This is a genomic window from Microbacterium sediminis (assembly GCF_004564075.1).
GTDB classification, from domain to species: Bacteria; Actinomycetota; Actinomycetes; order Actinomycetales; family Microbacteriaceae; genus Microbacterium; species Microbacterium sediminis.
Map to the genome: position 1 here is coordinate 1810409 of NZ_CP038256.1, position 454214 is coordinate 2264622.

A 454214-nucleotide genomic window follows, 5' to 3' on the forward strand; every position below is an offset into this window, starting at 1 on the left:
AGCGTGCCCTGCGGCGTGAGCTCCAGCTCGATCTCGCCCGCGAGGAACTGCCGCTCGAACTCGCGGTTCTCGCCCACGTACGAGGCCGTCACCTTGCGGATGCGGCCCGCCGCGAGCAGCCGGCCGAGCCCCCAGGCGTCGACGCCGCAGTTGTTGGACACGACGGAGAGGTCGGTCGTGCCCTGCGCGAGGATGGCCTCGATCAGCGCGGTCGGGTTCCCCGAGAGGCCGAAGCCGCCCGCGGCGATGCTCGCCCCGTCCGGGATGTCGGCGACCGCGGCCGCCGCCGACGCGTACTGCTTGTCGATCATGCGTGACTCCTTCGTGACGCGACCCCCGTCGCCGTCGACGACCCCAGCGTGCCGCTGCCCCGACGGCACCGCCAGAATCGATTGCGATGCGGCCGGGCGATCGCGTAGCGTCCACATCGTGGACATCGTGGCGCAGGGCGTGCAGTCGATCTCGCGCGCGGCCCTGCTGCTGCGGATCGTCTCCCGCGCGGGCGAGGGCGGCGCGAAGACGGCCGACATCGTCCGCGAATCGGGCCTCACCCGTCCCACCGCACACCGCATCCTGTCCGCATTGCGGGCGGAGGGGCTGCTCGATCTCGACGCGCTGACCCAGCGGTGGGTGCCGGGCCCGGAGATGTTCCTCATGGGTACGGTGGCGGCCGCCCGCTACGACGTCTCGGCGCAGGCGCACGATATCGTCCGCTCGCTCGCCGCGCAGACCGAGGAGAGCGCGTTCCTCTCGGTGCGCCGCGGCGACGAGACCGTGTGCCTGATCCGCGAGGACGGCGCCTTCCCCATCCGCTCCCACGTGCTCTACGAGGGCGTGCGGTTCCCGCTCGGCGTCGCCTCGGCGGGACTGGCGATCCTGTCGCTGATGACCGACGCGCAGGTCGACGACTACCTCGCCCGGTCCGGCCCCCTGCTCGCGCCGTGGGGCGACGCCCACCGCCCCGAGGCCCTGCGCGAGCGCATCGCACGCACGCGCGAGGAGGGCTACGCCGTGAACCCGGGGCTGCTCGTGACCGGCAGCTGGGGCATGGGCGCGGCGGTGTTCGATCGCGCGGGCCAGCCGCAGTGGGCGCTGAGCCTGACGGGCATCGAGTCGCGCTTCTCCCCCGAGCGCCGCCCCGTGCTGGGCCGCATCCTCCTGGAGCACGCCCACGCCCTCAGCAAGCGCCTCCAGGCGCGCTGAGCCGCGCCGGCGTCAGGAGTGCACGCGGCGCCGCAGCACCTGGATGCGCTTCTGCAGCTGCGCCACCGTCGCCTGCGCCACGGGCGGCCCGCCGCAGGTGCGGCGCAGTTCGGCGTGGATGGCGCCGTGGGGCTGGCCCGTCTGCCGCGCGTAGACGCCGACGAGGCTGTTGAGCAGCTGCCGCTGTTCCTTGAGCGTGCGGTGCAGCGGCTCGGGCAGCGACGACTCGCCGCCCGAATGCTGCTCGCGCGCCTCGCGGGCCTGGCGGTGGCGCGACTGGCGTGCGACGCGCTGCATGAGCAGCTCGTGCACGTGCTCGGGCTCGAGCAGGCCGGGCAGCCCGATGAACTCCTGCTCCTCGTCGGTGCCCGGCACGGCCAGCTGGCCGAACTCCTTGCCCTCGAACACCATGCGATCGAAGTGCGCGACCGATCCGAGGGCCTGGAAGGAGCCCTCCTCCGTCAGCGCATCGGACGCCTTCTCCTCGCGCTCGGCGGCCTCCAGCAGCGAGTCGTCGAGGCCGTCCTCGTCCTTCTCGCGGCGGTCGAGCACGTGATCGCGCTGGCGCTCCAGCTCGCTGGCCAGGCCCATGAGCACGGGCACGTGCGGCAGGAACACGCTCGCGGCCTCGCCCCGGCGGCGCGCCCGCACGAAGCGGCCGATCGCCTGCGCGAAGAACAGCGGCGTCGACGACGAGGTCGCGTACACGCCCACCGCGAGGCGCGGCACGTCGACGCCCTCCGACACCATGCGCACCGCGACCATCCAGCGGTCGTCGCTCTCGCTGAAGCGCTCGATCCGGCGCGACGCCTCGGCGTCGTCGGAGAGCACCACCGTCGCCCGCTTGCCCGTGATGGAGTGCAGCAGCTTGGCGTACGCCCGCGCCGCGGTCTGGTCGGTCGCGAGCACGAGCCCGCCCGCGTCGGGCACGTGATGGCGGATCTCGGTGAGCCGGGCATCCGCCGAGCGCAGCACCGCCGACATCCACTCCCCGCCCGGATCGAGCGCCGTGCGCCACGCCTGAGCGGTGATGTCCTTGAGGTTGTCCTGACCCAGATGCGCCTCGAGCTCGTCGCCCGCGCGGGTGCGCCACGTCATGTGGCCCGAGTACACGTGGAACAGCACCGGGCGCACGACGCCGTCGGCGAGCGCGCGGCCGTAGCCGTAGGCGTAGTCGGTGACGGACGTGCGCCGGCCCTGCTCGTCGGGCGCGTATTCCACGAACGGGATGGGGGCGTCGTCGCTGCGGAACGGGGTCCCGCTCAGCAGCAGGCGGCGCGTGGCCGGCCCGTACGCCTCGCGGATCGCGTCGCCCCAGCTGAGGGCGTCGCCGCCGTGGTGCACCTCGTCGAGGATCACGAGGGTGCGGGCGCGCTCGGTGAGCGCCCGGTGCACGCTCGCCTTCGCGGCCACCTGCGCGTAGGTCACGACCACGCCGTGGTACTGGCGCGACGGCGCGGTGTGGCTGTTCTTGAAGTTCGGATCGAGGCGGAGGTGCACGCGGGCCGCGGCATCGGCCCACTGGGTCTTGAGGTGTTCGGTCGGCGCGACGACGATCACCTGGTCGATGAGGTCGTCGTGCCGCAGTTTGCGCGCCACCGTGAGGGCGAACGTGGTCTTGCCGGCGCCGGGCGTCGCCGCGACGAGGAAGTCGCGCTTCGCCGCCGCCTCGTACGCGTCGAGGGCCTCCTGCTGCCAGGCTCGGAGGCTTCCCGCCGTACCCCACGGGGCGCGTTGCGGAAAGGACGGAGACAGCACCCATCCACGATAGGCGACCCCTCCGACACCGCCCTGAGATCGGCGCGTCGTCGTAGTCTCATCTCATGACGATCGAGCCGAGCAACCGGACCCCCTCCATCGACAATGAGGGCCCCCACCCCTGGCGTCGCTTCGTCGCCATCGGCGACTCGTTCACCGAGGGCATCGGCGATCCCGAGCCCGGCTCCCCCGACGGCCACCGCGGCTGGGCCGATCGCGTGGCCGAGGTGCTCGCCAGCCAGGTCGACGACTTCGCCTACGCCAACCTCGCCGTCCGCGGCAAGCTCATCCGGCAGATCGTCGCGGAGCAGCTGGACCGCGCGATCGAGCTGAAGCCCGACCTCATCACCTTCTGCGCGGGAGGCAACGACGTCATCCGCCCCGGCACCGACCCGGACGAGATCGCCGTGCTGTTCGATCAGGCGGTCGCGCGCCTGAGCGTCGACGGGGCGACCGTCGTGCTGTTCACCGGCATCGACGTGGCGTGGTCGCCGGTGTTCCGACCCTTCCGCGGCAAGATCGCGATCTACAACGAGAACATCCGCGCCGTCGCCGATCGCTACGACGCCATCGTGGCCGATCAGTGGGCGCTGAAGTCGATCCAGGACCCCCGTTTCTTCGCCGATGACCGCCTGCACATGAACCCGCTCGGCCACCACGAGGTCGCCCGCATGGTGCTGCGGGCGCTGAACGTGCCGAACGATCTGCAGCCGATGCAGCCCGATCCCCTGCCGGAGCGCCGGTGGACCGAGGCCCGGCGCGAGGACCTCGTCTGGGCGCGCACGCACCTCGTCCCGTGGGTGCTGCGGCGCCTGCGCCACCAGTCTTCGGGCGACCACATCACCGCCAAGCGCCCCGAGGCACTGCCGTTCGCCGCGCCCCGCGTGGACTGACTCAGCGCTGCGCGTATCGCAGCGCCCACAGCGCCACGGCGGCGGCCGACGCGACGTTGAGGGAGTCCACTCCCCCGGCCATGGGGATCGTCACCACGCGATCGGCGGCGGCGAGCGCCTGCCGCGAGAGCCCGTCGCCCTCGGAGCCCATGACGAGCGCCACCCGCTCGGGCACGTCGTCCACGAACGCCTCGAGCGAGACGGCGTCGTCGGCCAGCGCCAGCGCGGCGATCGTGAAGCCCGCGTCGTGCAGCAGCTCGGTGGCGCCGGGCTCGCCGCCGCGGTCGCGCCACTCCGGAAGCCGCGTCCACGGCACCTGGAACACGGTGCCCATGCTCACGCGCACGCTGCGGCGATACAGCGGATCGGCGCACCGCGGCGTCACGAGCACGGCGTCGGCGCCGAGCCCTGCCGCCGCGCGGAAGGCGGCACCCACGTTGGTGTGGTCGACGATGTCCTCGAGCACGAGCACGCGCCGCGCCCCGGCGAGGACCTCGGCGACCGGCCGGTCCGCGGGGCGATGCATCGCGGCGAGCATGCCGCGGTGCACCGTGTAGCCGGTGACCGCCTCGGCCACGGCGTCGGGCACCACGTACACCGGCACATCGGGCAGCGCCGCGAGGAGGCGCTCGACGTCGGGCAGCCACTTCTCGGCCGTCAGCACCGAGCGCGGCTCGTGGCCGGCGGCGAGCGCGCGGCCGAGCACCTTCGCCGACTCCGCCATGTAGAGCCCGCCCTCGGGCTCGAGCACCCGCCGCAGCGCCACATCCGTCAGGTCCCGGTAGTCCGCGAGGCGGGCATCGCCCGGGTCGTCGATCCGCTCCAGCAGCATTCCTCCAGCCTAGGGACCGCGGCCGGGGCCCACCGCTGCGGCCTAGACTTCGGATGTGTCCGTGATGTCCCCGCTCGATGCCACCCAGGCCGCCCAGGTCGGCCGCGCGATCGATGCGCTGAGCGGGCGACGGATCGCCGTCCTCACCGGTGCGGGCGTCTCCACCGATTCGGGCATCCCCGACTACCGCGGCGAGGGCGCCCCCAAACGCAACCCGATGACGGCGCAGACCTTCCTCAGCGACGAGGCCGCGCGGCGCCGCTACTGGATCGGCTCGCACCTCGGCTGGCGCGCCTTCTCGGCCGCCGCTCCGAACCCCGGCCACGAGGCGATCGCCGCCCTCGAACGGGCCGACGTGGCCACGGGCGTCATCACCCAGAACGTCGACGGCCTGCATCTGCGCGCCGGCAGCCGGCGCGTGGTCGAGCTGCACGGCACGATGCGCCGCGTGTTCTGCCTGCAGTGCGGGCAGGTGTTCGACCGCCGCGACATCGGCGCGCGCCTGGAGGCCGCCAACCCCTGGATCACCGTGCCCGAGAACGTGCCCCTCGGCCCGGACGGCGACGTGCTGCCCGAGTCGTCGGAGGACTTCGTCGTGCCGGTGTGCACCGTGTGCGGCGGCATGCTCAAGCCCGAGGTGGTGTTCTTCGGCGAGTACATCCCCGCCGAGAAGTTCCGCGAGGCCGAGCAGCTCGTCGCGTCGGCCGACGCGCTGCTCGTGGCGGGATCCTCGCTCGTGGTCAACTCCGGCATCCGCCTCGTCGAGCGCGCCCGCCGCCGCAGGCTGCCCGTCGTGATCGTCAACCGCGGCGAGACCAAGGCCGACGCCCGCGCCACCGTCAAGATCGACGCCGGCACGAGCCCCGTGCTCACCGAGCTGGCCCGCGCGCTGCCCGCGCTGCGCTGAGCCGCGCTCAGCCGCCGGTCGGCGACGGATCGCTACGCTCGATCCGTGACCCTCATCACCCTCGTGCGCCACGGACAGACCGACTGGAACCTCGAGGGGCGGATCCAGGGATCCACCGACGTCCCCCTCAACGACACCGGCCGCCGCCAGGCCCGCGAGGCCGCCGAGCGCCTGCGCGACGACGACTACTCCCTCGCCGTGACGAGCCCGCTCTCGCGCGCGGTCGAGACGGCCGAGATCATCGCCGGCGCGCTCGGTCTCGGCGCTCCCGAGCGCATCGCCGGGCTCGCCGAGCGCGTGTACGGCGACGCCGAGGGCGCCTCGGTCGATCAGCTGTCGCTGCTGTTCCCGCACACCATCCCCGGCGCCGAGCCGGAGGCCGACGTGGTGACGCGGATTCGTGCGACCCTGCGCGATCTGGCCATGCGGTTCCCCGACGAGCGGATCGTCGCGGCATCGCACGGCGGCGTCATCGGCCGGCTGCTGCGCGACCTGCACGGCGGCGAGATGCCCGTGCCCGGCGGCCGGGTGACGAACGGATCGATCTGGCGCTTCGAAGTCACGCCCGAGTCGCTCGCGTTCGACGGTTCCGTGCTGCTCGCCGACTGACCTCCGGCGAGCGGATTGACACATCGATCGCACCTGCGCCGCGCCCGCGGGCACACCGCGCACACTCGATTCGATAACGACTGAGCATCCTGCTCAGGTTCGTGCCGGCGCGACTGTTAGGCTCGATTCTCATGGCCACGCTCGATCACGTCGACCTCGAACTCCTCGCCGCCCTGAGCGAGGACCCGCGCGCTACCGTCGTCGCGCTCGCGGAGCGACTGCACCTCTCCCGCAACACCGTGCAGGCGCGCATGGCGCGCCTGGAGAAGTCCGGCGCGTTCCGGTCGTTCGAGCGCGCGATCTCCACGGCGGCCCTCGGCTTCCCGCTCGAGGCGTTCATCGCCGTGGGCGTGCGGCAGCCGCACCTGCAGAAGATCATCTCGGAGCTGTCGCGCATCCCCGAGGTGCTGCAGGTGCATGGGCTCAGCGGCCAGACCGACCTCATGACGTTCGTCGCCTGCCGCGACGCCCGTCACCTGTTCGATGTCGACGCGCGCATCATGGGCATCGAGGGCGTGGAGCGCGCCGAGACGTCGCTCGTGATGAGCGAGTCGATCCCCTATCGCGTGACCGGCCTCATGGAGCTCGCCAAGCGCGAGGGGCGCTGACGGCTACGCGCCCAGGACGTCGCGGATCGCCTCGGCGGCCTCCGCGGGCTTCTCGTAGTGGATGAGGTGGCCCACGCCCTCCAGCTCCACCAGGCGGGCATCGGGGAACATGTCGCGCAGCACGCGTTCGGCCTCGATGGGCGTGATGTCATCGCGATCGGCCGCGATCAGCAGCGTCGGCTGCGCGATCCGGCCCGCCGACTCCCGCACGTCGTGCGACACGCTCGTGACGAACGCCTCGCTCAGCACGTCGCGGTCGGCGAAGCCCGAGAAGTAGCGATCGTGCTCCTCGTGGATCCAGCGGCGCAGGGCGCGGTCGCGGGTCTTGGCCATCGTCATGCTCATGATCCGCACGATGATCCGGGTGCGCAGCAGCCAGGTGCCGATCCGCGCGGGCAGCTTCGCACCGGCGGCGTAATAGAACACGGCCAGGCGGGTGAAGAAGCCGCGCGGCCCCTCCAACGCCGGCGCGCCGATCGGGTTGACGAGGATCAGCCGGGGCGTGTCGAGTCCGCGCGCCACGGCGGCCGACGCCACGATCGACCCGAACGAGTGGCCGAGCACCACGGCCCCCGGCGCCACCGCCTCCGCGAAGCGCGTGGCCCACTCGGCGTACGCGTCGAGGTCGTGACGGCGCCCCGGCAGCGGCGGCGTCTCGCCGAAGCCCGGCAGGTCCGGCATGATCACCCGCACCTGGGGCAGATGCGCCACGACGGGCTCGAGCCCGTGGTGGTCGCCCCGGAAGCCGTGATAGGCGATGATCGTCGGCCCGTCCGCCGGGCCGTACTCCCAGTACGCGGTGACGCCGCCGAGCACCGGGGCCTCCCGCCGACGGACGGGGATGCGGGCGAGCTTGTCGGCGTAGGGCGAGGGGACGGGCACCCGTCGAGTCTACGGACGGCGACGCGCCGACGATCCGCCCGGGGAATGTCGGCGCACCGCCCTAGCGTGTGGGTATGACCGACCGCTGGCCCGACCCGCCGCCGCTGTTCGACCTCGACGAACTCGACGCGCCGGCCGCGGCGGATCCGGAGCCGGTCGTGGTCGAGACGGCCGTGACCGTGGTCACCGCGACGGTCGCGCCTGCGCCGGTCGCCGACGAGACCGCGATGGGGCGGGCCGAGCGCTCGACGCGCCTGCTCGACCGCGTGGCGGTGTTCGACCTCGAGACCACGGGCGTCGACGTCGAGAACGACCGGATCGTGACCGCGTACGTGGGCCTGCTCGATGCCTCGGGCGAGGTCATCCACGCCGAGTCGTGGCTGGCCGACCCCGGCATCGAGATCCCCGAGGGCGCCACGGCGGTGCACGGCATCACCACCGAGACCGCGCGCGCCGAGGGGCGCCCCGCCGCCGAGGTGGTGGGCGAGATCGTCTCGGCGCTGCGCACGATCCTCGCGGGCGGCATCCCCGTGGTCGCCTACAACGCGTCGTTCGACCTGTCGATGCTCAAGCACGAGGCGCAGCGGCATGGGATCGACCCGATCGTCGACCCGAGCCCGGTGATCGACCCGCTCGTCATCGACAAGACCGTCGACCGATACCGCAAGGGCAAGCGCACCCTCGATGTCGTCGCGGCCCACTACGCCGTGGCGCTCGACGCCGCGCACGAGGCCTCCGCCGACGCGATCGCCGCCGGCCGCGTGGCCCTGGCGATCGCCGAGCGCTACGCCGACGCGCTGCCCGACACGGTCGAGGAGCTGCACACCCGGCAGATCGGCTGGGCGCGCGCCCAGGCCGAGAGCCTCACGGAGTACTTCGTGCGGATCGGCCGCATCGACGCCGTCGTCGACGGCAGCTGGCCCATCCGCTGAGGCGTACCCTCACCATCGGCGTCACCGACGATCCCGGGAACAACGAAGGCCCCGCCGAAGCGGGGCCCTCGTGGATCGGCTGTTTACTTGCCGAAGTTCTTGAAGCGCTGGTTGAACTTCTCGACGCGACCGGCCGAGTCCATGATGCGCTGCTTGCCCGTGTAGAACGGGTGCGACGCCGACGAGATCTCGACATCGATCACCGGGTACTCGACGCCGTCGAGCTCGATCGTCTTGTCGCTGGTCGCGGTCGAGCGCGTCAGGAACGTCTCGCCCGAACCGAGGTCGCGGAACACGATCGCCTTGTACTCGGGGTGGATGTCAGTCTTCATTCGGATGTCCTTGCGGGAGCGGGTGATCAAGAGGAAAGTCTGTGGGTGCCACGGCACCAGCGATCAAGTCTAGCAGACCCGATCGGATACGTCAGACCCGGGCGCGGGCCGCGTAGCGCCCGCCGGCCGAGGCGAGGGCGATCTGCATGCCGAAGGCCGCCGACAGGTTCTCCGGCGTGAGGGTCTCGGCGATCGGGCCGGCCGCGACCACTCCCCCGTCGCGCAGCAGCAGCACGTGGGTGAAGCCGACCGGGATTTCCTCCACGTGGTGGGTGACCATGACGATCGCGGGCGTCGTGGGCGACTTCGCGTACTCCGACAGCAGCGCCAGGAGCACCTCGCGCGAGCCGAGGTCGAGGCTCGCGGTGGGCTCGTCCAGCAGCAGCAGCTCGGGGTCGGTCATAATCGCGCGGGCGATCTGCACGCGCTTGCGCTCGCCGTCGCTGAGCGTGCCGAACAGCCGATCGGCGAGGTGATCGAGCTGCCAGTCGCGCAGCACGCGCAGCGCGCGGCGCTCGTCCACGCTCTCGTACTGCTCGTTCCAGCGGCCCATCACCGAGAACGCCGCGGTCATCACGACGTTGAGCACGGTCTCGTCGTGCGGGATCTGACGCGCCAGCGCCGTCGACGCGAAGCCGATGCGGGGGCGCAGCTCGAACACGTCGGTGCGGCCGAGCTGCTCGTCGAGGATCGTGACCGTGCCCGAGGTGGGGTGCATGAGCGTGTCGGCCAGCTGCAGCAGCGTCGTCTTGCCGGCGCCGTTGGGGCCGAGCACCACCCAGCGTTCGTCGTCGTTCACGCTCCAGGTGACGCCGTCCACGATGTTGCGGGTCCCGCGGCGGACGACGACATCGGAGAACGAGAGCACGGGGGTTGCCATGCCGTTCAGCCTACCGAGCACGGGGCACGGCGCCGACATCCGCACCGATATGCTCGATCCCCGTGACCGCGCGCTTCCTCGTCGTCCTCGACGCCGACTCCACCCTCATCCGCAACGAGGTCATCGAGCTGCTCGCCGACGAGGCCGGACGCGGCGCGGAGGTGGCCGCCGCCACCGAGGCCGCCATGCGCGGCGAGGTCGACTTCGCGACGAGCCTGCGGGCGCGGGTGAAGGTGCTCACCGGCGTGCCGACCTCGGCGTTCGCGCGGGTGCGGGCGCGGATCGAGCCGACGCCCGGGGTGCGCGAGCTCATCGATGGCGTGCACGCCCGCGGCGGCCTCGTGGGTGTGGTCTCGGGCGGTTTCCACGAGATCCTCGACGACGTCGCGCCGGCGCTCGGCGTGGACGTGTGGCGCGCCAACCGGCTCGCCGTCGCCGACGGGGCGCTCACCGGCGAGGTCGACGGCCCGATCGTCGACGCGGCCGCGAAGGCCGCGCAGCTGACCGCGTGGGCCGCCGCCCACGGCGTCGCGATGCACCGGACGATCGCGATCGGCGACGGCGCCAACGACCTGCTCATGATCGGCGCCGCGGGCCTCGGCCTCGCCTTCAACGCGAAGCCGACGGTCCGCGCGCAGGCGCCCGTCGTGATCGGCCCCGTCGACCTGGCGCAGGTGCTGCCGCTTCTTCCCTGAGCGCCTGGCAGACTTCCGGGAGCAGGTCCGCCCGGGAGGTCTCGTGTCCACGTCGTCAGCACTGCGCGGTCGCACCGCGCTGATCACCGGCGCCAGCCGCGTCGGCGGCATCGGCGCCGCCGTCGCCCGCCGCCTCGCGGCCATGGGCGCGAGCGTCGTCATCCACCACCACCGCCCGCACGACGTGGAGCAGCCGTGGGGCGCCGACGAGCTCGCCGCGGTGCGCGCCTCCATCGAACCGCACCTCGCGGCCGGGGCGCGGCTATGGGATCTGCCGGGCGACCTGGCCCTCCCCGATGCGCCGGAGCAGCTGATCGCGCGCGCGATCGACGTGGCGGGACCGCTCGACATCCTCGTGTGCAATCACGCGATGTCCGGCACGGACGGCACCCTGGCTGACATCGGGATCGCCGAGCTCGACGCCCACTGGGCCACCGACGCGAGGTCGGTGCTGCTCGCGACGAAGGCCTTCGCGGCCCGGCACGACGCCGCGCGGCCGGGCGGGCGGGTGATCTGGATGACGTCGGGGCAGGGCAAGGGGCCGATGCGCGGCGAGGTCGCCTACGCGGCCGCGAAGGCCGCCCTCGCGGGCATCACGATGACCGTCGCCGACGAGCTCGCCGACCAGGGCATCGTGCTCAACACCGTCAACCCCGGCCCGGTGAACACGGGGTTCCTCGATCCGGGCAACGGGTTCGATGACGCCACGATCGAGTGGCTGCGGGGGCGCTTCCCCTCCGGCCGATTCGGCACCCCGGAGGACCCGGCCCGGCTGATCGGCTGGCTCGTCAGCGACGACGGCGAGTGGGTGGTCGGCCAGGTCATCGACAGCGAGGGCGGCTTCCGCCGCGCGTGACGCCGTCGAGGAGCGAGGTGTGCGAGGCCTCGACTCCGCTGCGCTCCGCTCGGCCCGTCTCCGCTCCGCGGCTGCGCCGCTCCGGTCGACGAGCCCGGGTGGGTGCGGCTCGTTGACGGAGCCAAGCGACGGGCGGGGTGTGCGAGGCCTCGACTCCGCTGCGCTCCGGTCGACGAGCCTGGGTTGTGCGGCTCGTCGGGGGCGGCGACCACCCGGGCTCGTCGACCGAGCGAAGCGAGCGGAGCGGAGACGGGTTGAGCGAGCGAAGCGAGTCGAAACCTCACCCCAGGCGCGCCGAGTCGAAACCTGCCGAGTCGAACCGCGCGTCAGGGCGAAGCGGGCGGGTCAGTGGCCCATGCCGAGGCCGCCGTCGACGGGGATGACGGCGCCGGAGATGTACGCGGCGTCGTCGGAGGCGAGCCAGGCCACGACGCCGGCGACCTCCTCGGCCGAGCCGTAGCGGCCGGCGGGGATCTGCTTCTTGTACGACGCCTGCGTGGCCTCGTCGAGCTCGGCGGTCATGTCGCTCTCGATGAAGCCCGGCGCGACGACGTTGGCGGTGATGCCGCGTCCGCCCAGCTCGCGCGTGACGGCGCGCGCGAAGCCGACGAGGCCGGCCTTCGACGCGGAGTAGTTCGCCTGCCCGGCCACGCCGAACAGGCCGCTCACGCTGGAGATGAGGATGATGCGGCCGCGGCGGGCCTTGATCATGCTCTTGATCGCGCGCTTGACGGTGCGGAAGGCGCCGCCGAGGTTGGTGTCGATGACGGCGTCGAAGTCGTCGTCGCTCATGCGCATGAGCAGGGTGTCGCGGGTGATGCCCGCGTTGGCGACGACGGTGGTCACGGGGCCGAGCTCGGCCTCGATGCGCGCGATCGCGGCGTCGAGCGATGCGCCGTCGGTGACGTCGGCCTGCACCGTGAGCGTGCCCTCGGGGCCCTCGCCGCTGCGCGCGGTGACGGCCACGCGGTGACCGTCGCGCACGAAGCGCTCGGCGATGGCGCGGCCGATGCCGCGGTTGCCGCCGGTGACGAGGACGACGCTGTCGGTGCTCACGAATATGCCTCCTGGCTCGGGATCGGGACCGCCCACCAGCCTACGGCCAGGCCGCGGCGACGTAGGCTGGAGGGATCGTGAAGCGCGCGTCTCGGCCCCAGGCAGCGACGTCCCTGGAGATGGCTCCGGAGGACGACGAGAACCTGCGCATCCGCAACTACCTGCTGACGATGGCGGTGCGGCTCGTCTGCATCATCCTGTGCGCGGTCGTGGTGCCCTACGGCTGGCACACGGCGCTCTTCGCCGTCGGCGCGATCGCCCTCCCGTACATCGCCGTCGTCATCGCGAACGCGGCCTCAGGCCGCCGCGTCACGACCGCCGAGAACCCGACGCTCGCGCAGCTGGAGGCCCCGCCCGCCGCGCCGGAGGACGACGCCCCGACCGTCATCCGCATCGCCGAGCGCCCCGCGCCGCGACCGGAGGACGAGACATCGTGATCGGATTCGATCCGCTCGAGCCCACGTGCTCGCGGGCCGGCTGCCGCGCGGCGGCGACGTGGAGCATCCGCTGGCGCAACCCGCGCATCCACGCTCCCGAACGGCGCAAGGTGTGGCTGGCGTGCGACGAGCACGTCGACTACCTGCGGGATTTCCTGCGCAGCCGGGACTTCCCGCTCGAGGTCGTCGAGGGGGTGCACTCGTGAGGAACAGCTCCCCTGCGATGCGGTGGACCGTGTACGGGCTCGTGGCCGCGCTGTTCGCCGTCGCGTGCGCGTTCCTGTCGCACTGGCAGTTCTCGCGCAACGAGGAGCGGTCCGCGATGATCGCCCTCGTCGAGGCCAACTACGACGCCGACCCCGTACCGATCGAGGACGTCATCGCCGGCACCGACGACTTCGACGCCGGCGACGAGTGGCGCCCCGTGATCCTGCGCGGCGAGTACCTGCACGACGAGCAGCTGCTCGTGCGCAACCGCCCCCAGGGCGGCACCGCGGCGTTCGAGGTGCTCGTGCCCCTGCGCCTGGCCGACGGACGGATCGTCGTCGTCGACCGCGGCTGGGTGCCGCCGGGCGACGAATCGGTTCCCGAGGCCGTCCCGGAAGCGCCGCGCGGTGAGGTCACCGTGATCGCCCGGCTGCGTCCGGGAGAGGCGCTGCCGAGCTCCGGGCGCAGCGCGCCCGAGGGCCAGCTGCCGACCCTGCACCTGCCCTCGGTGGCGGAGTTCACGGGCGACGAGACGATCGTGAGCGCCTACGGGATCATGGTGTCCGAGGAGCCGGCCCCGGCCGAGCGGCCGGGCGAGCTGACGCCGCCGACCGAGGACCCCGGCCCCCACCTGTCGTATGCGATCCAGTGGATCCTCTTCGCCGTGATGGGCTTCGTGTTCATCGGCTACATCATCCGCACCGAGATCGCGGCCGCGCGCGAGCAGGACGATCCCGACGACGAGGACGACGAGCTGCCCGCGCCGCGACCGAAGCGCCCCGCGCGCCGCGATCGCGACGCCGACGAGGAGGACGCCCTCCTCGACGCCTGACCGGTTCCGGCTGGTCGCATCATCTGCGGCGCTTCGCGCCTCCGTTCAGCAACCGGGTGTCCACCCCATCGGTTGCTGAACGAAGCGGCGCAGCCGCGAAGAGGAAGCGACCACCGCGACCCGAGCGTCAGGCCAGGGTGATGAGGTCGAGGTAGGACTTGTTCCAGATGTCCTCGACGCCGTCGGGCAGCAGCAGCACGCGCTCCGGGTTCAGCGCCTCGACGGCGCCCTCGTCGTGCGAGACGAGCACGACTGCGCCCTCGTAGTGCGCGAGCGCGCCGAGGATCTCGTCGCGCGAGGCGGGGTCGAGGTTGTTCGTCGGCTCGTCGAGCAGCAGCACGTTGGCGCTCGAGACGACGAGCGTCGCCAGCGACAGGCGCGTCTTCTCGCCGCCCGACAGCACCCCCGCCGGCTTGAGCACGTCGTCGCCGGTGAACAGGAACGATCCGAGCACCTTCCGCGCCTCGGTCTCGTTGAGGTCCGGGGCGGCCGAGATCATGTTCTCGAGCACCGACCGGTTCACGTCGAGGTTCTCGTGCTCCTGCGCGTAGTAGCCGATCTTGAGGCCGTGGCCGGGCTCGATCCGGCCGGTGTCGCTCTTGTCGACCCCGGCGAGGATGCGCAGCATCGTGGTCTTGCCGGCGCCGTTGAGGCCGAGCACGACCACCTTCGAGCCGCGGTCGATCGCCAGGTCCACGCCCGCGAAGATCTCGAGCGCGCCGTACGACTTCGACAGCGACGACGCCATGAGCGGCGTCTTGCCGCAGGGCGCCGGCTTCGGGAAGCGCAGCTTGGCGACCCGGTCCTCCTGGCGCACCTCCTCGAGCCCCGACAGGAGCTTCTCGGCGCGCGCGACCATCTGGTGCGCGGCGGCGGCCTTCGACGCCTTCGCGCCGAAGCGGGCGGCCTGCTGCTGCAGCACCGACGCCTTCTTCTCGGCGTTGGCCCGCTCCTTCTTGCGGCGCTCCTCGTCGGCCACGCGCTGGCGCAGGTAGTGCTTCCAGCCCATGTTGTAGATGTCGATGACCTGACGGTTGGCGTCGAGGTAGAAGACCCGGTTCACCGTCTCCTCCACCAGGTCGACGTCGTGGCTGATCACGATCAGGCCGCCGCGGTACGACTTGAGGAACTCCCGCAGCCACACGACGCTGTCGGCGTCGAGGTGGTTGGTCGGCTCGTCGAGGATCATCGTGCCCGCGTCCGAGAACAGGATGCGCGCGAGCTCGATGCGGCGGCGCTGGCCGCCGGAGAGCGTCTTGAGCGGCTGGTCCAGGATGCGATCGGGAAGCGAGAGGTTGTTGGCGATCACGGCGGCCTCGGCCTCGGCGGCGTACCCGCCGAGCGACTCGAAACGCTCCATGAGGTTGCCGAAGCGCTTCATCGCCTTCTCGGCGACCTTCGGGTCGTCCGATCCCATCTCCTCGGTGGCCTTCGCCATGCCCAGCTGCAGCGAGCCGAGGCCGCGGGCGTCGAGGATGCGCGTGCGGGCCAGCTCCTCGGGATCGCCCGAGCGGGGGTCCTGCGGCAGGTAGCCGAGCTCGCCGGAGCGCTCCACACGCCCGTCGGACGGGATGAGGTCGCCCGCGAGCACCTTCGTCAGCGTGGTCTTGCCGGCGCCGTTGCGGCCGACGAGACCGACCTTGTCGCCGGGCCCGACGCGGAACGTCACGCCGGACATGAGCATGCGCGCGCCGACGCGGATCTCGAGGTCATGCACGGCAAGCACAGCGGAACGTCCGATCTTTCCCGGGGATGCGGCGCGAGCGCGCCAGCCTCCCATCCTACGTCGCGCACCCCGTGAACGCGGCGGGACGACAGGTTATGCGCCTCAGACGACAGATTCTGTACGGTGAGCGCGACGTCCTCACCCCGGCTGCTGAGATGTCGAGAAGGCCCCTATCACCGGACGCCCCTGCACGGATGCAGGGGCGCGGGGAACTGCAAGGAGAGCAGCACGTGAGCGACACGACGGCGAAGAAGCCGATGAGCAACAGGAAGTTCCTCTGGATCTGGATCCCGATCCTCGCCTTCGTGACGGTGGTGATCATCGGAGCGAACGTCGCGATCGGCATGTTCCGCAGCGCCATCGAGTCATACATGGGCGCCGGCACCTGGGAGATCCAGAACACCGCCGAGACGCAGGACTGGGACACCACCTACTACGAGGGCGACCACGCCACCGTCGAGGAGGCCAAGGCGGCCTCGACCGAGACGGTCGTGGAGATCGCCGAGGAGGGCATGACCCTCGTCAAGAACAACGGCGCCCTCCCGCTCGCGCCCGGCGCCGTGACGCTGCTCGGCCGCGGCGCCGCCGACCCGATCTACGGCGGCTCCGGTTCGGGCACCGCCGACACGACGAGCGCGACGAACATCCGCGCGGGCATCGAGGCCGGCGGCTTCACCGTCAACGACACGGTGTACGAGCTGCTCGCGGACTTCGCCGCCGACAACGCCCCCGCCGACGGCGGCCGCACGAACATCGTGATGGACGACCCGGAGGCCTCCAACTACAACATCGGCGAGATGCCGGTGAGCGACTACACCGACGCGGCGATCGACTCGTTCGGCGAGTACGGCGACGCGGCGATCGTCGTCATCGGCCGCGGCGGCGGCGAGGGCGGCGACCTCGCCACCGACATGACCGCGTGGGACGACCGCGCCGAGCCGGGCACCCACCAGCTCGAGCTGAACGCCGACGAGATCGACACCCTGAACCTCGCCAAGGAGCACTTCGACAACGTCATCGTGCTCGTGAACGCCTCGACGTCGTTCGAGCTCGGCACGCTCGAGGACGACCCGGAGATCGACGGCCTCCTGCTCGTCGGCTCCCCCGGCGCCAACGGCTTCCAGGCCCTCGGGTCGATTCTGAACGGCGACGTGAACCCCTCGGGCCACACCGTCGACCTGTTCGCGCGCGACTTCACCGCCGACCCCACGTTCGCCAACTTCGGGGACTACGCCTACGAGAACATCGAGGACGCCTACTTCGTCGACTACGAGGAGGGCATCTACGTCGGCTACCGCTACTACGAGACCGCGGCCGTCGAGGGCTTCATCGACTACGACGAGGCCGTCGTGTACCCGTTCGGCTACGGCCTGAGCTACACGCAGTTCTCGTGGGCCGTGACCGGCCAGGAGCTCGGCGATGTCGACGGCGAGATCTCGATCGACGTGGCCGTGACCAACACCGGCGACGTCGCGGGCAAGGACGTCGTGCAGCTGTACTACACCGCTCCGTACACGCCCGGCGGCATCGAGAAGGCGCACGTCGTGCTCGGCGACTTCGTGAAGACCCCGCTCATCGAGCCGGGCCAGACCGAGACGGTCACCGTCACGCTCGCCGTCGAGGACATGGCCTCGTACGACTGGCGCGGCGCGGGCGCGTACGTCCTCGAGCAGGGCGACTACGAGCTCAAGCTGCAGACCGACTCGCACACCCTCGCCGCGGGCGTCGAGCCGATCACCTACACGGTCGACGAGACGATCGCCTACGTCGACGGCCGCGCCAGCGACGAGATCCCGGCGGTCAACCGCTTCGACGACGTCTCGGCCGCGTTCGACGAGAACCGCACGGAGTTCTCGCGCGCCGACTTCGCCGGCACCTTCCCGAGCGCCCCCGAGGGCGAGGACTTCGTCGCGAGCGACGCCGTCGTGGCCGGCTTCGAGCCGTACGACGCCGAGGCCGTGAACGCCGAGTCCGACGCGGAGATGCCCACGACCGGCGCCGACAACGGCCTGTCGCTCATCGACCTGCGCGGCCTGCCCGCAGACGACCCGAAGTGGGACGAGCTGCTCGATCAGCTCACCGTCGAGGACATGACCGAGGTGCTGCTGTCGGGCGCCTACAACACGGCCGCCATCCCCGAGATCGGCAAGATCCGCACGAACGACCTGGACGGCCCCGCCGGCTTCAGCTCGTTCATCAACCCGGGCCTGTGGACGGGCACCGCGTTCCCGTCCGAGTACCTCATCGGCCAGACCTGGAACGTCGAGCTGGCCCGCGAGATGGGCGTCTCGGTCGGCAACGAGGCGCTCACGATGGGCGCCAACGGCTGGTACGCCCCGGCGGTGAACCTGCACCGCTCGCCCTTCGCCGGACGCAACTTCGAGTACTACTCGGAGGACCCGATCATCTCGAGCAAGCTCGCCACGGCCGTCGCCGACGGCGCGCTGAAGCGCGGCGTCTACACGATGACGAAGCACTTCGCGCTGAACGACCAGGAGACCAACCGCGTCAACGGCAAGGGCCTGGCCACCTGGGCGACCGAGCAGACGATGCGCGAGCTGTACTTCAAGGCGTTCGAGGGCTACGTGAAGAACACCTCCGGCGAGGTCCCCTACCTCGACGCCGAGGGCACGCGGCAGACGGCGGAGGTCGGCGCGCTCGGCATGATGAGCTCGTTCAACCTGCTCGGCACCACCTGGGCGGGCGGATCGACGGCACTGATGACCGACGTCCTGCGCGGTGAGTGGGGCTTCGACGGCTTCGTCATCACCGACTTCAACCTGTACGACTACATGTACGCCGACCAGGGCATCGCCGCCGGCTCCGACCTGCAGCTGACCTTCGCCGGATCCAAGGTCATGCAGGACACCGAGAGCGCCGCCGCCGTCGAGAACATGCGCACGGCCATGCACCACATCCTGTACACGGTGGCCAACTCCAACGCCATGAACGGCATGGCACCGGGCGCCACGCTGGCGTACCACATGGCCCCGTGGGAGCTGGGCGTGCTGTGGGCGACGATCGCCCTGAGCGTGCTCGTGCTCGCCGGCATCGTGTGGGTGGTCGTCCGCGTGCGGCGCCACGCGCAGAGCCGTCCCGTCGAGGAGGTCCCGGCAGCATGACCGACGAGCGCGTCGCCCGGCTCGGGCTCCTCGAGAAGGCCGCCCTCGTGAGCGGCGGCACCGTGTGGCAGACCCGCGCGGTGCCCCGCCTCGGGGTCCCCTCGATCTGGCTCGCCGACGGGCCCCACGGGGTCCGTCGGCAGACCGGGGCCGCCGATCACCTCGGCCTGGCGGGATCCGAGCCGGCGACGTGCTTCCCGACGGCCGCCGCCGTCGCCAACTCGTGGGACGAGGAGCTCGCCGAGGAGATCGGCTCCGCCCTCGGCCGCGAGGCCCGCGCCCAGGGCGTCAACGTGCTGCTGGGCCCCGGCCTGAACATCAAGCGCAGCCCCACCGGCGGCCGCAACTTCGAGTACTTCTCGGAGGACCCCGAGGTCTCCGGCCGCCTCGCCGCCGCCTACGTGCGCGGCATCCAGGGCGCGGGCGTCGCCGCCACGCCCAAGCACTTCGCCGCCAACAGCCAGGAGTTGCGCCGCATGGCCAGCGACTCGGTCGTCGACGAGCGCACGCTGCGCGAGATCTACCTGGCCGCGTTCGAGACCGTCGTGCGCGAAAGCCACCCCTGGGCGATCATGTCGTCGTACAACCTCGTCGGCGGAACCTATGCCCACGAGAACGCGCACCTGCTCGGCGACATCCTCCGCGACGAGTGGGGCTTCGACGGCGCCGTGATCAGCGACTGGGGCGGCGGCAACGACCCGGTCGCCGCCATGCGCGCCGGCGGGACCCTCGAGATGCCCTCCCCCGGGTTCGCCTCCGCCCGCCGGATCGTCGAGGCGGTCGAGAGCGGCGAGCTCGACGTGGCCGATCTGGACGCCCGCGTCGAGGAGGTCCTGCGCCTCGTCGACCGCACCACCGCCGCCGCGCCCGTCACGGTCGACCTCGAGGCCCATCACGCGCTCGCGCGCCGCGCGGCCGCGGAGAGCGCCGTGCTGCTGCGCAACGAGGGGGCGCTGCTCCCCCTCGCCCCCGGCACGCGCGTGGCGCTCATCGGCGACTTCGCGCGGACGCCGCGGTACCAGGGCGCCGGGTCGTCGCTCGTGAACGCCACCCGCGTCACCAACCTCGTCGACGCCGTCGCCGGCAGCGACCTGCAGCTCGTGCGCCACGCGCCGGGCTTCCGGCGCGACGGCACCCCCGACGCCGCCCTGCGCGAGGACGCGGCCGCCGCGGCCCGCGCGGCCGACGTCGCGATCGTGTGCCTCGGCCTGCCCGAGAACGCCGAGTCCGAGGGCATCGATCGCCGCACCCTCGAGCTTCCCGCCGCGCAGCTCGAGACGCTGCGCGCCGTGGTGCGCACGGGCACCCGCGTCGTGGTGGTGCTCAGCGCGGGAGGCGCGGTGGAGACGGCGTGGGCCGGCGAGGTCGACGCGCTCGTGCATGGATCGCTGGGCGGCCAGGCGGGCGCCGAGGGCCTGCTCGACGTGCTCACGGGCGCGGTCGCCCCGAGCGGGCGCCTGGCCGAGACCTTCCCGGTGCGCCTGGCCGATGCGCCCACTGCGGGCCTCTTCCCCGCCGCCGGCCCCGTGGCGGAGTACCGCGAGGGCCCGCTCGTCGGCTACCGGTACTACGAGACGGCGGGCGCCGACGTCGCGTTCCCCTTCGGCTTCGGCCTCACCTACACCACCTTCGCCTACCGCGACCTCGTCGTCACCGAGGCCGAGGCCCGGTTCACGATCGAGAACACGGGAGCCGTCGCGGCCGCTGAGGTGCCGCAGGTCTACATCGCCCGCGTGGGCGACAGCGCGGCGGTGCGGCCGGCGCTCGAGCTGCGCGGGTTCCGCAAGGTCCGCCTCGAGCCCGGCGCCTCGGCCGAGGTGGTCGTGCCCCTCGGCGAGCGCGCGTTCCGGTTCTGGGACGTCCGCTCCGGCGCCTGGGAGATCGAGGCCGGCACGTACGAGGTGCGCGTGGGCGCGCACGTGCGCGACATCCGCCTCACCGCGACGCTCGAGATCGCCGGCACCGTGGCGGCGGGCGCGCTCCCCGCCGCGCTCGCCCCGTACGCCGCCGCCGACATCGCCGCCGTCACCGACGCCGCGTTCGAGGCGCTGCTGGGTCACCCCGCGCCCCGCCCGGCGCCGTCGCGGGAGCTCACCGTCACCGACCCGCTGCTGCGCATGGAGACGGCGAAGAGCCCGGTCGCGCGGCTCGCCTTCCGGATCCTCGACGGCCGGCGCCGCGCCGCCGACCGGCGGGGCCGGGCCGACATCAACATGATCTTCCTGCTCAACATGCCGTTCCGCTCGATCGGGAACATGTCGGGCGGCATGCTCACGCCCGAGTTCGTGGACGGCGTGCTCACGCTCGTCAACGGCCGCTTCTTCCGCGGGGCCGGTCAGCTCATCGCCGCGTTCGTGCGGGGGCGACGGGCCGAGAGGCGAACGAAGGCGCAGTTCGAGGCGCAGAGTGGAGGGGCACGATGATCGCCGCGATCCGGAGCCGATGGGGGCGCTTCGCGACCGACCACCCGGAGCTGTCGAAGTTCCTCGTGTTCTTCGTGCTCTCCAACGGCGTCACCGTGCTGCAGCTGGCGCTGATGCCCCTGTTCCGCTGGGGCTTCGACACCTTCACCGACCTCGTGAACGTGGACTTCCGAGTGTTCCCGATCGGCTCGAACGTCGACGGCAGCCAGTACTACATGTTCGACTACGCCGCGGGCGAGCTTCCCGCCGGCGGCGGCGGGCTGGCGTACTTCCTCGCCGTGCAGATCACCCTGCTGATCGCCCAGGTGATCAACTTCTTCGCGCAGCGCAACATCACGTTCAAGTCGAACACCTCGATCTGGCGCGCGGCGTTCTGGTACGCCATCGCCTACGTCGTGATCACGTTCCTCGCGGCGGCGGCGCAGGGCTTCTACAAGGCGCCCATCTACGAGCTGCTCATCTCCACGTGGGGCTGGGGCGGCACGGGCGAGACGATCGCCGACGTGGTGACCATGATCATCAACGCCGCGATCTCGTTCTGGGTCTTCTACCCGATCTTCCGCGTCATCTTCCGCCAGGTGCCCGAGCAGGACGGCGCGGACGAGAGGGCGGACGCCCCCCGCGCATCATGATGGCGACGGCAGCGCGTCAGTAGGCTGGCGGTCGTGGAAGGCATCGTGCGGGTCGGCGTCGTCGAGGACGACCCGCACAGCAGGGATCTCGCGGTCGCGCACCTCGCCCGGTACCAGGAGGAGCGCGGCACGCGTTTCGACGTGTCGGTGTTCGACGACGGTGCCGGCTTGCTGGCCGGATACCGCGCCGACTACGACCTGCTCCTGCTCGACATCGAGATGGAGCGGGTCTCGGGCATGGCCGCCGCGCGTCGCGTGCGCGAGCTCGACGACGACGTGGTGATCGTGTTCATCACGAACTCGCCGCGCTACGCGGTGGGCGGCTACGAGGTGCAGGCGCTGAACTACCTGCTCAAGCCCGTGGCCTACCCCGCCTTCGCGCAGGAGCTCGACCGGGTGCGCGCGCAGCTGGCGCGGCGCCGGCGCCGCACCGTGCTGTTCCAGGCGGACGGGGCCTACCACCGCGTCGACGTGGCCGACATCACCTACCTCGAGAGCGCGGGTCACCGCGTGATCGTCCACACCCTCACCGGCACGCACTCCGTCGTCTCGTCGCTCAAGGCCATGGAGGCCGAGCTGGACGGCGCGGACTTCCGCCGCTGCAACAGCGGGTACCTCGTGAACCTCGCGCACGTGACGGGGGTCGAACAGAACGACTGCAGGCTGCGCGACGGCACGGTGCTGCCGATCAGCCGTCCCAAGCGCCGGGCGTTCCTCTCGGCGCTGGCCGCGCACATCGGATCCGTCGGGGCCGCGTCGTGATCGGCGACGTGCTGCCCGACATCCCCCGCCTGTGCACCGGAATCGCCGAGTGGGGCGCATGCGTGGTGTACCTCGCGATCCTGCGGCGCCGCGTGCGGCTGCTGCCGCTGATCGGGCTGCTCGTGGCGGGGCTCGCGGCCCTCGTCGCGACGCAGCTGCTCGCGGGCGCCCTCCCGCTGCCGCTGTGGACGGCCGGCATGCTCGCCGCGGTCGCGGTGATGTTCCTCTTCCTGCGCTCGGCCGTCGCGGGCGGCTGGGCGACGACGGCGTACCTCACGGCCCGCGCCTTCGTGCTGGCCGAGCTCGTGGCCTCGCTGCACTGGCAGCTGCACACCTACTTCTTCCGCAGCGCGGAGCTCACCCCGCCCGCCGTCGCGCTGCTCGTGGTCACCTACGGCCTGTGCTTCGCGCTGGCCGGAGCCGCCGAGGCGCGGCACATGCCGCGCGAGGACGCGCTCGAGGTGGGCTGGCGCGAGGTGATCTCGGCCGGCGCGATCGCCGCCGCCACCTTCGCCCTGTCGAACCTGAGCTTCCTCACCGCCAACACCCCGTTCAGCGGACGCCTGGGACCGGAGATCTTCTACATCCGCACCCTCGTCGACCTGTGCGGCTACATCGCCCTCTACGCGCAGCAGGAGTGGCGCACGGAGCTGCGCATGCGCGCGCGGAACGAGGCGATGCAGTCGCTGCTGCGCAGCCAGCACGCGCAGTACCGCGCCACCAAGCGCGCGATCGACGAGACCGCCCGCAAGCACCACGACATGAAGCACGCGATCCAGGCGATCCGGGCCGAGACCGACCCGGGCACGCGCTCGCGCCTCGTCGACGAGCTGGAGCGCTCGATCGCCGACGACGGCGCCGTCTTCCACACCGGCAACGCGGTGCTCGACGCGGTGCTGCACGCCAAGGCGTCCGCGGCCCGCGAGCACGGCGTCGAGATCACCTGCGTCGCCGACGGCTCGCTCCTGGACGGCCTCGACGACCTCGACGTCGTCGCCGTGATGGGCAACGCGCTCGACAACGCGATCGAGAACACCCGGCGGATCGATCCGGACAGCCGCGCCGTGCGCGTGGCGCTGTTCGCGCAGGACGACTTCGTCATGCTCCGCGTCGAGAACACCTTCGACGGCATCATCCATCGCGCCGACGGGCGCATCGTCTCGCGCAAGGCCGACCCGGCCGGCCACGGCTACGGCCTGCGCAGCATCCAGCAGACGATCGAGCGCTACAGCGGGACGGTCTCGATCGCCACCGACGACCGCTGGTTCTCCCTGCGGATCCTTCTCCCCCGCGTCCCCGCCTGACGACACGAATGCGAGTGAACTGGTGAGAATCCCCGAGCTCGACGACGATCGATACGTGCATCCGCTCCTGACGATCGTCGTTCCCGCCTACGACGCCGCCGCCTACCTCGATCGCGCGCTCTCGCCGCTGCGGGGCGTGGCGGGCATCGAGGTCGTCGTGGTCGACGACGGCTCGCGCGACGACACCGGGGCCATCGCCGATCGCTACGCCGCCGAGGAGCCCGAGATCTTCCGGGTGATCCACCAGCGCAACGCCGGCCACGGCGGCGCGATCAACGCCGGCATCGCGGCGGCGCGCGGCACCTACCTCAAGGTGCTCGACGCCGACGACTGGATCGATCGCCTCGCGCTCACCCGGGTGCTCACGACGCTCACGCGGCTGGAGCGCACGGGCGGCGTCGACGCGCTCGTGACCAACTACGTTCATGAACGCGTGGGCCGCTCCCGGCGCACGACGCGCTACTCCAACGTCATGCCGGCCGGGCACGTGTTCGGCTGGGAGGAGGTGGGCGAGTTCGGGCGCCGCCAGTACCTCATGATGCACGCGCTTACCTACCGCACGGCGCTGCTGCGGGAGGCGGAGCTGACGCTGCCGGAGCACACCTTCTACGTCGACAACCTCTACGTCGTCCGCCCGCTCGCCCACACGCGCCGCCTGTACTACCTCGATGTCGACCTGTACCGCTACTTCATCGGCCGCGCCGACCAGTCCGTCAACGATGCCGTGATGGTGCGCCGCGTCGACCAGCAGCTGCGCGTCACGCGGCTCGTGCTCGCCGCCCTGCCCCACCCCGACGACGTGCCGCAGGGGCTGTACGGCTACCTGCTGCACCACGTCGAGGTGCTGTGCGGCATCACCTCCGCGCTGCTCGTGCGGGCGGGCGGCTCGGAGCATCTCGAGCAGCGCCGCGAGCTGTGGCGCGAGATCAAGCACGAGAGCCCGTGGATCTACTCGCACCTGCGCCACGGCATGATCGGCACCAGCGCCAACCTGCCAGGCCCGGTCGGGCGCCGCGCCACGCTGCTGACCTACCGCGTCGCGCGCCGGGTGGTCGGCTTCAGCTGAGAGATCGCGCATCGTCGCCCGCTCGGTGAGCAACCACCCCGGGCGTTCCCCTAGACTGGAGGTCCAAGGGGAGTACTCCGACACGGTCGGCTCGTCATTACGGATGCATCGCATCCCGGGCCACCGGTTCCCATCCGGGAATGGACGAGACCTTGACATCGATTCGATCCTTGTCAGGTCTGGAGCCTTCGTGAACATCACCCCGCTCGTCTGGGGCATCACCCTCGCCGTCACCGTCGCATTCTTCGTCTACGAGTTCTACGCGCACGTGCGCAAGCCGCACGAGCCCACGATCGCCGAGTCGGCCCGCTGGTCGGCCTTCTACATCGGTCTCGCGCTGCTCTTCGGCGTGGGGATCGGCGTCGTGTCCGGGTGGACGTACGGCGGCGAGTACTTCGCCGGGTACCTCACCGAGAAGGCACTGTCGATCGACAACCTCTTCGTTTTCCTCATCGTGATGACCGGTTTCGCGGTGCCGCGCGCGTACCAGCAGAAGGTGCTGATGATCGGCATCGTGATCGCGCTGATCCTGCGCGGCGTGTTCATCGCCGTCGGCGCCGCGCTGATCGCGAACCTGTCGTGGATCTTCTACGTGTTCGGCGCCTTCCTGCTCGTGCTCGCCTACCGGCAGGCCCGCGGCGGTCACGACAGCAACCCGGCAAACGGCGCGTTCATGCGCCTGGTTCGCCGCACCCTGCCGGTGACCGACGAGTATCACGGCGACCGCCTCACCGTGCGCAAGGACGGCCGGCGCTGGGTCACGCCGATGCTGCTCACCATCGTGGCGATCGGCTTCATCGATCTCGTCTTCGCCGTCGACTCGATCCCGGCGATCTACGGCCTCACGAGCGAGGCGTACATCGTCTTCACCGCGAACGCGTTCGCGCTCATGGGCCTGCGGCAGCTGTTCTTCCTCATCGGCGGCCTGCTGGAGCGCCTGGTCTACCTGGCGCAGGGCCTGGCCGTCATCCTCGCGTTCATCGGCGTCAAGCTGCTGCTGCACGCGCTCCACGTCAACGAGCTGCCGTTCATCAACGGCGGGCGCGGCGTCGAGTGGGCGCCGGAGATCCCCATCTGGTTCTCGCTGGTGTTCATCGGCACGACGATCGCCGTGGCCGCCGTCGCGAGCCTCCTGAAGACCCGCAGAGACGGCCGCGCGGCCTCCCTGCCCACCCCCGATCCCATCACCGAGAAGGAAGCGTCGTGACCAGATCGCACCCGAACCGAGTCGTCCTCCGACCCCGATAGTCCCAAGGCGCCGGCCGCACGACGCGCCGGCGCCGACCGACGAGGGGGCCTCCTGTGAGCGACCTCGTCTGGAACATCGCCCTCGTCTTCGTCTTCGTCCTCGTGGGCGGCGTCTTCGCCGCGACCGAGATGGCCCTGGTCACGCTGCGCGAGAGCCAGCTCAACGCGATCGCGGCACGCGGCCGCCGGGGCGAGAAGGTCGCGGACCTCGCCCGCAACCCGAACACCTTCCTCTCGGCGGTGCAGATCGGCGTCACCGTCGCCGGCTTCGCCTCGTCGGCCTACGGCGCCACCTCGATCGCCCCGGACGTCGCGCCGCTGCTGACGACCCTCGGTGTCCCGGAGGCCCTGGCGTTCACGCTGGCGACGGTGATCCTCACCCTCGTGATCGCGTTCCTCTCGCTGGTCCTCGGAGAGCTGGTTCCCAAGCGCCTCGCAATCCAGCGCAACGCGCAGTTCTCGTACGCCGTGGCCCCGGTTCTCGACGGCTTCGCCACGCTCATGCGCCCGGTGATCTGGCTGCTCTCCGTCTGCACGAACGCCCTCGTGCGCCTGCTCGGCGGTGACCCGCACAAGACCGCCGACGAGCTCAGCGAGGAGGAGATCCGCGACATCGTCGCCACCCATCAGGGTCTGCCCGACGACGAGCGGCGCATCCTCGACGACGTGCTGTCGCTGCGCGGGCGCCAGGTGAGCGAGGTCATGCGCCCGCGTCCCGAGGTCGTCGCGCTGGACAGCGCGGCGACCGTGGGCGCGGCGACCGCGCAGGTCCGCGACCTGCCGTTCTCGCGCTACCCCGTCTCCGACACCTCGATCGACGACATCGTCGGCTTCGTCCACGTGCGCGATCTCTTCGAATCGGCGGCGGATGACCCGGACCGCCCGCTGGACCGCGTGATGCGCCCGATCCCCTACGTGCCCTCGACCGCGCGCGTGCTGCCGACGCTCACGAGGCTGCGTGCGGACGGCCACCAGATCGCCGTCGTCGTCGACGAATACGGCGGCACGGACGGCATCGTCACGCTCGAGGACCTCGTCGAGGAGGTCGTCGGCGAGATCTTCGACGAGTACGACACCGAGACGACGCCGTCCTCCGCGGGCGGAGTGCTCGAAGGGCGGCTGAACCTGCAGGACTTCGAAGAGATCAGCGGCCTGGAGCTGCCGCGCGGTGCCTCGGACACGATCGCGGGCTTCGTGACGGAGCGCCTCGGCAGGCTCGCCGCGGTCGGCGACGCGATCGAGGTGCCCGGCGCGGTCATCCAGGTCACCGCGATGGATCGCCGTCGCATCGCCTCGGTGCGGGTGGTGCCGGTAGTCGACACCGTCGGCGCCGACGCCGCCGGTTCCTAGGCCAGACCCCGCGCGGTGAGGGCGTCGGCGACGTCGTCGGCGTGGCGGAGGGTGAGCACGAGCAGCGTGACGATCGCGTGCGCGCCGAGCCGCACGCCCCGGGCGCGCTGCGCCTCGCGGATGCGCCGCGAGAGGTCCGCGATCACCGGCACGGCCGCGATCGTGAGCGAGACCGTGAACGCCACGCGCCAGGGGTCGACGCCGAACCGCCGCAGCGGCTCCAGCGCGCGCTCGAGGGTCTCGAGCAGCTCCCCCATCGGCGTCGTGAGCGTCACGAGGGCCGCGAGCAGCACGACGGCGACGACGCGCGTCGTGCCCAGGAGCGCGGCCTCCGGCCCGAGGAAGATCAGCTGCGAGGCCGCGAGGACGAGGACGATCCACTTGGCCCGCCACAGCTGCCGCCCGAACTCGACCACGCCGAGCCCGCCGAGCAGGAAGAGCGCGAGCACCGCCAGCAGCGAGCCGGCGGCCGTCCACGGGGTGTGCGGCGCGAGCGAGACGGCGAGCGCGAGCACCGCGAGCGCCACGAGCTTCGCCGCGGCGGGCGCGCGGTGCAGCGGGCTGCGGCCGGCACGGTAGAGCGCGATCACGCGTGCTCCGCCCGGTAGCGGGCGATCACGGCGCCGGGCTCGCCCGCCTCGGCCAGGCGGCCGTCGGCGAACCGCAGCGCCACGTCGCAGCGGGCCGCGAGGTCGAGGTCGTGCGTGACGATGAGCACCTGATCGGCGACGTCGCCCCGCTCGTCGCCCTCGAGGAGCAGATCGGCCATGCGGCGTGCGTTGCCGAGGTCCAGCAGCGTGGTCGGCTCATCGGCCACGAGCACGCGCGGCCGCCGCACGAGCACGGCGGCCAGTGCCAGCAGCTGCCTCTGCCCGCCCGACAGGCTGTACGAGGGCTGATCCGCGCGGTCGGCCAGCCCGAAGCGGGCCAGGGCGTCGGCCACGCGCGCGGGGACCTCGGCCTTCGCCACCCCCGCGGCGCGCAGGGACAGCGCGAGGTCCTCCGCGGGGGTCGGCATGAGCAGCTGCGCGTCGGGGCTCGTGAAGAGGAAGCCCACCGCCTCCCGCGCCCGGCGCGGGTCGCGTCCCACGTCGATCCCGGCCACCGAGATCGTCCCGGACGTGGGTCGCACGAGGCCGTTGAGGGTGCGGGCGAAGGTGGACTTGCCCGACCCGTTCGCGCCGATCACCGCGATCCGCCGCTGCGGCAGCGTGACCGTGACGTCGCGGAGGATGCGCGCGCCGTCGATCTCGACGCCGAGGCCGCGTACCTCGATGGGCTCGGCCGTCACGCCGCCGTCCGCGCGCGCGCGGCGCGCACCGCCGGGGGGAACGCCGGCGGGTAGGCGCGGAACAGCAGGAGCGTGAGCACCGTCGCCACGAGCGCCTTGATGGCGTCGCCGGGCAGGAAGGCGACGGTGAAGAGCGCCGCCTGCTCGAGCGAGAACCCGCCGATCGCGGCGTACAGCGGGATGCCGACGGCGTACACGACGGGCATGCCGCCCACCACGGCGGCGAGCAGGACGCGCCACCAGGTCAGCCGGCCCGAGTGCGCGATGAGGCCGGTGACGATCGCGCCCGGCAGCCAGCCGATCAGGTAGCCGACCGTGGGTCCGGCGAAGACGCCCAGCCCGCCGCGGCCGCCCGCGAGCACGGGCAGGCCGATCGCGACGAGCACGAGCACGATGAGCACGGCGGCTCCGCCGCGCTTCCACCCCAACACGGTGCCGGCGAGCATCACGCCGAGGGTCTGGGCGGTGATCGGCACGAGGCCCGGCACGGGCACGGGGCCCATGAGGCCGAGCACGACGATGAGGGCGGCGAAGACGGCGACGCGCGCCAGGTCGCGCGCCTCCCAGGGGTCTCGGGTCATGCGCTCGAACCTATCGCGCGCCCGCGCCGCCCATCCGGAGCCCGGGCACAAGAGTGAGCAGCACGATCAGGATACCGAGCACAAAGACCGCGGGGAATCCGGCGGCGGGGCCGATCGCGAGGAACAGCAGCCCCATGATCGCGATCACGGCCGACGAGCCGACCGCGTCGGAGATCTGCAGCGCCGAGGAGTTGAAGCCCTGATCGCGCGGGCTCGAGTACGCCAGCATGAGCACCGACAGCCGCGCGTACACGAAGCCCATGCCGAGGCCGCCGATGCCCCACGCGATGGCGGGGACGATGCCCGGCCAGCCGAACACGGCCGAGGCGAGCACGAGCCCGATCGACGAAGACAGCAGCCCCACACCGGCCAGGACGAGCCGCCGGTCCCCCACCCGGTCCGCGTGCCGGGCCGACAGCTCGGCGCCGAGCGCCCACGTGATGCCGGCGATCGTGAGCCCGAGGCCCGCGAACGTCGACGACCAGCCGTAGCGGTCGATGAAGAGCTTGGGGATGTAGACCTCGGCACCGAAGAACCCGCCCGCCAGCACGCCGCGCATGAGGATCACCGACGGCAGTCCCGGGGCGGCCCGCAGCGTGCCGCGCGGCAGCAGCGGGACGACGGCGATGCCGACGACCGCGAGCGCCGCGGCCGCCACGACCCACGACCAGGGGTCGGCCAGCTCGCCCGACAGCGCGAGTCCCAGCGCGGCGGCGGCCACCACGACCGCGAGCAGCAGCCGACGCACGAGGGCGCGCCCGGCGCCCTCGGCCGGGTGCTCGGCGTGGGCGTTGATCCCGCGCAGGCGCGGCGCGATCATGAGCAGCGCCGCCACCGCCAGCACGGCCACCCCGCCGAAGACCCAGCGCCAGTGCAGGAACTCCGCCACGGCCCCGGCCACGAACGGTCCCACGAGCGAGGGCACGATCCAGGCGGCCGAGAACAGGGCGAACACCCGGCCGTGCAGCGCGGCGGGGAAGATCCGCGCGACCACCACGTAGAGCGCCACGATCTGCCCGCCCGATCCGAGGCCGAGCACGAGCCGGCCGAGGACGAGCACCTCCATCGTCGGCGCGACCGTGTCGATGAGCAGCCCCGCGACGAACATGCCCACGGCGGCATACAGCGGCACGACGGGGCCGGTGCGGTCCGACCACGCCCCGACCGCGACCATGCCGATGACGCTCGTGGCGAGGGTGCCGGAGAACGCCACGGCGTACAGGGCCTCGCCGTGCAGCGCGTCGCTCACGGCGGGCATCACGGTGGTCACAGCCAGCGACTGCACGGCCGCGAGGAAGATGAGGGCGAACGCGCCCAGCGTCACCCAGACGTAGCGCGGGCTCCAGATCGTCTCGCGCGGCGCGCGATCGGCGCCCTCGACGATCGGGATGGGGCCGGTGAACTCGTGCGGGCTGCTCACGAGGCGCTCAGGGTGCCGATGCGCTCGAGCGCGGAGGTGAGGATCTCCGGGCCCGTCCCGATGTTGATCCGCGCATACCCGTGCCCGGGCTCGCCGAACGACGGGCCGGGGTTCAGCGCGACGCGCGCGTCCTTGAGGATCCGCGCCGCGGGGTCGCCGCCCCAGCCGAGCGGCGAGAAGTCGACCCATGCGAGGAACCCGGCCTGCGGCGGCAGGTAGCGCGCGCCGGGCGCGTGCTCGGCGAGCAGGCTCGTGAGCAGGTGCCGGTTGGCGTCGAGGCGCGCGATGAGGGCGTCGAGCCACGCGTCGCCGTGCGCGAGCGCGGCCTGACCGGCGATGACGCCGAGGATCGACGTGCGCCACTCGACCTCGTCGGGGATGCCCCAGACGACCCTGTTCGGACCGTCGGCCGCGGTCACCATGAGGGCGCACTTGAGGCCCGCGAGGTTGAAGGCCTTGCTGGCGCTCGTCAGCGCGATGCCCACCTCGGCGGCCTCGGGCGCCGCGGTCAGGAACGGCGTGAACGTCGCACCGGGGAGGGTGAGGGGCGAGTGGATCTCGTCGCTGATCACCCAGGCTCCGTGGCGGTGCGCGATCCGGGCGAGCTCGGCGAGCGTGTCGGCGTCGTGCACGGTGCCGGTGGGGTTGTGCGGGTTGCAGAGCAGGATCGCGCGGGCGCCGGCCGCGAAGGCCCTCTCGATGCCCTCGAGGTCGAGGCGCCAGCCGGCGTCGTCGCGCCGCAGCGGCACGCGCTCGGCCACCGTGCCGCTCTCGGCGTGCACGTCGAAGAACGGCGGGTACACGGGCGGGGTGACGATCACGCGGTCGCCCGGCCGGGTGACCGCGCGCAGCACCTCGGCCACGCCCATCATCACGTCGCACGTGGTGCGGATGCGCGACGGATCGACGCTCCAGCCGAAGCGGCGGGCGGCGAAGGCGGCGAACGCCTCGGGGATGCGCGCGTCGCGGGGCGGGGCATAGCCGGTGTCGCCGCGGCGCACGGCGTCGAGCAGCGCAGTCTCGATGGTCTCGGCGAGCGCGAAGTCGGTCTCGGCGACGAACAGCGGGAGCACGTCGTCGGGATAGCGTGTCCACTTGCTGCTCGTGCGGGTCCGGAGGAGGTCCAGGGGCAGGGCATCAAGAGGCGTCGTCACCTGCTCGATCCTATGCCGTCCCCGGACATGTCGAAGGCCCCGTCCGCGGACGGGGCCTTCGGGTGGCGATCAGATCGAGAAGCCGAGCGCGCGCATCATGTCGCGGCCGTCGTCGGTGATCCGCTCGGGACCCCACGGCGGCATCCAGACCCAGTTGATCCGGAACTGCTCGACCACGCCGTCCAGCGCCTGCGCGGTCTGCTCCTCGAGCACATCGGTGAGCGGGCAGCCGGCGCTGGTGAGCGTCATGTGGATGACGAGCGCGTCGTTCTCGTCGTCCCAGCCGAGGTCGTAGATGAGGCCCAGGTCGACCACGTTCACCCCGAGCTCGGGGTCCATGACGTCCTTGAGGGCCTCGGTGACCTCGTCGTACTTCTCGGGAGCCAGCGTCGCGGTCATAAGGGGAACCTTACTCTCTTACGCCTCGATCGGGGCGTCCGCCGGAAGGTACTCCGCGTAGCCCTGGGCCTCGAGGCGCTCGGCGAGCTCGGGGCCGCCCTCCTCGACGATCTTGCCCTTGACCATGACGTGCACGTAGTCCGGCTGGATGTAGCGCAGGATGCGCGTGTAGTGGGTGATGAGCAGCACGCCCAGGCCCGTGTTGTCCTTGGCGCGGTTGACGCCCTCCGACACGATCTTCAGCGCGTCGACGTCGAGGCCCGAGTCGGTCTCGTCGAGCACGGCGATCTTCGGCTTGAGCAGCTCGAGCTGGAGGATCTCGTGGCGCTTCTTCTCGCCGCCCGAGAAGCCCTCGTTGACGTTGCGCTGCGCGAACTTGGGGTCCATGCGCAGGGCCGCCATGCCCTCCTTGACGTCCTTGGTCCACTGGCGCAGCGCCGGGGCCTCGCCGTCGATGGCGGTCTTGGCGGTGCGCAGGAAGTTCGTCACCGTCACGCCCGGGATCTCGACCGGGTACTGCATGGCCAGGAACAGGCCGGCGCGGGCACGCTCGTCGACGGCCATCTCGAGGACGTCCTCGCCGTCGAGCGTGATCGAGCCGCTCGTGACCGTGTACTTGGGGTGGCCGGCGATCGTCGACGCCAGGGTCGACTTGCCCGAGCCGTTGGGGCCCATGATGGCGTGGGTCTCGCCCGAGCGCACGGTCAGGGTCACGCCGTTGAGGATCGGCGTGGTCCCCTCGTCGGTCTCGACCGTGACGTGCAGGTCCTTGATCTCGAGGACAGTCATGTTGATTCCTTCGTGTGGAGAGTTCGTGGGGCCTTGCTCAGGCCTGCTTGATGGCGGTGGGATCGATGAGCACGTCGCCGTTCTCGATCGTCACCTCGTAGACGGGGACCGGCTCGTAGGCCGGGAGGTTGAGCGGCTTGCCGGTGCGCAGCGAGAACGCCGAGCCGTGGGCCCAGCACTCGAGTGTGTCGCCCTCGACGAAGCCCTCCGACAGCGAGATGTCGCCGTGCGTGCAGGTGTCGCCGATGGCGTGCACCTCGCCCTGCGCGTCGAGCACGAGCGCGATCGGAACGCCGTCGACCTCGACGCGGCGGGCCTGGTCCTGGACCAGGTCGCTCACGGCGCAGACGCGGGTGGCGCTCACTTCGCGGTCTCCTCCACCCCGGTGGCGAGCTCCTGCTCGATCGCCGCGGTGAGCTCCGCCTCGAGCTCGGGCAGACCGAGCTTCTGCACGATCTCCGCGAGGAAGCCGATCACCACGAGCCGGCGGGCCTCCTCCTCGGCGATGCCGCGGGCCTGGAGGTAGAACAGCTGCTCGTCGTCGAAGCGACCGGTCGCCGACGCGTGGCCGGCGCCCTTGATGTCGCCCGTCTGGATCTCGAGGTTCGGGATCGAGTCGGCGCGGGCGCCGTTGGTGAGCACCAGGTTGCGGTTGGCCTCGTACGAGTCGGTTCCCGTGGCGTTCGGGCCGATCAGCACGTCGCCGATCCACACGCTGCGCGCGCTTGCGCCCTGCAGCGCGCCCTTGTAGAGCACGTCGCCGGTGGTCTCGGCACCCTTGTGGTACAGGTACACCTGGCTCTCGAGGTGCTGGCCGGAGTCGGCGAACGACAGTCCGTAGACCTCGCCGTTCGAGCCGGTGCCGTCGAGCTCGACGTTCGGGTTGACGCGCACGACGCCGCCGCCGAAGCTCACCACGAAGTGGCGCAGCGTGGCGTCGCGGCCGACGCGGGCCTGGTGCGCGGCGGCGTGGATGGCCGAGTCGTCCCAGCGCTGCACGGCCACCACGGTGAGGGTGGCGCCGTCGCGCACGATGATCTCGACGTTCTCGGCCAGCTGCGCGGCGCCCTCGTGACGGATCACGACGGTGGCCTGGCTGTGCTCGAGCGCCTCGATGACGAGGTGCGCGTCGGCGCGGCGCTCGGCGCCCTGGCCGTCGATGCGCAGGACGATCGGCTCGGCGACCTCCTCCTCGCGCGGGATGCGGATGTGCAGCGCCTCGGTCGCGCCCTGCCAGGCGATGGCGGCGGGCAGGTCCTCGGGCTCGAACACCTCACCGCGCGGGGCGGTGCCGATCGCGAGCGGCGCGGCGGCGTACTGCTCTCCCGCCGTGAAGGCGTAGGACACGCCGTCGTTCTGCTCCGCCGGGGCGAACAGGGGCGCGAGCCGCTTGAGCGGCGCGTGCACCCAGTTGACCTCGCGGCCGGTGGGGGTGCCGAAGTCGGCCGGCTCGTACGAGCGCGGACGCTCCGAGCGGGTCTGGACCGGGACCGTGACCTCGTCCTGCGGCGGGATGATCACCGTGGCGGGGTCGCGATGGGCGTGCTCGTTCTGCGCCTCTGCAGGCGCCTGCGTGGTCGTCATCTCAGCCGACCGATCCTTCCATGCCCATCTCGATGAGCTTGTTGAGTTCGAGGGCGTACTCCATGGGCAGCTCGCGGGCGATGGGCTCGATGAAGCCTCGGACGATCATCGCCATCGCCTCGTCCTCGGGCATGCCGCGGCTCATGAGGTAGAACAGCTGCTCCTCGCTGACCTTCGAGACCGTGGCCTCGTGGCCCAGCTGCACGTCGTCCACGCGGATGTCGATCGCGGGGTACGTGTCGCTGCGCGAGATCGTGTCGACCAGCAGCGCGTCGCAGCGGACGGTGTTGGCGCTGTGGTGCGCGTTCTCGTCCACGCGCACCTCGCCGCGGTAGCCGGCGCGGCCGCCGCCGCGGGCGATCGACTTCGAGACGATCGACGACTGCGTGTACGGCGCCATGTGGATCATCTTCGCGCCGGCGTCCTGGTGCTGACCGGGACCGGCGAAGGCGACCGAGAGGGTCTCGCCCTTGGCGTGCTCGCCCACCAGGAAGATCGACGGGTACTTCATCGTGACCTTCGAGCCGATGTTGCCGTCGATCCACTCCATCGTCGCGCCCTCGTGCGCCACGGCGCGCTTGGTGACGAGGTTGTAGACGTTGTTCGACCAGTTCTGGATCGTCGTGTAGCGCACGCGGGCGTTCTTCTTCACGATGATCTCGACGACGGCCGAGTGCAGCGAGTCGCTCTTGTAGATCGGGGCGGTGCAGCCCTCGATGTAGTGGACGTAGCTGTCCTCGTCGGCGATGATCAGGGTCCGCTCGAACTGACCCATGTTCTCCGTGTTGATGCGGAAGTACGCCTGCAGCGGGATCTCGACGTGCACGCCCTTGGGGACGTACACGAACGAGCCGCCCGACCACACGGCCGTGTTCAGCGCGGCGAACTTGTTGTCGCCGGCGGGGATCACGGTGCCGAAGTACTCCTCGAAGAACTCGGGGTGCTCGCGCAGGGCCGTGTCGGTGTCCATGAAGATCACGCCCTGGGCCTCGAGGTCCTCGCGGATCTGGTGGTACACGACCTCCGACTCGTACTGCGCGGCGACGCCGGCGACGAGGCGCTGACGCTCCGCCTCGGGGATGCCGAGCTTCTCGTACGTGTTGCGGATGTCCTCGGGGAGGTCCTCCCACGACTGCGCCTGCTTCTCGGTGGAGCGGACGAAGTACTTGATGTTGTCGAAGTCGATCTCGCTGAGGTCGGCGCCCCACGTCGGCATCGGCTTCTTCTCGAAGAGCGACAGGCCCTTCAGACGGTTCTTGAGCATCCACTCGGGCTCGGCCTTGAGGGCCGAGATGTCGCGGACGACGGCCTCCGTGAGGCCGCGCTTGGCGCTCGCGCCGGCGGCGTCCGGGTCGTGCCAGCCGAACTCGTACACCCCCAGACCTTCGAGCTCGGGGCGGTCGATCAGCACATCCGACATGCGGTCTCTACTCTCCTCGTGGGTCCCGAAACGGTGTCAGCCGGCCCGGCATTCCGGAGATGGAGTGCCGTACTGGGGCCCCGCTGTGGCGCAGGATTCACGCCTAAACTTGTCACTGATGCGACGAGCATTGCGCCCGCGTCTTTTCAGCCGTTCAATTCTACAGGTTCCCTCCCCATCGGCGCCGAGCGCTCGGTATTCGGAGGGGATCAGGAGGCACCACCCGATGGCCACCACCCACGCCGCTCGCCCGCAGACCGCACCTTCCCCCGTTCCCCTGCGGAAGAGCTGGCTCCAGCTCTTCGCGTGGCTGTCGTTCCTGTTCGAGACGACGATCATCGGCACGGGCGGCGCCGTGCGCCTGACCGGCTCGGGGCTCGGCTGCTCGGAGTGGCCGCTGTGCACCCCCGAGTCGCTGGTGCCCACCCAGGACCTCGGCATCCACGGCTTCATCGAGTTCGGCAACCGCACCATGACGGGCGTCGTCGGGATTGCCGCGATCGTCGTGCTGCTGCTCACCCTGGCGGCCGTCGGTACGCGCCGCCACGTGCTCACGGCCGTGTGGTTCGCGCTCGGGGGCGTCGTCGCCGCCGCCATCGCCTTCGCGCTCGTCGGCGAGTTCTGGGCCGCGGCGGCGGTGCTGCTCGTGGTGGTGATCGTCGCCGCCATCGTGTCGGTGCGCTCGATCCCGCAGCGCCGCGACCTGCAGATCCTCGCGTGGATCGTGGTCGCCGGCGTGGTGGCCCAGGCGCTGGCGGGCGGCATCACCGTGCTCACCGAGCTGAACGCCTTCCTCGTCGGCTTCCACTACGCGGCCTCACTGGCGCTCGTGTGCGTGACCGCGGCCTTCCTCGTGCGGCTGTACGACGTGCCCGGCCCGCGCGAGCGCGCCGTGCCCACCTGGTTCCTCGCGCTCACGCACGTGACGACGCTCGTGCTCGCGGTGACGGTGTTCTTCGGCGTGCTCACCACGGCCAACGGCCCGCACTCCGGCGACCCCGACATCGTGCGCGACGGCTTCGACGCCACCGTCCTCGCCCACGTGCACTCGTGGCCGGGATACCTCCTGCTCGGCCTCGTCGTCGTGCTCACGGTCGTCGCCGCCGCGCGCCGCCTGCGGCCGCTGCCGTGGCTGATCGCGCTGCTCGCGGTGATCCTCGTGCAGGTGGTGGTCGGCGTGATCCAGGCCCGCAACGGGCTGCCGGAGCTGCTCGTGGGCATCCACATGGTGCTCGCCGCGCTGTCGGCGGCCGCGTTCACTGTGGTGGTGCTGCGCCTGAAGCGGCCCGCCGCGGTCCAGGCCTGAGCGCGCGCGATCCACAGGCGGCGCATAGCGAGCGCATCGCCGACGCACGGGGTCGGCGCCGAGGGTGGTGGGAGTCGCTCACGACCGAAGGAGAATCATGTCTCGCACGCCCCGCCTGATCACCAGCGTCCCTTATGGGGTGCTCGTGGTCGGCTCCCTGGCCGCCACGGTCGCGGGAGGCGCCCTCAGCTTCCGCGCCCTCGACACGATGACGTCGACCCTGCTCGACGGCAGCGCCACCGGCGTGGAGGTGTACGCCGGCCAGGCGATCATCACGCTCGGCGCGCCCATCCTCGGCGCCGGACTCATCGGCCTCGCCCTCGCGGTGGCGCTGGCGGCCGCCAAGCGGCTCGCCCCCGCGCCCGCCGCGCCGGAGCCGGTCGCCGAGGAGGAGCCCGAAGTCGAGGAGGAGCCCGGCGTCGAGGAGGAGCTCACCGCGCCCTCGGAGCCGGCCGCGCCGTACGCCGCGAGCCCCGCGGACGCGGTGGAACGGGACGAGGCTCCCGCCGCGCGCTGACGCGCCGCGCACACGAAGGACGGCGGCCTCGCGATCGATTCGCGAGGCCGCCGTCTGAGCGTTCAGTCGCTCGTCGCCGTGGCGACGAGGATGCCCCTCGCGAGCGCGTGGAAGTGGCGGTTGAAGCCCAGGACCGCCGGCGTGGCGTTCTCGGGCAGCTCGAGCACGGTGTCGAGCGCGTCGACCACGAAGAAGTAGCGGTGCACGCCGGTGCCGGGAGGCGGGCCCGAGCCGACGTAGCCGGGCACGCCCGACTCGTTGCGCAGCGAGATGCCCGCCGCGGGCTGATCCTCGCCCGTGGCGAGCGAGGTCACGTCGGGCGGCAGGTTGTAGACGGCCCAGTGCCAGTAGCCCGAGCCGGTGGGAGCGTCCGGGTCGAAGCACGATACGGCGAACGACTTCGTGCCCTCCGGGGCGCCCGACCAGCTCAGCTGCGGCGAGGTGTCGGAGCCCCCGCCGGCGGAACCCCACTGGGCGCGCGGCAGCGGCTGACCCTCGGCGATATCGGTGCTCGTCACCGTCAGCGGCGCGAAGTCGCGCAGCGTGGCGAGTTCTGCATAGGGGTCATAAGAGAACATGGCGCCAGACTACTCAGCGCCCGCTCCGCGCGACAGGGTGCCGACACGCCGCCGGAGGCGCGGGGGCCCGCCTCGATTCGCGATCCGCCCCGCTTCCTGATAGAGTCGATCCTCGGTTCGGAACGCCGAAAGGCCCCGCTCCGGAACGCGCCTCTAGCTCAATCGGCAGAGCAACTGACTCTTAATCAGTGGGTTCAGGGTTCAAGTCCCTGGGGGCGCACCACAGCGAAACCCCTGGTCGATCGACCAGGGGTTTCGTCGTCTGCGCGGACCGGCGAGCCCGCGGAGTGGATCAATACGGGTCCGCATCGGTGCGTCGCTCCGTCACGCGTTCCGCGGTGCCGGCGTCTCCGACGGTGCGGGTGTGCTCGACGGTCGAGCGGCGACGCATGAGGAAGATCAGGCCGATGAGGAAGACGACGACGCCCGCACCCATCAGCAGGTAGCCGACGAAGTCATCGTTGAGCCCCGGGATGTCCAGCTCCAAGCCGAACGCGAGGATGGCTCCGAGGACGAACAGCACGATTCCGGTTCCGATACTCATACCCCGACCGTACGGAGGCCGCGCGGCGCCGTCATCAGGGTTGACAAGGCCGCTGCATACGGATTCGTATGCCCCCACCCCTCATGCAGGCCGCGGAATCCCGCGGCGGGTAGCCTGTGGGGATGCCCTCCCCCGCGCAGTCCTCCCCCGTCGCGCGTTTCGACGCCGAGGCCGATCTGGCCCTCGCGCTGCGCCTGGCCGACGCGGCCGACGCGCAGACGCTGGGCCGGTTCGACGCCGCGGACCTCGACGTGCGCCGCAAGGCCGACCGCACCCACGTGACCGAGGCCGACCTCGCGGCCGAGCGCGCCGTCCGCGACCTGCTCGCCGTCGAGCGCCCGGCCGACGGCATCTTCGGCGAGGAGTTCGGCGCCAGCGCGCAGGCGGATCGTCGCTGGATCATCGATCCGATCGACGGCACCGCCAACTATCTGCGCGGCGTGCCGGCGTGGGGCACGATGATCGGCCTGGAGGTCGATGGCGCGGTGCGCCTCGGTGTGGTGAGCATGCCGGCGATGGGCCGCCGCTGGTGGGCGGCGGAGGGCGCCGGCGCGTGGACGAACGCCGCGGACGGCGAGCGCGGCATCCGCGTCTCGAGGGTCGACGCGCTCGAGGACGCGAGCATCAGCTTCCAGAGCATCGCCCAGTGGCGTCAGGCCGGTCACCTGGACGCGCTGCTGGCGCTGCAGGAGCGCGTCTGGCGGGATCGCGCCTACGGCGACGTGTGGTCGTACATGCTGCTGGCCGAGGGGCGGATCGAGTTCGTGGGCGAGTTCGACGTGAAGGAGTACGACGTCGCCGCCGCGGTGGCCATCGTGCGCGAGGCCGGCGGTCGCTTCACCTCGTTCGAGGGCGAGGACTCCATCGCCACGGGCTCCGCCGTCGCCACCAACGGCCTCTTGCACGACGAGATCCTGCGCGTGCTGCACGGGACGGGCTCATGACGATCCGGCCCGCCGCCCTCGCCGCGATCGCCGCCCTCGGCCTCGCGCTCGCGGGCTGCGCGGGCGAGGCACCGGCTCCGGCCGACGACCCGGCGGGCGGCGGCGCGACGACCGAGCCCGCGCCCGCCGCCACCGTGGCGCCCGAGCCCGATGCGACCCCGACCGCGCCGGCCGAGCCGACGTGCGAGACGATCATCTCGCCCTACGTCGTCGCCGAGTTCGACGATCTCGGCTGGTCGGCACGCGAGGATCCCTTCGTGCTCGGCGCCACGGAACTGCCCGACGCCCTGCAGTGCATCTGGGGCGACCTGTCGGTGGCCAGCGACCACGTGCAGATGTACGGCTGGGCCCCCGTCGACGCCGAGACCGCCGCGGCCGCGCAGAGCACCCTGGAGGGCGAGGGATGGGTGCGCCTGGAGGAGTCGGGCGTCACCTACCTCACCGAGAACCCCGAGTGGGTCGTCATGGCCGACGACGAGGGCTACGGCATGACCTACGAGTTCGGCGACGGCTGGGTCGCGATGTCCGACACCAAGCAGGGACTCGAGATCATCCAGTGGCCGCCGGACTGACCCGCACAGCACAACGCCCCGCGGTCCGTGCGGATCGCGGGGCGTCGGCGTCACAGCGTGCGATGCGGTTCGGTGGAGCTGGGGGGAATCGAACCCCCGTCCAATGCTGAGTCTCTGGGGCTTCTCCGGGCGCAGTCTGTGAGGGCGTTCTACTCGGCTCCGACCTTCAGCACAGACACATAGGTCGACGAGCCCAGTCGAGGAAAAGTCCCGCGTGACGTCTCGACACCGTCACGCAGCAAGATCCCTAGATGACGCCAGAATCCGTGTCGGGATCACCCACGGTCTGACGGACTATCGGGCTCGCTTAGGCAGCGAGGGCGAAGTCAGTGCGCTTAGCGTTGGCACTTATTGTTTTTGCAGGGGGCGTTTACGAGATAACCCTGCATCCTCGGCCCGCTTCTCGCAGATTCACAAGCACTGTCGAAACCGATCAGCCCCGTGGATCCTTCTCGCGAAGGGAACCGCATATCGCACGCTGTGGAGTTACCAATGATCGACATCTGCCGAGCACTACAGACTACAACGGATCGACGACGCCCGCCATTCCGCATGTCGGTCGAGCCCTGCGATAGCGTCTGTCCAGACGAGAGACGGCGAAGGGAGCCGGTATGAGCGATGTGGTCATCTCGGTGCGAGGGACGGCCCAGCGCCGCGTCGCCCCGGAGCTCGCCGTCGTGAGCGCCCAGGTGCGGGCGGACGGGCCGGATCGGGCATCGGTGACGCGCCGGGTCGGGCAGGTGGCCGACACCGTGCGCTCGCGCCTGAAGGCACTGGAGGAGGGCGAGCGGATCGTGCGCTGGTCCAGCGAACGCGCGTACTTCTGGTCGGCCCGGCCCTGGAACAACGACGGCCGGCAGCTGCCGCCCGTCCACTACGGCACGGTGCAGTTCCGGGCGACGTTCGACGACTTCGCCGAGCTGTCGGGCTGGATCGGCGAGCTGTCCGAGATCGACGCCGTGCAGGTCGACGGCGTGGACTGGCGCCTCACCGAGGACACCCGCGCCCGGATCGAGCGCGAGACCGCGTCCGAGGCCGTCGGCGTCGCGCTCGAGCGCGCGAAGGCGTACGCCGATGCGCTCGAGCTGGGCGAGGTCGTGGCCGTCGAGATCGCCGACCACGACATGCTCTCGCGCGATGCCCCGCAGCCGTTCGCGGCGATGAGGGCGCGCGGCGCGGCCGCCGCATCCCCTCCCCCCGTCGAGCTGGAGCCCGAGGAGATCGTCATCTCGGCCACCGTCGAGGGCCGATTCGCGGCGCGCGCGTGACCGGCAGCGGCGACGCCCCGCCGATCGCCGAGCGGCTGGGCAGGATGATCCGGATCCCCACCGTCAGCGCCGAGCTCGACACGCGCGGGACGGCCCCGTTCGAGGAGTTCGTCGCGCTGCTGGCCGAGCTGTACCCGCTCACCCGCGCGCAGCTCGAGCGCGAGCGGATCGGCGAGCTCGGGCTGCTGTACCGCTGGCGCGGCGCGCGCGCCGACGACCCGATCGTGCTGATGGCGCACTTCGACGTCGTGCCGGCGCGCGCCGAGGACGGGTGGACGTTCGACCCGTTCGCCGGCCGCATCGCCGACGGCTGGGTGCACGGCCGCGGCGCCCTCGACGACAAGGGCCCGCTGCTGGTCATCCTCGAGGCGGTCGAGCAGCTGCTGCGCGAGGGGGTGACGCCCGCGCGCGACGTGTACCTCTCCTTCGGCGGCAACGAGGAGACCTACGGCACCGCCGCCGCGACGATCGCCGAGACGCTCCACGACCGCGGCGTCACGCCGTGGCTCGTGCTCGACGAGGGCGGCGCGGTCGTCGACGCTCCCCTGCCCTTCGTGACCGGCCGCGCGGCGATGATCGGCCTGGGCGAGAAGGGCGTCGCCACCCTGCGGCTCGAGGCCGCCGGCGACGGCGGGCACGCCTCGGCCCCGCGCGGGCCGACGGCGATCGCGCGCCTCGCGCGAGCGGTGGACCGGCTCGACGCGGGCACCTTCCGGCCCCGGGTGCCGGCGTCCATCGCCCGCATGCTCGCCGTGCTCGCCCCGCGCGCGACGGGCATCGCCGCGCCGGGGCTGCGACTGCTGTCGCGCCTCCCGCGCCTGGCCGGCCCCGTCCTCGCGCGCGTGGGCGGAGAGTCCGCGGCGCTCGTGCGCACGACGATCGCCGCCACCCGCCAGGCGGGCGGCACCGCCGACAACGTGCTGCCCGCGCGGGCGACCGCCACCTTCAACGTGCGCATCATCCCGGGCGAGACAATCGGATCGGTCATCGCGCGCGTCCGGCGGCGCATCCGCGATCCCCGCGTCTCGGTCGAGCTGGTGGGCGGCGACGATCCGTCGCCCGAGGCGCCCGCCGACGGGCCGGCCTTCGCCGCGCTCTCGGCGGCGGTGGCGGCCGCGTTCCCCGACGCCCTCGTCGTGCCGTACCTGATGATGCAGGCAAGCGATGCGCGTCACTTCCACCGGCGCTGGCGCCCCGTCTACCGCTTCGCGCCACTGGAGATGTCGGCGCAGCAGCGCGCGGCGATCCACGGCGTGGACGAGCGCGTCGAGATCGCGTCGCTGGAGCGCGGGCGCGACTTCCACATCGCACTGATCAGGGGACTCGCATGAGCGCACCGACCGCCCGGCTGGGCGCCCTCCTCGGCATCGTCGGCTTCCTCGCCGTCGTGGAGTTCACGAGCGGGATCATCCAGGGCTACTACACGCCGATGCTCACCGACATCGCGCGGCATCTGGGCGTGCACGACGCCGACGTGAACTGGCTCGAGGGCTCGCAGCTCATGCTGTCGGCGCTCGTCGTGCCCGCGTTCGCCAAGCTCGGCGACATGATCGGCCACAAGCGCATGCTGCTGATCTCCACGGCCCTCACCGCCGCCGCCTCGCTCGCGCTGCCGTTCACCGACTCGTTCACGGTGTTCCTCGTCGCCTGGGCGCTGCAGGGGTTCTACGTGGTGTGGCTGCCGCTCGAGGTGGCGCTGATCTGGGCGCGGGCGCGGGCCATCGTGGCGCGCACGGGCCAGGGCGCGCCGTCGGCGCTGACGGCGAAGGCGGCCGGCGTGCTCGTGGCCGCGCTCGAGGCCGGGGCGATCACGGGCGCGCTGGTGGGCGGGGCGCTCGTCGACGCGCTGCCGCTGTGGATCGTGCTGCTGGTGCCGGCGCTGGCGATCGTCGTGTGCTTCTTCGTGATCCTCTTCGGCGTCGACGAGTCGCCGTACCCGGCCGGCGGCGTGTTCGACACGACGGGCCTCGTCCTCGTCTCGCTCGCGCTCGTCGCGCTCACGGGCGGCCTCAGCCTGCTGCGGCTCAACGGCGCCGGCGATCCGCTCCCCTGGCTCGTCGTGGGGGCGGGCCTGGCGCTGCTGATCCCGTTCGCGCTGTGGGAGCTGCGCCGGGCCGATCCGCTCATCGACGTGCGCATGTTCCGCAACCCCGCGCTGTGGCCCGTCTTCCTCACCGCGGGGCTGTTCGGCGTCAGCGTGCTCGGGGCGCAGGCGCCGCTGTCCACCTTCGCCCGCACCGATCCCGCGGTGCACGGTTACGGCCTCGGCACCGCGGGATTCACCACATCGCTGCTCATCGGCTTCTACCTCGTGGCGATGATCGTCGGCGCGCTGCTGTTCCCCATGCTCGCGCGCCGGATCACGCCGCGACGCGCGCTCGTCCTCGCCGCCGCGTGCGTCGGCGTCGGTTTCCTGCTGTTCCTGCCGCTGCACGACTCCTACGTGCAGGTCACGGCCAACATGCTCCTCGTCGGCCTCGGCTCGGGCGCGCTCGTCGCCGCCCTGCCCGCGGCCGCCGCGGCGGCGGCTCCCGAGGCGCAGACCGGCGTGGCGACCGGCCTGACCAACTCGGTCAAGACGGTCGGCGGTGCGATCGCGTCGTGCGTGTTCGGCATCGCGCTGCTCGGCGGTGCCACGGGCGCCGCCGGCGGCACGGCGGGCTCCTTCGCCGGCTACGTGACCGTGTGGGTCGTCTGCGGCGCCACGGCGCTGCTGGCTGCGGCCGCGCTGCTGCTGGTGCCCCGCCAGGCCTTCACCGACCGGCCCGCGGATCTGCCGATCGTCGTGTGACGCGAGCGGTCAGCGGGCCGTCCGCAGGAACCGGGGCATGGCGCGCGGCTCCGGTAGGCGCAGCGGCCCCGCGCCAGGGGTGATCGATCCGAGCACGCGCGGGGCGCGCGCCCCCGTGGCGCTGGGCAGCGAGGCGGGCAGCCCATGCCAGGTGCACCAGCCCACGAGCGCCATGAGCAGCGCCTCCTTCTCGTCGCCGCCGAGCCCGAGTTCGTCGGTGCGGCGCACCGGCACCGGCGCGAGGGCCCGCGCGAGGCCGTCCATGATCACGGGATTATGGGCGCCGCCGCCCGAGACGAACAGCTCGGTCACGCCCGCCTCGCGGGCGGCGTCCGCGACGGTGCGCACCGTCAGCTCGGTCAGCGTGGCCACGAGGTCGCGCGTCGACAGCGCGGTGCCGGCGCGCCGCTGCGCCGCCGCGATGTACTCCGGATGGAACAGCTCCTTGCCCGTGCTCTTCGGCGGCCGAAGCCGGTAGTAGGGCTCGTCGAGCAGGACGCGCAGCAGCGCCTCGTCGACGCGGCCGCTCGCCGCGATCCGGCCGTCCGCGTCGTAGCCGGCCGGATGCGCCCCGCGCTGCTGCACGACGGCGTCGATGAGCGCGTTCGCCGGACCGATGTCCCACGCGCGCACGGCGTCGGCGCCCTCGGCCACGACCGTGATGTTCGAGATGCCGCCGAGGTTCAACGCGGCAGGCGTGCCCGCGCGGCCCGCCAGCACGAGCCCGTCGAGCAGCCCCACCAGCGGCGCGCCCTGCCCGCCCGCGGCGATGTCGCGGCTGCGCACGTCGGAGACCACGGGAACGCCGGTGGTCTCGGCGATCCAGGCCGGCTGCCCCAGCTGCAGCGTGCCGCGCGCGGCGCCGGTGTCCGGTTCGACCCAGTGGTAGACGGTCTGCCCGTGCGAGACGATGAGGTCCACCCCGCCGACCCGCGCGATCGCCGCCGCCGCGACGTCCGCGAAGGCCCGCCCGATGAGCGCGTCGAGTCGCGTGATCTCGTCGAGCGTGGTCGGCGACGGCGGCAGCGCGGCGACGAGGCGCGCGCGGAGCTCGGGCGCGTACGGCGTCGAGTCGTGGAACAGCGTGCGCGCCGTGAGGCCGTCGCCGTCGGGGGCGAACTCGATCACCGCCGCGTCGATGCCGTCGTGGGAGGTGCCCGACATCAGGCCGAGGATTCGCATGGCTCCATCACATCACGGCCGGCCCGACCCTCCGGACAGACGGCGAGAGCCCGGGACGATCGTCCCGGGCTCTCGAAGCGGCGCGCGCCGGATCAGCGCGCGAAGTTGCCGCGGTAGTACTCGTAGACCCAGCCGACGAGCGAGACGGCCAGCAGGCCGACCGCGAACGGCAGCAGGAAGATGCCCACGGCCAGCGACAGCGCGCCGAGCGCCGCGGCACCGGCGAGGAGGATCGGCCACCACGACCACGGGCTGAACTCGCCCATCTCGGCGTCGGCGTCGTCGATGTCGGCGTCGAGGCGGTCTTCCGGCAGGTCCACGCCCTTCTGGCCGCGGTGCACGAGCTGCACGTAGAAGGCGACCATCGAGGCCATGAACACCGAGAACAGCAGCGCGGTGCCGCCGGTCCAATCCACCGCCTGGTACCACGGCAGCCCGCGCGGGTTGTCGAGGAGGTCCCAGATCGCGTAGACCGCGAAGGCGACGGCGAAGAAGGCGGCCAGCAGCCACCAGATCACCACATTGGAGCGCATGGCCTTACTTCACCTCTCCGTCGGACAGATCCATCACCGGCGCGTCGGGCGCGTCCTTGGCCGGGCCGACGCCCACGGGCACCGGGGCCTCGCCGTGGTTCAGGTCGAACGCGGGACGCTCCGAGCGGATGCGCGGGATCGACGTGAAGTTGTGGCGCGGCGGCGGGCAGCTGGTGGCCCACTCGAGCGAGCCGCCGTAGCCCCACGGGTCGTTGACCGTGACCTTGGGAGCCTTGCGCGCGGTGATCCAGACGTTCAGGAAGAACGGGATGAGCGAGGCGCCCAGGATGATCGAGCCCACCGTCGAGAGCTGGTTCTGCCACGTCCAGCCGTCGGCCGCCGAGTAGTCGGCGTAGCGGCGGACCATGCCGTCGACGCCCAGCCAATGCTGGATGAGGAACGTCATGTGGAAGCCGATGAACAGCATCCAGAAGTGCACGTAGCCGAGGCGCTCGTTGAGCATACGACCGGTCCACTTCGGCCACCAGAAGTAGAAGCCGGCGAACATCGCGAACACGACCGTGCCGAACACCACGTAGTGGAAGTGCGCGACGACGAAGTACGAGTCCGACAGGTGGAAGTCGAGCGGCGGCGACGACAGGATGACGCCGGTCAGACCGCCGAAGACGAACGACACGAGGAAGCCGAGAGCGAAGACCATCGGCGTCTCGAACGTGATCGATCCACGCCACATGGTGCCGATCCAGTTGAAGATCTTCACGCCGGTCGGCACCGCGATGAGCATCGTCATGAGCGCGAAGAACGGCAGCAGGACGGCGCCGGTGACGTACATGTGGTGCGCCCACACGGACACCGACAGCGCGGCGATCGCGATGGTCGCGTACACGAGGGTCTTGTATCCGAAGATCGGCTTGCGGCTGAACACCGGGAAGATCTCCGACACGATGCCGAAGAACGGCAGCGCGATGATGTACACCTCGGGGTGGCCGAAGAACCAGAACAGGTGCTGCCACAGGAGCACGCCCCCGTTGGCCGGGTCGTAGATGTGCGCGCCGAGGATGCGGTCGGCGCCCGCCGCGAGGATCGCGGCGGCGAGCACGGGGAACGCGATGAGGATCAGCAGGCTCGTGATGAGGGTGTTCCACGTGAAGATCGGCATGCGCCACATGGTCATGCCCGGGGCGCGCATCGTGATGATCGTCGTGATGAAGTTCACGGCACCGAAGATCGTTCCGAAGCCGGAGATGCCGAGACCGAGCATCCACATGTTCCCGCCGAAGCCGGGTGAGAACGACGCATTCGCGAGCGGCTGATACGCGAACCAGCCGAACGAGGCCGCACCCTGCGGGGTGAGGAAGCCGGCCACCGCGATGAGCGAGCCGAAGGTGAACAGCCAGAACGCGAAGGCGTTCAGGCGCGGGAACGCCACGTCGGGGGCGCCGATCTGCAGAGGCAGGATGACGTTGGCGAAGCCGGCGAACAGCGGCGTCGCGAACATCAGCAGCATCACGGTGCCGTGCATCGTGAACAGCTGGTTGTACTGCTCCTTGGTAGGGATGATCTGCATGCCCGGCGCGAACAGCTCCGCGCGGATCAGCAGGGCCATCACGCCGCCAAGGCAGAAGAACAGCATGGAGGCGATGAGGTACATGTACCCGATCGTCTTGTGGTCGGTGGAGGTGATCCACTTGACCACGATGTTGCCCTTGTGCTCGACGCGCGAGCCGCTGAGCAGCGCGGCCTGGCGGGCCGGCATGACGGGAGTGGTCTCCTGAAGGGTGGTAGCCATGATGCTCAGTGGCCCTCTTCCTCGTCGGTGTTCGGCGCGCCGGTACCCGGTGCGTTGCCGAGACGGTCGTAGGCGTCGTTGATGTCGCCGGTCTGGCCCTTGGCCTCGAGCTCGTCGAGGTAGGCCTCGTACTCGTCCTCGCTGACGACCTCGACCTCGAAGAGCATCATCGAATGGTACTCGCCGCAGAGCTCGGCGCACTTGCCGGCGTACGTGCCCTCGCGGGTGGGGATGAACGACCACGAGTTGTCGTGACCGATGTACATGTCCTTCTTGTACAGGAAGTCGATGATCCAGAACGAGTGGATGACATCGCGCGACTGCAGGTCGATCGTGACCTTCTGGTTCACCGGGAGGACGAGCTTCGGCAGCTGCTCCTCGTCGATGTTGCCGTCGGCGTCAGGCTGGGCCTGGATGCCCATGCTCCACACGGCGTCGGAGTTGTCCTCCTCGTCGCCGTTGTACTGGAAGTCCCACGCCCACTGCTTGGCGATCGCGGTGATCTCGACGTCGACCTCGTCGGCCGACCACGGGGTCTCGACGCGGGTCTGCTCGCGCGCGGTGAAGGCGAACAGGCCGAGCACCAGGATGAGCGGGACCGTCGTGAAGAAGATCTCGATCGGCATGTTGTAGCGCAGCTGCACGGGCAGACCGGTCTGGCCCTTGCGGCGGCGGTACACGATCATGGCCCAGAGCATGAGGCCCCAGGTGATGATGCCCACGGCGAGCGCCGCGATCCACGAGCCGACCCAGAGCGAGGCGAGTCCCTCGGTCTGGTTGGTCGTCGGGGTACCGCCCTCCTCGAACCCGGGGAGGTAGCCGTGCAGCTCCGTCGGCGTGCAGGCCGCGAGGGAGGCAACGGCTGCGACGGCGACAGGGATCGCTGCCCAGCGGAGACGTCGTTTCGAGGGCACGAATTCACCTTTCGAACGTGGATGGGGCACATGCCAGTCTAGGGCACATGCACACTCGATTCCGGCCACACTCTCAGCGGGACGCGCCTAGCACATCCCGGGGGCCGGACACGCCGAACGGCCCCGCACCGGGTGACGGAGCCGTTCTGCGCGCGTGATCAGTGGAAGCTGTCGCCGCAGGCGCACGAGCCCGAGGCGTTGGGGTTGTCGATCGTGAACCCCTGCTCCGAGATCGTGTCCTTGAAGTCGATCGTCGCGCCGTCGAGGTACGGGACCGACATGTTGTCGACGATGACCTCGACGCCGTCGAAGTCGACGGTCTCGTCGCCCTCGAGATAGCGCTCGTCGAAGTAGAGCTGGTAGATCAGGCCGGAGCACCCGCCGGGCTGCACGGCGACGCGCAGGCGCAGGTCGTCGCGACCCTCCTGCTCGAGCAGGCTCTTGACCTTGTTCGCGGCGGCCGCGGTCAGTCCCACGCCGTGGGCGCGGGTGGTGTCGGCGGTCAGGGTCGTGTCAGTCATGACGCTCTCCTCCTCGGGCCCCGCCGACGGACGGCTCAGGGCGATTCCGTTCGATTGTATCCGCGCCGCCTGGGGACGGGCGCTGTTTCCGATCAGTCCTGGCGCGCGTTCATGCGGCCGAGCAGCAGCGTCTCGCTGATGACCGCATGCCGGAACGTGTCGAGGTGCAGGGACTCGTTGGGGCTATGCGCCCGCGCGTGCGGGTCCTCCACGCCCGTGACGAGGATCTGCGCGCCCGGGTAGCGCTGCACGAGGTCGGCGATGAACGGGATCGAGCCGCCGACGCCGTAGTCCACCGGGTCCTTGCCGTAGCCGTCGCGCATCGCGTCGCGCGCGGCCTCGACCGCCCACCCGCTCGTGTCGACGAGGAAGCCGTCGCCGCAGTCGACCTCGCCGAAGGTGAGCTGCGCGCCGAACGTGTTGTGCGCCTCGAGGTGGGCCTTGATCGCCTCGTACGCGGCCGTGGCGTCCTGGCCGGGGGCGATGCGAGCACTGACGACGACCGTGACCTCGGGCGAGAGCGTGTTGGAGGCGGCCGCGACGCTCGTGTGGTCGATGCCGGTGACGGTGATCGACGGCTTGTTCCAGATGCGCGAGAGGATCGTGCCGTCGCCGATCGGTGTGACGCCGTCGAGCAGGCCGGTCTCGGCGCGCAGCGTCGCCTCGTCGTACTGCGGCGTCTCGGCGTCGCGGACGGTCAGCCCCGCCACGGCGACCGAGCCGTTGTCGTTCCACAGGGTCGAGAGCAGCTTGATCGTCGCGAGCATCGCGTCGGGGATCGCGCCGCCGAACATGCCGGAGTGCGAGGCGTGGTCGAGCGTGCGCACCTTCAGGTGGAACTTGGCGTTGCCGCGCAGCGAGACCGTGACGGCCGGCGTCTCGGAGTCCCAGTTGCCGGAGTCGGCGACGACGATCACGTCGGAGCGCATCGCCTCGGCGTTGTCCTCGAGGAACTGCGTGAAGGAGCGGGAGCCGAACTCCTCCTCCCCCTCGATGTAGAGCACGATGCCGAGGTCCAGGTCGGAGCCGATCGTCTCCTGCAGCGCCCGCAGCGACGCGATGTGCGCCATGACGCCGGCCTTGTCGTCGGCGGCGCCGCGCCCGTAGAGCCGGCCGTCGCGCACCGTGGGCTCGAACGGCGGGGTCTCCCACAGGGCGTCGTCGCCCGGGGGCTGCACATCGTGGTGGGCATAGAGCATGACGGTGGGGCGGCCGTTGCGCGCGGCGCGCGTGGCGAGGATGCCGGGCTGGCCGACCTCGTCGGTGCCGGGGATCGCCGCGCGGTGGATGCGGACCTCGTCGAAGACGCCCGTGTCGCGCGCGAGCTGCGCGATGGCCTCCGCGCTGCGGACGAGCTGGTCCTGGTCGAACGCGGGCCAGGCGATGCCCGGGATCCGCACGAGCCGTCCGAGGTCGGCGAGCGCGGCGGAGATCCCTCCTTCCGCGGCGTCGACGAGCTTCTGATCCGGAGTCGGCGTGGAGGTCATGCGGGTATCCTATGGCGATACGCCGCGCCGCTTCTGGGCCGCGGCTCCCGATCGATCCCGAGGTGCTTCCCGTGGCCAACACCCCCGCGCCCGCCGACGACGACGCGTCGACGACGACCGTCGGCAAGGGCCGTCCCACCCCCTCCCGCGCCGAGCGCGAGGCCGCTCGCCGGCGCCCGCTCGTCGCCAACACCAAGGAGGCGCGACAGCGCGCCCGCGCCGAGCTGCGCGAGCGCCAGGACCGCGCGCGCATCGGCATGGCCAACGGCGAGGAGAAGTACCTGCCACCGAAGGACAAGGGCCCGCAGCGCCGCTGGGTGCGCGACTACACCGACGCCGGCTGGCACATCGGCGAGCTGCTCATGCCGCTGCTGATCGTCGTGCTCATCGTGACGATGTTCCTTCCGCTGGAGTTCCAGTTCTACGGGATGATGGGCCTCTGGATCTTCGTGGCGCTCACCGTCGCCGACATGATCATCCTGTCCAACACCGTCAAGAAGAAGGCGGCCGACAAGTTCGGCAAGGACAAGCGCGAGAAGGGCCTGGGCTGGTACGCCGCCATGCGCTCCGTGCAGATGCGCTGGATGCGCCTGCCCAAGCCGCAGGTCAAGCGCGGTCAGTACCCCGCCTGACGCGTCCGACGCGACCGCCCCGGTGATCTGCGGATCCCGGGGCGTTCGTCGTTGCGGGGCAAATCCGCAAGTCTGTGTGAAGTCCGGGCGTCCGAACGCGCGGAGTTGACACAGACTTGCGGACTCAGCGGCGGGCGAGGCCGCGGTTGATCTGGCGGGCCCAGAACGGACCGCGGTAGAGGAACGCCGTGTAGCCCTGCGTGAGCGTGGCGCCGGCGTCGAGGCGCTCGCGCACGTCGTCGGCGGTCTCGATGCCGCCCACCGAGATCACGCAGAACCCGGGATCGGGCGCCGCGGCGCGGATCAGGCGCAGCACCTCGAGCGAGCGCGCCTTCAGGGGGGCGCCCGAGAGGCCGCCGGCCCCGGCCGCCTCGACGGTGGCGGGGTCGGTGGCGAGCCCGTCGCGACCGATCGTGGTGTTCGTCGCGATGATCCCGGCGAGGCCGAGGTCGACGGCCATCGCGGTGATCGCCGAGACCTCGTCGTCGGGCAGGTCGGGGGCGATCTTCACCAGCAGCGGCGTCGAGCCGGCCGCGGCCTTGACCGCCTCGAGCAGCGGGCGCAGGGTCTCGACGGCCTGCAGCCCACGCAGGCCCGGGGTGTTCGGGGACGAGACGTTGACGGCGAGGTAGTCGGACAGCGGCGCGAGCATCCTCGCGCTGGCGACGTAGTCGGCGGTGGCGTCGTCGACGTCGACGACGCGGCTCTTGCCGATGTTCGCACCGACGACCGCTCCCCCGCGGCGCAGCCGCGCGAGCCGGCGGGCCGCGGCCTCGGCGCCGCGGTTGTTGAACCCCATGCGGTTGATGACGGCGCGGTCCGGCACGAGCCGGAACAGCCGCGGCTTCGGGTTGCCGTCCTGCGGGATCGCGGTGACGGTGCCGATCTCGACGTGCCCGAAGCCGAGGGCGTCGAGGCCCCGCACGCCCACGGCGTTCTTGTCGAAGCCGGCCGCCACGCCGAACGGCGAGGGGAAGCGCACGCCGAGCGCCTCGACGGCGAGGGACGGATCGGGACGGGTGACGGCGCGGACGATCGGCGCCAGGGGCGCGCTGCCAAGCACGCGGATCACGGCCATGCCGAGGTGGTGGGCGGTCTCGGGGTCGAGGCGCGAGAGCACGGTGCGGAACAGCAGCGGGTACATCACGCCTCCGCCGGCACGTCGCCGCCGGGGCGGCCCGCGTGGTCGGCGCGCAGGTCGGCGATCGCCGCCTCGAAGTCCTCGAGCGACTCGAACGCCTGGTAGACGCTGGCGTAGCGCAGGTAGGCGACCTCGTCGAGCTCGCGCAGCGGCCCCAGCGTGGCCAGGCCGATCTCGTTCGCGTCGATCTGGCTGAGGCCCGTCTGGCGCACGGCCTCCTCGACCTTCTGCGCGAGCAGCGCGAGGTCGGCGTCGGTCACGGGGCGGCCCTGGCAGGCCTTGCGCACGCCCGCCATCACCTTGTCGCGGCTGAACGGCTCGACGGCGCCGGAGCGCTTGATCACGTTCAGGCTCGAGGTCTCGATCGTCGAGAACCGCTTGCCGCACTGCGGGCATTGCCGCCGGCGACGGATCGAGAGGCCGTCGTCGCTCGTGCGCGAGTCGATGACGCGGGAATCGGGGTTGCGGCAGAAGGGACAGTGCATAGCCCGTCCAGCCTACGCGCCGCCGCCTGCGGCCCCGCCGGGCGCCGTGAAGCGCGCGACGACCGCCTCGCCGTGCGCGGGCAGGGCCTCGGAGGCCGAGAGCGCGACGATGCCGTCGCGCACCTGCGCCAGGGCCTCGCGGTCGTACTCGATCAGCTGCTGCGGGCGCAGGAACGTGGCGGCCCCGAGACCGGCCGCGTAGCGGGCCTGTCCCCCGGTGGGGAGCACGTGGTTCGAGCCGGAGAGGTAGTCGCCCAGGCTCACGGGTGCGTAGGGGCCGATGAACAGCGCGCCCGCGCTCGTGTAGCGCGCGGCGGCGGCCGGCGCATCGACGAGGTGGAGCTCGAGGTGCTCGGGGGCGTACGCGTTGCTGAACGCCTCGGCGGCGGCGGCATCGTCGACGAGCACGATCGCGGACTGCTCCCCCGCCAGCGCGGTGGCGACGCGCTCGCGATGGCGCGTGGCCGCGGCGACCTCGGCCACCTCGCGCTCGACCGCGGCGGCGAGCTCGGCCGACGTCGTCACGAGGACGGCCGACGCCTGCTCGTCGTGCTCGGCCTGGCTGACGAGGTCGTACGCGATCAGCCGCGCGTCGCCGGACTCGTCGGCGACGATGAGGATCTCGGTCGCGCCGGCCTCCGAGTCGGTGCCGACCACGCCCGCGACGGCGCGCTTGGCGGCGGCGACGAAGTTGTTGCCGGGTCCGGTGACGACGTCGACGGGGTCCAGCCCGAGCGAGGCGACACCGTAGGCGAGCGCGCCGATCGCGCCGGCGCCGCCCATCGCGTACACCTCCGTCACGCCGAGCAGGCCGGCGGCGGCGAGGATCGTCGGGTGGACCCGGCCGTCGAACTCGGCCTGCGGCGGCGAGGCCAGCGCGATGCTGCCCACGCCGGCCACCTGGGCGGGAACGACGTTCATGACCACGCTCGAGGGATAGACGGCCTTGCCGCCGGGAACGTACACGCCCACGCGCGAGACCGGCTGCCACCGCTGCGTCACCCGGGCGCCGGGGCCGATCTCGGTGACCCGCGGCGCGGGCACCTGTGCGGCCGAGGCCTGCCGCACGCGACGGATCGACTCCTCCAGCGCGGCACGGACCTGCGGGTCGAGCCCGTCGATCGCCTCGGCGATATGCGCGGCCGGGACGCGGACGGCGTGCCCGGCGACGCGGTCGAACCGCTCCGCCTGCTCGCGCAGCGACGCCTCGCCGCGGGCGCGGACGTCGTCGACGATCTCGGCCGCGGCATGCAGCGCCGCCGCCCGCGCCTCGGTGGCGCGGGGCACGGCGGCGAGCAGCTCGGCGGGACTCAGGGTGCGACCACGCAGGTCGATCGTGCGCATGTGTTCCTCTGCGGGGACGGGCTCAGCCGCGGGTGACGTCGGCGGTGTCGAACAGGAAGCCGACACGGCCGTCATCGTGGCGGACGACGAAGACGTCGCCGCGCTCCTCGAGCACGAGCGCCCACGCGGTCGGGCCGATCCGGAACAGCGGCGCGCCGGTCTCGTCGACGACGTCGCGCTCGGTCGGGGCGAGCGCCCAGAACGGCTGGTTGTTGGTGACGGGGCGCGCGGCCGGGCTTGTCGGGACGGCGCTCGTGGCCGGCTCGGCCTGCTCGCTCTCGGCCTGCGGCGCGGCGGACTCGGGCGCCTCGGCCGGGGCCTCGGAGGCCGCGACCGACGCGACGGCCTGGGCGGTCTCGTCGGTCGCGAGCTCGGCGGCCGGATCGGGGGCCACCTCGGTCGATCGGGCGAGGGTCTGTGCCGCCGCCGAGCTGTCGAAGTCGTCGTCGGCGGTGGCGCTCATGCGGCGGTAGGCCGGCGCGGCGGGCTCGTCGCCGCCGAAGGTCGGCGAGATCCCCGTGCCCGCGTGCTCGCCGGCCGGACGCGCCGCGGCGCTCTCGGGGTTCGCGGCCTGGTCGGTGGCCTCGTCGACGGGCTGCGCGGCCGCCGGCGCGGGGTCCGCGGCCGGAGCGGGCGGCGTCACGACCTCGGCCTGACCGTAGCCGCCCTGGCCCTGCGCCGGGTCGAAGCCCTGCGGCTGCGGCGTGCCGTAGCCCTGGCCCTGAGCCTGACCCTGCGCGGGGTCGTAACCCTGACCCTGCGCGGGGTCGTAGCCCTGGGGCTGCGGCGGGTACGGCGCGTACTGGCCGTAGCCCTGGGGCGCGCCGTAGGCGGGCTGGCCGTACGGCTGCTGCCCGTACGGCTGCCCGCCGTAGGGCTGACCGGGCTGCTGGCCGTACGGCTGGGCGCCGGGCTGCTGCTGGCCATAGGGGTAGGGCGCACCGTACTGCTGGCCGGCAGCGGGCTGCTGCCCCTGGCCGGGCCACGCGGCCGCCGGCTCGGGCTTGGGCGCGCGCGGCTTCTGGATCACGCGCCGGACGGGACGGGCCGCGCGCGTCGCGGGGACCTCGTCGCGCCCGTCGAAGTCGGCGCGGAACGGCGCCACGAACGGCGCGGCGACGGTGAAGAACACCCCGACGAGCGACACGATCGCCGACACCCACGCGACCCACGTGGGCTGGAAGACGGGGCCGCCGATGAACGGCAGCAGCTCCCCGAGCTGCGCGCCCAGCACGCTCAGGAAGATGACGGTGTGCCAGGCGACGATCGCGAAGGCCGAGAACGCGACGGAGGCGAACTGGTCGATGCTGAGCGACCCGATGCGCACGCCCGTGTGGGCGAGGCGCCGCGCAATGAGCAGCGACGTCGCGAGGATCAGCGCGAGCAGGGCCGCGATCTGGACGACGCCCTGACCCCACAGCGGTGCGTAGTCGCCCTCGACGACGCTGAAGAACGACAGCACGAAGAGGATCACGCCGGCGCCGATCACGAACCACTCGCGCAGCGTGAACTTCCACAGTCCGGGCACGCCGCCGCCGGGCGCGGCGCCGTCGGACGGAGCCTCGGGCGAGATCGGCGCGGCGACGGTCGGCTCAGGGGCGGCGTACGGCTGCGGCGCGCTCGCGCCCTGCGGCCAGCTCTGCGGGGGGTAGCTGTTGTCGGACACGAGGTCCCCTTCTGATCGGCGAGCGTTCACTGTCGATCCTAACCGCGGGGCCACGGCCCCGACATGGACGCGGAGGGGGCAGGACTGCCCGTCTCACCCCAGGCAGTGCGGCCCGAGGAGCGACTTGAGGTCGCCGAACAGGTCGGCGGTGATGCGCACGGGGCGCGGCACCTCGAACACCTTGGCGGTTCCGCCGCGATGCATCTTGAGGCGCACCTCGGTGTCGCCCGCGTGGCGCTCCAGCACGTCGGCGAGCTCCTGGACGAGCCGCTCGGTGGCCCGCTGCTCGGGCAGGAGCAGGGTGAGCGGCCCCGACACGTCGGTCGCGCCGACGTCGGGCGTGAACGCCGACTGGGCGTGGATGTTCAGGCCGTCGTCGCGCCGGGACACGCGCCCGCGCACCACGAGGATCGCGTCCTGCTGCAGGATCGGCTGGAACTCCGTGTAGGTCTTGCCCATGAACATCACGGTGACCTCACCCTCGAAGTCCTCGATGGTGATCATGCCGTACGGGTTGCCGCTGGACTTCGCCACGCGGTGCTGGGCGCTGGTGACGAGTCCCGCGACCGTGACCTGATCGCCGTCGTCGATGTCTTCCGAGGCCAGCAGATCGTGGATCGTGATGCTGCGGTGCTTGGCGAGCGGCACCTCGAGGCCCGCGAGCGGATGGTCGGAGACGTAGAGGCCGAGCATCTCGCGCTCGAACGCGAGCTTGTCCTTCTTCGTGAACTCCGGCCGCTCCGGCACCTTCTGGGCGGTCTCGGGCTCGTCCCACAGGCTGTCGAAGTCGAAGCCAATGGCCCCCTGCGCCTCGTTCCGCTTGCGGTCGACCGACGCCTCGACCGCCTGCTCGTGGATCTCGAGCAGGGCGCGCCGCGTGGACCCCATCGAGTCGAAGGCGCCGGCCTTGATGAGCGACTCGACCGTGCGCTTGTTCGCCACGTGCATCGGCACGCGGTTGAGGAAGTCGTGGAAGCTCGTGTACGGACCGCTCTTGCGGGCCTCGATGATCCCGTCGACCACGTTCGATCCGACGTTGCGGATCGCGCCCAGGCCGAAGCGGATGTCGTCGCCGACGGCCGAGAAGAAGCCGATCGACTCCGACACATCGGGCTGGAGCACCTTGATGCCCATGCGGCGGCACTCGTTGAGGTACATCGCGAGCTTGTCGCGCGAGTCGCCGACGCTGGTGAGCAGCGCGGCCATGTACTCGGCGGGATAGTGCGCCTTGAGGTACGCGGTCCAGTACGACACCACGCCGTAGGCCGCCGAGTGGGCTTTGTTGAACGCGTAGTCCGAGAACGGCAGCAGGATGTCCCAGAGCGCCTTGATGGCGCCCTCGCCGAAGCCGCGCTCCTTCATGCCGTTCGAGAAGCCCTCGTACTGCTTGTCGAGCTCGGACTTCTTCTTCTTGCCCATCGCGCGGCGCAGGATGTCGGCCTGACCGAGGCTGAACCCGGCGACCTTCTGCGCGATCGCCATCACCTGCTCCTGATAGATGATCAGGCCGTAGGTCGTGTCGAGGATGTCGCGCAGGGGCTCCTCGAGCTCGGGGTGGATCGGCGTGATCTCCTGGAGCCCGTTCTTGCGCAGCGCGTAGTTCGTGTGGGAGTTCGCGCCCATCGGGCCCGGGCGGTAGAGCGCGATGACGGCCGAGATGTCCTCGAAGTTGTCGGGCTTCATGAGCCGCAGCAGCGAGCGCATCGGGCCGCCGTCGAGCTGGAACACGCCGAGCGTGTCGCCCCGGGCGAGCAGGTTGTAGGCGGCACGGTCGTCGAGCGGCAGGTGCTCGAGGTCGACCTCCTCGCCGCGGTTGGCGCGGATGTTGTCGAGCGCGTCCGAGAGGATCGTCAGGTTGCGCAGCCCGAGGAAGTCCATCTTGATGAGGCCGAGCGCCTCGCAGGCCGGGTAGTCGAACTGCGTGACGATCTGGCCGTCCTGCTCGCGGCGCATGATGGGGATGATGTCGATGAGCGGCTCGCTCGACATGATCACACCGGCCGCGTGCACGCCCCACTGGCGCTTGAGGCCCTCGAGCCCGACGGCGCGGTCGTAGACGGTCTTGGCCTCGGGGTCGGTCTCGATGAGCGCCCGGAACTCGCTGGCCTCCTTGTACCGCGGGTGCTCCGGGTTGAACATGCCGTCGAGGGGCATGTCCTTGCCCATCACGGCCGGCGGCATGGCCTTCGTCAGGCGCTCGCCCATGCTGAACGGGAAGCCGAGCACGCGGCCGGCGTCCTTGAGCGCCTGCTTGGACTTGATGGTGCCGTAGGTGACGATCTGGGCCACGCGCTCCGAGCCGTACTTGGCGGTCACGTAGTCGATCACCTCGCCGCGGCGGCGGTCGTCGAAGTCGACGTCGAAGTCGGGCATCGAGACGCGGTCGGGGTTGAGGAAGCGCTCGAAGATGAGGCCGTGCTCGAGGGGATCGAGATCGGTGATGCGCATCGCGTACGCGACCATCGAGCCCGCACCCGAGCCACGGCCGGGACCGACGCGGATGCCGTTGTCCTTGGCCCAGTTGATGAAGTCGGCCACGACGAGGAAGTAGCCCGGGAACCCCATCTGCAGGATGATGCCGGTCTCGTAGTTGGCCTGCTCGCGGACCCGGTCGGGGATGCCGTTCGGGTAGCGGTAGTGGAGGCCCTTCTCGACCTCCTTTATCAGCCAGCTCTCCTCGGTCTCGCCCTCGGGCACCGGGAACTTCGGCATGTAGTTCGCGCTCGTGTCGAACTCGACGTTGCACCGCTCCGCGATGAGCAGCGTGTTGTCGCAGGCCTCGGGGTGGTCGCGGAACAGCTGGCGCATCTCGGCGGCGGTCTTGACGTAATAGCCGTCGCCGTCGAACTTGAAGCGGTTCGGGTCGTCGAGGGTCGATCCCGACTGCACGCACAGCAGCGCCGCGTGGGCGTCGGCCTCGTGCTGGTGGGTGTAGTGCGAGTCGTTGGTCGCGACGAGCGGGATGTTCAGGTCCTTCGCCAGGCGCAGCAGATCGGTCATCACCCGGCGCTCGATGTCGAGACCGTGGTCCATGATCTCGGCGAAGTAGTTCTCCTTGCCGAAGATGTCCTGGAACTCCGCGGCCGCCGCGCGCGCCGCCTCGTACTGGCCGAGTCGCAGGCGCGTCTGGATCTCGCCCGACGGGCAGCCTGTGGTGGCGATGAGGCCCTTGCCGTAGGTCTGCAGCAGCTCGCGGTCCATGCGCGGCTTGAAGTAGTAGCCCTCGATGCTCGACAGCGAGCTGAGGCGGAAGAGGTTGTGCATCCCCTCCGTCGTCTCGCTCCACATCGTCATGTGGGTGTAGGCGCCGCCACCGGAGACGTCGTCGCTCTTCTGATCGGGGCTGCCCCACGCCACGCGCGTCTTGTCGGAGCGATGCGTGCCGGGGGTGACGTAGGCCTCGAGGCCGATGATCGGCTTGACACCGGAGGCCTGTGCGGCCTTGTAGAACTCGAAGGCCGCGAACGTGTTGCCGTGGTCGGTGACGGCGATCGCGGGCATGCCGTAATCGGCGGCCGCCTGCGTCATCGCGCTGAGCTTGGCGGCCCCGTCCAGCATGGAGTACTCGCTGTGGACATGCAGATGAACGAACGAGTCGGAGGCCATGGATCGAGTCTAGGTTCGACCTCCGACATCGGTTCCGAGCATCACCGCAGGTCGAGGCGCATGACGACCCGGGGGAAGCCGCCCGAGACCGACGTCGTGTCGGCGACGTGCGAGAAACCGGCCCGCTCGAACATCGATCGGAACCCGACGAACGCCATCGTCTGATCCACCCGCTCGCCGCGGTTGTCGACGGGATACCCCTCGATCGCCGGCGCGCCGCGCTCCCGCGCGAACGCGATCGCACCCCGCAGCAGGTGATCGAGCACGCCCTTCTTGCGGTGCCCGGGGCGCACCCGGAAGCACCACGCGCTCCACACCGGCAGGTCGTCCACGTGCGGGATCGTGCGGCTGCGGGCGAACTGCGTCGCGCTGCGCGGGGCGACGCCGGCCCACCCGACCGGCTCCTCGCCGTCGTATGCGAGCACGCCCGGCGGCAGGTCGGACTCGCACATCGCCCGCACGTACTCGGCGCGCGCCGGCCCCACCAGCTCGCGGTTGAGCTTCGAGGGAACGCGATGGCTCAGGCAGAAGCAGACGTTGGCGCCGGGATTCTTCGGTCCGACGAGCAGGCGCACGCCCTCGAAGTCGGTCGCGGCCCGCGTGGTGATCCCCATGCGCTCATCCTGGACCTCCCCGCCGACACCGGGAACCCCCGCTCACAGGCTTGGAAGCGGCGAGATCCGTCCCCAGGCGCCTGATCGCTCGCTCGCGTGCCGCGCCCGACGCGCAGTCTGGCGACACCCGTTTCGCTCGAACCGAGGGAGATCGCGCGAGGCACGACCGGATCGCCGGGATCGCCCTTGCCTCGGGCGATCTCCCTCGGCTCGGCGCCGACGTCTGGAGGCTCATCCGATGACACTTCGACAGGAACTCGCCGCTCGCGGCGGCTGGTGCCACCGATCGCAGCTGATCGAGGCCGGCTGGAGCCGGGAGCGGCTCCTCAAGGCGCGACGTCTCGAGGGCATCCCCCTGCTCCGGCGTCACTGGCTGCTGCTCCCGGAGATGCCGCCCGCGTTCCACGAGGCGGCTCGTGTCGGCGGGGTCGTGACGTGCGTCTCCGCGATCGCGCCGCACGAGCTCTGGATCCCGCCGGGCCTGGTCACAGACCAGGCGCACATCGCGGTCGCCTCGCATGCGGCCGACAGATCCGCGGCCGCGGTGACGCATCGGAGCCGACCGGTCGTCACCCGCCCGACGACCGCACTGCTCGATCCGCTCGAGAACGTGCTCGCCCACATCGCCGTGTGCCTGCCGGCCGAGGAGGCCTTCGCCGTGTGGGAGTCGGCGGTTCGCTCCGGCCTGCGGCCCGAGTACCTTCGCTCGCTCAACTGGACATCGCTGCGGGCACGACAGCTCGCGGCGTCGGTGACCACGCTGTCGGATTCGGGCGTCGAATCGACCTTCGTCTGGCGGTGCCGCCGCGCCGGGATCAGCGTCGTGCAGCAGGTGCGGATCGCAGGGCATCGGGTCGACGCACTCATCGGGCGGCGGCTCGTTGTGCAGCTCGATGGCTTCGCCTTCCACAGTGATGCCGTCCAGCGTCGACGCGACATCCGACACGACCGGGAGCTGACGGCGCTGGGCTACACGGTGCTGCGGTTCGACTATCACGACGTGATGCATGACTGGCCGAGCGTCGAGCGCGCCATCCGGCGTGCGATCGCACTCGGTCAGGCCGGTTGAGGCCGGCACCGGCCCCGCTGCTCCAGCCGAGGGGGATCGCGCGGGAATCGACCAGATCCGGGGAATCGCCCTCGCCTCGCGCGATCTCCCTCGGCTCGCGCGGCCGGCTACTCGCCGCGGAGGATGTCGAGCGCGTGCTGGAGGTCGGCGGGGTAGGCGGACTCGAACGCGACCCACTCCCCCGTGCCGGGGTGCTCGAAGCCGAGGCGATGGGCGTGGAGCCACTGCCGGGTGAGACCGAGGCGCGCCGACATCGTGGGGTCGGCGCCGTAGAGCGGGTCGCCCACACACGGGTGACGGTGGGCGGCCATGTGCACGCGGATCTGGTGGGTGCGGCCGGTCTCGAGATGGATCTCGAGCAGGGACGCCCCGGGAAAGGCCTCGATCGTCTCGTAGTGCGTCACGGAGTCCTTGCCCTCCGGCGTCACCGCGAACTTCCACGAGTGATTCGGGTGCCGCCCGATGGGGGCGTCGATCGTGCCGGCGAGCGGGTCGGGGTGCCCCTGGACGACGGCGTGGTAGACCTTGTCGACCGTGCGCTCCTTGAACGCGCGCTTGAGCAGCGTGTACGCGCGCTCGGTCTTGGCCACGACCATGAGGCCGCTCGTGCCCACGTCGAGGCGGTGAACGATCCCCTGGCGCTCCGCGGCACCGCTCGTGGCGACCGCCACGCCGGCACCCAGCAGCGCGCCGAGCACGGTCGGACCCTCCCAGCCGAGCGACGGGTGCGCGGCGACGCCCGTGGGCTTGTCGATCACGACGATGTCGTCGTCCTGATGGACGATCGCCAGCTCGGGTACCTCGACCGGGATGACCCGGGGCTCCTCCTTGGCCCGCCACTCCACGTCGATCCACGACCCGGCCGTGACCCGGTCGGACTTGCCGACCGTGACGCCGTCGAGCTGCACGCCACCGGCCTCGGCCACCTCGGCCGCGAAGGTGCGCGAGAAGCCGAGCATCTTGGCCAGCGCCGCGTCGACGCGCGAGCCGTCCAGCCCGTCGGGGACGGGAAGCCGACGCGACTCCATCAGTCGGCGTCCTTCGCGGGAGCGGCCGGAGCGGCCGGATCGGCGACGGCCGGATCGGTGTCCGCGGGACCGGCGTCCGCATCCGCCGTGGCACCGGCGTCGGCATCCGCGACCGACTCCGCTGCCACCGGCGCGTCGCGCGTGGCGCCGCGCGTGCCGTCGAGCTCGATGCCGATCACCAGGAGCAGCGCCACCGCCGCCATGCCGCCGACGATGAAGATGTCGGCGACGTTGTAGATCGCGGCATTGGGCGTCCAGAACCACATCCACGGCGTGAGGATGAAGTCGACCACGTGCCCGACCGCGAAGCCGGGCTCGCGGAAGAGCCGATCGGCGAGATTGCCGAGGACGCCACCGAGCAGCAGCCCGAGCACGACGGCCCACAGCCGCGAGCGCACGCGGGTGGCGGCCAGGAAGACGATGACGCCGGCGACGATCGCCATGGCGATCGTGAAGATCCAGGTGACGCCCTCACCCAGCGAGAACGCGGCGCCGGGGTTGAAGACGAGCACGAATTGCAGGGCCTCGCCGGCCACCGGGACGGCGACCCCGGGCTCGAGATGCTGCAGGACGAGCTGCTTGGAGAACTGGTCGGCGGCCAGCACCAGCACCGCGAGGATCGCGATGAGGGTGCCGGCCGCCGCCGTGCGAAGAGGTGCTCTGTGTCGCAAAGGGCGAGGCTCAGAGGCCGATCGCCGAGACCGGCGTCGAGGACGACGACGTGCTCGACGCGTCGAGGTCCTTCAGCTTCGTCTCGAAGTAGTTGCGCAGCTCCTGGCGGTAGTCGCGCTCGAAACCGCGCAGCTCCGTGATGCGGCCCTCGAGCGTCTTGCGCTCGTTCTCCAGGCGCGTGTGGATCTCCTGCTGCTTGCGCTCCGCCTCGGCGATGATGTCGTTCGCCTTGCCGCGCGCGTCGTTGACGAGCTTCTCGGCCTCGGCGCGACCCTCGGCGACGTGCTCGTCGTGCAGGCGCTGGGCCCGCTCGATGATGCTCACGGCGCTCGTCGCGGTGTCGGCGGGGGCGGCTGCGGCGGGAGCCTGCGTCACGGGAGCCTCAGCGGGTGCCTGGACGGCGGGGGTCTCGGCGACCGGCGCCGGCGCGGCGGTGGCGCCCGATGCCTCGAGCTCGGCGATGCGAGCCTTCAGCTGCGCGTTCTCCTCGAGCGCCTTGCGCCACTCGACGACGATCTCGTCGAGGAAGTCATCGACCTCATCCGGGTCGAAACCCTCCTTGAACCGGACGTGCTGGAACTGCTTGGTGACGACATCATCCGGGGTCAGTGCCATGGGGAGGGACCTCTTTCATCAGAGTCGGTCGGGGTGCGCCGGAGCGACTCCGGCGTTACGTATCTGTAAGCATAACCACCGATCCCTCGGGTTCGGTGGCCGGGTGTGTCACGCGGCGACGCGCTCACATGGCGGCGAAGAAGCTCGTCACCGAGAGCAGGATGATGCACACGAACATCGTGATCGCGAACGCGAAGTCGATCGCGACGCCGCCGACGCGCAGGGGCGGGATGAACCGCCGCAGGAAGCGGATCGGCGGGTCGGTGATCGTGTACACGACCTCCGCGACCACGAGCATCGCGCCCTTGGGGCGCCACTCGCGGTCGAACAGCGGGATGTAGTCGAGGATCAACCGCCCGAACAGCACGAGCATGTACAGGAGGACGAGCAGGTTGAGCAGCGTGAAGACGAGCGCGATCACCGAATGAGCCTATCCCGAGCGTCGCGCTCGTCCGGACGCCTGGAGGCGCTTACGAGGTGATCGCGTCGTCGCCGGTGATCGTGCCGTCGCCCGAGACCGCGATGTTCTCGGGGCTGAGCAGGAACACCTTGCTCGTGACGCGCTCGATGCGGCCGTACAGGCCGAGCGAGAGGCCGCTGGCGAAGTCGATGAGGCGGCGCGCGTCGGCGTCGCTCATCTGGGACAGGTTCATGATCACGGGCACGCCGTCGCGGAAGTGCTCGGCGATCGTCTGCGCGTCGCGGTACTGCTTGGGGTGCACGGTGACGATCTCGGTCACGGCGGCGGCCGCGGGCTGGCGCACCACGGCGGGACGACGGATGGGGGTCACGGGTGCCGGCACCTCCTCGTGGCGCTCACGGCGCTCCTCGCGAGCCGAGCGCGCGGGCTGCTCCTGCGCGGCTTCGGTCTCGTCGTACTCTTCCTCGTCCGCCAGGCCGAGGTAGACCATCGTCTTCTTGAGCGGGTTCGCCATGACGTCCTCCGTGGGTGCTCGTTGCTTTGAGGCTAAGCCCGGTCGGGCCGCGCTCCTGTGATTGCCGTTCCGATGCGCAGGTGTGTCGCGCCGACCGCGATCGCCTCCGCGAAATCGCCGGTCATCCCGGCCGAGAGCCAGGTGGCCTGCGGGCTCATCCGATACACGCGGTCCGCGTACCCGGCGAGGCGCTCGAACGCCTCGGCCGGCGGCTCGCCGAGGGGCGCGACCGCCATGACGCCGCGCAGGCGCAGCGAGTCCAGGCCGAGGATGTGCTCGGCCAGCGACTCGATGCCCTCCGGCGCGACGCCGCCGCGGCCGGGATCGTCGGTGAGGTTGACCTGCATGAGCACGTCCAGCACGGGGAGCTCCTCACCGGCCGCGTGAAGCGCGTCGGCGACCTTCGGCCGATCGACCGAGTGCACCACCGTCGCCGCGCGGCGCACGGCCGCGGCCTTCTTCGACTGCAGCTGGCCGATGAAGTGCCAGCGCACGCCGTCGAGGTCGGCACAGTCGTCCGCCTTGGCGGTGAGCTCCTGCTGCCGGTTCTCCCCCACGTCGCGCACGCCCAGCCCGTGCAGCTCGCGGACGAGGCTCGCGGGGTGGAACTTGGTCACGACGATGCGGGTGATGTCCGCCGGGTCCCGGCCCGCCTCGCGCGCTGCGGCGGCGATGCGCGCATCGACGTCGGCGAGGCGGGCGGCGAGATCCGTCATGCGCTTACTTGAGGAACTCGGGGATGTCGAGGTCGTCGTCGAAGGCCGTGTCGAAGCCACTGGGCTCGGGGACCGCCGCCGGCGCCACGACCGAGACGGGCTCGCGCTTGTCGTCGGTCGACTCCTCGTCGGTGGAGGCCTCCGCGCCGGTCGCGGCGGCGGCCGCGGCGGCGGGGATCGCGGGGCGTGCGGCCATGGCCGGCACCTCGAGGCGGGCCTGCGGCTCGCCGCCGTCGAAGCCGGCGGCGATGACGGTGACGCGCACCTCGTCGCCGAGGGTGTCGTCGATCACCGTTCCGAAGATGATGTTCGCCTCGGGGTGCGCGGCCTCCTTGACGAGCTGCGCGGCGTCGTTGATCTCGAAGATGCCGAGGTTCGAGCCGCCCTGGATCGACAGCAGCACGCCGTGCGCGCCCTCGATCGACGCCTCGAGCAGCGGCGACTCGACCGCGAGCTCGGCCGCCTTGATCGCGCGATCGGCTCCGCGCGCGGAGCCGATGCCCATGAGGGCCGATCCGGCGCCCTGCATGACGCTCTTGACGTCGGCGAAGTCGAGGTTGATCAGACCCGGCGTGGTGATGAGGTCGGTGATGCCCTGCACACCGGCCAGGAGCACCTGGTCGGCGGTGGCGAACGCCTCGATCATCGAGATGCCGCGGTCGCTGATCTCGAGGAGGCGGTCGTTCGGCACGACGATGAGCGTGTCGACCTCTTCCTTCAGGGTGGCCACGCCCGTCTCGGCCTGCTGCTGGCGGCGGCGCCCCTCGAAGGAGAACGGCTTGGTGACGACGCCGATGGTGAGGGCGCCGATCGACTTGGCGATGCGCGCCACGACGGGCGCGCCGCCGGTGCCCGTGCCGCCGCCCTCGCCCGCGGTGACGAAGACCATGTCGGCGCCCGCGAGCGCCTGCTCGATCTCGTCGGCGTGATCCTCGGCGGCGCGGCGGCCCACCTCGGGATCGGCGCCGGCGCCCAGGCCGCGCGTGAGCTCGCGGCCGACGTCGAGCTTGACGTCGGCGTCGCTCATGAGCAGCGCCTGCGCGTCGGTGTTGACGGCGATGAACTCGACCCCGCGCAGGCCCAGCTCGATCATGCGGTTGACGGCGTTGACACCACCGCCGCCGACGCCGACGACCTTGATCACGGCGAGGTAGTTCTGGTTCTGGCTCATGCCGGCCTCCGTTGCTGCGAACCTGGACCACACCGAGCGTGTCTCAACCTTCACGTTCAACCTGAGGGTTAAAGTATTGCCCGGTATGTATTTCCTTCACCGAAGGTAAGCGGCCGCGCGCGCAGAATCGGATTGCCCGGGGGCGTGTCGCGGTTTCCCTCGACGAATCCGATCGAACCGGTGCGACCGGCCTCAGCGGAAGACGACCGCCGACGGCGACGACACGTCGTAGACCGAGACGCCCGAGGGCGGCTGCGCGATCATCGCCTTCTCGAGCACGAGCGCCTTCATCGCGGACTGCTCGGCGGTGCCCCACACGACCTCGGTGCCCGTGGCGCCGAGGGTGAGGTGGACGTCCTGCGGGCTCGCCGCGGATGCCGCCGACACCTGGTCGTGCAGGCTCTGCGGCAGCGAGCGCAGCACCTGCCCGACCGCCGCGAACGCGGGAGAGGACGGCCCGCTCTCGACGGTGATGACCGGCTGCCCCTCGGGCTGCTCCGGCGTCGTCGAGAGGGCGACGCCGGCGGCATCGACCACCGTGAAGCCGGCGTCGGTCTGGATCACGCCCACGGGCGTGCGCTCGACGATGCGGATCACGAGCTCGTGCGGCGGGCGCGCCTCGATCGTGTAGGTCTCGATGAGGGGGAACTCGAGGAGGGCGTCCTCCACCGCGTCGTGGTCGACGAGAGGCAGCGGGGTGCCGACCTGCGGCGCCAGCGCCGCCTGCACCGCGGCCTGGTCGAGCGCCTCGGCGCCCACGATCCGCACCTCCTCGACCGCGAACAGCGGGCTGTAGGCCGCGCCCACGCTGCCGCCGATGAGCAGCACGACGGCGGCCGCTCCCCCGAGCCAGTACCAGCGGCGGCGGCGCGTACGGGCCGTGAACCGGCGGATCTCCGCCCGCAGCGCCCGGCGCCGCGCGGCCGACGCGCGCCACAGCTCCCGCCAGCCCACGCCGCGATCGCGCGGCTCGGCGACGGTCTCCGGCACCGACGCGGGGGCGTCGTCGCGCTCGAGCGGGATGACGTTGTCGGGCTCGTCGCGCGGGCGCAGCGGCAGATCGCGCTCGACCGCCGACGGCGGCGTCGGCCGCGCGGCGGGGAGGGGTCCGGGCCGCTTCATCCGGGCGTCAGTCCTCGGAGCCCTCGCCGCGCAGGGCGCCGAGCACCTGCGGGATGATCTGGTACACGTTGCCGCAGCCGAGGGTGATGACGTAGTCGCCCTCGCGCGCGACGCCGGCGGTGTACTCCGCCGCCTGCTGCCAGTCGGCGACGTAGTGCACGCGCGAGGGGTCGCGGAAGTCGTCGCTCACGAGCCGGCCGGTCACGCCGGGGATCGGGTCCTCGCGGGCGCCGTACACGTCGAGCACGACCGTGTGGTCGGCGAGCTCCTCGAGCACCCGCGCGAACTCGGCGTGCATGAGCTGCGTGCGCGAGTAGGTGTGCGGCTGGTGCAGCGCGATGATGCGGCCGTCCCCGACGACCGAGCGCGCGGCCGACAGGGCGGCGGCGACCTCGGTCGGGTGGTGGGCGTAGTCGTCGTAGACGCTCACGCCGCGCTCGGTGCCGTGCAGTTCGAACCGGCGCACGGTGCCCCCGAACGCCTCGACGGCGCGAAGCGCGGGCGCGAGCTCATAGCCGAGCTGGAGCAGCACGGCCACGGCGCCGGCGGCGTTGATCGCGTTGTGGCGGCCGGGCACCTGCAGGCGCCCCTCGGCGCGCTCGCCCGCGTGCTCGATCGCGAACGACACCGGCCCGTCCGTCACGATGTCCACGACGCGCACGGCGGCGTCGGCGGCCTCACCGAAGGTCACGACGTTCGGGTGCGTCAGCCGGGCGCCCACGCGCAGCGCGCCGGGGTCGTCGGCCGAGATGACCACGGCCTCGCGGGCGCGGTCGGCGAAGGCGACGAAGGCGTCGTCGAAGGCCTCGTGGCTGCCGTAGTGGTCGAGGTGATCGGCGTCGACGTTGGTGATGAGGGCGATCGACGTGTCGTAGAGGAGGAACGTGCCGTCGGACTCGTCGGCCTCGATCACGAACAGGTCGTCGGAGCCGACGTCGCTCGAGGCGCCGCGATCCTGGATCACGCCGCCGTTGACGAAGCTCGGGTCGGCGCCGAGGCGGCCCAGGCCGGTGACGATCATGCCCGTCGAGGTGGTCTTGCCGTGGGCGCCGGCGACCGAGACGAGGCGGCGGCCCGCGATGAGGTACTTCAGCGCCTGCGAGCGGTGCAGCAGCGTGAGGCCCCGCTCCTTCGCGGCGAGGAACTCGGGGTTCTCGGGCCAGATCGCGCCCGTGTACACCACGGTGTCGACATCGCCGAGGTGGGCCGCGTCGTGCCCGATGTGCACGGTCGCGCCGAGCGCCTCGAGGTCGCGCGTGTTCTGGCTCTCGGCGCGGTCGGAGCCCGAGACGGGCACGCCGGCGGCGAGGAACATGCGGGCGAGACCCGAGATGCCGGATCCGCCGATCCCGATGAAGTGGACGGCGCGGATCTCGCTCGGGATGGGCACGGACAGGTCGGGCTTGATCATGGCCCTTCGAGTCTAGGTTCGGCGGCCGGCACCGGGCGCCCGGCGCGCCCGTGCACGCGGCGGACTGTCAGCCGCGCGCGAGGGCCCGGTCGAGCATCGCGATGACGTGCTCTGTGCCCTCGCGGGTGCCGGTCCCGGCGGCCGCCGCGCGCATCGCGCCGAGCCGCTCGGGATCGCGCAGCAGCGGCACGACGGTGGAGCGCACGCGGTCGGGCGTGAGCTCGGCGTCGTCGATGAGGATCGCCGCGCCGGCCTCGACGTCGGCGGCCGCGTTGAGGCGCTGCTCGCCGTTGCCCACGGCGTAGGGCACGTAGATCGCGGGGATCCCGAGGGCGCTGATCTCGCTCACGGTCGAGGCGCCGGCCCGCGAGAGCACGACGTCGGCGGCCGCGAAGGCGAGGTCCATGCGGTCGAGGTAGCGCACCACCACGTAGCCGTCCGATCCCCCGCCCACCTCGGCGGCGCGCTCGCCGGCCGCGTGCAGGATCTGCCAGCCGGCGGCGACGATGTCGCTCCACGCGCCGCCGATCGCGTCGTTGATCCGCTTGGCGCCCAGCGACCCGCCGAACACGAGCAGCACCGGCCGCTCGGCGTCGAGCCCGAAGGACGCGAGCGCCTCCGCGCGCCGGGCCGCGCGATCCAGGCGCGCGATCTCGGGCCGCAGCGGCATGCCCACGACCTCGCCGCCGTTCAGCGGGGTGCCGGGGAACGCCACGCCCACGCCGGCGGCGCCGCGCGCGCCGAGCACGTTCGCCAGGCCGGGCCGGGCGTTGGCCTCGTGCACCACGTACGGCACCCGCTCGCGGCGCGCGGCCACGTACGCCGGGGCCGAGGCGTAGCCGCCCACGCCGAGCACGACGTCGACGCCGTGCTCGCGGAGGTAGCGGCGCACGGTGCGGACGGCCCTCGAGAAGCGGCCGGGGAAGCGCAGCGCGTCGCCGTTCGGGCGGCGCGGGAAGGGGACCTTGTCGACGATCAGCAGCTCGTAGCCGCGCTCGGGCACGAGCCGCGACTCCAGCCCCTCGGCGGTGCCCAGCACGAGCACGGTGTCGTCGGCGGCGCGGGCGCGCAGCCCGTCGGCGACGGCGAGCAGCGGGTTCACGTGGCCGGCGGTCCCGCCGCCGGCGAGGAGGTAGGTCGTCACCGATCCATCCTCGCAGAGGGGCGTCGGATCAGCGGCGCGCGCGCTCGGCGGGAGCGACCGGCGTCATGGTCGCCGACACGGGGGGCAGCGTGCGGGCGAGCGCGAGCAGCACGCCCGTGGCCATGAGCACCGACAGCAGCGAGGTGCCACCCGCCGAGAGGAACGGCAGCGGCACGCCCAGCACGGGGAACACGCGCAGCACGACGCCGATGTTGATGATCGCCTGGCCGACGACCCAGATCGTGATCGCGCCCGCCACGACCCGCACGAACGGATCGTCGGTGCGGCGGATGATCCGGAACGCGCCGAAGGCGAACAGCGCGAACAGGCCGAGCACCACCATGCAGCCGATGAGGCCGAGCTCCTCGCCGACGATCGCGAAGATGTAGTCGTTCTGCGCCTCGGGCAGCCACTCGTACTTCTGCTTGGAGTTGCCCAGGCCCAGCCCGAAGATGCCGCCCTCCGCCAGCGCCCAGATGCCGTGCAGCGGCTGATAGCAGGTGTCGTAGTAGTCGGCGCACTCCGAGTCGAGGAAGCTGAGGATGCGCGCCATGCGGTTCGGGCTCGTGATGGCCAGCGCGGCGACGGCCACCACGGCGCCGATCAGCGGCAGGAGGAAGATCCGCAGCTTCACGCCCGAGAAGAACAGCGCGCCGAGTGCGATGAGCACGAGGATCATCGCGGTGCCGAGGTCCTTGCCCGCCAAAACGGTGCCGATCGCGAAGGCCGAGACCGGGACCAGCGGGATGAACACGTGCGACCAGCTCGCCAGCAGCGTGCGCTTGCGATACAGGATGAACCCCAGCCACAGCGCGAGGGCGAGCTTGAGGAACTCCGACGGCTGCAGGGTGTACCCGGCGATCAGGATCCAGTTCCGGTTGCCCTGGAACTCGTACCCGATGCCGGGGACGAACACGAGCAGCTGCAGGCATACCGCCGCGATGAGCGCGAACCAGGAGATCTTCTTGAGGAAGCGCACGGGGAAGCGGCTGACGATGAACATCAGCGGGATGCCGACGGCGGCGAAGATCGCGTGGCGGATCGCCGCGTCGTACGGGCTGCCGCCGGCGGAGACCGAGGTCGCCGAGGTCGCCGAGAGCACCATCACCAGGCCGAAGCCGGTGAGGATCAGCGCGGTCGACGCGATCAGCAGGAACTCGACCGGTGCCGCCGCGAACGCGTCGCCCAGCGACACCCGGGCGAGCAGGCCCCGCCGCTGCGGGGTCTGCGGCGCGCTGCCGTCAGTCCGTGCCGGAGGACGCATCGTCGTGCTCATCGCGCGTCCCCCTCTCGATCCACGCCCTCACGGCCTGGGCGAACTTCTCTCCCCTGTCGCCGTAGCTGCGGAACTGGTCGAACGATGCCGCCGCCGGTGCCAGCAGCACCACGTCGCCCTCGCCGGCCACCTGCGCCGCCAGTTCGACGACCCGCGCCATGACATCCTCAGTCTGAGCGTCATCCACCTCGAACACCGGGACCGCCGGCGCGTGTCGTCGGAACGCCTCGAGCACCGCGGTGCGGTCGGTGCCGATCACGATCGCGGCCTTGCTCTGCGCCCCGCGGGTGCGGACGAGGTCGGTGATGTCGACGCCCTTGAGCAGCCCGCCCACGACCCAGATCGCGCCCGGGAACGCCGCGAGCGAGGAGGCCGTGGCGTGCGGGTTGGTGGCCTTCGAGTCGTCGACCCAGGTGATCCCGCCCGCGCGCGCGACGATCTCGATGCGATGCGGGTCGAGCCGGAAGCCGCGCAGCGCGTCGCGGATCGCGGCGGGCTCGGTGCCGAGCGAGCGGGCCAGCGCGGCGGCGGCGAGGATGTTCGCGACCACGTGCGGCGCCGCGAGGTCGCGCGCCGCGAGGTCGGCGATCGTCGTGAGCTCCAGCGCCGAGGTGCGGCGGTCCTCGAGGAACGCCCGGTCGACGACGATCCCGTCCACGACGCCCAGGTCGCTGGGTCCGGGCACGCCGAGGTCGAAGCCGATGGCGCGCGCGCCGTCGACGACATCGGCGTCCTCGACCATGCGCATGGTGGCCTCGTCCGCCTTGTTGTACACGCACGCGACGCGGGTGTTGCGGTACACGATCGCCTTGGCGTCGCGATACGCGTCGAACGAGCCGTGCCACTCGAGGTGGTCGTCGGCGAGGTTCAGGCAGACGGACGCCCACGGCACGGGCTGCCCCTCGAGCGCGCTCAGGCCCAGGTACCAGAGCTGGTGGCTCGACAGCTCGACGACGAGCACGTCGAAGCCGGCCGGGTCGCGCACGGCGTCGAGGATCGGCACGCCGATGTTGCCGCAGGGCGCGGCGCGCAGGCCGCCCTCCTTGAGCATCGTCGCGGCCAGGCGGGTCGTGGTCGTCTTGCCGTTGGTGCCCGTGATGAGCACCCACTCGGCGGGGCTGCCGTCGGGGCGCACGACCTTGTCGCGCACGCGCCACGCGAGCTCGATGTCGCCCCACAGCGCGATGCCCCGCTCCCGCACCCAGCGGATCACCGGATGCGCGGGCGGGAAGCCGGGCGAGGCGATCACGACATCGGGCGCGAAGTCCGTCAGCTCGGCGGGCACCGGGTCCAGGGCGCCCAGGTGCAGCCGCGCGCCGATCACGGGCACGAGCTTCGCATACTCCTCCGACGCGCCCTCGCTCACGACGAGCACGTCGGCGCCGAGCTCGGTGAGCGTGTCGGCGACGGAGAAGCCCGTGTCGGCGAGGCCGAGCACGGCCACGCGCAGTCCCTTCCAGTCCGCGTGCCAGCTGGTCAGGGAGGCCAGACGATCGGCGGTCACAGCAGGCTCAGCCATTCGACGTACATCAGACCCACTCCCATCACGGCGAGGATGCCGGCGATGATCCAGAACCGCACGACGATCGTCACCTCGGCCCAGCCGCGCAGCTCGAAGTGGTGGTGCAGCGGGCTCATCAGGAACAGCCGCTTGCCCTTGGTCGCCTTGAAGTAGAGACGCTGCAGCACCACCGAGCCGGGGCCGATCATGAAGCCACCGGCGATGAGGATGCCCAGCAGCTCGGTGTGCGTGAGCACCGCCATGCCCATGACGGCGCCGCCGATGGCCATCGATCCCACATCGCCCATGAACACCTGCGCCTTGGGCGCGTTCCACCACAGGTAGCCCACGAGGCCCGCGACGACGGCGGCGGCGAGGATCGCCAGGTCGAGCGGGTCGCGCACGGTGTAGCACGCGGCCTGGTCGACGGTCGCGAGGCCCTCGCCCGTGCAGGCCTGGTTGAACTGCCAGTACGCGATGAGGCTGTAGGCGCCCATCACGAAGATGCCCACGCCCGCGGCGAGCCCGTCGAGGCCGTCGGTGATGTTCGTGGCGTTCGAGAAGCCGACACCCAGCAGGGCGAGCCACGCGAGGTACAGCAGCCAGCCCAGCACGGGGGCGACGATCGCGAACGACAGCCACGGGATCTCGCGGAAGAACGAGATGCCGAACCCGCCGGGTTTCTGACCCCAGTCGTCGGGGAAGTTCTGCGCGATGATCGCGAAGGGGATGATCACGAGGATCTGGCCGACGATCTTCTGCCAGCTGCCGAGACCGCCGAAGTGCTGCTTGCGGACCTTGAGCCAGTCGTCGATGAAGCCGACGACGCCGAAGCCGACCATGAGCCAGATGACGAGCAGTGCGGAGGCCGTGGGCGGGTTGTTGCCCGCGTAGCAGCCCACGAGGTAGCCGAGGATCGTGCCGCTGATGAAGATGACGCCGCCCATCGTGGGCGTGCCGCGCTTGGCGCCGTGGCTGGGGTTGCGGGGGTCGTCGGGGGTGCGGATGACCTGCGCCCATCCCCAGCGCCGGAAGGCCCGGAGGAAGACCGGCGTGAGGAGGAGCGTGAACGCGAAGGAGATCGCTGCTGCCGTCAGAAGTGATCTCACGCGAACGATTCTCCCAGACGATCGCCCAGGAACCTCAGCCCCGCGGCGTTGGACGACTTCACGAGCACGCGATCGCCGTCGCGCAGCTCGCCCATGAGGTACTCGTACGCCTCGTCCGCCGTGGGAAAGAACACGGCCTCACTGTCCCACGATCCCTCGGCGATGACCGACAGGTAGAGGCCGCGGGCCTCCTGGCCGACGACGACGATGCGCGGGATGCGCAGCCGCACCGCCTGCAGCGCCACCTTCGCGTGCTCGGCGTTGTCGTACTCGCCCAGCTCGCTCATCGCGCCGAGCACGGCCACCATGCGCTCATCGGGGCCGGTGATCTGCGCGAGCGTGCGCAGGGCGGCGTGGTACGAGTCGGGGCTGGCGTTGTAGGCGTCGTTGATGATGCGCACGCGGTCGTTGCCGAGCACCTGCATGCGCCAGCGCTCGGCCAGCTCGAGCGCCGCCACGCGCTCGATGGCCGCGTCGGGCGCCACGCCGAGCGCGGTCGCGGCCGCGACCGCCGCGAGGGCGTTGGACACGTGGTGGGCGCCGAGCACCTTCAGGTGCAGCGGCAGCGTGCGACCCTCGACCGTGACCTCGGTCGCGGTGCCGTCGGCGCTCACGGTGACCTCGCCGCGGCGCACGTCGGCCGATGCGTCGGCGCCGAACCAGCGCACGCTGGCGCCGCGCTCGGCGGCGATCGGCGCCATGCCGGCCACGCGCGGGTCGTCGGCGTTGAGCACGGCGACGCCGCCCTCGCGCACCGCGCGGACGAGCTCGGACTTCGCCTTGACCGTCTCCTCGATGCCGCCGAAGCCGCCCGCGTGGGCCATGCCGACCATGAGCACCACGCCCACGTCGGGGGTGACCAGGCCGGCGAGCCGCGCGATCTGGCCCGGCGCGTCGGCGCCGAACTCGCACACGAGGAAGCGGGTGGACTCGGTCACGCGCAGCATGGTGAGCGGCGCGCCCACGGCGTTGTTGAACGACGCGACGGGCGCGACGGTCTCGCCCTCCTCGCGGAGGATCGCCGCGAGCATGTTCTTGGTCGTCGTCTTGCCGTTGGATCCCGTGATCCCCACGATCCGCAGCGCGCCGAGCGCCCGCACGCGGGCGACGACCTCGCGCGCCAGGTCGGCCAGCGCGAGCACGGCGTCCGCGACGACGATCTGCGTCACGGGCTCGTCCACGGGCCGCTCGACGATCGCCAGCGCGGCGCCGTTCTCGACGGCCTTGCCGACGAAGAGGTGGCCATCGGTCGCCTCTCCGGGCTTGGCGACGAACACGCCGCCCGCGGCGATGTTGCGGGAGTCGGTGTCGACGCCGCCCGAGACGACGGTCTCGGGGGTGTCGGCGCCGTGGAGCCGGAGCTCGCCGCTCACGGCGGCGGCGACCTCGGCCAAGGTCAGGGCGATCATGCGAACCTCCGCGCGCACGCGCGCATCAATACTTCTCGAAGAGGTGGGGCTGGCCGGTGGACGGCATCACACGGAAGTGTTTCATCACCTGGGTGAGAGCCTTCTGAAGTGCCGGCGCCGTGGCCGCCGACGAGCGCACCTGCATCGGCTCGTCGAGCGTCACCATGACGACGTACTTCGGGTCCTCCGCGGGGGCGAAGCCCACGATGCTCGTGAAGTACACGCCCGCCTTGTAGCCGCCGTTCTCGTCGGGCTTCTGCGCGGTTCCGGTCTTGGCGGCGACGCGGTAGCCCGGCACCTTGATGAGGTCAGCGGTCGATCCCTGCACGGCCACGTTCTCGATCATGAGCGCGGTCTCGTTCGCCGCCTCCTCGCTGATCACCTGCTGCGGCTCGGGCAGGTCGGGCGTGATCACCGTGCCGTCCGGCTTCGTGCACGACTCGACGAGGCTCAGCGGCATCTTCACGCCGCCGTTGGCGATCATCGCGTAGGCGCTCATCACCTGCGGCACGGTCATCGTGTACGCCTGGCCGAAGGTGGTCGTGTAGCGGGTCTGGTTGTCCCACTCGTCGGCGGGGTGCAGTTCGCCCTTGGCCTCGCCCTGGAAGCCGATGTCGGTGCCGCCGCCCACGCCGAACTTCTCGAGGTAGTCGTGCCGCTGCTCGGGGGTGAGCATGTCGCCGAACTTCGACAGCGCCACGTTCGACGAGTCGATGAGCGCTCCGGCGAGCGTGTAGTTGTACACGGGGTGCTCGAACGGGTCGCCGATCGAGGCCCCGTTGGGGAACGTCTCGTGGGCCGCGGCCGGAACGGTCGAGGTCGGCGTGGCCACGCCCGCGTCGAGCAGCATCGCCGCGGTGAGCGCCTTGCCGGTCGAGCCCGGCTCGAAGCTCGTCGTGAAGATCCGCGAGCCGCGATCGGCGGGGTCGGCCGACTGCACGTCGTTCGGGTCGACCGTGGGGTACTCCGCCGCGGCGCGGATCTTGCCCGTCTCGATCTCGAGCACGGTGATCGTGCCGCTCTTGGCCTTCATGCGCTGGGTCTCCTCGGCGATGAGCTCGCTGAGGTACCACTGCAGGTCGGTGTCGATCGTGAGCTGCAGCGTGCCGCCGTCCTCGGCCGGCTCGACCGTCTCGGTGCCGGGGATGCGCACGCCGTCGGGGCTCTGCTGATAGGTCTCCAGGCCGTTGGATCCGGTGAGGCAGTCGTCGGCGAGCAGCTCGTAGCCGGCGAGCGGCTCGCCGTCGCTGCTCGTGAAGCCGACGAGGTTTCCGGCCACGGCGCCGTTCGGGTAGACGCGCGACGGCTGCGGCGTGAAGGTGATGAACGGCAGGCCCAGCTCGACGAGTCCGAGGTACTGCGTGGTCGTGATGCCGCGCTTGAGGTAGGCGAAGCGGGATCCGGGGTTCTCGGCGAGGGCGCCCGTGACGATCTCGACGAGCTCGTCGGGATCCTGCCCCGTGACCTTGGCGATGTCGGCGGCGTAGTCCTCGAACGGGACGATCTCCTTGCCCTCGCCGTCGGCGGTCTTGCGCTCCATCGTGGTGGCCAGGAGCGGATCGATCTGCGCGTCGTACAGCTGGGTGCTGCTGGCGAGCACGGTGCCGTCGGCGTCGACGATGCTGCCGCGGTTGCCGTACAGCACGCGCTCGCCCGCGAGGCCCATCGCCTGCGCGTCGCCGACGTGCTCCCCCGCGTTGACCACCTGGATGTCGACGAGTCGCAGCACGAAGCCCGCCAGCACGGCGACCACCGCGAGGAGGGCGACGACGCTGCGCCGACGGGGACTGCGCTCTGCCCTCTTGCTCATGATGCTCCTGGGTGTCAGCGGGTGGTCGGGCTCGGCAGGCCCTCGGCGGGCGGCGGGATCACGGGCTCGGGCTCGGGCTCGGGCGCCTGCTCCACGGGAGCCTGCTCGGCGGACTCGGTCTTCTCGGGCGTGGGCGCCGCGTCGCCGCGGTCGAGCTCGCCCTGCACGGCGGTGTTCGGATCGGTCACGAGCGGGGTGCCGTCGAGCAACGCGTTGCTCACCTGCGCCGTGCCCCGGGCATCCACCGCCGACGAGCCGCCGGCGGCGGCACCGGAGCCGATGATCGCGGCGTCGCTCAGGCGCAGGTAGGTGGGCGAGGCGTCGATCACCATGCCGAGAGCTGCGGCATTGGCCGCGAGGTACTGCGGCGAGCTGAGCCCCGCGATGTCGTCCTGCAGCGACTGCGCCTCGAGCGTGAGCGCTCGCTGCTGCTGCTGCAGGTCGGCGACGCGGTAGCTGTCCTGCGTGATCAGGACCGACAGCGCCATCTGTGCCACGGCGATCGCGACCGCTCCGGCCACCGCGACGATCGCGTACGCCATCCGCGGCCGGCGGGCCGGCAGCGTGCGCTCGACGGCGCGCAGCCGGCGCGCGGGCTCCTCGCGACGCGGCAGCTCGTCCCATTCGGGCAGGGTGAGGGATTCGGCGAAGCTCATGACACCTCCCGCAGCTTCTCGATGGCGCGCAGCCGCACGGGCTTCGCGCGGGGATTGCGCGCGGCCTCGTCCTCGCTCGCCTGCTCGGCGCCGCGCACCAGCAGCCGGAACCGGGCGGCGTGCTCGGGCAGCTCGACCGGCAGGCCCTGGGGCGAGGTCGACGCGGTCGCCTCGGCGAAGAGGCGCTTGACGAAGCGATCCTCGAGCGACTGATACGACAGCACGACGATCCGCCCGCCGACGGCGAGCGCATCGAGCGCGGCCGGGATGGCGCGTTCGAGGGCTGCCAGCTCGCCGTTGACCTCGATGCGCAGCGCCTGGAAGACGCGCTTGGCCGGGTGACCGGCGTTCTTGACCGCGGCGGGGGTGGCGTCCTGCAGGATGTCGACGAGCCGTCCCGACCGATCGATCGGCGCCTCCGCGCGCGCCTGGATGATGGCGCGGGCGTAGCGGCCGGCGAGCTTCTCCTCGCCGTAGCGCTCGAAGATGCGTCGCAGGTCGCCCTCGCCGTAGGTCGCGAGGACGTCGGCCGCCGTGATGCCGCCCGTGGGATCCATCCGCATGTCGAGCGGCGCGTCCTGCGCGTACGCGAAGCCGCGCTCGGCCTCGTCCAGCTGCAGCGACGAGACGCCGAGGTCGTACAGGATCGCATCGGCCCGCTCGATCCCTGCGGCGTCGAGGGCGTCGCGGATGCCGTCGTACACGGTGTGGACGAGGGTGACGCGGTCGGCGAACGGCGCGAGCCGCTCGCCCGCGATCCGCAGGGCGTTGGGGTCGCGGTCGAGGCCGACCAGGCGCGCCTGGGGGAAGCGCTCCAGGAAGGCCTCGGCGTGCCCGCCCATGCCGAGCGTGCCGTCGACGTAGACGGCTCCCGGCTTGTCGAGGGCGGGCGCGAGCAGCTCGACGCAGCGCTCGAGCATGACGGGGATGTGGATGTCGCGGAGGTTCATGATGTCGGGGCCTCGTGTCCCCCGACCCTGATTCCCCTCCGCCGCCTGGCGCCGGGGAAGTGGCGTCAGGTTGCGGCAGGGAGTCACGGCCGGGGGCTCGGATCAGAACAGGCCCGGGATCACCTCCTGCTCCATCTCGGAGTAGTTCTCCTCGTTCGCGGAGAGGTACTGGTTCCAGGCCTCGGCGTCCCAGATCTCGGCGTGGGCGCCGACACCGGTGACGATGAGCTCCTTCTGCAGGCCGGCGTACTGGCGCAGGTGCTGCGGGACGGTAATGCGGTTCTGGCCGTCCGGGGTCTCGGCGCTCGCGCCAGAGAGGAACATGCGCAGGAAGTCGCGGGCCTGCTTGTTGCTGAGCGGCGCCTCGCGGATGCGCTCGTGCACGCGCTCGAACTCGGCCGTGCTGAACACGTAGAGGCAGCGCTCCTGGCCGCGCGTGACGACGACGCCGCCGGCGAGCTCTTCGCGGAACTTTGCAGGCAGGATGACGCGCCCCTTGTCGTCGAGCTTGGGTGTGTGAGTGCCCAGCAGCATCGGCCATCACCCCCCCTCAACGATCCGGCCAACCCGAGGTGCGCCCCACATTACTCCACTTTCCCCCACCCACAAGCAGAGAAACGACATTCCCAGGAACGACGAACCGCCGCCTTCCCCGAGAAATCAAGGGAAGACGGCGGTGGAGGGAAATGGGGGGCTGATGGCGCGCGGTGGGCCCTCAACGACGAAAGCGCCGGCCTCTCGGCCGGCGCTTTTCGAAGAGTGGAGGGATCGGGAGGATCACTGCCCCTGCTGGCGGCGATCCCAACGCTCGTTCATGCGGTCCATGAAGGAGGACGACGATCGGGGCGCGCCCGGGCGCCCGCCCTTGCCCGTCGCGCTCGCTGCCGACGACGGCCCGCTCGACGGGCTGATCGCCAGTACGACACCGACGATCATCGCGATGAAGCCGACCACGCCGATGACGACGCCCAGGACGGTGTTCGACGACCACAGCGCGACACCCGCCACGACGGCGATGAGGCCGGCGATGGCGACGATCGCGCCGAGGACGAGATTGCGGTAGCTCAGCGGTCGGCCGGCCGTGGACGCGTGAACGACATCGGCGTCGTTCTGCATGAGATGGCGCTCCATCTCATCGAGAAGGCGCTGCTCCTGCTCGGAGAGAGGCATCGGATCCCCCTTGTGGGTGTGGCTCCGTCCCAGTCTATCGCCGGGCCGTCTCACTAGGCTAGGCCCGTGCAGGACGCCACCAGCCTCGTCGAGGCCATCTCTCAGGGACTGGAAAAGTTCGTCGCCGCGCGTCGCCGCGAGGCGGCGGAGTTCGGGGACGAGGCGATCCTCATCGTCGACCACGGCGGGGCGGCGGTCCACGGCGGAAAGCGCCTGCGCGGGCGGTTCCTCGCGGCCGGCTGGCACGCCGTCGCCGATCGGTCGAGCGACCGGCCCGCCGACGATGCGATGCTCGCCGCGGCCTGTGCGCTGGAGGTCTTCCAGGCCGCGGCGCTCGTGCACGACGACATCATCGACAATGCCGACACGCGCCGCGGCCGGCCCTCGGCACACCGCGCGCTCGAGGCGGCGCACCGCGACCGCGGCTGGGCCGGCGACGCCGCGGCGTTCGGCCGATCGGGCGCGGTGCTGCTCGGCGATCTGCTCGTGGCCTGGAGCGACGACCTCCTCGAGGAGGCGCTCGCGCTCTCCCCCGCCACCGCGGCCGCGGCGCGGGCCGAGTACGCGCTCATGCGGCGCGAGGTCACGATGGGGCAGTTCCTCGACGTCGCGGAGGAGTCCGCCTGGAACCGGGTCCCCGACACCCAGCACGCGGAGCGCGCCCTCCGCGTGGCCTCGCTGAAGTCGGCGCGGTACAGCGTGGAGCGCCCGCTGCTCATCGGCGCCGCGCTCGCCGGCGGCGACGACGACCAGCTCGCGGCGCTCAGCGACTTCGGTCACCGCATCGGCCTCGCCTTCCAGCTGCGCGACGACGTGCTGGGGGTGTTCGGCGACAGCGCCGAGACCGGCAAACCCGCCGGCGACGATCTGCGGGAGGGCAAGCGCACGGCGCTCATCGCGTGGGCGCGCGACGCGGTGCCCGCGTCGGCGCGCCGCACGATCGACGAGCTCCTGGGCGATCCGACGCTCGAGGACGCCCAGATCTCGATGCTGGCCTCGACGATCCGGTCATCCGGTGCGCTCGATCGGGCCGAGCAGACGATCGCCCGCCTCGCGCGCGAGGCCGTGCAGTCGCTCAGCGGCGCGCGGCTCGACAATGCGGCGGTCGCCTACCTGCGCGATCTCGCGCGGGCCGCCACCCAGCGCACCGCCTGAGTCAGAGCAGCGCCTGCGCCACCCGGCGCACCTCGGCCTTGCGACCGGCGAGGAGCGACTCGATCGGGGCGGCGCCCAGGGTCTCCTCCGGCGTGAGCAGCCAGTCGATGGCCTCGTCGTCGGTGAAGCCGACGTCGTGCAGCAGGATGGCGGTGCCGCGCAGGCTCGAGAGCGGGCGGCCGTCCTGCACGAACACGGCGGGCACCTTGAGGATGCCGTCGCGCCGAGAGCCGATCAGGGCGCTCTCGTCGAGCAGGCGGCGCACGCGACTCACCGACTCGCCGATCGCCTCGGCCAGGTCGGGCAGCGTCAGCCACTCGGTCGGATACATCCCAGGAGTCTCGTCCACCACGTGCCCATCTTCGCACTCGGGCGTCCGGGTCGGGGATTCTCGCGTGTCACATCATTAACACGAGCCCCTCGAAATAGCACCAGTTGACTTGAGGTCACATCTTTGACACGGTGTGTCGAGAAGATCACGAGGGGGTAACGTGATGCGCGAATCGACGCGGCGTTCCAAGTCACCGTCCGCGATGCTCGCGACCGCACCGGTCGCCGTCATCGGGTCCATCGCCTCGGCACTGTGCGCCACGCCGGCGCATGCGGCCGAGGACCACACCGTGCAGCCGGGCGACACCGTCACGCGGATCGCCATCCGCAACGGTCTGCAGACCGCGGACGTGCTCAGCTGGAACGGGCTCACCCCGCGCGCCACGATCTACCCGGGCCAGAAGCTCCGCCTCGCCGCGCCGACCGCGGCTCCCGCGGCTCCGACCCCCGCCTCCACCTCGCCCGGGGCCGTGCACACCGTGGCCGCCGGCGACACGATCTGGGGCATCTCGCGTCAGCACGGCACCACCGTCGAGGCGATCCTCGCCGCCAACGGGTTGAAGGCCTCGGCGGTCATCTACCCGGGCCAGAAGCTGAAGCTCGGCGGGGCCGCCCCGCAGGCCGCCCCCGCCGCGGCCGCCCCCGCTCCCGCCGCCGCGCCTGCCGCGGCGCCCCAGGCCGCGCCCGCGACGCACGAGGTCAAGCCCGGCGACACCCTGTGGGGCATCGCCCACCAGCATGGCAAGACGGTGTCCGAGCTGCTGAAGGCGAACGGACTCGGCGCCGGCGCGATCATCTACCCGGGCCAGAAGCTCAAGCTCAGCGCGCCGAAGCCCGCCCCGGCGGCGACCGGCGCGAACGTGCAGAAGTGGGCGTCGCTCACCGCCGAGCAGACCGCGAACGCGCGGCTCATCATCGGCGTCGGCCGCGAGATCGGCGCGTCGGACCGCGCGATCGCCACGGCGCTGGCGACCGCCATGGTCGAGTCGTCGCTGCGCAACGTGGCCTACGGCGATCGCGACTCGCTCGGCCTGTTCCAACAGCGCCCGAGCTACGGCTGGGGCACGCCGGAGCAGATCCTCGACCCCGTTCGGGCGACGAAGGTGTTCTTCGGCGGCGCGACCGACCCGAACGGCGGCACCACCCGCGGCCTGTTCGACATCGCCGGCTGGGAGAAGAAGTCGTTCGGCGACGCGGCCCAGGCCGTGCAGATATCGGCCTTCCCCGAGCGCTACGGCCAGTGGGAGAAGCAGTCCTACGCCTGGCTGGCGTCGCTCGGCTGAGCCGAGCGCCTCCGCGGGGTTCCAGATCCCCTTCCGTAGACTGCTGTCGTGAGCACGAGCCAGCAGGTCGATCCCCTCATCGGGCGGCTTGTCGACGGCCGCTACCGGGTGCGTGCTCGCATCGCGCGCGGCGGCATGGCCACCGTGTACGTCGCCACCGACCTGCGCCTGGAGCGTCGCGTCGCTCTCAAGGTGATGCACGCGCACCTCAGCGACGACAGCGTCTTCCAGAGCCGCTTCATCCAGGAGGCCCGCTCCGCCGCGCGGCTGGCGGACCCGCACGTCGTCAACGTGTTCGACCAGGGCCAGGACGGCGAGCTCGCCTACCTGGTCATGGAGTACCTGCCGGGCATCACGCTGCGCGAGCTGCTCAAGGAGCAGAAGCGGCTCACGGTGACCCAGACGATCACGGTGATGGACGCCGTGCTGTCGGGCCTGGCGGCGGCGCACCGTGCCGGGCTCATCCACCGCGACGTGAAGCCCGAGAACGTGCTGCTGGCTGAGGACGGCCGCATCAAGATCGGCGACTTCGGCCTCGCCCGGGCCACGAGCGCCAACACGGCCACCGGCGCGCAGCTGCTCGGCACGATCGCCTACCTCGCGCCGGAGCTTGTCACGCGCGGCACCGCCGACGCGCGCAGCGACATCTACGCGCTGGGCATCATGCTCTACGAGATGCTCGCCGGCGAGCAGCCCTACAAGGGCGAGCAGCCGATGCAGATCGCCTACCAGCACGCCACCGACTCGGTGCCGCGGCCGAGCGTGAAGAACCCGGGCGTTCCGGAGCAGCTCGACGAGCTCGTGCTGTGGGCCACCGAGAAGACCCCGGACGAGCGCCCCTCGGACGCCGGCGAGATGCTCGAGCGGCTGCGCGAGATCGAGCGCGAGCTCGGCATCGCCCCGCTGGCCTCGCGCACCCGCACGCTGCCCGACATCGAGCGCGGCGATTCCGACACCGACGCCACCAAGGTGCTGCCGTTCGCCTCGACGAGCGTGATCACCGACGAGGTCGCGCTCGGCACCGCGCCGGCACCCGAGGCCGAGGACAACTCGTCGCGCCTGCGCAAGAAGAGCGCGCGCCGCTCCGCGCGCGGCGGCCTGCTGCTCGCGCTCGTGCTGCTCCTCGCGGGCGGCGCGGCGACGGCCGGCTGGTACTGGGGCGCCGGCCCCGGCTCGCAGGTCGCGGTGCCCGAGGTCGAGGGGCTCACCTTCGACGAGGCCGAGGACGTGCTAGCCGCGCAGAACCTCGTCGCCGAGCGCAACGACGTGCACAGCGTCGAGGTGGCCGTCGGCGAGGTGATGGCCTCCGACCCGACCGCGGGCACGGCCGTCGATCAGGAGACGGTGGTGACGCTCGACGTGTCGGCGGGGCCCGCGTCGGTGGATCTTCCCAAGCTCACCGAGATGACGCAGGAGCAGGCGACCGAGCAGATCGCCCAGCTCGGGCTGGAGCTGACCGAGGTGCGCGAGTACTTCCTCGACTTCGCCGCGGGCACCGTGACGAACGTGCGCGTGCAGCCGCGCGGCACCGAGGACGAGAACCTCTGCACCGACGGCTGCACGGTGAACCAGGGCGACGGCGTGATCCTCTCGGTCTCGCTCGGGCCGGTCCCGGACGTCTCCGGGCGATCGGTCGACGAGGCCACCGGCATCCTCACCGACGCCGGGCTGCAGGTCTCCCCCGATCGCACCACGGAGTACAACGACACGATCGCCCAGGGCGCCGTGATCGGCATCGTGCCGAAGGACGGCACGTGGGCCCGCAACGACACCGTCACCCTCATCGAGTCCCTCGGGCCGCAGCTGTTCGAGGTGCCGAGCGTCGTCGGGATGACGCGCGACGAGGCGGTCGCGACGCTGCAGAACGCCGGATTCGACGTCAGCGGCGTGGTGTTCCCGTGGAACATCGCGATGAACGATCTCACCGAGGTCAAGTCGCAGACGCCCGGCGGTGGCGAGATGGTGCGCGGCGGCACCACGATCGAGCTGTCGATCGACCTGCGCGACTGACGTCAAGGCCGTCGATCTCGACTCGCTGCGCTCGCTCGATCCGTCTCCGTTCGCTTCGCTCAGTCGACGAGCCGTGGCCCATACGGCTCGTCGACCGGAGTGAGCGAAGCGAACGAAGCGGAGACGGGTCGAGCGCAGCCGCGAAGCGGCGGAGTCGAGACCAGAGGCGTGAGCCCCGGCCTCAGAGCTTCTCGAGCTCCTCGGCGACGAGGAAGGCGAGCTCCAGCGACTGCATGTGGTTCAGGCGCGGGTCGCACAGCGACTCGTAGCGCGTGGCGAGAGTGGCCTCGTCGATGTGCTCCGACCCACCCAGGCACTCCGTGACGTCGTCGCCCGTGAGCTCGACGTGCAGGCCACCCGGGAACGTGCCGACGGCGCGGTGCGCCTCGAAGAAGCCGCGCACCTCGTCGACCACGTCGTCGAAACGACGCGTCTTGTAGCCCGTGGCGGTCGTGATGCCGTTGCCGTGCATCGGGTCGGTCACCCACAGCGGCTGCGCGCCCGAGTCCCTGACGGCCTCCAGCAGCGGCGGCAGGGCGTCGCGGATCTTGCCCGCGCCCATCCGCGTGATGAAGGTGAGCCGGCCGGGCTCGCGCTCCGGGTCGAGCTTGTCGATGAGCGCCAGCGCCGTCTCGGGCGTGGTGGTCGGGCCGAGCTTGACGCCGATGGGGTTGCGGATGCGCGAGAAGTAGTCGACGTGCGCGCCGTCGAGCTCGCGGGTGCGCTCGCCGATCCACAGGAAGTGCGCCGACGTGTTGTACGGCAGGTTGGTGCGCGAGTCGATGCGGGTCATGGGGCGCTCGTAATCCATGAGCAGGCCCTCGTGGCCGGTGTAGAAGTCCACGGCCTTGAGGGTGTCGAAGTCGGCGCCGGCCGCCTCCATGAACTTGATGGCGCGATCGATCTCGCCGGCCAGGCGCTCGTAGCGCTGATTTGCGGGGTTCTGCGCGAAGCCCTTGTTCCACGAGTGCACCTCGCGCAGGTCCGCGAAGCCGCCCTGCGTGAACGCGCGGATGAGGTTCAGCGTCGAGGCCGACGTGTGGTACGCCTTGAGCAGTCGGCGCGGGTCGGCCTCGCGCGAGGCCTCGGTGAAGTCGTAGCCGTTGACGATCTCGCCGCGGAACGCCGGCAGGGTCACGTCGCCGCGGGTCTCGCTGTCGCTCGAGCGCGGCTTGGCGAACTGGCCGGCCATGCGGCCCATCTTCACCACGGGCATCGAGGCGCCGTAGGTGAGGACCACGGCCATCTGCAGCACCGTCTTGACGCGGTTGCGGATCTTGTCGGCGGTGGCACCGGCGAACGTCTCGGCGCAGTCGCCGCCCTGCAGCATGAAGGCGCGGCCCGCCGCCGCCTCGGCGATGCGCGACTTGAGGCTGTCGACCTCGCCCGCGAACACCAGGGGCGGCAGCGACGCGAGCTCCGCAGTGACCTCGGCGACCGCCTCGGGGTCCCGATACGCCGGCTGCTGCTTGATCGGAAGCGAACGCCAGGCATCGAGGTGGTGCGGATCGATCATGATCCGATCGTAGTCGCCGGGAAAGGACCCCCGCGCCACGGCGGGGCGGGGCTCAGGCCGTCGCGGCCTTCTGCTCGCGGCGCGCCTGGGCGAGGCGCTCCTTCGCCGCCGAGGCGTACTCGTCGCTGTACCGCTGTTGGCCGAGGCGCTGCAGCGCGACCATGATCTCGTCGGTCACCGAGCGCAGCACGAACCGGTCGTTCTCCATGCCCTCGTAGCGGGAGAAGTCCAGCGGTTCGCCGATCACGATCCCCACGCGCACGATCCGCGGGATCGTCGTGCCGATCGGCAGCATCTTCTCCGTGTCGACCATCACGACGGGCACGACGGGCACCTTGGCCTCCAGCGCCATGCGGGCCACGCCCGTGCGCCCCCGGTAGAGGACGCCGTCGGGGCTGCGGGTGCCCTCCGGGTAGAGGCCGAGCAGCCCGCCGCGGCCGATCACGCCGAGCCCGGTGTTCAGCGCCGCCTCGGATGCCTGGCCGCCGGAGCGGTCGATGGGGATCTGGCCCGTGCCCTTCATGAACCACTTCGTGGCCCAGCCCTTGAGGCCCTTGCCCGTGAAGTACTCCGACTTGGCCAGGAACGACATGGGGCGGTCGATCAGCAGCGGCAGGAAGACCGAATCCATCACCGAGAGGTGGTTGCTCGCGAGGATGGCGGCGCCCTCCGCCGGGATGTGCTCCTTGCCCACGATCCAGGGCCGGAAGACGGCCTTCACGATGGGGCCGACGACGATGTACTTCAGGAACCAGTAGAACACCGCGATCCTTCCCTTCGTCGTCTCGGGCGCGCATCAGCCTAACCCGCTGCCCCATGTGATGCATCGAAGCGAATGGACATAGAGTGGGACCACATCACCCGAGCGGTATCGAAGGAGCTGCCGTGAACGAGACATCCGTTCCCGCGATCGTCCCCGCCGACCCTGAGGCGAACATCGGCGATCTGCTGGCCATCCGCGCGCAGGAGACCCCTGATCGCGCGATCTTCAGCGTCCCCGACGGCGACGGCTGGCGCGACATCACCGCACGCCAGTTCGAGACCCAGGTGATCGCGCTGGCGAAGGGCTTCGTCGCGGCCGGCGTCGAGCCGGGCGACAAGATCGGCTTCATCGCCCGCACGACATACGAGTGGACCCTCGTCGACTTCGCGCTGTTCTACGCGGGTGCCGTGATGGTGCCGGTGTACGAGACCAGCTCCCCCGCGCAGCTGCAGTGGATCCTCTCCGACTCGGGGGCCGTCGCGCTGATCGCCGAGCACGAGGGTCACATCGCGAGCTACGAGCAGGTCAAGGACGAGCTGCCGCTCATCGGCAAGGTCTGGCGCCTCGACGAGGGCGCGATCGCCGCGCTCACCGCCGAGGGTGCGGGCGTGGCCGACGGCGAGATCCTCCGCCGCCGCACGCTGGCCCGCGGCGAGGACCTCGCGACGATCATCTACACGTCCGGCTCCACCGGGCGCCCCAAGGGCTGCGTGCTCACCCACAGCAACTTCGTGGAGCTGTCGCGCAACGCCGCCAAGTCGCTCGAGGTGGCGCTGCGCGAGGGCACGTCGACGGTGCTGTTCATCACGACGGCCCACGTGTTCGCCCGCTTCATGTCGATCCTCTACATCCACGCCGGCGTGCGCACCGGCCACGAGCCCAACACGAAGAACCTCGTCAAGACGCTCGGGTCGTTCAAGCCGACGCTGCTGCTGGCCGTGCCGCGCGTGTTCGAGAAGGTCTACAACTCCGCCGAGGCCAAGACCGAGGCCGAGGGCAAGGGCCGGATCTTCCGCGCGGCCGCCGCCGTGGCCGTCGAGCACTCGCGCCGCCTGCAGGAGGGCGAGAAGATCGGCCTGGGTCTGAAGCTCAAGTTCGCCCTGTTCGACAAGCTCGTCTACTCGAAGCTGCGCGAGCTGATGGGCGGCAATGTCGAGTACGCCGTGTCCGGATCGGCACCGCTGGGCCCGCGCCTGGGCTACTTCTTCCGCGGCCTCGGTGTGAAGATCCTCGAGGGCTACGGCCTCACCGAGACCACGGCGCCGGCGTCGGTGAACCTGCCCACCGACATCCAGGTCGGCACGGTCGGGCCCGCGCTGCCGGGCGTCGACATCCGCATCGCCGACGACGGCGAGGTGCAGGTGCGCGGCATCAACGTGTTCAAGGAGTACTGGAAGAACCCGGAGGCGACCCGGGCCGCCTTCGACGACGGCTGGTTCCGCACCGGCGATCTCGGGTCGCTCGACGAGCATGGCTACCTCACGATCACCGGGCGCAAGAAGGAGATCATCGTCACGGCCGGCGGCAAGAACGTCGCCCCCGCCGTGCTCGAGGACCCGATCCGCGCCAACCCGATCGTCGGTCAGGTGGTGGTCGTGGGCGACCAGCGCCCGTTCATCTCGGCGCTCATCACGCTCGACCCGGAGATGCTGCCCGCTTGGCTCAAGACCCACGGCGAGAACGAGAGCCTCACGCTCGAGCAGGCGGCCAAGAGCCCCGTCGTGCGGGCCGAGATCCAGCGGCAGATCGACCACGCGAACACGCTCGTCTCGCGCGCCGAGTCGATCCGGAAGTTCACGATCCTCGGCACCGAATGGACCGAGGCCACCGGCCACCTCACGCCGAAGCTGTCGATCAAGCGCGCCGAGATCCTGCGCGACTTCAGCCGCGAGATCGAGGACATCTACGCCACCAGCGGCGACACGACGACGAACGTCTCGATCGGCTGACGCGCCGCGCGGAAGGCCCGGTCCCCCGCGGGGCCGGGCCTTCCGCCGTTCGCCGGTACCCTCGACGGATGAGCACCGTGCCCGACGCCTGGATCCCGCATCGCCGATCCGGCGACGGCGAGCTGATCGGCTGGATCCGGCCGGAGGGCGAGCGGTTCGTCGCCGTGTCGCTGTTCGGCGCCGACGTCTCGCCAGCCCTCGACTGGGTCGAGGCGGAGGAGGCCCTGGAGGAGGTGGGCCTGTCGTGGCTCGCCGACGTGTGGGAGCTGACGCACGAGGGCCGGGCGCTGCGCGTGCGCATCGTCGAGGTCTCCCCCGGCGAGAGCGAGACCCGGCCCGGCCGCGTGCTGGTCAAGACCGACGACTTCGGCGCGATCGACGTGCCCTATGAGCTGCACGCGCTCCCCTGGCCGCCGCCGGAGCTGCGCCCCGCCCGGCCCGGCAGCGGCGCATCCCCCTGGGGCTGATGCGCCGCTCCCCCGCTCAGGGCTGCCCGCCGCCGGGGCCGCCGCTCATCCCGGCCGACTCCTGCTGCTCGACGCTGCCGGCGTAGTCGTTCGTCGGATCGCGGTAGATCGTGTGCACGTGTCCCCAGCCCGAGGTCGTGACGCCGTCGACGTCGGCGCCCGCCGATCCCTGCTGCGCCGCGAAGCCGACGTAGACGTTCGGCCCCGAGATGAGGAAGCCGATCCCGTCGCCCTGCGTCATGTCATAGACCGTTGCGCCCGACCAGCTGATGTACGTCTCGTCCAGCGTGGCCTCGATCTCGGCGAGCGCCGCGGCGGTCGTCTCGTCGTCGGCCATGCCCACCCAGTTCGCGATCACGTCGAGCAGGAGCTGCTTCTGCTCGTCGGTGAGGTCGGCGCCCACGAGGCCGACGCCGGTGTCGAACGAGCACGTGCCGCCGGGCTGGCACGCGAACTGCTGCACCTGCTCGCCCTGGGAGAGCGCGGCAAGCTGCTCGTCGTCGAGGCTGTCGTAGAAGGCGAAGGCCGACTCGTAGATGGCCGAGAACGGCTGCACCTCCTCGCCCTCCTCGTTCGTGTAGACCGCCGGCTGCACGCCCAGATGCGTGGGCGCGAACGTGAGCGCGTTCTCGGCGCCCTCCAGCGTGGCGTTGATGCCCAGATGGTGACCGCCGAACTGCACCTCCCAGGAGGCGGTGTCGGACGGATCGCCGAAGAACGCAATGTAGTACTGCCCGAGCGAGTCCTCGCTGGACGAGCTGTACTCGCCCAGGTATTCGTCGCCGCCGATGATGCCGGTCACCATCGCGTACGCCTCGTCATCGAGCAGCGCCTCGAGCACGGCCATGGCCGCCGTGCGCTGCTCCTCGGTGAGATCGTCGAGGTTCAGGCCGGCGCGCTCGACGAAGGTGACCGGGAAGTTCGTCCATGACGTCGTCTTCGTCTCGTCGTCGAAGGCGTACAGGACGGTCTCGCGCTGCGCGTCGGTCAAGGTCGCGAGGAACGCCTCGGCCGCGGCGGTGGTGTCGGCGATCGTCTCGGCCGTCGTCGTCGCGCCCTCGCCGTCGGTGGTCGCGCTGACCTCGGCATCGGCGGTGGAGGTGTCGGCCGAGGCGGAGGCCGACGTCGTCGCGGCGGGCTCGGCCGCGACGGCGCTGCATCCGGCGAGCGCGAGGCCGGCGACGAGCACGGAGGCGGCGATCCATCCGGCGCGGGTGCGACGGCGGATCGGGGGTCGGTTCGGGGTCGGGGTCGTGGTGTCTTCGGTCATGCCTTCGAGCCTGGACACCGCCGCTATGCGTCCCCTATGCGGCCCCTATGCCACCCGGATGAAGGTTCCGGCGCGAATGCTCACCGGCATCGACGGCCGGCCCGGCACCGCCCGCCTCCGCGAGCGCCGCGAGCAGGCGCATCCGCTCCTCCGACTCGCTGCCGGCGTCGGGGTAGTACACGACGAGGATGACGTCGTCGACGGGCAGCTTGTCGCGATGCAGCCGCAGCTCGCCGACCACCGGATGGTGCACGGTCGTCGTCCCGCCGTCGAGGCTGCGCACGTCCTGCCGGGCCCAGAGCGACCGGAAACGCTCGCTCGACAGCGACAGCTCGCCGACGAGTTCCACGAAGCGCGGATCGTCGAGATCGTCGCCGATGCTGCGCCGCAGCGCCGCGACGATCCCTGCCGCCGCCTGCTCCCAATCCTCGTGGAACGCCTGCTCCTCCGGATCGAGCAGCAGCGATCGAAGCCGGTTCATCCCGGGCCGCAGGCGCGGCGAGAGCGCGAGCGCCAGCGCGTTGGCAGCGAGGACGTCGAACGCGCGGCCCTCGACGAACGCCGGCAGCTGCAGACCGGCAAGAAGCTGGTGCAGGCGGTCGGGGACCCGTTCCGGGCGTACCCGGCGTCGGCGGCGCGGCGCAGGTTCGGCGAGACCGTGCAGGTATTCCCGCTCGACGTCGTCCAGCTGGAGCACCCGCGCGAGGGCATCGAGCACCTGCGCGGAGGGATGCCGGTCGCGCCCGCGCTCAAGGCGCAGGTAATAGTCGGCGCTGATGCCCGCCAGCAGCGCCACCTCCTCTCGGCGCAGGCCGGGGACGCGTCGATCGCCCGAGTCGCGCAGACCCACGCTCCCGGGAGAGACGAGCTCGCGGCGAGCGCGCAGATAGCTGCCCAGTCTGTTGTCCACGGTGCGATCCGTCACCCCTGAACCGTAACGCCGCCGCGTGCGGCGTGGGAGGGTCCCGCCAGGACCCGGGAAGCAGGCGGCTCTGCCGCGTGCGGCGCCGGCGGCGCACGATCGATCCGAGCCGCCCGCACGGCGGCAGAGAAGGAGAGACATGGACATCACCACACGCACCGCTTTCATCGCCGGCGGCACCTCGGGCATCGGCCGAGAACTGGCGCGGCGACTCGCCGCCGCGGGGAGCACCGTCATCGTCGGCGGCCGAAACGTCGCGGCTCTGGCGGAGCTCGAGTCCGAGGGCATCGTCGGCGTCGAGCTCGATGTCACCGACGCCGCCTCGGTCGCGAAGGCCCGTGATCGGGTGCTCGCGGCGCATCCCCGTCTGGACACCGTCGTGACGATGTCGGGAATCATGCCGATCGAGGACCTGCGCGATCCCGCGCACTTCTCCGACGCGCATCGGGCGATCGAGACGAACCTCGTCGGCACGATCCGGGTCATTGACGCGTTCACACCGCACCTGATCGCGCGGGGCGGAGGCGCGATCATGACGGTCACGTCGGGCATCGCCTACCTGCCGTTCCCTCCGATGCCGACCTACGCAGCATCCAAGGCGGCGGTCCACGCCTACACCGAGGCGCTGCGAGCGCAGCTCGCGGACGCGGGCATCGACGTGATCGAACTCGTCCCGCCGGCCGTTGCTTCGGCTGGCCAGGAGCGGGTCAACCCGCACGCCCTGCCGCTGGACGCGTTCGTCTCGGAGGTGCTCGACCTGCTCGCGGCCGACCCGACACCGTCGCAGATCCTCGTGCGCGGCGTGCAGATGCACCGATGGGCGGAGCGCGACGGCACGTACGACGAGCTCGTCGCGCAGCGTTCGGCGGCGCTGGCGATGCTGCCCGGCCGGGGCTGAGGTCGGCGGCCGGAGCCCGCCCCCTCCGGCGCGCGTAGGGTCGAAGCATGGATGCTCTCTACACGACCGAAGCCCTCTCCACCGGCGCCGGGCGCGACGGACACGTCGCCGTCGCCGGATCCGACCTCGCGTTCGATCTCGCCGTCCCGAAGGAGATGGGAGGCTCGGGCGCCGGAGCGAACCCCGAGCAGCTGTTCGCCGCCGGGTACGCCGCGTGCTTCCACTCCGCCCTGCAGGCCGTGGCCCGCGGCCGCAAGGTCGCGATCGAGGGATCGTCGGTCGGCTCGCGCGTCTCGATCGGCTCCAACGGCGAGGGCGGCTTCCAGCTCGCCGTGCAGCTCGAGGTGGTCATCCCCGAGCTCGACCACGCCACCGCGCAGGAGCTCGCCGATGCGGCCCACCAGGTGTGCCCCTACTCGAACGCGACGCGCGGGAACATCGACGTGACGGTCACCGTCTCGGACGACTGATCCGCGCCGCGCGACCGGACACGGCCTCGCGCCCCGCATCGAGCGGGCGCGAGGCCGTCGCGGTGACGGCTACTGCGGCTCGCTGAGGCGCTGGGCGAGCATCTGCTTGCCCTGTTCGCCTGCCTTGCGGTTCTCGTGCTGGATCTTACGGAACCACGTGGCGAGCTCCTCGTCACCCTCGCGCTCCGCGTCCTCGATGTAGGTCTCGAGCTTCCACACGTTGTGCAGCGATGCCTCGAGCGCCCAGATCAGGTTGTAGTTCTTGTCCCGGACCGGGCTCTGCGGCTCATCGGTCATCATCGACTCCTTCCGTCGTGTTCCCTCTTTCGTGGCCACGGTAGGAGCCGGCGCGGCGGCATGCAGGGGGCTGGTGCATCGCCGAGGCGTCGCACATACTGTGCGACCTCGGCCTCTAGCCGGTGACCTCCGCGGCGCGGCGGAGGTCGTCGACGAGCTGCGCGAAGGCGGCACGGCGATCGGTCTCGTCGCGCACGCGCAGGATGCTCGAGGGATGGGCGGTGACGACGGTCGGGGTGCCGGACGGATCCGACGACTCCATGACCGTGCCCCGCACCTCGCCGATCGTCACGGGCCTGCCGAGCACGGCCCGCGCCGCGGTTGCCCCGAGCGCCACGATCACCTCCGGCCGCACGGCGGCGATCTCCTCCTCCAGCCACGGCCGGCACGCCACGACGTGCGCGACGCCGGGCTTCTCGTGGATGCGCCGCTTGCCCCGCCGCTCGAACCGGAAGTGCTTCACCGCGTTCGTGCGGTACACGCCGTCGGCGGGCACGCCGGCAGCCCCGAGCGCGTCGTCGACCACGCGACCGGCCGGGCCGACGAAGGGCGCTCCCTCCCGGTCCTCGCGGTCGCCCGGCTGCTCGCCGACGAGCATGATCCGCGCATCCGGCTCACCCCGCGAGAAGACGGCCTGGGTCGCATCGCGCCACAGCTCGCACCCGCGGCACTCGTCCACGGCCGCGCGCAGTCGCTCAACCGTCGCGCCGCGCGGCACCCACTCCTCGGCCCCGGGCCGCTCCTCGTCCGCCGGCGACATGGCGCGCCTCAGGCGGATCGGAGCAGCACGCGCCCGGCGTCGACGCGGACCTCCCAGCGTGGCTGCGGCACGCTGGCGGGGCCGCGCTCCACCCCGCCGTCCGCGAGGCGGAACCGGCTGCCGTGCCAGGGGCAGGTGACGCACCCGTCGGCGTCGAGGGTGCCCTCGTCGAGCGGACCTCCCGCGTGCGTGCACACCGCCGACAGCGCGTGCAGCTGGCCGCGGTGCCGGGTGAGGACGACGGGGATGTCGTCGATCGTGAGGCGCCGCAGCTCGCCCTCGGCCACGTCGAGCTCGGCTGCCACGTCGGTCCATCGGCCCACGCGCTTCTGGAACGCGGTGCGGTTCACGCCGATGCCGCGCACCCACGAAAGGTGACCGCCGAGGTAGGCCGACACCCCCGTGAAGCCGACGGCGACGAGGCTGAGCCCGACTCCCACGCCCCGACGTCCCCGCCGGCGCGCGATCCAGGAGCCCGCCTGCAGCGCGGAGGCGGTGGCGTTCAGGAGCGCGTGGACGAGGCCGACGCGCTTGTCCTTCCCGTTCGTGTCGGACCAGTCCGACGCGCCGGCCAGCGCCGTCGGCGCCGAGGCGATCAGCCCCATGCCCACGAGCCGGCGCGCGGCCGCGGCGCCCTCCTCGCCCGCGGTGAGGTCGAGGGCGGTGGCCGCTCCCCACGCGCCGATCGGCAGATCCGTGAGCACAGGGTGCAGCTGATGGCCGAGCCAGGAACCCGAGAGCGCGTTCTTGACCGGTGTCGGGCGGGTGACCGCGGACACCGATCCGCTCACCTTCTCGGCGACCTGGTCGAGCCCGCGGGCGCGCTGGATCCGGTGGATGAGGGCCTGTCCGAGCATGCGTTTCCTTCCTTTCATCGATCACCGGCGGGCGGGGCGACCTCCGCGCGGGCGGCCGCCGCTTTCTCCTCGCGCTTGCGGCCGAACCGTGCCACGAGGAACAGCAGCGATCCGACCACGACATAGGCCGCGGTGCCGAGCCAGACGATCCCGGTCTGCTGGGTGAGCAGCACGATGCTGGCGATGATCGCGAGCACGGGGACGATCCGCGGCACCGAGAAGTGCCGGTGGCCCACGCGATCCTTCTTCAGCACGAGCACGCTGACGTTCGCCGAGAGGAAGACGAGCAGCAGCAGGAGCACCGTCGTCGACGCGAGGGTGCCGATGTCGCCGACCATCGACAGCAGCATCGTCGCCCCGGCCACCACGAGGATCGACACCCACGGCGTGCGGCGCCGGGGCAGCACGCGCCCGAACGCTCGCGGCAGCAGTCCGGACTCGGCGAGGCCGTAGCCGACGCGGCTGGCCATGACCATGAACAGCAGCGCACCGTTGGCGATCGCCACCAGCGCGATGAGGCTGAAGATCCATCCCGGCATCGCGACGCCGCTCGCGGTGACGACCTCGAGCAGCGGTCCCGTGGAGGTGGCCAGCTCGCTGGGCGGCACGACGATGACGGCGCCGAGCGCGATCAGCAGGTAGACGACCGCCGCGGTGAGGATCGCCCCGAACAGCGCGCGCGGATACGACTTGGACGGATCCTTGACCTCCTCGGCCATGTTCGCCGCCGCCTCGAAGCCCAGGAACGAGAAGAACGCGACGATCGACGCCGCGAACGCGCCCTGCAGCGGCGGCACATCCGGCGCGAACTCGACCACGCGCGAGAGGTCGCCGTCACCGCGGCCGAGCACCATGGCCGCGAGCACGATGACGATCACCAGTCCCGTGACCTCGATCACCGATGCGGCCAGGTTCGCTCCCAGCGACTCCTTCACCCCGCGGAGGTTGATCAGCGTCAGCAGGGCGATGAACACGAGCGCCGTCGGGATCGGCGGCAGATCGAACAGCGCCGACAGGTAGTCTCCGGCGAACGCGTTGGCGAGCGCCGCCGCCGTGGTGATCCCCGACGCCATCATGAGGAAGCCGACGAGGAACGACAGGTACGGGATCCCGAACGCCCGATCCACGTACCGCGCCGCCCCTCCCGCGTGCGGGTACTTGGTGATCAGCTCGGCATAGGTCCCGGCGGTCAGCAGCGCGACGACGAGCGCGATGAGCAGCGGCAGCCAGATGACGCCGCCGACATCGGTCGCCATCGTGCCGACGAGCGTGTAGATGCCGGCGCCGAGCGTGTCTCCGACGATGAACGCATACAGCAGCGGCGTGCCGATGGCGCGCTTCAGTCCGAGCGGATGCTCGACCAGGGGTGCGGGAGTTTCCGTGGTCATCGCTCCACCCCACCGCGGAGCGCTCGCGCCGTAAAGGGACTGGCGCCCGCGCGCGATCTGTGGCATTACCGCGGGCGGGAACGACGAGAGGCCCGGCCTTTCGGCCGAGCCTCTCGTCGTTGTGTCGGGATGCAACCCACCGCTCCTCCACACGCCGCTACGCGGCGCGCGGAGCCTCTGCGGCGGGTACCCGCCCGACATCAGCGATCAACGACGAGAGGCCCGGCCTTTCGGCCGAGCCTCTCGTCGTTACGTCGGGATGACAGGATTTGAACCTGCGACCCCCTGACCCCCAGTCAGGTGCGCTACCAAGCTGCGCCACATCCCGATGCCCGCCCACGGGCGGACAACTCGACTAGTCTACCCGGTCGATCGGGGTGCCGCGAACCGCGGTGGGAATGTCGGCGGCGGTGCGTACGGTGGGCCCATGGTCGAGATCACGACGCGACCCGCGACGCTGCGGGAATGGGACGACGTGCAGGCGGCGCTGACCGGTGGCGGCGACGGCGCGTCGTGCCAGTGCGCCTGGCCGCTGCTGCCCAACGCCGAGTGGCGATCGACCGGCGTCGACGAGCGCCGCGAGATGCTCCGAGGCGAGCTGCGCGACGGCCCGCCGCCCGGACTGGTCGCGTACGTCGACGGGGCTCCGGCCGGCTGGGTGAGGATCGGCCCTCGGCCGGCGCAGCGGCGGCTGGCTCGCAGCAGGGTGGTGCGGGCCTCCCCCGAGCCGCTCGACGACGGATCGGTGTGGGCGATCACGTGCTTCTCGGTGCGCCGCGAGCACCGGCGGCTCGGGCTCAACGCCGCGCTCCTCGAGGCGGCGGTGGCGTACGCGCGCGAGCAGGGCGCGCGAGCCGTGGAGGCCTATCCGATCGACAACACCGCCGCGAAGCCGGCGACCAACGATCTCTACGTCGGCGCCCTCACCACGTTCCTCGCCGCCGGCTTCACGGTCCTCGGCCGCCCCACGCCCACCCGGGCGACGGTCTCGCTGACGCTCACTTGACCCCGGCAACATACCCTCGTTATATAACGTGGGTATATAGTTGAGAGCATGAGTCGTGCGGAGGATGTCGAGGCCCTGATCATCGCGGCGCACCGGCTGACGCGGGTCGCCGCGCTCGAGACGAACAGCCAGACGCCCGCCGCCCAGTGGCGCACGCTCGCGATCCTGCGCGACAACGGCCCGCAGCGGATCGGCGAGCTCGCGCGCCTGAGCCGCGTGACCCAGCCGGGGATGACGCGGCTGATCGGGACGATGACGGAGCTCGGCCTCGTCGAGCGCCGTGACGAGCCGGGCGACTCCCGGGCCGTGCAGATCGTGGCGACCGAGCGCGGCGTCGCCGCCTACGCCCAGTGGCGCGCGCACCTCGTCGACGCGATGCTGCCCCGCTTCGAGGGACTCAGCGCCGAGGAGTGGGCGGTGATCCGCCAGGCGGCGGCGCTGCTCAACGACCGCATCGCCCCCGCCACGGCCGCGCCCGCAACCAGTGACATCGAGAACGGAGAGACCGAGTGAGCGCCCACGCCCCCGCCGACACCCCCATCTGGAGGCAGCCCCTGCCCGTCTGGGCCATCGCCTTCGCGAGCGTGATCGCGTTCATGGGCATCGGCCTGGTCGACCCGATCCTGCCCGCGATCGCCGAACAGCTCGAGGCCACCCCGGTCGAGACCGAGCTGCTCTTCACGAGCTACCTCGCCATCACCGGCATCATGATGCTCTTCACCAGCTGGGTCTCGAGCCGCATCGGCACCAAGCGCACCCTGCTGCTCGGGCTCGCGCTCGTGGTCGTGTTCGCGTTCCTGTGCGCGATCAGCGGCTCGGTCGACGCGGTCATCGGCTTCCGCGCCGGCTGGGGCATCGGCAACGCCCTGTTCGCCTCCACCGCGCTGGCGGCCATCGTCGGCGCTGCATCCGGCGGATCGGGCGCCGCGATCATCCTCTACGAGGCCGCTCTGGGCCTCGGCATCGCGGTCGGTCCGCTCGTGGGCGGCCTGCTCGGCGAGATCAGCTGGCGCGGCCCGTTCTTCGGCGTCGCCACCCTCATGGCGATCGCGTTCATCGCGATCACCGTGCTGCTGCGCGAGCGCGGCGCCAAGCCGGCGCCGATCGCCCTGTCGGCACCGTTCCGCGCGCTGCGGATCCCCTCGCTCGGCCGCCTCGCGATCGCCGCCCTGTTCTACAACATCGCGTTCTTCATCCTGCTGGCCTACTCGCCCTTCCCCCTCGGCTTCGGTGCCATGCAGATCGGCTGGACGTTCTTCGGCTGGGGCCTGGCCCTGGCCGTGACGAGCGTCGTCGTCGCGCCGATCCTCATCCGCCGGTGGGGGCGGCGCCGCACGCTCATGACGATGTTCGCGCTGCTCGCGGCCGACCTCATCGTCGCGGGCATCGTGGTCGAGCACGCCCCGGCGCTCGTGGCCTGCATCATCGTCGGCGGCCTCGTGCTCGGCGTGTGCAACACTGCGCTCACGGAGGCCGTCATGGAGGCCACCGAGCTCCCCCGTCAGGTCGCGTCGTCCGCGTACTCGGCGGTGCGCTTCATCGGCGGCGCCGTGGCCCCGCCCCTGGCGGCCTGGCTGGGCAACGCGTTCAGCGAGACCGTGCCGTACTTCTTCGCCGGCGCCGCCGCGCTCGTGTCGCTGCTCGTCCTGGCCGTCTCGGCCCGCCACCTCGCCGTGATCGACCGCGACCCGGAGCCCGCCGAGCTCGAGGAGGCCGAGGCGCTCACCGCCGGCGACGCAAGCTGATCGTTCGTCCTACGATGGCCGGATGACCGAATCGGTGCGCCTGGACGTGTGGCTGTGGGCGGTGCGGGTGTACAAGACCCGCTCGCTCGCCACCACCGCGGTGCGAGGCGGCCACGTGCGGGTCAACGGCGATCCCGTCAAGGCATCGTACGCGCTCAAGGTCGGCGACGAGGTGCGCGTGCGCATCGCCGGCTTCGACCGCGTGCTGGGGGTGCGCGAGCTGCTGGCCAAGCGCGTGGGCGCGCCGGTCGCCGCCAAGGCATACGAGGACCGCACGCCTCCCCCGCCGCCGCGGGAGTTCGTGGCACCGATCGTCACCCGCGACCGCGGCGCCGGGCGGCCCACCAAGCGCGAGCGCCGCGCGATCGATCAGCTGCGCGGCCGAGACTGACGCGGGCTCAGAGCCGCTCGCGCAGCCCCGGCCACGACGCGGCGAAGCCCGGATGCAGCGGGAGCTCGTCGACCCGATCGATCGGCACCCACTCGAGCTCCAGGCTCTCGGGATCGCTGATCACCGGATCGAACGGCTCGATCACGTCGGCCACGACCGTCGTGTACCGCCACACGCCCACGTCGAACACCGACGTGAACCGCACCGCGACCGACGCCGCGGGGACGCCGGCCTCCTCGAAGGCTTCGCGCAGCGCGCCGTCCACCGGCGACTCCCCCTGGTGCAGCGCCCCGCCGGGCAGCGCCCACGTGCCGCCGTGATGGCTCCACCCCACGCGGTGCTGCAGCAGCACGCCCCGCTCGGGGTCGACGGCCAGCAGCCCGGCCGCGCCGAAGCGCCCCCAGAACCTCTCGCCCGTGGGCGCGTAGACCCAGGCGTCGCCGGGGTCGCGCGGGGCGGCGGGATCTGCGGGCGCGCGGGTCACTTGCGCTGCCGCCGCTCTCGCACGCGCATGTTGATGACGATCGGCGTGCCCTCGAAGCCGTACAGCTCGCGGAGGCGGCGCTGCACGAACCGCCGGTAACCGGGATCGAGGAAGCCGGTCGTGAAGAGCACGAACGTCGGCGGACGCGTGCCCGCCTGCGTGCCGAACAGGATGCGGGGCTGCTTGCCGCCGCGCAGCGGGTGCGGGTGCTCCTGCACGAGCTCGGTGATGAACGCGTTGAACTTGCCGGTGGGGATGCGCTGATCCCACGACGCGAGCGCCATCTCGAGCGCCGGCACGAGCTTGTCGAGGTGACGGCCCGTCTTCGCCGAGATGTTCACGCGCGGCGCCCACGCCACGTGGGCGAGGTCCTGCTCGATCTCGCGCTCCAGCAGGCGGCGACGATCGCCGCCGCGGGCGTCGTCGGCCAGCAGCTCGTCCCACTTGTTGAAGGCGAGCACGAGCGCGCGGCCCGACTCGAGCACGAGGTCGATGATGCGCACGTCCTGCTCGCTGATCGGCTGGCTCACGTCGAGCACCACGACCGCGACCTCGGCCTTCTCGAGCGCGGCCGAGGTGCGCAGCGACGCGTAGAAGTCGGCGCCCTGCGACAGGTGCACGCGGCGGCGGATGCCGGCCGTGTCGACCAAGCGCCACAGCTTGCCGCCGAGCTCGACGATCTCGTCCACGGGGTCGCGCGTGGTGCCGGCAAGCTCGTTGACGACCACGCGCTCCTCGCCCGCCGCCTTGTTCAGCAGCGACGACTTGCCCACGTTCGGCCGGCCCAGGATCGCCACGCGCCGCGGCCCGCCGATCTCGTGCTTGGCCACGGCCGACACCTTGGGCAGCACCTTCATGACCGCGTCGAGCAGGTCGGCCACGCCGCGACCGTGGATCGCCGAGACGGGGTAGGGCTCGCCCAGCCCGAGGTTCCACAGCGCGGCGGCCTCGGGCTCGTGCACGGCGTCGTCGATCTTGTTCGCGACGAGGAACACGGGCTTGTCGGTCTTGCGCAGCAGGCGCACGACGTGCTCGTCGGTGGCCGTCGCGCCGGTCATGGCGTCGACGACGAAGAGGATCACGTCGGCCAGGTCGATCGCGATCTCCGACTGCGCCGCCACCGAGCGGTCGATGCCCTTCGCGTCGGGCTCCCACCCGCCGGTGTCGACGAGCGAGAAGCGCCGGTCCATCCACTCGGCCTTGTACGTGACGCGGTCACGCGTGACGCCCGGGGTGTCCTCGACGACGGCCTCGCGGCGGCCGAGGATGCGGTTCACGAGCGCGGACTTGCCGACGTTCGGGCGTCCCACGATCGCGACCACCGGCAGCGCCGGCAGGTACTCGATGCCCTCTTCGCCGAGGTTGAGGCCGGCCAGCAGCGCGGCATCCTCCTCGTCGAGGTCGTAGTCCTCGAGGCTCTGGCGCAGCGTGGCGGCGCGCGCCTCGGCGAGCTCCTCATCCAGCTCCGCCATGCGCTCGGCCAGGCGGTCGGGGCCGCCCTCGTACTCGTCTTCAGCGGCCATCGCGGCCTCCCAGCTTTCGGTCGATCACCGTGAGCACGGCGTCGATGGACTGTTCGAAATCAAGATCGCTCGTGTCGACCACGTCGACGCCCGGATCCGCCTGCGCGAGATCCAGCACGTGGCTGTCGGACGCGTCGCGGGCGGCCTGCGCGGCGAGCACCTCGGCGGTGTCGGCGCCGAGCTCGAGGCCGCGGCGCTGCGCCCGCACCTCGGGAGAGGCCGTCATGAGGATGCGCACGGGCGCGTCGGGCGCCACCACCGAGGTGATGTCGCGACCCTCGATCACGACGCCCTCGAGCCCCGACTCCCCCGCCAGGCGGCGGAAGATCCCGTTGAGGAACGCGCGCACCTCGGCCACCCGGGTGAACCCGGCGATCGCGGCGGTCACCTCGGGGGTGCGGATGGCGGCGGTCACATCGGTGCCCTGGACGGCGACCGTGCGGTCGTCCGGGTCGAGCCCCAGGCGAAGGTCGAAGCTCGAGAGCGCGTCGAGGACGGCGTCGGTGTCGGCGGTGTCGCGGCCCAGCGACAGCACGTGCCACGACAGCGCGCGGTAGCCCGCACCGGTGTCGAGGTAGCCGTAGCCGCGGCGGCGCGCGATCTCCTTCGACACGCTCGACTTGCCCGATCCGGCGGGTCCGTCGATCGCGATGATCGGCGTCTGGTCAGTCATCGTCGGTGCTCGCAATCCGCCACCCGCGGGCCTCCAGGCCCTCCACACATGTCTCCAGGATCGACCGCTCGACGGCGATCTCGGCCAGCCCCAGCGGCGCGCCGGGCGAGTGCTCGAGCCGGAAGTCCTCCACGTTCACGCCGAGCTCGCCCAGGTCGCCGAAGAGCCGCCCCAGCTGGCCGGCCGTGTCGTCGATCATCACGACGAACGACACGAAGTGGCGGCGCTGACCGTGCTTGCCGGGCAGGCGCTCGACGCCGACGTTGCCGCGGCGGATGGCCTCGGCGATGGCGCGGCGCGAACCGGGCGCATCGGTGCGGCGCAGCGCCTGCGACAGCTCGGCCAGGTCCGCGGCGAGCGCGTCGAGCACCTCGACCACGGGCGCGGCGTTGGCGTCGAGGATCTGCACCCACAGCTCGGGCGCGGAGTGGGCGATGCGCGTGGTGTCGCGCACGCCCTGCCCGGCCAGCTCCAGCGATTCGGCGGCGGCCGGCACGAAGCGGGCAGCGAGGAGCGACGCCACAACCTGCGGCACGTGCGAGACGAGCGCGACGGAGCGATCGTGCTCCTCGGGCGTCATCTCGATCGGCACCGCACCGAGATCCAGTGCGAGCGATTCGACGAGCGCGAGGTCGCGCGCGGAGGTCTCGCCGTCGCGGCAGATCACCCACGGGCGGCCCACGAAGATGTCGGAGCGGGCCGAGATCGCCCCACCGCGCTCACGCCCCGCCATGGGGTGCGAGCCGATGTACCGGGTGAGGTCCACGCCGCGCTCGCGCAGCTCGCGCAGCGGTTGCAGCTTCACCGAGGCGACGTCGGTGACGACGGCGTCGGGGTGGGCGCGCAGCTCGGCCTCGACGACGTCGGCGACGACGTCGGGCGGCACACACACCACCACGAGCGCGGGCGCATCGCCCGGGGCGGCGGCCCGGCCGGCGCCGTAGTCCACGGCCAGGCGCAGCTGCGACCGCGACGTGTCGGCGAGCGCCACGTCGACGCCCGCGCGCATCAGCGCGTGGCCGATGCTCGCGCCGAGAAGCCCCGCGCCGACGATGCGGACCGTGCCCTCCACGCGCGAGATGCGGCCGGGGACGGTGCCGTCGGCGCGCACACGCGTCTCGCTCACGGCGTCCCCTCCTGATCTGCGTCCGAATCGCGCTCGACGCCCGCGGGCGGAGCATCCGATCCCTGACGCGAGAGCGTCAGCAGCGCACCGAGTTCCACCTTAGTCAACTCGCGCGCGCGGCCCACTGGGAGGGTTCCCAGGTGCAGCGGGCCGAACTGGCGCCGCACGAGCTCGACGACGGGGTGGCCGACCTCGGCCATCATGCGCCGCACGATGCGGTTGCGCCCGGAGTGCAGGGTGAGCTCGACGAGGCTGGAGCCGCCCGAGGTGTCGAGCAGGCGCGCCTTGTCGGCGTGGATGGGCCCGTCCTCGAGCTCGATGCCGCGCGTGAGCTTCGCGATCGTCTGCGGGGTGACGGTGCCCTTCACCTTCGCGATGTACACCTTGGTCACCCCGAACGACGGGTGGGCGAGCACCTGCGCGAGCTCGCCGTCGTTGGTGAGCACGAGCAGGCCGCTCGTGTCGGCGTCGAGCCGGCCCACGTTGAACAGCCGCTCGGGCCAGTCGCGCGTGAAGGCCCGCAGGTCCTTCCGGCCGCGGTCGTCCTTCATGGAGCTGACGACGCCCGTGGGCTTGTTGAGCATGACGTAGCGCTTGGAGGCGTCGAGCTGCACGGCGGTGCCGTCCACGTCCACGAGGTCGCGCTCGGGGTCGATCCGGCTGCCCAGCTCGGTGACCACCCGGCCGTTGACCCGCACCCGGCCCTGCACGATGAGCTCCTCCGAGGCGCGACGCGAGGCGACCCCGGCGTTCGCGAGCACCTTCTGCAGCCTGATGCCCTCGTCGGCCGACGCGTTGTGATCCATGCCTTCAAGGATCCCATGGGCGCGCGTCAGGCGATGTCGTCGAACCCGTCCGCGCCGTCATCGAGCAGCGGCGAGATCGGCGGCAGCTCGTCGAGCGAGTTGATGCCGAGGTGCTGCAGCAGCTGATCGGTGGTCCCGTAGTTGATCGCGCCCGTCTCGGGATCGGTGAACAGCTCGGTGATGAGCCCGCGCGCCAGGAGCGTCCGCACGACGGAGTCGACGTTGACGGCGCGGATCTGCGCCACCTGCGAGCGCGTCACCGGCTGCTTGTACGCGATCACCGCGAGCGTCTCGAGCGCGGCCTGCGACAGCCGCGCGGGCGCCTGACCGCCGATGTAGTCGGCCACGAGCCCGTCGAAGTCGTCGCGCACGTACAGGCGCCAGCCGCCGCCGACCTCGCGCAGCTCGAACCCGCGGCGCGGGCCCGATCCCCGGCCGTCGTAGTCGGCCACGAGGCCCTCGAGCGCCTGCCGCACGGCGGGCACGGGGGCGCCCACGGCGGTCGCGAGGCTCACGAGGCTGAGCGGCTCGTCGGCGATGAGCAGGATCGCCTCCAGCCGCTGCGGCACGGTGCCCACGGGCTCGGGGCGCGGCGCGTCCTCGGTCTCGATCGGGTTCTCATCGGTCATAGTCGGCCCCCAGGGTCGCCAGTGTGTCCTCGGACCAGTGCTCGGCCGTCCACCGCAGCGTGAGCTCGCCCAGCGGCTCGAGCTGCTCGAACGACACCGCCGCGTGACGGTACAGCTCCAGCACCGAGATGAAGCGGGCCACGACCACCCCGGCCTGCGAGACGCCCGCGATCAGCTCGCGGAACGTCATCGTCTCGGCGCTGCGCAGCGTCGAGACGACGATCGCGGCCTGCTCGCGGATGCTCACGAGCGGCGCGTGCAGGTGATCCAGCCCGACCGCGGGGATGTCGCGCGGCGTCAGCGCGAGCAGCGCGATCGCGGCGAAGTCGTCGGGCGTGAGGGTCCACACCAGCTCGGGCGTGCGCGCCCGGTACTTCGGGTCGAGCGGCACCGATCGCGCGTGGCGGCCCTCCTCCGCGCGCAGGCGCTGCGCGAACCAGCCCGAGACCTCCTTGAACGCGCGGTACTGCAGCAGGCGCGCGAAGAGCAGGTCGCGGGCCTCGAGCAGCGCCACCGACTCGGCGTCGACGAGCTCGCCCTGCGGCAGCAGGCCCGCCACCTTCATGTCGAGCAGGGTGGCCGCCACCACGAGGAACTCGCTGGCCCGCTCCAGCTCCTCGCCGGAGTCGAGGTCGCGCAGGTAGGCGATGAACTCGTCGGTCACCTTGCTCAGCGCGATCTCGGTGATGTCCATCTCGTGCTTCGAGATGAGCTGCAGCAGCAGGTCGAACGGCCCGTCGAAGTTGCTCAGCGACACCCGGAACGAGCGCTCGTCGGCGGACTCCGGCGCCCCGCCGTCCGCCTCGGCGGCGTCCTCGCCCGGCGAACGCGGATCGGTCATCGCTACGCGACGGCGCCGCGGGCGACCAGCTCGCGCGCGAGCCGCAGGTAGGCCTGCGCGGCCGGGTGCTCCGGCGCGTACTCGGTGAGCGGCTGACCGGCGACCGAGGCGTCGGGGAACTTGACCGTGCGGCCGATCACCGTCTCGAACACCTTGTCGCCGAACGTCTCGACGATGCGCTCGAGCACCTCGCGCGAGTGCAGGGTGCGCGCGTCGTACATCGTGGCGAGCAGCCCGTCCAGCTCGATCGTCGGGTTGAGGCGGTCCTTGACCTTCTCGATCGTCTCGATCAGCAGGGCCACGCCGCGCAGCGCGAAGAACTCGCACTCGAGCGGGATGAGCACGCCGTGCGCCGCCGTGAGGGCGTTGACGGTGAGCAGGCCCAGCGACGGCTGGCAGTCGATGAGGATCACGTCGTAGTCGGCGCTCACGCGGCGCAGCACGTGCGAGAGGATCGACTCGCGCGCGACCTCGTTGACGAGGTGCACCTCGGCGGCCGACAGGTCGATGTTCGCCGGGATGAGGTCCAGGCCCTCGGTCGCCGTCGGCACGATCGCCTCGCGCGGGTCGCGCTTGGTGTCGAGCAGCAGGTCGTAGATCGTCGGCACGTCGTGGGTCTGGATCCCGAGCCCCGCCGACAGCGCGCCCTGCGGGTCGAAGTCGACGGCGAGCACCTTGCGGCCGTACTCGGCGAGCGATGCGGCCAGGTTGATCGACGTGGTCGTCTTGCCGACGCCGCCCTTCTGGTTGCACAGCGCGATGATGCGCGCCGGGCCGTGCCGATCCAGCTTCGGCGGCGTCGGGAAGCCCTGGTAGGGACGCCCCGTCGGACCGAGGACCGTCTCATCCTTCGAGGTCTTCGACTTCTGCGCCACCGATGCTCCTGCCTGTCCCGCGATCCCTCGATTCTAGTCACGCGCCGTTCACCACCCCGGGTGACGCGCCCGCGGCGGCCCTACCGGGCCCGGGGGTGGCTCGTCGCGTGGATGTCGCGCAGCGTGCGCAGCACGCTCGTGCCCGAAGGGCACAGAAGGCGCGAGAACTACCTCGCCCTGGGGTGGCTCGTCGCGTAGATGTCCCGCAGCGTGCGCAGCACGCTCGTGCCCGAAGGGCACAGAAGGCGCGAGAACTACCTCGCCCGGGGGTGGCTCGTCGCGTAGATGTCCCGCAGCGTGTCGACGGTGACGTGCGTGTAGATCTGCGTGGTCGCCACGGAGGCGTGGCCGAGCAGCTCCTGGACGACGCGCACGTCGGCCCCGCCCTGCAGCAGGTGCGTCGCGAAGGAGTGCCGCAGGGTGTGGGGCGACACGTGCGCGGTCAGCTGGGCGCGCTCGGCGGCCGACTGGATCACGAGCCACGCGCTCTGGCGCGACAGCGGCGCGCCGCGGGCGCCGAGGAACAGCCTCGGCGACGCGGGGCCGCGCGTGGCGAGGTCGGGCCGCACGCGCGTGAGGTAGGCGTCGATCGCCTGCCGCGCGAACGAGCCGACGGGCACGATCCGCTCCTTCGATCCCTTGCCGCGCAGCCGCACGACGTCGCCGTGCGCGAGGTCGTCCACGTCGAGGCCGATCGCCTCCGAGACACGCGCGCCGGTGGCGTACAGCAGCTCGAGCAGGGCGCGGTCGCGGATGCCGATCGGATCCTCGGGCGACGGGGCCTGCAGCAGCCGCTCGATCTGATCGATCGTGAGCGCCTTCGGCAGGCGCCGCGCCTGCTTGGGCGGGCGCAGCCGCTGCGCGGGGTCGTCCACGGCGATGCCCTCGCGCGCAAGGAACCGGTGCAGCCCGCGCACCGAGGACTGCAGCCGGGCCAGCGACGAGGCGGCGGGCGGGGGCTCGGCCGAGGCGCGCTCGGCCGCGAATTCCGCGACGATCGCCGGCGTCACCGCCTCGGTGTCGGCGATGCCGCGCTCGGCGAGCCAGCCGCCGTACGCCGCGAGGTCGCGGCGGTACGCGGCCACGGTGTGATCGCTCAGCCCGCGTTCGATCGTGATGTGACGCAGGTAGCCATCGATCGCCCGCTCGATGCGCATCAGGCCCCGCGGCGGCGGATCCGATCGGCGGCGAGCAGCAGGCCCAGCGCGAGCGTCGCGTTGGCGAAGCGCCCGTCGCGCACGCCCTGCAGGGCCTCCTCGAGCGGCACCCACTCGAGCAGCATGTCGGACTCCTCGGCCTCGCGGGCGAAGGTCTCGCCCGACGCCGACAGCCCGGTCGCGAGGAAGATCTCGATGAGCTCGGCGCTGCTGCCGGGGCTGAGGGCGAAGGTGCCCAGGCTCTCCCAGTGCTCCGCGACGAGATCGGCCTCCTCGGCCAGTTCGCGCTGCGCGCCCGCGAGGTGGTCCTCGCCGTCGACGTCGTGGAGGCCGGCGGGGATCTCCCACTCGCGCGTGCGGATCGGGTGGCGGTACTGCTGGATCAGCAGCACGCGCTCCGCGTCGTCGATCGCGACGATCGCCGACGCGCCCGGGTGGGCGATGTAGTGCCGGACGATGTCGTGCCCGTTGTAGTCGAGGCGATCCTCGACGACGTCCCAGACCCGCCCGCGGTAGCCGGTGCGGGTCTCGGTGATGGGGATGTCGACGCGCTCGTCGCGCAGGGTCACGGTCAGGCCTCGACCTCGTCCTTGAACAGCTCGCTCGCGCGGTGACGCTCGAGCGCCGCCGCGACGAGGCCGCGGAACAGCGGGTGCGGGTCGGTCGGGCGCGAGCGCAGCTCCGGGTGGGCCTGCGTGGCGATGTAGTACGGGTGCACGTCGCGCGGCAGCTCCACGAACTCGACGAGGTCGAGGTCCGGGTTGATGCCCGAGAAGACCATGCCGGCGTCCGCGATCTGCTGGCGGTAGGCGTTGTTGACCTCGTAGCGGTGGCGGTGGCGCTCCTGCACCTCGGTCGCGCCGTACAGCTCCGCGGCGAGCGAGCCCTCGGCCAGGCGCGCGGGGTACAGGCCCAGGCGCATCGTGCCGCCGAGGTCGCCGCCCTCGAGGATCTCGACCTGCTCGGCCATCGTCGCGATGACGGCCGCCGGGGTCTCGGGATCGAACTCGCTCGACGAGGCGCCCTCGATGCCCGCCACGTGGCGCGCGTATTCGATCACCATGCACTGCAGGCCCAGGCACAGGCCGAGCGACGGGATGCCCTGCTCGCGGGCGAACCGCAGCGCGCCGAGCTTGCCCTCGATGCCGCGGATGCCGAACCCGCCGGGGATGCAGATGCCGTCGAGCTCGGAGAGCTGCTCGCGCGCGCCTTCGGGGGTCTCGCACAGATCGGATGGGATCCAGCGGATGTTGACCTTGGACTCCTGGGCGAAGCCGCCCGCCTTGAGCGCCTCGGTGACCGACAGGTAGGCGTCGGGCAGGTCGATGTACTTGCCGACCAGGCCGATCGTGACCTCGTGCTTGGGGTTGTGCACGGCCTGGAGCACGCGGCCCCAGCGGGTCCAGTCCACCTCGCCGGCCTTGTCCAGGCCCAGGCGGCGGACGATGAACGAGTCCAGCCCCTGGTCGTTGAGCGTGGAGGGGATGTCGTAGATGCTCGGCAGGTCGACGGTGTTGACGACGCCCTCGGTCTCGACGTCGCACATGAGCGCGATCTTCTTGAGGTTCGCCTCGGTCACCGGGCGGTCGCTGCGCAGCACGAGCGCGTCGGGCTGGATGCCGACCTGGCGCAGCGCGGCGACGGAGTGCTGCGTCGGCTTGGTCTTCTGCTCGCCCGACGCGCCCATGAACGGCACGAGCGAGACGTGCACGAAGAACACGTTGTCGCGTCCGAGCTCGTGGCGCAGCTGACGGGCGGCCTCGAGGAACGGCTGCGACTCGATGTCGCCCACCGTGCCGCCGACCTCGGTGATGATCACGTCGGGCTGCGGGTCGGCCTGGGCCTGCAGGCGCATGCGGCGCTTGATCTCGTCGGTGATGTGCGGGATCACCTGCACGGTGTCGCCGAGGTACTCGCCGCGGCGCTCGCGCGCGATCACCTGCGAGTAGATCTGCCCGGTCGTCACGTTCGCCGCCTGGCTCAGGTTGACGTCGAGGAAGCGCTCGTAGTGCCCGATGTCGAGGTCGGTCTCGGCGCCGTCGTCGGTGACGAAGACCTCGCCGTGCTGGAACGGGTTCATCGTGCCCGGATCGACGTTCAGATACGGGTCGAGCTTCTGCATCACCACGTGGAGTCCACGTGCCGTCAGGAGATTGCCGAGACTGGCGGCCGTGAGCCCCTTGCCCAGCGAGGAGACGACACCGCCCGTCACGAAGATCTGCTTGGTCGTCGTACCCGCGTGGCCCTCAGAAGTGGTGTGCATCACGGGCTTCTATCCTAACAGTCGCGGTCCTGGCGGGAGGCGGCGCGCCGATCGGGCGCCCCTGGGAAGGAACTGTGACGAGCATACTCAGGCGCGTGCGCGCCGGTGCCGTGCGTCACGCCGTGGCGCTGTCGCGCGTCACGCCGTGGCGCTGAGCGAGAGCAGCTCGCGCGCGTGACTGAGCGCCGCGTCGGAGTCGGCCATGCCGCTGAGCAGCCGCGCCATCTCGGCCTCGCGCTCGGCGCCCTCCAGCGCGCGCACGCTCGAGGTCGTGACCGTGCCGTCGCTCGCCTTCACCACGTTGAGGTGGTTGTTGGCGAACGCCGCGACCTGCGCGAGATGCGTGACGGCGATCACCTGGGCCGACTCGGCGAGCTTGGCCAGGCGGCGGCCGACCTCGATCGCGGCCGCGCCGCCGATGCCCGCATCGACCTCGTCGAACACGAACGTGGGCACCGGATCGGTCCCCGCGATCACCACCTCGATCGCGAGCATCACGCGGCTGAGCTCGCCGCCCGATGCGCCCTTGGCCACGGGCCGCGGATCCGCGCCCGGGTGCGGCGCGAGCAGGAACGCGACGTCGTCGCGCCCGTGCGCCGACTCGGAGCCGGCTGCGACGGAGACCGTGAGCGACGCGTCGGGCATCGCGAGGGCTCGCAGCTCCTCGGTCACGGCGGTGGACAGGCGTGCGGCGGCCTCGGTGCGGGCGGCCGTCAGCGCGGCGGCGCGCGCGTCGAGGTCGGCGCGGGCCTCCTCGCGCTGCACGGTGAGGCGCTCGATGCGGTCGCCGTCATCGTCGAGCTCCGCCAGCCGGGCGGACCCGGTCTCGAGCAGCTCGATGGCCGCGTCGAGCGACCCGTGCGCGCGCACGAGCGATGACACGGCGGCGCGACGCTCCTCGACGGCCGCGAGCTCCTGGGGTCCGGACTCGTCGAGATCGGCGAGGAAGCCCGAGAGCTCGACGGCGAGATCCGCGGCGCGGTAGCCGAGATCGGCGAGCTGCTCGGCGATCGCGGTGAGCGAGGGGTCGCCGGCCCGCTCGAGCGCGCGGCGCGCCTCGGCGAGCAGCGTGGAGACGTCGGGCGCCCCCTCCTCGCTCGAGAGCCCCTCGCGCGCGAGGGCGGCCGCGGCGCGCAGCTCCTCGGCGTTCGCGAGCCGCTCGGCCCGCTCCGCGAGCGCGACGTCCTCGCCCGGCTCCGGGGCGATCTGCTCGATCTCCTCGAGCGTCTGCCGCAGCGCCTCCGCCTCGGCGGCGCGGGCGTCGCGCTCGGTCGTGAGCGTCGTCAGCTCGGCGTCGATGCGGCGCCAGGTGTCGTACGCCTCGCGGTACGCGGCGAGCGCGGTCGCGATGGTGTCGCCGCCGAAGCGGTCGAGCGCGTCGCGCTGGGCGGCGGCGGACTTGAGCCGCAGCTGCTCGGACTGACCGTGCACGACCACCAGGTGCTCGGCGAGGTCGGCCAGCACGCCGGCGGGCGCGGTGCGTCCCCCGACCGCGGCGCGGCTGCGCCCCTCGCTCGACAGGGTGCGCGCGAGGTACAGCTCGGCGCGGTCGCCGCCGATCGGCTCGAGGTCTCCCCCGGCCTCGCGCACGCGATCGGCCACCGCCCCGTCCTCGGGAACGATCCACACGCCCTCGACCGACGCCTGCGGCGCGCCGGCGCGCACGGCCCCGGAATCGGCGCGGGCGCCGAGCAGCAGGCCGAGGCCCGTCACCACCATGGTCTTGCCCGCGCCGGTCTCGCCGGTCACGGCGGTGAAGCCCGGGCCGAACGGCAGGGTCGCCTCGGCGATGACGCCGAGATCGCGCAGGCGCATCTCCTCGATCACGCGTCGCCTCCCGACAGCGGCAGGATGCTCACCGCATCGGTCATCATCGTGCCGGTGGGGCCGCGCCACCCGTGCACGGGCAGCTGGAACTTCCGCACGAGCCGATCGGTGAACACCGCCGGGTGCAGCCGCGCGAGCCGCACGGGCTTCTCGGCACGGCGCACGGTGACGCGCGCGCCGGCCGGCAGGGGGTGGGAGCGGCGACCGTCGCACCACAGCACGCCGCTGCCGGCGATGCCGCCCTTCACCTCGAGCGCCACCGCGTGCTCGGGGCCGACGACCAGCGGGCGCGAGAACAGCGCGTGCGCCGAGACGGGCACCACCGCGATCGCCTGCACCGACGGCCAGATGACCGGTCCGCCCGCCGAGAACCCGTAGGCCGTGGAGCCGGTCGGGGTCGCGATCACGCAGCCGTCGGCGCCGAAGCTCGACAGGGGCCGACCGTCGATCTCGAGCACGAGCTCGATCATGCGACCCGGCATGTCCTTCTCGACCGACGCCTCGTTCAGCGCCCACGTCTCGTACACGACCTCGCCGAGGCGATCGCGCACCTTGACCGAGAGGGCCAGGCGCTCCTCGACCTCGTACTCCCCCGCGATCGCGCGGCGGACGGCCTCGTCCATGTCGTCGCGCTCGATCTCGGCGAGGAAGCCCACGTGGCCCATGTTGATCCCGAGCACCGGCGCGGTGCCCTCGCGCACAAGCTCCGCCGCCCGCAGGATCGTGCCGTCGCCGCCGAGCACGATCGCGAGGTCGACGTCGTCGAGCGGAACATCGTGATCCAGCAGCGGCACGTCGGCGAGCGCGGGGGCGACGGCGGCGAGCTCGGCGCGGTCCTCGGGGTGCAGGATGGGTACGGCGCCACCGCGGCGCAGCGCGCCGACGATCCGCAGCGCCGCTTCGACGGTGTCGTCGCGGTGGGCGTGCGCGACCACCAGGATCCTGCGCTGCGTCATGGTCCTCCCCGCGTCCGACATCCCCTCCATTCTGTCGGAATCGGCGCCGGGCGGCCCGCCATCCACAGGCGGTTCGCGCCGCAGAGCCGTTTCCACAGGCGGGCGCGATCTCAGGACGCGGCGCGCGCGATCTCCTCGGCCCATCGATCCGGCGTGGATCCGCGGCCGGGCGCGAGGTGCACGAGCAGCTCCCGATTGCCGCGTGTGCCCGGCAGCGGCGACGGCAGCACGCCGAGGCACCCCAGCCCGACATCGTGAGCCGCCCAGAGGACGTCGGTGGCGGCCGTGATCCGCAGGCCCGGGTCGACGACGATCCCCTCGCGGATGCCGGTGCGCCCCACCTCGAACTGCGGCTTCACGAGCAGCACGATGTCGGCGTCCTCCCGCGCCACGGCGGCGACGGCCGGCAGCACGTGCGCGAGCGAGATGAACGACAGGTCCCCGGTGACGACCGCCGGCGGCTCCGTCACGCCGCTGGCCGCGGCGAGGCTCTCGGGCGTCATGTAGCGCACGTTGAAGCCCTCGACCGCGCGCACCTCGGGGTCGGCGGCGACCTCGGCGGCGAGCTGATCGTGGCCGACGTCGACGGCGATCACCGGGCGCGCGCCGCGCTCGCGCAGCACCTGCGTGAAGCCGCCCGTGGAGGCTCCCATGTCGAGGGCGACGCGATCGGCCACGACGATGCCGAATCCGTCGAGCGCGGCGAGCAGCTTGTGGGCGCCGCGGCTGACGTAGTGGTCGGTGGCGACGTCGATGCTCGCCTCGTCGGCCACGCGGGTCGCGGCCTTCGTGATCACGGCGCCGTCGACCGCGACGCGCCCCTCGGCGATGAGCGCGGCCGCGTGAGTGCGCGAGCGCGCCAGTCCGCGCGCGGCGAGAGCGGCGTCGAGCCGCTGGCTCATTCGCGCGGCTCGGCCGGCGCCTGCTCGAGGCGCCGCGCGAGCTCGTCGTGGAGGCTCGCGTAGGCGGCCGCGCGGCTCGCGAGCGGCTGGCCCTCGATCACGCGCACGCGGCTGACGAGGCCGTCGCCCGTCTGATCCTCGGTCGTCTCGCTCACGGTTCCAGGGTACGCGGGGCGCCGCTCGCTCGCGTCAGCGGCGGGCGGTGTGGAACGGATCCGCGTAGAGACGCTCGGGCACGCGGAAGCCGAAGATCTGCCGGCCGGTCGCCCAGATCGCGTGGGCGGCGGCGCGGAGCAGGTCGATGTCGCTGCCCTCGGAGACGATCTCGACATCCGGCCCGGCGATCCGCACGGCCGCGTCGCGCACGGTCGTCACATCGCGCTTGTGCGTGACCACCGGATACGGCTCGAAGAGCTCGCGCAGGTCGCTCAGGATGTACGTCGGGCGCGAGTGGGCCGGCGCGGCGAGGATGTGCTTGGGCCGGTCGATCCCGGTGAGCACCACCGCCGAGTCGATGCCGGCGGCCTGGGCGCCCTGGATGTCGGTGTCGAGCCGGTCGCCGAGGAACAGCGGTCGGTTCGCCCCGAACCGCGCCACCGCGGTGTGGAAGATCGGCGCCTCGGGCTTGCCCGCCACGGTCGCGAGCCGCCCGACCGCGGTGTGCACGGCCGAGACGAGGGTGCCGTTGCCCGGCGCGATCCCGCGCGCCTGCGGGATCGTCCAGTCGGTGTTGGTCGCGATCCAGGGGATCCCGCCCTCCTCCTCCGGCGTGGCCAGCGCGTACGCGGCCTCGGCGAGCTGGGTCCAGCCGACCTCGGGCGCGAAGCCCTGCACCACCGCGGCGGGCGCGTCGTCCGCGCTGCGCGTGACGACGTACCCCGCCTTCTCGAGCTCGACGACGAGCCCCTCGCCGCCGACCGCGAGGATCGTGGCGCCCGGAGCGACCTTCTCGCCGAGCAGGCGGACCGCCGCCTGCGGGCTGGTGACGACGTCCGTCGGCTGGGTGGGCAGACCGAGCGAGCTCAGGTGCGCCGCGACCGTCGCGTCGGTGCGCGAGGCGTTGTTGGTGATGTAGCCGAGCCGGCGCCCCTCGCTCGCCGCGCGGGTGAGGCTCTCGACGGCGTGCGGGATCGCGCCGGCGCCGGCGTAGATCACCCCGTCCAGATCCGCGAGAACCACATCCACGCCGTCGATCGGCGCCGGGCCGGTCTTCTTAGCGAACAGCGCCATCCTGCCCGTCTTCTCCATCCTTCGATCCGTCGGTTTCGGTGTCGTCGTCGGCCGCGTCGTCATCGCCGAGCAGGCCCGCCTCGGCGAGGATCTCGGCGACCTCGTCCTCGATCGTGACGTCGACGAACGCGTCCGCGTCGGCGTCGGCCTCCGGGGCCTCAGCCTCCTCGTCGGGCTGCGCGTCGTCCTCGTCCGGCTGGGCGTCGTCCTCGTCGGGGGCATCGTCCGCCGCGACGTCGGCGGCGTCTTCCGACTCCGTCTCACGCGGCTCGTTCCCGGCGCTCTCGATCTCGGTCGCGTCCTCGGCGGAGGCCGCGTCATCGTCAGACGCCTCGTCGTGGGCCGACTCACCGTCGTACGCCAGCTCATCGTCGTCGGCCGACTCATCGTCGTCGGCCGACTCATCGTCGCGGTCCGGGGCCTCGTCGAACTCGATCTCCTCGACCTCGTCGACCTCGAGCTCATCGCCCTCGGCGAGGCGCTGATCGATCGCCTCGGCGGCGATATCGGCCCGGCGGTACCACTCGGCGGCCTCGTCGTCTCGACCGAGATCCTCGAGCACGGCCGCGCGCGCGGCGAAGATGCCGGGGCTCCACGGGAACGCCTGGTCGGGGTCGACCTCGGCGATGTCGAGCTCGGCGAGAGCCAGCTCCGTCTGGCCCAGGTCGAGGCGCGCGCCCGACATGGCGATCGCCAGCTCGACCCGCTGCTCGACCGACAGCTCCTCGCGATCGGCCGCACGGCCCTCCTCGAGGGCCTTCTCCGGGCGACCGACGCCGCGCTCGCTGTCGACGATCATGGCGACGTGGTCGTTGCGGCCGGTGATGCGACGCAGCGTGCGCAGCTCGCGCAGCGCGAGAGCGAAGTCGCCCGTCGCGTAGGCCGTGACCGCGAGGGTCTCGCGCGCCAGGGCGACGCGGCCGGCATGGCGCACCGCCGCGAGGGCATGCTCGTGGGCCAGAGCCGGGTCGTCGTCGATGAGGCGCGCCGCCATCACGATGTGGCGGGCCACGCGATCGGCGTTCTCCTTGCTCAGGGTCTTGAGCTCGTTCTGCTGGCCGCGCAGGTCCTTCGGCGTGACGTCGTCGGGCAGGAAGGGATCGGGGATGCGCGGGGCACGGTCCTCGTCGCGGTCCTGACGCGGACCCGTCGCGCGCTCGGGACGATCCTCCCAGCGGCGCGGCGCGGAGCCGCGGTCGCCGCGGGCGTCGAAGCCCCGACCGCCGCGGTCGAACCCGCGATCGCCGTCGCGACGGGGTCGATCGGCGCGCGGGCGGTCGCCGGAAGGCCGGCCACCCGAACGCCCCTCCTCGAAGCGACGGGGCCGATCGCCCTCATCGCGACGCGGGCGGAAGCCCTCCTGGCGGGGACGGTAGCCCTCCCCCTCGCGCCGGGGGCGGTCGCCCTCGTCGCGGCGCGGGCGGAAGCCCTCGCGATCCTGACGCGGACGGTAGCCCTCACCCTCCTGACGCGGACGATAGCCGTCGCGGCTGTCGCGGGGGCGGTAGCCATCGCCGTCGCGACGGGGCCGATCGCCGTCCTCGCGACGGGGCCGGAAGCCCTCGCGATCCTGCCGCGGACGGAAGCCCCCGCCCTCCGGACGCGGACGGAACCCACCGCGATCCTCGCGGGGACGGTACCCCTCACCGTCGCGACGCGGACGATCCCCCTCGTCGCGGCGCGGGCGGAATCCCTCGCGATCCTGGCGCGGGCGGAATCCCTCGCGATCCTGACGCGGGCGGAAGCCCTCGCCCTCACGACGCGGACCGTAACCACCGCGATCCTCGCGGGGACGGTAGCCCTCGCCCTCACGGCGAGGGCGATCGCCGTCCTCCCGACGCGGACGGAAGCCCTCGCGCGGACGATACCCGTCACCGTCGCGACGCGGCCGCTCGCCGTCCTCACGACGGGGGCGGAAGCCCTCGCGATCCTGACGCGGGCGGTACCCGTCGCCCTCGCGGCGCGGACGCTCGGCCTCGTCGCGGCGCGGGCGGTACCCGTCGCGGTCCTGACGGGGACGGTAGCCGTCGCGGTCGTCACGCCGGGGCGCGCCGCCCTGCCGAGGTGCGTCGCCCTGACGGCGAGCCGGGCGCTCGTCGCGTCGGCCGGCGTCGTCGCGGCGCGCGTAGCCGCCACGATCGCCTGCGCCGTCGCGACGCGGTCCATTCTGCGGTGAGCGACGGGGGCCGTCCTTGCGGTCGCGCGAAGCGCGCTCGTCACGTTCGGAATCGTCAGCCATGGTCCTGTCCTCATCTACGGCGTCTCGTGCACCGTACCGCTATTGGATTGTGAAGTGTCGTGTAAACGACGAAAGGCCGCCCTGCGTTGGGCGGCCTTTCGTGAAGTGGTGTCCGGCGGTGTCCTACTCTCCCACAAGGTCCCCCTTGCAGTACCATCGGCGCTGAGAGGCTTAGCTTCCGGGTTCGGAATGTGACCGGGCGTTTCCCTCTCGCTATGACCGCCGAAACTCTTTCGATGTTTCAGCACATCAACACGATTCGTGTTGGTGTGGTTGCCCGTACATCGGGAACCACATAGTGGACGCGAGTTATCTCTCGGAAAGAAGAAGTTGTAAGTCGTCGGCTTATTAGTACCAGTCAGCTACACACATTGCTGTGCTTCCACGTCTGGCCTATCAACCCAGTAGTCTGCTGGGAGCCTCTCGCCCGCAAGGGGCATGGAAGTCTCATCTTGAGGCCGGCTTCCCGCTTAGATGCTTTCAGCGGTTATCCATCCCGAACGTAGCCAAACAGCGGTGCCCTTGGCAGGACAACTGTCACACCAGAGGTTCGTCCAACCCGGTCCTCTCGTACTAGGGTCAGATCCTCTCAAACTTCCTACGCGCGCAGCGGATAGGGACCGAACTGTCTCACGACGTTCTAAACCCAGCTCGCGTACCGCTTTAATGGGCGAACAGCCCAACCCTTGGGACCTACTCCAGCCCCAGGATGCGACGAGCCGACATCGAGGTGCCAAACCATGCCGTCGATATGGACTCTTGGGCAAGATCAGCCTGTTATCCCCGAGGTACCTTTTATCCGTTGAGCGACAGCGCTTCCACAAGCCACTGCCGGATCACTAGTCCCGACTTTCGTCCCTGCTCGACCTGTCAGTCTCACAGTCAAGCTCCCTTGTGCACTTACACTCGCCACCTGATTGCCAACCAGGTTGAGGGAACCTTTGGGCGCCTCCGTTACTCTTTGGGAGGCAACCGCCCCAGTTAAACTACCCACCAGGCACTGTCCCTGAACCGGATTACGGTTCGAAGTTAGACATCCAGAGTGACCAGAGTGGTATTTCAACAACGACTCCACAAACACTGGCGTGTCTGCTTCACAGTCTCCCACCTATCCTACACAAGCCACACCGAACACCAATACCAAGCTGTAGTAAAGGTCACGGGGTCTTTCCGTCCTGCTGCGCGTAACGAGCATCTTTACTCGTAATGCAATTTCGCCGAGTTCGTGGTTGAGACAGTTGGGAAGTCGTTACGCCATTCGTGCAGGTCGGAACTTACCCGACAAGGAATTTCGCTACCTTAGGATGGTTATAGTTACCACCGCCGTTTACCGGGGCTTAAATTCCGAGCTTCGCCTTGCGGCTAACCCATCCTCTTAACCTTCCGGCACCGGGCAGGCGTCAGTCCGTATACATCGTCTTGCGACTTGGCACGGACCTGTGTTTTTAATAAACAGTCGCTACCCACTGGTCTCTGCGGCCCACACACGCTTTCGGAGCAAGTCCTAATACGCGCTGGGCCCCCCTTCTCCCGAAGTTACGGGGGCATTTTGCCGAGTTCCTTAACCACGATTATCTCGATCTCCTTGGTATTCTCTACCTGACCACCTGAGTCGGTTTGGGGTACGGGCGGCTGGAACCTCGCGTCGATGCTTTTCTTGGCAGCAGAGGATCACCCACTTTTTATCCGCATCGTGTCTCAGCCTGTATGAGAGGCGGATTTGCCTACCTCTCGGCCTACGCACTTGCACCAGGACAACCATCGCCTGGCTTGGGCTACCTTCCTGCGTCACACCTGTTAATACGCTAACCGCACCAGCATGGGGTCGCGCGCTAGGCCACCCGGTGTCACCCGAAGGTGACGGTGGATGGATTCGGGCGCTTAGCACCACTGGATTGGCTTGGGCGGTTCTTCGCCGGTACGGGAATATCAACCCGTTGTCCATCGACTACGCCTGTCGGCCTCGCCTTAGGTCCCGACTTACCCAGGGAAGATTAGCTTGACCCTGGAACCCTTGGTCTTTCGGAGGACGTGTTTCTCACACGTCATTCGCTACTCATGCCTGCATTCTCACTCGTGTGGCCTCCACGGCTGGATCACTCCGCCGCTTCGCTGGCCACACGACGCTCTCCTACCCATCAACACGGCTGGACCACGAAGGCCTACCAAAAGTGTCAATGCCGCAACTTCGGTGGTGTGCTTGAGCCCCGTTACATTGTCGGCGCGGAATCACTTGACCAGTGAGCTATTACGCACTCTTTCAAGGGTGGCTGCTTCTAAGCCAACCTCCTGGTTGTCTAAGCAACTCCACATCCTTTCCCACTTAGCACACGCTTTGGGACCTTAGTTGGCGATCTGGGTTGTTTCCCTCTCGACTATGAAGCTTATCCCCCACAGTCTCACTGCTGCGCTCTCACTTACCGGCATTCGGAGTTTGGCTGACGTCAGTAACCTGGTGAGGCCCATCGGCCATCCAGTAGCTCTACCTCCGGCAAGAAACACGCAACGCTGCACCTAAATGCATTTCGGAGAGAACCAGCTATCACGAAGTTTGATTGGCCTTTCACCCCTATCCACAGCTCATCCCCTCAGTTTTCAACCTAAGTGGGTTCGGTCCTCCACGACGTCTTACCGTCGCTTCAACCTGGCCATGGATAGATCACTTCGCTTCGGGTCTAGGACACGCGACTGAATCGCCCTATTCAGACTCGCTTTCGCTACGGCTTCCCCACACGGGTTAACCTCGCCACGTATCACTAACTCGCAGGCTCATTCTTCAAAAGGCACGCCGTCACCACAACCAGGGTGGCTCCGACGGTTTGTAAGCAAACGGTTTCAGGTACTATTTCACTCCCCTCCCGGGGTACTTTTCACCTTTCCCTCACGGTACTTGTCCGCTATCGGTCATCTGGGAGTATTTAGGCTTATCAGGTGGTCCTGACAGATTCACACGGGATTTCTCGGGCCCCGTGCTACTTGGGATCCCCACTACGCCAGAACACGCATTTCGACTACAGGGCTGGCACCTTCTCTGGCCGGCCATTCAAGACCGTTCGTCTACACGCTTCTGTCACGTCGAACCCTCGGCAGAAGGTTCAAGTGGGTCCCGCAACCCCGGGCATGCAACGCCTGCCGGCTATCACACACACCCGGTTTAGCCTCTTCCGCTTTCGCTCGCCACTACTCACGGAATCACGGTTGTTTTCTCTTCCTGTGGGTACTGAGATGTTTCACTTCCCCACGTTCCCTCTACCCGCCCTATATATTCAGGCGGGAGTCACCAGGTCACACAAGTGCGCCTGGCGGGGTTTCCCCATTCGGACATCCACGGATCAAAGCTCGCTTATCAGCTCCCCGAGGCTTATCGCAGATTGCTACGTCCTTCTTCGGCTCCAGATGCCAAGGCATCCACCGTTTGCTCTTAAAGACTTACAAAATCGCATGAGCCATAAACAAAAATGTCTATGTTCGCTTCTTTAAGATGCTCGCGTCCACTGTGTAGTTCTCAAAGTACGGGCGGCACCCACCCATCCACCGAAACACGGCTTCAAGATAGGTCCATCCGAAGGAGGCGCACACACAACCCAAAGGTCATGTGCCCGGTCCTTCAGGACCCAACAGCGTGCAGCCGCCCCGCTCACCAACCAACCCGTTCCAGCCACCGAAGCGACGTACTAGAGCCAGCCAGCTGCGCTGACGGCATGTCAAATGTTCCACCCATGAGCTAACCGGCATCACACATTCGGTGATGATCCGGCGCCTGGACACCCGAAGAGTGCCAGATGCTCCTTAGAAAGGAGGTGATCCAGCCGCACCTTCCGGTACGGCTACCTTGTTACGACTTAGTCCTAATTACCGATCCCACCTTCGACGGCTCCCTCCACAAGGGTTAGGCCACCGGCTTCAGGTGTTACCGACTTTCATGACTTGACGGGCGGTGTGTACAAGACCCGGGAACGTATTCACCGCAGCGTTGCTGATCTGCGATTACTAGCGACTCCGACTTCATGAGGTCGAGTTGCAGACCTCAATCCGAACTGGGACCGGCTTTTTGGGATTCGCTCCACCTCACGGTATTGCAGCCCTTTGTACCGGCCATTGTAGCATGCGTGAAGCCCAAGACATAAGGGGCATGATGATTTGACGTCATCCCCACCTTCCTCCGAGTTGACCCCGGCAGTATCCCCTGAGTTCCCACCATTACGTGCTGGCAACAGAGAACGAGGGTTGCGCTCGTTGCGGGACTTAACCCAACATCTCACGACACGAGCTGACGACAACCATGCACCACCTGTATACGAGTGTCCAAAGAGTTGACTATTTCTAGCCCGTTCTCGTATATGTCAAGCCTTGGTAAGGTTCTTCGCGTTGCATCGAATTAATCCGCATGCTCCGCCGCTTGTGCGGGTCCCCGTCAATTCCTTTGAGTTTTAGCCTTGCGGCCGTACTCCCCAGGCGGGGAACTTAATGCGTTAGCTGCGTCACGGAGACCGTGGAAAGGCCCCCACAACTAGTTCCCAACGTTTACGGGGTGGACTACCAGGGTATCTAAGCCTGTTTGCTCCCCACCCTTTCGCTCCTCAGCGTCAGTTACGGCCCAGAGATCTGCCTTCGCCATCGGTGTTCCTCCTGATATCTGCGCATTCCACCGCTACACCAGGAATTCCAATCTCCCCTACCGCACTCTAGTCTGCCCGTACCCACTGCAGGCTGGAGGTTGAGCCTCCAGTTTTCACAGCAGACGCGACAAACCGCCTACGAGCTCTTTACGCCCAATAATTCCGGATAACGCTTGCGCCCTACGTATTACCGCGGCTGCTGGCACGTAGTTAGCCGGCGCTTTTTCTGCAGGTACCGTCACTTTCGCTTCTTCCCTGCTAAAAGAGGTTTACAACCCGAAGGCCGTCATCCCTCACGCGGCGTTGCTGCATCAGGCTTTCGCCCATTGTGCAATATTCCCCACTGCTGCCTCCCGTAGGAGTCTGGGCCGTGTCTCAGTCCCAGTGTGGCCGGTCACCCTCTCAGGCCGGCTACCCGTCGACGCCTTGGTGAGCCATTACCTCACCAACAAGCTGATAGGCCGCGAGCCCATCCCCAACCGAAAAATCTTTCCCACCACAGGAGATGCCTCCGCGGTGCGTATCCGGTATTAGCAGTCGTTTCCGACTGTTATCCCAGAGTCAGGGGCAGGTTGCTCACGTGTTACTCACCCGTTCGCCACTGATCCACTCCAGCAAGCTGGAGCTTCACCGTTCGACTTGCATGTGTTAAGCACGCCGCCAGCGTTCATCCTGAGCCAGGATCAAACTCTCCGTAAAAAACGAAAGCCACAACACGACCGGGAAAACGATCACTGCTGCAGCGAGTTCAATCATGACCAAAAAAGGATGTCAAAACTGACTTCCAAAAATTGATCCAAAGGAATCTCACGACTGACCAAAGTCAGCCGACGAGGTTATTTGGCATTTGACAAGTGCACGCTGTTGAGTTCTCAAGGATCGGACGCACCCAGCCCCACGACTCCCGCCGTGGCCCTCCGGGGCAACTTCACTATCTTATCTCTCTCTCCCGACTTGTCAAACCGACACGCTGTGTCGCTCGGACCGTCTCTCGGGAGTGAGAAGCCCCATCCTAGGTCTCTCGACCGCGCAGCTCAAGAGCCGCTCTTCAGAAGGGGTGTCGCTTGCTTGGGGTGGGAACCTTCCGGCTCAACCTCACCGCTTGGCGGCGACAAGGGAATACATTACGCGGATCGCGGGGCCTCGGCAAATCGGGGCGGCGTGACGGCGTGTCGCGCGCGATCCCGGGCCGCGGACCGCCGTCAGCCCGCGACGAAGATGCCCGCGAGCGCCTTCTTGCCGCGGCGGAGAACCGACACTCCCCCGGGCAGGCCGCCCGTGATCGTCGCGTCCTCCGACTCGACCTTGGCGCCGTCGAGGGTCACGCCGCCCTGGGCGATCGCCCGGCGCGCCTCCGACAGCGACGCGACGAGGCCCGTCTCGACGAGCGCCTGCAGCACGGGCGTGCCGGGGACGAGCGTCGCGTTCGGCAGCTCCCGCAGGGCCGAGGCGAGCGTGCCGGCGTCGAGTGCCGCGAGATCGCCCTTGCCGAACAGTGCCTCCGACGCGGCGATCGCCTTCTCGGCCGCGTCGATGCCGTGCACGGTCGCGGTCACCTCGAGCGCCAGGCGCTTCTGCGCCGCCCGCCGGAACGGCTCGGTCTCGACCTGCTGCGCGAGCTCCTCGATCTCGGCGCGCGTGAGGAACGTGAACACCTTCAGCAGCGTCACGACGATCGCGTCGTCGGCATTGAGCCAGAACTGATACATCGCGTACGGGCTGCACATCTCGGCGTCGAGCCAGATCGCGTTGCCCTCGCTCTTGCCGAACTTCTTGCCGTCGGCGTCGGTGATGAGCGGGGTGCCGATCGCGTGCACCGAGGTCCCCTCGACGCGATGGACGAGGTCGGTGCCGCTCGTGAGGTTGCCCCACTGGTCGGATCCGCCGGTCTGCAGCACGCACCCGTACTCGCGGTACAGCTGCAGGAAGTCCATGCCCTGGAGGATCTGGTAGCTGAACTCGGTGTAGCTGATCCCCGTCTCCGAGTTGAGCCGCGCGCTCACCGAGTCCTTCTTGAGCATCGTGCCCACGCGGAAGTGCTTGCCGATGTCGCGGAGGAAGTCGATCGCGCTCATCGGCGCGGTCCAGTCGAGGTTGTTCACGATCCGCGCGGCGTTCTCGCCCTCGAAGCTGAGGAAGCGCTCGACCTGGGTGCGCAGGCGCGCCACCCATCCCGCCACCGTCTCGGCGTCGTTGAGGGTGCGCTCAGCCGTCGGCTTGGGATCGCCGATCAGACCGGTGGCGCCGCCCACGAGCCCGAGCGGACGGTGCCCCGCGAGCTGCAGGCGGCGCATCGTCAGCAACTGGACGAGGTTGCCCAGGTGCAGGCTCGGCGCGGTGGGATCGAAGCCGCAGTAGTAGACGATCGGGTCGCCGCCGAGGAGCTCGCGCAGAGCCTCCTGGTCGGTCGACACGTGGACGAGGCCACGCCACACCAGCTCGTCGAAGACGTTCTCGAACGTCGGGTCGTTCGCCTGCACGGCGACGGGGGTCACTGCGGTCACCCGTCCAGCCTAAAGGGCCGGACGAGCCGGGATCACAGCCCGAGGGCGTGCGCGGCGCGCTGCGCGCGGGCCACGAGCTCGGCTCGCTGCTCGGCGACGCGCTCCGGGGCGGTGCCGCCCACGCCCGAGCGCGAGGCGACCGAGCCGTCGATCGTGAGCACCTCGCGGACCTCGGGGGTCAGCTGCTCCGACACCGACGCGAGCAGCTCGTCGTCGGCGTCCTCGAGCCCGATGCCCCGCTCCTCGCACGCGCGGACGAGCGCGCCCGAGATCTCGTGCGCGTCGCGGAACGGCACGCGGCGCTTGACGAGCCACTCGGCCACGTCGGTCGCGAGCGAGAAGCCCTGCGGCGCGAGCTCCGCCATCCGATCCGTGTCGAACCGCATCGTGGCGACCATGCCGGTGAAGGCCGGCAGCAGCACCTCGAGGGTGGCGACCGAGTCGAAGACCGGCTCCTTGTCCTCCTGCAGATCGCGGTTGTACGCGAGCGGGAGCGCCTTGAGCGTGGCCAGCAGTCCGGTGAGGTTGCCGATGAGGCGCCCCGACTTGCCGCGCGCGAGCTCGGCGATGTCGGGGTTCTTCTTCTGCGGCATGATGCTCGAGCCGGTCGAGTAGCCGTCGTCGAGCGTGACGAAGCCGAACTCGCGCGTGTTCCAGAGGATGATCTCCTCGGCCAGGCGCGAGACGTCGATGCCGATCTGCGCCGCGATGTAGGCGAACTCCGCCACCACGTCGCGGGCGGCGGTGCCGTCGAGCGAGTTCTCCGACGGGCGGTCGAGGCCGAGCTCGTCGGCCACGAGCTGCGGGTCGAGCCCGAGGGTGGATCCGGCGAGCGCTCCCCCGCCGTACGGCGAGACGCCGGCGCGGGCGCGCCAGTCGCGCAGACGCTCGAGATCGCGCACGAGGGGCCAGGCGTGGGCCTGCAGGTGGTGCGCCAGCAGCACCGGCTGCGCGTGCTGCAGGTGCGTGCGGCCGGGCAGGATCGCGCCGGGGTGGGCCTCGGCCTGCGCCACGAGCGCGTCGACGAGGGCGAGCAGCTCCTTCGCGATGACCTGGGCGTGGTCGATGAGGTACATCCGCACCAGGGTGGCGATCTGATCGTTGCGGCTGCGCCCGGCGCGCAGGCGCCCGCCGAGATCGGCACCCACCTCGTCGATGAGCGCCGCTTCGAGCGCGCCGTGGACGTCCTCGTCGGTGGGCCGGGGGCGCAGCGTGCCGTCCTGGACGCGGGCGGCGAGGGCGTCGAGGCCCTCGTGCATGCGCCGGGCCTCGTCGTCGGTGAGGTAGCCGGCCGCGGCCAGCGCCGTCGCGTGGGCGTGAGAGCCGCGGATGTCGTAGAGCGCCAGGGCCCAGTCGAAGTGGGTCGAGCGGCTCAGCTCCTGCAGCTCGGGCGACGGACCGCTCGCGAATCGTGCGCCCCAGAGGGCTCCCTCGTTCGTGCCGTGTCCGCTCGTGCTCACGGGTCCAGCCTACGGTGTGAGCCGCGAGCGCTCGTGCGGCGGGGTGAGGCGCCGGGCGAGCCAGGAGATCCCGGACTCGAGCGGCCCGCGCCCGACCAGCAGGGTCCAGGCGGTGCAGCCGACGAGCGTCGCCACCGTCATCGGCCAGAACGGCTCGAGCGCCCGGAACGCGAGGAGGTCGCTGCCCGTGGCCCCGGGGTCGGGCTGCAGCAGCGCCCAGGCGATGAGCTGCGCGGAGTAGGCGGTCAGCGGCATCGCCCCGACGGCGCGCAGCGGGATCGCGAGCCACCGCAGCGGCGTCGCGCACAGCAGCACGCACGCGGCGATCACCGCGATCGCGAACCCGCCCGATCCGATCGCCTCGCCCACGCCGCTCGAGTGCGGTTCGGCCGAGAGCGCGTGCCACGGGCCGGCGGGGGCGGCCCAGCGCCCGAACAGCCCGTACCCGACGGCCGCCAGCACGGTGCCGGCGGCGAGCAGGAGCGCCGCCGTCAGCGGCATCGACAGGCGCAGCCGCCCGATGCCCAGGCCGGCCGCCACGAACGCCGCCCACAGCGGGAACGGGTAGTTCCAGCCGATCGCGTCGGCCGCGACCTCGCCGCCGGGCGTCTGCCACATCGGCAGGGTGTTCAGCCACGCGATCGCGAACGGCACGACGACCCCGATCGCCGCCGCGACGACGAAGAGCCGCGTGGCGCGCCAGCGCAGCGCGGGCAGCGCGAGGAGGAACAGGATCGCGTAGGCGGGCAGGATCACGATGACCGGCGTCGCGAGGCTGATCAGCAGCAGTCCCCAGGCCCAGATGCACACGGCGCGCAGCGCGATGCGGCCGCGGGCGAGCGTGAGGTCTGTGCCGTCGGCACCGCGCCATCCCCCGGTCGTGAGGGCGAGCGAGACGCCGGCCAGCGTGGCGAACAGGATGGACGAGCGACCGTCGACCAGGCCGAGCCAGCTGCCCGGGTCGCGCCACACGAGCGCGGGCGTCGTGAGCAGATGCGCGGCGAACATGCCGACCACGGCGATCCCGCGGGCGAGGTCGACGCCCGCCTCGCGCCCGGGCCCGTCGAAGCGCCGCCATCGCGCGGCGAGACGCGACGGCGCCGGCTCCCCCGTGCGGGGCGAGGCGGCGCCGTCGATCGTCATGTCACTGCTGCCGCAGCAGCCAGACGAGCAGGGCCTTCTGCGCGTGCAGGCGGTTCTCCGCCTCGTCCCAGATCACGCTCTGCGGCCCGTCGATCACGTCGGCGTCGACCTCGTACCCGCGATCGGCGGGGAGGCAGTGGATGAAGATCGCGGCGGGATCGGCGACCGACATCGTCTCCTGGGTCACCTTGTAGGCGCCGAGGTCGCGCAGGCGAGCGAGCTTCTCCTCCTCCTTGCCCATCGAGACCCACGTGTCGGTGACGACCACGTCTGCCCCCGCGGCGGCCTCGAGGGGGTCGGTGTAGAGCGTGACGGAGCCGCCCGTCTCGGCGGCGATCCGGTCGGCGTCGGCGACCACGTCCTCGCGGGGCGCGTAGTCCTCGGGCGAGGCCACGCGCACGTGCATGCCGGCCATCGCGCCGGCCAGCGCGTACGAGTGGGCCATGTTGCTGCGCCCGTCGCCGAAGAACGACAGCGTCAGCCCCTTCAGCTCGCCCTTGTGCTCGCGGATCGTGAGCAGGTCGGCCAGCAGCTGGCAGGGGTGGAAGTCGTCGGAGAGCGCGTTGATGACCGGCACGCGGGTGCCCTCGGCCATCTCCTCGAGCCCGGCCTGCGCGTAGGTGCGCCACACGATCGCGGCGACCTGGCGCTCGAGCACCCGCGCGGTGTCGGCCGGCGTCTCCTTGCCGCCGAGCTGACTGCTGGCGGTGGAGATGATCAGCGGCGTGCCACCGAGATCGGCGATCCCGACCGCGAACGACACCCGGGTGCGGGTGGACGACTTGTCGAAGATCACCGCCACGGTCTGCGGGCCCTCGAGCGGGCGCTGCGACCACCGGTCGGCCTTCAGCTGCGCGGCGAGATCGAGGATCTCGGCCTGCTCGGCCGGGGTGATGCTGTCGTCGCGCAGGAAGTGGCGAGTCATGCGGGGATCTCCTGGGTCTGCGCGACGGCGGCGAGCGCCTCGCGGAAGAGGTTGAGGAACTCGTCGATCTCGGCGTCGCCGATCGTGTAGGCCGGCGCGAGGCGGATCACGTCGGCCGCCGGGGCGTTGACGATCAGGCCGCGCTCGAGCGCCGCGGCGGCGACCTGCGGCGCGACCGGCTCCTCGAGCGTCACGCCGATGAGCAGGCCGGCGCCGCGCGTGCCCGAGACGATCGGGTACTCCGCGACCGCGGCGCGCAGCTGGTCGCCGCGGGCGGTCACGTTGGCCAGCAGGTCCTCGCTCTCGATGAAGCCCAGCACCGCGTCGGCGACGTGGCTGGCGAGCGGGTTGCCGCCGAACGTGGAGTTGTGCGTGCCGGGCGAGAACAGCTCGCTCGCCGCGCCGAACGTGATCAGCCCGCCGAGCGGGAAGCCGGCGGCGACGCCCTTGGCGAAGGTCACCGCGTCGGGCACGACGTCGGTGTGCTGGAAGGCGAACCACCGCCCCGTGCGCCCCGAGCCGGTCTGCACCTCGTCGAGGATGAGCAGCGCGTCGTGCGCGGTCGCGAGCTCGCGCGCCCGGGCGAGGAAGCGCTCGGGCAGCTCGCGCACGCCGGCCTCGCCCTGGATCGGCTCGATCACGATGGCCGCCACGCCGCCCTCCGCGAACGCGGCCTCGAGCGCCTCGATCGTGACGGGGATCGCCTTCGCGCCCGGCAGCAGCGGCGCGAAGGGATCCTGGTAGGCGGCCTTGGGCGTGAGCGACAGCGCGCCCGTGGTGCGGCCGTGGAACGCGCCCTCGAGGCAGAGGATCGTCTGCGCGCCGCGCGGGTTGCCGTGCAGCCGCGCGAGCTTGATCGCCGACTCGTTGGCCTCGCTGCCGGAGTTGGCCAGGAACACCCGGCCCTGCTCGCCCGTGCCGGCGAGGCGCTTCAGCCGCGCGGCGAGCGCGAGCTGCGGCTCGGACGTGTAGAGGTTCGACACGTGCGCGAGGGTCGCGGCCTGGCGCGAGACCGCCTCGACGAACACGGGGTGGGCGTGCCCGAGGCAGTTCACCGCGATGCCGCCGAGGAAGTCGAGGTAGCGGGTGCCCTCGTCGTCCCACAGGTGGGACCCCTCGCCCCGCACGAACAGTCGCGGACGGCTCCCGAGGTTCATGAGGTCGCGCTCGGCGGCCACCTTCCATTCGATGCTGCTGCTCATGCCACGACCTCCGTTCCGATTCCCTCACTGGTGAACAGTTCCACGAGCACCGAGTGCGGCACCCGCCCGTCGATGATCGACGCCTTCTCGACCCCACCCTCGACCGCGTCGAGGCAGGCCTGCATCTTGGGGATCATCCCCGACTCGAGCTTCGGCATGAGCTCGCGCAGCTCGGCCGCCCGCAGGTGCGAGACGAGCGAGTCGCGGCGCGGCCAGTCGGCGTAGAGCCCCGGCACGTCGGTGAGGATGACGAGCTTCTTGGCCCCCAGCGCCCGCGCGAGCGCGGAGGCCGCGGCGTCCGCGTTGATGTTGAGCGTCTGCCCGGGGCGATCGAGGTCGGGGGCCACGCCGGCGACGACGGGGATGCGATCGGCCTTGAGGTGATCGATCACCGGCGTCGGATCCACCTGCACCACGTCGCCCACGCGGCCGAGGCTCTCCTCGACGCCGTCGATCACGACGCCGCGGCGGCGGCCGCCGAACAGGGCCGCGTCCTCGCCGGACAGGCCCACGGCGAAGGGGCCGTGCGAGTTGATCTTCGCCACGAGCTGCGGGTTGATCTGGCCCGTCAGCACCATCCGCACCACCGAGATCGCCTCGGTCGAGGTGACGCGGTAGCCGCCCTTGAACTCGCTCGGGATGGCGAGGCGATCGAGCATGTTCGAGATCTGCGGGCCGCCGCCGTGCACGACCACGGGCTTGATGCCCACGTAGCGCAGGTAGGCGATGTCCTCCGCGAAGGCGTCCTGCAGCTCCTCGCTGATCATCGCGTTGCCGCCGTACTTGACGACGACGATCTGGTCGCGGAACTGCTTGAGCCACGGCAGCGACTCGATGAGCGTGGTCGCCTTGAAGGCCGCCTGCTCGGGCGTGGTCTGCTGGAGATCGATCTCGCTCATGAGCTGTAGGCGCTGTTCTCGTGGACGTACGCGTGGGTGAGGTCGTTCGTCATGATGGTCGCCGTCTCCTCGCCCGAGAACAGGTCGATCTCGATGGTCGTGGCCCGCGGCGTGAGGTCGACCTCCTCGCGCGGACGGTCGGGACCGCCCTGCGTGCACACGCGCACGCCGTTCATCCAGACGTCCACGTTGTAGGGGTCGAACTCGGCGCTCGTCGTGCCGATCGCGGCGAGCACGCGCCCCCAGTTGGGGTCGTTGCCGAAGATCGCGGTCTTGAAGAGGCTGTTGCGGGCCAGCGCGCGGCCCACCTCGACGGCGTCGTCCTCGGTGGCTGCCCCGCGCACGTGGATCGAGATCTCGTGGCTGGCTCCCTCCGCGTCGGCCATGAGCTGCGTGGCGAGATCCCGGCACACGTCGGTGAGCGCGGCGCGGAACGCCTCCGGCTCCGGCTCGACCCCCGAGGCGCCGCTCGCGAGGAGGGTGACCTGGTCGTTGGTCGACATCGCGCCGTCGGAGTCGAGGCGATCGAACGTCACCCGGGTGGCCGCGCGCAGGTGCGCGTCGGCCTGCTCCGGCGTGAGCACGGCATCGGTGGTCAGCACGACGAGCATCGTGGCCAGCGCCGGCGCGAGCATGCCCGCGCCCTTCGCCATGCCGCCGATCGTCCAGCCGTCGCCCGCGAACGTCGCGGTCTTGGGCACGGTGTCGGTCGTCATGATCGCCTCCGCCGCGGCGGGGCCGCCGTCGGCGCTCAGCTGCGCGATCGCGGTCTCGGTGCCCGCGAGCACCTTGGCGCGGAAGGCCTCGTCGCCCGTGCCGATCAGCCCGGTCGAGCACACGAGCACATCGCCGGCGCTGACGCCCAGGAGCTCGGCCGCCTTCTCGGCGGTCTGGTGCGTGGTCTGGAAGCCGAACGAACCCGTGAAGCAGTTGGCGCCGCCCGAGTTGAGCACGATCGCCTCGACGGCGCCGTCCGCGATGGCCTGCTGCGACCACAGGATCGGGTTGGCCTTGGCGCGGTTGCTCGTGAACACCGCCGCGCCCGTCTTGAGCGGGCCGCGGTTGACCACGACGGCGACGTCGGGCTTGCCCGTCGACTTCAGTCCGGCCGCGACTCCGGTCGCCTCGAATCCTGCGGGGGCGGTCACGCTCACGGCGCCACTCCGTTCACTGAGAGCGCGGTGCCTTCCGGCAGGCCCAGCGCGAGGTTCATGGACTGGATCGCGGCGCCCGCGGTCCCCTTGGTGAGGTTGTCGACCGCCGTGACGACGACGACGCGGCCCGCCGCGCGATCGATCGCGAGCCCCATCAGCGCCGTGTTGGCGCCGAGCACGTCGGCCGTGCGGGGCATCTGGCCCTCCGGGAGCAGCTGCACGAAGGTCTCGTCGCCGTACGCGGCCTCCCACGCGTCGCGGATCTGCGCGTCCGTCGCTCCGGCCGCGATCGGCGCGGTGCTCGTGGCGAGGATGCCGCGGGCCATGGGGACGATCACGGGCGTGAACGAGATGCGCGGGTCCGCGGCGCCGGCGGCGCGCAGCGCCTGCTGGATCTCGGGGATGTGCCGGTGGCTGCCGCCGACGGCGTACGGGTTGGCGGTGCCGAGGATCTCGCTGCCCAGCAGGTGCGGCTTGAGGCTCTTGCCCGCGCCCGAGGGGCCCACGGCGAGCACGCTCACGATGTCGCCCGCGTCGATGACGCCCGCGGCCACGCCGGGGGCGAGGCTCAGCGACACCGTCGAGGCGTTGCAGCCGGGGGCCGCGATGCGCGTCGCGCCGCGCAGCCTCTCGCGCTGCTTGCCGCCGTCGACGAGCAGCTCGGGCACGCCGTACGCCCACGGCTCGTGGAAGTCGCCGCCGTAGAACGCGTCCCAGTCGGCCCGGGCGGTGAGGCGGTGGTCGGCGCCGGCGTCGATCACGAGCGCCGCGTCGCCGAGCGCGTCGGTGTACTGACCCGACTGCCCGTGCGGCAGCGCGAGGAAGACGACGTCGTGGCCGGCGAGGACCTCCGGGGTGGTCGGCTGCAGCTGCAGGTGGCGCAGCGAGCGCAGGTGCGGCTGGTGGGCGATGAGCGGATCGCCCGCGTGCGAGTGGGCCGTGACGGTGCGGATCTCGATGTCGGGATGATCGGCCAGCAGGCGCAGGATCTCCCCGCCCGCGTAGCCAGATGCGCCGGAGACGGCGACCGAATAGGTCATGACTTCTACCTTATGTCCGTGGGAATGGGTGCCTGATCACGGGCGGCACCGCTCCCCCGGACACGCCGGAACGTCGCGGGCCGCCTAGATTCGGCGGGCGCGCGGACGTCGGAGCGCGACGGTGCGGCTCGGAACGAGCGGCACATCCATCGCGGTCGAGGTCATGTGCGGCAGGCTAGCACGGCGCCTGTTCCCGACGCGACGCCGCGCGTACCGTGGATCGCGGGGTGTGCTCATGACGGGGTTCTCGCCGACGGCGTCCTCGCCGCACGCGGCGGCGCGGGCGCGGGCGCGGATGATCGACCGGCACCTGCGGGCGCGCGGCATCCGCGACGCGCGCGTGCTGGACGCGATGGCACGCGTGCCGCGGGAGCTGTTCGTGCCCGATCACCTCGCCGGCGAGGCCTACGCCGATGCGCCCCTGCCGATCGGGCACGGCCAGACGATCTCGCAGCCGTACATCGTGGCCCTCACGGCGGAGGCGGCGCGCCTCTCCCCCGGCGATCGCGTGCTCGACGTCGGCACCGGGTCCGGCTACGCCGCCGCCGTGTACGCCGCGATGGGCGCGGAGGTGTGGTCGGTGGAGCTCGTGCCCGAGCTCGCGGGGCGGGCGCGCGAGGCGCTCCCGCGCGCGGGGTTCGCGCACGTGACGGTCGTCACGGCCGACGGCTCGCTCGGCCTGCCCGCGCGGGCGCCCTTCGACGCGATCCTCGCGGCCGCCGCAGGCGCGGAGATCCCGCCGCCCTGGCTCGCCCAGCTCGCGGACGGCGGGCGCATCGTGCTGCCCGTGGAGCGCCACGCCGGCTGGCAGCGCCTGCTGCGCGTGACCCGCCGCGGCGAGCGCGAGGAGCGCGAGGACCTGGGCGCGGTGCGCTTCGTGCCGCTGCGCGGCGCGCACGGTCGGCGCTGACCGGCCGGATGTCGCCGGTTCGCGGCAGGATGGGCGCGTGATCACCACCCTCGCCGTCGCCGGATACCGATCGCTCGTGGATCTCGTCGTGCCCCTCGGGCGCACCACGGTCGTCACCGGCGGCAACGGCACGGGCAAGAGCAGCCTGTACCGCTCGCTGCGGCTCCTCGCCGCGGCGGCCGGCGGGTCGACGATCGCGACGCTGGCCGCGGAGGGCGGCCTGGCGTCGGCCCTCTGGGCCGGGCCGGAGGTGCCCGGCGCGCAGACCGGGACGGTGCGCCGCAGGCCGGTGTCGCTGAGGCTCGGCTTCGCGGCTGACGAGCTCGGCTACCTCGTCGATCTCGGGCTGCCGCAGATCGATTCGCGCTCGCTGTTCGTGCGCGATGCCGAGATCAAGCGCGAGCAGGTGTTCGCCGGGCCGTTGGCCAAGCCGGCCACGACCTTCGTCGACCGGGGTCGCGCCGGCGTGCGGGTGCGTGAGGACGCGTGGCGCTCGCTGCCGTCGACGCTGGCCCCGCACGAGTCGATCCTCACCGACGTCGCCGACGCCGACGCCAGCCAGGAGCTGCTGTCGCTGCGCCGCACGCTGGCCTCGTGGCGCTTCTACGATCACTTCCGCACCGACCGCGACGCGCCCGCACGGCAGCCGCAGGTCAGCACGCGCGTGCGGCACCTCGCGCACGACGGCGCGGACCTCGCCGCCGCGTGGGCGTCGGCGGAGGATGCCGGCATCGATCTGCAGGCCGACGTCTCGGCGGCGTTCCCCGGCTCCGGGGTCGTCATCGATGCGGGCGAGGACGGCCGGTTCCGGCTGCGCATGCGCCAGCGCGGGCTGCTGCGGCCGCTCGAGGCGGCCGAGCTGTCGGACGGCACGCTGCGCTACCTGCTGCTGATCGCGGCGCTCCGGCCCGCACGGCCGGCGCCGTTCCTCGTGCTCAACGAGCCCGAGTCCAGCCTGCACCCCGACCTGCTCGCGCCGCTCGCCGCCCTGGTGCGGGAGGCATCCGGCGACACGCAGGTGCTCGTGGTGACGCACGCCGCGCGGCTGGCCTCGGCCCTCGTGGACGCCGGCGCCGACGGCGTGGAACTCGTCTCGTCGGGCGAGGGCACGCGGATCGCCGGGCAGGGCATGCTCGATGCCCCACCCTGGCGCTGGCCCTCACGCTGAGCCCGCTCCGTTCCGGGCACAGGGCCACGACCTCGACTCCGCGCTCCGCGCTCCGCTCGGTCCGTCTCCGCTCCGGCGGCTTCGCCGCCTCCGGTCGACGAGCCCGGAGGGTTCCGGCTCGGGCGACCTGAGGCGACGCCACCAGCACCCTTCCACGCCCGAACGCCACCACGGCTCGTCGAGCGAAGTGAGCGCAGCGAACGCAGCCGAGACGGGTCGAGCGAGCGCAGCGAGTCGAGACCTCCAGGCACAGGGCCACGACCTCGACTCCGCTCCGGCGCTGCGCGCCTCCGGTCGACGAGCCCGGAGGGTTCCGGCTCGGGCGACCTGAGGCGAGACCGCCAGCGCCGATCGGGCTCAGTCGCGGATCTTCGCCCCGAACCGGTCCTCGGCGACCGCGACGCCGGCGAGCTTCGCCTCCGTCGCCTCCGCCGCCGTGAGCGTGCGGTCGTCGGCGCGGAAGCGCAGCGCGAACGTCAGGCTCTTGGAGCCGGCGGGCACGCCCTCGCCGCGGTAGTCGTCCACGAGCCGGATCGACTCCAGCAGCGGGCCGGCGCCCTCGACGAGCGCCGCGCGCAGCTCGGCCGCGGGCAGGGCCGCGTCGACGACGAGCGAGACGTCCTGGGTCGCCGCGGGGTAGGTCGACAGCGAGGCCACCACGACCCGCTCCCCCGCCAGGGAGAGCACACGGTCGAGGTCGAGCTCGGCGACCGTGACGCGGCCGGGCAGGTCGGCATCGGCCGCCACCCGGGGCAGCAGCTCGCCGACGTAGCCGACCTCCGCACCGTCGACCGAGAGCACGCCCGTGCGCCCCGGGTGCAGCGCGGCGCGCGCGCCCTGGGCGACGTCGATCGTCACGCCGGCGGCGACCCCGATCGCGCGGATCGCGTCGAGGGCCACCTCGAGGCCCGCGGCCTCGGCCGCGCGGCCCGGCTGCTTCGGCGAGACGTTGCCCGCCAGCAGCAGCGCGACGTGGCGCGGCTGCGGCGGCACCGAGGCCTCGATCTGCGCGAGCATCTCGTCGCTCGGCTTCTGCGCACGCGGCGGGTTGACGTCCGTGCCGTAGACGACGCCCGCCTCGGGCAGAAACACGCTGCCGACCTCGAACAGGGCCAGATCGGTGGTGCCGCGCGACAGGTTGCGGTGCGCCGTCTGCAGCAGGCCGGGGATGAGCGATCGCCGCAGGAACGGCGTGGTCTGATCGAGGGCGTTGGCGAGCCGGATGCCGGGCACCGGCTCCCCGGTGGCCGAGCCGTGGAGGTCGTTCTGCGTGGCCGAGACGAACGGGAACGAGGGCGTCTCGACGAAGCCGATCGCGGCCAGCGTGTTCGCCACGCGCCGGCGGCCCTGCTGGGCGGGCGTGTAGCCGCGGCCCGAGGGCGGCGTCGGCAGGATCGACGGCACCTTGTCGACATCGTCGACGCGCGCGACCTCCTCGGCCAGGGTCCACTTGTCGGTGAGGTCGGGGCGCCACGACGGCGGCGTGACCGTCCACCCGTCGGCGGCGTCCTCGACCGTGCAGCCGATGAGCTCGAGCGTCTCGCGGATGCGATCGGCGGCGTAGTCGACCCCGATCAGCCCCGGCACGAACGCGGCGGGCAGCGCGATGGCCTCGCGCTCGACGACGGCGCCGAGCGAGGAGCCGAGGGCGTCGGCGGTGCCGCCGGCGAGCTCCACCATGAGGTCGACCACGCGCTGCGCGGCCACCGGGGCGATGAGCGGGTCGACGCCGCGCTCGAAGCGGCGCGACGCCTCGCTGGGCAGCTTGTGCCGGCGCGCGGTGCGGGCGATCGACACGGCGTCGAAGGTCGCCGCCTCGACGAGCACGTCGGTGGTCGAGGCGCTCATCTCGGTCGCGGCCCCGCCCATGACGCCGGCGAGCCCGATCGGGCCGGACTCGTCGGCGATGAGCAGGTCCTCCGCGAAGAGCGCGCGCTCCTGGCCGTCGAGCGTGACGAGCGTCTCGCCCTCCGCCGCGCGGCGGACCGTGATGCCGCCGGTGAGGGTCGCCAGGTCGTAGCCGTGGATCGGCTGGCCCAGCTCGATCATGACGTAGTTCGTGATGTCGACGAGCAGCGAGATCGAGCGGATGCCCGCGAGCGTGAGGCGCGCGACCATCCACGGCGGCGTCGGGCGCGTGGCGTCCACTCCGCGCACCACCCGGGTGACGAACTCCGTCGCGCCCACGTTGCCGCGGATCGGCACGTCGTCGCGGACGGTCACGGGGAAGCCGGAGGCCGCCGCGACATCTTCGCGCAGGCCCGGGTCGGTGAACCGCGCGCCGGTCGAGAGCGCGTACTCGCGGGCCAGGCCGCGGATCGACAGCGCGTAGCCGCGGTCGGGGGTCACGTTCACGTCGACGGCGACGTCGTCGAGCCCGAGCAGCGCGATCGCGTCGGTGCCCACCTCGGCATCGACGCCCCACTCCACGAGGCGGATGATGCCGGAGTGCTCGTCGCCGAGCCCGAGTTCCTTGGCCGAGGCGATCATGCCGTCGGAGACGTGCCCGTAGGTCTTGCGCGCGGCGATCGGGAACGGACCGGGCAGCACGGCGCCCGGCAGCGTCACGACGACGGTGTCGCCCGGGACGAAGTTGGACGCGCCGCACACGATTCCGCGCACGCCGCCGTGGGCCTCGCCCACGTCGACCTGGCACCAGCGGATCGTCTTGCCGTTGGACTGCGGCTCTTCGACGAACTCGAGCACCTTGCCGACGACGATCGGCCCGGTCAGGTCGAAGGAGACGATCTCCTCCTCCTCGAAGCCGACCGACACGAGCGCCGCGAAGACGTCGTCGGGCGTCGCGTCCTGGGGAACCTCGACGAACTCACGCAGCCACGAAAGCGGGACGCGCATCACACCACCATCCCGAACTGCTCGCTGAAGCGCACATCGCCCTCGGCCATGTCGCGCATGTCCTGCACGTCCGAGCGGAACATCAGGGCCCGCTCGATCCCGATCCCGAACGCGAAGCCGCTGTAGACCTCCGGGTCGATCCCCGCCGCGCGCAGCACGTTGGGGTTGACCATGCCGCATCCGCCCCACTCGATCCAGCGCGCGCCGCCCTTGAACGTGGGGTGCCACAGGTCGAACTCGGCACTCGGCTCGGTGAACGGGAAGTAGTTGGTGCGCAGGCGCGTCTTGGCCTCCGGCCCGAACAGCTCGCGGGCGAGGTGGTCGAGCGTGCCCTTGAGGTGCGCCATCGTGATGCCCTTGTCGATCACGAGGCCCTCGGCCTGGGTGAAGACGGGCAGGTGCGTCGCGTCGAACTCGTCCGTGCGGTACACCTTGCCGGGCGAGAGCACGTAGATCGGCAGCTCGCGCTCGAGCATCGAGCGCATCTGCACGGGGCTCGTCTGCGTGCGCATGACGAGGTGCCGCTCGATCGGGTCGACGAAGAACGTGTCCTGGAGCTGACGGGCGGGGTGGTCCTCGTCGAGGTTGAGCGCGTCGAAGTTGAACCACTCGTGTTCGAGCTCGGGGCCCTCCGCGATCTCCCATCCCATGCCGACGAAGATGTCGCTGATCTGCTCCTGGAGCAGGCTCATCGGGTGGCGGGCGCCGGTGCGCGTGCGGCTGGCGACGGCCGTGATGTCGATGCGCTCGGCCTCGAGCTGCGCGGCGAGCTCGGCCTGCGCCAGCTCCTCCTCGCGGGCCGCGAGCGCCTGGCTCACGCGACCGCGCGCCGAGCCCACGAGCTTGCCGAACTCGGCCTTCTTCTCGTTGGGGACGTGGCGCATCTGCGCGTTGAGCGTCGCGAGCGCGCTTCCCTCTCCCTGGTGAGCGGAGCGGGCGGCCTTGAGCGCGGCGGTGTCGGGCGCGGCGGCGATCGCGGCCAGCGCGTCCGCGACCGCGGCCTCGACGGCCTCTGGCGTGATTTCGGGTGCATCGGACACGAGAGTCGAGTCTAGTTCGTCGCCCCGCGCCTCCCCGCCGACGACGACGCCCCCGCGGACCGGAGTCGGCGGGGGCGTCGTGCGGGAGGGGTCAGAGGTGCATACCCGGCCCCGGTGTCTGGCTGTGGCTCGACTTGGCCGTCGCGTTCGCATCGGCCTGAACCATGGCAATCGCACTCGTCGGGTCGGCGAGTTCCTCCGGCGTGTTCGCCACGCGGCTGCCCGTGCGCTTCGTTCCGCGCCGCGCGAGCCAGCGTGCGAACCAGGACAGACTCAGGTTCATAACCAGGTAGATCGCCAGCGTGACGAAGAAGAGCGAGAACAGGTACCGGTTGCCATAGAACGCGTTCAGGTTCGTCATCGTCGTGCGGATGATCTCCTGGTACGCCACGATGTAGCCGAGCGAGGTGTCCTTGAGAAGCACCACGAGCTGCGCGACGATGATCGGCAGCATCTGACGGAACGCCTGTGGGAACTCGACGATGAGGCGCGACTGCAACGTGGTCATGCCGACGCTCAGCGCCGCCTCACGCTGCCCCTTCGGCAGCGCGACGAGGCCGGCCCGGAGGGCCTCGCCGATCAGCGTGCCGTTATAGAGGATGAGCGCGATAACGACCGCCCAGAAGCTCCCGGTAGAGGCGACGAGGAGGATGAAGAGCATCATCAGCAGCACGGGCATGCCGCGGAGGAACTCCTGGAGCCACGTGATCGGCACACGGATCCACGGGTTCGTTGCGCTGCGCAGCAGCGAGAACACGACACCCAGGATGATCGCGCCGACCGCAGCGAGAGCCGCAGCACGGAGGGTATTCACAACGCCGGAGCCAATGAAGGTCCACACCTCGGGGTCGGCGAAGATGTCCCACCGACTGCCGTCGAACATGCCGGGCAAGGTGATGCCGCCCGATTGGCGGGGCGCCGCCAGGATCGCGATCCCCCAGGCAAGCACAGCCGCGATCGCGAGAAGAGCGACGACCGACAGCGTGCGGGAGAGCGCCCGCGCGCGGGGACCAGGGGCGTCGAACAAGACGCTCGAACCGCTCATCGTCGCACCACCAGCTTCTTCTCGAGTGCGCCGGCGGCAACGCCCAGCGGCACAGTGATCACGAGATACAGGGCCGCTGCCGTCACGAGGATCGGGATGACCATGTTCCCGTTGTCGTTGGCGAGCTGACGCGTCGACGCGAAGAGCTCCACGATGAAGAAGCCGCCCGCGACCGAGGTGTTTTTCGTCAGCGCGATGAAGACATTGATCAGCGGCGGGATCGTCATGCGGAACGCCTGCGGAAGCACCACGAGGGTGACCGTCTGCGCAAAGCCCAGGCCGATGCTGCGCGCTGCCTCCGCCTGCCCGACCGGCACGCCGTTGATGCCGGAGCGCAGGGCCTCCGCGACGAACGGCGAGGTGTAGTACGCCAGCGCGAGGAATGCGAGCGGCAGGTAGTCCCACCGCAGCCCGAGGAACGGGATGACGAAGGCGAAGAAGATGAAGACGAGCGTCAGCGGCGTGTTGCGCGCCACCTCGGTCCACACGGCTGCGAAGCCGCGCAACGAAGCGATAGGCGAGATGCGCATCGCGGCGATGATCGTGCCGAGCACCAGCGAGGCCATGCCCGCGACCGCGAGCAGCAGCAGCGTGACGAGGAAACCGTCGATGAAGGCTGGCCAGAGCGAGAGGTACTGCTCCATGCGCCTTCCTTTCCGTTGATGTCAGGGGCGGTGCCCCGGGCTCCTGAGAGCCCGGGGCACCTGCTCACAGCTGAGCGGGATCGATCAGTAGCGGTCGACTGCCGGCGGCTCGACATACGGGAGCACGGTGCCGGCGGTGGCGTTCCACGCCTCCTCGTAGCGACCGTCCTCGTACGCCTCCTCCAGAACGTCGTTGATCCACATGCGGAACTCGGTGTCGTCCTTGGCCAGGCCGATGCCATAGGGCTCCTCCGTGAAGGGCTCGCCCACGACCTTGAACTCGCCCTCGTTCTGGGCGGCGAGGCCCGCGAGGATCACGTTGTCCGTCGAGACGGCCACGACCTGGCCGCTGCGCAGCGGCTCGAGGCAGTTGCCGTAGGCGTCGGTGGCGACGACCTCGGCACCGAGCGTCTCGAGGTTGGCGGCCGGCGTGGAGCCCGTCACCGAGCACACCGGCTGACCGACGAGGTCCTCTTCGCTCTGGATGTCGTCGTTGTCTGCGAGCACGAGGATCGACTGACCAGCCATGTAGTACGGGCCGGCGAACGAGATGACTTCCTTGCGCTCGTCGTTGATCGTGTAGGTCGCGACGACGATGTCCACCTCGCCGTTCTCGATGAACGGCTCGCGGTTGGCCGAGACGGTCTCGACCCAGTTGATGTTGTCCTCGGAGATGCCCAGCTCGGCCGCGATGATCTTGCCGATCTCGACGTCGAAGCCCTCGGGGGTGCCCGACGGGCCCTGCAGGCCGAACAGCGGCTGGTCGAACTTGGTGCCGATGGTGATCTCACCGGCCTCCGCGAGCTCGGCCATGGTGGTGCCGGCCTCGAACTCCGGGTTCTCGACGGGCTCGGTGCCCGGGTCCTCGGTGGCGGTGGAGCACGCGGTGAGCGCCAGGGCGCCGGCCGCGGCCAGTGCCAGGAGCGGGAGTCGCATACGCTTCATGGTTTTTCCTTTGCTGTGTGTCGCCGCCAGGCGGCGCCGGGTCCGACCTCGTGGATCGGGCGGTCTCAGTGGGTAAGGATCTTCGACAGGAAGTCCTTGGCACGGTCGGACTGCGGGCTCGTGAAGAACTGCTCCGGCTCGGCCTCCTCGACGATCGCGCCGTCTGCCATGAAAAGCACGCGATCCGCCGCCTTCCGCGCGAAGCCCATCTCGTGGGTGACGACGATCATCGTCATCCCGTCCTGGGCGAGGCCCACCATGACATCGAGCACCTCGTTGATCATCTCGGGGTCGAGCGCGCTCGTGGGCTCGTCCATGAGGATCACCTTGGGGTTCATCGCGAGCGACCGGGCGATCGCGACGCGCTGCTGCTGTCCGCCGGAGAGCTGGCTCGGCATCTTGTTCGCCTGATTGGCCACACCGACGCGATCGAGGAGCGCCATCGCCTTCGCCTCAGCCTCAGCCTTCTTCATGCCGCGGACCTTGATGGGGCCCAGCGTGACGTTCTCGAGGACCGTCTTGTGCGCGAAGAGATTGAACGACTGGAAGACCATCCCCACGTCGCTGCGGAGCTCGGCGAGTGCCTTGCCTTCTTCGGGCAGCGCCTTGCCGTCGATCGAGATCCGGCCGGAATCGATCGTCTCGAGCCGATTGATCGCGCGGCAGAGGGTCGACTTGCCGGAGCCCGAGGGGCCGATGACGACGACCACCTCGCCGCGGTTGACGGTCGTGTTGATGTCCTTCAACACGTGAAGGTCGCCATAGTGCTTGTTTACGTTCTCGACCACGACCAGTGGCTCGCCGCGGCGAACCGAGATGTTCGACGTAGGAGGCGCAGGCGTGGATGCGTCGCTTGCCATGGGATCACCCTAGGCGGCAGACGATCTCTCGGCCAACTGGCGTGAGCCGCTTTACCGAGACGTAACACGACGGCGTCGCCGGTCGAACCCGCAGGGCGCGAGCTCGCGGGGTCAGGAGCGCTGGGCGAACGCGCTCTCGTAGAGGCACACGCTCGCGGCGGTGGCGAGGTTGAGCGACTCGGCCTTGCCGAAGATCGGCAGGCGCAGCGCGCGGTCGACGAGCTCGAGCGCGCCGTCCTCGAGCCCCCGGGCCTCGTTGCCGAACACCCAGGCGGTCGGGCCGGCCAGCGCGCCCTCGGCGCGCGCGGTCAGGAGGTCGTCGCCCTTGACGTCGGCGGCGATCACGGTCATCCCGGCGGCGTGGGCGCGCTCGATCACGTCGGGGAGGGCCGCGCCCACCGCGTACGGCAGGTGGAAGAGCGATCCGGTCGTGGAGCGGACGACCTTGGGGTTGTGCGGGTCGACCGTGCGGCCGGTGAGGATGACGGCATCGGCTCCGGCGGCGTCGGCGGCGCGGATGATCGTGCCCAGGTTGCCGGGATCGCGCACCTCCTCGCAGATGGCGACGAGCCGCGGCTCCCCCGCGAAGATCTCGCGGACGGACGTGGGCGTCTGTCGCGCGACGGCGAGGACGCCCTGCGGGGTGACGGTGTCGGCCATGGCCGAGAGCACCTGCTCGGTGACGTACTCGGCCTCGACGCCGGCGTCGGTGGCGAGGGTGCGGATGTCACCGTGGCGCTCGAGCGCGGTGGGCGTGACGAAGAGGTCGACGATCGCGCCGGGCGCGTACTCGAGGCCCTCGCGCACGGCCTGCGGGCCCTCGAGCAGGTACAGACCGGTCTCGTCGCGCGCGTTGCGCTTGGCGAGCTTGGCGACGGCCCGCACGCGCGGGGATCGGGGGTTCTCGAGCACGTCTCCAGCCTAGGCGCGGCCCCGCCCCGGCCGGGTGCGACGCGCGCCCGCAGGAGCGCGGGAACGCGAAAGCGGGGCGCCCCCGAAGGGACGCCCCGCTTCACGAGGGTGATGCTTACGCGGCCTTGGGCGCGTTCACGTCGGCCGGCAGGGCCTTCTTGGCGACCTCGACGAGCGAGGCGAAGGCGGCGGGCTCGTTGACGGCCAGCTCGGCGAGCATGCGGCGGTCGACCTCGACCTCGGCCAGGGCGAGGCCCTGGATGAGGCGGTTGTAGGTGATGCCGTTCTGGCGGGCAGCGGCGTTGATGCGCTGGATCCAGAGGCGACGGAACTCGCCCTTCTTCTTGCGGCGGTCGCGGTACGCGTAGACGAGCGAGTGGGTGACCTGCTCCTTCGCCTTGCGGTACAGGCGCGAACGCTGGCCACGGTAACCCGAGGCGCGCTCGAGGATGACGCGACGCTTCTTCTGGGCGTTGACAGCCCGCTTGACTCTAGCCATTCTTCAGATTCCTAACGTGATCTCGCGTCGTCTCAGCGACCGAGGAGCTTCTTGACGACCTTGAGGTCGTTGCCCGAGATGACCTGGTCCTGGTTGAGGCGGCGGGTGCGACGGCTCGACTTGTGCTCGAGGTTGTGGCGCATGCCAGCCTGCTGCTTCTTGATCTTGCCGCTGCCGGTGATCTTGAAGCGCTTCTTGCTGCCCGAGTGGGTCTTCTGCTTCGGCATCTTCTCTTCCTTACGTTGGCGCCCCTCGGGGCGACGCTTTGTGCTTGCCCGCCGCGGCGGGAAGTGTGTGGGGGGGCTTACTCGGCCGAGGCCGCGTCGGCCTCCGCCTGCTCCGCAGCGGTCTTGGCCGCGCGAGCGGCCTCGCGGTTCGCGGCGCGGGCCGCGTTCTGCTCGGCCTTCGCGTCGGACTTGTTGCGGTGCGGGGCGATCACCATCGTCATGTTGCGGCCGTCCTGGGTGGGACGGTGCTCGACCGATCCGAACTCCGCGACATCCTCGGCGAACTTCTGCAGCAGCTTCACGCCCATCTCGGGCCGCGACTGCTCGCGACCGCGGAACAGGATCATGGCCTTGACCTTGTCGCCGGCCTGAAGGAACCCCTCGGCGCGCTTGCGCTTGGTGTCGTAGTCGTGCTGATCGATCTTGAGGCGGAAGCGGACCTCCTTGAGGACCGTGTTCGCCTGGTTGCGGCGAGCCTCCTTGGCCTTCTGCGCGGCCTCGTACTTGAACTTGCCGTAGTCCATGATCTTGACCACGGGAGGCTTCGAGTTGGGGGCCACCTCGACCAGGTCGAGATCGGCTTCCTGAGCCAGACGCAGGGCGGCCTCGATGCGGACGACGCCGATCTGCTCGCCGTTCGGTCCGACGAGTCGGACCTCCGGAACGCGGATGCGCTCGTTGGTGCGGGGATCGCTGATGCGGAACTCCTTGGGTGCGATGGCTGCGGCCACCGTGGCGCGACGTTCACGACACGGGCGGGAGAGAAACTCAGCATCCACCCGTGCACGACGAAGACGTCGGCTCACCCGAACATCCAGAACCCGCCGTTACTCGTTCTCTGGATGACTACCCGCTGATCGCGGGCGGAGTGTGACCCGGTAGCCTTAGACGGCAAGCGCGGGTGGGATGTGAATCCTCTTTCGTCCGGAATACATTCCGGAGCCGCCCCAAGACTACCAGAAAGCCCCGATGAGCACCATTCCGTCTCACAGCCACTCGTTCGACGCGGACCGCCACGCGCGCTGGGAGGAACAGGAGCAGGCCGCCGAGGCGGCGGGCGCCGCGCGCGACATCGCGGACGTGCCGGCCGTGGAGGTCATCGCCTCCGCCTGCATCCACCTCATGAGCGCCGCCGCCGTCAAGCTCGGCCTGGGCGAGGAGGAGAACGCCGAGGAGCTGACCGACCTCGACGAGGCGCGCAAGCTGATCAACGCCCTCGCGGGCCTCGTGACGGCCGCCGCCCCCGAGATCAGCGACTCGCACGCGCGCCCCATCCGCGACGGCCTGCGCTCGCTGCAGCTGCGCTTCCGCGAGATCTCGACAATCCCCGACGCGCCCGGCAAGGGCCCCGGCGAGAAGTTCACCGGCTCCGTCATCTGACGCCGTCAGCCGCGGGCGAGCGACACCTGGAGCGAATCGACGAGCACGGCGATCCGGTCATCGCTCGCCCAGCGGCGCGCGAGGCGCTGCAGCACGGCGTCGAGCTCGGATCGCTCCAGCCCGTCGACGAGCGTGAGCTGCACGATCAGCTCAGGGCCGCGCAGGCGCGCCTGGGGGTCGCCGGGCGCGACGCCCAGATCGAGCACCGCGAGCTCCTGCCCGATCGACTCCTGCAGCCCCCGGTAGACCTCGGGGCTGGTCCACGACGGCTCCCACGGCTGCGCCTGGGCGATCGCCCACACGGCGGGCCGGCGCACGACGAACTCCGTGTCGCTGGTGGGATCGACGACGACCAGGTCGGTCTGCTCCCCCGCCGCCGCCAGCGCCGCGCGGGTGCCGGCGACGGGGATCGGCCGCGCCTGCGGATCCCAGCGGCGCATCGTCTCGACGCAGGAGAACACCGGGAGCACCGTGCGGCCATCGGGGGCCGCCACCGTGACGATCGACAGCTCCTGCGTCTTGTCGACGGCCAGCCCGTGGGCGCCGATCCCCTCGTCACCCTTCTCGGCCACGAGGGGCACGAGCACGCGGGCCTCGCGCAGGGCGTCGACGACCGCGACGGGATCGCCGGTGCCGTCGCGGAAGCGCGTCAGCGCCTCCCAGAGCCGGGGGTCGGCCGATCCGTCATCGCCCGCCGCGGGGTTCGGGCGGAACGCGCGACCCTGCCACGGCACCCCCGCCGAGTCCTCGCGCGACGGGTCGTGCGATCCCTGCGGAGCGCCGTGATCGGGCATCAGTTCGAGGCGACGTCGAGGGCCTCGGCCAGCGTGAAGGCGCCGGCGTAGAGCGCCTTGCCGACGATCGCGCCCTCGACGCCCTCGGGCACCAGCTCGCGCAGGGCGATGAGGTCGTCGAGGCTCGAGACGCCGCCGGAGGCGATGACCGGCTTGTCGGTGCGCGAGGCGACCTCGCTCAGCAGCTGCAGGTTCGGGCCCTTGAGCGTGCCGTCCTTGGTGACGTCGGTGACGACGTAGCGGGCACAGCCGGCCTCCTCGAGGCGGTCGAGCACCTCCCAGAGGTCGCCGCCCTCCTGGGTCCAGCCGCGCGCCGCGAGGGTGGTGCCGCGCACGTCGAGGCCGACGGCGATCGCGTCGCCGTAGCGGCCGATGATCGACGCGGTCCACTCGGGGTTCTCGAGCGCCGCCGTGCCGAGGTTGATGCGGTGGGCGCCGCTGTCGAGCGCGGCCTCCAGCGACGCGTCGTCGCGGATGCCGCCCGACAGCTCGATGTTCACGCCGCGCACGTGCTTGAGCACCTTGCGGATGATGCCGGCGTTGTTGCCCCGGCCGAAGGCCGCGTCGAGGTCGACCAGGTGGATCCATTCGGCCCCCTGGTCGGCCCACTGCTCGGCGGCCTCGATGGGGTCGCCGTAGCTGGTCTCCGTGCCGGCCTCACCCTGGGTGAGTCGGACGGCCTTGCCACCCGCGACGTCGACGGCCGGAAGCAGGATCAGGCCGGGGGTGGACGCGAAATCGTTCATAGCTCCTCGTGCGGGCGGGGACGTTACCGCAGAACGCACAAGCTCCGAGGGTACGCGCGCAACGCCGATCGATCCAATCGGACGGGAATGTCGGTCAGGCTCGCAGCGTTTCGATCCAGTTACGCAGCAGCGCGATGCCCGCCGCGCCCGACTTCTCGGGGTGGAACTGCGTCGCCGTGAGCGGCCCGTTCTCGACCGCGGCGATGAAGCGCCCGCCGTGCGTGGCCCACGTGACCGCGGGCTGCGGGAAGGGCGCCTGCACGTCGAGCGTCCACTCCTGCGCCGCGTAGGAGTGGACGAAGTAGAAGCGCTCGTCGGCGATGCCGCGGAACAGCACCGAGTCCTCCGGCGCCTCGACGGTGTTCCAGCCCATGTGCGGCACCACGGGGGCCTCGAGCTCGGTCACCACGCCCGGCCACTCCCCCAGTCCCTCGGTGTCGGCCCCGCGCTCGATGCCGCGCTCGAACATCACCTGCATGCCCACGCAGATGCCCATGACGGGACGTCCGCCGGCGAGGCGGCGCTCGATGAGCTCGCCGCCGCGGACGGCCTCGAGCTGCTCCATCACGGCCTGGAAGGCGCCGACGCCGGGCACGAGCAGGCCGTCGGCCTCCAGCACGAGCGCGCGGTCGCGGGTGAGGCGCACGTCGCCGCCGGCGGCCTGCAGCGCCTTGACGGCCGAGTGGACGTTGCCCGATCCGTAGTCGAGGACGGCGACGAGGGGACGCTCGGTCACAGCGCGCCCTTCGTGGACGGGATGCCCTGCACGAGCGGGTCGAGCGCCTTGGCCTGCCGGAAGGCGCGCGCGAAGGCCTTGAACTCGGCCTCCGCGATGTGGTGCGGGTCGCGGCCGCCCAGCACGCGCACGTGGACCGTCAGGCCCGCGTTGAACGCGATCGCCTCGAAGGAGTGGCGCACGAGGGAGCCGGTGAAGTGGCCGCCGATGAGGTGGTGCTCGAAGCCCGCGGGCTCGCCGGTGTGCACGAGGTAGGGGCGGCCCGAGATGTCGACCACCGCCTGCGCGAGTGCCTCGTCGAGCGGCACGAGCGCGTCGCCGTAGCGGGAGATGCCGGCCTTGTCGCCCAGCGCCTCGCGGATGGCCTGGCCCAGGACGATCGAGACGTCCTCGGCGGTGTGGTGCGCGTCGATGTGCGTGTCGCCGGTCGCCTTCACGGTGAGGTCGGTCAGCGAGTGCTTCGCGAACGCCGTGAGGAGGTGATCGAAGAACGGCACGCTCGTGTCGATGCTGCTGTGCCCCGTGCCGTCGAGGTTCAGCTCGAGCTCGACGGAGGACTCGCTCGTGGAGCGGACACGGCTGGCGGTGCGCGCGGTCGTCATGACTCGAGTCTAGTTCCGCGCGTCGGGAGGCTCCTCGGAGTCGTCAGTTGCCGATCTCCGCGAGCGCCTCGAGGAACGCGGTCGTCTCCTCCTCGGTCCCCGCGGTCACGCGCAGGTGGCCGGGGATGCCGATGTCGCGCACGAGGATGCCCCGTTCGCGCAGCAGCTCCCAGGTGCGGGCCGGATCGGCGACGCCGCCGAAGAGCACGAAGTTCGTCCAGGAGGGGTAGACCGTGTAGCCGAGGGCCTCGAGCGTCGCCGACATCCGATTGCGCTGCTCCACGATCTCCTCGACCGTGTGCAGCATCGTGTCGGCGTGACGCAGCGCGGCCGTGGCCGCCGCCTGGGTGAGCGCGGACAGGTGGTACGGCAGCCGGACGAGCCGGAGCGCGTCGATGAACGCCGGATCGGCGGCGAGATAGCCCACGCGCGCGCCGGCGAACGCGAACGCCTTGCTCATGGTGCGTGACACGGCCAGCCGCGGGCGCCCCTCGAGCAGGGTGAGCGCCGACTGCTCCTCGCGCGGCGCGAACTCCCAGTACGCCTCGTCGACGATCACGATGCCGTCGGTGGCGTCGTAGACCGCCTCGATCACGTCGAGCGACAGGGGCGTGCCGGTGGGGTTGTTCGGCGAGCAGAGGAACACGATGTCGGGACGGGCGTCGGCGACCTGACGCGCCGCGTCGTCGGCGTCGATGGCGAAGCCGGGGCCGCGGGTGCCCGCGATCCATTCCGAGCCGACGCCGCGCGCGATCAGGCTGTACATCGAGTAGGTGGGCGCGAAGCCGAACGCCGTGCGCCCCGGGCCGCCGAAGGCCTGCAGGACGTGCTGGAGCACCTCGTTCGATCCGTTGCCGGCCCAGATCTGCTCCGGCGCCAGGCCGTGGCCGAGGTAGTCGGCGAAGCCCTGGCGCAGCTCGGTGAACTCGCGGTCGGGGTAGCGGTTGACGTCGCGCAGCACGCGCGCGACGGCGTCGGCGATGTCGTCGGCGACCTCGTCGGGGACCGGGTGGGTGTTCTCGTTGACGTTGAGGGCCACCGGGACCGGCATCTGCGGCGCCCCGTAGGGCTTCTGCCCGCGCAGGTCGGGGCGGAGGGGAAGGTCGTCGAGTCCGATCGCTCGATCGACGGTCACGGAAGCGGGATTGGCAGGGTCCGAGGTCACGGACACCATGGTAAGACCGCCGGGCTGTGCGCGCTCAGTGTCCGAACGCGGCCGGCACGGAGATCTGCTGCCCCGGGGTGAGCATGCCACCGGCGAGGTTGTTGAGGTTCTTGAGCTCGTAGATCACGTCGCGCGGGTCGTGCCCGGGGGCGACCTCCTGCGCGATGCTCCACAGCGTGTCGCCCGCGGACACCGTGACGATGTCGAACGCCTCGGCGCCCGCGCCGTCCTCGCGCGAGGCGAGCGCGGTGCCGCCGCCGATGATCGCGGCGGCCAGGCCGGCGACGACGGGAGCGGCCGCCAGGGCGGCCAGCACGCGGCGCCCGCGCGCCGTCAAGCGCAGGCGGGTGCGAGGCGCGGCGATGCGGGGTGCCGAGGGACCTGCCGAGAGGATCGCGGTGCTCATGTCGTGCTCCTTGTCTGAGAGGCCTCGCACCCGCCTCGGCCGGGAGGCGGGGTGCGAAGCTCTGTTCCGAGTATATCTTCGAGTGTTCGAACGTGTCAACGGTATTCGGAACCCCCGACATTCGGATCGGAACCGACACGCTCGAACAAATCTCCCGAAGACCCCGACGAATTCGCTACTGTCGAGGGCGAGGGACACGTAACCAGTGACCTCCGACATTCGAACGAGGAGCATGAGATGAGCGACGCCGCGGCCGACATCGCCGGCATCGACGACAAGCCGCGCACGCGTCGTCGCCGGAACCTCAGCGAGAAGCAGATGGCCATCCTCGAGGTGATCCAGCGCTCCATTCAGCGCAACGGGTACCCGCCGAGCATGCGCGAGATCGGCGACGCCGTGGGCCTGAAGTCGCTCTCCAGCGTCACCCACCAGCTCGGCCAGCTCGAGCTGAGCGGCTACCTGCGCCGCGATCCCGGCAAGACCCGGGCCATGGAGGTCCTCATCGACCTGCCCGGCCTGTCGGGCGAGAACGTCGACGCCGACGCCCCCTCGGTCGGCGACGCGGCGATGGTCCCGCTCGTGGGCCGCATCGCCGCCGGCGTGCCGATCACCGCCGATCAGCAGGTCGAGGAGATCTTCCCGCTCCCCCGCCAGCTCGTGGGCAAGGGCGAGCTGTTCATGCTGAAGGTGGTCGGCGAGTCGATGATCGACGCCGCCATCTGCGACGGCGACTGGGTGGTCGTCCGGGCGCAGAACACGGCCGAGAACGGCGACATCGTGGCCGCCATGCTCGACGGCGAGGCGACCGTCAAGGCGTTCCGGCAGCGCGACGGCCACACCTGGCTGCTGCCGCGGAACTCGGCGTTCGAGCCGATCCTGGGCGACGAAGCGACGGTGCTCGGCAAGGTCGTCGCCGTGCTGCGCGCCGTCTGAGCCCGGCATATCGCGACCTGCACCACGGGTGGGACTCGCCTAGGTTGGGACGCGTGACGATTGCACCCTACGGATCCTGGCCGTCCCCGATCAGCGCCGCCGACGTGGCGGGAGGGTCGCTGCGCCTCGACGGCGCGCGCTTCGTCGGCGACGAGATCTGGTGGAGCGAGGGCATCCCGGCCGAGCGCGGCCGCACGGCGCTGCTGCGCACCGGGAGCGATGCGCAGACGGGCGAGGCCGAGGTGCTGCTGCCGGCGCCGTGGAGCATGCGCTCGCGCGTGCACGAGTACGGCGGCGGCGCCTGGACGGCCGACGACCGCGGCACGGCCTACTTCGTCGAGCAGTCCGATCAGCGGGTCTACCGCTTCACCCCCGGCAACGAGCCGGTGCCGCTCACGCCCGCCGGCGGCGGCGCGCACGGCGACCTGACCCTGGCCGAGGGCGCGCTCTGGGCGGTGCGCGAGCGCGACAGCGGCACCGCCGTGCCGGCGCGCGACATCGTGCGCATCCCGCTCGACGGATCGGGGGCGGACGACGCCGACGCGATCACGAGCGTCGTCGCCGGGAGCGACTTCCTCGCCTACCCCGCGCCGCGGGCCGGCCGGCTCGCATGGATCGCCTGGAACCACCCCGACATGCCATGGGACGCCGCCGAGCTGCGCGTGGGCGCGCTCGGCGCCGACGGCCGCGTGGCGGAGCAGACCGTCGTGGCGGGCGGCCGCGCGGACGGACGCAGCATCTCGGCGCTCCAGCCCGAGTGGACCGGCGACCACGAGCTCGTCTTCGTCGCCGACATCCCGCGCGAGGGAGGGGACGCGCGCTGGAACCTGCACTGGGTCCGCTTCGACGGCCTCACGGCCATCGGGCCCGAGCCGATCATGCCGGCCGACGCCGACACGGGAGGCCCGCTGTGGAACCTCGGCGCCCGCTGGTACGGCGCCCTCGATGACGGCCGCATCGTCGCGGTCCAGACGAACGGCTCGGACGCGCTCGTCGTGATCGACCCGACCTGCGGCGGCGAGGACAGCCTCGTCACGCCGCTGACCGGAGACGTGCTCGTGCGCCACGTGCGCGGCGAGCGCCTGCTGCTCACGGGCGCCGGTGCGACGGTGCCGGGCGGGCTGTGGCTGCTCGACGTCGACGCCCACACGATCGTTCCCGTCCGCGGCGGGGTGCCCAGCGGCGATCTCGACCCGAGCTGGATGTCCGTCGCCCGCGCGATGACGTTCCCTGGCCCCAACGGACCGGTGCACGCGTTCGACTATCCCCCCACGAACCCCGAGGTCACCGCGCCGCCCGAGGAGCGGCCGCCGTACCTCGTGCTCGTCCACGGCGGGCCCACCAGCCGCGTCTCGGGCACGCAGTCGCTCGTGGTGTCGTACTTCACGAGCCGCGGCATCGGCGTGCTCGATGTGAACTACGGCGGCTCCAGCGGCTACGGCCGCGCCTACCGCGAGCGGCTGCGCGGCGCGTGGGGCGTGGTGGACGTGCAGGACACGGCGGCCGCGGTGACCGGCATGGTGGAGGCGGGCCTGGCGGACGGCGCGCGCGTGGCGATCAAGGGCGGCTCCGCCGGCGGCTGGACGGTGCTGTGCGCCGTCGCCGACACCGACGTGTTCGCGGCCGGGATCAGCCGCTACGGCGTCGCCGACCTGCGCCGGCTCGCCGAGGACACGCACGACTTCGAGGCCCGTTACCTCGACGGGCTCGTGGGCCCGCTGCCGGAGGCCGAGGACGTCTACATCGCCCGCTCCCCGCTGTCGCGGCCCGAGACGCTGCGCACGCCGCTGCTGATCCTGCAGGGCGCCGATGACCCGGTCGTGCCGCCCAGCCAGTCCGAGGCGCTGCGCGACGCGCTGGCCGGCAACGGCGTGCCGCACGCGTACATCCTGTTCGAGGGCGAGTCCCACGGCTTCCGCCGCGCCGAGACGCTGCAGCGGGCGTTCGAGGCGGAGCTGGCGTTCCTCGGCGCCGTGCTCGGCTTCTCCACCCCCGGCGTCGCGCCGCTGCCCCTGGACTGAGGCTCAGCCGCGGCGGCGCACGGCCGCCAGCAGCAGCGCGCCGGCGGCGGCCCCGACCGCGTACCACGCCAGGTCGGGGCCGTGAAAGGTCGTGCCGAGGATCAGCCGGGCGAGGGGGTGGCCCGCCAGCTGCGCCGGGATGCGGGTGAGCTGGAACAGCTCGACGGCGGCGCTCAGCGCGAACGCGATGACGCCCGCGAGCACCGCTCGGATCCGCGGCGCGACGAGCACGACGAGCCACAGCACGAGCACGGCGTACAGCGCGACCCCCGCGTCCTTGGCCACGTCGCCGCCGCCGAACGCACGCACGCCCAGGCCGGCCGCGATCGTGAGCGCCGCGGCCGCCGCGGCGGTCCACCGTGTGCGCTCGGCGCCCGTCGCCGCGGCCTCGACCGGCGCCGCGCGCTCGTCCCGCACCGACGGATCCCGGCTCAGAGCGTGAACGGCTCGAGCTCGGACGCCAGGCGAGCGCTCACCCGCGCGTGCACGAACGTGCCCTCCGACTCGTGCCGACGCTCGAGCAGCTGACCGGTCTCGTGGATCGCCGAGACGAGATCGCCGCGGCTGTACGGCACGACGGCGCGCAGCTCGACCTCGGGCAGCGGCAGCGCGTCCTCCACGACGCGCCGCAGCTCATCGATCCCCTCCCCCGTGCGCGACGAGACGAACACGGCCTTGGGCTCGAGCCCGTGCAGCACGAGACGGGTGGCCTCGTCGACGAGATCGGACTTGTTGAAGACGATGATCTCCGGCACCTCGCGCGCGCCGACCTCGCCCATGACGTCGCGGACCGTCTGGATCTGCCCGGCCGGGTCGGGGTGGTGGGCGTCGACGACGTGCAGGAGCACGTCGGCGTCCGCGACCTCCTCGAGCGTGGAGCGGAAGGCCTCGACGAGCTGGTGCGGCAGGTTCCGCACGAAGCCGACGGTGTCGGCGAGCGTGTACACGCGGCCGTCGCTCGTCTCGGTGCGGCGCACGGTCGCATCCAGCGTGGCGAACAGCGCGTTCTCGACGAGCACGCCGGCGCTCGTGAGCCGGTTCAGCAGGCTCGACTTGCCGGCGTTGGTGTAGCCGGCGATCGCGACCGACGGGATCGTGTTGCGCTTGCGCTCGCTGCGCTTGGCGTCGCGCGCCGGGGCGAAGTCGCGGATCTGGCGGCGCAGCTGCGCCATGCGCGTGCGGATGCGGCGCCGGTCCAGCTCGATCTTCGTCTCACCGGGGCCGCGCGATCCCATGCCGGCGCCGCCGGCGCCCACCTGGCCACCGGCCTGACGGCTCATCGACTCACCCCAGCCGCGCAGGCGCGGGAGCAGGTACTCGAGCTGTGCGAGCTCGACCTGCGCCTTGCCCTCGCGGGTCTTGGCGTGCTGGGCGAAGATGTCGAGGATCACGGCGGTGCGGTCGATCACCTTGACCTTGACGACGTCCTCGAGGGCACGCCGCTGCGACGAGGCGAGCTCGGTGTCGGCGATCACGGTGTCGGCGCCGAGCGAGGCGACGAGGTCCTTGAGCTCCTCGGCCTTGCCGCGGCCGAGGTAGGTGGCGGGGTCGGGGTGCGGGCGCCGCTGCAGCACGCCGTCGAGCACCACGGCGCCGGCGGTCTCGGCGAGCGCCGCCAGCTCGCGCAGGGAGTTCTCGGCGTCGACCTGCGAGCCCTGGGAGTACACGCCCACGAGCACGACGTTCTCGAGGCGCAGCTGCCGGTACTCGACCTCGGTGACGTCCTCGAGCTCGGTCGACAGGCCGGGCACGCGGCGCAGCGCGTGGCGCTCCTCGCGGTCCCACTGCTCGCCGTCGTCGGAGCCGTAGGCGGTCGCCTCGTCCTGCAGCGCCTGGGCCGCGCCGAACACCCGCACGCCCGATCGGGTGTCGGCGTGCGAGAGCACGCGCTCGACCGGATCGATCAGCTCCTCGTGAGTGGTGGACGATTCGGACGACGTGGATTCCGTCATGCGCTCCCTGTCTGTGTGCGATGCAAGCCCTTCAGGATATGCGATCCAGCTGGATAACGGCAGGTGGTGGTCTGCTCGGATCTGGGCGTAGGAGCGAGGCGGTGCTCTCCGGTACGGTGGACGCCTATGGCGGATCACTATTTCAGCGAGACGCCCGCCAGCGCCGAGAACCTTCGGCGCATCCGCATCCCGATCGCCGGCCGTGAGGTCGAGCTGACGACCGCGGCCGGTGTCTTCAGCCCCGAACGCCTCGACATCGGCACGAAGGTCCTGCTCGACAGCATGCCGGAGCCGCCCGCGGGCGGGGACTTCCTGGACCTGGGGTGCGGCTGGGGGCCGATCTCGCTCACGCTCGCGACGCTGTCGCCGCACGCCCGCATCTGGGCGGTCGACGTCAACGAGCGCGCGCTCGACCTGGTGCGGCGCAACGCCGACGAGCTCGGGCTGTCGAACGTCCGCGCCGTCCGGCCGGAGGAGGTCCCCTCCGACGTCTCGTTCCGCACGATCCGCTCGAATCCCCCGATCCGCGTGGGCAAGTCGATCCTGCACGAGCTGCTGGAGACGTGGATCCCGCGGCTGGCGGAGCGCTCCGATGCCTACCTCGTCGTGAAACGGGATCTCGGATCCGACTCCCTGCAGCGCTGGCTGGCGGCGACGTTCGCCGACGGGTACAGCGTGTATCGCACCGCGACCGCCAAGGGGTTCCGCGTGCTGAAGGTGCGCCGCCACGGCGATCCCGCCACGGCGCCGATCGAGACGCTCTAGCGTCAGCCCTCGAGCGTTCGGCGCGCGGCCTCAGGCCAGCGTGACCGTGCCGGTGTAGACGAGCGTGGCCGGTCCCGACAGGGCGACGTGCTCGCCGTCCTCGGCCGGAAACATGCGCACCCCGAGCCGCCCGCCGGGCACGTCGACGCGCCAGTGGCTCGGGGCGCCCTGCCCGGCCCACTCGCGCACGGCCAGCGCGGTCGCCGCGACGCCCGTGCCGCAGCTCAGGGTCTCGCCCACGCCGCGCTCGAACACGCGCATGCGCACGTGGCCGACGCCGTCGCGCACGAGCGGTTCCTGCGGCACGACGAACTCGATGTTGGCGCCGTGCTCGGGCAGGGGCTCGACGATCGGCTGCACCGTGAGGTCGAGGCTCGCCAGCTCGTCCTCCGAGGCGATCGCCACGACGACGTGCGGGTTGCCGACGTCGATGCCGAGGCCCGGTCGGGCGACGTCGATGCCGCGCGCGCGGACGGTCGGCTCCCCCGGCGTCGCGCGCCAGCGGCCGAGGTCCACCTGGAAGCCGGTCTCGCTCCGCGTGACGTCGCGGACGCCGGCGCGCGTGCCGATGGGAAGCGTCGAGCCGGGCTCGAGCGCGGCCAGGCCGGTGTCGAGCAGGTACTTCGCGAACACGCGGACGCCGTTGCCGCACATCTCGGCCTTCGATCCGTCGGCGTTGCGGTAGTCCATGAACCACTCCGCGGCCGGCTCCTCCTCGAGCGACGCGGCACCCTCGGGGATGTTCGCCGAGCGCACGACCCGCAGCAGGCCGTCTGCCCCGATGCCGAAGCGGCGGTCGCACAGCGCCGCGACCTGGTCGTCGCGGAGGTCGAGCTCGCCGTCGGGATCGGCGACGATGACGAAGTCGTTGCCCGTGCCGTGGCCCTTGGTGAACGCGATCTCGGTCATCGCCCCAGTCTACGGAGGCGCCGCGCCGCCCCGGCGCTCAGGACCGGGCGAGCGCGCGCGGGTCGGCGGTGCCCGCCTCGAGCCAGCGCACGCCCGCGTAGCGCTTGAACCAGCTCACCTGGCGACGGGCGTAGCGGCGGGTGAGGGCCTGCGTCTCGGCGATCGCCTCGTCGTGGGTCAGCTCGCCCCGCAGCTGCGCGAGCGCCTGGGCGTAGCCGATCGCCCGGCGCGCGGTGGTGCCCCGCTCCAGGCCGCGTTCGCGCAGCCGCGCCGTCTCCTGGAGCATGCCGTCGGCCCACATGCGCTCCACGCGGCGGTCGAGCCGCTCGATGAGCGCGGGCCGATCGAGCGCGAGGCCGATGACCGTCGCCTCGCGCCACGGCAGCGGCTCGTCGGGCAGCGCGGCCCCGTGCGTGCGCTCGCCCTGCGCGAGGATCTCGAGCGCGCGCACGATGCGCCGGCCGTTGCGCGGGTCCACGCGCTCGGCGGTGGCCGGATCGAGCTCGCGCAGGCGCGCGTACAGCGTGCCGGGGCCGCTGCGCTCCAGCTCGGCCTCGAGCTGCGCGCGCGTCGTCTCGTCGCGCGGCGGGAAGCGGAAGTCGAACAGCACGCTCGAGACGTACAGCCCCGAGCCGCCGACGAGGATCGCGTGGTGACCGCGGCCGAGGATCGCGTCGATCGCGCCGCGCGCATCGTCCTGGTAGCGGGCGACGGCGGCGTCCTCGGTCACGTCGAGCACGTCGAAGAGGTGATGCGGGATCCCGCGCCGCTCACCCGGCGGCACCTTGGCGGTCCCGATGTCCATGCCGCGGTAGAGCTGCATGGCGTCGGCGTTGACGATCTCGGCCGGCGTGCCGTCGTCGCCGAGGGCCTCGGCGAGGTCGAGGGACAGATCACTCTTGCCGGTCCCCGTGGCGCCGATGACGGCCCAGAGCCGCGCACCGGGCATCGCGGTCAGACGCCGACGCGCAGGGTCGGCAGGCCGAGCCTGACGGGGCCGCCCGCCGCACCCGATGGGTGGCCGTCGGCGGCGGGAACGCCGCACGACTCGGCCTGGGTGCGGTCCCAGGCGTCGCCGGCCCGCGTGCGGCGGATGCGCAGCGGGGCGCCGTCGATCGAGTCGGCCAGCAGGTGCGACGGGGCGGCGTGCGTGACGGTGACCGTCACCACGTCGCCCGGGCGCGGCAGGTCGCTGCCGGCGGGCACCTCGAAGTGCACGAGGCGGTTGTCCTCGGCGCGGCCGGTGAGGCGATGCGTCTCCGCGTCCTTCTTGCCCTCGCCCGTGGAGACGAGCACCTCGAGCTCGCGGCCGAGCTGCTTCTCGTTCTCCTCGAGCGTGATGCGCTGCTGGAGCGCGATGAGGCGGTCGTAGCGCTCCTGCACGACCTCCTTCGGCACCTGGTTCGGCATCGTCGCGGCGGGGGTGCCCTCGCGGATGGAGTACTGGAACGTGAAGGCGCTCGCGAAGCGGGCCTGCTCGACGACGCGGAGCGTGTCCTGGAAGTCCTCCTCGGTCTCGCCCGGGAAGCCGACGATGATGTCGGTCGAGATGGCGGCGTGCGGGATCCGCTCGCGCACCTTCTCGAGGATGCCGAGGAACTTCTCGCTGCGGTACGAGCGGCGCATGGCGCGCAGGATGCGGTCGCTGCCCGACTGCAGCGGCATGTGCAGCTGTGGCATGACCTGCGGCGTCTCCGCCATCGCGTCGATCACGTCGTCGGTGAAGGCGGCGGGGTGGGGGCTCGTGAAGCGGATGCGCTCGAGGCCCGGAATCTCGCCCGCGGCGCGCAGCAGCTTGCCGAACGCCTGGCGGTCGCCGAACTCGACGCCGTACGAGTTGACGTTCTGCCCGAGGAGGGTGACCTCGATGGCGCCGTCCTCGACGAGCAGCCGGATCTCGTTCAGGATGTCGCCGGGGCGGCGGTCCTTCTCCTTGCCGCGCAGGCTCGGCACGATGCAGAACGTGCACGTGTTGTTGCACCCGACCGAGATCGACACCCAGCCGCTGTAGACCGAGTCGCGCTTGGTGGGGAGCGTGGACGGGAAGGTCTCGAGCGACTCGAGGATCTCGAGCTCGGCCTCCTCGTTGTGGCGCGAGCGCTCGAGCAGACGCGGCAGCGAGCCCATGTTGTGGGTGCCGAACACCACGTCGACCCACGGCGCCTTGCGCTGCACGGTCTCCTTGTCCATCTGCGCGAGGCAGCCGCCGACGGCGATCTGCATCCCCTCGTGCTTGTCCTTGCGGGACTTGAGGTGCCCGAGGGTGCCGTAGAGCTTGCCGGCGGCGTTCTCGCGCACGGCGCAGGTGTTGATGATGACGACGTCGGCGTCCTCGCCCTCCGCCGCCCGCACGTAGCCGGCGCTCTCGAGCGAGCCCGCGAGCCGCTCCGAGTCGTGCACGTTCATCTGGCACCCGAAGGTGCGCACCTCGTACGAGCGGGGCCGTCCGTCGGCGGTGAGCGCGGCGGGCGACGCTTCGATGAGGGTGGGGGTGCTGGATGGAGTGCTCATGACCTGGTCATTCTACGGTCCCGCGGATGGGGCGAGCCGGGGAGTCATTCGAATCGCACGCCGCCCGACGGGCGCCGGGATTCGTCGAGCGCGCGACGGGCCGCCGACATCGCGAGCGAGCCGCCGAAGCCGCGGCGCGCGAGCTGCCCCACGAGGCGGCGCAGGGCGGTGTCGTCGTCGAACCGTGCCAGCTGGCCCGCCTTGGAGCGCGCGAACTCGAGCGCGCGATCGGCGTCGTCGTCGGGCAGCTCGGCCAGCGCGGCGTCGGCGACCTCGCGGGCGATGCCGCGGGCGACCAGGGCCTGCGCGATCGCGCGACGCCCCTGCTTCTTGCGCGCCGTGGCGGAGTGGACGAGCTGCTCGGCGAGCCGCGCGTCGTCGAGGGCACCGGTGCGCAGCAGGCGATCGATGATGTCGTCGACCAGCTCGGCCGGCACCTCCTGCTGGCGCAGCTTGGTGCGGGCCTCCGACACGGACAGCCCGCGCGAACCGAGGGAGCGCAGCAGGCGCCGCTCGGCGCGCGCGGCCACGTCGGCGGCATCCGCGCCGGATTCGTCGGGCGCGCCGGGGCCCTCGGCGAGCTCGACGAAGCGCACTCCCCCGCGGTTCACGGTGGTCAGCGCGGGCGCCGGCGCGGGGCCCGTGCGCTCCGGCGCCAGATCGCGCCAGGTCGTGTGCCAGCTCTCGGCTGCGGGCGTCTCCTGCCCCGGCGCCTCGGCGCCCGCGCGCGGCCCGTTCGGTGCCGGCCCGTCACCCGACACCGGCGCCGCCCCATCGCCGGTCGCCGCGGGCTCGTCCCCGCGGCGGCTCGGCCGGGAGCCGCCCGGTCCGAACAGGGGGATGACGGGGGCGATGTGCTCGCCCCCGTCATGCCCGTCGCTCGCGCCGGCCCGCGGCGGTCGCTCCGTGCCCGTCATGGCCTCAGGCCGTGCGGCGAGCCGCCACCTCGTCGACCGCGGCCTCGGTGGCCAGGTCTCCGCGCTGGCCGACGCCCAGCTTCACCTTGATCTTCGTCTCGATCTCGTTGGCGATGTCGGGGTTGTTGAGCAGGAAGTTGCGCGCGTTCTCCTTGCCCTGGCCAAGCTGATCGCCGTCGTACGTGAACCACGAGCCCGACTTCTTGACGATGCCGTGCTCCACGCCGAAGTCGATCAGGCTGCCCTCGCGTGAGATGCCGGTGCCGTAGAGGATGTCGAACTCGGCCTGCTTGAACGGCGGAGCCATCTTGTTCTTGACGACCTTGACGCGCGTGCGGTTTCCGACCGCCTCGCTGCCGTCCTTGAGCGTCTCGATGCGCCGGATGTCCAGGCGGACCGAGGCGTAGAACTTCAGCGCCTTGCCACCCGCGGTGGTCTCGGGCGAGCCGAAGAACACGCCGATCTTCTCGCGGAGCTGGTTGATGAAGATGGCGGTGGTCTTGGTCTGGTTCAGGCCACCGGTCAGCTTGCGCAGCGCCTGCGACATGAGGCGCGCCTGGAGGCCGACGTGCGAGTCGCCCATCTCGCCCTCGATCTCGGCGCGGGGCACGAGCGCGGCGACGGAGTCGATGACGACGAGGTCGATGGCGCCCGAGCGGATCAGCATGTCGGCGATCTCGAGCGCCTGCTCACCCGTGTCGGGCTGCGAGACGAGGAGCTGGTCGATGTCGACGCCGAGCTTCTTGGCGTAGTCGGGGTCGAGCGCGTGCTCCGCGTCGACGAACGCCGCGATCCCGCCGGCGCGCTGCACGTTGGCGATCGCGTGGAGCGTGAGCGTGGTCTTACCCGACGACTCCGGTCCGTAGATCTCGATGATGCGGCCGCGGGGCAGGCCGCCGACGCCGAGCGCGACGTCGAGGGCGATGGAGCCCGTCGGGATGACCTCGACCGGGGCGCGCTCGTCGCTACCCAGGCGCATGATCGAGCCCTTTCCGAACTGCCGATCGATCTGGGCGAGTGCCGACTCGAGGGCCTTCTCGCGGTCTGCTGCTGATGGCATGACGTGCTCCTTCTGCTCGTGATTCCGCCGCCTGTAGGCTGTCGCGATCCGGCCGGGTGGCCGGATTCTCCGACAAGGCGTGGTGGCTGTGTGCCTTCTGCCACGGTAGGAGGAGCCTCCGACATTCGAGCCGGGGAGCCTCAGACTGTGGAGGGGTCGGCACGCGATCCCACCTGTGAGCGAGCGTACGCGCCGACTCGAACAGATGTTCGACGACACGCCGAACGGGTGTTCGAGTGCGTCAGCGGCGCGCTTCGAGCCGCCCCGCGCCGTAGCGACGCGACTCCGGCACGTCGAGCTCCTCGCACAGCGCGAGCCAGATCTCGCGCGGCGGAACGCCGGCGTCGAGCGCGTCGAACGCGGTCCGGCCGATGCCGGGCAGCACCAGGTCGCGGGTGAAGCCGTCCGCGCGATCGCCGAACTCGTCGTCGACGGCGCGCAGGAACTCGCTGCGTCTCAAGACGTCAGCGCAGCGACAGTTCGGGGCCGACCTCGGCCATGAGGTCGTCGGGCACGACGTCGGGGAAGTGATCCACGCCCTCGAGCACCGCGATGCGGTCGCCGACCTCGCGCATGATCGTGGAGATGGGCACATCGAGGGCGTCGGCCACCGACGCGAGGATCTCGCTCGAGGCCTCCTTCTGCCCGCGCTCCACCTCGCTGAGGTAGCCGAGCGCGACGCTGGCCTTGCTCGCCACCTGGCGGAGGGTCTGGCCCTGCTGCTGGCGGAAGTCCCGCAGGACGTCGCCGATCTCTTGACGAACCAGGATCATCTCGGGCCCCCTCCTCTTACTGCAGCCTGTCGAATCTCTCGGGTGCACCACAGTACAACACCGTCGACGCCAATCTAATCCCGCTCAGACTGTGAATTCTCGGAATCGGGCAAGATTCATGCGCCCGTAACGCGGTCGCGCACCGCCTCGAGCGCGAACTCGAGCGCGCGGCCCGCCGCCTGGGCGCGGATCGCATCGCGATCGCCGCGGAAGACGTCTCGCTCCGTGTACGTCGCCCCCGGCAGCGCGACGGCGAGATCGACCGTGCCCACCGGCTTGCCGTCGGGCGAGACGGGCCCCGCGATTCCCGTGGTGGCGAGGCCCACGTGGGCCTCCTCGCCCTCGACGGCCAGCGCGCGACGCGCGCCGCGCGCCATCTGCGCCGCGACCTCCGGCTGCACGGGACCCCCGGCGTCGAGCAGCGCCTGCGAGACGCCGAGCACGGCGTGCTTGATGCGGGTGTCGTACGCGACGACGGCGCCGCGCAGGCTCGCCGAGGCGCCGGGGATCTCCACGATCGCCGAGGTGAGCAGGCCGCCGGTCAGCGACTCGGCCACGGCGAGCGACCAGCCTCGGGCCTGCAGCTCCGCAAGCAGCTGCGATGCGACGGCGAAGGTGCCGGGAACGGAGGGCGATGTCATCGTGCGACGCGCGCTCCGCGCACCTGGGCGATGAAGTAGTCGATGCCGCTGGCGATCGTGAGGACGACGACGACCCACATGAGCACCGTCGTCACGAGCGCCCACGGCGCCACGCCCATGAGCACGTGCAGCGGCAGCAGCGCCCACGAGAGCGCGACGCCCTGCACCGCGGTCTTGACCTTGCCCATCCACGCGGCGGCGACGACGTGCTCCTTGGCCACGACGAGGCGATGCGCCGTGATGCCCCACTCGCGCAGGAGGATCACGACCACCATCCACCAGGCCATCTCGCCCAGGATCGCCAGCCCCACGAACGCGAGGCCGGTCAGCAGCTTGTCGGCGATCGGATCCCACAGCTTGCCGAAGTCGCTGACGATGTCGTAGCGGCGGGCGAGGTAGCCGTCGACCCAGTCGGTCGAGATCGCCACGATGAACAGCACCGCGGCGGTCCACCGCGCCGGCAGGCTCGCATCGCCCTGGGGCCCGGCCAGGAGCAGGATCACGAGGAAGACGATCGCGAGCGGGATGCGCGCGACCGTGATCGCGTTCGGCAGCTGCCGGGGAATGGCCATGGGAAGAGTCTGTCAGTCGCGGCCGGTGAGCTGCCAGGCGTCCTCGTCGCCCTCGTCGTCCTCCACCGGGCGGCCGGCGAACTGCGCCTCGATCGGGTCGTCCGCGTAGCGGTCGTCGGCGTCCGGGGCCGCGGGTGCCGGCTCGGCCGGCGCAGCGGCGGGGACGTCCTCGCCCTTGATCTTGGCCAGCACCTCGGGCAGCTGCTCGGGCGTGACGAGCACGTCGCGGGCCTTGGATCCCTCGGAGGGACCGACGATCTCCCGGGACTCGAGCAGGTCCATGAGGCGACCGGCCTTCGCGAAGCCGACGCGCAGCTTGCGCTGCAGCATCGACGTCGACCCGAACTGGCTCGACACGACGAGCTCGGCGGCCGCGAGGAGCACCTCGAGGTCGTCGCCGATGTCCTCGTCGATCTCCTTCTTCTTCGCCTCGATCGCCTCGGCCACGTCGGCGCGGTACTCGGGGCGGGCCTGGCCCGTGACGTGCTTGACGACCCGGTCGATCTCCTCCTCCGTGACCCACGCGCCCTGCACGCGGAACGGCTTGGACGATCCCATGGGCGAGAACAGCGCGTCGCCCTGACCGATCAGCTTGTCGGCGCCGCCCTCGTCGAGGATGACGCGGCTGTCGGTGACGCTCGTGACCGCGAACGCCAGGCGCGAGGGGACGTTGGCCTTGATGAGGCCCGTGACCACGTTGACCGACGGTCGCTGCGTGGCCAGCACGAGGTGGATGCCGGCGGCGCGGGCGAGCTGGGTGATGCGGACGATCGAGTCCTCGACGTCGCGCGGGGCGACCATCATGAGGTCGGCGAGCTCGTCGACCACCACGAGCAGGTACGGGTACGGCTTGAGCACGCGCTCGCTGCCCGCGGGCAGCTGCACCTCGCCGCGCGCGAGGGCGGCGTTGAAGTCGTCGACGTGGCGGAAGCCGAACGACGCGAGGTCGTCGTACCGCATGTCCATCTCCTTCACGACCCACTGCAGCGCCTCGGCGGCCTTCTTGGGGTTCGTGATGATGGGCGTGATGAGGTGCGGCACGCCGGCGTAGTTCGTCAGCTCCACGCGCTTGGGGTCGACGAGCACCATGCGCACCTCGCTGGGCTTGGCGCGCATGAGGATGCTCGTGATCATCGAGTTCACGAAGCTCGACTTGCCGGAGCCGGTCGAACCGGCCACGAGCAGGTGCGGCATCTTCGCGAGGTTCGCCACGACGTAGCCGCCCGAGACGTCCTTGCCGACGCCGATCGTCATCGGGTGCGTGGACTTCTGCGCGGCGGCCGAGCGCAGCACGTCGCCGAGGGCGACCGTCTCGCGGTCGAGGTTGGGGATCTCGATGCCGATCGCGCTCTTGCCGGGGATCGGCGCGAGGATGCGGACGTCGTTCGATGCCACCGCGTAGGCGATGTTGTTGGCGAGCTGGGTGATCTTCTCGACCTTCACGCCCGGGCCCACCTCGACCTCGTACTGCGTGACCGTCGGGCCGCGCGAGAAGCCGGTGACCTTGGCGTCGACCTTGAACTGCTCGAAGACGCCCTCGATCTGCTTCACCATGCGCTCGTTCGCCTCGGACTTGACGATCGAGGGAGGCCCGGCCGACAGCGACGCGGGCGAGGGCAGCACGTAGGGGGCGGCGGGCGGCTGCGGGCCGCGGCCGCCGGGGCCGTCGGTGCCGAAGCCGCTCAGGCCGGGCAGCGACTCGCTGAGGTCGCCGGTGTCGTCGCCGTCGCCCATGAGGCCGGTCGAGCCGGTCTCGCGCAGATCCGCGACCACGCCGCTGATGCCGGAGAGCACCTCGGTCGCGTCGCTGCGCGGCTCCGGCTCGACGACGAGCGCGTTGTGGTAGCCGCCGTCGGTCTGCGTGCCCAGCAGCTCGGTGAGGTCCTGCGGCTCGGAGATGACGTCGGTCTCCTCCTCGCGGCCCGTCTTGTTGCGGCGCCACCACGGCAGGTCGTCGTCGCCGTCGGCCTCCGCCTCGTCGTCGGCGTCCGCGCCCTTCTTGCGGCCCTTGCCGAGGACCTTGGTCGGCGCGGTCTCCGCGGCGTCCTCGACCACGCGCTCGGTGCCGAACATCCAGGCGTACAGGTCGCCGAGGCGGCTGACGATGCGGTTCGGCGGGGTCTTGGTGAGGATCAGCAGGCTGAGCGCGGCGAGCACGCCCAGCAGCACGTTGGCGCCGATCGGCGTGAGGCCCATCGCGAGGGGCTCGCCGACCATCCAGCCGAACAGGCCACCCGCCTCGCTCAGGGCGGGCATGCCGGCCGAGGGCTGCGGGCGCCCGCCGGCCACGTGGCAGAAGCCCGCGATGACGACGGTGAGCAGGCCGAAGCCGATGCCGATGCGGCCGTTGTCGTGCACGGACGACGGGTGGCGGAACAGCCATCCGGCGAGCAGGAGCAGCAGCACCGGGAAGACGAACGCGGCGCGACCGATCAGCATGCCGAACGTGTAGGCGCTGACCTGCACGGCGATCTCGTTGCCGATGAAGAACCACTCGGTGACGGCGCCGGCCACCGCCAGCAGCACGAGCAGCAGCGGGAACCCGTCGCGGCGGTCGTCCTTGCTCAGCGTCTCGGGGCCGAACGCCCGGAAGAGCCCGCCCACGGCGTGCCCGAGGCCGTTCCAGACGCGCACGGGCACCGGCGGCTTGTCGTCGCCGACGTACTTCTTCGGCGCGGGAGCGGGCTTGCTCGCGCGCGACGAGGACCGCGAGCGGGCGCTCTTGGGCTCGGTGGACGTGCGTGCCATGCCGTTCAGGCTACGTCCGCCCACCGACAACGCCCGGAAGCGACCCGGGTTTGCGCGGATCTCCCGGGCGCGTCGGCGCGCGTCAGGCCTCGATCACGACCGGCACGATCATCGGCCGGCGGCGCAGCGAGTTGCCCACCCAGCGGCCGATCGTGCGGCGCACCGTCTGCGAGAGCGCGTGGTTGTCGCGCACACCGTTCTGGGCGGCCTCCTCGAGGGCGGCGGCGATCTTCGGCTTGACCTTGTCGAACACCGCGTCGTCCTCGGCCACGCCGCGTGCCTGGATCTCGGGGCCCGAGATGATGCGGCCGGTCTGGGCGTCGACGACCACGATGACCGAGACGAAGCCCTCCTCCCCCAGCACGCGGCGGTCCTTGAGGTCGGCATCGGTGATCGCGCCGACGCTGGAGCCGTCGACGTACACGAAGCCGAGGTCGAGCTGACCGGCGACCGTGGCCACGCCGTCCCTGAGGTCGACCACGGTGCCGTTCTGGCCGATGATCGTGTTCTCCGCGGGGATGCCCGTGTCCTGCGCGAGCTTGGCGTTGGCCATGAGGTGGCGGTACTCGCCGTGCACCGGCAGCACGTTCTTGGGCGTGAGGATGTTGTAGCAGTACAGCAGCTCGCCCGCCGCGGCATGGCCCGACACGTGCACGCGCGCGTTGGCCTTGTGCACGACGTTGGCGCCGAGCTTGGTGAGCCCGTCGATCACGCGGTAGACCGCGTTCTCGTTGCCCGGGATCAGCGAGGACGCGAGGATCACGGTGTCGCCCGGGCGCGGCTCGATCTCGTGCTCGAGGTTGGCCATGCGGCTGAGCACGGCCATCGGCTCGCCCTGCGAGCCCGTCGACATGTAGACGATCTCGTTGTCGGGGATGTCGCGCGCCTTCTTGTAGTCGATCAGCACGCCATTGGGCACGTTCAGGTAGCCCAGGTCGGCGGCGATCGTCATGTTGCGCACCATGCTGCGGCCGAGCAGCGCGACCCGGCGGCCGTTGGCGGCGGCGGCGTCGAGCACCTGCTGCACGCGGTGCACGTGGCTCGAGAAGCTCGCGACGACCACGCGCCCCGGCGTCTGGTGCATGACCTGCTCGATCACGGGCCCGATCGCGCGCTCGGTGGGCGTGAAGCCCGGCACGTCGGCGTTGGTCGAGTCGGGCAGGAAGAGGTCGACGCCCTCCTCGCCCAGCCGGGCGAAGGCGCGCAGATCGGTGATGCGGCCGTCGAGCGGCAGCTGGTCCATCTTGTAGTCGCCCGTGTGCAGCACGAGGCCGGCGGGGGTGCGGATCGCCACGGCCAGCGCGTCGGGGATGGAGTGGTTGACCGCGATGAACTCGAGGTCGAACGGGCCCACCGTGATCCGCTCACCCTCGGTCACCTTCTGCGACACGGGGCGCAGGCGGTGCTCCTTGAGCTTGGCCTGCGTGAGCGCGAGGGTGAGGCCGGAGCCGATGATCGGGATGTCCTCGCGCACGCGCAGCAGGTACGGCACGGCGCCGATGTGGTCCTCGTGGCCGTGCGTGAGCACGACGCCGACGACGTCGTCGAGGCGATCGCGCACCGGCGAGATGTCGGGGAGGATCAGATCGACGCCGGGCTGGTGCTCCTCGGGGAAGAGCACGCCGCAGTCGACGATGAGGATCTTGCCGTCGAACTCGTACGTGGTCATGTTCCGGCCGACCTCGCCGAGGCCGCCGATCGGGGTGACGCGCAGAGTGCCCTTCGCGAGGGGCTGCGGGTCGTAGACAGGTGTGGACATGTGGGTCCGCCTTCGTGTTCTGTTGTGCGGTGCGGGCCCTCGCCCGCGGACGTCTGTCAGCGCGTGGTGCCGGGCACCTTCGGGAGCGCACCGCCCGCGGCCGCGTTGCGGTCGGGGCGGAAGTTGGAGAAGTCGACGCCCTCGACGCCGGCGACGAGCGCGAGCTCGTCCTCGATGATCGCGGCCTCCCATTCCTCCGGGCCGACGAGCGGCAGGCGCACGCGCGGGCTGGAGATGCGGCCGAGGCCGTGCAGGATGTACTTGGCCGAGACCGTGCCCGGCACGTGGGTCATCACGGCACGCACGAGCGGCTCGAGCTTGCGGTGCTGCGCGGTCGCCGCGGCGAGGTCGCCGCGGTTGACCGCGTCGACGATCGCCCGGTACGGACCGGCGGCGATGTTCGCCGTCACACCGATCAGGCCGGTGGCGCCGATGGAGAGGTGCGGCAGCACGTTGGCGTCGTCGCCGGAGAAGTACATCAGGCCGGTCTGGTTCAGCACCCGGCTGACCTCGCTGAAGTCGCCCTTGGCGTCCTTGATCGCGAGGATGTTGGGGTGCTTGGCGAGGCGCAGGATCGTCTCGTACTTGATCGGCACGCCGGTGCGGCCCGGGATGTCGTAGAGGATCACCGGCAGGTCGGTCGCGTCGGCGACGAGGCGGAAGTGCGTGAGGATGCCCGCCTGCGTGGGCTTGTTGTAGTACGGCGTGACGATCATGATGCCGTCGGCGCCGGCCTTCTCGCTCTTCTGGTAGAGCTCGATGGCGTGCGCGGTCTCGTTCGAGCCGCCGCCCGTGATGATCTTGGCCCGGCCCGCGGCGACGTCCTTGCCGACCTCGACGAGCCGGATCTTCTCCGGATCGGTGAGCGTGGAGGTCTCGCCCGTGGTGCCGGTGACGACGATGCCGTCCGCCCCCGCGGTGATGACATCGTCGATGTGCTTCTCGACGCTGGGCCAGTCCACTTCGCCGTCGGCCGTCATCGGAGTGACGAGCGCGACGAGCACCTGTCCGAAGGGGTTGCCCGAGTGCGTCATGCCTCCCAGGTTATCGGTTCCCCCTGAGCGCGCACGCCGGGCGATCAGGCGCGGGCGTAGACGAGGAAGCGGTACGCCAGGCCGGTGCGGCTCGTGTGGCGGCCCTCGGCCGGGTCGGCGCGGACGACGCGCCACTCGGGCCCGATCGGCGGGGCGAACGCGTCGCCGTCGACATCGATCTCGATCTCGGTCACCCACAGCTCGTCGAGGATCGGCATCGCCTGCTCATAGATCTGCGCTCCCCCGATGATCCAGGCGTCGTCGGAGGCCGCGCGCGCCGCCCGCACGCCCTCGTCGAGCGAGGGCACGATCGTGGCGCCCGGCGCGTCGAACTCGGCATTGCGCGTGACGACGATGTTGGTCCGCCCCGGGAGCGGTCGCCACTGCGGCGGGAACGACTCCCACGTGCGCCGCCCCATCACGACGGGCGCCCCGAGGGTCGCGGCCTTGAAGTACGCGAGATCCTCGGGCAGCTCCCAGGGCATGTCGCCGGCCGCGCCGATCGCCCCGCCGCGCGCCTGCGCCCAGATGGCCCGCAGCGTCATCAGACCGCGACCGGCGCCTTGATCGACGGGTGGTGCTGGTAGTCGCGGATCTCGAAGTCCTCGTACGCGTAGTCGAAGATCGACGCCGGCTTGCGCGCGAAGTGCAGCGTCGGGTACGGGTACGGGTCGCGCGTGAGCTGCTCGGCCACCTGGTCGCGGTGGTTGTCGTAGATGTGCACGTCGCCGCCGGTCCACACGAAGTCGCCGAGCCCCAGGTCGGTCTGGTGCGCCACCATCGCCGTCAGCAGCGCGTAGGAGGCGATGTTGAAGGGCACGCCGAGGAACATGTCGGCGCTGCGCTGGTACAGCTGGCAGCTGAGCTTGCCGTCGGCCACGTAGAACTGGAACATCGCGTGGCACGGCGGCAGGGCCATGCCCTCGATCTCCGACGGGTTCCACGCCGTGACCATGTGGCGGCGCGAGTCCGGATTGCGCTTGATCTGCTCGACGACGTTCGCGATCTGGTCGATCTGCTGGCCGTCGGGGGCCGGCCACGACCGCCACTGCACGCCGTATACGGGGCCGAGGTCGCCGTTCTCGTCGGCCCACTCGTCCCAGATCGTCACGCCCCGCTCCTGCAGCCAGCGCACGTTGCCGTCGCCGCGCAGGAACCACAGCAGCTCCAGCGCCACCGACTTGAAGTGCACCCGCTTGGTCGTGATGAGCGGGAAGCCCTGGCTGAGGTCGTAGCGCAGCTGCCGGCCGAACACGCTCGTCGTGCCGGTGCCGGTGCGATCGTCCTTGTGCGTGCCGTTGGCGAGGACGTCGCGCAGCAGGTCCTCGTAGGGTGTGGGGATGGCGGCGGTCATGGCATCAAGGGTACGTCCGCGGGGGCCGCCGACGGCCCTCGGCGCGCTGCTCACGCGGCGCGGCCGACGAGCCCGACGCGCTGCAGCCCCAGGTACATCTGGCAGCCCAGGCAGAACGCGAACGCGGCGTTGAGGAAGGCCGCGATGAAGGCGGCCGCCGACGCGATCGGCAGCGCCAGCGGCACGCCGAGCAGGTGCAGCACGAGGCCCACCCCGGTGACGAACAGGCCGACGCCCTGGGCGAACCGCGGCGGGCGGGGATCCTCGAGCTCCGCGGGCGGGGCGAGGCGCGGCCGCACGAGGCGGCGGAAGACGACGCCCCACGGCGCGGTCCGCGGCGAGACGACGCCCCAGAGGAACAGCAGCGCGACGACGAGCACGGCGAGGAAGCCGGGATCGGCGATCCGCTCGGTCAGGCTCGCGACCGGCAGCGCCCAGGTCGACGGCGCCCCGTCGGGAACGGCCTCGCCCTCCTGGCCCAGCCAGCCGAACGTCAGCACGGTGCGCCAGGTCGAGATGCCGATCAGCGCGAGGAACGTGGCCACGAGCAGCAGCGCCGCGGTGATGGCGGCGGCGAACCGCGGTCCGCGCGGGTCGATCCCCGCGGGTGCGTCAGACATGGACCCCTCCGATCCGATCGAGCTCGGCGATCACCGTGGCGCGCGGCGGCGCTCCGCCGATGCGGGCGTGCGGGGCCCCGGCGCCGTCGAGCACGAGCACGGTCGGCGTCTGCAGCACCCGGAACCGCCGCGCGAGATCGGGCCGATGCGTGAGATCGACGTCGACGTGCCGCACCCCGGGGCGCGAGGCCGCCACATCGGCCAGCAGCCGGCGGGTGGCGGGGCACTTGGCGCACACCTCGGTGCTGAACTGCAGGAGCGTCGCCCGCTCGCCGAACGCGCCCGCCTCGATCCCCAGCTCGCGCGAGGAGATCGCCCCGTGTCCCCCGCGGCGCGCCCGCCCCTGCCCGCGGCGCAGCGCGAGCCCGGCGAGCACCGCGACGAGCGCGATGCCGGCGAGCACGAGCGCTGCGGCGAGGGGCGACATGCTCCGATGCTGACACGATCCCGGCCGCCGCGGGCCGATGCGAAGAACTATGACGGCGAGACCCCCTGCTGCGGGGCCGCCGGGATCACTAGGCTGGCGACGAACCCGCAATCGAGGAGGACACATGAGCGTCACGAGCAAGGCCACCACCACCTGGAGCGGTTCGCTCTTCGAGGGATCCGGCACCGTCGCACCCGGATCGGGCATCGGCACCTTCCCCGTGAACTGGAAGGCCCGCAGCGAGGGATCGGAGAGCACCACCACGCCGGAGGAGCTCATCGCGGCCGCTCACTCGTCGTGCTTCAGCATGGCCCTCTCCAACGCGCTCGCGCAGAACGGCACCCCGCCGGAGCGCATCGACACGACGGCCGCTGTCACCTTCGTGCCCGGCACCGGCATCACCGGCAGCCACCTCACGGTCGAGGCGTCGGTCCCCGGCCTCGACCCCGAGAAGTTCACCGAGCTCGCCGAGGGCGCGAAGGCGGGCTGCCCCGTCTCGCAGGCCCTCGCGGGCATCGAGATCACGATCGAGGCGACGCTGTCCTGATCAGCGCGCGCGCTTCTCGAGCGTGATCGACTCCCGGATCGCCGCCCGCGCGCGGCGGCGATCCCCCGCCGCGTCGTAGGCGAGGCCCAGCCGGTACCACGCACGCCAGTCGTCCGGGTGGGCCTCGACCACGGCGCGGTACCGGGGGAAGACGGCGTCGCCGTCGGCCTGCACGATGCGGCCGCTGGGGCGCACCGCCACCTCGTCGGTCGGCAGCGCGCCCTCCCGCTCCAGGCGCGCGCCCACCTGCTCGGCGCGGGCGCCGAACCACAGCTCGCGCGCGATGGCCCACGCCGCGATGGCGGGGAGCACGAGCATCGCGACGCCCATGGCGACGCCGACCGGCTGGCCGGAGCGGAGCAGGGCGATCGCCTCCAGGGCCACGACGGACAGATACAGGACGAGGGCGAGCGCGATCACCGCGACGCCGATGCGGACCTTCACGAGGTGGCGATCGTTCCGGTCGTCGCGGCGACCTGGCCGCCGACCTCGCCCTCGGCGACGGGACGCGTCTCGCGCTGCCGCGGCGTGCCGATGCCGATGTCGATGAAGTTCTCGAGGCCGATGACGACGCCGCGGGCCTCGCGCGCGTTCTCGAGGGCGATCCGGATGCCGGGCGCGTACGCGGCGGCGGGATCGCTCGTGTCGTGGACGATCGAGAGCGTCTCGCCCGGCCCCGAGAGGATCGCCTCCTGACGGGCGATCACGCCCGGGCGACGCAGGGAGTGCACCGGCACGCTCGCCACCTGCTGCCCCCGCGCGCGCTGATCCACATGCGGCGCCTCGACGGGCCCCCGCCGCGCAGCCGTGATGAGCTCGGCCGTGCGCACCGCGGTGCCCGACGGCGAGTCGATCTTGGTGTCGCGGTGGGCCTCGACGATCTCGGCGAACGGGAAGAAGCGGCTCGCCGCGGCGGCGATCGCGGTGCCGAGCACCGAGCCCAGCGAGAAGTTGGGGATGAACACCGCCCCGGTGCCGGCGGCCTCCACGAGCGGGCGCACGAGCGCGATGCGCTCGGCGGACCAGCCGCTCGTGCCCACGAGCACGTTGATCCCCCGCTCGGTCGCGGCGCGCACGACGTCGATGCTGATCGCCGGCGTCGACGCGTCGACGACGAGGTCGGCGCCGTCGAGCTCGGCCAGGTCGCTGCTCGAGCCGAGCACCGCCGCGACCTCGAACCCGTCGAGCTCCTCGACGACCTCGCGGATGATCGACCCCAGCTTGCCGGTTCCGCCCACGATGGCGACGCGCGTGCTCATGTGGTCCATCCTACGGCGGTCCCGGCGAGCGCCCCCGGGACCGCCGCGAGGGGACGGTCAGTGCCCGGCGACGTACGGCTTGCCGGTGGCGGCGGGGCCGATCGCGCGACCGATGAGGCCGGCGACGGCGATGAGCGTGACGACGTACGGCGTCGTCGCGATGAGGTCGGCGGGGATGTCGCTGCCCGCCTGGTTCGCGACCACGGCGAGGTTGCGGGCGAAGCCGAACATGAGCGCCGCGAGGGCGGCCATGACCGGGTTCCAGCGCCCGAGGATCACGCAGGCCAGCGCGATGTAGCCCTGTCCGTTCGACATCTCTCGCACGAAGGCGTTGGACTCGCCGAGGGTCAGCACCGCCCCGCCCAGGCCGGCGATGAGGCCGGCGACCGTGACGGTCCAGAACCGCGTGCGGTTGACATTGATGCCCACGGTGTCGGCCGCGAGCGGGTGCTCGCCGACGGCGCGGATGCGCAGGCCGATGCGGGTCTTGAACAGCACGAACCACACCACGGGCACGAGCACGTACATGAGGTAGGTCGTGATGCGCTGGTCGAACAGCGTGGGGCCGATCACCGGGATGTCCGAGAGGACCGGGATGGCGACCTTCGGGAACGTGCCGGGGAAGTTCAGCTCCTGCGCGTTGGCCGACAGCACCGCGGAGAAGAAGAAGTTCGTGATGCCGATCACGAGCACGTTCAGCACGACGCCGACGATGATCTGATCCACGAGGTAGGTGATCGAGAACGCCGCGAGCACGAGCGAGACGAGCGCGCCGCCGATCATGCCGGCGAGGACGCCCGCCCACAGGCTGTCGGTGATCGAGCCCACCACGGCGCCCAGGAAGGCGCCCATGAGCAGCTGACCCTCGATCGCGATGTTGGCCACGCCGACCCGCTCGCCGATGACGCCCGCGAGCGCGCCGTAGATGAGCGGCGTCGCCAGGCTCAGCGCGCCGGTGGTGAGCAGCACGATCGACAGCGTGGTGCCCTGGCCGATCTGCCCGAGCAGGGCCGCCAGCCACACCACGCCGAAGCCGACGACGAGCCACAGCGACACCCGGACGCGGCGCTGCACGAGCACCGCGCTGACGACGGTGACGATCGCGAGGATCACGGTGGCGACGATCGCGAGCGCCTTCGCCGAGAGCACCGTGTCGGGCACCTGCAGGGCGTCGCGGGTCTGCGACCAGCGGAACGCGACCTCCTCGCCGCCCGTGCCGAGCACGAACCACAGCAGCGCCACGACGGTGAACGCGGCCATGACGATCGGGGTCTTCCAGGCGCGCGGGGCGTCCTTGGTGACCACCACGTCCGCCTGGGGAAGGACGACGGCGCCGCTCACTTCGCCACCTCCTCGGTCTCGGCGGTGCGCGTTCGCGCGAGGACCGCGCGCACTCCCGCACCGGGGGCGGGCAGCCGGAAGATCGCCCGCACGAGCGGCGGAGCCGCGATGAACAGCACGATGACGCCCTGGACGACGCTCATCACCTCGGGCGCGACGCCGACGAACTGCATCGTGGACGAGGCGGCCTTGAACGCGCCGAAGAGCAGGCCCGCGAAGACCACGCCGCCCGCGCGCGAGCCGCCCAGCAGGGCGACCGTGATCGCGTCCCAGCCGATGCCGGCGTCGATCGACGGCGTGAAGCCGGCCGTGCGGCCGAGCGCCTGGTTCACGCCCGCGAGCGCGACGAAGGCGCCCGAGGCGGCCATCGTGTAGACGAAGATCCGCTCGACGTTGATGCCGGCGGTCCGGGCGGCGTCGGGGTTGAGGCCGACGGCGCGGAACTTGAAGCCCAGCGACGAGCGCTCCATGAGCCACCAGAACAGCACGGCGGCGGCGATCGCGAGGACGAAGCCGAGGTGCAGCTGGAACGACGGGCCGAGGATCGCCGGCAGCTGGGCGGTCTCGGCGGGCGCCATCGAGGTGGGGTCGTTGCCCGAGCCGGGGTTGTGCATCGGCGAGGTGCGCAGCACCCACGTGAGCACGTTGACGGCCACGTAGTTGAGCATGATCGTGACGATCACCTCGTGGGCGCCCGTCTGCGCCTTGAGGAAGCCGACGACGGCGCCCCAGACGGATCCGCCGATGAGGCCGAACACGATGGCGACGAGCAGGTGCAGCCCGCCTGGCATCGGCCACTGCGTGGCGGCCCACATGGCGCAGCCGGCGGCGACGAGCAGCTGGCCCTGGCCGCCGATGTTGAACATGCCGACGCGGAAGCTCAGCGCCACGCCGAGTCCGGCCGCGATGAGCGGGCCGGCGAAGCGCGCCGTCTCGGTCAGCGATCGGATGCCGGCGACGAACGAGTCGGCCTCGGTGTTGTAGATCGCGCCGCGGAAGAGCGCTCCGTACGCCTCGGCCACGGCGCCCCAGGCCGCGGAAAGGGTGTCGAGCGGGCGGGCGAAGAAGTAGCCGGCGGCCGAGATCACGTCGTCGTTTGTGCTGACGATGAGGATCGCGCCGACGACGAAGGCGATGAGGATCGCCAGGGCGCCGCGCACGACGCTGCCGGCGAGGATCTCGCGCAGCGCGTCGCGCAGCACCGAGTCGACGCGCGAGGGCGTCTGCGGCGGGCGCCGCGTGGTCACAGGGGTGGTCTCGCTCATGCCGCGACTCCCGCCATCATCTGGCCGAGGGTCGCGCGCGGCGTGTCGCCGTCGACGATCCCGACGATCCGTCCGTGGTACATGACCGCGATGCGGTCGGCCAGCCCGATCACCTCGTCGAGCTCCGTCGACACGATGAGCACCGGAATGCCCGAGTCGCGCGCGGCGACGATACGGTCGTGCACGAACTCGATCGAGCCGACGTCGAGGCCGCGCGTGGGCTGCGACGCGATGAACAGGCGCAGGTCGCGGCCCAGCTCGCGCGCCAGGACGACCTTCTGCTGGTTGCCGCCCGAGAGGCGCCCGGCCGCCTGGTCGATGCCCTGGGCGCGGATGTCGAACTCCTCGATCGCCTGCTCCGCGAAGGCGGCGATCGCCCGCTCGTCGACGGTGCCGAAGCGCACGAACGGCGCGCCGTCGCTGCGGTCGAGCATGAGGTTCTCGGCGATCGAGAAGTCGCCGACCAGGCCGTCCTTCTTCCGGTCCTCCGGCACGAAGCCGACGCCCGCGTCGATGACCTGCCGCACGCTCTTGCCCAGCAGCTGCCGGCCGTCGAGCAGAATCGATCCCCGCGCGTGTTTGCGCAGGCCGAGGATCGCCTCGGTCAGCTCGGTCTGGCCGTTGCCCTGCACGCCCGCGATGGCGAGGACCTCTCCCCCGCGGACCGTGAAGCTCACGCCGTCGAGCAGGTGCTCGCCCGAGGCGCCGACGAGCGTGAGGTCGTCGACCTCGAAGCTCGAGTCGGTGTACGTCGGCGGCTGCTTGTCGACCTCGAGGTCGACGTCGCGGCCCACCATGAGCGAGGCCAGTTCGGCCGGCTCGGCGCTGGGCTCGGCCGTGGCGACGATCTTGCCGCGGCGGATCACGGTGATCCGGTCGGCGACCTCGCGCACCTCGCGCAGCTTGTGGGTGATGAAGACGATCGACGTGCCGCTGGCGGCGAGCTCGCGCATGATCTGCATGAGCTCGTCGGTCTCCTGCGGCGTCAGCACCGCGGTCGGCTCATCGAGCACGAGCAGCTTGGCGTCGCGCGCGAGGGCCTTGACGATCTCGACGCGCTGCTGGGCGCCGACGGGCAGCTCCTCCACGCGCGCGTCCGGGTCGATGTCGAAGCCGAAGCGGTCGGAGATCTCGCGCACCCTCGCGCGCGCGGTCTCCATCGACAGCACGCCGGCGCGGGTGGGCTCGTGGCCGAGCATGACGTTCTCGGCCACGGTGAAGACGGGGATCAGCATGAAGTGCTGGTGGACCATGCCGATGCCGGCGGCCATCGCGTCGCCGGGGCCGGCGAAGTGCACGGGGGCGTCGTCGACGAGGATCTGCCCCTCCTCTGCCTGGTACAGGCCGAAGAGCACGTTCATCAGGGTGGACTTGCCCGCGCCGTTCTCGCCGAGCAGGCAGTGGATCTCGCCGGGTTCGATCGTCAGGTCGATCGCGTCGTTGGCGACGAAGGATCCGAATCGCTTCGTGATCCCGCGGAGTTCGAGTTTCATCGTTCCGGATTCTTCCAGATGGCAGGTCGGATCACACGATGAGCGCCGGGGCGGCGTCTGATGCCGCCCCGGCGCTCACGGTGCGTGGCTTACTCGGCGCCGGTGACCGGGATCTCGATCTCGCCGGCGATGATGTCGGCCTTGAGCTCGTCGAGGCGCGTCTTCAGCGCGTCGTCGATCTGGGCGTCGAACTCGCCGAACTCGCTGAGCGCGGTGCCGTCGTTCTCGAGGGTGCCGACGTACGGCTCCGTCGTGAACTCCTCGCCGTCGACGAGCATCTCGATGTTGTCGTACACCGCCTGCGTCATGCGCTTCTCGACCGACGTCAGGATGATGTCGGCGTACTGCGGCTGCGTGGTGGCGATGTCGCGGTCGACACCCAGGACCACCGCGGGAGCGCCCTCGGTGCGGATGACCTCGATCGTCGAGGCGAACAGGCCGCCGGCGACCGGGTAGAACACGTCGGCGCCCTGCGAGAGCTGGCTCGCCGTGATGCTCGAGGCGCCCGCGGTGTCACCGAAGTTGCTCGTGAAGCTGCCGCCGGCGGGGTTGGCCGGGTCCCAGCCGAGGACCGTGACGTCCTCGCCGTTCTCCTCGCCCCACGCGGTGGCGCCGTAGTAGAAGCCGTCCATGAACTTCGTGACCGACATCATGTTCGACCCGCCGTAGGTCGCGACGACCTTCGAGGTGCTGTAGCCGGCCGACAGGTAGCCGGCGAGGTAGCTCGACTGCTCCATCGCGTAGTCGATGACCTTGACGTTGTCGAGGCCGAGGTCCCAGCCGTCGATCCACACGAAGTGCGTGTCGGGCGAGGCGGAGGCCACCTGCTCGAGGGCGCCGGTGTCGCCGAAGCCGAAGCCGACGGCGAAGATGACGTCGCAGCCGCCGTCGACCATCGTCTGCAGGTTGGGGGCGAAGTCCTCGGTGCTGTTCGACTCGGCGTCGTTGATCTCGATGCCGAGCTCCTCCTCGGCCATCTCGAGACCGGCGTAGGCGGCCTCGTTGAACGACTGGTCGTTCCAGCTGCCCTCGTCCGAGACGGCGCAGGCCATGAAGTCGGCGGCCGCGTCGCCGCCGCCGTCGCCCGAGCCGCCGGCGTCCGGCGCCGCGCCGCAGCCCACGAGCACGAGGCCCGCCGCCGCAGCCATTCCGAGGCCAGCCAGGCCGCGCTTGAGTGTGATCGTCTTCAAGGAAGTCCTCCAGATGCACGCCGCGGCGAACCGGGCGAACGGGTAGATGGGCACAACGATAAACCGGCGCTCCGGCGAGTTCTCACATAAAGACCCGTGATGAACAAGGCGTTATCGAACTGCGACCCAGTGGTAACGACGAGGAAACGCCCGGGCTCCCGGTGCCGGTGGCAGGCCGGCCGATCAGAGCGCGGGGGTGAAGGGGCGCGGCGGCTGGGTGAGCTGGGAGACGAGGTCGCAGATGTAGCGGAAGAACGCGTCGCCGTCGACGGCCTCGATCACCCGCGCGTTCGGCTCGAGCCCGTGCACGCCCCACGACATCGCGGAGTAGCCGCGCGTGAGCTCCGAGGAGGTCTCGATGTCGACCGCGTACGGCGCCTCGGCGGTGATGAGCTCGGGGTGCAGCAGGAGCGCCGCGGTGAGCGAGTCCGGGTGCGTCGATCCGGGGATCCCGACCGACTCGTCGAAGGCGAGCGTGCCCCGGCACACGCGCTCCACGAACCGCGCCAGCGGCGTGCCGATCCCGGCCAGCTGCGCGATCCGGTCCTTGGTGAACACCGCGTCGCGCAGCGTGAGCGGCGCCCACGGCACCACGACGACGTCGGCGAAGCCGGCCTCGAACACCGTGCGGGCCGCCTCGGGGTCGACGTAGAAGTTGAACTCGGCCGCGGCGGTGATGTTGCCGCGGCCGTTGTTGGAGCCGCCCATGATGTACAGCGACTTCACGCGCTTCGGGAACTCGGGGTCGCGGATCGCGGCGAGGGCCACGTTGGTGAGCGGGCCGATCGCGACGATCGACACCTCGCCCGGCTGCTCGGCCGTGATGCGCAGCATCGCGTCGACGGCGTTCTCGGCCTGCGCCTCGAGGCCGGAGTCGTCGATCGAGAGCCCGCCCGAGCCGTCGCCGTGCACGTTCTCGGCCGAGACCCACTCGCGCATGAGCGGGCGCTGCGCGCCGAGGAAGATCGGCACCGCGTCGAGGCGGTCGGCCACGTTCAGCGTCATCCACGCGTTGCGGACCTGCTGCGCGAAGCCCACGTTGCCGGCGACCATCGTGATCGCGCGCAGATCGGCGGCGGGATCGAGCAGGCCCACGAGGATCGCGACGCAGTCGTCCTGGGCGGTGTCGGTGTCGAGGATGAAGGGGGTGCTCACCGATCCAGTCTAGGTCGGCGGCCCGCGGCGCTCAGACGAGGACCTCGAGCTCCTCCGGCAGGCCCGTGCGCAGTTCGACGGGAAGGTGCGCGACGTCGTTGTGCGTCACCAGCGTCCAGGGGCGCCCGGGCTTCTGCGCGATCACCGAGAGTCCGCCGTGCGCCTGGTTCAGCGTCATCCAGCGCCACTCCGGCGCGTCGAGCACCTCGCGCACGAACCACGCGATGACGAAGTTGTGCGTGATGAGCAGCTCGTGCACCTCGTCCTGCTTGCGGACGAGGAACTCCCCCATCGCGTCGGCCATCTGGGCGCGGCCGGCCTCGATCTGCTCCTGGGTGACGGCGCCGAAGAACGGCTCGTAGGCGGCCGGGGTCTCGTCGGTGAGCCCCGTGGGCACGCAGTCGAACAGCAGGGCGTGCGGGAGCGGCTCGACGGCCGGCATCCGCTCGGCGATCAGCCGTGCGGTCTCGCTGGTGCGCTGCAGCGGCGAGTGCCAAACCGCGTCGAAGGGGATGCCGGAGAGCCGATCGGCAAGCGCCCTGGCCTGCCGCCGGCCGCGTGACGAGAGCGGCCCGTCCTCGACACCGTGCTCGGCGTCCTGCTGCTCACCGTGCCGGACGAGATAGATGTAGTGCGTCATCGCTTCCCTTTCCGACGTCGGTCACAGCCTATGTCACGGTCGCATCACGGGCACGGGGTGGCCCGTCGGCGCGGCGGACCCTCCGCTCCGCCGCACGGCGCGTCCTCAGGCCACGGCGCGGGCGAGCTCGATCACGTGCGCGCGGCTGAGGGTGAGGGCGACGCCCTGCACCATCTCGTCGACGTGCTCCGGGTCGAACGCGTTCGCGATGGGGGCGACGATCCCCCGCTGCGCGTGCAGCCAGGCGATCGCGATCGCCGCGTGCGGCACACCGAGTTCCTCGGCGATCTCATCCATCGCCTTGAGCAGGCGGGTGCCGCGCCGATTGATGCGCTCGCTCAGCTGCGCGCCCCGCGCGGACTTGGCGGCCTGCGCGCGCGATCGGTGCTTGCCGGTGAGGAAGCCGTGCTCCAGCGGGTGCGACGGCGTGACCGCGATGCCCTGGGCGGAGACGACGAGCCGCAGGTCGCCCTCGAGCACGCGGGGACGCAGCAGGTTGTACGCCACGTCGACGGCCTCGATGCGCGGGTAGCCGGCCGAGGCGAGGATGCGCGCCTCCACGAGCTGCTCCGGCGTGAATCCGAAGGCGCCGAGCGCGCGGATCTTGCCGGACTCCACGAGCCATTCGGCCGTGGCGAGCGCGTCCTCGATCTGCGGGGCGTCGCGGCCGGTCGCGTCGAGATAGAGCACGTCGATCCGGTCGGTGCCGATCCGCTCCAGCGACGCCTCGACGGCGCGCACGAGGTCAACGGAGCCGAGTCCGGGGTGGTCGGGGTGGCCGCCGACGCGGACGGCCAGCACGATGTCGTCGCGCACGCGCCGCGAGCGCATCCAGTGGCCGATGATGTGCTCGCTGCGCCCGCCGCCGAAGCGGTCGGCGGTGTGCACGGCATTGCCGCCGTACTCGGCGTAGCGGTCGAGCACCGCCTCGCTCATGCGCTGATCGACGGTCCAGCCGAACTCGCCGCCGCCGAGGATGAGCGGGAAGATCCGCTGCCCTGTCTCACCGAGCGGCTCGCGGATGCCGGCCCCGATGCCGGGTCCCTGGACCGGGATGGGCGCGGACGGGTGCGTGGCGATCTCCGCCTCCGGCGACTGCGTCGCCCTGCCCCAGGTCCACTCCACGTCGTCCTCCCCGACGCGATCCACTGTACCGACGGTCTACGCGGTATTCCGCGCCGTGACGCGAATGTGACGTGGGAAGGACTGCCCGCGGACGGCGAACGGCCCGGCCGCTCCCCGAGGGGGGCGACCGGGCCGTTCGTGAGGGGATCAGGCCTCGGCGGGAGCCTCGACGGTCTCCTCGGCCTTCTCCTCGAGCACCGGCTCGAGCGCGAGCTTGCCGCGGTCGTCGATCTCGGCGATGCGGACCAGGATCTTCTGGCCCACCGAGACGACGTCCTCGATGTTCTCGACGCGCTTGCCGCCGTTGAGCTTGCGGATCTGGGTCACGTGCATGCGACCGTCCTTGCCCGGCATGAGCGAGATGAAGGCACCCGAGGGGATGATCTTCACGACCGTGCCGAGGAACTGCTCGCCGACCTCGGGGTTCGAGGGGTTGGCGATCGCGTTCACCTGCGCGCGTGCCGCCTCGGCCGAGGGGCCGTCGGTCGCGCCGATGTAGACGGTGCCGTCCTCCTCGATCGAGATCTGCGCGCCGGTCTCGTCCTGGATCGCGTTGATCGTCTTGCCCTTGGGGCCGATCAGCTCGCCGATCTTGTCGACGGGGATCTGCACGCTGATCACGCGCGGAGCCGTCGGCGCCATCTCGTCGGGGCCGTCGATCGCCGCGTTCAGGACCTCGAGGATGCGCAGGCGCGCGTCCTTGGCCTGGGTCAGCGCACCGGCGAGCACCTCGGAGGGGATGCCGTCGAGCTTGGTGTCGAGCTGGAGCGCCGTGACGAACTCGCTCGTGCCCGCGACCTTGAAGTCCATGTCGCCCAGGGCGTCCTCGGCGCCGAGGATGTCGGTCAGCGCCGCGTAGCGGGTCTGGCCGTCGACCTCCTCCGACACGAGGCCCATGGCGATGCCGGCCACGGCGGCGCGCAGCGGCACACCGGCGTTCAGCAGCGACAGGGTCGAGGCGCACACCGAGCCCATCGACGTCGAGCCGTTGGAGCCGAGAGCCTCGGACACCTGGCGGATCGCGTACGGGAACTCCTCGCGGCTCGGCAGCACCGGCACGAGCGCGCGCTCGGCGAGGAAGCCGTGCCCGATCTCGCGACGCTTGGGGCTGCCCACGCGACCGGTCTCACCGGTCGAGTACGGCGGGAAGTTGTAGTGGTGCATGTAGCGCTTGCTCGTCGTGGGCGACAGCGAGTCGATCTGCTGCTCCATCTTGAGCATGTTCAGCGTGGTGACGCCCAGGATCTGGGTCTCGCCGCGCTGGAAGATGGCCGAGCCGTGCACGCCCGGGATCACCTGGACCTCGGCGTCGAGCGGACGGATGTCCGCCAGGCCGCGGCCGTCGATGCGGGCGCCCTCGGTGAGGATGCGGCCGCGCACGATCTTCTTCGTGACGGACTTCCACGCGGCCGAGAACTCGAGCGGCGCGGCGGCGGGAAGCTCCTCCGCCTCGACCTTCTCGATCAGCTCGGCCTTGACGGCGGCCTTCAGCGCGTCGTCGGCGTCCTGGCGCTCCTGCTTGTCGGCGATCTGGTAGATCTTCGACAGCTCCTCGAGCGCCTTGCCCTCGACGAATGCGTAGGTCTCGTCGCTGTAGGCGGGGAAGACCGGGAACTCCAGCGGCTCCTTGGTCGAGCCGGCGGCCATCTCGGCCTGCGCCGCGACGAGCTGCTTGATGAAGGGCTTGGCGGCCTCGAGGCCCTGCGCCACGACATCCTCGCTCGGCTTGACGGCGCCGCCCTGGATGAGGTTCCAGCTGTTCTCGGTGGCCTCGGCCTCGACCATCATGATCGCGACGTCGCCGTTGTCGAGCACGCGCCCCGCGACCATGAGGTCGAAGACGGCCTGCTCGACCTGCTCCTGGTTCGGGAAGGCGACCCACTGGTCCTCGTGCGATCCCATGCCGGGGATGAGCGCGAGGCGCACACCGGCGATCGGGCCGGAGAACGGCAGACCCGAGATCTGCGTCGACGCCGAGGCGGCGTTGATCGCGAGGGCGTCGTAGTACTCGCCCGGGGCGATCGACAGCACGGTGACGACGATCTGGACCTCGTTGCGCAGGCCGTCGACGAACGACGGGCGCAGCGGGCGGTCGATGAGGCGGCAGACGAGGATCGCCTCGGTCGAGGGGCGGCCCTCGCGGCGGAAGAACGAGCCGGGGATCTTGCCGGCGGCGTACGAGCGCTCCTCGACGTCGACGGTCAGCGGGAAGAAGTCGAAGCCCTCGCGGGGGTGCTTCGACGCGCTGGTCGCCGAGAGCAGCATGGTCTCGTCGTCGAGGTACGCGGCGACCGCGCCCTGCGCCTGCTGGGCGAGACGGCCCGTCTCGAAACGGATGGTGCGGGTGCCGAAGCGGCCGTTGTCGAGAACGGCCTCGGCGGCAGTGATTTCAGGACCTTCCAAGAGGTCTCTCTCCTTGCGTGTAGCCCGCGCGGAACGCGCGGAAGACGAAAGGAGCAGGAACAGTCAGATATGGGCGCGCAATGGCACTCGCTCGAAAGCGATCAGCTCGCCTGCGCTGGCCTCCAGGAGAAATCCACCGGCTCGCGTCGATCCGGGAGATCACTTCAGGGGACCAGCTTCCTGCCAGCCTGCTCCTCAGGTATGGAATTGTGAACGCCGCAGAGTGCGGACGCGGTCAGCCTATCAGCGCGGGATGTGCGATGTCTGCCCTCTGCCCCGCTCGGCGTGTGGCGGCTACCGTCGGGCGTGACCGACACCGATCGGCACGATCCAGATGGGAGCGTCGATGAGCGACACCGAGAGCCTGTTCCGCGACCCCGATCCCGACGAGGAGCGCGAGGTCGACCTGGACGAGGAGGCGGAGTTCGAGCTGCCGCCCGCCACGGTCGATCCCGACGAGCGCATCGAGGCCGACGTCGATCCCCTCGCCGACGACATGCTCGACGAGGCACGCGGCACGGGAGAGCTGGACCGCTGAGCACGACGGAACGGGCCGTGTCCCGCAGGTGAACACTCGCGGGCGGCCGGTGAACAGTCGCCGAATCGAGCTCGGATCTGCGGTTTCCGCGCGTCGGGCGGCGCGACGCTGGAGCCATGCGAGTCGCGATCGTCGCGGAGTCCTTTCTTCCGCACATGAACGGAGTCACGGGCTCCGTGCTGCAGGTCGTCCGTCATCTCGAGGCCGCCGGCCACGAGACGCTCGTCGTCGCCCCGCGCGCCCCCGGTTCGGGTGACGCGGACGGCGCGACGCTGCTCACGTCGATCCCGCTGCCCTCCTATCCGGAGGTTCGCGTCGCGGTGGCGCCGGTGGCGCGCATCCGCCGCGTGCTGCGGGAGTTCCGGCCCGACGTCGTGCACCTCGCCTCTCCCGCCGTGCTCGGCTGGCAGGGCCTCGTGGCTGCCGAGCGCAACGGCGTGCCGTCCGTGGCGGTCTACCAGACCGACGTGATCTCGTACGCCGAGCGCTACGGGGTCCCGGGCGCCGCCCCGCTCGTCGCGTCGCACATCGCGCGGCTGCATCGCCGCGCGACCCTGACCCTCGCGCCGTCGTCGCACGCGGAGCGGCAGCTCACGGAGCTCGGGGTGGACCGCGTGCGCCGCTGGGGGCGCGGCGTGGACGCCGAGCGGTTCGCGCCACACAAGCGCAGCGAGGCGTGGCGCCGGCGCACCGCCCCGGGCGACCTGGTGATCGGCTACGTCGGCCGTCTCGCGCCGGAGAAGCAGGTGGCCGACCTCCGCGCGATCGCCGACATCCCCGGCACGCGGCTCGTCATCGTCGGCGACGGGCCCGAGCGCGCGCGGCTCGAGGGTCTGCTGCCCGGCGCCGTCTTCACCGGCTTCCTCGAGGGCGAGGAGCTGGCCGAGGCGATGGCGAGCTTCGACATCTTCGTGCACCCGGGCGAGAGCGAGACGTTCTGCCAGACCGTGCAGGAGGCGCTGTCCTCCGGCGTGCCGGTCGTCGCGACCGGCCGCGGCGGCCCCGTCGACCTCGTCCGCTCGAGCGTGGACGGCTGGCTGTACCGGCCCGGCGACCTCGACGACCTGCGCGCCCGCGTGCTCGACCTCGTGGGCGACGACGCCAAGCGTGCCGCGTTCGGGCGCGAGGCCCGCGAGAGCGTGGCCTCGCGCACCTGGGCGGCGCTGACGGATCAGATCGTGGAGCGCTACCGCGAGGCGATCCGTCTGCGCCGGTACGACGTGGCCGCGATGGCCCGCGGGGCCGTGCGGGTGAGCGACCCCGAGCCGCCCGTGGACGCGCGCCGCTGGTCCCGCTACGTGGCGCTGGGCGACTCGCTCACCGAGGGGCTGTGCGACGGCTCGCGCATGCCCGACGGGCAGTACCGCGGCTGGGCCGATCGCCTGGCGATGCTGCTGGCGCAGGACGGCTCGCGCACCCGCAACCGCACGTTCCGCTTCGCGAATCTCGCGGTGCGCAGCCGGCGCGTGCGCCACCTCGCGAGCGAGCAGGTCCCCGTCGCCCTCGCGCTGAAGCCGGACCTCGTGTCGATCCTGATGGGCCACAACGACCTCGTGGGGCACGGCGCCGACCCGCTGGCGCTCGCCGCGGAGCTCGAGAAGTCGGTGCGCCGCATCCGCGAGAGCGGCGCCGACGTGCTGCTCGTCACCCCGTTCCTGCCGAACCGGGCGATCGTGCGCATCTTCGCCCGGCGGTTCGCGATCTACTCGAGCGAGCTGCGGCGCATCGCCGCGGCGCACGGCTGCTACCTGCTCGACGTCGACGCGCTGCCCGAGCTCGGCGAGCTGCCCAACTGGGCCCAGGACAAGGTGCACCTGAGCTCCCCCGGCCACCGGCTCCTCGCCTACCGCGCGGCCGAGGTCCTCGGCGTGCGCGACGCGGACCAGCTGGCGGCCCTCGACGCGGCCTTCCACGAGGACTACGCCGAGCCGGAGGGCGCCTGGATCACGCGGCACGCGCTGCCGTGGGTGTGGCGCCGGCTGCGCGGCCGCACCGCGGGCGACGGGATGTTCGCCAAGCACGCCGACTACGTCGCGATCCGGGGGCGCCGCACCTCGGCCTCCGAGGGCGCCGACGCGCCGAGCACGCCGGCCTGACCGCCCAACCGCGTCGGCGGGTGATGCCGGGCGGCCGCTCGGGTGCGCCGGCGTCGGATCCCGCGGCGGGCCGAACGCGCCGGCGTCGGATTCCGCGACGGGCCGGCGCGCCGGCGTCGGATTCGGCGACGGGCCGGGCGCGCCGGCGTCGGAGGATCCGCCCGGTCGGCCCTCTCGGACGGGGTTTGCCCGGGTTCCCGGCACCAATCTCCGGCGCCGGCGCAGTCCTCCCCTCGGCCGATCCGACACCGGCGCAGTGCTCCCCACCGTCGATCCGACGCCCGCGCGGTGCCGCGGCGACGGATCCGAGGCCGGCGCGGACGGTGAGCGCCCGTCCACAGGCCGCTTTGGGCACCCGGTTGTCCACCGGCGCCGGATCCGGCGGCCGCGGGCGGTCGGGACGGGCCAGCATCGTCGCCATGCGGAACTCCGAGATCGTCGCCCTGCTGCGTGCCCGGGGTGGCTGCGCCCGGTCGTCGGATCTGTTCGCCGCGGGCGCGACGAAGAACGATGTCCGGCGCTCGGCGGCGGCGGGCGAGATCGTCATGGTCCGCCGGGGCCTGTACGTCCTCCCCGGTCTGCCGCCGACCCTTCGCGACGCCGCGCACCACGGCGGCGCGCTCACCTGCCAGAGCGCGCTGCGGCATCGCGGTGTCTGGGTGCTCGATCGCGAGGGGCCGCCCCACGTCTGGCTCGGTGCGCACGGCCGCGAGCACTCCCACCCCGGATGCCGCTGCGTCGTCCATTGGAGGGACGGAGCCCCGGCCCTGGGCGTGCTCGACGTCGCCTCCGCTCTCGTGCACTACTACCGCTGCGGCGGATCCGAGGCCTTCTTCGTCGCGCTCGAGTCGGCGCTGCGACTCGGACAGATCGGTCCGGCTCAGCGCGCCTGGATCCGCCACCGCCTCCCCCGCTCGGCACGCTGGCTGGTCGACTTCGCCGTGCCGACCTCCGACAGCGGGCTGGAATCGCTCGTGCGGTTGCGACTTCGCGCGCTCGGAATCGAGACGGCCGCACAGGTGCGGATCGCGGGCGTCGGTCGCGTCGACCTGCTCATCGACGGCGTCATCATCATCGAGCTTGACGGCGAGGAGAACCACGCCGATCCGGCCAAGCGCCATCGTGATCTCCGCCGCGACGCCGCCGCGACGGCGCGCGGATACACGCCCCTCCGGTTCGACTATGCGCTCGTCGTCCACGACTGGCCGACGGTGGAGGCCGCGATCCTCGGCGCACTCCGCACGCGCGGGCGTCGGATCGGTCGGGACGGCGATGCGCCGGCGTCGGAGGAAACACCGGCCGGCCCGGTCCTGCCCGGCGCGTCGCGGCGCTGAGACCGATTCCTCCGACGCCGGCGCGGGCTTACCCGGCCGGACCCGACGCCGGCGCACGCTCGGCCGGTCGGGCGGCTCAGCCGCGGGTCGGCGGACCGGATCCGACGCCGGCGCGGGAGCCGACAGACCGGACCCGACGGCGCCGGCCGGGCGGCTCAGCCGCGGGTCGGCGGGTTGTTGAGCAGGTCCTCGAACGATCCGCCGGCGCCCAGGTACGACGCGGGGTCGAACGGGTCGGCGGGCTTCGCGGAGGCCGCCGTGCCGGCGATCGCGTCGGCGAGCTCGCGTGCCCCGCGCTCCACGCGAGCCTGCAGCGGCGCGACCGTGTCGGCCTCCGCGCCCCAGTCGCTCGAGGCGGCGAAGACGCCCGTCGACACGGGACGCGCGTGCAGGTATGTGAACAGCGGCCGGATCGCGTAGTCGATGGCCAGTGAGTGCCGGGGCGTGCCCGCCGTGGCACCGATCAGCACGGGCTTGCCCTCGAGCCCCTCGCGGTCGAGCACGTCGACGAACGACTTGAACAGGCCCGAGTAGCTCGTCGTGAAGATCGGCGTGACCGCGATGAGGGCGTCCGCGGCGGCGATCTCGGCGAGGTCGTCGGCGAGCGCCTTCGGAGCGAAGCCGGTGAGCAGGTGATCGGTGATGGCGTGGGCGTGATCGCGCAGCTCGATCATGCGCCCCTCCGCCTCCACGCCCCGCGCCCGCAGCTCGTCGATCGTGGCGCGCAGCAGGCGGTCGGCGAGCATCCGCGTGGACGACGGGTTCGACAGCCCCGCCGAGACGACCGCGATGCGCCGGGTCATCGGCGTGCCCGATCCGCGGCCGCGCCGAACGCGCCCGGCTGGACCGGCTGACGGTCCGGGGCGTCCTGGTACGGCGAGCCGCCCGTGACGTTGTCGCCGCGGTTGGCGTTGGGGCGCGGCTGGCGCGGCTCGGCGTCGCCGTACTTCGCCGCCACGCGGGCGGCGTGCGTGGGGGCGTCCGGCACCTCGGCGGCGCGGTTCACCTGCAGCTCCTTGCGCAGCACGGGCACGACGTCCTGGCCGAGGAAGTCGATCTGCTCGAGCACGATCTTCAGCGGCAGTCCGGCGTGGTCCATGAGGAACAGCTGACGCTGGTAGTCGCCGAAGGTGTCGCGCATGGCGGCATAGCGGTCGATCACCTGCTGCGGCGAGCCCACCGTGAGCGGCGTCATCTCGGTGAAGTCCTCCATCGTCGGACCGTTGCCGTAGACGGGGGCGCTGTCGAAGTAGGGACGGAACTGGTTGACCGCGTCCTGCGAGTTCTTGGCCATGAACGCCTGGCCGCCCAGGCCCACGATCGCCTGCTCGGGCGTGCCGTGGCCGTAGTGCGCGTAGCGCTGGCGGTACAGGTTGATGAGGCGCTGGTAGTGCTCCTTGGGCCAGAAGATGTTGTTCGCGAAGAACCCGTCGCCGTAGTAGGCGGCCTGCTCGGCGATCTCGGGCGTGCGGATCGAGCCGTGCCACACGAACGGCGGCACGTCGTCGAGCGGGCGCGGCGTCGAGGTGAAGCCGTGCAGCGCCGTGCGGAAGCTGCCCTCCCAGTCCACGACGTCCTCGCGCCAGAGCCGGTGCAGGAGCTGGTAGTTCTCGATGGCCAGCGGCAGGCCCTGGCGGATGTCCTTGCCGAACCACGGGTACACCGGGCCGGTGTTGCCGCGGCCCATGATGAGGTCGACGCGGCCGCCGGCGAGGTGCTGCAGCATCGCGTAGTCCTCGGCGATCTTCACCGGGTCGTTCGTGGTGATGAGCGTCGTGGCGGTCGAGACGATCAGCCGCTCGGTCTGGGCGGCGATGTACGCGAGCGTCGTGGTCGGCGAGGAGGAGAAGAACGGCGGGTTGTGGTGCTCGCCAAGGGCGAAGACGTCCAGGCCCGCCTCCTCGGCGTGCTTGGCGATCGTCACGATGTCGCGGATGCGCTCCGCCTCGCTCGGCGTGTAGCCCGTCACCGGGTCGCGGGTGATGTCGCTGACCGAGAACAGGCCGAACTGCATGCCCTGCCAGGTGGTGTCGCTCATTGCGGAGGCTCCGATCCGTTTTGTATGCGTCTGAATATACCTGTGGAACGCCCTCCCGTCGAATCTATTCCCGCGGCGCGGTCCGCGGTCGAGAGGCGGGACGGTTACGAACCGGTAACGTCGAGGGGATGAGCACCGCACCGACCACCGCCACGGGGCAGATCCCCCGCCCGAAGCGCCGCGTCCCGTTCTGGGACAACGCCCGCTTCGCCTGCATCGTGCTCGTGGTGCTCGGTCACGCCGTGCAGCGCCTCATCTACGACTCCGACATCGCCTACGCGCTGTACCTGACGATCTACGCGTTCCACATGCCCGCGTTCGCGATCATCTCGGGCTACTTCTCCACCTCCGAGGCGCCGAATGCCCGCCGCATGGCGCGCGTGATCACCGACATCCTCGTGCCGTACGTGATCTTCGAGCTGCTGTGGTCGCTGACGCAGTGGGCGGTCGAGGGCGAGGCCGATCCCAACCTCACCGAGCCGTCCTGGACGCTGTGGTTCCTGCTCGCGCTGGGGATCTTCCGCCTCGTGCTGCCGTATCTCGCCCTGCTGCGGTGGCCGCTGGCCTGGACGCTGGCCGTCTCGATCGGCGTGGGCTATCTGCCCAACGTCGACAGCACCTTCTCGCTGTCGCGCACGCTCGGATTCCTGCCCTTCTTCGCGCTGGGCTGGTGGCTGCGCGAGCACGATGTCGTGGCGCGCCTCCGGCTGCTCGACTGGCGCCCGTGGTGGCTGCGGGCGGCCGCGGTGGCGCTGTTCGCCGCCACGGGGTGGCTGGCGTGGTTCGGCATCGAGTTCTGGAGCGCCATCGAGCTGCGCTTCTGGTTCTTCTACGACGACGACTACGGCGGGCTCATCGACGGCGCCCCGTGGTGGGGCGGTCTCGCCCGGCTGGCGATCATCGCGATCGGCCTGCTGCTGTCGGCGGCGTTCCTCGTGCTCATCCCCCGCCGCAGCACGTTCTTCACGCGCTTCGGGCAGTACACGATGTACATCTACCTGCTGCACTCGTTCGTGCTGTACCCGTTCCGCGAGAGCGGCCTGCTGCGCCACCTCGAGCCGACCTGGCTGTGGCTGCCGGCGGTCTGCCTGCTGTCGGTGGCGATCGCCTTCCTGCTGGGTACCAAGCCGGTGCGCACGCTCTTCCGCCCGCTCGTGGAGCCGCGCGCCACCTGGCTCTTCGCCGACCCGAGGATCGCGCCGCGCACGCGCCGCAACGACCCGACCGGCTCGCGCCGCCCGCGCGACTGAGCGGGCCTGCGCCCTCGCCCGGAAACGGCGGAAGGCCCGTCCCACACCTGGGACGGGCCTTCCGGAAGACGATTGAACGCTGGTGCGCGTGCCTTATCGGCGCAGACCGAGACGCTCGATCAGCGAGCGGTAGCGCTCGATGTCGATGTCCTGGAGGTAACCGAGCAGACGGCGGCGCTGACCGACGAGCAGGAACAGGCCACGGCGCGAGTGGTGGTCGTGCTTGTGTGCCTTGAGGTGCTCGGTGAGGTCCTTGATGCGCTGCGTCAGCATCGCGACCTGCACCTCGGGGGAACCGGTGTCACCGGGGTGCGTCGCGTACTCTTCGATGATCGCCTTCTTGACGTCTGCTTCGAGTGCCATAGAACCGATCCCCTTTCTCTTCGTTGCGCGGCGCCCGACGCCTGATGCGACGAGCTCTCTTTCTCCGCGGCCGATCGAACGGCAACCACAAGAGTCTACCCCACTCGCCGGGAGTCCGAGCCCGGGACCGGGAAGGGGCCTCGCCACCCGGCCGTAGGATCTCAGGGTGACCTCCCCCGCTCCGCATCAGGAACACCGGAGCGCGCTGATCGACCTGCGTCCCCTGACGCAGCACCCGGCCTTCGCGCGCCTCTGGATCGGCAACCTCCTGGGCGGCCTCGGCGGGCAGCTGACGATCATGGCCGTGATGCTGCACATGTACGCGCTCACGGGCAGTGACATGGCGGTGGCGATGATCGCGTTCGCCGGGCTGCTGCCGATGATCGTCGCCGGGCTCTACGGCGGCATGCTCGCGGACTTCTTCGACCGGCGCATCGTGGCCCTGTCGGCGGCGAGCGTGACGTGGGTCTCCACGGCGATGCTGGCCCTGCTCGCCTGGACCGGCGGCGTGAACGAGTGGTGGCTGTACGCGCTGTCGATCGTCAACTCGGCCGCGAACTCGATCGTCGGCGCCACGAAGTCGGCGATGACGCCGAAGCTCGTCGGCAAGGAGCTGGTGCCGGCCGCGGCGGCCCTCAACGGCATGACCATGGGCCTCATGGTGATGGCCGGTCCGGCGCTGGGCGGCGTGCTCGTCGCCCTGTTCAGCTACCCCGTCACGTACACGATCGACGTGATCCTCATGCTGTCGCTCTTCCTCGGCCTGTGGACGCTCCCGAGCCTCAAGCCGGAGGGCTCCGCGGCGACGCCGGGGCTGAAGTCGCTCAGGCAGGGCCTGGCGTTCCTCCAGGGCGCCCCCAACATCCGCATGCAGTACGTCATGGACATCGTCGCCATGACGTTCGGCCACCCCGTGGCGATCCTCCCGGCGGTCGGCGTGCTCGTGCTCGGCGGCGGCGAGATCACGACGGGGTTCCTGACGGCGGCGATCGCCATCGGCACGGTGCTCTCGAGCGTGTTCTCCGGGCGGCTCGGCGCCGTCCGGAGGCAGGGCGTGGGCATCGCCCGGGCGATCCAGGTGTTCGGCGTGTGCACGCTGCTGTTCGGGCTGACGCTGCTCGCCGCGCGCTTCGGGTGGTTCGCCGACGGGCCGATCGACGCGCAGCACGCCAACGTCACGCTGATCGTGCTGGCGTGCATCTTCCTGGCGGGCACGGGCGCCGCCGACAACGTCAGCGCCGTGTTCCGTCAGACGATGATGCAGCAGGCGGTGCCCGACGAGTTCCGCGGTCGCCTGCAGGGCGTGTTCATCGTCGTCGTCGCGGGCGGTCCGCGCGTCGGCGCGCTCTACTACGGCACCCTCGCGACGCTGTTCGCGCACTGGGTGCCGGCGGTGGCGGGCGGCATGATCATCGTGGCGCTCATCGCGCTGCTGCTGCGGGCGTCCACGACGTTCCGCGCCTACGACTCGCTCGAGCCGCGTCCGTAACCGGACGAGAAAGACCCCGGTGGCTCTCGCGGGATCCGCGGCCACCGGGGGTCTGGGTCATCGGGCCCCCACCCGATGAGGCTTACTTCTGCAGCACGCCCTGCAGGTCGAGGGTGATCTTGACGTCCTTGCCCACGAGCACGCCGCCGGTCTCGAGCGCGGCGTTCCAGGTGAGGCCGAACTCCTCGCGGTTGATCGTGGCCTGGGCGGTGGCCCCGACCTTGAAGTTGCCGAACGGGTCGGTGCCGAAGCCGCCGAGCTCGAGGTCGAACGTGACGTTCTTGGTGACGTCCTTGATCGTCAGGTCGCCGTCGACGAAGAACTCGCCGCCCTCGACGCGCACGCCGGTGCTGCGGAAGGTGATGGTCGGGTACGTCTCGGCGTCGAAGAAGTCGGCGCTGCGCAGGTGCGCGTCGCGACCCTCGTCCTTGGTGTCGATCGAGGCGACGTCGGCGGTGGCCTCGACGGTGGCCTCGAGCACGTTCTCGGGCAGCACGATCGTGGCCGACTTCACGGCGAACAGGCCGCGGACCTTCGAGATCATCATGTGGCGGACCTCGAAGCCGACCTCGCTGTGCGCCGGGTCGAGGACGTAGGTGCCGGGGGTGTAGCCGGGGATGTCGATCGTCATGGTGTGTGCGTCTCCTGAGACTCTGTGTTGAGGGGCAGGCACCGCGACCGGGCCTGGCCCCTCACCATAACCCATTCACGTGCATAGATTCCAGGTTGTGACGATATGTCACGCGATGTTCACCGACAACGAACGCGCCGCACCGCCCCGAGGGGCGATGCGGCGCGTGGATCTCGGCGTCGTCAGGCGACGTCGATGAGGTCGATGATGAAGATGAGGGTCTTGCCGCTGAGGAAGTGACCGGCGCCCGCGGGACCGTAGGCGAGGTGCGGCGGGATGACCAGCTCGCGACGGCCGCCCACCTTCATGCCGGGGATGCCCTCCTGCCAGCCCTGGATCAGGCCGCGCAGCGGGAACTGGATGCTCTCGCCGCGGTTCCACGACGAGTCGAACTCCTCGCCGGTCTCGTACTCGACGCCGGCGTAGTGGACGGTGACGGTGTCGCCCGGCTTCGCCTCGGCGCCGTCGCCCACGATGATGTCGCGGATGACGAGCTCCGTGGGCGCGGGGCCCTCGGGGGCGTCGAACTCGGGCTTGGTGCGATCTGCGCTCATGGCTCCATCCAAACACGTTCGGCGCGCGAGCGACACCGGCCCCGACACGCGCCGACATCGAGCCGGAGACAGCATTCGGCGCCCGGGCCGCGACGATGTCTGCGAGTCAACCGGGCGCCGAATGGGACCTGATCTCAGGATCCCCGCTCTGCGGGGACGTGTCAAGACCCCGGGATCTCAGGGGGCGAGCAGCGCCTGTCGCGTGGCCGAGGCGCGGTGCAGCAGCAGGTGCTCGTCCTCCACCGCCCCCGGGTCGCGGCCGGTGAGCGCGCGCTGCCGGGCCATCGCGAGCGCGGTGGCGTCGGCGACGAACGACTTCATGAGCGCCGAGCGATTGCCGCGCAGGCTCGCCGCCCACCGCTTGCCGATCTTGCGCCCCTGGGGCGTGGCGAGCATGTCGACCTCCTGGCGCGTGAACCAGCCGGCGTCGGCGTACTCCCCCAGCCGCTCCTTCGTCAGGCGCATCTCCTCCTTGCGCAGCTGCACGACGCAGACGATGAACAGCACGAAGATCGGCACCTCCACGAGCGCGTAGACGGTGTAGAACGCGTTCGGGAAGAAAATGTCCAGCGTCGACGAGGCGTTCCACAGCGCGTGCAGCGCGACGCCGATGACGTAGCCGATGAGGGTGAACAGCGGGATGCTGCGTCCGCCGCGCTTGGCCAGGCCGATCATCAGGCCGATCGCCCCGGTGAACATGGCGTGGGCGAACGGGCTCATCACGCCGCGGAGGAAGAAGTTGGTCGCGAGGCCGTCGATCCCGCCGAGGTAGAGGGCCTGCACGAAGTACTGGATGTTCTCGGTGAAGGCGAAGCCCGCGCCGATGAGCATGCCGTAGACGAGCCCGTCGACCGGACCGTCGAACGCCTTGCGGCCCATCCAGAGCACGAGCAGGATGCCGAGGAGCTTCCAGCCCTCCTCGACGATCGGGGCGCGCACGATGATCGAGAGGATCTCGTGCAGCAGCGGATCGGTGCCCAGGAGCATCGCGATGAGGTCGAGCACGATGATCGTCAGCAGCGTGAGGGCGATCGAGGCGACGGCGCCCCACGCGAGCGCGAAGACGATCAGCGAGCGGGGCTCCGGCTCCCAGCGGTCGATGAGCAGCAGCACCGTGAGGATGATGCCCACGAACGGGAACAGCGCCAGGAAGCTCGTGATCGCCACGCCGACGACGCCGAGACCCGTGATGTAGTAGCCGATGACCGCGACGGCGAGCACGCCGAGCACGATCCAGATCCACAGCCACGGGGCGCGCCCCTTCGAGGGCACGGGCGGCAGCTGAAGGTGCGGCTCCTGCGGCGCTGCCGGGGCGATGTGCGCCGGCTGAGCGTGCGCCGGATGCGCGAGCGGCGACGCCCATCCCTGCTGCGCGTCGCCGACCGTGCCCGTGTGGAAGTTCCCGCCCCCGTAAGTCATGCCCACACTCTATTGGCGCGATCCGACGGCAGACATGGGGACTTCTGTGCGACTTCCACGACAGGGGCGCGTCGATTCGCGCTCATAGACTGGGACGATGCGTTTTTCCCACCTCGTGCTGCCCGGACAGTCCGCCCCCACGCTCGTCGTGAAGGAGGGGGACGAGGCGATCCCGGTCGCCACGCTGGTGGAGGACGCCCCGCGATCGCTGGACGAGCTCATCGCCGCCGGCCCCGAGGCCCTCGACGCGCTCCGCACCGCGCTGGCGGACGGTCGCGGCGAGCGCATCTCGTTCGCCGACGCCGGCTACGCCCCCGCGCTGCTGCGCCCGCCGGCGATCATGGCGGTCGGCCTCAACTACGCCGCGCACTCCGGCGAGCTCAACCTCAAGACCGACTCCACGCCGACCGTGTTCACGCTGTGGCCCAACTCGCTCGCGGGCCACGAGGGCACCACCACGTGGTCGCGCAGCGTGACCGGCGCTGTGGACTACGAGGCCGAGCTCGGCGTCGTGATCGGCCGCCCCGCCCGCGACGTCACCGAGGACGAGGCGCTCGACCACGTCTTCGGCTACACCGTGGTCAACGACATCTCGGCGCGCGACATCCAGTACTCCGAGGCGCAGTGGAGCCGCTGCAAGTCGCTCGACGGCTTCACGCCCGTCGGCCCCGACGTCGTCACGGCCGACGAGATCCCCGACCCGCAGAACCTGCACATCTGGACGCGCATCGGCGACGAGCTGCTGCAGGACGGCTCGACGGGTCAGATGGTCCGCTCGGTCGCGACGCTCATCGCCCACCTCTCGCAGGGCATCACGATCCTGCCCGGCACGCTCATCTCCACGGGCAGCCCCGGCGGTTCGGGCTTCTCGCGCACGCCGCAGGTGCTGCTGAAGGACGGCACGACCGTCACGGTCGGCGTCGACGGCATCGGCGAGCTCACGACCCACTGCCGCATCGTCGACTGACGGCGGCTCCCCGCCCGCCACCGGCGTGCACTGGTCGCTTCATCTGCGCGGCTCCGCCGCTCCGTTCCCCAACCGGGAGGTCGAACTCGCCGGTTGCTGAACGGCTCCCGCCTTACGGCAGGTCCTCGGGGGCGATCACCGGGATCGTCTGCGTGATCGGCTCGATGCCCGAGAGGCGCTCGGGCCGCAGCTGCTTGCTGACCTCCTCGCGCGACATCAGCCCGGCCTCGACCACGAGGTCGGCGACGTTGCGCCCGGTCAGGAGCGCGGTCTTGGCGAGCGCGGCCGCCGCGGAGTAGCCGATGAACGGCGTCAGCGCCGTGATCACGCCGACCGACGAGCCGACCATCGCGCCGAGGCGCTCGCGGTTGGCGGTGATGCCGTCGACGCAGTTCACGCGCAGGGTGCGCATGGCCTGACGCATCCACGTGATCGACTGCAGCAGCGAGTGCGCGATGACGGGCTCGAAGGCGTTGAGCTGGAGCTGACCGCCCTCGACGGCCATCGTGACGGTGGTGTCGGCGCCGGCGACCGAGAAGGCGACCTGGTTGACGACCTCCGGGATGACGGGGTTCACCTTGCCCGGCATGATCGACGATCCGGCGGCGCGGGCCGGCAGGTTGATCTCGGCCAGGCCCGCCTGCGGGCCCGACGAGAGCAGGCGCAGGTCGTTGCAGATCTTCGAGAGCTTCATGGCCGTGCGCTTGATCGCGCCCGAGAACGACATGAACGCGCCGGTGTCGCTCGTGGACTCCACGAGGTCGGTCGCCGTCTCGAGCTCGAGGCCCGAGATCGCGGCGAGGTGATCGCGCACGCGCCGGGCGTACTCGGGGTGCGCCGTGATGCCCGTGCCGATCGCGGTGGCGCCCATGTTGATCTCGAGCAGCAGCCGGGCGTTGTCGCGCTGGCGCTGCAGGTCCTCGGTGAGGGTGCTGGCGAAGCCGTTGAACTCCTGACCGAGCGTCATCGGCACGGCGTCCTGCAGCTGGGTGCGGCCCACCTTGAGCACGTCGTGGAACTCGCGCCCCTTGGCGCGGAAGGACTGCTGCAGCAGGTCGAGCTCGTCGATGGCCGTGAAGTGGGCCATGATGATCGCGATCTTGATCGCCGTCGGGTAGACATCGTTGGTCGACTGGCTGCGGTTGGTGTGATCGATCGGCGACAGGTAGGCGTAGTCGCCCTTGGGCCGCCCCGCCAGCTCCAGCGCGACGTTGGTGATGACCTCGTTCGCGCACATGTTGGTCGAGGTGCCGGCGCCGCCCTGGATGACGCCGACGACGAACTCGTCGTGGAAGCGACCGTCGATCACGAGCTGCGCGGCGCGATCGATCAGATCCGCCCGCTCGGGGTCGAGTACGCCGATGTCGCGGTTCGCCCGGGCGGCCGCCTGCTTCACCATCGCCAGCGCGCGCACGAGCTCGGGATACACCGAGATGGGCCGCTTGGTGATGTCGAAGTTCTCCAGCGCCCGCGCCGTGTGGATGCCCCAGTAGGCGTCGGCGGGGATCTCGAGGGAACCCAGGGAATCGGTCTCGGTGCGCGTCGGTGCCGTCACCCTCATCAGCCTAGGCGTCCCGCCCGCGTTTGCCTCGCGACGGGCCGGTGCACGCGCGGGCGGCACGTCATCGCTTGCGGGAGAAGGCCTCCAGGCGCTCCTGCGGGGTGAGCACGGCCATGCGCTCGTAGAACTCCGGGGCGAAGAACGTCGCCGGCTCCGCGGCGGCCACCGGCACGACCGTGTGCGTGATCGTGTCGTCGTACACGTGCACGAGGTGGAACGACTGGCCCGCGTCCATGCCGTTCACGCGCAGCGCGGGCCGGGCCACGTCCATCGTGTAGCACGTGGCGGCCGCGACGCTGACGGGGACGCCGGCGAACGTGCCGTTCATCGAGTAGTGCAGGTGACCCGCGAGGATCGCCCGCACGTCCGATCCGCGGATCGCCTCGGCGAGGAGATCCTGATCCTTCAGCTCGAGGATGTCGAACAGCGGGACGTGGCTCGGCAGCGGCGGATGGTGCAGGGCGAGGATCGTGCCGAGCGGCGCCGGCTCGGCGAGCTCCGCGCGCAGCCACTCGCGCTGCGCCGCGTCGATCTCGCCGTGGTGCCACCCCGGCACGGTGGAGTCCAGCGCGATGAGGCGCAGCCCGCCGAGATCCCACACACCCGTGACCGGCTCCTGCGTGGGCTCGAGGCCCAGCAGGTCGCGGCGCATCTGCGGCCGCTCGTCGTGATTGCCCGCCACCCACACGATCGGGGCGCCGAGCCGCTCCGCGACAGGATCGACGATCGCGCGCAGCCGCGCGTACGCGTCGGGCTCGCCGAGGTCGGTGAGATCGCCCGTGAACACGAGCGCGTCCGGCCGCTGCTCGAGCTGCTCCACACGCGCGAGCGTCTCGCGCAGGTGCTCCTCGACCGCGTAGCGGCCCCCGAGCGCGGCGCCGCCGGCGAGCAGATGCGTGTCGCTGAGGTGGACGATCGTGCGCCGCGCGGGCGCGTGCTGGCCGAACTGCATGCGGCCAGGCTATCGGCGCTCAGCCCAGAACGATGAGCAGGATCCCCGCGAGCACCGCGAGCACGACCACGGCGAAGCACGCGAAGGCGCCCACGAGCGCGAGCTGCCTCTGCCCCTCGGTGAGCGGGCTGCGTCGGGCCGCCTTGTCGGCCTGCTTCTGCGCCTTGGCGATCTGCTTGGGCGTCATCACCGCGATCGCGTCGGTGAACACCGCGGGTGCCACCACGGGGATGCGTCCCGAGCGCGCCAGCAGCCGCAGCCCGGTGGCGTAGAACCCCACGACCACGACGCCCGCGACGAGGGCCGCGGCGAACACCTGCAGGAACGCGAGCCAGTCGATCGTCATCTGCCGCTCCCCTTCTTCTTCGGCGTGCGCTGCGCCGCGATCCGCGCTGCCTCCTCGGCCGCGACCCTGGCCGCCTTCGCCGCGGCGGCCTCGGCTGCCTTGTCGGCCGCGGCCTTCGCGGCCTTGTCGGCGGCGCGCGCGAGCTCCTCGCGCACCGCCTGCTGCGCGGCCAGCTGTGCGGCGCGCCGCACCTCCTCGAGCTCCGCCCGGCGCGCCGCGTCGCGGGCGGCCTCGCGGCGCTGCCGGCGCGTGGGCGGCGGGGTGCTCGTCGTGCTCACCGCCAGGTCGGACTGCGCCACGTCGTTCATGGCGTTGCCGGCGTGCACGTTGTCCTTCCGCGACCGCAGGAACAGCACGAGGATGATCACGATCGCGAGCACGGCGTCGATCGCGACACCGCCGATCCCCAGCCACACCACGAGCAGGGCGGCGAGCGCGCCCACGACGCCCGCGGCGGGCAGCGCGAGCACCCAGCCGACGAAGATCCGCCCCGCCGTCTTCCAGCGCACGGACGAGCCGCGCCGCCCGAGACCGGAGCCGATCACCGAGCCCGAGGCGACCTGCGTGGTCGACAGCGCGAAGCCGAGGTGGCTCGAGGCGAGGATCGTGGCCGCCGTCGACGTCTCGGCCGAGAAGCCCTGGGCGGGCTTGACCTCGGTGAGGCCCCTGCCCATCGTGCGGATGATGCGCCACCCGCCCACGTAGGTGCCGAGCGCGATGGCGGCGGCGGCCGAGACGATGACCCACAGCTGCGGCTCGTGGTGGGCGGCGGACTGCCAGCCGACCGAGATCAGCGCGAGCGTGATGACGCCCATGGTCTTCTGCGCGTCGTTGGTGCCGTGCGCGAGGGCCACGAGCGACGAGGTGAAGATCTGGCCCCAGCGGAACCCGTCGCGCCCGTCGGGCCTGCCGTCGTAGCGGCGCGTGACGGAGTAGGCGATGCGGGTGAGCACGAAGGCGATGATGCCGGCCGTGAGCGGCGCGAGCAGGGCGGGCAGCACGACCTTCGAGACCACCACGCCGAAGTCGATGCCGGCGGCCCCGAAGCCGACCAGGGTCGCACCGATGAGGCCGCCGAAGAGCGCGTGCGACGAGCTGGACGGCAGCCCCAGCAGCCACGTGAGCATGTTCCACGTGATGGCGCCGATGAGGCCGGCGAAGATGAGCGGCGGGAACAGATCGCCCGCGATCTGATCCTCGCGGATGATGCCGCCCGAGATGGTCTTCGCGACCTCGGTGGACAGGAAGGCGCCCACGAGGTTGAGCGCCGCGGCGAGGCCCACAGCCGTCTTCGGCTTCAGGGCGCCGGTGGCGATGGGGGTCGCCATCGCGTTGGCGGTGTCGTGGAAGCCGTTGGTGAAGTCGAAGAACAGCGCCAGGGCGACGACGAGGATGATGATGAGCGTGGCGATCTCCACGTCCCCAGGCTAGCCGTTCACCTGCCGTTCACCCGGAGCGGGCTCGGAAGCCAGTGGGTACCGTGGACGGGTGACCTTCGAGCCCACGACCTCCGCCGTCCCGCCCGCCCCGATCGCCGCCCGCCGGCCCGTCGCCCGCACGCACCACGGCGACACGTTCGAGGATCCGTACGAGTGGCTGCGCGCGAAGGACGATCCCGAGGTCATCGCGCTGCTCGAGGCCGAGAACGCCCACGCCGACGCCGTGCTGGCCGGGCTCGAGCCGCTGCGCGAGCGGATCTTCCAGGAGATCAAGGGGCGCGTGCGCGAGAGCGACCTCAGCGTGCCCAGCCGCAAGGGCGAGTGGTGGTACTACGGGCGCACCGTGGAGGGCAAGCAGTACGGCATCCAGTGCCGCGCGCCGCTCGCCGGCCCGGACGACTGGACCCCGCCGGTCCTCTCCCCCGACGTCGAGGTCCCCGGCGAGCAGGTGCTGCTCGACTCCAACGTGGAGGCCGAGGGCCACTCGTTCTTCTCGCTCGGATCGTTCGACGTCTCCAGCGACGGATCCCGCATGCTCTGGGCCGTCGACGTCGCGGGCGACGAGCGCTACACGATCCGTGTGCGCGACCTCGTCACGGGCGAGACGCTCCCGGACGTCATCGAGGGCGCCTTCGGCGGCGCGCAGTTCCTGCCCGACGGGCGGCACCTCGTGTACACCACCGTCGACGAGGCGTGGCGCCCGAACCGCGTGTGGCTGCACCGCGTGGGCGAGCCCGACAACAGCCGCGACATCGAGCTCTACGGCGACGACGACGAGCGTTACTGGGTGGGCGCGGGCGTGACCCGCAGCGATCGCTTCCTCATGGTGGAGTCGGGCTCGAGCATCACGAGCGAGGTCTCGATCCTCGACGCCGCCGATCCGACCGCCGGCGCGCGGGTGGTGTGGCCGCGGCGCGAGGGCGTCGAGTACGGCGTCGACCACGCGATCGTGGACGGGCAGGACTGGCTCTACATCCTGCACAACGACGGCGCGCTGGACTTCGAGCTCGTGCGCGTGCCGCTGGCCGACCCGAACGCCGTCGAGGTGGTGCTGGCCCACGAGCCGGGCCGCCGGCTGCTCGACATCGACTGCTTCCGCGACTTCGCCGTCGTCGAGTACCGCCGCGAGGGCCTGCCCCGGGTGGCGCTGCTGGAGTACGAGACCGGCGTGCTGACGGAGCTGGAATTCCCCGACCCGCTCTACGCCGTGGGCGCGTCGGGCAACGCCGAGTGGGCTCCGCCGGTGATCCGCCTGGGCTATGGGTCGTTCACCACGCCCGGCACGGTGTACGAGTACGAGGTGGCCACGGGCGAGCTGCACCTGCGCAAGCAGGCCGAGGTGCTCGGCGGCTACGACCCGGCCGACTACGACCAGGCGCGCCTGTGGGCGCCGGCCGCCGACGGCACACGCATCCCCGTCTCGCTCGTCTGGAAGCGCTCGTTCGGCACGCCGGGCGACGCGCCGCGGCCCGTTCACCTGTACGGCTACGGCTCGTACGAGCACTCGATCGACCCCGGCTTCTCGGTCGCGCGCCTGAGCGAGCTGGACCGCGGCGTCGTGTACGCCGTGGCGCACGTGCGCGGCGGCGGAGAGCTCGGCCGGCAGTGGTACGAGGACGGCAAGCTGCAGGCCAAGCGCAACACGTTCACCGACTTCGTCGACGTGGCCCGCTTCCTCGCCGCCGAGGGCTACACGAGCCCCGATCGGATCGTCGCCGAGGGCGGATCGGCCGGCGGGCTGCTCATGGGCGCCGTCGCCAACCTCGCCCCCGACGCGTTCGCCGGCATCCTCGCCGACGTGCCGTTCGTCGACGCGCTGACGACGATCCTCGACCCCTCGCTGCCGCTCACGGTGATCGAGTGGGACGAATGGGGCGACCCGCTGCACGAGGCCGACGTGTACGCCTACATGAAGTCGTACACGCCGTACGAGAACGTGCGCGACGGTGTGGCCTACCCGCGCATCCTCGCGATGACGAGCCTCAACGACACGCGCGTGCTGTACGTCGAGCCCGCCAAGTGGGTGCAGCGGCTGCGCGAGGCCGGGGCCGACGCGCTGCTGAAGTGCGAGATGGTGGCCGGGCACGGCGGCGTCAGCGGTCGCTACAACTCCTGGCGCGAGCGCGCGTATCAGCTCGCCTGGATCCTCGACGTGCTCGGCCTGGCCGACTGAGGCGCCCTCAGGTCTCGACTCCGCGGCTGCGCCGCTGCGCTCGACCCGTCTCCGCTCCGGCGCTGCGCGCCTCCGGTCGACGAGCCGTGCCGCGAGGCCTCGCCGACTGAGGCGCGCCTACTGCTTGTAGCTCGAGAGGAAGTTGCCCAGGCGCTCGACGGCCTCGGCGAGCACGCGCGGCTCGGGCAGCGTGACGACCCGCAGGTGGTCGGTCGTAGGCCAGTTGAAGCCCGTGCCCTCCACCATGAGGATGTGCTCCTGCACGAGCAGGTCGTAGATGAGCTTCTTGTCGTCGTGGATCTCGTGCACCTCGGGATCGAGGCGCGGGAACGCGTACAGCGCCCCCTGCGGCTTGACGCACGAGACGCCCGGGATGGCGTTGAGCCCCTCCCACGCGATGTCGCGCTGCTCGTGCAGGCGGCCGGTCGGCGCGATGAGCGCGTCGATCGACTGCACGCCCGTCAGCGCGGCGAGGATCGCATGCTGCGCGGGCACGTTCGCGCACAGGCGTGTGGAGGCCAGCAGCTGGATGCCCTCGAGGAAGCCGTTCGCGTGCGTGCGCGGGCCGGTGATGACCATCCAACCCGACCGGTAGCCGGCGACGCGGTAGGTCTTGGACAGGCCGTTGTACGTCAGGCACAGCAGGTCGGGCGCGACCGACGCCATGGGGATGTGCCGGGCGCCGTCGAAGAGGATGCGGTCGTAGATCTCGTCGCTCAGCAGCAGCAGCGAGTGCTCGCGCGCGATCTGCGCGATGCCCTCGAGCACCTCGCGGCTGTACACCGCGCCGGTGGGGTTGTTGGGGTTGATCACGACGATCGCCTTGGTGCTCGGCGTGATCTTCGCCCGGATGTCCTCGAGGTCGGGCTGCCACCCGTTCTGCTCGTCGCACAGGTAGTGCACCGGCGTGCCGCCCGCGAGGCTCGTCATGGCGGTCCACAGCGGATAGTCGGGCGCCGGAATCAGGACCTCGTCGCCCTCGTTCAGCAGCGCCTGCATCGTCATGGTGATGAGCTCCGACACCCCGTTGCCGAGGTAGACGTCATCGACGTCGAACTGCGGGAAGCCCGGCTCGTTCTCGTAGCGGCTCACGATCGCGCGGCGGGCCTCGACGATGCCGCGGCTGTCGCTGTAGCCGTGCGCGTTGGGCACGGCGCGGATCATGTCGCGGACGATCTGGTACGGCGCCTCGAAGCCGAAGATCGCCGGGTTGCCCGTGTTCAGCTTCAGGATCGTGTGGCCCTGCGCCTCGAGCTTGGCCGCCTCTGCCAGTGCCGCTCCGCGGATCTCGTACAGAACGTTCTTCAACTTCGCCGACTGATCGAGGGGACGCAGACTCATCGCCTCAGAATACGCGGACGGCCCGGCTCCCCCGCGCGGGGAGCCGGGCCGATCCGAAAGCGTTACTTCTTCTTCGCGCGGCGCGCGGCGCGGTTCGTGCCGGCCGCGTTGTCGGCGGCGGCGCCGAAGGCGCTCTGCGGGGCGGTGCGCGGTGCCTTCGCCTCGCTCTGCGCCGCGCGCTGCACCTGTCCGCGGTCGTTGCGCACCTCGATGTCGCCGTCCTCGCTGGGGGCGGAGTACTCGAGCTGCTGCGGGCCCTGCTCGCCCAGGCCCTGGGCCTCGACCTCGGCCGCCTCGCCGTCGCCGGCGCGGCGCACCTGGACCTCGAGGTGGAATAGGAAGCCGATGGCCTCCTCCTTGATCTGGTCCATCATCGACTGGAACATCGCGTAGCCCTCGCGCTGGTACTCGATGAGGGGGTCGCGCTGGGCCATGGCCCGCAGGCCGATGCCGTCCTTGAGGTAGTCCATCTCGTAGAGGTGGTCGCGCCAGCGGCGATCGAGCACCTGCAGCACGACGCGTCGCTCCAGCTCGCGCATCGCGGTCTCGCCCAGCTCCTGCTCGCGCTTCTCGTAGGCGATCTTCGCGTCGCTGATGAGCTCGCGCTTGAGCGCCTCGGCCGTGATGCCGCCCTTGCGCCCCGCCGCTTCGGCGACGACCTCGTCGATCGTGACGCCGATCGGGTACAGGGTCTTCAGCTCGGCCCACAGCGCGTCGAAGTCCCAGCCCTCGCTGTGGCCCTCGGACGTGTGCTGGTCGACGACCGACGTGATCGCGTCCTCGAGGAAGTGCTGCACGCGATCCTTGATCTCGTCGCCCTCGAGGATGTGCCGGCGGTCGCGGTAGATCGCCTCGCGCTGGCGGTTGAGCACGTCGTCGTACTTGAGGACGTTCTTGCGCGACTCCGCGTTGCGCGACTCGATCTGCGACTGCGCGCTCTTGATGAGGCGGCCGACGATCTTCCAGTCGATCGCGACGTCCTCCTCGACCCCGCGCGCGAGCAGCGCGTCGGTGCCGCCGCGCTGGAAGCGGCGCATGAGGTCGTCCTGCAGCGACAGGTAGAAGCGGCTCTCGCCGGGGTCGCCCTGGCGGCCGGAGCGTCCGCGCAGCTGGTTGTCGATGCGGCGCGATTCGTGGCGCTCGGTGCCGAGCACGTAGAGCCCGCCCGCCTCGCGCACCTGCGCCGCCTCGGCCTCGACCTGGGCCTTGACCTGCTCGAAGACGGCGTCCCACTCGGCCTCGTACGCCTCGGGCGTCTCGTTGGGGTCGAGCCCCTTCTCCTTCATCTGCTGCACCGCGAGGAACTCGGCGTTGCCGCCGAGCATGATGTCGGTGCCGCGGCCCGCCATGTTCGTCGCGACCGTGACCGCACCGAGGCGGCCGGCGCGGGCGACGATCTCGGCCTCGCGCGCGTGGTTCTTGGCGTTGAGGACCTCGTGCCGGATGCCCTTCTTCGACAGCAGGCGCGAGAGGTACTCGCTCTTCTCGACGCTCACGGTGCCGACGAGGATCGGCTGACCCTTCTCGTGGCGCTCCGCGATGTCCTCGACGACCTGGGCGAACTTGCCCTGCTCGGTCGCGTAGACGAGGTCGGGCTGGTCCTTGCGGGCCATCGGCTTGTTCGTCGGGATCGGGATCACGCCGAGCTTGTAGGTCGACATGAACTCGGCGGCCTCGGTCTCGGCCGTGCCCGTCATGCCCGAGAGCTTCTCGTAGAGGCGGAAGTAGTTCTGCAGCGTGACGGTGGCCAGCGTCTGGTTCTCGGCCTTGACCGGCACGCCCTCCTTGGCCTCGATGGCCTGGTGGATGCCCTCGTTGTAGCGGCGCCCCACGAGGATGCGGCCCGTGTGCTCGTCGACGATCATGACCTCGTCGTTCATGACGACGTAGTCGGTGTCGCGCTTGAACAGCGCGAGCGCCTTGATCGAGTTGTTCAGGAACGAGATCAGCGGGGTGTTGGCCGACTCGTAGAGGTTGTCGATGCCGAGGTAGTCCTCGACCTTCTCGATGCCCGCCTCGAGCACGCCCACCGTGCGCTTCTTCTCGTCGACCTCGTAGTCGACGCCCTCCTCGAGCGTGCGGGCGATCTTGGCGAACTCGTTGAACCAGCGGTTCGCGTCGCCCTGGGCCGGGCCGGAGATGATCAGCGGGGTGCGGGCCTCGTCGATGAGGATCGAGTCGACCTCGTCGACGATCGCGTAGAAGTGGCCGCGCTGGACGATGTCCTCCTTGCGCCAGGCCATGTTGTCGCGGAGGTAGTCGAAGCCGAACTCGTTGTTCGTGCCGTAGGTGATGTCGGCGGCGTACTGCTCGCGGCGCTCGGCCGGCTTCTGGCCCGACACGATGATGCCTGTCGTCATGCCGAGGGCGCGGTAGACGCGGCCCATGAGCTCAGCCTGGTACGAGGCGAGGAAGTCGTTGACGGTGATGACGTGGACGCCCTTGCCGGCGATCGCGTTGAGGTACGCCGGCATGGTCGCCACGAGGGTCTTGCCCTCACCGGTCTTCATCTCGGCGATGTTGCCGAGGTGCAGGGCGGCACCACCCATGACCTGCACGTCGTACGGCCGCATGCCGAGGGTGCGCTTTGCCGCCTCGCGGACCGCGGCGAACGCCTCGGGCATGAGCTGGTCGAGCGTCTCGCCCGCCTCGTACCGCGCGCGCAGCTCGGCGGTCTCGTTCCGCAGCTCCTCGTCGGTGAGCGACTCGTAGTCCTCCTCGAGCGCGCCGACCGCTCGCACGACCTGCTGCAGCCGCCTGCGCACGCGCCCTTCACCGGCGCGGAGCAGCTTCTCGAAGGGGTTCGCCACGTGACATCTCCTCGTAGGTCGCGACGCGCTGCGCGCCGCCGCCCGCGCCAGCCGGCACCGGGCATACAGAGGCCATCGTATCCGCCCGTCCCGGGGGCGGCGTCAGCCCCTTCTCAGCGGCACGGGATTCCCGGACGATCGGGAAATATGCACGCAACATCGATCGTTTACCATCTGTACGTTCACCGTTCCCCTCCGCGTCGCCGACGCGGAGCGCGGGAATGGCCTTCCGGGCCCGCCTTCCGGCCCCCGCTTCCGGCGCAGCGCGGCGCCGGAGCACTGTCGATCGCGGCCCCGGCCGCCAGCAGATCTCCGAGGTGATGTGATGACGTTTCTGAACACCGAGCACCCGTCGCAGGACGACGTGACCCGCCGAGCGACCGCCGCGGGCGCCCACCCGCGGCCCGTGACGGGGCTGCCGCACCTCGTCGAGTCGATCACGCCCGCCGAGGCCGAGGCGGCCGATCTCCTCGCCCTCGCCGAGATCCTCGAGCACGCGGGCCTGGCGCCGCTGCTGCTGCGGCGCTCCAGCGGCCGCCCGGCCCTGGCCGTCGCCCACGCCGACCGCGACACGGCGCTCGCGGCGCTCGACCGCGCGGCGGCCGAGGCCCCGTGGGCCGCGCGCCGCCCCGGCGGCCGCCTGCTGCCCCTCGGCGGTGGCGCCGCGCGCGCGTTCGGCCGGCACGACGTGGCCACGCTGTTCCGCCCGCGCGTGGTCCCCGGCGCGCGGCCCGAGACGGTGTCGCCCGCCGGCATGCTGCGCTACGGGCACGAGACGGGCATCCGCCTGGAGTTCTGGCGGTTCGAGGGCGACCAGGTCATCGCCCCTCGGCCGAACGCCCTCACCCGCCGGCACATGGACGCCGAGGACCTGGCGTTCGAGACCGTGGAGCGCTACGGGCGGTCGTGGCGCACGATGCGCGGTATGTTCACACCCCTGGCCCACGAGTTCACCGAGGACGTCGACATCGTCTTCTCGTGGGTGGACGGATCCTCCAGCGAGTTCCAGCGCAAGCGCGCCGAGCGGATGGGCGCCTACGTGGTCGGCGACGGCGACGACCACGCCGCGCGGTTCCGGCAGGTCGACGAGCTGCGCTACGCCCTGCGCAGCGTGCACATGTTCGCGCCGTGGATCCGCACCATCTGGATCGCGACCGACAGCCCCGCGCCCGCATGGCTGAAGGAGCACCCGAAGGTGCGCATCGTGCGCAGCGAGGAGTTCTTCGCCGACCCGACCGTGCTGCCCACGCACAACTCCCACGCGGTCGAGGCGCAGCTGCACCGCATCCCCGGCATCGCCGAGCACTTCCTCTACTCCAACGACGACATGTTCTTCGGCCGCCCGGTGCGACCCGAGCTGTTCTTCACCGCGTCGGGCCTGACGAAGTTCGTCGAGTGCGACGTGCGCATCGGCATCGGCCCCTCGCGCACGCACCGCAGCGGTCACGACAACGCGGCGCGGGTGAACCGCGAGGTGCTCGAGAGCCGCTTCGGCCGGGTGATCACGCGCGACCTGCAGCACTGCGCGACCCCCCACCGGCGCAGCGTGATGTTCGAGCTCGAGCGCGAGTTCCCCCAGGAGTTCCGCCGGACGGCGGCCGCGCGCTTCCGCAGCGCGACCGACGTGTCGGTCACGAACTCGCTGTACCACTACTACGCCGCCTTCACCGGTCGCGCGCTCGCCACCACGGTGCCGCGCACCCGCTACATCCAGACCACCCGCGCCTCGGCGCTGGCCCGGCTGGAGCAGCTGCTCACGCGCCGCGACGCCGACATGTTCTGCCTCAACGACGGCAGCGTTCCGGAGATCCCCGAGGAGCTGCGCGAGCGGGTCGTGCGCGACACCCTCGAGGCGTACTTCCCCGTCAAGGCGCCCTGGGAGCGCTGAACCTCAGCGCAGGACGGGGATCGGCTCCGTCGGCGGCGCGATCTGGTCGGCGCGGACGCGGGCCGTGGACTCCGGGATCACCACGCCCGCCTCGGCCAGGCGCCGGCGCGTCTCGGCCGCGGGCGTGAACTCCGCGGCGGGCGCGTCGCTGAACGGGACGACCGAGTGGACGACGGTCTCGTCGTAGACGTGCACGAGGTTGTAGGACTGCGCGCCGTCGCGCGGGGCCATGCCGCCGTCCGCGACGCCGAGGTCCTGCGTGTAGCAGCTCGAGGAGGCCACGGAGACGGGGATGCCCGCGAACGTCGCCGTCGTCGAGAAGTGCACGTGACCGGCGAGGATCGAGCGGACGTCCGTGCCGCGCAGGACCCGGGCCAGCCGGCGCTGATCGCGCAGCTCGACGACCGTCGCCAGGTCGAGCACGCAGGGCACCGGCGGGTGGTGCATCGCGAGGATCGTGCCGTGGGGCGCCGGGATCGCGAGCTCCAGCTCGAGCCACTCCAGCTGCGCGTCGCTCACCTCGCCGTGATGCGCGCCGGGCACCGAGGTGTCGAGCACGATCAGCCGCAGCCCGTCGATGTCGTGGACGGCGTCGACCGGGTCGGTGCCGGACTCGCCCAGCAGCTCGCGGCGGAAGCCGTCGCGGTCGTCGTGGTTGCCCATCACCCACACCAGCCGCGCGCCGAGGCGGCGGGCGGCCGGCTCGACGATCGCCCGCAGCTGCGCGTACGCCTCGCGCTCCCCCAGGTCGACGAGGTCGCCGGTGAACACGATCGCGTCCGGCCGGGCGCCCGACGCTTCGACCTGATCGAGGATCCGCCGCACGTGCGCCGCGGCGTCGATGTCGAACACACCGCCCTGAGCGCGCAGGTGCGTGTCGCTCAGGTGGACGAGCAGATGACTCGGGTGCGAGTACTCGGCGATGCGCGCCGAGGCCATCTCAGCCATGGCCCCTAAGGTACCTGCGCCCGGCGACATGGTCGCCGACGCGCCGCCGTCTTTGCGTGAACATCCGGCGAACTCTGCGCGGCGGACGTCCCCTCCCCGCGATGTGCCTATGCTCGACACATACATACCCGGAAACCCTTTGCGAAGGAGCGCCATGTCGGTGCGTCAGAGCCTGCTCGCCATCCTCGACCAGGGGCCGTGCTACGGCTATCAGCTGCGGGCGGAGTTCGAGCGCCGCACGGGCGCGACGTGGCCGGTCAACGTGGGCCAGATCTACAACACCCTCGAGCGCCTCGAGCGCGACGGCCTGGTCAGCCGCGACGAGGCCGACGATCAGGGGCACGTCTTCTGGCGGATCACCGCCGACGGGCGGGCGGCCGTGGCGGCCTGGCTCTCGGCGCCCGTCGTCCGCGCGCCGGGCGCGCGCGACGAGCTGGCCGTCAAGCTCGCGCTCGCGGCGACGCTGCCGGGGGTCGACGCGGCCGAGATCATCCGGACGCAGCGCCGAGCCGCCGATGCCCAGCTGGCCGCGCTGCGCGACGAGGGCCGCAGCGACGCGTCGCCGGACGGCCCGGAGGCCCTGGCCCGCTCGCTCGTGACGGACGCGATGATCTTCGCCGCCGAGGCCGAGGTGCGCTGGCTGGATCACGCGGAGCAGCGGCTGCGCGCGCACCCGCGGCACGCGTTCGAGCTGGCGCTGGCGAGCGAGCGGCCCCGGCGGGGACGGCCCGCGAAGGTCCGCGCGTGACGCCGCGCCCGGCCCGCGTCCGCGGCGCCCATCAGACCCACAGCCCGGCGGCGGATCGGCACCCATAGGATCGAGCCATGGCGGGTTTCTGGGGCAGGCGCAGGCGCGAGGCGGACGAACAGCAGGCGGCCGAGGACGCCTCGCTGGCGCGGCGCGCGCAGGCGGCGCTGGTGGCGACGGATGAGCGCATCCGATCCACATCCGATGAGGTGGCGTTCGCCGTCGCCGAGCTCGGCGAGGGGCCGACGGTCGATGTGCGCGCCGGTCTCGAGGCGGTGCGCAAGCACATGGCGGAGGCGTTCCAGCTGCATCAGCTGAACCACGACGACATCCCGGACACCCCCGAGGAGCTGCGCACGCGCAACGCGCGGATCGTGCAGCTGTGCGAGTGGGCCGAGGACGTGCTCGACGAGCGCACCGAGAAGCTCAAGGCGGCGATCGACAAGGTGCGCCAGGCGCCGCAGATCCTCGACGGCGTGGTGCGGGAGGCCGAGGAGCTGCGCGCGCGCATCCCGGCCACGCGCAGCACGGTCGAGCGGCTCTCGTCGCGCTACAGCGCCGGCGCCCTGCAGCGCATCGCGTCGAACCCCGACGAGGCCGAGCAGCTGCTCGAGTTCGCCGTGCACACCGCCGACGTCTCCCGGCGCCGCCGCGAGGCGCGCCGCACCGAGGAGGCGCTCGTCGCCCTCGAGACGGCGACCGAGGCCGTCCGCCGCGCCCGCACGATCATCGAGGGCGTCGAGGACTTCGAGATCGAGGCCATGCGCGCCCAGTCGACGCTGGCCGACGTCGTGGCCGACTCGCGCGGCGACCTCGTCGACGCGCGCACCGCGCCGCAGCGCCCCGAGGTCACGGCGGCCATGGCCGCGCTCGAGCAGGCGCTCGCGGCCCTTCCCGGCCCCGGCACCCCGAGCGACCCGTTCGAGGAGCTCGGCAAGCTGCGCGAGGCGAACGCGGCACTCGAGGCGGCGGTCTCGAAGGCACGCGAGCGCGCCGCCCGGCCGGTGCCGTCGGTCGAGCACGTGCGGCACGAGCTCGACTCCGCCGACCGCACGATCGGCGTGGCGAACAGCCTCATCAGCGGCCACCGCGGCTACATCGGCGCCGACGCGCGCACCCGCCTCGCAGAGGCGCAGCGGCTGCGCCTCGACGTCGACCGGCTCATTCCGTCCGAGGACACCCGCGAGGAGGCGCTGAACCTCGCCCGCCGCGTCGGGCAGCTCGCCCAGGAGGCGCTCCAGCTCGCGCAGCGCGACATCGATCAGGACCGTCCCGACGAGTGGGGCGGCTGGGGCGGTCGCGGGGGCGGACGCCGCGGCGGCTACGGCGGGGGCGGTGGCGATCTCCTGGGTCCCGTGGTCGGCGGCCTGCTGCTCGGCGGCCTCATCGGCGACATCTTCGACTGACGCGCGGCCGTCAGCTCTGCGGGCGGAGTTTGGCGACGCCGTGGCGTGCCGGTTCCCCCGGCTCCGCCGCGGTGTCCGGCGAGACCCGCGATCCGCCTTCGGTGTCGTCGGAGCCCGGGTAGTCGGGCTCGTCGATCTCGTCTCCCTCGCGCTCCTCCTTCGGGGGCAGGTGGTCGAGGGGCTTCTTGATGTGCTCTCGATCGGTCATGCCGCCAGGCTCCGTCATCCGGACGCTCCCCGTGAGGGGCTTGCGCTGGGCGCCCCGCCGTGCTCGCAGGTCGTCATGCACGGACGGCACGTTGCCCTCGATGAAGCGTCTCTTCTTCTCGTGGCTCCACCCCTGGATGCGCTTCTCCCACGCGAAGGCCTCCTCGACGCGTTCGAAATGCTCGCAGAAACGGCATCTGCGCCGCTCCGTTCGGACACCGAGTGGTGGCACGCACGGGCGGAGCCCCGGGCCGGTGACCGGGTCGGTCAGCCGCGTCCGGGGCTCCGGGTCGGTGGACGTCAGATCATGACGCGAGGCGCTCCTCCTGCGGCGGCGCCTGGGTGGTGAGCGAGATGACGCCGTAGTCCCAGCCGCGGCGGCGATAGACGACGCTCGGGTGATCGGTGCGGGCGTCGATGAACAGGAAGAAGTCGTGGCCGACGAGCTCCATGCGATCGACGGCCTCCTCGACCGTCATCCACTCCGCCTCGAAGTTCTTCGTGCGGATCACGACGGGCGAGTACTCCTCCTCGGTCTCGCCCTCGACCACCGGGATCTCGCCCGTCGCGACGGCGTGCAGCACGTCGGCGGGCACGGGCTGGACATCGAGCCCCGCGAGCGATCCGGAGTTCTTCTCGAAGTGCGCGCCCTTCGGCCGCGCGCGGCCCGTGACCCTCTTGTCCTTGGCGCGTCGGACCTGCTCGACGAGCTTGTCGAGCGCCTGATCGAGGGCGACGAACTTGTCACCGTCGCGCGCCTCCGCGCGGGCCGTGGCCGTCTTGCCCGTGAGGGTGAGCTCGACCTTCTCCTCCTCGACCCGGCTGCGATGCACGTCGTGGGTGACCTTGACGTCGAGGGTCAGCGCCCTCGGGGCGATGTTCGCGATGCGCTCGGACTTCTCCTCGACCACCGTCCGGAAGCGATCACTGATGCTCACGCCGACTCCCGAGATGTTGATGTCCATCTGAGCCTCCCTCTCCGGCCGAGCCCCGCGGGGCACGGCCCCTGTCTGGTGCCCCCACGGTAGCCCCGGGCCGACGCGATGTCACCACCCAAAAACCGATGCGTCTCCGATGAATCCGCCGCGTTCCGGGCCCGCCGAGGCGAGGGCGGCCGCCCCGACGACGCGCGCCCCGGCCGAACTGAGTGCTCGCGCCGCCTCGGTGAGTGTCGCGCCCGTGGTGACGACATCGTCGACGAGCACCACCGCCGGAGGCGCCGCGCCGCGCACGCGCATGGCGCCGGCGACGTTGTCGAGGCGCTGCGCCCGCCCCAGGGCGCGCTGATCCTCGACGCGGCGGGCCCAGGCGAGCGCGCGCACGGTCGGCACGCCGGCGCGACGCGCCAGCAGCTCGGGCACGCGATACCCGCGCCGACGGAACGCCGCGCGCGAGGTGGGCACCGGCACGGCGACCACCGGCCCGCCCGGCGCCGCGGCCGCGAGCGCCGCGCGCATCGCCGGCGCCAGCGCGCGGGCGAGGTCCGTGCGCCCGCGCTCCTTGAGCGCGCCGATCGCCGCCGCCGCGACGTCCTCGTACGCCAGGCCCGCGTGCACCTCGAGCCCGCCGGGCAGCCGCCGGCGGGCGACCGCCGGAGCCAGCGCCGCCCGGCAGGCACCGCACAGCGCGAGGCCGGGATCGCCGCAGCCGGGGCAGACCACGGGCAGCAGCAGCGACAGGGCCCCGTCGAGGGCGGAGCGCACGGCGGAGGAGGCGGTCACCCCGCCAGCCTGAACCCGCGTCGGCGCCGCGTCACGGGCTGTGGACGGCCCGGACCCCCGCCACGGCCTGTGAGCGACCGCCCCGCTGGACGAGCCGCGCGTCAGTCGGTCGGTGCCCCCACGTCGGTGGCGAGCACCGCGATGCCGGGCTGCGCCTCCACCCACGCCGACACCCGGCGCGTGTAGAGCACGCCGTTCGCGTCGAGCAGCCGGATCGGCGACCCCGACGTGCCCGTGGAGATCCCGGCCGAGGTCGCGGGGCCCGACATGCGGGTGCCCGGCCCACCGATGCGCTGGTCGATGATCTCCCGCTCCGCGCCGTCCTGGGCGACGATGCCGACGGAGGTGTCGTCGAGCCACTCCACGTCGATCCCGGGGCCGTCCAGCACCGTGAGGAGCGAGGCGTCGCCGAGCGCCGTCGGCACGCCCTCGCCGTCGCGGACGATCGGCGCGATGAGGGCGAGCGGGGTGCCGCCCGCGGCGGTGACGAGCATCGCCATGCGCGTGCCGTCGCGCGAGACGGCGATCGACTGCACCGTCGCGCTGGTGACGGTCTCGGTGCGCGGGAAGTCGGCCTCCAGCACCACCGTGCCGTCCGAGGCGTACACCCGCAGTTCGTCGGGGGCGCTCGCGGGCACCGCCCACGCATAGCCGTCGGGGTCGAGCGCGGGCTCGATCACTCCCTGGCGCTCGTCGAGCACGTGCACCGAGCCGTCCGCGATCACGCTGCGCACGATGCCGTCGGCACCGTGCACGAGCGCCCACGACCGGTCGACCGACACGGCGATCGATCGGGGCGCGGGGCTGCCGTCGAAGGCGCCCACGAACCCCTCGACGGCGTCCGAGAGCCCGTCGATCCGCTCGATCTCGCCGCCCTCGAGGAATCCGAAGGCGCCGTCGAGCTCCTCGCCGCCCAGCACGAGCGCGCGCGCGTCGGGGCGGGTGGGCTGCGGATCGAACTCCTCGGCGGACAGCTCGGCGGTGCCCACGCGGATGCGCACGGTCTGTGCCCCCAGCCCCGCGAGCGTCGCGGTCAGCTGCGTGCGCATGTGCGAGATCCGCTCCGCGTCGACGTCGCCCAGCCGCGGCCCCTCGAGCGCGACGTCGGCCATGCCGTCGTCGTCGATGAGCGCGCCGCCCTCGGCGAGCGAGGTGCCCTCCGGGAACGCCGTGCGCGCCGCGCCCTGCAGCCGCGCGCCGGGGCCGAACAGCAGCTCCGAGGCGAGCTTCGAGGGCCGCATCGACGCCTCGGGGTACCAGCGCACGTCGGGCACGAGGTAGCGCCCCGTGGCGTCGTAGTAGTACAGCGCGTAGTCGCTGTAGACGTTCGGGAAGTAGTCGCGGTCGAGCACGATGCCCTCGGGCGCCTCGGCGATGCGCCATTCGCCGTCGGAGCGCTGCTCGAGCCGGTACTCCTGCACCTGCGTCGGCGTGAGCGACGTCACATAGCTGCCGCGCGCGTCGACTGTGGCGACGGCCTGCGTGCGCAGGCTCACGACGTTCTCGGACTCCAGGCGGTCCGCGTCGTACACCCGGGCGCTGGGGACATCGATCACCACGGCCGTGCCGGGCGACCAGTCGTCGGCGAAGTCGGCCGTGAGGAACTCGCGCGCCGTGGCCCAGTCGCCGGCCGGGCTCGTGGCGGCCTCGACGAAGCCCTGCACGATCTGCTCCGGGGTCGCCTCGGGCGCCGGGCCCTCGGGGTAGTACAGGAAGTCGTCCTCGGGCACCTCGTCGGCCGCGAGGCCCGGGTTCACCGGCCCGCTCGTGGGCAGGCCGGCGCACGCGGTCAGCAGCAGCGCGGCCGTCACCAGCCCGGCGGCGGCGCGGATCATCCGGCGCATCACGACTCCTCCCCCGCGACATCGGGCACGACCTCGTCGTCGCGCGGCTCCAGCGGCACGGGCGAGGACAGCAGCTCCACGCCCGGGGTGCGCGGCAGGGTCAGCACGAAGTTCGTGCCCCGGCCCAGCGCCGACCACACCTCGAGCGCGCCGCCGTGCAGCTTGGCATCTCCCAGGGCGATCGACAGGCCCAGGCCCGTGCCGCCGATCGTGCGCTGGCGCGAGGGGTCGGCGCGCCAGAAGCGGTCGAACACGCGCTGGCTGTCGTCGGGCGACATGCCCATGCCGTAGTCGCGCACGCCCACGGCCACGGCGTCCTCGTCGCTGTCGACGGTGATGACGATGGGCCGCCCCTCGCCGTGCTCGATCGCGTTGCCGATGAGGTTGCGCAGGATCCGGCGGATGCGGCGCGGGTCCATGTCGACGGGCGTGAAGCCGCCGGGGGTAACGACGCGCAGCTCGGTGCCGTGCTGCTCGGCCAGCGGACGCATCGACTCGACGACCTCCTCGGTCAGCTGCGCGAGCGAGCGGGCCTCGGTCGCCAGCTGCGCCGATCCGGCGTCGTAGCGGCTGATCTCGAGCAGGTCGGTGAGCAGCTCCTCGAAGCGCACCACCTGCGTGTGCATGAGCTCGGCCGAGCGCGACTCGAGCGGCCCGAACTCGGAGCGGGCGTCGTTGAGCACGTCGGCGGCGAGCCGGATGGTCGTCAGCGGCGTGCGCAGCTCGTGCGACACGTCCGACACGAAGCGCTGCTGCACGAGCGAGAGCTCGGCCAGCTCGGCGATCTGACGCTCGATGCTGTCGGCCATCTGATTGAACGAGCTGCCCAGCACGGCCAGCTCGTCGTCGCCGCGCACCTCGATGCGGGCCTTCATGTCGCCGGCCGCGAGGCGCTGCGTCGTCTCGGCGACCTCGACGATCGGCTCCGTCACCGAGCGCAGCACGAGCCACGTGACGAGCCCCATGATGAGCACGAGCACGATGCCGGCGATCCACAGGGTGCGCTGCACGAACGTGAGCGTCTGGGCCGACTCGCTGAGGTCGTAGCCGAAGTACACGCCGTAGCCGCCCACGCCCGGCAGCACCAGCTGCTGGCCCACGACGAGCCCCGGCACGGCGTCTCCGTTCGCGTCGCGCAGCTCCACCGACTGCCACCACTGCCCCGCCGCGGAGCTGTTCACCCGCTCGCGCAGGCCGTTCGAGATGAGCTCGGGCGGCAGGTCGCGGGCGGCCTGGTTCTGCGGCGCGATCTGCGAGGGGGTGTTGTCGACGCGGAACCACGCGATCGTGGAGGTGCCCGACTGCTCGATCATCGTCTGCTTCGCGCGCGACATCAGGCCCTGCAGCGCCGAGCGCTCCAGGTCGACCTGCTCCGCGTCGAGCTCGGACTGGGCCGCCGTGATCGCGCGGCTGGCGTCCTCGAGCGCCTCCTTGCTGCGCGACTCGAACAGATCGGTCTGGATCTGCGCCGCCATCCAGACGCACGCGATCGTGATCGCCACGACGGTCGCCGCGACGGCCACCGTGGTCGTGCGGAACTGCAGCGACCCGCGCCAGAGCCGCCGGATCGTGGCGCCCCACACGCGCGGCCGGCGCACGCTCGCGACGACGGTCGACGCGGTCTCGACGATCCGCGTCGCACCGGTCTCGGCGGCGCCGACGGGGGCGGAGGGCGGGTTCACGGGCATGTGCGCGCCCGCCCGATCAGGTGACGGCGCCGGCGCGGTATCCGACGCCGCGCACCGTCATGACGATCTTCGGGTCGTCCGGATCGATCTCGACCTTCGACCGCAGGCGCTGCACGTGCACGTTCACCAGGCGCGTGTCGGCCTTGTAGTGGTAGCCCCACACCTGCTCGAGCAGCATCTCGCGCGAGAACACCTGGTTCGGCTTGGTGGCCAGCGCCACGAGCAGCTCGAACTCGAGCGGCGTGAGGGGGATGAGCGTGTCGCCGCGGCGCACCTCGTGCGCGGCGACGTCGATCACCAGGTCGCCGACGCGCAGGTTCTCGGTGGTCGGCTCGGCCGTCGGGCGGAGGCGGGTGCGGATGCGCGCGACGAGCTCCTTCGGGTTGAACGGCTTGACGATGTAGTCGTCGGCGCCGGCCTCGAGTCCCGACACCACGTCGGCCGTGTCGCTGCGGGCGGTGAGCATGATGATGGGGACGCCCGACTCGCGGCGGATCTCGGTGCAGATCTCGATCCCGTCCTTGCCCGGCAGCATGAGGTCCAGCAGCACCAGATCGGGTCGCTCGTCGCGCCACGCGTCCACGGCCTGCGTGCCGTCGGCGCAGAAGGCGATGTCGAAGCCCTCGGTCCGCAGGACGATGCCGATCATCTCGGCGAGGGCGGTGTCGTCGTCGACCACGAGAATTCGGGCTGTCACCCGGCCAGCGTATCCGACGGCCCCCCGCATCCGACGGCATTGTGAAACGATGGGCATGCAATCGAGGTGTGACGGGGAGGCGCCGTGAGCGGCACGACATCGTGGACGCCGGCGCCGCGCGGCGGACTCATCCCGCTGCAGCCGCTCGGCTTCAGCACGATCCTGGGCAAGTCCTTCGCCGCGCTGCGGGGCAACCCGAAGGTGCTGCTCGGCTTCGCGATGCTCGTGCAGATCGTCTCGTCGGTCGTGGCGATCGTCGTGATCGGACTCGTCACGTACGCCACGTTCTCGCGCATCGACACCGCGGCTCCCGAGGACGTCTCCGCCATCGCCGCCGGGTCGACGCTCATCACGGGGGCCGTGTCGATCCTCGTGACCCTCGCGATGGGCTTCCTCAGCGTGGCCGTGCAGGCCGTCGTGATCGGCGAGGTGTCGTTCGCCGCCCTCGGCGAGCGCGCGACGCTGGGCGCGATCTGGGCGCGCGTGAAGCCGTCGTTCTGGCGGCTCGTGGGGTACTTCGCCCTCACCCTGCTGGCGGTCCTGCTGGCCAACGGTCTGGCGATCGCGCTGATCGTCGGGCTGGCCGCGGCGGGCGGCGGGGCCGGGGCGCTCACGGGCGTGGGCGTGCTCTTCATCATCTCGCCGGGGCTCATCGCGCTCGCCGTGTTCGTCGCCGTCAAGCTCACGGTGGTACCGTCGGCGATCGTGCTCGAGCGCGTGGGCGTGTTCCGCGGCATCGCCCGCTCGTGGGCGCTCACCCGCGGCCGGTTCTGGCCGACGTTCGGCGTGGTCGTGCTCATCTCGCTCATCATGGGCATCGCCTCCTCGATCGTCACGACGCCCCTGTCGATCCTGGGCGGCCTGCTGGGCACGCTCATCGCGCCCACCGGCGGCGAGGAGGCGATCATCGTCTCGACGGCGGTGGGGACCTTCGCGGGCGCGGCGCTCGTCTTCCTCATCGCGTCGATCAGCCTCGTGGTGCAGGCCACCTCGGCCTCGCTCATCTACCTCGACCTGCGCATGCGCAAGGAGGGCATCGACCTGCGCATGCAGCGCTACATCGAGCGGCGCGACGCGGGCGACTCCGTGCTGGACGACCCCTACGCCTACGACCCGAACGCGGTCGCGCCGTGGCGGCCGCCGACGACCGCGCCCGCCGGCCCGGCCCCGGGCTACCCCGGCGCGGCACCGTACGGGCAGCAGCCGTACGGGCAGGCCCCGGCGTACGGGCAGCAGCCGTACGGACAGCAACCGGGGTACGGACAGCAGCCGTACGGGCAGCAGCCCGTGTACGGACAGCCGCCGGTCCCCGCCGGCCCGGTTCCGCCCTACGCCCAGCCGTACGCCCCGCCGGCGCCGCAGCCTGCCCAGCCGTACGCCCCGCCCGCGCCGCAGCCGCCGGTGCCGTACGGGCAGCCGCAGCCGGCCGCCGCTCCGCCGTACGGGCAGCAGCCCCCGGCTCCCCCGGCCCCACCGCTGGCGCCGTTCGTGCTGCCGCCGCTCGACGGCGACCCCCAGCGCGGCACCTCGAGGGGTGACGCCTCGTCGTGATGCCGTTCGAGATCCCGGTGACGCCCGGGCCCGACGAGGCCCGCGAGTGGGCGGAGCGCGAGCTGGCCGATCCGGTCTACGACGCCGCGCAGCCGACGTTCATCGATCGCATCGCCCAGGCCATCGGGGATTTCCTCACGCAGCTGCTCAGCGGCCCCGTCGGCGGCGGCTGGAGTCCCCTGCTCGGGCTCATCGTGCTGCTCGTCATCGCGGGGCTCGTCGTGGGCGGCCTGCTCATCTGGGGCCGCCCGCGGCTCGCGCATCGTGTGAGCGACGGGTCGTCGGCGCTGTTCGGCGACGACGAGACGCGCACGGCCGCGCAGCTGCGGGCCTCGGCCGCCGCCCACGCCGAGGCGGGGCGCTGGGACCAGGCCGTCGCGGAGCGGTACCGCGCCCTCGCACGCGGCCTCGAGGAGCGCGACGTGCTCGACGCCCTTCCCGGCACGACCGCCCGCGCCCTCGCGACGCGCGCCGCCGAGTACTTCCCCGGCCAGGCCGCGGGCCTGCAGGCGGGCGCCGCCGCCTTCGACGACGTGCGCTACCTGCGCCGCCGCGGCACCGCCGAGATGTACGCGGCCGTGGCGGCGACCGACGACGAGATCGCCCGCACCCGCCCGTCCCACCTGCCCGACGCCCTGGCCCCCGAGGGGGTGGGCGCGTGACGGCGCTGGAGGCGCCCGCCGAGCCCGGCGCGCCCTCGCGCGCCCGGCGGGCGTGGGCCTGGGTCGTGCTCGTCGCCGGCGTCATCGTGATCGGCAGCCTGCTCGCGCTCATCACCGTGCCCGAGTGGCGCGACAAGGGGGTGCTCGATCCCGAGGGCCCCGGTCCCGACGGGGCGATGGCGCTCGCGCGGATGCTCGAGGACCAGGGCGTGGATCTCACCGTCGCGCGCACCCGCGGCGAGGCCGCGGCCGCGCTGACCGGCGGGGCGACCCTCGCGATCGGCCCGACGCTCTTCCTCTCGGACGCGGCGCTGCGCGACATCGCCACCTCGGCCGAGCGGACCGTGCTCCTCGACGCCGGCGCCCGCGACGCCGAGCTGTTCTTCGGCGCCACCGATCCCGCGGGCGCAGCCGCCGGCGCCGTCGCGCCCTCGTGCGACCTGCCCGCGGCCGAGCGCGCGGGCGAGGTCGAACCGGGCCGCCTGTTCGCCCGCGGCGACGCGGCGACGGCCTGCTACCCGGGCGGCGACGGCGGCTTCGGGATGCTGGCGGGCGAGGCGGACGGGACCGACATCGTCCTGCTCGATGCGGCCTCGCTCTTCGCCAACGATCGCCTGGCGACGGGCGGCAACGCGGCGCTCGGTCTGAACCTCCTCGGCGAGGACGAGCGCCTCGTCTGGTACGTGCCGAGCATGGTCGACATCGATCCGGCCGACGCGCCCGACACGCTCGGCTCGCTCACGCCGCGGTGGCTCACCCCCGCGATCGTGCTGCTCCTGGCCGCCGTCGTCGCCGCCGGCGTGTGGCAGGGGCGCCGCTTCGGGCCGCTCGTGGCCGAGGACCTGCCCGTCACCGTGCGCGGCAGCGAGACCCTCGAGGGCCGCGCCCGCCTGTACCAGCGGGCCGCCGACCCGCGCCATGCCGCCGATCTGCTGCGCCGCGGCGCGATCGCCCGCCTCGCCAAGCGCCTCGCGCTGCCGGCGAGCGCCACCGCCGAGGAGGTCGCCGCCGCCGCCGCGCTGCGGATCGGCCGCCACCCGTCCCGCATCCTCGAGACGCTGTCCGAGCAGCCCGCCTCCGACGCGGACCTCGTGGCCTTCGGCGAGCGCCTGCGCGAGCTGGAGACCGCCGTGGAATCCCCTGGCCCCTCCGAAAGGAACGCCCGATGACCGACATCCCTCCCCGTCCCGACCTGCCGCCCGCCCAGGCCGCTCCCCGCGACGAGCAGACCGACCTGCGTCAGGCGATCGCGCGCGTGCGCGACGAGGTGGGCAAGGCCGTCGTCGGTCAGGAGGGCGCGGTGAGCGGGCTGCTCATCGCGCTCCTCGCCCGCGGCCACGTGCTGCTCGAGGGCGTGCCGGGCGTGGCCAAGACCCTCATGGTGCGCACCTTCAGCCGCGCCCTGGGGCTCGACACCAAGCGCGTGCAGTTCACCCCCGACCTCATGCCGGGCGATGTGTCGGGCTCGCTCATCTACGACGCGAAGTCGGGCGAGTTCGAGTTCCGCGAGGGGCCCGTGTTCACGAACATCCTGCTCGCCGACGAGATCAACCGCACGCCTCCCAAGACCCAGTCGGCGCTGCTGGAGGCGATGGAGGAGCGCCAGGTCTCGGCCGACGGCGTGACCCGCCCGCTGCCCGACCCGTTCCTCGTGTGCGCGACCCAGAACCCCATCGAGCACGAGGGCACCTACACGCTGCCCGAGGCCCAGCTGGACCGCTTCATGATCAAGCTCGTCATCGACGTCCCCCAGCGCGACGCGGAGGTTGCGGTGCTGCGCAGGCACGCCGACGGCTTCTCGCCCCGCGCCCTGACCGATGTGCGCGCGGTGGTGTCGGCGGCGGAGATCCGCGCCGCCCAAGACGCCGCCGCTCAGGTGACCGCCACCGACGACGTGCTCGCCTACATCGTGGACCTCGCCCGCGCGACGCGGCAGAGCCCGTCGGTGCAGGTGGGCGCGAGCCCCCGCGCCTCGACCGCGCTGCTGGCCGCCGCCAAGGCCTGGGCCTGGCTCGGCGGCTACCCGGCGATCACGCCCGACCACGTGCAGGCGATGCTCGTGCCGGTGTGGCGCCACCGCATCCAGCTGCGCCCCGACGCCGAGATCGAGGGCGTCTCGGTCGACGCCGTGCTCCACTCGGTGCTGCAGCAGACCCGCGTCCCCATCTGATCGATGTACGTCTCGGGCCGTCTGCCGATCCTCGTCGCCGTGGGCGTCGTCCCCGTCGTGCTGCTGAGCGCGCTGGGGGCGCAGCCGTGGCTGCTCGCGCTCGGCTGGCTCGCGGTGTGCGGCGTGCTCACGGCCGCCGACGTGCTGCTCGCGCCCGACCCGCGCGCCCTGCGGGTCTCGCGCGAGGTGCCGCGGCGCGTGTCGCTCGGCGAGAGCGCGCTCACGCGCGTGCGCTTCGGCAACCCCACGCGCCGGCGCATCCGCGGTCTCGTGCGGGACGCCTGGCAGCCCACCGCGGGCGCGCCGACGCAGCGCCAGCGGATCGACGTGCCGCCGGGCGAATCGCGCACGATCGCGGTGCCGCTGCGCCCGCGGCGCCGCGGCGAGCTGCGCAGCGAGTTCCTCGTGGTGCGCTCCCCCGGCCCCCTCGGGATCGCCGGCAGCCAGAAGCGGATCGTCCACGCCGGCGCGATCCGCGTGCTGCCGCCGTTCCGCGCGCGCAAGCACCTGCCCAGCCGGATCGCCCGGCTGCGCGAGCTCGACGGCAACACGAGCGTGCAGGTGCGCGGCCAGGGCACCGAGTTCGACTCGCTGCGCGAGTACGTCCGCGGCGACGACGTGCGCTCGATCGACTGGCGGGCCACCGCGCGCGCGTCGACCACCATGCTGCGCACGTGGCGGCCCGAGCGCGACCGCCACGTCGTGATCCTCATCGACACCGGGCGCACGGCCGCGACCCGCGTGGACGACGGCACGCGCCTCGAGGCCGCATTCGAGGCGGCGCTGCTGCTCGCCGCCCTCGCCAACCGCGCCGGCGACCACGTGCATCTCGTCGCCTTCGACCGCGTGGTGCGCGCGCGGGTGACCGGCATCGACGGGCCCGCGCTCCTGCCGGCGCTCATCGATGCGCTGGCGCCGGTCGAGGCGCAGCTGATCGACACCGACTGGGACGCCGCGTTCGCCCAGGCCCGCGCGCTGTACGCGCGCCCCTCGCTGTTCGTCGTGCTCACGGCTCAGGAGGCGCCCGACGCCTCGCGCGGCTTCCTCGGCACGCTCCCGACCATGGTCCGGGCCGGCACCGTGGTGCTCGTGGGCACCGCGACGGACGGCGGCCTGACGACGATCGCGCGGACCCGCGGCGACGTCGACGCGCTCTACCGCGCGGCCGCCGCCGAGGCCACGCTCGCGTCGGCCGGGCGCGTGACCGCGGCGATCGAGCGCGCGGGCGCCGAGGCGCTGTCGGACGATCCGGAGTCGCTCCCGCCGCGCATCGCCGATCGCTACCTCGCGCTGAAGAAGGCGGGCCGGCTGTAGCGGCGAGCCGCGCCCGGCGAGCGCCGCGAGTTTTTCTGAATGACTCAAATCAAGTAGACTCGGGGCGATGATCCCCGACGTCCACGACGGCGTTCGCGACGAGGCCTTCGACGCGACGCAGGCACTGCGCGCCACCGGTCTGCGCGTGACCTCGCAGCGCATCGCCGTGCTCGAGGCGCTCGCCGGACGGCCCCACGCCGCGGTCGACGAGCTGCACGCCGCGGTGAGCGAGCAGATCCCCGGCATCGCGCTGCAGACCGTCCACGGCATCGTCAACGACCTCACCGACGCCGGCATCGCGCAGCGCGTGAGCCTGCCGGGAGCGCCCAGCGCGCTCTACGAACTCGGCCGCAACGACAACCACCACCACCTGCAGTGCGTCGTGTGCGGCAAGGTCGAGGACGTCCCCTGCGTCGTCGGCGCGGCCCCCTGCCTGCACCCCTCCCACGATCACGGCATGCGCGTCCTCGAGGCGAGCGTGACGTTCCGTGCCATCTGTCCCGAATGTGAAAGGAACGGCAATGGCTGACATCTCGTACACCACCACCCAGACCGGAACCCCGGTCGCGAGCGACGAGTACTCGCTCACCACCGGCCCGGACGGCGTCACCGCGCTGCACGACCGCTACCTCGTCGAGAAGCTGGCGTCGTTCAACCGCGAGCGCGTGCCGGAGCGCAACCCGCACGCGAAGGGCGGCGGCGCGTTCGGAACGTTCACCGTGACCGAGGACGTCTCGGCCTACACCCGCGCCGCGGTGTTCCAGCCCGGCGCCGAGGCCGAGGTGCTGCTGCGCTTCTCGTCGGTCGCCGGCGAGCAGGGCTCCCCCGACACGTGGCGCGACGTGCGCGGCTTCGCGCTGCGCTTCTACACCACCGAGGGCAACCTCGACATCGTGGGCAACAACACCCCGATCTTCTTCCTGCGCGACGCCATGAAGTTCCCCGACTTCATCCACTCGCAGAAGCGCACGGGCGCCTCGGGCCTGCGCAACGCCGACATGCAGTGGGACTTCTGGACCCTCTCGCCCGAGTCGGCCCACCAGGTCACCTACCTCATGGGCGACCGCGGCCTGTCGAAGTCGTGGCGTCACCTCAACGGCTATGGCTCGCACACGTACCAGTGGGTCAACGCCGCGGGCGAGCGCTTCTGGGTGCAGTACCACTTCATCTCGAAGCAGGGCGTGGAGCACATGTCGGCCGCCGACGCCGAGCGCATCGCAGGCGAGGACGCCGACTACTACCGTCGCGACCTCTACAACAGCATCGCGGCCGGCGACTTCCCGACCTGGGAGGTCAAGGTCCAGGTCATGCCCTACGAGGATGCGAAGACCTACCGCTTCAACCCGTTCGACATGACCAAGGTGTGGCCGCACGCGGACTACCCGCTCATCAAGGTCGGCGAGTTCACGCTCAACCGCAACCCGCAGAACTTCTTCGCCGAGATCGAGCAGGCCGCGTTCTCGCCGGGCAACCAGGTCCCGGGCACCGGCATCTCGCCCGACAAGATGCTCATGGCGCGCGTGTTCTCGTACCCCGACGCGCAGCGCTACCGCATCGGCACCAACTACAACCAGCTGCCGGTGAACCAGCCGCACGCCGCGCCCGCCTTCACGTACATGCACCAGGGCAACATGGCGTACCACTTCAACTCGGCCGACACCCCCGTGTACGCCCCGAACTCGTTCGGCTACCCGCACGCGGCGCCCGAGCGTGCCGTCGAGGCGTCGTGGGAGGCCGACGGCGAGCTGGTGCGCAGCGCCTACTCGCTGCACAGCGAGGACGACGACTTCGGCCAGGCCCGCACCCTCTACAACGACGTGTTCGACGAGGGCGCCAAGGACCGCTTCCACGAGACGCTGGCCGGCCAGTACTCGGCGCTGACGGTCGAGGCCGTCAAGGAGCGCTTCTTCTGGTACTGGGGCCAGGTCGACGAGAAGATCGTCGCCGGCATCAAGGCCAAGCTGGCCGCGCAGGGCGCGAACGAGGCCGACCCGATCGGCTACGAGGCCGTCACGGCCTGATCGACACCACCCGGAAGGGGCGGACGGGATCATCCCGCCCGCCCCTTCGTCGTGTCGACACGCGATCGGGGAATGCTTGCCTCCCTGGGAGCCAGCTGGGACGATGCGGAGCGAGAGCAGTATCGGCATCACTCACTCCGAAGGAGACCGCCATGTCCGATCCGAATCCCGAGACCCCCGTCGAGCCCACCGAGCTCGCCCACACCCCGCCGCCCGCGCCCACCACGACGGCGAAGCTCGTCGCCGAGGGGTTCGGCACGCTGCTGCTCGTGCTCGGCGGCGTCGGCACGGCGGTGTTCGCCTCCAACCTCTTCGTCGACGGCGGATCGACCGGCACCGTCTATGCCGCCGTCGCGCTCGCGTTCGGCCTCACCGTCGTGGTCGGCGCCTACGCGTTCGGTCCGATCTCGGGCGGCCACTTCAACCCCGCCGTGACGCTCGGCCTCGCGGCGGCGGGCCGCTTCCCCTGGCGCGACGCGCTGGGCTACATCGTCGCGCAGGTCGTGGGCGGCATCGTGGCCACCACGCTCCTCGTCCTCGTCGGGCTGTTCGGGCCGGAGGGGTGGCTCACCACCGCCCAGGAGGGCGGCTTCGCGAGCAACGGCTGGGGCGAGCTGTCGCCCGGCGGGTTCGGCATCATGGCCGCCATCATCATCGAGGTCGTGCTCACGGGCATCTTCCTGCTCGTGATCCTCGGCGTCACCCACCCCACGCGCGGCACCCCGCTCGCCGGCCTCGCGATCGGCCTCACGCTCGCGCTCATCCACTACATCTCGATCCCGGTGGACAACACCTCGGTCAACCCCGCCCGCTCCATCGCGGCGGCGATCTACGGCGGCGGCGACGCGCTCGCGCAGCTGTGGGTGTTCATCGTGTTCCCGATCGTCGGCGGCATGCTCGCCGGCTTCGCCTACAAGGCGCTGTTCGACGGCGCCAAGTAGCCCCGGGGCGGAGTCGAGAGCGGGCTTCAAGCCCGCGCTCTCGACTCCGCTTCGCTGCGCTCGAGCCGTCTCCGCTCGCTTCGCTCGGTCGACGAGCCGTGCGTGGCTCCGGCTCGTGAGCGGACCCGAGCCCGTTGCGATCACGGCTCGTCGACCGGAGCGCGCAGCGCGGAGCGGAGACGGGTCGAGCGGAGCCGCGAAGCGGCGCAGTCGAGACCGGGGTGACGCCCGAACGGCGTCAGCCGGCGACGAGGCGCGGGGTGCCGGCCTCGTACTCGGTGAGGTCGCCGGTCTGGCCCGCCCGCGCGGCGCGGCGGCCGACGACGAGCATGTACACGAGGAACACGGCCAGCGCGAGGGTGCCGATCCCGATCTTCAGCGCCCAGGGCCAGTCCTGTCGCGTGACCCAGCCCTCGACCACGCCCGACAGCGCGAGCGAGAGCACGAGGCCGACCGCGACGGTCGCCAGCGCGCGCCCCTCCGAGGCGAGCGCGTCAAGGCGCGTGCGGCGGCCGGGTGCGACCCACGCCCAGAACATGTGCAGGCCGGCGGCGCAGGCCACGAAGATGCTCGTCATCTCGAGCTGCCCGTGCGGGAGGATGTAGAGCACGAAGTCGGCGCCGCGATCGTAGGCGAACATGATCGCGCCCGAGGTGCCCAGGCCCACCGCGTTCTGCACGAACACGTAGGCGGGCCAGATGCCGGTCACGCCGAACAGCACGCACTGCGCGGCGATCCAGGCGTTGTTCGTCCACACCAGGGCCCCGAAGGCCAGCTCGCTGTGCTCGCTGTAGTACGCCACGAAGTCCTCGTTCGCGTACTGCTCGAGCTGCCAGTCCTCGCCGAGGGTCGCCACGAGCACCGGATCGCGGGCGATCCACGCGGCGGTGACGGCCACGATGGCGACGAACGCGAGGGTGACGGCGAGCGTCGTCCACCGCAGCCGGTACAGCGCCGCCGGCAGCTGGTGCACGAAGAAGCGCGGGATCTGCCGCAGCACGTTGTCGGGCGATCCCGTCAGGCGCAGCCGGGAGCGGGCGAGGATCGTCGAGACGTGATCGCCCTGCGGGGTGCGCCCCGCGGAGGTCTTGATGTCGGCGAGGTCGGCCGAGGCCGACTGGTAGCGGGCGATGAACTCGTCCACCTGATCGCCCGACAGACCGCGGGCGCGGGCGAGCTCTTCGAGGCGCCGCCACTCCTCGCGCCGGGCCGAGGTGAGCGCGTCGAGGTCCACCTGCTTGACTATACGCATGTCGCAGGCCACGCCGTCCCCCGTGCCGGGCCGCCCGATCGTGCGGCGGCAGCTGGACCATGACGAGGTGCTCACGGGCGAGGCCGTCGCCCTCGACGTGCAGCCGATCGGGCTGCTCCTGCGCGCGGCGGGCGCGGCGATCGACCTCGTCGCCTCGGTCCTGCTGTTCCTGGCGTTCGCCTTCTTCGTCGGCTTCCTCGCCGCCGAGGGCCTGATCGATCAGGCGGGCATGCAGATCTCGATGATCGTCATGCTCGTCCTCGTCGTCGTGGCCGTTCCCGCCGCCGTCGAGACCCTCAGCCGCGGGCGCAGCCTCGGCAAGCTCGCGGTGGGCGGCCGCATCGTCCGGGCCGATGGCGGGGCGATCGGCTTCCGCCACGCCTTCATCCGCGCGCTCCTCGGCGTGCTCGAGATCTTCATGACGCTCGGCTCGGTCGCGCTCATCGTCGGCATGTTCACCCCGCGCGCGCAGCGACTGGGCGATCTCGTGGCGGGCACCTACGCGGAGCGCACGCGGACCCCCGCCCTGCCGCCGTCCGAGCGCGCGCTGCCGGCCGGCATGGAGGGCTGGGCGGCGATCGCCGACGTCGCGCGGATCCCGGATCGGCTGGGCCGCCGGCTGACGCAGTTCGTCGCGGGGGCCGACGCGATGGTTCCCGGCTCGCGCGCCCGGGTGGCGGCCGAGCTGGCCGACGACCTGCGCCCGTTCGTCGCGCCGATCCCGCCCGTCGACCCGGAGATCCTCGTCCGCTCCGTCGTGGCGGTCCGCCGCGACCGCGAGCTGCGGGCGCTGGCGTTGCAGGCCGAACGCGTGGCCGCGCTCACCCGCTGACGGCGCCGCCGCGGCTCAGACGAGCGTCGCGTGCCGGATGACGGTCCAGCCCTGGGGCACCGACATCCGCTCGGTGTGGATGGCGCACAGATCGTGCGCATGCGGGTCGTTGCCCGCGCCGAGCGGCCCGAGCGCCGCCATCTGATCGCCGTAGTCGTACGTCAGCGTCGTCACGGCCTCGCGGGCGCAGCCCACCTTCGAGCACAGTCGTTCCATCTCGATCCACCCTAGGCGCCGTCGGCCGCGACGCCCGGCGCCCACGCCGCGTAGGCTTTCCCCATGGCGATGTGGGGACGGGGGCGCAGGTCGGCGCCGCGGGCTCACGCCTCGCGACACGGCCGGCACGGGCGCGAGGGCCGCAGCCAGCTGGTGCGACCGCCGCTGCCGCAGATCGACACCCGGATCGAGAAGTTCGACATGATCGTCGGCTCGACGATCGAGTACCTCCGTGGTGCCTGGCCGGAGCTGCGCGAGGTCGAGGTCGACATCGCCTGGCTGCCGCCGGCGTCGGCCGTGCGCGAGGAGGTGCCGCGGTGGAGCCTCGACCGCGACGCCAAGCGCATCGTGCTGTACCGCGTGCCGATCGAGCGCTTCAGCCGGCTGCACCGCAACGACGACATGCACCGACGCCTCATGATCGAGGGCGCGGTCTTCCGCGCCGCGGGCGACTACCTCGACCGCGATCCGTGGGACCTCGGCCCGGATCGCTTCCGGTTCTAGCTAGCGCGACGGGTAGACGGTCACCGGCTCGGGCGCCGCGGGATCGGGCCACAGCGGGATCGAGGCAATCGCGACGTCGCCGAGATAGCTCACGGCGCCGTGGATCGGCGTGCCGCCCGAGTCGACCGTGTAGACGGTCCCGGGATCGAGGGGCACGCTCGTCCCCTCCGGCGAGACCGAGACGGTCGAGGCGCGCCCGTCGGCGTCGGTCAGGGTCACGTCGACCTCGGCCGGGCTGGTGAGGTGCAGCGTGGGCTCGGGCCCGTCGGGGACCGCCATCAGCGTCGGCGTGGTCACCTCGGGCGACGGCGTCTGCCAGGCGAAGTCGACGTCCTGCCCGAACCCGGTCGTCTGCCACACCGCCGCGACCACGGGCTCGCTGCCCGTCACGGTCACGGTGTAGCGCCCGGCCGGCAGATCGCCGAGCTCGACCGACACCGGGTGGTCGGCCTCGTACGGGACCTCGATCGGCGCGGTGTCCGAGGCGGTCTCACCCTCGCCAGTCGCGGTGATCGATGCGGTCCCGCCGCCGCGGCCCAGGAGCCGCAGGATCACGGGCGCCCCGTCGCCGCCGGCGGCCTCCTCGGTCACCACGACGCCGGCGAACACCTGGCGCGAGGCCGACGTGACCGCGCTCTGCCGGTCCAGCCCCGCGGGGTCGAGGGTGCGGACGAGGCTCGACTGCAGCGCCGCCCGCACCGGGGAGCCGGTGGCGGTGACACGGATCACCGGAGCCGCCTCGGCGCCCGCGACGCCCGCGAGCGGCACCGCGACCTGGGTGGCGGGCGGGATCGAGAGGCCGCCGTAGCCGGGCGGGGTGACCGGCTCGGTGGCGCCGAACACGGTGAGCTCGACGGTCGCGGTCGCGTCGGTCGGGTTCGCGAGCAGCAGGATGTCGCTCTCGCCCACGCCGGTGTCGCCGCCGACGATCCACGACTCCAGGGCCGGCGCGCGGCAGGCCGACGCGGCGAAGCCCGTCAGGTCGTCGTCGGAGCGCTGCGCGGACGACGCGGCGGCGATGGGGTCGATCGAACGGTCGACGGGCACCTGCACGAAGCGCTGCGGCTGCTCGCCGGCGGCGGCCGGCTGCGCCAGCGGCTCGGGCTCGGGCACGGCGCCGGAGGCGGTGCCGGCGGTGAGGTCGGCCGGGCCGGCCACGCTGATCGCGCCGGCGGCCGTCGCGTCGCGCCCCAGGGCGAGCACGGGCCCGTCGCAGGCGAGCAGGGTCTCGGAGGGGGCCGGCGTCACGTCGACGGACGCCGCCCGGCCCGCCACGCCCGGCCACGGCGCCAGCGCGCCGGCGAGCACGCCCGCCACGGCGACCGCCGAGACCGCCACGCCGGCCAGGCCGCGGCCCCAGGCGCGGCGCATGCGGTGCTTCGGCGCGGGCTCGTCGGCGGGTCGGGCCCCGCCCTCGAGCGAGAACGGATCGGAGACGACCGGGTGCACCAGATCGGCCTCGTTCGGCTCGGGGACGAGCGGCTCGGGCGTCAGCTCATCGGATTCGCGACTCACTTCTCCCCCTCGTATCCGCCGCCGACCACGCGCGGCAGGGCGCGGGCGGCGCGCCGGGTCGCGCGCGTGGGCACGGCCAGCAGCAGCGCGACGGCGAGCGCCGCGAGCTGCGCCGTGAGCGCCGTCGCCGCCGCGGCGTGCTCCTCGGCCGACATCTCCGGCCGCGGGGCCGGTTCGGAGTCGAGGCGCCAGAGCGTGCCGCGGGGCGTCTGCCCCACCCGCACGAATCCGGCGCGCTGGTCCAGCGCCGAGGCCGAGGCGAAGCGCATCGCCCGCTCGGCGTCCGAGACGTCGTCGGCGGTGCCCGCGAGCAGCACGAAGCGCAGCCCGGCCTGGCGCAGCGTCTCGGTCGGGCCGTCGCCGATGCTCGAGACGAGATCGCCGGCGAGCTCCGCGAGGCGCCGGTCGCTGTCGGTCAGCGCCGTGGCGGTCGCGCTCAGCGTGGACTGCCCGCCGAGCGTCTCGCTCTCGCCCCACACCGCCGACGCGGCGAGCGAGCCGTCGTCGCGCGGCGCGAGCACGAGCGTTCCCAGCCCCGGCAGCGTGCTCGCCTGGGCGCCGACATAGGCCGGCAGCGTCGAGGTGGGGCCGTCGGCGATCGCGGCCGCGTCGCGGTGCACGGCCGTGAGCGCCGGCACGGCGAGCACGGCGACGCACGCGGCGGCGAGCAGGCCGGCCCCGACCCGCAGCGCGCGGGGCGCGGGCGCCGTGTCGAGGGTGACGCCGGCGGCGCCGAGGGCACCGAGCCACGCGAGGCTGAGGGCCGCCCCGGTCCACAGCGGCACGGGCGAGCCCGCGGCGTACGACACCTGGATGTGGGCGGCGAGCGATGCCGTGAGCAGGCCGAGCGCCGCGATGACGAGGGTGCCGGAGCCGGCGCGCCAGCGCGCGGTGACGGGCGCGGCCAGGGCGAGCGCGCCCACCGGGATCGTCAGCAGCCACGCCCACCACGTCGGCGCATCGGGGAGCATCGAACCCCAGCCGGCCGCGTCCGCCCACGGGATGCCCGTGAGCAGCTGCCAGCCCGACGACTGCTCCGCCCCCGCCCAGACCCCGCCGGGATCGGCGAGGATCGCCCAGGGGGTGCCCCGGCGCAGCTGCTCGAAGACGATCGGCGCGAACCAGACGATCATCGGCACGACGAGCCACGCGACCCGCGTGATGCCGCTGCGGGCCCGGAAGACGATGGCGAGCACGAGCGCGATCAGCCACAGCACGAGCAGGGCCGGCGCGATCGACGGCGCGCAGGCGGCGACCGCGAGCAGCAGCAGCGACGCGGTGCCCGAGGCGGCCCAGGACCGGTGGGCCACGGCGGCGGTGGAGAACAGCCACGGCAGCAGCAGATGCGTCAGCACCGCGGCGGGGCGACCCTCGACGAGCGCCGCGAGCAGCGAGGGCGCGAGACCCCACAGCACGGCCACCACGGCCCGCACGCCGGAGCGGTCGGAGACGCGCGTGGCGGCGAACCAGCCGCCGAGCACCGCGAGCGGCAGCGCGAGCAGCCACAGCACGAGCAGCGTGTACGACGGCGCCACGGGCCACAGCGATCCCATGAGGGCCACGACCGCCGAGAAGGGATCGGCCGGGCCCACGACATCGAGCCCCTGCGGGCGCAGGCCGTAGGCGGCGTCGCGCCACAGCGAGGCCACGGTGTCGCGCAGGGGCAGCAACGCCCCGCCGCCGATCGCCGGCCAGGTCAGCAGCGACGCGAACGAGGCGATCGACACGACAAGGGCGGCCAGTACGGCCCACGCCCCGCCGCCCGAGAAGAAGGTGAGCGGCCCGTACGCGGCCGCGTCGGCGCCGTCGGCGTCGTAGCGCTCCCGCAGCTGCGCGGCCGTCGCCCGCAGCGGCGCGATGCGCTCCCAGCCGCCCTCGCGCACCCGCCGGATCGCGGCGCGGGATCGCGCCACCGCATCGGGGCGCACGAGCACGCGCACCGCCGCGCCCCATTCCGCGGGGACCCGCGCCGGCGTCTTGGCGACGAGCAGCACGATCGTGCGCCACAGCGCGAGCGGCAGCAGCGAGAGCCAGTGCAGCGGCACCGCCCACGCCGGCGCGTACGCGAGGCGGCGGTGCAGCTGCGCGGTGCGGAGGGCGAAGGCCCGGCGCGCCTCGCCCGCGGGCGGGCCGGCCACGCCGGGGTCGGCGACCGCGACGCGCGCCGCGGGGGCCAGCGCCACGCGGCGCCCGGCCAGACGCGCCCGCACTCCCATGTCGAGGCCCTCGTCGGTGCCGCCGAGCGCGACGTCGGGAAGCAGCGCGCCGCGCAGGTCCGCGCGCACGAGCACGCCCCGCACGTCGGCGCCAAGCACGTCGTCGTCGATGTCGTGCTGGCCCTGGTCGTACTCGCCGTTGGCCAGCGGCACCGTGCGCCCGAACCGGGTCATGCTCACGCCGAGCGAGACGATCAGCCCGCCGTCGCGCGCGTCGACGAGCTTGGGCGCCGCGAACGCGATCGAGGGGCCGCGCTCGAGCGCGCCGTGCAGCGCGGCGAGCGCCCCGGGATCGGGCGTCGTGTCCTGCGCCAGCAGCCACAGCGCCCGCTCCTTCGGCGCGCGCGCGTGGGCCAGGGCGATCGCGGCGGCGAAGCCCGTGGTGGCGGGGGCGTGGATCACGCCCTCCGCGCCGGACTGCGCGATGACCGCGTCGAGCTCGGGGTGCCGGCCGCAGCAGACGATGGTGACCGCGTCGACCCGTCGCGTCTGACCGGTGATCGCTTCGAGCGTTCGCCGCAGTCGCGCGGCGGCGACGGCGGCCGAGGGGGTCGCTTTCGCGACGACGATGGCGTGGACTGGGGCCGACATGACCCGGCAAGCCTAAGCGGGGCCGCGGGAGGATCCCGGCGCCACGCGCCGCGAGCGGCACATCGTTCCCGCTCCCCGGGGAGGGCGGACGGGAACGGGCCCGGACGACGTCAGCTGGCGCGACGCTTGAGCTTGCGGCGCTCGCGCTCCGAGAGCCCGCCCCAGATGCCGAAGCGCTCGTCGTTCTGCAGCGCGTACTCGAGGCACTCGGCGCGGACCTCGCACGAGGAGCAGATCCGCTTGGCGTCGCGCGTCGATCCGCCCTTTTCGGGGAAGAACGCCTCGGGGTCGGTCTGCGCGCACAGTGCGTCGGACTGCCAGGCCAGCGCGTTGTCGTCGTCGGCGGGGCGACGCACGCCCGGGACGCCGAGATCGACGGGGTCGACGAACCAGTTGTCCGGAACCTCGGAACGGTACGCACCGGCCATGTTGCACTCCCCCCGTCGGCGACGCCTCGCGGCGAATCGTTACCTAATTACACCGGTGTCATTCCCGATCGTCAAGTCGCGGATCGTAAACCCTCAACGATCAATCGAGGGTTTTGTCGGATATCGGCGTGTCACGTCCGGGCGTGTCGTCGCACGGCCGCCGCGCGGTCAGGATCCGGGCTGTGCGAGGAACGCCTCGCCCGCCCCGCGCACGCGGATCTCGCCCGCGTCGGCGGTCGCGAACGCGGCGCGGCCGGGCGTGAGCGCGACGGCATCGCCGCCGCTCTCGACGGTGATCTCGCCGCTCGTGGCGAGCACGATCGCCGGGCCCGTAGGCAGGAACCGCGCCACGCCGCCCTCGCTCACGCGGGCGCGCAGCAGGCGGAAGTCGGGCACGGGCGCCGGGAACGACTCCACGCCGCGGTTCCCGCCCTCGGCCGACACGGGCAGCACCACGGGGACCGGGCCCGGCGTGGCGTCCACGATGCGCAGCAGCTCGTCGACGTCGATGTGCTTGGGGGTGAGCCCGCCGCGCAGCACGTTGTCGCTCGCGGCCATGAGCTCCACGCCGAGGCCCGACACGTAGGCGTGCAGCAGCCCCGCGCGCAGGAACATCGCCTCGCCGCGGCGCAGCACGGTGTAGTTCATCAGCAGCGCGACGACGACGCCGGGGTCGCCGGGGTAGACCGCCGCGATCCGCCGGGCGTTGGCGAGCGCGGGCGCGAACTCCGTCGACTCGGCGCCGTCGAGGGCGGCGATGATCGCCGCCACGGCCTCGTCGGCGCGGCCGGAGAGCAGCCAGCCCAGCACCGCGGTCAGGTCGGCGTCGCCGGTGAGCCGCTCGAGCAGCGGATCGGCGGCCGGGCCGAGCGCGGCGAGCAGCCGGCGGGAGTCCGCGACGGCACGCAGGCCGCACAGCGCCTCGAACCGGTCGCTGAGCGCGACGATCATCTCGGGCTTGTGGTTGTCGTCGGCGTAGTTGCGCGGGGCGTCGCCCGGCAGGCCGGCCTCGCGCGCGAAGCCCTCCTCGGCCTGCGCCTTCGACGGGTGCACCTGGATCGACAGCGGCGAGGCCGCGGCGAGCAGCTTGAGCAGGTACGGCAGCGGCGCCGCGACGCCGTGGGCGGCGCCCTCCTCGGCGATCCAGTCGCGCAGGGTGCGCCCATCGGCGAGGTCGGCGGGGTCGGACGGGTGATCCCCGAACCAGACCTCGGCCTCGGGGACGGCGGCCGGCTCGCGGCCCTCGAGCGCGGCGATCAGGGTGCGCGAGCCCCACGCGTAATCGCGCGGCTCGTTGGTCAGCGGCAGAAGCACGTGCCTCAGAATACGCGCGGGAGGTGCGCCGAGGTGCCCGCGGTACGCTGGGCAGACGATGGCCCAGATCACGCGTCACCCCGTCGCACCGGCGCCCGCCGCGCCCCCGCGGGAGGCCACGGGCCGCGTGCTGCTGCGCGGCTACGGCATCTTCGTGCTGTTCTCGGGGTTCGCGCACCTGGCCTGGTGGAACCTCCTGGGCCCGGTCGGCACCGCCGCGCTGGCGGCCCTCGTGGGCGCCGCGACGATCGCCATCTGGGTGCCGCTCATCGTGCGCGCCGCGCGACCGCGTGCCGACCGCGCCATGCGCGTGGCCGCACTCGAGTGGCGACGGCTGCCGTGGGCGACCCTCGGCTATGTCGCCCTCGCCGGGCTGTCGATCCTGTGGTCGCGCTGGCCGGCGACGTCGGCGGTGACCTTCGGCCTGCTCCTCGTCACGACCATCCAGGCGCTCTTCCTCGCCCACGTGTTCACGTGGCGCGAGATCGTGCGGCTGCTCGAGGTGGCGCTGCGCTGGGCACTCGGGCTGTCGCTGCTGTTCGAGCTGTGGGCCGCGCTCGTGCTGCGCGGCCCCCTGCTGCCAAACTTCGCCGACGCGCCCGCCGATCCCAACCCGCAGTGGTACTGGACCCGCGGCGCGCTGTTCGACCTCGACGTGCGCATCCAGGGCATCGTCGGCAACGCCAACATCCTCGGGATCCAGTGCGTGCTCGCGCTCATCGTCTTTGGCGTGCGGTTCGCCATGCGCCCGAACCGGCGCGGGGCGATCGGCGCCTGGATCGCCCTCGCGCTCGTGCTGTTCTGGCGCGCCGGATCGGCCACCGCGCTGATCGCGGGGCTCGTCGTCCTCGCGGTCCTCGCCGCCGCCCTCCTCATGCGGCGCGCGGCCACCCCCGGCCAGCGCACCCGGCTGTACGCGCTGTTCACGGGGCTCGCGGTCGCGGGCCTGGCCGCCGTCGCGCTGCTGTGGAACACGATCCTCGACGCCCTCGGCCGCGAGTCGGGCCTCACGGGCCGCGACCGGATCTGGGCCGGCGTGTGGGAGCGCGCGATCGAGCGCCCCGTCTTCGGCAGCGGCTACGCGAGCCCGTGGATGCCGTGGGACCCGATGTTCGACCGCTGGCTCGTCGACAAGACGATCACCGTCGTCCAGGCCCACGACATGTGGCTCGACGCGTTCCTGCAGCTCGGCGTCGCGGGCGTGGCGGTCCTGGCCGTGGTCTTCGGCGCGGCCACGTGGCGCTCGTGGTTCTTCGCCGTGGACCGGCCCCGCTGGGACATCGTGGCCGATCGCCCCTACGCGCCCCTCACGCTGATCGCGCCGCTGATCCTGGCGCTCCTGCTGACACAGGGGCTGACGGAGTCCGGCCCGATCATGCTGTGGGGCTGGCTGCTCGTGACGATGATCGCGTTCCGGATCAAGCTGGCCCCGATCGTCGGGCACGGCGCCTCGGAGCAGATGAACCGGCGGGACCCATGACGGCGGGGCGCGCGTGATCCCCCTCGAGCTGCGGCGCATGATCACGCGCGGCCTGCGCTCGGCGGACCTCGCGCGCGTGTTCGCCGTCGTCGCCTTCGGCACGGCGTTCTCGAGCTTCGCGATCCAGCGCCTCACCGGCCCGGCCACGCTGCACACGATGGTCGCGGGGCTGTGCGCCCTCGGGCTCGCGATCCTCATCGCGCGGCGCCGCGAGCTGTCGCTGCTCGGCCTGGCACCCACCCTGCTCGTCGGCTTCGTGCTGTGGGCCCTGGCGAGCGTGCTGTGGGCCGACGACGCGAGCGACACGCTGCGCTCCTGGCTGTCGCTGCTCGCCTACGCGTTCCTCGCGGTCGTGATCGCCCACACGCGCGACGCGCTGCAGACGCTGCGGGCGCTCGGCGACGTGCTGCGCGCCCTGCTGGCCGTCTCGCTCGGCGCCGAGATCCTCTCCGGCATCCTCATCGACATGCCGATCCCGGTGCTCCGCATCGCGGGAGACATCGCACTGGGCGGCCCGATCCAGGGCATCTTCGGCACCCGCAACTATCTCGGCTTCGTCACCGTGATCGCGCTGCTGACGTTCCTCGTCGAGTGGCGCACGCAGTCCGTCTCGTTCGGCCGGTCGGTCGTCTCCATCACGCTGGCCGGGCTGCTCGCCGTCTTCTCGGCCTCCCCCACGGCGTTCGTCGTGGCCATGGTCTCGACCGTCGCCCTGTTCGCGCTCGCGCTCATCCGCCGCGTCGACGCCGCGCGACGCCGCGATCTGCAGCTGGGACTCGGGGTCGCGGTCGCGCTGCTCACCCTCGCCGCCTACCTGCTGCGCAGCCGGATCATCGACATCGTCGGCGCGGCCACCGACTTCTCCAACCGCTCGCGCATCTGGGCCGAGCTGCTCGTGTGGATCCCCCGCCGCTGGCTGCAGGGGTGGGGCTGGCACGGCGGCTGGTCGAACGACACCTTCCCCTTCAACGCGATCAACTGGCAGCTGCGCATCGACCACCTCTCGGCGCTGAACGCCTACCTCGACGTCGCCCTTCAGCTGGGCTGGGTGGGCCTGCTGCTGTTCGGCGGCATGTGCGCCATCGCGCTCGTGCGCTCGTGGATCACCGCCAGCGAGCGCCGCTCGAGCGTCTACGCGTGGACGCCGCTGCTGCTGGTGGCGATCCTCACGGAGTCGATGTTCGAGAGCTTCGCCCTCGGCGGCGCCGGCTGGATGCTGCTGGCGCTGTGCCTGGTGCGGGCGGGCCAGGCCCGCTCGTGGCGCGCCCGCATCGGCGACGCGATCGACCCCGCGCCGACCACGCACGAGGCGCTCCCCCACGACCCCCGCTAGCACGGGGCCGGCCGCGCGCCCACACGCGGCCTCCAGGCCCGTGGATTAGGCTCGTGCCGGCCCTGTCCGCCTCGCGTTCGGAGATTCACAACTTTGGTGCACGTGCTGCAGAACGTGGTGTTCCCCCTCGACCGCGATCCCGACCTGCTCCCCCTCTACGTCGACGCCGACACGTGGTCGGTCATCGACGAGAAGCCGGTGCGCGTGTCCAACCGCGCGCACCTGAGCGACGTCCGTGGTCGCGGCAGCATGCGGGTCCGCGCCGCGCACCGCACGTCGTTCGCGACGTACTTCAACGCCTTCCCCGCCTCGTACTGGCAGCACTGGACCGCGGTGCGGCGGATCCGGCTCAGCGTGCGCACCGCCGGCACCGGCACGGTCTTCGTCTACCGCTCCAACGGCTCCGGGGTGGCGCAGCGCGTCGACGTGGCCGAGGTCACGGGCGAGGCGCAGACCCACTTCGATCTGGAGCTCACCCAGTTCAGCGACGGCGGCTGGCTGTGGTTCGACATCGTCGCCGACGCCGAGGACGTGCTGCTCGAGGGCGCGCAGTGGTCCACCGAGCAGGAGCCGGCCCGCGCCGGCAAGGCATCGCTCGGCATCACCACCTACAACAAGGCCGAGTACTGCATCGAGACCCTTGACGCGCTGCGCAACGCGCCCGAGGCGCTCGAGGTCATCGACCGCATCTTCCTCGTCGACCAGGGCACCCAGCGCGTCCAGGACCGCCCCGAGTACCCGGAGATCGCCGCGGCCCTCGGCGAGACCCTGCAGACGATCGTGCAGCCGAACCTCGGCGGATCGGGCGGCTTCGCCCGCTCCATGCTCGAGACCATGCGGCGCGAGGAGAGCGACTTCGTGCAGCTGCTCGACGACGACGTGAAGATCGAGCCGGAGTCGATCCGCCGCTCCGTCACGTTCGGCCGCTACACGACCGCGCCGATGATCGTCGGCGGGCACATGTTCGATCTCCTCGACCGGCCCCGCTTGCATGCCTGGGCCGAGGTCGTCGATGAGCAGCCGTTCATGTGGCGCAACCTCTTCCAGGAGGAGATGCCGCACGATTTCCGCGAGGCCAACCTGCGTCAGAGCCCCACGCTGCACATGCGCATGGACGCCGACTACAACGGCTGGTGGATGTGCCTCATCCCCAAGGCCGCGATCGAGAAGGTCGGCCTCGCGCTGCCCGCGTTCATCAAGTGGGACGACGCCGAGTTCGCCCTCCGCGCGCGCGAGGCGGGCTTCCCGACGGTATCGCTGCCCGGCGTCGCGCTCTGGCACGTGTCGTGGGTCGGCAAGGACGACTCGATCGACTGGCAGGCGTACTTCCACGCACGCAACCGGATCGTCGCCGGCCTGCTGCACTCGTCCGCGCCCCGCGGGGGCACCCTGCTGCGCCACAGCAAGCGCGTGGACCTCAAGCACCTGATGATGATGCAGTACTACCCGGTCGAGCTGCGCCATCGCGCGCTGCGCGACCTGCTGCAGGGTCCGCGGCACATGCACCGCACGCTCGCCACGGCGATGCCCGCCGCGCGCGAGCTCGCGCGGCAGTTCCCCGAGACGGTCGTGCACAAGGATCCCGACGTCGTCCTGCACTCCCGCCGGGGCCGGCAGGTGTTCCAGCGCACGCGACGCGGCACCTTCGACAGCCCGCAGGGAATGCGCCTGAGGCTGTTCACCGCCACCACCCTCGTGCGGCACTGGCTGCGCAAGCCCGACCCCCGCAACCTCACGACGCCCGAGGTCGAGTTCGGCAAGGAGGACGCCCACTGGTGGCGCGTGCCGCTGTTCGACAGCGCGCTCGTGAGCGCGGCGGACGGATCGGGCAAGAACATCTACATCCGCGACCGCGCCCGGTTCCGCCGGCTGCTGCGGGATTCCGTGCGCCTGCACCGCCGGCTCCGACGCGTCTGGCCCGAGCTCGCCGCGCAGTACCGCGCCGCCCTGCCCGATCTCGTCTCCCCGGCCGCGTGGGAGCCCCAGTTCACGCCGCAGTCCGGCGAGGAGAAGAAGTGACCGCCGCATTCGACCCCCAGTCCGCGACGATCGTCGTCGTCACCTACAACCGATCGCACCTGCTCTCGCGCCTGCTCGACTCGATCGAGCGGATGGATCCGAAGCCCGGGCGCGTGGTGATCGTCGACAACGCGTCCAGCGACGACACCACCGAGGTCGTCGAGTCGTATCGCTCGCGCCTGGGCGCGGAGCTCGTCTACCGCCGACTCGACGAGAACACGGGCGGCTCGGGCGGCTTCAGCGAGGGCGTCAAGACGGCGTACGAGCTGGGCTCCGAGTGGATGTGGCTCATGGACGACGACGTCGAGGTGCTGCCCGAGGGCCTGGCCCGCATGGGCGCCTGGGCTCCGAAGTTCAAGAGCATCCAGGGTCGCCGCTACGACTATGACGGCAGCGAGTTCTACTGGCAGTACCGGGTCTCGGTGCCGCTGGGCATCCCGATCCCCTTCGCCCCGGCCGACTTCGACGCCTCGGGCTATCGACCGATGAACTCCGGCTGCTTCGAGGGCATGTTCATCCACCGCAGCATCGTTCAGCAGATCGGCCTGCCGGACCCTCGCTTCTTCATCTACTGGGACGACACGATCTACGGCTGGCTGGCGTCGCTGAAGACGCGCTGCGTGATCGTCGACGAGTTCGTGCTGCAGCGCACGCGCGAGATCAAGCAGTGGGACATGGGCATCCGGCACTTCAATGCCTCCAGCGACATGTACCGCTACTACATCATGCGCAACCGCGGCATCATGAAGCACTACTACGCGGCACACGGCAAGTACCGCCCCGCGTACTTCGCGGTGGGCACCGCCGCGACCTTCGCCAAGGAGCTGCTGCGCCTGGCGTTCGTCGAGCGCAAGGTCACCCGCAAGGGCTGGACCAACCTGTGGCGCGGCCTGCGCGACGGCATCGCCCTCGGCCGCGACAAGACGTTCCGCGTCATGCCGCCGCTGGAGGCGTGATGGGCCTCTCGATCGGCGAGAACGCCCGCATCCACGCCACCGTCCGCTTCCTGCACGACGACGCGGCGTCCATCACGGTCGGCGACAACGCGAACTTCTATCGGGGATCGGAGATCACCGGCCCGGTGACGATCGGCGACGGCGTCTTCATCAACCGCGACGCGTACATCCGCCCCCACACCACCATCGGCGACAACGTGAACCTCGGTCCGTTCGTGCGGCTGATCACCGACACGCACGAGATCGGCCCCTCGCGCAAGCGCGCCGGAGCCGTGCGCCACGACCCCATCGTGATCGGCGACGGCACGTGGATCGGCGCGGCGGCGACCGTCGTGGCGGGAGTGACGATCGGCAAGGGCTGCATCGTCGCCGCGGGCGCCGTGGTGACGGCCGACGTGCCCGACGACACGCTGGTCGGCGGCGTCCCGGCCCGCACGCTCCGCGCGCTCTGAGTCGCGTCGCTCAGGCGGCGTTGTCGGCGTTGTACTGCGCGATCACGTCGTCGATCGGCGCGTCCATCACGAGGCGATGCTCGCGGATGTAGAGCCCGCGGGTGCAGAACCGCTGCAGGTCGCGCTCGTTGTGACTGACGAAGAAGAGCGTGCGCCCGTCGGCGAGGAGCTCGTCGATCCGGCGATAGCACTTGGCACGGAAGGCCTTGTCACCCACCGCCAGCACCTCGTCCACGAGCAGGATCGGCTCCTCCAGCTGCGACACGACCGCGAAGGCGAGGCGCACCTTCATGCCGTTCGACAGGTGCTTGTACGGCGTCTCCTGGAAGTCCTCGAGCTCGGCGAAGGCGATGATCTCGTCGTATCGCTCCGCCACCCCCTCGCGGGTCATTCCGTGCAGCCCGGCCGTGAGGCGGACGTTCTCGCGCACCGTCAGGTCTCCGACGAACCCGCCCGTCAGCTCGATCAGCGGCGCGACACCGCCGTTCACGCGGACGCGACCCTCATCGGGCAGCAGCACGCCGGCCACGAGCTTGAGCAGCGTCGACTTGCCCTGACCGTTGCGGCCCACCACGCCGATCGATTCACCCGGTCGCACGGTGAACGACACGTCGCGCAGTGCCCAGAACTCGCCCTGCGGCATGCGACGGCGCGCGCTGGCGAACATCGCCTTGATGCTGCGGCGGCCCCGCCGGTTCCGGCGGAACCTCACGCCGAGCCCGGTGACCTCGATCGCGTTGCCCTGGGGTGCGTCCATCACAGCTCCTTCAGCACCGGGCGCTCGAGGGCGCGGAACGTCGACAGGCCGATCGCCAGGATCAGCAGGCTCACCAGCACGCTGGCCGCCACGGCGACGGCGTCCCACTGGTCGGGGAAGAAGCCCACGCGGTACATCGTGAAGATGCCCGCCAGCGGGTTGGCGATCTCGAGCCACTCGAAGCCGGCCGGGAGGTCCTTGACGCTGTAGATGATCGGGGTGGCGTAGAAGAGCGCCCGCAGGATGAGGCGGGTCGTGCGCTCGAGGTCGCTGAAGAGCACGCACAGCGGCGCCACGATGAGTCCCAGGCCCACGAGGAGCAGGAGCTGCACGAGCACGGCCACGGGCAGCCAGAGCAGGCCCCAGCCGACCGTCGCGCCGTTGGCGACCACGAAGACCGCGAGCACGGGCAGCGAGAAGAGGAACTCGATCCCCTTCGACATCACGATGCGCCCGATCCAAATCGATCGGGGGATCGAGGTCGAGCGGACCAGCTTCGCGTCCTTGCTGAAGGCCTTCGTGAAGTCGGTGACGGCCGAGTTGAACCACATCCACGGCAGCAGCGCGCTGATGAGGAACACGATGTAGGGCTCCTCGCCCGCGCCGCGATGGAAAATCTGCGTGAAGACGAACCAGTAGATGCCGCTCATGATGAGCGGATCGAGGATGCTCCAGACGTAGCCCAGCCAGCTCGTGGCGTAGCGCACGCGCAGGTCCCGCGCCGACAGGAGCCACAGCGAGTGCAGATACCTCCGGGGCGACCCCGCGGCTCCGGCTCGTCTGGCTCTCACAGGACGATCCTACGTTCGCGATACCGGCGGTTCCTGCACGCCGCCGCCGTGCGGGTCGGCGCGTTCAGTCCAGCGGTCCGCACTGGTCGATGCGGTAGAGCACCGACTCGCCGTCGGTCGCCACGGGGGTGAACAGCCCGGCCTCGACCGCGGCGTGCGGCCCGGGGAAGTGGTTGCCCGCCGGGTCTCCCCCGCCGAACTCGTGCGGGTTGTAGAGCACGTGCCGCACCCGCAACTCGTCGAGCGCGGCGCACACGGCGGGGTTGGTCTCGATCTCGGCCAGCCGCCACGCCAGCTCCTGGCGGGCGAGGTCCCACTGGCCGTTCACGTGCGGGAAGACCGGCTCACGCCCGGCGAACAGCTGGGTGAGGGCGCTGCCGTCCCACGGGTCGCCGAGCACCCGCTGATCGGCCGGCACCTCGGCGGCGACCACGTCGCGCTGGAACGCGATCTGCTGCGTCGAGACCACCTGCCACTGCGCGCCCGCGTCCGGCTGGTGGAACACCGAGGCGACCGACTCGGTCACGCCCGTCGCCGCGAGCGTCGTGGTCGAGGTCAGCGCGATCACGGCCGAGCCGGCGATCGCGATCGCCCCGACGGCGCGCGACGACCCGGCGCGCAGCGCCGCCCGGCCGCGCGCGGGCATCACGCGGCGTGCCACGGCGAGGATGCCCATGGTCGCCAGCGGCACGGCGAGCACCGGCAGGGCCGCCGCGAGCCGGAACCGGTCCTTGTACCAGACGCCCGTGGCGAGCTTGGTGACGACGTCGTCCGATCCGGCGGCGAGCACGTAGAGCACGGCGAGGAGCGCGTACGACACGACGATCCATCGCGCGGCGGGGCGCCGCAGCGCCACGACGATGCCGGCGATCACGGCGAGGGCCAGCAGCGGCGCGATGAGCGTGACCATGCCGTCGACGCCCGTCATGGCCCGCAGCATGACGACCTGCCAGATGCCGTCCCAGAGGGTCTGCACCGCCTGCGCCTGCGGGCCGCTGAGGCGGTTCTCGAGCGGCTCGTCGAACAGGCCGAGGCCCACCACGGCGTAGGCGAAGGCCGCGAGCGCGGCGAGCAGCAGGGCCGCGCTCCCGGCGCTGAGCCACACGACCGCGCGGCGCCGGGTCGCGCCGCCCTCGCGCCAGGCCGCCGCGAACGCGGAGCCGAGCCGCCACAGCACCAGGGGCACGACGATGACGAGCCACGTCGGCAGCACGCGCGGGTGCGCCAGCCCGATCGCACCCAGGGTCGCCACGTGCCCGGCGCCGGCGATCAGGCCGGCGCGCAGCCGCTCCCCCGCCGGCGCCGCCGTGACGGCGCGGACGCCCAGGACCGTCACCGCCACCGCGGCCGGCAGCAGCGCGTGGGCGAACCAGGTGGGATAGATCGTGCCCCAGGTCAGCAGTCCGTATGGGTACCAGCCGAGCGAGACGCCGAGCGGCATCGCGACGATCGGCGAGATCCAGCCGCGGGTGAGCACGCGCGTGAGCCACGCGATCCCGGGCAGCCACACCAGGCCGAGCACGGCGAGCCACACGGCGTTGAAGGCCACGGGCACGCTGGCGCCCGAGATCTGCGCCGTCATCGCCGCCAGCTCGTGCCACGCCGCCGGGTAGTAGTCGATGAGCCCGGCGCCGTCCGTCTCGATGAGCGAACGCAGCGTCAGCGGCGACGCGGAGAAGCCGTCGAGGATCGCCGCCGTGGCGGAGAGGTGGAAGACGTTGTCGTAGGTCTGCGAGATCCGATCGGGGTCCGGCACGCCCCAGAACGCGACGCACGCGGCCGCCGCGAGCGACAGCGCCCACGCGGCGACCATCGCCCACGCGCCCCGCCCGACCGGGTGGTCCAGGCGCGGCAGCCGGCGGCGCACGGCGAAGGCGACGCCGAGGGCCGCGAGCGCGACGGGCAGCACCTGCCAGGCGTGGAACGGCAGCCCGGCGGCGCCGAAGATCGCGGCGGCGACGCCGGTCACGCACACGCCGACCGGGCCGGCGACGGCGACGCGGCCGAGCAGGCCCAGCGGCAGCGGGGCCAGGGCGATGAGCCCGGGCCCCACGGCCAGGACCATCGCCGTCAGGATCGCGGGGACGGCGGCGACCCAGGTCATCGGTTCGTCACGCTGACGACGTCAGTCGTCGCTGCCGTCGAACTCGTTACGCCACATCGTCAGCGCCGAGCCGATCGCCATGTGCATGTCGAGGTACTGGTAGGTGCCCAGGCGGCCGCCGAAGTGGACGTCCGCCTCGCCCTTCTGCAGCTCTCGGTACGCCAGCAGGCCCTTGCGGTCCTCGTCGGTGTTGACCGGGTAGTACGGCTCGTCGTCGCGGGTGGCGAAGCGCGAGTACTCGCGCATGATGACGGTTTTGTCGTCCGGGTAGACGTCCTTGCGCTCCGGGTGGAAGTGCTTGAACTCGTGGATGCGGGTGTAGGGCACGTCCGCGTCGGGGTAGTTCATCACCGGGGTGCCCTGGAAGTCACCGACGTTCAGGACCTCCTCCTCGAAGTCCAGCGTGCGCCAGCTGAGCGCGCCCTCGCTGTAGTCGAAGTAGCGGTCCACCGGGCCGGTGTACACGATCGGGAGCTGTCCGACCGTGGCGGCCTTGTTCCACGGCTGCGACGCGTCGAAGAAGTCGACGTCGAGCTTCACCTCGATGTTCGGGTGATCAGCCATGCGCTCCAGCCACGCGGTGTACCCGTCGGTGGGCAGACCCTCGTAGGTGTCGTTGAAGTAGCGGTTGTCGTAGTTGTAGCGCACGGGCAGGCGGCTGACGATGTCGCCCGAGAGCTTCTCGGGCGAGGTTTGCCACTGCTTGGCCGTGTAGTGCGCGAAGAACGCCTCGAACAGCGGCCGGCCCACCAGCGCGATGCCCTTCTCGTAGAAGTTGCGGGCCGTCTTCACGTCGAACTCGCCGGCCTGCTCCCTCACCAGGGCGCGCGCCTCGTCGGGCGTGTACGCCGCCTGGAAGAACTGGTTGATCGTGTGCAGGTTCACCGGCAGCGCATACACCTGCCCCTTGTGCGTGGAGTACACCCGGTGCACGTAGTTGGTGAACGTCGTGAAGCGGTTGACGTACTCCCACACCCGCTCGTTCGAGGTGTGGAACAGGTGCGCGCCGTACCGGTGCACCTCGATGCCGGTGGTCGGCTCGGCCTCGCTGTAGGCGTTGCCGCCGATGTGGTGACGGCGCTCGATCACCGTGACCTTGCGGCCGGCCTGCGCGGCCCGCTCGGCGATGGTGAGGCCGAAGAATCCCGAGCCGACGACGAGAAGATCAGTCATTGGTCCATTCTCTCAGGCGTCGACGGAGACTCGTGAACACGCGGCGAGGGAAACGCAGGGAATCCGCGTGGCGGAGGAACTCCCCGAACCGCGGATAGGCGCCCGGCCCGGAGCTGCGCCACCAGCGCACCGGCCACGGGTGACGGTGGCGGATCGAGAAGCGCGCGGCGACGGCACGCGGCATCATCGGCAGCGGCTCGCTCAGCGTCTTGCGCGAATGGTTCTCGCCGGTGTCCACGTGGTAGACGGCCCCGTCGAAGGGCAGCTCCTCGAGCGGGTTGCCGTGGTCGGCGAGCCAGCGGTCCGAGCCGTTGTGCTTGCCCATAAGCCAGCGCAGGCGCTCGCCGAACGCCGCGATGAGCTCCTCCTGCGAGGCGTCCGTGCCGATGCCGTCGGGCACCTCATACATGCGCCAGGGCACGATGTAGCAGGTGCCGCACACACGATGGAGGTCGCGGATGGGCTTGGCCGCGCCGCGCGCGCCCGAGTACATCCACCCCTGCGAGACGAACCACCCGTTCGCCTCGCGGGGCTGCCGGGCCACCCACTCCGACAGGCCGCGGTGGACGAAGTCGTCGGCATCGAACATCATCACGAAATCGGGCGAGAACGCGCGGGCGGCCAGCAGCCCGACGGCGAGCTTCGTGCCCTTGTCGCGGATGACGACCTCCCACCGCTCCTCGCGCACGGTCGGTTCCGGCGGTGCGGGGAAGTCGACCTGGACGAAGTGCACGCGCGGCGGAAGGCGGAACGACGGCGCACGGCTGCCGACGACGATCACGACGAAGTCGCCGCCGGTCTGGCTCGTGACCGAGCGGAGACTGCGCTGCAGCAGCCGCTCGACCTCGCCGTAGTCCACGGCGTTGTCCGGGTGGCGCAGGGAGGTGATGAAGGCGATCATGCAGGATCCAGATCAGGCATCGAGCGGAGTGCGTCGCCGGTGTCGGCGGCGCCCGGCCACCCTACCGCTCCCCGTTCCGCGGGCGCCCCGTGATGAGACGGCGGAGCCGATCGGCCCCCTGCCGCAGGGCGCTCCCCTGCGGCGGCGCGTCGGGCTCGCGCTCGGGCTCCGGCTCCGGCTCGGGCTCCGCCACGCCGAGGCGCTCCAGGCCGCGTTCATACGGCTCTTCATCGCGCGCGATCGCGCGGGCGAGCGTCATGTCGTCCTCGACGACGAGGCGCCACACCGTCCGGTCTCGCTCCGAGGCGATGGCGTCGTCGCCGGCGAACGCCCGAATCGCGTGCCGCACACGAGCGTCGAGGTCCAGACGCGGGCCGCACCGCCGCAGGTACCAGTACAGGGCGCGCGCCGTCGTTCCGGCCGATGCGGGCCGCGTGGCGTGCTCGAGCACCGCGATGAGGTGCGGATCCTGATCCGCGATCACCTGGAGCGCGCGCGCCAGCGACGACGCCTCCTCCGGGGTCTCGTCGCGCCGGAGTGTCCGCGCGATGCCCTCGAGCACCGCCGACGATTCGCGCCGGTACTGCGCGAATCGGTCGGGGCCGTGGACCTCGACGCGAGCCGGGTCCCCGCCGGGGTCCGGCTCGGGCCAGAGGTCGCGCGGGAACGCGCCCAGAAGCGCGTCGCCGTCGAAGCTCGCGGGATCGACGGGACCCAGCTCGCGAGCCTCCTCGATGCTCCGGGCGAACCTCACGCCGCGACGGCCCGTGCCGGCGTAGTAGTCGACGTACTTGAACGGATGCTCGGTCGCGGGCAGCAGTGGTCGCGACGGCACGCCGAACGCGTCGGCGATGATGAGAGCGTGCAGGGAGCTGGCGATGACGAACGACGCGCCCGCGATGCGGCGCGCCACCTCGAGGGGATCGTCCAGCGGGTCGATCACGGTGCCCGTGTACGCGCCCCGTTCGTGGAGGTTCGGCACGATCACCTCGCCGCCCTCATGCGCTTCGTCGGCGATCTGCGGGAACAATCGCGGGAGCAGGAGCGCGGGATCGCCGTAGACCTCGGGCGTCTCGATGCCGTGACCGAGCAGCACCGCCCGCGAATACGGCCCGCGCACGGCGCGCACGTCGAGGCCGGACGTCACCCGCTGCCACACCTTGCCGTTGATGCCGGCGCCCCACACGACATCGCCGGGCTCGGCGAAGTGCAGCACGCTCCCCACGGAGATCAGTCGCGTCCCCGCACCGGTGCCGAGGGCCGGCTCGGACTCCGCGATCGCGCGGACCAGCATCGGCCCCAGCTCGTCGCCGAAGTTGCGCGCGCCGTCGTCGTCGGGATACCAGCGAGGAAGCCGCACCCCGGCGAACGTCTCGCCGTCAAACGCCATCGGCCGTTCCCCCAGGTCGAATCGCCGCGGCCGAGCGGACCGCGCACACAAGGATCATCTGCACCGTCCGGTCTCGGGCTCCGGGTCACCGTGCAGACGACGCCGCCGGTCGCGAGGAGGCTCCGCCGCCTGCCGGTGCGTCATGTCGACCATCATGGCAGAGCCGTCGACCCCGCATCCGCATCATCGGCCGCCGGTCGTGTCGGTCGCAGCCCGAGGGCCAGGAACACGACCCCGGCGGCGTAGATCACGCCCAGCAGATAGCGCCCGGACCCGTTGAGCGGAGCCAGCAGCGCGACGCCGATCTGCAGCGCGAGCAGCAGCGACCACGTCATCGCCCCGGGGCGCCGCAGCGATACGGCCACGGCGCACAGCAGCAGCGTGAGCACGGCCCACGCCGACGGCGAGATGAGGTACCGGGCCGGTGAGGCATAGGCCGCCGCGAGGCCCGCCTCGAGTGCGGAGCGGCCGCCCGGGTTCACGCCGCTGAGGTCGAGCGAGTACGACACCGTCCAGTCCCAGGTGCGCAGCGGCGGCCACGGATACGTATCGGCTGCGGGATCCAGATACTTGTCGGACTTGAGCAGGAACGCGTCGACGAACAGATCGGGTCGCTCCGCCGCCAGCTGCAGCCACACCCCGGTGAAGCCGTCCCAGTCCTGGGGCTGCACGGTGCGCCAGCGGTAGCTGCCGTTGTCCTCGAAGCCGCTGGATTTGACCGGGTCGGCGGTCTCGGGCACGTACGCGGCGACCATCGCGTCGAGGTCGAACACTCGCTCGATGACGGCGCGGCGCTCGGGGGTGAGCGCCGCGGGATCCTCGCGGGCGATCAGCGCCACCTGCTGCAGCTGCGTCACGCGCGCCTCGGTCGGGTCGTCCGGGATCACGACCCCGACGCCGATGAGGCCACGCAGCGCGACCTGCAGCACCGCGACCGGCACGAGCACGCCGAGCGCGACCGCGCGCCACCCCGCGCGGTGCAGCAGCAGCAGGAGCGCGCCCGCGAGCGCGACGTAGAGACCGAACTTCACGCTGAGGATCATCACCGTCGTCGCGACGAGCGTCTCGGCGACCCACCACCGCCGCCGGCTCAGCAGGGCACGGTCGATCACGAGGGCGAGCCACCACACGAAGGCCGCCGCGAACAGCGGGTTCTTCGACAGGTCCATCGACCACAGCGCGATCATCGCCCCGGCCGCGGTGAGCGCCAGCGCCGCGGCCTTCATCCCTGGCCGCGCCACGCCGCGGCCGACGAGCTGCAGCGCGCGACCGAGCGCGAAGAGCGTGAACAGGGCCTGCGTGCCGCTGAGCAGCACGATGCCCGGCACGTACGAGTGGAACAGCACGCCGCTCAGGGCCGCCACGCCCCCGTAGACCAGCGTGAGGAACGCGTTGTGCTGGTTGGACCACACGAGCTCGCCGTCGGGGATCAGCGAGTACGCGATCGGGTAGACGTCGAACGGGCGGGCCTCGCCCGGGGCGAACTCCGAGCGCGTCTTCGCGATCTCCGTCACCATCAGCGCGAAGTCCGGATTGACCGCTCCGGGCCACCGCAGCGCGAGCAGGGGGGCCCAGACCACGGCCAGCACCAGCGCGAGGCGCCACCAGCGCGCGTACACCCACGCCACGGCCGCGCCCAGCGTGCCGGGTGCTCCGCCGCTTCCGCTCGCAAGCGCCGCCCGCGCCACCCACCGCAGGGCGATGACGACGCCCGCGCAGACCGCGGCGGCGACGACGAAGACGAGGGCGGCCAGCGGCAGGTGCTCCGCGAGCTCGCGCGAGAACAGCAGGGGCTCCGCGTGCGTGGCCGCCTCGTGGGCGCGGCGCAGCCATCCCACCGCGGTGTAGGCCGCGATGACGCCGATCACGATGGCCGGCAGCAGCACCGCCGCCACGCGCCCCGTCGCGCGCCGCACCCGCTCCCGCCGCTCAGCCCGCACGATCGCTCAGGCGGGCGGGCGGTGGAGCAGGTAGTTGAGGCGGCTGGACTCCCGACGCGCCTTGAGCACGCCGTCGAGCACCAGCCCGACCGCCCAGGCCAGGGCCCCCATGACGCCCAGCGCCACGGCGAGGATCGCCGTCGGGAAGCGCGGCACGAGACCCGTCTGGAAGAACTCGACCACGACGGGGACGCCGATGATGAGCGCGATCAGCAGCAGCAGCGAGCCGAGGATGCCGTAGAAGAACAGCGGTCGCTCGTGGCGGATCAGCTGCGCGACGAGGTTCAGGATCCGGAACCCGTCGTGATACGTGCGGAGCTTGCTCTCGCTGCCCTCGGGGCGATCTTTGAATCCGACTGGCACCTCGGCCTGGGGCACGCGCAGGCTCATCACGTGCACGGTGAGCTCGGTCTCGATCTCGAACTCTCGCGATGCCGCCGGGAAGCTCTTGACGAAGCGTCGCGACATCACGCGGTAGCCGCTGAGCATGTCGCTCACGTCGTCGCCGAAGATGCCGCCCACCAGCCAGTTGAAGCCCTTGTTGCCGAGCTCGTGTCCCGAGCGGTAGGCGGACTGCACGCCCTCGGGCTGCGTGCGCACGCCGAGCACGTGGTCGTAGGGACCTTCGCGCAGCGTGCGGATCATCTCCGGCAGCGCCGCGGCGTCGTAGGTGTCGTCGCCGTCGATCATCACGTAGATGTCGGCCTCGATGTCGGCGAACGCGCGGCGCACGACGTTGCCCTTGCCCTTGCGCTCCTCGCGGCGGACGATCGCTCCCGCGGCGGCCGCGACCTCGGCGGTGCGGTCGGAGCTGTTGTTGTCGTAGACGTAGATCGTCATCTCCGGCACGGCCGCGCGGAGATCCGCGACGACCTTGCCGACGGCGACCTCCTCGTTGTAGCAGGGCACGATGGCAGCGATCACGGGAGGCGTCGACATGCGGCTGGTACGTTCCTTCGTCAACGTAGAATCGGGGAGCCCGGCCGCAGGACGCCTGCGGAGGCCGGGCCAGGCTAACACGGGCGACCCGCTCGGATCGGAAGGCTCGCACGCATGACCGCACCGGCCACCAAGCACGCGAAGCAGGCGGGATCCTTCCTCGTCATCGGCGGCGTCGCGTTCCTCGTCGACGCCCTCACCTACAACGCGCTCGTGTTCTGGGTGACCGGTCACGGCCCGATGTTCGCGCAGCCGATCTGGGCCAAGATCATCGCCATCGTGCTCGCCTCCGTGGTGACGTACGTCGGCAACCGGTACTGGACGTTCAGCGATCGGCACCTGCCGCACAAGTGGTCCCGCTACGTCGCGTTCGTCGCGTGCAACCTCATCGCGATCGGTCTGCAGCTCGGCTGCCTCGCGTTCTCGCGCTATGTGCTCGGCCTCGACAGCGTGCTGGCCGACAACATCTCCGGAACGTTCATCGGCCAGGCGCTCGCCACGGTGTTCCGCTACCTCACCTACGACCGATTCGTGTTCCGAGAGGACGCTCCCGCTCCGGCGCGCTGAGCGCGCTCACGACGGCGACGCCCACGGCCAGGGGCAGCGCCGCGTACAGCCCGAGCGAATAGCGCATGCCGCCCGACACGGGCCCGGCCAGAAGCGTCGCGAACAGCACCATCGCCGGGACGAAGACAGCCAGCGCCGACCAGCGGCGTGAGCGGATCACGAGCACCAGGGCGATCACCCACCCCCACGTGATGACGCCGGGCGACAGGACGAGCCCCAGTACGGGGATCGCGCGCAGGCCGTCGCCGAACAGCTCGTTGCGCTCGAGGAAGGCGCGCAGCCCGCCGTCGGCCGGGCCCGAGGGGATGTCGAGGTGCACGCCGCGCACATCGTTGTGCGACATGTAGATCAGGCCGTCGTACGACGGCGCTCCGGGCGCCCAGTACCCGACGGTTCCGGCGAGGGTCGCCTCGACGGCCGACAGCGGGTGCGCCGCGACGAGGTCGAGCCAGCCGCCGACGAACTCGAGCGTCGATCGCTCGCCCCAGTTCGCGTTCGCGTCGGCCTTCGCGGGGTCGGAGATGCCGGGCTCGTAGTGGGCCCCGATCGTCGTGGCGTCGTACTCGTCGAAGACCGAGTCGACGAAGTCCCACTGGGCGGGCGTGAGCTCGTCGTGATGGTCCGCCGCGATGCGCGCGACCTGCTGGATCGGCACCGACCACGACTCGGCCGGCGGGCCCGGCTCCGCCCCGAGCGCCGCGGTGAGCGGGCCGGCGTACAGCGCGTACGCCACGATCGAGACACCGAGGATGCCGAGCAGCCGCCGGGCGTGGCGGCGCAGCACCGTGGCGGCCAGAATCCCGAGACCGAGCACGACGACGTAGAGGCCGTTGTTGCGCAGCACGAGCAGGGCGAGGGATGCCCCCAGCAGCGTCCACCAGGGCCACCGGGGCGCGGCGGCGTCGTGCCGGCGCCGCGCGATCTCCCCGAGGCACGTGAGGAACACCACGAGCGCCGAGGTGAACGGCACGTCCTTGACGATCGTCACCGATGCCAGGCCCAGTGTCGGCACAAGGGCGACCCAGGCGAGCGAGGCGATCCACACCGCAGCGGGCAGGCCCCACGCGGCCAGGCGCGCGAGGAGGAACGCGAACGCCGCCGATGTCGTGAGCACCTGCAGGATCGCACCGAGGGCGACGCCGCCCGCATCGCCCCAGCCGAGCGCCGCGCCGATCGCCTGCATCGCGGCGACCAGCAGGGAATGCCCCACGGGCTCGTACTGCTCCCACTCCCCCACGCCGCGCGCGTACGAGTAGGAGCGGAACGTGTCGAACGGCACGATGCCCGGCCACCACAGGATCAGGTACGGCAGGCGGAAGACGAGGATGACGCCGAGCAGCGCGGCGAACGAACGCCAGCCGCCGCGGCGGACGGCCTCGAGCAGCGATGCGGCGCGCCCGGCGGCCGGTCGCCGCTCGCGGTAGCGACCCAGGAGCACCAGCACCAGGGCGAACCCGATCGCGAAGGCCGAGAAGGTCCCGGCGACCCGGAACAGCACCCAGGCGGCCACCGCCGGCTCCGACCGCAGCAGCAGATCGAGGCCCGCGTCCGATCGTCCGAGCGAGACCCCGAGGATGTCGGCGAGGGCGAACACCGCGCTCACCGGCAGCACCCACGCGGCCGTTCCGGCAGGGACACGGCGACGGACCCAGAGGCCGGCGACGAGCGTCGCGACGAACACGAAGGCCACCACGGCGCTGTTGCCGTCCAGGACGTCCAGCAGATTGCCCGGTTGCGTGCCGGAGGCGACGGTCACGGCGACCGCCAGCGCCGCCACCACCACGAGGACGTCGAACAGGGGGGTCATCGCCCGGCGGCGGGGCGGAGTCTCTGTCACCGCCCTATTCTCGCGCAGAGTCTGAGCCCGCCCTGACGGCGGCGCACGGGGCGCGTGTGAGGATTGTCGGGTGAGCGCAGCACCCCGTCCCGAACCCGATTCCCGCGGATCCGGCGTCCGCACGGACATCCAGGCCCTGCGCGCCTTCGCGGTCATGGCGGTCGTCGGCTTCCACATCTGGCCCCTCGCGCTGCCGGGCGGCTACATCGGCGTCGACGTCTTCTTCGTCATCTCGGGCTTCCTCATCACCGGCCAGCTGGTCCGCGGGCGCGAGGCGGGCACGCTCAAGCTCTCGCGCTTCTGGGCGGCCCGGGCACGGCGACTGCTGCCCGCCAGCCTGCTCGTGCTGCTGGCGAGCGTCGTGCTCACGCTCATCTGGGCCCCGCCGACCGTGGCGGGCCAGTACCTCCGCTCCATCATCGGCAGCGCCCTCTACGTGGAGAACTGGCTGCTGGCTGCGGACGGCGTCGACTACCTCGCCCACGACAACCAGCCGCCGATCGCGCAGCACTACTGGTCTCTCTCGGCCGAGGAGCAGTTCTACGTGCTCTGGCCGCTGCTCGTCATCGCCGTCACGGTGGGCGTCAGCCGGTCGCTCGCCGCGAAGCGCCGCGCCCTGCTGACCGCGGTGGTCGCGATCGCCGTCGTCAGCTTCGCCGTGAGCGTCTGGCTCACCGGCGCCAGCTATCCGTTCGGCTACTTCTCGACGGTGAGCCGCGTGTGGGAGTTCGCGCTCGGCGCGATCGTCGCGCTGGCGCCGGCGCTCCGGCTTCCCCGCTGGGCGCACCTGCTGGCCTGGTTCGCGTCACTGGCCCTGCTGATCGCCACGGCCTTCGCGTTCGACGCGACGACGCGCTTCCCGGGCCCGGCGGCGCTGCTGCCGACCGCCGCGACGGCGCTGCTCATCGCGCTCGGCCCGACGGCCCCGTCGCGGGTTCTCGAGCGCGCCGTCGCTCTGCGCCCCGTGCAGTGGCTGGGCGACCAGTCGTACGGCATCTACCTCTGGCACTGGCCGCTGATCGTGATCGCCCCCGCCGTGCTGGGTCACGCCCCCGACCTGCCGCACAACCTCGTGATCCTGATGCTGACGATCGTGCTCGCGGCGGTCGTGAAGCGGTTCGTCGAGGATCCGATCCGGTTCGGCGCCCGCACCCGGACCGCGGCGCCCGCGCGCATCGGCCTCGCCACCGTCGCCGCCATGGTGCTCGTGGTCGCCTCGGCCGGCGTCCCGATGTGGCAGAACGCCCGGGCGGCCGCGGAGCAGCAGGCCGCGGTGGCCGACGAGCTCGCCGACCCCGCCGACTGCCGCGGCGCCCACCTGCTGCTGGCCTCGGGCTGCGAGGGACACGCCGGCACGACATACCCCGCCTCCGCGATGGTGCCGACGCTCGCGGGCCTGATGGATGACACGGGCGGCGCGTACGGCTGCTACGACTACGAGGTCACCACGGCGACGGAGCCGACCAGCTGCACCTTCGGCTCGACGTCGCCGGATGCCCTCCGGATCGCGATCAACGGCGACTCCCACGGCGCGATGCTGGTGCCGGGGCTGCGGGAGGTCGCCGAGGACCGGGGCTGGAGCATCGACACCTACGTGGGGCGCGGGTGCGTCTGGCGGGTGCCGGGCGCCGAGGACTGCGCCACGCGCTACGCGACCCTCGACGAGCACATCCTCCAGGGCGATTACGACGTGCTGCTCGTGACGGCCCTCAACACGCAGGACGTCGACGACGCGGCACGCGAGGTCATCGCCCAGGAGTACGCCGCCGCCTGGCGGGCGGCGGAGCAGGCGGGCATCCAGGTGGTGGTGCTCGCCGACAACCCCAACGTTCCGCAGTCCGCGCAGGACTGCGTGGCGGCCTCGACGGAGTTCGACCTCCGCACGTGCGCCTTCCCCGAGGCCGACGCGCATCTCGACACCGACCCGCTGCGGGCGGCGGCCGAGCTGGCGGACGTGCCGCTGATCGACCTGAGCGACGCGTACTGCGTCGACGGCGCGTGCCCGATGGCGCTCGGCGGTGTGATCGTCTATCGCGACACCCACCACATCACCGCGACCTTCAGCCGGACGCTCGCCCCCTATCTGGCCGACGAGCTCGAGCGCGCCGTCGGGCAGCGCTGACCGTCAACGGGCTCCGGATTAGAATCGGTTGCGATGCGCCAAGGCTCGAACGTCCTCGTCTTCCCCGCCTGGCGGGAGAACCCCTATCTCAACCTCCTCGCGCTCGCCGCGAGATCGCAGGGGTGGCGGTTCCTCGGGGCCACGACCTATGACAGCCTGCGGCGCCAACTGCGACGGCTCCAGCGGAACGACGTGCTGCACCTGCACTGGACCCAGCCGCTGCTCCAGACGGCCGACTCCGCCCGGGAGGCGCGGGAGCGGCTCGACGCGCTGCGCGGCGACCTGGCGGCGCTGAGCGGACGCGGCATCTCGGTGATCTGGACGATCCACAACCGCCTTCCCCACGAGCTGGCCTACCGCGACGCCGAGGTCGCCCTCTACCGCGACCTCGCGCGCATCGCCGACGTGGTGCACGTGATGGCACCCGCGACCGCCGAGGTCGTCGCGGATGTCGTGGCGCTCGATCCGGGCAAGGTGCGGATCATCCCCCATCCCAGCTACGAAGGCATCTACGACACCGCCGTCGACCGCGCGCAGGCACGCGCGTCGTTCGAGCTGGGCGATGCCGACCGTGCCGTGCTGTTCCTCGGCCAGATCCGCCCCTACAAGGGCGTGGACGCACTGATCACCGCGGCGCACGCCGCCGCCCTGCCGGACCGCGAGATCGTGCTGATGCTGGCCGGCGCCGTCAAGGAGATGCCGCTGGACGACTTCCTCGCCAGCATCCCCGACGACCTGCGCACGATCACCCAGCTGTCGTTCGTGGCCGACGGCGATCTCGGGCGCTGGTTCCGCGCGGCCGATGTCGCCGTGTTCCCGTACAAGGCGATCCTCAACTCCGGCAGCCTCCACCTGGCCGCGAGCTTCCAGACGCCCGTGGTGCTGCCCGACGAGGCGCACCTGCGGTCCCAGTTCGGAGGGCAGCGATGGGTCGCCTTCTTCGATCCGGCACGTCCCGCCGAGTCGATCGCCGAGCTGCTGGGCGACCCGGGGCTGTTCGCCGAGGTGACCGCGGACGACTTCGCCGCCTTCACCGACCCGATCTCGCCCTGGGCGGTCTCTCGTCAGTACCGATCGCTGCTGGACGAGCTCTCGTCACGCCCCGCGACGGCCTGAGCTCACGCCCCGCGACGGGCTGAGCCGAGCAGCGACCGCGCCTTCCCCACGACGGTCACGAGCGCGCGACGCCCGGCGCGCAGGATCCAGTGGCGCCGGCGACGGATCATCACGACGGGCCCGAACGGGTCGTAGAGGAACGGATCCATCTTGTCGTACTCGGGCAGCGCCGCCTCGCTGCGGACCGAGACGACCACACCGGCCGGTACCCGCATCGCCGGCGTGAGCGGTCGGTGCAGCGGAAGACTGCGCACCGGGAAGCCCGCGGTCCACTCCCAGTCCCCCTCGGCCCGGCGGCGCCAGCTCACCCGCGCGGGCTCGATCGGGGGGTTGCCCTCGAACTCGCCGTCGTACAGCACCGGGTGGGCATCGTCGGCGCCGAGTCTGCTGGTACCCACGAGCGTGAGCCCGCCGACGCCGCCATCGACCTCGCGCACGGTGGCGGCGACGGCATCGCGCGAGCCGAGCGCCCGCTCGACCGCGCCCGCGGGCGCGGAGGCCTCGGGGACGAGCATCAGCTCGCGATCGCCGAAGAGCCGGCGGATGGCGTCGGCCAGCTCCTGCCACTCCGCGGCGGCCTCCGCGGCGCGCGGCGCGGTGAGGGCGGAGGCCAGCGGCAGCACGAGCGCCTCGTGGTCGCCGGAGCGCCAGAGGTCGTGCGCGCTGATGCGCTCGAGCGCCGTCGCCCATGCGCGCAGCCGGATCCGGGGGTGCTCCCCGTCGATCGCCTCCGGCTCCGCGAACACCCGCGCGGCCTCGAACTCGCGGTTGGCCGCGAGCTGCAGCGTCAGGCGCTTGAAGCTGTGCACGTAGCGCGGGGGGCGTGGCGTGAGGGCGAGCAGCCGGCGCAGCGCCTCGGCCACATCCGCGTCGTGCGCGGCGGGCGCTTCCCACCGCGAGAGGTACTTCGCGATGTGAACGAAGCCGTCGCGGTCGTACACGAGGCCCGCGTAGACGCGAGAGAGCTGCTCGTCGCCCGCGGCCGCGACGAGCTCGCCGCACCGACGCTCCTGCTCGAGGTAGCTCAGGATGGACGTCGAGGAGTCGGCGCGGGCGGTCATCGAACTGCCGCCCGGGCGCTCGCGGTAGAGGTAGACGACGTCCGGCACGATGTCGACGCTGCGCGCGGCGAGGTAGGCGCGGACCATCGGGACGATGTCGTTGGAGCGGGGCACGTCGGGGAACGCGAGGTCGTTGTCCACCCACCAGTCACGACGGAAGGCCTTGTTCCAGCAGGGCCGGCTGTAGAGCAGCGTCGGCTCATCGGCGAATGCGATGCCGCGGCGCGGACGTCCGAACGCCGCCATGCTGTCGGTCGGTCGCCACGTGTCGACCGGGCGGAACTTGAGGTAGTCGCCGAACGCGATGTCGGATCCCGACTCCCGCAGGCTGCCGACCAGGGCGGTGTACGCACCGTCGGGAACGATGTCGTCGCCGTCGCTGAAGACCAGGAACTCGCCGCGCGCGGCCGCGACCCCCTCGTTGCGGGCCGATCCGCCGCCGCGGCTGCTCGCCTCGATCAGGCGCACACGCGCATCGTCCGCCGCGATCGCGCGCACCACCTCGCGCGTCGCATCGGTCGAGTGGTCGTCGACCACGATGACCTCGAGCTCCGTCAGATCCTGCGACAGCACGGAGCGCAGCGTCTCGCGGACCCACGGCCCCACGTTGTGCGTCGGCATGACGACCGAGAGGAGCGGGGTACGTGCGGGCGCGGCGGTGGACAGCATCCCGTCCATGCTAATCGAGGGGGTCTGCGGGCCCGCCTCAGGGCACGGTCATCCAGCGACAGCCGAGCGTCTTCGTCTTGCCCGCCCCGACGTTGTTGACCACGAGGCAGACGTGATGCGTGCCGCGCGGCAGCTGCACCGTCTGATAGAACGCGTGGTTTCCTCCGTACAACGGGAAGCGCTGCGCGAGGTCGTCGCGGTGTGCGGTGGCCTCGAAGTACCCCACGGCCTTGTCGCCGGCCTTCACGCGGATGGTGGCGGGGCCGGTGGTGTCGGGGTCGTACGCCCACCCGTTCACCTTGATGCCGCCGGCCACGTTCTGCCACGAGTTGATGTAGCCGACCGGGGTGCCTCCGAGCGGGGTGATCGTGCGGCAGCCGAGGGTCTTGGTCTTCCCGGCGCCGACGTTGTTGGAGACCACGCAGACCTCCTGCGTGCCGGCCGGGAGGGGCACCTCGACGTAGAACGCGTGGTTCGCGCCGTACGCGGGGTAGCGCTGCCCGATGTCGTTGCGGTAGGCGTTGGCGTCGAAGCGCGTGACGACGTTGCCGTTGGACTTCACGCGGACCGTGACCGCCGCGCTGGTGTCGGGGTCGATCGTCCAGCCGGTGAGCTTGACGCCGCCGGGGATGGGGATCCAGTTGTTGATGTAGCCGATCGGTGTGCCCGACTGGGCGTCGACCTGCTGGCAGCCGAGGGTCTTGTTGCTGCCGCCGCCGAGGTTGTTCGCCGCGACGCAGACCTCCTGGAGACCGGGAGGCAGCTGCACGTCGACCGAGAAGCCGTCCGGGGCCGTGTGCGACGGGTACTGCGCCGCGATGTCGCTGCGGGCGATCGTCGTCACCGCGCGTGCGACCACCGTGGCACCGGACTTGATACGCAGGGTCACCGCGGTGTTGCTGTCGACATCCAGCGCCCAGCCCTGGATGCGGACGCCGCCGGGGATCAGGGTGATCGAGTCCACCGCGCCGACGGGGCTCGAGCCGCTCGGCACCTGCGTGGAGCCGAACCAGTCGGTGAAGTAATTGTAGAAGTTGCGGTTGCCGTAGGCGGAGCAGCTGTCACCCGTGCCGTACCCGGCGCGCAGGGCGGCCGCATTCGGCTGATACGGCGTGTAGTAGTACAGAGCCGCGGTGGCCTTGTTCTCGATGAGCACGGGCCCCGAGCCGCACGAGGCGTTCGGGTGCCAGCGCACGTTCGAGGTCTTCCCCACCGGGTACCAGTTGAACCACGAGTCGAGGGTGTAGCGCTTCAGCTGCGACGCGGCCATGTAGATCTGGTTCTGGAAGCCGTAGTACGTGGCGTCGCACGCGGCGTTGTCCGGGCAGGCATAGCCCATGGCGATCGTGTAGCGCCAGTCGCTCGGCCACACGTGCGTGACCAGGCCCTGCTCCTTCTGCAGCATGACGAGCAGCACCTGCTCGTTCACGCCGCAGGCGCGGGCGGCCTTGGAGATGATCGTCGCGGCCGACTCAGCCTGAGCCCCCTGGTACGTGCCGGGGCACCAGCGCGACGCGGCCTTCGTGGCCGTGTTCTGCTTGTAGTCCTTCAGGCAGACGTAGCCCGACTGGCACTTCGGGACCTTGCCGTTGAGGAACGACTGGATCTGCGCGGCCGACATCGTGCCCGACGCGAACATCTTCGCGTCGCTGATGATGTTGCCCGCCTTGAAGCCGACGAGGGACTTCGTCTGGAAGCCCTCGGGCCCCGCGTAGCCACCCGGCTGCGCCTCGTCCTCGGTGGTGTCGCCGCCGTAGCTGGCCGGGTCGGAGGGGTCCGGCACGGCCGTGGCGTCTTCCGGCGCGGCGCTCTGCTGTGGCGCGGGCACGGCCGTCTGGCTCGGCGTCGGCACGGGCGTCGTGCTCGCGGTGGGTGCCGGCTCCGGGCTCGGGGCCGTCGAGGTCGTGGGGCTCGGCGACGGAGTCGTCGTCGTCTCCTCGGGCACCGCCGTGAAGCCCGGCTCGGGCGTCGGCGTGGGGGCGGTCTCGCCCCACGCCGTGGCGGGGATCAACGCTCCGACGAGCCCGACGAGCGCTGCGACAGCCAGCGTGAGTCCCCTCGAACGCGCGAAACGATCAGGTTCGTTCGTGCGGCGCATGATACCTAGTGTGACAGAAGTGAAGTGCCGCGCCCAGCGATATGCACGGACGAGGCTGCGGGTCGTGCCCACTCCATCACGAGGTGCGCGTCGCGAGCCGGCGGCGCGCGGAGAATAAGGTGGAGGGATGAACGCTCCCCTGGTCGCGGTCGTGGTCCGGACGAAGGACCGCCCCGGTTTCCTGGCCCGCGCGCTCGCCAGCATCACCGCGCAGACGCTCGCCGACTGGGAGTGCATCGTGGTCAACGACGGCGGCGACGCGGCGGCCGTCGATGCGCTCATCGCGGGGCTGCCCGACGAGCACCGCACACGCGTGCGGGCGCGGCATCACGAGTCGCCGCGCGGTCGCTGGGTGAGCGCGAACGCCGGGGTCCTCGCCACGAGCGCCCCTCTGCTCGTGCTCCACGACGACGACGACACCTGGCACCCGGAGTTCCTGGAGCGCGCCGTGGCCTACCTGTCCGCGCACCCCGACCGCGGCGGCGTCGTCTCGCGCATCGAGATCCTCTGGGAGACCAAGCAGGGCGACGCGTACGTCACCACGGCCCGCGAGATGTTCCAGCCCCAGCTCGCGGCGCCGACGCTGGGCGACACGATGCTCTTCAACCGCTACGTGCCGATCGGGTTCGTGTACCGCCGCGAGCTCCACGAAGAGCTCGGCCTCTACGACGAGCGGCTGCCGGTGGTCGGCGACTGGAACTTCAACCTCAAGGTGCTCGCCCGCGGTCCCCTCGAGTACCTCGGCGACGAGCCGTATGCCTACTGGCACCAGCGGACGGGCGATGCGGGCTCCGCCGGCAACAGCGTCATCGAGTCGCGCGGCGACCACGCCAAGTACGACGCACTGCTGCGCGATGAGGCCCTGCGAGCCTACGTGCAGGAGCACGGCCCCGGCCTGGCGCTGTACCTCACCAAGTTCATCGACCAGCGCTTCGTCGACGTCGAGAACGGGATCCGCGCCGAGATCCGCGCCGGCAGCATCGCGCGACGCGGCTACGACAGGGTGCGCCGGATCATCCGCGGAGCGCGCTCTCGCTGACCGCGGTCAGTGCTCGGTCGAGCGGATGACCTCCACGGCCTCCTCGATCGGGCCATCGAAGAGCACCCTGTGCTCGTGGATGACGATCCCCCGGCGGCACAGGCGCTGCACCGTCGACATGTCGTGGCTCACCACGAGCATCGTGACGCCGCGTTCCACGAGCTCCTCGATCTTGGCGTAGCACTTCTCGCGGAACGGGGCATCGCCCACGGAGAGGACCTCGTCGACGAGCAGCACGTCGAGGTCGACGTGGATCGCGACCGCGAACGCGAGGCGCATGAACATGCCCGAGGAGTAGTGCTTCACCTCGGTGTCGATGAAGTCGCCGATCTCGCTGAAGGCGACGATGTCGTCGAACCTCGCCTCGATCTCCTCGCGCTTCATACCGAGGATGGCGGCGTTGAGGTACACGTTCTCTCGGCCCGAGAGATCGGGGTGGAAGCCCGCACCCACCTCGATGAGTCCCGCGACGCGGCCGCGCGTGAAGACCCGCCCCTTGTCCGGCTCGAGCACGCCCGACACCAGCTTGAGGGTCGTGGACTTGCCGGACCCGTTGAAGCCGAGCACCGCGACCGACTCGCCCTCGCCGATCTGGAAGCTGACGTCATCGAGCGCCGTGAAGATGTCGCTGCGCACCTTCTTGCGCTGGATCCAGCTGATGAACGCCTCCTTGAAGGAGTGCGTGTTGCGCTTGAGGAACATCTTCGACACGTGGTCGACGATGATGGACGGCTTGGTGGCCGACGTGACGGTGAGGGTGTTCGACATCACAGGTCCTGGGCGAACGAGCGCTCGAAGCGACGGAAGGTGAGCTGTCCGATGATCAGCACGAGCGCACAGATCACGAGCGCCGCCGTGAGGTAGAGGCTGAAGTGGGGAGGGAAGCCGTGCGGTTGCAGCTCCGCGTCCGGGGAGACGGTCGGCTCCCAGAAGGACCAGTGGAACAGCTCGACGGCGACGGTGACGGGGTTGGACATGTACAGGTGCAGGATCCAACCGCTCGCCTTCTCCTGCACCAGGGTCCACGCGTAGAGCACGGGCGAGGCCCAGGTGGAGACCATGCGGATGATCTCCACGAAGTTCTGAGCGTCGCGGTAACGCACGTTGATGCCGGCGAAGAAGATGCCGAGACCGAGCGCGAGCGCCGCAACGAGCAGGATCCCCAGCAGCATCGCACCGATTCCCGCGAACGACGGAACCCAGCCGTAGAGCAGGCTCACCACGAGCAGGATCGCCAGCTGCGGAAGGAAGTGCACGAACGCGACGATGATCGCCGAGATCGGGAACAGCTCGCGCGGCAGGTAGATCTTCTTGACGAGCGCTCGATTGTCGACGATCGCGGTCGTCGCATTCCCGAACGCCTCGTTGAAGAAGTTCACCGCCACGAGTCCCGCGAACAGGTAGATCGGGAAGTTGGCGATTCCCCTGTTGCCGTTGAAGATGTACCCCACCACGAGGAAGTACATGAGGAACTGGATGCCGGGCTTCACGTACGACCAGGTCCAGCCGAGCACGGAGTTGCGGTAGCGCGTCGCGGTTCCCTTGCGCACGAGCAGGCGGAGCAGGTACCGCCACCGGATGACGTCGAGGATCCCGCGGCCGCGACCGGGTACGTCGAACTCGCTCAGATCAACGGATGTCACTCGGATGCGCCCCACAAGGTTCGGGAATAGGCCACGGACGATGCTAGCGCCACGAAACTGGATGCCACCCGGCGGCTCACAGGTCGGCGTGGAGTTGCCACACCTTCTCGGCCGATCCGCGCCAGGTGAAGGCGCGGGCCCGGTCGCATCCGAGCACCGACAGCCGGTCGGCGTCCTCCAGCGCGGAGCGCAGCGCGTCGCCCAGATCGGCGGCGGGCACGATCAGGCCGCCGTCGTAGACGACCTCGTGATGCACGCGCGAGTCGACCGCGACGAGCGGCACGCCCAGGGCCATGGCCTCGGTCGCGCGCCACGGCCAGGCGCTGCGGGCGCTCGGGGCGAGGAAGGCGCGGGCGCCGCCGAGGAGGGCCGCGCGGTCGCCGGCGTCGAGGGCGCCGCGCACGTGCACGCGCCGCTCGGGCAGTCCCGCGGACGACGCGACGTCGGCGATGGCCGGCTCCGATCCCTCGGCCGCGCCGATCACCACGGCGTCGAGCTCGGTGGCCGAGACCGCGCGGAGGGCGGCGGCGAGGCCGTCCGAGTCGGCCGGCGCACCGGCCACGGCGACGTACTCCCCCGGCAGCCCGAGGTCGCGGCGGCGCGCCTCGGCGTCCGAGGGGATCGAGAAGCCCTCCGGCACGGCGCCGGAGATCACGCGCACCCGCTCGTCGAGGTCGACGCGCTCGGCCAGCTGATCGGCGATCGCGTGCGTCGGCACGACCACCGCGTCGGCGTGGCGCATCGCGCGGCGCAGCATCGCCTTGTGCCAGCCGGCCTCGGCGCGCGGCATCTCGCCGGGCGCCTCCCAGGCCAGCAGGTCCCACAGCGTCACGACGGTCTGGTCGCCCTCGTTGACGCGGTCGTGGCGCACCAGCGGCGCCAGCAGCGTGGGCGAGTGGATCATGCCGCCGCCCACGCCCGGCGCGATGCCGAGCTGCCACGACGCCGCGATCTGGCCGCGCGAGCCGCGCAGTCGCTTCTCGCCCGCCAGGCCGGGGACCTCGAGCGGTGCGCCGGCGGGCGCGATCGCCTCCACCCGGCATCCGAGCGGCGCCGAGGCGACGAGGGCGTGGGCGAGATCGCGCGAGGCCGCCCGGAGGTCGCCGTGCGTCGGCGCGACGAGCTGATCGAGGACGACGCGAAGACTCACCGACATATCACGAGCGTACCCACGGCGACCTGATCGGAACCGTCGAGCGTCACGACGCGCAACACCGGCCGCCTCACGGCGCGGGGGTGGCGGTGGGCGTCGGCGGGTGCAGGGCGCTCTGGATCATGTCGCGGATCTGCCCGTAGTCGGGTTCCTCCGGGTCGACGCCGCCCTCCGGCGTGAGCTCGATCGAGGCGAACGGCTGCTCCCGCGCCTTCACCGCGAGGTCGACGAAGGGGCCGAGCATCGCCTGCGGGATGTCGGTCTGGACGAGGTGATCGCCGGCGCCGAGGATCTGCTGGAAGCGATCCAGCACGTTCTGCGGCGTGAACTGGGCGAGAATCGCCGCCTGCAGCTGGCGCTGGCGCTCCATGCGGTCCCAGTCGTTGGTCGTGTAGCGGGAGCGGGCGTACCACTGCGCGGTGTCGCCGTCCATGTGCTGCAGGCCCGGCTCGATCCAGCCGACCGCCCACTCGTCCACGGGCTGCCCCTCGTACGCGGGGCCCCAGCCCTTCGGCAGCCGCTCGGTGACCTCGATGTCGACGCCGCCGAGGGCGTCGATGAGCGCCGCGAAGCCGTCCATGTCGATGAACACGTAGTACGGGATCTCGATGCCGAGGATCCCCTCCGCGGCGTCCTTCGTCGCCTCCACCCCCGGCGTCGATCCGTGGGACTCGGCATCCGGGTAGAGGTTCTCGTCCGCGCGGCAGAGCTCGACCTCGGTGCGCAGCTGGTTGATGCCGCTGCTCCAGCCGCACACGGGATCGGAGACGCCGTAGTGCCCGTCGGGGTAGAGCTCCTGCATCGGCCCGTCCGCGAACGGGAAGTGCGGCATGTCGCGCGGGATGCCGGTGATCGTCACGGCGCCGGTGTCGGCATTGATGGAGACGACCGAGATGCTGTCGAAGCGCATCGAGTCGCGCCCCTCGCCCGAGTCGGCGCCGAGCAGGAGGATGTTGTAGTAGCCGTCGCTCGGCGGGATCGGCGGGCCGAACTGGAACACCTGGCCGATGCCGGAGCTCGCGGCGAACATGCGGGGCGCGCCGTAGGCGACCACGCTGCCGGTGAGCACCATCGTGAGGATCGAGACGAGCGCGATGAGGTAGCGGCTCGGGCTGCTCGTCTTCACGAGCCGCACGAGGCGCAGGGTGTCGATGGCGAGCAGCACCCACAGCACGCCGTACGCGATGAGCGCGATCCCGCCGATCAGGCTCACGAACGGGAACGTGAGGACGGTGATCGTCCCGGCACGCCAGAGCAGCACACCGAGCACGCCGAGGATCGCCACGGCCCACAGCACCAGCGTCGAGGCGATGCCGATGCGGCCGAGCCGGCGGTTGCCGGCGAGCACCTGCGCCGAGCCGGGGATCAGCCAGCCCAGGATCACGAGCCACCAGCCGCGGCGCGTCATGACCTGCGGCGACTGCGCGTCGGGGTTGCGCAGCGGGCGGGCGTTCAGGATCCCGCTCGCCGGCGCCGAACGCACGCGCGGCGGGCTCGTCACGCTCACTCGGTCTCCCGCAGCGACGCCTTCAGCCGCTGGTTCTTCTCGCCCACCTGCGCCTCGAGCTCGCGGGCGTAGGCCTCGATCCGGTCGGCGATCGCGGCGTCGGAGGCGCCGAGGATGCGGGCGGCGAGGAGTCCGGCGTTCCTCGCACCGTTGATCGACACCGTGGCGACGGGGATGCCGGCGGGCATCTGCACGATCGACAGCAGCGAGTCCAGGCCCTCGAGGGTCTTCAGCTGCACGGGGACGCCGATCACCGGCAGCGCGGTGAGGCTGGCGAGCATGCCGGGCAGGTGCGCCGCGCCGCCGGCCCCGGCGATGATCGCGCGCAGACCGCGGCCGCGCGCCTCGCGACCGTAGGCCACGAGCTTGTCGGGCGTACGGTGCGCCGAGACGACCTCGACCTCGTGCGCGATGCCGAAGTCGGTCAGCGCCTGCGACGCGTCGACCATCACGCGCCAGTCGGAATCGGATCCCATGACGACGCCGACGAGGGGGTTCGGTGACGAGTGCAGCACCCGACAAGGCTATGCGGCGTTCCTGAGCGCGCGGGGGTGCGACCCGCGGCCCGTCTGCGGTGGTCCCTTCATCTCCGCGGCTGCGCCGCTCCGTTCAGGAACCGGTGGGTATCCCGATCGGTTGCTGAACGCAGGCGCGAAGCGCCGCAGATGAAGCGACCAGCGCTGACCCACTCACACGAGCGCGTCCGCCCGCCACAGCTTCGCGGCGGTGGTGAGGTCGCCCGCGTAGGTCGACAGACGCAGCGCGCGGGCGGTGAGGGCGCTCGAGCGGTGCGGCTCGCTGCCCTCGTAGTCGTCGGCGAGGTGCGTGGCACCCGAGGCCTGCACGCGGCAGAACGCCGCGGCCCGGTCCAGCGCGCCGGCGAAGTCCCCCGTGAACGCGCCGCGCAGGATCGTGTCGATGAGCGCGACGAGCTCGTGCGGCCCGGCGGGCGACGGCGCGCCGGCGACCACCGGGTCGGCCGACGAGATCTCGGTGCGCCCCCGCTCGTAGATGAGCGACGCGGTCTGCGGGTCGTCGTGGATCGACAGCTGCAGCAGGTACAGCCGCCACAGCGACCCCGGCAGCGTCTTGGCGGGCGAGCGCGACCACAGCTCCGCGAGATCGTCGATGCCGTGCCGGTCGGTGAACGAGATGAGCCGGTCGATGACCGTGTCGTCGCTCTCGTGCCGCGCCCTCGCGAGCAGGGCCTGCGCCGTGGAGTGGGCCGCGCGAGACACCTCGGCCGGGTCCTCCGCCGCGAACAGGCGGTCGAACGTCTCCGACGGCCGCTTCACGGGCTTGTGGAAGTCGTCGCTGCTCATCCATCCAGGCTACGACCCGACTCTCGCCCGCGGGCCGGCACCTTCTGCGCGATCTCTGTGATGGGCCGCGGAGCGAGATGCGACGATGATGCCATGACGATCACCCCCGCGCCGGCCCGAACGGGCGGCGGACTGCTCGCCCGTGCGGCGCAGCCCGTGCTGCTGCTCGCCGTGATGTGGGTCGTGCGGGCCCTGGACGACGCGCTGCCGGGGAGCTGGAACCAGATGTTCGGGCTCATCTCGTGGTCGTTCGACGGCCTGGACGGGATCCTGCTCTCCCCCGGACTGCACGGCGACTGGTCGCACCTCGTGTCGAACTCGGTGCCGTTCCTCATCCTCGGGCTGCTCGTGGCGCTCGACGGCGTGGGCAGATTCTGGGGCGTGACGGTGATCATCGCCCTCATCGGCGGTGTCGGCACCTGGATCGTCAACGCGCCCGGGACCATCACCGTCGGGGCGTCGGGGCTGGTGTTCGGGTACTTCGGGTACCTGCTCATCCGCGCGTTCGTGGCGAGGTCGCTCGGCCACGGCATCCTCTACGCGCTCATCGCGCTCGTGATCGCCGGGCTCTACGGCGGATCGATGTGGGTCGGGATCTTCAGCGCCGCGGCGGGCATCTCCTGGCAGGCGCACCTGTTCGGCGCGATCGGCGGCGCCGTCGCCGCGATCGCCACCCGTCCCAAGCGGATCGCGCGCGCCTGAGCCGCTCAGCGCGGCGCCACGGGCTGGCGCAGGATCGTGCGGAGCCGCGCGGGCGCGGTGCGGCGCGGGTCGCTGAGGTAGATCTCGTGGTGCCGGCCCGTCATGCGCAGCCCGAGCTCCGGGATCACCTCGTCGTGCAGGCGGGCGAGCACGGGCGCCTCGTCGTCGAACGATCCGACGTGCAGGGTCTGCACGCACGTGCCCTCGGAGAGCTCGATCACCCGCAGGTCGCCCAGGCGCGGGGGCCGCTTCGCCCCGGCCCGCGCGATCGCGGCGTCGGCGGCGGCGGCGTCGATCCAGTCCGGCAGCATCAGCAGCATCGTCCAGTGCCAGCGGGACTTGTCGCGCGCGCTCGTGAACGCCGCCATGTCGTCGGCCCACCACAGGCCCTCCAGCGGCGGCACCACGTAATCCCGCCCCGCCGCCTTGCTGGCGAACTTGGCCGCGTACGCCACGGGATACAGGGTCTCGAGCGTCTCGCGATACCGCTCGGACGTGTTCGGATCGCCCGATCCATCGATCGCCAGGTAGCGCGTCCGCGGCACCTCGACGACGCGGAACTCCCCGCGGCGAGCGCGGTACGCGTCGAGCGTCCTGACGAGGTCGACCTTCTCGGCCATGCCTCGAGTCTGGCAGGCCGCGCGCTCAGGCCGTCACGCGCGCGGCGGGTCGCACGCGCGGGCCGATCCGCAACAGCACCCACGCGGTCCAGGCGGTGGTCGCCAGCACGATGAGCGCCACGACGGTCCAGAAGGTCGCCGGCGTCCCGATCATCCACGCCGTGATCTGCCGGCCGGGCACGAGCGCGGCCGCGGTGCCCGCGCCGATCGCGCCGAGCCAGCTGCCGACCATGTTGCCGACGTGGGCGCGGACCCGGCCGCGGCGGATGGCGAGGACGCCGAGCGTGGTGGTGACGAACGTGAACAGCGCGAGGGCGTGGAAGAGAGTGAACCCGCCCGTCATGGAGTAGATGAACATGCCCGAGGTGCACAGCAGGTACATCGCGACCACCCAGCTGCGGCCGATCCAGCGGTGCGCGCGGTCCTTGCGGCGGCGCAGCAGGTTGACGGCCGGCAGCAGCACGGCGACCGTCCCGGCCGTCGCGTGCAGGATGATCATCACGTGCTCGAAGGTCTCTCCGCCGAAGGGCTCCATGGTGCTACTGTCCGACTGCCCCGCCCCCGCGTGCAACGTGGAGAGCGCGGGGGCCGCGGACTCTCCAATCGGGCCCGCACGACAGAGGGGATGCCGACGTGAAGCTCAGGGAGCTGGCCGCCCGCACCGGCGTCGCGAAGGCCTCGGTGAAGCACTGGATCCGCGAGGGGATCCTGCCGCCGGGACGGCTGCGGAACATGACGACGGCCGAGTACGGCGAGGCGCACGTGGAGAGGATCCGCCTCATCACGACCCTGCGCACGGTGTTCGAGACGCCGATCTCGCAGATCCGCGAGCTGACCGCGCTGCTGGATGACGCCGATGTTCCGCTGATCGACGTGATGGAGCTGAGCCAGGTGATCGCGTCCGGGCTCGACCGCGAGGCCCCCTCGGGCGCCTCCGAGGACGCCTTGCTCGCGCAGGTCGCCGCCGCGGCGGGCTGGTCCCCCGTCCGCTCGCGGGCGCGCGCGGCGCTGGCCGGCGCGCTGGCCGACGTCGCGGCGTCCGGTCTGCCCTATTCGCCCGACTACCTCGTCGAGGTGGCCCGCGCCCTCTCGACGATCGCGGCCCACGACGTCGCCACCGCCCGCGCCGCCGCCCCCGCACCCTCGCGCGACGCCGTGGCGCTGCGGGTGCTCGTCGGCACGCGCGCGCAGCTGAAGGTCGTGGCGGGCATGACCCTGTGGGCTCACGCCTCGGCGGCGCTGGCGGGCGAGGATCGGGAGTGGGCCCAGAGGGGCTCGAACCCTCGACCTACGGATTAAAAGTCCGCTGCTCTACCGACTGAGCTATAGGCCCGCATCAACTTTACGGTGCTCAGGCGAGGACCCGGATCGGGGTGCCGGAGCGCCAGGCCGCGATGGCCTCGACGGCCTGGGGGTAGAACACGCGGTAGGTGCCGTCGGTGACGTAGCCCAGGTGCGGGGTGAGCACGGTCCGCGGCGCCGAGCGCAGCGGGTGGTCGGCGGGCAGCGGCTCCTCGTCGAAGACGTCGATGCCGGCGCCGCGGATCCGCCCCTCCTCGAGGGCGCGGATCAGCGCGTCGGTGTCGACGATCGGGCCGCGCGAGGTGTTGACGAGGATCGCCGAGGGCGTCATCAGTGCGATCTCGGCCGCGCCGACGAGGCCGCGGCTGCGCTCGCCGAGCTTGTAGTGGATCGTGACGACGTCGGAGCTCGAGAAGAGCTCGTCCTTCGTCACCGCGGTCACGCCGAGCGCGGCGGCGCGGGTCGGGTCGAGGTTCAGGCTCCAGGCCACGACGTCCATGCCGAACGCCTGTCCGATGCGGGCCATGCGCTCGCCGAGCCGCCCGAGCCCGACGATCCCGAGCCGGCGCCCGGCGAGGTCGCCGCCGATCGTGGTCTGCCAGCCGCCGGTGCGCATGCCGGCGTCCTCGAGCGGGATGCTGCGCAGCACCGCGAGGATGAGGCCCCACGCCAGCTCGGGCGTGGAGGTGCCCGGCGCCTCGGTGCCGCAGACCGTCACGCCGAGGCGGCGCGCGGCGTCCAGGTCGATGGCGTCGTTGCGCGCGCCGGTGGTGACGAGCAGGCGCAGGTCGGGCAGGCGCTCGAGCAGCTCACGCGGGAAGGCGGTGCGCTCGCGCATGGCGACGATCACCTCGGCCCCGGCGAGCGCGTCGGTCAGTTCGGCGCCCCGGACCGGGCGATCGAAGAAGGCCACGTCGGCGTCGAAGCGTGCCCAGTCCGCGTACGTCGGCGCGACGCGCTGATAGTCGTCGAGGACGACGATCCTCATGCGCGCGCTTCGGCGAGCTCCGCGCCGGCGTGGACGAGCTCGGCCAGCGCCGCCTCGCTGGGCTCCGGCGCGACCCCGGCGACGAGGTCGGTGAGGACCCGCACCCGCTGGCCGTGCGAGATCGCGTCGAGTGCCGAGGCGCGCACGCAGTGATCGGTGGCGATGCCGACGACGTCGACCTCGACGATGCCGTGCTCGGTGAGCAGATCGCCGACCGTCTCGCCCGCGTCGGTCACACCCTCGAACATCGAGTAGGCCGGCTTGCCCTGCCCCTTCTTGACGTGATGTGTCACGGCGGCGGTTTCGAGGCCCGGGTCGTACTCCGCCCCCTCCGTGCCGGCGATGCAGTGGGCCGGCCACGAGTCGACGTAGTCGGGCTCGGACACGATGTGGCCGCCGTTGTCGCTGTCGGGGTCGTGCCAGTCGCGCGAGGCGATGATCAGCGCGTAGTCGCCGGCCCGTTCGGCCAGCAGCCGCGTGATCCCCTCCGCCACGGCGTCGCCGCCGTCCACGCCGAGGGCACCGCCCTCCGTGAAGTCGTTCTGCACGTCGACGATGAGAAGCGCCTTGCTCATGTCGATCCGCCTCCTCGCTCGATCCTGGTCCCAGCGTACGACGCGGGGCGCGCCCCGTCCGCATGGGAGACTGGGCCCGATGCTCGCCGCCGCCCTCGCCCTCATCGGCGCCATGATCTGGGGCGGCGCCGATTTCCTCGGCGGCCTGGCCTCCCGGCGGATGGCGGCCGTGCGCGTCACGCTGTTCACGGGGCTCGCCGCCCTCGTCGTGCTGCTGCCGTCGCAGCTGCTCGTGGGCGGGACGTGGTCGTGGGCCGACAGCGGATGGGGTGCCGGCGTCGGCGCCCTCTACGCCGTGGGTCTCGTGTGTCTCTACGCGGGATTCGCCACCGGGCCGATGATCATCCTCTCGCCCCTGGCGGCGGTGCTGTCGGCGATCGTGCCGGCGCTGTGGGCCGTGGCCGTGGAGGGCGAGGCGCTCGGCCCGCTGGCCTGGGTCGGCGCGGCGTGCGCCCTGACGGCGGTGGTGCTCATCACCCGCGCCCGCGGCGAGCACGCCGTGCGGCCGCGCGCCGTTCCGCTGCTGCTCACGGTGATCGCCGGCGTCGCGTTCGGCGCGTTCGTGATCCTGCTCGACCGCACGAGCGACGCCTCGGGCGTCACGCCGCTCATCGTCAGCCGCGCCGTGCTGGTGGCGCTCACGGGCGCCGCGGTGGTCGCGCTCGCGGTGCGCCGCCGGGCCGCGACGCGATCCGCGGAGACGGCCCTGTCCGCGGGGTCCCGCGCCCCCGGACTGCGGATCGCGCTCGCAGCGGGCGTGTGCGACGCCGCCGCGAACGTCCTCATCCTGCTCGCGCTGCGCTCGGGCGACCTGGCGATCGTCGGGGTGCTGCAGGCCCTCTACCCCGGCGGCACCGTGCTGCTGGCCGCACTCGTGCTGCGGGAGCGCCTCGCATCGCCCCAGTGGATCGGCCTCGCGCTGGCGCTGGGGGCGGCGGTGCTGTTCGCGCTCGCGTAGCGGGCGGCTCCGCTCGACGAGCGGCTGACCCCACGGCTCGTCGTGCGCCGCAGGCATGGAGTCGAAACCGCCAGCGGCCCACCGGTCTCGACTCGCTGCGCTCGCTCGACCCGTCTCGGCTACGCCGCTGCGCGGCTCCGCTCGACGACCGGACGGCGTCAGTTCCTCGGGGCGTGAGCCTCGAGGAACTCGTAGACGTCGGTGGTGTCGACGCCGGGAAACGAGCCGGTGGGCAGCGTGGCGAGCAGCGTGCGGGGCGTGGCGACGTTGGGCCACGCGCCATCGCGCCAGCGGGAGGCGAGCTCCTCGGGAGGGCGCCGGCAGCAGGTCTCGACGGCGTGGCGCGAGACCCGCCGGTTGGGGGTGTCGCGGCCCACGAACCACTTCGTGTCGTCGAAGCGCACGCCGATGCTCAGCGAGTGGGCGCCCTGGCTGGAGTGCTCCACGCGCGCCGTGCACCAGTAGGTGCCGTTCCCGGTGTCGGTGTACTGGTAGTACGGGTTGAAGTGGTCCTCGACGTCGAAGATCACGCGGCTGGTCCAGTGCCGGCAGCACATCTGGCCCTCGATGGATCCGAGCCGGTCGGTCGGGAAGTTCACGTCGTCGTTCTCGTACGCCTTCGTGATCGTTCCCGATTCGTGCACCTTCAGGAAGTGCACCGGGATGTCGAGGTGCCGCGTGGCGAGGTTGCTGAAGCGATGGGCGGCGGTCTCGTACGAGACGGCGTAGGCGTCGCGCAGGTCCTCGATCGAGATCGCGCGGCGCTCCTTGGCCTCGCGCAGCGCGGCGACGGCTCCCTCCTCGGGGATCATGAGCGCGCCCGCCAGGTAGTTCTGCTCCACGCGTTGGCGCAGGAACTCCCCGTACGTGGACGGCTCGGCGTGCCCGAGCACGCGGCTGGCGAGCGCCTGCAGGATCGGGCCGCGCGGATCGCGCGACACGCGATTCGGCAGGTAGAGCCGGCGGTGCTTGAGGTCGACGACGCTGCGCGTGCTCGATGGCAGGTCGCTCACGTAGTGCAGGGTGAAGCCGAGGTGGGCGGCGATGTCGCTCGCGGCCCGCTGCGTGAGCGGCCCGCCCGGGTGATCGATCGCGCGGAGCAGGTCGCGCGCGGTCTGCTCGAGGTGCGGGAAGTGATTGTCCTGCGAGCGCATCAGCGCGCGCAGCTCGATGTTCGCCCGGCGCGCCTCCTCCGGCGTGGCCTGGCGCTCGTCGGTGAGCCGATCGATCTCTCCCGTCAGGCGCAGGATCGCGCGCAGGGCCTCGTCGGGCATGCCCTTGGGGATCCGGAACGGCTCGATGCCAAGCTCCCGGAACCGCGGCGAGCGCATCTCGCGCTCCAGCGCCACCTCCATGCGGCTGCGCTCGTCCAGCTCCTCGGGCGCCAGCAGCGCGTCGGTGGGCACGCCCAGGGCCTGAGCGATCGCCCGCAGCATCGACAGCCGCGGCTCCCGGCGGCCGTTCTCGATCATCGACAGCTGGCTGGGCGCCCGCCCCACCCGCTCGGCCAGCTCGGCCAGGCGGATGCCGCGCTCGGTGCGCAGGGCGCGGATGCGGCGGCCCACGGCGATCGCGTCGGCATCGGTCTCGTCGTCGAGAAGCATGGCGCCGATCCTGCCACAGAGTTCCCGGGAGCAGAAGAACCCCGTTATTTCTGCCGAACTCGGTGGGTTCACCCGGGTGAGTTTCACGGATCGTGGTGTGCACCGGTTCCCGCAACCGCACGTACGAAGGAGTTCGACGATGACCACCACCGCCTCCCCCACGCTCCCGGGCGACCAGACGCAGACCGCCGCCGAGCTGCAGCTCGAGTGGGACGCCGACCCCCGCTGGAACGGCATCGAGCGCACCTACACGGCCGAGGACGTCATCCGCCTCCGCGGCGCGATCCGCGAGGACGCGACCCTCGCGCGCCGCGGCGCCGAGGTCCTGTGGCAGCGGCTGCACGACGACGAGTACGTCCGCGCCCTCGGCGCCCTCACCGGCAACCAGGCCGTGCAGCAGGTGCGCGCCGGCCTGAAGGCGATCTACCTGTCGGGCTGGCAGGTGGCCGCCGACGCGAACCTCGCCGGGCAGACCTACCCCGACCAGTCGCTCTACCCCGCCAACTCGGTCCCCGCCGTCGTGCGCCGCATCAACAACGCCCTGCTGCGCCAGCACCAGCTCGAATTCGCGGAGGGCGAGCTGACCCGCGACTGGATGGCGCCGATCGTCGCCGACGCCGAGGCCGGCTTCGGCGGTCCGCTCAACGCCTTCGAGCTGGCGCTGTCGATGATCCAGGCCGGGGCCGCCGGCATCCACTGGGAGGACCAGCTCGCCAGCGAGAAGAAGTGCGGCCACCTGGGCGGCAAGGTGCTCGTGCCCACGAGCCAGCACATCCGCACCCTCAACGCCGCCCGGCTCGCCGCCGACGTCGCGGGCGTGCCGACCATCCAGATCGCCCGCACCGACGCGCTGGCCGCCGACCTGCTCACGAGCGACATCGACGAGCGCGACCGCCCGTTCACCACCGGCGCGCGCACGAGCGAGGGCTTCTACCGGGTGCGCAATGGGATCGAGCCGGTGATCTCGCGCGGCCTGGCGTACGCGCCGTACGCCGACCTGCTGTGGGTCGAGACCGGCACGCCCGACATCGAGCTGGCCCGCGAGTTCGCGAACGCGATCCACGCGGAGTTCCCCGGCAAGATGCTCGCCTACAACTGCTCGCCGAGCTTCAACTGGTCGGCCGCGCTGGATGACCGGCAGATCGCGTCGTTCCAGGCGGAGCTGGCCGAGCTCGGCTACCGCTTCCAGTTCATCACTCTCGCCGGCTTCCACGCGCTGAACCACTCGATGTTCCAGCTCGCCAGCGGCTACGCGGAGCGCGCCATGAGCGCCTACGTCGAGCTGCAGAACGCCGAGTTCGCCGCGGAGGCCTCCGGCTACACCGCCACGCGCCACCAGCGCGAGGCCGGCACCGGCTACTTCGATCGGGTCTCGACCGCCCTCAACCCGGACGCGTCGACCCTCGCTCTCGTCGGCTCCACCGAGTCCGAGCAGTTCCACTGATCCGCGCTCGCCACGATCTCAGGAGACAGACATGACCATCCTCGCCCCCGCCCCGCCGGCGGAGCAGACCCATCCCCCCGTCCACCCCAGCATGCGCGTGGTCGGCCCCCTGCGCCCGCGCTACGCCGAGATCCTCACGCCCGAGGCGCTGGCTTTCCTCACCCAGCTGCACGAGCTGTTCGCCGGTGCGCGCTACGACCGCCTCGCCGATCGGATGCGCCACGGCTACGAGGTCGGCCTCGGCCGCGACCCGAAGTTCCGCGAGGACACGCGCCGCATCCGCGAGAACCCGAGCTGGCGCGTCGCCGGCGCCGGCCCGGGCCTCGAGGACCGACGCGTCGAGATCACCGGTCCCACCGATCCGCGCATGACGATCAACGCGCTCAACTCGGGCGCGAAGGTCTGGCTCGCCGACCAGGAGGACGCCACGAGCCCCACCTGGGCGAACGTCATCGGCGGCCAGCTGTCGCTGTACGACGCGATCCGCGAGCGCCTCGAGTACACCTCTCCCGAGGGCAAGCACTACGCCGTCACCGCCGAGCGCACGCCCACGATCGTGATGCGCCCGCGCGGCTGGCACCTCGAGGAGCACCACCTGCACTTCACCGACCGCCACGGCCGCACGATGGCCGCGTCCGGCTCGCTCGTGGACTTCGGCCTGTACGCGTTCCACAACGCGCGCGAGCTCATCGCGCGCGGCCGCGGGCCGTACTTCTACCTGCCGAAGCTGGAGTCGGCCGAGGAGGCGCGGCTGTGGGATCAGGTGTTCACGTTCACCGAGCAGTTCCTGCACCTGCCACACGGCACGATCCGCGCGACGGTGCTCATCGAGACACTTCCGGCGGCGTTCCAGATGGAGGAGATCCTCTACGAGCTGCGCGATCACTGCGCGGGCCTGAACGCCGGGCGGTGGGACTACATCTTCTCGATCATCAAGACCTACCGCGGCCGCGGCTCGCGCTTCGTGCTGCCCGACCGCAACGAGGTCACGATGACCGTGGGCTTCATGCGCGCCTACACCGAGCTGCTCGTGAAGACCTGCCACAAGCGGGGCGCCTACGCGATCGGCGGCATGAGCGCCTTCATCCCGAGCCGCCGCGATCCCGAGGTCAACGCCAACGCGCTCGCCAAGGTCGCGGCCGACAAGAAGCGCGAGGCCGGCGACGGGTTCGACGGCACGTGGGTGGCGCACCCCGACCTCATCCCGGTCGCGCAGGCCGAGTTCGACGCGGTGCTCGGCGAGCGCCCGCACCAGCTCGAGCGGCAGCGCGACGACGTCGACGTGCGCGAGCGCCACCTGCTCTCGCTGCACATCGGCCGCCCGATCACCGAGCGCGGCGTGGCCGAGAACGTCGAGGTGGCGATCCGCTACATCGAGGCGTGGCTGCGGGGGCAGGGCGCCGTGGCGATCAACAACCTCATGGAGGACGCCGCGACCGCCGAGATCTCGCGCTCGCAGATCTGGCAGTGGATCCACCAGGATCAGTCGACCGCCGAGGGCACCCCGATCACCACCGAGTACGTCTCGGCGATCATCGACCGCGTGCTCGGGTCGATCGAGCGTCGCGACGGCGACCGCTTCGACGACGCCGCGCAGGTGTTCCGCGACGTGGCGCTGAGCCGCACCTTCACGCCGTTCCTCACGACGAAGGCCTACGCCGACCACCTCGTCGAGCGCGCCTGAGCCGCGCGGCACGCAGGGCCCGGGACCCGCACGGGGTTCCGGGCCCTCGCCGCGCCCCGTCCGCGCTCAGACGCGCGGCGTAAGATGTCGGGCGTGTTCGAGATGGGATCCCTTCGGGGAGTGAGGAGGCCGTCGACGCGCTCTGCGTCGGCGAGCAACAGAGCCTGACGGCCCACCGCCATTCCCGGTGAGGCCGGCGCTTCGCCGTGCCCGCCGTCCCTCCGCGCGACCCACCCGGTCGGCGCGTCCTCATCCGTCTCCACAGAGAGCACACTCATGCATTCCCTCGATGCCGCCCGCATCCGGGCGTCCTTCGCGAACGTCACGCTTCGCGAGCGCAAGACCATCACCCTGCCCGACCTCGACGCGATCCGCTGGGACCGCATCGACTTCCTCGGCTGGCGCGATCCGAAGCTGCCCCTCGTGGGCTACGTGGTCGCCGAGATCGACGGCGAGCCCGTCGGCCTCCTGCTGAAGCAGGCCGAGGCCACTCCCCGCCACCGCACCCAGTGCTCGTGGTGCGCCGACGTGCACCTGCCCAACGACGTCGTGCTGTTCGGCACGCGCCGGGCCGGTGCCGCCGGGCGCCGCGGCGACGCGATCGGCACCCTCGTGTGCGCCGCGTTCGAGTGCAACGTCAACGTGCGCCGCAAGCCGCCCGTGGCCTACGTCGGCTTCGACGTGGAGGCCGCGCGGCAGGCGCGGATCGCGGCGCTGCGCGCGAACGTCGAGCGCTTCGTCCGCGACGCCGTGGCCGGCTGAGCAGCGGGACGCGAACGGGCCCGGATCCCCGGGCCCGTTCGGCGTCAGCCGGCGATGGCCTCGGCGATCGGCACGTCGCCGGAGCCGAAGGCGATCGTGCGGCGCACCGACGACGGCTCGCGCAGCACCGCCGCGATGACGGCCGCGACATCGGCGCGCGGCACGCGGCCGGAGCCGGGCTCGCGCACCTCGATGCGCCCGGTCGGCTCGTCGAGCGTGAGCGGGCCGGGCGCCACGATCGTCCAGTCGAGATCCGTGCCGCGCAGGTGGGCGTCGGCGGCGGCCTTGGCCTCGGCGTAGGGGAAGAAATCGCTGTCCTCGGGGACGCCGTGGTCCGGCCCCGCTCCGAGGTACGACACCATCACGTATCGGCGCACGCCGGCGAGCGCCGCGGCGTCGATGGAGCGGATCGCCGCGTCGCGGTCGACGGCGTACGTGCGGCGCGGATCGCCGCCGCCCGCCCCGGCGGACCACACGACCGCGTCGTGCCCGGCGAACAGGGCCGCGATCTCCGCGGTGTCGAGCGCCTCGACGTCGGCCACGAGCGGCGTGGCGCCGGCGGCCTCGACGTCGGACCAGTGATCCGGATTCCGGATGATCGCCGTGACCTCGTCGCCGCGCTCCGCGAGCTGGGGTGCGAGCCGCAGCGCGACCTTGCCGTGTCCACCGATGACGATGATGCGTGCCATGTGCCTTCTCCGATCCGTGGGGTCGCGATCCACGCTACGACGGAACGCGACGGCGCGGGCCGTCAGGCGCGACGCAGCTGCGCGGCGGCCGGGCAGTCGAACGGGTCGCGGGCGGCCAGGCCCACGCGGTTGAGGTAGTCGATGACGATCGCGTACGAGCGCACGAGCGTGGTCTCGGTGTAGGGCACGTTGTTCGCCGCGCAGTAGTCGCGGACGATCTCGCTGGCGCGGGCGAGGTGCGGCCGCGCCATGCTCGGGAACAGGTGGTGCTCGACCTGGTAGTTCAGGCCGCCCATCAGCGCGGTCGCCCACCAGCCGCCGGTGATGTTGCGCGAGGTGCGCACCTGCTTGCTGAAGAAGTCGAGCTTCGCGTCGGGAGCGATGATCGGCATGCCCTTGTGGTTCGGCGCGAACGAGGCGCCCATGTACACGCCGAACACGGCCAGCTGCACGCCGAGGAAGGCGAAGGCCATGCCGAGCGGCAGCACGAGGAACAGGGGAACGAGCAGGGCGGCGAAGCGCGCCGCAATGAGCCCGAGCTCCGTCCAGCGGTGCTTGACGGGTGCCCGCTGCATGAGGTGCTTCACGCCCTGCGCGTGCAGGTTCAGGCCCTCGAGGGCGAGCAGCGGAAAGAACAGCCAGCCCTGGCGACGGGTGATGGCCCGGCGCAGACCGCGCGCGGTGCGCGCGTCCTCCTCGAGGAACGAGATCGTGTCGACGGCGATGTCGGGATCCTTGTCGACGCGGTTCGGGTTGGCGTGGTGACGCGAGTGCTTGCTGTCCCACCACGACAGGCTGATGCCCACGATGCCGGCCGCCAGCACGCGGCCGAGCCGGTCGTTCGCGGGGCCGCTCGCGAGGATCTGGCGGTGCGCGGCCTCGTGCGCGAGGAACGCCACCTGAGTGAAGAGGATGCCCAGCGCCGCGGCGATGAGCAGCTGGAACCAGCTGTCGCCGAGAAGCACGAAACCGGTGATCGCTCCGCCGAACCCGAGGGCCAGCACGAGACCGACGACCCCGTAGAACCAGCGGGCGCGGCGCAGCAGGCCCGTCTCGCGCACCACCTTCGACACCTGCGAGTACGACTGGGCGATCGGCGGGAAGTCCGCCGCGCTCGCGTACGTCTGCCTGATCGGGCCGAGGCGGTCGGGCGGGGTGGTCAGGGTGGGTGCGATGGCAGACATCCGGCTTCCCGTCGTTCGGGCGGCCGCGTCGCGGCCTGTGCAGCCAAAGGCGGTTGCCGATCGCTGGGGGCCACGCTACCGGCGACGGTATACGGCTCCCTGCATACGCGCGGATTCACGGCAAAAGGAAAGACCCCCGGAGTGGAGTCCGGGGGTCTTGCCGAGCCGCTTGTCGGAATCGAACCGACGACCTATTCATTACGAGTGAATCGCTCTGCCGACTGAGCTAAAGCGGCGACCCGTGCCTGCGTGGCACGAGGAACAAGCATACCGGATCCGGCGGCCCGGATCGAATCGGGGCTCACCGGCAGGTGAGGCCGTCCTCGGGCACGGTTCCCTCGAGCAGGAAGTCCTCGACGGCGCTGTTCACGCACCGGCTGCCGCCGTTGTAGGCGGTGTGACCCTCGCCCTCGTGGGTGACGAGCACGCCGCTGGAGAGCTGATCGGCCAGCGACACCGCCCACTCGTACGGCGTGGCCGGGTCGCCCGTCGTGCCGATGACCACGATCGGCGCCGCCCCCTCGGCGGTGAGCTGACGGCGCTCGCCGCTGGGCGGGTAGGGCCACTCGGCGCACACGTCCGCGCCGCTCCAGTACGGGGCGATGGTCGGGGCGAGCTCGCGCACCTTCTGCTCGGTGGCGGCCTGTTCCGCGGCCGTCGTGGCCGGGTAGTCCATGCAGTTGTAGGCGTTGAACGCGTCGGTGCTGTTGTCGGCGTAGGTGCCGTCGGGGTTGCGGCCGTTGTAGAAGTCGGCGAGGAAGAACGCGTCGGTGGCGTCTCCCTCGAGCGCGCCCGCCAGGGCCGCGACGAGGTACGACCAGTTGTCCTCGGCGTAGAGCGCGGCGATCACGGCCGTCATGAGCGTGTCGGCGCCGAGCATCCGGCCGTCCTCCGCGCGGATCGGGCGGGCGTCGACGGCCGCCAGCAGTGCCGAGAGGTCGGACATCGCGTTGTCGACGGATCCCGTGAACGGGCATCCCTGCGTGCCGAGGCACCACTCGAAGAAGGAACGCAGCGAGCCCTCGAAGCCGACCGCCTGCGTCGTGCCGACCTCCTCGCCCGACACGGAGGGATCGATCGCACCGTCGAGCACGAGACGTCCGGCGCGCTCGGGGAACAGATCGGCGTAGGTCGCGCCGAGGAAGGTGCCGTAGGAGTAGCCCAGGTAGGTGAGCTCCTCCTGGCCGAGTACCGCGCGCAGCAGATCGAGATCGCGGGCGGACTGCTCCGTGGTGATGAACTCGAGGATGCCGCCGCTGTTGGCCTCGCACGCGTGCGCGTAGTCGGCGGCGCGGCCCTGCAGCTCGGACTCCCATTCGGGGGTGCCGCGCTCGGCGGCGGGGATGTCGTAGAGGTAGGCGTCCATCTGCGCGGCGTCGTAGCAGCGGACGGCGGTCGACTCCCCCACCCCGCGCGGGTCGAAGCCGACGATGTCGTAGGCCTCCCGCAGCGGCTGGCCGAAGGAGTACGCGAGGCTGTCGCGCACGAGGCTGACGCCGCTGCCGCCCGGGCCGCCCGGGTTCGCGAGCAGCGCGCCGACGGGCGTCGTCCGCTCGGCGAGGTGGCGAGTGACGGCGAGCTCGATCTCGCCCCGGTCGGGGTCGTGCCAGTCCAGCGGGGCCGTGATGGTGGTGCACTCGAAGCCCTCGCCGCACGACTCCCACTGCGGCGGCTGATCGTAGAAGCGCAGCAGGTCGTCGGGGACGCCCTCGGTGACCGGCGCCGGGTCGGGGCCGCGCGTCGCGAGCTGACCGAGCCCGAGACAACCGGTCAGCAGCGACACGATCGCCACGCCCACGATCCCCGCGAGCGCGCCGCGCGCGATCCGTCCTCTGCGCATCATGCCGCCCTTCGTCCGCTGACCACCGTCACGAGCAGGCTCTCGAGGGCGAGCGCCGGCTGCGCGTTCTGCTCGATCGCCTGCCGCGTCTCGGCGAGGTGATCGAGCACGAGGAGGGAGCGCTCCGGTTGCCAGGCGCCGGCCAGCGCGCGCAGCTCGTCGATGAGCTCGCGGTTGATGATGCCGTCCTCGCGGCCGAACTGCAGCATCGTGACGTCGCGGAAGAGCGATTGCAGGTCGGTGAGGACGCGGTCGAGGCCGTCTCGGAGGCTGCGGGTGGCGCGCCGCTTCTGCTCCTCCTCGAGCGCGGTCACCTGCGCACGGACGGCCGGCGGGATCCGGCCGCCCTCGGCCACGCCCACGGTGCGCAGCAGCGAGGCGCGTTCGGCCTCGTCGCGCTCGGCGGTGAGGGCCTTCGCGTCGGCCGTGGCGGCCTGCACGATCTCGCCGGCGACCTCGACGACGTCGCTGATGCTGCGCACGCGCAGCACGGCCCGCAGCGTCTCGTCGCGGCGACGGCGCGAGGCCTCGTCGGTGGCCAGGCGCTGCGCCATGCCGATGTGCCGCTGCGCGTGACGGGCGGCCTGCTCCGCCGCCTGCTCGTCGATGCCCGTGCGCGCGACGAGCAACCGGGCGACGTCGTCGACGTCCGGCTCGCGCAGGCGGAGGGTGCGCACGCGCGAGCGGATCGTCGGCAGCAGATCGGCGTCGCTGGGGGCGCACAGCACCCAGACCGTGCGCTCGGGCGGCTCCTCGAGGGCCTTCAGCAGCACGTTGGAGGTGCGCTCCGTCATGCGGTCGGCGTCCTCCATCACGATGACGCGGTAGCGCCCCAGCGACGGGGCGAAGTACGACCGTGCCGCGAGATCGCGCGCCTGGGCGATCGTGATGATGACGCCCTCGGTGCGCAGGGCGACGAGATCGGGGTGCGTGCCGGCGAGCACCTGCCGCATCGTCGCGACGTCGTCGGGCCGCTCGGCGATGAGCGCCGCCGCGAACGCGTGCGCGAGCGTCGAGCGCCCCGACCCGGGCGGGCCGGTGATCAGCCACGCGTGCGCGAGCGCGGCGGGATCGCGCGCGGCGTCGGCGAGCGTGGCGACGGCGTCGTCCTGACCCCAGACGTCGCCCCAGGGCAGTTCGGCGGCGAGAGCGGTCATACGCTTCAGCCTAACGGCGGCCTCCGACGTCGCGACCGCCGGGGCGGGCGGTGTGGATGGTGGCGCGGCGGGTGTGCGCGCGGCCGGACCGCGCGATCGAGGTGGCGCGGTGGCCCGGGGCAGGATCGGCCCGTGACGGCTCAGCCGAGGAGGGCCGCGACGCGCTCGCGCACCCGCGCGGCGAGCTCCCCGGGCGCGAGGGTCGCGTCGAGCACGAGGAAGCGATCCGGCTCGGCCGCGGCGAGCGCGAGATAGGCCTCGCGCACGCGGATGTGGAAGTCGGCGCGCTCGGCCTCGAGCCGGTCGAAGGGCTTGTCGTCGGCGTCGAGCCGGGCGCGCGCGGCGGCGGGGTCGAGGTCGAGCAGCACGGTGAGGTCGGGAAGGGCCCCGTCGGTGGCCCACATCGACAGGCCGCGGACCTCGTCGGCGCCGAGCACGCGCCCGGCGCCCTGGTACGCCACCGACGAGTCGAGGTAGCGGTCCTGGATCACGACCTCTCCCCGCTCGAGCGCCGGGCGCACGAGCGAGGCGATGTGGTGGGCGCGATCCGCCGCGAACAGCAGCGCCTCCGCGCGCGCGCCGATCTCGCCGCGGTGGTGCAGCACGATGTCGCGGATCAGCTGGCCGACCTCGGTACCGCCGGGCTCGCGGGTGCGCACGACCGTGCGGCCCTGCGCCTCGAACCACTCCTGCAGCAGGGCGGCCTGCGTCGTCTTACCCGATCCGTCCCCGCCCTCGAGCGTGATCCAGATCCCGCGCACGGCCGCCGTCACTTCTTCGCGGCGGTCTTGCGCGTGGTGGTCTTGCGCGTCGTCGTGCGCTTCTTGGCCGGCCCCTTGGCGCGCTTCTCGGCGATCAGCTCCACGGCGCGCTCGAACGTGATGTCGTCCACCGACTCGCCGCGCGGGATCGTGGCGTTCGTCTCGCCGTCGGTGACGTAGGGGCCGAACCGGCCGTCGCGCACCTTGATCGGCTTGCCGCTGACCGGATCGGCGTCGAACTCCTTGAGCGCGCTGGCGGCGCGGCGGGCGCCGTACTTCGGCTGCTTGTAGATCTCGAGCGCCTCGTCGAGGGTGATGTCGAAGATCTGGTCCTCGGTCTGCAGCGAGCGGGAGTCGGTGCCCTTCTTGAGGTACGGGCCGTAGCGGCCGTTCTGCGCGGTGATCTCCTCGCCCGACTCGGGGTCGACGCCGACGACGCGCGGCAGGTCGAGCAGCTGGATCGCCGTCTGCAGGTCGATCAGTTCCGGCGACATGCTCTTGAACAGCGACGCGCGGCGCGGCTTGGGCTCGTCCTTCTTCGCGGTGCGCTTCTTCGGCTTCTCGTCGGCGACCTCACCCGTCTCGGCGTCGGCGGCCTCCGGATCGACCGGATCCTCCTCCTCGAGGTACGGACCGAAGCGGCCGTCCTTGACGACGATGATCTTGCCGTTGGCGGGGTTCTCGCCGAGCACGCGGTTCCCGGCGACGGGAGCGTCGATGAGCTCCTGCACCTTCTCGGGCGTGAGCTCGTCGGGTGCGAGGTCCTCGGGCACGTTGATGATGCGGGGCTTCTCGTCGGGAGCCTCGGGGTTGATCACCTCGAGGTAGGGGCCGTACCGGCCGAAGCGGAGCGTGGCGACGTCGGTGAGCTTCGTCGCGTTGATCTCGCGCGCGTCGATCTCGCCGAGGTTCTCGACGATGTTGCGCAGGCCCGGGTGGCCGTCGCCGCCGAAGTAGAACGCCTTGAGCCAGTCGGCTCGGCGCTGCTCGCCGCGCGCGATCGCGTCGAGGTCGTCCTCGAGCTCGGCCGTGAAGTCGTAGTCCACGAGCTCGGCGAAGTGCTGCTCGAGCAGCCGCGTCACGCTGAACGCGAGCCAGGTGGGCACGAGCGCCTGGCCGCGCTTGACGACGTAGCCGCGATCGAGGATCACGCCGATGATGCTCGCGAACGTGGAGGGGCGACCGATGCCCTTGTCCTCGAGCGCCTTGACGAGGGTGGCCTCGGTGTAACGCGGCTTCGGGCTGGTCTGGTGACCCTTGGCCTCGGCCTCGCGCAGATCGAGCGTGTCGCCCTCGGCGACCGCCGGAAGCGACTGCTCGTCGGTCTTGTCGGCCTCGTTGCGCTTCTCGTCGCGGCCCTCCTCGTACGCCTCGAGGAAGCCCTTGAAGGTATAGACCGTGCCCGACGCGGTCAGCTCGACGCGCTTGCCGTCGGCCTGCGCCTCGAGCGTGACGGTGGTGGTCTCGAACTTGGCGTCGGCCATCTGGCTGGCGACGGTGCGCTTCCAGATGAGGTCGTACATGCGCTGCTCGTCGCGGGCGAGCTGCCCGGCGACCTCGCTGGGCGTGCGGAAGCGGTCGCCCGAGGGACGGATCGCCTCGTGCGCCTCCTGGGCGTTGCGGCTCTTCGAGGCGTAGACGCGCGGCTTGAGCGGCACGGCCTTGTCGCCGTACAGGCTCACCGCCTGCTCGCGCGCGGCCTGGACGGCCTGCGTGCTGAGGTTGGTCGAGTCCGTACGCATATAGGTGATGTATCCGCGCTCGTACAGGCTCTGCGCGACCGACATCGTCGTCTTGGCGGTCATGCCGAGCTTGCGGCCCGCCTCCTGCTGCAGCGTGGAGGTGGTGAACGGCGCATACGGGCGGCGCGTGCCGGGCTTGGCCTCGACCTTGGTGACCGTGGCCGCGGCGGCACGATCGAGGGCGGTGGCGAGCGCGGTGGCGTCCTGCTCCGACAGCACGACGACGGCGCGCTTGAGCTCGCCGGCGTCGTCGAAGTCGCGGCCGGTCGCGATGGGTGCGCCATCGAGGCGAACCGCCTTGACGGCGAAGCCCTCGGCGGCGCGGGCGGCGGTGGCCTCGATGCTCCAGTAGTTCGCGGCGACGAACGCCATGCGCTCGCGCTCGCGGTCGACGACCATGCGCATCGCGGCCGACTGCACGCGGCCCGCGCTGAGCGTCTGACCGTCGCGGCCGCTGCCGACCTTGCGCCAGAGCACGGGCGAGACGTCCCAGCCATAGAGACGGTCGAGCACGCGGCGGGTCTCCTGCGCGTCGACGAGCGAGGTGTCGAGCTCGCGGGTGTGCTCGACGGCCTTCTGGATCGCGTCCTTGGTGATCTCGTGGAAGACCATCCGCTTGACGGGCACCTTCGGCTTGAGGGTCTCCAGCAGGTGCCAGGCGATGGCCTCGCCCTCGCGGTCCTCATCGGTGGCGAGCAGGACCTCGGAGGCGTTCTTGACGGCGCGCTTGAGCTCGGCGACGGTCTTCGTCTTGCGGTCGCTGACCACGTAGTAGGGCTCGAAGCCGTTCTCGATGTCGATCGAGTACTTGCCGTAGGCGGCGCGATCCTTCTCCGGGATGTCCCGCTTGTCCGCGAGGTCGCGGATGTGACCGACGGAGCTGAGCACCTCATAGTCGTCGCCGAGGTAGCTCTGGATCGACTTCATCTTCGTCGGCGACTCGACGATGACGAGCTTCTTGCCTGATGCCAAGGGGCGTCCTTTCTTCGTTGCACACCATACACACCACGCCCTGAGCGGCTTCTCGGCTTACGGGGGCGGCCCGGCGCGGGCGATCGCCGCCACCGGGAACGAGGCGAAGCTCGCCCGCACGGACACCGTCGCGATGAGTTCGTCGAGCACGCAGGAGACGACGACCGCGCCCTGCGCCTCGGCGACCTCGGCGGCCCGCGCGCAGGGCTCGCCGCGGACGGCCCCGCTCGCGGCATCGGCCGCCGCCAGCGCCGCGCCGTCGGCGATCGCGGCGACGCGCTGTCCCTCGACGGCCGCCGCGCCCGCCGCGACGAGCCCGGCCAGCAGCAGGGAGGTACCCGCGACCATGCCGGCCCCGAGGATGCTGCCCGCCATCACAGACCTCCGGCCAGCGCGCAGCTCGTGGCGGTGAGCGGCAGCTCGACGCCGGCGATGCGAGCGGTGGCCGTGGCGGTCACGCACACGAGGTCGCCACGGTGGCTGATGGCGCTGTGGCCGGAGGATACGACGGTCGTCACGGCCGAGGCCGCGCGAGCGGAGGACTCGCCGCGCGCGATCAGGCGGGCGGCGTCGGCCGCGCCGTCCTGCAACTGCACGAGGGTCGACGCGGCGAACAGACCGCCCACGCCGATGATCACGACGAGCAGCACCGCCGGCAGGGCGAGGGCGAGCTCGGCCGTGATCGAACCGCGCTCGCCCTCCCGCTGCCGCATCATGCGGACGTGAGGGCGCGCTCGATGATGTCCGCGAGCATGCCGCGGACCTCGCCCGAGCGCAGGACGGCGACGAGCAGGCCGGCGAACGCCACCGCGGCGAGCGTGACGATCGCGTACTCGGCCGTGGAGGCGCCGCGCTCGTCGGAGCTGAGCGCGGCGAATCCGCGGTCGATCGGTTCGCCGCTGGGGAACGCGACGAGACGGGGACGGGTGGTGGGATCGGTCATGATGACTCCTTCTTCTTTCTGTGGGGGGGGTTGGGGGACGGAGGCAGGCGGCTCACGGCAGCGCGGGCAGGGACGTGGACGAGAGCACGGCGATGAGCATCGGCGCGACGCCGAGGCAGACGAAGGCGGGAAGGGTGCAGACGCCCAGCGGCAGCAGCAGGCGCCCGCCGAGGCGCGCGGCACGCAGCCGCCCGTCGGTGCGCGCGTCGTGGCGCTGCTGGACCGCAGTGGCCCTCAGCAGGTCGACGGCGGGCACCCCCGCGCGGCGCGAGAGGTCGAGCACGCTCTCGGTTTGCTCGGGGTCGAGGTGGCGCCCGGTGTCGGCCTCGCCGACCAGCGAGCGGGCGCGCTCGATCGAGGCCCCGCCGCCGAGGGCGATCGCCGTGAGCTCGGCGTGGATGCCCGGCACGCCCGCGGGCGGCTGCGCACCGCGCACGAGGCGCGACGTCCACCAGCGCGCGAGGCCGAGCAGGCCGATGCCCACGACGAGGCAGGCGATGCCGATCGGATGGGTGAAGAGCACGCCGACGACGTCGAAGCCGAGCGCCAGGCCCACGACGACGCCGAACACGGGAAGCCACGTCATGAGGCGCGCGGTGGAGGCGGGCTCGGCGAGCGCGATCCGCACGTCGTCCATCGCCTCCTGCGCGTCGCGCAGGGCCAGGGCGATGCCCCGCAGCGACGGGGCCAGCGGCGCGCCGACCGTGGCGGCGATCTCCCACGCCGCCGCGACCTCGCGCCAGGCATCGCCCCGCTCCCCCTCGAGCGCCTCGGGCACCGACCGGTCACCCTCGAGGCGCCCGGCGATGCGGGCAGCCGCGTCGTCTCCGGCCTCGGCCACGTGGCGCCACGCCGCGCCGGGCGACGTGCCGGCCTCGAGCAGCACGGCCACCTTGAGCAGGGTCGCGGCCACGGCGGCCGGGGCCTCGCGGGTCACAGCCACGGACGCACCTCCTCGATCGTCAGGCGCCCGTCCGCCCGCACGGCGAACCGGCCCACGGCGGCCAGGCGGCGCACGCCGTCGGCTCCCCGCTCCAGGTGCAGCACCCAGGCGATGGCGCTCGAGACCTGGCGTGCGACGGCGTGGTCGTCCATCCCCGCGAGCGCGCCGAGCGCCTCAAGGCGGGCGGGCACATCGCCGAGGCCGCTCGCGTGCAGCGTGCCCGCGCCGCCGTCGTGCCCGGTGTTGAGGGCGGTGAGCAGCTCTCGCACCTCCTCGCCGCGGCACTCGCCGACGACGATGCGGTCGGGGCGCATGCGCAGCGACTCTCGCACCAGCCGCGCCAGCCCGATCCCGCCCGCGCCCTCGAGGTTGGCCTGCCGGGCCTCGAGCGAGACGTGATGCGGATGGTCGATCCGCAGCTCGGCGACGTCCTCGATCGTGACGATGCGCTCGCGCTCCGGGGCGTGCGAGAGCAGCGCGCCGAGGAGGGTGGTCTTGCCGGTGCCGGTCGCCCCGGTCACGAGCACGTTCTCGCGGGCGTGCACCATGCGCACGAGCCAGGCGCGCACGTGGTCGGGGAACGCGCCGCGCGCCGACAGCGAGTCGAGGCTCGCCTCGCCCATCGCCGGGATGCGCAGCGAGAGCGCCGTGCCGCGGCGGGCGACGGGCGGCAGCACGGCGTGCACGCGGATGCCGCCCTCGAGCCGCACGTCGACGCAGGGGGTGCCGTCGTCGACGTGACGACCGCCGGCCGAGATGAGCGCCGTCGCCAGCTCGCGCACCTCGCGCTCGGACGCCCGCCACGCGGGGTCCGGCTCGGCCCCGGCGCCCCGGTCGACGAAGAGCCCATCCGCGCCGTTGACGAACAGGTCGGTGACGCGCGGGTCCTCGAGGTACGGCACGATCGCCCCGATGCCCGCCACCTGCGGCAGACGGCGCACCGCGCCGGTGGCGGCGCGGCGGGGGCGGACGACGAACGAGTCAGGCATGCCCCGACGCTAGGCTCGCATCCCCGGCCGACGGCGGCTGTCCACAGGGTCGCGGCGCCGGATCGCGCGAACTCACGCCTGTGAGCGGGCGCACCGACTTTCGGAGGTATTCGGGCGTCGGCGGGCCGTCCTACAGTCGAGGGCGTAGCAGTCGCGTGCGCACGCACGCCGCGGGCCGCGATGAGGCGGTCCGCCGAAGCACAGACCCGCAAAGGAGCGCGCTGCATGAGCAGTCAGATCGACCACCTCCTCGACGAGAACCGTCGTTTCGCCCCCGATCCCGCGTTCGCGGCGAACGCCGTGGCGAAGCCGGAGCTGTACGAGCGCGCGAAGGCCGACCGCGAGGGGTTCTGGGCCGACCAGTCGCGCGAGCTGCTGGACTGGAGCACCCCGTTCACCGAGGTGCTGGACTGGTCCAACCCGCCGTTCGCGAAGTGGTTCGCCGACGGATCGCTCAACGTCGCCTACAACTGCCTCGACCGGCACGTCGAGGCCGGCAACGGCGATCGCGTGGCGCTCTACTTCGAGGGCGAGCCGGGCGACTCGCGCGCCGTCACCTACGCCGAGCTCACCGACGAGGTCAAGCGCCTCGCCAACGTGCTCACCGACCTCGGCATCGGCGAGGGCGACCGCGTCGCGCTGTACCTGCCGATGATCCCGGAGGCGGTCGCCTCGATGCTCGCCGTGGCCCGCATCGGCGCGGTGCACTCGGTCGTGTTCGGCGGCTTCAGCGCCGACAGCCTGCGCTCGCGCATCGATGACGCCGGCGCCAAGCTCGTGATCACCGCCGACGGCGGCTACCGCAAGGGCAACGTCTCGCCGCTGAAGCCGGCCGTCGATCAGGCGCTGGAGGATCGCGGCGGCCTGGGCCCGCAGGCGACGGTCGAGCACGTGCTGGTGGTCAAGCGCGGCGGCAACGACATCGACTGGGTCGAGGATCGCGACATCTGGTACCACGACGTGGTGCCGCAGGCCTCCGCCGAGCACACCGCCCAGGCCTTCCCGGCCGAGACGCCGCTGTTCATCCTGTACACCTCGGGCACGACCGGCAAGCCCAAGGGCATCCTGCACACCTCCGGCGGCTACCTCACCCAGGCGGCCTTCACGCACCGGAACGTCTTCGACCTGCACCCCGAGTCGGACGTGTACTGGTGCACGGCCGACATCGGCTGGATCACCGGTCACTCCTACGTCGTCTACGGCCCCCTCGCCAACGGCGCCACGCAGGTGCTCTACGAGGGCACCCCGGAGTTCCCGGCCCCGGGCCGCTGGTGGGACGTGATCGAGAAGTACAAGGTCACGATCTTCTACACGGCCCCCACCGCGATCCGCGGCTTCATGAAGCAGGGACGGCAGATCCCGCAGGCGCGCGACCTGTCGAGCCTGCGGCTGCTCGGGTCGGTGGGCGAGCCGATCAACCCGGAGGCGTGGATCTGGTACCGCGAGGTGATCGGCGCCGGCAAGACCCCGATCGTCGACACGTGGTGGCAGACCGAGACGGGCGCGATCATGGTGTCGGCGCTGCCGGGCATCACCGAGACCAAGCCGGGCTCGGCGCAGGTGGCCCTCCCCGGCATCTCGATCGACGTGGTCGACGAGAAGGGCGAGCAGGTGGGCAACGGCAACGGCGGCCTGCTCGTCATCACCGAGCCGTGGCCGAGCATGCTGCGCGGCATCTGGGGCGACCCCGATCGCTTCGTCGAGACGTACTGGTCGATGTTCCAGGACAACGGCTACTACTTCGCCGGCGACGGCGCGCGGCTCGACGAGGACGGCGATATCTGGTTCCTGGGCCGCGTGGACGACGTCATGAACGTCTCCGGCCACCGCCTGTCGACGGCCGAGATCGAGTCGTCGCTCGTGGCGCACGAGGCTACGGCCGAGGCCGCCGTCGTGGGCGCCTCGGACGAGACGACGGGTCAGGCGGTCGTGGCGTTCGTCATCCTCAAGGAGAGCTTCCTGCGCGAGAACAGCGCCGAGGGGCTCGCCAACGACCTGCGCGCATGGGTGGGCCAGCAGATCGGCCCGATCGCCCGTCCCCGCGACGTCTACATCGTGGGCGAGCTGCCCAAGACGCGCTCCGGCAAGATCATGCGCCGCCTGCTGCGCGACGTCGCCGAGGGCCGCGAGGTGGGCGACACCACGACGCTGGCGGACACCGCGGTCATGAGCGTGATCAGCGCCCAGGTGCGCTGACGCGCGAACGGCAGCGGCCCGGTCGATCCGAGGGGATCGCCGGGCCGCTGCCGTATGTCCGCACAGCTCTGCGGAGAAGGCCTACGCGTACGTGAACGCGACCTCGACCTCGACCGGCGCGTCGAGCGGCAGCACCGCCACGCCGACCGCCGAGCGGTTGTGCGCCCCGGGCTCGCCGAAGACCTCGCCGAGCAGCTCGCTGGCCCCGTTGATCACGCCGGGCTGCCCCGTGAACGCGGGGTCGGAGGCGACGAAGCCCGTCACCTTGAACACGCCCGTCAGGTGATCCACACCGCCGACGGCGGCCGCGGCGGCCGCGATCGCGTTGAGCGCGCAGATGCGCGCGTAGCCCTTGGCATCGGCGGCCGGCACGAGGCCGGCGCCCTCGCCGACCTTGCCCGTCGCCGGCATCGACCCGGCGACCATGGGCAGCTGCCCCGAGGTCCACACCAGCCCGCCGTGCACCTTGGCCGGAATGTACGACGCCACCGGCGGCACCACCGAGGGCAGCTCCAGGCCCAGCTCCTCGAGGCGTGCGGCGATGCTCACTGCTCGTCCCCGAACTGCTTGGCGGCCTCCGCCGCGGCGCCCAGTCCGGAGTTCGCCTCTCCCCCGCCGACGGGGCGCTTGAGGTAGGCGACCAGACCGCCCTCGGGGCCCTGGACGACCTGCACGAGCTCCCAGCCCTGCTTGCCCCAGTTGTTCAGGATCGCTGCCGTGTTGTGGATCAGCAGCGGCGTCGTGAGGTACTCCCACGTGGTCATGACTCTCCCGTCATCAAGCGGCGCCGGCGCGAGGCCCTCGCGGATCGTCGCGCGACGCGTGCGCGCGTATGAGACGCCGCCCAGGGAACTCGCTTACCATCAGCCTATGCCCAACGCGAAAAGGACGTTCAGCGGCGTGCTCTCCGGCCTGCTCGGTCTCGTCGGTCTGAGCGCCGTCGCCGGCGTGCTCGTCACCGCCGCCGTCACCCCCGCCATCGCATTGAGCGGCACGGCGGCCAAGAGCGCCATCGACCTCTTCGAGAACATCCCCGGATACCTCGAGGTCGACCGCCCCATGCTGCCGACCACGCTGTACGCGAAGGATCCGCAGGGCAACGACTGGCAGATGGCCACGTTCTACGACCAGAACCGCATCCCGGTCGAGTACGACGAGGTCTCGCCCGTCCTGTACGACGCCATCCTCTCCAGCGAGGACCCGCGCTACTACGAGCACGGCGGCATCGATCTCATCGGCACCACCCGCGCCCTGCTCAATAACGCGACGGGCGGCAACACGCAGGGTGGCTCGTCCATCAGCCAGCAGTACGTGAAGAACGTGCTCATCCAGCGCTGCGAGCAGGACTCCGCAGATCAGGAGGAGCTCGAGGAGTGCTACCTGCGCTACACGACGGCCCAGGGCACGGCCGGCTACGAGCGCAAGCTGCAGGAGATGCGCTACGCCATCACGATCGAGCAGCAGTACTCGAAGGACGACATCCTTCTCGGCTACCTCAACATCGCCAACTTCGGCGGGCAGGTGTACGGCATCGAGGCCGCGGCTCGCTACTACTTCGGGACCACGGCGAAGGACCTCACCGTCGCGCAGGCGGCGACCCTCGCGGGCGTCGTGCAGAACCCGAACACGTACCGCATCGACATGAAGGGCGGCTCCTGGCTCAACCCGCAGACGGGCGAGTACGAGAACAGCGAGGCCGACGGCTACGCCCTCACCAAGGCGCGCCAGACGTATGTGCTCACGCGCATGCACACGGACGGCAAGATCACCGACGAGCAGTACGAGGCGGCCAAGGCCGAGCCCATCGTTCCGAGCATCCACCCCACCGACCAGGGCTGTGTCACGGCGGGGCAGTCGGCGTACTTCTGCCAGTACGTGAAGACGGTGATGCTCACCGACGAGGCGTTCGGCGCAACGCCGGAGGAGCGCCGGGAGAACCTGCAGCGGGGTGGCCTGAAGGTCTACACGACGCTCGACATGCGCGTGCAGGGCGCCGGTGAGGCGGCCATGAACGAGTGGGTGCCGCAGTCGTTCCCCGGCATGGAGCTGGGCGCGACCGGGGTCACGCTGGAGGCCGACACGGGCCGCATCCTCGCGATGGTGCAGAACACCAAGTTCGGCGAGACCGCCGCCTGCGACGAGGACCCCGCCTGCGCATCGATCATCTACGCGAGCGACTACGCCCATGGCGGATCGACCGGATTCCAGCCCGGATCGGCGTTCAAGCTCTTCACGCTCCTGGACTGGCTCGAGGAGGGGAAGTCCGTCAACCAGCGCCTCAACGGTGTGAACCGCGACTTCAGCGACTTCAGCTGCAACGGTGCGCCGGCGGGCGCCACGGCGTCCCGCGACATCGGAAACTACGGGCGCGACCCCGGCCGGTACGACTCGATCTACAACTTCACGAAGTACTCGCTGAACTCGGGCTTCTTCGCCATGGCCGAGCAGCTCGACCTGTGCGACATCAACCGCGTCGCCGAGCGACTGGGCATCACCTACGCGAACGGCGAACCCATCACGAAGGACAACGGGCCGTTCGCCACCGTTCTCGGCGGCAAGGAAGTCGCGCCGATGGCGATGGCGTCCGCCTACTCGGCCGTCGCGAACGGCGGAGTGCGGTGCGAGCCGAGGGCGATCGACCGCGTCGTGGACGCCGACGGCAACGAGCTCCCGGTCCCCGAGTCGAAGTGCGACCAGGCGATCGCCCCGAACGTCGCCGCCACGGCCGCGTACACGCTGCAGGGCGTCATGACCGGCGGCGGCAGCGGCTCGCGCGCGAACCCGGGCGACGGCGTCCCCGTGCTCGGCAAGACGGGTACGCACAACGACGAGCAGACCTTCATGGTCGAGTCGTCGACGCAGGCGACCACCGCCGTCTGGGTGGGCAACGTGCAGCAGGTGAACGGCCAGTGGGGCAGCATGGCCAGTCAGTGGACCGACCGCGGCGTCGCGCTCCGAGACCTGCGCTACTACGTCGCATCGGCGATGCAGGGCGCCTCGAACGCGGCCTACGGCGGCGACGCGTTCCCCGCGCCCGACCGGAACCTGCTCGTCACTCCGATGGCGGACCTTCCGAACGTCACGGGCATGACGGTCGACGAGGCCACGCGTGCCCTGGAGGCGGCCGGCTTCGAGGCGCGCGTCGGCGACCCCGTCGCGGGCGACCAGCCCGAGGGTCGCATCCAGACCCAGGACCCGGGCCCCGGACGCATCGCCACCGGCACGGTCGTGACCATCAGCCCGAGCAACGGCAAGGGCACGAGCGTGCCGAGCGTCAACGGGCTCACGCTTGCCGCCGCTCTCGGCGCCGTGAAGTCCGCGGGGCTCGACCCCGCCCTGGGCACCTGTACCGAGGCGGACGGCGCCGGCAGTGGCCGGGCGACGGGCACGTCTCCCGCCTCGGGGGAGCTCGTCTCCTCCGGTACCCGGGTCACCGTGAACTACCAGGCCGCGAACTGCGGCGGCGGTGGCGGCGGCGGAAACGGCAATGGCAACGGCAACGGCGGCGATGGGGACGACTGAGTGACGGTCGTTCGATGATCGCTCGCGTGGCGCGCGGCGCTGCCGGCGTGCTCGGTGCCGGCGCGGCCCTCGGTGCCGCGGCGGCGGTCTGGGGCATCGGCATCGAGCGCTACCTGTTCACCGTGCGCCGTCACGTCGTGCGGGTGCTCGAGCCAGGCGCGCGCCCGATCCGGGTGCTGCACCTGTCCGACATCCACATGGCGCCGTGGCAGCGCCGCAAGGCCGAGTGGATCTCGCGCCTGGCCGGCCTGCGTCCCGACCTCGTCATCAACACGGGCGACAACCTCGGGCACGTCGACGGGCTCCGCGGCCTGCGCGACGCCCTCGACCCCCTCGCGGGCATCCCCGGGGTGTTCGTGCACGGATCGAACGATCTGTACGCGCCCGTGCCCAAGAACCCGCTGCTGTACCTGAAGGGCCCATCCGAGCGGAAGCGCACGCCGCCCCGGATCGACACCGCCGCGCTCGACGCGTACCTCGCGGATGAGCTCGGCTGGCACGGCATCGACAACACCGCGACGACGCTGCGGGTCGGCGGCACGACGCTGCGCCTCGTCGGCACGCACGACGCCCATCACGGCCTCGACCGGTCCGACGAGGCGCTGTCGGCGCTCGCGGAGCTCCCGCACGGTGACCTGACGATCGGCGTCACGCACGCGCCCTACCGCCGTGTGCTCGACGCCCTCACCGTGGGTGGCTCGGACGTGCTGTTCGCCGGGCACACCCACGGCGGCCAGGTCCGGGTGCCGTTCGTCGGCGCGCTGGTGTCGAACTGCGACCTCCCCCTGCGGCAGGCCCGCGGGCTGTCGTCGTGGGCTCAGGCGGGCCGATCGATCCCGCTCAACGTGAGCGCGGGTCTGGGTCACTCGATCTACGCCCCGGTGCGCTTCGCGTGCCGGCCGGAGGTCTCGCTGATCACCCTCGCGCCGCGCGCGGCCTGACGCGGTTCGTGGCACGCTCCGCGATCAGGTAGACTTACATGGTTGCAAAACGGGGTGTGGCGCAGCTTGGTAGCGCGCTTCGTTCGGGACGAAGAGGCCGCAGGTTCAAATCCTGTCACCCCGACGTAATGAGAAAGGGACTCGCCGACAGGCGGGTCCCTTTCTCATTGCTCGCGGCAGTCAGGCGGGCCCCGCTCGCCGGAGGCTCCGCGCGATGCGCAGCAGCGCGTGGAGTGGCGAGTGGGCGCACCCCGACGTAAGGGAAAAGGGACCCGCCGACAGGCGGGTCCCTTTCTCATTACTCGCGGTCGTCAGGCGGGCCCCGCTCGCCGGAGGCTCCGCACACCGGGTTTCCGGCGGGCGCCACGTAAGCTTGTGCGGTGACCGAGAAGACTCCCCTGGTCGTCGCCTTCGACCTCGACGACACCCTGGCGCCCTCCAAGAGCCCGATCGATCCCCGCATCGGCGACCTGCTGATCCGTCTCGCCGAGCGGGTCGAGGTCGCGATCATCTCCGGCGGGCAGATCGGCCAGTTCCGCTCGCAGGTCGTCGAGCGCCTCCCCCACACCCCGGGCGCGCTCGACCACATCCACCTGCTGCCCACCTGCGGCACCCAGTACTTCCGCTACGACGGCACCGACTTCGCCGCCCTCTACACGCGCGACCTCACCGACGACGAGAAGCAGCGTGCCCTCACCGCCGTCGAGGAGGAGGCCGTGCGGCTCGGGTACTGGGAGACCCAGACCTGGGGGCCGATCCTCGAGGACCGCGGCTCGCAGATCACCTTCTCCGCCCTCGGACAGGCCGCCCCCGTCGACGCCAAGCGCGCCTGGGACCCCACCGGCGCCAAGAAGTCCGCCCTCCGCGACGCCGTCGCCCTGCGCGTGCCCGACCTCGAGGTCCGCTCGGGCGGATCGACCTCCGTCGACATCACCCGCAAGGGCATCGACAAGGCCTACGGCATGCGCCAGCTCTCGGAGCAGACCGGCGTCGCCCTGGCCGACATGCTCTTCTACGGCGACCGCCTCGACCCCGACGGCAACGACTACCCCGTGCTGGCCATGGGCGAGGTCGCCTGCGTCTCGGTCACCGGCTGGGAGGACACCGCCGACAAGCTCGACGCGCTCATCCCCACGCTCCCCCCACGCGGCTGACGGCGGTCAGTCCACCGGGACGAGCCGCGTCAGCTGCGTCACGTGCCGCGGCTCGAGCTCCTCGAGGCTGCTCACGCCGAGCAGCGTCATGGTCCGCACGATCTCGCTGCGCAGGATCGCGATGGCGCGGTCGACGCCCGCGCGCCCGCCGGCCATGAGGCCGTAGAGGTAGGCGCGCCCGATCAGCGTGAACTTCGCCCCGAGCGCCATCGACGCCACGATGTCGGCGCCGTTCATGATGCCGGTGTCGATCATCACCGTGGCGTCGGCGCCGACCTCTCGGACGACCTTCGGCAGCAGGTGGAAGGGCACAGGCGCGCGGTCGAGCTGGCGCCCGCCGTGGTTGGACAGGACGATCCCGTCGACCCCTCGGTCGATCAGCGCGACGGCGTCGGGCACCGTCTGCACGCCCTTGACGACGATCTTGCCGGGCCAGATCTCACGGATGGTGTCGAGCTCGGCATAGCTGATCGTCGGGTCGAACACCTTGCCGATCAGCTCGGCCACCGTCGCGCCCTCGGTGGAGGTGAGCGAGGCGAACTCGAGCTTGGGCGTGGTGAGGAAGTCGAACCACCACCACGGCCGTGGCAGCGCGTCGAGCACGGTGCGCAGCGTGAGGGCCGGCGGGATCGAGAAGCCGTTGCGGGTGTCGCGCATGCGGTTGCCGCCGATGGGCGTGTCCACCGTGAAATGCAGCGTGTCGAAGCCGGCGGCCGCCGCCCGGGCCACGAGGTCGTACGAGGCGTCGCGGTCGCGCATCACGTAGAGCTGGAACCAGTTGCGGCCGTTCGGGTTAGCCGCCCGCACGTCCTCGATCGACGTGGTTCCCATCGTCGACAGGGTGAAGGGGATCCCCGCCGCCCCCGCCGCGCCGGCGCCCGCGACCTCTCCCTCGGTCTGCATCAGCCGCGCGAAGCCGGTGGGCGCGATCCCGAACGGCAGAGAGCTCGGGCCGCCCAGGATCTCGAGCGAGGTGTCGACGTGCTCGGCCGGCCGGAGGATGTCGGGATGGAACTCGATGTCCTCGAACGCCTGCCGGGCCCGCCGGATCGAGACCTCGGCCTCGGCGGCGCCGTCGGTGTAGTCGAATGCCGCCGCCGGCGTGCGTCGCTTCGCGATCGCGCGCAGATCCGCGATCGTGAGCGCCTTGCGCAGCCGGGCGGCGCGGCCGAGCTGGGGCCGGCGCAGCTGCAGGTACTCGAAGACGTCCTTCGGGTTCGGAAGCTGCCGTCGCGGCATCAGGCCTCGTACCCGGAGGGGTTGCGCTGCTGCCAGTTCCACACGTCGCGGGTCATGTCGTCGATCGACCGCTCGGCCTTCCAGCCCAGCTCCCGCTCGGCCTTGCTCGGGTCGCAGTACGTGGCCGCGAGATCGCCGTCGCGCCGTGGGGCCATCACCTTGGGCAGCTCGCGGCCCACGGCCCGCTCGAACGACGAGATCAGCTCGAGCACGCTCACCGGCTTGCCGGTGCCCAGGTTGTAGGCCGCCAGCCCCGGGCGCGCCTTCTCCAGCGCCGCCACGTGCCCCTCCGCCAGGTCGACGACGTGGATGTAGTCGCGCAGGCCGGTGCCATCGGGGGTGTCGTAGTCGGTGCCGAACACGTTGATCGCCGGCAGGGCGCCGACGGCGACGCGCGCGACGAAGGGCATGAGGTTGTTCGGGATGCCCTTGGGGTCCTCGCCGACGAGGCCCGACGGGTGCGCGCCCACGGGGTTGAAGTAGCGCAGCAGCGTGACGTTCAGCTCGGGGTGCACACGCTGCACATCGGTGAGCACGACCTCGTTCATGAGCTTGGACTTCGAGTAGGGGTTCGACAGCTCCACGAGGTTGCGCGACGCCTCCTCGGTGAACGGCAGGTCCGCGGGATCGGAGTACACCGTGCCCGTGCTCGAGAAGATGAACGACGAGATGCCGCGCTGCAGCCCGACCTTCACGAGCGTGTACGTGGTGTCGAGATTGTTCCGGTAGTACGCCAGCGGCTGCTGCACCGACTCGCCCACGGCCTTCTTCGCCGCGAAGTGCATGATCGAGTCGAAGGGACCGAAGTCGTCGAACGCGCGCTCCACGTCGTCGACGTGCGCCGCGTTGCCCGCCACCAGCGGGGCACGCTTGCCGGTGATCTGGTGGATCCGCTCCGAGACGATCCCGCTCGTGTTGGTGAGGTCGTCGAGGAGGACGACGTCGTGACCGGCCTCGAGCAGGGCGATGGCGGTGTGGGTGCCGACGTAGCCGGCACCGCCGGCAAGGAGAACTCGCATGGGGAAAGCCTACGCGGGCGACGCGGCCGGCCCCGGGCAGCGGCTCAGCCGAGCACTCCCCCGGACTCCTCCAGGTAGCAGGCGCCGCACAGCGACTCGTAGGTGACGAAGTGATCGTCGCGCACGGCGGCCGTGGCGGCGTCGATCGCGACCTGATCGCCGTCGAACACGAAGCGGCCGTTCACGAGCCGCCCGTTGAAGAGCGCCTTGCGGCCGCAGCGGCAGATCGTCTTGAGCTCCTCGAGCGTATGGGCGATCTCCAGCAGGCGGGCCGATCCGGGGAACGCCGCCGTGCGGAAGTCGGTGCGGATGCCGTATGCCATCACGGGAATGCCGTCCTCCACCGCGATGCGGAAGAGGTCATCGACCTGCTCGGAGGTGAGGAACTGCGCCTCGTCCACGAGCAGGCAGGCGACATCGCGCGGGCGCCCCGGGATCAGCGCGTCCTGCGCCTCGCGGCGGACGCGCTCCCTCTCGCGCGCGAACAGCGCCCGTGCGTCGGCGTCGGGCGCGATGAGGAAGTCCACCGTGCGCGAGACACCCAGGCGCGACTCGATCTGATCGGCGCCCTTCGTGTCGATCGCGGGCTTGGCGAGCAGCACGGCCTGACCGCGTTCCTCGTAGTTGTACGCGGCCTGCAGCAGCGACGTGGACTTCCCCGAGTTCATCGCCCCGTATCGGAAGTACAGTTTCGCCACGCGCCTAGCCTACGCGGGGCGTCAGGGCGTCACGCCCGCGGCCTCCAGCTGCGCATCGATCACCGTGCGGAAGTCGTCGAGCGGAAGGGCGCCGAGCAGGTACTCGTCGCCGATCACAAACGACGGGACGCTCTCGATGCCCGCGGCCCGCGCGGCCTCCTGGCTCTCGAGCACCGCGCTCTGCAGGTCCGCGGCGCCCAGCCGGGCGCGGAACGCGTCGAGGTCGGCGACGCCGGCCCGCTCGGCGAATCGCACGAGGCTCGCCTCGGTGAAGACCGGATGCCCGGTCCGGGGCGAGTCGGCGTACAGCGCGTCCATGAACTCGAGGTACCTGCCCTGCTCTCCGGCGGCGCGGGCCGCGACCGCCGCCTCCAGCGACTCCGCGCCGAGCTTGGCGACGTCGTGGATCTCGTACCGCACCAGGCCCGTCTCGACGTACTCCTCGAGCAGCGTCGGCAGCGTGTCGACCGCGAACATGGCGCAGTAGGGGCAGCTGTAGTCGGTCCACTCGACGATCATGAGCGGCGCGTCGAGGTCGCCGACGGCCATCGGGTCGTCCGCGTCGGCGCGCGCGAGCTGGTCGGCCCACGTCGGAGCGACGGCGGTGGTGACGGGTGCGGGGTCGGTGTCGGCCGACGCGGCGGCACAGGATCCGAGGGTTCCGGTGAACGCGAGCGCGGCGATGGCGGCGAGAAGACGAGGGGCGAAGGTGCGCATGTCTCCACGGTAGGAAGCCCGCCCATGGCACCGGCGGCCTGGGTGCGCCGCCTGAGTGGTCTCCGCGGGGCCGATAAGCGCTTCGCGCGGGGATCTGCGTGGCGAGAGCCCGCTCACAGGGCGCGGGCGCCGCCCATCTGTCCACGGATCCGTCACCGCGCGGTTCCGCGCGCGGGCGCCTGCGTAGCGTCGGGGACATCCCGCCACCGATCCGAGGAGGAACCGATGCCCATCTACACCGTCGACAGCGACATCATCGCCGAGAAGGCGGCCACCGTGCAGGGCACGGTCGGCCGGCTCCAGGCCGAGACCACCACGCTGCAGGCGCAGCTGCGCGACCTGCAGAGTTCCTGGACCGGCATGGCCGCCGGCGCCTTCCAGTCCAGCGCCGAGGAGTGGCGTGCCGTGCAGCTGCAGGTCGAGCAGGCCCTGGCCGCGCTCGGCGAGTCGCTGCGCGCGGCCGGCATGAACTACGCCGACACCGAGCGGGCGGCCATGTCAATGTTCCGCTGACCGGGCCGCATTCCCGACTCCCCCACCGGGAATGCGGAAGCGCCCCTCCCGCGATGCGAGAGGGGCGCTTCCGGAGCGTGGATCAGAAGTCCATGCCACCCGACGGGTCACCCGCGGGGGCCGGGGTCTTCTCCGGCTTGTCGGCGACGACGGCCTCGGTGGTGAGGAACAGACCGGCGATCGACGCGGCGTTCTGCAGCGCCGAGCGGGTCACCTTCACCGGGTCGTTGATGCCGGCGGCGAGCATGTCGACGTACTCGCCCGTGGCGGCGTTGAGGCCGTGGCCCACGGGGAGGTCGGCGACCTTCGACGCCACGACGCCCGGCTCGAGACCGGCGTTGAGGGCGATCTGCTTCAGCGGGGCCGAGATCGCGACGCGCACGATGTTGGCACCGGTCGCCTCGTCGCCCTCGAGCGAGAGCTTCTCGAACGCGACCTTGCCGGCCTGGATGAGGGCCACGCCACCACCGGCGACGATGCCCTCCTCGACGGCGGCCTTCGCGTTGCGGACGGCGTCCTCGATGCGGTGCTTGCGCTCCTTGAGCTCGACCTCGGTGGCCGCACCCGCCTTGATGACGGCGACGCCGCCGGCGAGCTTGGCGAGGCGCTCCTGCAGCTTCTCGCGGTCGTAGTCCGAGTCGGTGTTCTCGATCTCGCGACGGATCTGGGTCACGCGACCCTCGATCTGGGCCTGGTCACCGGCACCGTCGACGATCGTGGTCTCGTCCTTGGTGATGATGACCTTGCGGGCGCGGCCGAGCAGCTCGAGGTCGGTGTTCTCGAGCTTGAGGCCGACCTCCTCGGTGATGACCTGTCCGCCCGTGAGGATCGCGATGTCCTGCAGCTGGGCCTTGCGGCGGTCGCCGAAGCCGGGGGCCTTGACGGCGACCGACTTGAAGATGCCGCGGATCTTGTTGAGCACGAGCGTGGCCAGGGCCTCGCCCTCGACGTCCTCGGCGATGATGACGAGCTCCTTGCCCGCCTGGATCACCTTGTCGACAACCGGCAGAAGGTCCTTGATATTCGAGATCTTCTGGTTGGCGATGAGGATGTACGGGTCCTCGAAGACGGCCTCCTGGCGCTCCGGGTCCGTGACGAAGTAGGGGTTCAGGTAGCCCTTGTCGAAGCGCATGCCCTCGGTGAGCTCGAGCTCGGTGCCGAACTGCTGGGCCTCCTCGACCGTGACGACGCCCTCCTTGCCCACCTTGTCGATGGCCTCGGCGATGAGCGCGCCGATCTCCGGGTCGGCGGCCGAGATCGAAGCCGTGGCGGCGATCTCCTCCTTCGACTCGATCTCCTTGGCGGCGACGACGAGCTCGGCGGTCACGGCGGCGACGGCCTTCTCGATGCCCTTCTTCAGGCTCATCGGGTCGGCGCCGGCGGCGACGTTGCGCAGGCCCTCGCGGACGAGCGCCTGGGCGAGGACCGTGGCCGTCGTCGTACCGTCACCGGCGACGTCGTCGGTCTTCTTGGCGACCTCCTTGACGAGCTCGGCACCGATCTTCTCGTACGGGTCGTCGAGCTCGATCTCCTTGGCGATCGACACGCCGTCGTTCGTGATGGTGGGAGCGCCCCACTTCTTCTCGAGCACGACGTTGCGACCGCGCGGGCCGAGCGTCACCTTGACGGCGTCGGCCAGCTGGTTCAGGCCGCGCTCGAGGCCGCGGCGGGCCTCCTCGTCGAAAGCGATCATCTTTGCCATGTGTGTGTCGTCCCTCCCGGACGTAGGCGTATGGGTTTAGCACTCAAAACAACCGAGTGCTAACGCCATTCTGGCACTCACCCCCGGGGAGTGCAAGCCGCGGGATGCGGTCGCCGCGTACGCCGCCCGGACACGCGAAGGCGCCCCGGAACCGAAGCTCCGGGGCGCCGTGGAGGGTCGCGTCAGAGGGGACGGACCGCCTCGGCCTGGGGGCCCTTCTGGCCGGTGCCCACCGTGAACTCGACGGCCTGGCCCTCCTCGAGGACGCGAAAGCCGCTCATCTCGATGTTCGAGTAGTGGACGAAGACGTCCTGGCCGTCGGCGACGGTGATGAACCCGAAGCCCTTCTCGGCGTTGAACCACTTGACGGTGCCCTGGGTCATGCTGGAACTCTCCTGGTGCTGCGCGGGGTAGACAGCGAAAGCGTATTCACGCCGATCGGCGCCGAGACGCGGTTCAGGAGAGGTTTGACACGGCCGAATCGGAACGTTTACTCGACCGAAACACGGTCGAGGCCGAGCACCACGGTGACCCGCTTGTCCGCGGGATCGTTGTACGCATCGCTCTGCTCGATCCGCGCGCCGCCCAGCGCCTCGGCGACGCCCGCGGCCGCGGCCTCGTGCTCGGGCGCGGCGTAGTAGACGGTCGTCTCGGGGAAGTCGGTGGTGTTCGCCGTGCTGACATCGACGTCGTCGGCGCTCCAGCCGGCCGCGACGAGCTCCTCCTCCGCGGCGGCCTCGAGCCCCTGCGACGCGGTGCCGTTGAGGATCAGCACCTCGTACGTCGGATCGATGACCGCGGCGGTGGTCGGCTCGGGGTCGGGCTGCGGCAGGATCCCCGGCTGCTGCGAGACGACGAGGAAGCCGATCACACCGGCGCCGAAGAGCACGATCGCGGCGAGTGCCGACCACAGCAGCACGACACCCGCGCGCATCCGGGGGTTCTCGGCGCGGTGCGCCCCCACCCGTTCCGGCTGACGAGGGACGTCGTCGAATCGGTCACGCGGGTAGTCGGCAGGCACCCGTCGATGCTACCGGGCGGCGTCCCGCGGCTGGCTGAGCGCGGGGTCAGGCGTGCAGCGCGTCGCGCCGCGCGACCCGCTCGTCGCGCACGCGGCGCAGGCGCTTCACGAGCAGCGGATCGTGCTCCAGGGCCTCGGCGGTGTCGATCAGCCGGCCCAGCAGCTGGTAGTACCGGGCGGGACCCATGCCGAGCTCCCGGCGGATGGCCTCTTCCTTCGCGCCGGCGTGCCGCGTCCACTCGGCCTCAAAGGCGAGGATCGCGCGCTCGGTCTCGGTCAGTGCCACGGGTTCACGGTACGTCCGCGGGGGCATGCTTCCCGGGCGCCACTCCGGCATGCCCTCAGACCGCCGCGATCCACGCGCCGAGCGGGTCGGCTGCGGCGATCACCTCGCCGTCCAGGGCCAGCGCGAAACCCTCCCAGCCCTCGGGGTCCGGCCGACGCGTCCAGGCGTCGTGGAGCGCCGGTGCGTCGAGGGTGATCCAGCGCGCGTCGATCGCGCGGATCGCGTCGATCAGCCGCTCACGAGCCGCGCGCGGCACGTGCGGCAGCACCCCGGGAGTGGTGATGACGAGCGTGGCGCCCGCGGGCGCGCGGGAGGCGAGGTCCGCCAGGACGCCGGGCGCGCTGGCGTCCGCGGCGACGAGCACGGGCGGGTCCGCGGCCGCGATGTCGAGCGCGGCGCGGATCCGCTCGGCGCGGCCGGTCTCGCCGGGCCACACCAGCCCGGTGATCCAGTCGCGGTCCCCGGCGTCCGCGGCCACCCGCGGCTGCGGGTCGATCCCCGCACGCCACACGATCTCGGGCAGCGTGCGCGGCGCCGGGGTGCGGCCCCGCAGGGTCGCGTCGATGACGACGGCTGATCGTCCCAGCTCCGCGATCGCGTCCTCACCATGGAAGCGGTAGGCGTAGCGGTCGGGGTACAGACAGAGGCCGGCGGACGCCCCCACCTCGAGCAGCGCGATCGGGCCCGGGATGTGCTGCAGCGCATACAGCAGCGGCGCGCACCGGCCCGGTTCGTTCGTCTGGATGCTGCGCGCCGCGCACTCGGCCACCACGCGATCGGCGTGGGCGCGGACGAACCGCGCCCATTCCCGATACGACCCCTCGCCCGACCCCAGCAGGCGCGTGACGGCGAACACGAGCGGCGGCTGGCGGTGCGGCGGATCCAGCCGCGCCAGGATGCGGCAGACCTCCTCGTCGGCCGCGACGCCGGTCGCCCACGCCGCGTACAGGGCGCTGCGGCCGGGCGCCTCGTCCCGCGCGAACCGGGCGTACCGATCCCGCACCTGGGCCGCCCGTTCCTCCACTCCCCCATTCTGCGGCCGCCGGAGGGGGCGACGACGACTCTGCGGCCGCCGGAGCGGGCGACGACGACCCCGGCCGCCCGGATCGCGCTTACCCTGGTTCCATGGCCTACGAAGTGCAGAAGTCCGAAGAGGAGTGGCTCCAGGAGCTGGGTGCCGAGAAGTACGCGGTGCTGCGCCAGGCCGGCACCGAACGCCCCTGGACGGGCGAGCTGCTGGACGAGGAGCGCGCCGGCATCTACACCTGCGCGGCGTGCGGCAATGAGCTGTTCGTCAGCGGCACCAAGTTCGACTCGCACTGCGGCTGGCCGAGCTTCTACGAGTCCGTGCGCCCGGAGGCCGTCGAGCTGCTCGAGGACACCAGCCACGGCATGGTCCGCACCGAGGTGCGGTGCGCGCGCTGCGGATCGCACCTGGGACACGTCTTCCCCGACGGCTTCGGCACGCCCACGGGCGACCGTTACTGCATGAACTCGATCTCGCTGAACTTCACGCCCGAGGGCTGACCCCGCGCCGGCGCGCCGCCACGATCACCCCGGCGAGCGCGAACGCGACGGTGAGCACGGCCTGCCAGAGCGGTGCCGGCGCCGCCGCGGGCCACAGCACATCGAGCAGCACCGACCCCGCGAGCAGCCCCAGCACGGAGCCGAGCCCGAAGACCAGCACCCCGGTGCGAGGGGTGATGGCGGCGCTCAGCGCGATGTACACGACGCCGAGGGCTCCTCCCGCATAGAGCACGGGATTGCTCGGAAGCTCCTCGGGGAGGCCCGCGACGGCGGCATGCGCGATCGCCGCGCACAGCAGCACGGCCGTCCCGCCCGCGAAGTTCACCACGGTCGCCGCGATCGGCGAGCGCGTCGCGACCTGCAGCCGCCCGTTGGTGGCCTGCTGCCATGACAGGCAGGCGCCGGAGGCCACCGGCAGCACGAGCATCCACCACGGCACGCGCGCAAGGGTGTCTCCGCCCAGGGCGACGAGCACGGCGACGAGCGTGAGAGCGGCGCCGACTGCCCGCGGCACCGTCACCGCCGACGCTCCCGCCGGGCTGTAGCCGATGCGGTCCATCACCAGGCCGCCGACCGTCTGACCGGCCACCAGCCCGACGGTGAACAGCGCGGCGCCGACGATGGCGACCGTGAGCGTCTGGGCGACGACGTTGAAGGCCCCCGCGATCCCGCCGCAGAGCATCCACCAGGTCACGTCCCGCGCAGCGATCCCGCCGCGCAGCGCGCGCAGTCCCCGCCGCCCCGAGGGAAGGGCGAGCGCGACGGCGAGGACGATCACCAGCCCCGACCCGAAGGAGACAAGGGCCGCGGCGAACGCGTCGTCCAGCTCGACCCCCAGCTGCCCGTTCGCCCGCGCCTGCAGCACGGTGAGCATCCCGACCAGCACCGCCCCGCTCACGGGGACGATCGTGCGCGCACGGCGGCGGAACGCGGTAGGGCTCACCGACCCACCCTATGCCCGCTCAGGGAGCCCGCGCGGCGCCGACGGGCCGACCCCGTTTACATGTGCGTCACACGCGTGGGATTGGATGACGGGATGGACCTCGTGGACGTACAGACACTTCGTGTGGCGCGCACGACGGCCGACCTCGTGCTCGCGCCCGGCGAGCGTGCGATGGGCGGCGGAACCTGGCTGTTCTCCGAGCCGCAGCCGGGCACCACGGGCGTCGTCGACCTCATGGGCCTCGGCTGGCCCGACCTCGAGGACCTGCCGGAGGGGGGACTGCGGATCGCGGCGACCTGCACGCTCGCCGCCCTGGCCGCGTCCGGTCGTCACCCGCTGTTCCTTTCCGCATGCGAGTCGCTGCTGGCGAGCTTCAAGGTCTGGAACGCGGCCACGGTCGGCGGGAACGTCTGCCTCGGCCTTCCCGCGGGCGCGCTCGTCTCCCTCGCCGCAGGCCTGGACGGCGTCGCGGTGCTGTGGACCGCCGACGCGGCGGGCGGGCTCACCGAGCGGCGGCTCCCCGTCCTCGACTTCGTGACGGGGGCCGCGCAGACCGCCCTGCGCCCCGGCGAGGTCCTCCGCGCGATCGACTTCCCCGCCGCGGCGCTGCGCGCGCGCTCCGCGCTGCGCAAGCTCGCGCTCTCGCCGCTCGGCCGATCGGGCGTCGTCGTCGTGGGCCGGCAGGACGAGGACGGCGCGGTCGCCATCACGGTGAGCGCCGCGACGCTCCGCCCGCGACGCCTCGCCTTCGCGGCCCCGCCGAGCGAGGAGGAACTCGCTGCCGCGGTCGCGGGGATCGATGACTGGTTCGGGGACGCGCACGGCGCCGCGGACTGGCGGCGCGCGCAGGGCCTCCGGCTGGCGATCGAGGTCCTCGGCGAGGTGACGGGATGACGACGACCGTGAACGGCCGGCCGATCGACGCGGTCCCGCGCCCGGGTCAGGTGCTACGCACCTTCCTGCGCGAGCACGGCTGCTTCGAGGTGAAGAAGGGATGCGACGCGGGAGACTGCGGCGCGTGCACCGTGCTGCTCGACGACGTCCCCGTCCATTCCTGCATCACCCCGGCGCATCGCGCCGAGGGCGCTGAGGTCACGACCGTCGCGGGCCTGGGCTCCCCGGAGCACCCGCACCCCGTCCAGCAGGCCTTCGTCGCCGCGGGCGGCTACCAGTGCGGCTTCTGCACGGCGGGCATGATCGTCACGGCCCAGGCCCTCCAGCCGGGCGACGACCTCACCCAGAAGCTGAAGGGCAACCTCTGCCGATGCACGGGCTACCGCGCGATCGAGGATGCGATCCACGGCGCCTCCTCGATCGAGCACCCCGCCGCGGGCGACGCCGCGGGCCGCTCCGTCGCCCCGCCCGCGGCCTGGCGCGTCGTCACGGGTCGCGAGGAGTACACGCTCGACTCCTTCGAGCCGTTCCGCTCGACCTCCGCCCTCGCCCACCTCGCCGTGCTCGGCGCTCCCCACCCGCACGCCCGGATCCGCACGATCGACACGCGCCGCGCCGAGGCCGCGCCGGGGGTCATCGCCGTCCTCACCCACCGCGACTCGCCGGCGACCCTCTTCTCCACGGGACGGCACGAGAACCGGCTCGACGACCCCGACGACACCCTCGTCTTCGATCCCGTGATCCGCTTCGTCGGCCAGCGCGTCGCCGCGGTCGTCGCCGAGTCCGCGGCGGCGGCGGAGCTGGCCGCCCGCATGATCGAGGTCGAGTACGACCTGCTTCCGGCCGTCTTCGACCCCGAGCTCGCCCGCCGGCCGGGAGCGCCCCTGCTACACGACGACAAGACGCCCGAGACGAGCCGGATCGCCGCGCCCGAGCGCAACACGGCGGCCGAGACGCGCGGCGAGCGCGGCGACGTGTCGGCCGCCCTCGCCTCCGCCGACATCGTCGTCAGCGGCGAATGGCGCACGGGGCGGATCGCGCACGCCTCGCTCGAGACCCACGCCACCCGCGGCTGGCTCGACGGCGACGGCCGGCTCGTGCTGCGCACCTCCACGCAGGTGCCCTACCTCGTGCGCGACGAGATCGCCCGCATCTTCGACCTCGACCGCGATCGCGTCCGCGTCTTCGCGACCCGCGTCGGCGGCGGCTTCGGCGGCAAGCAGGAGCTCCTCACGGAGGATCTCGTCACCCTCGCGGTGCTGCGCACGGGGCGCGCCGTGCAGTATGAGTTCACGCGGCAGGACGAGTTCCGCATCGCCCCCGGCCGCCACCCGATGCGCCTGCGGGTCGCTCTCGGCGCACGGCGTGACGGCACGCTCACCGCGATCGACGTCGACGAGCTGTCCGACACCGGCGCCTACGGCAACCACTCGGCGGGCGTCATGTTCCATTCCCTCCACGAATCCCTCGCCGTCTACCGCTGCGAGAACGTCCGTGTCCACGGGCAGGCGGTCTACACCAACAACCCTCCCTCCGGGGCCTTCCGCGGCTACGGGCTCGGCCAGGTGATCTTCGCGATCGAGAGCGCGATCGACGAGCTCGCCGGCCGGCTCGGGCTCGACCCCTTCGAGATCCGCCGCCGCAACGCCGTCCGCCCGGGCGACCCCCTCGTCACGACTGACGAGGATCCGGGCGACGTCGCCTTCGACGGGGCGGACGGCCTGCGGCAGTGCCTCGACCTGGTCGAGGCCGCGCTCGCCGCGGATGCGCCGGCGGTGCGCGAAGGCGGCCTCGGCGCCCTAATGTCGATGCCGCCCACGGCCGAGGAGATCGCGAGCGGCGAATGGCGGATCGGGACGGGCGTCGCCCTCGCGATGATCGCCACGATCCCGCCCCGCGGCCACTACGCCGAGGCGACCGTACGGCGCGTCCCCGGCGAGGACCACGACTTCGAGATCGAGGTCGGCACGGCGGAGTTCGGAAACGGGTCCACCACCGTCCACGCCCAGCTCGCGGCGACCGCGCTCGGCACGACCCCGCAGCGGATCCGCATCCGTCAGTCCGACACGGCCCTCCCGGGCGCACGCCATGACACGGGGGCCTACGGATCGGCGGGGTCCGTGGTCGCGGGGAAGGCCGTCTACACGGCAGCTCTCCGGCTCGCCGAGCAGCTCAGGGCGGGCGGGCCGGACGAGGCGACGGCGACGCACGACGGCACGCCCCGCACGGTCGCGTTCAACGTGCAGGCCGTCCGCGTCGCCGTCCGCCCCGCCAGCGGCGAGGTGCGGGTGCTCCGCTCGGTGCAGGCGGTCGACGCGGGCACCGTGCTCAACCCCGCGCAGCTGCGCGGACAGGTCGAGGGAGGGGTGGCGCAGGCCTTCGGCTCGGCGCTCTACGAGAACGTCGTCCTCGAGCAGGGCGTGGTCGTGACCGACCGCTTCCGGCAGTACCACATCCCGCAGTTCGCCGATCTGCCACGCACCGAGGTGCTCTTCGCCCAGACCCATTCGCCGCTCGGCCCGCTCGGCGCGAAGTCGATGAGCGAGGCTCCCTACAACCCCGTCGCTCCGGCCATCGCCAACGCGATCCGCGACGCGCTCGGCGTGCGCCCCTACGCGCTCCCCCTCACCCGCGACGTCGTGTGGCGCCTCGCGAACGGGACCGACCCCGCCGCGCGGCCGGACGTCAGCTGACGGGCTGCCCCGTGACGGGCGCGTGGATCCGCCCGGAGAGCTCCCGCAGCGAACGGGCGGACGCCCCCGAGCGCACCTGGAGCAGCTCGGCGAGGATCGAGATGGCGACCTCGTCGGGCGTCACCGCGCCGAGGTCGAGGCCGATGGGGCCGTGCAGGCGCGCGAGGTCCGCCGTGCTCGCGCCGAGGTCCCTCAGCCGGGCGAGACGCTGCTCGTGGGTGCGGCGCGACCCCATCGCCCCCACATAGAAGGCGGGCGAGCGCAGCGCGAGGAGGATCGTCTCGGGGTCGAAGCGATCGTCGTGGGAGAGCAGGCAGACCGCGTCCCGCGGCCCGAGGATCGTCTCGGCAAGGATGAGGGGAGGCCAGCCGACCACGATCTCCGCGCCGGGGAAGCGCTCGGGCGTGGCGAAGACGGGGCGCGGGTCCAGGATCGTGACGGCATAGCCGATCGCGCGCGCCGCGCGGGAGAGCGCCGCGGAGAACTCCATCGCCCCGACGATCACGAGCCGCGCGGGGAGCTCCGCCGTGTCCACGAACACCGGATCCGCGCACTCGGCCGTGTCGTATCCCGTGCCCGTCAGCGCGATCCGCGCGGGCAGGCCCGCCGCAGCCCGCCGCAGGGAGCGGAGCACCGCATCACCCTCGCCGCGACGCGCGGGGTCGACCAGGGCGAGGTGCAGGCGGATCCGCCCGCCGCAGGACAGGCCGACCGCGAGCGCCAGCTCCGCCTCGGGGCCCTCATCGGGAACACCGAACTCGATGACGCGCGTCCGGCCGTCCTCGAGCACCCGGTCGGCGACGTCGATGGTCGCCGACTCCACGCATCCGCCCGCCACCGATCCGATCGCCTGGGAGCCGTCCCACGCCATCGAGGTGCCGAGCTGACGCGGCCCGCTGCCGTCGAGCCCCACGACGGTCGCGACGACGAGCGGGCGCCCGGCATCCAGCGCGTCGAGCAGGCGGGCGGCGATCTCCAGCATGAAACGAACCTGACACATCGACATGTCAGGCTCGTTTCGTGATGCTGACGGGCCAGAGGAGTAGCCATGACCACTGACGCCGACTGGCTGGGCCGCGCGCTCGCGCTCGCGACGCGGAACGTCTCGGAAGGCGGCGGACCCTTCGGCGCGCTCGTGGTCGGCGCGGACGGGGGGATCCTCGCCGAGGGCGTGAACCGGGTGACGCGCGACAACGATCCGACGGCGCACGCCGAGGTGACCGCGATCCGCCGCGCCTGCGCCACGATCGGGGACTTCTCTCTCGCCGGGGCCACGCTCTACACCTCCTGCGAGCCGTGCCCGATGTGCCTGGCCTCGGCGCTCTGGTCGCGCGTCTCCCGCATCGTCTTCGCCGCCGACCGGCATGACGCCGAGCGCGCGGGCTTCGACGACCGCGCGTTCTACTCGGTCTTCGAGACGCCGTCGACCACGTGGCGGTCGCCCTCCGTCGAGGAGCTGCGCGTCGACGCCGCGAACGCGCCCTTCGAGGCGTGGCTCGCCGCGGCCGACCGCACCGAGTACTGATGGTGCCCGGTCTCGTGCCGCCGTGGGGCCCCGGCCGTGCGCTCGGCTGAGCCGACGTCCGCTCTGGCTGCCGCGGTCGGGATCGTGCTCGCGGCGGGAGCGGGCGCTCGTGCGGGCGGGCCGAAGGCGCTCCGGCGCTCCGTCGACGGGGTTGCCTGGCTCGGGCTCGCCGCGCACGCGCTGCTCGACGGAGGCTGCCGGGAGGTTGTCGCGGTGCTCGGCGCCTCTGCGGCGGACGCGCTGCCGCTCGTCCCGCCGCACCCGGCGGTGCGCGCCGTCGTCGCCGCCGACTGGGCGGCAGGGGTCTCCGCCTCCCTGCGCGCGGGCCTCGTCGCCGCGGCCGAGACGGAGGCCGCCGTCGCCGTCGTCTCGCTCGTCGACCTTCCGGGGCTCCCCTCCGCCACCGTCGCCCGGCTCCTCGCCCCGCCCTCCTCCGGCTCCGGTGCGGCGCATCCCGCGGGAATCCTGCGGCGCGCGGTGTACGGCTCCCGCCCGGGACACCCCGTCGTCCTCGGCCGGGACTGGTGGCCGGCGCTCGCCCACGATGCGCGTGGCGATCGCGGCGCGGGCGCCTTCCTCTCCCGTCACGGCGCGGAGGCCGTCGAATGCGGCGATCTGTGGCACGGCGAGGACGTCGACCGCTGACGCGTGCGCGCGGCCGTGGCGGCGATCAGCCGCCCGCCGCCGGCACCGGGAGCCCGACCGCGGGCGGCTGGGGCGCGTTGAGCAGCTCGACGAGGAAGTCCTCGAACGCCGGCACGTCGATCGCGCGCACCACGGTCTGGCGCGTCTCGCCGAGCCCGGGCTCGTATCCGGGCGCCCACGACAGGATGTCGCCATAGCCCGGCCCGAACTCGGTGTTCACATCGATGAAGAGCTCGTCGGACTCGGTGATCAGGTCGGGACGCAGCCAGGTGGCGGTCGCGATCTCGTCCCAGAGCGGGAAGCCCGGATGACGCGAAGCGAGCGCACGGCACAGCGGCGTGCCCGCGGCCGTCATCCGGGCCAGAAGCTCCGCCGTGAGCTCCGTGGCCGTCGACGGGTCGACCGGGATCATCGTCACCCGCGGCCACGGCGAGCGCATCACGATGCTCGCCGCCTCAGGGTCCCAGCGGATGTTGAACTCGCGCCGCGGCGAGTTGGCGAACTCTCGGGCGAACTGATGCGCCGACGTGCTGTCCCGACGGCGGTGCGGGTTGAGGCTGCCCCCCATGTAGACGAGCTCCTTCACCCGGGATGCGAAGCCGGGATCGAGGGACTGCGCCAGGGCGAGCGTGGTGAGAGGGCCCGTGGCGATGATGCTGACCTCCCCCGGGTGCTCGCGCGTCAGCCGCAGCATGGTCAGGGCCGCATGCTCCTCGCTCGCGGGGACGACGGTCGGGTTCCCGATCGGCAGGTCGACGACGACGTCGTGCGCGTGGTAGCGGGGATCGCTCTGCAGGGTCTCCTCGACCCACCCGCGGCTCCACGCGCCCTTCCACACGAGCTTGCCGTAGAGCGCCTCCCATCGCTCGGTCGCCGCCTCGGAGTTCAGCAGCGGGAACACCGACCCCGGCAGTGCGGGGATCTCGGGGTGGCCGGTGATCTCGAGCATCCGCCGCACGTACGCCAGCGACTGATCCCGCCACACGTTCCCGCTGATGGCCGAGAACCCGAGCACCTGGGCCTCGGCGGACTGCAGCAGGAGCGGGAAGGCGGCGTGGAAGCCGGAGACGTCGTCCTCGACGATCACCTTGCGGGCGGGGTTCGTCGTCTGGGTCATTCTGATCCCTTCTTCATAAGAGCGGACAGGCCGGTCGGCCCGCCGATGTGACAGCGGCGCTCCTCACGCGAGCGCTCCCGTGCCGGGACGCGGAGCGGGCGGCGGGTCGGTGCGGCACGGCTCATCCGACGATCCCGATGCGACGTGTCAGCGTGCCGCTGACGAGTGACAGCACGGCATAGATCGCGAGGACGGTCACGACGAGGAGCACGCTCGCCGACCACAGCTGCAGATACTGCGCGCGCACCGAGGACACCGCGAGCAGGTGCCCGATGCCGTCGCCGGTCGCGAGCCACTCGGCGAGCGTGGCGCCGGCGATCGATGCGGGCACGGCGATCTGCGCCGACGCGATGATGGAGGGGACGGCGTACAGCACCCGGATGTGGCGGGCGATCTGCCATCCGGATCCGCCGGTCGCGCGGACGACGTCCACGGCGCCCTCCGGCGCGGCGCGGAGTCCGCCCATGACGTTCACGAGCGTGGGGAAGAACGTGATCAGGACGACCACGATGGTGACCGCGAGCAGCCCCCGCCCGAACACGATGACGATGACGGGGATCATCGCCATCATCGGGATCGAGCGCAGCACGACGGCGAGCGGCATGACCACGCTCTCCAGACGCGGCAGGGCGACCAGGGCGATCGCGCCGAGCACGGCGAGCGCGGTGCCGGCGACGAACCCCGACGCCGCGTGCACCGCGGTCTCGCCCATCGCGCCCAGGAACGTCGCCCAGAACACCTCCGGGCCCTCGCCCGTGCGCGGGTCGCCTTCGGTCAGGAACCGCGCGATATCGTGCGGGAGCTTCACGAAGTAGTCGCTGAGCCCGAACACACCCCGCAGCGCGTACCAGGACGCCGCGACCAGCCCGAAGGCGACCAGGAGCGCGACGATGCTCTTGCCTGTGCCGAGCCGCGCGGTCTCCGCGCCGGCGACCGTCGTGTCGACGGTCGCGCCCTTCCCCGCCCACGGCACGGCCAGACGTGCGACCAGCGTCACCATCGCGTAGCCGACGGCCGCGATCGCCCCGGCGACGACGCCGATCGCCCATACGCGGGTCACGAGGAACTGTTCCTGCGACGCGAGCAGCACGGCCCCCAGGCCGCGATCCGCCCCGAAGAACTCGCTGATCAGCGCGCCGAGCACCGCCGAGGGCACGCCGATCTGGAGCGCGGCGATGATGCTCGGCACGGCCGACTGCACCCGCAGGAAGCGGACCTTCGCCCAGCCCCGGCCACCGCTGGCGGTGATGACGTCGGCGGCCCGCCCGTCGACCGAGCGCAGCCCGAGCAGCAGGCCGACGAGCAGGGGGAAGTACACCGCGAGCGCCGTGATGATCACGCGCGCCGTTTCGGGAGGGACCGCAACGGTCAGGATCGGGGCGATCGCCACGGTGGGGATGACGTGCACGACGGTCGCGACGATGAACACGACCGGCTGGCTCACGGGGAGGAGGAAGCAGAGCACCGCGAGCGGCACAACCACCGCGATCGCCCAGAGCAGCCCCTGCGCCGCACGACCGAGCGTGTGGGCCGCGTTGCCGGCGAGCAGCTGCCCGTCGGCGACGATCTGGGCGACGAGCGTCCACGGGTAGGGCACCACGCCGTTGTCCGCGAAGGCGGTGGCCACCAGCAGCCAGACGACCGCGAGGGACCCCAGCACGATCAGGGGCAGCCGGATCCCGCGCCGGCGGGGCGTGCGGCCGTGGGAGACCCGCGTGGCCAGGCCCGACGTCACCGTCACGATGCCGCGCCGCCTCGTGCCGAGAACAGCAGCTCGCCGAGGTGATCCGCGTAGGCGTGGAAGACGGCCTCCTGCCGGACGGCGGCGGTGCGCGGCCGGGGCAGCTCGACGTCGACGCGCTCGATGATGCGTCCCGGTCGTGCCGCCATGACGAAGATGTGATCGCTCAGGAACACGGCCTCCTGCAGCGAGTGGGTGACCAGCAGCGTGGTGGTCGGCCGCTCCGTCCAGATCCGCTGCAGCTCGACGTTCATGTGGTGCCGCGTCATGTCGTCGAGCGCGCCGAACGGCTCGTCGAGCAGCAGCACGTCCGGCTCGAGCACGAGCGCCCGCGCGATGGCCACCCGCTGGCGCATGCCGCCGGAGAGCTGCGCGGGCCGCGCCTGCTCGAAGCCCGCGAGGCCGGTGAGCGCGATGAGGTCCGCGATCGCCCTGGGGTCGACGGCCCGCCCGGCCACCTGCAGTGGCAGCGCGATGTTCGCCTCCACGGATCGCCAGGGCAGCAGCGCGGCGTCCTGGAACGCGACGCCGATGTGGTGCCCGCGCTGCACCTCCCGGGGAGCGCGGCCCAGCACCTCGAGCGTGCCGGTGGACGGGGTGTCGAGGCCGGCGAACATCCGGAGCAGCGTCGATTTCCCGCACCCGGAGGGACCGATCAGCGACACGAAGGATCCTTCGCGGGTGGTGAAGGAGACGTCGTCGAGCGCCGTGACGGGGCCCGAGCGGGTGGAGAACACCTTCCCCACCCGCTCGACGGCGAGGCCGTCGCGGACGACCGTGGCAGGGGCGGAGTCACTCACCGAGGATGCCCTCCTGCGCCGACAGGTCGAAGAGGTCGGCTGCGTCGAGATCGATGTCGAGGATGTCGTCGAAGAGCGCCTGGGTCGAGGCGACCCCCTTCTCTGTGATCTCCAGCAGCCCGCCTTCGTTGAGGTCGGCGCCTCGCTCGATGAGGTCGGCCCAGACGACGGCGCCGTCGACCTGGGACTCCCGCTCGAGACCGAGCTGGTCGCCGTAGACCTCGTACACGAGCTCGCCCGCGGCCTCGGGATCCGCGATGAAGTCCTCGGCGCTGGCGAGGGTGCCCCGCAGGATCGCCTTGATCTGCTCGAGCTTGTCCGGATCCTCCAGCGAGTCCTCGCGCACGACGAGGATGCTGCTCCACCGGTTGTAGCCGTAGTCGGCCACGGCGAACGACGTGGTCGGCGTGCCCTGGGCCTCGAGAACGACGGGGACGTTGCCGAGCGTCGTGTACAGCGCGTCCACCTGGTCCGTGACCAGGGGCGTCGCGGAGCCGTCGACGGTGACGATCTCGATGTCGGCCGTGTCGACTCCCACCCATTCCAGGAAGGGCAGCAGCGTCACCTCCTGCCCTGTGGTGACGCCGATGCGCGTGCCCGCCAGGTCCTCGATCTCCTCGATGCCGGAGTCGGCGAGCATGGTGATGCTCGTCGAGGAGAACTGGTACAGGGCGGCGACGCCGACCAGGGGCGCGCCGTTGCGCACGGCGTCGGCGAGGGTCTGCGTCGACATCAGCCCGACCAGGGCGCCGCCGCCGACAATCTGCGCGTCCACGGTCACGTCAGGGCCGCCGGGAAGGATCTCGAGCTCGATGCCCTCGTCCTCGAAGTACCCCTTCTCGTCGCCGAGGACGTAGACGCCGTTCTCGATGTTCGGAAGCCACCCCAGCTGCAGAGCGGCCGGCGCGAGCTCGTCGGAGCCCTGCCCGCCTGGGGCGGGCGCCGAGCACCCGGTGAGCGCGAGGGCGAGGCCCGCGCCGGCGACGAGAGCGGTGATCCGGCGCACGGTGCCGGGGACCGGGACAGAGGGTGTGGTCGACATGGTGGGGTCTCCAGAGATGATCGGAATCGGGGCTTGCGAGAGGGGGCGAGGCTGCGATCCGCATCATGGCACTGTCGCTGCCAAATCGATTCTGCACGGAGGACGCGGTCGTCTCCCAGGGATGCGAAAAGGCTTATCGAGAACGTAACGAGGCGGAAACTTGCTCTCCGGGCGTCACCGGTCAGCCGATCAGCGCGGCCAGCTCACGCTGCCGGACCGCCGCGCGGGCACGGATCTCGCTCACGTCCGCGGTCAGCACCTCGCCGTCCTTGACGACGACGGCCCCGTCGACCAGGACGTGCCGCACATCGCGCCCGCTGGCGCATTCGTAGAGGAAAGCCTCCGCGGACGCGTACGCGGCGGCGTCGGGACCGTCGGTCCGCAGCACGACGATGTCGGCGCGCTTTCCGACCTGGAGCGTGCCGACGCGGTCCTGGATGCCCATGGCACGAGCACCGCCGACGATGGCCATCCCCAGGATCTCCTCGCCGCGCACGCCGTTACGGTTGTGCACGGGCGTGGCCTCGACGTGCTGCTGCCCGACGCGGGCGAGCATCGCGACACGGAACAGGTCGAGCGTGCCCAGCCCTGCCACCCCGTCCGTGCCGAGCCCGATGGACACCCCCCGACGCCACATCCGCAGTGCCGGAGGCGTGCCGATGGAGTAGTTGCCCTTGGCGCAGTGCGCCGCGGAGACGCCATGGCGGGCATAGGCGTCGATGTCCTGATCGTCCACCAGGATCGAATGCGCGCCGTGCAGGGCGCTGTCGAAGACCCCCTGCTCGATCAGATGGTCGATGGGGCGGCGCCCGAACCGCTCCAGGGCGAAATCGATCTCGTACGTCCCCTCCACGAGGTGGGTGTGAACCTTGACACCGCGCGCGGAGGCTTCGCGGTGGATGCCCGAGACCAACTCCGGGCTGCAGGTGATGATCTGCCGGAGCGACATGCCGGCGGTCACCCGCGTCGACCCGTCCGCCGCCGCGGGCAGGCGCTCGACGAGGGCGACGTTCTCCGCGATCGCCTCGTCCGTGCTCATCTGCATGCTCGCCGGGATCCGGTCGCCGCCGTCCATCGTGCTCAGCGACACGGAGCCCCGGATGCCGCTCCGCCACGCCGCGGCGGCCATCGCGTCGGGATGCGGGCCTCCCGCCTCGAAGAAGGCGGTGGTGCCGGTCTGGAGCATCGCCGTGTAGGCCAGCATCCCGGACAGCTCGACATCCTCGGGGGTCAGATTCGCCTCGAACGGCACGAGGTACTCGCGCCAGGTGGGCACCCGCAGCGCCCCGCTCTTGGCGAGCGTCGGGAGCAGCCCGCGCATGAGGCTCTGCGCGGTATGCAGATGGGCGTCGGTTAGCCCGGGGATGACGATGTCCCCGGCCGCGTGGATCCGCTCCGAGGAGACCCATTCGGCCGTCACGTCCGAGGTCTCCCCGATGCCGACGATCACCCCGTCCTTGATCGCCACGGCCCCGTCGGAGAAGACGCGCGCCTCCTCGTCGAAGGTGACGACATGGGCGTTCTGGATGATCCGGTCCGCGGTCTGGGGCATAACTTCCTCCGGTCTGAGACGATTTGCCGAGCTCATGCGACGAATCGATTCCGCATGGTCACGGCATGTCTACCACACGGCCGTCGGAGCACTGCGGGCCCCCGGCCTAGGATCGATTGACCGCCGCATAGCCGAAAGCCGACCGATGACCCCGTCCCCTCCCCGCGCGACGATCGCCGACGTCGCCGCCGCCGCCGGCGTCTCCCGCACGACCGTGTCCGTGGCGCTGTCCGGACGGGGACGCGTGGACGCCCGCACCCGCGAGCACGTCAAGGCCGTCGCCGCCGCGCTCGACTACCGCCCGAGCGTGCGTGCCCAGCGCCTCCGCTCCGGCGTCTCCCACACCGTCGGCCTGGTGACCGCGCTGCCGGACGAGGTGGTCGGCAAAGACTCGCGCATGAGCTTCCTGCTGGAGCTGGGAGTGCCGCTTGCCCGCGCCCTGCTCGAGCGCGGCTACTCGACCCTCCTGCTGCCCCCGGCGAAGAGCGGGAGCCACCTCGACAACATCGACGCGGATGCGGCGGTCGTCCTGGATCCGCGCGCGGACGACCCCCTGATCGAGGGCTTCCGCAGCCGCGGTCTCCAGGTCATCACGATCGGCGACGCCCCGGGCATCCAGGCCGACGGCGTGGTCGACCGCGGGACGAGCGACGCCGAGGTCGCCATCGGCCACCTCGTCGACAACGGCGCGACGAACATCGTCGCGCTGTCCACCGTCGAACAGCACTCGCTCGCGTCCAGCCTGCGCAGCTACGCGCTCGGGCCGCGCCCCGACGGCGTGCGGCTTCGGCTCGTCGAGATCTCAGCCGACGCCGGCGAGGAAGGCGGCAAGGCGCGCGCCCGCGATCTGCTCCGCGACGACCCGTCGATCGACGCGATCTACGCCCCGATCGACGCCTTCGCCGTAGGCGCCCTGCACGCCGCGCAGGAAGCCGGGATGCGCGTCCCGGACGACATCATGATCATCACGAACTACGACGGCCCCCGCGCGCACGCGACCACTCCTGCGCTGACCGCGCTGAACCTGCAACTGCCCGCGTTCGCCGATGCCGCGGTGAGCCTGCTGATCGACTGCCTCACCGACCCCCGGGCCGAGCGGCGCACGATCCCCGCGCCCCGGCCGGAGGTCGTCCAGCGCGCCTCGACGAGACGCGCCTGATCGCGCGGCCGCCGCCGTGCGGGAGCGCGTGTAACCACGGCGAAACACCCCGCCGGTGTTCGCGAAATCTGCGTCTCCTAGCGTCTACTCACGCGCGCCGCCGAGGACACGGAGCGGGGCGTCGACACCCGAAGCGGTCCCGTCGACCTGGAGACACATCACATGACCTTCCGCACCTCTCGCACACGGCGCGCATCCGTCGCGCTGCTGGGCACCGCCGCCGCGGTGCTCGCCCTGGCCGCCTGCTCGACCGGCGACGACGACGCCTCGTCCGAGCCGGGCGCCGCCGCCGAGGGCTTCGGCGACATCACTCTGCAGCTCAGCTGGATCTTCAACGAGGAGTTCGCCGGCGAGTACGTCGCCGACTCCGAGGGCTATTTTGCCGAGGCCGGCTTCGACTCGGTCACGCTCGTCCCCGGCCCGTCCACGGGCGTCGCGGAGCTGCTCAGCGGCACCGCCGACATCGCGCTGAGCGACTCCGTGGCGGTCGGCACCGCCATCGCGAACGAGAGCGCGCCGCTGAAGATCATCGGCGCGACGTTCCAGGCCAACCCGTTCACGATCCTCTCCCTCGGCGACGGCGGGAACATCGCCGCCCCGGAGGACCTGATCGGCAAGAAGATCGGCGTGCAGGACTCCAACACGTCGCTGTTCAACGCGCTGCTGGCGGCCAACGGCATCGACGCCTCCGAGGTCGAGGTCGTCCCTGTCCAGTACGACCCCGCTCCCCTCGTCAACGGCGAGGTCGACGGCTTCGTGGCGTATCTCACGAACGAGGCGATCACCGTCGAGATGATGGGCCTGGACACCGTGAACCTGCCCTTCGCGGAGAACGGCCTGCCCTTCGTCGCCGAGACGTTCACCGTCACGCAGGAGACCCTCGACAGCCAGCCGGAGATGCTGAAGGCGTTCCTCACGGCCGAGATCCGCGGCTGGACCGACGCCGTCGCCGACCCGCAGCTCGGCGCCGACCTCGCCATGGAGACCTACGGCACCGACCTGGATCTCGACCCGGAGAAGACCCTCGCTGGCTCCGAGGCGCAGAACGCCCTCGTGACCTCGGCGGACACGGAGGAGCACGGCCTCTTCGTGATCACCGAGGAGCTGCAGGAGATGACCATCGAGAGCCTCGCCGGTGCCGGCATCGAGATCACCGCCGACCAGCTGTTCGACCTCAGCCTGCTGGAAGAGGTCTACGCAGACAACCCAGAGCTCGTCAGCTACGCGGGCTGATCACCGAACCACAAGGAAGCACCCGTGACAGACACGGCCACGCAGGCCGGTGCCCAGGCGAACGCCCTGGGCACCGGCCTGCAGATCACCGCCCTCAACAAGTCGTTCCGCGTGGGACGACGCACGGTCGTCGCCCTGCAGGACGCCGACCTGCACACCGATCAGGGTACGTTCCTCTCGCTCCTCGGCCCGTCCGGCTGCGGCAAGTCCACGATCCTGCGGATCCTCGCCGGCCTCGAGGAGCCCACCAGCGGCACCACCCGGGTGGACGGCAAGAGCCCGCGGCAACTGCGCAAGGAGAACGCGCTGGGCATCGCGTTCCAGGACTCCGCGCTGCTGCCGTGGCGCAGCGTCGAGGCGAACATCCGGCTGCCGTTCGAGGTCGCGGGCAGGCCCGTCGACCACGCGTACGTGCGCGAGATGATCGACCTCGTCGGCCTGACCGGGTTCGAGAAGGCCAAGCCCGCCCAGCTGTCCGGCGGCATGCGGCAGCGCGTCTCGATCGCCCGGTCGCTCATCCTGAAGCCCGAGGTGCTGCTGTTCGACGAGCCCTTTGGCGCGCTGGACGACATGACGCGCCAGAGGCTGAACCTCGAGCTGCTGCGGATCTGGACCGAGAAGCCCGCCACCACCCTCCTGGTCACGCACGGCATCTCGGAGGCGATCTTCCTCAGCGACAAGGTGGCGGTGATGAGCCCGCGCCCCGGACGGATCAAGGCCGTCATGGACATCGACCTGCCGCGGCCCCGCACGCCGGAGCTGATGCGCACGCCCGAGTTCCACGCCTACGTGGACGAGGCCTCCGAGCTGCTCTTCGGCGCCGACGGCGCCGCGACCGATGACCTCTGAGACGGGCGGGGCCCGCCGCGTCGGCCGACTGCCCGCGCCGGTCGTCGGCGTGCTCGGCGTCGTCGCGATCGTCGCGCTGTGGTGGGTCCTGGCGCTCACCGTGTTCTCGGACGTCGGCGGCCGGGGCGTGCAGGCGGTCCCCACGCCGCCGCAGGTGATCGCCGCGATGGTCGAGTCGGGCGGGGAGTTCTACGTGCGCAACTTCTCGGTCACCCTCGCCGAGGCGGGCATCGGCTATCTGTGGGGCAACAGCCTCGCGCTGGCCGCGTCCGCGCTCGTGCTGCTCGTGCCGCGGCTCGAACCGGTGATCATGCAGCTGGCGATCCTCACCTACTGCGTCCCGATCGTGGCGATCGGGATCCTCCTCGTCGTCATCATCCCGCTGCCGCGAGCGGGCGAGCCCGCGGGCAACGCGGTGTTCCTCGCCGCACTGTCGGTGTTCTTCACCACGGTGGTGGGCGCGCTGCTCGGCCTCAAGGCGGCGGATCGCAGCGCTCTCGACGTCGTCGCCGTCTACGGAGGATCCCGGCTCACGCAGCTGCGCAAGGTGCGGGTCATCGCGGCCCTCCCCGCGATCCTCAACGCATTGCAGATCGCCGTTCCCGCGGCGTTCCTCGGCGCCGTGCTCGGGGAGTTCTTCGGCAAGGTGCAGCTCGGCGTGGGGCCCGCGATGATCGCGGCACAGCAGGGGCTCGACGCGCCCCGGCTCTGGGGCATCGCGCTCGTGTCGGGTCTCGTCGCCCTCGCGGGGTACGGGGCCATCGGGCTGGCCTCGCGGGCGATCGCCCCCTGGTCGAGAGGAGGAACGCGATGAGCGGATCCCACACGGCCGCACTGTCCCAGGTCGCCACCGTCGAGGCGCCCGCACTGGCCGCGAAGGTCCGCGCCGACGCCCGCCGCGCGACGATGAAGGCGCTCGGGTCGAGCCTGCTGACCTTCGCGCTGACCATCGTGACGGTGCTGGTCCTGTGGCAGGGGACGCTGTCCCTCTTCGGCGTCAGCGCCTACGTGGGCAAGGGGCCTGCCGACGTCTGGACGTTCCTCGTCAGCGCGCCCGACGCCGCGGCGAACCGGGCCCAGCTGTTCGGCCAGCTGGGCGAGACGCTCGGCGACGCGGCGATCGGCTTCGTCGCAGGCCTCGTCGTCGCGCTCCTCGTCGCGATGCTGTTCCAGCTCAGCAACGGCGCCGAGCAGGCGCTCATGCCCCTCGCCATGCTGCTGCGCTCGGTACCGCTCGTCGCGATGGCGCCCGTGATCATCCTGATCTTCCAGCGCAGCTTCGTGACGGTCGCGGTCATCGGGGGCATCGTGGTGCTCTTCCCCGCGCTCGTGAACATCGTCTTCGGGCTGCGCTCCTCGTCGCCGCTGATGAACGACGTCATCGCCGTCTACGGCGGATCCGCGTGGACCGCGCTGCGCAAGGTCGCCCTGCCGAACGCGCTGCCCTCCCTGCTGGCGGCCGTGCGGATCTCCGTCCCGGGCGCGATCACCGGCGCCCTCCTGGCCGAATGGCTGGCGGTCGGCGGCGGGATCGGCGGCAGCGTCGGCGCCTATCAGGCACAGGCGCAGTTCTCCGCCCTGTGGACGGCCGTCGTGCTCGTCACCGCCGCCGCGCTGGTCATCTACAACATCGTCGCCGTCGTCGAGTCGATCGTGCTCGCCCGCATGGGCATGGCCGACCGCTCCTGATCTCCCCGAAGGACTCCATGTCTCACACCACCGCTCCCCCGTCGCTGCGCGAGTTCGCCTTCGGGCTGCCCAAGGCCGAGCTGCACTTGCACCTGGAGGGCACGCTCGAGCCCGAGCTGAAGTTCGCCCTGGCCGCGCGCAACGGCGTCGAGCTCGCGGAGAAGACCGTGTCGGAGGTGACGGCGACCTACGACTTCACGGATCTGACGAGCTTCCTCGCCGTCTACTACCCGGCGATGCGCGTGCTGCAGACCGCCGAGGACTTCCACGACCTGGCGTGGGCGTACCTGCAGCGGGCGAAGGAGCACGGCGTCGTGCACGTCGAGATGTTCTTCGATCCGCAGGCCCACACCAGCAGGGGCGTCCCCTTCGACACGGTGGTCTCCGGCTATCGTCGCGCCGCGGTCCGGGCGCAGCGCGAGCTCGGCGTCTCGGCGGAGCTGATCCTCTGCTTCCTGCGGGACTTCTCCGCCGAGTACGCCATGGCGACGCTGATGGAAGCGCTGCCCTACAAGGCCTGGATCGTCGGCGTCGGACTCGACTCCGACGAGCGCGACAACCCGCCGGCGAAGTTCGCGGAGGTGTTCGCCCGCGCCAAGGCCGAGGGCTTCCTGACCACGATGCACTGCGACATCGACCAGGCGGGCTCCCTCGAGAACATCCGCACCGTCATCGAGGAGATCGGCGTGGACCGCATCGACCACGGGACGAACATCGTGGAGGACCCCGAGCTCGTCGAGCTGGCCAGGCAGCGCGGACTCGGGTTCACCTGCTGCCCCGTGTCCAACTCGTTCGTCACCGAGCAGATGAAGACCGACGAGATCGTCGGGCTCCTGCGCCGGGGCGTGAAGGTGACGGTCAACTCCGACGACCCGGCCTACTTCGGCGCCTATGTCGCCGACAACTACATCGCCCTCGCCGAGAAGGCGGGCCTCAGCCATGCCGATCTCGCGCAGCTGGCGATCAACTCCTTCGACGCCTCCTGGATGACCCCCGCCCGGCGCACCGCTCACGTCGACGCGGTGCGCCGCTACGCGGCGGAGCACGGCGTGACGCTGCCGTCCTGACGCCGAGCCCCCGCCCCGCAGCACCGTCCTCCCCGGAGAGAACATGACCGCCGACGCCCTCGCCACCTCGTTCACCCTGCGGCTGCCCGAGTGGCTCGAACGGGAGCTGCCGCGGCTCCCCGAGATCCTCCCCGACGTCGACGGGCGCATGGCGCTGGTCAATCGGCTCGCGCGCCGCAACTTCGCGGAGGGCAACGGCGGCCCCTTCGCCGCCCTCGTCGTCGAGCGGGAGACCGGGCGGCTCGTGTCCGTGGGAGTGAACGTCGTGCTCTCCACCGGGATCTCTTCCGGCCACGCCGAGGTGGTGGCCCTCGGCCTGGCACAGCAGCGGGTGGGCGGCTGGGACCTGGCCGCCGCGCACCTGCCCGAGCACGAGCTGGTCGTCAACTGGCGCCCCTGCGTGCAGTGCTACGGCGCGACGATGTGGTCGGGTGTGACCTCGCTCGTGGTCGCCGGCTCCGGGCCCGAGCTCGAGGAGCTGTCCGGGTTCGACGAGGGCCCGATGCGCGAGGACTGGGACGAGCAGTTCCGCCGCCGCGGCATCTCGGTCGTCTCCGGGGTGCGGCGCGACGAGGCGCTCGACGTCTATCGCGAGTACGGGGCGTGGGTCGCCGCGCACGACGGCGTCGTCTACAACGCCCGCGCCTCGCGACCGGAGTGACGCCCTCGCTCAGGCGAGGTCGGCCCCGAGGCCGGTGGGGCTCTCGAGGATGTTGCCGAGGATGCCGCGGACGATCCGGGATCCGTCGGCGCCGCGCAGGCCTTCGTACCAGGCCTCGGTGACACCGGGCTCGAAGGCGTGCGTCTCGTGCGCGCGGGCACGGCCGCGCTCGACGAGGTCGCCGGCGCGCTCGGCACGAGCGCGCTCGTAGCGGGCGAGCGTGTCCTGCGGGCCGAGCGTCGTCATCGAGAAGAGCAGCCCGAGCACGAACGAGTCCTCCAGCGCGGAGCACGCCCCCTGCCCCACGTCGGGAGCGGTGTTGTGCGCGGCGTCGCCCAGGATCGCGACGCGTCCGCGCACCCAGGTGTGGAACGGATCCAGGTCCCAGATCTCCACGCGATTGAGCGAGGCCGGATCGATCGAGTCGATCATCGACGCGACACCCGGAGCCCATCCCGCGAACGCGTCGCGCAGCGCGCCGTGCGCGGACCCCGGCTCCTCCCCCGAGGGGCCGGGCACGTCGGCGAAGAAGTAGAGGCGATCGCCCGCGACGGGCATCGCGGCGAAGCGCCTGCCCGCCGCGACATACGTCGTCCACTGGCCGGCCGGGCCGAACGCGGTGTTCGCCGGCACCAGGCCGTTGTAGTTGACGTAGCCGCGATAGGAGCGCGGCATCCGCCGGCCCACCACGTAGTCGCGGACGATCGACTTGGCGCCGTCGGCGCCGATCACGATGTCGGCCGAGTCGGACGACCCGTCCTCGAAGACGACCGTCGCCCGGTCGTCGTCCTGGTCGATCCCGACGGCCTTCTTCCCCAGGCGGATCCGATCGGTCCCGAAGCGCTCCATGAGCAGCTGCTGCAGGTCGGCGCGCGCCACGGGATAGGGGCGCTGGCCGGTCTTCTCGGTGATGGGCGCGAGGCTGAACTCGGTCATCGTCTCACCCGTGAGGCCGTCTCGGTAGGCCATGGTGTCCATGCGCCCGCCGAGCGCGGCGACCTCCTCGGAGAGTCCGAGCCAGTTGAGCACCTTGACGCCGTTCGACCACAGCGACAGGGCCGCGCCGACCGGCTTGTTCTCGCGGATCCGATCGTAGATCGTCACGTCGTGCCCGAGACGCTGCAGCGCGATGCCGGCGCTCGTGCCGCCGACTCCCGCCCCGATGATGACGACCTTCATGTCAGGACCCCCGGTAGGTGGAGTAGGCGAACGGGCTGAGCAGGAGCGGGACATGAACGTGCCGCTGATCGACGACCGTGAACGTCACGTCCACGAACGGGTAGAACGTGTCGACGCGCTTGTGCGCGAAGTAGCCGCCCGTCTCGAAGCGCAGCGTGTAGTCGCCGGCGGGCAACCGGTCGGGGCCGACCGCCGCGCGACCGTCGGCGTCGGTCTCCGCGGTCGCGACCCGCTCCCCCGCCGCCGTGGAGAGCACGAGGCGGATGCCAGGGGCGGGCATCCCGCTCGCCGCGTCGAGGACGTGAGTCGTCAGGTGGGGCATCAGGCCTCCAGGGTCTGTTCGAGGCGGAGCACGGCGATCTCGGCAAGCTGCGCGGCCGCCTCACGCCATTCGTCGTGGGGGTCGTTCGCGAGGCGTCGCTCGAGCTCCGCGAGCATCTCCTCGGGCGAACGGCCCGCCGCGCGGATGAGGAACACGCGGCCGAAGCGCTGCTCGTACGCGGCGTTCGCCGTGGCCATGCGAGCCGTGAGGGCATCGGAGGCCGCCGCCATCGACGACTGCTCGCGGCGGGAGTGATCGGCCTCCTCGGATCGCGCCGAGACGCGCTCGCCGATCCGCGGGTGGTGCGCGAGCGCCGCGTCCAGATCCCGCATCGTCCAGTCGCGCGCAGCGGCTGCCGCGAGCCCCGACGCCTCCGTGACGGAGCGGAACGGACGGGCCGCCACGATCGCCGACACCCAGGCGGGGACGTCGGCCCACACCCGGACGACCGCGCGCGCCGCAGCGTCGGGCAGGGCGTTGAACTCGCTCAGCTGCACGTCTCTCACCCTAGCCAGCGCACGTTTCCGGCCCGTTGCGTCGTCACGTCATGAGCCCGTCACGGGCGAGGGCGCCTGCGCGACGAGGCGCATGCCGAAGCCCAGGACGACCTGCAGCGCCGACACGGCGAGCACCACGACGAACGCGCCCGCCGAGCCGAGATGCTCGGCCAGCACGCCGGAGACGGCGGCCCCGACGGCGAGGCCGAGGACGACGCCGCTGGCGGTGAGCGTCATGACGATGCCGCCGCTGCCGGGTCGCGCGACGGACCCGGAGACGTCGAACACCGTCAGCATCAACGGTCCCTGGAAGGCGCCGGCGAGGACGCACGCGACGATCACCATGGCCGTGTCGTCCGCGAGCACGAGGAGCAGCGATCCGGCCGTCATCCCGGCGCCCGCGATCATCCACCGAGCCCACGGGCGGATGCGTCCGGGCACGGCGACCATCGCCAGCGTGGTCGCCGCCGATCCCACGGCCATCACCGCGTACAGCAGCGGACCCGCCCCCGAGATCCTGGCCTCCTCGGCGAACGCGGTCAGCCCGGTCTGGCTGGCGCCGAAGAAGACGCCCATCGCCAGCATGCCCGTGAAGGCGACCGCGACGAGCAGGCGGTCCCGGCCGCGCATCCGCGGCGGCCTCGCGTCCCCGGCAGTCGCGGATCGCTTCCGCCGGCGGGGGACGAGACGGTGGCTCGGGTGCACCGCGAACCAGCTCACGAAGACCGCGACGAGCAGCCCCGACACGATGAGGGCGGCGGCCGGCCCCGACACGACCGCGATGAGCCCGACCAGCGCGGGGCCGAAGATGTAGACGACCTCGTCGATCGCGCCCTCGAACGCGAAGGCGGTCTGCCGGTGCTGCGGCGCGACGACGAGCCAGCGCGCCCGCGAGAGCGCCCCCACCTGGGGCAGGGTGAGCCCCGCGGCGCCCGCGAGCATCACGACGACGGGATCCGGCGCGAGGCCGGCCGAGGCACCGAATGCCAGGAGCGCCGCGAGATGGAGGACCACGCCGATCAGCAGCACACGCCGCTGCCCGTGCCTGTCGGTCAGCGCACCCGCGACGGGCGCCCCGACCGCCTCGCCGAGGGCCGACGCTGCTGCGGCGACCCCTCCCACGGCAATCGAGCCTGTGGCGGCACTCGCCAGGGTCAGGATCGCCAGGGGCACCATCGACAGCGGGAGCCGGCCCAGGCCTGTGGCGACGAGGAAGCCCCAGCCCGCCGCCGCCGGCAGCGAGCGGTACGCGGTGAGCCCGCCGGGGTCCCGCGTGGCGGAAGCGCTCGGCGGTTCGACGGGGGTCGGCGAGCACTCTTCGGACGACATGGGGCCTCCCTCTGGCGCGTCCCCCACCTGATCGCGCCCGAGCCCCCATGCACAGGTGCATGATGGGCGCCAGCCGGCGCCCGACGTCGTATGCCTGCCACTCTACTGGCACGAGCCGTTCGCACGACGCCCCGGACATCACGCCTCACGAGAGCACTCCAGGTGTGCAATGGTTCGGCGAACGGTCCCGGGACCTCGGCGTTCTGGAGCGGCTGCGCCACGGGTTGAGAGGAGAAACCGGCTCGGGAGGAGGTTTCGCCCGCAACTGCTCCTCGTCAACGGGGAGCACCTCGTCAACCGTGCGGGCATTGCCTCACCGAGCGGCGAGGTGACGTCCCTGTCCGCGGATATCACGCCCCGTGAGCCCGTTACGGAACGCAACTGATTCCGCAACCCGCGGAGAACGCGTCCACGATCGAGGCGAAGACCGCCTCCGGGCTGCAGACACGCCCGTTCGCCGATGGTGCCGGCTGCGGGGCTCGAACCCACGACCTGCTGTTTACAAGACAGCTGCTCTACCAACTGAGCTAAGCCGGCGCGGGATCCATCCTAGGCCCGCGGGTCGCGTCACTCCGCGGGTGTCGGCGTGGGGGTCGGGGTCGCGAGGTAGGCGTCGCTCTCGACCGTGAGCACGAACTGGGTGAACTCGGCCGGATCGTCGAGGCTGCCCACGTAGGCCTGGCCGTCGACGAGGATGAGCGGCACACCCGCGAGCTCCACGTCGTCGGTGCCCGGCAGCGCGCCGTCGAGGGCCGCCGCCGTGGCCTCGCGCGCCCAGGCGACGTAGTCCTCGCCCTCGATGCAGTCGCGCACCTCGCGCGTGTTCTCGGCGCCGACCGCGACCGCGAGGTCCGCGAGCTCCTCATCGGTGTAGCCCTCGGTGCCCACCTCGGGCTGGTTGGTGAGCAGCTCGTGGTTGTAGGCCGCGAACGCGTTGCCGGAATGCGTCGCGACGCACGCGGCCGCCGAGACCGCGCGCTGCGAGTACTTGGTGCCGCTCGACTTGGCGGTCAGCATCGCGACCGGGTGGTAGCTGAGCGACACGTCGCCGCCGGTGACCCACTGCGCGAGCCGGGCGGCGTTGGCCGCCTCGAAGGCACCCGCCTCCTCCGACAGGTAGTCGACGTAGATGCGGATCTGGACGGGCTCCTCGGCCGGCGTCTCCGAGGGCTGCGGCTCCTCGGCGGGCTCCGGCGTCGCCTCGGGGGTGGCCGCGTCGCTCATGCTCGAGAGGTCGACATCGTCCACGGAGAACCCGCCCTCCACGAAGCCGCGCGGCACCTGCGTCTCGCCCGTGACCTCCGGCACCACCGTGTTGGTGATCGCGATCCCGGCGGCGGTCAGCGCGCCCACGATCACCACTCCCGCGGCCACGCGCCACAGCACGCGGGCGCGGGTCTGCTTGGCCGTCACCTGCTTGGCCTTGGCCCGCAGTGCGTCGCGCCGGCCCGGCGTCTCGTCACTCGACATGGTCCTCCCTCACCGCCGAAGCGGTTCCACAACCTTCCCGAGGATAGTCCCGCGCCCTGGGAATGCGCTCCCCGGGCCGGGATGGGCAGCACAGCCGGTCGCTCACCCGCTCCGCGCCCGCCACTCAGGAACCGCCCGTGACGGACCCCCGCGTGCCATACTGATCGGGACCCAACGGAGGGTCGCGGTGGGTGCGCCCGCCGTTCCATTCACTACGGATCGTCCGGCACGTACCTGCCGGTGAAGGAGAAACTGACATGGCATCCGTCACGTTCGACAACGCCACCCGCACCTACCCCGGTGGCACCCGTCCTGCGGTCGACAAGCTGAACCTCGAGATCGGCGACGGCGAGTTCCTCGTCCTGGTCGGCCCGTCGGGTTGCGGAAAGTCGACCTCGCTGCGCATGCTCGCCGGCCTCGAAGAGGTCAACGACGGACGCATCCTCATCGGCGATCGCGACGTCACCGACGTGCCGCCGAAGGACCGCGACATCGCGATGGTTTTCCAGAACTACGCGCTGTACCCGCACATGACGGTCGCCGAGAACATGGGCTTCGCCCTGAAGATCGCCGGCGTCGGCAAGCAGGAGCGCGCCGACCGCGTGCTCGAGGCCGCCAAGCTGCTCGATCTGGAGCCCTACCTGAACCGCAAGCCGAAGGCGCTCTCGGGCGGTCAGCGTCAGCGCGTCGCCATGGGCCGCGCGATCGTGCGCGAGCCGCAGGTGTTCCTCATGGACGAGCCGCTGTCGAACCTCGACGCCAAGCTGCGCGTGCAGACCCGCACCCAGATCGCCTCGCTCCAGCGCCGCCTCGGCGTCACCACGGTGTACGTCACGCACGACCAGACCGAGGCGCTCACCATGGGCGACCGGATCGCCGTGCTCAAGGACGGCATCCTGCAGCAGGTCGGCACGCCGCGCGACCTGTACGAGGCTCCGACGAACGTGTTCGTCGCCGGCTTCATCGGCTCCCCCGCGATGAACCTGTTCCCCGCCGACATCGTCGAGGGCGGCATCAAGTTCGGCAGCAAGACCGTGCCGATCGAGGCGTCGGCGCTCGCCAAGGCACACGGCTCGGAGGTCACCGTCGGCGTGCGCCCCGAGGACATCCAGGTCGGCCCGGCCGGCGGCGAGGGCCTGCAGGTGACGGTCGACCTCGTCGAGGAGCTCGGCGCCGACGGCTACCTCTACGGCCACAGCGAGATCGAGGGCAAGCGCACCGACATCGTCGCGCGCGTCGACGGCCGCACCCACCCGATGGCCGGCGAGACGGTCGCGCTCACCCCGGTGCCCGACCACGTGCACGTGTTCGACCTCGAGACGGGCGAGCGTCTCATCGAGAAGGCCATCGCGGCCGTCTGATCGTCCGTTCCACCCCCGCGGCGCGGGCCTGCCTTCAGCGGGTCCGCGCCGCGGCGCATCCGACGGGAGCGCGTTGTGCCCGAATCACTCCGGATCACCGCCGCGGAGATCGACCCGCAGCTGCTGACCCTGCCCTGGCGCGTGCCGCTGGAGGACTGGCCGAGCGAGAACATCGTGCGGCTGCCGAAGGGCATCTCGCGCCACACGGTGCGCTTCAGCGAGCTGTCGGGCCAGGTGGTCGCCGTCAAGGAGACCACCGAGACGATGGCCCGGCGCGAGTACGAGATGCTCGGCGCGCTGCGGCGCCTCGAGATCCCCTGCGTGCGCCGCGTGGCGGTGATCGCCGACCGCACGCTTCCCACCGGTGAGGCGCTCCCCTCGGCGCTCGTGACCGCGCACCTGAGCTTCTCGATGCCCTACCGCGCGCTGTTCACGCACACGCTGCAGCCGTCGACGGCCACCCGCCTGGTCGACGCGCTGGCGCTGCTGCTCGTGCGCCTGCACAACGTGGGCTTCTACTGGGGCGACGTGTCGCTGTCGAACACGCTGTTCCGGCGCGACGCGGGCGCCTTCGCCGCCTACCTCGTCGACGCCGAGACGGGCGAGCTGCACGAGGGCGGCCTGACCGACGGGCAGCGCGAGCACGATCTCGATCTCGCCCGCACCAACATCGCCGGCGAGATCATGGACCTCGCCGCGAGCGGCCGGCTCGACTCCGACGTCGAGGCGATCCGGATCGCCGACGGCATCGTCTCGGCCTACCGGTCGCTGTGGGCGGAGCTGACGGCGCCCGAGTCGTTCGACATGACCGAGGCGTGGCGCATCACCGAGCGCGTGCGGCGCCTGAACGAGCTCGGCTTCGACATCGACGAGATGGCGATCCAGACCGCCGCCGACGGCACCCACGTCTCGATCACCCCGAAGGTCGTCGACGCGGGGCACCACCAGCGTCGGCTGCTCCGGCTGACCGGGCTCGACGTGCAGGAGAACCAGGCCCGCCGCCTGCTCAACGACCTCGACGAGTACCGCGCGCGCACCGGCCGCAGCGAGGAGGAAGAGGAGGTCGCGGCGCACGAATGGCTCACGCGCGTGTTCGAGCCGGTGATCCGCGCGATCCCGTTCGACCTGCGCGCCAAACTCGAGCCCGCCGAGGTGTTCCACCAGGTGCTCGAGCACCGCTGGCTCATCTCCGAGCAGCGCGAGCAATGGGTGCCGCTGGCCGAGACCCTCTCCAGCTACATCGACACGGTGCTGCGCCACCGGCGCGACGAGGCCACGATCATGGGCCCGCCGACCGAGACGATCACCGCCGCCGTCCGCACGACGTCGCCCGACGAGGTCGAGGGCGACTGGCGCGACTTCGTCTGAGCCGCGCTCATGCCCCGGCCGGCGCGTCCGGATCGATGAAGAAGTTGTCGCGGAACAGCCCCGTCGGGTCGTAGCGCCGCTTCAGCTCGCGCAGCCGACGCAGGTGCGCGGGCGGGAAGGCACGCTCCACCGGCGGCGGCGTGGTCGAGTCGAAGCTCAGGTACATGCCCTCGAAGAAGGGCAGCAGCCGCGACCAGTGCGCGTCGAGCCCGGAGCGCGGCGAGCCGAAGGCGGCGACCGAGAAGCCGGCGTCGCGCCAGCCGTACGCCGTGGCGTCGGCGGGCACGTCCGCCACGGCCCCGCCTACGGCCCGCACCGCGAAGAAGTGGCTCGCTCCCGCGTCCAGCAGGGCGTGCGACTCGCGCGCGAACTCCGGCGTGATGCGGCGCAGCAGGCCCGAGCGCGACATCGGCTCCCCGCGCCCCTGCTGCGGCCCGTCGCTCGGGAAGGCGCCCATGATCTGGTCGTACGTGACGAGCGCCACCGACTGATCGATCAGCGGCGCCACCTGGGCGATCGGCTGCAGGTGCGCGATGATCCGCTCGGGATCGTCGTCGTCGACCACGAGCAGCGCCTGCGCGCTGCGGCGGCCGTCTCCCGAGCCGGACGAGAGGATCACCTCGCCCGACACCGCGCGATCGGCCCGCTCGATGAACGCGCCCCACCCCTCCAGGAACTCGGCGGCGTCGGTGGCGTCGAAGACCAGCTGCGCGAAGCCGACGCGCCCGACGGGGACGGCGTCGAACTCGAACGAGACCGCGATGCCGAAGTTGGCGCCGGCGCCGCGCATCGCCCAGAACAGGTCGGGCTCCTCCGCCTCGCTCGCGCGCACGAGGGAGCCGTCCGCGAGCACCACGTCGACGGCACGCATCCGGTCGATCGTCAGGCCGTGCGCGCGGGCGAACCAGCCGATGCCGCCCGCCGTCGCCAGCCCGCCCACGCCCACGCCGCCGTAGTCGCCGCTGGAGATCGCCAGCCCGTGCGGCGCGAGGGCGCGCGCCACGTCGGCCCACCGGGCGCCGGGACCGAGGCGCACGCGCCCGGAGGCGGGGTCGAGCACGGTGATCTCGTCGAAGGCGCCGACGTCGAGCACGAGGCCGCCGTCGTTGATCGAGCGCCCCGAGATGCCGTGGCCCGCGCTCAGCACCCCGAGCGGCAGGTGGCGGTGCGCGCGGGCGACGGCCACCGCGTCGTGCAGCTGATCCAGCGTGCGGGGCGCGAGCACGAGGCCCGGGGCGGCGCCGCGCAGGTAGGTGGAGCGGTAGCGGCCGTACGCGACGTCGCCGGGCTCGATCGCCACGTCGGCGAGCGAGGAGGGCAGCTCGTCGTAGGCGATTCCGGGTGAGCGGCGCGCGAGCGCGGCGGTCCCGCGCACGCGGCCGGCGACGGAGACGCCGCGCCCGGCCCGCTCGCGGTCGACCTCCTCACGCACGGTCGGGAGGATCTCACCGGCGAAGGCCTCGAGCGTGCGCTCGTCGTCGCTCGCGACGATGAACACGCTGATGCCGTCCTCCAGCGCCAGCCGCGCGAGCTCGGCCGCCGGAGTCTGCGGCGGGATGTTCAGCAGCCGCGTGATCTCTCGCGGGTCGCGGCCGGCCTCGGTCGCCGCGTCGTCGATCGCCCGGTTCCCCGCCGCCAGGGCGCCCGGCTCGAGGTAGCCGAGGCTCGGCAGCCAGCCGTCCGCCTTGCGCCCGGTCAGCCGCAGCATGCGCGGCTTGTACGCCCCGAGCCAGATCGGGATCTCGTGCGCCGGGGCCGGGCCGGTCTTGGCACCGTCCACCCGGTGCCAGCGGCCGCCGGCGCGCAGGGGCCCGCGGCGATGCGGATCCCAGATCCCGCGGATGATGTCGATCGCCTCGCTGAGCGCATCCACGCCCTGCCCGGGCGTGAGGCGCCGTCCGCCCATGGCCTCGATGGCGTCCCAGAAGCCGCCGGCGCCGAGGCCGAGGTCGAAGCGCCCGCCCGAGAGCAGGTCGAGACTCGCGGACGCGCGCGCGAGCACCGCGGGCTGCCGCAGCGGCAGGTTGAGCACGTTGCCGGACACGTGGATGCGCGAGGTGCGGGCGGCGACCCAGCTCAGCAGCGTCCACGTGTCGTGGAAGCCGGGCTGATACGGGTGGTCCTGGAAGGTGACGAGGTCGAAGCCGAGCCGCTCGGAGAGCACCGCGAGCTCGACGGGGCGCGCGGGAGGCGCGTTGCGGGGCGTGACGAAGGTGCCGAAGCGCAGGGGGTGGCCATAGTCGGGCATGCCCCCAGCCTCGACCCCGGCGCGATCGGCCGCAATCGGCCCGTCAGCGACTTACTATTCGTATGTGAGCACACCCGAGCGACCGTGGCCCCTCATCGACGACGAGGAATGCCGCCGCGCGACCACGATGATCGAGATGATCGGCCGCCGCTGGAGCAGCTCGGTGCTGCTCGCGATCGGCCGCGGGGCCCACCGGTTCCGCGAGATCCGCGGCATGGTCGACGGCCTGTCCGACCGCATGCTGTCGGTGCGCCTGCGCGAGCTCGAGCAGGCCGGCCTCGTGGCGCGCGCCGTGCAGCCCACCATGCCCGTCACGGTGCAGTACGGCCTCACGCCCCGCGGGGCGGAGCTGCTCACCGCGATCCAGCCGCTGGCGCGCTACGCCCAGCGGTGGGCGGCCGAGCCCGAGGAGCCGGCCGCCTCCGCCTGACGCGCGGGGTCAGCCCGCCTGCTGCGCGGCGCGCGTGGTGGCGACCTGGTACAGCGCCACCGACGCCGCGATGCCCGCGTTGAGCGACTCGGTCGCCGCGGAGATCGGGATCGAGACCACCTGATCGCAGTTCTCGGTGACCAGGCGCGAGAGGCCCTTGCCCTCGCTGCCGACGACGATGACGATCGGGCGGTCGGCGAGCGCGAGCTCCGGCAGCGACACGTCGCCGTCGCCGTCGAGGCCGAGCACGAACACGCCCTGCTTCTTGAGATCCTTGAGCGTCGAGGTGAGGTTCGAGGCCATCGCCACCGGGATCCGGGCGGCGGCGCCGGCGCTGGTCTTCCACGCGGCCGAGTTGACGCCCGCCGAGCGGCGCTGCGGGATGATCACGCCCTGGCCGCCGAACGCGGCGGTGGAGCGGATGATCGCGCCGAGGTTGCGCGGGTCGGTCACGCCGTCGAGGGCCACGAGCAGCGGCGTCTCGTCGCGGTCGATGATCTCCTCGAGCAGGTCCTGCGGGTGCGCGTACTCGTACGGCGGCACCTTGAGCGCCACGCCCTGGTGCACGCCGTCGAAGCCCGCCATGCGATCCAGCTCCGGACGGGTGACCTCGAGCACGGGGATCTCGCGCTTGGCGGCGATCGACAGCATCTCCTTGACGCGGTCGTCCATCTCCACGCGCTGGGCGATGTAGAACGTGTTCGCGGGGATCTTGGCGCGCAGCGCCTCGAGCACCGAGTTGCGGCCGGTGACGTACTCGTTGTCGTCGTTCGGACGGCGCTGGGGCGTGCGGCCCTGCGCCGGGCGCTTGGCGGCCGCGCGCTCGGCGAGCACCTTGCTCTTGTGCGCCTTGTGGTACGGCCGGTCCTCGGCCTTCGGGGTGGGGCCGCGACCCTCGAGCGACTTGCGGCCGTGGCCGCCCGTGCCCTTGGTCGGGCCCTTCTTCTTGCCGCGGCTGGCGCCGGGGCGTCCGGGCTTCGTCATTCGATGCTCCAATGGGTGCCGTCTGGGGTGTCTTCGAGGGCGATGCCGGCGGCGGCGAACGCGTCGCGCAGCCGATCGGCGGTGCCCCAGTCCTTCGCCGCACGCGCGTCGGCGCGCTGGGCGATGAGGGTGGTCATGAGGGTGTCGAGGGTCTGGGCCGCGGCGGACTCGTCGCCGCCGGCCTCGGGGCGCTCGTCGAGGCCGAGGATGCGCAGCATCGCCGCCAGCTCACCGGCCGCGCGCGCGGCGCCCTCGCGGTCGCCCGCGTCGAGGGCGGTGTTGCCGGCACGGACGGTCTCGTGCAGCGCGGCGAGCGCCTGCGGGACGCCGAGGTCGTCGTCCATGGCGTCCGCGAACGCCGCCGGCGGCGCGGCCGGCGCGACCGTCACGCCGGCGCGCTCGGCACGGACGCGGAAGCCGGTGATCCGATCGAACGCCGCGGCGGCCTCGTCGAGCGCCTTGTCGGAGACGTCCAGGCTCGAGCGATAGTGCGCGGCGAGGAGGGCGTAGCGGACGACGTGCGCGGGGCGCGCGGCGAGCAGGTCGGCGGCGAGGGTGAAGTTGCCGAGCGACTTCGACATCTTCTGGCCGTCCACCGTCACGAGCCCGTTGTGCAGCCAGTACCGCGCGAAGGCGTCGCCGGCCGCCGTCGACTGGGCGAGCTCGTTCTCGTGGTGCGGGAAGCGCAGGTCCAGCCCGCCGCCGTGGATGTCGAACTCCGCCCCCAGGTAGCGGCGCGCCATGGCGGAGCACTCGATGTGCCAACCGGGCCGACCCGGTCCCCACGGCGAGTCCCAGGTCGCGTCGGCGGGCTCGCCGTCCTTGCGGCCCTTCCAGAGCGCGAAGTCGTGCGGGTCGCGCTTGCCGCGCGGGTCCGCGTCGGCGGCCTCCTCCATGTCGGAGGTCTGCTGCCGGGTGAGCGATCCGTACGCGGGCCACGAACGCACGTCGAAGTACACGTCGCCGGCGGCCGCGTAGGCGTGCCCGCGCTCGATGAGCGCGCCGATGAGCTCCTGCATCTGCGGGATCGAGGCGGTCGCGCGCGGCTCGTACGTGGGCGGGAGGATGCCGATCGCGGCATACGCCGCGTCGAACTCGCGCTCCATGCGGTACGCGAGCGCCCACCACGGCTCCTCGGGCGTCGCGTTCGCGAGCACCTTGTCGTCGATGTCGGTGACGTTGCGCACGAACGTGACGCGGCCGAAGCGGTGCTCGAGCCAGCGGCGCAGCACGTCGAAGGCCAGCGCCCCTCGCAGGTGTCCCACGTGCGGGCCGGACTGCACAGTCGGGCCGCAGACGTACATCGTGACGTTCCGGGCGTCGAGGGGCACGAAGTCGCGCAGCGCCTGGGCGCGCGTGTCGTAGAGCCGGAGAGTCACGTCACCAGCCTACTGATGGGCGCCTGAAGATTACGGTCGCCCGGAGGGCGCGCGAAACGGCGCCGACGCACGCGTGGGATAGAACAGTCTCGTGCCGTTCGTGATCGCCGTCCTCGCCGCCGCCGTCCTCTTCGGCACGACCGGCACCTCGCAGGCGCTCGGGCCCGAGGGCACCACCCCGTTCACCGTGGGCGGCGTGCGGCTGGTGATCGGCGGCACGGCCCTGGCCGCGCTCACCGCCGCGGCCGCGTGGCTGCGTCGGCGCCGCAATCCCGGCGCCGCCCGGCCGCGCGCGACGGCCCGCCCCGTGGGGCTCATGGCGCTGACGGCGGTGTGCCTGACGGTGTACCAGCCGCTGTTCTTCCTCGGCACCTCGCTCAATGGCGTGGCGGTGGGCACGGTGATCGCGCTCGGCTCCTCGCCCGTCATCGCCGGCGTCATCGAGGGCGTGCTGCATCGCCGCCTGCCCAGCGGCATCTGGATGTCGGCCACGGCCCTCGCCACCGTCGGCGTGGTCCTGCTCGGCGTGGGCGGGGGCGGCGAGGTCGCCGCCGATCCGGTCGGGGTGCTCGGCTCGATCGGCGCCGGGGCCTCCTTCGCGGTGCTCGCGGTGGCGCAGCGCCGGCTGCTCGACGACGGCTGGCACCCGTTCACGGTCGTGGGCTCGATGGGCGGCGGCTCGGCCGTGCTCGCGATCCCGTTCCTCTTCGCCGGCGACCTGTCGTGGCTCGGCGAGCCGCGCGGCGTCGTGATGGCGCTCTGGCTCGGTCTCGCGACCGTCACGGTCGCCTACGCCCTGTTCACGTGGGGCCTCGGCGGGCTCAGCGCGGCGGCGGCCGCGACGCTCACGCTCGGCGAGCCGCTCACGGCCAGCGTGCTCGGTCTCGCGGTGCTGCACGAGCAGCTCGCCCCGCTCGCGATCGCCGGGCTCGTCGTGCTCGGCGCGGGCCTGGCGCTGCTCGCCCGGGGCTCGCGCGCGCCCCGCGACCCGGAGCCGTTCGCGGTCGAGGGCTAGGTGTAGTTCCCCGTGAGGTTGTGAACGCGTGAGGCCGGGGTCTGGCCGCCGAGGGCGGTGTGGGGTCGGTGGTGATTGTAGTGATGCAGCCAGGCCGGGAACGCCTCGATGCGGGTCGATTCGTTCGGGTAGAAGCGGGCGTATGCCCATTCGTCCTCGGCGGTGCGGTTGAGGCGCTCGACCTTCCCGTTCGTCTGCGGCCGGTAGGGCCGCGTTCGACGGTGCTTCACTCCATTGCCGAGCGCATCTCGGAAGGCATGTGAGCGGTAGCAGGCGCCGTTGTCCGTCATCACCGCAGTGACCGTGATCCCCGCATCCGCGAAGAACGCGCGGGCGCGGATCCAGAACGCTGCAGCCGTCTCCTTGCGCTCGTCATCGAGGATCTCCGAATACGCCAACCGGGAGTGGTCGTCGATCGCGTTGTGGACAAACGCGTAGCCGACACCGCGCTGTCGGTCCCGGTTGCCTGCTGCCCGGCCGAGGGCGCGGTGCCCGCCGCCTTCGGGGATGCGCCCCTGCTTCTTGATGTCGACATGGACCAGCTCGCCCGGCCGCGACGCCTCGTAACGGATCGGTTTGGGCTTGCGGACCGGCAGTCCGGTGAACCGGTCCAGGTGCTTGAGCAACGGCATCCCGTAGCGGGCCAGGACCCGCCCGACCGTCGAGCGAGCCAGGCGCAGGTGATACGCGATCCGGTGAGGCCCCCAACGGCGGGTGAACCGCAACGCGATGATCCGCCGCTCCGTGCGCCGTGACAACTGATGCGGCGACGACACCGGCCGTGACGACCTGTCGGTGAGCGGCTCGCCCGCGGCGTAGCGTTTGGCCCACTTCGACGCGGTCGCGGGCGAGCAGTTGAACCGTTCCGCTGCCCGCCGGATCGTCCAACCGGCATCGACGATCGCGGATGCGAGGCGACGACGCCCTTCCGGCGTCAAGGGAGCGTTAGCGTGAGTCACGAGGGCCTCCGTTGTGACGTAGTGAGTGTGGTAACCCACATCGTCCCGGAGGCCCTCGCCTCAGCTCACACGTTCACAACGTGTCGGGGAACTACAGCTAGGGAGCGCCGGCGGATCGCTCGGTGCGCTCAGACCGGGACGACGAGGGCGACGGCGAGGGCCTGCACGCCCTCCGCGCGCCCGGTGAAGCCCAGGCCGTCGGTGGTCGTTGCCGAGACGGAGACGGGCGCCCCGCCGAGCGCGGCCGACAGCGCGGCTTCGGCCTCGGCCCGGCGCGCCGCGAACCGCGGGCGCTGGGCCTGCACCTGCACCGACACGTTGCCGATCTCCCACCCGGCCTCGCGCACGAGGCGCGCGGTCTCGGCGAGGAACGCCTCGGCGTGCGCGCCGGCCAGCTCCGGCCGATCGGTGCCGAAGCGGGATCCGATGTCGCCCAGGCCGGTGGCCGAGAGCAGCGCGTCGACGATCGCGTGCGCGACGGCGTCGCCGTCGGAGTGTCCGGCCAGCGCGGGCTCGCCCGGCCACTCCAGGCCCGCGAGCCAGAGCGTGCCCTCGCCGCCGAACGCGTGCGCGTCGGTGCCCACGCCGACGCGCGGCGGCCCGGCCGGTCGCGCGTCGCCCGCCGCGTCCCGGGCCGCGGGCCCCACCGGAGCGATCGGGTCGCCCGCGACGAGCGTGCGGGCGCGCTCGAGGTCGGCGGGCGTGGTGATCTTGAAGCCCAGCGGGTCGCCGTCGACGGCGGCGATGGGATGGCCGGCGTCGGCGACCAGGGCGGCGTCGTCGGTGTACTCGCGCTCGGCCGCCGCGTAGGCGGCCTCGAGCACGTCGCGGCGGAAGCCCTGCGGCGTCTGCGCGGCCCCGAGCTCGCTGCGGTCGACGACCCCGACGATCCGTTCGCCCTCGACGCGCTTGATCGTGTCGATCACCGGCAGCACCGGCACGGCGCCCCACCCGGTGCGGTCGATCGCCTCGACGACGCGCTCGAACACGGCCGGCGGCGTCAGCGCGCGGGCGGCATCGTGCACGAGCACGATCTCGATCTCGGGCAGCACGCGCGCCAGCCCCGCCGCGACCGACTCCTGGCGCGACGCTCCCCCGGCCACGACCGAGACGAGCGGGGCGCGATCGCCCGCCGCCTCGCGGGCGTCGGTAAGCGCCTCGCCGACGCGATCCTGCGGTGCGACCACGATCACCTGCGCGAGCGGTCCGGCGAAGACGCCGCGGAGCGCGTGGCGCAGGATCGTGTGGGCGTCGAGGCCGACGAACGCCTTCGGGGCCCCGGCGCCGAGTCGCGTGCCGGAGCCCGCGGCGACGACGATCGCCGCGATGCGCGGCGCGAGCGGGGGTGCGGAGGGCTGCGTCTGGGTCACTCCATAAACGTACCGCCGGGTACCCGAAGGCACCCGGCGGTACGTGGCACGGACGGTCGGTCGCGACCGCCCGAGAGATCAGTCGCTCAGGAGGCGAGAACCTCGTCGAGGAGCGTCGCGGCCTTCTCCTCGTCGATCTTCTCGGCCAGCGCGAGCTCCGACGTGAGGATCTGACGCGCCTTGGCGAGCATGCGCTTCTCACCCGCCGAGAGGCCACGGTCCTGATCGCGGCGCCACAGGTCGCGGACGACCTCGCTCACCTTGATCACGTCGCCCGACGCGAGCTTCTCCAGGTTCGCCTTGTAACGGCGGGACCAGTTGGTGGGCTCCTCGGTGAACGGCGCGCGCAGGACCTCGAAGACCTTGTCGAGGCCGTCCTGGCCGATCACGTCGCGGACGCCGACCAGGTCGACGTTCTCCTGGGGCACCTCGATGATGAGATCGCCCTGCGTGACGTTCAGCTTGAGGTAGACCTTCTCTTCGCCCTTGATCTTGCGGGTCTTGACTTCCATGATCGTCGCGGCCCCGTGGTGGGGGTAGACGACGGTCTCTCCAACCTCAAAAAGCATAGAATGTGTGTCCTTTCGGCGTTCTCCAGGATATCACAGCCGGGAATGCACTAAGGTTCCCCTCCTCACAGATTCGGGCCTGGCGGGGCCGCCCAACGCCGCCCGATCCGCCGCGCGCGACCCTCTAGACTGATGTGCGGGCCCGCCGGTCGGCGGACATCCCGCACCACCTGGAGGATCCGTGAACTCGCGCTCTCTCGCGTCCCTCGCACTGGGCGGCCTCGTCGTGCTCGGCACGGCCGGCTGTGCCGCCATCACGCATCAGGCGACCACCATCCAGTACTCCCCCGCCGACGGCGTGAACATCCCGGTCGGCGACGATTCGCCGGTCGAGATCCTCAACACCCTGATCGTCGCGAACGAGGACGGCACCGACGGCAACCTCGTCGCCGCCTTCGTCAACAAGACCGACGAGCCCGTCACCGTCACGCTGTCGTGGAACGGCGGCGGCGCCGAGGTCGACGTGCCGGCCGACGAGACGCTGAGCCTGGGCGGCGAGGACGACCCCGTGCTGCTCGAGGGCATCGACACCCCGGCCGGCGCGACCCTGCCGATCGCGTTCTCGACCGGCGGCGAGCCCGTCCAGGCCGAGGTCCAGGTGTTCGACGAGGAGCTGGGATACCTCGAGGGCCTCGCTCCCTCGGAGTGACCCGTCGCATCGAGAAAGGCGCCCACCGCGGAACGCGGGGGCGCCTTTCTCGTACCCGATGGGATCAGAGCGCCTCGAAGCGGTAGCCGAGACCGCGCACGGTGACGAGCATGACCGGCTCGCTCGGGTGCTCCTCGATGCGCGAGCGGATGCGCTTGATGTGCACGTCGAGCGTCTTGGTGTCGCCGAAGTAGTCGCTGCCCCAGACCCGGTCGATGAGCTGACCGCGGGTGAGCACGCGGCCGGCGTTGCGCATGAGCACCTCGAGCAGCTCGAACTCCTTCAGCGGCATGCTGATCGGCTCGCCGTCGACCGCGACCGTGTGGCGATCGATGTCGAGGGTCACCCGGCCGCCCTGCAGCACACGCTCCTCCAGCTCGGCCTCGTCCTGCTGCGCGCGGCGCAGCACCGCGCGCATGCGGGCCAGCAGCTCGCGCGCGGAGTACGGCTTGGTCACGTAGTCGTCGGCGCCCAGCTCCAGGCCCACGACGATGTCGATCTCGCTGTCCTTGGCGGTGAGCATGATGATCGGCACGCTCGAGGTGGTGCGCACCTGCCGGCAGACCTCGGTGCCCGGCATGCCGGGCAGCATGAGGTCGAGCAGCAGGATGTCGGCGCCTCGCTCGCGGAACGCGATCAGGGCCGCGTCACCGTCTTCGGCGATCTCGACGTCGAACCCCTCTCTGCGCAGCAGGTACGCGAGCGGGTCGGCGAGGTCGGGTTCGTCTTCGACGAGGAGCACGCGGGTCATGCTTTCTCCTTCTTGAGGGAACGGGCCGCCTTGCGGGCGGAGCTCTTGGGGCGACGCTCGGGCTCGCGCACGGGCGCCTCGATGCGGGGCAGGCGGATGGTGAAGGTCGAGCCGCGATCGGGCTGCGACCAGAGCTTGACCTCGCCGCCGTGGCGGTAGACCGCGTGCTTCACGATCGACAGGCCCAGGCCGGTGCCGCCGGTGCGGCGGGAGCGGGCCTGATCGGCGCGGTAGAAGCGCTCGAAGACGCGCTCCTGGTCGGCCTCCGAGATGCCGATCCCCTGGTCGGTGACCGCGATGTCGACGGCCTCGCCGTCGCCGCGCACGCCGATCCCGACGCGGGAGTTTCGGGGCGAGTAGGCGATCGCGTTGGCGATGAGGTTGCCGACCGCCTCGATGAGGATCTGCGCGTCGCCGCGCACGTACAGCCCGCGATCGCCGCCGCGGACGAGCTCGACGCCCTCCGAGTCGGCCTGGACGGCGTTCGACTCGATCGCGGCGGTGACGACCTCGTCGATCGCCACGTCGCCGAAGGTGGTCAGCTCGTCGGTCGCCTGCAGGCGCGAGAGGTGCATGATGCGACCCGTGAGCTGCCCCAGCCGCTCGGCCTCCGCCGAGATGCGCGAGGCGAACCGGCGCACCTCCTCGGGCTCGTCGGCGGCCGTGTCGATCGCCTCCGCCAGCAGCGTGATGGCGCCCACCGGCGTCTTCAGCTCGTGGCTCGTGTTCGAGATGAAGTCCTGGCGCATCTGCTGCAGCCGCTCCTGCTCGGTGAGGTCGCGCGCGATGAGCAGGAACCACCGCTCGGTCAGGCGCGAGATCCGGGCGGAGATGAGCCGCTCCTGGCCCTTGAGCTTGCCGGTCGGCAGGCGCATCGACTCGTGGGCGGTGCCCGCTCCCCGGGCCACCTTGAGCAGGTCGCGCAGCCCGGGGTACTCGAGCGGGCGGCCCGGCACGAAGCCGAGCGAGTCGGCCGCGTGCGAGATCTCGAGCACGGTGCCGGAGGAGTCGACGACGGCGGCGGGCTCGTCGAGGGCGGCGAGCACGGCGCTCACCCCCGTCGGCAGCGCGTCGCTGTTCTCGCGCAGGATCCGCTCGCGCGCGCGCACGGCGACGACCAGCAGGAGGGTGATGCCGACCCCGATGAGCGCCCCCAGGAGCAGGGCGAGCAGCACGAGCTGCGTGGAGTCCATGCCATCAGCGTAGAACGGCCCGGATCGTGCCGTTCACCGGATGTGCACCTTCTCGGGGATGCGCGGACGAGTGTTCCGAGCCGCGTCACCATCCGTTAACCTTCGCTGACCAGACTCGAGCCGACCGCGTGCACGAGTATCGTTGCGCGCGCAGATGCATGCGCCCATGAAAGGTCACCCACCGATGCGCGAAGTCTTCCACCAGTCGCTTGAAGAGGTGCAGTCCCGGCTCGTCGAGATCAGCGAGCTCGTCACCGTCGCGATCGACAAGGCCACCAAGGCCTTCGGCACGAGCGATGTCGCCCTAGCCGAGGAGGTCATCGCCGGCGACTCGGTGATCGACGAGAAGTCGGTCGAGCTCGACGAGCTCGCCATCGAGATCCTCGCGATGCAGCAGCCGGTCGCCCGCGACCTGCGCATCGTCGTCGCGGCACTGCGCACGAGCGCGTCGCTCGAGCGCATGGGCGATCTCGCCGAGCACATCGCCCAGCTCGCGCGCATGCGCTACCCGGAGCGCGCCATCCCAAAGGGCTTCAAGAGCACCTTCGAGCAGATGGGCAAGCAGGACGTCGAGATCGCCCGCCAGCTCACCGAGCTGCTGCGCACGCAGGACGTCGCGATCGCCGATGCGATCCGCAACGCCGACGACGAGGTCGACGAGCTGCACGCCTCGGTCTTCGAGAAGGTGCTCGGCGCGCAGACCGCCGCCGACGCCGCGGCCGTCGTCGACGCGACCCTCGCCAGCCGCTACCACGAGCGCTTCGCCGACCACGCGGTGGGCGTGGCCAAGAAGATGGTCTACCTCGCGACCGGCGACTGGATCGGCCCGGGCGAGTCCGAGCACTGATCCCCGCTCACGCGAAAGGCGCCGCTCCCCCTGACGGGAGCGGCGCCTTCTGCGTGTGGCCTTACTTCTTGCCCTGCGCGGCGACCGCGGCGGCGCCGGCGGCGGCGGCCTCGGGGTCGAGGTAGCGGCCGGGACCGGTGGGGCGCATGTCGTCGTCGAGCTCGTAGACGAGCGGGATGCCGGTGGGGATGTTCAGCCCCGCGATGTCGTCGTCGCTGATCCCGTCGAGGTGCTTCACGAGCGCGCGCAGCGAGTTGCCGTGGGCGGCGACCATGACCGTCTTGCCGGAGCGGAGGTCGGGCACGATCTCGGCCTCCCAGTACGGCAGCAGGCGGTCGATCACGAGCTTGAGCGACTCGGTCTGCGGCAGCTCGCCGTCGATGCCGACGTAGCGGGGGTCATCGGTCTGGGCGTACTCGTTGCCCGGGTCGATCGCGGGCGGCGGCACGTCGAACGAGCGGCGCCAGGTCATGAACTGCTCCTCGCCGAACTCGTCGCGGATCTGTGCCTTGTCCTTGCCCTGCAGGGCGCCGTAGTGACGCTCGTTGAGACGCCACGAGCGGGTGACGGGGATCCACAGGCGGTCGGCCGCGTCGAGGGCGATGTCGGCGGTCTGGATCGCGCGGCTGAGCACGGAGGTGTGCAGGATGTCCGGCAGCACGCCCTGCTCCCGCAGCAGCTCGCCGCCCCGCTTGGCCTCCGCCTTGCCCGTCTCGGTCAGGCGGACGTCCACCCACCCGGTGAAGAGGTTCTTCTCGTTCCATTCGCTCTGCCCGTGGCGGAGCAGGATCAGCGTGTGCGTCATGCTGCCCATGCTAGAGCGGATCGCGCGCGCGATTGTCGGCATCCTCTCGATCGGGCGCGAGAGGATGAAGGCATGCAGGGCGGGCGCGCGGGTCGAGTCGTCGGCCGCCCCACCCGAGGCACCACCGGCACGAATCGCCTGCGCCGCGTGGACCGCTGGATCGCACAGCTGCCGGCCCTGCGCGCGGCCCGCGATCCGCTCGTCGTCGACCTCGGCTTCGGCGCGAACGGGGTCACCACCCTCGAGCTCGAGGACCGCCTGCGCCGCGCGCGGCCGGGCGTGGACGTGCTCGGGCTCGAGATCGATCCCGATCGCGTCGAGGTGGCCGACGCGCAGCTGGCGGCGGTGCGCCGGGCCGAGCTGCGCTTCTCGCCGGAGGCGCGTGTGTCGTTCGCGCGGGGCGGGTTCGAGGTCCCGTCGCCGCGCCGGCCCACGGTGATCCGCGCCTTCAACGTGCTGCGGCAGTACGACGAGGCCGACGTGCCGGACGCGTGGGCCCGCATGTGCGCGCGGCTCGCCCCCGGCGGCGTGCTCGTCGAGGGCACGTGCGACGAGATCGGGCGCGTGTCGTCGTGGATCGACGTCGACGCCGATGCCCGGCCGCTGCGCTTCACCATCTCACTGCGGCTGCGGGGACTCGAGCGCCCGTCGATCGTGGCCGAGCGCCTGCCGAAGGCGCTCATCCACCGCAACGTGCCGGGCGAGCGGGTGCACGCCTGGCTCACCGCCCTCGACGACGAGTGGGAGCGCGCCGCCGGGCACGCCGTCTGGGGCCCGGAGCAGCGGTGGCTGGCGATGATCGCCGCCCTGCGAGCCGCGGGATGGCCGATCGAGGGCGGACGCACGCGCTGGCGCCTGGGCGAGCTGACCGTGCCGTGGAGCGCCGTCGCGCCCCTTCCGGCCTGAAGGTATGAGAAACGGCGGCTTCGCGCCGTCAGAACCGCCAGATCTCATACCTTTCGGGACTCCTGGCGGCGGATCGCCGCGCGCACCCGCGCGACGATCCGGGCCTCCGAGGTGACGGGATCGCGGAAGTCGGCGGCCGTGAACCGCACGATGTCCCACCCGAGATCGCGCAGCCATTCGCCCTTGGCGATGTCGCGCTCGAACTGCCTCTGCGCGCGGTGCCCGGCTCCGTCGTACTCGATCCCCACCCGCACTCGCGGGTACGCGAGATCGAGGCAGGCGACGAACGCGCCGTCGGGCGCGACGACGTCGTAATCAAGGCTCGGCTCCGGCAAGCCGCCGTCCACCAGAACCAGCCGCACCCGCGTCTCGGAGGGGGACGATGCGCCCGTGCGCGCCCGGTCCAGCGCCCGACGCAGCCTCTCGGCCCCTCGGCGCCGGCCGATCGCCGCCGCCAGCTGCTCCCGGGTCGCGAAGGCGGGTCGCTCGGGCGGCCGGAATCCGCCCGGGTGCCGCGGGATGCGCAGCAGGTGGTCGGCCGCGACGACGAGGTCCCGCTCCGACAGCCGGGCGCCGAGCATCGCCCAGGTCGACACGGGATCGGTGACCCGGAGCCCGTCGACCTCGACGACGGGCGCGAGCGCCGGATCGATGTGGATGCCGCGCACGTTCGCCCGTCGCACCACCGAGCGCGGCTTGTGGACGGCGACTACGAGCGGGGCCAGATCGGGTGGCCCGGCGGAGCCGCGTTCGCGCGGGAGCGAATGAGAGAACGCCGGCAGGGGGATGCCGTGGATCACCGCGGCGGTCACCCCCGCGAAGAAGGCGTGCGGCGCCAGGACGGTCGCGAGCTCGCGCGCCCGTGCGAGCACCCGCTCCCGCTCCCGCGCCGCCGGCGGAAGCTCCTCGCCCGGAGCCGCGGCGCTGAGCGAGCGCGCGCCGTGCGCGGTCGAGATCAGGTCCGCGCCGCGCAGCCGAGCGCGGCTCACCCCCTCCGCGCGGGCGTGCGCGACCGCGAAGCTCTGGCCCAAGCCGGGCGGCAGCTCGCCTCTGGTCCGCATGCCCGGAGTCTGCCCAACCCGCGCTCGCCCCGGCGCGAACTCTCCACAGCCGCCGAAAGGTATGAGAAACGGTGGTTATCCGGGATCGAAACCGCCAGATCTCATACCTTTGCGGAACGTCGCGGGTCGCGGCGCACCGGGTCAGACGCGGGGGATCGCGCGGGCGGCGTCGGCGCGCGGCTCGCCGGCGGCCACGAGCAGGTCGACCACGAGCGGGCGCAGCGAGGCGACGACGTTCTGATCGCCCAGGCGTGCCCGCGGCAGCAGCGCCGCGGGGTCGAGCGTCGCCGCGATCGCCCGCAGCGCCTCGCGCGCCTCGGGCTCGCGGCCGGCGTCCTCGGCCGCCGCGGCCACGAGCGCGGCGGACCGCTGCACCCCAGCCACGACGTCGGCGAGCTCCGGCCGCTCCTCGCCGTCGTCGACGGCGTAGTGCACGCGCCGCGCGACGACCCGCAGATTGCGGGCGGCGAGGTCCATGGCGTCCTGCATGCGGGCGAGCCGGGCGAGCTCCTGCCTGCGGCCCTGCAGGAACGGCGACATGCGCGAGATCGCCTGACCCGACTCGATCGCCGCCGCCCACACCTGCATCGGACCGTGCAGATCGCGCGCCCGCGACAGCCCGCGCTCGGCGCGCAGCCGATCGCCCCGCCGCAGCCCCTGCGCCACCCGCGCGATCGCGTGGTCGAACTCGTCGAACACCGTTCGGGCGTCGCGCAGCACGGCGCGCATCGGATTGCGCGGCAGCAGCGCGGTCACGAGCAGCGCGAACGCGCCGCCGATCGCGCCGTCCAGCAGCCGCTCGCCCGGGAAGTCGCCGATCGGGAGCATGAACGCGATCGCCGTCTGCACGGCCGCCGAGATGGGGAACTGCGGCGACGGCGAGAGGAACCGCGCCACGGTGAGCGTGATCGCCATCGCCACGGCCAGCTGCCACCACCCGGGCCGGGTGACCAGCAGCAGCACCTCGGCGATCGCGATGCCGGTGAGCATGCCCGCCACCGTCTGCAGCACCTTCGACGGCCGCGCGTCGCGCAGCAGCCCCAGGCTCGAGATCGTCACGGTCGCGGCCAGCAGCGGCCGCTCGTGCCCCAGCACGACCCGCGCCACCACGAACGCGAGCGTCACCGCCACGACGATCTGCACGATCGCCACCCACGAGTCGCGCAGCCGCAGCAGGCCGACGCGGGGGCGGTACCCGGCGTGCCACTTCGCGGGCACCACCTGGGTGAGCGGATCGGTCTCAGGCACGACTCGAGGCTATCGCCGCCCGGTCGGGCACGTGTCAGCGGTCGGTCGCGAGCGGCCGGCGCGACAGGCGCGTGAGGCGCGGCACCTCGGCGGTCGCCCCGGCGTCGGCCGGCACGATGATCTCCTGCGCCGCCGCGATGCGGGTGCCGCCGGCCTCGACCTCGAGCGCGGCGTCGCCCGGCGTGCGGCGCGAGACGAGCGCGAGGGCGATCGGGCCGAGCTCGTGGTGCAGCGCCGACGAGGTGACGTGACCGGCCTCGGCGTCGCCCGCGAGCACCGGCGCACCGGGCTCGGGCAGCACGCTGTCGGAGCCGTCGAGGTGCAGCATCACGAGGCGGCGCGGCGGGTGCCCGAGGTTGTGCACCTTCGCCACCGTCTCCTGTCCGCGGTAGCAGCCCTTGTTGAGGTGGACGGCCGAGCGCAGCCAGTCGGCCTCGTGCGGGATCGCGCGGTCGTCGACCTCGCGGCTCCACCGTGGGCGCCACGCTGCCACGCGCAGGGCGTCGGCCGCGATCGTGCCGGCCAGCGGCAGCGCGCGCACCTGCTCGGCCGCGTCGCGGGGCACGAGCGCCTCGCTCCATGCGCGCTCGGCGCCGGGGTGGGCGGGTGCGACGGCGTACTGCCAGCCGCCCGGGGTCACCGACGCCCACGGATCGGTCCACACGATCACCGACCGCGCGCGGACGGCCTCCTCGGCCGCTCCTCCCGGCACCTCGCCGACGACGAGCAGGTCGTCGCGCACGGCGACCTCCACGCGCGAGCGGAAGCGCATCATCGTGAGCCACTTCGCCAGCGGCGCGACATCGCCCGCGTCGGCGATGAGCCACGTCGTCGCGCCGTCGTCCACGACGCCCGCGGCGTGCTCGATCCGGCCCTGCGGGTCGAGGATCAGCAGCTCGGTGCTCTCGCCCGGGGCGAGTGCGACGACCTGCTGCGAGGTGATCGAGTCGAGCCAGCTGAGCCGGTCCTCGCCCGAGACGGCCACGACGCCGCGGTCGCCCAGGGGCGCGGCGGCCTCGCCCCGCGCGAGTGCCCGCTGCTCGCGGATCGGGTCGCCGTAGTGGGTGCGCACCCACTCGGGCGCGCCCTCGCCGAGCCCGGCGCGCAGCGGGTCGGGGCGGTCTGCGGCGTCCATCAGTCGACCTTCGCCAGGCGCGCCGAGGCGTGCGAGCCGAGCTCGCGGCCGAGCGCGGCGATGTCCCACGCCCACAGCAGGTGGCCGTCGACGAGCCCGTACAGTCGGGTCGCCGCCGCGTAGGGCTTGGTGCTCGCCGAGCGCATCACGGCGTCGGTGCCCAGATCGATGCGCGGCCCCTTCACCTCGCCCACGTACAGCTCGCTGACGCCGTCGGAGTGGATCAGGGAGACCTCGATGTCGAATCCGCCCGTGGCGTTGCGCAGCGCCTCGACATCGTCGGCGGTGCGGGCCTCGCCGGTCTCGAGCGCCGGCAGCAGGCCCGGCCCGGCGTCGGTGGGCTGGGCGGGGCGCGCCAGGCGCCAGTAGCCGGTCTCCGCCGTCAGGCGCTGCGACGGCTTGTCGCCGTCGGCCGCGAGCCACGCGGTCGCGGAGTAGTTGAGGTAGCCGCCGCCGTCATGGCTGAAGCTCACGCGATGAGTGAACTCGCCTTCGTACTTCGTCTCGCCCACGGTGTAGTCGATGACGCCCGTGCCCTCCCAGACGCCGAGCAGCCAGGAGAGGGGAACGATGTCCGCGGGAAGGTCGGAGGGGATCTCGATCATGGTCCCTCCAGCGTATCCGCCGTGCGGGACCGCGGGCCCGGGAGCGAGCGTGCGGCCGTCGCGTCACCCGCGGCGGGAGGAAGCGCCTGCGGCGACCCTGCCGCGCGGACCGGCGTCAGATCAGCGCTGGCCGCGGAAGAGGTTGACGAGGACCGCGCCCGAGATGAACGCGATCGCCAGGCCGGCGAGGCCGAGCAGTCCGACGAAGAAGAGTTCGAGGGCGACGAGATCCATGGCATCAGCCTACTGGATGCCGCGCGGCGGGTTCAGGCGGCGATGGCCGCGAGGGCGAAGCCGAGGGAGATGAAGCCCATCAGCAGCAGCGCGCCGAGCACGGAGGCGGCGGTGCGGACGATGAATCCCTCGGCGCGGCCGTGCCAGAGGTTCACGGCGAACGCGACGAGAAGGCTCGCCCCGGCGCCGATCGCCATCCAGGCGAAGCGCTGATCGAAGGGAGCGAACACGCCCACCGCGATCGCGGCGAGCGCTCCGAAGGCCCACGTGATCGCGAACGCGACGACGGGCGAGCGCGGTGCGAGCTCGGGAGTCGACATGCGTTCATTGTCGCGCACTCGCCCTGCGAACGGCGTGCGGGTCGTCCGAGGGGCGGGCTCGGCCGTGTCACAGCGGCCTCTCAGCACGGCCTATTATGGGGTCCACGGTGCGGCCGCCCCCGCCGCCCGAAAGGACGTTCGCTTGGCACAGCTCCTCGTTTTGAGTTCCGCCCCCGGCGGCGGAGCGGTCCTGCCCGCCCTGGAACTCCTCAGCCACAAGGTGCGGCAGATCCCCGCCGAGCCGGCCCAGCTGGTGAACGCTCCGAGCGCGGACGCGATCTTCGTGGATGCGCGAGCCGATCTGGTCGGTGCGAAGTCGCTGTGCAAGATCCTCAACACGACCGGGCTCGACGCACCCCTGCTGCTCGTGGTCACCGAGGGAGGGCTCACGGCGGTGTCGACCGACTGGGGCATCGACGACGTCATCCTCTCCACGGCCGGCCCGGCCGAGGTCGATGCGCGCGTGCGACTGGCGCTCGGCCGCCAGAACGCCGAGCAGCCGTCGGGGCGCATCCAGACCTCCGGCATCACGATCGACGAGTCCTCGTACTCGGCCAAGGTGCACGGCAAGCCGCTCGACCTCACCTACAAGGAGTTCCAGCTGCTGCACTTCTTCGCCACGCACCCCTCGCGCGTGTTCACTCGCGAGCAGCTGCTCAGCGAGGTCTGGGGCTACGACTACTTCGGCGGCACCCGCACGGTCGACGTCCATGTGCGGCGCCTGCGCGCCAAGCTCGGCGACCTCGAGCAGCTGATCGGCACCGTGCGCAACGTGGGGTACCGCTTCAACGTGTACGAGGACGACCAGCTGCCGCCCTCGAAGGTCTCCACCTCGTAGGACCGGCCGATCCGCCGCGCGGAGCGGTTCCGTTCACCACTCCGAAACCCAGCGGTGTCAGGATGGGGGCATGCCCGACACCACCATCGTCGACACCGGCCTGGGCGACGCAGACGACGACTTCGACGGACTCATCGAGTTCGACGAGTCGGACCTCCCCGACGGCCGCTACATCGATCGCGAGCTGAGCTGGCTCGCGTTCAACCAGCGCGTGCTGGAGCTGGCGGAGGATCCGGACGTGCCCCTGCTGGAGCGCACGAACTTCCTCGCGATCTTCGCGAGCAACCTCGATGAGTTCTTCATGGTGCGCGTGGCCGGGCTCAAGCGCCGCATCGTGACGGGGCTGGCCGTGCCGAGCAACATCGGCACTCCCCCGGCCAAGGTGCTCGAGTCGATCAGCCTGAAGGCGCACGAGCTGCAGGAGCGGCACGCGGCCGTGTGGCATGAGCAGGTCAAGCCGGCGCTCGAGGACGAGGGCATCTCGATCGTCACCTGGAACGACCTCGACGGCCAGGAGAAGGCCGAGCTGTACGAGTACTTCCAGGCGCAGGTGTTCCCCGTCCTCATGCCGCTCGCGGTGGACCCGGCGCACCCGTTCCCCTACATCTCGGGCCTGTCGCTGAATCTCGCGATCCGCATCCGCAACGCCCGCACGGGCCGGCAGGAGTTCGCCCGCCTCAAGGTGCCGCCGATGCTGCCGCGTACGGTGCGCGTGCCCGAGAGCGATCCGCTCAGCGAGCGCGTGCGCGTGCTGCCGCTCGAGGACCTCATCAGCGAGAACCTGGGCGACCTGTTCCCCGGCATGGACGTGCTCGAGCACCACTCGTTCCGCCTCACCCGCAACGAGGACATGGTGATCGAGGAGGACGAGTCCGAGAACCTCATCCAGGCGCTCGAGGAGGAGCTGCTGCGGCGCCGCTTCGGCCCGCCGATCCGCCTCGAGATCACCGAGGACATGGACGACGTCACGCTGCGGCTGCTGCTGGACGAGCTCGACATCTCGGAGCAGGAGGTCTACCGCCTGCCGGCGCCGCTCGACCTGCGGGCGCTGTTCGACTTCGGCCGCATCGACCGCCCCGACCTGCGCTACAAGAAGCACGTGCCGGTCACGGCGCTCGCGCTGCAGCCCACCGACCCCGACTCGAAGCACGCGCGCGCCGACGTGTTCGCGGCGATCCGCAAGGGCGACGTGCTCGTGCACCACCCGTACGAGTCCTTCGCCACGAGCGTGCAGGCGTTCCTCGAGCAGGCCGCCCGCGACCCGCAGGTGCTCGCCATCAAGCAGACGCTGTACCGCACCTCGGGCGACAGCCCGGTGGTGAAGGCGCTCATCGACGCCGCCGAGAACGGCAAGCAGGTGCTCGCCCTCGTCGAGGTGAAGGCGCGCTTCGACGAGGCCAACAACATCGAGTGGGCGCGCCAGCTCGAGAAGGCCGGCGTGCACGTGGTCTACGGGCTCGTGGGCCTCAAGACGCACGCCAAGGCGGCGCTGGTCATCCGCCAGGAGAAGGGCCAGCTCGTCCACTACAGCCACGTGGGCACGGGCAACTACAACCCCAAGACGAGTCGCATCTACGAGGACTTCGGCCTGTTCACGTGCGACCCGGTGGTCGGGCTCGACCTCACGCGCCTGTTCAACGAGCTCAGCGGCTACGCGATCGAGAAGAAGTTCAAGCGCCTGCTCGTGGCGCCGTTGCACCTGCGCAAGGGCCTGCTGCGGCTCATCGACCGGGAGCGCCGTCACGCGGCGGCGGGCAAGCCCGCGCGGGTGCGCATCAAGGTGAACTCGATGGTCGACGAGGAGATCATCGACGCGCTCTACCGCGCGAGCCAGGCGGGCGTGCAGGTCGAGGTGTGGGTGCGCGGCATCTGCAGCCTGCGAGTGGACCTGCCCGGCATCAGCGACAACATCAAGGTGCGCAGCGTGCTCGGCCGCTACCTGGAGCACTCGCGGATCTTCGCGTTCGACAACGACGGCTCCCCCGAGGTCTACATCGGCAGCGCCGACATGATGCACCGCAACCTGGATCGGCGCGTGGAGGCGCTCGTCAAGATCGCCTCCCCCAAGCACATCCGCGAGCTCATGTCGTTCTTCGATCTGGCCATGGACGACGGCACGGCCACGTGGCACCTGGGCGTCGACGGCATCTGGGAGCGCCACCACCTCGACGCGAACGGCCGGCAGCTCATCGACCTGCAGGACCGGACGATGAACCTCGTGAGGCGGCGGCGTCAGCCGAGGGCGGCGCGGTGACCGACCGCACCGTCTACGCCGCCGGAGGCGTGCTCTGGCGTGTGGCGGACGGGCGCCTGCGCATCGCGCTGGTGCACCGCACCAAGTACCGCGACGTGACGCTGCCCAAGGGCAAGATCGAGCCGGGCGAGATGCTCGCCGAGACCGCCGTGCGCGAGGTGCACGAGGAGACGGGCATCCGGGCCTCGCTCGGGGTGCCGCTGGGGGTCTCGCACTACCACCTGCCCAACGGCCGCGAGAAGATCGTGCACTACTGGGCGATGCGGGCGAAGGATCGCGCGATCCGCGAGAGCAGCTTCGTGCCCAACAAGGAGATCGCCGCGGTCGAGTGGATCGGCCCCAAGCAGGCGCTCGCCCGGCTCAGCTATCCGGTGGATCAGGAGATCCTCGAGTCGTTCCTCACGCTGTTCGACGACGGGGTGCGGGCGACGTTCCCCATCGTGGCCCTGCGCCACGGCAAGGCGGTCGCGCGGGGCGACTGGGACCGGGCCGACTACCTGCGGCCGCTGCATCCCAAGGGGCGCGATCAGTCCCAGGCCATCGTGGGCGCGATGCGCGCGTTCGGCGTGAAGAAGATCGTCTCGAGCACGGCCACGCGCTGCGTGCAGACCGTCACCCCGCTGTCGCGGGCGATCGGCGAGAAGATCGTCGAGTCCGAGCTGCTCAGCCAGGATGCGTGGGACGACCAGCTCGCCGACGTGCGACCGATCGTGGGCAAGCGGGTCGCCTCGGGCAAGCCGGCCGTGATCTGCACGCATCGGCCGGTGCTGCCGTCGGTGCTCGACGAGCTGGCGCTCGCCACGGGCACCATCCGCACCTCGGCGATCTCCGAGGCGGCCGACCTGAGCCCCGGCTCGTTCTCGGTCGTGCACATCAGCGCCGACAACCCCGGATCCGGGATCGCGGCGATCGAGACCCACGCGCCGGCGGTCTGACGCGATCGCCCCTCAGGCGCCGAGGAACTCGATCAGCGCCGCCTTCGACAGCCGCGAGTAACCGGACCGTCCCGTGGAGCGGGCCCGCTCGCGCAGCTGCGAGACCGTGAGGGCCGACAGCTCGTCGACCACCGGCGGTGCGGGGTCAGTCGCGGGCGCGGTCGCGCCGCCCCCGGCGCGGCGGCGGGTGGGGGCGGTGCCCGACGCGGCGGCGGTGCCCGACCCGGTCGAGCGCGTGCCGGCCTTCCGCGAGCCGGTCGGACGCGAGCCGGTCGAGCGCGAGCCGGTCGAGCGCGTCGCGCTCCGTCGGGCGGCCACCGACGCGGCGGCCGGCGTGCCGACCGGGGCCGCCGCGTTCTGCGGCGCGTCCTTCGGCAGCTCGCGGATCGCCGCCAGCGCCTCGGCCTCGACCCCGGCGGGCTTCGAGGCCTTCGGGGCCGTGCCCGCGTCGGACCTCTTCGCCGCCTTCTTGGCCGTCTTGACGACCTTCTCGAGCGCGTCGACGGCGTCCTCGGCCCGGGCGCGCACGCGCTTGGGATGCTTGCCGACCTTCTTCTTCGAGGTGCCGGCGACCTCCGTGGCGGCGTCGCCCAGCTTCGTGACCTTCTTCGCCTGCTTCGGCGGCAGATCCTTCGCGACCTTCGTCGCCTTCTTCGCGGCCCGCGCCGCCTCGTCGAGAGCCTCGAGGGCCTTGCGCTCCGCCTTGGTGGTCTTCGCCATGGCTCCGAGCTTAGGATCGGGACCGCCCTCGCGGCAGGGGGACGCGTCACGAATGTCACACTCCGATCACGCCCACAGCAGGCGCCCAGGCTTGTTCACCTTCCGTTCACCTGCCGGGCGCAGTCTCTTAAGAGCGCCGCCCTACCGTCTCGGTGTGCCCCGAAGTCCCGAAGGGGCGTCCCCTTGATCACCGATCGAACGGATACACAGTGAAGATCACCCGTTTCTCGAGCGTCGCCGCCCTCGGCGCGGTCGCCGCTCTCTCGCTCGTCGGCTGCGCCGCAAACGAGCCCGCCCCCGGTGGCGGCGACGAGTCGAGCGCCCCGTCGGAGTCGACCCTCAGCGGCACGATCGAGGCGACCGGTGCGTCGTCGCAGGAGACCGCGCAGAGCGCGTGGGTCGCCGGCTTCCAGACCCTCAACTCCGGCGCCACGGTGAACTACACCTCGACCGGCTCGGGCCCCGGCCGCGACAACTTCGTCGCCGGCTCGTCGGACTTCATCGGCTCGGACCGCGCGTTCAACGCCGACGAGCTCGCCGCGGGCGAGTTCGGCTCCTGCGCTACCTCGTCGATCGTGGAGATCCCCGTCTACATCTCCCCCGTCGCGGTCGCCTTCAACCTCGAGGGCGTCGACGAGCTGAAGCTCGACGGTGCGACCATCGCGGGCATCTTCGCCGGCGAGATCACCAACTGGAACGACCCGGCGATCGCCGACCAGAACCCCGACGTGACCCTGCCCGACCAGCCGATCGTGCCGGTGCACCGCGCCGACGACTCGGGCACGCAGGAGACCTTCACCAACTACCTCTCGTCGGTCGCCCCCGACGTGTGGACGTGGGAGGCCGACGGCGTGTGGCCGTCCGACCTCGGCGGCGAGGCCGCTGACGGCACCTCGGGCGTCGTGAGCGCCATCTCGGAGGGCTCGGGCTACATCGGCTTCGCCGACGCCTCGCAGGCCGGCGAGCTCGGCCAGGTGGCCGTCGAGGTCCAGGGCGAGTACGTCGAGTACTCGGCCGAGGCCGCCTCGGCCCTCGTCGCCGCCTCGCCGCTCGAGGAGGGCCGCGAGCCCCAGGACCTCGCCTTCGCCGTCGACCCGGCCGCCGCGCCGGCCGGCTCGTACCCGATCGCCCTGGTGAGCTACCTCATCGGCTGCGTCGAGTACGAGGACGCCGAGGTCGCCCCGCTGGTCAAGGCGTACTTCGAGTACGTCGCCTCGGAGGAGGGCCAGGAGGCCTCGGTCGAGGTCGCCGGCAACGCCCCGATCTCGGAGGAGCTGCGCACGCAGATCATGACCGCGATCGACGCGATCGTCACCGAGTAATCGACTGATCGATCAACGCAACGGTGCCCCCGCGCTCCCCGATGTGGGATCCTCCCCTGAGGGAGAGCGCGGGGGCACCGACGCGAGATAACTCCACACCCCTCACCCGACTGCGAGCATCCGAGGAGCCGCTCCGATGACCACGACCACGACGGGCCGCGACAGCGCCCCTTCGTCCGCGCCGGCCAAGCCCGTGCTGCGCCCCGGGGACCGCATCTTCTCCGGGACCGCGCTCGCCGCGGGCATCATCATCCTCGCGACCCTCGGGCTCGTCGCGCTGTTCCTCATCGTGCAGTCGATCCCGGCGTTCAAGTCGGACACGTCGCACAACAACATCCTCGACGGCCAGTCGTTCCTCACCTGGGTGTGGCCGTTCGTCTTCGGCACGCTGTGGGCCAGCGCGATCGCCCTCGTCGTGGCCGCGCCGATCGCCATCGGCATCGCGCTGTTCATCTCGCACTACTCCCCGCGGCGCCTGGCGGGCGTGCTGGGCTACATCATCGACCTGCTCGCGGCGGTGCCCTCGGTGGTCTTCGGCCTCTGGGGCGCGCTCACCTTCGCGCCGATGCTCGTGCCGTTCTACCACTGGCTCAACGAGTACCTCGGCTGGATCCCGATCTTCTCCGGCACCCCGACCGGTACCGGCAAGACGATCCTCACCGCCTCGCTCGTGCTCGCGGTGATGATCCTGCCGATCATGACCGCCATCTGCCGCGAGGTGTTCCTGCAGACGCCCAAGCTCCACGAGGAGGCCGCGCTCGCGCTCGGCGCCACCCGCTGGGAGATGGTGCGCATGGCCGTGCTGCCCTTCGCCCGCAGCGGCATCGTCTCGGGCGCCATGCTCGGCCTCGGCCGCGCGCTCGGCGAGACGATGGCCGTCACGCTGGTGCTCTCGCCGCTGGGCGTGGTGACCTTCAACCTGCTGAACCCGGAGAACCCGACCACCATCCCCGCGATCATCGCGCTGCGGTTCCCCGAGGCGCACGACGAGGGCGTGAGCACGCTCGTCGCCGCGGGTCTGATCCTGTTCATCGTGACGTTCGCGGTCAACTTCATCGCCCGCTGGATCGTCAACCGCCGTGCCGAGTTCTCGGGAGCCAACTGACATGACCACCGTCGCCACGCCTCCGACGCGCACCGCCTCGCGCCCCGCCACGCTCACGGCCGGTCACCTGCCCGCCTGGGCGCCCTGGGCGCTCCTGGCCGGCTCCATCGCGGTCGCGGCCGTCGTCTTCACGCTGCTCAACCTGGGCGGCGACCCGGCCGACTTCAACATCGCCATGACGCTCGTCGTCGGCCTCGTGATCTACATGGTGCTGATCGTGTCGGTGTCGTCGCTCGTCGAGAGCCGCCGCCACGCGATCGACCGCCTCATGACCGCGCTGGTCTCGACGGCGTTCGTCATCGCCCTGCTGCCCCTCGTCTCGCTCCTGTTCACGGTGGTCGTCAACGGCCTGCAGCGCTTCGACCCGGAGTTCTTCAGCTTCTCGATGCGCAACGTCGTCGGCGAGGGCGGCGGCGCCGTGCACGCCATCTGGGGCACGGTGCTGATCACCCTCACGGCGACGATCATCTCGGTGCCGATCGGCCTGATGACCTCGATCTACCTCGTCGAGTACGGCCAGGGCAAGAAGCTGGCCCGCGGCATCACCTTCCTCGTCGACGTGATGACGGGCATCCCCTCGATCGTCGCCGGTCTGTTCATCTACTCGGTGTTCGCGGTGATCGTCGGCCCCGGCACGCGCCTGGGCATCATGGGCTCGCTCGCCCTCTCGGTGCTGATGATCCCGGTCGTCGTCCGCGGTTCCGAGGAGCTGCTGCGCATCGTCCCGAACGAGCTGCGCGAGGCCGCCTTCGCGCTCGGCGTGCCCAAGTGGCTCACGATCGTGAAGGTGGTGCTGCCGACCGCGATCGCCGGCATCACGACGAGCATCATGCTCGCCGTCGCGCGCGTCATCGGCGAGACCGCGCCGCTGCTCATCACGGTGGGCATGGTGCAGGGCCTGAACACCAACCTCTTCAGCGGCCAGATGGCGACCCTGCCGGTGTTCGCCTACATGCAGGCGAAGTACCCGGGCCAGCCGCCGGAGGCGTTCACCGAGCGCGCCTGGGCCGCGGCGCTCACGCTGATCCTGATCGTGATGGTGCTGAACCTCCTGGCCCGTCTGATCGCGAAGATCTTCGCCCCCAAGATGACCGGCCGCTGACCCGCGCCACCCGAGCTTCCCGCGAGAGAGAGAACCACGAGAGTGTCCAAGAGCATCGAAGTCAACGACCTCAACGTCTACTACGGCGACTTTCTCGCCGTCGAGGGCGTCTCGATCGACATCCAGCCCCGCACCGTGACGGCGTTCATCGGCCCGTCGGGCTGCGGCAAGTCCACCTTCCTGCGCACCCTCAACCGCATGCACGAGGTCATCCCCGGCGCGCGCGTCGAGGGCGAGGTGCTGATCGACGGCAAGAACCTCTACGGCGCCGGCGTCGACCCGGTGCTCGTGCGTCGCCAGGTCGGCATGGTGTTCCAGCGCCCCAACCCGTTCCCCACGATGTCGATCAAGGAGAACGTGCTCGCGGGCGTCACCCTCAACAACCGCCGCATGCCCAAGAGCGAGCAGGACGACCTCGTCGAGAAGTCGCTGCGCGGCGCGAACCTCTGGAACGAGGTCAAGGACCGCCTCGACAAGCCCGGTTCGGGCCTCTCGGGCGGTCAGCAGCAGCGCCTCTGCATCGCCCGCGCGATCGCCGTCTCGCCCGACGTGATCCTCATGGACGAGCCGTGCTCGGCGCTCGACCCGATCTCGACCTTCGCGATCGAGGAGCTCATCTCGGAGCTCAAGAACGAGTACACCGTCGTGATCGTCACGCACAACATGCAGCAGGCGTCGCGCGTGAGCGACAAGACCGCGTTCTTCAACATCGCGGGCACCGGCAAGCCGGGCAAGCTCATCGAGTACGACGACACCACGAAGATCTTCACGACGCCGTCCGTGCAGGCGACCGAGGACTACGTCTCCGGCCGCTTCGGGTGATCCGGCCCTGCCTCAGTCCCGCGGGCTGAGCAGGTAGGCGTTGAGGGCGGCCGTGAGGTCCCGATCCACCGGGAGCTCACGGCCGTCGACGTGTGTCAGGGCGGCGGCGAGCCGGGTGCTCGAGACGAGCCAGGCCGCATCGGCGTCGTACAGCGCCGCCGTGGGGATGTGCTCATAGCCGGTGGGGTGGCCGTTCTCCTCGAGCCAGTCGAACGCGCTCAGCTGCGTGGTTCCCTGCAGCAGCCCGCCGGTCGGCTCGGGCGTGAGGAACGTGTCGCCGCGGCGGAGGATGAGGGTCGCCGTCGGCGCCTCGAGCACGTAGCCGTCGCTCGTGACGAAGATCGCGTCGTCGGCGCCGCGGCGTCGCGCCTCGCGCAGCGCCGCCATGTTCACGGCGTACGACAGCGTCTTGGCGCCCAGGAGCAGCCACGGGGCGCGGGCCGCCGCACCGCTGTCGTAGCCGCGATCGAGAGTGACGACCTTGATGCCGTTCTCGCGCGCGGCCGTGTTGTCGGGCGCCTGCGCCGCCGTGAGCCAGATCGTGGGCCCGTGGATCCCCTGCCCGGGGCCGCCGTGCTGCACGCCGCGGCTCAGGAGCAGGCGGATGGTGCACTCCCCCGGCGGGCACTGCGCCGCGGCCGCCTCGACGGCGGCGCGCAGCTGCGCGGTGTGGGGCTCGGGCAGGTCGGACAGCCGCGCCGAGTGCGCGAGCCGCTGCAGGTGGGCTCCCGTCTCCTGGGGGTGGCCGTCGACCACCGCGATCGACTCGAAGATGCCGTCGCCGCGGTTGGAGCTCAGATCGCTCACGCTGAGCGCGGGAGCATCGGGATCGATCGGCGAGATCGTGCCGGCGAAGTCCGTGCGCGGATCGTCTGCGGGGATCGGGTCGATGAGGAACGCGAGGCGGAACGTCATGTCACGAGCCTACGACCGCGCGCGCCCCGGACAGCGTGAAGCCGGACCGCAGAAACGCCTCTCGGCGCGAGGCCGCTCGTAGCGGCAGAAGTTGGAGCCCGGGGTTTGCTGCGGCCCGGCCGTTCCAGTCTAACGGCGCGGTGTCCCGGAGTATTCCGAGCGATCGAGTTCGCGCCGTGCTCTCGACTCGCTGCGCTCGCTCGAGCCGTCTCCGCTCGCTTCGCTCGGTCGACGAGCCCGCAGGGTCGCACCCCTGATGCGCGACAAGCACCGCGGCTCGTCGACCGGAGGCGCGAAGCGCCGAAGCGGAGACGCGGGCCCCTGGAGTGGAGGCTCCGCGCGTCGCGAATGCGACGTGTGGAGGAACGACAGGGCCGAGCGCAGCGGCGCAGCCGCGGAGTCGAGGCCTGGGCCTCGGGCGGGCAACAGTCAGTCGAAGAAGGCGGCGGCCGCGCGGGCGGTGTAGGCGGCGTCGTCGAGGTCGCCGACGGCGTTGACGTGGCCGACCTTGCGCCCCGGCCGCGGTTCCTTGCCGTAGGTGTGGATCTTGGCCGAGGGGTGCTCGGCCGCGGCGGCGGCGATCCGGTCGGTCATCGCCTCGCCCTGCGGGCCGCCGAGGATGTTCACCATCACGGCCGCCTCGGCCACGGGCGACGGATCCCCCAGCGGCAGGTCGAGCACCGCGCGCAGGTGCTGCTCGAACTGGCTCGTGACGGCGCCGTCCTGCGTCCAGTGCCCGCTGTTGTGGGGGCGCATGGCGAGCTCGTTGACGAGGATCCGCTCGTCGGTCGTCTCGAACAGCTCGACGGCGAGCATGCCCGTCACGCCCAGGCCCTCGGCGATCTGCATCGCCAGGCGCGCGGCGACCTCGACGAGCCGCTCTGACGCGCGCGGCGCGGGCGCGAACACCTCGCTGCACACGCCGTCGCGCTGCACCGTCTCGACCACCGGGTACGGCACCATCTCGCCCGAGGGGCGCCGCGCCACCTGCTGCGCGAGCTCCCGGCGGAACGAGACGAGTTCCTCGACGAGGATCGGCTCCCCGGCGAAGTCCGCGAACCAGTCGTCGGCCTCGTCGGCGCTCGCCACCACGCGCACGCCCTTGCCGTCGTAGCCGCCGCGCGGGGTCTTTACGACCGCGCGGCCGCCGTGGTCATCCAGGAAGGCCTGCAGCTGCGCCGCATCGTGCACCGCCGCCCAGTCGGGCTGGGGCGCGCCGATCTCGGCCAGGCGCGCGCGCATCACGAGCTTGTCCTGCGCGAACCGCAGCGCGTCGGGACCGGGGTGGACCGCGACGCCCGCGTCGACGAGGGCGCGCAGCACCGGCTGCGGCACGTGCTCGTGGTCGAAGGTGATGACGTCGACATCGCGCGCGAAGGCGAGCACGGTCTCGGCGTCGCGGTAGTCGCCCACGGCCGTCGCCGCCAGGCTCGCGGACATTCCCTCGGCCTCCGCGAGCACGCGGATGTCGATCCCGAGCTCGACCGCGGGAGCGATCATCATCCGGGCGAGCTGGCCCCCGCCGATCACGCCGACACGCAGCGACATGTGGTTCCTCCGATCGTCGCCGTCCATCCTCTCACCCGGCGCGCGCCGGGCCGATCAGAGCACGGGGTCCGACCCCGCGACGGCGTCGCGGTGGGCGAGGATCTGGTTCACCTCGATCTGGTCGGTGAGCACCTCGGCCACGAGCCGCACGTTCGGGATGTCGGCCAGCACGAGCTTGCCGGTCACGCCGTCGGCGAGCGTCAGCGTGCCGATCCCCCACAGCCGCTGCAGCGGCCCGCGGCGCGTGGTGATCGCGTAGCCGCGGGCATGCGTCAGCTCGGTGCGGTGGTGGGCGAGCAGTCCGCGCGAGGCGATGACGCGGCGCGTGGTGATCGTGTAGCGGTGCGAGAGCCACACCAGCCAGGGCAGGATCACGCCCGCCAGCACGAGCACCGCCGCGGCGGCGGCGAGCATCCAGTTCTCGAACGGCGCGGGCAGGTTGCCCCAGAAGTAGCCGGTCGCGCCGGCGACGGCGATGAGCAGCAGGGCCGACCAGAACAGGCGATGCGCGGAGCCGCGGAACCGGGCGACCACGAGCTCCTCGGGCACCGGCACCCCGGGGGGAGGCGTCGCGGGGCGTCCGAGGTTGCTCATGATCCCAGTCTGCCGCCTGCGGGGGCCGCGCGCCGCGTAGCCTGGCGGCATGGCATGGGATCGGACGACGGCGGCGGGCGCGCGCGTGACCGAGGTCACCGCGACCGGATCGACCAACGCCGACCTCGTTGCGGCGGTCGCCGCCGGCCGCGTCGCCCACCTGGACGTGCTGCTCACGCGCGACCAGCGATCGGGGCGGGGCCGCCTCGATCGCACCTGGCAGGCGCCCGCCGGCGCCTCGCTCGCGGTGTCGGTCGCGCTGTGGGTCGACGAGGTGCCGCCGGCCGCGCGCGGCTGGATCCCGCTGCTGGCCGGCGCCGCGATGGCCCGGGCCGTGCGGGCGCAGTTGCCGGGGCGCGAGGTGGGCGCGAAGTGGCCCAACGACGTGCTCGTGGCCGGGCGCAAGATCTGCGGCATCCTCGCCGAGGGCACGGCCGATCCGGGCGCGGTCGTGGTCGGCGCGGGCGTGAACACGGCGATGACGGCCGAGCAGCTGCCCGTGCCGACGGCCACCTCGTTCGCCGTGGCCGGCGCCGCGTGCGACGACGACCGCCTGCTCGCTGACTACCTCGGCGCCCTGGACCGCACCCTCGGCGCCCTGGCGCGTGCCGGCGGCGACGCGATCGCCTCGGGCGCCCTCGACGCCGTCACGGGCGTGTGCGCCACGATCGGGCAGGACGTCGCCGTGTCGCTGCCCGACGGCCGCGTACTCCGCGGCACCGCCACCGCGATCGACGAGCAGGGCCGCCTCGTCGTGCGCGCGGCGGACGGGGATCACGCCGTCTCGGCGGGCGACGTCGTGCACGTGCGGCCCGCCTGACGGCGGCTGCCGGCGGTAGGACCTCGACACACGTTTTCGCGGACCATTGTGCATGCCCGCCAACGGCGCGGCGCGGCCCGCGAATAGGGTGGAACACGTGACGGAACCCGATCTCTCGACGACCGCCGGCAAGATCGCCGATCTGCGCGCCCGCTACGCGGAGGCCGTGACCGCCTCCGAGGAGAACGCGAAGACCAAGCAGCACGCCAAGGGCAAGATGACCGCGCGCGAGCGCATCGAGCTGCTCGTGGATCCCGGCAGCTTCGTCGAGTTCGACGAGTACGTGCGCCACCGCACGACCGCGTTCGGCATGGACAAGTCGCGCCCCTACGGCGACTCCGTCGTCACCGGCACGGGCACGATCCACGGCCGCAACGTGGCCGTGTACGCGCAGGACTTCTCGACCTTCGGCGGATCGCTCGGCGAGGCCGCGGGCGACAAGATCATCAAGATCATGGAGTTCGCCCTGCGCGGCGGCATGCCGATCATCGGCATCCTCGACTCCGGCGGCGCCCGCATCCAGGAGGGCGTGGTCGCGCTCGGCAAGTACGGCGAGATCTTCCGCCTCAACACCGCCGCCTCGGGCGTCATCCCGCAGATCTCCATCGTCATGGGCCCGGCCGCCGGCGGAGCGGTGTACTCCCCCGCGCTGACGGACTTCGTGATCATGGTCGACAAGACCAGCCAGATGTTCGTCACCGGCCCCGACGTGATCAAGACGGTCACGGGCGAGGACGTGGGCATGGAGGAGCTCGGCGGCGCCTACACGCACAACACGCGCTCGGGCGTGGCCCACTACCTCGCCGAGGACGAGGACGACGCGCTCGACTACGCGCGCACCCTGCTCGGCTTCCTGCCCGACAACAACATGGCCGACGCCCCGGCCTACGAGACGACGTTCGAGTTCGAGACCACCGACGCCGACCGCGCGCTCAACCGCGTGGTCCCGGACTCGCCGAACCAGCCCTACGACATCCACGAGGTCATCTCGAGCGTCGTCGACGGCGACTTCCTCGAGGTGCAGCCGCTGTTCGCCCCGAACATCGTCATCGGCTTCGGGCGCGTCGAGGGCCGCACGGTGGGCGTCATCGCGAACCAGCCGTCGCAGATGGCCGGCACCCTCAACATCGAGGCCGGCGAGAAGGCCGCGCGCTTCGTGCGGTTCTGCGACGCGTTCTCGATCCCGATCGTCACCCTCGTCGACGTGCCCGGCTACCTGCCCGGCACCGACCAGGAGTGGACGGGCGTCATCCGCCGCGGCGCGAAGCTGCTGTACGCGTACGCCGAGGCGACGGTGCCGCTCGTGACGGTGATCCTGCGCAAGGCCTACGGCGGCGCGTACATCGTCATGGGATCCAAGCAGCTCGGCGCCGACATCAACCTCGCGTGGCCGACCGCCGAGATCGCCGTGATGGGCGGCCAGGGCGCCGTCAACATCCTGTACCGCGGCGAGCTCAAGCGGGCCGAGGAGGCCGGCGAGGACATCTCGGCCGTCCGCACCCGGCTGGCGAACGAGTACCTCTACAACGTGGCCTCCCCCTTCCTGGCGGCCGAGCGCGGCGAGCTCGACGGCATCATCGAGCCCGCGCAGACGCGCGTGGCGATCGCGAAGGCGCTGCGCTCGCTGCGCAACAAGCGCGCGGAGCTGCCGCCCAAGAAGCACGGGAACATCCCGCTGTGATCGGCGGCGCGGCATGACCCTGGTGCGGGACGAGGACGACGCGCGCGAGCTGCCCCGGGTGGAGTTCGTGCGGGGCACGGCCGACGAGGACGATCTGGCCGCCCTCGCGGCGGTGCTGCCGATGGCGTACGTGCAGGAGGCCGACGAGGCCACCACCGACGACCCCGGCTTCGACGCCTGGACCGCCTCGCGCCGGCTGCGGCGGGTCCCTCCCGCCGGTGCACGCTGGGGCCGCTTCTCCGGGTAGATCTGGGGAGGTTGTGGGCAGTTGCGGGCAGCGGATGGGCAGACACGCCAGGCGGCGCGAAAACTGTCCCCCAAAAGTCCTACAGATTTCGCTCGCGCGGTTGTTGATACTGGTTGTGGAAACGCTATGCGTGGCCGGTGCGACGCCCCAGGGTAGACGTCGCAGACCGGCTTCTGTGGACGGTTTTCGGGTAACCGGTCCACTTCCTGGCCCGGGGCGGCACCGCCGCCCCGGGCCCTTCCTTTTGCCTCAGGGGCGCCGGGCGGACGCGTGGCGCGGGATCTCGTGCCACAGCTCCACGGCGTCCTCCTCGGACACCCCGGCGCCGGCCGCCTGCCGCCCCACCACGGTCACGGCCACGTCGGGGTCCGGCGAGGTGCGCACGATGATCCGCGCCGCCGTGGTGCCGCGCAGCGTGGCGGCGAGCTCCGAGCGCACCCGCTGCAGCGCGGCCTCGTCGAGGTCGTCGAGCGCGTTCTCGTCGAAGATCGTCAGCGTCGCCCCGCGCTCGCGCACGGCGCGGATCGCCAGGCGCACCTCGTCGTCGAGCAGCCGCGCGCCGCGCAGCTCGTCGCGCAGGGTGCCCTCGGCCAGGCGCGCCCTCAGCCGCTCGGTCTCGCTCAGCCGGCCGTTCGTCTCGATCACGCGCGTGAGCACCGGGCCGGCCACGATGAGGGCGAACTGCACGCGCTGTCGCCGCTCGAACCGGCGGGCCTCCTGGGCGGCCTGCCACGCGGACGACACCTGCTGCAGCCGGGCCAGGCGCGACGTGTCGCGGTAGGCGCGATCGGTGAACCACATCAGCAGCTGCGCGAGGCCCACCCACAGCACCGCGCCCACGAGGCCGCGCTGCAGCGCGAGGTCGAGGCCCATCACGGCGATTCCCTGTGCGGCGAGGACGACGATCCCGATCCAGGCGAGGAGCGGACGCCGCCGCACGCACATGATCGTCAGCAGCAGACCCGTGGCGCCGAACACCCCGGCGGCCGGGAGGTCGAGCACGCGCTCGGCGCCGCCGAGGAACGACAGGCTCGCGGCGGCGATGCTCAGCAGGAGCAGCAGGATCGCGATGCCGAGCGGGAGCTGGCCGGGCCGGTTCTGGCCCTCCTCGGACGCCTCGGGCTCCGCCGCGAGGAACATCGCGCCGATCACGGCGACGAGCCACACCCCCACCGCGGCGCCCTGGAGCACCGGCACGGGCGCCTCGATCGTCCAGATCACGCCCCGCAGCAGGAAGTAGGCGGTGAAGGCGAAGACGAGGCCGTAGATCAGCCGCCGGACGGTCACGGCTCCTCCTCGATCTGCTCGGCCCACGAGACGACGACCATCGTGCCGTGGGCGCCCGTGTGGATGTCGGCGCTGCCGCCGACCGCCGACATGCGGGCGATGATCGATCCGCGGATGCCGAGTCGGTCCGCCTCGATGGCGTCGAAGTCGAGCCCGGGGCCCTCGTCCTCCACCCACACCTCGATGGAGCGCGCGTCGGCCACGAGCCGCACCGCGAGCCCCTCGGCGTCGGCGTGCTGCACCGCGTTGGCGAGGGCCTGCGTGGCGGCCAGCGCGATGGCGCGGGCCGGGCGGCCGGGGAAGACGCGCGCGTCGGGCTCGATCCGGCGGTCGACCGTGAGCTCGATGCCGAGCTCGCCCGCCCGCGCCTCGAGCTCGCGCGCGATCTGCTCGGCCGAGACGTCGTCGTCGCTGCCCTGCGGGTCATCGGACTCGGCGTTGGCGAGGCGGTTGAGCGCCTCGCGGGCCATCGCCACGGCGAGCTCGCGCTCGCGGGGGGAACGGGCGCGCTCAGCGGCGATGAGGGCCGCCAGCACGCTGTCGTGCATGAGCGCCGCGATCTCCACGCGCTCGCTCTCGGAGGCCTCCGCGACACGGGCGGCGGTGTAGGTCTCCACCACCTGCGCGCGCGCCTCGTCGACGCCCGTCGCGATCCCCCGGTACATCCACGCCAGCACGAGCACGAGGATGCCGAGCAGCAGGGCGATCGAGACGTCGTAGACCGTCGACTCCCAGATCTCCAGCGACCAGCCGCCGCGGATGAGACGGATGTTCGCGTAAAGCCAGTGGACGGCCGCCACCACGGCGATCTGCCCGCGCAGCGGCAGCCCGACCACGGCCGCCGCGGCCGAGACAGTGAGCAGGTAGAACGGCGCCGGCTGCAGGTGGGGGTCGGGATCGGCCCGGTCGCTCAGCCCCCACACGAGCAGGATGACGGGGAAGCCCAGCGCGAACACCGTGGCGAACAGGCGGGCGCCGAACCCCGCCAGGCAGGCGACGACCATCAGCCCCAGCGACGCGAACAGCGCGATCGCGAGGAGGGGATCCATCGGCACGCCGTCGGCGGTGACGGCGACGATGAGGGCCTGCACCCCGAGCACCCCCGCGCCGACGCCCGTGAGCAGCTGCAGGATGCGCTCGAAGCGGGCGCGGGTGAAGCGTCCGGGCGTCTCGCGGGCCGACGCCTGGGGCATCCGCCGCCAGGCCTCCTCGACGATCTCGCCCCTAGACGCCACCGCGTTCCCCGGCCTGCGCGACGATGCCGTCCTCCATCGCCCGCTTGAGCAGGTCGACCTTGGTGGGCGCAGGGCGGCCGACCTCGGTGTACTTCACCCGCACGCGGGTGATGTTCTCCTTGGCGGTGGAGAAGGCGATGCCGAGCCGATCGGCCACGACCTTGAGCGGCAGGCCGGCGGCGTACAGGCGCAGCACCTCGCGCTCGCGGGTGGACAGCTGCGCGTCGGCGAAGGCGCGATCGCCCTCGACGGCGCTGGCCCACTCGACGTTGTTGAGGGGCTCGCCGCGCGCGGCCATGCCGACGGCGTCGATCACCTCGTCCAGCGGCGAGGACTTGCTCACCACGCCCACCGCGCCGGCCGCGAGCGCCTCGCGCACGGACGCCGGGCGATCGGCCACCGAGTGGATGATGACGGCGGACTCGGCCGCCAGGCGCACGACGTTCTCGGTGACGGTGGTGCCGTCGCCGAGCGTGAGATCGAGCAGGACGACGTCGGGCGAGGGCCAGCCCTCGCGATTGCGGGCGGCGATGTACTCGGCCACCGTCGCGCCGCTGAAGACCACCTCGGAGCCCGCGCGGCGGATCGCCGCCTCGAGTCCGAGACGCACCGATTCGTGATCGTCCACGAGGGCAACGCGGATCATCAGGCCAGCCTATCCGGTGGCCCGCGGCGCGCCGCGTCAGCGCGTGAGGATCGCCAGCGCCTCGACGTGGTGCGAGTGCGGGAACAGGTCGAACGCGTCGAGCGAGGCCAGCTCGTAGCCAAGCTCGCGGAACCAGCCCACGTCGCGCGCGAGGGCCACCGGATCGCAGGCGACATACGCCACGCGCGACGAGCCGAGGTCCGCGATGCTCTCGACGACGTCGCGTCCGGCGCCCGAACGGGGCGGATCGAGCAGCGTCACGCCGCGCGTGATCATCTCGCGGTCGACGAGGCTCGCCTGCGCGCGCAGGCGCGAGAGGAAGCGGTCCACGCGCATGTTGACGGCCTCGACGCCCAGATCGATGAGGTTGTCCTCGGCGTGCAGCGAGGCGCGCGGATCCGACTCCACCGTCGTCAGGCGCGCGGGACCGGCCAGCTCGCCGAGCGCCGCGCCGAAGAGGCCGACGCCGCCGTACAGGTCGAGGTGCCACGCGTCGCTCGACAGCTCGCCCAGCGCGTCGCGGACGGCGCGATCGAGGGTGGCCGCCGCGGCGCGGTGCACCTGCCAGAAGCCGCCCGCGTCCACGTGGAACTCCCGCTCGCCCACGAACTCCGCGACGATCTCCGGCTCCGGGCGCGGCGCGCGGCGATCCTTCTGCTCGGGGCGGCGGATGGTGCGCACCACGCCATCGCCGGGCAGCACGAGGTCGACGCGGCCGGGCTTCGCCTTGCGCAGGGCCAGGGCCACCTCCGCGACGCGCGGGGCCGCGAGCGGGTGCTCGCTCACCTCGATCACGCGGTGGGAGCGCGCGGCGTACGGCCCGATGCGCCCCTCGTCGTCGACGTGCAGGCTCAGCCGCGTGCGGTAGCCGGTGCCGTCCAGGGTCTGCGCCGCCCCCGGGTGATCGGAACCGAGCATGCCCTCGGGGCCGACGACGACGGGGTCGATCGCGAGTCCCGCGAATCGCTCGAACGCCTCGCGCAGCACGCGGGCCTTCAGCGCCCGCTGCGCAGGGAGGGCGATGTGGCCGAAGTCCGCGCCGCCGGGGCGATCGGCCGGGGCGATCCCCACGTCGGCCTGCGGCCACACGTGCGGTGCGCGCTCGGGGGCGGCCTCGAGCACCTCGACGGTGACGGCGCGCGCGAACGACTTCTTCACCTCGGTGATCTCGGCCCGCACACGCTCCCCCGGCAGCGTGTCGGAGACGAACACCACGCGGCCCGGGTTGTCGCCGTCCGCCCCGTGTCGCGCGACGAAGACGCCGCCATGGGCGACGCCCGTGATCTCCAGATCGACCAGCTCTCCCGATTCCATCCGACCATCGTCCCATCACGGCCTGTGCACATGCCCGGGCAGCCGTTTACCCGCGCTTCTCCTTGGTCACTTATCCTCGACGCCATGCGCCCCGCGGCCCACCCGATCCGCTGGATCCTCTCCCTCCTCGCCGCCGTGATCGCCGTCGTGCTCGCGGCGACGCTCGTCGTGCTCCAGCCGTGGGCACCGCAGCAGGAATCGGCGCCCGTGGCGGAGGCGGGGGCCGGCGTGGTGATCGAGTCCGCGCCGAGCCCGGAGGAGGCCTCCGACCTGCCGCGCGTGCTCGTCTTCGGCGACTCGTGGACGGTCGGCTCCGCCGCCACCGCGCCGAGCGGGGGCTACGCCTATCGCGTGGCCGACATCGCCGGGTGGGACACAATCGTCAACGGCGAGTCCGGCAGCGGCTACCTCAAGGAGGGCCGTGCGGGGAACACGTTCGGGGAGCGGATCGCGCGGCTCGACCCCGCACTCGACCCCGACGTCGTGATCATCCAGGGCTCGATCAACGACCGCCGCCAGGGCGCCGCCGGCTACCGCAAGGCGGTGCAGGCCGCCTGGGATGACCTCGCCGCCACGTACCCGGAGGCGACGATCGTCGTGCTCGGCCCGGCGCCGCAGGTGCTGCCGATCGAGGCGGCCACGCTGCGCATCGACCAGGACCTCGCCGAGCTCGCCGCCGCGCGCGAGTGGCCGTACGTCTCGCCCATCGCCGAGCACTGGATCACCGACGACAACTATCTCGAGGTGATCGACACCTCCGAGCGGGGCGCCGATCACCCGTCCGACGCCGGTCATCTCTACCTCGCGCAGCGGGTCGCCGAGGCCGTCGCGCCGCTCGTCGACCCGGTCACGGTGGTGGCGCTGGAGGAGGACCCCGAGCCGGTCGCCGGCCGCTGATCGGGCAGTTCTCCCCACGCCGACGGCTGTCGCACCGGGCGGCCGGATGAGAGGCTGAGGGCATGGCAACCATCTCGAAGCGGGCCGTGTTCGCGCTCGCCGCACTGACCATCGGCTCGTTCAGCCTCGCCGCCTGCTCGTCGAGCGCTCCCTCGGGCGAGGGCTCCGACTCCGGCGACTCGGGCTCCGGTTCTGCGCCCGCCGAGCCCGAGTCGTACACGGTGCTCAGCACCGACGAGCTCGGCGCCGTGCTGGAGGGCGCCGGCCTCACCCTCCTGCCGCAGGACCAGGTCGAGCAGGCCGCCGGCGCCGCCACCTCCGGCTACGACTCGGTCGAGCCGGCGGAGTGCGCTCCCCTCTTCGAGCAGACCTCGCTGCTCACCGACGGCGCCTCGGTGGCCATGGGCACGCAGGACGAGAGCATGGTCCTCGCCGGCGCGTTCAGCTACCCCGACTCGAGCACGATCGACTCGATGTTCGAGGTCTACTCGCCCGAGGCCATCGCCGCGTGCCCCGAGTACACCGCCACCCTCGACGGGCAGACCGCGACCGGCACCGTCGAGACCGTCGACGTGACCATCCCGGGTGCCGACTCGGTCATCGCCATCAACGAGTCCGCCAGCGTCTCGGGCATGGACGTCAGCACCTCGCGCGTGATCGCCTCGAAGGACGGCGTGCTCGTCAACGCCACCGCCATGAGCGGCGACGCCGACGCCGCCACCGCGCTCGTCACGGAGCTCGTCGCCGCGCTGCCGTAACCGCACCGCTGTGGATCGGGCCGCTCCGGGGAGGGGGCGGCCCGATTCTTTTTCGGGGCACCCGCTGATGGTTGCCCACAAAGGGTGAGGGCCCCCCAAGCCTCCACCGGCCCCTCCGGGCGTCGCATCCGCGACGCCCGGAGCCTCTGCCGTGGGGCACCCGCTGATGGTGGCCCACAAAGGGTGAGGGGCCCGCCGCATGCGCGGCAGGCCCCTCACCCTTTGGCGCCCCCAACAGGATTCGAACCTGCGACCTTTGGTACCGGAAACCAACGCTCTATCCCCTGAGCTATGGAGGCTCAATGAGGATATCAGCCGGGAGGGGCCGTTCCGTCCCGATAGCCTGGGCCGGTGAGCCAGAACGCCACCGCGATGCGCACCGAGGGCGTGCTGCGCGCGGGCGGGAACGTCATCGCCGATGCCGGCCGGCTCATCGCACGGCACGGGCCGGTGCTGCTGCTGCTCGCCCTGGTGGGCGTGATCTCGCGCCACTACCTGCTGCAGTGGGCCGTCCACGCGTCCCTCGTGTCGGGCGTGCTCGGGCGGCTCGTGATGTCGCTCGTCGTCTTCGCGCAGCTGCTCACGATCGTCGGGGCGCTGCTCGTCATGCGCGCCCGCGAGGAGAGCTCCCGGCCCGTCACCGGCCTGCTCATCGCCAGCGCCGCCGTGATCCTGCCGTTCCTCGTCATCTACGAGCACTACGGCTTCCTCTACGAGGACACCCTGACGATGGGCCTGGGCGTCGCCTACAGCGTCATCGACGGCGAGGGCGACGTCACGTCGCGGCTGGCGGGCAACACGACCTTCGACGTGCTCGTGACGGCCGCCGTCGCGTTCAGCATCGCGCGCGGGCTGACGGTGCTGATCCGTCGCCTGCGCCCCGAGCAGGAGCACTCGCGGGCCATGCTGCGGCTGATCGTGGGCTATGCCGAGGTCGTGTGGATCTTCCTCAGCGCCACGATCATCCGCGAGGGCACCCTCGGCTTCGGCGAGTGGTGGCACTCCCGACGGGTCGGCGCCGCCCTCGACCAGTGGTGGCAGGCCCTCGAGCTGCACGTGCCGGCCTTCGCCGCCGCCCTCGACGGGCTGTGGGCCGCAGTCCTCGCGCTCGTCGCTGCGGCGATCATCGGCTTCGTCGTGCCCCTGGCATGGCTCGCCCTCGGCACGCTCGTCTACGGCGCGCAGGCCCGCCCCCTCATCACCGCCGCGGGCATCAAGAAGCGCGCGTCCCGCGTGATCGGCCGGGTGCGGGAGGACTGGATCGAGCGTGCCCTGGACCTCGCCACCGATGCCGAGCGGCGCTTCGGTGGCGCCATCGGAGCGGTGATCCTCGTGCTGCGGGCGGGCTGGGCGCCCGTGCTGGTCTTCTGCCTCGCCTTCCTCGTCGCCGACCGTGCGGGCTGGATCCTCGCCGAGATCGTCCGGCCGCTGCTGGCCTGGCAGCCGACGGCGGTGTGGATCGCCTGGTACACGCCCATCGAGACGATCGGCGAGGTGCTGCAGCGCGTGCTCACCCTCGCCCTCGTGGCCTCGGCCGTCGACGCGCTGCTGCGCGGCCTGGGCGCCGCCCCCGCGCTGCGGCTGGCACCGCGGCCGGTCGGTCAGCCGCCGGCGAGCGGGAACCGATAGAACGCGGGCGAGAAGCCCCAGCCCACCGAGTCCACGAGCTCCACGCGCACCGGCTCGGCATCGTCCGGGAGCACGAAGAGCACGCCGAGGCGCGGATCGTCCTGCAGGCCGCAGTCGAGGGTCGAGAAGTTCAGGTCCGGCAGGCCCACCGCGTCGGGGTCGATCGGCGTGAACGTGCGCCCCTCGCCGTCGACGACGCGCGGCGTGCACGAGTCCAGCTCGTCCATCGTCGACTCGACCTCGATCTCGAGCCGCCACGCCGTGTAGCCGTCGGGCGCGAACCAGGTCTCGCCGTCGTCGGTCGTCACCGAGGGCTCCGGGGCGAACGCGGCCAGCCGCACCGACGACTCCCCGATCGTGGCCCACCCGTCGGCATCGGGCTCCACGGCCACGCGCGGCTCCGTCTCGAGGTACCCGCGGCGCGCGTCGTCGGCGACGATCCACGCGGTCACCCCGATCGCCGCGGCGAGCGCGACGCCGGTGAGCGCGACCGACAGCGAGCGCCTCACGACCCCTCCCCCAGCTCGGGCTCCGGAAGCGTGAGCCGTCCGGATCCGCCCTCGATCGGCACGCGGATCGCCGTCTCTTGCGGGTAGCGGCCCACGGTCAGGATGATCGTCGCCGTGGTGAGCTCGATGTCCTCCGCCACCTCGAACACGACGGCGCTGCGCACGGCCATGCCCGGCTGGGCCTCGGGCAGGCTCCACTCCACGCGATCGGTGGCCTCGAAGCGGCGCCCGTCGGCGTCCTCGAGCCACCACCGGCCGTCGTCGATCGGTCCGACGACCCCCTCCAGCGTCGCCTCGACGAGGACCCAGCGACCGCGCGTGTCGAGCACCTCGCCCCAGGAGTCCTCGATCTGCGCGCCGGCCGTCGCGGTGTGGATGGTGACCGCGCCCTGCCCGATCGGGACCGCGTGGCCGGCCGCGCCGGGCACGACGACGGGGCGATCGATCGGCAGGTCGGTGTCGATCCGGTCGCCCAGCAGCCCACCCGCGATCACGAGGACCACGAGGGCGGCGACGGTGAGAACCCGCTTCATCCCCCACCACCTCGCAGCACCTCGGGCAGCTCGTCCGTGTAGGGGATCGTCATGGTCGCCACCGGCTCGGCCCCGCCCCAGTGCCAGGCATTGGACGACGGGCTGAAGATCCACAGCGTCTCGATCGCCTCGACGGGCAGCCCGTCGCGGGGCGCGTCGTCCGGGTCGGCGAGCGGCCAGAGGTAGGCGACCTCCAGGGGCAGGTCGGGGTGCAGCTGGTACGTGCGCCGCCCGTCGTCCAGGTCGATGAGGTGGGTCGCGTCGGGGCTGAGGTCGTCGTCCTCGGGGATCGCGATGCCGGCGGGGAGCTCGACGAGCTCGCGCGGGTAGACGATCGTCTCGTCGTCGGTGGAGACGATGCTCGCGCGCACGACCAGCCAGGCGGCGGCCCCGTCGGGCAGGTACTGGCCCTCCTCGGTCGTCACGGTGTAGTCGTGGATCGTCGCGATCACCTGGCCGTGGTCGTGGGCCTCGCCGGCCTGCCACACCGGGCGCACGCGTCCCTCCGCGTCGGCGAAGCCGCCGAGCGCCCAGGTGGCCAGCAGCACCACCGCGATCGAGCCGCCGGCGATCCACGCCCAGCGCGGCACCCGCCTCAGCACGGCCCGCGCGCGCACGACGGCGTCGCGCACCCGAGTCGCCGTCCCCACCGCCACGCGCCCAGCCTACGGAACACGCGCACCTCTTCCCACGATGCCGCGCGCGGCGATACTCTCGCCCCGTCCGGGTGCTCACCAGATCCGGGCCGATCACGGTGTTCCGGTCACGGTCACTCACCGGTGGTACGCAACACAGGCACTCAGGCCCCGCCCGGGTGCCCGCCCCGACGCTAGGGTCGCATCGAGACGAAATTCCATTCGCCTGCATACATCTAGACCGAGGAGTGGTCATGAGCACCGAGGGCACCGCAACACGGGGACTGCGGCCCGACACCATCTCGATCCTGTGGAAGTTCGGGGTGATGCTCGTCGTCGCGATTGCGATCGCACTCATCCCGACGCCGGAGGGCGTGGACGAGCGCGGCATGCTGATGCTCGGCATCTTCGTCGCGACGATCATCGGGCTGATCCTGCAGCCGCTGCCGACGCCGTCGGTCTCGCTCATCGGCCTCGCCGCCGCCATGGTCACGGGCGCGATGGGCATGTCGGCCGTCCGCGTCGAGACCGTCGGCGGCGGCACCGCGAGCCTGCCCATCGAGGCGCTCGGCGGGTTCGCGAACACCACCGTGCTGCTCATCGTGGCGGCGTTCTTCATCTCCGACGGGTTCCTGCTCACCGGGCTCGGGCGCCGCATCGCGCTGCTGTTCATCCGGGTGCTGGGCAAGACGCCGCTCGGCATCGCGTACGGCATGGCCGCCACCGATTTGGCCCTGAGCCCGGCGACCCCCTCCAACACCGCGCGCGCCGGCGGGGTGGTCTACCCGATCATCCGATCGATCGCCGAGGTGCAGGGATCCACGCCCGACAGCGACGAGTCGCGCAAGAAGGTCGGCGCCTACCTCACCTTCACCGCCGCGATCGTGAACACGATCACGAGCGCCATGTTCATCACCGCCATGGCGGGCAACCCGCAGGCGGTCGCGCAGGCGGCCGACCTCGGCGTCGACATCACGTGGGGCGGGTGGGCCGCCGCGGCGATCGTGCCGGGCATCCTCAGCCTCATCGCGGTGCCGTGGGTGATGTCGAAGATCTACGGTCCGACGACCAAGACCACGCCCGAGGCGCCGGCCATGGCCCGCGAGGAGCTCGCGCGCATGGGCGGCCTGAGCTTCGGCGAGATCGTCATGATCTTCACCTTCGTCCTGCTGCTCGTGCTGTGGGTCTTCGGATCGAGCATCTCGTCGGCCGTCAACGGCGCGCTCGGCACCAACCTGCAGCTCGACGCCACCACCGCCGCCTTCATCGGCATCGCCGTGATGCTCGTCACCCGGGTGCTCACCTGGAAGGACATGGCCAAGAACGCCTCGGCGTGGAACACCTTCATCTTCTTCGCCGTGCTCGTCGGCATGGCCGAGCACCTGAACCGGCTGGGCGTCATCCAGTGGATCGGCGACTTCGTCAGCGGCCTCGTCGGCGGCATGCCCTGGGTGTTCGCGTTCGCGATCCTCACGCTCGTGTACTTCTACGCGCACTACCTGTTCGCCTCCAACACCGCCCAGATCGTGGCGATGTACGGCGTCTTCCTCGGCGCGGCCATCGCCGCCGGCGCTCCCCCGATGTTCGCCGCGCTGGTGTTCGGCTTCATCGGCAACCTGTTCGGCGCGCTGTCGCACTATGCCTCCGGCCCGTCGGGCGTGATCTACGGCTCCGGCTACATCAAGGTGGGCGAGTGGTTCCGCACCGCGTTCGTGATGTCGGTGGTCGTCATCCTCATCTGGACGATCGCGGGCGGCGCCTGGATGTTCGTGCTCGGCCTGTGGGACGGCGCGGCCCCGCCGTTCGGCTGATCCGCCTCGACGACGCGCCCGGGTCCACGGCCCGGGCGCGTCGCTGTGCACCGCCTGGGCAGCCGCCCGCGACGCCGTTGCTACCGTGGAGTCGGGGCCCGCAGCGGGCCCGCGGACGAGGGAGCTGTACCCGCACCACGACAAGACGGCCGGAAACGGATGCGTCATGGCGTGGGTGATCCTGATCCTCTCGGGCATGCTGGAGGCCGTATGGGCCTCGGCGCTCGCCGCCTCGAAGGGCTTCCGCAGGCGGCGGCCCACCGTGCTCTTCGCCGTCTCGCTCGCGGGTAGCATGGCCGGCCTCGCGTGGGCGATGACGTCGCTGCCCACCGGCACCGCGTACGCCGTGTGGGTGGGCGTCGGCGCGATCCTGACCGTGGTGTGGGCGATCGTGACGCGCAAGGAACGGGCGAGCATCGCCCGCATCGCGCTGCTCGTGCTGCTGGTGGCCTCGATCGTCGGCCTCAAGGCGGTGAGCTGAGATGCCGTGGGTCGTGCTGCTGCTCAGCGCGGTGTGCGAGGCGGTGTGGGCCACCGCCCTCGGGCTGTCGCAGGGGCTCTCGCTGCCCGGTCCGACGGCGGTGTTCGCCGTCGGGCTCGCGGCGAGCATGCTGGGCCTCGGCTACGCGGCCACGCGGATCCCGATCGGCACCGCCTACCCCGTCTGGGTGGGCGTGGGTGCCGCCCTCACCGTGGCGTACGCGATGGCGACCGGCGCCGAGAGCGCGTCGCCGGCGAAGATCCTTTTCCTGCTCGGCATCGTCGGCGCGGTCGTGGGGCTGAAGCTCCTGCCGCAGGAGCCGGCCGATGCCGTCAGCCCGCGGCGGCCCGGAACGTGAGCGCGTTCCACACCCCGGGTCGCTCGAGCGCGGCGTAGCGCACGTCGGCGGCGCCGGGCCGGATCGAGGCCACGCAGGCCAGGAGCGACAGGGTCGGGTAGCCGTGCGGACGGTTGTCGCGGATGATCGCGCGATCGTCGCCCGGGTCGAGCCGACCCGATTCGGCCAGCACGTCGATCCAGTCGGCCCACCACGGGTCGGCGTCGGTCGACGCCGCGGCGAACGCCTCGCGCCAGGCCGCGATGCGGGCGGTCTGCGGATCATCCGGCTCGTCGTGGGCGATCATGTGCGTGCCCGGCTCGAGCACGCGCCGCTGCAGGCGCTCGCCGTCCCAGGTCGTCACCGCCACCTCGGCGCCGTCGGACTCGACGAGGTGGAAGCCGAGGGTGCGGGGCCGGTCCGGGCCGCGGCCCTCGACGGCCTCGAGCGCGATGGCGCCGCGCGACTCGATGCGCTCCCCGGCGGGCTCCCCCGCGCGGTTGACGATCACCGCGATGCGGCCGTCGGCCGGCCGCGCGGCCAGCCAGGCCCCGCCCGCGAGTCGGTCGCGCACCCCGATCGTGCCGGGCCGGTCCGGCCACCACGCGCCGAGCGGATCCCACGCCCGGGCGGGGTCCTCGTCGCGGACGGCGAGCAGGCGGACGGGTTCGCCCGCGCCCTCGGGGACGCGGATCACGACGGTGCACACGCCCTCCAGCCTAGGAGCGCGGCACGGGTGCGTCGTGCGTGCGCCCGCCGGATGCGAGAGGGTGGAGGCATGGTCACTTCGCCTTCTCCCCGGCGCATCGTCGTCGGCGTGACGGGCGGCATCGCCGCCTACAAGACCGTGCAGCTCGTGCGCCTGCTGGTGACCGACGGGCACGACGTGCACGTGGTGCCCACCGAGAACGCGCTGCGCTTCGTCGGCGCACCCACGTGGGAGGCGATCAGCCGCAACCCCGTGACGACGTCGGTGCACGACGACGTTCCGCGCGTGCGGCACGTGGCGCTCGGCCAGGCGGCGGACCTCGTGGTGATCGCGCCGGCGACCGCCCACACGCTCGCCAAGATGGCCGCGGGCCTGGCCGACGACCTGCTCGGCACCACGCTGCTGGCCACGACCGCGCCCGTCGTGGTCGCGCCGGCGATGCACACCGAGATGTGGCGGCATCCGGCGACGCAGGCCAACGTCGCGACGCTGCGCGAGCGCGGCGTGCGCGTCGTCGGGCCCGACAGCGGCCGGCTCACGGGCGACGACTCCGGACCCGGCCGCATGTCGGAGCCCGAGCACATCCACGCGGAGGTGTCGGCGCTGCTGCGGGGCGAGGCCGCCGCGGAGCAGGATCGCGCCTCCGCAGGATCCGATCGCGGATCGCACCCCGCGCCGGCGCCGGACTCCGCCGATCTCGCGGGCCTGCGGATCGTCGTCTCGGCCGGCGGCACGCGCGAGCCGATCGACCCCGTGCGGTTCCTCGGCAACCGCTCGAGCGGTCGGCAGGGCGTCGCGATCGCGCGGGCCGCCGCCGATCGCGGTGCCGAGGTGGTGCTCGTGGCCGCCCACGTCGACGACGCCGTGCTCGCCGAGGCGCCGGCGATCGACGTGCGCCGCGCCGGCACGGCGGCGGAGCTGGGCGCGGCGATGCGCGACGCCGCCGCGGGCGCCGACGTCGTGATCATGGCGGCGGCCGTGGCCGACTACCGGGTGGCCGAGGTCGCCGACGTGAAGCTCACCAAGGAGTCGTCGCCCGGCGGGCTCGAGCTGCGCCTCGTGGAGAACGACGACATCCTCGCCGGGCTGGCGGCCTCCCGCGCGCCGGGCCAGACGATCGTCGGCTTCGCGGCCGAGACGGTCTCGAGCGACGACGAGCTCGTCGAGCGCGCCCGGCGCAAGCGCGAGCGCAAGGGCGTCGACCTGCTCGCGGCGAACGCCGTGGGATGGGACTCCGGCTTCGAGTCGCACGAGAACGCGGTGGTCGTGGTCGACGCGCGCGGCGAGGTCGTGGCGCGGGCCGACGGCACCAAGCGCGAGGTCGCGAACGCGCTCCTCGACGCGGTCGTGCGCGACCACCGCGAGCGACTCAGGCCTGGCGCGACACCATCTCGGTGATCCAGATCGGCGCGTACGGCGACGTGCAGTTCGGGGGCGTCGGGTAGTCCTTGAGCACCTCGAGCCGCTCGCCGATGTCGAGGGCGCGGGCCCGCTGATCCGGGTGCGCGATGCCGATGTACGCGAGCGCGGAGTTCATCTCCCACTGCAGCGGCGCCGGCGCGTCCTTCATCTCGGCCTCGATGGTGTCGAGCAGCGCCGGCAGATCGAGCCCCTCGGGGTCCTTCTGTGCGCGGAATCCGGTGAGCGCCCAGCCCGCGGCCGCGACGTACGGATCGGCGTCGTCGAGCCAGCGCAGCCGCAGCTCCTCGAGGTGTGGGCTCTTCTTGGCGATGTAGTTCGTCAGCCAGTCCCGCACCTTGGGGGCGCGCGCCTCGCGCAGCATCGCGTCGATCTCGTCGGCGGAGTACTGCTTCGGGCGCGAGATCAGCAGCGCCAGCAGCCGCGCGGGGGTGACGTCGGTCGCCCACAGCGCGCGGGCGAGCTCGGGATCGGTCTTCAGGCGCTTGGCGACGGCCCGCAGCTTCGAGAGGTTGACGCCGTGGTCGTCGCCGTGTCGCTCGTTGATCTCGCGCATGCGGGGATCCTCGAGCGTCTCGAGCTCGGCGAGCAGCGCGGCCACGGTCTCGGTCATGCGAGCAAGGTTACGCGCGTTCGATCGCGGCTCAGTCGGCCATGCCGCGGAGGACCTGGCGCAGCTTCTCGCGGTTCACGCCGGCGATCGCGGTGATCGGGATGCCGGCCGGGCACACGTCGACGCACTCGCCGTACAGCGAGCAGGGGCCGAACTCCTCCTCGGCCACGCGCACCATCTCCTTGGCGCGCGTGGAGCGCTCGGCCTTGGTCGACGGCATGGTGGCCAGGTGCAGCAGCTTCGCGCCCACGTAGAGGTTGGCCGATCCGTTGGGGCATGCCGCCACGCACGCGCCGCAGCCGATGCACGCCGCCATGTCGAGCGCGTACTCGGCCTTCTCGTGCGTGAGGTGGTGCGCATCGGCGTCGGGGGCGGTACCGGCGTCGATCGACGCGTACCCGCCGGCCTTGATGATCCGATCCAGGCCCGAGCGATCCACCGCGAGGTCGCGGACCACGCGGTAGCTGCCGTTGCGGAAGGGCTCCAGGCGCACGGTGGAGCCGTCGGCGAACGAGCGCAGGTGCTGGCGGCACGAGGGGGTCTTCTCGACCGGGCCGTGGGGGCGGCCGTCGACCGTGATGCCGCACGAGCCGCAGATGCCCTCGCGGCAGTCCGAGTCGAAGGCGACCGGCTCCTTGCCCTCGCTCACGAGCTGGTCGTTGAGCTTGTCGAGCGCCTCGAGGAGGGTGAACTCGGGGCCGGCCCCCACGAGGAGGTAGTCCTCGTAGTGCCCCTCGGAGGCGGCGGAGTCCTGGCGCCAGATCTGCAGGGTGAGCTTCATCGGTCCGTACCTCCTACTTGTAGTTGCGCGTCTCGAGGGGCACGCTCACGAACTCGAGCGGCTCCTGGTGGCGGATGTAGCGGCCGTCGGCTCCCCGCTCCCACGCCGAGGCGAAGCGCCAGTTCTCGTCGTCGCGCTTGGCCTCGCCGTCGGGGTGCTGGTGCTCGGTGCGGAAGTGGGCGCCGCAGGACTCGTCGCGGTCGAGCGCATCCAGGCACATCAGCTCGGCCATGTCGAGGTAGTCGGCCACGCGTCCGGCGCGCTCCAGTTCCTGGTTGAAGCCGTCGGTCTGGCCCTGCACACGCAGGTCGCTCCAGAACTCCTCGCGCAGCGCCTGCACCGACCGGATGCCCTCCGCCAGCAGCTCGCCGTCGCGGCTGACGCCGCAGTGCTGGTAGAGCAGGTCGCCGAGGCGGCGGTGGAACCGGTCGGGTCCCTGCGTGCCGCCGATCGCGGTGAGACGCTCCACGCCGCCGCGGGCGTCGTCGAGCGCGCCGGCCACCTCGGGGGCGTCCAGCGCCGGCTTGGGCGAGCCCAGCAGATCGGCGAGGTAGTGGGGCACCGCGTACGGCAGCGTGAACCAGCCGTCGACGCACGCCGACAGCAGCGAGTTCGCGCCGAGGCGGTTGGCGCCGTGGTACCCCCATCCGGCCTCGCCGCCCACGAAGAGCCCGGGGATCGATGTCATCTGGTCGTAGTCGTTCCAGAGGCCGCCCATGGCGAAGTGCGCGCCCGGCGCGATGCGCATCGGCACGACGTACGGGTCCTCCCCCGTGGCGTCGGTGTACATCTCGAAGAGGTTGCCGTAGCGCTCCTCGATCACCTTCCGACCCAGGCGCCCGATCGCGTCGCGGAAGTCGAGGTACACGGCGTTCTTGAGCGGGCCCACCCCGCGGCCGGCGACGATCTCGTCGCGCGCCGCGCGGCTGGCCACGTCGCGGGGCGTGAGGTTGCCGAACGCGGGATACCGGCGCTCGAGGTAGTAGTCGCGCTCCTCCTCGGGGATCGTGTTGGGATCGCGCGTGTCGCCCGGGGTCTTCGGCACCCAGATCCGGCCGTCGTTGCGCAGCGACTCCGACATGAGGATCGTCTTGGACTGCCACTCGCTCGAGACCGGCAGCGACGTGGGGTGGAACTGGATGAACGCGGGGTTGGCGAAGTAGGCGCCGCGCCGGTGCGCGCGGAAGGCGGCGGTGACGTTGGAGTTCTTGGCGAGCGTGGACTTGAAGAACACGTTGCCGTACCCGCCCGTCGCCAGCACCACGGCGTGGGCGGTGTGCGCGGTGATCTCGCCGGTGATGAGGTTGCGGGCCACGATGCCGGCCGCGCGCCCGTCCTCGACGATGAGGTCGAGCATCTCGGTGCGCGTGTGGAGGTTCACCGAGCCGCGGGCCACCTGGCGCAGCAGCGCCTGCGACGCGGCCACCTGCAGCTGCTGCCCGGTCTGGCCGCGCGTGTAGTACGTGCGCGAGACCTGCACGCCGCCGAACGAGCGCGTGGCGAGCTGGCCGCCGTACTCGCGCGCGAACGGGGCGCCGATCGCGTCCATGTGATCGATGACGCGGATGCTCTCCTCGGCCAGGCGCCACGCGTCCACCTCGCGCGCGCGGAAGTCGCCGCCCTTGATGGTGTCCTTCACGAAGCGCGCCAGCGAGTCGCCATCGACCTTGCGGCCGCGCGCGGCGTTGATGCCGCCCTGCGCCGCGACCGAGTGCGCGCGGCGCGGCGCGTCGTGGAACGTGAACGCCTCGACGTTGTAGCCGAGCTCGCCCAGCGCGGCCGCGCAGCCCGCGCCGGCCAGGCCCGTGCCCACGACGATGACGGTGAACTTGCGGCGGTTGAGCGGGCTGACGAGCTTGTAGTGCAGCTTGCGGTCGGTCCAGAACTCCGCGGCGGGCACATCGCTCGGGATCATCCCGGCGATGTCCGATCCGATGGTGCGGAGTCCGTCGAGCAGCTGCGCCTCCGCCGCCGGACGCACGCGGGTGCCGGTGTCTGCAAGGGTCATGCGAGCACTCCTGCCAGGACGAGGACGGGGATCGACACGTTGCCGAGGCAGATCGCGAGCGCGACCGCCCCCGCGACCCACACGGTGATCTGACGCAGCCGCTTGCCGGTGGCGCCGAGGTCGTGCGCGGCCGTCCAGATGCCGTGGAACACGTGCACCGTGAGAACGAGCATCGTGAGGATGTAGAAGCCGGCGACGAGCGGCCGCTGGAAGCTCGCGATGAGGTTGGCGTACGCCGAGCCCGCCTCGAACTCGCCCGTGGCCGCCGGCTGCACGCCGAGCGTGAGATCGAGGACGTGGAAGATCACGAACAGCAGGATGATCAGGCCGGTGACGGGCATCGTCCGCGCGAACCAGGCATCCACCCCGGAGAGCGCCCTGCGGCGGTGCGGGCCCCGCGCGCGGCGGGCGCGGACGATGAGCAGCACGGCGCAGGCCACGTGCCCGACGAGGCAGACCAGCAGCACCACGCGCAGGATCCACAGCACGCCCTCGTACGGCACGAGCGGCATGAGCACCTCGCGCAGCCAGTGCGCGTAGTGATCGAACTCCTCCTGCCCCTGGAAGATGTGCAGGTTGCCGTACATGTGCACGAACACGAACGCCGTGAAGATGAGGCCGGTGACGGCCATGATCACCTTCGCCCAGAAGTTCGACACGGGCACGCGATGCGGCCGCGCCGTCGTCGTGCGGTCCTGAACCGCCGTCATGCCGTCCTCCCCGGATCGCGGCCTCCCCCTGGGCGTCACTCTAGGGGCCGCCTCGTTCGGGCGGAAGGGAGGCGCGCGGAGCGTTCATCCGCCCGAAACGGCGGATCAGACGAGGAACAGCGCGTCGAGCAGGCCCGGATTGTGCGCGTGCACGAGGACGAGGAACACCACGGCATCGAAGAGCAGGTGGACCGTGACGACGTAGGCGAGCGAGCGGGTCTTGAGGAAGATGAACCCCTGCAGCAGCGCGAACGGGATGGTCAGCACCGGACCCCATGCGCGGTAGCCGAGCTCCCAGAGGAAGCTGACGAACACGATCGCCTGGAGCACGTTGGCGGTCGCGTCGTGGAAGTGCCGCCGCAGCAGGGCGAACACCGTGCAGATGAAGAACAGCTCGTCCCAGATCCCCACCGCGCCGACGCCGACGAACAGCCGGGCGATCAGATCCGGGTCGTCGACGACCGGCCAGTTGCGGTACACGCCGCTCGTGACGAAGTAGAACGGCAGAATCAGCCAGCCGAGCACGAGCACGGCGACGAGCCACGCCCACTGCCACCGGCTCCACCGGCCGCCGCCGCGCCACGGGAAGCGGATCGCGTGATCGCGGTAGGCCCAGCGGCTCAGCACGTACGGGAGGAGGACCGCCCCGCCGAGCGCGAGCGTGAACGCGAGCATCGAGAGGTTGTCGAGCTTCGCCTCGAGATGGATCGCGCTCGCGCACACCAGCCCGACGGCGATGAGCGACAGGTCCCGCGTCAGGCGCGTGATCTCGAGCCGCGGCAGCGACGAGGCCAGCACGCCGACGGCGAGGAGCACATAGCCGAACGGGCGCGACTCGAGCACGAACATCGCGGGCGCCGCCAGGCACACGAGCAGCGCCGGGACGACGCCCCACGACAGGAGCGGGCGCGGCGTCGCGGCGGCGTGGGCCATCAGCCGCGCGGGACCCGGCGGTAGGTGAGGTCGCGGATGTCGCGGCCCTTCTCGATCCCCTTGCGCTCGAACGCGGTCATCGCGCGGCCCTCGAACCGCTCGGCCCACTCGCCCTCGAAGGCCCGCTCGAACTCGGGCGCGGCGTCCATGACCTCGCGCATCTGCAGCGCGTAGTCCTCCCAGTCGGTCGCCAGGCGCAGCACCCCGCCGTCGCGCAGCGCGCGGCCCACCGTCGCGCCGAAGCCGTCCTTGATCATGCGGCGCTTGTGGTGGCGCTTCTTGTGCCACGGGTCGCTGAAGAAGATCCAGACCTCGCTGGCCGATCCCTCCGGCAGCAGCGTCTCGAGCACCTCGGGCGCGTTCGCCTCGATCACCCGCAGATTGCGCGCGCCGGCCTTGTCGGCATCGAGCATGGTGCGGGCGAGGCCGCCGACGTAGACCTCCACGGCGAGGAAGTCGGTGTCGGGGTTGTTCACCGCGGCATTCACGATCGCGTGGCCCTGGCCCGAGCCGATCTCGACGATGAGCGGGGCCTCGCGACCGAACTCCGCGGCCGGGTCGAACACGGCGTCGGGGTGCACCGACGTGGAGGCGGCATCGCGCGGCACGTCGAAGCGGTAGAACGGCGACAGCTCGGCCCACGCGCGCTCCTGCGCCTCCGACATGCGGCCGCCGCGCCGAACGAACGAGACGGGCTGATCGCGGTACCGGGGTGCGTCGTCGGGCATGCGTTCCAGGGTAGTCGGCCGACCCTGTCCGCCCGGGCGTGCCCCGGGACCCGGGGCTTCAGGCCGTTGCTCTCGACTCGCTGCGCTCGCTCGGCCCTGCCCGGGTGGTCACTGCTCGTGACGCACCACGCGCCCTGGACCATCGCCGCTCGTCGACCGGAGCGGCGCAGCCGCGGAGCGGAGACGGGCCGAGCGCCCGGGCGGACGTCGAGGCCGGGCGCGGCGTGCGCCCCGTCGGCCCTGCCCGGGTGGTCACTGCTCGTGACGCACCACGCGCCCCGGACCATGACCGCTCGTCGACCGGAGCGGCGCAGCCGCGGAGCGGAGACGGGCCGAGCGGAGCGGCGCAGCCGCGGAGTCGAGGCCGGGCGCGGCCTGCTCCATCGATGTCCTCGGACGGCTCGACCGGAACGGCGAGCCGAGGCCAGCGCCTCGGCTCGCCGGCCGATCAGCGGCGGCGCAGGGCGACGATCGACGTGCCGAGCGCCGCGGCGCCGAGCAGCAGGCCCGCCCCGCCCAGCGCGATGCCCCACGGAGCGGCGGGATCGGCGTCGGCCGAGGCCTCGGTCGATGCCTCGGTCGATGCCTCGCCGTGGGCGGCGTGCGCGTCGTCGCCGGCGCTCGCGGCCGCGACCGTGACGACGGGCGCGGGCGCGTCGAGCTCGTGCGGGTCCTGCCCCTCCTCGGCGAGCTCGCTCCACGAGACCGAGCCGTCGGCGCAGACCTGCTCGACGGGGAAGGCGATGTCGCCCTCCACATCGGCCGAGAACTGCACCTGCAGCTGCACGGCAGCGCGCAGCTCGTCGGCGACCGGCTCGTCGGCCGTGAAGGTCACCGCGGAGGGCAGGCCGTCGGTCTCGTCGTGCGCGATCTCGATGTCCCAGCCCACCTGCGCGGTGGGGTGGGCGGCTCCGACGCCCTCCGGGATCGTGATCTCCAGGGCGGTGGTCGGCGATCCGTCGCAGCCGTGGCTGAACGAGAACGTCAGCAGGTCGTACGACCCGGCGACGGCCCCCTCCGACGAGACGGTGACGTGGGCCGAGGCGGCCAGGGGCGCGCCCAGCGCGAGGGCCGCGGCGAGCGCGACCCCCGATCCGGCGAGGACGAACGGGCGGGTTCGGCGGTTGCGTGCGTGTGTCATGACTCTTCCTTCTGAACGTGCGGAATCAGCGGTCCCGTGGGGACCGCGAAAGGGATGGGTGATCAGAGGGAAGGAAGGGGTGGGCCGCGCGGGCTGATCAGCGCGAAGGCGCGCCAGGCCGCCCCGGGGATCGGCTCGCCCGCCGCGACGGCCGGGGGAGGCGCGATCGGCGGGCGGGGCGCCGCGATGCGGGCGCGCACGGAGGCGACGGTCCAGGCGCGGACGGCCTGGATCGTGCGCTCGCCGAAGACGAGCACCACGAAGGTGACGGCCGCCGCGACGACGTGCGCCGCCACCATCAGCGGGCCCACGTCGATCGCGGCGCCCGTCGCCGTGAGCACGTGGTCGTGCGCCCCGTGCGCGTGCGCCGCGTGCCCGTGCGTCGTGGCGGCGCCCGACGGGAAGCCGAGCGCGGCGTAGATCGAGTGGAACGCGGCCTGCGCGACGATCACGGTCGCGGCGATCCGGCCCGCGCGCGGGCGCCGGCCCATGAGCAGCATCGCCGGCGCCCACAGCAGCGCCATCATGCCGACGACGATCAGCGGCGCCGGCGCCGGCTCGCCGCCGATCGTGTGCGAGACGGCGGCGACGAGGTTCGCGGCGAACGAGGCTCCCGCGCCCCGCAGCGCGAGTCGCTGCCGCTGCGTCGCCATGGTCAGTCCGCCGGGGCCGTCACGAAGTCGATGAGCTCCTCGACGCGTCCCAGCAGCTCGGGCTCGATGTCGCGGAACGTCGTCACGCGCGACAGGATGTGCTGCCACGCGCGGGCGATGTCGGCGTGGTCCTCGGCCGGCCAACCCAGGCCCCGGCAGATGCCGGTCTTCCAGTCGGTGCCCCGCGGCACGACCGGCCAGGCCGCGATGCCGAGTGCCTGCGGCTTGACGCACTGCCACACGTCGACGAACGGGTGCCCGACGATGCGCACGAACGCGCCGTGCGGGCCGCGCGCGACGGCGTCGGCGATGCGCTGCTCCTTCGAGCCGGGCACGAGGTGATCCACGAGCACGCCGTAGCGGCGGGTGGCCGACGGCGGCTCGGCCCGCAGCAGATCGTCGAGCAGGTCGATGCCCTCGAGGAACTCCACGGCCACGCCCTCGGCGCGCAGGTCGGCGCCCCAGACCCGCTCCACGAGCTCCGCGTCGTGCTTGCCCTCGACGAGGATCCGGCTGGGCAGCGCCACGCGGGCGCGCCGGTCGTCGGCGACGAACGAGCCGGACGCGGTGCGGCGGCGCCCCGGGGGCTGCGCGGCGGGGGCCACGAGCTCGACGGGTTCGCCGTCGATGAGGAAGCCGCGCCCCATCGGGAACAGGCGCCGGCGCCCCTTGTAGTCCTCAAGCTCCACGTGCGGGCCCTCGCGCCGCGTGATCGCGCCGGTGAAGCCGTCGCCGGCGACCTCGACCACGAGGTCGATCTCGGCGGGGACCTTCGCCACCTTCTTCGCCCCGCGCTCGCGCCAGCCCGGGGCGAGCACGTCGGCGCCGTACCTGTCGTCCATCCCTGCCAGCGTACGGGGGCCGTGGTCGGGAATCGGCTGATTCCCCGTGCCGTTTCGGGGCGGGATCGGCGGCGCGCACGGTTCCCCGGCGCCGGGGCGGCTGAATAGGATCGGCGGGAGGAGGGCGGTGCCACGTCGCCCCCAGGGGGAGGGCGCGATGCGCAGGCTGACGACGATGACGGGCCTTCTGGCGGGCGCCCTGCTCGCCACCATCGCGGGTCCGGCGCTCGCGGTGCCGCCCGTGGTCCTCGACGAGGACTTCGTCTACGACGACGCCTCGGTCGACGCGCTCACGAGCGGCGAGGAGCAAACGGCGGCCGAGCGCCTGTCGCAGATGGCGGAGCGCACCGGCATCGAGCTGTGGGCCGTCTACGTGGACGACTTCGAGGGCGCGAGCGCGCAGGAGTGGGCCGACGAGGTCGCGATCGACAACGGCCTGGGCGTCGACCAGTACCTGCTCGCCGTCGCGGTCACCGATCGCCAGTACTACGTCTCCGCCCCGGTGGACGGGCCCCTCACCGACGATCAGCTGCTGCAGATCGAGGACGCGATCCACCCCGAGCTCCGCGACGGCGACTGGGCCGGCGCCGCCGAGGCGGCCGCGGCCGAGATCGAGCAGACGCAGGGCGTGGCCGGCGGCTCCGGAGGGGGCGGGTCGATCCTGCCCTGGCTCATCGGGTTGCTCGTGGTCGCCGGCATCATCGTGGTGATCGTGCTCATCGCCCGCTCGCGACGCAAGGACGCCTCGGGCCCGGCACCGGCGGAGGCCGTCCCGCTCGAGGAGCTCGAGAAGCGGGCTGCCTCGGCCCTGGTCGCCACGGACGACGCGATCAAGTCGAGCGAGCAGGAGTTGGGCTTCGCGATCGCGCAGTTCGGCGAGGGCGCCACGGGCGAGTTCCGCGCGGCGCTGGAGGCCGCCAAGCGCAGCCTCGACCAGGCGTTCGAGCTGAAGCGCCGCCTCGACGACGCCGAGCCGGATTCCGCCGAGCAGGCGCGCGCCTGGAACGAGGAGATCTACCGGCTCTGCGACGAGGCCGCCACGACCCTGACCGAGAAGGCCGAGACCTTCGCCGAGCTGCGCGAGGTCGAGAAGGACCTGCCGAAGTCCCTCGCGGCGGCCCGCGCGGCCGTCGCGGCGGCCGCCGGATCCGACCAGCGCGCCGCGGACGCGATCGCGGCGCTGCAGGGGCGCTACGCCCCCGAGGCGCTGGGCGACGTCGCCGACAACGCCGAGCAGGCGCGCGAGCGCCTCGCCACCGCCACCGCGCAGCTCGCGGAGGCGGAGCGGCTCGTGGCCGCGGGCGACAGCGGCGAGGCCGCGTCGGCGATCGTCGTGGCCGAGCAGGCCGCAGATCAGGCCGTCGCGCTCGAGAAGGCCGCCACCGGGCTCGGGGCGGCGCTCGCCGCCGCCGAGCAGCAGGCGGCCGCGCTCGTCGCGGAGCTCGAGGGCGACGTGGCCCGGGCACGCCAGGCCGGCACGAGCGATCCCGCGTTCGCCGCGACCGAGCAGGCGATCGCCGCCGCCCGGCAGAACCTCACGGGCACCGCGCGCCGGCCGCGCCTGCTGCTGGAGCAGCTGCAGGCCGCCAACGAGCAGATCGACGCCGTGATCGTCAACGCGCAGCGCACGCAGCAGCTGCTCGATCAGACGATCCTGCAGGCCCAGAGCGCGGTCACGTCGGCCGATCAGTTCATCGCCCAGCGCCGCGGTGCCGTGGGCGCCGATGCCCGCACGCGCCTCGCCGAGGCCAGCAACGCGCTCGGCCAGGCGCAGGCGCTGCGGATGGCCGACCCCGCGCAGGCCACGCAGTACGCGCAGCGGGCGCTGCAGCTGGCACAGACGGCCTCGCAGCTGGCGCAGGACGACGTGAACGGCATGATGGGCGGCGGCATGTTCGGCGGCTCGATGGGCGGCGGGATGTTCGGCGGGATGTTCGGCGGCTCGAGCCGCGGCGGCGCGGGCGACGCGATCCTCGGCGGCATCATCGGCGGACTGCTCTCCGGCGGCGGCTCGCGCAGCTCGAGCGGCTGGGGCGGCGGCCTCAGCCGCGGCGGCGGGCTCGGCGGGATGCTCGGCGGCGGGGGCGGACGGCGCTCCGGCTTCGGCGGGGGCTTCGGCGGCGGGCGCAGCGGCCGGCGCGGCGGCGGACGGTTCTGACCGATCGCGGCTAGGCCCCGGTTGTCGGGAAAACACCCTGCCGCCGGACACCCCGCACTCATAGACTCAGCCCGAGACCTTCAGACCAGACACGGATCCATCCACGAAGGGGAACCACCATGACCAAGCAGTCGATCTTCGGCCGCATCTCGACCCTGATCCGGGCGAACGTCAACGCTCTCATCGATCAGGCCGAGGACCCGGAGAAGATGCTCGACCAGCTCGTGCGCGACTTCACCAACAACATCGCCGACGCCGAAGCCGCGATCGCCGAGACGATCGGGAACCTCCGACTGCTCGAGCGCGACCACGCCGAGGACGTCGCGACCGCGAAGGAGTGGGGCAACAAGGCGCTGGCCGCGAGCACGAAGGCCGACGAGCTGCGCACGGCCGGCAACACCGCCGATGCCGACAAGTTCGACAACCTCGCGAAGATCGCGCTCACCCGCCAGCTCACCGCCGAGAACGAGGCGAAGGCCGCGGAGCCGCAGCTCGCCGCGCAGAACGAGGTCGTCGAGAAGCTCAAGGGCGGCCTCGACGGCATGAAGGCCAAGCTCGAGGACCTCAAGTCGAAGCGCAGCGAGCTCATCGCCCGCGCCAAGACCGCCGAGGCCCAGAACAAGGTCCACGACGCCGTCAAGTCGATCAACGTGATGGACCCGACCAGCGACCTCGGCCGCTTCGAGGACAAGGTCCGCCGCCAGGAGGCCCTCGCTGCCGGCAAGGCGGAGCTGGCGGCCTCGTCGCTCGACGCGCAGTTCGAGCAGCTCGACGACCTCGGTCAGCTCACCGAGGTCGAGGCGCGCCTGGCCGCGCTGAAGTCCGGCGGCGCCCAGGCGATCACCTCCTGACGCCCGCCCCGAAGGCGCCGTCCCGTGCGGGGCGGCGCCTTCGTCGTCTGCGGCGCCCCGTCCGACGAGCACAACCGACCGGTTGCTGAACGAAGCGGCCGCAGGCCGCGCAGCTGAAGCGACCACCGAAACCCCGGCACGCCCGGCATCTCGCGCGGGCGTCGGAGATACGCCACCGACCGCCGGATCAATGGGGCGGATGTGAACCGGTGAGACGGATGGGACGGCGCCCGCGGATTCGCTCCGACGCCGGCGCACCCGACGACCGCAACCGACCGCGGCTCGTCGACCGAGCGGGGCGAGCGGAGACGGCTCGAGCGGAGCGAAGCGGAGTCGAGAGCTCTGGGGTGATGCCATCGGTCTCGACTCCGCGGCTGCGCCGCTGCGCTCGACCCGTCTCCGCTTCGTTCGCTTCGCTCACTCCGGTCGACGAGCCAGCGGGCGGCCGATCCCTGCTGCTGAAGGAAGCGACCCGGCGCGGCCGGCATCTCGCGCGGGCGTCGGAGATACGCCACCGATCGCCGGATCAATGGGGCGGGTGTGACCCAGTGAGACGGATGGGACGGCGCCCGCGGATTCGCTCCGACGCCGGCGCACCCGATCCGACGACCGCCCCGCCGTCGCGCGGCGCGCTCGACGGGCGCCGGGATGCGGGGGATGATGGCCTCATGGCCCGATTCGTCGTGGTGCCGCAATGGCAGGGATCCCCATCCGCTCGGGCGATGTCGCTCGTCGACGGCGCGGAGGCGATCGCCGGCGACCTGCCCGCCTCGGCCTGCCACCGCGTGGCGGTGCCGCTGGAAGCCGGCGAGCAGCTCGAGACGCGCGTGCGGCGCGCCAGCTCGCTGATGCGCGTGCGGGAGGCGATCGCCGCCGCGGTGGCCGAGGACCCGTCACCGGCGATCGTGATCGGCGGCGACTGCTCCATCTCGGTCCCGGCGATCGACGCGGTGGCCGGCGACGACCTCGCCGTCGTGTGGCTCGACGCCCACGGCGACCTGCACTCGCCCGACACCAGCCCCTCCGGCGCCTTCGCGGGCATGGCGCTGCGCGCGGTCCTCGGCGAGTGCGCCGCCGGCCTCGCGCTCGAGCCGGGCCGCGTCACGCCCGATCGCGTCGTTCTCGCCGGGGCGCGCGATCTCGAGCCCGAGGAGAGCGCGCACGTGGCGGACGCGGGGATCGCCCACCTCACCGCCAACGACGTCGAGGAACGCGCGGAGGCGCTGGCCGATGCGGTGGCCGCCACCGGTGCCGGCCGCGTCTACATCCACGTCGACCTCGACGTGCTCGACCCCGCCCACCTCGCCGGTGTGGCGATGTCGACGCCGTTCGGCATCACGCCGCTCGGCCTGCTCGCATCCATCGGCGCCCTCCGGTCGCGCGTGCAGCTGGCCGGCTCCACGATCGCGGGCTTCGCCCCGCAGAATCCGGCGGCCGCCGTCGACGACATGGGCACGATCCTGCGACTCGTGAGCGCGCTCGCATGAGGCTGTCGTTCCCGTCGAACCCGCGGCCGGAGAACTGGCGCGAGATCGCGCAGCTGCGCCTCGAGCACGGCGCCGCGATCGACCGCCGCATCCCCTCGTTCCTGCTGGACTCGTGGATCAGCCGCGCCGGCTTCGCCGTGGCGACCGCGTTCGGGATCGCGTGGGGAGGCCTGTGGAGCACGGGCGAGGTCGAGCGTCACGGCGAGCTGCTCGTGTTCCGCCGCATGCCCCGGTGGACGCACGGTCGTGGCGGCACGTGTGTGGGCCGCTGCTACCTGACCTTCCGCGAGGGCGAGCCGCCGGAGGTGCTGGCCCACGAGCTCGTGCACGTGCGGCAGTGGCGGCGGTACGGCCTGCTGCTGCCGATCCTCTACCTGCTGGCCGGGCGCGATCCGCTGCGCAACCGGTTCGAGATCGAGGCCGGGCTCGAGGACGGCGGCTATGTCCGGCCGGAACGGACCGCTCGGCCGCGTCAGTCGGCGAGCAGGCGGTAGCGCTCCGGCGCGTGGATCGCCTCGGCGGGCACGCCGAGCCGCTCGGTGAGGTGATCGATGATGTCGGCGGTGCCGAGGTAGCCGCCGAGCAGGTGCACACGCGTGGCGTCGCCCTCGCCGCACATCATCTCGTCGGCCCAGGCCGTCACCGCGCGGGCCAGGGCGCGGCCGGTCGGGCACGCGCGGCCCGTGCCGGGAGCGCCGGTGCGGGCCGATCGATCCAGCCACGTGAGCGTCATGCGGGCCGGCACGCGGAGGTCGGTGACCCACGTGACGTCGGGGATCTCGACGAACACGCGGCCCGTCGAGCAGATCGGCAGGGTCGCCAGGAGCGCCTCGAGCTCGGCGAGCGACGACTCGTCGGCCGTGATGAGCTGCTGCACCCGGGTGTGACGCGACGCGCGGCAGACCGTGGCGTCGTGCTCGCCCGTCGGGTGCTCGGTGATCGTGGACATCGATCCCAGATTACACCCGGGGAAGGGCAGCCTTACCTACCCGCGGCGAATGCCCAGGCAGGCCGGGCCGCCCGATCGCTGCCCGCGGCTCAGGCCTGAGCGGCGGCGCGCTCCGCGGCCTCGACGACGTTCGTCATGAGCAGCGCCACGGTCATCGGGCCGACGCCACCCGGGTTGGGCGAGAGCCAGCCGGCGACCTCGGCCACGGCCGGGTCGACGTCGCCGTAGACCTTCTGCTTGCCGGTGGCGGGGTCGTCCTCGCGCGTCACGCCCACGTCGAGCACGGCGGCACCGGGCTTGACGTCCTCGGGGCGGATGAGGTGCTTCACGCCCGCCGAGGCGACGATCACGTCGGCCTGGCGCAGGTACTGCCCCATGTCGACCGTGCCGGTGTGCACCTGGGTGACCGTGGCGTTGATCTCGCGTCGCGTGAGGATCAGTCCGATGGAGCGGCCGATCGTCACGCCGCGGCCGACGACGACGACATGCTTGCCGTTCAGGTCGTAGTCGTTGCGCTGCAGCAGCTCGATCACGCCGCGCGGCGTGCAGGGCAGCGGCGTGGTGATCGGCGCGTTGACGTTGAGCACGAGGCGCCCGAGGTTCGTCGGGTGCAGACCGTCGGCGTCCTTGGCCGGGTCGATCCGCTCGAGGATGCGATCGGTGTCGAGGTGCTTCGGCAGCGGCAGCTGCACGATGTACCCGTGGCACGAGGGGTCGGCGTTCAGCTCGTCGATCAGCGCCTCGACCTGCTCCTGCGTCGCGTCGGCCGGCAGCTCGCGCTGGATCGAGTTCATGCCGATCGCCTCGGACTGCCGGTGCTTCATGCCCACGTACAGCTGCGACGCGGGGTCGGCGCCGACGAGCACCGTGGCGATGCCGGGCGTGATGCCCTTCTCCTTGAGCGCCGCGACGCGCTCGGCGAGCTCCGCCTTGATCGCGGCCGACGCCGCCTTGCCGTCGAGAACCTTCGCGGTCATCCGTTCCTCCTCATCGAGAGCGGGATCGCCCAGCGCGGGCGACATCCCTCTCACCATAGTGAAATCGCGCGGGTTCAGATACCGGCGTAGCCCTGGCCGGCCGTCTCGATGCCGGGGTAGAGCGGGAAGGCGTCGGCCAGGGCGGCGACGCGGGCGCGGAGCGCGGCGATGTCGGGGTCGGGCAGCAGCGCGAGCGCGATGATGTCGGCGACCTCGGTGAACTCCGCGTCGCCGAAGCCGCGCGTGGCCAGCGCCGGGGTGCCGATGCGCAGGCCCGAGGTGATCATGGGCGGGCGCGGGTCGTTGGGCACGGAGTTGCGGTTCACCGTGATGCGGATCTCGTGCAGCAGGTCCTCGGCCTGCTTGCCGTCGATCGCCGCGTCGCGCAGGTCGACGAGCACGAGGTGCACGTCGGTGCCGCCGGAGCGCACCGCGATGCCCGCGTCCGTCACGTCCTGCCGCGTGAGGCGCTCGGCGAGGATCCGGGCGCCGCGCAGCGTGCGCTCCTGGCGGTCGCGGAACTCCGGCGTCGCCGCCAGCTTGAACGCGGTCGCCTTCGCCGCGATGACGTGCATGAGCGGGCCGCCCTGCTGGCCCGGGAACACGGCGGTGTTGATCTTCTTCGCCAGGTCGGCGTCGTTGGTGAGGATGAAGCCGGAGCGGGGGCCGCCGATGGTCTTGTGCACGGTCGACGAGACGACGTGCGCGTGCGGCACGGGGCTCGGATGCAGGCCGGCGGCCACGAGGCCGGCGAAGTGCGCCATGTCGACCCACAGGAGCGCGCCCACCTCGTCGGCGATCGCGCGGAAGGCGGCGAAGTCGAGCTGGCGCGGGTACGCCGACCAGCCGGCGATGATCACCTTCGGCTGGTGCTCGATCGCGAGGCGGCGCACCTCGTCCATGTCGACCATCGAGGTCTCGGGGTCGACCTCGTAGGGCACGACGTTGTAGAGGCGGCCGGAGAAGTTGATCTTCATGCCGTGCGTGAGGTGGCCGCCGTGGTCGAGCGAGAGGCCGAGGATCGTGTCGCCCGGGCGGGCGATGGCGTGCAGCACGGCGGCGTTGGCCGAGGCGCCCGAGTGGGGCTGGACGTTGGCGAACTCGGCGCCGAAGAGCGCCTTGGCGCGCTCGATCGCGAGGTTCTCGGCGACGTCGACCTCCTCGCAGCCGCCGTAGTAGCGGCGGCCGGGGTAGCCCTCGGCGTACTTGTTGGTGAGCACGGAGCCCTGCGACTGCAGCACCGACAGCGGCACGAAGTTCTCCGACGCGATCATCTCGAGGAAGCCGCGCTGGCGGTCCAGTTCGCGCTGCAGGACCTGCGCGATCTCGGGGTCGACCTCGGCGAGGGGGGCGTTGAACAGCGGATCGGTCATGACGATCTCCAGACGACGTGGCGGATGACGGGTGTTCGCTTCGGCCCAGGCGCGCGGTCGAAATGCCGTCCAGGTCGCTCCCCGGTGGTGACCCACCTCAACGCCAGTCGCGACCCGTCGATTGTAACGGACGCGGGCGCCGCGACGACGGCCGATCCGGCCCCGTGTGGCACGCTTTTCGGCATGGGCATCCTGATCCACTCCGCGCGTCTCGTGACCGATCGCGCCGAGACGGCCGACGCGTGGATCCGGCTCGACGGCGACCGTGTCGCGGCGGTCGGCACGGGCGCCCCGCCGGCCCCGCGGCCGGGTGACGAGGTCGTCGACGCGCGGGAGGTGGCCGGCCCGGGGGCGACCCTGACGCCGGGCTTCATCGACATCCACGGCCACGGCGGCGGCGGCGCGGCGTTCGACGACGGCGCCGACGCGATCCGCACCGCCCGCGCGCTGCACCGCGCCCACGGCACCACCCGCGCGGTCGTCTCGCTCGTCACCGCCCCGATCGACCGGCTCGCCGAGCGCGTGGCCGTCGTGGCGGAGCTGGCCGCCACCGATCCGGGCATCCTCGGTTCCCATCTCGAGGGCCCGTTCCTCGACCCCGGCCACAACGGCGCGCACGATCCGGCGCTGCTGCGCGATCCCACGCCGGCCGACCTCGGCCGGCTGCTGGAGGCCGGTCGAGGCACGGTCCGCCAGGTCACGATCGCGCCCGAGCGGCCCGGCGGCATCGACGCCGTGCGCCTCGTGGTCGGCACGGGCGCCGCCGCGGCGATCGGCCACACCGACGCCGACGCCGAGACGGCCCTCGCCGCGATCAACGCGGGCGCGACGATCCTCACGCACGCGTTCAACGCCATGCGGCCGATCCACCACCGCGACCCCGGCCCCATCCCCGTCGCGGCACGCGACGAGCGCGTCACCCTGGAGCTGATCGCCGACGGCGTGCACGTGCGCGACGAGGTGATGCGCATGCTGTTCGCCTCGGCCCCGGGCCGGGTGGCCCTGGTGACCGACGCGATGGCGGCGGCCGGCATGGCCGACGGCGCGTATGTGCTCGGCGCGCTCGACGTCGACGTGACCGGCGGCGTGGCGCGCGTGCGCGACTCGGGGGCGATCGCGGGCTCCACCCTCACGCAGGACGCGGCGCTGCGCCGAGCCGTGGCGTTCGGTGCGCCGCTGGCCGACGCGGTCGACGCCCTCACCGCCGTGCCCGCGCGGGCGGTCGGGCGCGCCGATCTGGGATCGCTGCGCGAGGGCGCGGCGGCCGACGCGGTGCTGCTCGACGCCGATCTCCGGGTGCGCGCGGTGTGGGCCGCCGGCGCTCGCGCCTGACGCCCCAACCGGCACCCGGTTCGGGTCCCGGATGCCGGCCGCCTGGGGATGAATGAGGGGCCGGCGGTTCCCCCGAACGCCGGCCCCTCTTCATCGGTACGGGCGCCGGACCCCCTCCCCCGAAGTGGTCCGGCTCCCGTCTTCCGGCGGATGACCGCCGGGTTCGCGCCGGTTCCCCAACCCCCGCTGGGCTCTCGGCGCACGCCTCTCTCACCGGATGAGACCGGCGCGGGGGCCTTTCATGACGCGACTTCTCGAAAAAATCCGAAGATTCTCGTTCTCGGCTGCTCTGGGCCGGAAAACCGCTCCGAAATCGGCCCAGAACTGGCGCTCGGCACCGCGACGCGACCAGAATGGGAGGGTTATGCGTGAGCCCGAGATCGACCCGAACGAGACGACGGCGGACGCCGACCTCGTGCTGCGCTCGAGGTCGGGCGATGCCGACGCCTTCGGCGAGCTCTGGCGACGCCACTACGGCTCCGCGATCGTCGCCGCCCGATCGATCACCACGAGCCTTGACGCCGACGACCTCGTGCAGGAGGCGTACGCGAAGATCTTCCAGGCGATCCGGCGCGGAGGGGGCCCCACGGGCTCGTTCCGCGCCTATCTGTTCACGGCCGTCCGCAACACCGCCGCCGCCTGGGGCGGTGCGCGCCGCGAGACCGCGGTCGACGAGATCGCCGAGATCGAGGATCCCGCCACGAGCGAGGATGCCGTCGACGCCGCGCTCGACCGCAGCCTGACGACCACCGCCTTCCGATCGCTTCCGAGCCGCTGGCAGGAGGTGCTCTGGTACACCGAGGTCGAGCAGATGAAGCCGGCCGAGGTCGCGCCGCTGCTGGGCATGACGTCGTCGGCCGTCTCGCAGCTCGCGTTCCGCGCGCGCGAGGGCCTGCGCGAAGCCTGGATCCAGGCGCACATCGCCGCGGTGGGCGAGGGATCCGACTGCCGCTGGACGATCGAGCGCCTCGGCGCCCACTCCCGCGGCAACCTCGGCACGCGCGATCAGGGCAAGGTCGATCGGCACCTCGCCGACTGCGCCCGCTGCGCGATCGTCGCCGCCGAGGCCCACGACGTCGGCAGCCGCCTCGTGCTCGTGCTGCTCCCCCTCGCCGTGGGCGTCACGGGCGCCGCCGGCTACCTCGCCTCGCTGCAGCAGAGCGGCTCCGCTCCGATGGCCCTCATGGCCATGCCCCAGGGCGTGCTCGAGGGCGCGGCCGCCGGGGCGGGCGAGCTGGTCGGCTACGGCCCGGAGCTGTTCGGCCAGGTGGCCGAGGGCGCCGGCGCGCTCCTCGGCGCGGCCGGTGTGGCCGCGGGCGCGGGCGCGAGCGGTTCGACGCCGGGATCGTCGAACGGATCGGCCTGGACCATCGGCGGCATCGTCGCGGGCGCCGTCTCGGCGCTGGGCATCGCGGGCGCCGTCGTGGCCGCCACGGTGATCCCGGGCCTCGGCGGCACGCCCGCCAGCGACCCGGCCGCCGGCGGCGGGAACGCCGCGCCGGCCGCCGCGGCCATCGAGCCCGACGATCAGCTCGCCGCGCACGAGGGCGAGGACCCCGAGACGGCGCTCCCCGAGCAGCCCGAGCGCAAGGTCATCGCCACCCCCACGCCGACCCCGACGCCGACACCGAGCCCGGTCCTCACGCCCGCGCTCGAGCCGATCGCGCCGGCGAGCGAGCCCGAGCCCGCCAGCGAGCCGGTGGCCGACGCCACGCCGGCACCGGCACCCACGGCGAGCGCCGCGCCGGCGCCCGAGCAGAGCGCCAGCCCGACGCCGACGCCGACACCGACTCCCACGCCGACGCTCACGCCGGAGCAGCCGGAGCAGCCGGAGACCCAGCCGACCCCGGTTCCCGAGCCGACGCCGGGTCCCGAGACGGAGCCGACGCCGACGCCCACTCCCACTCCCACCCCGACGCCGACGCCGACGCCGACGCCGACGCCGACGCCCGACCCGATCCCCTTCGCCCTCGACCTCGAGCGCTCGTCGTGGGCGAACGTCAACGGCAGCGACGACATGATCTTCGTCGTCACGGCCGAGCCAGGCACCGAGGTGACGCTGAAGATCTTCGACCGCCTGCTGGACCTGGGCGTCATCCAGCTCGTCCGCACCGACATGCAGATGCTGACCACCGACGGCGACGGCGTCGCGATCTTCACGATCGGCGAGTCCGTGCCGCTGTCGACCGACGACGACCTCGTCGAGATCTCCGACGGCACCACGACGCTCCAGCACACGCTCGGCGACATCAACACGGGCGAGCCGAAGCCCGGACCGGACATCCCGATCGTCGGCGACCTCCTCGGCTGAGCCCCATTCCACCGGCGCCGCACCCGCGATAGCGTCGAGCCATGACGCCCCTGCGGATCGCGGTCACCGGCGCTGCCGGTCAGATCGGCTACAGCCTCCTGTTCCGTCTCGCGGCCGGCGGCCTGGGCGACCGGCCCATCGAGCTGCGACTGCTCGAGATCACCCCGGCGCTGAAGGCGCTCGAGGGCGTGGTGATGGAGCTGCAGGACGGCGCCTTCCCCCTGCTGGCGGGCGTCGAGACCGGTGACGATCCGCGCGCGCTGTTCGACGGCGTCGACCTCGCGCTGCTCGTCGGGGCCCGCCCGCGCGGCGCCGACATGACCCGCGGCGATCTGCTCGAGGCCAACGGGGCCATCTTCCGCGCCCAGGGCGAGGCGCTCGGGGCGGTCGCGGCCGACGACGTGCGCGTGCTCGCGACGGGGAACCCCGCCAACACCAACGCGTACATCGCCGCCGCGCACGCCCCCGACATCCCCCGCGATCGCTTCGCCGCGCTCACCCGCCTCGACCACAACCGCGCCGTGGCGCAGCTGGCCGCCAAGACGGGCGCGGCGGTGTCGGACATCTCGCGCGTGGCGATCTGGGGCAACCACTCGGCCACGCAGTACCCCGATCTCACGCACGCCCTCGTCGGCGATCGCCCCGCCCTCGAGGTCGTGGGCGACGCGGCGTGGGTCGAGCGCGACTTCATCCCCACCGTCGCGAACCGCGGCACGGCCGTCATCGAGGCGCGCGGGTCGTCGTCCGCGGCCTCGGCGGCCAGCGCCACCGTCGACGCCGCGCGGGACTGGCTGGGCCGCACGGCCGAGGGCGACTGGACCTCGATGGCCGTGGTCTCCGACGGCTCCTACGGCGTGCCCGAGGGACTCGTCAGCTCGTTCCCGGTGACCACCCGCGACGGCGACTGGGCGATCGTCCCCGGCCTGGAGATCGACGACTTCTCGCGCGCGCGGATCGATGCGTCCGCGGCCGAGCTGGCCGCCGAGGCGGAGCAGGTGCGGGCGCTCGGCCTCGTCTGAGGCCTCAGCCGCCCGGCAGGCGACGCCCCGCGCGGTCGATCCGCTCGACGATCGCGCTCACGACGAGCACCGCACCGACGCCCACGAGCGCCCCGCCGATCGTGTCGGTCAGCCAGTGCGCCGAGAGGTGCGTGCGCGAGAACGCCATGGCGAGCGTCGCCACGGCGCCGATCGCGGCGGTCCCCCACCGTGGGAACGCGACCCACAGGGCGGTCGCGATCGTCGCCGCGAACGCCGCGTGGCCCGACGGGTAGGCGAACGACGCGATGTCGATGACGATGTCGTCCGGCCGCGCGCGGGCGAAGACCGCCTTGCCCGCCTGCACCAGCCCCGTGCTCGCGAGCGCCGCCGCCGCGTAGACGAGCGCGTCGCGCTGCCGACGCAGCAGGAGCAGCACCACGATCAGCCCGAGCGGGATCCAGAAATGCGCGAGGATGCCGCCGCCGATCGCGTCGAGCACCAGCGAGGCGCCGCGCAGCGGCTCCGGGAGCTCGGCCACCACCTGCCGCCACCACGCGTCGACGGCCAGCGGCCCGTCGCCGGCGACGATCCGGATGAGCACCCCGAGGCCGGCCGCGGCCACGAGCGCGGCGGTCCCCCACCGCGCCGGGTGGCGCGCGCCGCGGTCGTCGTCGTCCATGCGCCTATCCTGCCGATTCCCAGCCCGGGCCGCCCCGCTCCCAGGCTCCCGTTACCTGCATTCCCATTAATCTGAATGAATGGCGAAGAACGGCAAGGGCACCAGCGGGAACCCGGCGCGCGCGGCGGAGCAGCAGCTGACCGTCAAGCAGCAGCGCGAGGCCAACCGCCAGGCGAAGCTCGCCGAGTACCAGGCACAGCTCAAGAAGCGCCAGCGCGGCAAGCTCGTGTGGTGGGCCGTGGGCTCCGCCGCCGTCCTCGCCGTCGTGGCCGCGATCGTCGTGTCGTACGTCTTCGCACCGCAGTACGCCGAGTACACGGCGGGCGGTGACGGCTCCGCGATCGAGGGCGTCGAGACCTTCGAGAACGACACCACGCACGTCGAGATCGGCACCGAGGTCGACTACGCGCAGACCCCGTCGGCCGGTGGCGAGCACTACCCGTACTGGCTCAACTGCGGCATCTACACCGAGCCGCAGGAGGACGAGTACGCCACGCACTCGATGGAGCACGGCGCCGTCTGGCTCACCTACGACCCCGCGCAGGTCAGCGACGACGACATCGCCCGCCTCGAGGCGATCACGCCCCGCACCTACGCGATCCTCTCGCCGTACGAGGGCATGGACAGCCCGATCTCGATCCAGGCCTGGAACGCGCAGCTGAAGGTCGACTCCGCCGACGACCCGCGCCTGGGCGAGTTCTTCGAGGAGTACTGGCGCAGCGAGAACGTCCCGGAGCCCGGCTCGGCCTGCTCCGGCGCGTACGACGGCCCCGGCAAGGCGTAACCGATGTCGGGCGAGGACGTCGCCGAGCGCGAGGGCGCGCGCCCTCGCCGCTCCTGGCCGCTGATCGTCTTCGTGCTCGTCCTCGTCGCGGGCGGCGCGTTCGCCGCCGGGCGGTTCTCGGCCTTCGACACGGTGGCCGCCCCCAACCGCGCCGACATCGGCTTCGCGCGCGACATGCAGGTGCATCACGCGCAGGCCGTCGAGATGGCGATGATCGAGTACCGCGCCACGCAGGACGACGAGCTGCGCGTCGTCGCCTACGACATCGCCACCGGCCAGCAGGCGCAGAGCGGCGAGATGTACGCGTGGCTCGTGGAGTGGGGCCTGCCGCAGCGCGGGTCGGAGCCGCTCATGGCCTGGATGCAGGGCACCGAGCACGACCACGGCGGCGCCGTCACGTCGGACGCCACCGAGGACGAGCTGCGCGAGGCGATGGGCATGGCCACCGACGAGGAGCTCGCGCAGCTGCAGGAGTTGGCCGGCACCACGGCGGGCGATTGCCTCTTCACCGACCTGATGATCGAGCACCACACCGGCGCGCTCGAGATGGTCGCCGCCGAGCGCGACCTCGGCAGCATCCCGCGCGTACTGCAGACCGCCGAGGCGATGGCCGACACCCAGCAGCGCGAGATCGAGGTGCTGCAGTCGGCGCAGGCCCGCCTCGGCTGCGGCTGATCCCCTACTTCTGCGAGCCGGCGAGCATCGCCTGCACGAAGTAGCGCTGGAAGGCGAAGAACACGATCAGCGGCACGATCATCGACAGGAACGCGCCCGCGGAGAGCACGTCGATGTTCGAGCCGAACTGCCGCAGCTGCGACTGGATCGCCACCGTCAGCGGCATCGACTCGGAGTTCGTGAAGATCAGCGCCACGAGCATGTCGTTCCACGTCCACAGGAACTGGAAGATCGCCAGAGACGCGACCGCCGGCATCGCCAGCGGCAGCATCACCGTGAAGAAGATCCGCCACTCCCCCGCGCCGTCGATCCGCGCCGCCTCGATCAGCTCGCCGGGCACCTCGGTGAAGAAGTTGCGCAGCAGGAAGATCGCGAACGGCAGGCCGAACGCCGTGTGGAAGAGGATGACGCCGATCACGCTGCCGAAGATCCCGAGCACGCCGAACATCTGCGCGAGCGGGATGATCGCCACCTGGATCGGCACGGCGAGCAGCACGATCACGACGATGAGCAGCCAGTCGCGCCCGGGGAACTGCATCCACGCGAACGCGTAGCCGGCGAGCGACCCGATGAGCACGACGAGGATCGTCGTGGGCACCGAGATGACGATGGTGTTCCAGATCGACCCGGTGATGTCGGGGTTCTGCAGCAGGTTGGCGTAGTTCTGGATCGTGATCTCGGCCGGCTTGGTGAAGATCGTCCACCAGCCGGACTCGGCGTTGTCGCCCGCCGTGCGCAGCGAGGTCAGGAACAGGCCGATGCTCGGCACGAGCCAGAACAGCGCCACGATCAGCAGCACGATGTTGATGACGGTGCTGCCGAGACCGTCGAGGATCCGCTGGGCGAGCGTCTTCTTCTTGGTGACGAGCCCGAGCGCCTGTGCCGAGGTCATCGCGCCTTCTCCTGCCGGAAGCGCCGCACGTTCATGATCATCGAGGGCAGCACGAGCACGAGCAGCAGGATCGCCAGCGCCGAGCCGAGGCCCTGGTTGTTGCCGCCGCCGAACGACTGCGTCCACATCTCGACGGCGATCACATTGGCCGCCGGTTTCGAGGCGCCGGGTGGGATGACGTAGACGAGGTCGAAGATCTTCAGCACGTTGATGATGAGGGTCACGAACACGACGATGAGCACGGGGGCGAGCAACGGGGCGGTGATCTTGGTGAACACCTTCCACTCGCTGGCGCCGTCCATGCGGGCGGCCTCCTGCAGCGAGCGGTCCATGGCCGACAGGCCCGAGGCGATCATCACCATCGCGAAGCCCGCCCAGATCCAGATGTACGACAGGATCACGACGGCGTTGATGAACGACGCCGACAGCCACGAGACGCCCTGCCCGCCCTCGTCGAAGTTCGACGCCGGTAGCGCGACGGTGTAGCTCTCGCCCTCGCTCAGGCCCGTGATCGTGTACTCGCCGCCGGCGCCGGTGGTGGCGAAGCCGGCGATCGAGCCGTCCGGGGCGACCGCGTCGACGCGCACGCCCGGCAGGCCGCTCTTGCCCTCCTCGATCTCGCCGTTGGTGCCGCCGCCGCCGCGGATGACGTCGAGGAACACCGTGCCGGCGATCTCGCCGCTGCCGGCGGAGTCGACCGCCACCGCGTCGGTCGCCTCCTCGGGGAGGTTGCTCTGGCGGATGCCGGTGAGCGCGAAGTTCTGGATCGATCCCGGCTGCACCGCCTCCTCCGAGGAGATGATGCCGCGATCGGCGACGATCCCCGTGCCCTCGCGCGGTCCCGCGCCCGGGTAGTTGGCGGCGTCGCCGAACCATCCCTGCGCCGCCACGATCGCGGCGTTGACGGCGCCGAGGTTGGGGTTCTCCTGGAACAGTCCGCGGAAGATCACGCCCGCGGCGAGCATCGAGATCGCCATGGGCATGAAGATGATGAGCCGGAACGCCGTCTTCCACGCCAGCCGCTCGATCAGCACGGCGAAGATCAGCCCCAGGATCGTGCACGCGGCGGGGGCCACGATCACCCAGATCACGTTGTTGCGGATCGCGGTGAACGTGGTGTCGTTCGTGAACATCGTCACGTAGTTCTCGAACCCCACGAAGCTCTGGCCTCGGCGGTCGAAGAGCGACCGGATGACCGTGTACACGATCGGGTACACGACGAACGCGCCGAGGAAGACCAGCGCGGGCGAGAGGAAGGCTGCGGTGATGACGAACCGGCGCCAGCCGCCCCGCTCCGGAGCGTGCTCCGGAGCGGGCGCGGTCGGCGCCGCGGCGACGGCTGTCACAGCCCGCTCAGTCCGTGTATGCCGACGCCGCGGCCGCCTCGAGGGCCTCCATCGTGCCCTGGATGTCCGTCGGGTCCTGGTAGAACCGGATCATCTCCTGCCAGAAGCCCTGGCCCTGCGTGCCGCCGAAGGCGCTCGGGGTGAGGTCGCTCATGTCGAAGCGGAACGTCTCGGCCGACGTGAGCGCCTCGGCGATCTGGCGCGAGACGTCGTCCGGGTACAGCGACGTGTCGACGCTCTGGTTCGGCGAGGTGAGGCCGCCGTTGGGCACCCAGATCTCGGCCGCCTCGGGGCTCGCCAGGAACTGCATGAGCGCGTCGACGGCGGGATCGTCGCTGAACGCGACGGCGACGTCGCCACCGCCCACGACCGAGGGCTCCGAGCCGTTGATCGACGGGAAGTCGTAGAACAGCGCGTTCTCGCCGACCACCGAGTTGCCGTCGGCCGTGATGTTGCCGGCCACGAAGTCGCCCTCGAACACCGTTCCCGCGTTGGGCTCGGCGCCGAAGACCTCGGTCACGCTGGTCGGGAAGTCGCGCTGGTCGCCGCCGGACTGCACGAGGTCGCTGCCCCAGAGCTCGGCGAGCACCTCGAGGGTCTCCTGCACCGACGGGTCGGTCCACGGGATCTCGTGGTTGGTCAGCTGGTCGTACTTCTCGCCGCCGGCCACGCGCAGGTAGACGTTCTCGAACCAGTCGGTGAGCGGCCAGCCCACGTCGGCGCCGACCGAGATGCCCGCGTAGCCCGCGTCGGTGACGATCTGCAGCTGCTCGAGGAAGTCGTCCCAGTCCTCGGGCTCGGTCGCCCCCGCCTCGTCGTAGATGTCGGCGTTGTACCAGACGGTCGACTTGTTGGCGGCCTTGAACCAGACGCCGTACGTCTCGCCGTCGACCGTGGCCAGATCGATCCAGTCCTGCGAGTAGTTCTCCTCGACCACGCCGAGCGCCTCGTCGCTGAGCGGCACGATGTCGCCATTGGTGGCGAGCTCCTGCATGAGCGCGGGCTGGCCGACGATCGCGACGCTGGGCGGGTCGCCGCCCTCGAGCTGACCCTGGATGTAGGTGGGACCGTTGTCGCCGAAGCTCGTGTACCGGACGGTCGCGCCGGTCTGCGCCTCGAACTCGTCGAGGACCGCCTCGAAGTTCTCCTGCTCGGCGCCCGACCAGGCCGCGACGACCGTCAGCTCCTCGCCGGAGAAATCGCCCTCGATGTCGGAACCGCCGCCACCGCCGTTGCCGCCCGAGCAGCCGGCCAGCGTGAGTCCCACGACTCCCACTGCCGAAACGACGATGGCCTTGCGCCTGCGATCCGCATTCATCACGCCCCCATGAGACTTCGGTGTGCTCTCGGCTTCGCCCGGCGACGGCTTCGACACCGGGCGACTGCCGTCACCCTACGCCGGGCACTCGTGGGGTTTCAACGTCTTGACACAACCGTGACCCGCGTGCGACCGACGGGCGCGAGCGCGCCCGATGAATAGGATCGTTGGCATGAGCGAGCCGGCGCTGCCTGCGCGCGCGGACGCCCTTGCGCGCCGCGCCACGATGATCGTGCGCATCGTCGGCGGCATCGTCGGGGCCTTCGTCATCATGAACGGTGTGGGCCGCCTCACCGTGGGCGACTACGGCGCCCTGGGCATCGGCGGGGGCGGCGAGAACCCCTGGGAGCAGGCGAACCCCGCCGAGGCGGTGCTCGAGGACGGCGTGCTCTCCGGCCCCGCCGGCGGCTCGGTGCTGCGCATCCCGGCCGCCGAGGTACCCGAGGGCCGCCTGCTCGAGATCGGATCGTTCGGGGGCGAGCGGACACCGTATGTCGATGTCGACATGACCGCGCCCTACGCCGTGGGATCCGGCGACGTGGAGTACACAGATCTGCTCAGCCTCGGCTGGCTCGACGGCGACCGCCCGACCGTCTTCTTCCCCGGCGAGGGCGACGTCGAGATCTGGTTCGACGCCGACGAGGCCTGGACCACCACGTTCGGACCGGCCGAGTACACCCCCGCGGTGGGCGGCGCCAACACGGGGCAGGGCGACGAGATCCTCCTGTACGAGGGCGAGGGGCTCTCGGCGCGCGCGCAGCACGAGGGCGAGGGCTCCTTCTACGTGCTGCTCTATCAGGAGGAAGACGACTACGACTACCCGATCATCGACCACGGCATCGTGGACGAGGGACTGACGTGGTCGGCGGGCTCCGCCGTCGCCATCGTGGTCGAGTCCGACGGCGACCCCTGGACCATCACCATCCACGAGCCCGAGCCGGCGCCCACGCCCTCGAGCACCGGCTCCCCCACCCCGTCCCCGACCGACACCTCGGCGCCGGCCGAGAGCGAGGAATGAGCATGGACTTCTCCGTCACGTTCGATCAGGCCGTCAAGGCACGACTGCCGATGCTCTACCTCGAGACCAGCGAGGAGGTGCGGGCGGTCGGCGTGCTGACCGAGATCGTGGACCGGCAGCGCACCCCGCGGCCGGTGTGGACGTGGAGTTCGGCGACCGGCCTCGTCCATCCCGTGGAGGGTCCCGTCGAGGGCACGACGGGCGCGGTGCGCGCGCTCGATCACGCCATGACCAATCCCGACGCCGGGGTCTACGTCTTCCACGACCTGCACCTGTACTTCGGCGCCGAGGGGCGGCCGGGCGATCCGGCCATCATCCGCAAGGTGCGAGAGGCCGCGGTGGAGTTCCGCCACGGCGAGAACGCGCGGATGATCGTCATCACGGCGCCGGTGCGTGTGCTGCCGCCCGAGATCGACACGCTCGCGACGCTCGTGGAGTTCCCGCTGCCTACGGCCGACGAGCTGCGGGCGATGCTCGACGACATGATCGCCGCGAACGAGCGGCTCAGCGCCACGGCCGACGAGGACGAGCGCGAGCAGCTCGTGCATGCGGCGCTCGGCCTGACGATGCACGAGGCCGAGAACGCGTTCGCGCGCGCCATGGTCGAGGATCGCAAGCTCACGGCCGAGGACGTCGCCGTGATCCACGACGAGAAGCGCCAGGCGGTGCGCAAGTCGGGCCTGCTCGACTTCATCGATTCGACCCTCGACCTCGACGACGTCGGCGGCCTCGGCAACCTCAAGCGCTGGCTCAGCCGCCGCAACGGCTCGTGGCTGCACCGCGCCCGAGAGTTCGGCATCCCCTCGCCCAAGGGCGTGCTGATCACGGGCGTGCCCGGTTCGGGCAAGTCGCTCACCGCCAAGGCGACCGCCGCCTCGTGGGGGCTGCCGCTGCTGCGCCTCGACGTGGGTCGCATCTTCTCGGGCCTGGTGGGATCCAGCGAGCAGAACCTGCGCACCGCGATCGCCACGGCCGAGGCGGTGGCGCCCTGCATCCTGTGGGTCGACGAGATCGAGAAGGGCTTCTCGGGCGTCTCGGGATCGACCGACTCGGGCACCTCGGCGCGCGTGTTCGGCTACTTCCTCACCTGGCTGCAGGAGAAGACGCGGCCCGTGTTCGTGGTGGCCACGGCCAACAACATCGATCAGCTGCCGCCGGAGTTCATGCGCAAGGGCCGCTTCGACGAGATCTTCTTCGTCGACCTCGCCAGCCACGCCGAGCGGCTCAAGATCTGGGAGATCCAGCTGCGCTCCTTCGCGACCGAGGGCAACGGCCTGAGCGAGATCGCCGCCGACGCCGCCGCGATCGAGCGCCTGGCCGCGTTGAGCGAGAACTACACGGGAAGCGAGATCGAGCAGGCCGTGATCGGCGGCCTGTACGAGGCCTTCGCCGAGGACCGGCCGATCCACGTCGACGACCTCGAGCACGCGATCACCACCATGGTGCCGCTGGCGGTGACGCAGGCTGAGGACGTGCAGGCGATCCGCGACTGGGCGACCGTCCGGGCGGTGCGGGCGACGGCGGCCGAGGATCTCACGCCCGTCGAGCAGCCGCCCGTGGCCGACGCCGCCTCGCCTGGCCCCGTCACGACGAGCCGCGGCGGCCGTACGGTGGACTTCTGAGGAGGGCCGCGATGCCTGCGCCGACAGACCGGAGGGACCCGAGGTGACCGAGAAGCAGCTGATCGTGCGCGTGCACGCCGACGGCACGATCGATGCCGAGACCGTCGGCATGTACGGCGACGAGTGCCTCGAGTACTTCGACGCGCTCGAGGACCTGCTCGACGCGCAGACCGCCTCGTCCGCCTACACCGCCGACTCCGATCGCGCGTCCGCCGAGACGACGCAGGCCGCCCGCACAGTCCGCGACGAGGGCGCATGACGCTCGCCGTCTGGTCGCCGCCGACCGCGCCGCCCGCGCCGCGCGACGCCGCCGCGCGGCGCGGGTCGCGCTACCTGCCGCGCACCCGCGCCGAGGGCCCGGGCCAGCGCGCCGCGCTGTGGCTGCAGGGCTGCGACGTGCGCTGCCCCGGCTGCTTCAACCCGCAGCTGTGGGCCCACCGGGGAGCGCGCCTGGAGTCGGCCGCCGAGGCGGGGCTCCGGTTCGCCGAGGAGGCGCGCGCCGCGGGCTCCGAGGGCCTGACGCTGCTCGGCGGCGAGCCGTTCGACCAGGCCGGCGCCGCGGCGAGCATCGCGGAGGCGTTCCGCGCGCGGGGGCTGACCGTGATGACGTTCACCGGCTACCGGCTCGACCAGCTGCGGGCGTGGGAGGGCGATCGCCCCGACATCGCGCGCCTGCTCGCCGCCACCGATCTGCTCGCGGACGGGCCCTACCTCCGCGACCGGCCCGACACGCGCCGTCCGTGGATCGGCTCGACCAACCAGGGACTGCACGCCCTGACCGACGCCTACCGCCGCGAGATCGCCGCCATCGAGGCCGGGGAGGGCGATCGCGATCGCCTCGAGGTCCGCGTGGCGGCCGACGGCTCGATCGAGGTCAACGGCTGGGCCGACGACGAGGCCCTGCGCTCCCTGCTCGGCGATCTCGGCGTGCGCCGCGACGCCCCCTCCCACACCGCCGCATCCGCTCCCCCGCGAAAGGCCCGTCCATGAGCGTGACGATCTCGCTGCTGCCCCTCGCTCTCGCCGCCGCCTCGGTCTTCGGCGGCGGCACGATCGCGGCCGCCGTCCGCGGCGGCAACGACGCGCGCACGGAGGAGAGCACGGCGGTCACCGTGCGCACGCGCATGAAGGACCGCACGCTGCTGGAGGCCGCGCTGGCCGACATCGGCGCCACGGGGATCGAGGCCGGCGACGAGGTCACCGCCACTCTCGGCGACGCGCGCCTCACGCTCACGCGCGGGGAGGACGAGATCTGGCAGGCACACCTCACGGGCGAGCTCGGCGACGACGAGCTGCGGCGCATCGGCGAGGACGCGATCACGCGCCTCGACGCCGCCTACGCGCTGCGCGTGCAGGCGGCCGTGGTGCAGCGCATCCGCGAGCGCGCCGAGACGACGGGCTTCACCCTGGCCGACGAGCATCGCGACGGCGACACGGTCACCCTGACCCTGTCGGTCGGCACGGGGACGTGATGAACCCGATCCTGTCCGTCGTCCTGCGCAGCCTGTGGGTCCTGCCGGTCCTCGCCGGCCCCGATGTCGCCTTCCTGGTGCTGCTCGGGTTCATCGCCGCGTGGGTCCAGATCGGCGCCCGCGAGCCGCGCTCCTGGCGGCACGCCGTGATGGGCGTTGTATACCTCATCGTCGGCCTCGTGGCGCAGGGCGCGTTCGGCAATCTGCCCGGCGTGATCGCGCTGCTGATCCACACCGGCGTCTGGCTGGCGGCGATCGTCCACGCCCTCGTGATCTACCCTCGTGCGCTCGGCGCGATCCCGGCGGCGAGCCCCGCACCCGCGCGCGCCGCGGCGCCCGCGCGGGAAGCCGCCCCGGTGCGGCGTCGCCGGGCCGAGCCCGTCCCGCAGGAGGCGCGCGAGCTGGCCGACGCCGCCGCCTCGACCCGATCGCGACTGCTCGCCGACGACCCGCCCGCCCCGGAGCCGGTGGCCGACCCGATCGACGTGAACACCGCCTCGCGCGCGCAGCTGCGCCGGCTGCTGCGGGTGGACCGCAAGGCGGCGGACGCGCTGCTCACGGAGCGCACGCGGCGCGGCGGCTTCGCCTCGCTCGACGACTTCGCGCGCGCGGCGGGGCTGCAGCCGCACGAGCTGGCGCGGCTGCGGCGCGAGGCCGTCTGCTCCCCGCGGCCCCGCGCCCCGCGGCGCTTCGGCCGCCGCGTCGACCTCTGACGCGCCGGTCCGGGGCTGCGCCCGCCCGGTTTCCGCGCCCGGGTTGCGCTCGGCCGGTTTCCGCGCCCGGGTTGCGCTCGGCCGGTTTCCGCGTCCGGGGTTGAGCCCGGCCGGTTTCCGCGAGACTGCATGTTTGCGCCGAGAAGGCGACGTTGGGACGCGGTCTCGGCGCAAACATGCGGTCTCGGCGCGGACTTGCTGTCTCGGCGCGGACTTGCTGTCTCGGCGGCGGCGGGACGGGATCACGCGGGCCGGAAACGGACGAAGGCCCCGGGACAACCCGGGGCCTTCGTGAGGTGTCTTGCGACAGGTGGGATTACTTGAGGCCCACCGTGGCGCCGGCCTCCTCGAGCTTCGCCTTGGCGGCCTCGGCGGCCTCCTTGTTGGCGCCCTCGAGAACGGGCTTCGGCGCACCGTCGACGAGAGCCTTCGCCTCGCCGAGGCCGAGCGAGGTGAGCTCGCGGACGACCTTGATGACCTGGATCTTCTTGTCGCCGGCGGCCTCGAGGATGACGTCGAACGAGTCCTTCTCCTCCTCGGCCGGGGCGTCGCCACCGGCAGCCGGGGCACCGGCAGCGGCAACCGCGACGGGCGCGGCGGCGGTGACGTCGAAGGTCTCCTCGAAGGCCTTCACGAACTCGCTGAGCTCGATGAGGGTGAGCTCCTTGAACGCGTCGAGCAGCTCCTCAGTGCTGAGCTTCGCCATGATGTATCTCCTGTGGGTTGGGGTTTGTGTGGTCGATTACTCACCGCGAGTTACGCGGCGGTCTCCTGCTTCTCACGCAGCGCCTCGACCGTGCGAACGGTCTTCGACAGCGGCGCCTGGAAGAGGGCGGCAGCCTTCGACATCGAGGCCTTCATCATGCCGGCGACCTTGGCCAGCAGGACTTCACGGCTCTCGAGGTCGGCCAGCTTGCTGACCTCCTCGGGGCTCAGGGCGGCACCGTCGAAGTAGCCGCCCTTGATCACGAGAAGAGGGTGTGCCTTGGCGAAGGCACGCAGACCCTTCGCGACGGCGACCGGGTCGCCGTGCACGAAAGCGATGGCCGACGGACCCTTGAGGTCGTCGTCCAGAGCCGTGATCCCCGCAGCGTTCGCGGCGATCTTGGTCAGCGTGTTCTTCACCACGGCGTATTCCGCGTCCTGACGGATGCTGTTGCGGAGCTCCTTGAGCTCGGCAACCGTCAGACCGCGGTACTCGGTGAGCAGAACGGCGGTCGAGTTCTCGAAGTTCTTCGTGAGCTCGGCGACCGATGCTTCCTTCTGCGCCATGGCCACTCCTTGATGTGTACGAGGCGCTCCGCGGAGGCGGGGCACCGACCGTTTCCCACCACACGGCAAAACAAAAACGCTCCGGCGCAAGCGCACGGAGCGTGATCCTGGAATCAGGAGATTCGTTCGTGACACCTGCGCGGGCCCCTGCTGAGCAGTGCTTCGATCACCATGCGCTTGCGCACACGACGATGACCGGCGGTCTTCGGCTCCGATAAGCATACGCCACGCCACGCCCTGCCGCCAACTCGGGCCACCCGAGTGCCCGCGATCGCGCGCGTCGCCCCGGAGGCTGTCGGCGGCGGGGGTTAGGGTCGAGGGGATGTCTCCCGAACTGCAGGCCCGGATCGTCGCGGACTCCCGCGACCGGGTCGGCTGGCTCCGGGCACGCGCCGCGGGCATCACCGCGACCGACGTCGCGCAGCTGACGAGCGAGGCGTCGATCCTCCGCGCCGCCGACGCGAAGCTCGGCCACGGCTCCCGCTTCGGCGGCAACGCCTACACCGATCACGGCCGCCGCCGCGAACCGGAGATCGCGGCGTGGGTCGCCGCGACGCACGGCATCCACCCCTCGACCGCGCTCTTCCACGCCGAGATCGAGAAGCGCCACCTCGCCACCCCCGACGGCATCGCCGAGGACGCCGCGGGACGGATCACCCTCGCCGAGATCAAGACGACGAACAAGTCGTGGCGCACGATCCCGCGCACCTACCTGCGCCAGGTCTGGTGGCAGCAGCACGTGCTCGGTGCGGAGCGCACGCTGTTCGCCTGGGAGGAGCACCGCGACTTCTCCCCGCTGCACGACGAGCCCAAGTGCGTGTGGATCGATCGGGACGACGCCGAGATCAACCGGCTCGTGCGGCTGGCCACGAGCCTGATCGACGAGCTGTATCGCCGCACCACCGGCAAGGAGGTGCCCACGCGCCGCGCGCTCACCCCGCGCGAGGAGGCGCTGCACCGCTCCGCCACGCGCTCGGCCTACCGCGCCCTCGCCCTCGCCGACTGAGCACGCGGCCGGGCTCGGACGCCCGGGCGCCGGTGAGACCCAAGTCCGCAAGTCTCTGCGAAGTCCGGACGAGCGGCTGCCCGGATTTGGCAGAGACTTGCGGACGTGGCGTTAGTTGACGTATCGCAACCATCGGCGTATGGTTGACGTTCAGCAACTTTCGCGCGACGACGAGGTCACGCACCACCGAACCCTCCACGTCGAAAGGCCCGCATTGACCGCGCCACTTCCCACCAAGATGTCGCACCGCCAGGTGCTGGAGGCCCTCTCCGGCCTCCTGCTGGCGATGTTCTGCTCGATGATGACGATGACCGTCGTCGGCACCTCGATGCCGGTCATCATCCCCTCGCTGGGCGGCACCCAGACGCAGTACACCTGGGTCGTCACGATGACGATGCTCACCACGGCGATCTCCACGCCGATCTGGGGCAAGCTCGCCGACCTCGTCAACCGCAAGACGCTCATGCTGATCGCGCTGTCGATCTTCGTGCTCTCGAGCGTGGGCGCGGGCCTGACGCCGAACGCCGAGATGCTCATCGCGTTCCGCGCCCTGCAGGGCATCGGCGGCGGCGGCATGCAGGCGCTCAGCCAGATCCTGATGGCCGACATCATCAGCCCCCGCGAGCGCGGCCGCTACATGGGCCTGTTCGCGGGCGTCATGGCGATCGGCACCGTCGGCGGCCCGCTGCTGGGAGGCCTGCTCACCGACACCGTCGGCTGGCGCTGGAACTTCTTCGTGGGCGTTCCCCTGGGCATCATCGCCTTCATCGTGCTGACGCGCACCCTGCGCATCGAGCCGCGCGAGCAGCAGAAGGTGCGGATCGACTACCTCGGCATCATGCTGCTCAGCGTCGCCGCCGGCTTCCTGCTGGTGTGGGTGACGAACGTGAGCGACTACGGCTGGAACAGCTGGCAGACCTACACGATGGTCTCGATCGGCCTGGTCGCCGCCATCCTCTTCGTCGTCGTGGAGCGCCGGGTGGCCGAGCCCCTCGTGCCGATGACGCTGTTCCGCAACCTCACCTTCACGCTGTCGGTGATCGCCTCGATCGCGATCGGCCTGTCGATGTTCGGCACCAACGTGTACCTCGGCCAGTACATGCAGATCTCACGCGGCTTCGGCCCCACCGAGGCCGGCCTGCTCATGCTGCCGATGGCGATCGGCATGCTCGGCACGTCGACGATCGTGGGTCAGTTCGTGACGCGGTTCGGCAAGTGGAAGAGCTACCTCGTGGCCGGCTCGATCCTGATGCTCGGCGCGATCGTACTGCTGTGCACGCTGGCGTACGACACCCCGATGTGGCTCGTGGGCGTGTACATGTTCCTGCTCGGCGCCGGCACCGGCATGACGATGCAGAACCTCGTGCTCGTCGTGCAGAACACCGCCGAGGCGGCCCAGGTGGGCGTCGCCAGCTCGGGCGTGAACTTCTTCCGCTCGGTCGGCGGTACCGTCGGCACGGCGGTGATGGGATCGGTGATGGGCGCCAGCATGACGCAGCTCCTCACCGACCGGCAGGCCGACCTCATGGCCGAGGTGCAGAAGCTCGGCGCCGAGGGCATGACGATCGCCGAGGAGCTCGCCTCGGGCGCCCTTCCCGCCACGCGTGACCTGCCCGAGGGCATCGCGCTGATCATCGAGCAGGTGTCGGCGCAGGCGATCAGCCACGCGTTCATCGTGGGCATCCCGCTGGCGATCATCAGCTTCATCGCGATCTGCTTCCTGCCCAACAAGCCGCTCACCCGTCAGACGACGGTGGAGCGCCTGAAGGCCGAGAAGGCCGCGTCGAAGACGTCGGCGAAGACCGGCCAGGTCGCCACGGTCGCCGCCGGCGACGACCTCACGCCGGAGGAGGAGCACCCGATGCTCGCGAGCGTGAGCGAGGTCTCGCTCGCCGCCACCGGCGCGATCCCCGTCCAGGGCCACACGGACGGCGAGTCCGGCTCGGGGTCGAGCTCGCGATGACCGGCCCGGCGATGGACCACTCCCCCGCCGAGTCGGGCGATCCCCGCGAGCGGGCGATCCGCAGCGTCGAGGCGGAGTTCTCCGAGATCGCCCAGCGGTTCCATCGCATCATCACCCGCAATGCCGAGCGTCTCTCACCGGGCCTGCTGCCGGGCGCCTACAAGGTGTTCACGGCGATCGTGCGGCACGGCCCGGTGAAGGCCTCGGAGCTCGTCGAGCGCATGACGGTGGACAAGGGGCAGCTCAGCCGGCTGATCAGCATGCTCGAGGAGCGTGGTCTCGTCGCCCGCACCCCCGACCCCCACGACGGCCGCGCGCAGCTGCTCGAGGCCACGCCCGAGGCGAAGGCGCGGCTCGAGGAGGTCCGCGGTCCCCGCGAGAACGGCCTGTTCCGCGAGCTGCAGGCGTGGCCGGTCGAGGACGTCGAACGCCTCGCCGCGCTGCTGCACTCGCTCGCCCAGGGCGCGCCGGGCGGTCCCACCGACTGAGGCCCGCGCCCGACGCGGCCCCGCACTGTTTGCACCGAGGAAACACCGGTGACTCATGCGGGCGGTTGACTGAGGTCACACCGGCGCGACGGCGCGCCGAACGCGCAGGAGGGGGTGCGACCCATGAGATTCCGGCCGCTTCGCTCGAGCAGCACGGCGCTCGCCACCGAGCCCGTGCCCGCCACGCCCGACACCATGCGGGCGGTGGTGTTCGACGAACCCGGCGGGGCCGAGGTGCTCCGCATCGACCGGATCGCCACCCCGGCGCCCGTGATGAACGAGGTCCTCGTGCGGGTGATCGCCGCGGGGATCAACCCGATCGACGCCAAGACGCGCGCGGGCCGCGGCGTCTCGGCGGGCTTCGCCGCGTGGCCGGCGGTGGGCGGCTTCGACTTCTCCGGCGTGGTCGTGAAGGCGCCGTATGAGGCCCATCCGCTGGCGCCCGGGACCCCGGTCTTCGGCATGGCGGCCGTGCCCCGCACGGGCGGCAGCCACGCCGAGTACGTCGTCGCGCCCTCCACGGCGGTCGCGCACAAGCCCGCCTCGCTCTCGCACGTCGAGGCCGCGGGCGTGCCGCTGGCGGCGCTGACGGCGTGGCAGCTCGTGGTCGAGGTCGCCCGCGCCCACGAGGGCCAGCGCATCCTCATCCATGCCGGCGCCGGCGGCGTGGGGCACTTCGCCGTGCAGTTCGCGGCGTACTTCGGCGCGCACGTGACCGCGACCGCGTCGTCGCGCAACGCCTCGTGGCTGCGCGAGCTCGGCGCGGCGGTGGTGATCGACTACACCACCACCCGCTTCGAGGAGGTCGTCGCCGACGTCGACGTGGTGATCGATCTCGTCGGCAACGTCAGCGGCCGCACCGGATCGCGCTCGCTGGGCGTGCTGCGGCCCGGCGGCCTGCTCGTGTGCGTGCCCACCGGCAGCTGGGCGGGATACGCCGAGGAGGCCGAGTCGGCGGGGGTGCGGGCCACCTCGTTCAAGGTGGTGCCCGACGGCGTCGCGCTCACGACGATCGCCCGGCTGCTCGAGACCGGATCGGTGCAGGTGTACATCGACGAGGTCTTCCCGCTCGAGGACGTCGCGCACGCGCACCGGCGCCTCGAGGAGGGCCGCACGCGCGGCAAGCTCGTGCTGCAGGTCGCCGAGGGCTGACCCGGATCAGCGCTGGAGGGCCGCGGCCGCCGCGGCCACGAGGGCCGCGTCGAGCTCCTCGAGCAGGGGCGAGCGCAGGTGTCGGCGCTGCCAGAACAAGGGCACGGTCTCCTCGTCGTCGTGGATGCGCACGAGGCCGTCGCCGGGCATCTGCACGGGCACGAGGCCCCAGCCCATGCCGGCCTGGACCGCCCGCACGAAGTCCTGCGAGCCGGGGATGTAGTGCCGCGGCGGGCGCGACGGATCGACCCCTCGGGCGGCCAGCCACCGGCTCTGCAGGTCGTCGCGGCGATCGAACTCGATCACCGGGGCCGAGGCCAGCGCCTCGGCGGTGGCGCCGTCCGGGAGCCAGCGCTCCAGGTACGCGGGCGTGGCGCTCGCGACGTACCGCATGCGACCGAGGGGCACGACGACGCAGCCGGCCAGCGGCTCGGCCTGGGAGGTGACGGCACCGATCGCCGTGCCGGAGGCGAGCATGTCGGCCGTGGCGTCCTGGTCGTCGCGCAGGAGCTCCACGTCGACGGGGTGGCGCGCGGCGAAGTCGGCCAGCGGCCCGATGATCCACGTCGCGAGCGAGTCGGCGTTGACCGCGAGCGGCAGCTGCACGCGCGCGCCGCCGAGGCCGAGCTCCCGGGCCGCGTCGTGCTCGAGCACCGCGTACTGCCGGGCGAGGCGCACCACCGCCTCGCCGGCCTCCGTCGCCCGGACGGGACGCGACCGGACGACGAGCACCTGGCCGAGCTCCGACTCGAGGGCGCGCAGGCGCTGACTCACCGCCGACGGCGAGATGCGCAGGTCGACGGCGGCGAGCTCGAAGCTGCCGGCGTCGACGACCGCGGCTACGGTCTCGGCGAGTTCGGGGGCGATCCTCATGGCCGTCAGGCTATCTGAAGCGTGGCTTCATCTGGTGAAGCACCATGAACTGGCCTTCGGGTCGCCGCGCGCCTAGCGTGGAGTCGTGCTCACCCCGTTCCTCGCCGGTCTCGGCATCGGCCTGTCCCTCATCGTCGCCATCGGCGCGCAGAACGCGTTCCTGCTGCGGCAGGCGGCCAAGCGCGAGCACATCGTCGCCGTCACGCTGTTCTGCATCCTCAGCGACCTGATCCTCATCGGCGGCGCCACCGGCGCGGTCGGCTGGGTCGCCGCTCACGCGCCCTGGGTGCTGGAGCTCGCCCGCTGGGGCGGCGTGGTGTTCCTCGCCACCTACGGCCTGCTCGCCGCCCGCCGCGCCTGGCGGCCCAGCGGTGAGGTGCTCGAGGCCGCGCCGGATGCGCCGGCGGCGCCCGCGAGTGGGGGCGGGACGGCGGTGCTGACGCGCCCCCGCACGGGAACGCTCGCGGCCGCGCTGCTCACCTGCGCCGCGATGACCTGGCTCAACCCGCACCTGTGGCTCGACGTGGCGATGCTGGGATCGATCGCGAACACATTCGGTGAGGGGCGCTGGGCCTTCACGCTGGGCGCGATCGCGGGCTCGACGATCTGGTTCAGCTCGCTCGCCTTCGCCGCGACGCTGCTGGGCCGCTACCTCCGCACGCCGCGTGCCTGGCGGATCCTCGACTCGATCATCGCCGTGGTCATGCTGGGCTTGGCCGTGCGGCTCGCGATCGGCTGAGCTCGCCCGAACACAGCGGTCTCGACTCCGCCGCTGCGCGGCTGCGCTCGACCCGTCTCCGCTCCGCGGCTGCGCCGCTCCGGTCGACGAGCCGCGGTGCCTGAAGCGCGTCGGAATGCTGCGGCACGCACCCCGCAAACGCAGAACGGGCCCCGTCCGAGGACGGGGCCCGTTCCGATGCGCGAGAGCGTCAGGAGATGACGTTGACGTCCAGCGGGATGCCGGGGCCGAACGTGGTCGACACCGAGCCCTTCTGGATGTAACGGCCCTTCGAGCTCGACGGCTTGAGGCGCACGATCTCGTCGAGAGCGGCGGTCAGGTTGGCCTCGAGCTGCTCGGGAGCGAACGACGCCTTGCCCACGATGAAGTGGATGTTGGCGTGCTTGTCGACGCGGAACTCGATCTTTCCGCCCTTGATCTCCTCGACGGCCTTGGCCGGGTTCGGGGTCACGGTGCCGGTCTTGGGGTTCGGCATCAGGCCACGGGGACCCAGCACCTTACCCAGGCGACCGACCTGGCCCATGAGCTCCGGAACCGCCACGGCGGCGTCGAAGTCGGTCCAGCCGGCGGCGACCTTCTCGATCAGCTCGGCGCCACCGACCTCGTCGGCGCCCGCGGCGATCGCGGCCTCGGCGGCCGGGCCGTTCGCGAACACGATGACGCGGGCGGTCTTACCGGTGCCGTGCGGGAGCATGACGGTGCCGCGCACCATCTGGTCGGCCTTGCGGGGGTCGACCGAGAGCTTCAGCGCGACCTCGACGGTCGAGTCGAACTTCTTCGAGCCCGTCTCCTTCGCCAGGGCGACGGCCTCGGCGGGAGTGTAGAACTTGCCTTCCTCGAGCTTCGAGGCGGCGGCTGCGTAAACCTTGGACTTAGCCATTTTCGTTATCCCCCTCAGTCCTCGACCGTGACGCCCATGGAGCGGGCGGTGCCGGCGATGATCTTCGAGGCGGCCTCGAGGTCGTTCGCGTTCAGGTCGGGCTGCTTGGTCTTGGCGATCTCCTCGACCTGAGCCTTGGTGAGCTTGGCGACCTTCACCGTGTGGGGCGTGGCCGAACCGCTCTTGATGCCCGCGGCCTTCTTGATCAGCTCAGCGGCCGGCGGGGTCTTCAGAACGAAGGTGAAGCTGCGGTCCTCGTAGACGGTGATCTCCACGGGGATGACGTTGCCGCGCTGCGACTCGGTCGCGGCGTTGTACGCCTTGCAGAACTCCATGATGTTGACGCCGTGCTGACCCAGGGCGGGTCCGATCGGCGGCGCCGGGTTGGCCTGGCCGGCCTGGATCTGGAGCTTGATGAGCCCCGAGACCTTCTTCTTCGGTGCCATTGCACATTCCTTTCGTCGAGTGGATGCCGGTTGCATCCGCTCTCCCGCACGCAGGAGCCAACCTGACGAGCGGTGGTGTGTCGTTCGCGCAGACGGGGCGCAAACCAGATGATCTTACCAGAAACGCCCGAGAGCCGCCCCCGGAAGGGAGCGGCTCTCGAAGGGATCCCGGAGGGATCAGATCATCTTGGTGACCTGGTCGAAGCTGAGCTCGACCGGGGTCTCGCGCTCGAAGAGCGAGACGAGGACCGTGAGCTTGCCGCTCGCGGCGTTGATCTCGCTGATCGTGCCGGGCAGGCCCGCGAACGAGCCCTCCTTGATCGTGATGGTCTCGCCCACCTCGAAGTCGACCTCGGCGGGGATCACGCGCGGCGCGGCGCCGGTCTTCGCGGCCGACTTGCCCGAGGCGGCGGCCTTCTCGGCCTCCTTGATCTCGGCGAGCGGCTTGAGCATGTTGAACGCCTCTTCGAAGCGCAGCGGCGTCGGGTTGTGCGCGTTGCCGACGAAGCCCGTCACGCCCGGCGTGTGGCGGACGACCGACCAGGTGTCCTCGTTGAGCTCCATGCGCACGAGCACGTAGCCCGGGATGCGCACGCGGGTGACCATCTTGCGCTGGCCGTTCTTGATCTCGACGACGTCCTCCATGGGGACCTCGACCTGGTAGATGTCGTCCTCGACCTCGAGCGTCGACTTGCGCTGCTCGATGTTGGCCTTCACCTTGCGCTCGAAGCCGGCGTAGGAGTGGATGACGTACCACTTGCCCTCGAGCGAGCGCAGCTCGGCGCGGAACTCGGCGTAGGGGTCGTCGTCGTTCTCGGCGGCGTCGCCCTCGACCGGGGCCGCCTCGCCGTTCTCCGTGGCGTCGTCGGCCAGCACCTCGGCCGCGGCCTCGACCTCGGAGGTCTCGTCGATGTTCAGAGCGTCGTTCACGATCGCGTCAGCCTCCGGGTCGTCGATCTCGATGTCCTCGTCCGCGAACTCGCCGCCCTCGATGTGCATGGCGCGGCGCTCCGCGGAGTCGCTCGCGCGCTCCTCGTTCGCGAGGACGTTGCCGTCCTGCGCCTCGTCGTCCTCGCTCGACTGCTCGGCAGCCGTGGCCAGGTCGACGTCGTCGAAGTGGTTCTCAGACACGTGTGTTCTCTCTCGTTCGTGCGTCGGTAGGTCAGTTCGGAACGCCGAAGACGACGGTCGTGACCCACGAGAACACGATGTCGAGCCCGTACACGAGACCCATCATGACCACGACGAATCCGAGCACGACGGCCGTGAACGTGAAGAGTTCCGAACGGGTCGGAGTGACCACCTTGCGGAGCTCGGCGATGACCTGGCGGAAGAAGATCATGATCCGCTTGAAGAAGTTGGGCTTCTTCTCGGTCGTGCCGTTCGCCGCGACGATGTCGCCCGAGACGTCCTTGGCCATTCGCTACCTTTCGTGGGCCAGCTGACGCTGACGCGCAGGGCGGACAGGAATCGAACCTGCAACCTGCGGTTTTGGAGACCGCTGCTCTGCCAATTGAGCTACCGCCCTAGAGGATCCGGGATCCTCGGGGTGCTGCCCGAACCCTCCCGGGCATGCCGAAAGAATGCAGACAACTGCTTCGACAAGTGTACGGCATGTGCGCAGGCCCCTCGAATCGAGGCCGGACTCCCGGGCGCGTCGCGGCGGCGCTCATGAGTCAGGCGCCGATGCGGATGAGCTTCTTGTTGACGAACTCGTCGGCGGCAAGCAGGCCGAGCTCGCGGCTCGTGCCCGATCGCCTGATGCCGCCAAAGGGCAGCTCGGGGCTGTCGGCCGCGACGATGTTGACGTAGACCATGCCGGCCTGGATCGCGTCGGCCACGCGCTCGGCCTGGGCCGGATCGGTCGTGTAGACGTACGACCCCAGGCCGAACGGGGTGTCGTTGGCGAGCGCGATCGCCTCGGCCTCGTCCTTCACGCGGTACAGGACGGCGACGGGGCCGAACAGCTCCTCGCGGTACGCGTCCATCTCGGGCGTCACGTCGGCCAGCACGTGCGGCGGGAACCAGGCGCCGTCGCGCTCGCCCTGCAGCAGCGGCGTCGCGCCCTGCGCGATCGCGCGCGACACCTGCTCCTCGAGCCGCTCGGCGGCCGCGAGCGAGGACAGCGGCCCCACCATCGGGTTCCCGTCCGCGGCCGGGTCGCCCGGCTGCTGCTCGGCCATCGCGGCGACGAACTTCTCGGCGAAGGCGTCGTAGAGCGCGTCGACGACGATGAAGCGCTTGCCGGCGTTGCAGGCCTGGCCGGAGTTGTCCACGCGCGCCACGACGGCGTCGGCCACGACCCGATCGAGGTCGTCGGCCGCGAGCACGAGGAAGGGATCGGAGCCGCCCAGCTCGAGCGCCACCTTCTTCAGGTGCCGGCCCGCGACCTCGGCGACCGCGGCGCCCGCCCGCTCCGATCCCGTCAGCGAGACGCCCGCCACGCGCGGATCCGCGATGACGGCGGCGGCCTGCTCGTTGCTCAGCCGCACGTTCTGGTAGACGCCCTCGGGGAACCCGGCGTCGTCGAAGATCGCCTGCAGCGCCTCGGCGGACTCGGGACACTGCGGCGCGTGCTTGAGCAGGATCACGTTGCCGTTGATGAGGTTCGGACCGGCGAAGCGCGCCACCTGGTAGTACGGGAAGTTCCACGGCATGATCCCCAGCAGCGCCCCGAGCGGCGTCGGGCGGATCACGGCGCTGCCGTCGCCGAGGATCTCGATCGGCCGGTCCGCCGTGATCGCCTCGGCGTTGTCGGCGTAGAACTGCAGGATGTCGGCCGAGAAGTCGGCCTCGCCCGCGGCGGCGCCGATCGGCTTGCCCATCTCGCGCACGATGATCTCGCCCAGCTCGCGCTGCCGCTCGCGCAGCAGCTCGGCCGCGCGCGACACGAGCGCGGCACGCTCCGCCGGCGGCGTGGCTGACCACGCCGCGAAGCCGGCCGCGGCCCGCGCGAGCGCGCCCTCGACCTCGACATCGGTGAACGTGGGGTACTCAGCCAGGGTCTCGCCGGTGGCGGGGTTGACGACGGCATACGCGGTCATGGCTCTCCTCTTCGTCGAAGGAACGGGATCGTGCTCAGGCGCCGGGCAGCAGGGTGTACTTCGTCGAGAGGTACTCGTGGATGCCCTCGAGCCCGCCCTCGCGCCCCATGCCCGACTGCTTCACGCCGCCGAACGGCGCGGCGGCGTTCGAGACGACGCCCACGTTCAGGCCCATCATGCCGGTCTGCAGCCGGTCGACCATCCGGTGCCCGCGGGCGAGATCCTCGGTGAACACGTACGAGACGAGGCCGTACTCGGTGTCGTTGGCGAGGGCGACGGCCTCGTCCTCGTCGGCGAACGTCGTCACGGCGAACACCGGGCCGAAGATCTCCTCGCTCATGATCTTCGCGTCCGTGGGCAGGCCCGACAGGACGGTCGGCTCGAAGAAGGTGCCCGGCCCGTCGATCGGCTTGCCGCCGCGCACGAGCGTGGCGCCCTTGGCGACGGCGTCGCGCACGAGCTCGTCGGCCTTGGCCACCGCCGCGTCGTCGATCAGCGGGCCGATCTGGACGCCCTCCTCGGTGCCGCGCCCGATCTTCATCCCCGCCACGCGCTCGGCCACCTTGGCGGTGAACGCCTCGGCGATGTCGCGGTGCACGATGATCCGGTTGGCGGCCGTGCACGCCTGGCCGATGTTGCGGAACTTCGCCGCCATCGCGCCCTCCACGGCCTTGTCGAGATCGGCGTCCTCGAACACCACGAACGGCGCGTTGCCGCCGAGCTCCATCGACACGCGCAGCACGTTCTCGGCGGCCTGCGCGATGAGCTTCTTGCCCACGGCGGTCGAGCCGGTGAACGACAGCTTGCGCAGGCGCGGGTCGGAGAGGATCGGCTCCGAGACCCGGCTCGACGACGACGAGGTGACGATGTTCAGCACGCCCTTCGGCAGCCCCGCCTCCTCGAGCAGGGTGGCGAAGAACATGGTCGTCAGCGGCGTCAGCTGCGGCGGCTTGATGACGCTCGTGCAGCCCGCGGCGAGGGCCGGCGCGATCTTGCGCGTGGCCATCGCGAAGGGGAAGTTCCACGGCGTGATGAAGAAGCACGGCCCCACCGGGTGCTGCGAGACGATCATGCGTCCGGTGCCCTCGGGGTTGGCCCCGTAGCGACCGGAGATGCGCACGGCCTCCTCGCTGAACCAGCGCAGGAACTCGCCGCCGTAGGCGACCTCGCCGAGCGACTCGGCGAACGGCTTGCCCATCTCGACGGTCATGATGAGCGCGAGATCCTCCTTGCGCTCCTGCACGAGCTCCCACGCGCGGCGGAGGATGTCGCTGCGGCGGCGGGGAGCCGTGGCGGCCCACTCGTCCTGCGCCGCGACGGCGGCATCGAGCGCGGCGGTCGCGTCGGCGGCCGTGGCGTCGGCGACCTCGCCGATCACGGCGTTCGTGGCGGGGTCGCGCACCGCGAACGTCGCGGCGCCCTCGGCGTCGCGCCAGGCGCCGCCGATGAACAGGCCCTTCGGGATCGATGCGATCAGTGCCTTCTCGTCCATGTCCGTTCTCCGATCCGTCTCAGGCGGCCGCGAGCGCGTCGGCGACCACGTCGAGGCCATCGTGCAGCAGTTCGTCGCCGATCGCGAGCGGCGGCAGGAACCGGATGACGTTGCCGTAGGTGCCGCAGGTAAGCAGCACCACGCCGTGCTCGAGCGCGTGGCGGGCGATCGCCGCCGCCAGTCCCGCGTCGGGCGCCTGCGTGTCGGGATCGACCAGCTCGATGGCGACCATCGCGCCGCGCCCGCGGACCTCCCCGATGCGCGGGTCGGTCACCTGCAGCGCGGTGAGGCGCTCGACGAGGATCGCCCCGATCTCGTTCGCCCGGGCGACGAGCCCCTCGTTCTCGTAGGCGTCGATCGCGGCGAGCGCCGCGGCGCAGGCCACCGGATTGCCGCCGTAGGTGCCGCCGAGCCCGCCGGCGTGGGCGGCGTCCATGATCTCGGCGCGGCCCGTGACCGCCGCGAGGGGCATCCCGCCGGCGATGCCCTTGGCCGTCGTGATGAGGTCGGGCACGATCCCCTCGTGCTCGCTGGCGAACATCGCGCCGGTGCGGGCGAACCCGGTCTGCACCTCGTCGGCGATGAAGACCACGCCGTTCTCGCGCGCCCAGCGGGCCAGCGCGGGCAGGAAGCCCTCCGCGGGCACGATGAAGCCGCCCTCCCCCTGGATCGGCTCGATGATGAGCGCCGCGAGGTTCTCGGCGCCGACCTGCTTCTCGATCGTCGCGATCGCGCGCGCGGCGGCCTCGGCGCCCGACAGCCCGTCGCGGAACGGGTACGACAGCGGCGCGCGGTACACCTCGGGCGCGAACGGCCCGAACCCGCTCTTGTACGGCATCGCCTTGGCCGTGAGCGCCATAGTGAGGTTGGTGCGGCCGTGGTAGCCGTGCTCGAAGGCGACCACCGCGCCGCGGCCGGTGTGCTTGCGTGCGATCTTCACGGCGTTCTCGACGGCCTCGGCGCCGGTGTTGAACAGCGCCGTGCGCTTGTCGTGATCGCCGGGCGTGAGGCGGTTGAGCGCCTCGGCCACGGCGACGTACGACTCGTACGGCGTGATCATGAAGCACGTGTGGGTGAAGCGCGCGGCCTGCTCGGCGATCGCCGCGGCCACCGCAGGGTGGGCGTTGCCCACGCTCGTCACGGCGATGCCCGAGCCGAGGTCGATGAGCGAGTTGCCGTCGGCGTCGACGATCACGCCGCCCCCGGCCGCGACCGTCGCCACGGGCGAGCCGACGCCCACGCCGGCGGCGACGGCCGCCGACTTGCGGGCCATGAGCTCCTGCGAGCGCGGGCCGGGGATGGGGGTGACGACGCGGCGCTCCTGCGGGAGCGTGGGGCCACCGACGGTGTCGATCGCGGGAGTGGTCATGTCGCGATGCTAGGGTCCGGGGCGATCGCGACATCTATACATGGTGGATAGCATGTTCTCATCGCTTAGACGCGGTGGAGAGGGGCGAGCGTGAGCGATCGACCGACGCTGCGGGCGCTGCTGGGTCGGCGCGACCTGGGCCTGCGGCCGATCGGGGAGATCGCCGACGACGACCTCGACCGCACGCTGCGCTGGATCCACTCCTCCGATCTGGCCGATCCGACCCCGTTCCTCGACGAGGGCGTGGCCCTGCTCACGACCGGCACGCAGTTTGCGGCGATGGACGATCACGCGCCGTACGTCGGGCGCCTGGTCCGCCGCGGCGTGGCGGCGCTGGGCTTCGGCACCGAGGTCGTGCGCGACGGCGTGCCCGACGACCTCGTCGCGGCGTGCGCGGCCGCAGGTCTCCCCCTGTTCGAGGTGCCGTTCCGCACCCCCTTCATCGCCGTGGCCCGCGCCAACGCCGACGCCCTGGCCGCCGAGGCGTACGCCCGCCGCAGCTGGGCGCTCGCCGCACAGCGGGCGATCTCGCTCGCGGCCCTGCGCCCCGACGCGCTCGGCGCCGCGCTCGCCGAGCTCGCCTCGCAGCTCGGGCGATGGGTCGGTCTCTACGACGCCACGGGCGCGCTCACCCACGCGCGCCCGACGCGGCTGCCGCAGGCCGCGGCGCAAGGGCTGCGCGACGAGGTCGCCCGGCTGCTGGCGGCCGAGGTCCGCGCCGCCGAGACGATCCCGATCGAGGGCCGCGCCTTCCAGATCCAGACCCTCGGCCGCGGCGGGGCGCTGCGCGGTGCGCTCGTGGTCGAGGCGGCGGCCGACGGCCGGCTCGACCAGGAGGAGCGCGGCGTCGTCACTACGGTGGTCGCGATGGCCGGCTTCGCACTCGAGCAGCGCGAGGAGCTGACGCTGACCCGCGCCGCGCTGCGCGCCGGTGTGCTGCGCGCCCTGCTCCGCGGCGAACTCGACCTCGCCCGCGACGTCGCCGAGCCGTGGGGCGGGCTGCCGGCCGAGCCGGTCACGGTCGGCCTGCTGCGCGACGCCTCGGACGCGGCGCTGTCGTACCTGGAGCTGCGGGCCGCGCAGCTGCGGGGCCGGCTCGCCTTCGGCGTGCTGCCCGCCGGCGGCATCGCGATCATCGCGGGGCGCGGGGCGCTCGACGTGTTCGGCGAGGTCGCGCGCCGCTTCGGCACGGGCGTCGGGGTGTCGCTGCCCGGGCCCTACGCGCGCCTGCCGCGGGCGATCGATCAGGCGCGGGCCGCGCGCGGACCGGAGGGGGTGCGCGTCTTCGGCGAGGCCGAGGTCGCGGTGCTCGATGCGCTGGGCGATGACGCCCGCGCCGCGGCGCGCGCCGTGCTCGCTCCCCTGGACGGGCATCCGGAGCTGACGGCGACGCTGCGCGCGTGGCTCGCCCACGATGCCCGGTACGACGACGCGGCGCGCGCCCTCGGGGTGCACCGCCACACCGTGCGGGCCCGGGTCGCGCGCGCCGCCGAGCTGCTGGGCCGCGACCTGGCGTCGTTCGCCGCCCGGGCCGAGCTGTGGGCGGCGCTGCGCGCGACGGGGCCGGTGGCGTAGGGCGCCGGCCTCGACCCCGGCGCTGCCGCGCCTGCGCTCGACCCGTCTCCGCTCGCTTCGCTCGGTCGACGAGCCCGAGTGGCGGGGGCCCGTACGCGGGGTGGCCGCGGCGATCACACTCCTCACGGCACCCACCACCCACCGCTCGTCGACCGGAGCGGCGCAGCCGCGGAGCGGAGACGGGCGGAGCGAGCGCAGCGAGTCGAGGCCGCACGCGCCGGGGCGCAGGGCCGTAGGCGAGGTGCGGGTGGGGTCCTACGATGGACGCGTGACCGAACGCGCGCCGCTGTCCCGCAAGATCTCCGCCATCGCCGAGTCGGCGACCCTGAAGGTCGACGCCAAGGCGAAGGCCCTCAAGGCCGAGGGGCGGCCGGTCATCTCCTATGCGGCGGGCGAGCCGGACTTCCCCACCCCGTCGTTCATCGTCGACGCGGCCGCCGAGGCGCTGCGCAACCCCGCGAACTTCCGCTACTCCGCCGCCGCGGGCCTGCCGGCGCTGCGCGAGGCGATCGCGGCCAAGACCCTGCGCGACTCGGGCCTGGAGGTCTCGCCGGCGCAGATCGTCGTGACCAACGGCGGCAAGCAGGCGGTGTATCAGGCGTTCCAGGCGATCGTGAACCCCGGCGACGAGGTGCTGCTGCCCGCGCCGTACTGGACCACCTACCCCGAGGCGATCCAGCTCGCCGACGGCGTGCCGGTCGAGGTGTTCGCGGGCGCCGATCAGGACTACAAGGTCACCGTCGACCAGCTGGAGGCCGCCCGCACCGAGCGCACGACGGTGCTCGTGTTCGTCTCGCCCTCCAACCCGACCGGCTCGGTCTACACCGAGGAGGAGACCCGGGCGATCGGCGAATGGGCCCTCGCCCACGGGATCTGGGTGATGACCGACGAGATCTACCAGAACCTCACCTACGACGGCGTCCGCGCCGTCTCGATCGTCGAGGCCGTGCCGGAGCTGGCCGGCCAGACGATCCTCGTCAACGGCGTCGCCAAGACCTACGCGATGACGGGCTGGCGGGTGGGCTGGATGGTCGGCCCGCTCGACGCGATCAAGATCGCCGCGAACCTGCAGTCGCACCTGACGAGCAACGTCAACAACGTCGCCCAGCAGGCCACGATCGCCGCGCTCACCGGCCCGCAGGACGAGGCGGAGCGGATGCGCGAGGCGTTCGATCGCCGTCGCACGCTCATGGTCGCCGAGCTGTCGAAGATCGACGGGATGTCGGTGCCCACGCCGAAGGGCGCCTTCTACGTCTACCCCGACGTGACCGGGCTGCTCGGCCGCGAGTGGGGCGGTCGCCGGATCGACACGTCGCTCGAGCTGGCCGACTATATCCTCGACGAGGCCGAGGTCGCCGTCGTCCCCGGCGAGGCCTTCGGCCCGAGCGGCTACCTGCGCCTGTCGTACGCCCTCGGCGACGACCAGCTGCTCGAGGGCGTGCAGCGCCTGCAGCGCCTGTTCGGCTGAGGCCGGTCTCGCCCGCTCCCTGTCCGGGGACCCGTGGTGTTCGGCGACCCCTCGTGCTCCTACGATGGACACGCAGGGTCGGTCGTCCCCCCAGCCGCCTGCGCTGTCACTCCTTCCCCGTTCCTGACCCCTCCAGGGAGCTGCTCCGATGAGCACCACGTCCACCGACGGCGCGCGCCGTGACGACTTCGACGACCTCCTGCCGGCCGACCACGCCGAGCACACCTCCTTCTCCGTCGGCTTCCGCGGGTACGACCGCGAGGAGGTCGACGCGGCCTTCGCCGAGCTGACCTCCAAGCTGCAGCGCCTGAGCGCCGAGGTGGCCGATCTGCGCGCCGAGTCCGCGCAGGCCCGCGCCGCCTCCGAGGCCGGCAGCTCCGAGACGGCGCAGCTGGCCGAGGAGCTCGCCGCCGCGCAGGCCCGTGCCGCCGACGCCGAGCAGAAGCTCGCGGCCCTGACGGCGGAGTTCAGCGCCGAGGGTGCCGACGGCGACCAGCCGCCCACGCGCCAGCAGTTCGAGGCCGTGCTGCGGGTGGCCGAGGAGCAGGCCAACACGCTCATCCAGAACACCGCGCTGCAGGCCGAGCGCCTGCTCGAGGCGGCCCGCGACGACGTGCTCGCGCAGCGGGCGGAGCTCGAGGCCGACGTGGTGCGCATCACCGCGCAGGCGCAGCACGACGCCGACCAGATCCGGCTCAAGATGGAGACGGAGTACACCGCGCACGAGGCCCGCATCCAGCGCGAGGCGGCTCACGCGGCCGAGAAGGTGGCACAGGCCGAGCGCGAGGCCGCCGCCATCCGCACCGAGGCCGAGAAGGGCGCGGCGGCACTGCGGGCCATGGTCACGAGCGAGACCGCCCAGCAGCGGGCCGACGCCGAGCGCGATGTGCGCGACATCCACCAGCGGGTGCTGGAGTTCGAGGAGTCGCTCACGCGGCGCCAGGACGACGCGCAGCAGGAGTTCCTCGTGCTGCACAACCAGGCCGTGGCCCACGCCGAGCGCATCACGGCCGACGCCAATGAGCAGGTCGCCTCGTCGCTCGAGCACGCCCAGCGGATCTCGGCCAAGGCCGAGGAGTTCGAGCGCCTCATGCGCGCGCAGGCCGCGCAGATCGAGGCCGACGCCAAGGTGCGCGCGAGCGAGACGCTCGAGCGGGCGCGCGTGAAGGCCCAGAAGATCGTCGAGACGGTCACGTCGCACACCACCGCGGTGCTGCGCGACGCCGAGGACCGCACGCGTCAGCTGCGCTGGCAGCAGCAGCAGCTGAACAGCTTCATGGCCGAGGTGCGCGAGCTGATCCGCCCCGACGGCCCCCTCTCCGCCGTGCCCGAGCTGCCGGCCGACGACGCCGATCCCGCAGAGGACTGAGCGCAAATCCGCAAGTCTCTGCTCAGTCCGGGCGTTCAAACGCGCGGACTCCGCAGAGACTTGCGGACTCAGGGCGAAGGCCCGCTCGATCCGATGATCGGGCGGGCCTTCGGCGTCGCGGGTCAGACCCCGGCGGGGATGACGATGAACAGCGCAGCCGTGATGAGGAAGCCGGCGACGCCGAGGATGGTCGTCAGCGGCGTCCACGTGCGCAGGCCGTCCTTGACCGACAGGCCGAGGTAGCGCGTCACGATCCAGAAGCCCGAGTCGTTGACGTGGCTGAGCCCCAGTCCGCCGTAGCCGATCGCCACCGCGACGAGCGCCGTGTTGACGGGGCCGAGCTCGAGGGCGGCGACCGCGGGCAGCAGCAGGCCGGCGGTCGTGGAGATCGCGACCGTGGCCGAGCCCTGGGCCGCGCGCAGGATGAGCGAGATGAGGAACGCCGCGAGGATCACGGGCATGCCCGTCGCCGTGAGGGCCTCGGCGACGGCGCCGCCGATGCCCGTCTCGGTGAGGATGCGGCCGAACGCGCCGCCGGCACCGGTGACGAGGATGATCGTCGCGGCGGCGGGCAGGGCCGACTCCATGACCTCGCCGAGCTTGGCGGCGCTCCAGCCGCGGCGGGCGCCGAGAAGGAACATCGCCGCGCCGATGGCGACCACGAGCGCGAAGATCGGCTGACCGATCATCGCCAGGAGGCCGTTGGCGAACGATCCGGCGGGGAACGCGGGCGCGACCGCGGTGCCGAGCATGATGAGCACGAGCGGCAGCAGGATCAGGAACAGCACCGTGCCGGTGCCCGGCGCCTTCTCGCCCTCCTTGAGACCGGCGTTGATCGAGGACTTCTCGGTGCCAAAGTTCTCGAACATCTCCCGCGTCGCCTCGAGCATGGGGAACTCGCGGCGGTTGATCCGCTTGGCGACGAGGTACGACAGCACCGCGATCGGGATCGAGATGAGCAGCGCGATGATCGTGATCCAGCCCACATCGGCGCCGAGGATCGTCGCGCCGCCCACGATGCCGGGGTGCGGCGGCACGGCCACGTGCACGGCCAGCATGATGCCGGCGACCGGGAGGCCGAACGTGATCGGGACCAGGCCCGCGACCTTCGAGAACGCGAAGATGATCGGCACGAGGATGATGAAGCCGGCGTCGAAGAACACCGGGATCGCCAGGATGCCGGCGGCGATGACGAGGGCCATACCCACGCGCTTGGGCCCGAGCAGGCGCGAGAACGTGCCCGAGAGGGCCTCGGCGCCGCCCGAGAGCTCGATGATCTTGCCGAGCATCGAGCCGAGCGCCACGAGCACGGCGACCGATCCGAGCGTTCCGCCGACGCCGGCGATGATCGCCTGGATGACGCCCAGCTGCTCCGGATCGGTGTCGGTCGCGGGGATCGTCGTCAGCGGCAGCCCCGCCACGAGACCGACGACGATCGAGGTGAGGATGAGCGCGTAGAACGCCTGCATCTTGAAGCGGATGATGAGCAGGAGCAGCAGCCCGATGCCGGCGAGGCCGATCAGGATGAGCGCCCAAAGCGGATACGTCATTGGTTCGCTTTCGTGTGAAGGGGGATGGGTGGGGTCTCAGGCGGAGCGGAGTTCGGGGGCGACGACGCGGATCACGGCCGAGTCGTCGAGGGCGCCCAGGCCCTGCGCCTCGCCGAGCAGGAACAGCTGCTCGGCGGCCGCGGCCACGGGCGTGGAGAGGTGGTGGGCACGGGCGGCGTCGCCGACGATACCGAGGTCCTTGACGAAGATGTCCAGGCGGCTGAGCACCTCGGCGCCGCCCTCGTCGTAGGCCTGCAGCGCGCGGGGGCCGCGGTTGCCGAGCATGAAGGAGTTCGCCGCGCCGGCCGTGAGGGCCTCGAGCGTCTTGGCGCGGTCCAGGCCGAGCGCGTCGGCGAGGGCGAGCGCCTCGGCCGCGGCGGCGATGTGCACGCCGCACAGGAGCTGGTTCACGGTCTTGAGGGCCTGGCCGTCGCCGGGCTTGTCGCCCACGATGCTCAGCGTCGAGGCAAGCTGCTCGAGCACGGGGCGGGCCTTCTCGAGCGCGGTGGGCTCGGCGCCGACCACGATGAGCAGATCGCCCTCGCCGGCGCGGGCCGGGCCGCCCGAGAGCGGGGCGTCCACGAGCTGCACGTCGTGCTCGGCGAGGCGCGCGGCGGTCTCGGCGATGCCGCTCGTGCCCACCGTCGAGGTGAGCAGGACGACGGCGCCCGGCTGCAGGTGCGCGGCGAGGCCGTTCTCGCCGAAGAGCAGATCGGTCAGCTGCTGCGGCGTGCGCACGGCCACGAGCACGGCGTCGGCGCCGGCCACGGCCTCGGCGCCCGAGGCGGCGGCCGTGACGCCCTGCTCGGCCGCGAGCGAGAGGCGCTCGGCGGCGATGTCGAACCCGCGCACGTCGAACTTCTGTGCGAGGCGGGTGGCCATGGGCAGGCCCATGGCGCCCAGGCCGATGACGGCGACGGTGGTGGTCATCTGGGGGTCCTTCCGGATCAGCGGTCGGCCAGCGTCGAGACGACGCGGGCGAGGGAGTCGGTGTCGCCGACGTTGCCGGCGAAGACGATGTACGGGATGCCCTCGGCGGGGCCGGCCTGCGGCTGCCAGAGCGAGACGATGCCGGGCAGCATCGGGCCGAGCACGGTGGCACGGCGGATCTCGAGCGCCTCGCTGGCGACGTCGCTCGAGGTGATGCCGCCCTTGGCGATCACGAACCGCGGCGGGGCGATCGCGAGCACTCGGCGGACCAGCTCCACGACGCCGCTGGAGACGAGGCGGGCGATCGCGAGGCTCTCGTCGCCGTCGCGCCCGGTGACGAGCTCGCGCGTGGTGTGCACGATCACCTCGCCCTCCTCCAGCGCCGCGGCGACGGCCCGGGCGCGCTCGTCGAGGTGCGCCTCGCGGCGCTCGTCGATCAGCCGGCGCACGTCGAGCTCGACCGTGGTGGTGTCGGGGCGCTGGCGGCGCAGCTCCTGCAGCTGGGCGGTGGTGAGCGGCACGTGGCTGCCCACGACGATCAGGCCGCCGCGCTCGTAGCGGAACGGGATCTGCTCGGCGCGGACCGGCTCGGCGATCTCCTGGCCGATGTGCGCGCGCACGTACGGCGGTCCCACACGCAGCAGCACGTCGATGTCGGTGAGGCGATGCAGGGCGAGGGCGACGACCCGCATGTCGCTCTCGTCGACCACGTCGACCGCCACGGTAGTGCCCGCCGGCAGCGCGCCGAGGAACTCCGCCACGGCATCGGGGCCGCGCCGGATGACGTCGATCGTGAGCGCGGCCACGTCGTCGCGGGCGATCGCTCCCCCGGTCTTCTCGGCCACCCAGTCGCGCAGATCGCTCGAGCGGAAGCCGAAGGTGGCGTCCTGGGCGAACGGGGTCTCGCCCACGGGCGTCGCCTCGTCGCCCACGACCCAGTAGTGCACCGACTCGACGGTGATGCGCCCCGCGTCGGGGAAGGCCGGCACCAGCAGGCGCAGATGCGGGGCGGCGCCGGCCTCGCGCTCGACCTCCTCGGCGATGACGTCGGGCTCGAGCGGGAAGTGGCCGCGCAGGGTCGAGTCGCCGCGCGAGACGAACACCACGCGGCGATCGGCGGCGCGGGCGGCCTCGAGCGCGACGGCGACGACCTCGCGGTTGCGCCGCGCGGCGTCGACCTCGTCGAGCGCCCGGGTGTTGGTGAGCACGTACACCGCGGGCGCGCCCGTGGCGAGCGCGGCGTCGAGGTCCTCGCGCTCCCAGCGCGTGAGCACGGGCAGGTCCGCGACCGACTGGGTGCCGGTCGGGTCGTCGTCGAGGACGACGAGCACCACGCGCGGATCGAGCGCCTCGCGCACCTCGGCGGCCGTGATCTCCACGGCGGGAGCGAGCGGTGCGAGCAGCGCGCTGACCTGCATGTGAACCCCTTCGTTCGTTCGTTCGGGTGGGACGATCGGCCCCGAGCAGATCAGGAATCCGATATCAGATAACGGACAGCATAAACGCCCGGTGAACGATCCGCGAATCGGTGCGAGGTCGCGGGGTTCCGGGGCGCCGCGTCGGGTTCGCGGCCGCGTCGGCGTCGGGTTCGGGGTGCGCCGGCGTCGGAGTTGCCGGTCCGGCACCCGCGCCAGCGTCGGAGATCCGGGCCGGAACCCCTTCCCACACGGCGTGTCGCCCGCGCTGGGATCGATCGATCCGACGCCCGCGCACCCGACCGCCGGCCGATCCGACGCTGGCGCACCGGGCGCCGGCGCGCCGGGGCGGGGGCCGACGTCGGGATCCCCGTGCGTCGGCGTCGGAGGTTCCGGGCGACGGCCGCGCGGGCGTCGGAGATCCGGACCAGAACCTCTTCCCACACGGCGTGTCGCCCGCCCCTGGGATCGATCGATCCGACGCCCGCGCACCCACCCGACGGCCGATCCGACACCGGCGCACCAGGGACGGCATGCGCCGGTGCGCGGGCCGGGGCCGACGTCGGGATGCCCGTGCGCCTGCGTCGGAGGCTCCGGGCAACGACCGCGCCGGCGTCGGAGGTTTCGGGCGACGGCCGCGCGGGCGTCGGAGATTCGGGCCCAGCACCCCGCCCTCACGGCGTGTCACCCGCCCCGGGATCGATCGATCCGACGCCCGCGCACCCGACCGTCGGTCGATCCGACGCGGGCGCACCTCCGGATCGATCGGTCCGACACCGTCGCCCGGCGCGCACGTCGGGCGATCGATCCGACACCGTCGGCCGCCCGTCCCACAACCGAACGGCCGCGCCCGAGGCAACCGCCGCGACCCGACGGACCCGGGGGTCAGCCCAGGACGTAGTGCTGGAGGTCGTCGCGGGTCTGGCGCATGTGGCTGCGCATGGCCTGGCGCGCGGCCGCCGTGGTGCCGCCGCGCAGCGCCTCGAGGATGGCGGCGTGCTCGGCGAGCGCGTGCTCGCGGATGCTGGGGACCGCGCTCGTCTCGGTGCGCGTCTCCTGCAGCATCGTGGTGAGCGGGCGCATCGAGGCCAACAGGATGCGGTTGTCGGCGGCGCGGAAGATCACGTCGTGGAAGGCGAGATCGGCCTCCACGAACCGGGCGACGTCGCTCTCGGCGTGCGCGTCGCGCATGACCCCGAGCAGCCGGCCGAGCTCGGCCAGATCCGCATCGGTGCGCCGCGTGGCGGCCAGCTCGGCGGCGCCCGTCTCGATCATCATGCGCATCTCGAGCAGCTCCAGCGCCGCCCGCTCGCGGTTGCGGGAGCGGCGGGCGCCCCGCACGACGGCCTCGAGGCCGGTCCACTCCTCGTTCGGGGCGATGCGGTGGCGGCTGCCGGGCACGGGCACGATCACGCCCTGCGCCTGCAGCAACTTGACGGCCTCGCGCACGGTGAGCCGCGACACGTCGTACTGCGCGGCGAGATCGCCCTCCGGGGGCAGCGGCTCCCCCGCCACGAGGTCGCCGGCGATGATCGCATCGAGCAGGCGGTCGAAGGTCTGCTGCGTGCGCGAGATGCGGGCCATCGGCTACAGCTCCACGCCCACGAACACCGGCTCGGGGCGCAGCTCGATGCCGAACTCCTGCGCCACCCGCATCTGCACGAAGCGGGCGAGCTCGGCGACCTCGGCGGCGCTCGCTCCCCCGCGGTTGGTGATCGCGAGCGTGTGCTTGGTCGACAGGCTCGCGCGCGAGCGGCCGAGCCGGAACCCCTTGCGCAGCCCCGAGTGCTCGATCAGCCACGCGGCGCTGACCTTCACGGGCGGGTGATGCGGGACCGGCGCGGGGATCCAGCCGTCGAACCGGTCGAGCGGGATCACCTGCACCGCGTCGATCTCGGGCTCGGTGGGCCAGCGTGGGCAGTCCTCCGGCAGCGAGCGGGGGTCGCGCTCGGAGATGATGGGGTTGTTGAAGAACGACCCGGCGCTGCGGGTGTCGTCGTCGGCGGGGTCGAGCACCATGCCCTTGGACGCGCGGATCGCGAGCACGCGATCGCGGATCGAGGCCAGCGTGGCCTCGGCGCCCACCTCCAGGCCGACCGCCTTCGCGATGCGGGCGTCGGTGATCGGCCGCGGCGCGGTGCCGACCCGCTCGAGCTCGATCGTGAGCGAGAGGATCACGGCCGAGCGGGCGGGGTCCTCGCCGTAGTGCCGTTTGAGGTCGGAGGTGCGGGGGCCGAGACCCAGCTCGGACGCGGGCACGACCGAGACCTCGCCGGTGGCCTCGTCGATCAGCTCCACCTCGACGAGGGTCTGCACGATCTCCTGGCCGTAGGCGCCGACGTTCTGGATCGGCGCCGCGCCGGCCGTTCCCGGGATGCCCGACATCGCCTCGATGCCGCGCAGTCCGTTCGCGACGCTCCAGGCGACGAGCTCGTCCCAGTTCTGCCCCGCCTCCACGCGCAGGCGCACGACGCCGTCGCGCGGGGCGGGCATCTCCTCGAACCCGGTGGTGAGGATGCGGATGACCGTGCCGTCGAACGGCTCGTCGCCGACGAGGAGGTTGGATCCGCCGCCCAGCACGAACCAGTCGTCGCCGTCGGCCCACACCTCGCGCAGGGCGGTCACGAGCTCGTCGCGCGTGCGGGCCTCGCGCATGCGCGCGGGCGCCGCGCCGACCTGCAGCGTGGTCAGCTGCGCCAGCGGGATCGGGACCGTCACACCCGCACCCGCAGCTGCGCCTTGCCGAGCACCTTGGTCTCGCCGTGCGCGACGGTGAGGTCGATGCGCGCCGTGCCGTCGTCGATCGCTCCGACCACGGCCCGCACGGTCACATCGGCGCCCGTCTCGGGGTCGACGACCACGGGCTTGGTGAACTTCACGCCGTACTCGACGATCCGCCCCGCGTCGCCGAGGGCGTCGGCCACGACGGAACCGGCGATGCCCATCGTGAGCATGCCGTGGGCGAGCACGCCGGGCAGTCCCACGCGCTGCGCGACGTCGTCGCGGTAGTGGATCGGGTTGAAGTCGCCCGAGGCGCCGGCGTAGCGCACGAGCGACTCGCGCGTGACGTGCACGCTGCGCTCGGCGATCACGTCTCCGATATTCATTCGGCCCCTCCCACGACGAGGATCGAGGTGGTGGTCACCACGTGCGCGCCGTCGGCGTCGACGATGTCGGACTCGCTGGTTACCATCGACGCGCCGCCCATGGCCCGCACCTGCGTCACCCGCAGCGTGGCGGTCAGCTCGTCGCCGGCGACGATCGGCCGCGTGTAGCGGAACCGCTGCTCGGCGTGCACGGTGCGCTCCAGCACGATGCCGGCCGTCTCGTCGCCGAGCAGCTGCTGCAGCGTGAGGTCCTGGATGACCATCGCGAACGTCGGCGGGGCGACGACGTCGGCATAGCCGAGCGCCTGCGCGGCGGCGACGTCGTGGTGCTGCGGGGAGGCGGCGAGCACGGCGCGGGCGAACTCCCGCACCTTCTCGCGCCCCACGAGGTACGGCGGTGTCGGCGGGAACTCCCGGCCGACCAGATCAGGATTCACGGCCACCGTTCGATCCTACGCGGCGCGCCCCTCCGGGACTCGCGGCGGTCGCTTCCGCTGCGGCGCTGCGCGCCTCCGTTCCGCAACCGAGGGGGTCAACCGCGTCGGTTCGCGAACAGAGCGGCGCAGCCGCGGACCGCAGCACCCGGTCGGTCACCTGCCCTTGCGGCTGGCGCTGATGGCCTTCTGCGCCATCTGCGCGGTGATCACGACGAGGAACGCGATGAACAGCCAGTTCGCGACCTGGGGGTCGATGACGCCGGCGACGATCGCGCCGAGCGGCGTGGTGAGGCAGGTGGCGATCGCGATGGAGCCGGCCGCGGCCCAGTCGATGTTGTTGTTCTTCCAGTTGCGCCACGCGCCCGACATGGTGGTGGGGATCATCATGAGCAGCGAGGTGCCCTTGGCGACGAGGTCGCTCGATCCGAACAGGAGGATGAGGACGGGCACGACGATGATCCCGCCGCCCACGCCGATCAGTCCCGACAGGATGCCGGTGACGACGCCGACCGCGACGAGCGCGATGGCGATCCAGACGTTCATGGGCACCCCGACGCCACGGTCCGGGATGATGAAGAACAGGCTGATCATCACGACGACGAGGAAGCCGACGAACAGCCACCGCAGGAACGCCTCGCTGAGCCGGTGCAGCAGCTGCGCGCCGAGCGGGGCGCCGATCACGCCGCCGGCGGCGAGCAGGATCGCGGCGAGCCAGTCGACGTGCCCGTTCACGGCATAGGAGATGACGCCGACCGCCGCGGTGACGATGATCGAGGCGCCGGACGTGCCGGAGGCGAGCTTCTGCCCGAACGCCGCCAGCAGCACGAGCAGCGGCACGATCACGGTGCCGCCGCCGACGCCGAACAGCCCGGAGAGGAAGCCGGAGACGAGTCCGATCGCCACGAACATCAGGTAGCTCTTCGGGGCGCGCGCGACGGCGTTCATCGGACTCCAGTCAGTGAGGGGACCGCTCCACGCTATCCGACCGCGTGACGCCGATCGTTCACCCGGGCAGGTTGCTGCGGGCTGCGGCCCGAGCTGGTCAGGGCGCGACCGCCGAGCGGGCGACCGCCGCGGGGTCAGCGGGCGCGCTTGGCCGCGTACAGCGCCTGGTCGGCGCGGTCGATGAGGTCGGTGATCTCGTCGTCGTCGCGCAGCTCGGCCACGCCCCACGACCAGCCGCCGTCGGACTCGGCGTGCACGCGCGCGATCGTCGATTCCGCCTCGGCGGCGCGCGCACCGGGCAGGACGACGACGAACTCGTCGCCGCCGAGGCGTCCGATCACGTCGTCGGTGCGCAGCAGGTGGCGCCACGCTTGCACGGCACCGCGCAGCACGCGGTCGCCGGCGTCGTGCCCCTGCTTGTCGTTGAGCTCCTTGAAGCGGTCGAAGTCGATCGTCACGACCGACAGCGGGCGGCCCCGTCGGCGCGCGGTCTCGATGGCCGCCGCGAGCGCCTCGTCGAATCCGTACCGGTTCAGCACGCCCGTCAGCGGGTCGGTCGCGGCCAGGCGCCGCTCCCCCACGCGCACGCCGCGAACGACCTCGAGCAGCAGCCAGGCCGTCGCCAGCGCGACGACGATCGGGATGGGACCGAGCCGGCCCAGCGTCTGGGACGAGATGAGCGGCAGCGCGCCCACGAGCACGACGTAGAGGCCGAGCAGGAACGCGCGTCCCACCCGACCGCGGTAGAACCAGCCGGCGATCACGGCGAACAGCTGCAGGCAGAACAGCATCTCAATGACGCCGCCCGCGTCGTCCCGAGCCACCGCGCGCGCCATGAGCACCACCGCCATGAGCCCCACCCACGCGAGCACGCCCCCGTGCGGGTAGCGATCGCCCAGGCGCGCGGCCACGACGATCGCCACGAGCCCGACGAGGATCGCGGCGACCTCGGTCACGATCTCCCAGAAGTCCGTCGCGGCGAGCAGTCCGACGACGGCCGTGACGACGTAGAGCAGGGCGGCCGCGCAGGACACGAGCGCCGACCACGGCCGCGCGCGCGTGGCGTCGGGCGCGGGCACGGGCGTGGGCTCCGTCGGCACCCCCGTGCCGCGCCGCTCGCGCTTCTCGCGGTAGAGCTCCTCGTCGGCGAGGCGCACGAGGAAGTCGACCCCCACGCCGTCCTGCACGCGCACGAGCCCGGCGCTGTACGGCTGCGGCGCGGCCTTGCGCAGCGACTCGCTCACCCGGCGCGCGGCGGCTTCGCCCTCGGCGCGGAACATGATGACGAACTCGTCGCCGCCCCAGCGCGCCACGACGCCCTCGTCGGCGAGCACGACGCGCCACGACTCGACGGTCGCCCGCAGCAGCGCGTCGCCGGCCGCGTGACCGTGGCGATCGTTGAGCGGCTTGAGCCCGTCGATGTCGGCCACGACCAGCCAGTACTGCCCGCCGCGCTGCCGGGCCTCGCGCATGTGGCGGCGCAGGCCGCGGCGGTTCAGCGCGCCGGTGAGGGGATCGGTGCGCACGGCCCGGGCCAGGTCCTCGCCGAGGGCGAGCGAGATCTCGAGCACGAGCATGCACACGAGCCCGCCATAGAGCAGCGGCCAGGGATCGCTCAGCGCCCGCTCCGCGAAGTGCGGGTTGTTCACGATCGCCACACCCCACAGCCCGAGCACGACGGCCCCGACGCCGCGGGCCGGCCAGGGTTGGTACGACCAGCCGAGGTAGACCATCAGCAGCGGCACGAGGAACAGCACCCCGAGCACCGTGCCGGCCTCGGGGGCGCTCGAGACCACGACGGCGAACGCGGCCGAGAGCAGCACGACGGTGAGGATCCCCACCCACCGCGGCAGGCGACGGCCGGCGATCAGCGCCACGAGCATCGCGACGAGCGAGAAGAGCAGGACCGTCATCTCGGGCGCCGCCTGCGCCGGCGTGTGCGCATGCGAGAGCAGATGCGCGCCGGCGAGCGCGGCGAAATACGCGCACCCGAGCGCCGTCGTCCCCGAGAAGACCGACTGCCGACGCAGGGCGTGGCGGAGCCGGTCCCCCACGGGGCTCAGCAGGCGATCGGTCGAGCGGGACATGTCCTTCACCAGGGGTCGATGCGCCCCGGCCGGCTCACCGGGAATCCGCGCGCTCCCGACGGGCCCGGGCGCGCGCGTGAGCGCGGCCCGACACTATCGAACGCGGCTGAGCAGACGCCACTCTGCCCGGGCAGAAATGGGCAAATATCACCCTGCCGACACGCGCGGCGGTTCGAAGTTTCCTCCGCGAGGCGGGAACGCGCGAACCGCGCTGGTAACGTCGCGCGCGGGGGCCCGGAAGAACGGATCAGCGTGATCGGCAAGCGAGATCGTGCGCGTGCGAAAGCCGTGCCATCGCACCGGGTCGTCTTCCAGCCGCTCGTGTCCGTCGGCAGCGGCTCGATCGTCGGCTACGAGGCCCTGGCGCGCTTCGCCGACCGGCGCCGCCCCACCGAGCACCTGGCCGCCGCCGGGCGCCGTCGCGTGGAGCTGGAGCTCGCCCTGCTGCGCAGCGCCGTCGCCGCCGCCGCGGCGATCCCCGCGCGGTACTCGGTGACCATCAACCTCTCGGCCACGTCGATCGCCGCGCCCGAGCTGCGGGAGCTGCTGCCCCGCGGCCGACGCTGGGGCATCGAGCTGCTCGAGACGTCCATCCTGCAGGTCGACAGCCGCGTGCGCGAGCGGGTCGACGATCTGGACGCGATGCTGCTCATCGACGACGCCGGCACGCACGAGGCGAGCGTCGAGCGCATCCTCGAGCTGCGCCCCGACATCGTCAAGATCGACAAGAGCGTGCTGTGGAGCGCCGCCGCCGATCACGCCGCGGGCCGCACCGTGCCCGAGTGCGATCGGCTGTACGCGTTCCTCGAGGCCGCCCGGCGCGTGGGCGCGCGCACGCTCGCCGAGGGCGTGGAGACCGAGCAGCACCGCCGCTTCACAATCGACGCGGGCATCGACTACGCGCAGGGCTACCTCTTCGGCGCCCCCGCGCCCTATCCGGCCTGATCGCGGGGCCGCCGCGATCATCGGCGGCCGGCGCGCCGGCGGCGCTCGAGCTTCTCGGCGCGGCGGGTCGGGCCCAGGCGGCGATCGCCGTGGTACAGGATCGCCTCCCAGTTGACCGGTCCCGCCGGGTACGTGACGTTCTTCGGGCGCTTGGGCGCGCGCGGCGGCACGAACAGCCAGTCGATCACGCCGAGCACGAAGTCGACGATCGAGTTCCACACGCCGATGTAGGTGACGATCGCCCACAGGCACAGGGTGGCGTTGAACAGTGCGAACGCGGCGTTGCCCCAGTTCTCGGCCTGGATGTCGCGCCAGAACGTGAAGGCCGAGAAGCCGACGATCAGCCACGGCACGAGCACGTAGATCGCGGGCGCCGCCGTGCGGTCGCGCACCTTGGGCGTGCGGGCGAAGGGGATCTTCTCGCCCGTCATGGCCTGCTGCACCGACTTGAGCACGCCGGCCAGGTTCACCGCCAGCAGCACGAGGTTGAAACCGTAGATGCGGAAGATGTCGGTGAACCGGTGCCCCGACGCGCGCAGGTCGGCGCCCATGCACCAGAAGTACGGCACGGCCGCGAGGAACACCCACGCGCTCAGCAGCCGCGAGTCGTACGGGTAGGCCAGCAGGAACAGCAGCCCGAAGCTCGACCACGCGATCGACGTCATGTAGTTGGTGCGCAGCAGCACCTCGCGCAGCAGCACGCGCTCGCGCACGCGGCGCCGCTCCGAGATCTGCTCGAGCAGCTTGGGGAAGATGAGCAGACCGCCGTTGGCCCAGCGGCGGCGCTGCACGATGAGCGATCCGAAGTCGGGCGGCGTGGCCGAGTAGCTGAGCCGCTCGGGGTAGTTCAGCAGCGTCCAGTTGTGCGCCCCGATGTCGATCGACGACTCCGTGTCCTCGATCACCGTGCGGTCCTGGATGTAGGTGGTGATCGGGAAGCCCCCGACCTCCTCCGTCGTGGCGATGTCCTGCAGGGCACGGGTGCGGATGATCGCGTTGGCGCCCACCCAGAACGTCGCGCCGTAGTAGCTCATGCCCTGGTGCTGGATGTGCTGCAGGTCGGTGCTGGCGCCGGCGATCCGCTCGATGCGGGTCGGGGCGCCCCGGAACGAGGAGTACGGCGTCTGCGTGACCGCCACGCGCTCGTGACCGGGCTGCTCGAGGTACTCCACGAGCCGCACGCAGTAGTCGCGCAGCAGCATCGAGTCGGCGTCGAGCGTGAGCAGGTACTCGCTCTCGGGCACCGACAGATCGACCTGCTCACCGGGAGCCGCCTCGCGCAGCACGGCGCCGTCGGCGGTCTGCTCGATCGTCCAGTCCTTGCCGATGAGCGAGATGTAGGCGTTGATGTTCATCGCCTTGTTGGCCTCGTGCGAGAGCGAGCGGTAGCCCTTGCGCTCGAACGAGGTCAGCTCGGCCGAGAAGATCCACACGAGCCGGTTGTGCAGCTGGCGCATGCGATCGGACTCCGGGGCCCCGCCCTGGTCCACGGCGCCGCGCAGCGCCAGCTCGGTCAGGCGCAGGTCGCTGGCGAGGCCTCCCAGCACGCGCTCGATGAAGAAGTCGTCGGTGTGGTCGAGCGCCGGCTCGGCGGCCGCCATGCCCTCGAGCCACTCCGCCGCCCAGCGGTAGTGGTCGGCGAGCTCGGCCACATCGCTCTGGGTCACCGGCTCGCCCGCCTCGTGGCGCGCGTTGCAGCGCTCGGCCGCCTCGACGAAGCGCTCGCGCGGCTCGCGCAGCGCCGCCTCGATCTCGCCGGGAAGGGCGCGGCTGGCCTCGAGCGAGGCGATGCGCTCGGGATCCGTCGGGTGCGGCGGGTCGTCGATCAGCAGGACGATCCGCAGGTTCGGGAACTCCTGCAGCGCTGCCGACCAGAGCGTCTGGCGCACCACCGAGGGCTCCTCGATGTACGAGGGGACGAGCACGGTGATGAGCCGGTCGTAGCCGCCGTCGAAGTGGCGGTCGAGCTCGGCCCGCGGCACGCGGCGGTGATCGCGGAAGCGGTACAGCGCGCCCTGCCGCGCCATGAGGTACATCAGCGCCGAGAAGGTGAGGAAGGTGACGACGAGCAGGTACGAGACGAGCTCGAGGGTGAGGCGCAGATCGAAGTCGTTGTTCTCCACGAGCTCGCGCAGCACCGTGGTGACGACGTAGATCGCCCAGCAGACGATCGTCACGACGATCGCGAGGCGCCCGAGCGCGAGGGCGTGCGCGCTGGGGATCGGATGCATGATCGACAGCGGTGCCGAGGCGCGCTCGGCGCCCCACTGCCGGCGGCGGCCCTGCTCCGGGCTCGGTTGCGGTTTCTCGGCGCGCGGGCGCGCGTTGGCGGCGCGCCGAGTCAGATCTGAACTCACGGCGGTGATTCCATCCCCCACGGCCTTCGGGTGACCGTATCAACCTATTCTGTAGCATAAAATGCGCACGTCCCTCCATCCCGAATCGCAAGGGGCCCTCTTCCGTGTCCGAACGCTTTGCTGGACGCCGCTTCTCCTGGGTGCGCTTCTCCGCGCTCCTGATCGTCTGCGCCGTCCTCGCGGGGTACGGCTGGTTCACGTGGTCCTCGGCCCGCGATGAGGCCCAGGCCGAGGCATCGGGCGACCCCTGGTTCGCCGGCTACGTCGACGTGACCGCCACCCCCACCTACGCCTTCGAGGCGGCGCCCGCCGACGATGCGCAGGACGACGTGGTGCTGGCCTTCGTGGTGGCGGCCGCGCCTGACCGCTGCCAGCCGACCTGGGGCGCCGCCTACACGCTCGACGAGGCGGCCGCGGCACTCGATCTCGATCGCCGCATCCAGCGGGTGCGCAGCCAGGAGCGCGACGTGGTGGTCTCGTTCGGCGGGCTGCTCAACGCCGAGCTCGGCGACGCGTGCGAGAGCGTCGACGATCTGCGTGACGCGTACGACGTCGTGCTCGATCGCTACCACCTCACGACGATCGATCTCGATCTGGAGGGCGACGCGCTCACCGACACGGCGGCGATGGCGCGCCGGGCCGAGGCGATCGCCGCGCTGCAGCAGGAGCGGCGCGACGCCGACGAGGAGCTGGCCGTGTGGCTCACGCTGCCCGTCGACACGTCGGGGCTCACCCCGCAGGGCACCGCGGCCGTCGCCGCCTTCCTCGACGCGGGCGTCGACCTCGCCGGGGTCAACGCCATGACCATGAACTTCGCCGCGGGCGGATCGATGGCCGAGGCCTCTCAGGCCTCGCTCGAATCGCTGCACCGCCAGCTCGACGCCCTCTACACCGACGCGGGTCTGCCGCTCGGGCCGACGTCGCTGTGGCGCAAGATCGGCGCGACGCCGATGGTGGGCCAGAACGACGTCGTGGCCGACGTGTTCGAGGTCGGCGATGCCGGCCCGCTGAACGCGTTCGCGCGCGAGCGCGGCCTGGGCCGGATGTCGATGTGGTCGCTGAACCGCGATCGCGCGTGCAGCGCCAACTACGCCGACCTCACGACCGTGTCGGACGCCTGCTCGGGCGTCGAGCAGGAGGAGGGCGAGTTCGCGGCGCTGCTGGGCAAGGGCTTCGCCGGCAGCCCGAAGGACTCCGCCGGCGCCGAGACGGTGGCCGAGCAGCCCAAGGCCGTGGTGACCGACGACCCGGAGACGAGCCCCTACCCCGTGTGGTCCGAGACCGCCGCGTACCTGGCCGGCACCAAGGTGGTGTGGCACGGCAGCGTCTACGAGGCGAAGTGGTGGACGAGCGGCGACGTGCCCGACGACCCGGTGCTGCAGGAGTGGGAGACGCCCTGGACCCTCGTCGGCCCCGTGCTGCCCGGCGAGACCCCGGCGCCGACCATCGAGGTGCCCGATGACCTCGCCCCGCAGTGGGACCCCGAGACCGCCTATGAGGCCGGCGACCTCGTGATGCGCAACGACGCCGTCTTCGAGGCGCGCTGGTGGACGCTCGGCGACGCCCCCGAGGAGGCCTTCAACGACCCCGGCACCTCGCCCTGGCTCGCCCTCGACGAGGACGCGCTGCGCGAGCTCATCGCGGACGCGGAGTGACCGTCCGCGACGTCGCGTAATCGAACGCGCGGCGATCAGCGCGCGCGCTTGGCCGCGTACAGGGATCGGTCGGCGCGCTCGATCAGGTCAGCCCCCTGATCGCCCGCGCGCAGCTCGGCCACGCCCCAGGACCACTCCGCATCCGACGCGGCCTCGAGCCGCGTCATGATCGATCGCGCCGCCGACTCGTCGGCGCCGGGCAGCAGGATCGCGAACTCGTCGCCGCCGAGTCGGGCCAGCACGTCTCCCTCGCGCAGGCCGCCGCGCCACGCGTCGACGGCGCTGCGGAGCACGGCGTCGCCGCGCGCGTGCCCGAGGCGGTCGTTGAGCTGCTTGAAGCGGTCGAAGTCGATGAGCACAAGCGCGAGCGCTCCCCCACGGCGGCCGGCCCGTCGGATCTCCTGCCGCAGCGCCGTGTCGAGCCCGAGGCGGTTGACGGCGCCGGTGAGCGGATCCTCCGACGCGAGCGCCTCCAGGCCGCGCCGCACCTGCAGCACCATCTCCATGAGGAACCACGCGACGATCACGGCGACGAGGAACGGTGCCGGGCCGAGGCCCAGGAACGTCCGCGGCAGACCCACGATGATCCCGATGAGGATCGCGACCGTGTACGCGCCGAGAAGGGGGCGCGCCACCCGGCGGCGACTGAAGCCACCCACGAGGAGCGCGATCGGCACGAGGCCGAACAGTCCCGACAGCAACGGCGCCGGGCCGAGCGAGACGATCAGGTGCGCGCACGTGATCGCGGCCAGCACGACGACCCCGCACATCACGATCCAGCGGGGCGCGCGCCGCCCCAGCACTCCGAGCACCACCGCGCCGACGCACCCGAGCAGGGAGTATCCGATCGCGGCGACGAACTCGGGAGTCGACGCCACCACCGGGAGCGAGAGCAGCCCGTGCAGCGCGGCCAGCATCGCCGCCGCCGTGGCCGCGACCGTGAAGTGCGTGTGCCGTCGCGGAGCAACGGCACCGGCGCCGGCCGTCATCGGTGTCGCGCGGCGATCGGGCCGGCGCCCCTTGTCCTCGTAGAGCTCGGCATCGGCGCTGTCGAACAGGTCGCTGGAGTCGATTGACTCGCCGATGGGGACGACGCCGGCGCTGAACGACGAGGGCGATACGGCCCGGACCCGCTCGAGGAGCTGCCGGGCCTCGCCGATCGACTCGCTCCGCACGATGATCGCGAACTCGTCGCCGCCGATCCGCGCGATCGCGTCGCGACCGCCGATTGCCTCGCGCCAGCGCGCGACGCACTCGACCAGCAGCCGATCCCCGGCGGCATGGCCTTCGGTGTCGTTGAGCGTCTTGAGCCGGTCGAGGTCGACGATGATCGCGTGCTCCACGACGCCCAGGCGCGCCGAACGGTCCAGGTGGTCGCCGAGCCCGCGTCGGTTCAGCGCTCCCGTGAGCGGGTCGGTGAGCAGAGCCGCAGCCAGCTGCTCCGACAAGCCGGCGGTGACCTGGAGCGTGTACAGGCACACGGCGATGCCGAGCAGGAGCGGTCCCGCGAACGTGCGCACGACGTCGCCGAGGCCCTCGTTCGCGAGGGCGGCAGCGGCCACCCCCACGAGCGCGGCGGCCCCGGCGATGGTGGTCGCCACGCGGGGCAATGCCCACGCGAGGTAGGCGAGCAGGAGCGGCATGAGCACGAAACCGCCCAGCATCGCGCCCGGGTCGCGCGTGACGAGCGTCGATGTCGCGATTCCCGCGGCCAGGAGCAGCCCGATGAACGCCCCCTCCACGCCGAGCAGTCGCTCACCGCGCGCCAACGCCCAGACCGTGGCCGCGAGGCAGACGCCGACCGTCGCCACGTCCACGCCCGTTTCGACCGGCGAGTCGGTGCCCAGCACCAGCCGCAGCATCGCGACCAGCGCAACGAGCATCGCGCCCAGGACCGTCGCCGTCGCGAAGACGGAGGCACGCCAGAGCTCCCGCCGGCGAGGCGCCTTCGCGCTGCGGCGATCGCCGGCTACGGGCGTGGACGACGACATGCTCCTCCGGGGGTCGGGCTGCGCACCTTGTTGCTCTCCAGGGCCGTCGCAACCGGATAACGTTATCCGATCGATCCTGGGCCGTCGGTGCGGGAGGAGAATGGTGAGGGACTGTCCAGAAAGAAGGAGTCATGCAGAACCTCACCGTTCTCGGCACGGGTGTGCTGGGATCGCAGATCATCTTCCAGGCCGCGTACTCGGGCAAGACCGTCGTCGCATACGACATCAGCGACGAGATCCTCGCCAAGCTGCCCGAGCGCTGGGAGTACCTGAAGCCGCTGTACCTGCGCGACTTGCCGGACGCGACGCCGGAGAAGCTCGACGCCGCCGTCGCGCGGATCCGCGCGACCAGCGACCTCGCCGACGCGCTGTCGGATGCGGACATCGTGATCGAGGCCGTGCCCGAGCGCCTCGACATCAAGCGCGACACGTGGGCGAAGGTCTCGGCGGTCGCGCCGGAGAAGACGATCTTCTGCACCAACTCGTCGACGCTGCTGCCGAGCGACATCGTGGACGCCACCGATCGCCCCTCCAAGTTCCTCGCGCTGCACTTCGCCAACGAGGTGTGGAGGAACAACACCGGCGAGGTCATGGCGCAGGCCCAGACCGATCCGGCGGTGTTCGAGCAGGTCGCGGGGTTCGCCGAGGAGATTGGCATGGTGGCGATCCGGGTCAAGAAGGAGCAGCCGGGCTACGTGCTGAACTCGCTCCTCGTGCCGCTGCTCAGTGCCGCCGCGGCGCTGTGGGTGAAGGGCGTCGCCGACATCGAGACGATCGACCTCACCTGGCGCAAGGCCACGGGCGCTCCCCTGGGCCCGTTCCAGATCTTCGACGTCGTCGGCATGGTGACGCCGTACAACCTGAACAAGGACAGCGCGGACCCGATCCAGCGGGAGTTCGCCGAGCGGATCAAGAAGGACTACATCGACACCGGCCGCCTCGGTCGCGGCGTCGGCAAGGGCTTCTACGACTACGCCTGACGCAAAACGAGGAATGCCCCGGAACCGAGGTTCCGGGGCATTCGCACACGGTAGCGGAGGCGGGACTCGAACCCGCGACCTCACGATTATGAGTCGTGCGCTCTCACCAACTGAGCTACTCCGCCGCGCACTGCATCCGTGGATGCTGCGAGCCCCGAGTCAGGATTGAACTGACGACCCCTTCCTTACCATGGAAGTGCTCTGCCACTGAGCTATCGGGGCGTGCTGCCCGGTGAAAGGCAACCAGAAGAGAATACCATCTCGCGCGGTCCCACACGAACCGGCGTCAGTCCCCCTCGGAGGACGATCCGGCGTCCTCGTCCTCGGTCACATCGGCCGCAACCTGCTCCTCCGGGTAGTGGGTGTTGGCCCACTGGCGCAGCCACGGCAGCGGATCGACGGTCGAGCCGCCGATGATGATCTCGAAGTGCATGTGGGCGCCGTACGAGCGCCCGGTGTTGCCCGTAAGGCCGATGACGTCGCCGACCTTGACGCGCTGCCCGGCGGTCACGCGCAGCGAGTTGTACTGCATGTGCGCGTAGTGGCTCGTGACGAGCTGGCCGTCGATCACATGATCGATGTAGACGTTCACGCCATACGCCCCGCCGGACTCGGTGGCGATGCGCACCGTGCCGTCGGCGATCGCCTGAACGGGCGCGCCGTTGCCCGGCACGAAGTCGATGCCCTCGTGCAGGCGGCCCCAGCGGGTGCCGTAGTACGAGCTGATGCCCACGCCGACCGCGAAGGGCCACTGGATGTCGGCGGTGGGGTCGTTCGTGAACACCGCGTTGGACACGTTGATGCCCTCGGCAGCAGCGATCTCGGCGAACGTCTGGCTGTCGAACTCCGCGGTGACCTCGAGGGCCTCGCTCGCGACGTCGGCCGGGGCCACGAAGGCCTGGATGTCGTTCTCGTCCGCCGGCGGCGCGATGCTCGCGGCCGTCGCGGTGGCCGCGGCGGGGTTCTCGCCCTCCGCGGGAGCGGCGACGGCGCCGACCGGGGTGGTGAGGCCGACGGCGAGCATGCCGACGATGCCCATCACGCCCACCGACGCGACGGCCGTCGTGGCGATGCGGCGCATGCGGCCGGCGCGCGCGGTGCGACCCTGGGCGACGTGCTCGCCGTCGGCGCGCGGCGCGGGCTGCGGGATGACCGTGGTCTCGCCCGTCGCGGCGAAGGCGCGCACGGCCTCGAGGAACGGATCGGCGGCCTCGCACGGCTCGTCCTGAGCCTCGGCCTCGGGGGCGGGCTCGGGCGCATCGGCGGGGTCGGCCGCCGGAGCGTCGGCCTCGGCGGCCGGCTCGGACTCGGGGGCCGAGCCGAACCAGCGGGAGAAGGGGTGATCGGTCGTCGACTCGACGACGATGCTCTCGGTGACCGCGGAGGGCTCGGGGGTCGGCGCGACCTCCGGGGCGGGCTCGGACTCGGTCGCGGTCTGCGCAGCGGCGGCGGCCGGCTGGACCGACCAGGTCGTGGTGCGCGCGCTCGCGCGACGCGCGCGGCGGCTCGTGGGGACGACCGTCGCCGGCGTCACATCGACCGGCGCGAGCGCGGTCTCGCGATCGTCGCGGACCGCCACATCCTGGGTCGTCGGCACGGCCGCCGCAGCCATTGCGGCGATCTGAGCGCGAAGAGCGCGCCGCGAGGCGGGCGCCGGCTGCTCAGCCGTGGGGACGTCAGAGGGCACGGGTGTATCAAGTACTTTCGGTCGGATGCCGTGGGGGGCGGCATTCGGGAGCGGGGGCGTCTCGTCATCGACCGTCGGGGTGCGATTGATAACGATCAGATAACCCCACCCTAACGGGCACGCCCTGAAAACGCCATCCGACGCCACGCCCGGGTGTTACATCTTTCGAAAAACTCCCCGGGGAGTCGGTCACATCTCCGGAGCGACGGCGGCGTCCAACGCGTCGAAGACGATGGGGCTGGCGGCGACGATCATCGATCGCCCGGTCTCGTCGGCGGGGTGCCAGCCGATCCGCCCGCCGGCCTCCTGCACGAGCAGCGCGCCGGCCGCGTGATCCCACGGCGCGAGGCCGCGCTCGTAGTACCCGTCGAGGCGCCCGGCCGCGACGTACGAGAGGTCGAGCGACGCCGATCCGCTGCGGCGCAGGTCGCGCGCCAGCGGCATGACGCGCTGCAGCACCCCGAGGGCGGGCGCGTGCGTGGCGGGGTCGTAGCCGAATCCGGTGGCGATGAGCGCGCCCGCCGGTGCCTCGGTCGTCACGCGCAGCGGCCGACCGTCGAGGAAGGCGCCCTCCCCTGCCGCGGCCTCGAACACCTCGCCGAGCTTGGGCGCGTGCACGACCCCGGCGAGCGCGCGCCAGCTCAGCGGATCGGCGGGGCCCTCGACCACCGCGATGCTCACGGCCCACGACGGCATGCCGAACGCGTAGTTGACGGTGCCGTCGATCGGGTCGACGACCCACGTGATCCCGCTGGTCCCGCCGGCGGCGGCCGATTCCTCGCCGAGGAACGCGTCGTCGGGGCGCTCTGCCGCCAGGCGGGCGCGGATGAGCGCCTCGACCTCGCGGTCGGCCTCGGTCACGATGTCGGCGAGCGACGACTTGCTCGCCGCGACCGCTACCCCCTCCGCCCGGCGGCGAGCCGCCAGCTCGGCGGCCTCGGCCGCGATCTCTCGGGCGAGCGCCCGCAGGTCCCCAGGAGTCGTCATGCTCCCCACGGTATCGACCACAGGTGAACGAAAGAGGCCCGCATCCGAAGATGCGGGCCTCTGGTCCGTGGTAGGTGAGGGATTCGAACCCCCGAAGGCAGTGCCGTCTGATTTACAGTCAGATCCCTTTGGCCGCTCGGGCAACCTACCAGGATGCGCACCCGGCCGACTTGTTCAGCCAACCGGAGGCGCGAACATCAATAGTACCTGCTGGCGCCCCGCGGCCGAAATCGCCTCGGCTCGTCAGGCGGCCGCGGCCACGCGGGCCACGAAGTCGCGGGACCGGCGGGCGGTGCCGTCGATCTTCATGTCGACGCTGCCGCGGTACTCGTTCGGCGCCAGCGGCATCGCCAGGCGCACGTTCTCGTGGCACGACAGGTCGGCGCAGATATAGGTGCCGACGCTGTTGCCGAGCTCGCCCTCCTCGCCGGCCTTGCGCGCGGTGAACAGCGCCACCTGGTTGCCCGGCTGCATCGTGCGGCAGAGGTTGCAGAACGCCGAACGAGCCTGCGACGAGCCGGCGGCACGGCGCAGCACGATGCCGGTCGGGCGACCGTCGATCTCGGTGACGATGTAGCCGCGGCCGCGCGAGTGCGGGTCCGCCCACGCGAGGAAGTCGAGGTGATCCCACTCCGTCAGCAGGAAGTCGTGCGGCATCGCCGCGACGCGCAGCTCGTCCGGGGTGGCGTTGACGAACGAGTCGAGCACGTCCTGCTCGGTCATCGGTCGCATGGTTCCTCCTGGCCAGTCGCTCCGCCCGCCAGTCTACGAACCGCTCCCGCGGCGAGGGCCGACCAGTAGTCTGTGGGCATGGCAGACAGCAGCTTCGACATCGTCTCCAAGGTCGATCGCCAGGAGGCCGACAACGCGCTCAACCAGGCACGCAAGGAGGTCGAGCAGCGCTACGACTTCCGAGGCACCGACGCCTCGATCGAGTGGAGCGGCGAGCAGATCCTCATCAAGGCCAACAGCGACGACCGCGCGCTCGCGGTGCTCGACGTGTTCCAGTCGAAGCTCATCAAGCGCGGCATCTCGCTGAAGAGCCTCGACTCGGGCGAGCCGCAGGCCAGCGGCAAGGAGTACCGGATCGTCTCGAGCCTGAAGAACGGGATCGATCAGGACAACGCGAAGAAGATCGGAAAGATCATCCGCGACGAGGGCCCCAAGGGCGTCAAGAGCCAGATCCAGGGCGACGAGGTGCGCGTCTCGAGCAAGAGCCGCGACGACCTGCAGGAGGTCATCCGCCTGCTGAAGTCGAAGGACCTCGACCTCGACCTCCAGTTCGTCAACTACCGGTGACCCCGGCGCTCGAGACGGCGCTGCGGTGCGTCGCCGATGACGCGCGCGCGGGACTGCTCGAGCTGTGGGGGCGCTCGACGGTGGTCGACGAGAACGTCGGCGCGCCCGTGATCGATCGCGCGCTCTTCGATGCCCTGCACGACGCCGCCGGCATCGCCGCCGCGTTCCCGATCGGCAACGCCGGCGTCGTGCACGTGTACGGCTACTTCTTCTCAGACGTGCCCACGCCCTACGGCTACAAGCGCGATCGCTGGAACGACGGCGCGCTGGCCCGCGCGCTCGATCTGCCCGCGTCGGCGTTCCGGCTCGGCGACAGCCCCGACGAGACGCCGCTCGCGCGCGTGACGGCCGCGGCGCTGCCCCTGCTGCGCGAGCCGCCCGCGGGAGCGACGGTGTTGGATGTCGCCGTCGATGGCCTCGCCACGCGCGCCGTCGTGAGCGCCGGGACAGACGGCTCGGGCGTGCTCTGCTACGGCGTCGCGGATCGGCTCGTCACGCTCTTTCCCGTGGCCGACGCCGCCGCGTTCGCGCGCGAGGCGGCGGCCGAGCCGCCTCGGCTGCGCTGGAACGCCGGGCTCCCGGCCTGAACGCACCGGTCACCGGATGTTCATCTTCTCGTGACCAATGCGTCCACGAACTCCTCATAGTGTGGACGCATTGTTCGTGAGTGTGAGGGAGTTCCGTTGGCAGCGAGCGTCGTGTTCGATTTCGACGGCACCCTCGCCGTCGGCAACGGCGCCGTGCTTGCCTACGCCCGCGAGGTCGCCCGTCGCGCGGGAACCGGCTTCCTGGAGCGCGTCGAGCGCACGCTCGCCGCGTTCGACGACGGGCTCGAGGATCGCTTCCGCGACGGCTACGACATCGTCGGCATCCTCGGGCGCGACGCCGGCATCGCGCCCGACGAGCTGCAGGATGCCTACCTCGCCAGCCGCGCGGCGCTCGGCGGCCCCGACGCCCCCGTCGACATGGCGCCGGGCCTGGACGAGCTCCTCGCGGCGCTGCCCGCCTCGACCCGCGTCGTGC

428 protein-coding genes, 11 tRNA genes, 3 rRNA genes, 1 other RNA gene, 1 pseudogene and 2 riboswitches (2 of these 446 running past the window's edge) are annotated in these 454214 nt (G+C 71.8%); of the genes and pseudogenes, 154 read left to right on the top strand and 290 right to left on the bottom strand.

What is annotated here, in order from left to right:
- Positions 1 to 311, bottom strand: the 5' end (the start) of a protein-coding gene (locus tag E3O41_RS08610) for a CoA transferase subunit A (RefSeq protein WP_135012260.1). The gene continues 493 nt to the left of window position 1, outside the view; only the first 311 of its 804 coding nucleotides appear in the window; its start codon is at positions 309 to 311; its stop codon lies off the left edge, out of view.
- Between the two features lie 118 nt (positions 312 to 429).
- Here E3O41_RS08610 and E3O41_RS08615 point away from each other — a divergent pair, with 118 nt between their 5' ends.
- Entirely contained in the window at positions 430 to 1203 is a 774-nt protein-coding gene (locus tag E3O41_RS08615) for an IclR family transcriptional regulator (RefSeq protein ID WP_240482451.1), read from the top strand.
- Positions 1204 to 1215: 12 nt separating this feature from the next.
- Here the strand turns inward: E3O41_RS08615 and E3O41_RS08620 are convergent, their stop codons facing one another.
- Positions 1216 to 2961, bottom strand: coding sequence for a DEAD/DEAH box helicase (locus tag E3O41_RS08620; RefSeq protein WP_067027177.1), 1746 nt, complete (start codon positions 2959 to 2961; stop codon positions 1216 to 1218).
- 65 nt (positions 2962 to 3026) lie between these two features.
- Between E3O41_RS08620 and E3O41_RS08625 the strand changes: the two genes are divergently transcribed.
- Positions 3027 to 3854, top strand: coding sequence for an SGNH/GDSL hydrolase family protein (locus tag E3O41_RS08625; RefSeq protein WP_135012262.1), 828 nt, complete (start codon positions 3027 to 3029; stop codon positions 3852 to 3854).
- Position 3855: 1 nt separating this feature from the next.
- On the opposite strand, the gene E3O41_RS08630 is transcribed toward E3O41_RS08625, so the two are convergent.
- On the bottom strand, positions 3856 to 4686 hold the full coding sequence (locus tag E3O41_RS08630) for a TrmH family RNA methyltransferase (RefSeq protein ID WP_135012264.1): 831 nt from the start codon (positions 4684 to 4686) through the stop codon (positions 3856 to 3858).
- Positions 4687 to 4750: 64 nt separating this feature from the next.
- Between E3O41_RS08630 and E3O41_RS08635 the strand changes: the two genes are divergently transcribed.
- The 3 genes from E3O41_RS08635 to E3O41_RS08645 all read left to right on the top strand — a co-directional run bounded on the left by E3O41_RS08635 (position 4751) and on the right by E3O41_RS08645 (position 6810).
- The gene (locus E3O41_RS08635; RefSeq protein WP_067027390.1) at positions 4751 to 5593 is read left to right on the top strand and encodes a Sir2 family NAD-dependent protein deacetylase; all 843 of its coding nucleotides are present in this window, start codon (positions 4751 to 4753) and stop codon (positions 5591 to 5593) included.
- Between the two features lie 45 nt (positions 5594 to 5638).
- Positions 5639 to 6202 (top strand): histidine phosphatase family protein, encoded by a 564-nt coding sequence (locus E3O41_RS08640; protein ID WP_067027183.1) that lies wholly within the window; start codon positions 5639 to 5641, stop codon positions 6200 to 6202.
- A 131-nt stretch (positions 6203 to 6333) separates the two neighbouring features.
- Entirely contained in the window at positions 6334 to 6810 is a 477-nt protein-coding gene (locus E3O41_RS08645) for an Lrp/AsnC family transcriptional regulator (RefSeq protein WP_067027185.1), read from the top strand.
- A gap of 3 nt (positions 6811 to 6813) precedes the next feature.
- On the opposite strand, the gene E3O41_RS08650 is transcribed toward E3O41_RS08645, so the two are convergent.
- Positions 6814 to 7692, bottom strand: a complete 879-nt coding sequence (locus E3O41_RS08650) for an alpha/beta fold hydrolase (protein WP_067027187.1) — start codon at positions 7690 to 7692, stop codon at positions 6814 to 6816.
- Positions 7693 to 7919: 227 nt separating this feature from the next.
- Between E3O41_RS08650 and E3O41_RS08655 the strand changes: the two genes are divergently transcribed.
- Positions 7920 to 8624 (top strand): 3'-5' exonuclease, encoded by a 705-nt coding sequence (locus E3O41_RS08655; RefSeq protein ID WP_067027392.1) that lies wholly within the window; start codon positions 7920 to 7922, stop codon positions 8622 to 8624.
- An 83-nt stretch (positions 8625 to 8707) separates the two neighbouring features.
- Here E3O41_RS08655 and E3O41_RS08660 read toward each other — a convergent pair whose 3' ends face one another.
- Both E3O41_RS08660 and E3O41_RS08665 read right to left on the bottom strand, forming a co-directional pair.
- Positions 8708 to 8956, bottom strand: a complete 249-nt coding sequence (locus tag E3O41_RS08660; RefSeq protein WP_067027394.1) for a type B 50S ribosomal protein L31 — start codon at positions 8954 to 8956, stop codon at positions 8708 to 8710.
- A gap of 91 nt (positions 8957 to 9047) precedes the next feature.
- Complete coding sequence (locus E3O41_RS08665; RefSeq protein WP_067027189.1) at positions 9048 to 9836, bottom strand: ABC transporter ATP-binding protein; 789 nt, start codon at positions 9834 to 9836, stop codon at positions 9048 to 9050.
- Positions 9837 to 9892: 56 nt separating this feature from the next.
- On the opposite strand from E3O41_RS08665, the gene serB reads away from it, so the two are divergent.
- Both serB and E3O41_RS08675 read left to right on the top strand, forming a co-directional pair.
- On the top strand, positions 9893 to 10531 hold the full coding sequence (serB, locus tag E3O41_RS08670; RefSeq protein ID WP_067027396.1) for a phosphoserine phosphatase SerB: 639 nt from the start codon (positions 9893 to 9895) through the stop codon (positions 10529 to 10531).
- 43 nt (positions 10532 to 10574) lie between these two features.
- Positions 10575 to 11387, top strand: a complete 813-nt coding sequence (locus E3O41_RS08675) for an SDR family oxidoreductase (RefSeq protein WP_067027191.1) — start codon at positions 10575 to 10577, stop codon at positions 11385 to 11387.
- 345 nt (positions 11388 to 11732) lie between these two features.
- Here the strand turns inward: E3O41_RS08675 and fabG are convergent, their stop codons facing one another.
- Positions 11733 to 12443: a 3-oxoacyl-ACP reductase FabG gene (gene fabG, locus E3O41_RS08680; protein ID WP_067027193.1), complete on the bottom strand. Its 711-nt coding sequence runs from the start codon at positions 12441 to 12443 to the stop codon at positions 11733 to 11735.
- A 77-nt stretch (positions 12444 to 12520) separates the two neighbouring features.
- On the opposite strand from fabG, the gene E3O41_RS08685 reads away from it, so the two are divergent.
- From E3O41_RS08685 to E3O41_RS08695, 3 genes are read left to right on the top strand one after another with little or no spacing between them, the layout of a single operon-like run.
- Positions 12521 to 12880, top strand: coding sequence for a DUF3099 domain-containing protein (locus tag E3O41_RS08685; RefSeq protein ID WP_240482452.1), 360 nt, complete (start codon positions 12521 to 12523; stop codon positions 12878 to 12880).
- Positions 12877 to 13086, top strand: coding sequence for a hypothetical protein (locus E3O41_RS08690; protein ID WP_067027196.1), 210 nt, complete (start codon positions 12877 to 12879; stop codon positions 13084 to 13086). Before E3O41_RS08685 ends, E3O41_RS08690 begins: the two co-directional genes overlap by 4 nt.
- Positions 13087 to 13103: 17 nt before the next feature.
- Positions 13104 to 13919: an SURF1 family cytochrome oxidase biogenesis protein gene (locus E3O41_RS08695; protein WP_067027198.1), complete on the top strand. Its 816-nt coding sequence runs from the start codon at positions 13104 to 13106 to the stop codon at positions 13917 to 13919.
- 127 nt (positions 13920 to 14046) lie between these two features.
- Here E3O41_RS08695 and E3O41_RS08700 read toward each other — a convergent pair whose 3' ends face one another.
- The gene (locus E3O41_RS08700) at positions 14047 to 15645 is read right to left on the bottom strand and encodes an ABC-F family ATP-binding cassette domain-containing protein (protein ID WP_067027200.1); all 1599 of its coding nucleotides are present in this window, start codon (positions 15643 to 15645) and stop codon (positions 14047 to 14049) included.
- A 230-nt stretch (positions 15646 to 15875) separates the two neighbouring features.
- Between E3O41_RS08700 and E3O41_RS08705 the strand changes: the two genes are divergently transcribed.
- The 8 genes from E3O41_RS08705 to E3O41_RS08740 all read left to right on the top strand — a co-directional run bounded on the left by E3O41_RS08705 (position 15876) and on the right by E3O41_RS08740 (position 27552).
- Positions 15876 to 18767: a beta-glucosidase gene (locus E3O41_RS08705; RefSeq protein ID WP_240482453.1), complete on the top strand. Its 2892-nt coding sequence runs from the start codon at positions 15876 to 15878 to the stop codon at positions 18765 to 18767.
- Entirely contained in the window at positions 18764 to 21190 is a 2427-nt protein-coding gene (locus E3O41_RS08710; protein WP_067027204.1) for a glycoside hydrolase family 3 protein, read from the top strand. Before E3O41_RS08705 ends, E3O41_RS08710 begins: the two co-directional genes overlap by 4 nt.
- Positions 21187 to 21822: a hypothetical protein gene (locus E3O41_RS08715; protein WP_067027206.1), complete on the top strand. Its 636-nt coding sequence runs from the start codon at positions 21187 to 21189 to the stop codon at positions 21820 to 21822. The genes E3O41_RS08710 and E3O41_RS08715 overlap by 4 nt, the downstream gene beginning before the upstream one ends.
- A 33-nt stretch (positions 21823 to 21855) precedes the next feature.
- Positions 21856 to 22584 (top strand): LytR/AlgR family response regulator transcription factor, encoded by a 729-nt coding sequence (locus E3O41_RS08720; RefSeq protein WP_240482454.1) that lies wholly within the window; start codon positions 21856 to 21858, stop codon positions 22582 to 22584.
- On the top strand, positions 22581 to 23888 hold the full coding sequence (locus tag E3O41_RS08725; protein ID WP_135012266.1) for an ATP-binding protein: 1308 nt from the start codon (positions 22581 to 22583) through the stop codon (positions 23886 to 23888). The genes E3O41_RS08720 and E3O41_RS08725 overlap by 4 nt, the downstream gene beginning before the upstream one ends.
- Before the next feature lie 55 nt (positions 23889 to 23943).
- Positions 23944 to 24954, top strand: coding sequence for a glycosyltransferase family 2 protein (locus E3O41_RS08730; RefSeq protein WP_067027209.1), 1011 nt, complete (start codon positions 23944 to 23946; stop codon positions 24952 to 24954).
- 190 nt (positions 24955 to 25144) lie between these two features.
- Entirely contained in the window at positions 25145 to 26161 is a 1017-nt protein-coding gene (locus E3O41_RS08735) for a TerC family protein (protein WP_067027212.1), read from the top strand.
- 95 nt (positions 26162 to 26256) lie between these two features.
- Positions 26257 to 27552, top strand: a complete 1296-nt coding sequence (locus tag E3O41_RS08740) for a hemolysin family protein (protein ID WP_067027214.1) — start codon at positions 26257 to 26259, stop codon at positions 27550 to 27552.
- Here the strand turns inward: E3O41_RS08740 and E3O41_RS08745 are convergent.
- The 10 genes from E3O41_RS08745 to sufB all read right to left on the bottom strand — a co-directional run bounded on the left by E3O41_RS08745 (position 27549) and on the right by sufB (position 36190).
- Positions 27549 to 28142, bottom strand: a complete 594-nt coding sequence (locus tag E3O41_RS08745) for an energy-coupling factor transporter transmembrane component T (protein ID WP_067027216.1) — start codon at positions 28140 to 28142, stop codon at positions 27549 to 27551. The genes E3O41_RS08740 and E3O41_RS08745 overlap by 4 nt on opposite strands.
- Positions 28139 to 28843 (bottom strand): energy-coupling factor ABC transporter ATP-binding protein, encoded by a 705-nt coding sequence (locus tag E3O41_RS08750; protein ID WP_083991002.1) that lies wholly within the window; start codon positions 28841 to 28843, stop codon positions 28139 to 28141. Before E3O41_RS08750 ends, E3O41_RS08745 begins: the two co-directional genes overlap by 4 nt.
- On the bottom strand, positions 28840 to 29424 hold the full coding sequence (locus E3O41_RS08755; protein ID WP_067027219.1) for a biotin transporter BioY: 585 nt from the start codon (positions 29422 to 29424) through the stop codon (positions 28840 to 28842). The genes E3O41_RS08750 and E3O41_RS08755 overlap by 4 nt, the downstream gene beginning before the upstream one ends.
- Before the next feature lie 10 nt (positions 29425 to 29434).
- Positions 29435 to 30844, bottom strand: coding sequence for an MFS transporter (locus E3O41_RS08760; RefSeq protein WP_240482456.1), 1410 nt, complete (start codon positions 30842 to 30844; stop codon positions 29435 to 29437).
- Positions 30841 to 31998, bottom strand: a complete 1158-nt coding sequence (locus tag E3O41_RS08765; protein WP_067027221.1) for a MalY/PatB family protein — start codon at positions 31996 to 31998, stop codon at positions 30841 to 30843. Before E3O41_RS08765 ends, E3O41_RS08760 begins: the two co-directional genes overlap by 4 nt.
- Positions 31999 to 32067: 69 nt before the next feature.
- Positions 32068 to 32397, bottom strand: coding sequence for a metal-sulfur cluster assembly factor (locus E3O41_RS08770; protein ID WP_067027222.1), 330 nt, complete (start codon positions 32395 to 32397; stop codon positions 32068 to 32070).
- 18 nt (positions 32398 to 32415) lie between these two features.
- On the bottom strand, positions 32416 to 33186 hold the full coding sequence (gene sufC, locus E3O41_RS08775) for a Fe-S cluster assembly ATPase SufC (RefSeq protein WP_067027224.1): 771 nt from the start codon (positions 33184 to 33186) through the stop codon (positions 32416 to 32418).
- Between the two features lie 37 nt (positions 33187 to 33223).
- Complete coding sequence (locus E3O41_RS08780) at positions 33224 to 33550, bottom strand: non-heme iron oxygenase ferredoxin subunit (RefSeq protein WP_067027225.1); 327 nt, start codon at positions 33548 to 33550, stop codon at positions 33224 to 33226.
- Entirely contained in the window at positions 33547 to 34770 is a 1224-nt protein-coding gene (gene sufD, locus E3O41_RS08785; RefSeq protein WP_067027227.1) for a Fe-S cluster assembly protein SufD, read from the bottom strand. The genes E3O41_RS08780 and sufD overlap by 4 nt, the downstream gene beginning before the upstream one ends.
- Position 34771: 1 nt before the next feature.
- On the bottom strand, positions 34772 to 36190 hold the full coding sequence (gene sufB / locus E3O41_RS08790; RefSeq protein ID WP_067027229.1) for a Fe-S cluster assembly protein SufB: 1419 nt from the start codon (positions 36188 to 36190) through the stop codon (positions 34772 to 34774).
- A gap of 226 nt (positions 36191 to 36416) precedes the next feature.
- On the opposite strand from sufB, the gene E3O41_RS14430 reads away from it, so the two are divergent.
- A complete protein-coding gene (locus tag E3O41_RS14430) occupies positions 36417 to 37496 on the top strand; it encodes a COX15/CtaA family protein (protein WP_067027231.1) in 1080 nt (359 codons plus the stop codon).
- Between the two features lie 97 nt (positions 37497 to 37593).
- On the top strand, positions 37594 to 38013 hold the full coding sequence (locus E3O41_RS08800; RefSeq protein ID WP_135012270.1) for a hypothetical protein: 420 nt from the start codon (positions 37594 to 37596) through the stop codon (positions 38011 to 38013).
- Between the two features lie 62 nt (positions 38014 to 38075).
- On the opposite strand, the gene E3O41_RS08805 is transcribed toward E3O41_RS08800, so the two are convergent.
- Positions 38076 to 38591: a YbhB/YbcL family Raf kinase inhibitor-like protein gene (locus E3O41_RS08805; RefSeq protein WP_067027236.1), complete on the bottom strand. Its 516-nt coding sequence runs from the start codon at positions 38589 to 38591 to the stop codon at positions 38076 to 38078.
- A gap of 147 nt (positions 38592 to 38738) precedes the next feature.
- Between E3O41_RS08805 and E3O41_RS08810 the strand changes: the two genes are divergently transcribed.
- Positions 38739 to 38814: transfer RNA gene (locus E3O41_RS08810), tRNA-Lys, on the top strand.
- Between the two features lie 69 nt (positions 38815 to 38883).
- On the opposite strand, the gene E3O41_RS08815 is transcribed toward E3O41_RS08810, so the two are convergent.
- Positions 38884 to 39135 carry a DUF6458 family protein gene (locus tag E3O41_RS08815; RefSeq protein ID WP_067027238.1) on the bottom strand — a complete coding sequence of 84 codons (252 nt, stop codon included), beginning with the start codon at positions 39133 to 39135 and terminating at the stop codon, positions 38884 to 38886.
- Positions 39136 to 39257: 122 nt separating this feature from the next.
- Here E3O41_RS08815 and E3O41_RS08820 point away from each other — a divergent pair, with 122 nt between their 5' ends.
- A complete protein-coding gene (locus E3O41_RS08820; RefSeq protein WP_067027240.1) occupies positions 39258 to 40079 on the top strand; it encodes an inositol monophosphatase family protein in 822 nt (273 codons plus the stop codon).
- Entirely contained in the window at positions 40076 to 40651 is a 576-nt protein-coding gene (locus tag E3O41_RS08825; RefSeq protein ID WP_067027242.1) for a hypothetical protein, read from the top strand. The genes E3O41_RS08820 and E3O41_RS08825 overlap by 4 nt, the downstream gene beginning before the upstream one ends.
- 70 nt (positions 40652 to 40721) lie before the next feature.
- On the opposite strand, the gene ssrA is transcribed toward E3O41_RS08825, so the two are convergent.
- Positions 40722 to 41092, bottom strand: a transfer-messenger RNA (tmRNA) gene (gene ssrA / locus E3O41_RS08830).
- A gap of 170 nt (positions 41093 to 41262) precedes the next feature.
- On the opposite strand from ssrA, the gene E3O41_RS08835 reads away from it, so the two are divergent.
- Genes E3O41_RS08835 through E3O41_RS08845 form a run of 3 tightly spaced genes read left to right on the top strand, consistent with a single transcriptional unit; the run spans position 41263 to position 44710 of the window.
- On the top strand, positions 41263 to 41919 hold the full coding sequence (locus E3O41_RS08835) for an SIMPL domain-containing protein (RefSeq protein ID WP_067027244.1): 657 nt from the start codon (positions 41263 to 41265) through the stop codon (positions 41917 to 41919).
- On the top strand, positions 41916 to 43250 hold the full coding sequence (locus tag E3O41_RS08840; protein ID WP_240482459.1) for a M20/M25/M40 family metallo-hydrolase: 1335 nt from the start codon (positions 41916 to 41918) through the stop codon (positions 43248 to 43250). Before E3O41_RS08835 ends, E3O41_RS08840 begins: the two co-directional genes overlap by 4 nt.
- The gene (locus E3O41_RS08845; protein WP_067027246.1) at positions 43247 to 44710 is read left to right on the top strand and encodes an MFS transporter; all 1464 of its coding nucleotides are present in this window, start codon (positions 43247 to 43249) and stop codon (positions 44708 to 44710) included. The genes E3O41_RS08840 and E3O41_RS08845 overlap by 4 nt, the downstream gene beginning before the upstream one ends.
- Positions 44711 to 44719: 9 nt before the next feature.
- Here the strand turns inward: E3O41_RS08845 and E3O41_RS08850 are convergent, their stop codons facing one another.
- From E3O41_RS08850 to E3O41_RS08875, 6 genes are all read right to left on the bottom strand, one after another.
- Positions 44720 to 45874, bottom strand: coding sequence for an anhydro-N-acetylmuramic acid kinase (locus tag E3O41_RS08850; RefSeq protein WP_240482461.1), 1155 nt, complete (start codon positions 45872 to 45874; stop codon positions 44720 to 44722).
- Positions 45875 to 45984: 110 nt separating this feature from the next.
- The gene (gene ctaF, locus E3O41_RS08855) at positions 45985 to 46425 is read right to left on the bottom strand and encodes an aa3-type cytochrome oxidase subunit IV (RefSeq protein WP_067027250.1); all 441 of its coding nucleotides are present in this window, start codon (positions 46423 to 46425) and stop codon (positions 45985 to 45987) included.
- A gap of 4 nt (positions 46426 to 46429) precedes the next feature.
- Positions 46430 to 48175: an aa3-type cytochrome oxidase subunit I gene (ctaD, locus tag E3O41_RS08860; RefSeq protein ID WP_067027252.1), complete on the bottom strand. Its 1746-nt coding sequence runs from the start codon at positions 48173 to 48175 to the stop codon at positions 46430 to 46432.
- A 5-nt stretch (positions 48176 to 48180) separates the two neighbouring features.
- On the bottom strand, positions 48181 to 49089 hold the full coding sequence (gene ctaC, locus E3O41_RS08865) for an aa3-type cytochrome oxidase subunit II (RefSeq protein ID WP_083991003.1): 909 nt from the start codon (positions 49087 to 49089) through the stop codon (positions 48181 to 48183).
- 158 nt (positions 49090 to 49247) lie between these two features.
- The gene (gene erpA, locus E3O41_RS08870; protein WP_067027256.1) at positions 49248 to 49610 is read right to left on the bottom strand and encodes an iron-sulfur cluster insertion protein ErpA; all 363 of its coding nucleotides are present in this window, start codon (positions 49608 to 49610) and stop codon (positions 49248 to 49250) included.
- Positions 49611 to 49702: 92 nt separating this feature from the next.
- Positions 49703 to 51097 (bottom strand): dipeptidase, encoded by a 1395-nt coding sequence (locus E3O41_RS08875; RefSeq protein ID WP_067027258.1) that lies wholly within the window; start codon positions 51095 to 51097, stop codon positions 49703 to 49705.
- A 71-nt stretch (positions 51098 to 51168) separates the two neighbouring features.
- On the opposite strand from E3O41_RS08875, the gene E3O41_RS08880 reads away from it, so the two are divergent.
- Positions 51169 to 51729, top strand: coding sequence for a DUF3043 domain-containing protein (locus tag E3O41_RS08880; RefSeq protein WP_067027406.1), 561 nt, complete (start codon positions 51169 to 51171; stop codon positions 51727 to 51729).
- A 124-nt stretch (positions 51730 to 51853) separates the two neighbouring features.
- Here the strand turns inward: E3O41_RS08880 and E3O41_RS08885 are convergent, their stop codons facing one another.
- From E3O41_RS08885 to E3O41_RS08910, 6 genes are all read right to left on the bottom strand, one after another.
- Positions 51854 to 52873, bottom strand: coding sequence for a quinone-dependent dihydroorotate dehydrogenase (locus tag E3O41_RS08885; protein ID WP_067027260.1), 1020 nt, complete (start codon positions 52871 to 52873; stop codon positions 51854 to 51856).
- Complete coding sequence (gene nrdR, locus E3O41_RS08890) at positions 52873 to 53355, bottom strand: transcriptional regulator NrdR (protein ID WP_067027262.1); 483 nt, start codon at positions 53353 to 53355, stop codon at positions 52873 to 52875. The genes E3O41_RS08885 and nrdR overlap by 1 nt, the downstream gene beginning before the upstream one ends.
- A 12-nt stretch (positions 53356 to 53367) precedes the next feature.
- Positions 53368 to 54699 carry a histidinol dehydrogenase gene (gene hisD, locus E3O41_RS08895; protein WP_067027264.1) on the bottom strand — a complete coding sequence of 444 codons (1332 nt, stop codon included), beginning with the start codon at positions 54697 to 54699 and terminating at the stop codon, positions 53368 to 53370.
- A 22-nt stretch (positions 54700 to 54721) separates the two neighbouring features.
- Complete coding sequence (locus E3O41_RS14435; RefSeq protein ID WP_067027266.1) at positions 54722 to 56365, bottom strand: hypothetical protein; 1644 nt, start codon at positions 56363 to 56365, stop codon at positions 54722 to 54724.
- Between the two features lie 93 nt (positions 56366 to 56458).
- A complete protein-coding gene (dnaE, locus tag E3O41_RS08905) occupies positions 56459 to 59971 on the bottom strand; it encodes a DNA polymerase III subunit alpha (RefSeq protein ID WP_067027268.1) in 3513 nt (1170 codons plus the stop codon).
- A 41-nt stretch (positions 59972 to 60012) separates the two neighbouring features.
- Positions 60013 to 60585, bottom strand: a complete 573-nt coding sequence (locus tag E3O41_RS08910; RefSeq protein WP_067027270.1) for a GNAT family N-acetyltransferase — start codon at positions 60583 to 60585, stop codon at positions 60013 to 60015.
- Between the two features lie 238 nt (positions 60586 to 60823).
- On the opposite strand from E3O41_RS08910, the gene E3O41_RS08915 reads away from it, so the two are divergent.
- Positions 60824 to 61654, top strand: coding sequence for an endonuclease domain-containing protein (locus E3O41_RS08915; protein WP_083991004.1), 831 nt, complete (start codon positions 60824 to 60826; stop codon positions 61652 to 61654).
- A 107-nt stretch (positions 61655 to 61761) separates the two neighbouring features.
- Here E3O41_RS08915 and E3O41_RS08920 read toward each other — a convergent pair whose 3' ends face one another.
- The 19 genes from E3O41_RS08920 to E3O41_RS09010 form a co-directional block, all read right to left on the bottom strand.
- The gene (locus E3O41_RS08920; protein ID WP_067027272.1) at positions 61762 to 62682 is read right to left on the bottom strand and encodes an RluA family pseudouridine synthase; all 921 of its coding nucleotides are present in this window, start codon (positions 62680 to 62682) and stop codon (positions 61762 to 61764) included.
- Positions 62682 to 63353 (bottom strand): signal peptidase II, encoded by a 672-nt coding sequence (lspA, locus tag E3O41_RS08925; protein ID WP_083991005.1) that lies wholly within the window; start codon positions 63351 to 63353, stop codon positions 62682 to 62684. The genes E3O41_RS08920 and lspA overlap by 1 nt, the downstream gene beginning before the upstream one ends.
- Positions 63354 to 63363: 10 nt before the next feature.
- Positions 63364 to 63969, bottom strand: a complete 606-nt coding sequence (locus E3O41_RS08930; protein ID WP_067027274.1) for a DivIVA domain-containing protein — start codon at positions 63967 to 63969, stop codon at positions 63364 to 63366.
- A 124-nt stretch (positions 63970 to 64093) separates the two neighbouring features.
- Positions 64094 to 64342 carry a YggT family protein gene (locus E3O41_RS08935; RefSeq protein WP_067027412.1) on the bottom strand — a complete coding sequence of 83 codons (249 nt, stop codon included), beginning with the start codon at positions 64340 to 64342 and terminating at the stop codon, positions 64094 to 64096.
- A 97-nt stretch (positions 64343 to 64439) separates the two neighbouring features.
- A complete protein-coding gene (locus E3O41_RS08940) occupies positions 64440 to 64904 on the bottom strand; it encodes a cell division protein SepF (protein ID WP_067027276.1) in 465 nt (154 codons plus the stop codon).
- Between the two features lie 32 nt (positions 64905 to 64936).
- A complete protein-coding gene (locus tag E3O41_RS08945; protein WP_135012274.1) occupies positions 64937 to 65620 on the bottom strand; it encodes a YggS family pyridoxal phosphate-dependent enzyme in 684 nt (227 codons plus the stop codon).
- Between the two features lie 4 nt (positions 65621 to 65624).
- On the bottom strand, positions 65625 to 66791 hold the full coding sequence (ftsZ, locus tag E3O41_RS08950) for a cell division protein FtsZ (RefSeq protein ID WP_067027280.1): 1167 nt from the start codon (positions 66789 to 66791) through the stop codon (positions 65625 to 65627).
- Positions 66792 to 66983: 192 nt separating this feature from the next.
- Positions 66984 to 67913, bottom strand: coding sequence for a cell division protein FtsQ/DivIB (locus E3O41_RS08955; protein WP_067027282.1), 930 nt, complete (start codon positions 67911 to 67913; stop codon positions 66984 to 66986).
- A gap of 7 nt (positions 67914 to 67920) precedes the next feature.
- Positions 67921 to 69324 carry a UDP-N-acetylmuramate--L-alanine ligase gene (gene murC / locus E3O41_RS08960; protein ID WP_067027285.1) on the bottom strand — a complete coding sequence of 468 codons (1404 nt, stop codon included), beginning with the start codon at positions 69322 to 69324 and terminating at the stop codon, positions 67921 to 67923.
- 67 nt (positions 69325 to 69391) lie between these two features.
- The gene (locus E3O41_RS08965; protein WP_067027287.1) at positions 69392 to 70468 is read right to left on the bottom strand and encodes a UDP-N-acetylglucosamine--N-acetylmuramyl-(pentapeptide) pyrophosphoryl-undecaprenol N-acetylglucosamine transferase; all 1077 of its coding nucleotides are present in this window, start codon (positions 70466 to 70468) and stop codon (positions 69392 to 69394) included.
- 28 nt (positions 70469 to 70496) lie between these two features.
- Complete coding sequence (gene ftsW, locus E3O41_RS08970) at positions 70497 to 71744, bottom strand: putative lipid II flippase FtsW (protein ID WP_067027289.1); 1248 nt, start codon at positions 71742 to 71744, stop codon at positions 70497 to 70499.
- Positions 71710 to 73263: a UDP-N-acetylmuramoyl-L-alanine--D-glutamate ligase gene (gene murD / locus E3O41_RS08975; protein ID WP_067027291.1), complete on the bottom strand. Its 1554-nt coding sequence runs from the start codon at positions 73261 to 73263 to the stop codon at positions 71710 to 71712. Before murD ends, ftsW begins: the two co-directional genes overlap by 35 nt.
- Entirely contained in the window at positions 73245 to 74354 is a 1110-nt protein-coding gene (gene mraY, locus E3O41_RS08980; RefSeq protein ID WP_067027293.1) for a phospho-N-acetylmuramoyl-pentapeptide-transferase, read from the bottom strand. Before mraY ends, murD begins: the two co-directional genes overlap by 19 nt.
- Positions 74351 to 75763: a UDP-N-acetylmuramoyl-tripeptide--D-alanyl-D-alanine ligase gene (locus E3O41_RS08985; RefSeq protein WP_067027413.1), complete on the bottom strand. Its 1413-nt coding sequence runs from the start codon at positions 75761 to 75763 to the stop codon at positions 74351 to 74353. The genes mraY and E3O41_RS08985 overlap by 4 nt, the downstream gene beginning before the upstream one ends.
- 25 nt (positions 75764 to 75788) lie before the next feature.
- A complete protein-coding gene (locus E3O41_RS08990) occupies positions 75789 to 77573 on the bottom strand; it encodes a peptidoglycan D,D-transpeptidase FtsI family protein (RefSeq protein WP_067027295.1) in 1785 nt (594 codons plus the stop codon).
- 14 nt (positions 77574 to 77587) lie between these two features.
- A complete protein-coding gene (gene ftsL, locus E3O41_RS08995) occupies positions 77588 to 78229 on the bottom strand; it encodes a cell division protein FtsL (protein WP_067027296.1) in 642 nt (213 codons plus the stop codon).
- A complete protein-coding gene (gene rsmH / locus E3O41_RS09000; RefSeq protein ID WP_067027299.1) occupies positions 78226 to 79179 on the bottom strand; it encodes a 16S rRNA (cytosine(1402)-N(4))-methyltransferase RsmH in 954 nt (317 codons plus the stop codon). Before rsmH ends, ftsL begins: the two co-directional genes overlap by 4 nt.
- Before the next feature lie 102 nt (positions 79180 to 79281).
- Positions 79282 to 79713 (bottom strand): division/cell wall cluster transcriptional repressor MraZ, encoded by a 432-nt coding sequence (gene mraZ, locus E3O41_RS09005; RefSeq protein WP_067027300.1) that lies wholly within the window; start codon positions 79711 to 79713, stop codon positions 79282 to 79284.
- A gap of 243 nt (positions 79714 to 79956) precedes the next feature.
- Positions 79957 to 80349: a DUF3040 domain-containing protein gene (locus E3O41_RS09010; RefSeq protein WP_067027302.1), complete on the bottom strand. Its 393-nt coding sequence runs from the start codon at positions 80347 to 80349 to the stop codon at positions 79957 to 79959.
- A gap of 66 nt (positions 80350 to 80415) precedes the next feature.
- Between E3O41_RS09010 and E3O41_RS09015 the strand changes: the two genes are divergently transcribed.
- The gene (locus E3O41_RS09015) at positions 80416 to 81504 is read left to right on the top strand and encodes a polyprenyl synthetase family protein (protein WP_067027304.1); all 1089 of its coding nucleotides are present in this window, start codon (positions 80416 to 80418) and stop codon (positions 81502 to 81504) included.
- Position 81505: 1 nt separating this feature from the next.
- On the opposite strand, the gene E3O41_RS09020 is transcribed toward E3O41_RS09015, so the two are convergent.
- Positions 81506 to 81835 carry an Rv2175c family DNA-binding protein gene (locus E3O41_RS09020; protein WP_067027306.1) on the bottom strand — a complete coding sequence of 110 codons (330 nt, stop codon included), beginning with the start codon at positions 81833 to 81835 and terminating at the stop codon, positions 81506 to 81508.
- Positions 81836 to 82037: 202 nt separating this feature from the next.
- On the opposite strand from E3O41_RS09020, the gene E3O41_RS09025 reads away from it, so the two are divergent.
- Together E3O41_RS09025 and pknB are read left to right on the top strand one after the other, a co-directional pair.
- A complete protein-coding gene (locus E3O41_RS09025) occupies positions 82038 to 83117 on the top strand; it encodes a LysM peptidoglycan-binding domain-containing protein (protein WP_240482463.1) in 1080 nt (359 codons plus the stop codon).
- Positions 83118 to 83165: 48 nt separating this feature from the next.
- Positions 83166 to 85127 (top strand): Stk1 family PASTA domain-containing Ser/Thr kinase, encoded by a 1962-nt coding sequence (gene pknB, locus E3O41_RS09030; RefSeq protein WP_135012276.1) that lies wholly within the window; start codon positions 83166 to 83168, stop codon positions 85125 to 85127.
- 181 nt (positions 85128 to 85308) lie between these two features.
- On the opposite strand, the gene E3O41_RS09035 is transcribed toward pknB, so the two are convergent.
- Together E3O41_RS09035 and E3O41_RS09040 are read right to left on the bottom strand one after the other, a co-directional pair.
- Positions 85309 to 86643, bottom strand: coding sequence for a class II 3-deoxy-7-phosphoheptulonate synthase (locus E3O41_RS09035; RefSeq protein ID WP_067027312.1), 1335 nt, complete (start codon positions 86641 to 86643; stop codon positions 85309 to 85311).
- A gap of 52 nt (positions 86644 to 86695) precedes the next feature.
- On the bottom strand, positions 86696 to 87406 hold the full coding sequence (locus E3O41_RS09040) for a lysophospholipid acyltransferase family protein (protein WP_067027314.1): 711 nt from the start codon (positions 87404 to 87406) through the stop codon (positions 86696 to 86698).
- 122 nt (positions 87407 to 87528) lie between these two features.
- On the opposite strand from E3O41_RS09040, the gene E3O41_RS09045 reads away from it, so the two are divergent.
- Together E3O41_RS09045 and E3O41_RS09050 are read left to right on the top strand one after the other, a co-directional pair.
- Entirely contained in the window at positions 87529 to 89355 is a 1827-nt protein-coding gene (locus tag E3O41_RS09045) for an AMP-dependent synthetase/ligase (RefSeq protein WP_067027316.1), read from the top strand.
- Between the two features lie 68 nt (positions 89356 to 89423).
- Positions 89424 to 89822: a hypothetical protein gene (locus tag E3O41_RS09050; RefSeq protein WP_067027318.1), complete on the top strand. Its 399-nt coding sequence runs from the start codon at positions 89424 to 89426 to the stop codon at positions 89820 to 89822.
- Positions 89823 to 89838: 16 nt separating this feature from the next.
- On the opposite strand, the gene E3O41_RS09055 is transcribed toward E3O41_RS09050, so the two are convergent.
- Together E3O41_RS09055 and E3O41_RS09060 are read right to left on the bottom strand one after the other, a co-directional pair.
- Complete coding sequence (locus E3O41_RS09055; RefSeq protein WP_135012278.1) at positions 89839 to 91092, bottom strand: DUF3500 domain-containing protein; 1254 nt, start codon at positions 91090 to 91092, stop codon at positions 89839 to 89841.
- A gap of 34 nt (positions 91093 to 91126) precedes the next feature.
- Positions 91127 to 92017, bottom strand: coding sequence for a helix-turn-helix transcriptional regulator (locus E3O41_RS09060; RefSeq protein ID WP_067027322.1), 891 nt, complete (start codon positions 92015 to 92017; stop codon positions 91127 to 91129).
- A 136-nt stretch (positions 92018 to 92153) separates the two neighbouring features.
- Here E3O41_RS09060 and E3O41_RS09065 point away from each other — a divergent pair, with 136 nt between their 5' ends.
- A complete protein-coding gene (locus tag E3O41_RS09065) occupies positions 92154 to 92912 on the top strand; it encodes an SDR family oxidoreductase (RefSeq protein ID WP_067027324.1) in 759 nt (252 codons plus the stop codon).
- 47 nt (positions 92913 to 92959) lie between these two features.
- Complete coding sequence (locus E3O41_RS09070; RefSeq protein WP_067027326.1) at positions 92960 to 93382, top strand: organic hydroperoxide resistance protein; 423 nt, start codon at positions 92960 to 92962, stop codon at positions 93380 to 93382.
- A gap of 69 nt (positions 93383 to 93451) precedes the next feature.
- Here E3O41_RS09070 and E3O41_RS09075 read toward each other — a convergent pair whose 3' ends face one another.
- From E3O41_RS09075 to E3O41_RS09095, 5 genes are all read right to left on the bottom strand, one after another.
- Positions 93452 to 93679 carry a hypothetical protein gene (locus tag E3O41_RS09075; RefSeq protein WP_067027328.1) on the bottom strand — a complete coding sequence of 76 codons (228 nt, stop codon included), beginning with the start codon at positions 93677 to 93679 and terminating at the stop codon, positions 93452 to 93454.
- A gap of 115 nt (positions 93680 to 93794) precedes the next feature.
- The gene (locus E3O41_RS09080; protein ID WP_067027330.1) at positions 93795 to 94439 is read right to left on the bottom strand and encodes a UdgX family uracil-DNA binding protein; all 645 of its coding nucleotides are present in this window, start codon (positions 94437 to 94439) and stop codon (positions 93795 to 93797) included.
- An 8-nt stretch (positions 94440 to 94447) separates the two neighbouring features.
- Positions 94448 to 95296: a Rieske (2Fe-2S) protein gene (locus tag E3O41_RS09085; protein ID WP_067027332.1), complete on the bottom strand. Its 849-nt coding sequence runs from the start codon at positions 95294 to 95296 to the stop codon at positions 94448 to 94450.
- 14 nt (positions 95297 to 95310) lie between these two features.
- Positions 95311 to 96684: an APC family permease gene (locus E3O41_RS09090; RefSeq protein WP_067027334.1), complete on the bottom strand. Its 1374-nt coding sequence runs from the start codon at positions 96682 to 96684 to the stop codon at positions 95311 to 95313.
- 254 nt (positions 96685 to 96938) lie between these two features.
- Positions 96939 to 97012 (bottom strand) — tRNA-Pro (locus E3O41_RS09095).
- A gap of 99 nt (positions 97013 to 97111) precedes the next feature.
- Here E3O41_RS09095 and E3O41_RS09100 point away from each other — a divergent pair.
- From E3O41_RS09100 to E3O41_RS09115, 4 genes are read left to right on the top strand one after another with little or no spacing between them, the layout of a single operon-like run.
- Complete coding sequence (locus E3O41_RS09100) at positions 97112 to 97690, top strand: GNAT family N-acetyltransferase (RefSeq protein WP_067027336.1); 579 nt, start codon at positions 97112 to 97114, stop codon at positions 97688 to 97690.
- A gap of 48 nt (positions 97691 to 97738) precedes the next feature.
- Positions 97739 to 98203 (top strand): MarR family winged helix-turn-helix transcriptional regulator, encoded by a 465-nt coding sequence (locus E3O41_RS09105; protein WP_067027338.1) that lies wholly within the window; start codon positions 97739 to 97741, stop codon positions 98201 to 98203.
- The gene (locus tag E3O41_RS09110) at positions 98200 to 99435 is read left to right on the top strand and encodes an MFS transporter (protein WP_067027340.1); all 1236 of its coding nucleotides are present in this window, start codon (positions 98200 to 98202) and stop codon (positions 99433 to 99435) included. Before E3O41_RS09105 ends, E3O41_RS09110 begins: the two co-directional genes overlap by 4 nt.
- A gap of 22 nt (positions 99436 to 99457) precedes the next feature.
- A complete protein-coding gene (locus E3O41_RS09115; protein WP_067027342.1) occupies positions 99458 to 99826 on the top strand; it encodes an RNA-binding S4 domain-containing protein in 369 nt (122 codons plus the stop codon).
- Positions 99827 to 99833: 7 nt separating this feature from the next.
- Here the strand turns inward: E3O41_RS09115 and E3O41_RS09120 are convergent, their stop codons facing one another.
- The 17 genes from E3O41_RS09120 to E3O41_RS09195 all read right to left on the bottom strand — a co-directional run bounded on the left by E3O41_RS09120 (position 99834) and on the right by E3O41_RS09195 (position 116130).
- Positions 99834 to 100310, bottom strand: coding sequence for an NUDIX hydrolase (locus tag E3O41_RS09120; RefSeq protein ID WP_067027344.1), 477 nt, complete (start codon positions 100308 to 100310; stop codon positions 99834 to 99836).
- Positions 100307 to 101833 carry a ribosome biogenesis GTPase Der gene (gene der / locus E3O41_RS09125; protein ID WP_067027347.1) on the bottom strand — a complete coding sequence of 509 codons (1527 nt, stop codon included), beginning with the start codon at positions 101831 to 101833 and terminating at the stop codon, positions 100307 to 100309. Before der ends, E3O41_RS09120 begins: the two co-directional genes overlap by 4 nt.
- Positions 101823 to 102506: a (d)CMP kinase gene (cmk, locus tag E3O41_RS09130; RefSeq protein WP_067027349.1), complete on the bottom strand. Its 684-nt coding sequence runs from the start codon at positions 102504 to 102506 to the stop codon at positions 101823 to 101825. Before cmk ends, der begins: the two co-directional genes overlap by 11 nt.
- Positions 102499 to 103632 carry a prephenate dehydrogenase gene (locus tag E3O41_RS09135; protein WP_083991007.1) on the bottom strand — a complete coding sequence of 378 codons (1134 nt, stop codon included), beginning with the start codon at positions 103630 to 103632 and terminating at the stop codon, positions 102499 to 102501. The genes cmk and E3O41_RS09135 overlap by 8 nt, the downstream gene beginning before the upstream one ends.
- Entirely contained in the window at positions 103629 to 104438 is an 810-nt protein-coding gene (locus tag E3O41_RS09140; RefSeq protein ID WP_067027350.1) for a pseudouridine synthase, read from the bottom strand. Before E3O41_RS09140 ends, E3O41_RS09135 begins: the two co-directional genes overlap by 4 nt.
- Before the next feature lie 26 nt (positions 104439 to 104464).
- Positions 104465 to 105067: an SMC-Scp complex subunit ScpB gene (scpB, locus tag E3O41_RS09145; RefSeq protein ID WP_067027352.1), complete on the bottom strand. Its 603-nt coding sequence runs from the start codon at positions 105065 to 105067 to the stop codon at positions 104465 to 104467.
- Positions 105057 to 105908, bottom strand: coding sequence for a segregation and condensation protein A (locus E3O41_RS09150; RefSeq protein ID WP_067027354.1), 852 nt, complete (start codon positions 105906 to 105908; stop codon positions 105057 to 105059). The genes scpB and E3O41_RS09150 overlap by 11 nt, the downstream gene beginning before the upstream one ends.
- A 2-nt stretch (positions 105909 to 105910) precedes the next feature.
- A complete protein-coding gene (locus E3O41_RS09155) occupies positions 105911 to 106783 on the bottom strand; it encodes a ParA family protein (protein ID WP_067027356.1) in 873 nt (290 codons plus the stop codon).
- 254 nt (positions 106784 to 107037) lie between these two features.
- Positions 107038 to 107940: a site-specific tyrosine recombinase XerD gene (gene xerD, locus E3O41_RS09160; RefSeq protein ID WP_067027358.1), complete on the bottom strand. Its 903-nt coding sequence runs from the start codon at positions 107938 to 107940 to the stop codon at positions 107038 to 107040.
- A complete protein-coding gene (locus tag E3O41_RS09165; protein ID WP_240482465.1) occupies positions 107940 to 108509 on the bottom strand; it encodes an NUDIX domain-containing protein in 570 nt (189 codons plus the stop codon). The genes xerD and E3O41_RS09165 overlap by 1 nt, the downstream gene beginning before the upstream one ends.
- A gap of 2 nt (positions 108510 to 108511) precedes the next feature.
- A complete protein-coding gene (locus E3O41_RS09170; protein ID WP_135012279.1) occupies positions 108512 to 110203 on the bottom strand; it encodes a CTP synthase in 1692 nt (563 codons plus the stop codon).
- 138 nt (positions 110204 to 110341) lie between these two features.
- Complete coding sequence (gene recN / locus E3O41_RS09175) at positions 110342 to 112030, bottom strand: DNA repair protein RecN (RefSeq protein ID WP_067027360.1); 1689 nt, start codon at positions 112028 to 112030, stop codon at positions 110342 to 110344.
- Positions 112027 to 112986, bottom strand: a complete 960-nt coding sequence (locus E3O41_RS09180) for an NAD kinase (protein WP_179954876.1) — start codon at positions 112984 to 112986, stop codon at positions 112027 to 112029. The genes recN and E3O41_RS09180 overlap by 4 nt, the downstream gene beginning before the upstream one ends.
- Before the next feature lie 110 nt (positions 112987 to 113096).
- Positions 113097 to 113888 (bottom strand): TlyA family RNA methyltransferase, encoded by a 792-nt coding sequence (locus tag E3O41_RS09185; RefSeq protein WP_067027364.1) that lies wholly within the window; start codon positions 113886 to 113888, stop codon positions 113097 to 113099.
- The gene (locus tag E3O41_RS14235) at positions 113885 to 114043 is read right to left on the bottom strand and encodes a hypothetical protein (protein WP_169817962.1); all 159 of its coding nucleotides are present in this window, start codon (positions 114041 to 114043) and stop codon (positions 113885 to 113887) included. Before E3O41_RS14235 ends, E3O41_RS09185 begins: the two co-directional genes overlap by 4 nt.
- Positions 114044 to 114077: 34 nt before the next feature.
- Entirely contained in the window at positions 114078 to 115118 is a 1041-nt protein-coding gene (locus E3O41_RS09190) for an HAD-IIA family hydrolase (protein WP_067027366.1), read from the bottom strand.
- Positions 115102 to 116130 (bottom strand): hypothetical protein, encoded by a 1029-nt coding sequence (locus tag E3O41_RS09195; protein WP_240482466.1) that lies wholly within the window; start codon positions 116128 to 116130, stop codon positions 115102 to 115104. The genes E3O41_RS09190 and E3O41_RS09195 overlap by 17 nt, the downstream gene beginning before the upstream one ends.
- On the opposite strand from E3O41_RS09195, the gene E3O41_RS09200 reads away from it, so the two are divergent.
- Positions 116071 to 117294 (top strand): hypothetical protein, encoded by a 1224-nt coding sequence (locus tag E3O41_RS09200; protein ID WP_067027370.1) that lies wholly within the window; start codon positions 116071 to 116073, stop codon positions 117292 to 117294. The two genes, E3O41_RS09195 and E3O41_RS09200, sit on opposite strands and share 60 nt — an antisense overlap.
- A 173-nt stretch (positions 117295 to 117467) precedes the next feature.
- Here the strand turns inward: E3O41_RS09200 and rrf are convergent.
- From rrf to argC, 11 genes are all read right to left on the bottom strand, one after another.
- Positions 117468 to 117584: ribosomal RNA gene (gene rrf, locus E3O41_RS09205) — 5S ribosomal RNA — on the bottom strand.
- A gap of 101 nt (positions 117585 to 117685) precedes the next feature.
- Positions 117686 to 120792 (bottom strand): 23S ribosomal RNA (locus tag E3O41_RS09210).
- Between the two features lie 358 nt (positions 120793 to 121150).
- Positions 121151 to 122675, bottom strand: a 16S ribosomal RNA gene (locus tag E3O41_RS09215).
- The 16S, 23S and 5S rRNA genes sit together here, the layout of an rRNA operon.
- 503 nt (positions 122676 to 123178) lie before the next feature.
- Positions 123179 to 124480, bottom strand: a complete 1302-nt coding sequence (gene tyrS / locus E3O41_RS09220; RefSeq protein WP_067026058.1) for a tyrosine--tRNA ligase — start codon at positions 124478 to 124480, stop codon at positions 123179 to 123181.
- 32 nt (positions 124481 to 124512) lie between these two features.
- On the bottom strand, positions 124513 to 125940 hold the full coding sequence (gene argH, locus E3O41_RS09225; RefSeq protein WP_067026060.1) for an argininosuccinate lyase: 1428 nt from the start codon (positions 125938 to 125940) through the stop codon (positions 124513 to 124515).
- A gap of 9 nt (positions 125941 to 125949) precedes the next feature.
- Positions 125950 to 127083 (bottom strand): heparan-alpha-glucosaminide N-acetyltransferase domain-containing protein, encoded by a 1134-nt coding sequence (locus E3O41_RS09230; protein ID WP_083990925.1) that lies wholly within the window; start codon positions 127081 to 127083, stop codon positions 125950 to 125952.
- A gap of 1 nt (position 127084) precedes the next feature.
- Positions 127085 to 128008, bottom strand: coding sequence for an ornithine carbamoyltransferase (argF, locus tag E3O41_RS09235; protein ID WP_135012283.1), 924 nt, complete (start codon positions 128006 to 128008; stop codon positions 127085 to 127087).
- Complete coding sequence (locus E3O41_RS09240; RefSeq protein WP_135012285.1) at positions 128005 to 129210, bottom strand: acetylornithine transaminase; 1206 nt, start codon at positions 129208 to 129210, stop codon at positions 128005 to 128007. The genes argF and E3O41_RS09240 overlap by 4 nt, the downstream gene beginning before the upstream one ends.
- On the bottom strand, positions 129207 to 130109 hold the full coding sequence (argB, locus tag E3O41_RS09245) for an acetylglutamate kinase (RefSeq protein WP_067026065.1): 903 nt from the start codon (positions 130107 to 130109) through the stop codon (positions 129207 to 129209). The genes E3O41_RS09240 and argB overlap by 4 nt, the downstream gene beginning before the upstream one ends.
- Positions 130106 to 131263 carry a bifunctional glutamate N-acetyltransferase/amino-acid acetyltransferase ArgJ gene (gene argJ / locus E3O41_RS09250; RefSeq protein ID WP_067026067.1) on the bottom strand — a complete coding sequence of 386 codons (1158 nt, stop codon included), beginning with the start codon at positions 131261 to 131263 and terminating at the stop codon, positions 130106 to 130108. Before argJ ends, argB begins: the two co-directional genes overlap by 4 nt.
- Positions 131260 to 132303: an N-acetyl-gamma-glutamyl-phosphate reductase gene (gene argC, locus E3O41_RS09255; protein ID WP_135012287.1), complete on the bottom strand. Its 1044-nt coding sequence runs from the start codon at positions 132301 to 132303 to the stop codon at positions 131260 to 131262. The genes argJ and argC overlap by 4 nt, the downstream gene beginning before the upstream one ends.
- Before the next feature lie 235 nt (positions 132304 to 132538).
- Here argC and E3O41_RS09260 point away from each other — a divergent pair, with 235 nt between their 5' ends.
- Together E3O41_RS09260 and E3O41_RS09265 are read left to right on the top strand one after the other, a co-directional pair.
- Positions 132539 to 133213: a protein-L-isoaspartate(D-aspartate) O-methyltransferase gene (locus E3O41_RS09260; protein WP_067026404.1), complete on the top strand. Its 675-nt coding sequence runs from the start codon at positions 132539 to 132541 to the stop codon at positions 133211 to 133213.
- Positions 133214 to 133250: 37 nt separating this feature from the next.
- Complete coding sequence (locus tag E3O41_RS09265; RefSeq protein ID WP_067026071.1) at positions 133251 to 134381, top strand: AAA family ATPase; 1131 nt, start codon at positions 133251 to 133253, stop codon at positions 134379 to 134381.
- A 357-nt stretch (positions 134382 to 134738) separates the two neighbouring features.
- On the opposite strand, the gene pheT is transcribed toward E3O41_RS09265, so the two are convergent.
- The 10 genes from pheT to infC all read right to left on the bottom strand — a co-directional run bounded on the left by pheT (position 134739) and on the right by infC (position 144140).
- Positions 134739 to 137237 carry a phenylalanine--tRNA ligase subunit beta gene (gene pheT / locus E3O41_RS09270; RefSeq protein ID WP_135012289.1) on the bottom strand — a complete coding sequence of 833 codons (2499 nt, stop codon included), beginning with the start codon at positions 137235 to 137237 and terminating at the stop codon, positions 134739 to 134741.
- Positions 137237 to 138277, bottom strand: coding sequence for a phenylalanine--tRNA ligase subunit alpha (pheS, locus tag E3O41_RS09275; protein ID WP_067026074.1), 1041 nt, complete (start codon positions 138275 to 138277; stop codon positions 137237 to 137239). Before pheS ends, pheT begins: the two co-directional genes overlap by 1 nt.
- A gap of 91 nt (positions 138278 to 138368) precedes the next feature.
- Positions 138369 to 139322, bottom strand: a complete 954-nt coding sequence (locus tag E3O41_RS09280; protein ID WP_067026076.1) for an amino acid ABC transporter permease — start codon at positions 139320 to 139322, stop codon at positions 138369 to 138371.
- The gene (locus E3O41_RS09285) at positions 139319 to 139966 is read right to left on the bottom strand and encodes an amino acid ABC transporter permease (protein ID WP_067026079.1); all 648 of its coding nucleotides are present in this window, start codon (positions 139964 to 139966) and stop codon (positions 139319 to 139321) included. The genes E3O41_RS09280 and E3O41_RS09285 overlap by 4 nt, the downstream gene beginning before the upstream one ends.
- Positions 139967 to 140050: 84 nt before the next feature.
- Positions 140051 to 140911, bottom strand: a complete 861-nt coding sequence (locus E3O41_RS09290) for a glutamate ABC transporter substrate-binding protein (protein ID WP_135012291.1) — start codon at positions 140909 to 140911, stop codon at positions 140051 to 140053.
- A 65-nt stretch (positions 140912 to 140976) separates the two neighbouring features.
- A complete protein-coding gene (locus tag E3O41_RS09295; protein ID WP_067026083.1) occupies positions 140977 to 141771 on the bottom strand; it encodes an amino acid ABC transporter ATP-binding protein in 795 nt (264 codons plus the stop codon).
- A gap of 111 nt (positions 141772 to 141882) precedes the next feature.
- The gene (locus tag E3O41_RS09300; protein WP_067026084.1) at positions 141883 to 142683 is read right to left on the bottom strand and encodes a TrmH family RNA methyltransferase; all 801 of its coding nucleotides are present in this window, start codon (positions 142681 to 142683) and stop codon (positions 141883 to 141885) included.
- Between the two features lie 115 nt (positions 142684 to 142798).
- On the bottom strand, positions 142799 to 143182 hold the full coding sequence (gene rplT / locus E3O41_RS09305) for a 50S ribosomal protein L20 (protein WP_067026088.1): 384 nt from the start codon (positions 143180 to 143182) through the stop codon (positions 142799 to 142801).
- A gap of 32 nt (positions 143183 to 143214) precedes the next feature.
- Entirely contained in the window at positions 143215 to 143409 is a 195-nt protein-coding gene (gene rpmI / locus E3O41_RS09310; RefSeq protein WP_067026090.1) for a 50S ribosomal protein L35, read from the bottom strand.
- A 77-nt stretch (positions 143410 to 143486) separates the two neighbouring features.
- A complete protein-coding gene (gene infC / locus E3O41_RS09315) occupies positions 143487 to 144140 on the bottom strand; it encodes a translation initiation factor IF-3 (protein ID WP_083990926.1) in 654 nt (217 codons plus the stop codon).
- 238 nt (positions 144141 to 144378) lie between these two features.
- On the opposite strand from infC, the gene E3O41_RS09320 reads away from it, so the two are divergent.
- Entirely contained in the window at positions 144379 to 144789 is a 411-nt protein-coding gene (locus E3O41_RS09320) for a DUF1844 domain-containing protein (protein ID WP_067026092.1), read from the top strand.
- Between the two features lie 5 nt (positions 144790 to 144794).
- Here the strand turns inward: E3O41_RS09320 and E3O41_RS09325 are convergent, their stop codons facing one another.
- The 6 genes from E3O41_RS09325 to E3O41_RS09350 form a co-directional block, all read right to left on the bottom strand.
- Positions 144795 to 145583, bottom strand: coding sequence for an SseB family protein (locus E3O41_RS09325; protein WP_067026094.1), 789 nt, complete (start codon positions 145581 to 145583; stop codon positions 144795 to 144797).
- Positions 145583 to 146329, bottom strand: a complete 747-nt coding sequence (gene priA, locus E3O41_RS09330) for a bifunctional 1-(5-phosphoribosyl)-5-((5-phosphoribosylamino)methylideneamino)imidazole-4-carboxamide isomerase/phosphoribosylanthranilate isomerase PriA (protein ID WP_067026096.1) — start codon at positions 146327 to 146329, stop codon at positions 145583 to 145585. Before priA ends, E3O41_RS09325 begins: the two co-directional genes overlap by 1 nt.
- Before the next feature lie 94 nt (positions 146330 to 146423).
- Positions 146424 to 147065 carry an imidazole glycerol phosphate synthase subunit HisH gene (gene hisH, locus E3O41_RS09335; RefSeq protein WP_067026098.1) on the bottom strand — a complete coding sequence of 214 codons (642 nt, stop codon included), beginning with the start codon at positions 147063 to 147065 and terminating at the stop codon, positions 146424 to 146426.
- Positions 147062 to 147667, bottom strand: a complete 606-nt coding sequence (gene hisB, locus E3O41_RS09340; protein ID WP_067026100.1) for an imidazoleglycerol-phosphate dehydratase HisB — start codon at positions 147665 to 147667, stop codon at positions 147062 to 147064. The genes hisH and hisB overlap by 4 nt, the downstream gene beginning before the upstream one ends.
- A 43-nt stretch (positions 147668 to 147710) precedes the next feature.
- Positions 147711 to 148832 (bottom strand): histidinol-phosphate transaminase, encoded by a 1122-nt coding sequence (locus E3O41_RS09345; RefSeq protein ID WP_240482366.1) that lies wholly within the window; start codon positions 148830 to 148832, stop codon positions 147711 to 147713.
- 34 nt (positions 148833 to 148866) lie between these two features.
- A complete protein-coding gene (locus E3O41_RS09350) occupies positions 148867 to 149238 on the bottom strand; it encodes a LysM peptidoglycan-binding domain-containing protein (RefSeq protein ID WP_067026104.1) in 372 nt (123 codons plus the stop codon).
- A 237-nt stretch (positions 149239 to 149475) separates the two neighbouring features.
- On the opposite strand from E3O41_RS09350, the gene lexA reads away from it, so the two are divergent.
- Together lexA and E3O41_RS09360 are read left to right on the top strand one after the other, a co-directional pair.
- Positions 149476 to 150171, top strand: coding sequence for a transcriptional repressor LexA (gene lexA / locus E3O41_RS09355; RefSeq protein ID WP_067026106.1), 696 nt, complete (start codon positions 149476 to 149478; stop codon positions 150169 to 150171).
- Between the two features lie 53 nt (positions 150172 to 150224).
- Positions 150225 to 152192, top strand: a complete 1968-nt coding sequence (locus tag E3O41_RS09360) for a S9 family peptidase (protein ID WP_067026109.1) — start codon at positions 150225 to 150227, stop codon at positions 152190 to 152192.
- Positions 152193 to 152195: 3 nt separating this feature from the next.
- Here E3O41_RS09360 and E3O41_RS09365 read toward each other — a convergent pair whose 3' ends face one another.
- Both E3O41_RS09365 and hflX read right to left on the bottom strand, forming a co-directional pair.
- Positions 152196 to 152609 carry a DUF2809 domain-containing protein gene (locus tag E3O41_RS09365; RefSeq protein ID WP_067026111.1) on the bottom strand — a complete coding sequence of 138 codons (414 nt, stop codon included), beginning with the start codon at positions 152607 to 152609 and terminating at the stop codon, positions 152196 to 152198.
- 14 nt (positions 152610 to 152623) lie between these two features.
- Positions 152624 to 154144 (bottom strand): GTPase HflX, encoded by a 1521-nt coding sequence (hflX, locus tag E3O41_RS09370; RefSeq protein WP_067026112.1) that lies wholly within the window; start codon positions 154142 to 154144, stop codon positions 152624 to 152626.
- A gap of 126 nt (positions 154145 to 154270) precedes the next feature.
- Here hflX and E3O41_RS09375 point away from each other — a divergent pair, with 126 nt between their 5' ends.
- Positions 154271 to 154909 (top strand): class I SAM-dependent methyltransferase, encoded by a 639-nt coding sequence (locus E3O41_RS09375; RefSeq protein WP_067026114.1) that lies wholly within the window; start codon positions 154271 to 154273, stop codon positions 154907 to 154909.
- 30 nt (positions 154910 to 154939) lie between these two features.
- Here E3O41_RS09375 and dapF read toward each other — a convergent pair whose 3' ends face one another.
- The 16 genes from dapF to E3O41_RS09455 all read right to left on the bottom strand — a co-directional run bounded on the left by dapF (position 154940) and on the right by E3O41_RS09455 (position 170234).
- A complete protein-coding gene (gene dapF / locus E3O41_RS09380; RefSeq protein WP_067026116.1) occupies positions 154940 to 155818 on the bottom strand; it encodes a diaminopimelate epimerase in 879 nt (292 codons plus the stop codon).
- 37 nt (positions 155819 to 155855) lie between these two features.
- On the bottom strand, positions 155856 to 156767 hold the full coding sequence (gene miaA / locus E3O41_RS09385) for a tRNA (adenosine(37)-N6)-dimethylallyltransferase MiaA (protein ID WP_067026118.1): 912 nt from the start codon (positions 156765 to 156767) through the stop codon (positions 155856 to 155858).
- Between the two features lie 5 nt (positions 156768 to 156772).
- A complete protein-coding gene (gene miaB, locus E3O41_RS09390) occupies positions 156773 to 158329 on the bottom strand; it encodes a tRNA (N6-isopentenyl adenosine(37)-C2)-methylthiotransferase MiaB (protein ID WP_067026121.1) in 1557 nt (518 codons plus the stop codon).
- Between the two features lie 44 nt (positions 158330 to 158373).
- Complete coding sequence (locus E3O41_RS09395; RefSeq protein WP_067026123.1) at positions 158374 to 159246, bottom strand: regulatory protein RecX; 873 nt, start codon at positions 159244 to 159246, stop codon at positions 158374 to 158376.
- Positions 159247 to 159250: 4 nt separating this feature from the next.
- A complete protein-coding gene (gene recA, locus E3O41_RS09400; RefSeq protein WP_067026125.1) occupies positions 159251 to 160306 on the bottom strand; it encodes a recombinase RecA in 1056 nt (351 codons plus the stop codon).
- A 241-nt stretch (positions 160307 to 160547) separates the two neighbouring features.
- The gene (locus E3O41_RS09405) at positions 160548 to 160766 is read right to left on the bottom strand and encodes a DUF3046 domain-containing protein (RefSeq protein WP_067026127.1); all 219 of its coding nucleotides are present in this window, start codon (positions 160764 to 160766) and stop codon (positions 160548 to 160550) included.
- Between the two features lie 4 nt (positions 160767 to 160770).
- Positions 160771 to 161079: a helix-turn-helix domain-containing protein gene (locus E3O41_RS09410; RefSeq protein WP_067026129.1), complete on the bottom strand. Its 309-nt coding sequence runs from the start codon at positions 161077 to 161079 to the stop codon at positions 160771 to 160773.
- Positions 161080 to 161195: 116 nt separating this feature from the next.
- On the bottom strand, positions 161196 to 161720 hold the full coding sequence (locus E3O41_RS09415) for a CinA family protein (protein WP_067026131.1): 525 nt from the start codon (positions 161718 to 161720) through the stop codon (positions 161196 to 161198).
- Positions 161717 to 162292: a CDP-diacylglycerol--glycerol-3-phosphate 3-phosphatidyltransferase gene (gene pgsA / locus E3O41_RS09420; protein ID WP_067026133.1), complete on the bottom strand. Its 576-nt coding sequence runs from the start codon at positions 162290 to 162292 to the stop codon at positions 161717 to 161719. The genes E3O41_RS09415 and pgsA overlap by 4 nt, the downstream gene beginning before the upstream one ends.
- A 12-nt stretch (positions 162293 to 162304) precedes the next feature.
- Positions 162305 to 165040 carry an FtsK/SpoIIIE family DNA translocase gene (locus E3O41_RS09425; protein WP_067026135.1) on the bottom strand — a complete coding sequence of 912 codons (2736 nt, stop codon included), beginning with the start codon at positions 165038 to 165040 and terminating at the stop codon, positions 162305 to 162307.
- Positions 165041 to 165122: 82 nt separating this feature from the next.
- On the bottom strand, positions 165123 to 166799 hold the full coding sequence (locus E3O41_RS09430; protein WP_067026137.1) for a ribonuclease J: 1677 nt from the start codon (positions 166797 to 166799) through the stop codon (positions 165123 to 165125).
- Between the two features lie 56 nt (positions 166800 to 166855).
- Positions 166856 to 167833: a 4-hydroxy-tetrahydrodipicolinate synthase gene (dapA, locus tag E3O41_RS09435; protein WP_067026139.1), complete on the bottom strand. Its 978-nt coding sequence runs from the start codon at positions 167831 to 167833 to the stop codon at positions 166856 to 166858.
- Positions 167834 to 167877: 44 nt separating this feature from the next.
- On the bottom strand, positions 167878 to 168378 hold the full coding sequence (locus tag E3O41_RS09440; RefSeq protein WP_067026141.1) for a dihydrofolate reductase: 501 nt from the start codon (positions 168376 to 168378) through the stop codon (positions 167878 to 167880).
- Positions 168378 to 169187 (bottom strand): thymidylate synthase, encoded by an 810-nt coding sequence (locus tag E3O41_RS09445; protein ID WP_067026143.1) that lies wholly within the window; start codon positions 169185 to 169187, stop codon positions 168378 to 168380. Before E3O41_RS09445 ends, E3O41_RS09440 begins: the two co-directional genes overlap by 1 nt.
- A 50-nt stretch (positions 169188 to 169237) precedes the next feature.
- A complete protein-coding gene (locus tag E3O41_RS09450) occupies positions 169238 to 169807 on the bottom strand; it encodes a DUF4395 domain-containing protein (protein WP_067026144.1) in 570 nt (189 codons plus the stop codon).
- Positions 169800 to 170234, bottom strand: a complete 435-nt coding sequence (locus E3O41_RS09455) for a thioredoxin family protein (protein ID WP_067026146.1) — start codon at positions 170232 to 170234, stop codon at positions 169800 to 169802. Before E3O41_RS09455 ends, E3O41_RS09450 begins: the two co-directional genes overlap by 8 nt.
- 124 nt (positions 170235 to 170358) lie before the next feature.
- Here E3O41_RS09455 and E3O41_RS09460 point away from each other — a divergent pair, with 124 nt between their 5' ends.
- Positions 170359 to 170781: an OsmC family peroxiredoxin gene (locus E3O41_RS09460; RefSeq protein WP_067026148.1), complete on the top strand. Its 423-nt coding sequence runs from the start codon at positions 170359 to 170361 to the stop codon at positions 170779 to 170781.
- On the opposite strand, the gene E3O41_RS09465 is transcribed toward E3O41_RS09460, so the two are convergent.
- The 10 genes from E3O41_RS09465 to E3O41_RS09510 all read right to left on the bottom strand — a co-directional run bounded on the left by E3O41_RS09465 (position 170782) and on the right by E3O41_RS09510 (position 182652).
- Positions 170782 to 171225, bottom strand: a complete 444-nt coding sequence (locus E3O41_RS09465; RefSeq protein WP_067026150.1) for a hypothetical protein — start codon at positions 171223 to 171225, stop codon at positions 170782 to 170784.
- Positions 171222 to 172040: a 4-hydroxy-tetrahydrodipicolinate reductase gene (dapB, locus tag E3O41_RS09470; RefSeq protein WP_067026152.1), complete on the bottom strand. Its 819-nt coding sequence runs from the start codon at positions 172038 to 172040 to the stop codon at positions 171222 to 171224. Before dapB ends, E3O41_RS09465 begins: the two co-directional genes overlap by 4 nt.
- Before the next feature lie 57 nt (positions 172041 to 172097).
- Complete coding sequence (locus tag E3O41_RS09475; RefSeq protein WP_067026154.1) at positions 172098 to 173381, bottom strand: ABC transporter permease; 1284 nt, start codon at positions 173379 to 173381, stop codon at positions 172098 to 172100.
- Positions 173378 to 174646, bottom strand: coding sequence for an ABC transporter permease (locus tag E3O41_RS09480; RefSeq protein WP_083990927.1), 1269 nt, complete (start codon positions 174644 to 174646; stop codon positions 173378 to 173380). The genes E3O41_RS09475 and E3O41_RS09480 overlap by 4 nt, the downstream gene beginning before the upstream one ends.
- The gene (locus E3O41_RS09485; protein ID WP_067026156.1) at positions 174643 to 176139 is read right to left on the bottom strand and encodes an ABC transporter ATP-binding protein; all 1497 of its coding nucleotides are present in this window, start codon (positions 176137 to 176139) and stop codon (positions 174643 to 174645) included. Before E3O41_RS09485 ends, E3O41_RS09480 begins: the two co-directional genes overlap by 4 nt.
- 89 nt (positions 176140 to 176228) lie before the next feature.
- The gene (locus tag E3O41_RS09490) at positions 176229 to 177329 is read right to left on the bottom strand and encodes a BMP family lipoprotein (RefSeq protein WP_135012293.1); all 1101 of its coding nucleotides are present in this window, start codon (positions 177327 to 177329) and stop codon (positions 176229 to 176231) included.
- Between the two features lie 183 nt (positions 177330 to 177512).
- Positions 177513 to 178484 (bottom strand): nucleoside hydrolase, encoded by a 972-nt coding sequence (locus tag E3O41_RS09495; protein WP_067026160.1) that lies wholly within the window; start codon positions 178482 to 178484, stop codon positions 177513 to 177515.
- A 31-nt stretch (positions 178485 to 178515) separates the two neighbouring features.
- Positions 178516 to 179124 carry a histidine phosphatase family protein gene (locus E3O41_RS09500; RefSeq protein WP_067026162.1) on the bottom strand — a complete coding sequence of 203 codons (609 nt, stop codon included), beginning with the start codon at positions 179122 to 179124 and terminating at the stop codon, positions 178516 to 178518.
- Between the two features lie 105 nt (positions 179125 to 179229).
- On the bottom strand, positions 179230 to 180273 hold the full coding sequence (locus E3O41_RS09505; RefSeq protein ID WP_338060479.1) for an aldo/keto reductase: 1044 nt from the start codon (positions 180271 to 180273) through the stop codon (positions 179230 to 179232).
- A 123-nt stretch (positions 180274 to 180396) separates the two neighbouring features.
- Complete coding sequence (locus E3O41_RS09510; protein WP_135012295.1) at positions 180397 to 182652, bottom strand: polyribonucleotide nucleotidyltransferase; 2256 nt, start codon at positions 182650 to 182652, stop codon at positions 180397 to 180399.
- A 346-nt stretch (positions 182653 to 182998) separates the two neighbouring features.
- Between E3O41_RS09510 and E3O41_RS09515 the strand changes: the two genes are divergently transcribed.
- The 3 genes from E3O41_RS09515 (at position 182999) to E3O41_RS09525 (ending at position 186620) form a co-directional block, all read left to right on the top strand.
- Positions 182999 to 183190 carry a hypothetical protein gene (locus E3O41_RS09515; protein WP_067026411.1) on the top strand — a complete coding sequence of 64 codons (192 nt, stop codon included), beginning with the start codon at positions 182999 to 183001 and terminating at the stop codon, positions 183188 to 183190.
- 155 nt (positions 183191 to 183345) lie between these two features.
- Positions 183346 to 185286, top strand: coding sequence for a glycosyltransferase (locus E3O41_RS09520; protein WP_240482367.1), 1941 nt, complete (start codon positions 183346 to 183348; stop codon positions 185284 to 185286).
- Positions 185287 to 185705: 419 nt separating this feature from the next.
- Entirely contained in the window at positions 185706 to 186620 is a 915-nt protein-coding gene (locus E3O41_RS09525) for a type IV toxin-antitoxin system AbiEi family antitoxin domain-containing protein (RefSeq protein WP_067026168.1), read from the top strand.
- A 155-nt stretch (positions 186621 to 186775) separates the two neighbouring features.
- Here E3O41_RS09525 and E3O41_RS09530 read toward each other — a convergent pair whose 3' ends face one another.
- Both E3O41_RS09530 and E3O41_RS09535 read right to left on the bottom strand, forming a co-directional pair.
- A complete protein-coding gene (locus E3O41_RS09530) occupies positions 186776 to 187423 on the bottom strand; it encodes a CE1759 family FMN reductase (RefSeq protein ID WP_067026170.1) in 648 nt (215 codons plus the stop codon).
- A complete protein-coding gene (locus E3O41_RS09535; RefSeq protein ID WP_420845467.1) occupies positions 187420 to 188634 on the bottom strand; it encodes an LLM class flavin-dependent oxidoreductase in 1215 nt (404 codons plus the stop codon). The genes E3O41_RS09530 and E3O41_RS09535 overlap by 4 nt, the downstream gene beginning before the upstream one ends.
- 152 nt (positions 188635 to 188786) lie before the next feature.
- Here E3O41_RS09535 and E3O41_RS09540 point away from each other — a divergent pair, with 152 nt between their 5' ends.
- A complete protein-coding gene (locus E3O41_RS09540) occupies positions 188787 to 189908 on the top strand; it encodes an acyltransferase family protein (protein ID WP_067026174.1) in 1122 nt (373 codons plus the stop codon).
- 93 nt (positions 189909 to 190001) lie between these two features.
- Here the strand turns inward: E3O41_RS09540 and rpsO are convergent, their stop codons facing one another.
- Positions 190002 to 190271: a 30S ribosomal protein S15 gene (gene rpsO, locus E3O41_RS09545; protein WP_067026176.1), complete on the bottom strand. Its 270-nt coding sequence runs from the start codon at positions 190269 to 190271 to the stop codon at positions 190002 to 190004.
- A 166-nt stretch (positions 190272 to 190437) separates the two neighbouring features.
- Here rpsO and E3O41_RS09550 point away from each other — a divergent pair, with 166 nt between their 5' ends.
- Complete coding sequence (locus E3O41_RS09550) at positions 190438 to 191760, top strand: MFS transporter (RefSeq protein ID WP_067026178.1); 1323 nt, start codon at positions 190438 to 190440, stop codon at positions 191758 to 191760.
- Positions 191761 to 191842: 82 nt separating this feature from the next.
- Here the strand turns inward: E3O41_RS09550 and E3O41_RS09555 are convergent, their stop codons facing one another.
- From E3O41_RS09555 to E3O41_RS09565, 3 genes are all read right to left on the bottom strand, one after another.
- Complete coding sequence (locus E3O41_RS09555) at positions 191843 to 192391, bottom strand: YceI family protein (RefSeq protein WP_067026180.1); 549 nt, start codon at positions 192389 to 192391, stop codon at positions 191843 to 191845.
- 182 nt (positions 192392 to 192573) lie between these two features.
- A complete protein-coding gene (locus tag E3O41_RS09560) occupies positions 192574 to 192945 on the bottom strand; it encodes an FKBP-type peptidyl-prolyl cis-trans isomerase (RefSeq protein ID WP_067026181.1) in 372 nt (123 codons plus the stop codon).
- A 177-nt stretch (positions 192946 to 193122) separates the two neighbouring features.
- Positions 193123 to 194364: a PrsW family intramembrane metalloprotease gene (locus E3O41_RS09565; protein ID WP_067026183.1), complete on the bottom strand. Its 1242-nt coding sequence runs from the start codon at positions 194362 to 194364 to the stop codon at positions 193123 to 193125.
- A gap of 97 nt (positions 194365 to 194461) precedes the next feature.
- Between E3O41_RS09565 and E3O41_RS09570 the strand changes: the two genes are divergently transcribed.
- Positions 194462 to 195331 (top strand): fumarylacetoacetate hydrolase family protein, encoded by an 870-nt coding sequence (locus E3O41_RS09570; RefSeq protein ID WP_067026185.1) that lies wholly within the window; start codon positions 194462 to 194464, stop codon positions 195329 to 195331.
- Positions 195332 to 195443: 112 nt separating this feature from the next.
- On the opposite strand, the gene E3O41_RS09575 is transcribed toward E3O41_RS09570, so the two are convergent.
- The 4 genes from E3O41_RS09575 to E3O41_RS09590 form a co-directional block, all read right to left on the bottom strand.
- Entirely contained in the window at positions 195444 to 196892 is a 1449-nt protein-coding gene (locus E3O41_RS09575; RefSeq protein WP_067026187.1) for an aspartate ammonia-lyase, read from the bottom strand.
- A 61-nt stretch (positions 196893 to 196953) separates the two neighbouring features.
- Positions 196954 to 197844 carry a metallophosphoesterase gene (locus E3O41_RS09580; protein ID WP_067026189.1) on the bottom strand — a complete coding sequence of 297 codons (891 nt, stop codon included), beginning with the start codon at positions 197842 to 197844 and terminating at the stop codon, positions 196954 to 196956.
- A 19-nt stretch (positions 197845 to 197863) separates the two neighbouring features.
- A complete protein-coding gene (locus E3O41_RS09585; RefSeq protein WP_067026191.1) occupies positions 197864 to 198190 on the bottom strand; it encodes a peptidase in 327 nt (108 codons plus the stop codon).
- Positions 198187 to 199608 (bottom strand): inorganic phosphate transporter, encoded by a 1422-nt coding sequence (locus tag E3O41_RS09590; RefSeq protein WP_067026193.1) that lies wholly within the window; start codon positions 199606 to 199608, stop codon positions 198187 to 198189. The genes E3O41_RS09585 and E3O41_RS09590 overlap by 4 nt, the downstream gene beginning before the upstream one ends.
- Before the next feature lie 70 nt (positions 199609 to 199678).
- On the opposite strand from E3O41_RS09590, the gene E3O41_RS09595 reads away from it, so the two are divergent.
- Positions 199679 to 201802 carry a S9 family peptidase gene (locus tag E3O41_RS09595; RefSeq protein ID WP_067026195.1) on the top strand — a complete coding sequence of 708 codons (2124 nt, stop codon included), beginning with the start codon at positions 199679 to 199681 and terminating at the stop codon, positions 201800 to 201802.
- Positions 201803 to 201919: 117 nt separating this feature from the next.
- On the opposite strand, the gene E3O41_RS09600 is transcribed toward E3O41_RS09595, so the two are convergent.
- Together E3O41_RS09600 and secA are read right to left on the bottom strand one after the other, a co-directional pair.
- A complete protein-coding gene (locus E3O41_RS09600) occupies positions 201920 to 203143 on the bottom strand; it encodes a pyridoxal phosphate-dependent aminotransferase (protein ID WP_067026197.1) in 1224 nt (407 codons plus the stop codon).
- Between the two features lie 62 nt (positions 203144 to 203205).
- Positions 203206 to 205953: a preprotein translocase subunit SecA gene (gene secA, locus E3O41_RS09605; protein ID WP_067026199.1), complete on the bottom strand. Its 2748-nt coding sequence runs from the start codon at positions 205951 to 205953 to the stop codon at positions 203206 to 203208.
- A gap of 325 nt (positions 205954 to 206278) precedes the next feature.
- Between secA and E3O41_RS09610 the strand changes: the two genes are divergently transcribed.
- Complete coding sequence (locus E3O41_RS09610) at positions 206279 to 207841, top strand: stealth family protein (protein ID WP_135012297.1); 1563 nt, start codon at positions 206279 to 206281, stop codon at positions 207839 to 207841.
- Between the two features lie 3 nt (positions 207842 to 207844).
- Here the strand turns inward: E3O41_RS09610 and E3O41_RS09615 are convergent, their stop codons facing one another.
- A complete protein-coding gene (locus tag E3O41_RS09615; protein ID WP_067026201.1) occupies positions 207845 to 208789 on the bottom strand; it encodes a phosphodiesterase in 945 nt (314 codons plus the stop codon).
- A 154-nt stretch (positions 208790 to 208943) separates the two neighbouring features.
- Here E3O41_RS09615 and E3O41_RS09620 point away from each other — a divergent pair, with 154 nt between their 5' ends.
- The gene (locus E3O41_RS09620) at positions 208944 to 209537 is read left to right on the top strand and encodes a PadR family transcriptional regulator (protein ID WP_067026203.1); all 594 of its coding nucleotides are present in this window, start codon (positions 208944 to 208946) and stop codon (positions 209535 to 209537) included.
- Between the two features lie 77 nt (positions 209538 to 209614).
- The gene (locus tag E3O41_RS09625; RefSeq protein ID WP_067026205.1) at positions 209615 to 210943 is read left to right on the top strand and encodes a hypothetical protein; all 1329 of its coding nucleotides are present in this window, start codon (positions 209615 to 209617) and stop codon (positions 210941 to 210943) included.
- A gap of 10 nt (positions 210944 to 210953) precedes the next feature.
- Here the strand turns inward: E3O41_RS09625 and E3O41_RS09630 are convergent, their stop codons facing one another.
- The 6 genes from E3O41_RS09630 to mtrA form a co-directional block, all read right to left on the bottom strand.
- Positions 210954 to 211151 (bottom strand): hypothetical protein, encoded by a 198-nt coding sequence (locus E3O41_RS09630; protein ID WP_067026206.1) that lies wholly within the window; start codon positions 211149 to 211151, stop codon positions 210954 to 210956.
- 304 nt (positions 211152 to 211455) lie between these two features.
- Entirely contained in the window at positions 211456 to 212115 is a 660-nt protein-coding gene (gene hpf / locus E3O41_RS09635) for a ribosome hibernation-promoting factor, HPF/YfiA family (RefSeq protein ID WP_067026208.1), read from the bottom strand.
- Positions 212116 to 212196: 81 nt separating this feature from the next.
- Positions 212197 to 212871 carry a ComF family protein gene (locus E3O41_RS09640; RefSeq protein WP_067026210.1) on the bottom strand — a complete coding sequence of 225 codons (675 nt, stop codon included), beginning with the start codon at positions 212869 to 212871 and terminating at the stop codon, positions 212197 to 212199.
- A 101-nt stretch (positions 212872 to 212972) separates the two neighbouring features.
- Positions 212973 to 214715: an LpqB family beta-propeller domain-containing protein gene (locus E3O41_RS09645; protein WP_135012299.1), complete on the bottom strand. Its 1743-nt coding sequence runs from the start codon at positions 214713 to 214715 to the stop codon at positions 212973 to 212975.
- Positions 214715 to 216403, bottom strand: a complete 1689-nt coding sequence (gene mtrB, locus E3O41_RS09650; protein ID WP_083990929.1) for an MtrAB system histidine kinase MtrB — start codon at positions 216401 to 216403, stop codon at positions 214715 to 214717. The genes E3O41_RS09645 and mtrB overlap by 1 nt, the downstream gene beginning before the upstream one ends.
- A 16-nt stretch (positions 216404 to 216419) precedes the next feature.
- Complete coding sequence (mtrA, locus tag E3O41_RS09655) at positions 216420 to 217100, bottom strand: MtrAB system response regulator MtrA (RefSeq protein WP_083990930.1); 681 nt, start codon at positions 217098 to 217100, stop codon at positions 216420 to 216422.
- 84 nt (positions 217101 to 217184) lie between these two features.
- Here mtrA and E3O41_RS09660 point away from each other — a divergent pair, with 84 nt between their 5' ends.
- The 8 genes from E3O41_RS09660 (at position 217185) to aqpZ (ending at position 225759) form a co-directional block, all read left to right on the top strand.
- A complete protein-coding gene (locus E3O41_RS09660; protein WP_067026215.1) occupies positions 217185 to 218651 on the top strand; it encodes a DUF7847 domain-containing protein in 1467 nt (488 codons plus the stop codon).
- Positions 218651 to 219313, top strand: coding sequence for a DUF4129 domain-containing protein (locus E3O41_RS09665; protein WP_067026218.1), 663 nt, complete (start codon positions 218651 to 218653; stop codon positions 219311 to 219313). The genes E3O41_RS09660 and E3O41_RS09665 overlap by 1 nt, the downstream gene beginning before the upstream one ends.
- A complete protein-coding gene (locus tag E3O41_RS09670) occupies positions 219310 to 220482 on the top strand; it encodes a DUF4350 domain-containing protein (RefSeq protein ID WP_067026220.1) in 1173 nt (390 codons plus the stop codon). Before E3O41_RS09665 ends, E3O41_RS09670 begins: the two co-directional genes overlap by 4 nt.
- The gene (locus E3O41_RS09675) at positions 220479 to 221483 is read left to right on the top strand and encodes an AAA family ATPase (RefSeq protein ID WP_067026222.1); all 1005 of its coding nucleotides are present in this window, start codon (positions 220479 to 220481) and stop codon (positions 221481 to 221483) included. Before E3O41_RS09670 ends, E3O41_RS09675 begins: the two co-directional genes overlap by 4 nt.
- Before the next feature lie 3 nt (positions 221484 to 221486).
- On the top strand, positions 221487 to 222797 hold the full coding sequence (locus E3O41_RS09680) for a DUF58 domain-containing protein (protein WP_067026224.1): 1311 nt from the start codon (positions 221487 to 221489) through the stop codon (positions 222795 to 222797).
- Positions 222798 to 222864: 67 nt separating this feature from the next.
- On the top strand, positions 222865 to 223326 hold the full coding sequence (locus E3O41_RS09685; RefSeq protein ID WP_067026225.1) for a Fur family transcriptional regulator: 462 nt from the start codon (positions 222865 to 222867) through the stop codon (positions 223324 to 223326).
- Positions 223319 to 224818, top strand: a complete 1500-nt coding sequence (locus tag E3O41_RS09690) for a catalase (RefSeq protein WP_135012301.1) — start codon at positions 223319 to 223321, stop codon at positions 224816 to 224818. Before E3O41_RS09685 ends, E3O41_RS09690 begins: the two co-directional genes overlap by 8 nt.
- Before the next feature lie 152 nt (positions 224819 to 224970).
- Positions 224971 to 225759, top strand: coding sequence for an aquaporin Z (gene aqpZ / locus E3O41_RS09695; protein WP_083990931.1), 789 nt, complete (start codon positions 224971 to 224973; stop codon positions 225757 to 225759).
- A 238-nt stretch (positions 225760 to 225997) separates the two neighbouring features.
- Here the strand turns inward: aqpZ and E3O41_RS09700 are convergent, their stop codons facing one another.
- A complete protein-coding gene (locus E3O41_RS09700) occupies positions 225998 to 226993 on the bottom strand; it encodes a stage II sporulation protein M (RefSeq protein ID WP_067026229.1) in 996 nt (331 codons plus the stop codon).
- A 16-nt stretch (positions 226994 to 227009) separates the two neighbouring features.
- Between E3O41_RS09700 and E3O41_RS09705 the strand changes: the two genes are divergently transcribed.
- The gene (locus E3O41_RS09705) at positions 227010 to 227843 is read left to right on the top strand and encodes an RDD family protein (protein ID WP_083990932.1); all 834 of its coding nucleotides are present in this window, start codon (positions 227010 to 227012) and stop codon (positions 227841 to 227843) included.
- 15 nt (positions 227844 to 227858) lie between these two features.
- Here E3O41_RS09705 and E3O41_RS09710 read toward each other — a convergent pair whose 3' ends face one another.
- A complete protein-coding gene (locus E3O41_RS09710; protein ID WP_173849903.1) occupies positions 227859 to 228059 on the bottom strand; it encodes a DUF3499 family protein in 201 nt (66 codons plus the stop codon).
- 63 nt (positions 228060 to 228122) lie between these two features.
- Between E3O41_RS09710 and E3O41_RS09715 the strand changes: the two genes are divergently transcribed.
- Positions 228123 to 228563, top strand: coding sequence for a hypothetical protein (locus E3O41_RS09715; RefSeq protein ID WP_338060480.1), 441 nt, complete (start codon positions 228123 to 228125; stop codon positions 228561 to 228563).
- On the opposite strand, the gene E3O41_RS09720 is transcribed toward E3O41_RS09715, so the two are convergent.
- The 4 genes from E3O41_RS09720 to manA all read right to left on the bottom strand — a co-directional run bounded on the left by E3O41_RS09720 (position 228564) and on the right by manA (position 234627).
- Positions 228564 to 230078, bottom strand: coding sequence for a DUF5719 family protein (locus E3O41_RS09720; protein WP_083990933.1), 1515 nt, complete (start codon positions 230076 to 230078; stop codon positions 228564 to 228566).
- Positions 230075 to 232885: a glycosyltransferase gene (locus E3O41_RS09725; RefSeq protein WP_067026231.1), complete on the bottom strand. Its 2811-nt coding sequence runs from the start codon at positions 232883 to 232885 to the stop codon at positions 230075 to 230077. Before E3O41_RS09725 ends, E3O41_RS09720 begins: the two co-directional genes overlap by 4 nt.
- A gap of 110 nt (positions 232886 to 232995) precedes the next feature.
- Complete coding sequence (locus E3O41_RS09730) at positions 232996 to 233313, bottom strand: WhiB family transcriptional regulator (RefSeq protein ID WP_083990934.1); 318 nt, start codon at positions 233311 to 233313, stop codon at positions 232996 to 232998.
- Positions 233314 to 233481: 168 nt separating this feature from the next.
- A complete protein-coding gene (gene manA, locus E3O41_RS09735) occupies positions 233482 to 234627 on the bottom strand; it encodes a mannose-6-phosphate isomerase, class I (RefSeq protein ID WP_067026233.1) in 1146 nt (381 codons plus the stop codon).
- Positions 234628 to 234685: 58 nt separating this feature from the next.
- Here manA and E3O41_RS09740 point away from each other — a divergent pair, with 58 nt between their 5' ends.
- From E3O41_RS09740 to E3O41_RS09760, 5 genes are all read left to right on the top strand, one after another.
- The gene (locus tag E3O41_RS09740) at positions 234686 to 236107 is read left to right on the top strand and encodes an O-antigen ligase family protein (protein ID WP_067026235.1); all 1422 of its coding nucleotides are present in this window, start codon (positions 234686 to 234688) and stop codon (positions 236105 to 236107) included.
- 13 nt (positions 236108 to 236120) lie between these two features.
- Entirely contained in the window at positions 236121 to 237440 is a 1320-nt protein-coding gene (locus E3O41_RS09745; RefSeq protein WP_240482369.1) for an O-antigen ligase family protein, read from the top strand.
- 102 nt (positions 237441 to 237542) lie between these two features.
- Positions 237543 to 239459: a glycosyltransferase gene (locus E3O41_RS09750; RefSeq protein WP_244927243.1), complete on the top strand. Its 1917-nt coding sequence runs from the start codon at positions 237543 to 237545 to the stop codon at positions 239457 to 239459.
- A complete protein-coding gene (locus tag E3O41_RS09755; RefSeq protein ID WP_205631754.1) occupies positions 239456 to 240415 on the top strand; it encodes a glycosyltransferase family 2 protein in 960 nt (319 codons plus the stop codon). Before E3O41_RS09750 ends, E3O41_RS09755 begins: the two co-directional genes overlap by 4 nt.
- Positions 240415 to 240867, top strand: coding sequence for an acyltransferase (locus E3O41_RS09760; protein WP_067026431.1), 453 nt, complete (start codon positions 240415 to 240417; stop codon positions 240865 to 240867). Before E3O41_RS09755 ends, E3O41_RS09760 begins: the two co-directional genes overlap by 1 nt.
- Before the next feature lie 10 nt (positions 240868 to 240877).
- Here E3O41_RS09760 and E3O41_RS09765 read toward each other — a convergent pair whose 3' ends face one another.
- From E3O41_RS09765 to E3O41_RS09800, 8 genes are all read right to left on the bottom strand, one after another.
- On the bottom strand, positions 240878 to 241624 hold the full coding sequence (locus tag E3O41_RS09765) for an ABC transporter ATP-binding protein (RefSeq protein ID WP_067026241.1): 747 nt from the start codon (positions 241622 to 241624) through the stop codon (positions 240878 to 240880).
- Complete coding sequence (locus E3O41_RS09770) at positions 241624 to 242415, bottom strand: ABC transporter permease (RefSeq protein ID WP_067026243.1); 792 nt, start codon at positions 242413 to 242415, stop codon at positions 241624 to 241626. The genes E3O41_RS09765 and E3O41_RS09770 overlap by 1 nt, the downstream gene beginning before the upstream one ends.
- Positions 242416 to 242479: 64 nt before the next feature.
- Positions 242480 to 244519 (bottom strand): DUF6541 family protein, encoded by a 2040-nt coding sequence (locus tag E3O41_RS09775; RefSeq protein WP_067026244.1) that lies wholly within the window; start codon positions 244517 to 244519, stop codon positions 242480 to 242482.
- A gap of 21 nt (positions 244520 to 244540) precedes the next feature.
- Positions 244541 to 245692 carry a UDP-galactopyranose mutase gene (gene glf / locus E3O41_RS09780; RefSeq protein WP_067026246.1) on the bottom strand — a complete coding sequence of 384 codons (1152 nt, stop codon included), beginning with the start codon at positions 245690 to 245692 and terminating at the stop codon, positions 244541 to 244543.
- Positions 245685 to 246593 carry a glycosyltransferase family A protein gene (locus tag E3O41_RS09785; protein WP_067026248.1) on the bottom strand — a complete coding sequence of 303 codons (909 nt, stop codon included), beginning with the start codon at positions 246591 to 246593 and terminating at the stop codon, positions 245685 to 245687. Before E3O41_RS09785 ends, glf begins: the two co-directional genes overlap by 8 nt.
- A 61-nt stretch (positions 246594 to 246654) precedes the next feature.
- The gene (locus tag E3O41_RS09790; protein WP_067026249.1) at positions 246655 to 247983 is read right to left on the bottom strand and encodes a polysaccharide pyruvyl transferase family protein; all 1329 of its coding nucleotides are present in this window, start codon (positions 247981 to 247983) and stop codon (positions 246655 to 246657) included.
- A gap of 152 nt (positions 247984 to 248135) precedes the next feature.
- Positions 248136 to 249899 carry a DUF6020 family protein gene (locus tag E3O41_RS09795; protein WP_135012305.1) on the bottom strand — a complete coding sequence of 588 codons (1764 nt, stop codon included), beginning with the start codon at positions 249897 to 249899 and terminating at the stop codon, positions 248136 to 248138.
- A gap of 30 nt (positions 249900 to 249929) precedes the next feature.
- Entirely contained in the window at positions 249930 to 250862 is a 933-nt protein-coding gene (locus tag E3O41_RS09800) for a glycosyltransferase (RefSeq protein ID WP_067026254.1), read from the bottom strand.
- Positions 250863 to 250976: 114 nt separating this feature from the next.
- Between E3O41_RS09800 and E3O41_RS09805 the strand changes: the two genes are divergently transcribed.
- Entirely contained in the window at positions 250977 to 251429 is a 453-nt protein-coding gene (locus E3O41_RS09805; RefSeq protein WP_067026256.1) for a GtrA family protein, read from the top strand.
- Here the strand turns inward: E3O41_RS09805 and E3O41_RS09810 are convergent.
- Positions 251377 to 253266: a DUF6020 family protein gene (locus E3O41_RS09810; RefSeq protein WP_135012307.1), complete on the bottom strand. Its 1890-nt coding sequence runs from the start codon at positions 253264 to 253266 to the stop codon at positions 251377 to 251379. The two genes, E3O41_RS09805 and E3O41_RS09810, sit on opposite strands and share 53 nt — an antisense overlap.
- Positions 253267 to 253336: 70 nt before the next feature.
- On the opposite strand from E3O41_RS09810, the gene E3O41_RS09815 reads away from it, so the two are divergent.
- Together E3O41_RS09815 and E3O41_RS09820 are read left to right on the top strand one after the other, a co-directional pair.
- On the top strand, positions 253337 to 255388 hold the full coding sequence (locus E3O41_RS09815) for an acyltransferase family protein (RefSeq protein ID WP_067026260.1): 2052 nt from the start codon (positions 253337 to 253339) through the stop codon (positions 255386 to 255388).
- A gap of 33 nt (positions 255389 to 255421) precedes the next feature.
- A complete protein-coding gene (locus tag E3O41_RS09820; protein WP_067026262.1) occupies positions 255422 to 256504 on the top strand; it encodes a glycosyltransferase in 1083 nt (360 codons plus the stop codon).
- 2 nt (positions 256505 to 256506) lie between these two features.
- Here the strand turns inward: E3O41_RS09820 and E3O41_RS09825 are convergent, their stop codons facing one another.
- Together E3O41_RS09825 and E3O41_RS09830 are read right to left on the bottom strand one after the other, a co-directional pair.
- Positions 256507 to 258234, bottom strand: a complete 1728-nt coding sequence (locus tag E3O41_RS09825; RefSeq protein ID WP_162303967.1) for a glycosyltransferase family 2 protein — start codon at positions 258232 to 258234, stop codon at positions 256507 to 256509.
- Positions 258235 to 258271: 37 nt separating this feature from the next.
- Positions 258272 to 260332: a hypothetical protein gene (locus tag E3O41_RS09830; protein WP_135012313.1), complete on the bottom strand. Its 2061-nt coding sequence runs from the start codon at positions 260330 to 260332 to the stop codon at positions 258272 to 258274.
- A gap of 127 nt (positions 260333 to 260459) precedes the next feature.
- Between E3O41_RS09830 and E3O41_RS09835 the strand changes: the two genes are divergently transcribed.
- A complete protein-coding gene (locus E3O41_RS09835; protein WP_067026268.1) occupies positions 260460 to 261371 on the top strand; it encodes a glycosyltransferase family 2 protein in 912 nt (303 codons plus the stop codon).
- 6 nt (positions 261372 to 261377) lie between these two features.
- Here E3O41_RS09835 and E3O41_RS09840 read toward each other — a convergent pair whose 3' ends face one another.
- The 6 genes from E3O41_RS09840 to E3O41_RS09865 all read right to left on the bottom strand — a co-directional run bounded on the left by E3O41_RS09840 (position 261378) and on the right by E3O41_RS09865 (position 266996).
- Complete coding sequence (locus E3O41_RS09840; RefSeq protein WP_067026270.1) at positions 261378 to 262139, bottom strand: ABC transporter ATP-binding protein; 762 nt, start codon at positions 262137 to 262139, stop codon at positions 261378 to 261380.
- Positions 262139 to 263020 carry an ABC transporter permease gene (locus E3O41_RS09845; RefSeq protein ID WP_099566300.1) on the bottom strand — a complete coding sequence of 294 codons (882 nt, stop codon included), beginning with the start codon at positions 263018 to 263020 and terminating at the stop codon, positions 262139 to 262141. The genes E3O41_RS09840 and E3O41_RS09845 overlap by 1 nt, the downstream gene beginning before the upstream one ends.
- A 70-nt stretch (positions 263021 to 263090) precedes the next feature.
- Entirely contained in the window at positions 263091 to 264170 is a 1080-nt protein-coding gene (locus E3O41_RS09850; protein ID WP_067026272.1) for a glycosyltransferase, read from the bottom strand.
- A gap of 67 nt (positions 264171 to 264237) precedes the next feature.
- A complete protein-coding gene (locus tag E3O41_RS09855; RefSeq protein ID WP_135012315.1) occupies positions 264238 to 265674 on the bottom strand; it encodes an LCP family protein in 1437 nt (478 codons plus the stop codon).
- Positions 265671 to 266150 (bottom strand): 5-(carboxyamino)imidazole ribonucleotide mutase, encoded by a 480-nt coding sequence (gene purE, locus E3O41_RS09860; RefSeq protein ID WP_067026435.1) that lies wholly within the window; start codon positions 266148 to 266150, stop codon positions 265671 to 265673. Before purE ends, E3O41_RS09855 begins: the two co-directional genes overlap by 4 nt.
- A gap of 213 nt (positions 266151 to 266363) precedes the next feature.
- Positions 266364 to 266996 carry a response regulator transcription factor gene (locus E3O41_RS09865; protein WP_067026276.1) on the bottom strand — a complete coding sequence of 211 codons (633 nt, stop codon included), beginning with the start codon at positions 266994 to 266996 and terminating at the stop codon, positions 266364 to 266366.
- A 93-nt stretch (positions 266997 to 267089) separates the two neighbouring features.
- Here E3O41_RS09865 and E3O41_RS09870 point away from each other — a divergent pair, with 93 nt between their 5' ends.
- On the top strand, positions 267090 to 267698 hold the full coding sequence (locus E3O41_RS09870; RefSeq protein ID WP_067026278.1) for a rhomboid family intramembrane serine protease: 609 nt from the start codon (positions 267090 to 267092) through the stop codon (positions 267696 to 267698).
- Positions 267699 to 267703: 5 nt separating this feature from the next.
- On the opposite strand, the gene E3O41_RS09875 is transcribed toward E3O41_RS09870, so the two are convergent.
- Both E3O41_RS09875 and E3O41_RS09880 read right to left on the bottom strand, forming a co-directional pair.
- On the bottom strand, positions 267704 to 268318 hold the full coding sequence (locus tag E3O41_RS09875) for a GyrI-like domain-containing protein (RefSeq protein ID WP_067026280.1): 615 nt from the start codon (positions 268316 to 268318) through the stop codon (positions 267704 to 267706).
- A gap of 25 nt (positions 268319 to 268343) precedes the next feature.
- Positions 268344 to 268853 carry a DUF2306 domain-containing protein gene (locus tag E3O41_RS09880; RefSeq protein WP_067026282.1) on the bottom strand — a complete coding sequence of 170 codons (510 nt, stop codon included), beginning with the start codon at positions 268851 to 268853 and terminating at the stop codon, positions 268344 to 268346.
- 146 nt (positions 268854 to 268999) lie between these two features.
- Here E3O41_RS09880 and E3O41_RS14535 point away from each other — a divergent pair.
- A pseudogene (locus tag E3O41_RS14535) lies at positions 269000 to 269095 on the top strand (MerR family transcriptional regulator); the annotation flags it as partial.
- Positions 269096 to 269379: 284 nt separating this feature from the next.
- Here E3O41_RS14535 and E3O41_RS14440 read toward each other — a convergent pair.
- From E3O41_RS14440 to E3O41_RS09900, 4 genes are all read right to left on the bottom strand, one after another.
- Positions 269380 to 269529, bottom strand: coding sequence for a hypothetical protein (locus tag E3O41_RS14440; RefSeq protein WP_244927244.1), 150 nt, complete (start codon positions 269527 to 269529; stop codon positions 269380 to 269382).
- Between the two features lie 49 nt (positions 269530 to 269578).
- Positions 269579 to 269651, bottom strand: a tRNA-Lys gene (locus tag E3O41_RS09890).
- Between the two features lie 18 nt (positions 269652 to 269669).
- Positions 269670 to 270608 (bottom strand): D-2-hydroxyacid dehydrogenase family protein, encoded by a 939-nt coding sequence (locus tag E3O41_RS09895; protein ID WP_067026287.1) that lies wholly within the window; start codon positions 270606 to 270608, stop codon positions 269670 to 269672.
- Complete coding sequence (locus E3O41_RS09900; RefSeq protein ID WP_067026289.1) at positions 270605 to 271183, bottom strand: isochorismatase family protein; 579 nt, start codon at positions 271181 to 271183, stop codon at positions 270605 to 270607. Before E3O41_RS09900 ends, E3O41_RS09895 begins: the two co-directional genes overlap by 4 nt.
- A 79-nt stretch (positions 271184 to 271262) precedes the next feature.
- Between E3O41_RS09900 and E3O41_RS09905 the strand changes: the two genes are divergently transcribed.
- On the top strand, positions 271263 to 272141 hold the full coding sequence (locus E3O41_RS09905; RefSeq protein ID WP_067026291.1) for an EamA family transporter: 879 nt from the start codon (positions 271263 to 271265) through the stop codon (positions 272139 to 272141).
- Between the two features lie 158 nt (positions 272142 to 272299).
- On the opposite strand, the gene E3O41_RS09910 is transcribed toward E3O41_RS09905, so the two are convergent.
- On the bottom strand, positions 272300 to 273745 hold the full coding sequence (locus E3O41_RS09910; protein ID WP_135012317.1) for a helix-turn-helix transcriptional regulator: 1446 nt from the start codon (positions 273743 to 273745) through the stop codon (positions 272300 to 272302).
- Positions 273746 to 273884: 139 nt separating this feature from the next.
- On the opposite strand from E3O41_RS09910, the gene aceA reads away from it, so the two are divergent.
- The 3 genes from aceA to E3O41_RS09925 all read left to right on the top strand — a co-directional run bounded on the left by aceA (position 273885) and on the right by E3O41_RS09925 (position 277635).
- Positions 273885 to 275189 (top strand): isocitrate lyase, encoded by a 1305-nt coding sequence (gene aceA, locus E3O41_RS09915; RefSeq protein WP_135012319.1) that lies wholly within the window; start codon positions 273885 to 273887, stop codon positions 275187 to 275189.
- 31 nt (positions 275190 to 275220) lie between these two features.
- Positions 275221 to 276873, top strand: a complete 1653-nt coding sequence (aceB, locus tag E3O41_RS09920; RefSeq protein ID WP_067026297.1) for a malate synthase A — start codon at positions 275221 to 275223, stop codon at positions 276871 to 276873.
- A 276-nt stretch (positions 276874 to 277149) separates the two neighbouring features.
- Positions 277150 to 277635 (top strand): FBP domain-containing protein, encoded by a 486-nt coding sequence (locus tag E3O41_RS09925; RefSeq protein ID WP_067026299.1) that lies wholly within the window; start codon positions 277150 to 277152, stop codon positions 277633 to 277635.
- 44 nt (positions 277636 to 277679) lie between these two features.
- Here the strand turns inward: E3O41_RS09925 and E3O41_RS09930 are convergent, their stop codons facing one another.
- From E3O41_RS09930 to E3O41_RS09985, 12 genes are all read right to left on the bottom strand, one after another.
- Entirely contained in the window at positions 277680 to 278324 is a 645-nt protein-coding gene (locus tag E3O41_RS09930; protein ID WP_067026301.1) for an SDR family oxidoreductase, read from the bottom strand.
- A 62-nt stretch (positions 278325 to 278386) separates the two neighbouring features.
- Positions 278387 to 279508 carry a fatty acid desaturase family protein gene (locus E3O41_RS09935; protein WP_135012321.1) on the bottom strand — a complete coding sequence of 374 codons (1122 nt, stop codon included), beginning with the start codon at positions 279506 to 279508 and terminating at the stop codon, positions 278387 to 278389.
- A 163-nt stretch (positions 279509 to 279671) separates the two neighbouring features.
- Positions 279672 to 279744, bottom strand: a tRNA-Thr gene (locus E3O41_RS09940).
- Positions 279745 to 279809: 65 nt separating this feature from the next.
- Positions 279810 to 281348 carry an alpha/beta hydrolase gene (locus E3O41_RS09945; protein ID WP_425325889.1) on the bottom strand — a complete coding sequence of 513 codons (1539 nt, stop codon included), beginning with the start codon at positions 281346 to 281348 and terminating at the stop codon, positions 279810 to 279812.
- The gene (locus E3O41_RS09950; protein ID WP_135012325.1) at positions 281348 to 282505 is read right to left on the bottom strand and encodes a DNA polymerase III subunit delta'; all 1158 of its coding nucleotides are present in this window, start codon (positions 282503 to 282505) and stop codon (positions 281348 to 281350) included. Before E3O41_RS09950 ends, E3O41_RS09945 begins: the two co-directional genes overlap by 1 nt.
- 140 nt (positions 282506 to 282645) lie before the next feature.
- A complete protein-coding gene (gene tmk / locus E3O41_RS09955; protein WP_067026439.1) occupies positions 282646 to 283266 on the bottom strand; it encodes a dTMP kinase in 621 nt (206 codons plus the stop codon).
- An 8-nt stretch (positions 283267 to 283274) separates the two neighbouring features.
- Entirely contained in the window at positions 283275 to 285980 is a 2706-nt protein-coding gene (gene topA / locus E3O41_RS09960) for a type I DNA topoisomerase (RefSeq protein ID WP_135012327.1), read from the bottom strand.
- Between the two features lie 57 nt (positions 285981 to 286037).
- On the bottom strand, positions 286038 to 286355 hold the full coding sequence (locus E3O41_RS09965; protein WP_067026309.1) for an Rv3654c family TadE-like protein: 318 nt from the start codon (positions 286353 to 286355) through the stop codon (positions 286038 to 286040).
- A complete protein-coding gene (locus tag E3O41_RS09970; protein WP_083990939.1) occupies positions 286355 to 286696 on the bottom strand; it encodes a TadE family type IV pilus minor pilin in 342 nt (113 codons plus the stop codon). The genes E3O41_RS09965 and E3O41_RS09970 overlap by 1 nt, the downstream gene beginning before the upstream one ends.
- Positions 286693 to 286923: a DUF4244 domain-containing protein gene (locus tag E3O41_RS09975; RefSeq protein ID WP_067026311.1), complete on the bottom strand. Its 231-nt coding sequence runs from the start codon at positions 286921 to 286923 to the stop codon at positions 286693 to 286695. Before E3O41_RS09975 ends, E3O41_RS09970 begins: the two co-directional genes overlap by 4 nt.
- A gap of 52 nt (positions 286924 to 286975) precedes the next feature.
- Positions 286976 to 287866, bottom strand: coding sequence for a type II secretion system F family protein (locus E3O41_RS09980; protein ID WP_067026313.1), 891 nt, complete (start codon positions 287864 to 287866; stop codon positions 286976 to 286978).
- Positions 287857 to 288855 (bottom strand): TadA family conjugal transfer-associated ATPase, encoded by a 999-nt coding sequence (locus E3O41_RS09985; protein WP_067026316.1) that lies wholly within the window; start codon positions 288853 to 288855, stop codon positions 287857 to 287859. The genes E3O41_RS09980 and E3O41_RS09985 overlap by 10 nt, the downstream gene beginning before the upstream one ends.
- A gap of 225 nt (positions 288856 to 289080) precedes the next feature.
- Here E3O41_RS09985 and acs point away from each other — a divergent pair, with 225 nt between their 5' ends.
- A complete protein-coding gene (gene acs / locus E3O41_RS09990) occupies positions 289081 to 291051 on the top strand; it encodes an acetate--CoA ligase (RefSeq protein ID WP_135012329.1) in 1971 nt (656 codons plus the stop codon).
- An 81-nt stretch (positions 291052 to 291132) separates the two neighbouring features.
- On the opposite strand, the gene E3O41_RS09995 is transcribed toward acs, so the two are convergent.
- Together E3O41_RS09995 and sp36 are read right to left on the bottom strand one after the other, a co-directional pair.
- Positions 291133 to 291600, bottom strand: a complete 468-nt coding sequence (locus E3O41_RS09995) for a RidA family protein (protein ID WP_067026320.1) — start codon at positions 291598 to 291600, stop codon at positions 291133 to 291135.
- Positions 291597 to 291815 (bottom strand): Sp36 family protein, encoded by a 219-nt coding sequence (gene sp36 / locus E3O41_RS10000; protein WP_067026322.1) that lies wholly within the window; start codon positions 291813 to 291815, stop codon positions 291597 to 291599. The genes E3O41_RS09995 and sp36 overlap by 4 nt, the downstream gene beginning before the upstream one ends.
- Before the next feature lie 106 nt (positions 291816 to 291921).
- On the opposite strand from sp36, the gene E3O41_RS10005 reads away from it, so the two are divergent.
- The 4 genes from E3O41_RS10005 (at position 291922) to E3O41_RS10020 (ending at position 296668) form a co-directional block, all read left to right on the top strand.
- Positions 291922 to 294573: a transglycosylase domain-containing protein gene (locus E3O41_RS10005; RefSeq protein WP_067026324.1), complete on the top strand. Its 2652-nt coding sequence runs from the start codon at positions 291922 to 291924 to the stop codon at positions 294571 to 294573.
- A gap of 14 nt (positions 294574 to 294587) precedes the next feature.
- Complete coding sequence (locus E3O41_RS10010) at positions 294588 to 295514, top strand: metallophosphoesterase (RefSeq protein ID WP_067026326.1); 927 nt, start codon at positions 294588 to 294590, stop codon at positions 295512 to 295514.
- A 50-nt stretch (positions 295515 to 295564) separates the two neighbouring features.
- A tRNA-Pro gene (locus E3O41_RS10015) sits at positions 295565 to 295638 on the top strand.
- Positions 295639 to 295894: 256 nt separating this feature from the next.
- Positions 295895 to 296668 carry an HAD-IIB family hydrolase gene (locus tag E3O41_RS10020; RefSeq protein ID WP_067026328.1) on the top strand — a complete coding sequence of 258 codons (774 nt, stop codon included), beginning with the start codon at positions 295895 to 295897 and terminating at the stop codon, positions 296666 to 296668.
- Positions 296669 to 296674: 6 nt separating this feature from the next.
- Here E3O41_RS10020 and E3O41_RS10025 read toward each other — a convergent pair whose 3' ends face one another.
- Genes E3O41_RS10025 through E3O41_RS10040 form a run of 4 tightly spaced genes read right to left on the bottom strand, consistent with a single transcriptional unit; the run spans position 296675 to position 300341 of the window.
- The gene (locus E3O41_RS10025) at positions 296675 to 297907 is read right to left on the bottom strand and encodes an alpha-hydroxy acid oxidase (RefSeq protein ID WP_135012331.1); all 1233 of its coding nucleotides are present in this window, start codon (positions 297905 to 297907) and stop codon (positions 296675 to 296677) included.
- Positions 297907 to 298926: a UDP-glucose 4-epimerase GalE gene (galE, locus tag E3O41_RS10030; protein WP_067026332.1), complete on the bottom strand. Its 1020-nt coding sequence runs from the start codon at positions 298924 to 298926 to the stop codon at positions 297907 to 297909. The genes E3O41_RS10025 and galE overlap by 1 nt, the downstream gene beginning before the upstream one ends.
- A gap of 44 nt (positions 298927 to 298970) precedes the next feature.
- Positions 298971 to 299624, bottom strand: coding sequence for a thymidine kinase (locus tag E3O41_RS10035; RefSeq protein ID WP_067026334.1), 654 nt, complete (start codon positions 299622 to 299624; stop codon positions 298971 to 298973).
- A gap of 21 nt (positions 299625 to 299645) precedes the next feature.
- Positions 299646 to 300341: a DsbA family protein gene (locus E3O41_RS10040; protein ID WP_067026336.1), complete on the bottom strand. Its 696-nt coding sequence runs from the start codon at positions 300339 to 300341 to the stop codon at positions 299646 to 299648.
- A gap of 225 nt (positions 300342 to 300566) precedes the next feature.
- On the opposite strand from E3O41_RS10040, the gene E3O41_RS10045 reads away from it, so the two are divergent.
- Positions 300567 to 300854 carry a WXG100 family type VII secretion target gene (locus tag E3O41_RS10045; RefSeq protein WP_067026337.1) on the top strand — a complete coding sequence of 96 codons (288 nt, stop codon included), beginning with the start codon at positions 300567 to 300569 and terminating at the stop codon, positions 300852 to 300854.
- A gap of 82 nt (positions 300855 to 300936) precedes the next feature.
- On the opposite strand, the gene groL is transcribed toward E3O41_RS10045, so the two are convergent.
- From groL to E3O41_RS10070, 5 genes are all read right to left on the bottom strand, one after another.
- Positions 300937 to 302556, bottom strand: coding sequence for a chaperonin GroEL (gene groL, locus E3O41_RS10050; RefSeq protein ID WP_067026340.1), 1620 nt, complete (start codon positions 302554 to 302556; stop codon positions 300937 to 300939).
- 182 nt (positions 302557 to 302738) lie between these two features.
- Positions 302739 to 302939 carry a cold-shock protein gene (locus tag E3O41_RS10055; protein ID WP_067026342.1) on the bottom strand — a complete coding sequence of 67 codons (201 nt, stop codon included), beginning with the start codon at positions 302937 to 302939 and terminating at the stop codon, positions 302739 to 302741.
- A 107-nt stretch (positions 302940 to 303046) separates the two neighbouring features.
- Positions 303047 to 303577, bottom strand: a complete 531-nt coding sequence (locus tag E3O41_RS10060) for a LytR C-terminal domain-containing protein (RefSeq protein ID WP_067026344.1) — start codon at positions 303575 to 303577, stop codon at positions 303047 to 303049.
- Positions 303578 to 303623: 46 nt separating this feature from the next.
- Entirely contained in the window at positions 303624 to 303890 is a 267-nt protein-coding gene (locus E3O41_RS10065; RefSeq protein WP_067026443.1) for a DUF3263 domain-containing protein, read from the bottom strand.
- A gap of 28 nt (positions 303891 to 303918) precedes the next feature.
- Positions 303919 to 304887, bottom strand: a complete 969-nt coding sequence (locus E3O41_RS10070; RefSeq protein ID WP_067026346.1) for a DUF2332 domain-containing protein — start codon at positions 304885 to 304887, stop codon at positions 303919 to 303921.
- 101 nt (positions 304888 to 304988) lie between these two features.
- Between E3O41_RS10070 and msrB the strand changes: the two genes are divergently transcribed.
- On the top strand, positions 304989 to 305390 hold the full coding sequence (gene msrB / locus E3O41_RS10075; RefSeq protein ID WP_067026347.1) for a peptide-methionine (R)-S-oxide reductase MsrB: 402 nt from the start codon (positions 304989 to 304991) through the stop codon (positions 305388 to 305390).
- Here the strand turns inward: msrB and E3O41_RS10080 are convergent.
- Positions 305374 to 306333: a DMT family transporter gene (locus E3O41_RS10080; protein ID WP_240482372.1), complete on the bottom strand. Its 960-nt coding sequence runs from the start codon at positions 306331 to 306333 to the stop codon at positions 305374 to 305376. The genes msrB and E3O41_RS10080 overlap by 17 nt on opposite strands.
- 93 nt (positions 306334 to 306426) lie before the next feature.
- On the opposite strand from E3O41_RS10080, the gene E3O41_RS10085 reads away from it, so the two are divergent.
- Together E3O41_RS10085 and E3O41_RS10090 are read left to right on the top strand one after the other, a co-directional pair.
- Positions 306427 to 307227 carry an FAD binding domain-containing protein gene (locus E3O41_RS10085; RefSeq protein ID WP_135012333.1) on the top strand — a complete coding sequence of 267 codons (801 nt, stop codon included), beginning with the start codon at positions 306427 to 306429 and terminating at the stop codon, positions 307225 to 307227.
- Positions 307224 to 309920, top strand: coding sequence for a molybdopterin-dependent oxidoreductase (locus E3O41_RS10090; RefSeq protein ID WP_067026351.1), 2697 nt, complete (start codon positions 307224 to 307226; stop codon positions 309918 to 309920). The genes E3O41_RS10085 and E3O41_RS10090 overlap by 4 nt, the downstream gene beginning before the upstream one ends.
- Here the strand turns inward: E3O41_RS10090 and E3O41_RS10095 are convergent.
- Complete coding sequence (locus tag E3O41_RS10095) at positions 309913 to 310902, bottom strand: XdhC family protein (protein WP_135012335.1); 990 nt, start codon at positions 310900 to 310902, stop codon at positions 309913 to 309915. The two genes, E3O41_RS10090 and E3O41_RS10095, sit on opposite strands and share 8 nt — an antisense overlap.
- Before the next feature lie 66 nt (positions 310903 to 310968).
- Between E3O41_RS10095 and E3O41_RS10100 the strand changes: the two genes are divergently transcribed.
- Together E3O41_RS10100 and E3O41_RS10105 are read left to right on the top strand one after the other, a co-directional pair.
- Positions 310969 to 311445 (top strand): nucleoside deaminase, encoded by a 477-nt coding sequence (locus E3O41_RS10100; RefSeq protein WP_067026354.1) that lies wholly within the window; start codon positions 310969 to 310971, stop codon positions 311443 to 311445.
- Between the two features lie 84 nt (positions 311446 to 311529).
- Positions 311530 to 312090 (top strand): nucleotidyltransferase family protein, encoded by a 561-nt coding sequence (locus tag E3O41_RS10105; protein ID WP_240482382.1) that lies wholly within the window; start codon positions 311530 to 311532, stop codon positions 312088 to 312090.
- 25 nt (positions 312091 to 312115) lie between these two features.
- On the opposite strand, the gene E3O41_RS10110 is transcribed toward E3O41_RS10105, so the two are convergent.
- The 5 genes from E3O41_RS10110 to E3O41_RS10125 all read right to left on the bottom strand — a co-directional run bounded on the left by E3O41_RS10110 (position 312116) and on the right by E3O41_RS10125 (position 318342).
- Entirely contained in the window at positions 312116 to 313207 is a 1092-nt protein-coding gene (locus tag E3O41_RS10110) for a nucleoside hydrolase (protein ID WP_067026356.1), read from the bottom strand.
- A 121-nt stretch (positions 313208 to 313328) separates the two neighbouring features.
- Positions 313329 to 314948, bottom strand: a complete 1620-nt coding sequence (locus tag E3O41_RS10115) for an ABC transporter permease (RefSeq protein ID WP_162303969.1) — start codon at positions 314946 to 314948, stop codon at positions 313329 to 313331.
- Positions 314945 to 315748, bottom strand: a complete 804-nt coding sequence (locus E3O41_RS14145) for an ABC transporter ATP-binding protein (protein ID WP_083990940.1) — start codon at positions 315746 to 315748, stop codon at positions 314945 to 314947. Before E3O41_RS14145 ends, E3O41_RS10115 begins: the two co-directional genes overlap by 4 nt.
- Positions 315741 to 316790: an ABC transporter substrate-binding protein gene (locus E3O41_RS10120; protein WP_083990941.1), complete on the bottom strand. Its 1050-nt coding sequence runs from the start codon at positions 316788 to 316790 to the stop codon at positions 315741 to 315743. The genes E3O41_RS14145 and E3O41_RS10120 overlap by 8 nt, the downstream gene beginning before the upstream one ends.
- 181 nt (positions 316791 to 316971) lie before the next feature.
- Entirely contained in the window at positions 316972 to 318342 is a 1371-nt protein-coding gene (locus E3O41_RS10125; protein ID WP_067026361.1) for an amidohydrolase family protein, read from the bottom strand.
- Positions 318343 to 318487: 145 nt separating this feature from the next.
- On the opposite strand from E3O41_RS10125, the gene E3O41_RS10130 reads away from it, so the two are divergent.
- The 7 genes from E3O41_RS10130 to E3O41_RS10160 all read left to right on the top strand — a co-directional run bounded on the left by E3O41_RS10130 (position 318488) and on the right by E3O41_RS10160 (position 325000).
- A complete protein-coding gene (locus tag E3O41_RS10130) occupies positions 318488 to 319501 on the top strand; it encodes a substrate-binding domain-containing protein (protein WP_162303970.1) in 1014 nt (337 codons plus the stop codon).
- 162 nt (positions 319502 to 319663) lie between these two features.
- Positions 319664 to 320734 carry an ABC transporter substrate-binding protein gene (locus tag E3O41_RS10135; RefSeq protein ID WP_067026365.1) on the top strand — a complete coding sequence of 357 codons (1071 nt, stop codon included), beginning with the start codon at positions 319664 to 319666 and terminating at the stop codon, positions 320732 to 320734.
- A 24-nt stretch (positions 320735 to 320758) separates the two neighbouring features.
- The gene (locus tag E3O41_RS10140; protein WP_067026367.1) at positions 320759 to 321583 is read left to right on the top strand and encodes an ABC transporter ATP-binding protein; all 825 of its coding nucleotides are present in this window, start codon (positions 320759 to 320761) and stop codon (positions 321581 to 321583) included.
- Complete coding sequence (locus E3O41_RS10145) at positions 321573 to 322397, top strand: ABC transporter permease (protein ID WP_067026369.1); 825 nt, start codon at positions 321573 to 321575, stop codon at positions 322395 to 322397. Before E3O41_RS10140 ends, E3O41_RS10145 begins: the two co-directional genes overlap by 11 nt.
- Positions 322394 to 323272, top strand: a complete 879-nt coding sequence (locus tag E3O41_RS10150) for an ABC transporter permease (protein WP_067026371.1) — start codon at positions 322394 to 322396, stop codon at positions 323270 to 323272. The genes E3O41_RS10145 and E3O41_RS10150 overlap by 4 nt, the downstream gene beginning before the upstream one ends.
- A gap of 17 nt (positions 323273 to 323289) precedes the next feature.
- Positions 323290 to 324339: an adenosine deaminase gene (add, locus tag E3O41_RS10155; RefSeq protein ID WP_067026374.1), complete on the top strand. Its 1050-nt coding sequence runs from the start codon at positions 323290 to 323292 to the stop codon at positions 324337 to 324339.
- 43 nt (positions 324340 to 324382) lie between these two features.
- Positions 324383 to 325000, top strand: coding sequence for a nucleoside deaminase (locus E3O41_RS10160; RefSeq protein ID WP_135012341.1), 618 nt, complete (start codon positions 324383 to 324385; stop codon positions 324998 to 325000).
- Positions 325001 to 325009: 9 nt separating this feature from the next.
- On the opposite strand, the gene hpxO is transcribed toward E3O41_RS10160, so the two are convergent.
- The 6 genes from hpxO to E3O41_RS10190 all read right to left on the bottom strand — a co-directional run bounded on the left by hpxO (position 325010) and on the right by E3O41_RS10190 (position 329797).
- Positions 325010 to 326179, bottom strand: coding sequence for an FAD-dependent urate hydroxylase HpxO (hpxO, locus tag E3O41_RS10165; protein WP_067026378.1), 1170 nt, complete (start codon positions 326177 to 326179; stop codon positions 325010 to 325012).
- Between the two features lies 1 nt (position 326180).
- Positions 326181 to 326501, bottom strand: coding sequence for a hydroxyisourate hydrolase (gene uraH / locus E3O41_RS10170; protein WP_067026380.1), 321 nt, complete (start codon positions 326499 to 326501; stop codon positions 326181 to 326183).
- A complete protein-coding gene (gene uraD, locus E3O41_RS10175; RefSeq protein WP_083990943.1) occupies positions 326501 to 326998 on the bottom strand; it encodes a 2-oxo-4-hydroxy-4-carboxy-5-ureidoimidazoline decarboxylase in 498 nt (165 codons plus the stop codon). Before uraD ends, uraH begins: the two co-directional genes overlap by 1 nt.
- Before the next feature lie 48 nt (positions 326999 to 327046).
- Positions 327047 to 328327, bottom strand: a complete 1281-nt coding sequence (locus tag E3O41_RS10180; RefSeq protein WP_067026384.1) for an MFS transporter — start codon at positions 328325 to 328327, stop codon at positions 327047 to 327049.
- Positions 328328 to 328788: 461 nt separating this feature from the next.
- Positions 328789 to 328864 (bottom strand) — tRNA-Thr (locus E3O41_RS10185).
- A 30-nt stretch (positions 328865 to 328894) separates the two neighbouring features.
- Entirely contained in the window at positions 328895 to 329797 is a 903-nt protein-coding gene (locus E3O41_RS10190; RefSeq protein ID WP_067026386.1) for a DsbA family protein, read from the bottom strand.
- A 257-nt stretch (positions 329798 to 330054) separates the two neighbouring features.
- Here E3O41_RS10190 and E3O41_RS10195 point away from each other — a divergent pair, with 257 nt between their 5' ends.
- Positions 330055 to 331158 carry an ABC transporter ATP-binding protein gene (locus tag E3O41_RS10195; RefSeq protein ID WP_135012343.1) on the top strand — a complete coding sequence of 368 codons (1104 nt, stop codon included), beginning with the start codon at positions 330055 to 330057 and terminating at the stop codon, positions 331156 to 331158.
- 75 nt (positions 331159 to 331233) lie between these two features.
- A complete protein-coding gene (locus E3O41_RS10200; RefSeq protein WP_067026390.1) occupies positions 331234 to 332526 on the top strand; it encodes a DUF4032 domain-containing protein in 1293 nt (430 codons plus the stop codon).
- Between the two features lie 7 nt (positions 332527 to 332533).
- On the opposite strand, the gene E3O41_RS10205 is transcribed toward E3O41_RS10200, so the two are convergent.
- Positions 332534 to 334774 (bottom strand): LLM class flavin-dependent oxidoreductase, encoded by a 2241-nt coding sequence (locus E3O41_RS10205; protein ID WP_135012345.1) that lies wholly within the window; start codon positions 334772 to 334774, stop codon positions 332534 to 332536.
- A gap of 64 nt (positions 334775 to 334838) precedes the next feature.
- Here E3O41_RS10205 and E3O41_RS10210 point away from each other — a divergent pair, with 64 nt between their 5' ends.
- Positions 334839 to 335204: a winged helix-turn-helix transcriptional regulator gene (locus tag E3O41_RS10210; RefSeq protein ID WP_067026394.1), complete on the top strand. Its 366-nt coding sequence runs from the start codon at positions 334839 to 334841 to the stop codon at positions 335202 to 335204.
- 9 nt (positions 335205 to 335213) lie between these two features.
- Here E3O41_RS10210 and rlmB read toward each other — a convergent pair whose 3' ends face one another.
- On the bottom strand, positions 335214 to 336188 hold the full coding sequence (gene rlmB, locus E3O41_RS10215) for a 23S rRNA (guanosine(2251)-2'-O)-methyltransferase RlmB (RefSeq protein ID WP_067026396.1): 975 nt from the start codon (positions 336186 to 336188) through the stop codon (positions 335214 to 335216).
- Positions 336185 to 337567: a cysteine--tRNA ligase gene (gene cysS / locus E3O41_RS10220; protein WP_067026398.1), complete on the bottom strand. Its 1383-nt coding sequence runs from the start codon at positions 337565 to 337567 to the stop codon at positions 336185 to 336187. The genes rlmB and cysS overlap by 4 nt, the downstream gene beginning before the upstream one ends.
- 91 nt (positions 337568 to 337658) lie before the next feature.
- Between cysS and E3O41_RS10225 the strand changes: the two genes are divergently transcribed.
- Positions 337659 to 338582: a DMT family transporter gene (locus tag E3O41_RS10225; protein ID WP_135012347.1), complete on the top strand. Its 924-nt coding sequence runs from the start codon at positions 337659 to 337661 to the stop codon at positions 338580 to 338582.
- On the opposite strand, the gene E3O41_RS10230 is transcribed toward E3O41_RS10225, so the two are convergent.
- The 3 genes from E3O41_RS10230 to E3O41_RS10240 all read right to left on the bottom strand — a co-directional run bounded on the left by E3O41_RS10230 (position 338579) and on the right by E3O41_RS10240 (position 341480).
- Complete coding sequence (locus E3O41_RS10230) at positions 338579 to 339541, bottom strand: IS481 family transposase (RefSeq protein WP_135012349.1); 963 nt, start codon at positions 339539 to 339541, stop codon at positions 338579 to 338581. The two genes, E3O41_RS10225 and E3O41_RS10230, sit on opposite strands and share 4 nt — an antisense overlap.
- Before the next feature lie 128 nt (positions 339542 to 339669).
- Positions 339670 to 340911, bottom strand: coding sequence for a bifunctional 2-C-methyl-D-erythritol 4-phosphate cytidylyltransferase/2-C-methyl-D-erythritol 2,4-cyclodiphosphate synthase (locus tag E3O41_RS10235; RefSeq protein ID WP_067027892.1), 1242 nt, complete (start codon positions 340909 to 340911; stop codon positions 339670 to 339672).
- A gap of 86 nt (positions 340912 to 340997) precedes the next feature.
- On the bottom strand, positions 340998 to 341480 hold the full coding sequence (locus E3O41_RS10240) for a CarD family transcriptional regulator (RefSeq protein WP_067027890.1): 483 nt from the start codon (positions 341478 to 341480) through the stop codon (positions 340998 to 341000).
- A 181-nt stretch (positions 341481 to 341661) separates the two neighbouring features.
- On the opposite strand from E3O41_RS10240, the gene E3O41_RS10245 reads away from it, so the two are divergent.
- Complete coding sequence (locus tag E3O41_RS10245; protein ID WP_067027888.1) at positions 341662 to 342129, top strand: hypothetical protein; 468 nt, start codon at positions 341662 to 341664, stop codon at positions 342127 to 342129.
- A gap of 64 nt (positions 342130 to 342193) precedes the next feature.
- Here the strand turns inward: E3O41_RS10245 and E3O41_RS10250 are convergent, their stop codons facing one another.
- Positions 342194 to 342880 carry a response regulator transcription factor gene (locus E3O41_RS10250; RefSeq protein WP_067027886.1) on the bottom strand — a complete coding sequence of 229 codons (687 nt, stop codon included), beginning with the start codon at positions 342878 to 342880 and terminating at the stop codon, positions 342194 to 342196.
- Positions 342877 to 344073, bottom strand: a complete 1197-nt coding sequence (locus E3O41_RS10255) for a sensor histidine kinase (protein ID WP_067027882.1) — start codon at positions 344071 to 344073, stop codon at positions 342877 to 342879. The genes E3O41_RS10250 and E3O41_RS10255 overlap by 4 nt, the downstream gene beginning before the upstream one ends.
- A gap of 184 nt (positions 344074 to 344257) precedes the next feature.
- On the opposite strand from E3O41_RS10255, the gene phoU reads away from it, so the two are divergent.
- Complete coding sequence (gene phoU / locus E3O41_RS10260) at positions 344258 to 344920, top strand: phosphate signaling complex protein PhoU (RefSeq protein WP_067027880.1); 663 nt, start codon at positions 344258 to 344260, stop codon at positions 344918 to 344920.
- Between the two features lie 61 nt (positions 344921 to 344981).
- On the opposite strand, the gene E3O41_RS10265 is transcribed toward phoU, so the two are convergent.
- Complete coding sequence (locus E3O41_RS10265) at positions 344982 to 345734, bottom strand: phosphoglyceromutase (protein WP_420845471.1); 753 nt, start codon at positions 345732 to 345734, stop codon at positions 344982 to 344984.
- A 63-nt stretch (positions 345735 to 345797) separates the two neighbouring features.
- Here E3O41_RS10265 and E3O41_RS10270 point away from each other — a divergent pair, with 63 nt between their 5' ends.
- Complete coding sequence (locus E3O41_RS10270; RefSeq protein WP_067027876.1) at positions 345798 to 346631, top strand: class I SAM-dependent methyltransferase; 834 nt, start codon at positions 345798 to 345800, stop codon at positions 346629 to 346631.
- Between the two features lie 44 nt (positions 346632 to 346675).
- Here E3O41_RS10270 and E3O41_RS10275 read toward each other — a convergent pair whose 3' ends face one another.
- From E3O41_RS10275 to E3O41_RS10295, 5 genes are all read right to left on the bottom strand, one after another.
- Positions 346676 to 347692: an endonuclease domain-containing protein gene (locus E3O41_RS10275; RefSeq protein WP_083991044.1), complete on the bottom strand. Its 1017-nt coding sequence runs from the start codon at positions 347690 to 347692 to the stop codon at positions 346676 to 346678.
- A 141-nt stretch (positions 347693 to 347833) separates the two neighbouring features.
- A complete protein-coding gene (locus E3O41_RS10280) occupies positions 347834 to 348940 on the bottom strand; it encodes an FUSC family protein (RefSeq protein WP_173849915.1) in 1107 nt (368 codons plus the stop codon).
- Between the two features lie 34 nt (positions 348941 to 348974).
- Positions 348975 to 350075, bottom strand: coding sequence for a CAF17-like 4Fe-4S cluster assembly/insertion protein YgfZ (gene ygfZ / locus E3O41_RS10285; RefSeq protein ID WP_083991043.1), 1101 nt, complete (start codon positions 350073 to 350075; stop codon positions 348975 to 348977).
- A complete protein-coding gene (locus tag E3O41_RS10290; protein WP_067027874.1) occupies positions 350075 to 350680 on the bottom strand; it encodes a nitrobindin family protein in 606 nt (201 codons plus the stop codon). Before E3O41_RS10290 ends, ygfZ begins: the two co-directional genes overlap by 1 nt.
- Positions 350681 to 350946: 266 nt before the next feature.
- Positions 350947 to 351234: a hypothetical protein gene (locus E3O41_RS10295; RefSeq protein WP_067027873.1), complete on the bottom strand. Its 288-nt coding sequence runs from the start codon at positions 351232 to 351234 to the stop codon at positions 350947 to 350949.
- A gap of 142 nt (positions 351235 to 351376) precedes the next feature.
- Here E3O41_RS10295 and E3O41_RS10300 point away from each other — a divergent pair, with 142 nt between their 5' ends.
- The 3 genes from E3O41_RS10300 to E3O41_RS10310 all read left to right on the top strand — a co-directional run bounded on the left by E3O41_RS10300 (position 351377) and on the right by E3O41_RS10310 (position 355261).
- Positions 351377 to 352072: a response regulator transcription factor gene (locus E3O41_RS10300; protein ID WP_067027871.1), complete on the top strand. Its 696-nt coding sequence runs from the start codon at positions 351377 to 351379 to the stop codon at positions 352070 to 352072.
- Positions 352073 to 352142: 70 nt separating this feature from the next.
- Entirely contained in the window at positions 352143 to 354326 is a 2184-nt protein-coding gene (locus E3O41_RS10305) for an RNA degradosome polyphosphate kinase (protein ID WP_067027869.1), read from the top strand.
- A complete protein-coding gene (locus E3O41_RS10310) occupies positions 354323 to 355261 on the top strand; it encodes an NUDIX hydrolase (protein ID WP_135012351.1) in 939 nt (312 codons plus the stop codon). The genes E3O41_RS10305 and E3O41_RS10310 overlap by 4 nt, the downstream gene beginning before the upstream one ends.
- Positions 355262 to 355273: 12 nt before the next feature.
- Here E3O41_RS10310 and E3O41_RS10315 read toward each other — a convergent pair whose 3' ends face one another.
- On the bottom strand, positions 355274 to 355981 hold the full coding sequence (locus tag E3O41_RS10315; RefSeq protein ID WP_067027866.1) for a hypothetical protein: 708 nt from the start codon (positions 355979 to 355981) through the stop codon (positions 355274 to 355276).
- 209 nt (positions 355982 to 356190) lie between these two features.
- Between E3O41_RS10315 and pstS the strand changes: the two genes are divergently transcribed.
- From pstS to pstB, 4 genes are all read left to right on the top strand, one after another.
- Positions 356191 to 357303, top strand: a complete 1113-nt coding sequence (gene pstS, locus E3O41_RS10320; protein ID WP_067027864.1) for a phosphate ABC transporter substrate-binding protein PstS — start codon at positions 356191 to 356193, stop codon at positions 357301 to 357303.
- Positions 357304 to 357439: 136 nt separating this feature from the next.
- A complete protein-coding gene (gene pstC / locus E3O41_RS10325) occupies positions 357440 to 358408 on the top strand; it encodes a phosphate ABC transporter permease subunit PstC (RefSeq protein ID WP_067027858.1) in 969 nt (322 codons plus the stop codon).
- A gap of 1 nt (position 358409) precedes the next feature.
- The gene (gene pstA, locus E3O41_RS10330) at positions 358410 to 359510 is read left to right on the top strand and encodes a phosphate ABC transporter permease PstA (RefSeq protein ID WP_135012353.1); all 1101 of its coding nucleotides are present in this window, start codon (positions 358410 to 358412) and stop codon (positions 359508 to 359510) included.
- Positions 359511 to 359552: 42 nt separating this feature from the next.
- Entirely contained in the window at positions 359553 to 360332 is a 780-nt protein-coding gene (pstB, locus tag E3O41_RS10335) for a phosphate ABC transporter ATP-binding protein PstB (RefSeq protein ID WP_067027854.1), read from the top strand.
- 12 nt (positions 360333 to 360344) lie between these two features.
- Here pstB and E3O41_RS10340 read toward each other — a convergent pair whose 3' ends face one another.
- The 3 genes from E3O41_RS10340 to E3O41_RS10350 form a co-directional block, all read right to left on the bottom strand.
- The gene (locus E3O41_RS10340; protein WP_067027852.1) at positions 360345 to 361247 is read right to left on the bottom strand and encodes an aminodeoxychorismate lyase; all 903 of its coding nucleotides are present in this window, start codon (positions 361245 to 361247) and stop codon (positions 360345 to 360347) included.
- 429 nt (positions 361248 to 361676) lie between these two features.
- The gene (locus E3O41_RS10345) at positions 361677 to 362795 is read right to left on the bottom strand and encodes a 5-(carboxyamino)imidazole ribonucleotide synthase (protein ID WP_135012355.1); all 1119 of its coding nucleotides are present in this window, start codon (positions 362793 to 362795) and stop codon (positions 361677 to 361679) included.
- Between the two features lie 54 nt (positions 362796 to 362849).
- On the bottom strand, positions 362850 to 363389 hold the full coding sequence (locus tag E3O41_RS10350; protein WP_067027848.1) for a PH domain-containing protein: 540 nt from the start codon (positions 363387 to 363389) through the stop codon (positions 362850 to 362852).
- 49 nt (positions 363390 to 363438) lie between these two features.
- On the opposite strand from E3O41_RS10350, the gene E3O41_RS10355 reads away from it, so the two are divergent.
- From E3O41_RS10355 to E3O41_RS10365, 3 genes are read left to right on the top strand one after another with little or no spacing between them, the layout of a single operon-like run.
- Complete coding sequence (locus E3O41_RS10355; RefSeq protein WP_067027846.1) at positions 363439 to 364209, top strand: biotin--[acetyl-CoA-carboxylase] ligase; 771 nt, start codon at positions 363439 to 363441, stop codon at positions 364207 to 364209.
- A gap of 52 nt (positions 364210 to 364261) precedes the next feature.
- The gene (locus E3O41_RS10360; protein ID WP_135012357.1) at positions 364262 to 365890 is read left to right on the top strand and encodes an acyl-CoA carboxylase subunit beta; all 1629 of its coding nucleotides are present in this window, start codon (positions 364262 to 364264) and stop codon (positions 365888 to 365890) included.
- A 13-nt stretch (positions 365891 to 365903) separates the two neighbouring features.
- A complete protein-coding gene (locus tag E3O41_RS10365; protein ID WP_067027839.1) occupies positions 365904 to 366137 on the top strand; it encodes an acyl-CoA carboxylase epsilon subunit in 234 nt (77 codons plus the stop codon).
- A gap of 249 nt (positions 366138 to 366386) precedes the next feature.
- Here E3O41_RS10365 and E3O41_RS10370 read toward each other — a convergent pair whose 3' ends face one another.
- The 4 genes from E3O41_RS10370 to E3O41_RS10385 are packed head-to-tail and all read right to left on the bottom strand — an operon-like array spanning position 366387 to position 370619.
- Positions 366387 to 367424, bottom strand: coding sequence for a hypothetical protein (locus E3O41_RS10370; protein ID WP_067027837.1), 1038 nt, complete (start codon positions 367422 to 367424; stop codon positions 366387 to 366389).
- Positions 367421 to 368659: a sensor histidine kinase gene (locus E3O41_RS10375; protein ID WP_135012359.1), complete on the bottom strand. Its 1239-nt coding sequence runs from the start codon at positions 368657 to 368659 to the stop codon at positions 367421 to 367423. Before E3O41_RS10375 ends, E3O41_RS10370 begins: the two co-directional genes overlap by 4 nt.
- Positions 368649 to 369305: a response regulator transcription factor gene (locus tag E3O41_RS10380; protein ID WP_067027833.1), complete on the bottom strand. Its 657-nt coding sequence runs from the start codon at positions 369303 to 369305 to the stop codon at positions 368649 to 368651. The genes E3O41_RS10375 and E3O41_RS10380 overlap by 11 nt, the downstream gene beginning before the upstream one ends.
- 36 nt (positions 369306 to 369341) lie before the next feature.
- Positions 369342 to 370619: a class I SAM-dependent RNA methyltransferase gene (locus tag E3O41_RS10385; protein WP_067027831.1), complete on the bottom strand. Its 1278-nt coding sequence runs from the start codon at positions 370617 to 370619 to the stop codon at positions 369342 to 369344.
- Between the two features lie 84 nt (positions 370620 to 370703).
- On the opposite strand from E3O41_RS10385, the gene E3O41_RS10390 reads away from it, so the two are divergent.
- Positions 370704 to 371516 (top strand): SGNH/GDSL hydrolase family protein, encoded by an 813-nt coding sequence (locus tag E3O41_RS10390; RefSeq protein WP_170180897.1) that lies wholly within the window; start codon positions 370704 to 370706, stop codon positions 371514 to 371516.
- A gap of 62 nt (positions 371517 to 371578) precedes the next feature.
- Positions 371579 to 372274 (top strand): hypothetical protein, encoded by a 696-nt coding sequence (locus E3O41_RS10395; RefSeq protein ID WP_067027829.1) that lies wholly within the window; start codon positions 371579 to 371581, stop codon positions 372272 to 372274.
- Between the two features lie 223 nt (positions 372275 to 372497).
- Here E3O41_RS10395 and E3O41_RS10400 read toward each other — a convergent pair.
- Positions 372498 to 372573: transfer RNA gene (locus E3O41_RS10400), tRNA-Arg, on the bottom strand.
- A gap of 52 nt (positions 372574 to 372625) precedes the next feature.
- Between E3O41_RS10400 and E3O41_RS10405 the strand changes: the two genes are divergently transcribed.
- Positions 372626 to 373903: a hypothetical protein gene (locus E3O41_RS10405; RefSeq protein WP_067027827.1), complete on the top strand. Its 1278-nt coding sequence runs from the start codon at positions 372626 to 372628 to the stop codon at positions 373901 to 373903.
- On the opposite strand, the gene E3O41_RS10410 is transcribed toward E3O41_RS10405, so the two are convergent.
- Genes E3O41_RS10410 through E3O41_RS10420 form a run of 3 tightly spaced genes read right to left on the bottom strand, consistent with a single transcriptional unit; the run spans position 373876 to position 375601 of the window.
- Positions 373876 to 374412 carry a hypothetical protein gene (locus tag E3O41_RS10410; protein WP_135012361.1) on the bottom strand — a complete coding sequence of 179 codons (537 nt, stop codon included), beginning with the start codon at positions 374410 to 374412 and terminating at the stop codon, positions 373876 to 373878. The genes E3O41_RS10405 and E3O41_RS10410 overlap by 28 nt on opposite strands.
- On the bottom strand, positions 374409 to 374945 hold the full coding sequence (locus E3O41_RS10415) for a hypothetical protein (RefSeq protein WP_067027819.1): 537 nt from the start codon (positions 374943 to 374945) through the stop codon (positions 374409 to 374411). The genes E3O41_RS10410 and E3O41_RS10415 overlap by 4 nt, the downstream gene beginning before the upstream one ends.
- The gene (locus tag E3O41_RS10420; protein WP_067027817.1) at positions 374942 to 375601 is read right to left on the bottom strand and encodes a hypothetical protein; all 660 of its coding nucleotides are present in this window, start codon (positions 375599 to 375601) and stop codon (positions 374942 to 374944) included. Before E3O41_RS10420 ends, E3O41_RS10415 begins: the two co-directional genes overlap by 4 nt.
- A 233-nt stretch (positions 375602 to 375834) precedes the next feature.
- Here E3O41_RS10420 and E3O41_RS10425 point away from each other — a divergent pair, with 233 nt between their 5' ends.
- The 3 genes from E3O41_RS10425 to E3O41_RS10435 all read left to right on the top strand — a co-directional run bounded on the left by E3O41_RS10425 (position 375835) and on the right by E3O41_RS10435 (position 378230).
- The gene (locus E3O41_RS10425; RefSeq protein ID WP_135012363.1) at positions 375835 to 377391 is read left to right on the top strand and encodes a DASS family sodium-coupled anion symporter; all 1557 of its coding nucleotides are present in this window, start codon (positions 375835 to 375837) and stop codon (positions 377389 to 377391) included.
- Positions 377392 to 377482: 91 nt separating this feature from the next.
- A riboswitch (guanidine-III (ykkC-III) riboswitch) is annotated at positions 377483 to 377545 on the top strand.
- A gap of 12 nt (positions 377546 to 377557) precedes the next feature.
- On the top strand, positions 377558 to 377872 hold the full coding sequence (locus tag E3O41_RS10430; RefSeq protein ID WP_067027813.1) for a DMT family transporter: 315 nt from the start codon (positions 377558 to 377560) through the stop codon (positions 377870 to 377872).
- 1 nt (position 377873) lies between these two features.
- A complete protein-coding gene (locus tag E3O41_RS10435) occupies positions 377874 to 378230 on the top strand; it encodes a DMT family transporter (RefSeq protein ID WP_067027811.1) in 357 nt (118 codons plus the stop codon).
- Here the strand turns inward: E3O41_RS10435 and E3O41_RS10440 are convergent.
- Positions 378205 to 378918, bottom strand: a complete 714-nt coding sequence (locus tag E3O41_RS10440) for an NRDE family protein (protein WP_067027809.1) — start codon at positions 378916 to 378918, stop codon at positions 378205 to 378207. The genes E3O41_RS10435 and E3O41_RS10440 overlap by 26 nt on opposite strands.
- Positions 378919 to 378987: 69 nt before the next feature.
- On the opposite strand from E3O41_RS10440, the gene E3O41_RS10445 reads away from it, so the two are divergent.
- Positions 378988 to 380316 (top strand): bifunctional phosphopantothenoylcysteine decarboxylase/phosphopantothenate synthase, encoded by a 1329-nt coding sequence (locus E3O41_RS10445; protein ID WP_067027807.1) that lies wholly within the window; start codon positions 378988 to 378990, stop codon positions 380314 to 380316.
- Here E3O41_RS10445 and E3O41_RS10450 read toward each other — a convergent pair.
- From E3O41_RS10450 to E3O41_RS10490, 9 genes are all read right to left on the bottom strand, one after another.
- Positions 380288 to 380950 carry a DNA alkylation repair protein gene (locus E3O41_RS10450; protein ID WP_067027805.1) on the bottom strand — a complete coding sequence of 221 codons (663 nt, stop codon included), beginning with the start codon at positions 380948 to 380950 and terminating at the stop codon, positions 380288 to 380290. The genes E3O41_RS10445 and E3O41_RS10450 overlap by 29 nt on opposite strands.
- Before the next feature lie 31 nt (positions 380951 to 380981).
- Positions 380982 to 381731 (bottom strand): succinate dehydrogenase/fumarate reductase iron-sulfur subunit, encoded by a 750-nt coding sequence (locus E3O41_RS10455; RefSeq protein ID WP_135012365.1) that lies wholly within the window; start codon positions 381729 to 381731, stop codon positions 380982 to 380984.
- Positions 381732 to 381744: 13 nt separating this feature from the next.
- Positions 381745 to 383739 (bottom strand): fumarate reductase/succinate dehydrogenase flavoprotein subunit, encoded by a 1995-nt coding sequence (locus E3O41_RS10460; RefSeq protein ID WP_135012367.1) that lies wholly within the window; start codon positions 383737 to 383739, stop codon positions 381745 to 381747.
- Positions 383736 to 384449: a succinate dehydrogenase cytochrome b subunit gene (locus E3O41_RS10465; protein ID WP_067027799.1), complete on the bottom strand. Its 714-nt coding sequence runs from the start codon at positions 384447 to 384449 to the stop codon at positions 383736 to 383738. Before E3O41_RS10465 ends, E3O41_RS10460 begins: the two co-directional genes overlap by 4 nt.
- Before the next feature lie 105 nt (positions 384450 to 384554).
- On the bottom strand, positions 384555 to 385382 hold the full coding sequence (locus tag E3O41_RS10470) for a CPBP family intramembrane glutamic endopeptidase (RefSeq protein WP_067027797.1): 828 nt from the start codon (positions 385380 to 385382) through the stop codon (positions 384555 to 384557).
- Complete coding sequence (trmB, locus tag E3O41_RS10475) at positions 385382 to 386110, bottom strand: tRNA (guanosine(46)-N7)-methyltransferase TrmB (RefSeq protein WP_135012369.1); 729 nt, start codon at positions 386108 to 386110, stop codon at positions 385382 to 385384. Before trmB ends, E3O41_RS10470 begins: the two co-directional genes overlap by 1 nt.
- A gap of 448 nt (positions 386111 to 386558) precedes the next feature.
- The gene (locus E3O41_RS10480) at positions 386559 to 387251 is read right to left on the bottom strand and encodes a YcnI family protein (protein ID WP_067027793.1); all 693 of its coding nucleotides are present in this window, start codon (positions 387249 to 387251) and stop codon (positions 386559 to 386561) included.
- A gap of 62 nt (positions 387252 to 387313) precedes the next feature.
- Positions 387314 to 387904: a hypothetical protein gene (locus E3O41_RS10485; protein WP_067027791.1), complete on the bottom strand. Its 591-nt coding sequence runs from the start codon at positions 387902 to 387904 to the stop codon at positions 387314 to 387316.
- 2 nt (positions 387905 to 387906) lie between these two features.
- A complete protein-coding gene (locus E3O41_RS10490; protein WP_067027789.1) occupies positions 387907 to 388746 on the bottom strand; it encodes a DUF3097 family protein in 840 nt (279 codons plus the stop codon).
- A gap of 175 nt (positions 388747 to 388921) precedes the next feature.
- Here E3O41_RS10490 and E3O41_RS14500 point away from each other — a divergent pair, with 175 nt between their 5' ends.
- The 4 genes from E3O41_RS14500 (at position 388922) to E3O41_RS10510 (ending at position 393736) form a co-directional block, all read left to right on the top strand.
- Complete coding sequence (locus E3O41_RS14500; protein ID WP_083991041.1) at positions 388922 to 390904, top strand: TPM domain-containing protein; 1983 nt, start codon at positions 388922 to 388924, stop codon at positions 390902 to 390904.
- A 119-nt stretch (positions 390905 to 391023) separates the two neighbouring features.
- A complete protein-coding gene (locus tag E3O41_RS10500; protein ID WP_135012371.1) occupies positions 391024 to 391755 on the top strand; it encodes a PspA/IM30 family protein in 732 nt (243 codons plus the stop codon).
- Between the two features lie 668 nt (positions 391756 to 392423).
- On the top strand, positions 392424 to 393242 hold the full coding sequence (locus tag E3O41_RS10505; RefSeq protein WP_067027783.1) for an arginase family protein: 819 nt from the start codon (positions 392424 to 392426) through the stop codon (positions 393240 to 393242).
- A complete protein-coding gene (locus E3O41_RS10510; protein ID WP_240482480.1) occupies positions 393239 to 393736 on the top strand; it encodes a Fe-S oxidoreductase in 498 nt (165 codons plus the stop codon). Before E3O41_RS10505 ends, E3O41_RS10510 begins: the two co-directional genes overlap by 4 nt.
- Here E3O41_RS10510 and E3O41_RS10515 read toward each other — a convergent pair.
- The 3 genes from E3O41_RS10515 to glyA all read right to left on the bottom strand — a co-directional run bounded on the left by E3O41_RS10515 (position 393715) and on the right by glyA (position 396541).
- Positions 393715 to 394191 carry an SIP domain-containing protein gene (locus tag E3O41_RS10515; protein ID WP_067027782.1) on the bottom strand — a complete coding sequence of 159 codons (477 nt, stop codon included), beginning with the start codon at positions 394189 to 394191 and terminating at the stop codon, positions 393715 to 393717. The two genes, E3O41_RS10510 and E3O41_RS10515, sit on opposite strands and share 22 nt — an antisense overlap.
- 89 nt (positions 394192 to 394280) lie before the next feature.
- Positions 394281 to 395168: a bifunctional methylenetetrahydrofolate dehydrogenase/methenyltetrahydrofolate cyclohydrolase gene (locus tag E3O41_RS10520; RefSeq protein ID WP_067027910.1), complete on the bottom strand. Its 888-nt coding sequence runs from the start codon at positions 395166 to 395168 to the stop codon at positions 394281 to 394283.
- Between the two features lie 74 nt (positions 395169 to 395242).
- Positions 395243 to 396541 (bottom strand): serine hydroxymethyltransferase, encoded by a 1299-nt coding sequence (gene glyA, locus E3O41_RS10525; RefSeq protein ID WP_067027780.1) that lies wholly within the window; start codon positions 396539 to 396541, stop codon positions 395243 to 395245.
- 36 nt (positions 396542 to 396577) lie between these two features.
- Positions 396578 to 396662, bottom strand: a riboswitch (ZMP/ZTP riboswitch).
- 62 nt (positions 396663 to 396724) lie between these two features.
- Between glyA and nagA the strand changes: the two genes are divergently transcribed.
- The 3 genes from nagA to E3O41_RS10540 all read left to right on the top strand — a co-directional run bounded on the left by nagA (position 396725) and on the right by E3O41_RS10540 (position 401203).
- The gene (gene nagA, locus E3O41_RS10530) at positions 396725 to 397873 is read left to right on the top strand and encodes an N-acetylglucosamine-6-phosphate deacetylase (protein WP_067027777.1); all 1149 of its coding nucleotides are present in this window, start codon (positions 396725 to 396727) and stop codon (positions 397871 to 397873) included.
- 364 nt (positions 397874 to 398237) lie between these two features.
- On the top strand, positions 398238 to 400184 hold the full coding sequence (locus E3O41_RS14505; protein ID WP_162303971.1) for a sigma-70 family RNA polymerase sigma factor: 1947 nt from the start codon (positions 398238 to 398240) through the stop codon (positions 400182 to 400184).
- A gap of 41 nt (positions 400185 to 400225) precedes the next feature.
- Positions 400226 to 401203 (top strand): malate dehydrogenase, encoded by a 978-nt coding sequence (locus E3O41_RS10540; protein WP_067027773.1) that lies wholly within the window; start codon positions 400226 to 400228, stop codon positions 401201 to 401203.
- A gap of 4 nt (positions 401204 to 401207) precedes the next feature.
- Here the strand turns inward: E3O41_RS10540 and E3O41_RS10545 are convergent, their stop codons facing one another.
- Positions 401208 to 401843: a phosphatase PAP2 family protein gene (locus tag E3O41_RS10545; RefSeq protein ID WP_067027771.1), complete on the bottom strand. Its 636-nt coding sequence runs from the start codon at positions 401841 to 401843 to the stop codon at positions 401208 to 401210.
- Positions 401844 to 401922: 79 nt separating this feature from the next.
- Here E3O41_RS10545 and E3O41_RS10550 point away from each other — a divergent pair, with 79 nt between their 5' ends.
- Positions 401923 to 402627, top strand: coding sequence for a thioredoxin-like domain-containing protein (locus E3O41_RS10550; protein ID WP_067027768.1), 705 nt, complete (start codon positions 401923 to 401925; stop codon positions 402625 to 402627).
- Between the two features lie 3 nt (positions 402628 to 402630).
- The gene (locus tag E3O41_RS10555) at positions 402631 to 403302 is read left to right on the top strand and encodes a DUF305 domain-containing protein (protein ID WP_135012375.1); all 672 of its coding nucleotides are present in this window, start codon (positions 402631 to 402633) and stop codon (positions 403300 to 403302) included.
- 4 nt (positions 403303 to 403306) lie between these two features.
- Here the strand turns inward: E3O41_RS10555 and E3O41_RS10560 are convergent, their stop codons facing one another.
- From E3O41_RS10560 to E3O41_RS10570, 3 genes are read right to left on the bottom strand one after another with little or no spacing between them, the layout of a single operon-like run.
- Positions 403307 to 404194: a carbohydrate ABC transporter permease gene (locus E3O41_RS10560; RefSeq protein ID WP_067027765.1), complete on the bottom strand. Its 888-nt coding sequence runs from the start codon at positions 404192 to 404194 to the stop codon at positions 403307 to 403309.
- Positions 404191 to 405540 (bottom strand): ABC transporter permease, encoded by a 1350-nt coding sequence (locus E3O41_RS10565; RefSeq protein ID WP_067027763.1) that lies wholly within the window; start codon positions 405538 to 405540, stop codon positions 404191 to 404193. The genes E3O41_RS10560 and E3O41_RS10565 overlap by 4 nt, the downstream gene beginning before the upstream one ends.
- A gap of 7 nt (positions 405541 to 405547) precedes the next feature.
- Positions 405548 to 406807 carry an ABC transporter substrate-binding protein gene (locus E3O41_RS10570; RefSeq protein ID WP_244927245.1) on the bottom strand — a complete coding sequence of 420 codons (1260 nt, stop codon included), beginning with the start codon at positions 406805 to 406807 and terminating at the stop codon, positions 405548 to 405550.
- Positions 406808 to 407030: 223 nt separating this feature from the next.
- Between E3O41_RS10570 and E3O41_RS10575 the strand changes: the two genes are divergently transcribed.
- The 6 genes from E3O41_RS10575 to E3O41_RS10600 are packed head-to-tail and all read left to right on the top strand — an operon-like array spanning position 407031 to position 411683.
- On the top strand, positions 407031 to 407876 hold the full coding sequence (locus E3O41_RS10575) for a hypothetical protein (protein ID WP_135012377.1): 846 nt from the start codon (positions 407031 to 407033) through the stop codon (positions 407874 to 407876).
- 2 nt (positions 407877 to 407878) lie between these two features.
- The gene (locus E3O41_RS10580; RefSeq protein ID WP_067027759.1) at positions 407879 to 409498 is read left to right on the top strand and encodes an AAA family ATPase; all 1620 of its coding nucleotides are present in this window, start codon (positions 407879 to 407881) and stop codon (positions 409496 to 409498) included.
- 43 nt (positions 409499 to 409541) lie between these two features.
- The gene (locus E3O41_RS10585; RefSeq protein WP_067027757.1) at positions 409542 to 409757 is read left to right on the top strand and encodes a DUF2997 domain-containing protein; all 216 of its coding nucleotides are present in this window, start codon (positions 409542 to 409544) and stop codon (positions 409755 to 409757) included.
- Positions 409754 to 410488, top strand: coding sequence for a 4Fe-4S single cluster domain-containing protein (locus E3O41_RS10590; RefSeq protein WP_067027755.1), 735 nt, complete (start codon positions 409754 to 409756; stop codon positions 410486 to 410488). The genes E3O41_RS10585 and E3O41_RS10590 overlap by 4 nt, the downstream gene beginning before the upstream one ends.
- Positions 410485 to 410970 carry a hypothetical protein gene (locus E3O41_RS10595; RefSeq protein WP_067027753.1) on the top strand — a complete coding sequence of 162 codons (486 nt, stop codon included), beginning with the start codon at positions 410485 to 410487 and terminating at the stop codon, positions 410968 to 410970. The genes E3O41_RS10590 and E3O41_RS10595 overlap by 4 nt, the downstream gene beginning before the upstream one ends.
- On the top strand, positions 410970 to 411683 hold the full coding sequence (locus E3O41_RS10600) for a ComEA family DNA-binding protein (protein ID WP_083991039.1): 714 nt from the start codon (positions 410970 to 410972) through the stop codon (positions 411681 to 411683). Before E3O41_RS10595 ends, E3O41_RS10600 begins: the two co-directional genes overlap by 1 nt.
- Positions 411684 to 411999: 316 nt before the next feature.
- Here the strand turns inward: E3O41_RS10600 and rplL are convergent, their stop codons facing one another.
- On the bottom strand, positions 412000 to 412389 hold the full coding sequence (rplL, locus tag E3O41_RS10605; RefSeq protein ID WP_067027751.1) for a 50S ribosomal protein L7/L12: 390 nt from the start codon (positions 412387 to 412389) through the stop codon (positions 412000 to 412002).
- Positions 412390 to 412439: 50 nt separating this feature from the next.
- The gene (rplJ, locus tag E3O41_RS10610; RefSeq protein ID WP_067027903.1) at positions 412440 to 412955 is read right to left on the bottom strand and encodes a 50S ribosomal protein L10; all 516 of its coding nucleotides are present in this window, start codon (positions 412953 to 412955) and stop codon (positions 412440 to 412442) included.
- Between the two features lie 322 nt (positions 412956 to 413277).
- Between rplJ and E3O41_RS10615 the strand changes: the two genes are divergently transcribed.
- The 4 genes from E3O41_RS10615 to E3O41_RS10630 all read left to right on the top strand — a co-directional run bounded on the left by E3O41_RS10615 (position 413278) and on the right by E3O41_RS10630 (position 417564).
- A complete protein-coding gene (locus E3O41_RS10615; RefSeq protein ID WP_135012380.1) occupies positions 413278 to 413961 on the top strand; it encodes a YqaJ viral recombinase family protein in 684 nt (227 codons plus the stop codon).
- 238 nt (positions 413962 to 414199) lie between these two features.
- Positions 414200 to 415924 (top strand): MDR family MFS transporter, encoded by a 1725-nt coding sequence (locus tag E3O41_RS10620; protein WP_067027747.1) that lies wholly within the window; start codon positions 414200 to 414202, stop codon positions 415922 to 415924.
- Entirely contained in the window at positions 415921 to 416412 is a 492-nt protein-coding gene (locus tag E3O41_RS10625) for a MarR family winged helix-turn-helix transcriptional regulator (protein WP_083991037.1), read from the top strand. The genes E3O41_RS10620 and E3O41_RS10625 overlap by 4 nt, the downstream gene beginning before the upstream one ends.
- A gap of 123 nt (positions 416413 to 416535) precedes the next feature.
- Positions 416536 to 417564 (top strand): NADP-dependent oxidoreductase, encoded by a 1029-nt coding sequence (locus E3O41_RS10630; RefSeq protein WP_067027745.1) that lies wholly within the window; start codon positions 416536 to 416538, stop codon positions 417562 to 417564.
- Positions 417565 to 417570: 6 nt separating this feature from the next.
- Here E3O41_RS10630 and E3O41_RS10635 read toward each other — a convergent pair whose 3' ends face one another.
- Positions 417571 to 418437 carry a LysR family transcriptional regulator ArgP gene (locus E3O41_RS10635; protein WP_067027743.1) on the bottom strand — a complete coding sequence of 289 codons (867 nt, stop codon included), beginning with the start codon at positions 418435 to 418437 and terminating at the stop codon, positions 417571 to 417573.
- 85 nt (positions 418438 to 418522) lie between these two features.
- Between E3O41_RS10635 and E3O41_RS10640 the strand changes: the two genes are divergently transcribed.
- Complete coding sequence (locus E3O41_RS10640; RefSeq protein WP_067027740.1) at positions 418523 to 419176, top strand: LysE/ArgO family amino acid transporter; 654 nt, start codon at positions 418523 to 418525, stop codon at positions 419174 to 419176.
- 190 nt (positions 419177 to 419366) lie between these two features.
- On the opposite strand, the gene rplA is transcribed toward E3O41_RS10640, so the two are convergent.
- The 8 genes from rplA to gabT form a co-directional block, all read right to left on the bottom strand.
- On the bottom strand, positions 419367 to 420056 hold the full coding sequence (gene rplA / locus E3O41_RS10645) for a 50S ribosomal protein L1 (protein WP_067027738.1): 690 nt from the start codon (positions 420054 to 420056) through the stop codon (positions 419367 to 419369).
- A 14-nt stretch (positions 420057 to 420070) separates the two neighbouring features.
- Entirely contained in the window at positions 420071 to 420502 is a 432-nt protein-coding gene (gene rplK, locus E3O41_RS10650) for a 50S ribosomal protein L11 (protein ID WP_067027736.1), read from the bottom strand.
- A 177-nt stretch (positions 420503 to 420679) separates the two neighbouring features.
- On the bottom strand, positions 420680 to 421633 hold the full coding sequence (nusG, locus tag E3O41_RS10655; RefSeq protein ID WP_067027734.1) for a transcription termination/antitermination protein NusG: 954 nt from the start codon (positions 421631 to 421633) through the stop codon (positions 420680 to 420682).
- Positions 421634 to 421664: 31 nt separating this feature from the next.
- Complete coding sequence (gene secE / locus E3O41_RS10660) at positions 421665 to 421922, bottom strand: preprotein translocase subunit SecE (RefSeq protein ID WP_067027733.1); 258 nt, start codon at positions 421920 to 421922, stop codon at positions 421665 to 421667.
- A 35-nt stretch (positions 421923 to 421957) separates the two neighbouring features.
- Positions 421958 to 422030, bottom strand: a tRNA-Trp gene (locus E3O41_RS10665).
- Positions 422031 to 422178: 148 nt separating this feature from the next.
- The gene (locus tag E3O41_RS10670; protein WP_135012382.1) at positions 422179 to 423546 is read right to left on the bottom strand and encodes an aldehyde dehydrogenase family protein; all 1368 of its coding nucleotides are present in this window, start codon (positions 423544 to 423546) and stop codon (positions 422179 to 422181) included.
- A gap of 34 nt (positions 423547 to 423580) precedes the next feature.
- Complete coding sequence (locus E3O41_RS10675; RefSeq protein WP_067027730.1) at positions 423581 to 425038, bottom strand: NAD-dependent succinate-semialdehyde dehydrogenase; 1458 nt, start codon at positions 425036 to 425038, stop codon at positions 423581 to 423583.
- 19 nt (positions 425039 to 425057) lie between these two features.
- Positions 425058 to 426407, bottom strand: coding sequence for a 4-aminobutyrate--2-oxoglutarate transaminase (gene gabT / locus E3O41_RS10680; RefSeq protein ID WP_135012384.1), 1350 nt, complete (start codon positions 426405 to 426407; stop codon positions 425058 to 425060).
- A 90-nt stretch (positions 426408 to 426497) separates the two neighbouring features.
- On the opposite strand from gabT, the gene E3O41_RS10685 reads away from it, so the two are divergent.
- The 3 genes from E3O41_RS10685 (at position 426498) to E3O41_RS10695 (ending at position 430819) form a co-directional block, all read left to right on the top strand.
- Positions 426498 to 427982 carry a PucR family transcriptional regulator gene (locus E3O41_RS10685; protein ID WP_067027728.1) on the top strand — a complete coding sequence of 495 codons (1485 nt, stop codon included), beginning with the start codon at positions 426498 to 426500 and terminating at the stop codon, positions 427980 to 427982.
- Positions 427983 to 428250: 268 nt separating this feature from the next.
- Positions 428251 to 429450, top strand: coding sequence for a pyridoxal phosphate-dependent aminotransferase (locus tag E3O41_RS10690; RefSeq protein ID WP_135012386.1), 1200 nt, complete (start codon positions 428251 to 428253; stop codon positions 429448 to 429450).
- Positions 429451 to 429598: 148 nt separating this feature from the next.
- A complete protein-coding gene (locus E3O41_RS10695) occupies positions 429599 to 430819 on the top strand; it encodes a DivIVA domain-containing protein (protein ID WP_135012388.1) in 1221 nt (406 codons plus the stop codon).
- Between the two features lie 122 nt (positions 430820 to 430941).
- Here E3O41_RS10695 and E3O41_RS10700 read toward each other — a convergent pair whose 3' ends face one another.
- From E3O41_RS10700 to E3O41_RS10740, 9 genes are all read right to left on the bottom strand, one after another.
- Entirely contained in the window at positions 430942 to 432369 is a 1428-nt protein-coding gene (locus E3O41_RS10700; RefSeq protein WP_067027722.1) for a GntP family transporter, read from the bottom strand.
- 36 nt (positions 432370 to 432405) lie between these two features.
- Positions 432406 to 433299: an NAD(P)-dependent oxidoreductase gene (locus tag E3O41_RS10705; RefSeq protein WP_135012390.1), complete on the bottom strand. Its 894-nt coding sequence runs from the start codon at positions 433297 to 433299 to the stop codon at positions 432406 to 432408.
- A gap of 17 nt (positions 433300 to 433316) precedes the next feature.
- Positions 433317 to 434717, bottom strand: coding sequence for a four-carbon acid sugar kinase family protein (locus E3O41_RS10710; protein WP_067027718.1), 1401 nt, complete (start codon positions 434715 to 434717; stop codon positions 433317 to 433319).
- An 882-nt stretch (positions 434718 to 435599) separates the two neighbouring features.
- A complete protein-coding gene (locus tag E3O41_RS10715; protein WP_067027716.1) occupies positions 435600 to 436298 on the bottom strand; it encodes a FadR/GntR family transcriptional regulator in 699 nt (232 codons plus the stop codon).
- Between the two features lie 3 nt (positions 436299 to 436301).
- Positions 436302 to 437432, bottom strand: a complete 1131-nt coding sequence (locus E3O41_RS10720; RefSeq protein WP_067027714.1) for a UDP-N-acetylmuramate dehydrogenase — start codon at positions 437430 to 437432, stop codon at positions 436302 to 436304.
- Positions 437429 to 437821 carry a MaoC/PaaZ C-terminal domain-containing protein gene (locus E3O41_RS10725; RefSeq protein ID WP_067027712.1) on the bottom strand — a complete coding sequence of 131 codons (393 nt, stop codon included), beginning with the start codon at positions 437819 to 437821 and terminating at the stop codon, positions 437429 to 437431. Before E3O41_RS10725 ends, E3O41_RS10720 begins: the two co-directional genes overlap by 4 nt.
- A complete protein-coding gene (locus tag E3O41_RS10730; RefSeq protein ID WP_067027710.1) occupies positions 437818 to 438264 on the bottom strand; it encodes an FAS1-like dehydratase domain-containing protein in 447 nt (148 codons plus the stop codon). Before E3O41_RS10730 ends, E3O41_RS10725 begins: the two co-directional genes overlap by 4 nt.
- A gap of 147 nt (positions 438265 to 438411) precedes the next feature.
- Positions 438412 to 439203, bottom strand: coding sequence for a sulfite exporter TauE/SafE family protein (locus E3O41_RS10735; protein WP_067027708.1), 792 nt, complete (start codon positions 439201 to 439203; stop codon positions 438412 to 438414).
- Between the two features lie 134 nt (positions 439204 to 439337).
- On the bottom strand, positions 439338 to 441290 hold the full coding sequence (locus E3O41_RS10740) for a GGDEF domain-containing protein (RefSeq protein ID WP_083991036.1): 1953 nt from the start codon (positions 441288 to 441290) through the stop codon (positions 439338 to 439340).
- Positions 441291 to 441578: 288 nt separating this feature from the next.
- On the opposite strand from E3O41_RS10740, the gene E3O41_RS14150 reads away from it, so the two are divergent.
- Complete coding sequence (locus E3O41_RS14150) at positions 441579 to 442235, top strand: EAL domain-containing protein (RefSeq protein ID WP_158231534.1); 657 nt, start codon at positions 441579 to 441581, stop codon at positions 442233 to 442235.
- A 17-nt stretch (positions 442236 to 442252) separates the two neighbouring features.
- Here E3O41_RS14150 and E3O41_RS10750 read toward each other — a convergent pair whose 3' ends face one another.
- A complete protein-coding gene (locus tag E3O41_RS10750) occupies positions 442253 to 444466 on the bottom strand; it encodes a glycosyltransferase family 2 protein (RefSeq protein ID WP_135012689.1) in 2214 nt (737 codons plus the stop codon).
- Between the two features lie 230 nt (positions 444467 to 444696).
- On the opposite strand from E3O41_RS10750, the gene E3O41_RS10755 reads away from it, so the two are divergent.
- A complete protein-coding gene (locus tag E3O41_RS10755; RefSeq protein WP_067027702.1) occupies positions 444697 to 446247 on the top strand; it encodes a carbohydrate-binding protein in 1551 nt (516 codons plus the stop codon).
- A gap of 35 nt (positions 446248 to 446282) precedes the next feature.
- Here E3O41_RS10755 and E3O41_RS10760 read toward each other — a convergent pair whose 3' ends face one another.
- Positions 446283 to 448130 carry a GGDEF domain-containing protein gene (locus E3O41_RS10760; protein ID WP_158231533.1) on the bottom strand — a complete coding sequence of 616 codons (1848 nt, stop codon included), beginning with the start codon at positions 448128 to 448130 and terminating at the stop codon, positions 446283 to 446285.
- Positions 448131 to 448369: 239 nt separating this feature from the next.
- Between E3O41_RS10760 and E3O41_RS10765 the strand changes: the two genes are divergently transcribed.
- Positions 448370 to 449218, top strand: coding sequence for a 3-hydroxyacyl-CoA dehydrogenase (locus tag E3O41_RS10765; RefSeq protein ID WP_067027698.1), 849 nt, complete (start codon positions 448370 to 448372; stop codon positions 449216 to 449218).
- A 51-nt stretch (positions 449219 to 449269) separates the two neighbouring features.
- Here the strand turns inward: E3O41_RS10765 and E3O41_RS10770 are convergent.
- From E3O41_RS10770 to E3O41_RS10795, 6 genes are all read right to left on the bottom strand, one after another.
- Positions 449270 to 449343: transfer RNA gene (locus E3O41_RS10770), tRNA-Met, on the bottom strand.
- A 25-nt stretch (positions 449344 to 449368) separates the two neighbouring features.
- A tRNA-Thr gene (locus E3O41_RS10775) sits at positions 449369 to 449440 on the bottom strand.
- 64 nt (positions 449441 to 449504) lie between these two features.
- Positions 449505 to 450830 carry a M23 family metallopeptidase gene (locus E3O41_RS10780; RefSeq protein WP_067027696.1) on the bottom strand — a complete coding sequence of 442 codons (1326 nt, stop codon included), beginning with the start codon at positions 450828 to 450830 and terminating at the stop codon, positions 449505 to 449507.
- A 264-nt stretch (positions 450831 to 451094) separates the two neighbouring features.
- Complete coding sequence (locus E3O41_RS10785) at positions 451095 to 451892, bottom strand: inositol monophosphatase family protein (RefSeq protein ID WP_135012394.1); 798 nt, start codon at positions 451890 to 451892, stop codon at positions 451095 to 451097.
- Positions 451893 to 451960: 68 nt separating this feature from the next.
- Positions 451961 to 452042 (bottom strand) — tRNA-Tyr (locus E3O41_RS10790).
- 93 nt (positions 452043 to 452135) lie between these two features.
- Positions 452136 to 452624 (bottom strand): FBP domain-containing protein, encoded by a 489-nt coding sequence (locus E3O41_RS10795; RefSeq protein ID WP_067027693.1) that lies wholly within the window; start codon positions 452622 to 452624, stop codon positions 452136 to 452138.
- 78 nt (positions 452625 to 452702) lie between these two features.
- Here E3O41_RS10795 and E3O41_RS10800 point away from each other — a divergent pair, with 78 nt between their 5' ends.
- The 3 genes from E3O41_RS10800 to E3O41_RS10810 all read left to right on the top strand — a co-directional run.
- Positions 452703 to 453191, top strand: coding sequence for a YajQ family cyclic di-GMP-binding protein (locus tag E3O41_RS10800; RefSeq protein ID WP_067027691.1), 489 nt, complete (start codon positions 452703 to 452705; stop codon positions 453189 to 453191).
- Positions 453188 to 453778 carry a hypothetical protein gene (locus tag E3O41_RS10805; RefSeq protein ID WP_067027689.1) on the top strand — a complete coding sequence of 197 codons (591 nt, stop codon included), beginning with the start codon at positions 453188 to 453190 and terminating at the stop codon, positions 453776 to 453778. Before E3O41_RS10800 ends, E3O41_RS10805 begins: the two co-directional genes overlap by 4 nt.
- Positions 453779 to 453874: 96 nt before the next feature.
- Positions 453875 to 454214, top strand: the beginning of a protein-coding gene (locus tag E3O41_RS10810) for an HAD family hydrolase (protein WP_067027687.1). It continues 365 nt past the right edge of the window; 340 of the gene's 705 nt are visible here — the first part of the coding sequence; its start codon is at positions 453875 to 453877; its stop codon lies beyond the right edge, outside the window.

Coding starts and splice junctions, on each gene's coding strand:
- E3O41_RS10500 (WP_135012371.1), top strand. CDS start 391,024: ATGACCAAGCAGTCGATCTTCGGCCGCATCTCGACCCTGATCCGGGCG.
- E3O41_RS08915 (WP_083991004.1), top strand. CDS start 60,824: ATGACACTTCGACAGGAACTCGCCGCTCGCGGCGGCTGGTGCCACCGA.
- E3O41_RS10365 (WP_067027839.1), top strand. CDS start 365,904: ATGACCCTGGTGCGGGACGAGGACGACGCGCGCGAGCTGCCCCGGGTG.
- E3O41_RS08930 (WP_067027274.1), bottom strand. CDS start 63,969: ATGGCACTGACCCCGGATGATGTCGTCACCAAGCAGTTCCAGCACGTC.
- E3O41_RS09645 (WP_135012299.1), bottom strand. CDS start 214,715: ATGCGCCGGATGATCCGCGCCGCCGCCGGGCTGGTGACGGCCGCGCTG.
- E3O41_RS10520 (WP_067027910.1), bottom strand. CDS start 395,168: ATGACCGCGAAGGTTCTCGACGGCAAGGCGGCGTCGGCCGCGATCAAG.
- E3O41_RS09480 (WP_083990927.1), bottom strand. CDS start 174,646: ATGAGCGAGACCACCCCTGTGACCACGCGGCGCCCGCCGCAGACGCCC.
- E3O41_RS09620 (WP_067026203.1), top strand. CDS start 208,944: ATGTCGGTGCGTCAGAGCCTGCTCGCCATCCTCGACCAGGGGCCGTGC.
- E3O41_RS10125 (WP_067026361.1), bottom strand. CDS start 318,342: ATGCCCCAGACCGCGGACCGGATCATCCAGAACGCCCATGTCGTCACC.
- E3O41_RS10575 (WP_135012377.1), top strand. CDS start 407,031: ATGAGCGAGCCGGCGCTGCCTGCGCGCGCGGACGCCCTTGCGCGCCGC.
- ftsL (WP_067027296.1), bottom strand. CDS start 78,229: ATGAGCTTCGCCGAATCCCTCACCCTGCCCGAATGGGACGAGCTGCCG.
- E3O41_RS08800 (WP_135012270.1), top strand. CDS start 37,594: ATGTCTCGCACGCCCCGCCTGATCACCAGCGTCCCTTATGGGGTGCTC.
- E3O41_RS09930 (WP_067026301.1), bottom strand. CDS start 278,324: ATGGCACGCATCATCGTCATCGGTGGACACGGCAAGGTCGCGCTGCGG.
- lexA (WP_067026106.1), top strand. CDS start 149,476: ATGAGCGACGCCGCGGCCGACATCGCCGGCATCGACGACAAGCCGCGC.
- E3O41_RS09395 (WP_067026123.1), bottom strand. CDS start 159,246: ATGACGGGCACGGAGCGACCGCCGCGGGCCGGCGCGAGCGACGGGCAT.
- E3O41_RS09085 (WP_067027332.1), bottom strand. CDS start 95,296: ATGCTCGGACAGGCCCTCATCCACCGGATCCAGCGCGCCCGCGGGCTC.
- E3O41_RS10715 (WP_067027716.1), bottom strand. CDS start 436,298: ATGGCCCGCATCTCGCGCACGCAGCAGACCTTCGACCGCCTGCTCGAT.
- dnaE (WP_067027268.1), bottom strand. CDS start 59,971: ATGGCCTCCGACTCGTTCGTTCATCTGCATGTCCACAGCGAGTACTCC.
- pgsA (WP_067026133.1), bottom strand. CDS start 162,292: ATGGCCATTCCCCGGCAGCTGCCGAACGCGATCACGGTCGCGCGCATC.
- E3O41_RS09715 (WP_338060480.1), top strand. CDS start 228,123: ATGGCGATGTGGGGACGGGGGCGCAGGTCGGCGCCGCGGGCTCACGCC.
- acs (WP_135012329.1), top strand. CDS start 289,081: ATGAGCAGTCAGATCGACCACCTCCTCGACGAGAACCGTCGTTTCGCC.
- E3O41_RS10490 (WP_067027789.1), bottom strand. CDS start 388,746: ATGGACGACAGGTACGGCGCCGACGTGCTCGCCCCGGGCTGGCGCGAG.
- E3O41_RS08655 (WP_067027392.1), top strand. CDS start 7,920: ATGGGGCGGGCCGAGCGCTCGACGCGCCTGCTCGACCGCGTGGCGGTG.
- E3O41_RS09055 (WP_135012278.1), bottom strand. CDS start 91,092: ATGACCGAAGACACCACGACCCCGACCCCGAACCGACCCCCGATCCGC.
- E3O41_RS10120 (WP_083990941.1), bottom strand. CDS start 316,790: ATGTCGACCACACCCTCTGTCCCGGTCCCCGGCACCGTGCGCCGGATC.
- E3O41_RS09945 (WP_425325889.1), bottom strand. CDS start 281,348: ATGCGCAGAGGACGGATCGCGCGCGGCGCGCTCGCGGGGATCGTGGGC.
- E3O41_RS10340 (WP_067027852.1), bottom strand. CDS start 361,247: ATGACGTTCCGCCTCGCGTTCCTCATCGACCCGATCCCCGCAGACGAT.
- E3O41_RS09455 (WP_067026146.1), bottom strand. CDS start 170,234: ATGTCGCCCCTCGCCGCAGCGCTCGTGCTCGCCGGCATCGCGCTCGTC.
- E3O41_RS09560 (WP_067026181.1), bottom strand. CDS start 192,945: ATGAGCGCAGATCGCACCAAGCCCGAGTTCGACGCCCCCGAGGGCCCC.
- E3O41_RS10595 (WP_067027753.1), top strand. CDS start 410,485: ATGAGCGTGACGATCTCGCTGCTGCCCCTCGCTCTCGCCGCCGCCTCG.
- E3O41_RS09970 (WP_083990939.1), bottom strand. CDS start 286,696: ATGATGCGGCAGCGGGAGGGCGAGCGCGGTTCGATCACGGCCGAGCTC.
- glf (WP_067026246.1), bottom strand. CDS start 245,692: ATGACTGATCTTCTCGTCGTCGGCTCGGGATTCTTCGGCCTCACCATC.
- ygfZ (WP_083991043.1), bottom strand. CDS start 350,075: ATGGACGCCGCAGACCGCCCCGACCCGCTGCGCGCCGGGCTCGGCGAG.
- aqpZ (WP_083990931.1), top strand. CDS start 224,971: ATGTCCGATCCGAATCCCGAGACCCCCGTCGAGCCCACCGAGCTCGCC.
- argC (WP_135012287.1), bottom strand. CDS start 132,303: ATGACCTATTCGGTCGCCGTCTCCGGCGCATCTGGCTACGCGGGCGGG.
- E3O41_RS10195 (WP_135012343.1), top strand. CDS start 330,055: ATGGCATCCGTCACGTTCGACAACGCCACCCGCACCTACCCCGGTGGC.
- E3O41_RS09140 (WP_067027350.1), bottom strand. CDS start 104,438: ATGGATCACAACGCGTCGGCCGACGAGGGCATCAGGCTGCAGAAGGTG.
- E3O41_RS08715 (WP_067027206.1), top strand. CDS start 21,187: ATGATCGCCGCGATCCGGAGCCGATGGGGGCGCTTCGCGACCGACCAC.
- E3O41_RS10435 (WP_067027811.1), top strand. CDS start 377,874: ATGCCGTGGGTCGTGCTGCTGCTCAGCGCGGTGTGCGAGGCGGTGTGG.
- E3O41_RS09925 (WP_067026299.1), top strand. CDS start 277,150: ATGCATTCCCTCGATGCCGCCCGCATCCGGGCGTCCTTCGCGAACGTC.
- E3O41_RS10190 (WP_067026386.1), bottom strand. CDS start 329,797: ATGTCGAGTGACGAGACGCCGGGCCGGCGCGACGCACTGCGGGCCAAG.
- E3O41_RS10785 (WP_135012394.1), bottom strand. CDS start 451,892: ATGACGACTCCTGGGGACCTGCGGGCGCTCGCCCGAGAGATCGCGGCC.
- E3O41_RS10515 (WP_067027782.1), bottom strand. CDS start 394,191: ATGTCCACGATCACCGAGCACCCGACGGGCGAGCACGACGCCACGGTC.
- E3O41_RS10090 (WP_067026351.1), top strand. CDS start 307,224: ATGACGACGACCGTGAACGGCCGGCCGATCGACGCGGTCCCGCGCCCG.
- hisD (WP_067027264.1), bottom strand. CDS start 54,699: ATGCGCACGATCGACCTGCGTGGTCGCACCCTGAGTCCCGCCGAGCTG.
- E3O41_RS10540 (WP_067027773.1), top strand. CDS start 400,226: ATGACGCCCCTGCGGATCGCGGTCACCGGCGCTGCCGGTCAGATCGGC.
- aceB (WP_067026297.1), top strand. CDS start 275,221: ATGACCATCCTCGCCCCCGCCCCGCCGGCGGAGCAGACCCATCCCCCC.
- E3O41_RS09765 (WP_067026241.1), bottom strand. CDS start 241,624: ATGGACGCACCCCAGGGCAACGCGATCGAGGTCACCGGGCTCGGCGTG.
- E3O41_RS10700 (WP_067027722.1), bottom strand. CDS start 432,369: ATGACGTATCCGCTTTGGGCGCTCATCCTGATCGGCCTCGCCGGCATC.
- E3O41_RS08625 (WP_135012262.1), top strand. CDS start 3,027: ATGACGATCGAGCCGAGCAACCGGACCCCCTCCATCGACAATGAGGGC.
- E3O41_RS08935 (WP_067027412.1), bottom strand. CDS start 64,342: ATGCTCGTGCTGTTCGGGCGGTTGATCCTCGACTACATCCCGCTGTTC.
- uraH (WP_067026380.1), bottom strand. CDS start 326,501: ATGCCCCACCTGACGACTCACGTCCTCGACGCGGCGAGCGGGATGCCC.
- E3O41_RS10780 (WP_067027696.1), bottom strand. CDS start 450,830: ATGGCTGCGGCGGCCGTGCCGACGACCCAGGATGTGGCGGTCCGCGAC.
- msrB (WP_067026347.1), top strand. CDS start 304,989: ATGGCCTACGAAGTGCAGAAGTCCGAAGAGGAGTGGCTCCAGGAGCTG.
- E3O41_RS10395 (WP_067027829.1), top strand. CDS start 371,579: ATGGCAACCATCTCGAAGCGGGCCGTGTTCGCGCTCGCCGCACTGACC.
- E3O41_RS09825 (WP_162303967.1), bottom strand. CDS start 258,234: ATGCTGTCCACCGCCGCGCCCGCACGTACCCCGCTCCTCTCGGTCGTC.
- miaB (WP_067026121.1), bottom strand. CDS start 158,329: ATGAGCACTCCATCCAGCACCCCCACCCTCATCGAAGCGTCGCCCGCC.
- E3O41_RS09520 (WP_240482367.1), top strand. CDS start 183,346: ATGAACGGAGTCACGGGCTCCGTGCTGCAGGTCGTCCGTCATCTCGAG.
- murC (WP_067027285.1), bottom strand. CDS start 69,324: ATGATCAAGCCCGACCTGTCCGTGCCCATCCCGAGCGAGATCCGCGCC.
- E3O41_RS10460 (WP_135012367.1), bottom strand. CDS start 383,739: ATGACCCTTGCAGACACCGGCACCCGCGTGCGTCCGGCGGCGGAGGCG.
- sp36 (WP_067026322.1), bottom strand. CDS start 291,815: ATGACCACGTGGGAGTACCTCACGACGCCGCTGCTGATCCACAACACG.
- E3O41_RS09730 (WP_083990934.1), bottom strand. CDS start 233,313: ATGGCCGGTGCGTACCGTTCCGAGGTTCCGGACAACTGGTTCGTCGAC.
- E3O41_RS09280 (WP_067026076.1), bottom strand. CDS start 139,322: ATGAGCGGTTCGAGCGTCTTGTTCGACGCCCCTGGTCCCCGCGCGCGG.
- dapF (WP_067026116.1), bottom strand. CDS start 155,818: ATGACCGAGATCGCGTTCACCAAGGGCCACGGCACGGGCAACGACTTC.
- E3O41_RS14500 (WP_083991041.1), top strand. CDS start 388,922: ATGACGGGCCTTCTGGCGGGCGCCCTGCTCGCCACCATCGCGGGTCCG.
- E3O41_RS09805 (WP_067026256.1), top strand. CDS start 250,977: ATGACCGCACCGGCCACCAAGCACGCGAAGCAGGCGGGATCCTTCCTC.
- E3O41_RS09540 (WP_067026174.1), top strand. CDS start 188,787: ATGAGCACCGCACCGACCACCGCCACGGGGCAGATCCCCCGCCCGAAG.
- pstC (WP_067027858.1), top strand. CDS start 357,440: ATGACCACGACCACGACGGGCCGCGACAGCGCCCCTTCGTCCGCGCCG.
- E3O41_RS10600 (WP_083991039.1), top strand. CDS start 410,970: ATGAACCCGATCCTGTCCGTCGTCCTGCGCAGCCTGTGGGTCCTGCCG.
- E3O41_RS09025 (WP_240482463.1), top strand. CDS start 82,038: ATGCTCGCGACCGCACCGGTCGCCGTCATCGGGTCCATCGCCTCGGCA.
- E3O41_RS10130 (WP_162303970.1), top strand. CDS start 318,488: ATGACCCCGTCCCCTCCCCGCGCGACGATCGCCGACGTCGCCGCCGCC.
- E3O41_RS08660 (WP_067027394.1), bottom strand. CDS start 8,956: ATGAAGACTGACATCCACCCCGAGTACAAGGCGATCGTGTTCCGCGAC.
- E3O41_RS09350 (WP_067026104.1), bottom strand. CDS start 149,238: ATGAGCACCGCGATCCTCTCGGCAGGTCCCTCGGCACCCCGCATCGCC.
- mtrB (WP_083990929.1), bottom strand. CDS start 216,403: ATGCCCGTGAACCCGCCCTCCGCCCCCGTCGGCGCCGCCGAGACCGGT.
- xerD (WP_067027358.1), bottom strand. CDS start 107,940: ATGCGCATCGAGCGGGCGATCGATGGCTACCTGCGTCACATCACGATC.
- E3O41_RS10765 (WP_067027698.1), top strand. CDS start 448,370: ATGCAGAACCTCACCGTTCTCGGCACGGGTGTGCTGGGATCGCAGATC.
- E3O41_RS10010 (WP_067026326.1), top strand. CDS start 294,588: ATGATCGCTCGCGTGGCGCGCGGCGCTGCCGGCGTGCTCGGTGCCGGC.
- E3O41_RS08665 (WP_067027189.1), bottom strand. CDS start 9,836: ATGGCAACCCCCGTGCTCTCGTTCTCCGATGTCGTCGTCCGCCGCGGG.
- E3O41_RS10180 (WP_067026384.1), bottom strand. CDS start 328,327: ATGTCGTCCGAAGAGTGCTCGCCGACCCCCGTCGAACCGCCGAGCGCT.
- E3O41_RS08815 (WP_067027238.1), bottom strand. CDS start 39,135: ATGAGTATCGGAACCGGAATCGTGCTGTTCGTCCTCGGAGCCATCCTC.
- E3O41_RS09875 (WP_067026280.1), bottom strand. CDS start 268,318: ATGGCCGAGAAGGTCGACCTCGTCAGGACGCTCGACGCGTACCGCGCT.
- E3O41_RS09020 (WP_067027306.1), bottom strand. CDS start 81,835: ATGTATCCGACCGAGTGGCTGACGCTGCCCGACCTGGCCGAGGCGATC.
- E3O41_RS10560 (WP_067027765.1), bottom strand. CDS start 404,194: ATGACCTCGGCACAGGCGCTCGGGCTCGTCACCAAGAAGAAGACGCTC.
- rplJ (WP_067027903.1), bottom strand. CDS start 412,955: ATGGCGCAGAAGGAAGCATCGGTCGCCGAGCTCACGAAGAACTTCGAG.
- argB (WP_067026065.1), bottom strand. CDS start 130,109: ATGAGCGAGATCGATCTCCAGCAGACCACGCCCGAGCAGGCGGCCTTC.
- E3O41_RS09725 (WP_067026231.1), bottom strand. CDS start 232,885: ATGTCGGCCCCAGTCCACGCCATCGTCGTCGCGAAAGCGACCCCCTCG.
- E3O41_RS08920 (WP_067027272.1), bottom strand. CDS start 62,682: ATGGAGTCGCGTCGGCTTCCCGTCCCCGACGGGCTGGACGGCTCGCGC.
- priA (WP_067026096.1), bottom strand. CDS start 146,329: ATGAACGATTTCGCGTCCACCCCCGGCCTGATCCTGCTTCCGGCCGTC.
- E3O41_RS09295 (WP_067026083.1), bottom strand. CDS start 141,771: ATGGCAAGCGACGCATCCACGCCTGCGCCTCCTACGTCGAACATCTCG.
- dapB (WP_067026152.1), bottom strand. CDS start 172,040: ATGAGCACGCGCGTCGCCATCGTGGGCGGAACCGGCAAGCTGGGGTCG.
- E3O41_RS09665 (WP_067026218.1), top strand. CDS start 218,651: ATGCCGTTCGAGATCCCGGTGACGCCCGGGCCCGACGAGGCCCGCGAG.
- E3O41_RS10290 (WP_067027874.1), bottom strand. CDS start 350,680: ATGATCGAGATCCCCTCCGACCTTCCCGCGGACATCGTTCCCCTCTCC.
- E3O41_RS10760 (WP_158231533.1), bottom strand. CDS start 448,130: ATGCTCGTTGCGCTGGTCGCGATGCTGCGGCTGGTGCTGGGCACCGAC.
- E3O41_RS09950 (WP_135012325.1), bottom strand. CDS start 282,505: ATGACCGCTCTCGCCGCCGAACTGCCCTGGGGCGACGTCTGGGGTCAG.
- E3O41_RS09500 (WP_067026162.1), bottom strand. CDS start 179,124: ATGACGCACTACATCTATCTCGTCCGGCACGGTGAGCAGCAGGACGCC.
- E3O41_RS09325 (WP_067026094.1), bottom strand. CDS start 145,583: ATGCCCGATCACGGCGCTCCGCAGGGATCGCACGACCCGTCGCGCGAG.
- E3O41_RS10555 (WP_135012375.1), top strand. CDS start 402,631: ATGTCGGGCGAGGACGTCGCCGAGCGCGAGGGCGCGCGCCCTCGCCGC.
- E3O41_RS09075 (WP_067027328.1), bottom strand. CDS start 93,679: ATGACCGATGAGCCGCAGAGCCCGGTCCGGGACAAGAACTACAACCTG.
- nagA (WP_067027777.1), top strand. CDS start 396,725: ATGGGCATCCTGATCCACTCCGCGCGTCTCGTGACCGATCGCGCCGAG.
- phoU (WP_067027880.1), top strand. CDS start 344,258: ATGCGCGAAGTCTTCCACCAGTCGCTTGAAGAGGTGCAGTCCCGGCTC.
- pheT (WP_135012289.1), bottom strand. CDS start 137,237: ATGCGCGTCCCGCTTTCGTGGCTGCGTGAGTTCGTCGAGGTTCCCCAG.
- E3O41_RS10445 (WP_067027807.1), top strand. CDS start 378,988: ATGGTCACTTCGCCTTCTCCCCGGCGCATCGTCGTCGGCGTGACGGGC.
- E3O41_RS10240 (WP_067027890.1), bottom strand. CDS start 341,480: ATGCTTTTTGAGGTTGGAGAGACCGTCGTCTACCCCCACCACGGGGCC.
- E3O41_RS10135 (WP_067026365.1), top strand. CDS start 319,664: ATGACCTTCCGCACCTCTCGCACACGGCGCGCATCCGTCGCGCTGCTG.
- ctaF (WP_067027250.1), bottom strand. CDS start 46,425: ATGCGCTCCAATGTGGTGATCTGGTGGCTGCTGGCCGCCTTCTTCGCC.
- E3O41_RS10270 (WP_067027876.1), top strand. CDS start 345,798: ATGCAGGGCGGGCGCGCGGGTCGAGTCGTCGGCCGCCCCACCCGAGGC.
- E3O41_RS09570 (WP_067026185.1), top strand. CDS start 194,462: ATGCGTTTTTCCCACCTCGTGCTGCCCGGACAGTCCGCCCCCACGCTC.
- E3O41_RS10635 (WP_067027743.1), bottom strand. CDS start 418,437: ATGAGGATCGCCCCCGAACTCGCCGAGACCGTAGCCGCGGTCGTCGAC.
- E3O41_RS10615 (WP_135012380.1), top strand. CDS start 413,278: ATGTCTCCCGAACTGCAGGCCCGGATCGTCGCGGACTCCCGCGACCGG.
- E3O41_RS09450 (WP_067026144.1), bottom strand. CDS start 169,807: ATGTCTGACGCACCCGCGGGGATCGACCCGCGCGGACCGCGGTTCGCC.
- E3O41_RS08630 (WP_135012264.1), bottom strand. CDS start 4,686: ATGCTGCTGGAGCGGATCGACGACCCGGGCGATGCCCGCCTCGCGGAC.
- secE (WP_067027733.1), bottom strand. CDS start 421,922: ATGGCCAAGGACGTCTCGGGCGACATCGTCGCGGCGAACGGCACGACC.
- E3O41_RS09910 (WP_135012317.1), bottom strand. CDS start 273,745: ATGCTTCTCGACGACGAGACCGATGCCGACGCGATCGCCGTGGGCCGC.
- E3O41_RS09150 (WP_067027354.1), bottom strand. CDS start 105,908: ATGACCGATCCGCGTTCGCCGGGCGAGGACGCCGCCGAGGCGGACGGC.
- E3O41_RS09690 (WP_135012301.1), top strand. CDS start 223,319: ATGGCTGACATCTCGTACACCACCACCCAGACCGGAACCCCGGTCGCG.
- E3O41_RS08635 (WP_067027390.1), top strand. CDS start 4,751: ATGTCCCCGCTCGATGCCACCCAGGCCGCCCAGGTCGGCCGCGCGATC.
- E3O41_RS09375 (WP_067026114.1), top strand. CDS start 154,271: ATGGCGGATCACTATTTCAGCGAGACGCCCGCCAGCGCCGAGAACCTT.
- E3O41_RS10725 (WP_067027712.1), bottom strand. CDS start 437,821: ATGAATATCGGAGACGTGATCGCCGAGCGCAGCGTGCACGTCACGCGC.
- E3O41_RS09555 (WP_067026180.1), bottom strand. CDS start 192,391: ATGACGATCGACATCCCCGGCTACACCCCCGGCACCTACGTCCTCGAC.
- E3O41_RS10255 (WP_067027882.1), bottom strand. CDS start 344,073: ATGGACTCCACGCAGCTCGTGCTGCTCGCCCTGCTCCTGGGGGCGCTC.
- E3O41_RS09320 (WP_067026092.1), top strand. CDS start 144,379: ATGAGCACCATTCCGTCTCACAGCCACTCGTTCGACGCGGACCGCCAC.
- E3O41_RS08990 (WP_067027295.1), bottom strand. CDS start 77,573: ATGAGCAAGAGGGCAGAGCGCAGTCCCCGTCGGCGCAGCGTCGTCGCC.
- E3O41_RS08945 (WP_135012274.1), bottom strand. CDS start 65,620: ATGACGGATCTCGCCGCCCGCCTCGCCGACGTCGATGCGCGCATCGCC.
- purE (WP_067026435.1), bottom strand. CDS start 266,150: ATGGGATCCGATTCCGACTGGCGCGTGATGGTCGACGCGTCGCAGGCG.
- E3O41_RS14505 (WP_162303971.1), top strand. CDS start 398,238: ATGCGTGAGCCCGAGATCGACCCGAACGAGACGACGGCGGACGCCGAC.
- E3O41_RS10305 (WP_067027869.1), top strand. CDS start 352,143: ATGCCCGACACCACCATCGTCGACACCGGCCTGGGCGACGCAGACGAC.
- E3O41_RS09880 (WP_067026282.1), bottom strand. CDS start 268,853: ATGGAGCCCTTCGGCGGAGAGACCTTCGAGCACGTGATGATCATCCTG.
- E3O41_RS10740 (WP_083991036.1), bottom strand. CDS start 441,290: ATGTCCCGCTCGACCGATCGCCTGCTGAGCCCCGTGGGGGACCGGCTC.
- rsmH (WP_067027299.1), bottom strand. CDS start 79,179: ATGAACCTCCGCGACATCCACATCCCCGTCATGCTCGAGCGCTGCGTC.
- E3O41_RS10450 (WP_067027805.1), bottom strand. CDS start 380,950: ATGACCGAGACCGTGGCCGCGCTGCTCGCCGAGCTCGAGACGCTCGAG.
- E3O41_RS09515 (WP_067026411.1), top strand. CDS start 182,999: ATGAGCGACACCGAGAGCCTGTTCCGCGACCCCGATCCCGACGAGGAG.
- E3O41_RS10350 (WP_067027848.1), bottom strand. CDS start 363,389: ATGAGCAACCTCGGACGCCCCGCGACGCCTCCCCCCGGGGTGCCGGTG.
- E3O41_RS09865 (WP_067026276.1), bottom strand. CDS start 266,996: ATGAGCAGCGACGACTTCCACAAGCCCGTGAAGCGGCCGTCGGAGACG.
- E3O41_RS09530 (WP_067026170.1), bottom strand. CDS start 187,423: ATGACCCGGCGCATCGCGGTCGTCTCGGCGGGGCTGTCGAACCCGTCG.
- E3O41_RS09070 (WP_067027326.1), top strand. CDS start 92,960: ATGGATGCTCTCTACACGACCGAAGCCCTCTCCACCGGCGCCGGGCGC.
- E3O41_RS09485 (WP_067026156.1), bottom strand. CDS start 176,139: ATGAAACTCGAACTCCGCGGGATCACGAAGCGATTCGGATCCTTCGTC.
- E3O41_RS09090 (WP_067027334.1), bottom strand. CDS start 96,684: ATGACCACGGAAACTCCCGCACCCCTGGTCGAGCATCCGCTCGGACTG.
- rplL (WP_067027751.1), bottom strand. CDS start 412,389: ATGGCGAAGCTCAGCACTGAGGAGCTGCTCGACGCGTTCAAGGAGCTC.
- E3O41_RS09800 (WP_067026254.1), bottom strand. CDS start 250,862: ATGTCGACGCCTCCCGTGATCGCTGCCATCGTGCCCTGCTACAACGAG.
- E3O41_RS10150 (WP_067026371.1), top strand. CDS start 322,394: ATGAGCGGATCCCACACGGCCGCACTGTCCCAGGTCGCCACCGTCGAG.
- hpxO (WP_067026378.1), bottom strand. CDS start 326,179: ATGAAGGTCGTCATCATCGGGGCGGGAGTCGGCGGCACGAGCGCCGGC.
- mraZ (WP_067027300.1), bottom strand. CDS start 79,713: ATGCTGCTGGGCACTCACACACCCAAGCTCGACGACAAGGGGCGCGTC.
- E3O41_RS09180 (WP_179954876.1), bottom strand. CDS start 112,986: ATGACGCAGCGCAGGATCCTGGTGGTCGCGCACGCCCACCGCGACGAC.
- hpf (WP_067026208.1), bottom strand. CDS start 212,115: ATGGACATCAACATCTCGGGAGTCGGCGTGAGCATCAGTGATCGCTTC.
- E3O41_RS09705 (WP_083990932.1), top strand. CDS start 227,010: ATGTCGCAGGCCACGCCGTCCCCCGTGCCGGGCCGCCCGATCGTGCGG.
- E3O41_RS09790 (WP_067026249.1), bottom strand. CDS start 247,983: ATGGCGTTTGACGGCGAGACGTTCGCCGGGGTGCGGCTTCCTCGCTGG.
- E3O41_RS09965 (WP_067026309.1), bottom strand. CDS start 286,355: ATGGCGGGCAGCATCCTCGGGGCCGGCATGGTCGCGGGTACCTCCCTG.
- E3O41_RS10580 (WP_067027759.1), top strand. CDS start 407,879: ATGGACTTCTCCGTCACGTTCGATCAGGCCGTCAAGGCACGACTGCCG.
- groL (WP_067026340.1), bottom strand. CDS start 302,556: ATGGCAAAGATGATCGCTTTCGACGAGGAGGCCCGCCGCGGCCTCGAG.
- E3O41_RS10710 (WP_067027718.1), bottom strand. CDS start 434,717: ATGCAGGTCAGCGCGCTGCTCGCACCGCTCGCTCCCGCCGTGGAGATC.
- trmB (WP_135012369.1), bottom strand. CDS start 386,110: ATGCCCGACGACGCACCCCGGTACCGCGATCAGCCCGTCTCGTTCGTT.
- aceA (WP_135012319.1), top strand. CDS start 273,885: ATGACCACCACCGCCTCCCCCACGCTCCCGGGCGACCAGACGCAGACC.
- E3O41_RS08710 (WP_067027204.1), top strand. CDS start 18,764: ATGACCGACGAGCGCGTCGCCCGGCTCGGGCTCCTCGAGAAGGCCGCC.
- E3O41_RS09585 (WP_067026191.1), bottom strand. CDS start 198,190: ATGACGATCGACTGGCTCGCGTTCCTGCAGGTGTTCGCCGCGGCCCTC.
- E3O41_RS08645 (WP_067027185.1), top strand. CDS start 6,334: ATGGCCACGCTCGATCACGTCGACCTCGAACTCCTCGCCGCCCTGAGC.
- E3O41_RS10415 (WP_067027819.1), bottom strand. CDS start 374,945: ATGAAGCGGGTTCTCACCGTCGCCGCCCTCGTGGTCCTCGTGATCGCG.
- E3O41_RS08695 (WP_067027198.1), top strand. CDS start 13,104: ATGCGGTGGACCGTGTACGGGCTCGTGGCCGCGCTGTTCGCCGTCGCG.
- E3O41_RS10250 (WP_067027886.1), bottom strand. CDS start 342,880: ATGACCCGCGTGCTCCTCGTCGAAGACGAACCCGACCTCGCCGACCCG.
- sufD (WP_067027227.1), bottom strand. CDS start 34,770: ATGACGACCACGCAGGCGCCTGCAGAGGCGCAGAACGAGCACGCCCAT.
- E3O41_RS09460 (WP_067026148.1), top strand. CDS start 170,359: ATGAGCGTCACGAGCAAGGCCACCACCACCTGGAGCGGTTCGCTCTTC.
- E3O41_RS09290 (WP_135012291.1), bottom strand. CDS start 140,911: ATGAAGCGTATGCGACTCCCGCTCCTGGCACTGGCCGCGGCCGGCGCC.
- E3O41_RS09440 (WP_067026141.1), bottom strand. CDS start 168,378: ATGACGCTGCGGGCCATCTGGGCGCAGGCGCGCGGCGGGGCGATCGGC.
- E3O41_RS10040 (WP_067026336.1), bottom strand. CDS start 300,341: ATGCGCACCTTCGCCCCTCGTCTTCTCGCCGCCATCGCCGCGCTCGCG.
- ftsZ (WP_067027280.1), bottom strand. CDS start 66,791: ATGAGCCAGAACCAGAACTACCTCGCCGTGATCAAGGTCGTCGGCGTC.
- sufC (WP_067027224.1), bottom strand. CDS start 33,186: ATGACTGTCCTCGAGATCAAGGACCTGCACGTCACGGTCGAGACCGAC.
- E3O41_RS09050 (WP_067027318.1), top strand. CDS start 89,424: ATGAGCACCGTGCCCGACGCCTGGATCCCGCATCGCCGATCCGGCGAC.
- E3O41_RS08835 (WP_067027244.1), top strand. CDS start 41,263: ATGAGCGATGTGGTCATCTCGGTGCGAGGGACGGCCCAGCGCCGCGTC.
- der (WP_067027347.1), bottom strand. CDS start 101,833: ATGGCCGCTGAAGACGAGTACGAGGGCGGCCCCGACCGCCTGGCCGAG.
- hisB (WP_067026100.1), bottom strand. CDS start 147,667: ATGACGACCGCGCGCACCGCCAGCCGTGTCCGCTCCACGAGCGAGTCC.
- E3O41_RS08755 (WP_067027219.1), bottom strand. CDS start 29,424: ATGACCCGAGACCCCTGGGAGGCGCGCGACCTGGCGCGCGTCGCCGTC.
- E3O41_RS09065 (WP_067027324.1), top strand. CDS start 92,154: ATGGACATCACCACACGCACCGCTTTCATCGCCGGCGGCACCTCGGGC.
- E3O41_RS10705 (WP_135012390.1), bottom strand. CDS start 433,299: ATGACCACCACCGTCGCCGTCATCGGCCTGGGCGCCATGGGCCTGCCC.
- nrdR (WP_067027262.1), bottom strand. CDS start 53,355: ATGCACTGTCCCTTCTGCCGCAACCCCGATTCCCGCGTCATCGACTCG.
- E3O41_RS10695 (WP_135012388.1), top strand. CDS start 429,599: ATGAGCACCACGTCCACCGACGGCGCGCGCCGTGACGACTTCGACGAC.
- E3O41_RS10465 (WP_067027799.1), bottom strand. CDS start 384,449: ATGACGGCGGTTCAGGACCGCACGACGACGGCGCGGCCGCATCGCGTG.
- E3O41_RS10045 (WP_067026337.1), top strand. CDS start 300,567: ATGCCCATCTACACCGTCGACAGCGACATCATCGCCGAGAAGGCGGCC.
- E3O41_RS10590 (WP_067027755.1), top strand. CDS start 409,754: ATGACGCTCGCCGTCTGGTCGCCGCCGACCGCGCCGCCCGCGCCGCGC.
- E3O41_RS09035 (WP_067027312.1), bottom strand. CDS start 86,643: ATGATCGATCCGCACCACCTCGATGCCTGGCGTTCGCTTCCGATCAAG.
- E3O41_RS09010 (WP_067027302.1), bottom strand. CDS start 80,349: ATGCCTCTCTCCGAGCAGGAGCAGCGCCTTCTCGATGAGATGGAGCGC.
- E3O41_RS08940 (WP_067027276.1), bottom strand. CDS start 64,904: ATGGCGAACCCGCTCAAGAAGACGATGGTCTACCTCGGCCTGGCGGAC.
- rpsO (WP_067026176.1), bottom strand. CDS start 190,271: ATGGCACTCGAAGCAGACGTCAAGAAGGCGATCATCGAAGAGTACGCG.
- E3O41_RS10800 (WP_067027691.1), top strand. CDS start 452,703: ATGGCAGACAGCAGCTTCGACATCGTCTCCAAGGTCGATCGCCAGGAG.
- E3O41_RS10735 (WP_067027708.1), bottom strand. CDS start 439,203: ATGAACGCCGTCGCGCGCGCCCCGAAGAGCTACCTGATGTTCGTGGCG.
- rpmI (WP_067026090.1), bottom strand. CDS start 143,409: ATGCCGAAGCAGAAGACCCACTCGGGCAGCAAGAAGCGCTTCAAGATC.
- E3O41_RS10550 (WP_067027768.1), top strand. CDS start 401,923: ATGGCGAAGAACGGCAAGGGCACCAGCGGGAACCCGGCGCGCGCGGCG.
- E3O41_RS10675 (WP_067027730.1), bottom strand. CDS start 425,038: ATGGACGAGAAGGCACTGATCGCATCGATCCCGAAGGGCCTGTTCATC.
- E3O41_RS09895 (WP_067026287.1), bottom strand. CDS start 270,608: ATGAGGATCGTCGTCCTCGACGACTATCAGCGCGTCGCGCCGACGTAC.
- E3O41_RS09935 (WP_135012321.1), bottom strand. CDS start 279,508: ATGTCTGCCATCGCACCCACCCTGACCACCCCGCCCGACCGCCTCGGC.
- ftsW (WP_067027289.1), bottom strand. CDS start 71,744: ATGAGCACGACGATGCGTCCTCCGGCACGGACTGACGGCAGCGCGCCG.
- E3O41_RS09870 (WP_067026278.1), top strand. CDS start 267,090: ATGACGATCACCCCCGCGCCGGCCCGAACGGGCGGCGGACTGCTCGCC.
- E3O41_RS09425 (WP_067026135.1), bottom strand. CDS start 165,040: ATGGCACGCACGTCCACCGAGCCCAAGAGCGCCCGCTCGCGGTCCTCG.
- rplA (WP_067027738.1), bottom strand. CDS start 420,056: ATGGCTAAGTCCAAGGTTTACGCAGCCGCCGCCTCGAAGCTCGAGGAA.
- E3O41_RS08885 (WP_067027260.1), bottom strand. CDS start 52,873: ATGTACCCGCTGCTGTTCCGCACCGTGCTCTCGCGCCTCGACCCCGAG.
- E3O41_RS10065 (WP_067026443.1), bottom strand. CDS start 303,890: ATGCCCCCGCGGACGTACCGTGAACCCGTGGCACTGACCGAGACCGAG.
- rplT (WP_067026088.1), bottom strand. CDS start 143,182: ATGGCTAGAGTCAAGCGGGCTGTCAACGCCCAGAAGAAGCGTCGCGTC.
- E3O41_RS09525 (WP_067026168.1), top strand. CDS start 185,706: ATGCGGAACTCCGAGATCGTCGCCCTGCTGCGTGCCCGGGGTGGCTGC.
- ctaD (WP_067027252.1), bottom strand. CDS start 48,175: ATGGCTACCACCCTTCAGGAGACCACTCCCGTCATGCCGGCCCGCCAG.
- E3O41_RS10480 (WP_067027793.1), bottom strand. CDS start 387,251: ATGACACACGCACGCAACCGCCGAACCCGCCCGTTCGTCCTCGCCGGA.
- E3O41_RS09575 (WP_067026187.1), bottom strand. CDS start 196,892: ATGAGGGTGACGGCACCGACGCGCACCGAGACCGATTCCCTGGGTTCC.
- E3O41_RS10085 (WP_135012333.1), top strand. CDS start 306,427: ATGGACCTCGTGGACGTACAGACACTTCGTGTGGCGCGCACGACGGCC.
- E3O41_RS09240 (WP_135012285.1), bottom strand. CDS start 129,210: ATGAGCAGCAGCATCGAATGGAAGGTGGCCGCCGAGCGCGACCTCATG.
- E3O41_RS09230 (WP_083990925.1), bottom strand. CDS start 127,083: ATGACGATCGACGGCGCCGCCTCGCCCCGCACGGGGGAGCCGGCGCCG.
- E3O41_RS09170 (WP_135012279.1), bottom strand. CDS start 110,203: ATGCACACCACTTCTGAGGGCCACGCGGGTACGACGACCAAGCAGATC.
- E3O41_RS10275 (WP_083991044.1), bottom strand. CDS start 347,692: ATGCGGACCAGAGGCGAGCTGCCGCCCGGCTTGGGCCAGAGCTTCGCG.
- argF (WP_135012283.1), bottom strand. CDS start 128,008: ATGACTCGCCACTTCCTGCGCGACGACAGCATCACCCCGGCCGAGCAG.
- E3O41_RS10100 (WP_067026354.1), top strand. CDS start 310,969: ATGACCACTGACGCCGACTGGCTGGGCCGCGCGCTCGCGCTCGCGACG.
- E3O41_RS09565 (WP_067026183.1), bottom strand. CDS start 194,364: ATGACTTACGGGGGCGGGAACTTCCACACGGGCACGGTCGGCGACGCG.
- E3O41_RS10430 (WP_067027813.1), top strand. CDS start 377,558: ATGGCGTGGGTGATCCTGATCCTCTCGGGCATGCTGGAGGCCGTATGG.
- E3O41_RS10205 (WP_135012345.1), bottom strand. CDS start 334,774: ATGCCCGACTATGGCCACCCCCTGCGCTTCGGCACCTTCGTCACGCCC.
- E3O41_RS09840 (WP_067026270.1), bottom strand. CDS start 262,139: ATGTCGAACACCCTCACCGTCACGTCGGCCACCAAGCCGTCCATCATC.
- E3O41_RS10470 (WP_067027797.1), bottom strand. CDS start 385,382: ATGGCCCACGCCGCCGCGACGCCGCGCCCGCTCCTGTCGTGGGGCGTC.
- E3O41_RS09415 (WP_067026131.1), bottom strand. CDS start 161,720: ATGACATCGCCCTCCGTTCCCGGCACCTTCGCCGTCGCATCGCAGCTG.
- E3O41_RS09905 (WP_067026291.1), top strand. CDS start 271,263: ATGCTCGCCGCCGCCCTCGCCCTCATCGGCGCCATGATCTGGGGCGGC.
- E3O41_RS10630 (WP_067027745.1), top strand. CDS start 416,536: ATGAGATTCCGGCCGCTTCGCTCGAGCAGCACGGCGCTCGCCACCGAG.
- E3O41_RS09430 (WP_067026137.1), bottom strand. CDS start 166,799: ATGTCCACACCTGTCTACGACCCGCAGCCCCTCGCGAAGGGCACTCTG.
- E3O41_RS09685 (WP_067026225.1), top strand. CDS start 222,865: ATGATCCCCGACGTCCACGACGGCGTTCGCGACGAGGCCTTCGACGCG.
- E3O41_RS09190 (WP_067027366.1), bottom strand. CDS start 115,118: ATGGCGCTGTTCGCTAAGAAGACCGGCCCGGCGCCGATCGACGGCGTG.
- E3O41_RS14440 (WP_244927244.1), bottom strand. CDS start 269,529: ATGCCCGCCACGACCTTCAGCTGCGCGCGCGTGCCGACGAGCACCCGC.
- galE (WP_067026332.1), bottom strand. CDS start 298,926: ATGCGAGTTCTCCTTGCCGGCGGTGCCGGCTACGTCGGCACCCACACC.
- E3O41_RS09680 (WP_067026224.1), top strand. CDS start 221,487: ATGTACGTCTCGGGCCGTCTGCCGATCCTCGTCGCCGTGGGCGTCGTC.
- rlmB (WP_067026396.1), bottom strand. CDS start 336,188: ATGACGAAGCCCGGACGCCCCGGCGCCAGCCGCGGCAAGAAGAAGGGC.
- E3O41_RS10145 (WP_067026369.1), top strand. CDS start 321,573: ATGACCTCTGAGACGGGCGGGGCCCGCCGCGTCGGCCGACTGCCCGCG.
- E3O41_RS09600 (WP_067026197.1), bottom strand. CDS start 203,143: ATGAGTCTGCGTCCCCTCGATCAGTCGGCGAAGTTGAAGAACGTTCTG.
- E3O41_RS10055 (WP_067026342.1), bottom strand. CDS start 302,939: ATGACCCAGGGCACCGTCAAGTGGTTCAACGCCGAGAAGGGCTTCGGG.
- E3O41_RS09975 (WP_067026311.1), bottom strand. CDS start 286,923: ATGACCGATCCCACCACCCGTCCCCGTCTCGTCGCGTTCCCCAGCGGC.
- E3O41_RS10355 (WP_067027846.1), top strand. CDS start 363,439: ATGGCATGGGATCGGACGACGGCGGCGGGCGCGCGCGTGACCGAGGTC.
- E3O41_RS10385 (WP_067027831.1), bottom strand. CDS start 370,619: ATGGAATCGGGAGAGCTGGTCGATCTGGAGATCACGGGCGTCGCCCAT.
- E3O41_RS08805 (WP_067027236.1), bottom strand. CDS start 38,591: ATGTTCTCTTATGACCCCTATGCAGAACTCGCCACGCTGCGCGACTTC.
- E3O41_RS09985 (WP_067026316.1), bottom strand. CDS start 288,855: ATGCCTGACTCGTTCGTCGTCCGCCCCCGCCGCGCCGCCACCGGCGCG.
- E3O41_RS08850 (WP_240482461.1), bottom strand. CDS start 45,874: ATGTCGGGCACCTCCCACGACGGCATCGACGCGGCGGTGATCGAGTTC.
- E3O41_RS09445 (WP_067026143.1), bottom strand. CDS start 169,187: ATGACCGCCGCCATCCCCACACCCTACGAGGACCTGCTGCGCGACGTC.
- E3O41_RS10510 (WP_240482480.1), top strand. CDS start 393,239: ATGAGGCTGTCGTTCCCGTCGAACCCGCGGCCGGAGAACTGGCGCGAG.
- E3O41_RS09775 (WP_067026244.1), bottom strand. CDS start 244,519: ATGACCTGGGTCGCCGCCGTCCCCGCGATCCTGACGGCGATGGTCCTG.
- E3O41_RS08825 (WP_067027242.1), top strand. CDS start 40,076: ATGACGATCCGGCCCGCCGCCCTCGCCGCGATCGCCGCCCTCGGCCTC.
- rplK (WP_067027736.1), bottom strand. CDS start 420,502: ATGGCACCGAAGAAGAAGGTCTCGGGGCTCATCAAGCTCCAGATCCAG.
- E3O41_RS10795 (WP_067027693.1), bottom strand. CDS start 452,624: ATGCGACCGATGACCGAGCAGGACGTGCTCGACTCGTTCGTCAACGCC.
- E3O41_RS09830 (WP_135012313.1), bottom strand. CDS start 260,332: ATGCGCCGCACGAACGAACCTGATCGTTTCGCGCGTTCGAGGGGACTC.
- E3O41_RS10425 (WP_135012363.1), top strand. CDS start 375,835: ATGAGCACCGAGGGCACCGCAACACGGGGACTGCGGCCCGACACCATC.
- E3O41_RS09900 (WP_067026289.1), bottom strand. CDS start 271,183: ATGAGCAAGGCGCTTCTCATCGTCGACGTGCAGAACGACTTCACGGAG.
- E3O41_RS08985 (WP_067027413.1), bottom strand. CDS start 75,763: ATGATCGCCCTGACCTTGGCCGAGGTCGCCGCCGCCGTGAGCGGCGAG.
- E3O41_RS09105 (WP_067027338.1), top strand. CDS start 97,739: ATGAGTCGTGCGGAGGATGTCGAGGCCCTGATCATCGCGGCGCACCGG.
- E3O41_RS09535 (WP_420845467.1), bottom strand. CDS start 188,634: ATGCAGTTCGGCCTGTTCTCGGTCAGCGACATCACCCGCGACCCGGTG.
- E3O41_RS10455 (WP_135012365.1), bottom strand. CDS start 381,731: ATGAAGCTCACCCTGCAGATCTGGCGCCAGGACTCCGCCGCCTCCGAG.
- E3O41_RS08770 (WP_067027222.1), bottom strand. CDS start 32,397: ATGACCGCGACGCTGGCTCCCGAGAAGTACGACGAGGTCACCGAGGCC.
- E3O41_RS10095 (WP_135012335.1), bottom strand. CDS start 310,902: ATGCTGGAGATCGCCGCCCGCCTGCTCGACGCGCTGGATGCCGGGCGC.
- E3O41_RS09410 (WP_067026129.1), bottom strand. CDS start 161,079: ATGATCCTGGTTCGTCAAGAGATCGGCGACGTCCTGCGGGACTTCCGC.
- E3O41_RS09785 (WP_067026248.1), bottom strand. CDS start 246,593: ATGATCGCCTTCATCACCTCCCTGCGCCACCCGGACAACGCCGTGGAC.
- E3O41_RS09710 (WP_173849903.1), bottom strand. CDS start 228,059: ATGGAACGACTGTGCTCGAAGGTGGGCTGCGCCCGCGAGGCCGTGACG.
- E3O41_RS09260 (WP_067026404.1), top strand. CDS start 132,539: ATGACGGGGTTCTCGCCGACGGCGTCCTCGCCGCACGCGGCGGCGCGG.
- E3O41_RS10110 (WP_067026356.1), bottom strand. CDS start 313,207: ATGACCCAGACGACGAACCCCGCCCGCAAGGTGATCGTCGAGGACGAC.
- E3O41_RS09580 (WP_067026189.1), bottom strand. CDS start 197,844: ATGCAGTTCGGCCAGCACGCGCCCGCGCGGCGCACGATCGTCCACCTC.
- add (WP_067026374.1), top strand. CDS start 323,290: ATGTCTCACACCACCGCTCCCCCGTCGCTGCGCGAGTTCGCCTTCGGG.
- dapA (WP_067026139.1), bottom strand. CDS start 167,833: ATGACGCACTCGGGCAACCCCTTCGGACAGGTGCTCGTCGCGCTCGTC.
- E3O41_RS10315 (WP_067027866.1), bottom strand. CDS start 355,981: ATGGCGAAGACCACCAAGGCGGAGCGCAAGGCCCTCGAGGCTCTCGAC.
- hflX (WP_067026112.1), bottom strand. CDS start 154,144: ATGACGGAATCCACGTCGTCCGAATCGTCCACCACTCACGAGGAGCTG.
- E3O41_RS09615 (WP_067026201.1), bottom strand. CDS start 208,789: ATGGCTGAGATGGCCTCGGCGCGCATCGCCGAGTACTCGCACCCGAGT.
- E3O41_RS10485 (WP_067027791.1), bottom strand. CDS start 387,904: ATGGCGACGCAGCGGCAGCGACTCGCGCTGCGGGGCGCGGGAGCCTCG.
- E3O41_RS09080 (WP_067027330.1), bottom strand. CDS start 94,439: ATGTCGCCGGCGGACGAGGAGCGGCCCGGGGCCGAGGAGTGGGTGCCG.
- E3O41_RS09835 (WP_067026268.1), top strand. CDS start 260,460: ATGAACGCTCCCCTGGTCGCGGTCGTGGTCCGGACGAAGGACCGCCCC.
- E3O41_RS10265 (WP_420845471.1), bottom strand. CDS start 345,734: ATGGGCAGCATGACGCACACGCTGATCCTGCTCCGCCACGGGCAGAGC.
- E3O41_RS09610 (WP_135012297.1), top strand. CDS start 206,279: ATGACGTTTCTGAACACCGAGCACCCGTCGCAGGACGACGTGACCCGC.
- E3O41_RS09285 (WP_067026079.1), bottom strand. CDS start 139,966: ATGGAGCAGTACCTCTCGCTCTGGCCAGCCTTCATCGACGGTTTCCTC.
- E3O41_RS09100 (WP_067027336.1), top strand. CDS start 97,112: ATGGTCGAGATCACGACGCGACCCGCGACGCTGCGGGAATGGGACGAC.
- E3O41_RS10295 (WP_067027873.1), bottom strand. CDS start 351,234: ATGTCGACTCCCGAGCTCGCACCGCGCTCGCCCGTCGTCGCGTTCGCG.
- E3O41_RS10545 (WP_067027771.1), bottom strand. CDS start 401,843: ATGGACGACGACGACCGCGGCGCGCGCCACCCGGCGCGGTGGGGGACC.
- E3O41_RS10380 (WP_067027833.1), bottom strand. CDS start 369,305: ATGATCCGCGTTGCCCTCGTGGACGATCACGAATCGGTGCGTCTCGGA.
- E3O41_RS08875 (WP_067027258.1), bottom strand. CDS start 51,097: ATGACCTCCACGCCGACTCCGGATCAGAAGCTCGTCGACGCCGCGGAA.
- E3O41_RS10345 (WP_135012355.1), bottom strand. CDS start 362,795: ATGTCGCTGCGTGTCGGCGTGATCGGCGGGGGCCAGCTCGCCCGGATG.
- scpB (WP_067027352.1), bottom strand. CDS start 105,067: ATGACCGATGAGAACCCGATCGAGACCGAGGACGCGCCGCGCCCCGAG.
- erpA (WP_067027256.1), bottom strand. CDS start 49,610: ATGACTGACACGACCCTGACCGCCGACACCACCCGCGCCCACGGCGTG.
- E3O41_RS10390 (WP_170180897.1), top strand. CDS start 370,704: ATGCGCCCCGCGGCCCACCCGATCCGCTGGATCCTCTCCCTCCTCGCC.
- E3O41_RS08820 (WP_067027240.1), top strand. CDS start 39,258: ATGCCCTCCCCCGCGCAGTCCTCCCCCGTCGCGCGTTTCGACGCCGAG.
- E3O41_RS10750 (WP_135012689.1), bottom strand. CDS start 444,466: ATGCATCCGATCCCCAGCGCGCACGCCCTCGCGCTCGGGCGCCTCGCG.
- E3O41_RS09760 (WP_067026431.1), top strand. CDS start 240,415: ATGGGCCTCTCGATCGGCGAGAACGCCCGCATCCACGCCACCGTCCGC.
- E3O41_RS08955 (WP_067027282.1), bottom strand. CDS start 67,913: ATGAAGCGGCCCGGACCCCTCCCCGCCGCGCGGCCGACGCCGCCGTCG.
- E3O41_RS10625 (WP_083991037.1), top strand. CDS start 415,921: ATGACCGGCCCGGCGATGGACCACTCCCCCGCCGAGTCGGGCGATCCC.
- E3O41_RS09625 (WP_067026205.1), top strand. CDS start 209,615: ATGGCGGGTTTCTGGGGCAGGCGCAGGCGCGAGGCGGACGAACAGCAG.
- murD (WP_067027291.1), bottom strand. CDS start 73,263: ATGGCTGAGCCTGCTGTGACCGCCGATCGTCTGGCCTCCCTGACCAGC.
- E3O41_RS09740 (WP_067026235.1), top strand. CDS start 234,686: ATGGCCCAGATCACGCGTCACCCCGTCGCACCGGCGCCCGCCGCGCCC.
- miaA (WP_067026118.1), bottom strand. CDS start 156,767: ATGCCCGGTGCGCGGCTCTGGGCCGTCATCGGCGCCACGGGGACCGGC.
- E3O41_RS10670 (WP_135012382.1), bottom strand. CDS start 423,546: ATGACCGCGTATGCCGTCGTCAACCCCGCCACCGGCGAGACCCTGGCT.
- E3O41_RS10620 (WP_067027747.1), top strand. CDS start 414,200: ATGTCGCACCGCCAGGTGCTGGAGGCCCTCTCCGGCCTCCTGCTGGCG.
- E3O41_RS09185 (WP_067027364.1), bottom strand. CDS start 113,888: ATGAGCCAGCGGCTCGACGCCGCTCTCGCCGCGCGCGGACTGGCGCGC.
- pstA (WP_135012353.1), top strand. CDS start 358,410: ATGACCACCGTCGCCACGCCTCCGACGCGCACCGCCTCGCGCCCCGCC.
- E3O41_RS10005 (WP_067026324.1), top strand. CDS start 291,922: ATGCCCAACGCGAAAAGGACGTTCAGCGGCGTGCTCTCCGGCCTGCTC.
- E3O41_RS09675 (WP_067026222.1), top strand. CDS start 220,479: ATGACCGACATCCCTCCCCGTCCCGACCTGCCGCCCGCCCAGGCCGCT.
- sufB (WP_067027229.1), bottom strand. CDS start 36,190: ATGTCGGATGTGCTGATCGACCGCCCCGAGCTCGAAGGTCTGGGGGTG.
- E3O41_RS09630 (WP_067026206.1), bottom strand. CDS start 211,151: ATGACCGATCGAGAGCACATCAAGAAGCCCCTCGACCACCTGCCCCCG.
- gabT (WP_135012384.1), bottom strand. CDS start 426,407: ATGACCACTCCCGCGATCGACACCGTCGGTGGCCCCACGCTCCCGCAG.
- glyA (WP_067027780.1), bottom strand. CDS start 396,541: ATGACCGATCCGCTGTTCAACGCCCCCCTCGCCGAGGTCGACCCCGAG.
- E3O41_RS10505 (WP_067027783.1), top strand. CDS start 392,424: ATGGCCCGATTCGTCGTGGTGCCGCAATGGCAGGGATCCCCATCCGCT.
- E3O41_RS10360 (WP_135012357.1), top strand. CDS start 364,262: ATGCCCGCCAACGGCGCGGCGCGGCCCGCGAATAGGGTGGAACACGTG.
- E3O41_RS09850 (WP_067026272.1), bottom strand. CDS start 264,170: ATGTCGGTGAGTCTTCGCGTCGTCCTCGATCAGCTCGTCGCGCCGACG.
- E3O41_RS09820 (WP_067026262.1), top strand. CDS start 255,422: ATGCGCCAAGGCTCGAACGTCCTCGTCTTCCCCGCCTGGCGGGAGAAC.
- recA (WP_067026125.1), bottom strand. CDS start 160,306: ATGCCATCAGCAGCAGACCGCGAGAAGGCCCTCGAGTCGGCACTCGCC.
- E3O41_RS08845 (WP_067027246.1), top strand. CDS start 43,247: ATGAGCGCACCGACCGCCCGGCTGGGCGCCCTCCTCGGCATCGTCGGC.
- E3O41_RS08910 (WP_067027270.1), bottom strand. CDS start 60,585: ATGGGGATCACCACGCGGGCCGCGACCGACTTCGAGGGCGTGCGCCTG.
- E3O41_RS09115 (WP_067027342.1), top strand. CDS start 99,458: ATGACCGAATCGGTGCGCCTGGACGTGTGGCTGTGGGCGGTGCGGGTG.
- E3O41_RS10160 (WP_135012341.1), top strand. CDS start 324,383: ATGACCGCCGACGCCCTCGCCACCTCGTTCACCCTGCGGCTGCCCGAG.
- E3O41_RS10025 (WP_135012331.1), bottom strand. CDS start 297,907: ATGCCGCGACGGCAGCTTCCGAACCCGAAGGACGTCTTCGAGTACCTG.
- E3O41_RS14430 (WP_067027231.1), top strand. CDS start 36,417: ATGGCCACCACCCACGCCGCTCGCCCGCAGACCGCACCTTCCCCCGTT.
- cmk (WP_067027349.1), bottom strand. CDS start 102,506: ATGACTGACCAGACGCCGATCATCGCGATCGACGGACCCGCCGGATCG.